Source organism: Moorella glycerini, assembly GCF_009735625.1.
GTDB classification, from domain to species: Bacteria; Bacillota; DSM-521; order Neomoorellales; family Neomoorellaceae; genus Neomoorella; species Neomoorella glycerini.
Window position 1 is genome coordinate 2,187,811 of the sequence record NZ_CP046244.1, and the last position, 461,373, is coordinate 2,649,183.

The 461,373-nt window shown below is 55.5% G+C and carries 451 protein-coding genes, 1 tRNA gene, 5 pseudogenes and 4 riboswitches (2 of these 461 cut by a window edge); of the genes and pseudogenes, 399 read left to right on the plus strand and 58 right to left on the minus strand.

The features are described 5' to 3' along the window. Window positions 1-451 carry the start of a competence/damage-inducible protein A gene (locus tag MGLY_RS10875; RefSeq protein WP_156273767.1) on the minus strand. It extends 797 nt beyond the left edge of the window, so the window shows 451 of its 1,248 coding nt (coding positions 1-451); the start codon lies at window positions 449-451; the stop codon falls past the left edge of the window. Window positions 452-504: 53 nt separating this feature from the next. Further along, a complete protein-coding gene (locus MGLY_RS17825; protein ID WP_170291035.1) occupies window positions 505-663 on the minus strand; it encodes a hypothetical protein in 159 nt (52 codons plus the stop codon). Between the two features lie 177 nt (window positions 664-840). Between MGLY_RS17825 and MGLY_RS10880 the strand changes: the two genes are divergently transcribed. Next, window positions 841-2,004 carry a trypsin-like peptidase domain-containing protein gene (locus MGLY_RS10880; protein WP_156273769.1) on the plus strand — a complete coding sequence of 388 codons (1,164 nt, stop codon included), beginning with the start codon at window positions 841-843 and terminating at the stop codon, window positions 2,002-2,004. A gap of 141 nt (window positions 2,005-2,145) precedes the next feature. On the opposite strand, the gene MGLY_RS10885 is transcribed toward MGLY_RS10880, so the two are convergent. Then, complete coding sequence (locus MGLY_RS10885) at window positions 2,146-3,642, minus strand: amino acid permease (RefSeq protein WP_156273771.1); 1,497 nt, start codon at window positions 3,640-3,642, stop codon at window positions 2,146-2,148. A 112-nt stretch (window positions 3,643-3,754) separates the two neighbouring features. Here MGLY_RS10885 and MGLY_RS10890 point away from each other — a divergent pair, with 112 nt between their 5' ends. The 3 genes from MGLY_RS10890 (at window position 3,755) to MGLY_RS10900 (ending at window position 8,666) form a co-directional block, all read left to right on the plus strand. Continuing rightward, window positions 3,755-5,491, plus strand: coding sequence for a M1 family aminopeptidase (locus tag MGLY_RS10890; protein WP_156273773.1), 1,737 nt, complete (start codon window positions 3,755-3,757; stop codon window positions 5,489-5,491). Between the two features lie 70 nt (window positions 5,492-5,561). Next, entirely contained in the window at window positions 5,562-6,617 is a 1,056-nt protein-coding gene (locus MGLY_RS10895) for a polysaccharide deacetylase family protein (protein ID WP_156273775.1), read from the plus strand. A gap of 94 nt (window positions 6,618-6,711) precedes the next feature. Continuing rightward, window positions 6,712-6,800, plus strand: a riboswitch (cyclic di-GMP riboswitch). A 75-nt stretch (window positions 6,801-6,875) separates the two neighbouring features. Continuing rightward, window positions 6,876-8,666 (plus strand): methyl-accepting chemotaxis protein, encoded by a 1,791-nt coding sequence (locus MGLY_RS10900; RefSeq protein WP_156273777.1) that lies wholly within the window; start codon window positions 6,876-6,878, stop codon window positions 8,664-8,666. Between the two features lie 59 nt (window positions 8,667-8,725). Here MGLY_RS10900 and MGLY_RS10905 read toward each other — a convergent pair whose 3' ends face one another. Next, window positions 8,726-8,887: a DUF1540 domain-containing protein gene (locus MGLY_RS10905; protein WP_156273779.1), complete on the minus strand. Its 162-nt coding sequence runs from the start codon at window positions 8,885-8,887 to the stop codon at window positions 8,726-8,728. A gap of 193 nt (window positions 8,888-9,080) precedes the next feature. Here MGLY_RS10905 and MGLY_RS10910 point away from each other — a divergent pair, with 193 nt between their 5' ends. The 24 genes from MGLY_RS10910 to MGLY_RS11025 all read left to right on the plus strand — a co-directional run bounded on the left by MGLY_RS10910 (window position 9,081) and on the right by MGLY_RS11025 (window position 39,391). After that, a complete protein-coding gene (locus tag MGLY_RS10910) occupies window positions 9,081-9,569 on the plus strand; it encodes a chemotaxis protein CheW (protein WP_156273781.1) in 489 nt (162 codons plus the stop codon). After that, window positions 9,566-11,614: a chemotaxis protein CheA gene (locus MGLY_RS10915; protein WP_156273783.1), complete on the plus strand. Its 2,049-nt coding sequence runs from the start codon at window positions 9,566-9,568 to the stop codon at window positions 11,612-11,614. The genes MGLY_RS10910 and MGLY_RS10915 overlap by 4 nt, the downstream gene beginning before the upstream one ends. Next, window positions 11,598-12,650 (plus strand): protein-glutamate methylesterase/protein-glutamine glutaminase, encoded by a 1,053-nt coding sequence (locus MGLY_RS10920; RefSeq protein WP_156273785.1) that lies wholly within the window; start codon window positions 11,598-11,600, stop codon window positions 12,648-12,650. The genes MGLY_RS10915 and MGLY_RS10920 overlap by 17 nt, the downstream gene beginning before the upstream one ends. Window positions 12,651-12,865: 215 nt before the next feature. Beyond that, a complete protein-coding gene (gene flgM / locus MGLY_RS10925) occupies window positions 12,866-13,156 on the plus strand; it encodes a flagellar biosynthesis anti-sigma factor FlgM (RefSeq protein WP_156273787.1) in 291 nt (96 codons plus the stop codon). Further along, entirely contained in the window at window positions 13,153-13,572 is a 420-nt protein-coding gene (locus MGLY_RS10930) for a flagellar protein FlgN (protein WP_156273789.1), read from the plus strand. Before flgM ends, MGLY_RS10930 begins: the two co-directional genes overlap by 4 nt. 113 nt (window positions 13,573-13,685) lie before the next feature. Next, on the plus strand, window positions 13,686-15,101 hold the full coding sequence (flgK, locus tag MGLY_RS10935; protein ID WP_156273791.1) for a flagellar hook-associated protein FlgK: 1,416 nt from the start codon (window positions 13,686-13,688) through the stop codon (window positions 15,099-15,101). A 13-nt stretch (window positions 15,102-15,114) separates the two neighbouring features. Further along, complete coding sequence (gene flgL / locus MGLY_RS10940; protein ID WP_156273793.1) at window positions 15,115-16,047, plus strand: flagellar hook-associated protein FlgL; 933 nt, start codon at window positions 15,115-15,117, stop codon at window positions 16,045-16,047. Window positions 16,048-16,110: 63 nt separating this feature from the next. Further along, the gene (locus MGLY_RS10945; RefSeq protein ID WP_156273795.1) at window positions 16,111-22,134 is read left to right on the plus strand and encodes an IPT/TIG domain-containing protein; all 6,024 of its coding nucleotides are present in this window, start codon (window positions 16,111-16,113) and stop codon (window positions 22,132-22,134) included. Window positions 22,135-22,137: 3 nt separating this feature from the next. Next, entirely contained in the window at window positions 22,138-24,669 is a 2,532-nt protein-coding gene (locus tag MGLY_RS10950) for an S-layer homology domain-containing protein (RefSeq protein WP_156273797.1), read from the plus strand. Window positions 24,670-24,775: 106 nt separating this feature from the next. After that, complete coding sequence (locus MGLY_RS10955; protein WP_156273799.1) at window positions 24,776-26,476, plus strand: S-layer homology domain-containing protein; 1,701 nt, start codon at window positions 24,776-24,778, stop codon at window positions 26,474-26,476. Between the two features lie 100 nt (window positions 26,477-26,576). After that, the gene (gene fliW, locus MGLY_RS10960) at window positions 26,577-27,002 is read left to right on the plus strand and encodes a flagellar assembly protein FliW (protein ID WP_156273801.1); all 426 of its coding nucleotides are present in this window, start codon (window positions 26,577-26,579) and stop codon (window positions 27,000-27,002) included. Between the two features lie 148 nt (window positions 27,003-27,150). Beyond that, window positions 27,151-27,381 (plus strand): carbon storage regulator CsrA, encoded by a 231-nt coding sequence (gene csrA / locus MGLY_RS10965; protein WP_156273803.1) that lies wholly within the window; start codon window positions 27,151-27,153, stop codon window positions 27,379-27,381. Between the two features lie 99 nt (window positions 27,382-27,480). Next, entirely contained in the window at window positions 27,481-27,753 is a 273-nt protein-coding gene (locus tag MGLY_RS10970; RefSeq protein WP_156273805.1) for a type II toxin-antitoxin system prevent-host-death family antitoxin, read from the plus strand. Beyond that, complete coding sequence (locus MGLY_RS10975) at window positions 27,740-28,051, plus strand: type II toxin-antitoxin system RelE/ParE family toxin (RefSeq protein WP_156273807.1); 312 nt, start codon at window positions 27,740-27,742, stop codon at window positions 28,049-28,051. Before MGLY_RS10970 ends, MGLY_RS10975 begins: the two co-directional genes overlap by 14 nt. A gap of 263 nt (window positions 28,052-28,314) precedes the next feature. Further along, window positions 28,315-29,286, plus strand: coding sequence for an NAD-dependent 4,6-dehydratase LegB (locus MGLY_RS10980; RefSeq protein ID WP_156273809.1), 972 nt, complete (start codon window positions 28,315-28,317; stop codon window positions 29,284-29,286). 15 nt (window positions 29,287-29,301) lie between these two features. Next, complete coding sequence (locus tag MGLY_RS10985) at window positions 29,302-30,411, plus strand: LegC family aminotransferase (protein WP_156276373.1); 1,110 nt, start codon at window positions 29,302-29,304, stop codon at window positions 30,409-30,411. A gap of 5 nt (window positions 30,412-30,416) precedes the next feature. Continuing rightward, entirely contained in the window at window positions 30,417-31,061 is a 645-nt protein-coding gene (locus MGLY_RS10990) for an acetyltransferase (protein WP_156273811.1), read from the plus strand. A gap of 32 nt (window positions 31,062-31,093) precedes the next feature. Beyond that, window positions 31,094-32,284: a UDP-N-acetylglucosamine 2-epimerase gene (neuC, locus tag MGLY_RS10995; protein WP_246187487.1), complete on the plus strand. Its 1,191-nt coding sequence runs from the start codon at window positions 31,094-31,096 to the stop codon at window positions 32,282-32,284. Then, window positions 32,274-33,287 carry an N-acetylneuraminate synthase gene (gene neuB / locus MGLY_RS11000; RefSeq protein WP_156273815.1) on the plus strand — a complete coding sequence of 338 codons (1,014 nt, stop codon included), beginning with the start codon at window positions 32,274-32,276 and terminating at the stop codon, window positions 33,285-33,287. Before neuC ends, neuB begins: the two co-directional genes overlap by 11 nt. An 18-nt stretch (window positions 33,288-33,305) precedes the next feature. Beyond that, on the plus strand, window positions 33,306-34,370 hold the full coding sequence (locus MGLY_RS11005) for a nucleotidyltransferase family protein (RefSeq protein ID WP_156273817.1): 1,065 nt from the start codon (window positions 33,306-33,308) through the stop codon (window positions 34,368-34,370). A gap of 214 nt (window positions 34,371-34,584) precedes the next feature. Then, window positions 34,585-35,295, plus strand: a complete 711-nt coding sequence (locus MGLY_RS11010) for an acylneuraminate cytidylyltransferase family protein (RefSeq protein WP_156273819.1) — start codon at window positions 34,585-34,587, stop codon at window positions 35,293-35,295. Between the two features lie 407 nt (window positions 35,296-35,702). Then, window positions 35,703-36,821 (plus strand): flagellin N-terminal helical domain-containing protein, encoded by a 1,119-nt coding sequence (locus tag MGLY_RS11015; protein WP_156273821.1) that lies wholly within the window; start codon window positions 35,703-35,705, stop codon window positions 36,819-36,821. Between the two features lie 72 nt (window positions 36,822-36,893). Next, a complete protein-coding gene (locus MGLY_RS11020; RefSeq protein WP_156273823.1) occupies window positions 36,894-37,493 on the plus strand; it encodes a DUF8042 domain-containing protein in 600 nt (199 codons plus the stop codon). Beyond that, complete coding sequence (locus MGLY_RS11025; protein WP_170291037.1) at window positions 37,445-39,391, plus strand: motility associated factor glycosyltransferase family protein; 1,947 nt, start codon at window positions 37,445-37,447, stop codon at window positions 39,389-39,391. Before MGLY_RS11020 ends, MGLY_RS11025 begins: the two co-directional genes overlap by 49 nt. Before the next feature lie 151 nt (window positions 39,392-39,542). Here MGLY_RS11025 and MGLY_RS11030 read toward each other — a convergent pair whose 3' ends face one another. The 4 genes from MGLY_RS11030 to MGLY_RS11045 form a co-directional block, all read right to left on the minus strand. Beyond that, window positions 39,543-39,857: a type II toxin-antitoxin system VapC family toxin gene (locus tag MGLY_RS11030; protein WP_156273827.1), complete on the minus strand. Its 315-nt coding sequence runs from the start codon at window positions 39,855-39,857 to the stop codon at window positions 39,543-39,545. A 499-nt stretch (window positions 39,858-40,356) separates the two neighbouring features. Continuing rightward, entirely contained in the window at window positions 40,357-41,703 is a 1,347-nt protein-coding gene (locus MGLY_RS11035) for an IS1380 family transposase (RefSeq protein WP_156271486.1), read from the minus strand. Window positions 41,704-41,824: 121 nt separating this feature from the next. After that, on the minus strand, window positions 41,825-43,072 hold the full coding sequence (locus tag MGLY_RS11040; RefSeq protein WP_156273829.1) for an IS4 family transposase: 1,248 nt from the start codon (window positions 43,070-43,072) through the stop codon (window positions 41,825-41,827). 180 nt (window positions 43,073-43,252) lie between these two features. Then, a complete protein-coding gene (locus tag MGLY_RS11045) occupies window positions 43,253-43,465 on the minus strand; it encodes a hypothetical protein (RefSeq protein WP_156273831.1) in 213 nt (70 codons plus the stop codon). 220 nt (window positions 43,466-43,685) lie between these two features. Between MGLY_RS11045 and MGLY_RS11050 the strand changes: the two genes are divergently transcribed. The 5 genes from MGLY_RS11050 to MGLY_RS11070 all read left to right on the plus strand — a co-directional run bounded on the left by MGLY_RS11050 (window position 43,686) and on the right by MGLY_RS11070 (window position 46,847). Next, entirely contained in the window at window positions 43,686-44,048 is a 363-nt protein-coding gene (locus tag MGLY_RS11050) for a flagellar protein FlaG (protein WP_156276375.1), read from the plus strand. A gap of 14 nt (window positions 44,049-44,062) precedes the next feature. Beyond that, the gene (fliD, locus tag MGLY_RS11055; protein ID WP_156273833.1) at window positions 44,063-45,496 is read left to right on the plus strand and encodes a flagellar filament capping protein FliD; all 1,434 of its coding nucleotides are present in this window, start codon (window positions 44,063-44,065) and stop codon (window positions 45,494-45,496) included. Window positions 45,497-45,694: 198 nt separating this feature from the next. Further along, the gene (fliS, locus tag MGLY_RS11060; RefSeq protein WP_054937817.1) at window positions 45,695-46,111 is read left to right on the plus strand and encodes a flagellar export chaperone FliS; all 417 of its coding nucleotides are present in this window, start codon (window positions 45,695-45,697) and stop codon (window positions 46,109-46,111) included. Between the two features lie 2 nt (window positions 46,112-46,113). Continuing rightward, on the plus strand, window positions 46,114-46,602 hold the full coding sequence (locus tag MGLY_RS11065) for a flagellar export chaperone FlgN (protein ID WP_156273835.1): 489 nt from the start codon (window positions 46,114-46,116) through the stop codon (window positions 46,600-46,602). Window positions 46,603-46,643: 41 nt separating this feature from the next. Further along, window positions 46,644-46,847 carry an AbrB/MazE/SpoVT family DNA-binding domain-containing protein gene (locus MGLY_RS11070; protein ID WP_156273837.1) on the plus strand — a complete coding sequence of 68 codons (204 nt, stop codon included), beginning with the start codon at window positions 46,644-46,646 and terminating at the stop codon, window positions 46,845-46,847. Window positions 46,848-46,887: 40 nt separating this feature from the next. On the opposite strand, the gene MGLY_RS11075 is transcribed toward MGLY_RS11070, so the two are convergent. Continuing rightward, the gene (locus tag MGLY_RS11075) at window positions 46,888-47,457 is read right to left on the minus strand and encodes a Uma2 family endonuclease (protein ID WP_156273839.1); all 570 of its coding nucleotides are present in this window, start codon (window positions 47,455-47,457) and stop codon (window positions 46,888-46,890) included. Window positions 47,458-47,739: 282 nt separating this feature from the next. Further along, window positions 47,740-47,838: riboswitch (cyclic di-GMP riboswitch) on the plus strand. Window positions 47,839-47,998: 160 nt separating this feature from the next. On the opposite strand from MGLY_RS11075, the gene flgB reads away from it, so the two are divergent. The 31 genes from flgB to flgG all read left to right on the plus strand — a co-directional run bounded on the left by flgB (window position 47,999) and on the right by flgG (window position 73,419). Further along, window positions 47,999-48,397: a flagellar basal body rod protein FlgB gene (gene flgB / locus MGLY_RS11080; RefSeq protein ID WP_156273841.1), complete on the plus strand. Its 399-nt coding sequence runs from the start codon at window positions 47,999-48,001 to the stop codon at window positions 48,395-48,397. Between the two features lie 120 nt (window positions 48,398-48,517). Then, window positions 48,518-48,943 (plus strand): flagellar basal body rod protein FlgC, encoded by a 426-nt coding sequence (gene flgC, locus MGLY_RS11085; RefSeq protein WP_062282944.1) that lies wholly within the window; start codon window positions 48,518-48,520, stop codon window positions 48,941-48,943. Window positions 48,944-49,007: 64 nt separating this feature from the next. After that, window positions 49,008-49,319 carry a flagellar hook-basal body complex protein FliE gene (fliE, locus tag MGLY_RS11090; protein WP_156273843.1) on the plus strand — a complete coding sequence of 104 codons (312 nt, stop codon included), beginning with the start codon at window positions 49,008-49,010 and terminating at the stop codon, window positions 49,317-49,319. A gap of 209 nt (window positions 49,320-49,528) precedes the next feature. After that, the gene (gene fliF, locus MGLY_RS11095) at window positions 49,529-51,106 is read left to right on the plus strand and encodes a flagellar basal-body MS-ring/collar protein FliF (RefSeq protein WP_156273845.1); all 1,578 of its coding nucleotides are present in this window, start codon (window positions 49,529-49,531) and stop codon (window positions 51,104-51,106) included. Between the two features lie 11 nt (window positions 51,107-51,117). Beyond that, window positions 51,118-52,128 (plus strand): flagellar motor switch protein FliG, encoded by a 1,011-nt coding sequence (gene fliG, locus MGLY_RS11100; RefSeq protein WP_156273847.1) that lies wholly within the window; start codon window positions 51,118-51,120, stop codon window positions 52,126-52,128. Further along, window positions 52,118-52,999 carry a FliH/SctL family protein gene (locus MGLY_RS11105; RefSeq protein WP_156273849.1) on the plus strand — a complete coding sequence of 294 codons (882 nt, stop codon included), beginning with the start codon at window positions 52,118-52,120 and terminating at the stop codon, window positions 52,997-52,999. The genes fliG and MGLY_RS11105 overlap by 11 nt, the downstream gene beginning before the upstream one ends. Then, window positions 52,996-54,306 (plus strand): flagellar protein export ATPase FliI, encoded by a 1,311-nt coding sequence (fliI, locus tag MGLY_RS11110; protein ID WP_156273851.1) that lies wholly within the window; start codon window positions 52,996-52,998, stop codon window positions 54,304-54,306. The genes MGLY_RS11105 and fliI overlap by 4 nt, the downstream gene beginning before the upstream one ends. Window positions 54,307-54,364: 58 nt before the next feature. Then, on the plus strand, window positions 54,365-54,799 hold the full coding sequence (gene fliJ, locus MGLY_RS11115; RefSeq protein ID WP_156273853.1) for a flagellar export protein FliJ: 435 nt from the start codon (window positions 54,365-54,367) through the stop codon (window positions 54,797-54,799). Window positions 54,800-54,838: 39 nt separating this feature from the next. Continuing rightward, window positions 54,839-56,368, plus strand: a complete 1,530-nt coding sequence (locus MGLY_RS11120; RefSeq protein WP_156273855.1) for a flagellar hook-length control protein FliK — start codon at window positions 54,839-54,841, stop codon at window positions 56,366-56,368. Window positions 56,369-56,505: 137 nt separating this feature from the next. Beyond that, window positions 56,506-56,943: a flagellar hook capping FlgD N-terminal domain-containing protein gene (locus MGLY_RS11125; protein ID WP_156273857.1), complete on the plus strand. Its 438-nt coding sequence runs from the start codon at window positions 56,506-56,508 to the stop codon at window positions 56,941-56,943. Between the two features lie 83 nt (window positions 56,944-57,026). Continuing rightward, a complete protein-coding gene (locus MGLY_RS11130; RefSeq protein WP_246187310.1) occupies window positions 57,027-57,395 on the plus strand; it encodes a TIGR02530 family flagellar biosynthesis protein in 369 nt (122 codons plus the stop codon). Between the two features lie 104 nt (window positions 57,396-57,499). Further along, window positions 57,500-58,327 carry a flagellar hook-basal body complex protein gene (locus tag MGLY_RS11135; protein ID WP_156273861.1) on the plus strand — a complete coding sequence of 276 codons (828 nt, stop codon included), beginning with the start codon at window positions 57,500-57,502 and terminating at the stop codon, window positions 58,325-58,327. 302 nt (window positions 58,328-58,629) lie between these two features. Next, entirely contained in the window at window positions 58,630-58,839 is a 210-nt protein-coding gene (locus tag MGLY_RS11140; RefSeq protein WP_156273863.1) for a flagellar FlbD family protein, read from the plus strand. A 3-nt stretch (window positions 58,840-58,842) separates the two neighbouring features. Then, entirely contained in the window at window positions 58,843-59,658 is an 816-nt protein-coding gene (locus MGLY_RS11145; protein ID WP_156273865.1) for a motility protein A, read from the plus strand. A gap of 111 nt (window positions 59,659-59,769) precedes the next feature. Continuing rightward, window positions 59,770-60,498: an OmpA family protein gene (locus MGLY_RS11150; protein WP_156273867.1), complete on the plus strand. Its 729-nt coding sequence runs from the start codon at window positions 59,770-59,772 to the stop codon at window positions 60,496-60,498. A gap of 49 nt (window positions 60,499-60,547) precedes the next feature. Next, window positions 60,548-61,015 carry a flagellar basal body-associated FliL family protein gene (locus MGLY_RS11155; protein WP_156273869.1) on the plus strand — a complete coding sequence of 156 codons (468 nt, stop codon included), beginning with the start codon at window positions 60,548-60,550 and terminating at the stop codon, window positions 61,013-61,015. Between the two features lie 12 nt (window positions 61,016-61,027). Beyond that, window positions 61,028-61,402, plus strand: coding sequence for a flagellar motor switch protein FliN (gene fliN, locus MGLY_RS11160; protein ID WP_156273871.1), 375 nt, complete (start codon window positions 61,028-61,030; stop codon window positions 61,400-61,402). Between the two features lie 2 nt (window positions 61,403-61,404). Beyond that, on the plus strand, window positions 61,405-61,815 hold the full coding sequence (locus tag MGLY_RS11165) for a FliO/MopB family protein (RefSeq protein ID WP_156273872.1): 411 nt from the start codon (window positions 61,405-61,407) through the stop codon (window positions 61,813-61,815). Window positions 61,816-61,909: 94 nt separating this feature from the next. Further along, window positions 61,910-62,638 (plus strand): flagellar type III secretion system pore protein FliP, encoded by a 729-nt coding sequence (gene fliP / locus MGLY_RS11170; protein ID WP_156276384.1) that lies wholly within the window; start codon window positions 61,910-61,912, stop codon window positions 62,636-62,638. A 61-nt stretch (window positions 62,639-62,699) separates the two neighbouring features. Next, window positions 62,700-62,969 (plus strand): flagellar biosynthesis protein FliQ, encoded by a 270-nt coding sequence (fliQ, locus tag MGLY_RS11175; protein ID WP_156273874.1) that lies wholly within the window; start codon window positions 62,700-62,702, stop codon window positions 62,967-62,969. Window position 62,970: 1 nt separating this feature from the next. After that, window positions 62,971-63,738, plus strand: coding sequence for a flagellar biosynthetic protein FliR (fliR, locus tag MGLY_RS11180; RefSeq protein ID WP_156273876.1), 768 nt, complete (start codon window positions 62,971-62,973; stop codon window positions 63,736-63,738). Then, on the plus strand, window positions 63,738-64,829 hold the full coding sequence (gene flhB / locus MGLY_RS11185; protein WP_156273878.1) for a flagellar biosynthesis protein FlhB: 1,092 nt from the start codon (window positions 63,738-63,740) through the stop codon (window positions 64,827-64,829). Before fliR ends, flhB begins: the two co-directional genes overlap by 1 nt. Window positions 64,830-65,124: 295 nt before the next feature. After that, a complete protein-coding gene (gene flhA, locus MGLY_RS11190; protein WP_156273880.1) occupies window positions 65,125-67,197 on the plus strand; it encodes a flagellar biosynthesis protein FlhA in 2,073 nt (690 codons plus the stop codon). Beyond that, entirely contained in the window at window positions 67,194-68,363 is a 1,170-nt protein-coding gene (gene flhF, locus MGLY_RS11195; protein WP_156273882.1) for a flagellar biosynthesis GTPase FlhF, read from the plus strand. Before flhA ends, flhF begins: the two co-directional genes overlap by 4 nt. Continuing rightward, window positions 68,356-69,180: a MinD/ParA family protein gene (locus MGLY_RS11200; protein WP_170291038.1), complete on the plus strand. Its 825-nt coding sequence runs from the start codon at window positions 68,356-68,358 to the stop codon at window positions 69,178-69,180. The genes flhF and MGLY_RS11200 overlap by 8 nt, the downstream gene beginning before the upstream one ends. Window positions 69,181-69,197: 17 nt before the next feature. Then, entirely contained in the window at window positions 69,198-69,857 is a 660-nt protein-coding gene (locus MGLY_RS11205) for a flagellar brake protein (RefSeq protein ID WP_156273886.1), read from the plus strand. A gap of 5 nt (window positions 69,858-69,862) precedes the next feature. Beyond that, a complete protein-coding gene (locus MGLY_RS11210) occupies window positions 69,863-70,621 on the plus strand; it encodes a sigma-70 family RNA polymerase sigma factor (protein WP_156273888.1) in 759 nt (252 codons plus the stop codon). Between the two features lie 9 nt (window positions 70,622-70,630). After that, window positions 70,631-71,173 carry a hypothetical protein gene (locus MGLY_RS11215; RefSeq protein WP_156276386.1) on the plus strand — a complete coding sequence of 181 codons (543 nt, stop codon included), beginning with the start codon at window positions 70,631-70,633 and terminating at the stop codon, window positions 71,171-71,173. 71 nt (window positions 71,174-71,244) lie between these two features. After that, complete coding sequence (locus tag MGLY_RS11220) at window positions 71,245-71,625, plus strand: MltG/YceG/YrrL family protein (protein WP_156273890.1); 381 nt, start codon at window positions 71,245-71,247, stop codon at window positions 71,623-71,625. A gap of 226 nt (window positions 71,626-71,851) precedes the next feature. Next, window positions 71,852-72,622 carry a flagellar hook-basal body protein gene (locus MGLY_RS11225; RefSeq protein ID WP_156273891.1) on the plus strand — a complete coding sequence of 257 codons (771 nt, stop codon included), beginning with the start codon at window positions 71,852-71,854 and terminating at the stop codon, window positions 72,620-72,622. A gap of 14 nt (window positions 72,623-72,636) precedes the next feature. Then, the gene (flgG, locus tag MGLY_RS11230; protein WP_156273892.1) at window positions 72,637-73,419 is read left to right on the plus strand and encodes a flagellar basal-body rod protein FlgG; all 783 of its coding nucleotides are present in this window, start codon (window positions 72,637-72,639) and stop codon (window positions 73,417-73,419) included. On the opposite strand, the gene MGLY_RS11235 is transcribed toward flgG, so the two are convergent. Next, window positions 73,416-74,024: a zinc ribbon domain-containing protein gene (locus tag MGLY_RS11235; protein ID WP_156273894.1), complete on the minus strand. Its 609-nt coding sequence runs from the start codon at window positions 74,022-74,024 to the stop codon at window positions 73,416-73,418. The genes flgG and MGLY_RS11235 overlap by 4 nt on opposite strands. A gap of 101 nt (window positions 74,025-74,125) precedes the next feature. On the opposite strand from MGLY_RS11235, the gene MGLY_RS11240 reads away from it, so the two are divergent. From MGLY_RS11240 to fliY, 7 genes are all read left to right on the plus strand, one after another. Further along, window positions 74,126-74,629, plus strand: a complete 504-nt coding sequence (locus MGLY_RS11240; protein WP_156273896.1) for a chemotaxis protein CheD — start codon at window positions 74,126-74,128, stop codon at window positions 74,627-74,629. Between the two features lie 12 nt (window positions 74,630-74,641). Next, complete coding sequence (locus MGLY_RS11245; protein ID WP_156273898.1) at window positions 74,642-75,415, plus strand: CheR family methyltransferase; 774 nt, start codon at window positions 74,642-74,644, stop codon at window positions 75,413-75,415. 17 nt (window positions 75,416-75,432) lie between these two features. Then, a complete protein-coding gene (locus tag MGLY_RS18045) occupies window positions 75,433-75,717 on the plus strand; it encodes a chemotaxis protein CheC (RefSeq protein WP_211661870.1) in 285 nt (94 codons plus the stop codon). Window positions 75,718-75,791: 74 nt separating this feature from the next. After that, complete coding sequence (locus MGLY_RS18050; protein ID WP_211661871.1) at window positions 75,792-76,088, plus strand: chemotaxis protein CheC; 297 nt, start codon at window positions 75,792-75,794, stop codon at window positions 76,086-76,088. Between the two features lie 102 nt (window positions 76,089-76,190). Further along, on the plus strand, window positions 76,191-76,553 hold the full coding sequence (locus MGLY_RS11255) for a response regulator (RefSeq protein ID WP_156273900.1): 363 nt from the start codon (window positions 76,191-76,193) through the stop codon (window positions 76,551-76,553). Window positions 76,554-76,568: 15 nt separating this feature from the next. After that, window positions 76,569-77,540, plus strand: coding sequence for a flagellar motor switch protein FliM (gene fliM / locus MGLY_RS11260; protein ID WP_156273902.1), 972 nt, complete (start codon window positions 76,569-76,571; stop codon window positions 77,538-77,540). Beyond that, window positions 77,541-78,665 (plus strand): flagellar motor switch phosphatase FliY, encoded by a 1,125-nt coding sequence (gene fliY / locus MGLY_RS11265; protein WP_156273904.1) that lies wholly within the window; start codon window positions 77,541-77,543, stop codon window positions 78,663-78,665. Window positions 78,666-78,715: 50 nt separating this feature from the next. Here fliY and MGLY_RS11270 read toward each other — a convergent pair whose 3' ends face one another. Continuing rightward, complete coding sequence (locus MGLY_RS11270) at window positions 78,716-78,895, minus strand: small, acid-soluble spore protein, alpha/beta type (protein WP_054938404.1); 180 nt, start codon at window positions 78,893-78,895, stop codon at window positions 78,716-78,718. 154 nt (window positions 78,896-79,049) lie between these two features. After that, a complete protein-coding gene (locus MGLY_RS11275; protein WP_156273906.1) occupies window positions 79,050-79,544 on the minus strand; it encodes a DUF1269 domain-containing protein in 495 nt (164 codons plus the stop codon). Window positions 79,545-79,669: 125 nt separating this feature from the next. Here MGLY_RS11275 and MGLY_RS11280 point away from each other — a divergent pair, with 125 nt between their 5' ends. The 3 genes from MGLY_RS11280 to MGLY_RS11290 all read left to right on the plus strand — a co-directional run bounded on the left by MGLY_RS11280 (window position 79,670) and on the right by MGLY_RS11290 (window position 82,748). Next, window positions 79,670-80,542: a geranylgeranyl reductase family protein gene (locus MGLY_RS11280; protein ID WP_156273908.1), complete on the plus strand. Its 873-nt coding sequence runs from the start codon at window positions 79,670-79,672 to the stop codon at window positions 80,540-80,542. A 136-nt stretch (window positions 80,543-80,678) separates the two neighbouring features. Then, a complete protein-coding gene (locus tag MGLY_RS11285; protein ID WP_422880108.1) occupies window positions 80,679-82,361 on the plus strand; it encodes an IS1634 family transposase in 1,683 nt (560 codons plus the stop codon). Window positions 82,362-82,535: 174 nt separating this feature from the next. Continuing rightward, complete coding sequence (locus MGLY_RS11290; protein WP_170291039.1) at window positions 82,536-82,748, plus strand: hypothetical protein; 213 nt, start codon at window positions 82,536-82,538, stop codon at window positions 82,746-82,748. A 17-nt stretch (window positions 82,749-82,765) separates the two neighbouring features. Here the strand turns inward: MGLY_RS11290 and MGLY_RS11295 are convergent, their stop codons facing one another. After that, window positions 82,766-83,680, minus strand: a complete 915-nt coding sequence (locus MGLY_RS11295; RefSeq protein WP_156273910.1) for a Na/Pi cotransporter family protein — start codon at window positions 83,678-83,680, stop codon at window positions 82,766-82,768. 158 nt (window positions 83,681-83,838) lie between these two features. Here MGLY_RS11295 and MGLY_RS11300 point away from each other — a divergent pair, with 158 nt between their 5' ends. From MGLY_RS11300 to MGLY_RS11395, 21 genes are all read left to right on the plus strand, one after another. Continuing rightward, window positions 83,839-84,411 carry a 4Fe-4S dicluster domain-containing protein gene (locus MGLY_RS11300; RefSeq protein WP_156273912.1) on the plus strand — a complete coding sequence of 191 codons (573 nt, stop codon included), beginning with the start codon at window positions 83,839-83,841 and terminating at the stop codon, window positions 84,409-84,411. Further along, complete coding sequence (locus MGLY_RS11305; RefSeq protein ID WP_156273914.1) at window positions 84,408-85,307, plus strand: CoB--CoM heterodisulfide reductase iron-sulfur subunit B family protein; 900 nt, start codon at window positions 84,408-84,410, stop codon at window positions 85,305-85,307. Before MGLY_RS11300 ends, MGLY_RS11305 begins: the two co-directional genes overlap by 4 nt. Beyond that, the gene (locus tag MGLY_RS11310) at window positions 85,304-87,286 is read left to right on the plus strand and encodes a CoB--CoM heterodisulfide reductase iron-sulfur subunit A family protein (protein WP_156273916.1); all 1,983 of its coding nucleotides are present in this window, start codon (window positions 85,304-85,306) and stop codon (window positions 87,284-87,286) included. Before MGLY_RS11305 ends, MGLY_RS11310 begins: the two co-directional genes overlap by 4 nt. Further along, complete coding sequence (locus tag MGLY_RS11315; protein WP_156273918.1) at window positions 87,277-87,714, plus strand: hydrogenase iron-sulfur subunit; 438 nt, start codon at window positions 87,277-87,279, stop codon at window positions 87,712-87,714. The genes MGLY_RS11310 and MGLY_RS11315 overlap by 10 nt, the downstream gene beginning before the upstream one ends. Beyond that, complete coding sequence (locus tag MGLY_RS11320; protein WP_156273920.1) at window positions 87,711-88,619, plus strand: ferredoxin family protein; 909 nt, start codon at window positions 87,711-87,713, stop codon at window positions 88,617-88,619. The genes MGLY_RS11315 and MGLY_RS11320 overlap by 4 nt, the downstream gene beginning before the upstream one ends. A gap of 15 nt (window positions 88,620-88,634) precedes the next feature. Next, window positions 88,635-89,636, plus strand: coding sequence for a 4Fe-4S dicluster domain-containing protein (locus MGLY_RS11325; RefSeq protein ID WP_156273922.1), 1,002 nt, complete (start codon window positions 88,635-88,637; stop codon window positions 89,634-89,636). After that, a complete protein-coding gene (locus tag MGLY_RS11330; RefSeq protein WP_156273924.1) occupies window positions 89,636-90,466 on the plus strand; it encodes an FAD/NAD(P)-binding protein in 831 nt (276 codons plus the stop codon). The genes MGLY_RS11325 and MGLY_RS11330 overlap by 1 nt, the downstream gene beginning before the upstream one ends. A gap of 321 nt (window positions 90,467-90,787) precedes the next feature. Then, window positions 90,788-91,543, plus strand: coding sequence for a histidinol-phosphatase HisJ family protein (locus MGLY_RS11335; protein ID WP_156273926.1), 756 nt, complete (start codon window positions 90,788-90,790; stop codon window positions 91,541-91,543). A 220-nt stretch (window positions 91,544-91,763) separates the two neighbouring features. Continuing rightward, window positions 91,764-93,110, plus strand: a complete 1,347-nt coding sequence (locus tag MGLY_RS11340) for an IS1380 family transposase (protein ID WP_156271486.1) — start codon at window positions 91,764-91,766, stop codon at window positions 93,108-93,110. A 505-nt stretch (window positions 93,111-93,615) separates the two neighbouring features. Further along, window positions 93,616-94,620: a sodium:calcium antiporter gene (locus tag MGLY_RS11345; RefSeq protein WP_156273928.1), complete on the plus strand. Its 1,005-nt coding sequence runs from the start codon at window positions 93,616-93,618 to the stop codon at window positions 94,618-94,620. A gap of 93 nt (window positions 94,621-94,713) precedes the next feature. After that, on the plus strand, window positions 94,714-96,000 hold the full coding sequence (locus MGLY_RS11350) for an FAD-dependent oxidoreductase (RefSeq protein ID WP_156276388.1): 1,287 nt from the start codon (window positions 94,714-94,716) through the stop codon (window positions 95,998-96,000). Between the two features lie 308 nt (window positions 96,001-96,308). Then, the gene (locus MGLY_RS11355) at window positions 96,309-96,980 is read left to right on the plus strand and encodes a LysE family transporter (RefSeq protein ID WP_246187313.1); all 672 of its coding nucleotides are present in this window, start codon (window positions 96,309-96,311) and stop codon (window positions 96,978-96,980) included. Between the two features lie 22 nt (window positions 96,981-97,002). Further along, window positions 97,003-97,365 carry a YlbF/YmcA family competence regulator gene (locus MGLY_RS11360; RefSeq protein WP_156273930.1) on the plus strand — a complete coding sequence of 121 codons (363 nt, stop codon included), beginning with the start codon at window positions 97,003-97,005 and terminating at the stop codon, window positions 97,363-97,365. A gap of 74 nt (window positions 97,366-97,439) precedes the next feature. Beyond that, window positions 97,440-97,832, plus strand: a complete 393-nt coding sequence (locus MGLY_RS11365) for a Fur family transcriptional regulator (RefSeq protein ID WP_156276392.1) — start codon at window positions 97,440-97,442, stop codon at window positions 97,830-97,832. Window positions 97,833-97,925: 93 nt separating this feature from the next. After that, on the plus strand, window positions 97,926-100,004 hold the full coding sequence (locus tag MGLY_RS11370; RefSeq protein WP_156273932.1) for a flagellar assembly protein A: 2,079 nt from the start codon (window positions 97,926-97,928) through the stop codon (window positions 100,002-100,004). Window positions 100,005-100,025: 21 nt separating this feature from the next. Further along, window positions 100,026-100,706, plus strand: a complete 681-nt coding sequence (locus tag MGLY_RS11375; protein ID WP_156273934.1) for a Crp/Fnr family transcriptional regulator — start codon at window positions 100,026-100,028, stop codon at window positions 100,704-100,706. Between the two features lie 127 nt (window positions 100,707-100,833). Continuing rightward, window positions 100,834-100,962, plus strand: coding sequence for a hypothetical protein (locus MGLY_RS18550; RefSeq protein ID WP_277997849.1), 129 nt, complete (start codon window positions 100,834-100,836; stop codon window positions 100,960-100,962). A gap of 196 nt (window positions 100,963-101,158) precedes the next feature. Then, a complete protein-coding gene (locus tag MGLY_RS11380; RefSeq protein ID WP_170291040.1) occupies window positions 101,159-101,842 on the plus strand; it encodes a response regulator transcription factor in 684 nt (227 codons plus the stop codon). Next, window positions 101,839-103,656 (plus strand): sensor histidine kinase, encoded by a 1,818-nt coding sequence (locus tag MGLY_RS11385; protein WP_156273938.1) that lies wholly within the window; start codon window positions 101,839-101,841, stop codon window positions 103,654-103,656. Before MGLY_RS11380 ends, MGLY_RS11385 begins: the two co-directional genes overlap by 4 nt. Beyond that, window positions 103,637-103,894 (plus strand): FmdB family zinc ribbon protein, encoded by a 258-nt coding sequence (locus MGLY_RS11390; RefSeq protein ID WP_156273940.1) that lies wholly within the window; start codon window positions 103,637-103,639, stop codon window positions 103,892-103,894. Before MGLY_RS11385 ends, MGLY_RS11390 begins: the two co-directional genes overlap by 20 nt. A gap of 132 nt (window positions 103,895-104,026) precedes the next feature. Continuing rightward, complete coding sequence (locus tag MGLY_RS11395) at window positions 104,027-104,767, plus strand: tetratricopeptide repeat protein (protein ID WP_156273942.1); 741 nt, start codon at window positions 104,027-104,029, stop codon at window positions 104,765-104,767. Between the two features lie 170 nt (window positions 104,768-104,937). On the opposite strand, the gene MGLY_RS11400 is transcribed toward MGLY_RS11395, so the two are convergent. Further along, on the minus strand, window positions 104,938-106,752 hold the full coding sequence (locus MGLY_RS11400; RefSeq protein WP_156272643.1) for an IS1634 family transposase: 1,815 nt from the start codon (window positions 106,750-106,752) through the stop codon (window positions 104,938-104,940). Window positions 106,753-107,028: 276 nt separating this feature from the next. On the opposite strand from MGLY_RS11400, the gene MGLY_RS11405 reads away from it, so the two are divergent. The 6 genes from MGLY_RS11405 (at window position 107,029) to MGLY_RS11430 (ending at window position 113,971) form a co-directional block, all read left to right on the plus strand. Then, the gene (locus tag MGLY_RS11405; protein WP_156273944.1) at window positions 107,029-108,090 is read left to right on the plus strand and encodes a uroporphyrinogen decarboxylase family protein; all 1,062 of its coding nucleotides are present in this window, start codon (window positions 107,029-107,031) and stop codon (window positions 108,088-108,090) included. After that, window positions 108,080-109,081, plus strand: coding sequence for an ABC transporter permease (locus MGLY_RS11410; protein ID WP_156273946.1), 1,002 nt, complete (start codon window positions 108,080-108,082; stop codon window positions 109,079-109,081). The genes MGLY_RS11405 and MGLY_RS11410 overlap by 11 nt, the downstream gene beginning before the upstream one ends. A 25-nt stretch (window positions 109,082-109,106) precedes the next feature. Beyond that, on the plus strand, window positions 109,107-110,633 hold the full coding sequence (locus MGLY_RS11415) for a sugar ABC transporter ATP-binding protein (protein ID WP_156273948.1): 1,527 nt from the start codon (window positions 109,107-109,109) through the stop codon (window positions 110,631-110,633). 100 nt (window positions 110,634-110,733) lie between these two features. Then, window positions 110,734-111,726 carry a sugar-binding protein gene (locus tag MGLY_RS11420; protein ID WP_170291041.1) on the plus strand — a complete coding sequence of 331 codons (993 nt, stop codon included), beginning with the start codon at window positions 110,734-110,736 and terminating at the stop codon, window positions 111,724-111,726. A gap of 62 nt (window positions 111,727-111,788) precedes the next feature. Then, window positions 111,789-112,922, plus strand: coding sequence for a uroporphyrinogen decarboxylase family protein (locus MGLY_RS11425; RefSeq protein ID WP_156273952.1), 1,134 nt, complete (start codon window positions 111,789-111,791; stop codon window positions 112,920-112,922). Window positions 112,923-112,933: 11 nt separating this feature from the next. Beyond that, window positions 112,934-113,971: a LacI family DNA-binding transcriptional regulator gene (locus MGLY_RS11430; RefSeq protein WP_156273954.1), complete on the plus strand. Its 1,038-nt coding sequence runs from the start codon at window positions 112,934-112,936 to the stop codon at window positions 113,969-113,971. Window positions 113,972-114,027: 56 nt separating this feature from the next. Here the strand turns inward: MGLY_RS11430 and MGLY_RS11435 are convergent, their stop codons facing one another. Continuing rightward, window positions 114,028-115,359, minus strand: a complete 1,332-nt coding sequence (locus tag MGLY_RS11435; protein WP_156273956.1) for a B12-binding domain-containing radical SAM protein — start codon at window positions 115,357-115,359, stop codon at window positions 114,028-114,030. Between the two features lie 116 nt (window positions 115,360-115,475). Between MGLY_RS11435 and MGLY_RS11440 the strand changes: the two genes are divergently transcribed. From MGLY_RS11440 to MGLY_RS11740, 60 genes are all read left to right on the plus strand, one after another. Beyond that, window positions 115,476-116,420, plus strand: coding sequence for an ROK family protein (locus MGLY_RS11440; protein ID WP_156273958.1), 945 nt, complete (start codon window positions 115,476-115,478; stop codon window positions 116,418-116,420). Window positions 116,421-116,833: 413 nt separating this feature from the next. After that, window positions 116,834-117,817 (plus strand): tripartite tricarboxylate transporter substrate binding protein, encoded by a 984-nt coding sequence (locus tag MGLY_RS11450; RefSeq protein ID WP_156273962.1) that lies wholly within the window; start codon window positions 116,834-116,836, stop codon window positions 117,815-117,817. A gap of 20 nt (window positions 117,818-117,837) precedes the next feature. Continuing rightward, entirely contained in the window at window positions 117,838-118,308 is a 471-nt protein-coding gene (locus tag MGLY_RS11455; RefSeq protein WP_156273964.1) for a tripartite tricarboxylate transporter TctB family protein, read from the plus strand. 12 nt (window positions 118,309-118,320) lie between these two features. Beyond that, on the plus strand, window positions 118,321-119,829 hold the full coding sequence (locus tag MGLY_RS11460; protein WP_156273966.1) for a tripartite tricarboxylate transporter permease: 1,509 nt from the start codon (window positions 118,321-118,323) through the stop codon (window positions 119,827-119,829). Between the two features lie 161 nt (window positions 119,830-119,990). Then, entirely contained in the window at window positions 119,991-121,241 is a 1,251-nt protein-coding gene (larAH5, locus tag MGLY_RS11465; protein WP_246187490.1) for a nickel-dependent malate racemase, LarAH5 family, read from the plus strand. Window positions 121,242-121,294: 53 nt separating this feature from the next. Then, the gene (thiS, locus tag MGLY_RS11470; protein WP_156273970.1) at window positions 121,295-121,495 is read left to right on the plus strand and encodes a sulfur carrier protein ThiS; all 201 of its coding nucleotides are present in this window, start codon (window positions 121,295-121,297) and stop codon (window positions 121,493-121,495) included. 422 nt (window positions 121,496-121,917) lie between these two features. After that, window positions 121,918-122,982 (plus strand): uroporphyrinogen decarboxylase/cobalamine-independent methonine synthase family protein, encoded by a 1,065-nt coding sequence (locus MGLY_RS11475; protein ID WP_156273972.1) that lies wholly within the window; start codon window positions 121,918-121,920, stop codon window positions 122,980-122,982. A 203-nt stretch (window positions 122,983-123,185) separates the two neighbouring features. Further along, complete coding sequence (mraZ, locus tag MGLY_RS11480; RefSeq protein WP_156273974.1) at window positions 123,186-123,617, plus strand: division/cell wall cluster transcriptional repressor MraZ; 432 nt, start codon at window positions 123,186-123,188, stop codon at window positions 123,615-123,617. Between the two features lie 58 nt (window positions 123,618-123,675). Then, entirely contained in the window at window positions 123,676-124,632 is a 957-nt protein-coding gene (gene rsmH / locus MGLY_RS11485) for a 16S rRNA (cytosine(1402)-N(4))-methyltransferase RsmH (protein WP_156273976.1), read from the plus strand. Between the two features lie 3 nt (window positions 124,633-124,635). After that, entirely contained in the window at window positions 124,636-125,157 is a 522-nt protein-coding gene (gene ftsL, locus MGLY_RS11490) for a cell division protein FtsL (protein WP_156273978.1), read from the plus strand. An 82-nt stretch (window positions 125,158-125,239) separates the two neighbouring features. Further along, window positions 125,240-127,363 (plus strand): stage V sporulation protein D, encoded by a 2,124-nt coding sequence (locus MGLY_RS11495; protein ID WP_156273980.1) that lies wholly within the window; start codon window positions 125,240-125,242, stop codon window positions 127,361-127,363. A 480-nt stretch (window positions 127,364-127,843) separates the two neighbouring features. Next, window positions 127,844-129,343, plus strand: a complete 1,500-nt coding sequence (locus MGLY_RS11500; protein WP_156273982.1) for a UDP-N-acetylmuramoyl-L-alanyl-D-glutamate--2,6-diaminopimelate ligase — start codon at window positions 127,844-127,846, stop codon at window positions 129,341-129,343. Then, window positions 129,337-130,734 (plus strand): UDP-N-acetylmuramoyl-tripeptide--D-alanyl-D-alanine ligase, encoded by a 1,398-nt coding sequence (locus MGLY_RS11505; protein WP_156273984.1) that lies wholly within the window; start codon window positions 129,337-129,339, stop codon window positions 130,732-130,734. The genes MGLY_RS11500 and MGLY_RS11505 overlap by 7 nt, the downstream gene beginning before the upstream one ends. Beyond that, window positions 130,727-131,683 (plus strand): phospho-N-acetylmuramoyl-pentapeptide-transferase, encoded by a 957-nt coding sequence (gene mraY, locus MGLY_RS11510; protein WP_156273986.1) that lies wholly within the window; start codon window positions 130,727-130,729, stop codon window positions 131,681-131,683. The genes MGLY_RS11505 and mraY overlap by 8 nt, the downstream gene beginning before the upstream one ends. 25 nt (window positions 131,684-131,708) lie before the next feature. Beyond that, a complete protein-coding gene (murD, locus tag MGLY_RS11515; RefSeq protein WP_156273988.1) occupies window positions 131,709-133,118 on the plus strand; it encodes a UDP-N-acetylmuramoyl-L-alanine--D-glutamate ligase in 1,410 nt (469 codons plus the stop codon). 254 nt (window positions 133,119-133,372) lie between these two features. Next, entirely contained in the window at window positions 133,373-134,467 is a 1,095-nt protein-coding gene (ftsW, locus tag MGLY_RS11520) for a putative lipid II flippase FtsW (protein WP_156273990.1), read from the plus strand. A gap of 36 nt (window positions 134,468-134,503) precedes the next feature. After that, window positions 134,504-135,625, plus strand: coding sequence for an undecaprenyldiphospho-muramoylpentapeptide beta-N-acetylglucosaminyltransferase (gene murG, locus MGLY_RS11525; protein ID WP_156273992.1), 1,122 nt, complete (start codon window positions 134,504-134,506; stop codon window positions 135,623-135,625). A 168-nt stretch (window positions 135,626-135,793) separates the two neighbouring features. Continuing rightward, entirely contained in the window at window positions 135,794-137,212 is a 1,419-nt protein-coding gene (gene murC, locus MGLY_RS11530) for a UDP-N-acetylmuramate--L-alanine ligase (RefSeq protein ID WP_156273994.1), read from the plus strand. After that, the gene (gene murB, locus MGLY_RS11535; protein ID WP_156273996.1) at window positions 137,203-138,111 is read left to right on the plus strand and encodes a UDP-N-acetylmuramate dehydrogenase; all 909 of its coding nucleotides are present in this window, start codon (window positions 137,203-137,205) and stop codon (window positions 138,109-138,111) included. Before murC ends, murB begins: the two co-directional genes overlap by 10 nt. 61 nt (window positions 138,112-138,172) lie before the next feature. Continuing rightward, the gene (gene murA, locus MGLY_RS11540; RefSeq protein ID WP_156273998.1) at window positions 138,173-139,429 is read left to right on the plus strand and encodes a UDP-N-acetylglucosamine 1-carboxyvinyltransferase; all 1,257 of its coding nucleotides are present in this window, start codon (window positions 138,173-138,175) and stop codon (window positions 139,427-139,429) included. 94 nt (window positions 139,430-139,523) lie between these two features. Continuing rightward, the gene (locus MGLY_RS11545; protein ID WP_156274000.1) at window positions 139,524-140,294 is read left to right on the plus strand and encodes a cell division protein FtsQ/DivIB; all 771 of its coding nucleotides are present in this window, start codon (window positions 139,524-139,526) and stop codon (window positions 140,292-140,294) included. 6 nt (window positions 140,295-140,300) lie between these two features. Continuing rightward, on the plus strand, window positions 140,301-140,630 hold the full coding sequence (locus MGLY_RS11550; RefSeq protein ID WP_156274002.1) for a small basic family protein: 330 nt from the start codon (window positions 140,301-140,303) through the stop codon (window positions 140,628-140,630). Between the two features lie 87 nt (window positions 140,631-140,717). Further along, window positions 140,718-141,950: a cell division protein FtsA gene (ftsA, locus tag MGLY_RS11555; protein WP_156274004.1), complete on the plus strand. Its 1,233-nt coding sequence runs from the start codon at window positions 140,718-140,720 to the stop codon at window positions 141,948-141,950. Between the two features lie 21 nt (window positions 141,951-141,971). Continuing rightward, window positions 141,972-143,033 carry a cell division protein FtsZ gene (gene ftsZ / locus MGLY_RS11560; protein WP_156274006.1) on the plus strand — a complete coding sequence of 354 codons (1,062 nt, stop codon included), beginning with the start codon at window positions 141,972-141,974 and terminating at the stop codon, window positions 143,031-143,033. Between the two features lie 299 nt (window positions 143,034-143,332). Then, window positions 143,333-144,247 (plus strand): sigma-E processing peptidase SpoIIGA, encoded by a 915-nt coding sequence (spoIIGA, locus tag MGLY_RS11565; RefSeq protein WP_170291042.1) that lies wholly within the window; start codon window positions 143,333-143,335, stop codon window positions 144,245-144,247. 33 nt (window positions 144,248-144,280) lie between these two features. Further along, the gene (gene sigE, locus MGLY_RS11570) at window positions 144,281-144,991 is read left to right on the plus strand and encodes an RNA polymerase sporulation sigma factor SigE (RefSeq protein ID WP_156276396.1); all 711 of its coding nucleotides are present in this window, start codon (window positions 144,281-144,283) and stop codon (window positions 144,989-144,991) included. Between the two features lie 112 nt (window positions 144,992-145,103). Continuing rightward, on the plus strand, window positions 145,104-145,874 hold the full coding sequence (sigG, locus tag MGLY_RS11575; RefSeq protein WP_211662150.1) for an RNA polymerase sporulation sigma factor SigG: 771 nt from the start codon (window positions 145,104-145,106) through the stop codon (window positions 145,872-145,874). 35 nt (window positions 145,875-145,909) lie between these two features. Beyond that, window positions 145,910-146,527 (plus strand): stage II sporulation protein R, encoded by a 618-nt coding sequence (spoIIR, locus tag MGLY_RS11580; RefSeq protein ID WP_170291043.1) that lies wholly within the window; start codon window positions 145,910-145,912, stop codon window positions 146,525-146,527. Window positions 146,528-146,630: 103 nt separating this feature from the next. Continuing rightward, on the plus strand, window positions 146,631-146,897 hold the full coding sequence (locus tag MGLY_RS11585; protein WP_156274010.1) for a PRC-barrel domain-containing protein: 267 nt from the start codon (window positions 146,631-146,633) through the stop codon (window positions 146,895-146,897). Window positions 146,898-146,908: 11 nt separating this feature from the next. Next, window positions 146,909-147,793 (plus strand): peptidoglycan editing factor PgeF, encoded by an 885-nt coding sequence (gene pgeF, locus MGLY_RS11590; RefSeq protein WP_170291044.1) that lies wholly within the window; start codon window positions 146,909-146,911, stop codon window positions 147,791-147,793. Between the two features lie 5 nt (window positions 147,794-147,798). Next, on the plus strand, window positions 147,799-148,770 hold the full coding sequence (locus tag MGLY_RS11595; RefSeq protein ID WP_156274012.1) for a biotin/lipoyl attachment domain-containing protein: 972 nt from the start codon (window positions 147,799-147,801) through the stop codon (window positions 148,768-148,770). A 68-nt stretch (window positions 148,771-148,838) separates the two neighbouring features. Further along, a complete protein-coding gene (locus tag MGLY_RS11600) occupies window positions 148,839-149,525 on the plus strand; it encodes a YggS family pyridoxal phosphate-dependent enzyme (protein WP_156274014.1) in 687 nt (228 codons plus the stop codon). 27 nt (window positions 149,526-149,552) lie between these two features. Beyond that, on the plus strand, window positions 149,553-149,996 hold the full coding sequence (locus MGLY_RS11605; protein WP_156274016.1) for a cell division protein SepF: 444 nt from the start codon (window positions 149,553-149,555) through the stop codon (window positions 149,994-149,996). 17 nt (window positions 149,997-150,013) lie between these two features. Next, a complete protein-coding gene (proC, locus tag MGLY_RS11610; RefSeq protein WP_156274018.1) occupies window positions 150,014-150,814 on the plus strand; it encodes a pyrroline-5-carboxylate reductase in 801 nt (266 codons plus the stop codon). A gap of 5 nt (window positions 150,815-150,819) precedes the next feature. Continuing rightward, window positions 150,820-151,086, plus strand: a complete 267-nt coding sequence (locus tag MGLY_RS11615) for a YggT family protein (RefSeq protein WP_054938346.1) — start codon at window positions 150,820-150,822, stop codon at window positions 151,084-151,086. Between the two features lie 12 nt (window positions 151,087-151,098). Next, entirely contained in the window at window positions 151,099-151,620 is a 522-nt protein-coding gene (locus MGLY_RS11620) for a DivIVA domain-containing protein (protein WP_156274020.1), read from the plus strand. Window positions 151,621-151,837: 217 nt separating this feature from the next. Next, on the plus strand, window positions 151,838-154,618 hold the full coding sequence (gene ileS / locus MGLY_RS11625) for an isoleucine--tRNA ligase (protein ID WP_156274021.1): 2,781 nt from the start codon (window positions 151,838-151,840) through the stop codon (window positions 154,616-154,618). A 141-nt stretch (window positions 154,619-154,759) separates the two neighbouring features. Then, complete coding sequence (gene pduL, locus MGLY_RS11630; protein ID WP_246187491.1) at window positions 154,760-155,329, plus strand: phosphate propanoyltransferase; 570 nt, start codon at window positions 154,760-154,762, stop codon at window positions 155,327-155,329. A gap of 82 nt (window positions 155,330-155,411) precedes the next feature. Then, window positions 155,412-155,702, plus strand: a complete 291-nt coding sequence (locus MGLY_RS11635; protein ID WP_170291045.1) for a DUF5665 domain-containing protein — start codon at window positions 155,412-155,414, stop codon at window positions 155,700-155,702. Window positions 155,703-155,727: 25 nt separating this feature from the next. After that, a complete protein-coding gene (locus tag MGLY_RS11640) occupies window positions 155,728-156,453 on the plus strand; it encodes a TraR/DksA C4-type zinc finger protein (protein ID WP_156274027.1) in 726 nt (241 codons plus the stop codon). Between the two features lie 57 nt (window positions 156,454-156,510). Continuing rightward, on the plus strand, window positions 156,511-157,305 hold the full coding sequence (thiD, locus tag MGLY_RS11645) for a bifunctional hydroxymethylpyrimidine kinase/phosphomethylpyrimidine kinase (RefSeq protein ID WP_156274029.1): 795 nt from the start codon (window positions 156,511-156,513) through the stop codon (window positions 157,303-157,305). Window positions 157,306-157,307: 2 nt separating this feature from the next. Next, on the plus strand, window positions 157,308-157,760 hold the full coding sequence (gene lspA, locus MGLY_RS11650; RefSeq protein WP_156274031.1) for a signal peptidase II: 453 nt from the start codon (window positions 157,308-157,310) through the stop codon (window positions 157,758-157,760). Further along, window positions 157,757-158,692, plus strand: a complete 936-nt coding sequence (locus MGLY_RS11655; RefSeq protein WP_246187317.1) for an RluA family pseudouridine synthase — start codon at window positions 157,757-157,759, stop codon at window positions 158,690-158,692. Before lspA ends, MGLY_RS11655 begins: the two co-directional genes overlap by 4 nt. 5 nt (window positions 158,693-158,697) lie before the next feature. After that, window positions 158,698-158,937 carry a putative signal transducing protein gene (locus tag MGLY_RS11660; RefSeq protein WP_156274033.1) on the plus strand — a complete coding sequence of 80 codons (240 nt, stop codon included), beginning with the start codon at window positions 158,698-158,700 and terminating at the stop codon, window positions 158,935-158,937. Next, a complete protein-coding gene (locus MGLY_RS11665; RefSeq protein WP_156274035.1) occupies window positions 158,927-159,772 on the plus strand; it encodes a TRM11 family SAM-dependent methyltransferase in 846 nt (281 codons plus the stop codon). Before MGLY_RS11660 ends, MGLY_RS11665 begins: the two co-directional genes overlap by 11 nt. Window positions 159,773-159,779: 7 nt before the next feature. Beyond that, entirely contained in the window at window positions 159,780-160,721 is a 942-nt protein-coding gene (locus MGLY_RS11670; protein WP_156274037.1) for an AEC family transporter, read from the plus strand. 58 nt (window positions 160,722-160,779) lie between these two features. Continuing rightward, entirely contained in the window at window positions 160,780-162,315 is a 1,536-nt protein-coding gene (locus MGLY_RS11675) for a hypothetical protein (RefSeq protein WP_170291046.1), read from the plus strand. A gap of 22 nt (window positions 162,316-162,337) precedes the next feature. Beyond that, a complete protein-coding gene (locus MGLY_RS11680; protein WP_156274039.1) occupies window positions 162,338-163,330 on the plus strand; it encodes an ABC transporter ATP-binding protein in 993 nt (330 codons plus the stop codon). 1 nt (window position 163,331) lies between these two features. Next, window positions 163,332-164,093 carry an ABC transporter permease gene (locus MGLY_RS11685; RefSeq protein WP_170291047.1) on the plus strand — a complete coding sequence of 254 codons (762 nt, stop codon included), beginning with the start codon at window positions 163,332-163,334 and terminating at the stop codon, window positions 164,091-164,093. Window positions 164,094-164,360: 267 nt separating this feature from the next. Further along, on the plus strand, window positions 164,361-165,137 hold the full coding sequence (locus MGLY_RS11690) for a coiled-coil domain-containing protein (RefSeq protein ID WP_156274043.1): 777 nt from the start codon (window positions 164,361-164,363) through the stop codon (window positions 165,135-165,137). Window positions 165,138-165,178: 41 nt separating this feature from the next. Continuing rightward, window positions 165,179-165,346 (plus strand): twin-arginine translocase TatA/TatE family subunit, encoded by a 168-nt coding sequence (tatA, locus tag MGLY_RS11695; RefSeq protein ID WP_106007120.1) that lies wholly within the window; start codon window positions 165,179-165,181, stop codon window positions 165,344-165,346. A gap of 2 nt (window positions 165,347-165,348) precedes the next feature. Further along, window positions 165,349-166,401 (plus strand): DUF1786 domain-containing protein, encoded by a 1,053-nt coding sequence (locus MGLY_RS11700; RefSeq protein WP_246187318.1) that lies wholly within the window; start codon window positions 165,349-165,351, stop codon window positions 166,399-166,401. 168 nt (window positions 166,402-166,569) lie between these two features. Further along, the gene (pyrR, locus tag MGLY_RS11705; protein ID WP_156274047.1) at window positions 166,570-167,136 is read left to right on the plus strand and encodes a bifunctional pyr operon transcriptional regulator/uracil phosphoribosyltransferase PyrR; all 567 of its coding nucleotides are present in this window, start codon (window positions 166,570-166,572) and stop codon (window positions 167,134-167,136) included. 104 nt (window positions 167,137-167,240) lie between these two features. Next, complete coding sequence (locus MGLY_RS11710) at window positions 167,241-168,164, plus strand: aspartate carbamoyltransferase catalytic subunit (RefSeq protein WP_156274049.1); 924 nt, start codon at window positions 167,241-167,243, stop codon at window positions 168,162-168,164. Beyond that, window positions 168,164-169,459 carry a dihydroorotase gene (locus MGLY_RS11715; RefSeq protein ID WP_156274051.1) on the plus strand — a complete coding sequence of 432 codons (1,296 nt, stop codon included), beginning with the start codon at window positions 168,164-168,166 and terminating at the stop codon, window positions 169,457-169,459. Before MGLY_RS11710 ends, MGLY_RS11715 begins: the two co-directional genes overlap by 1 nt. A gap of 37 nt (window positions 169,460-169,496) precedes the next feature. Beyond that, window positions 169,497-170,585 carry a glutamine-hydrolyzing carbamoyl-phosphate synthase small subunit gene (carA, locus tag MGLY_RS11720; protein ID WP_156274053.1) on the plus strand — a complete coding sequence of 363 codons (1,089 nt, stop codon included), beginning with the start codon at window positions 169,497-169,499 and terminating at the stop codon, window positions 170,583-170,585. A gap of 1 nt (window position 170,586) precedes the next feature. Next, window positions 170,587-173,802 carry a carbamoyl-phosphate synthase large subunit gene (gene carB, locus MGLY_RS11725; RefSeq protein WP_156274055.1) on the plus strand — a complete coding sequence of 1,072 codons (3,216 nt, stop codon included), beginning with the start codon at window positions 170,587-170,589 and terminating at the stop codon, window positions 173,800-173,802. Window positions 173,803-174,122: 320 nt separating this feature from the next. After that, a complete protein-coding gene (pyrF, locus tag MGLY_RS11730) occupies window positions 174,123-174,845 on the plus strand; it encodes an orotidine-5'-phosphate decarboxylase (protein WP_246187319.1) in 723 nt (240 codons plus the stop codon). A gap of 183 nt (window positions 174,846-175,028) precedes the next feature. Beyond that, window positions 175,029-175,259, plus strand: a complete 231-nt coding sequence (locus tag MGLY_RS11735) for a hypothetical protein (protein WP_156274059.1) — start codon at window positions 175,029-175,031, stop codon at window positions 175,257-175,259. Then, entirely contained in the window at window positions 175,246-175,812 is a 567-nt protein-coding gene (locus tag MGLY_RS11740; protein ID WP_156274061.1) for a hypothetical protein, read from the plus strand. Before MGLY_RS11735 ends, MGLY_RS11740 begins: the two co-directional genes overlap by 14 nt. A gap of 100 nt (window positions 175,813-175,912) precedes the next feature. On the opposite strand, the gene MGLY_RS11745 is transcribed toward MGLY_RS11740, so the two are convergent. Continuing rightward, window positions 175,913-177,682, minus strand: coding sequence for an Rqc2 family fibronectin-binding protein (locus tag MGLY_RS11745; RefSeq protein WP_211661873.1), 1,770 nt, complete (start codon window positions 177,680-177,682; stop codon window positions 175,913-175,915). A 215-nt stretch (window positions 177,683-177,897) separates the two neighbouring features. Here MGLY_RS11745 and MGLY_RS11750 point away from each other — a divergent pair, with 215 nt between their 5' ends. The 36 genes from MGLY_RS11750 (at window position 177,898) to yfcE (ending at window position 214,451) form a co-directional block, all read left to right on the plus strand. Continuing rightward, the gene (locus MGLY_RS11750; protein ID WP_156274063.1) at window positions 177,898-180,696 is read left to right on the plus strand and encodes a cation-translocating P-type ATPase; all 2,799 of its coding nucleotides are present in this window, start codon (window positions 177,898-177,900) and stop codon (window positions 180,694-180,696) included. Window positions 180,697-180,780: 84 nt separating this feature from the next. After that, complete coding sequence (gene dapF, locus MGLY_RS11755; protein WP_156274065.1) at window positions 180,781-181,632, plus strand: diaminopimelate epimerase; 852 nt, start codon at window positions 180,781-180,783, stop codon at window positions 181,630-181,632. Between the two features lie 94 nt (window positions 181,633-181,726). Next, window positions 181,727-182,899 (plus strand): LL-diaminopimelate aminotransferase, encoded by a 1,173-nt coding sequence (locus MGLY_RS11760; RefSeq protein ID WP_156274067.1) that lies wholly within the window; start codon window positions 181,727-181,729, stop codon window positions 182,897-182,899. A gap of 55 nt (window positions 182,900-182,954) precedes the next feature. Then, window positions 182,955-183,833: a YicC/YloC family endoribonuclease gene (locus MGLY_RS11765; RefSeq protein ID WP_156274069.1), complete on the plus strand. Its 879-nt coding sequence runs from the start codon at window positions 182,955-182,957 to the stop codon at window positions 183,831-183,833. A 16-nt stretch (window positions 183,834-183,849) separates the two neighbouring features. Further along, complete coding sequence (remA, locus tag MGLY_RS11770) at window positions 183,850-184,125, plus strand: extracellular matrix/biofilm regulator RemA (protein ID WP_156274071.1); 276 nt, start codon at window positions 183,850-183,852, stop codon at window positions 184,123-184,125. Window positions 184,126-184,274: 149 nt separating this feature from the next. Then, window positions 184,275-184,478: a DNA-directed RNA polymerase subunit omega gene (gene rpoZ / locus MGLY_RS11775; RefSeq protein ID WP_156274073.1), complete on the plus strand. Its 204-nt coding sequence runs from the start codon at window positions 184,275-184,277 to the stop codon at window positions 184,476-184,478. Then, window positions 184,457-185,707: a bifunctional phosphopantothenoylcysteine decarboxylase/phosphopantothenate--cysteine ligase CoaBC gene (gene coaBC / locus MGLY_RS11780; protein ID WP_246187320.1), complete on the plus strand. Its 1,251-nt coding sequence runs from the start codon at window positions 184,457-184,459 to the stop codon at window positions 185,705-185,707. Before rpoZ ends, coaBC begins: the two co-directional genes overlap by 22 nt. Window positions 185,708-185,711: 4 nt before the next feature. Then, window positions 185,712-186,899, plus strand: coding sequence for a methionine adenosyltransferase (metK, locus tag MGLY_RS11785; RefSeq protein WP_156274075.1), 1,188 nt, complete (start codon window positions 185,712-185,714; stop codon window positions 186,897-186,899). A 34-nt stretch (window positions 186,900-186,933) separates the two neighbouring features. Next, entirely contained in the window at window positions 186,934-187,494 is a 561-nt protein-coding gene (locus MGLY_RS11790) for a YdcF family protein (RefSeq protein WP_156274077.1), read from the plus strand. A gap of 102 nt (window positions 187,495-187,596) precedes the next feature. Continuing rightward, window positions 187,597-187,671, plus strand: a tRNA-Thr gene (locus MGLY_RS11795). A 415-nt stretch (window positions 187,672-188,086) separates the two neighbouring features. Further along, entirely contained in the window at window positions 188,087-189,901 is a 1,815-nt protein-coding gene (locus MGLY_RS11800; protein ID WP_156272643.1) for an IS1634 family transposase, read from the plus strand. Window positions 189,902-190,127: 226 nt separating this feature from the next. Next, the gene (locus tag MGLY_RS11805; protein ID WP_156274079.1) at window positions 190,128-190,448 is read left to right on the plus strand and encodes a hypothetical protein; all 321 of its coding nucleotides are present in this window, start codon (window positions 190,128-190,130) and stop codon (window positions 190,446-190,448) included. 264 nt (window positions 190,449-190,712) lie between these two features. Continuing rightward, window positions 190,713-192,089 (plus strand): FAD-binding oxidoreductase, encoded by a 1,377-nt coding sequence (locus tag MGLY_RS11810; RefSeq protein WP_156274081.1) that lies wholly within the window; start codon window positions 190,713-190,715, stop codon window positions 192,087-192,089. A gap of 313 nt (window positions 192,090-192,402) precedes the next feature. Then, entirely contained in the window at window positions 192,403-194,811 is a 2,409-nt protein-coding gene (gene priA, locus MGLY_RS11815) for a replication restart helicase PriA (protein WP_156274083.1), read from the plus strand. Window positions 194,812-194,830: 19 nt separating this feature from the next. Further along, window positions 194,831-195,289, plus strand: a complete 459-nt coding sequence (gene def, locus MGLY_RS11820; protein WP_156274085.1) for a peptide deformylase — start codon at window positions 194,831-194,833, stop codon at window positions 195,287-195,289. 21 nt (window positions 195,290-195,310) lie between these two features. Continuing rightward, a complete protein-coding gene (fmt, locus tag MGLY_RS11825) occupies window positions 195,311-196,246 on the plus strand; it encodes a methionyl-tRNA formyltransferase (protein ID WP_156274087.1) in 936 nt (311 codons plus the stop codon). After that, on the plus strand, window positions 196,237-197,043 hold the full coding sequence (locus MGLY_RS11830; protein WP_156274089.1) for a DUF116 domain-containing protein: 807 nt from the start codon (window positions 196,237-196,239) through the stop codon (window positions 197,041-197,043). The genes fmt and MGLY_RS11830 overlap by 10 nt, the downstream gene beginning before the upstream one ends. A 206-nt stretch (window positions 197,044-197,249) precedes the next feature. Continuing rightward, a complete protein-coding gene (rsmB, locus tag MGLY_RS11835) occupies window positions 197,250-198,629 on the plus strand; it encodes a 16S rRNA (cytosine(967)-C(5))-methyltransferase RsmB (protein WP_156274091.1) in 1,380 nt (459 codons plus the stop codon). A 54-nt stretch (window positions 198,630-198,683) separates the two neighbouring features. Then, a complete protein-coding gene (locus MGLY_RS11840) occupies window positions 198,684-199,190 on the plus strand; it encodes a hypothetical protein (RefSeq protein ID WP_156274093.1) in 507 nt (168 codons plus the stop codon). A gap of 148 nt (window positions 199,191-199,338) precedes the next feature. Beyond that, window positions 199,339-200,043, plus strand: coding sequence for a sensor histidine kinase (locus MGLY_RS11845; RefSeq protein WP_170291048.1), 705 nt, complete (start codon window positions 199,339-199,341; stop codon window positions 200,041-200,043). A gap of 80 nt (window positions 200,044-200,123) precedes the next feature. After that, window positions 200,124-200,765, plus strand: coding sequence for an accessory gene regulator ArgB-like protein (locus tag MGLY_RS11850; protein WP_156274097.1), 642 nt, complete (start codon window positions 200,124-200,126; stop codon window positions 200,763-200,765). Window positions 200,766-200,793: 28 nt separating this feature from the next. After that, complete coding sequence (locus MGLY_RS11855) at window positions 200,794-200,928, plus strand: cyclic lactone autoinducer peptide (RefSeq protein WP_156274099.1); 135 nt, start codon at window positions 200,794-200,796, stop codon at window positions 200,926-200,928. Between the two features lie 121 nt (window positions 200,929-201,049). Continuing rightward, the gene (gene rlmN, locus MGLY_RS11860; RefSeq protein ID WP_156274101.1) at window positions 201,050-202,117 is read left to right on the plus strand and encodes a dual-specificity RNA methyltransferase RlmN; all 1,068 of its coding nucleotides are present in this window, start codon (window positions 201,050-201,052) and stop codon (window positions 202,115-202,117) included. Continuing rightward, on the plus strand, window positions 202,117-202,869 hold the full coding sequence (locus MGLY_RS11865) for an FHA domain-containing protein (RefSeq protein WP_156274103.1): 753 nt from the start codon (window positions 202,117-202,119) through the stop codon (window positions 202,867-202,869). Before rlmN ends, MGLY_RS11865 begins: the two co-directional genes overlap by 1 nt. Before the next feature lie 19 nt (window positions 202,870-202,888). Then, window positions 202,889-203,371 carry an FHA domain-containing protein gene (locus MGLY_RS11870; protein WP_170291049.1) on the plus strand — a complete coding sequence of 161 codons (483 nt, stop codon included), beginning with the start codon at window positions 202,889-202,891 and terminating at the stop codon, window positions 203,369-203,371. Beyond that, a complete protein-coding gene (locus MGLY_RS11875; RefSeq protein ID WP_156274106.1) occupies window positions 203,325-204,035 on the plus strand; it encodes a Stp1/IreP family PP2C-type Ser/Thr phosphatase in 711 nt (236 codons plus the stop codon). The genes MGLY_RS11870 and MGLY_RS11875 overlap by 47 nt, the downstream gene beginning before the upstream one ends. Next, window positions 204,028-205,284, plus strand: coding sequence for an FtsW/RodA/SpoVE family cell cycle protein (locus tag MGLY_RS11880; protein ID WP_170291050.1), 1,257 nt, complete (start codon window positions 204,028-204,030; stop codon window positions 205,282-205,284). The genes MGLY_RS11875 and MGLY_RS11880 overlap by 8 nt, the downstream gene beginning before the upstream one ends. Then, window positions 205,281-206,666, plus strand: a complete 1,386-nt coding sequence (locus MGLY_RS11885; RefSeq protein ID WP_156274108.1) for a peptidoglycan D,D-transpeptidase FtsI family protein — start codon at window positions 205,281-205,283, stop codon at window positions 206,664-206,666. The genes MGLY_RS11880 and MGLY_RS11885 overlap by 4 nt, the downstream gene beginning before the upstream one ends. Before the next feature lie 13 nt (window positions 206,667-206,679). After that, entirely contained in the window at window positions 206,680-208,518 is a 1,839-nt protein-coding gene (gene pknB / locus MGLY_RS11890) for a Stk1 family PASTA domain-containing Ser/Thr kinase (RefSeq protein WP_156274110.1), read from the plus strand. Window positions 208,519-208,528: 10 nt separating this feature from the next. Next, a complete protein-coding gene (gene rsgA / locus MGLY_RS11895) occupies window positions 208,529-209,395 on the plus strand; it encodes a ribosome small subunit-dependent GTPase A (protein ID WP_156274112.1) in 867 nt (288 codons plus the stop codon). A gap of 2 nt (window positions 209,396-209,397) precedes the next feature. Continuing rightward, a complete protein-coding gene (rpe, locus tag MGLY_RS11900) occupies window positions 209,398-210,066 on the plus strand; it encodes a ribulose-phosphate 3-epimerase (protein ID WP_156274114.1) in 669 nt (222 codons plus the stop codon). Window positions 210,067-210,096: 30 nt separating this feature from the next. Beyond that, window positions 210,097-210,214, plus strand: a riboswitch (FMN riboswitch). A 95-nt stretch (window positions 210,215-210,309) separates the two neighbouring features. Then, a complete protein-coding gene (gene ribD, locus MGLY_RS11905) occupies window positions 210,310-211,443 on the plus strand; it encodes a bifunctional diaminohydroxyphosphoribosylaminopyrimidine deaminase/5-amino-6-(5-phosphoribosylamino)uracil reductase RibD (protein ID WP_156274116.1) in 1,134 nt (377 codons plus the stop codon). Next, on the plus strand, window positions 211,424-212,074 hold the full coding sequence (locus tag MGLY_RS11910; RefSeq protein ID WP_156274118.1) for a riboflavin synthase: 651 nt from the start codon (window positions 211,424-211,426) through the stop codon (window positions 212,072-212,074). The genes ribD and MGLY_RS11910 overlap by 20 nt, the downstream gene beginning before the upstream one ends. Continuing rightward, the gene (locus tag MGLY_RS11915; protein ID WP_170291051.1) at window positions 212,061-213,314 is read left to right on the plus strand and encodes a bifunctional 3,4-dihydroxy-2-butanone-4-phosphate synthase/GTP cyclohydrolase II; all 1,254 of its coding nucleotides are present in this window, start codon (window positions 212,061-212,063) and stop codon (window positions 213,312-213,314) included. Before MGLY_RS11910 ends, MGLY_RS11915 begins: the two co-directional genes overlap by 14 nt. Before the next feature lie 98 nt (window positions 213,315-213,412). Then, window positions 213,413-213,889 (plus strand): 6,7-dimethyl-8-ribityllumazine synthase, encoded by a 477-nt coding sequence (gene ribH, locus MGLY_RS11920; RefSeq protein ID WP_156274122.1) that lies wholly within the window; start codon window positions 213,413-213,415, stop codon window positions 213,887-213,889. A 1-nt stretch (window position 213,890) separates the two neighbouring features. Then, window positions 213,891-214,451 (plus strand): phosphodiesterase, encoded by a 561-nt coding sequence (gene yfcE / locus MGLY_RS11925; protein WP_156274124.1) that lies wholly within the window; start codon window positions 213,891-213,893, stop codon window positions 214,449-214,451. Window positions 214,452-214,599: 148 nt separating this feature from the next. On the opposite strand, the gene rpmB is transcribed toward yfcE, so the two are convergent. After that, entirely contained in the window at window positions 214,600-214,788 is a 189-nt protein-coding gene (gene rpmB, locus MGLY_RS11930; RefSeq protein ID WP_156274126.1) for a 50S ribosomal protein L28, read from the minus strand. Window positions 214,789-214,924: 136 nt separating this feature from the next. On the opposite strand from rpmB, the gene MGLY_RS11935 reads away from it, so the two are divergent. The 4 genes from MGLY_RS11935 (at window position 214,925) to MGLY_RS11950 (ending at window position 218,191) form a co-directional block, all read left to right on the plus strand. Then, complete coding sequence (locus tag MGLY_RS11935) at window positions 214,925-215,161, plus strand: DUF1858 domain-containing protein (protein WP_156274128.1); 237 nt, start codon at window positions 214,925-214,927, stop codon at window positions 215,159-215,161. Window positions 215,162-215,167: 6 nt separating this feature from the next. After that, window positions 215,168-217,210, plus strand: a complete 2,043-nt coding sequence (gene recG, locus MGLY_RS11940) for an ATP-dependent DNA helicase RecG (protein ID WP_156274130.1) — start codon at window positions 215,168-215,170, stop codon at window positions 217,208-217,210. A gap of 85 nt (window positions 217,211-217,295) precedes the next feature. Beyond that, window positions 217,296-217,691 carry a hypothetical protein gene (locus MGLY_RS11945; RefSeq protein ID WP_156274132.1) on the plus strand — a complete coding sequence of 132 codons (396 nt, stop codon included), beginning with the start codon at window positions 217,296-217,298 and terminating at the stop codon, window positions 217,689-217,691. 131 nt (window positions 217,692-217,822) lie between these two features. Continuing rightward, complete coding sequence (locus MGLY_RS11950) at window positions 217,823-218,191, plus strand: alpha/beta-type small acid-soluble spore protein (RefSeq protein WP_064774341.1); 369 nt, start codon at window positions 217,823-217,825, stop codon at window positions 218,189-218,191. 39 nt (window positions 218,192-218,230) lie between these two features. Here the strand turns inward: MGLY_RS11950 and gpr are convergent, their stop codons facing one another. Next, the gene (gene gpr, locus MGLY_RS11955) at window positions 218,231-219,208 is read right to left on the minus strand and encodes a GPR endopeptidase (protein ID WP_156274134.1); all 978 of its coding nucleotides are present in this window, start codon (window positions 219,206-219,208) and stop codon (window positions 218,231-218,233) included. Between the two features lie 121 nt (window positions 219,209-219,329). Here gpr and MGLY_RS11960 point away from each other — a divergent pair, with 121 nt between their 5' ends. The 5 genes from MGLY_RS11960 to MGLY_RS11980 all read left to right on the plus strand — a co-directional run bounded on the left by MGLY_RS11960 (window position 219,330) and on the right by MGLY_RS11980 (window position 221,578). Beyond that, window positions 219,330-219,497 carry a DUF2197 domain-containing protein gene (locus MGLY_RS11960; RefSeq protein ID WP_156274136.1) on the plus strand — a complete coding sequence of 56 codons (168 nt, stop codon included), beginning with the start codon at window positions 219,330-219,332 and terminating at the stop codon, window positions 219,495-219,497. A gap of 61 nt (window positions 219,498-219,558) precedes the next feature. Continuing rightward, window positions 219,559-219,840: a CC/Se motif family (seleno)protein gene (locus MGLY_RS18555; RefSeq protein ID WP_269085188.1), complete on the plus strand. Its 282-nt coding sequence runs from the start codon at window positions 219,559-219,561 to the stop codon at window positions 219,838-219,840. A 19-nt stretch (window positions 219,841-219,859) separates the two neighbouring features. Beyond that, complete coding sequence (gene trxA / locus MGLY_RS11970; RefSeq protein WP_156274140.1) at window positions 219,860-220,186, plus strand: thioredoxin; 327 nt, start codon at window positions 219,860-219,862, stop codon at window positions 220,184-220,186. Window positions 220,187-220,236: 50 nt separating this feature from the next. Continuing rightward, window positions 220,237-220,425 carry a hypothetical protein gene (locus tag MGLY_RS11975; protein ID WP_156274142.1) on the plus strand — a complete coding sequence of 63 codons (189 nt, stop codon included), beginning with the start codon at window positions 220,237-220,239 and terminating at the stop codon, window positions 220,423-220,425. A gap of 118 nt (window positions 220,426-220,543) precedes the next feature. Next, window positions 220,544-221,578 carry a molybdopterin-binding protein gene (locus MGLY_RS11980; protein ID WP_156274144.1) on the plus strand — a complete coding sequence of 345 codons (1,035 nt, stop codon included), beginning with the start codon at window positions 220,544-220,546 and terminating at the stop codon, window positions 221,576-221,578. Window positions 221,579-221,584: 6 nt separating this feature from the next. Here the strand turns inward: MGLY_RS11980 and MGLY_RS11985 are convergent, their stop codons facing one another. Genes MGLY_RS11985 through iorA form a run of 3 tightly spaced genes read right to left on the minus strand, consistent with a single transcriptional unit; the run spans window position 221,585 to window position 224,910 of the window. Continuing rightward, a complete protein-coding gene (locus MGLY_RS11985; protein ID WP_156274146.1) occupies window positions 221,585-222,844 on the minus strand; it encodes a phenylacetate--CoA ligase in 1,260 nt (419 codons plus the stop codon). 2 nt (window positions 222,845-222,846) lie between these two features. Then, window positions 222,847-223,425 carry an indolepyruvate oxidoreductase subunit beta gene (locus tag MGLY_RS11990; protein ID WP_156274148.1) on the minus strand — a complete coding sequence of 193 codons (579 nt, stop codon included), beginning with the start codon at window positions 223,423-223,425 and terminating at the stop codon, window positions 222,847-222,849. Further along, window positions 223,426-224,910 (minus strand): indolepyruvate ferredoxin oxidoreductase subunit alpha, encoded by a 1,485-nt coding sequence (gene iorA / locus MGLY_RS11995; protein WP_156274150.1) that lies wholly within the window; start codon window positions 224,908-224,910, stop codon window positions 223,426-223,428. Window positions 224,911-225,323: 413 nt separating this feature from the next. Here iorA and MGLY_RS12000 point away from each other — a divergent pair, with 413 nt between their 5' ends. The 3 genes from MGLY_RS12000 (at window position 225,324) to MGLY_RS12010 (ending at window position 229,644) form a co-directional block, all read left to right on the plus strand. Continuing rightward, on the plus strand, window positions 225,324-227,138 hold the full coding sequence (locus tag MGLY_RS12000; RefSeq protein WP_156272643.1) for an IS1634 family transposase: 1,815 nt from the start codon (window positions 225,324-225,326) through the stop codon (window positions 227,136-227,138). Between the two features lie 173 nt (window positions 227,139-227,311). Next, window positions 227,312-228,223, plus strand: coding sequence for a Druantia anti-phage system protein DruA (locus tag MGLY_RS12005; protein WP_156272925.1), 912 nt, complete (start codon window positions 227,312-227,314; stop codon window positions 228,221-228,223). Window positions 228,224-228,225: 2 nt separating this feature from the next. Beyond that, window positions 228,226-229,644 carry a transposase family protein gene (locus tag MGLY_RS12010; protein WP_156272927.1) on the plus strand — a complete coding sequence of 473 codons (1,419 nt, stop codon included), beginning with the start codon at window positions 228,226-228,228 and terminating at the stop codon, window positions 229,642-229,644. A 229-nt stretch (window positions 229,645-229,873) separates the two neighbouring features. Here MGLY_RS12010 and MGLY_RS12015 read toward each other — a convergent pair. Further along, a pseudogene (locus tag MGLY_RS12015) lies at window positions 229,874-230,185 on the minus strand (indolepyruvate ferredoxin oxidoreductase subunit alpha); the annotation flags it as partial. A gap of 501 nt (window positions 230,186-230,686) precedes the next feature. Here MGLY_RS12015 and rsmD point away from each other — a divergent pair. Then, complete coding sequence (gene rsmD, locus MGLY_RS12020) at window positions 230,687-231,265, plus strand: 16S rRNA (guanine(966)-N(2))-methyltransferase RsmD (protein ID WP_156274152.1); 579 nt, start codon at window positions 230,687-230,689, stop codon at window positions 231,263-231,265. Further along, window positions 231,243-231,758, plus strand: a complete 516-nt coding sequence (locus MGLY_RS12025; protein ID WP_156274154.1) for an SPFH domain-containing protein — start codon at window positions 231,243-231,245, stop codon at window positions 231,756-231,758. The genes rsmD and MGLY_RS12025 overlap by 23 nt, the downstream gene beginning before the upstream one ends. Here MGLY_RS12025 and ylbJ read toward each other — a convergent pair. After that, complete coding sequence (gene ylbJ / locus MGLY_RS12030) at window positions 231,743-232,975, minus strand: sporulation integral membrane protein YlbJ (protein ID WP_170291052.1); 1,233 nt, start codon at window positions 232,973-232,975, stop codon at window positions 231,743-231,745. The genes MGLY_RS12025 and ylbJ overlap by 16 nt on opposite strands. Window positions 232,976-233,144: 169 nt before the next feature. Here ylbJ and MGLY_RS12035 point away from each other — a divergent pair, with 169 nt between their 5' ends. The 48 genes from MGLY_RS12035 (at window position 233,145) to MGLY_RS12270 (ending at window position 275,316) form a co-directional block, all read left to right on the plus strand. Continuing rightward, entirely contained in the window at window positions 233,145-234,341 is a 1,197-nt protein-coding gene (locus tag MGLY_RS12035; protein WP_156274156.1) for an acetate/propionate family kinase, read from the plus strand. Between the two features lie 33 nt (window positions 234,342-234,374). After that, window positions 234,375-234,920, plus strand: coding sequence for a YceD family protein (locus tag MGLY_RS12040; protein ID WP_170291053.1), 546 nt, complete (start codon window positions 234,375-234,377; stop codon window positions 234,918-234,920). 1 nt (window position 234,921) lies between these two features. Continuing rightward, window positions 234,922-235,104 (plus strand): 50S ribosomal protein L32, encoded by a 183-nt coding sequence (gene rpmF / locus MGLY_RS12045; protein ID WP_156274158.1) that lies wholly within the window; start codon window positions 234,922-234,924, stop codon window positions 235,102-235,104. 129 nt (window positions 235,105-235,233) lie between these two features. Further along, the gene (fapR, locus tag MGLY_RS12050) at window positions 235,234-235,824 is read left to right on the plus strand and encodes a transcription factor FapR (protein WP_156274160.1); all 591 of its coding nucleotides are present in this window, start codon (window positions 235,234-235,236) and stop codon (window positions 235,822-235,824) included. Then, the gene (gene plsX, locus MGLY_RS12055; RefSeq protein WP_156274162.1) at window positions 235,815-236,834 is read left to right on the plus strand and encodes a phosphate acyltransferase PlsX; all 1,020 of its coding nucleotides are present in this window, start codon (window positions 235,815-235,817) and stop codon (window positions 236,832-236,834) included. The genes fapR and plsX overlap by 10 nt, the downstream gene beginning before the upstream one ends. Next, the gene (locus tag MGLY_RS12060; protein WP_156274164.1) at window positions 236,819-237,820 is read left to right on the plus strand and encodes a beta-ketoacyl-ACP synthase III; all 1,002 of its coding nucleotides are present in this window, start codon (window positions 236,819-236,821) and stop codon (window positions 237,818-237,820) included. The genes plsX and MGLY_RS12060 overlap by 16 nt, the downstream gene beginning before the upstream one ends. A gap of 40 nt (window positions 237,821-237,860) precedes the next feature. Continuing rightward, on the plus strand, window positions 237,861-238,802 hold the full coding sequence (fabK, locus tag MGLY_RS12065; protein ID WP_156274166.1) for an enoyl-[acyl-carrier-protein] reductase FabK: 942 nt from the start codon (window positions 237,861-237,863) through the stop codon (window positions 238,800-238,802). Window positions 238,803-239,163: 361 nt separating this feature from the next. Next, window positions 239,164-240,102, plus strand: coding sequence for an ACP S-malonyltransferase (gene fabD / locus MGLY_RS12070; RefSeq protein WP_156274168.1), 939 nt, complete (start codon window positions 239,164-239,166; stop codon window positions 240,100-240,102). 1 nt (window position 240,103) lies between these two features. Further along, a complete protein-coding gene (fabG, locus tag MGLY_RS12075) occupies window positions 240,104-240,853 on the plus strand; it encodes a 3-oxoacyl-[acyl-carrier-protein] reductase (RefSeq protein WP_156274170.1) in 750 nt (249 codons plus the stop codon). A gap of 43 nt (window positions 240,854-240,896) precedes the next feature. Beyond that, entirely contained in the window at window positions 240,897-241,130 is a 234-nt protein-coding gene (gene acpP / locus MGLY_RS12080) for an acyl carrier protein (RefSeq protein WP_170291054.1), read from the plus strand. Between the two features lie 58 nt (window positions 241,131-241,188). Then, window positions 241,189-242,424 carry a beta-ketoacyl-ACP synthase II gene (fabF, locus tag MGLY_RS12085; RefSeq protein WP_156274174.1) on the plus strand — a complete coding sequence of 412 codons (1,236 nt, stop codon included), beginning with the start codon at window positions 241,189-241,191 and terminating at the stop codon, window positions 242,422-242,424. Window positions 242,425-242,637: 213 nt separating this feature from the next. Further along, a complete protein-coding gene (gene rnc / locus MGLY_RS12090; protein WP_156274176.1) occupies window positions 242,638-243,339 on the plus strand; it encodes a ribonuclease III in 702 nt (233 codons plus the stop codon). A gap of 106 nt (window positions 243,340-243,445) precedes the next feature. Further along, window positions 243,446-243,706, plus strand: a complete 261-nt coding sequence (locus tag MGLY_RS12095; RefSeq protein WP_054937431.1) for a stage V sporulation protein S — start codon at window positions 243,446-243,448, stop codon at window positions 243,704-243,706. Window positions 243,707-243,762: 56 nt separating this feature from the next. Continuing rightward, entirely contained in the window at window positions 243,763-247,326 is a 3,564-nt protein-coding gene (smc, locus tag MGLY_RS12100) for a chromosome segregation protein SMC (protein WP_156274178.1), read from the plus strand. Window positions 247,327-247,556: 230 nt separating this feature from the next. Further along, window positions 247,557-248,471 (plus strand): Druantia anti-phage system protein DruA, encoded by a 915-nt coding sequence (locus MGLY_RS12105; RefSeq protein ID WP_156274180.1) that lies wholly within the window; start codon window positions 247,557-247,559, stop codon window positions 248,469-248,471. 2 nt (window positions 248,472-248,473) lie between these two features. Next, complete coding sequence (locus MGLY_RS12110; RefSeq protein WP_156272927.1) at window positions 248,474-249,892, plus strand: transposase family protein; 1,419 nt, start codon at window positions 248,474-248,476, stop codon at window positions 249,890-249,892. Between the two features lie 313 nt (window positions 249,893-250,205). After that, window positions 250,206-250,427, plus strand: coding sequence for a hypothetical protein (locus MGLY_RS12115; RefSeq protein WP_156274182.1), 222 nt, complete (start codon window positions 250,206-250,208; stop codon window positions 250,425-250,427). Continuing rightward, a complete protein-coding gene (locus tag MGLY_RS12120) occupies window positions 250,424-250,849 on the plus strand; it encodes a type II toxin-antitoxin system VapC family toxin (RefSeq protein WP_156274184.1) in 426 nt (141 codons plus the stop codon). The genes MGLY_RS12115 and MGLY_RS12120 overlap by 4 nt, the downstream gene beginning before the upstream one ends. Before the next feature lie 132 nt (window positions 250,850-250,981). Next, window positions 250,982-251,494, plus strand: a complete 513-nt coding sequence (locus MGLY_RS12125) for an RNA polymerase sigma factor SigX (protein ID WP_156274186.1) — start codon at window positions 250,982-250,984, stop codon at window positions 251,492-251,494. After that, window positions 251,457-252,581: an anti-sigma factor family protein gene (locus MGLY_RS12130; protein WP_156274188.1), complete on the plus strand. Its 1,125-nt coding sequence runs from the start codon at window positions 251,457-251,459 to the stop codon at window positions 252,579-252,581. Before MGLY_RS12125 ends, MGLY_RS12130 begins: the two co-directional genes overlap by 38 nt. Continuing rightward, on the plus strand, window positions 252,581-253,498 hold the full coding sequence (locus MGLY_RS18560) for an ABC transporter ATP-binding protein (RefSeq protein ID WP_156274190.1): 918 nt from the start codon (window positions 252,581-252,583) through the stop codon (window positions 253,496-253,498). Before MGLY_RS12130 ends, MGLY_RS18560 begins: the two co-directional genes overlap by 1 nt. Continuing rightward, entirely contained in the window at window positions 253,489-254,364 is an 876-nt protein-coding gene (locus tag MGLY_RS12140; protein WP_156274192.1) for an ABC transporter permease, read from the plus strand. Before MGLY_RS18560 ends, MGLY_RS12140 begins: the two co-directional genes overlap by 10 nt. Before the next feature lie 130 nt (window positions 254,365-254,494). Continuing rightward, entirely contained in the window at window positions 254,495-255,430 is a 936-nt protein-coding gene (gene ftsY, locus MGLY_RS12145; protein WP_156274194.1) for a signal recognition particle-docking protein FtsY, read from the plus strand. A 2-nt stretch (window positions 255,431-255,432) separates the two neighbouring features. Then, window positions 255,433-256,755, plus strand: a complete 1,323-nt coding sequence (locus tag MGLY_RS12150) for an amidohydrolase (protein ID WP_156274196.1) — start codon at window positions 255,433-255,435, stop codon at window positions 256,753-256,755. After that, window positions 256,726-256,872, minus strand: a riboswitch (cyclic di-AMP (ydaO/yuaA leader). Its footprint overlaps the gene before it by 30 nt. Window positions 256,873-257,010: 138 nt before the next feature. Then, entirely contained in the window at window positions 257,011-257,949 is a 939-nt protein-coding gene (locus tag MGLY_RS12155) for an aldo/keto reductase (protein ID WP_156274198.1), read from the plus strand. Between the two features lie 62 nt (window positions 257,950-258,011). Further along, on the plus strand, window positions 258,012-258,380 hold the full coding sequence (gene ylxM / locus MGLY_RS12160) for a YlxM family DNA-binding protein (protein WP_156274200.1): 369 nt from the start codon (window positions 258,012-258,014) through the stop codon (window positions 258,378-258,380). A 277-nt stretch (window positions 258,381-258,657) separates the two neighbouring features. Next, entirely contained in the window at window positions 258,658-260,001 is a 1,344-nt protein-coding gene (ffh, locus tag MGLY_RS12165) for a signal recognition particle protein (protein ID WP_156274202.1), read from the plus strand. Between the two features lie 21 nt (window positions 260,002-260,022). Further along, entirely contained in the window at window positions 260,023-260,295 is a 273-nt protein-coding gene (gene rpsP, locus MGLY_RS12170) for a 30S ribosomal protein S16 (protein WP_156274204.1), read from the plus strand. Window positions 260,296-260,306: 11 nt separating this feature from the next. Beyond that, the gene (locus MGLY_RS12175) at window positions 260,307-260,537 is read left to right on the plus strand and encodes a KH domain-containing protein (protein WP_054937392.1); all 231 of its coding nucleotides are present in this window, start codon (window positions 260,307-260,309) and stop codon (window positions 260,535-260,537) included. A gap of 2 nt (window positions 260,538-260,539) precedes the next feature. After that, a complete protein-coding gene (gene rimM, locus MGLY_RS12180) occupies window positions 260,540-261,052 on the plus strand; it encodes a ribosome maturation factor RimM (RefSeq protein WP_156274206.1) in 513 nt (170 codons plus the stop codon). 12 nt (window positions 261,053-261,064) lie between these two features. Next, on the plus strand, window positions 261,065-261,826 hold the full coding sequence (gene trmD / locus MGLY_RS12185) for a tRNA (guanosine(37)-N1)-methyltransferase TrmD (protein ID WP_156274208.1): 762 nt from the start codon (window positions 261,065-261,067) through the stop codon (window positions 261,824-261,826). 128 nt (window positions 261,827-261,954) lie between these two features. Next, window positions 261,955-262,296, plus strand: a complete 342-nt coding sequence (gene rplS, locus MGLY_RS12190) for a 50S ribosomal protein L19 (RefSeq protein ID WP_156274210.1) — start codon at window positions 261,955-261,957, stop codon at window positions 262,294-262,296. Window positions 262,297-262,362: 66 nt separating this feature from the next. Next, the gene (gene lepB / locus MGLY_RS12195) at window positions 262,363-262,887 is read left to right on the plus strand and encodes a signal peptidase I (RefSeq protein WP_211661874.1); all 525 of its coding nucleotides are present in this window, start codon (window positions 262,363-262,365) and stop codon (window positions 262,885-262,887) included. Window positions 262,888-262,951: 64 nt separating this feature from the next. Then, window positions 262,952-263,773 (plus strand): ribosome biogenesis GTPase YlqF, encoded by an 822-nt coding sequence (gene ylqF / locus MGLY_RS12200; protein WP_156274214.1) that lies wholly within the window; start codon window positions 262,952-262,954, stop codon window positions 263,771-263,773. A gap of 167 nt (window positions 263,774-263,940) precedes the next feature. Then, the gene (locus MGLY_RS12205) at window positions 263,941-264,618 is read left to right on the plus strand and encodes a response regulator (protein WP_246187323.1); all 678 of its coding nucleotides are present in this window, start codon (window positions 263,941-263,943) and stop codon (window positions 264,616-264,618) included. Window positions 264,619-264,630: 12 nt separating this feature from the next. Next, window positions 264,631-265,305: a ribonuclease HII gene (rnhB, locus tag MGLY_RS12210; RefSeq protein ID WP_246187324.1), complete on the plus strand. Its 675-nt coding sequence runs from the start codon at window positions 264,631-264,633 to the stop codon at window positions 265,303-265,305. Between the two features lie 55 nt (window positions 265,306-265,360). Next, window positions 265,361-265,720, plus strand: coding sequence for an NADH-quinone oxidoreductase subunit A (locus MGLY_RS12215; protein WP_156274216.1), 360 nt, complete (start codon window positions 265,361-265,363; stop codon window positions 265,718-265,720). After that, window positions 265,711-266,211, plus strand: coding sequence for an NADH-quinone oxidoreductase subunit B (locus MGLY_RS12220; RefSeq protein WP_156274218.1), 501 nt, complete (start codon window positions 265,711-265,713; stop codon window positions 266,209-266,211). The genes MGLY_RS12215 and MGLY_RS12220 overlap by 10 nt, the downstream gene beginning before the upstream one ends. A 1-nt stretch (window position 266,212) precedes the next feature. Then, window positions 266,213-266,662: an NADH-quinone oxidoreductase subunit C gene (locus MGLY_RS12225; protein WP_156274220.1), complete on the plus strand. Its 450-nt coding sequence runs from the start codon at window positions 266,213-266,215 to the stop codon at window positions 266,660-266,662. Between the two features lie 3 nt (window positions 266,663-266,665). Further along, a complete protein-coding gene (locus MGLY_RS12230; protein WP_156274222.1) occupies window positions 266,666-267,781 on the plus strand; it encodes an NADH-quinone oxidoreductase subunit D in 1,116 nt (371 codons plus the stop codon). A gap of 29 nt (window positions 267,782-267,810) precedes the next feature. Further along, on the plus strand, window positions 267,811-268,857 hold the full coding sequence (gene nuoH / locus MGLY_RS12235) for an NADH-quinone oxidoreductase subunit NuoH (protein ID WP_156274224.1): 1,047 nt from the start codon (window positions 267,811-267,813) through the stop codon (window positions 268,855-268,857). A gap of 1 nt (window position 268,858) precedes the next feature. Next, window positions 268,859-269,263, plus strand: coding sequence for a NuoI/complex I 23 kDa subunit family protein (locus MGLY_RS12240; protein ID WP_062283867.1), 405 nt, complete (start codon window positions 268,859-268,861; stop codon window positions 269,261-269,263). Window position 269,264: 1 nt separating this feature from the next. Further along, entirely contained in the window at window positions 269,265-269,762 is a 498-nt protein-coding gene (locus MGLY_RS12245; protein WP_170291226.1) for an NADH-quinone oxidoreductase subunit J family protein, read from the plus strand. Continuing rightward, entirely contained in the window at window positions 269,759-270,067 is a 309-nt protein-coding gene (gene nuoK / locus MGLY_RS12250) for an NADH-quinone oxidoreductase subunit NuoK (RefSeq protein ID WP_156274228.1), read from the plus strand. Before MGLY_RS12245 ends, nuoK begins: the two co-directional genes overlap by 4 nt. A 26-nt stretch (window positions 270,068-270,093) precedes the next feature. After that, entirely contained in the window at window positions 270,094-271,968 is a 1,875-nt protein-coding gene (gene nuoL, locus MGLY_RS12255; protein ID WP_156274230.1) for an NADH-quinone oxidoreductase subunit L, read from the plus strand. Then, window positions 271,965-273,494 (plus strand): complex I subunit 4 family protein, encoded by a 1,530-nt coding sequence (locus MGLY_RS12260; RefSeq protein WP_156274232.1) that lies wholly within the window; start codon window positions 271,965-271,967, stop codon window positions 273,492-273,494. The genes nuoL and MGLY_RS12260 overlap by 4 nt, the downstream gene beginning before the upstream one ends. Beyond that, complete coding sequence (locus MGLY_RS12265) at window positions 273,494-274,924, plus strand: NADH-quinone oxidoreductase subunit N (RefSeq protein WP_156274234.1); 1,431 nt, start codon at window positions 273,494-273,496, stop codon at window positions 274,922-274,924. Before MGLY_RS12260 ends, MGLY_RS12265 begins: the two co-directional genes overlap by 1 nt. Before the next feature lie 29 nt (window positions 274,925-274,953). Then, complete coding sequence (locus MGLY_RS12270) at window positions 274,954-275,316, plus strand: YraN family protein (RefSeq protein WP_156274236.1); 363 nt, start codon at window positions 274,954-274,956, stop codon at window positions 275,314-275,316. Between the two features lie 12 nt (window positions 275,317-275,328). Here MGLY_RS12270 and MGLY_RS12275 read toward each other — a convergent pair whose 3' ends face one another. Then, window positions 275,329-276,642 carry a histone deacetylase family protein gene (locus tag MGLY_RS12275; protein ID WP_156276421.1) on the minus strand — a complete coding sequence of 438 codons (1,314 nt, stop codon included), beginning with the start codon at window positions 276,640-276,642 and terminating at the stop codon, window positions 275,329-275,331. Then, window positions 276,635-278,308: a hydantoinase/oxoprolinase family protein gene (locus tag MGLY_RS12280; RefSeq protein WP_156274238.1), complete on the minus strand. Its 1,674-nt coding sequence runs from the start codon at window positions 278,306-278,308 to the stop codon at window positions 276,635-276,637. Before MGLY_RS12280 ends, MGLY_RS12275 begins: the two co-directional genes overlap by 8 nt. A 188-nt stretch (window positions 278,309-278,496) precedes the next feature. Here MGLY_RS12280 and MGLY_RS12285 point away from each other — a divergent pair, with 188 nt between their 5' ends. The 16 genes from MGLY_RS12285 to mtnA all read left to right on the plus strand — a co-directional run bounded on the left by MGLY_RS12285 (window position 278,497) and on the right by mtnA (window position 295,044). After that, window positions 278,497-279,429 carry an N-acetylmuramoyl-L-alanine amidase gene (locus MGLY_RS12285; RefSeq protein WP_170291055.1) on the plus strand — a complete coding sequence of 311 codons (933 nt, stop codon included), beginning with the start codon at window positions 278,497-278,499 and terminating at the stop codon, window positions 279,427-279,429. Between the two features lie 4 nt (window positions 279,430-279,433). After that, window positions 279,434-280,084, plus strand: coding sequence for a coenzyme F420-0:L-glutamate ligase (locus MGLY_RS12290; RefSeq protein WP_156274240.1), 651 nt, complete (start codon window positions 279,434-279,436; stop codon window positions 280,082-280,084). A gap of 198 nt (window positions 280,085-280,282) precedes the next feature. Further along, entirely contained in the window at window positions 280,283-281,290 is a 1,008-nt protein-coding gene (locus MGLY_RS12295; RefSeq protein ID WP_170291056.1) for an isocitrate/isopropylmalate dehydrogenase family protein, read from the plus strand. A 21-nt stretch (window positions 281,291-281,311) separates the two neighbouring features. Beyond that, the gene (locus MGLY_RS12300) at window positions 281,312-281,992 is read left to right on the plus strand and encodes a metallophosphoesterase (protein WP_156274244.1); all 681 of its coding nucleotides are present in this window, start codon (window positions 281,312-281,314) and stop codon (window positions 281,990-281,992) included. Between the two features lie 212 nt (window positions 281,993-282,204). Continuing rightward, complete coding sequence (locus tag MGLY_RS12305; protein ID WP_156274246.1) at window positions 282,205-284,409, plus strand: phosphodiester glycosidase family protein; 2,205 nt, start codon at window positions 282,205-282,207, stop codon at window positions 284,407-284,409. A gap of 269 nt (window positions 284,410-284,678) precedes the next feature. Further along, on the plus strand, window positions 284,679-285,770 hold the full coding sequence (locus tag MGLY_RS12310; RefSeq protein ID WP_156274248.1) for a D-alanine--D-alanine ligase family protein: 1,092 nt from the start codon (window positions 284,679-284,681) through the stop codon (window positions 285,768-285,770). A gap of 183 nt (window positions 285,771-285,953) precedes the next feature. Continuing rightward, entirely contained in the window at window positions 285,954-286,970 is a 1,017-nt protein-coding gene (locus MGLY_RS12315; RefSeq protein ID WP_156274250.1) for a LacI family DNA-binding transcriptional regulator, read from the plus strand. A 70-nt stretch (window positions 286,971-287,040) separates the two neighbouring features. After that, window positions 287,041-287,646: a hypothetical protein gene (locus tag MGLY_RS12320; RefSeq protein WP_156274252.1), complete on the plus strand. Its 606-nt coding sequence runs from the start codon at window positions 287,041-287,043 to the stop codon at window positions 287,644-287,646. A 96-nt stretch (window positions 287,647-287,742) separates the two neighbouring features. Next, window positions 287,743-288,615: an energy-coupling factor transporter transmembrane component T family protein gene (locus MGLY_RS12325; protein ID WP_246187495.1), complete on the plus strand. Its 873-nt coding sequence runs from the start codon at window positions 287,743-287,745 to the stop codon at window positions 288,613-288,615. Then, window positions 288,596-289,465: an energy-coupling factor ABC transporter ATP-binding protein gene (locus MGLY_RS12330; RefSeq protein ID WP_170291057.1), complete on the plus strand. Its 870-nt coding sequence runs from the start codon at window positions 288,596-288,598 to the stop codon at window positions 289,463-289,465. The genes MGLY_RS12325 and MGLY_RS12330 overlap by 20 nt, the downstream gene beginning before the upstream one ends. A gap of 2 nt (window positions 289,466-289,467) precedes the next feature. Further along, the gene (locus MGLY_RS12335; RefSeq protein ID WP_156274258.1) at window positions 289,468-290,289 is read left to right on the plus strand and encodes an energy-coupling factor ABC transporter ATP-binding protein; all 822 of its coding nucleotides are present in this window, start codon (window positions 289,468-289,470) and stop codon (window positions 290,287-290,289) included. Further along, window positions 290,290-291,138: a uridine phosphorylase gene (gene udp, locus MGLY_RS12340; RefSeq protein ID WP_156274260.1), complete on the plus strand. Its 849-nt coding sequence runs from the start codon at window positions 290,290-290,292 to the stop codon at window positions 291,136-291,138. Window positions 291,139-291,155: 17 nt separating this feature from the next. Next, complete coding sequence (locus MGLY_RS12345) at window positions 291,156-291,938, plus strand: MTAP family purine nucleoside phosphorylase (protein ID WP_156274262.1); 783 nt, start codon at window positions 291,156-291,158, stop codon at window positions 291,936-291,938. Then, window positions 291,935-293,377: an amidohydrolase family protein gene (locus MGLY_RS12350; protein ID WP_156274264.1), complete on the plus strand. Its 1,443-nt coding sequence runs from the start codon at window positions 291,935-291,937 to the stop codon at window positions 293,375-293,377. Before MGLY_RS12345 ends, MGLY_RS12350 begins: the two co-directional genes overlap by 4 nt. Before the next feature lie 27 nt (window positions 293,378-293,404). After that, window positions 293,405-293,998, plus strand: coding sequence for a class II aldolase/adducin family protein (locus MGLY_RS12355; RefSeq protein WP_156274266.1), 594 nt, complete (start codon window positions 293,405-293,407; stop codon window positions 293,996-293,998). Further along, window positions 293,995-295,044: an S-methyl-5-thioribose-1-phosphate isomerase gene (gene mtnA, locus MGLY_RS12360; protein WP_156274268.1), complete on the plus strand. Its 1,050-nt coding sequence runs from the start codon at window positions 293,995-293,997 to the stop codon at window positions 295,042-295,044. Before MGLY_RS12355 ends, mtnA begins: the two co-directional genes overlap by 4 nt. Before the next feature lie 824 nt (window positions 295,045-295,868). On the opposite strand, the gene MGLY_RS12365 is transcribed toward mtnA, so the two are convergent. From MGLY_RS12365 to murJ, 3 genes are read right to left on the minus strand one after another with little or no spacing between them, the layout of a single operon-like run. Beyond that, the gene (locus tag MGLY_RS12365; RefSeq protein WP_156274270.1) at window positions 295,869-296,609 is read right to left on the minus strand and encodes a type 1 glutamine amidotransferase; all 741 of its coding nucleotides are present in this window, start codon (window positions 296,607-296,609) and stop codon (window positions 295,869-295,871) included. After that, window positions 296,569-297,936, minus strand: coding sequence for a Mur ligase family protein (locus MGLY_RS12370; protein WP_156274272.1), 1,368 nt, complete (start codon window positions 297,934-297,936; stop codon window positions 296,569-296,571). The genes MGLY_RS12365 and MGLY_RS12370 overlap by 41 nt, the downstream gene beginning before the upstream one ends. A gap of 14 nt (window positions 297,937-297,950) precedes the next feature. Then, window positions 297,951-299,534, minus strand: coding sequence for a murein biosynthesis integral membrane protein MurJ (murJ, locus tag MGLY_RS12375; RefSeq protein ID WP_156274274.1), 1,584 nt, complete (start codon window positions 299,532-299,534; stop codon window positions 297,951-297,953). Window positions 299,535-299,767: 233 nt separating this feature from the next. Here murJ and MGLY_RS12380 point away from each other — a divergent pair, with 233 nt between their 5' ends. Next, window positions 299,768-300,334, plus strand: coding sequence for a spore coat protein (locus MGLY_RS12380; protein ID WP_156274276.1), 567 nt, complete (start codon window positions 299,768-299,770; stop codon window positions 300,332-300,334). A 217-nt stretch (window positions 300,335-300,551) separates the two neighbouring features. On the opposite strand, the gene MGLY_RS12385 is transcribed toward MGLY_RS12380, so the two are convergent. Further along, the gene (locus tag MGLY_RS12385; RefSeq protein ID WP_156272643.1) at window positions 300,552-302,366 is read right to left on the minus strand and encodes an IS1634 family transposase; all 1,815 of its coding nucleotides are present in this window, start codon (window positions 302,364-302,366) and stop codon (window positions 300,552-300,554) included. Window positions 302,367-302,842: 476 nt separating this feature from the next. On the opposite strand from MGLY_RS12385, the gene MGLY_RS12390 reads away from it, so the two are divergent. The 5 genes from MGLY_RS12390 (at window position 302,843) to MGLY_RS12410 (ending at window position 307,295) form a co-directional block, all read left to right on the plus strand. After that, complete coding sequence (locus tag MGLY_RS12390) at window positions 302,843-303,418, plus strand: hypothetical protein (RefSeq protein ID WP_156274278.1); 576 nt, start codon at window positions 302,843-302,845, stop codon at window positions 303,416-303,418. A 169-nt stretch (window positions 303,419-303,587) separates the two neighbouring features. Next, a complete protein-coding gene (locus MGLY_RS12395; RefSeq protein ID WP_106007030.1) occupies window positions 303,588-304,277 on the plus strand; it encodes a response regulator transcription factor in 690 nt (229 codons plus the stop codon). Window positions 304,278-304,294: 17 nt separating this feature from the next. Continuing rightward, window positions 304,295-305,722, plus strand: coding sequence for a sensor histidine kinase (locus MGLY_RS12400; RefSeq protein WP_170291058.1), 1,428 nt, complete (start codon window positions 304,295-304,297; stop codon window positions 305,720-305,722). Between the two features lie 475 nt (window positions 305,723-306,197). Then, window positions 306,198-306,896 (plus strand): helix-turn-helix domain-containing protein, encoded by a 699-nt coding sequence (locus MGLY_RS12405; protein ID WP_156274282.1) that lies wholly within the window; start codon window positions 306,198-306,200, stop codon window positions 306,894-306,896. A 99-nt stretch (window positions 306,897-306,995) separates the two neighbouring features. After that, complete coding sequence (locus tag MGLY_RS12410) at window positions 306,996-307,295, plus strand: phasin family protein (protein WP_156274284.1); 300 nt, start codon at window positions 306,996-306,998, stop codon at window positions 307,293-307,295. A 64-nt stretch (window positions 307,296-307,359) separates the two neighbouring features. Here the strand turns inward: MGLY_RS12410 and MGLY_RS18305 are convergent, their stop codons facing one another. Continuing rightward, on the minus strand, window positions 307,360-307,560 hold the full coding sequence (locus MGLY_RS18305; RefSeq protein ID WP_246187521.1) for a hypothetical protein: 201 nt from the start codon (window positions 307,558-307,560) through the stop codon (window positions 307,360-307,362). Between MGLY_RS18305 and MGLY_RS12415 the strand changes: the two genes are divergently transcribed. From MGLY_RS12415 to MGLY_RS12450, 9 genes are all read left to right on the plus strand, one after another. Continuing rightward, window positions 307,468-308,244: a UbiA family prenyltransferase gene (locus MGLY_RS12415; protein ID WP_246187496.1), complete on the plus strand. Its 777-nt coding sequence runs from the start codon at window positions 307,468-307,470 to the stop codon at window positions 308,242-308,244. The genes MGLY_RS18305 and MGLY_RS12415 overlap by 93 nt on opposite strands. Window positions 308,245-308,614: 370 nt before the next feature. Further along, window positions 308,615-308,743 (plus strand): hypothetical protein, encoded by a 129-nt coding sequence (locus tag MGLY_RS18565; protein ID WP_277997852.1) that lies wholly within the window; start codon window positions 308,615-308,617, stop codon window positions 308,741-308,743. Between the two features lie 166 nt (window positions 308,744-308,909). Beyond that, complete coding sequence (locus MGLY_RS12420; RefSeq protein WP_156274287.1) at window positions 308,910-310,997, plus strand: molybdopterin-dependent oxidoreductase; 2,088 nt, start codon at window positions 308,910-308,912, stop codon at window positions 310,995-310,997. Window positions 310,998-311,018: 21 nt separating this feature from the next. Beyond that, entirely contained in the window at window positions 311,019-311,579 is a 561-nt protein-coding gene (locus MGLY_RS12425; RefSeq protein WP_156276425.1) for a 4Fe-4S dicluster domain-containing protein, read from the plus strand. A gap of 42 nt (window positions 311,580-311,621) precedes the next feature. Next, window positions 311,622-312,851: a PucR family transcriptional regulator gene (locus tag MGLY_RS12430; RefSeq protein ID WP_156274289.1), complete on the plus strand. Its 1,230-nt coding sequence runs from the start codon at window positions 311,622-311,624 to the stop codon at window positions 312,849-312,851. Window positions 312,852-312,981: 130 nt separating this feature from the next. Further along, window positions 312,982-315,330: a molybdopterin-containing oxidoreductase family protein gene (locus MGLY_RS12435; RefSeq protein ID WP_156274291.1), complete on the plus strand. Its 2,349-nt coding sequence runs from the start codon at window positions 312,982-312,984 to the stop codon at window positions 315,328-315,330. 15 nt (window positions 315,331-315,345) lie between these two features. After that, on the plus strand, window positions 315,346-315,966 hold the full coding sequence (gene dsrO, locus MGLY_RS12440) for a sulfate reduction electron transfer complex DsrMKJOP subunit DsrO (RefSeq protein WP_156274293.1): 621 nt from the start codon (window positions 315,346-315,348) through the stop codon (window positions 315,964-315,966). Between the two features lie 15 nt (window positions 315,967-315,981). Then, window positions 315,982-317,205, plus strand: a complete 1,224-nt coding sequence (gene nrfD / locus MGLY_RS12445; RefSeq protein ID WP_156274295.1) for an NrfD/PsrC family molybdoenzyme membrane anchor subunit — start codon at window positions 315,982-315,984, stop codon at window positions 317,203-317,205. 388 nt (window positions 317,206-317,593) lie between these two features. Further along, window positions 317,594-317,731: a hypothetical protein gene (locus tag MGLY_RS12450; protein WP_156274297.1), complete on the plus strand. Its 138-nt coding sequence runs from the start codon at window positions 317,594-317,596 to the stop codon at window positions 317,729-317,731. Between the two features lie 173 nt (window positions 317,732-317,904). Here the strand turns inward: MGLY_RS12450 and MGLY_RS12455 are convergent, their stop codons facing one another. After that, a complete protein-coding gene (locus MGLY_RS12455; RefSeq protein WP_170291060.1) occupies window positions 317,905-318,192 on the minus strand; it encodes a hypothetical protein in 288 nt (95 codons plus the stop codon). Between the two features lie 134 nt (window positions 318,193-318,326). After that, window positions 318,327-318,497 (minus strand): annotated as a pseudogene (locus tag MGLY_RS18310) (ISNCY family transposase); the annotation flags it as partial. A 520-nt stretch (window positions 318,498-319,017) separates the two neighbouring features. Between MGLY_RS18310 and MGLY_RS12465 the strand changes: the two are divergent. The 27 genes from MGLY_RS12465 to MGLY_RS12600 all read left to right on the plus strand — a co-directional run bounded on the left by MGLY_RS12465 (window position 319,018) and on the right by MGLY_RS12600 (window position 351,135). Continuing rightward, window positions 319,018-319,302 (plus strand): hypothetical protein, encoded by a 285-nt coding sequence (locus tag MGLY_RS12465; protein ID WP_156274303.1) that lies wholly within the window; start codon window positions 319,018-319,020, stop codon window positions 319,300-319,302. A gap of 2 nt (window positions 319,303-319,304) precedes the next feature. Then, window positions 319,305-320,708, plus strand: a complete 1,404-nt coding sequence (locus tag MGLY_RS12470; protein ID WP_156274305.1) for an amidohydrolase family protein — start codon at window positions 319,305-319,307, stop codon at window positions 320,706-320,708. A 31-nt stretch (window positions 320,709-320,739) separates the two neighbouring features. Continuing rightward, complete coding sequence (locus tag MGLY_RS12475; protein WP_156274307.1) at window positions 320,740-322,560, plus strand: aldehyde ferredoxin oxidoreductase family protein; 1,821 nt, start codon at window positions 320,740-320,742, stop codon at window positions 322,558-322,560. 6 nt (window positions 322,561-322,566) lie between these two features. Then, complete coding sequence (locus MGLY_RS18570; protein WP_156274309.1) at window positions 322,567-322,944, plus strand: 4Fe-4S binding protein; 378 nt, start codon at window positions 322,567-322,569, stop codon at window positions 322,942-322,944. Window positions 322,945-322,994: 50 nt separating this feature from the next. Beyond that, window positions 322,995-324,344, plus strand: coding sequence for an amidohydrolase family protein (locus tag MGLY_RS12485; protein WP_156274311.1), 1,350 nt, complete (start codon window positions 322,995-322,997; stop codon window positions 324,342-324,344). Then, complete coding sequence (locus MGLY_RS12490; protein ID WP_156274313.1) at window positions 324,329-325,612, plus strand: M20 family metallopeptidase; 1,284 nt, start codon at window positions 324,329-324,331, stop codon at window positions 325,610-325,612. Before MGLY_RS12485 ends, MGLY_RS12490 begins: the two co-directional genes overlap by 16 nt. 3 nt (window positions 325,613-325,615) lie before the next feature. Next, complete coding sequence (locus MGLY_RS12495; protein WP_156274315.1) at window positions 325,616-326,956, plus strand: amidohydrolase family protein; 1,341 nt, start codon at window positions 325,616-325,618, stop codon at window positions 326,954-326,956. Next, window positions 326,953-328,872 (plus strand): aldehyde ferredoxin oxidoreductase family protein, encoded by a 1,920-nt coding sequence (locus MGLY_RS12500; RefSeq protein WP_156274317.1) that lies wholly within the window; start codon window positions 326,953-326,955, stop codon window positions 328,870-328,872. Before MGLY_RS12495 ends, MGLY_RS12500 begins: the two co-directional genes overlap by 4 nt. Continuing rightward, on the plus strand, window positions 328,869-329,342 hold the full coding sequence (locus tag MGLY_RS12505) for a 4Fe-4S dicluster domain-containing protein (RefSeq protein ID WP_156274319.1): 474 nt from the start codon (window positions 328,869-328,871) through the stop codon (window positions 329,340-329,342). Before MGLY_RS12500 ends, MGLY_RS12505 begins: the two co-directional genes overlap by 4 nt. Window positions 329,343-329,345: 3 nt before the next feature. Then, the gene (locus tag MGLY_RS12510) at window positions 329,346-330,281 is read left to right on the plus strand and encodes a dihydrodipicolinate synthase family protein (protein ID WP_156274321.1); all 936 of its coding nucleotides are present in this window, start codon (window positions 329,346-329,348) and stop codon (window positions 330,279-330,281) included. Continuing rightward, on the plus strand, window positions 330,268-331,938 hold the full coding sequence (gene ilvD / locus MGLY_RS12515; protein ID WP_156274323.1) for a dihydroxy-acid dehydratase: 1,671 nt from the start codon (window positions 330,268-330,270) through the stop codon (window positions 331,936-331,938). Before MGLY_RS12510 ends, ilvD begins: the two co-directional genes overlap by 14 nt. A gap of 31 nt (window positions 331,939-331,969) precedes the next feature. Further along, window positions 331,970-332,962 carry a ketol-acid reductoisomerase gene (gene ilvC / locus MGLY_RS12520; protein ID WP_156274326.1) on the plus strand — a complete coding sequence of 331 codons (993 nt, stop codon included), beginning with the start codon at window positions 331,970-331,972 and terminating at the stop codon, window positions 332,960-332,962. Between the two features lie 121 nt (window positions 332,963-333,083). Next, window positions 333,084-334,175, plus strand: a complete 1,092-nt coding sequence (locus MGLY_RS12525; protein ID WP_156274328.1) for a 4Fe-4S binding protein — start codon at window positions 333,084-333,086, stop codon at window positions 334,173-334,175. Between the two features lie 132 nt (window positions 334,176-334,307). Then, window positions 334,308-335,372, plus strand: coding sequence for a BMP family lipoprotein (locus tag MGLY_RS12530; protein ID WP_156274329.1), 1,065 nt, complete (start codon window positions 334,308-334,310; stop codon window positions 335,370-335,372). Between the two features lie 46 nt (window positions 335,373-335,418). After that, complete coding sequence (locus MGLY_RS12535; protein WP_156274331.1) at window positions 335,419-336,936, plus strand: ABC transporter ATP-binding protein; 1,518 nt, start codon at window positions 335,419-335,421, stop codon at window positions 336,934-336,936. Window positions 336,937-336,963: 27 nt separating this feature from the next. Continuing rightward, window positions 336,964-338,064, plus strand: coding sequence for an ABC transporter permease (locus tag MGLY_RS12540; RefSeq protein ID WP_170291061.1), 1,101 nt, complete (start codon window positions 336,964-336,966; stop codon window positions 338,062-338,064). Beyond that, window positions 338,027-338,971 carry an ABC transporter permease gene (locus MGLY_RS12545; RefSeq protein WP_211661875.1) on the plus strand — a complete coding sequence of 315 codons (945 nt, stop codon included), beginning with the start codon at window positions 338,027-338,029 and terminating at the stop codon, window positions 338,969-338,971. The genes MGLY_RS12540 and MGLY_RS12545 overlap by 38 nt, the downstream gene beginning before the upstream one ends. 74 nt (window positions 338,972-339,045) lie before the next feature. Further along, on the plus strand, window positions 339,046-340,440 hold the full coding sequence (locus MGLY_RS12550) for a 5'-deoxyadenosine deaminase (RefSeq protein ID WP_246187325.1): 1,395 nt from the start codon (window positions 339,046-339,048) through the stop codon (window positions 340,438-340,440). Window positions 340,441-340,442: 2 nt separating this feature from the next. Beyond that, on the plus strand, window positions 340,443-341,204 hold the full coding sequence (locus tag MGLY_RS12555) for an SDR family oxidoreductase (RefSeq protein WP_156274337.1): 762 nt from the start codon (window positions 340,443-340,445) through the stop codon (window positions 341,202-341,204). A gap of 26 nt (window positions 341,205-341,230) precedes the next feature. Further along, the gene (locus MGLY_RS12560; protein ID WP_156274339.1) at window positions 341,231-342,205 is read left to right on the plus strand and encodes a 2-hydroxyacid dehydrogenase; all 975 of its coding nucleotides are present in this window, start codon (window positions 341,231-341,233) and stop codon (window positions 342,203-342,205) included. A 10-nt stretch (window positions 342,206-342,215) separates the two neighbouring features. After that, window positions 342,216-345,026, plus strand: a complete 2,811-nt coding sequence (locus MGLY_RS12565; RefSeq protein WP_156274341.1) for a molybdopterin-dependent oxidoreductase — start codon at window positions 342,216-342,218, stop codon at window positions 345,024-345,026. After that, complete coding sequence (locus tag MGLY_RS12570; RefSeq protein WP_156274343.1) at window positions 345,023-345,196, plus strand: hypothetical protein; 174 nt, start codon at window positions 345,023-345,025, stop codon at window positions 345,194-345,196. Before MGLY_RS12565 ends, MGLY_RS12570 begins: the two co-directional genes overlap by 4 nt. 41 nt (window positions 345,197-345,237) lie before the next feature. Further along, window positions 345,238-346,380, plus strand: coding sequence for a YgeY family selenium metabolism-linked hydrolase (locus MGLY_RS12575; protein ID WP_246187326.1), 1,143 nt, complete (start codon window positions 345,238-345,240; stop codon window positions 346,378-346,380). A gap of 94 nt (window positions 346,381-346,474) precedes the next feature. Beyond that, entirely contained in the window at window positions 346,475-347,368 is an 894-nt protein-coding gene (gene garR, locus MGLY_RS12580; protein ID WP_156274347.1) for a 2-hydroxy-3-oxopropionate reductase, read from the plus strand. Between the two features lie 53 nt (window positions 347,369-347,421). Continuing rightward, on the plus strand, window positions 347,422-348,939 hold the full coding sequence (locus MGLY_RS12585; protein ID WP_156274349.1) for a CoA-acylating methylmalonate-semialdehyde dehydrogenase: 1,518 nt from the start codon (window positions 347,422-347,424) through the stop codon (window positions 348,937-348,939). Between the two features lie 110 nt (window positions 348,940-349,049). Further along, complete coding sequence (locus tag MGLY_RS12590; RefSeq protein WP_156274351.1) at window positions 349,050-350,288, plus strand: sugar diacid recognition domain-containing protein; 1,239 nt, start codon at window positions 349,050-349,052, stop codon at window positions 350,286-350,288. Window positions 350,289-350,805: 517 nt separating this feature from the next. Further along, window positions 350,806-351,135 carry a nucleotidyltransferase domain-containing protein gene (locus MGLY_RS12600; protein WP_156274355.1) on the plus strand — a complete coding sequence of 110 codons (330 nt, stop codon included), beginning with the start codon at window positions 350,806-350,808 and terminating at the stop codon, window positions 351,133-351,135. 250 nt (window positions 351,136-351,385) lie between these two features. Here MGLY_RS12600 and MGLY_RS18845 read toward each other — a convergent pair. The 5 genes and pseudogenes from MGLY_RS18845 to MGLY_RS12625 all read right to left on the minus strand — a co-directional run. Beyond that, a pseudogene (locus MGLY_RS18845) lies at window positions 351,386-351,632 on the minus strand (PAS domain S-box protein); the annotation flags it as partial. Window positions 351,633-351,757: 125 nt separating this feature from the next. Further along, window positions 351,758-353,056: a uracil-xanthine permease family protein gene (locus MGLY_RS12610; protein ID WP_170291062.1), complete on the minus strand. Its 1,299-nt coding sequence runs from the start codon at window positions 353,054-353,056 to the stop codon at window positions 351,758-351,760. Between the two features lie 134 nt (window positions 353,057-353,190). Continuing rightward, window positions 353,191-353,478, minus strand: coding sequence for a MoaD/ThiS family protein (locus tag MGLY_RS17830; protein WP_170291063.1), 288 nt, complete (start codon window positions 353,476-353,478; stop codon window positions 353,191-353,193). Next, window positions 353,465-353,962: a 4Fe-4S dicluster domain-containing protein gene (locus MGLY_RS12620; RefSeq protein WP_170291064.1), complete on the minus strand. Its 498-nt coding sequence runs from the start codon at window positions 353,960-353,962 to the stop codon at window positions 353,465-353,467. Before MGLY_RS12620 ends, MGLY_RS17830 begins: the two co-directional genes overlap by 14 nt. Further along, window positions 353,937-355,868, minus strand: a complete 1,932-nt coding sequence (locus tag MGLY_RS12625) for an aldehyde ferredoxin oxidoreductase family protein (RefSeq protein WP_156274364.1) — start codon at window positions 355,866-355,868, stop codon at window positions 353,937-353,939. Before MGLY_RS12625 ends, MGLY_RS12620 begins: the two co-directional genes overlap by 26 nt. Window positions 355,869-356,347: 479 nt before the next feature. Here MGLY_RS12625 and MGLY_RS12630 point away from each other — a divergent pair, with 479 nt between their 5' ends. From MGLY_RS12630 to MGLY_RS12645, 4 genes are all read left to right on the plus strand, one after another. Beyond that, complete coding sequence (locus MGLY_RS12630) at window positions 356,348-357,130, plus strand: TrmB family transcriptional regulator (RefSeq protein WP_156274366.1); 783 nt, start codon at window positions 356,348-356,350, stop codon at window positions 357,128-357,130. Between the two features lie 81 nt (window positions 357,131-357,211). Then, on the plus strand, window positions 357,212-358,585 hold the full coding sequence (locus MGLY_RS12635) for a purine/pyrimidine permease (RefSeq protein WP_156274368.1): 1,374 nt from the start codon (window positions 357,212-357,214) through the stop codon (window positions 358,583-358,585). A 183-nt stretch (window positions 358,586-358,768) separates the two neighbouring features. Beyond that, entirely contained in the window at window positions 358,769-359,767 is a 999-nt protein-coding gene (locus tag MGLY_RS12640; RefSeq protein WP_156274369.1) for a dihydrodipicolinate synthase family protein, read from the plus strand. A gap of 159 nt (window positions 359,768-359,926) precedes the next feature. Next, window positions 359,927-361,198, plus strand: coding sequence for an SLC13 family permease (locus MGLY_RS12645; protein ID WP_156274370.1), 1,272 nt, complete (start codon window positions 359,927-359,929; stop codon window positions 361,196-361,198). A 175-nt stretch (window positions 361,199-361,373) separates the two neighbouring features. Here MGLY_RS12645 and MGLY_RS12650 read toward each other — a convergent pair whose 3' ends face one another. Beyond that, the gene (locus tag MGLY_RS12650; RefSeq protein ID WP_156274371.1) at window positions 361,374-362,612 is read right to left on the minus strand and encodes a benzoate/H(+) symporter BenE family transporter; all 1,239 of its coding nucleotides are present in this window, start codon (window positions 362,610-362,612) and stop codon (window positions 361,374-361,376) included. A gap of 175 nt (window positions 362,613-362,787) precedes the next feature. Further along, window positions 362,788-363,789, minus strand: a complete 1,002-nt coding sequence (locus MGLY_RS12655; RefSeq protein WP_211661878.1) for a dihydrodipicolinate synthase family protein — start codon at window positions 363,787-363,789, stop codon at window positions 362,788-362,790. 177 nt (window positions 363,790-363,966) lie between these two features. Here MGLY_RS12655 and MGLY_RS12660 point away from each other — a divergent pair, with 177 nt between their 5' ends. The 8 genes from MGLY_RS12660 (at window position 363,967) to MGLY_RS12695 (ending at window position 372,446) form a co-directional block, all read left to right on the plus strand. After that, on the plus strand, window positions 363,967-364,635 hold the full coding sequence (locus tag MGLY_RS12660) for a GntR family transcriptional regulator (protein WP_156274372.1): 669 nt from the start codon (window positions 363,967-363,969) through the stop codon (window positions 364,633-364,635). Between the two features lie 534 nt (window positions 364,636-365,169). Next, on the plus strand, window positions 365,170-367,098 hold the full coding sequence (locus MGLY_RS12665; protein ID WP_156274374.1) for a sigma 54-interacting transcriptional regulator: 1,929 nt from the start codon (window positions 365,170-365,172) through the stop codon (window positions 367,096-367,098). A gap of 280 nt (window positions 367,099-367,378) precedes the next feature. After that, complete coding sequence (locus MGLY_RS12670) at window positions 367,379-367,903, plus strand: TRAP transporter small permease (RefSeq protein ID WP_156274376.1); 525 nt, start codon at window positions 367,379-367,381, stop codon at window positions 367,901-367,903. 55 nt (window positions 367,904-367,958) lie between these two features. Continuing rightward, window positions 367,959-369,257, plus strand: coding sequence for a TRAP transporter large permease (locus MGLY_RS12675; RefSeq protein WP_156274378.1), 1,299 nt, complete (start codon window positions 367,959-367,961; stop codon window positions 369,255-369,257). A gap of 254 nt (window positions 369,258-369,511) precedes the next feature. Beyond that, window positions 369,512-370,582: a TRAP transporter substrate-binding protein gene (locus tag MGLY_RS12680; RefSeq protein ID WP_156274380.1), complete on the plus strand. Its 1,071-nt coding sequence runs from the start codon at window positions 369,512-369,514 to the stop codon at window positions 370,580-370,582. A gap of 52 nt (window positions 370,583-370,634) precedes the next feature. Then, window positions 370,635-370,832, plus strand: coding sequence for a TRAP transporter large permease subunit (locus MGLY_RS17835; RefSeq protein WP_170291065.1), 198 nt, complete (start codon window positions 370,635-370,637; stop codon window positions 370,830-370,832). Between the two features lie 207 nt (window positions 370,833-371,039). Next, window positions 371,040-371,756, plus strand: a complete 717-nt coding sequence (locus tag MGLY_RS12690; RefSeq protein WP_156274384.1) for a TerC family protein — start codon at window positions 371,040-371,042, stop codon at window positions 371,754-371,756. A 450-nt stretch (window positions 371,757-372,206) separates the two neighbouring features. After that, the gene (locus tag MGLY_RS12695; protein ID WP_170291066.1) at window positions 372,207-372,446 is read left to right on the plus strand and encodes a hypothetical protein; all 240 of its coding nucleotides are present in this window, start codon (window positions 372,207-372,209) and stop codon (window positions 372,444-372,446) included. A 361-nt stretch (window positions 372,447-372,807) separates the two neighbouring features. Here the strand turns inward: MGLY_RS12695 and MGLY_RS12705 are convergent, their stop codons facing one another. Next, the gene (locus tag MGLY_RS12705) at window positions 372,808-374,796 is read right to left on the minus strand and encodes a sigma 54-interacting transcriptional regulator (protein WP_170291067.1); all 1,989 of its coding nucleotides are present in this window, start codon (window positions 374,794-374,796) and stop codon (window positions 372,808-372,810) included. Window positions 374,797-375,029: 233 nt separating this feature from the next. Between MGLY_RS12705 and MGLY_RS12710 the strand changes: the two genes are divergently transcribed. The 3 genes from MGLY_RS12710 to MGLY_RS12720 all read left to right on the plus strand — a co-directional run bounded on the left by MGLY_RS12710 (window position 375,030) and on the right by MGLY_RS12720 (window position 380,900). Next, window positions 375,030-376,994: an oxidoreductase gene (locus MGLY_RS12710; RefSeq protein WP_170291068.1), complete on the plus strand. Its 1,965-nt coding sequence runs from the start codon at window positions 375,030-375,032 to the stop codon at window positions 376,992-376,994. 349 nt (window positions 376,995-377,343) lie between these two features. Then, entirely contained in the window at window positions 377,344-378,633 is a 1,290-nt protein-coding gene (locus MGLY_RS12715; RefSeq protein WP_489676590.1) for an SLC13 family permease, read from the plus strand. Window positions 378,634-378,962: 329 nt separating this feature from the next. Next, window positions 378,963-380,900 carry a sigma 54-interacting transcriptional regulator gene (locus tag MGLY_RS12720; RefSeq protein WP_156274396.1) on the plus strand — a complete coding sequence of 646 codons (1,938 nt, stop codon included), beginning with the start codon at window positions 378,963-378,965 and terminating at the stop codon, window positions 380,898-380,900. A gap of 46 nt (window positions 380,901-380,946) precedes the next feature. Here the strand turns inward: MGLY_RS12720 and MGLY_RS12725 are convergent, their stop codons facing one another. Continuing rightward, on the minus strand, window positions 380,947-382,938 hold the full coding sequence (locus MGLY_RS12725; protein ID WP_156274398.1) for a sigma 54-interacting transcriptional regulator: 1,992 nt from the start codon (window positions 382,936-382,938) through the stop codon (window positions 380,947-380,949). 225 nt (window positions 382,939-383,163) lie between these two features. Here MGLY_RS12725 and MGLY_RS12730 point away from each other — a divergent pair, with 225 nt between their 5' ends. The 4 genes from MGLY_RS12730 (at window position 383,164) to MGLY_RS12745 (ending at window position 387,503) form a co-directional block, all read left to right on the plus strand. Continuing rightward, the gene (locus MGLY_RS12730; protein WP_211661880.1) at window positions 383,164-383,355 is read left to right on the plus strand and encodes a benzylsuccinate synthase gamma subunit family protein; all 192 of its coding nucleotides are present in this window, start codon (window positions 383,164-383,166) and stop codon (window positions 383,353-383,355) included. Window positions 383,356-383,360: 5 nt separating this feature from the next. After that, window positions 383,361-385,949 carry a pyruvate formate lyase family protein gene (locus MGLY_RS12735; RefSeq protein ID WP_156274400.1) on the plus strand — a complete coding sequence of 863 codons (2,589 nt, stop codon included), beginning with the start codon at window positions 383,361-383,363 and terminating at the stop codon, window positions 385,947-385,949. A 50-nt stretch (window positions 385,950-385,999) separates the two neighbouring features. After that, complete coding sequence (locus tag MGLY_RS12740; RefSeq protein WP_170291069.1) at window positions 386,000-386,296, plus strand: benzylsuccinate synthase beta subunit family protein; 297 nt, start codon at window positions 386,000-386,002, stop codon at window positions 386,294-386,296. Between the two features lie 136 nt (window positions 386,297-386,432). Beyond that, window positions 386,433-387,503, plus strand: a complete 1,071-nt coding sequence (locus tag MGLY_RS12745; protein ID WP_156274402.1) for a TRAP transporter substrate-binding protein — start codon at window positions 386,433-386,435, stop codon at window positions 387,501-387,503. Between the two features lie 417 nt (window positions 387,504-387,920). Here the strand turns inward: MGLY_RS12745 and MGLY_RS12750 are convergent, their stop codons facing one another. Continuing rightward, complete coding sequence (locus MGLY_RS12750) at window positions 387,921-388,088, minus strand: hypothetical protein (protein WP_156274404.1); 168 nt, start codon at window positions 388,086-388,088, stop codon at window positions 387,921-387,923. A gap of 202 nt (window positions 388,089-388,290) precedes the next feature. On the opposite strand from MGLY_RS12750, the gene MGLY_RS12755 reads away from it, so the two are divergent. The 5 genes from MGLY_RS12755 (at window position 388,291) to MGLY_RS12775 (ending at window position 393,180) form a co-directional block, all read left to right on the plus strand. After that, window positions 388,291-389,595: an MFS transporter gene (locus MGLY_RS12755; RefSeq protein WP_170291070.1), complete on the plus strand. Its 1,305-nt coding sequence runs from the start codon at window positions 388,291-388,293 to the stop codon at window positions 389,593-389,595. A gap of 44 nt (window positions 389,596-389,639) precedes the next feature. Then, window positions 389,640-390,866, plus strand: a complete 1,227-nt coding sequence (locus MGLY_RS12760) for an MFS transporter (protein WP_277997854.1) — start codon at window positions 389,640-389,642, stop codon at window positions 390,864-390,866. 179 nt (window positions 390,867-391,045) lie between these two features. Next, on the plus strand, window positions 391,046-391,609 hold the full coding sequence (locus tag MGLY_RS12765; RefSeq protein WP_170291071.1) for an HD domain-containing protein: 564 nt from the start codon (window positions 391,046-391,048) through the stop codon (window positions 391,607-391,609). Between the two features lie 225 nt (window positions 391,610-391,834). Next, a complete protein-coding gene (locus MGLY_RS12770; protein ID WP_156274412.1) occupies window positions 391,835-392,461 on the plus strand; it encodes a flavodoxin family protein in 627 nt (208 codons plus the stop codon). A 95-nt stretch (window positions 392,462-392,556) separates the two neighbouring features. Next, the gene (locus MGLY_RS12775) at window positions 392,557-393,180 is read left to right on the plus strand and encodes a flavodoxin family protein (RefSeq protein WP_170291072.1); all 624 of its coding nucleotides are present in this window, start codon (window positions 392,557-392,559) and stop codon (window positions 393,178-393,180) included. Between the two features lie 71 nt (window positions 393,181-393,251). Here MGLY_RS12775 and MGLY_RS12780 read toward each other — a convergent pair whose 3' ends face one another. Continuing rightward, entirely contained in the window at window positions 393,252-393,401 is a 150-nt protein-coding gene (locus MGLY_RS12780; RefSeq protein WP_156274416.1) for a hypothetical protein, read from the minus strand. A gap of 119 nt (window positions 393,402-393,520) precedes the next feature. On the opposite strand from MGLY_RS12780, the gene MGLY_RS12785 reads away from it, so the two are divergent. The 17 genes and pseudogenes from MGLY_RS12785 to MGLY_RS12865 all read left to right on the plus strand — a co-directional run bounded on the left by MGLY_RS12785 (window position 393,521) and on the right by MGLY_RS12865 (window position 410,027). Beyond that, window positions 393,521-394,426: a glycyl-radical enzyme activating protein gene (locus tag MGLY_RS12785; RefSeq protein ID WP_156274418.1), complete on the plus strand. Its 906-nt coding sequence runs from the start codon at window positions 393,521-393,523 to the stop codon at window positions 394,424-394,426. A gap of 42 nt (window positions 394,427-394,468) precedes the next feature. Next, complete coding sequence (locus tag MGLY_RS12790; RefSeq protein WP_156274420.1) at window positions 394,469-395,722, plus strand: MFS transporter; 1,254 nt, start codon at window positions 394,469-394,471, stop codon at window positions 395,720-395,722. Window positions 395,723-395,933: 211 nt separating this feature from the next. Then, a complete protein-coding gene (locus MGLY_RS12795) occupies window positions 395,934-396,086 on the plus strand; it encodes a hypothetical protein (protein ID WP_156274422.1) in 153 nt (50 codons plus the stop codon). Further along, the gene (locus MGLY_RS12800; protein ID WP_211661882.1) at window positions 396,073-396,333 is read left to right on the plus strand and encodes a benzylsuccinate synthase gamma subunit family protein; all 261 of its coding nucleotides are present in this window, start codon (window positions 396,073-396,075) and stop codon (window positions 396,331-396,333) included. The genes MGLY_RS12795 and MGLY_RS12800 overlap by 14 nt, the downstream gene beginning before the upstream one ends. Before the next feature lie 5 nt (window positions 396,334-396,338). Beyond that, window positions 396,339-398,927, plus strand: coding sequence for a glycyl radical protein (locus MGLY_RS12805; RefSeq protein WP_156274426.1), 2,589 nt, complete (start codon window positions 396,339-396,341; stop codon window positions 398,925-398,927). Window positions 398,928-398,940: 13 nt separating this feature from the next. Beyond that, window positions 398,941-399,240 carry a benzylsuccinate synthase beta subunit family protein gene (locus MGLY_RS12810; RefSeq protein ID WP_170291073.1) on the plus strand — a complete coding sequence of 100 codons (300 nt, stop codon included), beginning with the start codon at window positions 398,941-398,943 and terminating at the stop codon, window positions 399,238-399,240. A 99-nt stretch (window positions 399,241-399,339) separates the two neighbouring features. Beyond that, window positions 399,340-400,200, plus strand: coding sequence for an AAA family ATPase (locus tag MGLY_RS12815; protein WP_156274428.1), 861 nt, complete (start codon window positions 399,340-399,342; stop codon window positions 400,198-400,200). 31 nt (window positions 400,201-400,231) lie between these two features. Further along, entirely contained in the window at window positions 400,232-401,929 is a 1,698-nt protein-coding gene (locus MGLY_RS12820; RefSeq protein ID WP_156274430.1) for a VWA domain-containing protein, read from the plus strand. Between the two features lie 12 nt (window positions 401,930-401,941). Next, window positions 401,942-402,910, plus strand: coding sequence for a glycyl-radical enzyme activating protein (locus tag MGLY_RS12825; protein WP_170291074.1), 969 nt, complete (start codon window positions 401,942-401,944; stop codon window positions 402,908-402,910). Continuing rightward, complete coding sequence (locus MGLY_RS12830) at window positions 402,907-403,485, plus strand: DUF4125 family protein (RefSeq protein WP_156274434.1); 579 nt, start codon at window positions 402,907-402,909, stop codon at window positions 403,483-403,485. The genes MGLY_RS12825 and MGLY_RS12830 overlap by 4 nt, the downstream gene beginning before the upstream one ends. Before the next feature lie 224 nt (window positions 403,486-403,709). After that, complete coding sequence (locus MGLY_RS12835) at window positions 403,710-404,081, plus strand: pyridoxamine 5'-phosphate oxidase family protein (protein WP_156274436.1); 372 nt, start codon at window positions 403,710-403,712, stop codon at window positions 404,079-404,081. 166 nt (window positions 404,082-404,247) lie between these two features. Beyond that, window positions 404,248-405,093 carry a fumarate hydratase gene (locus MGLY_RS12840; RefSeq protein WP_156276437.1) on the plus strand — a complete coding sequence of 282 codons (846 nt, stop codon included), beginning with the start codon at window positions 404,248-404,250 and terminating at the stop codon, window positions 405,091-405,093. 11 nt (window positions 405,094-405,104) lie between these two features. Next, window positions 405,105-405,662 (plus strand): Fe-S-containing hydro-lyase, encoded by a 558-nt coding sequence (locus MGLY_RS12845; protein ID WP_156274438.1) that lies wholly within the window; start codon window positions 405,105-405,107, stop codon window positions 405,660-405,662. Between the two features lie 38 nt (window positions 405,663-405,700). Continuing rightward, window positions 405,701-407,038, plus strand: coding sequence for an NAD(P)-dependent malic enzyme (locus MGLY_RS12850; RefSeq protein ID WP_277997856.1), 1,338 nt, complete (start codon window positions 405,701-405,703; stop codon window positions 407,036-407,038). A 341-nt stretch (window positions 407,039-407,379) separates the two neighbouring features. Then, a pseudogene (locus MGLY_RS12855) lies at window positions 407,380-407,547 on the plus strand (Uma2 family endonuclease); the annotation flags it as partial. A gap of 180 nt (window positions 407,548-407,727) precedes the next feature. Continuing rightward, window positions 407,728-409,542, plus strand: a complete 1,815-nt coding sequence (locus MGLY_RS12860) for an IS1634 family transposase (RefSeq protein WP_156272643.1) — start codon at window positions 407,728-407,730, stop codon at window positions 409,540-409,542. An 89-nt stretch (window positions 409,543-409,631) separates the two neighbouring features. Further along, complete coding sequence (locus MGLY_RS12865; protein ID WP_156274440.1) at window positions 409,632-410,027, plus strand: Uma2 family endonuclease; 396 nt, start codon at window positions 409,632-409,634, stop codon at window positions 410,025-410,027. A gap of 178 nt (window positions 410,028-410,205) precedes the next feature. Here MGLY_RS12865 and MGLY_RS12870 read toward each other — a convergent pair whose 3' ends face one another. Further along, entirely contained in the window at window positions 410,206-410,502 is a 297-nt protein-coding gene (locus MGLY_RS12870; RefSeq protein ID WP_156274442.1) for a hypothetical protein, read from the minus strand. A gap of 179 nt (window positions 410,503-410,681) precedes the next feature. Between MGLY_RS12870 and MGLY_RS12875 the strand changes: the two genes are divergently transcribed. The 9 genes from MGLY_RS12875 to MGLY_RS12920 all read left to right on the plus strand — a co-directional run bounded on the left by MGLY_RS12875 (window position 410,682) and on the right by MGLY_RS12920 (window position 418,779). Then, window positions 410,682-410,915, plus strand: a complete 234-nt coding sequence (locus MGLY_RS12875) for an AbrB/MazE/SpoVT family DNA-binding domain-containing protein (RefSeq protein WP_170291227.1) — start codon at window positions 410,682-410,684, stop codon at window positions 410,913-410,915. Next, window positions 410,909-411,256, plus strand: coding sequence for an endoribonuclease MazF (gene mazF / locus MGLY_RS12880; RefSeq protein ID WP_156274446.1), 348 nt, complete (start codon window positions 410,909-410,911; stop codon window positions 411,254-411,256). The genes MGLY_RS12875 and mazF overlap by 7 nt, the downstream gene beginning before the upstream one ends. A 491-nt stretch (window positions 411,257-411,747) precedes the next feature. Continuing rightward, window positions 411,748-412,083, plus strand: coding sequence for a nucleotidyltransferase family protein (locus MGLY_RS12885; RefSeq protein WP_156274448.1), 336 nt, complete (start codon window positions 411,748-411,750; stop codon window positions 412,081-412,083). Between the two features lie 847 nt (window positions 412,084-412,930). Beyond that, entirely contained in the window at window positions 412,931-413,536 is a 606-nt protein-coding gene (locus MGLY_RS12895; protein ID WP_156274450.1) for a lysophospholipid acyltransferase family protein, read from the plus strand. A gap of 23 nt (window positions 413,537-413,559) precedes the next feature. Further along, entirely contained in the window at window positions 413,560-414,534 is a 975-nt protein-coding gene (locus MGLY_RS12900; RefSeq protein WP_156274452.1) for a patatin-like phospholipase family protein, read from the plus strand. 156 nt (window positions 414,535-414,690) lie between these two features. Then, window positions 414,691-416,064, plus strand: coding sequence for a radical SAM/SPASM domain-containing protein (locus MGLY_RS12905; protein ID WP_156274454.1), 1,374 nt, complete (start codon window positions 414,691-414,693; stop codon window positions 416,062-416,064). Window positions 416,065-416,174: 110 nt separating this feature from the next. Next, window positions 416,175-416,873: a helix-turn-helix domain-containing protein gene (locus MGLY_RS12910; protein ID WP_156274456.1), complete on the plus strand. Its 699-nt coding sequence runs from the start codon at window positions 416,175-416,177 to the stop codon at window positions 416,871-416,873. A 109-nt stretch (window positions 416,874-416,982) separates the two neighbouring features. Beyond that, window positions 416,983-417,282: a phasin family protein gene (locus tag MGLY_RS12915; protein WP_156274458.1), complete on the plus strand. Its 300-nt coding sequence runs from the start codon at window positions 416,983-416,985 to the stop codon at window positions 417,280-417,282. A gap of 498 nt (window positions 417,283-417,780) precedes the next feature. Beyond that, window positions 417,781-418,779, plus strand: coding sequence for a lysylphosphatidylglycerol synthase transmembrane domain-containing protein (locus MGLY_RS12920; protein WP_156274460.1), 999 nt, complete (start codon window positions 417,781-417,783; stop codon window positions 418,777-418,779). Between the two features lie 32 nt (window positions 418,780-418,811). On the opposite strand, the gene MGLY_RS18580 is transcribed toward MGLY_RS12920, so the two are convergent. Then, complete coding sequence (locus MGLY_RS18580; protein WP_277997857.1) at window positions 418,812-418,937, minus strand: hypothetical protein; 126 nt, start codon at window positions 418,935-418,937, stop codon at window positions 418,812-418,814. On the opposite strand from MGLY_RS18580, the gene MGLY_RS17840 reads away from it, so the two are divergent. Beyond that, window positions 418,936-419,067, plus strand: a complete 132-nt coding sequence (locus tag MGLY_RS17840) for an ABC transporter permease (protein ID WP_170291075.1) — start codon at window positions 418,936-418,938, stop codon at window positions 419,065-419,067. The two genes, MGLY_RS18580 and MGLY_RS17840, sit on opposite strands and share 2 nt — an antisense overlap. Window positions 419,068-419,544: 477 nt before the next feature. On the opposite strand, the pseudogene MGLY_RS18850 reads toward MGLY_RS17840, so the two are convergent. Further along, window positions 419,545-419,679, minus strand: a pseudogene (locus MGLY_RS18850) (IS256 family transposase); the annotation flags it as partial. Between the two features lie 13 nt (window positions 419,680-419,692). On the opposite strand from MGLY_RS18850, the gene MGLY_RS18855 reads away from it, so the two are divergent. Further along, on the plus strand, window positions 419,693-419,947 hold the full coding sequence (locus MGLY_RS18855; RefSeq protein WP_422880094.1) for a DsrE family protein: 255 nt from the start codon (window positions 419,693-419,695) through the stop codon (window positions 419,945-419,947). A 148-nt stretch (window positions 419,948-420,095) separates the two neighbouring features. Here the strand turns inward: MGLY_RS18855 and MGLY_RS12930 are convergent, their stop codons facing one another. From MGLY_RS12930 to MGLY_RS12950, 5 genes are all read right to left on the minus strand, one after another. Next, complete coding sequence (locus MGLY_RS12930) at window positions 420,096-420,398, minus strand: hypothetical protein (RefSeq protein ID WP_156273088.1); 303 nt, start codon at window positions 420,396-420,398, stop codon at window positions 420,096-420,098. Window positions 420,399-420,409: 11 nt separating this feature from the next. Beyond that, window positions 420,410-421,210 (minus strand): ExeA family protein, encoded by an 801-nt coding sequence (locus MGLY_RS12935; RefSeq protein WP_156271579.1) that lies wholly within the window; start codon window positions 421,208-421,210, stop codon window positions 420,410-420,412. Window position 421,211: 1 nt separating this feature from the next. Continuing rightward, the gene (locus MGLY_RS12940; RefSeq protein ID WP_156271578.1) at window positions 421,212-422,468 is read right to left on the minus strand and encodes a helix-turn-helix domain-containing protein; all 1,257 of its coding nucleotides are present in this window, start codon (window positions 422,466-422,468) and stop codon (window positions 421,212-421,214) included. 142 nt (window positions 422,469-422,610) lie between these two features. Continuing rightward, window positions 422,611-423,141 (minus strand): DUF6431 domain-containing protein, encoded by a 531-nt coding sequence (locus tag MGLY_RS18860; protein WP_422880088.1) that lies wholly within the window; start codon window positions 423,139-423,141, stop codon window positions 422,611-422,613. A 434-nt stretch (window positions 423,142-423,575) separates the two neighbouring features. Continuing rightward, entirely contained in the window at window positions 423,576-423,833 is a 258-nt protein-coding gene (locus tag MGLY_RS12950; protein WP_170291076.1) for a fibronectin type III domain-containing protein, read from the minus strand. A 315-nt stretch (window positions 423,834-424,148) separates the two neighbouring features. Between MGLY_RS12950 and MGLY_RS12955 the strand changes: the two genes are divergently transcribed. Further along, complete coding sequence (locus MGLY_RS12955; protein ID WP_156271235.1) at window positions 424,149-425,387, plus strand: IS110 family RNA-guided transposase; 1,239 nt, start codon at window positions 424,149-424,151, stop codon at window positions 425,385-425,387. Window positions 425,388-425,501: 114 nt separating this feature from the next. Here MGLY_RS12955 and MGLY_RS12960 read toward each other — a convergent pair whose 3' ends face one another. The 4 genes from MGLY_RS12960 to MGLY_RS12975 all read right to left on the minus strand — a co-directional run bounded on the left by MGLY_RS12960 (window position 425,502) and on the right by MGLY_RS12975 (window position 429,830). Then, the gene (locus MGLY_RS12960) at window positions 425,502-426,521 is read right to left on the minus strand and encodes a multicopper oxidase family protein (RefSeq protein WP_156274464.1); all 1,020 of its coding nucleotides are present in this window, start codon (window positions 426,519-426,521) and stop codon (window positions 425,502-425,504) included. 102 nt (window positions 426,522-426,623) lie between these two features. Then, the gene (locus MGLY_RS12965; RefSeq protein ID WP_211661883.1) at window positions 426,624-428,174 is read right to left on the minus strand and encodes a peptidase associated/transthyretin-like domain-containing protein; all 1,551 of its coding nucleotides are present in this window, start codon (window positions 428,172-428,174) and stop codon (window positions 426,624-426,626) included. 701 nt (window positions 428,175-428,875) lie between these two features. Beyond that, entirely contained in the window at window positions 428,876-429,562 is a 687-nt protein-coding gene (locus tag MGLY_RS12970) for a manganese catalase family protein (RefSeq protein ID WP_156274466.1), read from the minus strand. A gap of 19 nt (window positions 429,563-429,581) precedes the next feature. After that, on the minus strand, window positions 429,582-429,830 hold the full coding sequence (locus tag MGLY_RS12975) for a hypothetical protein (protein ID WP_156274468.1): 249 nt from the start codon (window positions 429,828-429,830) through the stop codon (window positions 429,582-429,584). 379 nt (window positions 429,831-430,209) lie between these two features. Here MGLY_RS12975 and MGLY_RS12980 point away from each other — a divergent pair, with 379 nt between their 5' ends. Beyond that, window positions 430,210-431,130, plus strand: a complete 921-nt coding sequence (locus tag MGLY_RS12980; RefSeq protein ID WP_156274470.1) for a TIGR01777 family oxidoreductase — start codon at window positions 430,210-430,212, stop codon at window positions 431,128-431,130. 145 nt (window positions 431,131-431,275) lie between these two features. Here MGLY_RS12980 and MGLY_RS12985 read toward each other — a convergent pair whose 3' ends face one another. From MGLY_RS12985 to MGLY_RS12995, 3 genes are all read right to left on the minus strand, one after another. Continuing rightward, the gene (locus MGLY_RS12985) at window positions 431,276-432,070 is read right to left on the minus strand and encodes a tetratricopeptide repeat protein (RefSeq protein WP_156274472.1); all 795 of its coding nucleotides are present in this window, start codon (window positions 432,068-432,070) and stop codon (window positions 431,276-431,278) included. Between the two features lie 64 nt (window positions 432,071-432,134). Continuing rightward, a complete protein-coding gene (locus MGLY_RS12990) occupies window positions 432,135-433,523 on the minus strand; it encodes a copper amine oxidase N-terminal domain-containing protein (RefSeq protein WP_170291077.1) in 1,389 nt (462 codons plus the stop codon). A gap of 250 nt (window positions 433,524-433,773) precedes the next feature. Beyond that, complete coding sequence (locus MGLY_RS12995) at window positions 433,774-433,926, minus strand: hypothetical protein (protein ID WP_211661884.1); 153 nt, start codon at window positions 433,924-433,926, stop codon at window positions 433,774-433,776. A 102-nt stretch (window positions 433,927-434,028) separates the two neighbouring features. Between MGLY_RS12995 and MGLY_RS13000 the strand changes: the two genes are divergently transcribed. The 28 genes from MGLY_RS13000 to MGLY_RS13130 form a co-directional block, all read left to right on the plus strand. Then, the gene (locus MGLY_RS13000) at window positions 434,029-434,829 is read left to right on the plus strand and encodes a SurA N-terminal domain-containing protein (RefSeq protein WP_170291078.1); all 801 of its coding nucleotides are present in this window, start codon (window positions 434,029-434,031) and stop codon (window positions 434,827-434,829) included. Between the two features lie 71 nt (window positions 434,830-434,900). Continuing rightward, window positions 434,901-435,035 carry a hypothetical protein gene (locus tag MGLY_RS18585; RefSeq protein WP_277997858.1) on the plus strand — a complete coding sequence of 45 codons (135 nt, stop codon included), beginning with the start codon at window positions 434,901-434,903 and terminating at the stop codon, window positions 435,033-435,035. 126 nt (window positions 435,036-435,161) lie between these two features. Continuing rightward, entirely contained in the window at window positions 435,162-435,377 is a 216-nt protein-coding gene (locus MGLY_RS13005) for a hypothetical protein (protein ID WP_156274476.1), read from the plus strand. Continuing rightward, complete coding sequence (locus MGLY_RS13010; protein ID WP_211661886.1) at window positions 435,371-435,778, plus strand: type II toxin-antitoxin system VapC family toxin; 408 nt, start codon at window positions 435,371-435,373, stop codon at window positions 435,776-435,778. Before MGLY_RS13005 ends, MGLY_RS13010 begins: the two co-directional genes overlap by 7 nt. Window positions 435,779-436,272: 494 nt before the next feature. Then, complete coding sequence (locus tag MGLY_RS13015; protein ID WP_156274478.1) at window positions 436,273-437,817, plus strand: YifB family Mg chelatase-like AAA ATPase; 1,545 nt, start codon at window positions 436,273-436,275, stop codon at window positions 437,815-437,817. Between the two features lie 145 nt (window positions 437,818-437,962). Continuing rightward, entirely contained in the window at window positions 437,963-438,487 is a 525-nt protein-coding gene (locus MGLY_RS13020) for a ferredoxin domain-containing protein (RefSeq protein WP_156274480.1), read from the plus strand. A gap of 150 nt (window positions 438,488-438,637) precedes the next feature. After that, window positions 438,638-439,741, plus strand: coding sequence for an iron-containing alcohol dehydrogenase family protein (locus MGLY_RS13025; protein WP_156274482.1), 1,104 nt, complete (start codon window positions 438,638-438,640; stop codon window positions 439,739-439,741). A 211-nt stretch (window positions 439,742-439,952) separates the two neighbouring features. After that, entirely contained in the window at window positions 439,953-441,038 is a 1,086-nt protein-coding gene (dprA, locus tag MGLY_RS13030; protein ID WP_156274484.1) for a DNA-processing protein DprA, read from the plus strand. 11 nt (window positions 441,039-441,049) lie between these two features. Beyond that, on the plus strand, window positions 441,050-443,140 hold the full coding sequence (gene topA / locus MGLY_RS13035) for a type I DNA topoisomerase (protein ID WP_170291079.1): 2,091 nt from the start codon (window positions 441,050-441,052) through the stop codon (window positions 443,138-443,140). A 21-nt stretch (window positions 443,141-443,161) separates the two neighbouring features. Next, window positions 443,162-444,475: a methylenetetrahydrofolate--tRNA-(uracil(54)-C(5))-methyltransferase (FADH(2)-oxidizing) TrmFO gene (trmFO, locus tag MGLY_RS13040; RefSeq protein WP_156274486.1), complete on the plus strand. Its 1,314-nt coding sequence runs from the start codon at window positions 443,162-443,164 to the stop codon at window positions 444,473-444,475. Window positions 444,476-444,528: 53 nt separating this feature from the next. Further along, window positions 444,529-445,458 (plus strand): tyrosine recombinase XerC, encoded by a 930-nt coding sequence (gene xerC, locus MGLY_RS13045; RefSeq protein ID WP_156274488.1) that lies wholly within the window; start codon window positions 444,529-444,531, stop codon window positions 445,456-445,458. Window positions 445,459-445,463: 5 nt separating this feature from the next. Then, complete coding sequence (hslV, locus tag MGLY_RS13050; protein ID WP_156274490.1) at window positions 445,464-445,988, plus strand: ATP-dependent protease subunit HslV; 525 nt, start codon at window positions 445,464-445,466, stop codon at window positions 445,986-445,988. Window positions 445,989-446,009: 21 nt separating this feature from the next. Further along, window positions 446,010-447,392: an ATP-dependent protease ATPase subunit HslU gene (gene hslU / locus MGLY_RS13055; protein WP_156274492.1), complete on the plus strand. Its 1,383-nt coding sequence runs from the start codon at window positions 446,010-446,012 to the stop codon at window positions 447,390-447,392. Window positions 447,393-447,409: 17 nt separating this feature from the next. Then, complete coding sequence (gene codY / locus MGLY_RS13060; protein ID WP_156274494.1) at window positions 447,410-448,192, plus strand: GTP-sensing pleiotropic transcriptional regulator CodY; 783 nt, start codon at window positions 447,410-447,412, stop codon at window positions 448,190-448,192. Window positions 448,193-448,361: 169 nt separating this feature from the next. Beyond that, window positions 448,362-449,060 carry a 30S ribosomal protein S2 gene (gene rpsB / locus MGLY_RS13065; protein WP_156276447.1) on the plus strand — a complete coding sequence of 233 codons (699 nt, stop codon included), beginning with the start codon at window positions 448,362-448,364 and terminating at the stop codon, window positions 449,058-449,060. A gap of 12 nt (window positions 449,061-449,072) precedes the next feature. After that, window positions 449,073-449,681, plus strand: coding sequence for a translation elongation factor Ts (tsf, locus tag MGLY_RS13070; RefSeq protein WP_156274496.1), 609 nt, complete (start codon window positions 449,073-449,075; stop codon window positions 449,679-449,681). Between the two features lie 107 nt (window positions 449,682-449,788). After that, entirely contained in the window at window positions 449,789-450,511 is a 723-nt protein-coding gene (gene pyrH / locus MGLY_RS13075; RefSeq protein WP_156274497.1) for a UMP kinase, read from the plus strand. Beyond that, window positions 450,511-451,068, plus strand: coding sequence for a ribosome recycling factor (frr, locus tag MGLY_RS13080; protein ID WP_156274499.1), 558 nt, complete (start codon window positions 450,511-450,513; stop codon window positions 451,066-451,068). The genes pyrH and frr overlap by 1 nt, the downstream gene beginning before the upstream one ends. Before the next feature lie 2 nt (window positions 451,069-451,070). Next, on the plus strand, window positions 451,071-451,280 hold the full coding sequence (locus MGLY_RS13085) for a PASTA domain-containing protein (protein ID WP_156274501.1): 210 nt from the start codon (window positions 451,071-451,073) through the stop codon (window positions 451,278-451,280). Window positions 451,281-451,298: 18 nt separating this feature from the next. Then, complete coding sequence (gene fdxA / locus MGLY_RS13090) at window positions 451,299-451,469, plus strand: 4Fe-4S ferredoxin (protein WP_156274503.1); 171 nt, start codon at window positions 451,299-451,301, stop codon at window positions 451,467-451,469. A 66-nt stretch (window positions 451,470-451,535) separates the two neighbouring features. Further along, entirely contained in the window at window positions 451,536-452,312 is a 777-nt protein-coding gene (uppS, locus tag MGLY_RS13095; RefSeq protein ID WP_170291080.1) for an undecaprenyl pyrophosphate synthase, read from the plus strand. Between the two features lie 9 nt (window positions 452,313-452,321). Beyond that, window positions 452,322-453,128 (plus strand): phosphatidate cytidylyltransferase, encoded by an 807-nt coding sequence (locus MGLY_RS13100; protein ID WP_211661892.1) that lies wholly within the window; start codon window positions 452,322-452,324, stop codon window positions 453,126-453,128. Window positions 453,129-453,133: 5 nt separating this feature from the next. Continuing rightward, window positions 453,134-454,234: a sporulation integral membrane protein YtvI gene (ytvI, locus tag MGLY_RS13105; RefSeq protein ID WP_156274505.1), complete on the plus strand. Its 1,101-nt coding sequence runs from the start codon at window positions 453,134-453,136 to the stop codon at window positions 454,232-454,234. Next, the gene (locus MGLY_RS13110) at window positions 454,235-455,404 is read left to right on the plus strand and encodes a 1-deoxy-D-xylulose-5-phosphate reductoisomerase (RefSeq protein WP_156274507.1); all 1,170 of its coding nucleotides are present in this window, start codon (window positions 454,235-454,237) and stop codon (window positions 455,402-455,404) included. It abuts the gene before it with no gap. Between the two features lie 120 nt (window positions 455,405-455,524). Further along, the gene (rseP, locus tag MGLY_RS13115) at window positions 455,525-456,535 is read left to right on the plus strand and encodes an RIP metalloprotease RseP (RefSeq protein WP_156274509.1); all 1,011 of its coding nucleotides are present in this window, start codon (window positions 455,525-455,527) and stop codon (window positions 456,533-456,535) included. 17 nt (window positions 456,536-456,552) lie between these two features. After that, on the plus strand, window positions 456,553-457,638 hold the full coding sequence (gene ispG, locus MGLY_RS13120; protein WP_170291228.1) for a flavodoxin-dependent (E)-4-hydroxy-3-methylbut-2-enyl-diphosphate synthase: 1,086 nt from the start codon (window positions 456,553-456,555) through the stop codon (window positions 457,636-457,638). Further along, entirely contained in the window at window positions 457,625-459,346 is a 1,722-nt protein-coding gene (locus MGLY_RS13125) for a proline--tRNA ligase (protein WP_156274513.1), read from the plus strand. The genes ispG and MGLY_RS13125 overlap by 14 nt, the downstream gene beginning before the upstream one ends. 25 nt (window positions 459,347-459,371) lie before the next feature. Further along, a protein-coding gene (locus MGLY_RS13130) for a PolC-type DNA polymerase III (RefSeq protein WP_156276453.1) crosses the window boundary here: on the plus strand, window positions 459,372-461,373 show its 5' portion. Its footprint extends 1,676 nt past the window's final position; the window shows 2,002 of its 3,678 coding nt (coding positions 1-2,002); the start codon lies at window positions 459,372-459,374; the stop codon falls past the right edge of the window.

A 461,373-nucleotide genomic window follows, 5' to 3' on the forward strand; every position in this document is an offset into this window, starting at 1 on the left:
CCGGTAATAATGCATAAATTTTGCCCTCATGTTCCAGGAAAACCCCGGCTGCCGTGCCAAAGGGGTTGTCCAGGGCCCGGGCTCCGGCCGGGAGCAGGGCCTGCTTCAGGTTGTTGGACGTCATGGGTCGCCGGCGGGCGGCAAAATAGCGGGTGACGTTTTCCCGGGCGGCCGGGTCTTCCACCAGGGGTAAATTCAGGGCAGCGGCCAGGGCCTCGCGGGATAGGTCGTCTTCCGTAGGTCCCAGGCCGCCGCTGACGATGATCAGGTCGGCCCGCCGGCGGGCGTCGTCAATAGCTTCCCGGATGCGCTCCAGGTTGTCGCCGACTACCACCTGGCGGTAAAGGCTGATGCCGGCCGCAGCCAGCTCCCGGCTTAAGCAAGCGGCATTGGTATTGACGATCTGGCCCAGGAGCATTTCCGTACCGGTAAAAATGGCTTCAGCGAGCAAGGGAAAACCTCCTCCCAAACTTAAAAAGCGCCCTGGTAGTGGCGCTTTATGTTTTAATGGGCAGTTTCAGTAGCTGCAGCCGTGGGCCCGTGCTCCCCGGCAGTGCCCAGATTATTGACGGCAGTTACCAGGAACCCCAGGACCAGCCAGCCGGCCAGAAAAAGCACTACCTGCCACTTTTTCATATTTCCCACCCAACCTTTCTGTGCCACGGCTTCCTTGTACAAAAGTATACCAGAGGCTTTTACCAGTTGCAATGGCTAGCATACGTATATATAATGCTAATTGATACAACCCAATTTCTTAAGTTTTTCTTAGCCTGTCTTAATCTTTATTTTACCTTTTTATTTTATAATCATCCCATGAAAAGATAGCAGGAGGTGTGCAGTATGTGGCAGCGCGCAGGTAAAGCTAAAATTACTGTTTTAGCTGTTTTATTGATCTTTCTGGCCGGGGTGGCGGCCACGGTAGGTTTTTACCAGATCACCGGAGCGACGGCCGGGACCCAGCAGCCGTCCTACCAGCACGCGGTGGCTGCCAGCGACGCGGTGTCCGCCAGCATCCCGCCGGGGCTGGGGCCGGAGGCTATTGCCGACATTGTGGATAAAGCCGGCCCGGCAGTGGTCCGCATCGATACAGTTACTGAGACGCGGGTGGCCAGTCCCTTTAATGACCCCTTTTTCCGGCAGTTCTTTGGCGATCAGTTTAATATCGGTCCCCAGGAACAACGCGCTTTGGGTTCAGGGTTTATTATCTCCCCGGACGGCTATATCCTGACCAACCAGCACGTCATTGACGGGGCGAAGCAGGTTAAAGTAACCGTTGTCGGTTACGATAAACCCTTCAATGCCCAGGTAGTGGGCGCCGATGCCCCCCTGGACCTGGCCGTGCTGAAAATCAATACCGGCAAGCCGTTACCTTATCTAACCCTTGGTGATGCCAACAAGGTCCGCGTTGGTGAATGGGCCATTGCCATCGGCAATCCTGACGGCCTGGACCACACGGTAACGGTGGGCGTCATCAGCGCCAAAGGGCGGCCCATCGATGTCCAGGACCGCCATTATGAAAACCTGCTGCAGACGGATGCTTCCATTAATCCCGGCAACAGCGGCGGTCCCCTGTTAAACCTGCAGGGGGAAGTAATCGGCATCAATACTGCCGTTAACGCCGGTGCCCAGGGGATTGGCTTTGCCATCCCCAGCAGCACGGTGCAGCCGGTCCTGAACGACCTGATGAATAAAGGCAAAATTGCCCGGCCCTGGCTGGGGGTAGCCTTGGCCTCGGTCACGCCGGATGTGGCCGACATGCTGGGCCTCCAGAGTGCCGGAGGGGCCCTGGTCGGCCAGGTAGTAGCAGGCAGCCCGGCGGCAAAGGCCGGCCTCCAGAAATATGACGTCATTCTCCAGCTGGATGGCCAGAAGATAAAGAATGCCAATGACCTGGTAAATAAAGTCCAGGCCCTGAAGATCGGCCAGCAGGTGCAGCTCCAGGTCTTCCGCCGCGGCCAGCTGCTGGATATCAGCGTGGTCCTGGGCGAGAAGCCGAGCCAGTAAAAGCCTTTCCTCTAAAGAATATCCGGTGTGGATCGGAGGGTTTAACCCCGGGAAAGATTTCTTCCCGGGGTTTTTCATTTCCCGGCGGGTGGTGGCTTTCAGCCACGGAAGACATGGCGGCAGGTAGACGCGGAGTGCCGGCTATTTTCGCCGCCAGGGCAGGCGCAGGCGCAAAAACAGGGGTGCCAGGGCCGGACGGGAGATAAAAAACGGCCGTAAAGGGGAAAAAGGGCGCGGCCGGAGCAGGGGGGAAGGTTCTGGCCGGGCCAGGACGCTGTGGTGGCGGCTGTAAGCAAAATAAACCACCAGCCCCAGGGCCATCCAGATGGCGAAACGGATCCAGGTTAAACGGGGCAGATTGAAGAAGAGGTAAAGGGCAAAGGCCATGGTCACCAGGGATGTCCAGGGCATGAAGGGCACTTTGAAGGGCCGTTCCAGGTCGGGCCGGGTACGCCTTAAAATGAGTACACCCAGGGAAACGACGAAAAAGGCCGACAGGGTGCCGACATTGGCCAGTTCGGCGATTATATTAATAGGTAAAAAGCCGCCGATGAGGGCGATAAAGGCGCCGACAATCATGGTCGTCATCGACGGGGTATGGTACCGGGGGTGGACCCGGGCAAAAAAGGAGGGCAAGAGGCCATCGCGGCCCATGGCCATAAAGACCCGGCTCTGGGCAAAGATGGTTACCAGGAGGACGCTGGTCAAACCGGCCAGGGCGCCGATACCTACAATAAGCGAAGCGCCCCGCACGCCCGCGGCCAGGAGAGCTGTAGTTACCGGGGAGGGGGTATTGAGCCGGGTGTAGCTCACCAGACCGGTAAGGACTATAGTTACGGCGATATATAATAAAGTAGAGATAGCCAGCGAGCCGATGATCCCCCGGGGCAGGTCTTTAGTGGGATGGCGCACTTCTTCGGCCGCCGTGGAGACGGCGTCGAAACCGATATAGGCAAAGAAGATAATGGCCGCACCGTGGATGACACCGGCGATGCCAAAGGGGAGAAAAGGACGCCAGTTGGCCGGGTTAACCCGGGGAATGCCCAGGGCCAGGAAGGCCAGGATCACCAGGATTTTAACGGCCACGATAATCTTGTTGGTCGTGGCGCTGGTAGTAGTGCCGGTTATGGCCAGCAGGGTCATGAGGGCGGTAATGAGGATGGCCGGCAAATTAATGAGGCCGCCGCTGGCAGGAGAATTAACCAGGGCCGCAGGCAGGGAAATACCCACGGACCTTAGCATGTCAGTGAAATAACCGCTCCAGCCGGCAGCCACCGCCCCCGAGGCTACCATGTACTCCAGGATCAGGTTCCAGCCGATAATCCAGGCAATAATTTCACCTAAAGAAGCATAGGCATAAGTATAGGCGCTCCCGGCCACGGGGATCATGGCGGCCATTTCGGCGTAGACCAGGGCTGCCAGACCGGCGGTAATGCCGGAGAGGATAAAGGAAAAGACCAGGGCCGGGCCGGCATAATTGGCCGCCGCTACTCCGGTCAGGACAAAAATACCCGAGCCGATTATAGCCCCTACTCCCAGGGCAATTAATTCCGGCGTGCCGATACTACGTTTTAACTTTTCATTATCCCGGGCTTCCTGCAGCAGGTCTTTGATGCTTTTAGTCCGCCAGACACTCACCCGGCTCACCCCCTGGATGTGCCTAAGTTTATTATGCACCTGGCCTTTTTCCCTATGCGTGTGGCAGGAGAAAGGGTGATGTTGTCGAAATAAAGGGCAAGGCGGTGGAGCAATGCCCAAAAAAGTCCTCACTGGCGCCCTCATTGGCCTGCTGGCCCTGGTCCTTTTTTCCGGCCCGGCAGCAGTACCGGGACCAATTCAACCCCTGCCGGAGGTCACTCTTAAAGAGACCACATTTAAACAGGTGGTCCTGGACCCGCCCCCTCTGGAAGCAGGGGGGCAGATACTGGTATCGGCGGGGGATTTTTTACCCCTGGCCGGTGGCAGTGCTGACTGGTACAAGAACAGGGGTATTTTACGGGGGAGCAAAGGAGCTACCGTAGCCGCCGGCAACCTGGCAGCCGAGGTCGAGGGAGTACCCCGGCGGCTGGACGCGGCCCCGGTCCTGGTAGACGATAAGCTTTACATACCCTTAAGCCTGGCCATGGAAGTTCTGGGACTGCCTGCCACCGGCAGGATGGGAGCTGCTCCAGAGCAGGAAAGTACCGATACATACCTCCCTCCCCTGAAGGGCCGGGCCGGCCTGCATTTCCGTTACTATCCCGTCTATGACCTCCAGGCCAGGTATGACCCTGTCAGGGGACAGCTTACGGGAGAACTCCTCCTGGCTTACCAGAACCCTTATCCGGCACCTCTGCGGGAGTTATTCTTTAACCTCCCGGCCAATGCCCTTTATGGTAATGGAGCGAAATTAACAGTTAGCAGGGTTTATATAAATAACCGGCCTGTTCTTTTCAATTCCCGGGGCAGTTCCCTGGAAGTATTCCTGCCCTTGAGCCTCGCTCCCCGGGAAACCCTTTCCCTGGCCCTTTCCTTCACTACCCGGGTACCGCCAGGGGCAGTGCGCCTGGGCCGCAGCGGGGACACCTTGATGGCGGCCGGTTGGTACCCAATCCTTGCCCCGCGTACCGGCGATACGTGGGCAGGGGTGGCCGGTACATCCTACGGCGACCCATATTTTGCCGCTGCCGCCTATTACCGGGTGCGCCTGGTTGTGCCCTCCGGTTACCAGGTCCTGGCCAGTGGCCGGGAAACGGGGCGGTTGGAAGAGGGTGGTTGGACCGTCTGGACCTTTAACAGCGAGTACCCCATCCGGGAATTTGCCTTTACGGCCGCCCCTGACTGGCAGCTTGCCGGCCGCCAGATGGGGCCGGTCCAAATGGTAATAGCCTCCCGGGGTGAGCCGGCGGCGGCCGCCCTGGAGGTGGCCGGCCAGGCTTTAGACTTTTTCCAGGCAACCTATGGACCCTATCCTTACAGTTACCTGCACCTGGCTTTTGTGCCCCTGGACAACCTGGCCGGCATGGAATACCCGGGCTTTATTATTTTAAGTAACCGCAAAAGTTATAGCCCTGCTACCGTTGTCCACGAAGTCGCCCACCAGTGGTGGTACAACCTGGTAGGGAACGATAGCCTTCATGCGGCCTGGATTGATGAAGGCCTGGCCGATTACAGTACTCTCCTTTTTTACCGCCGGCGCGACCCGGCCCTCTACCAGGCCAAACTGGCCGAGATCGAGCGCCTGGCGGGCCAGACAGCTCAACCTATTAACTTATCCCTTGAGGAATATGGTAATGAGCAGGCCTACCGCCTGGCCGTCTATAACCGGGCAGCCAGGTTCTGGCTGGAGCTGGAAGCCGCCGCCGGCACGGCCGGGCTGATGCAAGCCCTGGCATATGTCCAGCGTTATTACCGCTATGAAATCGTTCCCCCGCAAGCTATGGTTACTATTCTGACATATTATGGCAGGCTGGCAGCGACCAATTTTACGCCGTATTTACGGAACTAACGGCCCTGAAAAACGTCTAATAATGTAGAAGGGACTTCGTGAGGAAAACGGGCAAGAGGGGCGAACCGGTATGAGCCAGGCAGGTAAATATGTGGTGGGGCACTGGCCCTGGGTGGCCAGGATTGGCAAGCACCCGCGGGCCGCCTGGCCGGAAGCGTTGCTGCGGCTGGGGTACCTGGTGGCTATAGCTGCCTTAATGGTAGTTGTTACCACCATTGGTGGTGCTGGCTGGCAGCAGGCTGGAGTTACCGGACCGGCACTGGCCTCGCCGCCTTTTGCCGGACCTGACCAGCTGGCCGGGGGCAAGCCGGGGTTGTCCATAACCCCGTTTAAACCGGTGCCGCCAGGGGAGCAGGGAGGGGGTTCGCCCGCCCCGGTGGCCGGGGAGCCCCTGCAGGAGCAGCTTTCCCCGCAGGCAGCACCGGTAAAGGACGCGGCGGGGATAACCCCGTCCCGGCCGCCGTCACCTGCAGGGGACCCCGGCTCGGGGGTCCAGCCCCTGCGCCAGGTGCCGGGGGCCGGCCACCGGGTGGCCCTGACCTTTGACGACGGCCCCTTTCCCCGGTGGACTGAACGTTATTTAACCGCCCTGGCAGCCACCAGAACCCCGGCCACCTTCTTTATGGTCGGGCGGCAGGTCGAAGCCCACCCGGAGCTGGTCAGGGCAGCCCTGGACGGCGGCCATGAAGCAGCCAGCCACTCCTGGCGCCATGCCAACCTGGGAAAGGTGACCCAGGCTGAAGCTGAGGCCGATCTCCGGCAGGCGGCTGCCGCCCTGGAGAAAATCAGTGGCCGCCCGGTAAAATATTTCCGCCCCCCTTACGGCGCCATAGGGCCCAATTTGCTGGCGGCAGCAGCCAGGCTGGGTACCCCCATAGTCACCTGGAGTGTAGATCCTAAGGACTGGTCCAATCCTGGTCCCAGGGCCATCGTCCAGGGCGTCATGGCTAACGTCCGGGACGGCAGCATCATCCTCCTCCATGAAGGCCACCCCGGTACCCTGGTGGCCCTGCCGCTTCTGGTTAAAGAGTTGCGGGATAAAGGCTATGAACTGGTAACCGTCTCAGAACTGATAGCTCAAGGGGAAAAACACGATAATAGCGCCCCGGCCGCAAAAACCAAATAAAAAACTGCCAATCTCCTGCCTTCAACTTCTTAAATGGTATATCTTGCATAATAGCGACCTCCTGCGGTATAATTAAGGCGAAAATAGCAAAATTTCCCCGAAAAGGCAAACCTGCCGAAAGGCAGGGGCGCAAAGCTACAGGGTCTAAAGCCCGGTTGCGGGCCAGGACAGCCAGTTGCCGCGGGTGGGACGGGGCTACCCAGGGGTAGCCTTTTTTATTTATTTATTAAACCAAACCGGAGGAGGGGGTTTCCTTTTATGCGCTTGCACTTATTCAAGAAAAAAGGCCGGGCAGGGCAACCGGCAGATCAAGAGCCGGCCAGAGTGCCCCGCCCGGGGAAGGCCCGGGCAGGTTTTTTCAGCCGCTGGCGGCTGGGGACTAAATTAACAGCCGGCTTTATCCTTATCATCGCCATATTTGTCGCCGTGGTAGTTTATGTCAATTTTGAACTCCAGCAGGTAGACCGGCTTTCCCTGGAAGTAACCCTTGCCCATGAGCAGAACATGCTCTTTACCGAGATGACCAATGCCGTCTGGGATGCCTACCGCCGGGCCACCGATTACATAATCAACGGTTCCCAGACCCATGCCCTGGGCTTTGACGATGCCCTGAAGCGTTTCCATGATGCCCGGACCCGGCTGGAAGAACAAGAGCTCGACAGCCAGGTGGCCGGGTATCTCGCGGCCATGACCCAGGCTGCCAAGAGTTTTACTGATACCTTCAAGAACAGCATCGTAAACACCAGCCGGGAAGACCGCATGGCGGCCCTGCCCATTTTGAGCTTCCAGATGGGGGCTTCCCTGGATAATATCAACAATATCGGCAACCACATGGCCAAAGGAATGACCGAGAAGAACGCCCTTGCCGAAACCCAGTTGACGGCCGCCATCAAGCGGGTCCAGGCAATGCTGGTAACCGGCTTGCTCCTGGCCCTGCTCCTGGGCCTGCTGGTAGCGTGGTTTATCAGCCGGATGGTCGGCAGGTCCCTGGGTCAGGTGGCGGCCTACGCTACCCGGATCGCCGGCGGTGATCTCACCACCGAACCCCTTCATGTTATCACCAAAGATGAAGTTGGCAAGCTGGCCGCCGCGTTCAACACCATGGGAGAAAACCTGCGCCAGGTTATCGGCCAGGTGCGGGATATGACTAACCAGGTAGCCTCGGCCAGCCAGGACCTGGCCCGCATGTCCCAGGAACTGGGGGATGCCGCCCGCCAGGTGGCCGCCACCACCCAGGAAATGGCCAGAGGCGCCGAAGACCAGGCCCAGCAGGTCAGCGAGACGGCGGCAGCGACTGACGCCCAGGTGGCCAGGGTGGAAGAAGTCCACCGCAACACCGAGGATATGGCGGCCGCCTCCGACCAGGCTGCGGCTAAAGCCGCTGAAGGTGCCCGGGCGGTGGCCGAAGCTACCCGCCAGATGGAGGCCATCTCCAAGCGCATGGACAGCCTGGCCCAGGCGGTGGGCGAGCTGGGAGCCCGTTCCCAGCAGATTGGCCAGATTGTAGGCGTGATCTCCGGCATTGCCGAGCAGACCAATCTCCTGGCCCTGAATGCGGCCATTGAAGCGGCCCGGGCCGGGGAACAGGGACGCGGCTTTGCCGTCGTGGCCGACGAGGTGCGGAAACTGGCCGAGCAGTCGGCCGAAGCCACCAAGCAGATTGTCGGCCTGGTGCAGGAGATCCAGCGGGAGACCGAGCGCGTGGTCAACAGCATGGCCGAAGGTTCCCGGGATGTCCGCCAGGGTACGGAAGTGGTTACCCGCACGGGCATGGCCTTTGCCGCCATTGACCAGTCCATCCAGACCCTGGTCGGCAAGATCAAGAATGTGGCCGGCAAGGCGGAAGAGATGTATGAGGGTTCCCGCCAGGTCAAAGGCCGGGTCGAAAGTATAGCTGCCGGTATTGAAGAGATGGCTGCCAGCACCCAGCAGGTTTCCGCCTCCACGGAAGAGCAGACGGCAGCAGTAGACCAGATCAACCAGGCGGCCCAGCAGCTGGCGGCAGCCGCCGGCAACCTCGAAAGGGCTGTGGCCCGTTTCAAGCTATAATAGTTAAGCGGGGCCGTTCCAACCTGCCGGTTTACCAACTTCCACTTCTAACTTCCAATCTATGCCCGGGCCTGGAAGGTTTCGCACTCGGTATCGCGGTCGTTGTGGGCGCTGGAGTTATTCGGCGCCCCCTGGACGGCTACGGTAATACTGTCGGCGTGGCAAGCGCCATCCTGCCAGTAGATGCAGTTGGCCACCCGGCACTTGACTTCAGGAGTCATATTATATTCCCTACCCCTTCATCAATTCATAACCAGGAGGGCCGGAAACGGCCTGAACGCCAGGTCGCAAAGGCCAGGTTTATTCCCGGTAACTTTAGCCTGGCCAACGGAGGATAAAAATATGCCTGCCCCCAGAGGAATTTGCCTTGCAATGCAGAATTTACCTGTGAGTTAATAGAAGGGTGGGATATTAATGGCCACGGAAACAGCAGCGGAAATTCAGCTGGTAGTCTTCCAGCTGGCCGGTGAAACTTACGGCGTTGATATTAACCACGTTCAGGAAATCATCCGCATGCAGAGCATTACCCAGATTCCCAGGACCCCGGCCTTTATCGAAGGGGTCATCAACCTGCGCGGCCGCATCATCCCGGTCATCGACCTCCATAAACGCTTTGACCTGCCCCGGGCTGAGCTCACGAATAACACCCGCATTATGGTGGTGGAGCTGGGCCAGGTGACGGTGGGCATGATCGTCGATTCCGTTTCCGAAGTCCTGCGCCTGCCGGCTGCCAGCATCGAGCCGCCGCCTCCTATAATCAGCGGCATTGATGTGGCCTATCTTAAGGGTGTGGGCAAGTGGAATGAGCGGCTGATTATCCTCCTGGACCTGGACCGGGTGCTGAGGGAAAGCGAACAGCGCCAGCTGCAGCAGGAAATAGCTGCCGGGGTGGATACCAGATGAGCGAGCTGGATATGTCCCAGTACCTGGGTATTTTCCTCGATGAAGCCGGGGAGCAGCTCCAGCAGCTGGATGAAGCCATTGTCAAGCTGGAGCAAACTCCCGATGATCTTGACCTGTTAAACACCATCTTCCGGGCGGCCCATACCCTGAAGGGTTCTTCTGCGTCCATGGGCTTTAACCGTCTGGCCACCCTTACCCATCGCATGGAGAGCGTCCTGGATCTCTTACGCCAGGGGAAGCTCGCCGTTTCCCGGGAGATCATTGACATCCTCCTGGCTGGCCTGGACAGGCTGCGAGCGCTAAAAGACAGCATTGCTGCGGGCAACGGGGATGAGGGTGAGGTGGGAGATATAGTTACCCGCCTGGAAGCCGTCCTGGCCGGCCAGGCGGCAGTCACTTCCCGGGACAAGGCACCTGGCAGGGAAACCCTCACCCTCGACGACATTGAGCAGAATGTCATCCGCGCGGCTCAAGTGAAAGGTTTCCAGGCCTATGAGATCCGGGTGCAACTCGAAGCAGGCTGCCAGATGAAGTCGGCCCGGGCCTACCTGGTCTTCAACAACCTCAAGGAGGCCGGCGAGGTCATCAAAAGCGTCCCCCACACCCAGGACCTGGAAGCCGAAAAATTTAATGATACCTTTACCCTGGCCTTTGTCAGCCGGGAAGATGCCGACACCCTGGCCAATATCGTCAAGTCCATATCGGAAATCAAAGATGTAACGGTGCGGCCCATTGTCCTCGAGGAAGACCAGGAGGCGGCAGCGGCAGTCCCTGCCCCCGGCCAGGATAACGGCGTCCCTGCTGCCAGGGCTAATGGCAAGGCGGGGGAACAACGCGTCAGCCAGACAGTCCGGGTAGATGTCCAGCGCCTGGAAAACCTCATGAACCTGGTTGGCGAACTGGTCATTGACCGCACCCGCCTGGCCGAAGTGGGCAACGGGTTGAAGGCCCGCCTGGGCAACGAAGAACTCCTGGAAACCCTGGAGGAAGTCTCCCTGCACATTGGCCGCATTACCTCCGACCTCCAGGAAGAGATCATGAAGGCCCGCATGTTCCCCATTGACCAGGTCTTCAACCGTTTCCCCCGCATGGTCCGGGACCTGGCCCGGAAGGCCGGCAAGGAGATCGACTTTATTATTGAAGGCCGGGAAACGGAGCTGGACCGGACGGTTATCGAGGAAATCGGCGATCCCCTCATCCACCTGCTGCGCAACGCCATTGATCACGGTATTGAAGCGCCGGAAGCAAGGCTGAAGGCCGGCAAGCCCCGTCACGGCACGGTTCGCCTGCGGGCCTTCCACCAGGAAAACCAGATTGTCATTACCGTAGAAGACGACGGCGCCGGCATGGACCCGGAAAAGATAAAAGCCAGGGCGGTGGCCAAAGGGCTGATCAGCCGGGAGGCGGCTGCCAGGCTGGGTCCCCGGGAAGCCCTGGATCTCATCTTCCTGCCGGGCTTTTCGACGTCAGAGAAAGTTACCGATGTTTCCGGCCGCGGCGTGGGCATGGATATCGTCCGTAACCATATTGAAAGGATCAACGGCACCATTGACATCCGCACCACCCCCGGCAGGGGAACGTGTTTCACCATCAAGCTGCCCCTGACCCTGGCCATCAACCGTTCCCTCCTGGTCCAGGTCGGCGGGCGGGTTTATGCCTTCCCCCTGGCCAATGTGGTCGAAATTATCGCCATCACCCCGGCCGACGTCCAACGCGTCCACCGCCAGCAGGTGGTAGTCGTCCGTGGCCGGGTGCTGCCCCTCATTTACCTGGGCCAGGCCCTGGGCCTGGCCAGGGCTGTGCCGGCGGGAGAAAATTATGCCGTAGTTATAGTCGGCCTGGCGGAAAAACAGATCGGCTTTATTGTCGACAACCTCATCGGCGAGCAGGAGATTGTCATCAAATCCCTGGGGAATTTTATCGGCAAGATACCGGGCATTGCCGGGGCCACCATCATGGGCGACGGCAGTGTGGCCCTCATCTTAGATGTCCGCAGCCTGGTGGATAACCTGGGGGTGGAGGCGAGCCGTGAACTGGCCAGTTAAGGTCCTGGTCGTCGACGATTCCGCCTTTAGCCGGCGGCTGCTGCTGGACATCTTAAAAGCCGATCCCGGTATCCGGGTGGTGGGTTACGCCCGTAACGGCCAGGAAGCCCTGGAAAAAGTGGCATCCCTGCAGCCGCAGGTGGTAACCCTGGACCTGGAAATGCCGGTTATGGACGGCCTGGCGACACTGAAAAGCCTCATGGCCAGCCATCCGGTGGCCGTCATCATGCTCTCCGCCCATACGGCCGCCGGGGCTGAGGTGACCATTAAAGCCCTGGAGCTGGGTGCCGTAGATTTTGTCCTGAAACCGGTAAAACCCGGCGACGTACAGGAACTGGCCAGCATCCTGCCGGAAAAAATTAAGGCGGCGGCCAGGGTACAGGTGGGGCGTCTCTGCCGGGGTAAACCTTGCCGGGAAATTATCCCGGCACCTTTTATTTCTCCCCGGCAGGGCCGGGTAGAGGTTGTCGCCTTCGGCACCTCCACGGGAGGCCCGGCGGCCCTCCAGGAGGTGCTGACCGCCCTGCCCGGCGACCTGCCGGCCGGGATAGTAATTGTACAACACATGCCCCCGGGTTTTACCGGCCCCCTGGCCCGGCGCTTAAATGAACTGGCCGCCCTGGAAATCAGGGAGGCGGCAGCGGGGGATATTATCCGGCCCGGCCTGGCCCTCATCGCCCCGGCCGGTAAACAAATGCTCCTGGAAAGGCAGGCGGGCGGCGTCCAGGTGCAGCTGGCCGCAGAGGCCGAAGTGCCTACTCTCTTTAAGCCCTCGGTAGACGTGCTCATGCTCTCCGTAGCCAGGATATACGGCTCCAGGAGCCTGGGGGTAATACTCACGGGCATGGGGAACGACGGCGTCCGGGGCCTCAAGGCTATTAAGGAGCAGGGCGGCCTGGTGCTGGCCCAGGATGAAGGGACCTGTATCGTCTACGGCATGCCCCGGGCAGCGGTGGAAGCCGGCCTGGCCGACCAGGTCCTGCCCCTGCCGGCCATAGCCGGGGCTATTGTATCCTTAGTTGCTCCTCGCCCTTAATTTCTTATGCTTGTACCGTCAGTTAAATTACACTTTATTTAACTATGGTTCATAAAAGGGAGTGGGTACGGAGTGGGTACGGAGATGGTAGGGCTTTGCTGTTAAGTTGGATTTAAATCCATGATCTTTGCCTGCTGCCGGCCGGGTAAAGTTCACTGCCGACTTGCCGATATAGAAACTAGAGACAAAAAAATATCTAGCAGGGGTGTAAGGGCTTGAAGATTACAGGACAGGGACCGGTATCCTGGAACCGGGTGCGCGCAGCCTACCAGCAACCTGCCGATGTTAAAGGGCAGGGAGGGGTGGATAAAGCTTTCGCCGGCGCCGACACCGTCCAGCTTTCCGCCGGCAGCAAGCTCATCCGGGAATTAAAGGCCCGCCTGGAGGAAGTAAACGACACCCGCGCCGGCCGGGTAGAGGCCATCCGCGCCGCCCTGGCCGCAGGTACTTATAAAATATCCCTGGAAGAGGTGGCAGCCGCCATCTTGAAGGAGATGGGCCGGTGAGGGAACTGGCCGACGTTCTACGGGATGAGCTGGCGGCGGTACGGGAACTCCTGGCCGTAGGCCGGCAGGAACAGGAAGCCCTGATGACCGACGATCTGGCCGGCATCCGGGCGGCTACCGGCCGGAAAGGGGAACTCGCCCGCCGTTTGGCCGTCCTGGAAGAGGAGCGGCAGCAGGCGATGGAGGCAAGCCCGGAGACAAGCGCGGCAGGCCCCCCTGCCTCCCGGCAAAACAGCCGTGAGGACGACGAGGTAAATCGCCTCCGCGACGCCCTCCGGCAGGCGGTGCGGGAGTTCCAGGAAATCAACGAGACCAACCGCCTCCTGGCGCGCCAGTCCCTGGCCTACGTGCAGAAGATGCTCTCCCTGTTGCTACCGGAAGGCTCAGGCCCCGGAATAATGGACCGGCTGGTCTAGCCGTTGCTTACCGGTGGCAGAGGGACCGGTTGTAATTTCACGTTTGGCGGCCAGCCAACGATAACAGGACCGGCAAGGTGACGGCAAAAACTTTTAGCAGGGGGTGAAGAGGGGTGCCGGGAACCTTTTTCGGCTTCAATACCGCCCTGCGCGGCATGCAGGCCCAGCAGCGGGGCATTTACACAACTTCCCACAATATTGCCAACGCCAATACCGAGGGCTATACCCGCCAGCGGGTGGTCCTGGCCACCTTGCCCGCCTATCCCGTTCCATCCATGAACCATCCCGGCGGCACCGGCTGGCAGATTGGCACCGGCGTCTTCAGCCAGGAAACCCGCCGCCTGCGGGAAGAGTTTTTGGACAGCCAGATTCGCCGGGAAACCGGCTCCCTGGGCCAGTGGGAACAGGTCCAGGATGTTTTAAAGCAGGTAGAGATCGTCTTCAACGAGCCCTCGGATACCGGCTTTAACACTATGCTGAGCCAGTTCTGGGCCTCCTGGCAGGAACTCTCCAAGTACGCCGAAAGTTCCCCCGTAAGGACCACAGTGGTCGAAACGGCTAACGCCCTGGCGGAGGCCTTCCGGCACAGCGCCGCCCAGTTGAACCAGATCAAGGACGATATTGACCAGACAATAGAGTTAAAGGTCAAAGAAGTAAACTCCCTGGCCCAGCAGGTTGCCGATTTAAACGGCCAGATCAAAAATATTATCGCCGCCGGTGACCAGCCCAACGACCTCATGGACCAGCGGGATTTGCTGCTGGACAGGTTGAGCAAGATAATTGATTTTACTATTACAACATCTAGTAATGGCACCATTACCATCACATTAGGTGGTGGTGGAAACTTAGTAGAAGGAATAGATGGCAGTACCATTCATGAACTTCAATCTTCCGGTTCAGCTGTTAGTTGGGTAGAGGCCACTCAACCGGCTTTAAATATTTCTAATGGCGAGTTGTTTGGTTTACAAAAAGCCAAGAGTGAAGTAGATACTTATTTAACAAATTTAGATACTTTGGCTGGCGAGTTGGCAACGGCTGTTAATAATATACATACCAGTGGAGATGATTTATCCGGAACAGGTGGAGAAAATTTTTTCGTTGCTAACGGTGGGGGGCCAATTACAGCAGGTAATATTCAAGTAAACCCCAACATTAAAACTAATGTTACCAAAATAGCAGCTGCAAGCAGTGGTGGAGGGCCGGGCGACGGCAGCAACGCCCTGGCCATAGCCCAGCTCCAACATGAGTTGATACCAGGTCTTTCCAACACAACCTTTGACGACTATTACAAAAACTTCACCGCCAAACTGGGCGTCGACGCCCACGAGGCCGTCCGTATGACCACCAACCAGGGCGTCCTGGTTGACCAGCTTACCAACCGCAAAGAATCCATATCCGGCGTCTCCCTGGACGAGGAAATGGCCAGCATGCTGCAGTACCAGCGGGCTTATGAAGCCGCGGCCAGGATGATTACCACCCTGGACAGCATGCTGGATAAAATCATCAATGGCATGGGTGTAACCCGCTAGGAGGGGAAGATAAATGCGCGTAACCAATCGCATGCTCAACAACAACGTCATCCGCAACATCAACCGCAACCTGGAGATCATGTCCCGCACCCAGGAACAGATGTCTTCCGGCAAGGCCGTGAGCCGCCCCTCCGATGACCCCATAGTTGTCGCCCGTGTCCTGGCCTTTAAAACCTCCATCGCTGCCAACGACCAGTATAAAAAGAACATGGAAGACGCCCGCGGCTGGCTGGACGCCTCCGAAAGGGCCCTGGATATGGCCACCGCCACCCTGCAGCGCGCCCGCGAACTGGCCGTCTACGGCGCCAACGGCACCATGCCCGATGAATCCATGGAAGCCCTGGCAGCGGAAGTAGATCAGCTAATCGACGAGATGGTGCAGATAGGTAATACCTCTTATGGCGGTCGTTTTCTTTTTGCGGGTACTGATACACCTGAGGCGCCATTTGAAAGGATAACGGATAATACGGATCCTGAATTTCCTGTGAAATATAATGGCGATACCCAGAAGCTGGATTGGGAAGTAGCGCCTCAAGTGACTATAACCGTCAACGAAAACGGTAAGTATGTTTTCAATCAGGCCATTGATACAAATGGCGATAACACCGCGGATAAAGGTATTTTTAAGCTATTGTATGAACTCTACGAGGCATTAAAGAACCATAACAATACTCAAGTATCAAATACCCTGGGCCAGTTCGATCAGGCCATCGACCATATCCTCGATATCCGTGCCACCCTGGGTGCCAGGAGCAACCGCCTGGAGATGGCTACCTCCCGCCTGGACGATACCCAGATCGGCCTTACCAAAACCATGTCCAAGCTGGAAGACATCGACCTGGCCGAAACCGTCATGAATTATAAAAACCAGGAAAATGTTTACCGCGCTTCCCTGGCCACCGGCGCCATGGTCCTGCAACCGAGCTTGATTGATTATCTGCGTTAAAGTCCCTGGTGAAAGACGACCCACCTTTAGCGATCTAATCGCTGGGAAGGGGAGACAATCGTTATGAGGTTTAATTTAAAAAGAAGATTAGTATTGCTGCTGGCGCTGGTAGCAATATTTTTTTCCTGCGGCCAGGCCCTGGCAGCCGCGGCGCCGCAGATAACCAGTATTTCTCCCGCCAGTGGACCAATGACCGGCGGTACCTGGATTACCGTCAACGGCTCTAATTTTGCCGTTGGCGCTTATGTTTATTTTGGCGCTAACCCGGCGGCGGAAGTAATTTTTCGCAGCTCAAGCAAGCTTGATGTTAAGACGCCTGCCAGCGCAATTTCCGGTTCAGTAGATGTCAAAGTTGTTAACCCGGACGGCCAGGAGAATGTCAAACTGGCAGGTTTTCGCTATGATCCGGTAGTAACCGAAGTAACGACAGCGGAAGGCCGGACAGGCAGCACCGTTGGCGGCCAGGCAGTTACCGTTAAGGGCGGCGGCTTTCAGAATAACCTGACCCTATACCTCGGTACTGGCCTGGCTACGGGAGTAACTGTTTCTTCCGACGGCACAACCATCACTGCTCTGACGCCACCGGGGTCGGTGGGGAAAGTAGCAGTTAAAGTGGTCAATCCTGATGGTGGCACCGGAATTTTACCGGCAACCGACGAAAAAACATTTGCGTACCGTTTGAGCCAGCCGGCCATCGCCAGTGTTTCTCCCAATAGGGGCACCTGGATGGGCGGTACCGAAGTGACGATCAGGGGGCAGGAATTAAGTTCTACAGGCGTGGTCCGTTTTGGCGGTAGTCCGGCTACTATTAAACAGGCCAACGGCATTACGGAACTGGTGGTGGTGACGCCGCGCGGTTCGGTGGGAATTCAGGATGTCACCATTACCAATCCCGATGGCCAGACAAGCACCGTAACTAATGACAGTAAGTATGAATTTATTATCACGCCGGTTATCGACTCCATTACACCCAACTACGGCAGTCCCCTGGGCGGGACCACAGTAACCATTACCGGTAGTAATTTCCCGCCGGCAGGGCAGGTTGGCGTTACCTTCGGGGGTATCGAGGCCACAGTAACCGAGGTGACTTATGGATATATTAAAGTGAGCACCCCGGCCGGTGCCCCGGGTGCGGTGGATGTAGTAGTATATGACACGGCGGATACAGCTAAGGCTTACAGGGTATTTCAGGGTTTTACCTATGTAACCGAAATGAGCAGCCCGGCTATTACCACCATCAACCCTAACGCGGGCAGTAAAGACGGGGGTACGGAGGTTACCATTATTGGTAGCGATTTTCGCTCCGGCGTTGATGTCCCCCTGAAGGTCAAGTTTGGTAATATCTATGCGGGGCAGGTCACGGTAAAAAGTACTACCGAACTCTTAGTTATTACACCCCCAAGCCCGGTAACCGGGCCCGTAGATGTTACGGTGGAGAACCCTGATGGAGGAAAGTTTACTAAGCCCGACGGGTTTACCTACCTGGCGCCGGAACGGGTACTGTTGATAACCAGCGTCACTCCCAACCAGGGTTCCATGGAAGGAAATACGCCAATTACGGTTAATGGGGCCAATTTTATTAATCCTGGTGATCCTACTGTTGAAAGCGTTGAACTCACTATTGGCGGTAATGCTGTAAAAAATCTCACCTGGGATCCCGGTAACAAAGCATATAAAGCCGTTACACCCCCCGGTTATGGTACCCAGGATGTTATTTTAATAATAAAACGATGGCAGGATTCAAATTTAATTACTGAAAAGGCCATTTTAACCGGGGGGTTTACTTACAGGGTACCGGAAAGCCACCCCAGTATTACTAAAGTAGAGCCTGCCGGGGGGCCCCTCTCAGGTGGTACCTTAATTACTATTACCGGTAGCGATTTCCGGGCGCCAAAAGCAGGGGAAACGGTACAGGTCTTTATAGGCAATTTGCCGGCTACTCAGGTCCGGGTAATTAGCGATACGCAAATTACGGCTGTTACCCCGCCTTCAGCCAATACCGGCATCAGGGATGTCACCGTTATCAACCCGGATCTGGCCACGGCGGTGCTTCCCAATGCCTTTACCTATGTGGCCAACACCATGACCATCGTCAGCGTAACACCTGACAAGGGCCCGGTGGATAGACCCACACCCATTACTATTACCGGCGCTAATTTTAACCAGGATAAGGACGAGCTGGGCAATATTAATATTGTAGTAGAAATAGGCACCCAGGAAGAGGGTTTTTTACCTGCCACCAACATTAACGTCAGCCAGGACGGTTCTACCATCACGGCAGAGACGCCCATTGCTACTGCCGGTACCAAGGACGTGGTGGTGCGCAACCGTTTTGGCAGCGCGACCCTGCCCCAATCATTTACCTATTATGTGCCGCCCAGCACACCGGAAATTACCGGAATAAATCCCTCGCTGGGGCCTACTACCGGGGGTACTCCTGTTACTATTTATGGCGACAGGTTCCAGGCTAAAGCCTCCGTTACCATTGGCGGGGCTACGGCTAGCCAGGTAGAGGTGGTAAGTCCTACCGCAATCCGCGCTATTACCCCGCCCGGCCAGCCCGGACCCCGGGATGTAACGGTCACCAATCCTGATGGTGGCCAGGTAACTCTCCCGGAGGGATTTACTTACATCAGCCACCCGGTAATCAACAGTGTCTCGCCTGACCGGGGGAGTGCCGCGGGGGGTACGATTGTAACCCTGCGCGGTACCGATTTTTACCCCGCGATGCAGGTGTATTTCGGCAGCATTACCGAAGTAGTTTATGGTACGGTAAGCGGTAGTGTGTACCAGCAGGTTCCAGCGGCAGATATCCAGGTTATTGACCGGCAAACGGCAAAAGCCCGTCTCCCGGCATGGACGGCGGGGGGCATCGATCCCCAAAAAGGTTTAAAAGTAGACATTGCGGTGGTAAATACCGACGCTACTCTAAGCGAGAATGGCGGCAGTTTTATAGCCAGGGATATATTTACCTACTACCAGCCCTTAACCTCTCCCCGGGTGGACCAGGTTACACCCAGTTTTGGGCCTGCCCAGGGCGGTAACGAAGTCCTCTTTACAGGTAGCGGTTTCCAGCCGGATGTAAAGGTCTATTTCGGCTGGGAAGAAGCCAGGGTATTGGAAGTTACTCCCAATCAAGTCCGGGTCAGCGCTCCGGCCAACACTCCCGGCTTATACGATGTTACGGTAGTCAATGTTTATGATACCGGCATTTTTGTCAAAGAAGATGCCTATGAATACCGCCAGCCCTTGACCGCGCCCAGGATTTCCGGTGTCTTCCCCTCTTATGGACCAGCTCAGGGCGGGACCCTCTTGACCATCAGCGGGGAATATTTCTGGCCGGGCGTGCGGGTGTTTGTCGGGACTAACGAAGCCTTCCTTTATGTCGATAATGAAGGCAAAATAGTACCTAAAGAGCTGGGAACACGCATGATTAGTCCCCTGGTAGCCTCTGGTGGCAAGGTTATCTATGTCCATACCCCTGAGGGACCAAAAGTCGGGGATACCTACCTGATAGGGCCGGTAGACGTTAATGTTGTCAATCCCGACGGGGGCAGCGCCACCTTACGCGGCGGGTTTACTTACAAACTGCCCGACAGCCGGCCAGCTATTACCAGCGTCAGCCCCGGAACAGGGACTACCAGGGGCGGTACCCCGGTAACCATTACCGGCAGCGATTTCCGGCCGGAGCTAAAGGTTTACTTTGGCGGGGTGGAGGCCATTGTTAAAAATATCACTCCCACTGCCATTGCCGCCGTCGCCCCGGCCCATGATGCCGGCCTGGTAGACGTCACGGTGGTAAATAAGGACGGCGGCGTTGCTACGGCTTACGGGGTTTTTGAGTACCGCGTGCCGGGAAGCGAACCGGTAATTAAAAGCCTCGACCCCCACGTGGGTAGTGTCCTGGGGGGGACAACGGTGACCATCAGCGGGGAAGATTTCCGGGACGGCGTTAAGATCTTCTTTGGCGGGGTAGAAGCCGCCAATGCCGTACGGGTTGATTACCAGACCATCACTGCCACCACGCCGCCGGGGCCGGCGGGAACGGTGGACGTTACGGTAGTCAATCCCGATGCTGGTTCTTATACTTTAAGCCGCGCCTTTACCTACCAGAGTTCGGTACCCCGGATCGATGCCGTCGTGCCGGAGCGCGGTCCAAGGGAAGGCGGCATTAAAGTAGTTATCCGCGGCGCCGACTTTATAGCGCCGGTGCAGGTTTATTTTGGCAGCGTGGCGGCGCCAGTCTACAGCGTCACCGAGGGCGGCACCATGATTGAAATTGCCCTGCCACCTGCTGCCGGGGGTCGCCTGGGGGCAGTAGATGTTAAGGTCATCAACGGTGATGGCGCCGGGGCAGTGCGGCCAAAAGCCTTTACCTATGTACTCCCCGACAGCCAGCCGGTCATTACCGGTATTGAACCCGCCAGCGGCAGCACCCTGGGCGGCAACTGGGTGACCATCACCGGCGAGGACTTCCGCCAAGACCCGGAAGTTTTCATCGGCGGCCAGCCGGCCCTGGAGGTAAAACTGGTTGACGGGCAGACCCTGCGGGTGAAGATGCCGCCCCACAGCGAAGGCCCCAAAGACGTCACCGTGACCAACTATGATGGCGGCACGGCTACCCTCCTGGCGGCTTATACTTACAAACTACCGGGAAGCCAGCCGGTTATTAATAAGGTGGAGCCCAATCGAGGTCCCCAGGTGGGCGGGACGGCCATTACCGTGACCGGCCTGGACTTTCGCGAAGGGGTAAAGCTGTATGTCGGCGGCGCCCCGGCCGGGGATGTGCGCCGGGTGGATTACAAGACCATTACGGCGCTGACGCCGCCCGGGAGCGAAGGAACGGCCGATGTAACGGTGGTCAATCCCGACGAGGGTACCTATACCCTGGCTAAAGGCTTTACCTATTATCACGTAGAAGCGCCGGTTATTAGCTCTGTTAACCCCAACGAAGGACCGGCCACCGGCGGGACGGCCATCAGCATCAGCGGCAGCAAGTTTGCCCGGGGGGTAACCGTCCTGATCGGCGGTACACCGGCCCAGAACCTTGAAAGGGTGGACGATACCCTGATTAAAGCCACCACCCCGCCCGGAAGCGCCGGGTGGCAGGAGTTGCGGGTCGTTAACCCCGACGGTGGCTGGAGTGCCCTGGCCCAGGGTTTCCATTACCTTAAGCCCCGGGGTGTACCCGAGACGCCTTCATGGTTTATGGCTACGGTTAGTAACGACCATACAATAAAATTAAGATGGGGTGCGGCGGAATTTGCCAATTACTACGAAATCTGGTCCAGCAAAACACCCGGCGGTCCCTACGAGTTTTTGCTCCAGACCAAGGAAACTACCTTTTATAGCGAGGCCTTACCGGAAGAAGCGGGATATTTCTTCCGGGTGAGGGCAGTCAATGAGTTTGGCTATTCTGCTTTTACCGGGGAAGAATATGCCGAAGCTGAGGAAGAGAACGGCTATGAAAACGAAAATGCCCAGGTAAGCAAAACGGAGGTTGTCATTAAACCTGTTGCCGGTACAGTGGAAGCCACTTTGAGCCAGGAGGGACTTTTAACCAGAGACTACCAGCTGGACCTGAACTCTTCCCATTATAATAAAATTAAACAGTACGTTATCCGGGTGGCGGCCGGGACGGCCAGGCAGGCCAGCGGCACTTTAAATATCCGCACCGGTGACGTGTCTGTGGCCCTGCCAGGTACCGCCCTGCTCAATGTCTACCGGAGCACCCTGGCCGGCTTTGACGAGCGGGATGCCTGGGTAGAGGTTATCCTGGCAGACCTGGGCCAGGCGGAGGCTGAAGCCGCTTTAAAAGAATTGCCCCGCGGGGCGCGGGTTATCTCCCGCGTCTGGAGCATCAAGCTCCAGGGGAGGACGGGGCGCCGCCTCCATCCCCAGCTTTATTTCCCGGCGGAAACCGTCCTGTCCTTTACGTCATTACCAGTAGCAGCCAGGAAACCCGTCATGTATTTCTTTACTCCCTATAGCAATAGATGGCAACCAGTGACTACCCTGTATGCGCCCCAGGTTGCCCAGCTGCGTTTACCAGGAAAATATGCCCTGGTTGATATGGGGGTACAGTAATTTATGTCAGGTTATAGATACTTTGTTGCCATTCTTTGTTTGTTCATGCTGGCAGGTTCATTCATCCCGGTGGCCGCTGCTCAGGGGTTAACTAACCCGGGATTTCCAGGGATGGGTTTAGCGGGACAGGGGCCGGGTATGATGGCGGAACTGGTTACCGGCCAGACCTTCCGGGGCTTGCCCTTTCCGGAAGAGCGGCTGGCGGCAGTGCGCTTTACCGATACCCGCGGCCACTGGTCCTTTTTACCTGTCCTGCGCCTGGCGGCCCAGGGGATTATCCACGGCCGCGATGGGGGTTTGTTTGCTCCTGATGCGCCGGTAACCCGGGAAGAAGCTTTGAGCCTCCTGGCGCGGGCGGCGGGCTGGGAAGGGATAACCACTTCGCCGGCAGGAGGTTCACCTAATTCCCCCCTGGCCCTGGCCGCAGCCCGGGGCCTGTTAACGGACCAGGAAAAGGCTTTTGCCGCAGCAGACTGGCAGTTGCCGGCCCGGCGCCAGGAGGTGGCGGCCTGGGTAGGACGGGCTCTAGGTCTTACCCCCATAGCCGGAGGGTTGTATCCCTACCTGGCCGGTTTTACTGATGGAAATGAAGTAGATAGCCAGCTGGCGCCGTGGGTTGAAGCCGTCTTACAGCGGGGGTTAATGAGTGGAGTGGCAGCAGGTACCTTTGCACCACAGCGGGCCATGACCAGGGCGGAAATGGCGGCCCTCCTGGACCGGGTAGATAACGATCTGGCCGGACGTAGGGGTGCCCGGTGGGTCGAAGGCCAGGTTATGGAACGGACAGAAACTTGGTTGGGTAACAGGGAACTGCTTATAACCCTACGGGTAGCTACCTTTGCCGGTCCCATCATCAACCTGGAAATTAAAAAAGATGCCGGCGGGAATACCCTGGCTGATTTCCTCCTTTATAAAGACGGCCGCTTAACCCTGGGTCAAGAGTTGACTGGGGGCGAGGCAGTCCGGCTGATCCTCCAGGGGGAAAACGTCCTCCTGGCTGAAAGTACTGCCGGGCAGCAATACTTAAATGGCATGGTCCTGGCAGCCGGTGATAAAGAGTTGCTGCTGGTGGACGACCAGGGCCGGCAGTATCGCTATGGCCTCAGCCCCCACCTGGCGGCAGGAAGCGGGGGAGATAGCGGCGGCCTGCCCCTGCCGGGGCAGGTAGTCAACCTTGCGGTCCAGGATGGTACCGTTACCCGGATAGTCCCCCTGGATGGAACAGGTACGCCGGCTTACAGCCCGGGCGACACCAGGGTTGTTACCGGTTATCTGCGGGAGTCAGGGACTGATGCGATAGTAATAGTTAGTGCGGCCGGGAACGAAGAAACGGTCAAAATAACCGCGGCCACAGCCATTACCCGGTCCGGGCGCGCGATAATGCCCGGCGACTTGAAGACCGGTGACCCGGTCAAAGTCCAGGTTGATGCCGCCGGGCACGCCCTTGGAATCCAGGTGGGGAACAGTACCGGCCGCCTGGGCAGGATATTAAAAGGAAAGCTGGACCGGATAAATTCTTTTGATAATAAGCTTGTCCTCCGGGATACCAGGGAGTTTTACTATGGCAGCTGGCTACCTGGGGACCCCCTTCGCGCCGTGAACCTGACCCGGGAGGCGGCAGCTTCCCTGGCCGGTGCTTCCCGTGACCTGTTGGCACCTTATGGCCCTTATGCAGGTGAAGTGATTGTAGTCCTGGCAGGTGGTCCTCAAGGTGAGGTTGGAGTTAAGGCCGTAAAGCTGGATAACTCTACAAGGTTATATGAGGGCTACCTGGATTTTCTCTCCCTGGGGGGCAGGGAAATACGGCTGGCCAGTGCAAGGGACCCTGTTACCTTTAACCAGGAGAGTATAATCATTAAAAACGGCCGGCAGGTTGAGGCTGCCGACCTGGAGCCCGGCGATTACCTCTTTACGGTAGTGGAGCCGGTCCCCGGCGGTCGCCGGGCAGTACTGGTCTTCACGGAAGATATTTTACCCTCCTCCTGGCAACTCTACCGCGGGCGGATAGAATCCGTAGCTAAAGAAAGCTTCGCGCTGGAAGACGTGGAAGCGCTGGGTGGCGAGGCAGACCGGCCCTACGACTGGCAGGAAACAGACGATTATACCATGGAGTTCCGGCTGGCCTGGGAACCGGTAATTATGGGCCGCAACGGGCCTTTAAGCCGGGATGAGTTTACCTCCGGCCGCTTTACCGGTGAGTATAATGGCTACCAGGCCTATACCCTGGTACGGGGTGAGGAGGCCCATGGTCTCTTGCTGCTCCCCCCGAGTACAATTGGTCCCACCATGACCAGCCTGGGACGGCTGCAGGAAATCGACCAGGATAGCGGTCATTTAACGATAGCGGCCGTCCGGGACTGGAGCCCGGGCTACCGCAACTGGCAGAACCGGAACTATCCCCTGGAGGTTGAGGCCGGGAAGGCTCTGGTAATGAAGGGGAGGGCAATGGCCGCCCTGGAAGACCTGGCCCCTGGTGATAACGCCTATCTCATCCACGACCAGAAGCAGGCCCTGGTGGTAGTGGTTATAGATTAGGGGCTAACAACCTTGCCTTAAGTTCATGGCTGGCCGCTCCCCGAGGAGTTGGTGCGAGCTAGACAATGCCAGCCTGTGACAAAGTTATTTTGGTAGGAAGGTAGAGGTGGTTGGAGTGGTTCAAAACAGGCTAGGGGGCAAATTTTACTGGCTCACCTTTTGGGGTATATTCTTAACCATATATTTAGTTCAAGCCCTCCCGGCCGCTGCCGCCGACTTTTACCGCTACCAGGGCGGTATCAAGGGCGAAAAAGAATATGCCGAAGTCCTCTACCTTACCGGCGAGCCGGTCCTCTTGCAGGGCACGGTCCAGGAAACGACCGGCCCGGCCAGGGATGGCAAAACTACGAGCAGGGTTACCTTTACCCTGGAAAACAAGGAAAAGGCCATCAAGCTGAACCGGAGTTTTAGCTTTATAACGGAAATAGAAAAAAATGGACGCCAGGAAGTAAATACAACCAGGCTGGAACGCTTTAGCGAGACCATCACGATAGGACAGGACAGGTACGCCCTTCAGGATTTTCAATTCTCACGTTCGGAACTCCTGGACCACCAGCCGGCGGTTGTTTATCAAAGCGGCAACTGGACGGCCCGTAAAGTTTATAGCGTTAATAACGACCTGGCTAAGATAACTGTGGAAACCTGGGGGCATACGGTCGGCTACCGGCATGCCTGGGGCAGTACCGAGACCAGCCAGGAAGAAGGTACGGTGTTTTTTAGCGGCAAGGTGGCAATAGATAAAGAAACCTTTATTTCCACTACATGGAGCAGCAGCTTCCACCAGGACCTTTCTTACCACCGCTCCCGCTACCTGGAATACCAGGCCAATGAACCTTTGGCCATCAGCTTTCCGGGGGGCTACGTCGAGAATACCCGGACCACCGAAACCCTGCATTACCGGGGCAATTTTCCCGACCTGGAGAATGGCCTGCTGGCCAGCAGCCGGTGGCTGAAAAAAGAGGGTAGTTATGAATTAAAGAGCCTTCCCGGCAAAAAGTGGTTGCGGGTAGCGTACCTGGCCGACATCCGCGGCCACTGGGCCGAAGCGGATATCCGCCAGCTCTACGGTTTAGGCGCCTTGGGGGAAGAAGGAGATTATTTCCGGCCGGCGCTGCCCTTCTTCCGCGGCCAGTTTGCCCGGGCTCTGGTAGCCGTGCTGGACCTGCCCCTGCCGGCCGGACAATCAGGGTGGTCCCCGCTCCCGGGTACCGGGGGGCTGCCTTCCACCAGCCGCGGCTTTCCCGGCCAGGCCGGCCTGCCCGGGCAGATAGGGTCCCCGTTTGCCCGGCCTAACTTTCCCGGCCAGGCCGGGCAACCCTACGGCCAGCCGGTCTGGTCCGGCCAGTCGCCCCTGACCTATAACAGGCCGGGCCAGCCCGCCCTGCCCCAGGAAAAACCCCTCTTTGCCGATGTGGGCACGACTGACCCGGCTTATAAGTATTACCAAGCCGTCTATGAAGCGGGAGTAATGACCGGTACGGGGCCGGGTCTTTTTGGCCCTACCGAACCCCTGACCAGGGCCGAGGTCCTGGTTATCCTGGTGCGGGCCCTGGGCCTGGAAGGCCTGGCGCCGGCCGGCTATGTGCGGACCCCCTTCCAGGATGATTGGGATATACCTGCCTGGGCACGAACTGCCGTCTACGTGGCCAATAAAATCGGCCTGATCCAGGGTGACGAGTACGGCTTCCTGAAGCCCAACGAAACCCTTACCCGGGCAGAAGCGGCAGTACTTCTCAACCGCTTTATCCACTATCTCCAGGAGGAAATGACCGCCGATTACCGGGAGCGGGTGTTGAATTTTAACTAGTGCCCGGCAAGGCGATTTCATTGAATACTGGCCTTGGTTCTGATCATCTTTGTTGTAATATGCGCTTAACTTATGTTATCCTGTGAAAGGTAGGATCGCTATGCAGGTACAAACATCGCGCTTTGGGACAGTAGAGATCGATCCGGCAGAAATTTTAACCTTCCCTGACGGCATCCCGGCCTTTGAAAACCTGCGGGAGTTTTTCTTTTACCCTATCCCGGGAAACCCGGCCTTCACTTGGCTCCAGGCCGTTAACGACCCGGAAGTGGCTTTCCTGCTGGTCGACCCCTTTCTCTTTTTCCCGGGTTACGAGGTTGATATCCCCGACAGCCTGCAAAGAGAGATGGAGATTAAAAATGCTGGCGACGTCCTGGTCCTGGCCGTAGTGACCGTCCCTAACGGCGACGTCCGCCGGGCCACGGCCAACCTGGTGGGCCCCATGGTCATCAACAGGGTCACCCGCCTGGGCCGGCAGTTTGTCATGGAGGGCACCAAATATACCACCCGGCACCCCCTGTTCCGGTGATTTACTACCGGGTAGACTGCAGTAGTGTGAAACAATAGAAGGTGCCAAGGCCGGGCCGGTACGGCGCTATCAACGAATGATCCTGGTCTTTAAGGAGAGGGCAGGGTAATCGCCCCGGCATGACGCCTTGAAAAAGGAGCGGTAAGCAGTGCTTGTCTTAACCCGGCGGGTGAACGAAACCATCGTCATCGGTAACAAGATAAAAATCACGGTTATCAGCATCGAGGAAGATAAAATCCGCTTAGGGATAGACGCCCCGCCGGATATTCCCGTCGTCCGCCAGGAACTCCTGGCTGCCGTCCGGGACGAGAATAAAGCGGCGGCCAGGACTCCAGCAGTACCTGTCGTGAGCCTGCCTAAGAAAACGCCTGATTTTTAAGCCCGCAATGGGCCTTGTAAAATGAGTTTTACAGAGTAATTGAATATCTATCATTATCATGATATAATGGCTTCACAAAGTAAAGGGGAGGCAAGCGAGGTGCCTACAATAAGGCCTATTTCTGATTTGCGTAATAAGTTTCATGAAATAGCTGAAATATGTCATACTGAAGATGAGCCAGTTTTCATCACCCGTAACGGGGAGGGGGACCTGGTAGTGATGAGCCTGGCTCACTACGAAAGGCGAGAGGCTTTGTTAGATTTATACCGGAAGCTTGCTGAGGCAGAAGCTACTGCGGCTGCAGGTATGCAAGGAATTACTCACGAACAAATGATGAACAAACTACGGGAGAAAATTAATGGCCAAGCATAAAATAGTCTATCTCGCCCAGGCCCAGGAAGATTTATTAGACATTTTTGACTATATCAGGCGGGAACGTCCTCAGGCTGCTGAACGTATCCTGCAATTATTTGACAAGAAAATAAGCCATCTTGCCGATTTTCCCCTTATGGGATGCAGGCCCCGGGATGAACGCTTAAAGAAACTAGGTTACCGGGTATTAATTGTAGATAATTACCTGGTTTTTTATGTAGTTAAGGAAAACATGGTGGAAATACGCAGGGTTATTCATGGCCGCCGGCGTTATGCTTTTCTTTTGCAGGATGATTGAAATACTATCCTGGCCTCAGGTGTGTTATGGGTGCTATGTCAAAAGTAGAAATTAGGCGCGTAATAAACTTGACACATAAGGGATATTTGGTTCCAATTTTGGCCAGTTCCCTAAGCTTTGCTCCACAAGAAAATCTTACTTTAACCCCTCCAGCCCTGCCGTAAAATGTCGATTAAATATCAGGGAAAGGTAGTTAGAAGAGAAGAGATAATTTATAAGGCACTCAAAATACCTTAATATGGATCGAAGGAAGGTATATTCTGTTGCACATTTTAGTAACCGGCGCCGGCGGTTTTATCGGTTCGCACCTTACTGAAAGACTTGTCAAAGAGGGACATAAGGTACGGGCCTTTGTCCATTATAATTCCCGCAATACATGGGGGTGGTTGGAGGAGAGTGAAGTCAAAGACGATATTGAAGTCTTTGCCGGTGATATCCGTGATTATGACAGCGTCAGAGCTTCATTACGGGGAATAGAAGTAGTATTCCACCTGGCGGCCTTAATAGGGATTCCCTATTCTTATATCACGCCAGTTGCTTATATAAAGACGAATGTTGAAGGTACTTACAATATTTGCCAGGCAGCGAGGGAAGAAGGCCTGAGAAGGGTCGTTCATACTTCTACCTCGGAAGTTTATGGAACGGCCCGGTATGTACCTATTGATGAAAATCACCCCCTCCAGGCCCAATCACCCTATGCTGCCAGTAAGATTGGCGCCGACCAGCTGGCCCTGAGTTTTTACCGGTCTTTTGATTTACCGGTAACTATAATCCGGCCCTTTAACACCTACGGGCCACGCCAGTCAGCCCGGGCCGTTATCCCTACGATTATCACCCAGCTATTAAGTGGCCAGGAGGAGATCCGGCTGGGCAATTTGGCACCGACGAGGGACTTTAACTTCGTTGAAGACACAGTGAACGGCTTTATTACAGCAGGTTTTTCACCACGGACGGTAGGCGAAGTAGTTAACATCGGGAGCGGCCGAGAAATAAGCATCGGCGAGCTGGTTGAGCTGATAGGACAATTGATTGGGACAAAGGTGAAAGTCCGGGTGGAGGCGGAACGTTACCGCCCTGAAGCGAGCGAAGTAGAGCGTTTATGCTGTGATAACCGCAAAGCGAACCGGCTGGCAGTATGGCAACCAAAATTCTCCTTAAGCGAAGGATTGGCAATAACAATCGATTGGTTTAAAAATCGCCTGGCTTTATATAAAGCCGGGCAATATAACGTATAAGGCGGCGCCTTATTGATGCAGGAAATTAAGATACCGCTGGACTGGCCCGATATCGGTGAATTAGAGAAGGAATATATCTTAAAAGCTTTAGAAAGCGGCTATGTCTCTTCGGCAGGCCCCCTGGTAAGGGAGTTTGAGCAGCGATTTGCCGCTTATTTGGGTATCAACCATGCCGTGGCCGTTGTCAACGGCACGGCCGGCCTGCACCTGGCCCTGAAATTATTGGGAATCGGGCCCGGGGACGAAGTTATTGTGCCTGCCCTTACCTTCATTGCCACGGTGAATCCGGTCGTATACGTCGGCGCCAGGCCGGTAGTGGTCGACGTTGATCCCCGGACGTGGAACATTGATCCCGCCGCGATAGAAAAAGCCATTACCAAGCGTACACGGGCGATAATACCGGTCCACCTTTACGGCAACCCGGCCGATATGGACGCCATCCTGGGATTGGCCCGGGAGTATGGGTTGTATATCATCGAAGATGCAACCGAAGCCTTGGGCTCAACCTATAAAGGAAAGAAAGCAGGTACCTTTGGCCAGGTAGGCGTTTTTAGCTTCAACGGCAATAAAATTATCACTACCGGCGGCGGGGGGATGCTGGTAACAGAGGACCCGGAACTGGCCCGCAGGGCCAGAATCCTGGTCAACCAGGGCCGGGAACCGGGGGAAACCGAGTATGAGCATAAGGAAATAGGCTTCAATTACCGGTTGACCAACCTCCAGGCGGCCCTGGGCCTGGCCCAGCTGGAACGCCTGCCGGAATTTTTGGCGACTAAAAGACGCAATGCAGCGATTTATCGCCGGGAATTGCAAGGTATCCCCGGAGTTGACTGGCAAGAGGAACTCCCTGGTACAGAGAGTAACTGGTGGTTATTTTCTATATTGATTAATGCAGAAAAGTATGGTGAAAGCAGGGAAGCCTTAATGGCCAGGTTAAGTGGCCGTGGCATTCAATTTCGCCCTCTTTTTAAACCTATTCCTTTGCAACCATGTTATAGTCACTACTCTTTCCCTCCCTGTCCTGTGGCAGTAAATTTATATGCTAAGGGAATAAACTTGCCGAGTGCCAGTTTTCTCGAGAAAGATGATATTATGGCTGTCTGTGCCAATTTATTTCCCAGGTGAAATTTATGCCTCTACCTATAATCCTCATTGGCGGCGGGGGACATGCCCTGGTGATTGTTGATATTATTGAATTAAGTGGTGCCTATTGTATTGTAGGCTTCACAGATTTGCAGGAAAAATGTGTCATTGCCGGCTACGGCTTGACTTATCTGGGGAACGATGACGTGTTACCGGGATTGATCAAAGAAGGTATAACTAAAGCGGCTATTGGCGTGGGCGGCTTTAATAATAACTTGCGTCGAAAGCTATATAGCAGGTGCTTGAACCTCGGTTTCGATTTGCCAACGTTATGCCACCCCCTGGCAATAGTAGCTCGTGGGGCTTCAATTGGCGGTGGGACGGTTATCATGGCGGGTTCGATAATTAACCCGGGAGTAACCGTTAATGAAAATGTTATTATCAATACAGGAGCTATTGTGGAGCATGACTGTAAGATTGGGCATTCGGCCCAGATAGGACCCGGGGCAATCTTATGCGGTAATGTGATAGTAGGAGAAGAAGCCTTCATAGGGGCCGGGGCATGTATTATCCAGGGCGTTAATGTCGGGGCGGGAGCTTTTATTGGTGCCGGTGCAGTAGTGACTAAAGACGTGCCGCCGGGAGCAACAGTTGTGGGTAATCCTGCCCGGATTATAAGAGGTGCAAATTAATCATTTTATGGAGCGATACTATGAGAAAAATAATGGTCTTTACCGCGACGAGGGCGGAGTACGGTCTGCTGAAACCCGTTATCCGCCGGCTCGCTGCAAGCCCCCACTGCGAGCCCATACTTGTTGCCGGCGGGGATCATTTGAGTGAAATAAAAGGCCACACTATCGAAGAAATAATAAATGATGGTTTTGAAGTGAAGGACACCATCATTAATACCTGTCTGGGAGACACCCCTGTCGATATTGCCAAAGCAATTGCCCTGGCGACAAGTAAATTTGCTGAAATTGTCGCAAGACAAAAACCAGATTTATTATTACTCCTAGGTGATCGCTACGAATTATTTGCCCCTGCGACATGCGCCCTTCTTTATCGTATCCCCATTGCTCATATCGGAGGGGGAGAAACGACTTTCGGAGTGCTGGATGAACAGGTCCGCCATGCTTTAACGAAAATGGCCCATCTCCATTTTGTTTCAACCTGGGAATATGGCTGGCGCATCAGGCAAATGGGTGAAGAAGCATGGCGTATTTTTATCGTAGGTGCTCCTGGAGTTGAAAATATAAGGCGAACAGACTTCATGTCACCTGAGGAAATATATGACAAATTTGATATAAACCCTGCTTTACCCACATTACTAATTACTTATCACCCTGAAACTTTAACAAATACTCAAGAACCAGTTAAACAAATTAAGGAACTTATAGCAGCATTAAAGGAATTTCCCGAATACCAGCAGGTAATCACTTATCCGGGGACAGAAGTGGGATATTTAAGCGTTATCGAAGCCTGGAAAGAATATGCGGCCGGTAAATCTAACGTAAAATTATATCCCAGTTTAGGGTCCCGTGGTTATCTGGGTATGATGCGCCTGGCTGCCGCGGTAGTGGGGAATTCTTCTAGCGGCATAATTGAAGCGCCTAGTTTTCATGTCCCTACTGTTAATATCGGTGATAGGCAGAAAGGGAGGATTAAGGCTGCGAGTGTTATTGATGTAGCCGGAGATAAAGAATCAATAGTAGCCAGCCTCAATAAAGCATTAAAAGATCAGGAGTTTCGCCGCGGCTTATCAAATATAACCAATCCCTATGACCCATACGGTGATGGGGATGTGAGCGGGCGTATTGTTAAAGTATTACGAACCATTCCACTGGATCGTAAGCTATTAGAAAAACATCTTGAGTTTCCTCTTCCTGAAGAAGAGAGGAATTATCATGTTCAATAGGGTTTTCATCATTGCCGAAGCGGGCGTCAACCATAATGGCGATTTGCAGTTGGCTAAGAAATTAGTAGATGCGGCAGTACAATCAGGGGCAGATGCCGTAAAGTTTCAGACTTTCAAAGCTGAAGACGTAGTTACACCCGGCGCCGAGCGGGCCCAATATCAAAAAGATAACATGCCTGAAAAAGACGAAAGCCAGCTGGAGATGATTAAACGGCTGGAATTGAGCTACGCCCAATTTCGGGAGCTTTATGCTTATTGCCGGCATAAGGGAATTATATTTCTTTCTTCTCCCTTCGACCAGGAAAGCATTGATTTTCTGGCCGCACTGGGAGTGCCTTATTTTAAAATCCCTTCGGGTGAAATAACCAACTATCCCTTCTTGCGTCGCATCGCCGGGAAAAAGCGGCCGGTTATCCTTTCTACCGGCATGGCGACCCTGGGTGAAGTAGAGGGAGCATTGAGGGTTTTACGGGAAGCCGGGGCAACAGATATTACCCTCTTGCATTGCACCACCAATTACCCGGCCCTGCCGGAGGAGGTAAATTTAAGGGCCATGCTTACCATGAGGCAGGCCTTTGCTTTGCCGGTGGGTTATTCAGATCACACCATAGGAATTGCCATACCCATAGCGGCAGTGGCCTTGGGGGCAGAAGTGATTGAGAAGCATTTAACCTTAGATCGTACCTTCCCCGGCCCGGACCACCGCGCCTCCCTGGAACCGGGAGAATTTAAAGAAATGGTCGCGGCCATCCGCCAGGTAGAAAAAAGCCTGGGGGACGGCATCAAACGGCCCGCGCCGGGCGAACTGGCCGTCATGCCGGCGGCCAGGCGCAGCCTGGTGGCAGCAAGGGACATAGCCGCCGGGGAAATAATCACGGAATCCTGCCTGACCGCCAAAAGGCCGGGGACAGGCATCCCGCCGAATTTCTGGGACGTAGTGGTGGGCCGGCAGGCCCGCCGGGATATTGCCGCCGGGAGTATTTTAAGCTGGGATATGATTTAAAAGGATAAGGGGTTAACCATGGGCTGGCATGATGATAAACTGAAGGATATCTGGGCCCTGCCCGGGGAGAGCCTGAAGCTAGCCCTGCCGCGGATGGACAGGGCCGGCCTGCAGGTACTTTTAGTAGGAGATACAGAAAGGCATCTCCTCGGCATCATCACTGACGGCGACATTCGCCGGGCGCTGCTGCGGGGCGAAAGCCTGGACATCCCCGTAGAGCAGGTCATGCAGGCGCGGCCCAGGGTTCTGCTGGCCGGTGTGCCTTTAGATGCGGCGCGAAGGTTGATGTTGAGCCATAATATTCGTCATATTCCCCTGGTAAATAACGAACACCAGGTAGTGGATCTGCTCCTATGGATAGATTTATTCGGGGGTAAGGTGGAGGCGAGGCCGGAACCGGTGGTCATTATGGCCGGCGGCAAGGGTACCCGGCTGGACCCCTTTACCAAGATTTTACCCAAACCGATGATCCCCCTTGGCGATAAGCCGATAGTAGAAGTTTTAATGGATAGATTTTATGACCAGGGATTTTCGCAGTTTATTCTTTCAGTGGGCTATAAAGCTGAAGTAGTAAAGTTATATTTTAACGATAGCAACGGCCGGCCGTACAAAGTAAATTTTGTCCAGGAAGAAGAACCCCTGGGGACCGCCGGCGCCCTGGGGCTCCTGCGGCAGCAGCTTCAGGGAACCTTTCTGGTGACCAACTGCGACGTTATTATTGAGATGAATTACGGGGAATTGCTGCGTTACCATCAAGAGAAAGGGAATGCCTTGACTATAGTGGGAGCCCTGCGGGATTTTACCATTCCATACGGCGTTTTGCGTACCGAGGCCGGGGAATTTCACCAGATAGAAGAGAAGCCCAGTTTTCATTTTCTGGTCAACACCGGCCTGTATGTGCTGGAACCCGAGATTTTAGAGGGCCTTGATAATAGTTCTTTCATACATATGACGGATTTAATTATGGCCACCAAAGATAAAGGCCTGCGGGTGGGGGTATACCCCCACCATGGTCGCTGGTTCGATATCGGCCAGTGGGACGAGTACCGCCAGACCCTGCGGGCCTTTGACGGGCTGATATAAGACAACTGCCGATGGTTTCTTGGGAGGCAAAGATAACAGGCGCATTGATAGTCTTGCCCTGCGGTATATTGCGGCGGGTTGTGCGGTGGGCTCCGGGTTGGCGGTCACATTGGCAGTTCCAATCCGCGGCATGAAATATCCCGGCCGAACGGGTCAGGCGGGTTGGCGGTCGTAGGGGCAGCCCATATTTGCAGGTGGAAAGGAGAAAATATCGGTGTATCAAGGCAAAACCATCCTCGGTTTTATCCCCGCTCGGGCCGGTTCGAAAGGCGTGCCTGGGAAAAACATCAGGCCCCTGGCAGGGAAGCCTCTGATTGTCCACACCATCGAGGCCGCTAGGGCCAGCGGCATTTTCGACTGCCTGCTGGTCTCGACTGACGGCGAAGAGATCGCCAGGATAGCCAGGGAAGCCGGGGCGGAAGTGCCGTTCATGCGCCCGCCGGAACTGGCCAACGATACGGCCTGCGGAATCGACGTCCTGGCCCACGCCATGGCCTGGTGTGAAGAACACGGGCGCCTTTATGATTGGGTAATGGTCTTGCAGCCAACCAGCCCGTTACGTAGTGTGGACGACATCCTGGGAGCCTGCCGGTTAATGCTGGAACGCAAAGCCAGGGCAGTTGTTTCCGTATGCGAAGTTGATCATCACCCCTGGTGGAGCAATACCCTTCCTGAGGATTTAAACATGGAAAACTTCCTCCGGACTGAAGCTTTGAATTTGAACCGGCAGGAACTGCCAGTTTTTTATCGGTTAAACGGGGCGATATATCTGGGCGAATGGGAGTTTTGTAAAAAGGAAAGCTCCTTTTATGGTCCGGGCACTTATGCCTATATTATGCCCAAAGAGCGGTCGGTGGATATTGACGAATCGGTTGACTTTGTTGTGGCAGAGACATTAATAAAAATACAAAGAAATGGTATATAATGCCAAGGATTGCCGTTTGCCTTGTTCCTCACCACGGGTTAAAACGCAGATAACCTCCGCAGGGGCAGGCAATTCCTATATGCATCCTATCAGGTTTGTAATTATGAGTTTATTACACACTAACCGGAATATTTACTATGCTAACGAATTAAGTGAGGTTATTATAAAGGGATGAGCATATTTGATGGAGGTGTATAATAAAACTGATTGGGCTAAATGTTTTTCGATAAATGACGATAACTAAAGATGCGAGCATATAATTTGTAAATGTATTGCAGGAGGTGATGCCACCAGAAAGAGTGAACGCTTATAATAACTCATAGTACTCATAGTTTTACTGTATCTGTTGCTAAACTAACTTAAAATGGCAGGGATGCCAAAATTAAAGTCAAGGAGGATGAATGTACATGCGTATCAACCAGAATATTTCGGCCCTCAATGCCTACCGGAACCTAACGGTTACCAATAACGCCCTGACCAAGTCCATGGAGAAACTTTCTTCGGGCTTACGGATTAACCGGGCTGCCGACGATGCCGCCGGATTGGCCATCAGCGAGAAAATGCGCGGCCAGATCAGAGGTCTCAATCAAGCAATTCGCAATGCCCAGGACGGCATCTCACTAATTCAGACAGCCGAAGGGGCACTAAATGAAACCCACAGTATTTTACAGCGTATGCGGGAACTGGCAGTGCAGGCGGCCAATGATACCAATACTACTACGGACCGCTGGGAGATCCAGAAGGAAATAAACCAGCTATCAGAAGAATTGACACGTATTGCCAATACGACTGAATTCAATACCAAGAACCTGTTGGGCGGTAGTTTTAATGGTACATTCCAGATTGGAGCCAATCAAGGGCAAAGTATTACCCTTGAAATCAACGGGATGACGTCTAGTGACCTTAAGACAAATAATGAGAAGGCCGTAGGTGCCTACGTTGAAATTTCTCCAGCAAAAGGTTCGAACTTAACTATTGCTTCTGGTGCACAAGATGGGATGTATACCATTGAAGTTAGCTCTGGGGCAAGTAATAAAATATTATTAACGTTAAAGAATGAAGCGGGCAGTTCTATAGCTACTGCGAGCGGTGCTAGCAATGCGAGTTACATTAGGGTTTCTGGTGGAAACATTGGCCTTACTATAAAGGTATCAGGCGGTTTCAGAGCAGAAGGATTTACCTCAGGAACTGCTGCCAAGATCTATGTGGTTGGCAAGGACAAGGGTATCAGTGTCATTACGGCAACAGACGCCAATAACGCTATTACAACCATAAATAACGCTATCGAAATGGTATCAGCCGAGCGTGCCAAACTGGGTGCCTATCAAAACCGCCTGGAGCATACAATTGCCAACCTGGGCACGGCGGCGGAAAACCTGACGGCGGCCGAGTCGCGTATCCGCGACCTGGATATGGCCCAGGAAATGATGGCCTTTACCAGGAATCAGATCTTGAGCCAGGCCGGTACGGCTATGCTGGCCCAGGCCAACGCCCAGCCGCAGACCGTGCTGCAACTGCTGCGGTAACCGTGAAGCGAAATTTTATAATTAAAGAAAGCCGGCCTGAAAGGCCGGCTTTCTTTGAAAGCCGGGGGAAAGATGCGATTAATATTTGATGATGCGGAAATAACCCTGACAGAAGCGACCATAGAAGAAGTGTTACAAGAAGTGGCCCTTCTTACCCGCCAGGCTAATGAAGGGGGCCGCGTTGTGGCCCATATCCTGGTGGACGGCCAGGACGTAGCCGATCTGGAGGCTTTCCTCCGGGGGCGTGTATACCCGCCGCCGGAAGTTATTAAGATTACAACCCTTACCCCCTCTACCCTGGTAAACGAGGCGATAAGCACTGCCCTTACTTTTCTTCCATCTTTGCACGAAGATATACTGCAGAAAGCCGCCAAGTTAATTCAAGGGCAAAATATCAGCGGCGATTCCTGGGCGCGATTCCTGGAAGGTCTGGACTGGTTGAACTCTTTGCTTGCCGGCGTAATGCAGCACCGTCCTTTAGCTGAGCCTAAAAAGAAGGAAGTTTCTTTCCTGGCGGAAGAATTGCGGCAGTCCGTAAAGGAAATGGCGGCTGCCTGGGAGCAGGAGGATGTGGTAGGGCTGGCTGATGCCCTGGAGTACCGGCTGGCACCATTGATAGATGATTGCCTGGCATTTTTAACCTCATTGAGCAGCGAGGGGGAGCGCCGGTGAATCCAGCAGCCAGCCTGATTTATCGCAAAAACGCCCGCCTGTTACAAAGGTATAGCCCGGAGCTGTTTCGCGACCTGGAAAAGGCAAGTTTACCTGATAATTGGCAAGTCATTCTGTCCCGCAGCGGGGAACCCACGGTGATAGTTATTACCCCGGACCAGGAATTCGCCCTGCATAGCCGCTATGATCCGAAACGGGAGGGTGAAACCTGGGCCGGGAGTATTAACGCCGATGCTGAGATGCTGGTCATCCTGGGCCTTGGCCTGGGCTATCACCTGGAGGCATTGCGACAGCTGTATCCCCGGAAAACTATTCTGGTGCTGGAACCGCAGCTGGAGGCTGTCAAGCTCGCTTTTGCCACCCGGGATATGAGCAGCCTTCTTAAAAGTGGCCAGTTCTACCTCTTAGTTGTACCTGACCCGGGGGATGCGGCAGCCCAACTAGCCGCCATCCTGGCGGAAAACGCCGGGAAAAAGATATCTTTAGAAGCCCTGCCGGCTTACCAGAAGATTTATAAAGAATACTGGCACCATGTATGCCAGGAGGTCACCGACAGGCTACGACAGCGCCGGGTCAACTGGGCCACAACGGAAAACTTTATGTACCAGTGGCTGCTGAACTATCGCCGTAATTTTTTCTCCTATGTAAACGCACCGGGAGTGAACTGCCTTTTTGATGCTTTTAACGGCAGGCCGGCGATAATCGTTGCTGCCGGGCCATCGCTGGAAAAAAATATCCACCTCTTACCTACACTTAAGGAAAAAGCCCTGATCCTGGCAGCCGGGTCTGCCATCAGGGTTCTGGAGAAAAACGGTATTAAGCCCCACCTCCTGGTTTCTTTTGACCCGGGAGAAGCCAATTACCAGCACTTTGCCGGTTTTGATGGGAGCGGGATTCCCCTGGTTTACGCGCCGGTCATCTTCCCCCGCATTATCCAGGAGTACTGGGGACCGCTTTTAAGCTGCGAACTGAATGTATCCCCTTTTATTGAGTGGTTTGACGAGAAAATAGGCGACAAAAAAGGCATCCTCATCAGCGGGCCTTCGGTAGCCAACGTTTGCCTCGACCTGGCGGTGAAACTGGGAGCCAATCCTATTATCCTTGTAGGGCAGGACCTGGCCTTTACCAATAATAAAACCCATGCCGACGGCGCCAGGCACCAGCAGAGTATCGATCCTGAAAAAGGCAAGTATATCTGGGTAGAAGATATTTATGGCGGCAAGGTACCTACCACTACAGCCTTTTATTCTATGCTGGTCTGGTTCGAGCAGTATTTGCGGGCTTTAGAGGGGAAACGCCTGGTGATTGATGCTACCGAAGGTGGCGCCCGCATCCGGGGGACAGAAGTTATGCCCCTCCGGGAGGCTGCCGAGCGTTATCTTGAGAAGGAGTTTGCTCCGGAGAAAATAATCGCGGAAAGGGTTGCCGGTTACTTACCGCCCGGTCCTGAGCAAATGCGTCGGTTACAAGAGGCGCTGGATGAACTCGGTGCCTCCCGCGAAGAACTGGGGTCCTGTTTTGAAGAGGGGATAAAGGTAGCCCGGAGTTTGCTGGAAAAATGCCAGAAGAGAACGGTAAAACCAGCCAACTATGAAAGGGCCAGGAGAAAATTTGCGAGCCTGGACCGCCGCATAACGCAAAATATTTTTTACCGCCTATTTATTATCCAGGGCCTGGCAGCCCGCATCGATGCCATCAACCGGGTTCTTAGCGAAAGGCTAAACGAAGAAAGGGATTTGCCCGCCAAAGGGGAAAAGCTTGCTTCCTTATATTTAACATTCTTCACCGAGGTCGAGCGCTATGCCGGCTATACCGGGGCTTTGTTAAAAGAGATAGCGGCAGAACTTGAGGAACGGGAAAAAGGGATGGCAAATGTTAAGGCGCGGGGGCCGGCCTAAGCAAAATCGGCGATAGTATTCTGGCAGTTTGCTCCAAAACGCCGGCGCAGTTCCGCGTCCTTGGCTAAGAGCCGCCGGGTCATATCCAACCTCTCTGCTTTAGAGGGAATCATATCGGTATAAGGTTTAATCAGAGCGATTTCCGCGGTACCTAGCCGCCTGTACCCGGGAGCACCGTTTTGCCAAACATGGCGAGGTGGCTATCAAAGCCGAATATCTGGGGGATATTGAACTCGTTAACGATAACACCGGTGGCGGCATCAGGGTAAGACAATACCACATCCCGATACCGACGCAGGAGCTGTTTGATTTTATCCTCCATGTCCTGGCTGGCGTAGATTAAGGTTAAGCGATCTTTTGACTGCAGCTTTTTTACGGTTTCCAGGAAAGAAAGGGCATGAAGGGAAGAAGTATGATATCGCAACCAGGTGTATGTTTCGGCGATGATATAGTTACTTGTGAACATTCGCCATTTATTACGATTGGAACGGTAAAAGTTGACTGCTATTTCATGGTACAGATCTTTTTCCCAGCCCAGAGCGATAAAGGCACCGGTATCACACTAGCGTTGCATAAAAATCTGCAGCTTACCCCAAGGCAATATATGGAAACTGGATACGTGTAACATAATAACATTAATGGTGTATACAACCATAGATTTCTCCCTTCTCTGGTTAAAGGACTTAGGGTATCAGGGGTAGTCCTTATCCACATATTGCCATATTAAGCTGCTTCCTGAATCCGTGATAATAACAACTGGGTAGAACTCGCACTAACAGTAAATGGTATTAACAGTTATATTTAACATCTGCTGATACATTGAATTGGGTCTAAAGTTGATTATGTGGACGAAGGCTATTTACTCTTACCTTGGGTCCCCTGGATAAGGGAATAACAAAGTAGACCTCTCGTCCTAAGAGGCTTGGAGCCTGCTTATACAGCTAACTGGAGCTAGAAGTTCTGTATTAAGCCAACGCTTTATATAGGTACCGGAAAGCTGGATACCACGGGCTGTGCTGCCCAAATCGTAATTTGACCTGCCGGGCGTGGTGAACCAGCCGGGACGCTATGGTAATCAGGTTTTGTATAACGGTACGCAGCCGCCGGCGTTGAGCTTTCTTATTGCGCAGCGGTACCTCCTTTAGCGGGAGGCTAAACTGCCCCAGAAGCCTTAGAATGTTGTAGGCGAAAACACCCAGGTGTAGCACCAGGTCATTGGTGGCAAACTTGCCGCTGGGCAGCCGTTCCAGGTCTAAATCGTTTTTGATTTCACTGTGGAATTGCTCACTGGTGCCGTGGTCGTGGTAGAGGGTAATGATATCCTCCACCGGGTCGGGTAAAGTGGTCCAGTAGGTTTCGACCTCAATTTCCGGGACCAGGAGAAGCTGGCCGTTTCGTAATATCGTCCGCTCGGTGACCTTATACACCAGACGGACAGGGGTGTCAGCACCCTCGATTTTCACCATCTGGTGCCCCCGATAGACGGTTTTTCCCTCCCGTTCTAGGGTGGCGGTACCATTTTCCTTGGCAATGGCCAGCCAGGCCTCCGGCGTTTCCTTGCGCAGGTTACGCTTAATGATAAAATCGGCTTTGATTTCCGGGTCCAAACAGACCTGGAGATTATCCTGGCTGTCATTACCGCCATCCATCCGTACTAAAAGTGGCAGCGAAGTGATAGCGCGAGCAAAGGTTAGAGCTTGTCGCAGGAACTCCGGCGTCCCTTTTTGGCAATGCTGTTTCCCGGCCCGCAGTTCGGTATGGACGCAGTAGCCTTCCCTACCGAGGTAGGCGAAGATAGGCGCATAACCGTCGTAGCCCTTATAGGTCCTGGAAACACCCTCTTTCTTGGAATTTGAATTATCAAAGGGAGTAACATCAATATCCAAAGGGACATATTGGCGCTTTAGTTCCCTGGAACCCAGGGTAACAGGAGTTACCGGTGCCTTAAGTTTCTTAAGGAACCTGGCCGTTTCCTCGAGGATAATCTCCTGGTAGGGTACACTATGAGCTATCATATCCAGGCGCTGGCGCAGGGTAGGGCTTGAAGGCACATCCTGAATACCCAGCGCCGCAGCGAAGAAGGGGTCATCCCGAAAAAGCTCAATATGGTCAAAATCACTGCGACCCTGGCAAAGCAGGCCCACGTAAGAGGTGATAACATCCCCGTGAGAAATATCCGGAGAAGAAACACCAGGTATCCGGGTCTTATTTAGCCTGAGTTTCAGAGCAGTATGATCAATGATTTCCCCCACCAGAGCCAGTCCGGCAACGGGGGTAAGGTGTTCATCAGACTGTTCAATGATGAATTTCATGGCCGCACCTCGCAGGTGAACATGGATTCGTTTGCCATCCAGCCTATTATACCTTATTTTTCGCGAGGTTTTGAGCCATATCCAGATATTTTGTTATTGGGTTGTCACGGATTCAGGCTGCTTAAAGAACTAAGGGGTCATAGGTTACGTCGTTGAGATAATCAGCTTCGCCAGCCAGTACTTGCCTTACTACTTCCCGATAGACACCTTCATGGTCTATCCTGCGCCGCCCCCGGGAACTGCGTTTAGGCTTTAGGTGCAGGGTTTGGACGAAGAAGGTAAAGGGTTCATACAGGCAGGTACGGATTAAACGTTTAATGGTTAGCAGTGGTCCCCGGTAACCGGCTTTTAACTGGAGTATGACCATCAAACAGTAGGTTATTAGCGCTATGAAGAGCTGGTTTTCTACAGCTTGTTCGCTTTTGCCGTAAAAGTGTTTTACCCGGAGGTGTTGCTTGATCCATTTGAAGAAGAGTTCTATCTGCCAGCGGTTACGGTAAATCTCGCTTAATTCTTCTGCCTTTAGTTGAAAATCATTGGTGACAATTACTACCGGTTGACCTTGGGTATCCTCGGTCGTTATCAGCCGTAGAGGATGCTTCATTTTGGTAACGCCGTCTTTGCCCAGGTAAACGATCTGATCCTGTTTAACCTTACTATCAGCATTCACGGGCAAGTCTCTGACTACTGTCACCAGAGCATTACCCTTTAAGCGGCTGGCAAAGCGGATGCCTTCTTCACAGTACCTATCAAACTTCTTATAGTCAACGTAGCCACGGTCAAAGACGTTTAAGGCATCTTTTTCCTCGACTACAAGGGCATCCATCTGGGTTTTATCTGCCGGCCGGGCCGGGGTGATGACTGCTTTATCAGGTAGAACTTCTTCTTCATAGAACCGTAAGCGCAGGTGGAGTTTTACCCCACCTTTAGTCTGGCGGAACTCGGCCCAGCGGTACTGGGCCAGGCAGAGGCTAATGGTAGTAGAATCAATGAGGTAAATACGCCCTACTGCATTTCTTAAGTTTTCAAAGCCAATTTCTTGGCCCACACGGGTGGTGAGATAGCTGAATAACAGCCGGATAAATTGCGGGGGTAAACTCCTTAAGCGGCGGGATATCTGGGAGAAACTGATGCTTTTCAGGTTGATGGCCCGGCTAAATTGCGGGTCATGAAAGCTGTTGCTGATATCCCGCAGGCCGTCAAGTTGTTCCAGCTGGGCGAAGGCTATTAGTTCAACGAGTTGAAGGCTTGTTAGCTTTTTAGCGTATTTATCCACCTCCAGCCCTTTGGTTAATTGCCAAAAACAGTTGTCAGAAACCGGAGCAAACAGTTGATGAAATGTGGATAATGTGGTATCCTTGCCTTGCATTTTGGCCTCCTTATGTTAGAGGTTGGGGCAAGGACTACCCTTAATCTCTAGTATAAGGAGTTTTTTCTTGCAAGGCCAGGTTATTTCAGGAATTTAGCCGATTTTAGGGCGCAATAACCCTTGACAAGCTGATATTTTCTTTATGCAACGCTAGTGCCGGTATCAATAAAAATCTTTACTTTAGCAGGTAGAGGGGCCGCCGTATAAATCTTTTTCATATCCAGATGCACCTTTAGAAGGTTTCGATAATTTCTTTATGGACCCAATAAAGTCTTCCATTGGATCTTCCCTGCTGTCTTCTTTTATAAGCTCCGCTTCAAGAAACCGTAATAGCCTGGCCTTATCCTTACGGTTTAGATGTTGAATTTCTTTAATAATCTTTTCTACGGCCATATTCTCACCTCTTTGATGACTACATTATACCACAATAACTAAAAGCAGAACCATATAGAGAAGCATGCTACTGCAGGTTAGTTTATGACAATATACCACGCTGGAAAAAAGTACTCCTCGTGTTTAAAGGCGCGCCTAACTTTAATTTTCCTTAAAAACTCAAGCACGGTAGTTATTTGTCGATATAAATGTGTAGCGAAATACTGTGGGGGTGGCAGCAGTGCGTGTCGAAGGGGTCGATCCTTTAATCTTAAACCAGGTCCAGAGCCAGACACAGAAACCGACAGTACAGGATGCTAAAAAGATTAACGTGGACAGCGAGCAAGAAAAGCGCCGGCAAGAGGGGCAGGCCGGCTATTCCCAGGGTGATTTGGACCAGTCGGTGGCCAGACTCAACGCAGCCACGGAGCTTTTCAATATTAAACTGCGCTTTAAGCTTGACCACGAGAAGGGCGAAATATATGTTTTGGTGATTGATGCCAAAGAAGGCAAAATTATCCGCCGCATTCCACCGGAAAACGTCCTGAAAGTGGCCAGCCAGATGCAGCAGCTGGTGGGATTACTTCTGGATGAGCTGATATAGGGGGGTGTTCTAATATGACGGGAAGCCTTTATATTTCCGGCCTGGCTTCAGGGCTGGATACGGATACCCTTATTAAGCAGTTAATGGATATTGAACGAATACCTTTAACCAGGTTACAGCAGCGTAAAATCCAGTATAATCTTGAAAAAAATGCCTGGCATGATGTTTACGTACGCATTTCATCCTTATGGAACACCTTAGGGGATCTCAAACTGGCATCTACTTTTAACAGTTTTAAAGCTACTTCTAGCAACGAGGCTGCTTTAACGGCGACGGCCGACAGCAATGCTGTTCCCGCTAGCTATGAAATAGATATTACGCAACTGGCTAAACCTGAAACAGTAGCGAGTAGTTCTCAAGTCAGTACTGCTGATAATGTTTCTTTAGGCTTACCTGCTGGTAAGCTTTATATTAACTTTGATGATGGCACATCAAAACAAAGATATATTGATGTTGACTCAAACAGTACTTTGCAATCAATTGTTGAAGCGATAAATATTGTTCCTCCAACGACAAGCGATCCGGGTGCAGGTGATATAGTAACCGCCAGTATAGTAGATCACAAACTGGTCATTACCAGCAAAACGAGTGGTTCGGGTGTATCAATTAGCTTTTCTGATGACGCGAGTGGTGCTATAACAGATAAACTATACCTTACTTCTCCAACTGAAATACAAATAGGGCAAGACGCCCAATTTAGTGTAAATGGCTTAGCGGTTACCCGCTCAAAAAATACGGTTGATGATGTTATCCAGGGAGTTACTTTAAATCTAAAGGGTGTTACCAATAGTCCTGTAAACTTGCAAATAGCTAGCGATACTCAAAGAGCAATAGATGCCGTCAATGCTTTTGTAGCCCAATATAACTCCGTGATGGACTTTATTGCCACTAAATTAGGCGATAAAGGTGACCTGCAGAGCGATCCCACCCTGATGGCAATCCAAGAAAAACTCAGACAACTGGCTAGTGGTATAGTAAGTGGGGTAACAGGACCATATAAGAGCCTGCAGGATATAGGGATCAGCACGGGTGAAGTGGTGGGTAGCGGCACATTAACTTTTGACCGCAGTGGAAAATTAACAATTAATACCGATAAATTGACGGCAGCGTTGGAAAAGGATGCCGATGCTGTTTACCAGTTATTCTATAATAATTCGGGTACGGGCGGCGTGGCAGTCAGTTTTGATAATTATTTAACCTTCTTAATTAAAGGTACAGGAAATTCCACTTATACGAAAGGAATTTTGGTTGCCCAGGAAGATGCGGCCCAGAATATTATTGACGATATCGACGACCAGATCGCCCGTATGGAAGATCGGCTGGCCATGAAGGAAGAACAGTTGCGGCGGCAGTTTACGGCCATGGAGCAGGCCCTGGCGGCTTTGCAGAGTCAGGGGACCTGGCTGGCCGGGCAGATTGCTGGCCTGGGGGCCTACCAGCGGAAATAGATTAAGACGCCAATATAATTAAATCTTACTTTATGATACTATGTTCATAAATCGGAGTGGAAGCGGCGAGGATGTGGAGAGGGTTGAAGAGCCCCTTAAGTTAAGTTTAACTTCCTGACGTAGTTTGCCGGCAGGCGTTGTAGGCTTTAAACTAGCGACCCTTTAGGCACAAGGTGAATAAAATCGAGGTGTAATAAAATGGCTGTCAACAACCCCTATCAGGCCTACCAGCAAAACCAGGTCCAGACCCTGTCCCAGGAAAAGCTGGTGCTGATGCTTTATGATGGAGCCTTGCGCTTTTGTCGCCAGGGGCTGGCTGCTATGGAAAAAAAGGATTATGCCGGAGTAAGCAATAACCTGGGCCGGGTCCAGGATATCCTGAGTGAACTGATGGTGACCTTAAACAGAGATGTGGGAGAAATTGCGGAAAATCTTTATAAGCTATACGACTTCATGTACCGTCATCTGGTCCAGGCCAATGTAAAAAAGAGCGCAACTATGATTAATGAAGTAATTGACCTGTTACAGCAGCTACGCGACACCTGGGAAGAAGCAACAAGAATTTACCAGACCCACGATTATCGCACCAGAATAGGGATGAACTGGCAGGGCTAAAAATGAGCGAAATAGAAACAGTGGCCAGGCAGCTTTTAGAGGCGTATGACCAGGAAGTAGAACTGATGCAGATGTGGCAGCAAAACTTAAAACACCAACAGCAGGTCATTCAAGCCAGTGCCTGGGATGAGTTAAATAATCTCATTGCAGAAGCCGCTACCTGGAGGGAAAGGTTGACCCGGGTGCGGCAGGCTACCCGGCAGCTTGAAAAGCTCCTGGTAATAGTTTCGGGGTGTGAAGGTCTGGAGTGGGAAAGGGTTGAGCTCCTGCCGCTGGCAACCCGCCGGGAACTGGCCGGGGCCTCCCGGCAGGTGCGAGCTTTATGGGAGGAATGCCGGCATCTGCAAGAAGCTAATATAAAAAATATGCAACAAGCTATAGCAACAACCAGGGCTGAGCTGGAGCAAGTACAAACAGCCCGGCAAATGGCCCGGGCCTACCGGCGGGAAAATAAAACCACGGTATCCCGGTGCCTGGACCGGCGGCTATAAGTTAAGATGAGGTAGAGAGCAGGGGCAGGGGATGGAAGACAATGAGTAAGCAGGTTGAAATAACAAAACTATCAAGCCGGGGGCAAGTAGTAATTCCTAAAGAAATCCGGCAACAACTGGGATGGGAAACGGGCGATCATGTAGCCGTGGAAGTGCAGGGGGATATGGTCATCCTGCGGCGCCTGCAGCTAGAAAGTTTCCGGGAGGCTAGGCACCAGCAGGTCAGGATGAGTTTAATCAAGTAGATGAAGAAACGGGTGCGGGGATGGCGGGAAAAGCCCGGGGCTAATCTCCCGGTATTATATCCTGTACTGGAATGTTTAGTCCCGGGAAAGCCAGCAGCGAAATATGATCGCCGCGCCCGTATTCTTTAATCTCTCTATACCCGGACGGCGAAGGCAGGCGATAGGCAGTCACCTGCTGCGCCTGGAGGTTAACCAGCCATACTTCATTTACCCCGCCCTTCGCATACAGGTTTACCTTTACTTCGCGGTCATAGGCCACCGAAGTGTCAGCCACTTCGACTAACAATAGCACGTCCTCCGGCCGGGGGTGGAAAGAAGCATAATAATCATCGCGCGGCTTGAGCAACATCAAGTCAGGCTGGGGTTCCGAGTTTTGGTCCAAGCGTAAAGGGTTCTGGGTGTCTACCAGGGCATTATTGCCTATTTTGGTGCTAAAGATGCGATCCATCCGTCTCACACACGCGGCGTGCCGGGTCCCTATTGGCACCATCTCTATAATCTCCCCATCAATCAGCTCTACCCGGTCATTTTCTCCTAATATGCCTGCCCGGGCCATCTGGTAAAACTCCTCAACGGTAAAACGCCGACGGGCAACCTCGACTGCCGCCATTCTTTAGAATCCCCCTTTCTTCTGTCCTTCCTTCTGTTATATATTATACCCTACATCCTTACCAGGATGATTGTCGTATCTATACGATCCCAGGCTGATTGTGATGGCTATATTATACCACAGTTGGAATCGAAATCTTTAGAGGGATAGAAAAAAAGGAGACTGTTCTTGAAGGGGTGAAACGGTTCTATTTTTTTTGGTTAATTTTCTCTCAACCTGCAGGAATTTGGCAAAACGTGTTGAATAAATATCGACAGAATCCAAGTAAAATTTTCTTACTCCGGGCGTCAAGGGCAAGCTCTCCGAAAGGGGATGCGCGCAAAGCTATGGGTCTAAGGTCCGGGCAGAGTGGGACCGGACTATGATTGCCAGGCTACCGTTTCCGGTTCTTTAAGCTGCCCGGTAAACGGGTTTTTCTTTTAGGACCAAAGTCCCAGACAAATTTAGGACTTAAGTCGGATACCCAAATTCCCATAGAAATGCTAAAGTGGTAACTGCTGGAGAAAAAAATCATTTTTCCGGGAAAAAGGGGGAAACATGGATGTTTATGACGCCGGCTATCTATGTCCTGGAAAAGGCCCTGGATACGGCAACTTTGCGTCAGCGGGTTATTGCCCACAATATTGCCAATGTCAATACCCCCGGCTTCAAGCGCTACGAAGTTTCCTTTGAAGAGAAACTCAGCCAGGCTCTGGGATTAGAGCCTGGTCTGCCCCTGTATCGTACTAATCCCTATCACCTGCCGGCAGCAGGTTCAGATCTTACCCCGGAGGTTAACCAGGATAACAGTACTAGCATGCGCCAGGACGGCAATAACGTGGATATCGACCGGGAGATGGTCGACCTGGCCCAGAACAGCTTGAACTTTAATTTTGCCACCCAGCAGCTAAACGGCCGGCTGGCTATGCTGCGCTATGTGATCAATGAAGGCAGGCGCTAAGCGGCCCTAACTCTGATAACAAGCGAGGGCGTTATATTTCAGGAAAACACTGCAATGACGCCTGCGGGGGTTTGTGTTGGCGGCTCCGGCGGACGAGCCCGTGGATTGGAGGTAGGAGGAGTGGAACTGTTGCCAGCCCTGGCCATCAGCGCTTCTGGCCTTACGGCTGAGCGCCTGCGCCTGGATCTCATTGCCAACAATCTGGCTAATATCAATACCACCAGGACACCCCGGGGCGGCCCCTACCGGCGGCAGGTACCCGTTTTTGCGGAGAAGCTGCGGGAAGCCCTGGGACAATCACCGGGACAGGCCCCTGGCAGGGGCGTGGAGGTGGCGGCCATTGTGGAGGATAATACGCCGCCCCGCCTGGTATATGACCCTTCTCACCCTGATGCTGACCCTAACGGCTATGTGGCTTTACCAAATATTAATATCGTTACCGAAATGGTAGATATGATAACCGCCACCAGGGCCTATGAGGCCAACGTCACCGTCCTGAATGCGGCCAAGGCCATGACCCTGAAGGCCCTGGAGATCGGGCGTTAGGAGCAGGGGGCTTGGCTGCCGCTAAAGTGAGAGGCGGAGATTTAGTTATAAGGAAGTGATTCCCATGCTTCTTACACCGGTTTCCCTGTTAATACCGGCTCCCCTCCAGGATAGCCAGCAATCCCGGCTCATCCCCCAGGGTACAGAAGCCGTAGCCAGGTCTTTTGGTGAAGTCCTGCGGGAAAAACTGGGGGAAATCAACACCCTGCAACAGCAAGCCGATGCCCTCACCCAGGAGTACCTGGCCGGTAAAATAGAGGACGTCCACCAGGTCATGCTGGCCCTGGAGCAGGCTAACCTTTCCCTCCAGCTGGCCATGCAGGTGCGCAATAAGGCCATTGAGGCTTACCAGGAAATCTCCCGCATGCAGGTTTAGCAGCAAGCCGGTTGGAGGCCATATTCATGCGCCGCAGTTGAGCTGGACTAACTTCGTTACAGTACTTTCTGGGAAATCACTCGTTTTGGGGTGGCGCAGCGGCGGGGTGTCCCGGCCTGAGATTAAAGCTTTCTGGCAAGGGAGGCATTTTGTCCTGGTTTTGATATTAATTATGGTTAGCAAGTAAATTTGCCTTCCGGGAGCTCAAAATGAAGGTTAAAGATATACTGGACAGGATAAAAAATTTCTGGCAGGGTTTAACCCCCGGGCGGCGTTCGGCCCTCATGGCTATAAGTATAGCCGCCCTGCTGGGGGGCGCCTTCCTGGCGCAGTGGCTGCTAAAGCCCCAGTACGCACTCCTGTTTACCAACCTGCAGCAGCGGGACGCGGCAGCGGTGGTAGAAAAGTTAAAGGAAATGAAGGTGCCCTACCAGCTGGCGGGCGAGGGGACGACCATCCTGGTACCCAAGGACCAGCTCTACCAGCTGCGCCTGGACCTGGCCAGCGCCGGGGTTTTAAACAGCGGCCAGGGATTTGAACTCTTTGACCAGAACAAGCTGGGCATGACCGATTTTGAACGCAACCTGGATTACCAGCGCGCCCTGCAGGGAGAGCTGCAGCGCACGATTGTGGCCATGAATGAAGTGGAAGACGCCCGGGTGCACCTGGTCATCCCCCAGCCCAGTGTCTTTTTACAGGAACAGCAGCCGCCCTCTGCGGCGGTAATGCTGAAACTAAAACCCCTGGCGCGGCTGAAGCCGGAACAGGTCAAGGGCATCATGGAGCTGGTGGCTGCCAGTGTAGCGGGTCTCAAGCTCGAGAATATCCGCGTCATTGATATGTACGGCAACGTCTTGAGCGACGGCCTGGCCGGCAGCGAGACGGCGCCTTTAACCCAGAAGCAGCAAACCCAGATGGAATTAAAAAGGCAGTATGAAAGGGACCTGGAACAGAGGCTCCAGGCCATGTTGACCCAGATCCTGGGTCCAGGGAAAGCCGTGGCCATGGTCACTGCCGACCTGAACTTCGACCAGCAGGAAATTAAGCAGACGGTCTGGGGCAAGGAAGGCGCCTTGAGGAGCGAGCAAATTAAAACTGAGCAGGGCACTACCGGTGGCACCGGTGGACCGGCAGGGACGCCGCCCAATACCCAACCTCCTGTATACCAGGCGATTAACCCTACCACTGGAAATTATAATAAATCCGATACAGTTCATAACTATGAGCTGGACCAGACCCAGACCCATACCATCGTGGCTCCCGGCCAGGTAAGACGGCTTTCTACGGCGGTGGCTGTTAACGGTCCGGTGAGCCCGGATATGAACAACCAGATCCAGCAGATTGTCAGTGCTGCCGTGGGTTACAACCCGGCCCGGGGCGACCAGATTACCGTTACCAGTATGGCTTTTGACAATTCCCTGCAGCAGCAGATGGCGGCCGAAATGGAGGCCCGGCAGCAGCGCCAGCAGGTGCTCCAGCAGTACCTCCTCTGGGGAGCAGCAGGGCTGGGGGCCTTGCTCTTAATGGGGGTGTTAATCATACTCCTGTTACGCCGCCGGCGGCAGAAAGCTTTACAAGCGCGGCTGCCCGGCGAGGCTTTACTGGCCGGTATGCAGGCTGGTGTCCTGGTAGAACCCTTGGTAGTTCAGCCGGTAGAACCGGTGGATGTGGAAAAAGAACGCCAGGAAGCTGAACGCAAGGCCAAACTGGAGCGCTTGAAGGAGATCATCCGCCAGCGGCCGGAGGATGCAGCCTTACTAATCAAGGCCTGGCTGGCTGAGGATTAGGGGTGGCTTGATTGGCGAGGCAGAAGGCCCTTTCCGGCCTGGAAAAGGCAGCGATTTTTTTGATCAGCATTGGGCCGGAGTTATCATCGTTAATTTTAAAACAAATGGCCCAGGAAGATATCGAGCGCATTACTTACCAGATTGCTAACACTACCTCCATTGACCCGGCAACCATGCAGCAGATCGTCGATGAGTTCCTGCAGCTCAGCGATGCCCATATGTTCATCCTCCAGGGAGGCATGAAGTATGCCCGCGAGGTGCTGGAAAAAACCCTGGGGCCGGCACGGGCGGCGGAAATTATTAAAAAACTCCTGGCCACTTCCAAAATCCGACCTTTTAATATGATCCGCAAGGCCGATCCCAAGCAGCTTGTGAACTTTATTTATAACGAGCATCCCCAGACTATAGCCCTGATCCTGGCCTACCTGGAACCGGAGCAGGCAGCGGTAGTCCTGGGGGCGCTGCCAGACCAGTTACAGGCCGATGTAGCCAAAAGGATTGCCCTCATGGAGCGGGCTTCCCCGGAGACATTGCGGGAACTGGAGAGCATCATGGAACAGCGTTTATCCTCCCTGGTGGAGCAGGATTTTGCCGTTGCCGGTGGTTTAAAAAGCCTGGTGGACATCTTGAACCGGGCCGACCGCAGCACCGAGCGGACCATCCTGGAATCCCTGGAACAGGATGACCCGGAACTGGCCGACGAGATCCGCAAGCGCATGTTTGTCTTTGAAGACATCCTGACCCTGGATGATAACTCCATCCGCCGCGTCCTCAGGGAAGTCGACCTCAAAGATCTGGCCCTGGCCCTCAAGGCGGCCAGCGAGGAGGTGGCCAACCGCATTTACCGCAACCTCTCCAAGCGGGCTGGCGAGATGCTCAAAGAGGATATCGAGTATATGGGCCCGGCGCGCCTCCGGGATGTGGAAGAAGCCCAGCAGCGCATTGTCCAGATTATCCGCCGCCTGGACGAAGCCGGTGAGATTATCATCGCCCGGGGAGGCGAAGACGCCATTGTTGTCTAGGATACTAAAAAAAGCTGGATCAGGTTGGGGCGAAAGGGTGATCCCCCTGCGCCCCGTGCAGGTGGCAGCGGCTATAGAATATACCGGAGAGGAGGCCGGCAAGCCGGAAGCCCGGGACGAAATGGAAGCTAATGCCGCGCGGGAAGTGACTGCCGCCCGGGAAGAGGCTGCCGCCATCCTGGAGCAGGCCCGCCGGGAGGCGGCGGCTATCAAAGAGGCAGCCCTGGAGGAGAGGCAGAAAGCCCTGGAAGAGGGCCGTGCTTCCGGGGAGGCGCGGGGCTACCAGGAAGGCCTGGCCCGGGCCGAGGGGGAAGCTGAGCGTATTCGCCGGGAGGCTGAAGCCGCCCGGGAAGAAGCCCGGCAGGTCCTGGCCGAGGCGCAGAGGGCTTACCAGGAGACGATTAGCGCCGCTGAAGGTGAAATTATCGAACTGGCCCTGGCCATTGCCAGCAAAATAATAGGCCAGGAAATAGAACTGCGACCGGACCTGGTGTTAGAAATCGCCCGCCAGGCCATCCGCCAGGTGGCCGAGGGGCAAAATTACATAATTTACGCTTCCCCGGAGGCAGCCGGGACTATCCGCCAGCGCCGCGCCGAACTCCTGGCAGAAGCAGCGCCGGGAGCGCGGCTCCAGGTAATTGCTGACGCGGGTTTTAAGGCCGGGGACTGCCGGGTTGAGACGGAAAATGGCTTTGTTGACGCCAGCGTCGACAGCCAGCTGGAAGAACTGAAAAAGATCCTCAGGGTAGACGCCCGTGCTACACATACAGCGCCGGACTTTCTATCTGGAACTGGCGCAGCCAGTTCCCACAGTTTTCCGACCTCCGACTTCCAGCCTCCAACTTCTGTTTTGGCAGGTGGTCGGCCGTGAGCCTGGCCCCCGACCTCACTACCTACCGGCAACGCCTGGCAACAGCCAGCCTCTGGCGCCGGGGGGGTAAAGTTACCAGGGTGACTGGCTTAACTATTGAAGCCCGGGGCCTCAAGGCTGCCGTAGGCGAACTTTGCCATATTTATAACAACGGTGCGGCGCCTGTTGTGGCCGAGGTGGTCGGTTTCCGGGAAGAAGTGACCCTCCTCATGCCCCTGGGAGAACTGGAGGGTATTGGACCCGGCTGCCGGGTGATGGCGGCCGGCCATGGGCACCGCATCCCGGTGGGACGGGGGCTGATGGGCCGGGTCCTGGACGGTCTCGGGCGGCCGCTGGATGGAATGCCCCTCGTAGGAGGCGATCTCCAGCCGGTCAACAACCGTCCCCCTCATCCCCTGGCACGGCGGCGGATTAAAGAAATCCTGGCCACCGGGATCAAGGCCATCGACGCCCTCCTCACCTGCGGCTGCGGCCAGCGGGTGGGCATCTTTGCCGGCAGCGGGGTGGGCAAGAGCACCCTCCTGGGGATGATTGCCCGCCACAGCACCGCCGATATCAATGTCATTGCCCTCATTGGCGAGCGGGGCCGGGAGGTGCGGGACTTTATCGAAGGCGACCTGGGGCCGGAAGGCCTGGCGCGCTCCGTGGTAGTGGTCGCTACTTCCGACCAGCCGGCCCTGGTACGCATTAAAGGAGCCTTTACAGCGACGGCCATTGCCGAGTATTTCCGCGACCAGGGGCAAAACGTCCTCTTGATGATGGACTCCCTCACCCGCTTTGCCATTGCCCAGCGGGAAATAGGCCTGGCCATTGGCGAGCCGCCGGCTACCAGGGGATATACCCCTTCCGTCTTTGCTTCCTTGCCCCGGCTGGTGGAAAGGGCTGGCAACGGTGCTAAAGGTTCCATTACCGGCCTGTACACGGTGCTGGTGGAGGGCGATGATATGAACGAGCCGGTGGCCGACACCGTGCGCGGTCTCCTGGACGGCCACATCGTCCTCTCCCGGAAACTGGCGGCCCGCAATCATTACCCGGCCATTGACGTCCTGCAGAGCATCAGCCGCCTTATGCCGGAGATTACCTCCAGGGACCAGCAGGATAAGGCGGGATACTTGCGGGATCTGCTGGCTGCGTACCAGGAGGCGGCTGATTTAATTGAGATTGGCGCCTACCAGCAGGGCTCAAACCCGCGGGTAGACGCGGCGTTGCAATATTATGTTGCCATCCAGGCCTTCCTGCGCCAGGGCGTAGATGAATACTATGATTTTAACGCCACCCTGGCCGGGTTATCATCCATATTTACTTAAATAATATCCCGGCTCTAACTTCTCACTTCCTACATCTCATTTACGGAGGCGTTGCCCGGTGGCTGGTTTCCGCTTTTCCCTGGAAAAGGTACGCTCCTACAAGGCCTCCCAGGAGGAACAACTTAAACTGCAACTGGCCGCGGCCCGCCGCCACCAGGAAGAAGAAGAGAAGCGCCTGGAACATTACCGGCAGCTACGGGCTGGCTGTACAGCCATCCAGGGGGCGTTAGCGGTAGACGATTTGCTCCGGGAAGTAGCCCTGCTGGAAGCCCTGGACAGCTGTATTACCAGCCAGCAGGAAAAGGTGGCCCGGGCCCGGCTGGTAGTGAGGGAGAAATGCGACCAGGTGCAGGTGGCCATGCAGGAGCGGAAAGCCCTGGACCGCCTGCGCGACCGCCAGCTGGCCATCTACCAGTACAACCTGGCCCGGGAGGAACAAAAGCAAATAGATGAGGCAGCAGGCAGCCGTTGCCACCGCCGCTCAGGTGAATAACCTTAGCAATAATATACATCGCCGGAAGGGGGTGAAAAAATGACCGTACAGGCTGTAACAAGGACTGCTGGCTGGGAAGCCCCGGTCCGGGAACGGGATTGGAGTTCAGGAGCAGGAAGCGATTTTACCCTTTACCTGGCCGGCCTGCTGCATCGGCCTGGCTTAACCCAATTTGCTGGCAGGCAGGAATTGTCCGGACCAGATGACCTGGCGGGTCAACAGGTTCGCGAAACAAGACCGGAGGCTGCTGGCGTAGACCGGACACCGCCTGCGGTGAAATCCCGCCGGCAAGGAGAAATCCAGGCTGCTGCCGTTAAGCAGGAGGAAGCCCGGGCGGGACAGCAGGGAGCCAAAGAGGCGGCAGGCGCTCCTTACGCGGCAGGCGAGCCTGGTGCCGCTACTGGTAAAGCGGCCGCTGCCGCCGCCAGGGCCGTTAACTCTCACCGGAACAACATGCCGGCGGGTGCCGGAGCACCGCCAGAGGCTGCTAATCCCTTAGGCCAGGGGAAACCCCATACCCTTTTACCTGGCCAGAAAACAGCTGGCCTTGATGCTGTCACCGGCAGGTTAACTGCGACAGCTGGCACAGCTACCCAGGGTAAAAAACTGGCTGCCGTGGTGGCCGGGGAAGGACCGATGGTTTTAACTACCGCTACTATCCCTGGGGCAGGAGGGGATGAGGTTATCCTTACTCCGGAAGGTGTACTTATGGCCAGGGGAGTTGGCCTGCCGGGCTATGGCCTTAAACCAGGGACCCCGTCCAGCTTAAAGGTCGCTGGCAGCAAGGGGGGCTTTCAGCAAGGGGTACCCGAAGGGCAGGGCCAGGCTAAAAATGGCGGCAAGCTATTTCCCCAGGAAAGCGGAGAACAGGCCGGGATAAGGGGTGCCCGGGAGGACGTTTTTCCGGTGCGAGAAGGAGCGCTTACCCGAACTGCTGCCGGCAGCAGCCAGGCTGAATTAACTACCATCAATAATATTCATAGCTCTACCGGGCCCGGTCCGGGCAGGAACCATACCGGCGGGCAAAGGGGAAATGAGACTGCCGGTTGGCCAGGGATAACCGGTAACGACAGCCTCGTGGCCGGACAGGGAAGCTTTCCTGCCCTCTTCCCGGGGACAGGCCAGCAGTCCGGCGGGGTGGTATTACCTGTAAGTAACCTGCCGGAAGTTATGGCCACTATCATGGCTTCAGCCCGGATGAGCCGGTCCGGCAGCCAGCAGGAACTGGAAATCCAGCTCCAGCCGGAAAGCCTGGGAAATATGAAGCTCCGGGCTACCCTGGATGGAGGCCGGCTGGCCCTGCACCTGCTGGTAGAAAACAGCGAAGCCGCCCGGGCCCTGCAGGCGGCAGTGCCGGAAATGCGCCAGGCTGTAGCCGGGCAGGGTTTACGCCTGGACCAGGTCCAGGTCCAGGTTGCTGGCGGGGGCCATGGAAGCAATTACCAGACTGGCAGCCGTGGCGAACACCGCCAGGGACCGGGCTGGCAGCCCGGGGCGCCTGCCTGGACCGCCCATGATGAAGAAACAGTAACTTTCGGTACCTGGTACCGCCTTGATTACCTGGCTTAGACCCAAGAAATAACCGCCAGATAAACAATAACAAGTAGGAGATAGTATTTACTAAACCCATCCAGCTCGTTTGAAATACAAACCACGCTTTTGGTAAAAGGCATCCTAAAGCCTGTAAGCTAAAGGAGGGATTAAGCGTGAACGCCAGCAGTGTGACGGCTACCGGGTCGGGGACAACTGCCACCGTAACTTCCAGGGGCCTGGGCAAGGATGATTTCCTGAAGCTCCTGGCAGCTCAACTGCGCAACCAGGATCCCTTGAACCCCATGAGTAACACCGAATTTATCGCCCAAATGGCCCAGTTCAGTGCCCTGGAGCAGATGAATAATCTTAACGAGAGCTTCAACCTGGTCCGGCAAGAACTACAGGAGAGTATGATGCTCCAGGCGGTAAGCCTGATGGGCAAAGAAGTGGCGGCCGTGGTTGACGACCAGACCTTAACGGGAACGGTGAGTAAAGTCAGCTGGACAGCAGAGGGGGTCATGCTCCTGGTCGGTGGGCAGCAGGTGCCTTTGCAGGCCATTGCGGAAGTAGCCCTGCCAGCGGCTCCGGCCCAGACAGCGCCCGCCGGTTAAGTACCTGCCCCTGGCCGGTCAAAAGGGTTCCACGGGAGTTTGTTAAGATAATTGGAACTGGTATAAAGGGCAGGTGATTGCTTTTGAACCGCATCGAGTGGCAGGCCTTGACACCGCCGGTGGCCCCGGCAGCTAAACCGCCGGCAGCCGGGGTGAAGCCAGGTCAGGATTTCCAGGCAATCTTTAATGAAAAACTGGCGGGCCTGAGGTTTTCCCGCCACGCCAGCGAGCGCCTGGAAAGCCGGAAGATAAATCTCTCACCGGAGCAAATGGCCCGCTTGGAGCAGGGTGTTAACAAGGCCGCCGGTAAAGGTGCCCGGGAGTCCCTGGTCCTGCTGGACGACCTGGCCCTGGTGGTCAGCATTAAGAACCGTACGGTCATCACGGCGGCCAGCAGGCAGGAACTGCGGGAGAACGTGTTTACCAATATCGACAGCGCCGTGCTGCTATAACTTTTTACCAGTAACCATAATTTTCATCACAGGGCCGGACCCTGGCAGGGAGGCCCGGGGCCGCCGACTGACAGACGCGGCCTGTAAAAAAGGGGGAATTTACCATGATGCGTTCACTCTATTCCGGTGTTTCCGGATTACGTACCCATCAGCTGCGCATGGACGTCATCGGCGACAACATCGCCAATGTTAATACGGTAGGTTTCAAGCGGAGCGCCGTGACTTTTAAAGATGTTTTCTACCAGACCCTGCGGGGCGGTTCAGCCAACACGATGAACCTTGGTGGTACTAACCTCCAGCAAGTAGGTCTGGGAGTAACCTTGGATGGCATCAGCGTGATTCATACTCAGGGTGCGGCTGCTTTAACAAGCAACGGCACTGACTTGATGATCCAGGGGGATGGTTTCTTCAGGGTTTCGCCTGATGGTGGAACGACTAAATATTATACCAGAGCGGGAGCTTTTCATTTTGATAACGCTGGTTATCTGGTGAATGCCGATGGGTTAAAAGTGTTAGATACCAGTGGGGCACCGGTCCAGATTAGTGCCATGGCCGACCCCGCTACCATGCCCCGGAGTTTTAGCATTGACAAACTGGGCTACGTCCATTATGTGGACAATACCGGAACGGCCCAAACCCTCACTAACCCAATCAGCGTCGCTAAGTTTTCCAATCCTGGAGGTCTGGAGAAGGTCGGCCAGAATCTTTATGCCGAAACGGCCAGCTCGGGTGCCCCTGGTAATGATCTGGCACCCGGCCAGGGTTCCCTGGCCAACACCACCATCATCCCTTCGGCCCTGGAGATGTCCAACGTCGACCTGGCCCAGGAGTTTACCGACATGATCATCACCGAGCGCGGCTTCCAGGCCAACGCCCGGACTATCACCACTTCCGACCAGATGCTCCAGGAACTGGTGAACCTGAAGCGCTAGTCTTTGGGAAGCGTTATTATCGAAGGAGCCCCTCATGGGGGCTGGTACCCCCGCCAGCGAACGATGAAGATTTGCCGGGAGGTTAGGGCGGGGATATGTCCCGGAGCCTATGAGGCGTGGAGCGAAGGTCAAAAGGACAGGCGAGGTGAGGCAACCGCTGCCGACGCTTAAGGCACGCCTGAGCGTACCTTTGTGAGGGAACAACGTAATCTCATAGAAGGATTAAAGATGGCGGAACCATATCCCCGCCAGAAGGCACCATTTCTGGCAGAACGCTATTTCGAAGGAGGGCGGCAAGGCATATGATCAAGGTTACCACCCTGGATAGGCGAGAAATAGTCCTTAATGCCGAGCTTATCGAGCGCCTCGAGAGTGTTCCCGAAACCGTCATTACCCTTACCAGCGGTAAAAAGGTTTTAGTAACCCAGACGGTAGATGAAATAATAGCCCGGGTAATTGCCTACCGGCGCCAGGTCCTCCAGCAGGCAAGTTCCCAGGATGAGGTGAAATAAAGGTTGCGGCGCATTGACTACATGACGGTGGCCGGAATTATCGCCGGCATTGGCCTTATGGGCGGGGCCCTGGTCATGGGTGGTAACCCCAAACTCTTCTTGAATGTCCCTTCCCTGATGGTGACGGTGGGGGGGTCCTTTGCCGCTGTCCTGATTAATTTCAGCTTCCAGGACGTTAAAAACGTCTTTGGTACGGTAAAACAGGCCTTTACCACCGATCTTATGGACCCCGAAGAACTCATCGAACTCTTTGGCGAGCTGGCCCGCAAAGCCCGGCGGGAAGGCCTCCTGGCCCTGGAGGATGACGCCAACCGCCTGGATGATCCCTTTTTTAGCAAAGGCATCCAGATGATGGTTGACGCCATGGAACCGGAGATGATCCGGGAGATCCTGGAGACGGACATGGCCTACATGGCCCGCCGCCATGAGATTGGCCAGGGCATCTTTAAAACCTGGGGCAACCTGGCTCCTTCTTTTGGCTTGATCGGCACCCTCATTGGCCTGGTACAGATGCTGGCCAAGCTGGATAAACCAGAAACCCTGGGTTCCAGCATGGCCCTGGCCCTGATCACCACGTTTTACGGCGCTATCATGGCCTATATGATTTTCATCCCCCTGGCAGGGAAACTCGGCCTGCGCAGCGAGCAGGAGATGATGCTGCACCAGATGATGCTGGAAGGCATCATCTCCATCCAGTCCGGCGTCAACCCGCGCATCCTGGAAGAACGCCTGCGTTCCTTCCTGGCACCCAAACCCCGGCGCCAGCCAGCCAGTGAAGCGGAAATAGCTCAGGAAGAAGTATTCCGGCAGCGAACTTAAGAGGTATTTCACCCGGAGGAGTAAAGGAAACATTTAAGCAGGAGGAGAGATAATGCGGGGAAGGCAGGCTTTCGGGGATGGCAGAGATACCTGGAGGGGAAGGAGTTAGCCGTGGCCAGCAAAAAGGGGCAAAAGAAGCAGGAAGAAGGCGCGCCGACGTGGATGATCACCTACTCCGACCTCATGACCCAGCTGGTGGTCTTTTTCGTCCTCCTTTTTTCCTTTTCAGTGTTGAACCAGCAAAAATTCCAGCAGTTTATTGCTTCCTACCAGGGAATGGGGATTCTGGACGGGGGTGTGTCGCCTATCGTGGAAACAGAGCCGGCGCCGGCGGATTACCCCGAGAACCTGGAAACCCCGGAGGCAGCTGCCGCCCTGGCCAGGGCCCGGGAAATGATGGAGACCTACCAGACGGTCAAAAACTTCCTGACGGCCAACGGCCTGGAGTCCATGGTTGAGGTGCGCTACGAGGAACGGGGCATCGCCCTGGACATCAAAGAGCGTATCCTCTTTGATTCCGGGAGGGCGGATTTAAAACCCGAAGCCATCAAGTTGCTGGACAAACTATCAGGCCTTTTATCTCAGATACCCAATGAGGTCCGCGTTGAAGGCTATACGGACAACCGTCCCATCCATACCCTCCAGTTTCCTACCAACTGGGAGTTATCCACGGCTCGGGCTGCCCGGGTGGTGCGCTATTTTATCGAGGAACACCACCTGAAACCGGAGCGTTTTGTGGCTATAGGTTACGGTGAATACCGTCCCCTTTACCCCAACGATACTCCGGAGCATATGGCGGAAAACCGGCGCGTAGTATTGCTAATAGGGACCACCCGGTAGCTCCGGCACGAAGATGGACACAGCTGCAATAAAGAAAGAGGTGGAAGAAGTGCCCCCCAGAGACGAAGCAGAAAAAAAAGAGAAGAAAGGCCGGCCATGGTTAACCATTGCTTTGCTCCTGGTCATCCTCCTTTTAAGTGGGGGATACGTTTACTACTTTTTCTTTGGCGACAGCAGCAGGAGCATGACGGCAGCGGCACCGGCCGGCAATCAGGCATCAGTGAATATGCAGAAAATGAGCCTGGAGCCCATTGTTGTCAACCTGGCCGACCCGGGCCTGCGCCGCTACCTGCGGGCGAAGATTACCCTGGAGTACAGTGATGCCAGATTGACTACCGAACTCAATGACAAACTCTACCGCATCCGCGATACCATTATCTCGGTGCTGCGCAGCAAGAAGACCGATGACCTGCAAAATGAAGATGCCCTGAAGCGGGAACTCTTGACGGCCATTAATTCGCAGCTGATTGCTGGCCAGGTGCGGGGCCTTTATTTTGAGGAATTTATCATCCAGTAGGAGAGTCATTTTATGCCTTTGACGGACGAGGAGATCCAGAAGCTTTTAGAGGCCATGGCTGCCGGTGAGGACCAGCCGCGCGTTGAAAAGGCCCGCTTTGCGCCCCTGCAGCCGGCCCCAGTTGCCAGAGTGAAGGCCAGCTTTGACCGCATTGCTGATGTTCCTTTACGCCTGGTTACGGAACTGGGCCGGACACGCCTGAAGGTAAAGGAAATCCTTGAACTGAAGGAAGGGTCTCTGATCACCCTCAACAAGCTGGCCGGCGAGGCGGTGGAGGTCCGGGTCAATGGTATCCTGCTGGCCACGGGAGAGGTGGTGGTGATTAACGATGCTTTTGGCGTCAGGATCAACAACCTGGCAGACGTAAAGGAAGAAGGGCAGGACTAGGTATGGATCGCGATTTTGTCCTGGCTTTGCTGCGGCTGGTAATCTTTTTACCCCTGGTCCTGGGCCTGGCCTATGCTACGGTCCGCTTGGGCCTGGGCCGGGCTGCTGGAAGGGCCGTGGGGCCGGGACAGCTGGAACTGGTGGAAAGACTACCTTTAAGCAGTAAAAGTGGCCTGGCGGTTATTCGCTGCGGCGACAGGCATTTCCTGGTCGGCCTGGGGGAAGGCGCCCCCGTTTTACTGGCGGAACTGCCCGACTACCCGGCGGTGGCAGCGACGGCGGGGGAAGTGACGGTGTACCCCCTGCAGTCCCTGGTGGAAAAGGAAAAGGAAGCAGCCGGTTCCCCAGGCCCAACCGGGCTGTTAGCCGGGCGGTTCTCAACCCGGCAGGGGTTCAGGAACCATGGGGATTAAGAAGACCGGGCGGGGAAACGGCTCCTACCGGTCGCCTGCGGTGGCGACCGCCGGCAGGAGAAAACGGCGACTATGGGTGGGTGCGGGGGTAGTCATGGTTTTTCTGGCCTGCCTGACTGTCGTAATCAGACCCGCCCTAGCTCAGCCGCTTTCTCTCCCGCAAGTAAACTTGAATTTAAGCCCGGCCAGCGATCCCCGGCAGGTGGTGGATACCGTTAGAATCCTGGTCCTGCTGACGGTACTGGCCCTGGTGCCGGCCATCCTGCTGCTCATGACCTCCTTTACCCGGATTATCATTGTCCTGTCTTTCGTGCGCAGCGCCCTGGCCACCCAGCAAACACCGCCCAACCAGGTGCTGATCGGCCTGGCCCTGTTCTTGACCTTCTTTATCATGGCGCCGGTATATAACCAGGTCAAGACCCAGGCCATTGATCCTTACCTGGCCGGGCAGATCACCCAGGAGCAGGCCCTGGCAGCCGGGGCCAAACCGGTGCGGGAATTCATGTATCGCCAGACGCGGGAAAAAGACCTGGCCTTGTTTGTCCGCATGGCGGGCATGGCCCAGCCCCGCACCCGTGACGACGTGCCCATGCACGTCCTCATCCCGGCCTTTATCATCAGCGAGCTGAAGACGGCCTTCCAGATGGGCTTTTTGATCTACATTCCCTTCCTGATTATCGACCTGGTAATTGCCAGCACCCTGATGGCCATGGGCATGTTTATGGTACCACCGGTGATGATCTCCCTGCCCTTTAAACTCATGCTTTTTGTCCTCGTCGACGGCTGGTACCTGGTAGTCAAGTCCCTGCTGGAGAGCTTTTAGGCCGCTCCTGCCCGGCCGGCCTGCCGGGCGTGGATTGAAACAAGGGAACGGGGGAAAAAACATGACCCAGGAGTTTGTCCTTCACCTGGCCCGGGAGGCCCTGACCACCGCCCTGCTGCTGGCGGCACCGGCCCTGGGCTTGAGCCTGGTGGTAGGGGTGGGAATCAGCATCCTCCAGGCCACCACCCAGATCCAGGAGCAGACCCTGACCTTTGTACCCAAGATTGTCGCCGTCATCCTGGGGATGCTTCTCCTGGGCTCCTGGATGCTCAATACTCTAATCCAGTTTACAACCCGGATCTTCGGCAACCTGGGGAGCCTGGTGAAATAACATGATCTATTTAGCCCAGGCAGAGCTTTTTTTCCTGGTCCTGGTTCGGACGACATCCTTTTTCGTGACGGCCCCTTTCTTCGGCATCCGTGGCGTCCCGGCCCTGGTGAAGGGTGGCCTGGGGTTGCTGGTAGCCATGCTCCTGTTCCCTGTTTTACCGGCCGGGGAGCCAAGCTTTACCAGTACCGGGACCTATGCCCTGGCCGTCTTGAACGAATCCCTGGCCGGCCTGGCCCTGGGCTACGTGGCCAGCCTGATCTTCAGCGCCGTCCAGGTAGCCGGGCAGCTCCTGGACCTCCATATGGGCCTGGGGATGGCCAGCCTCTTTGACCCCCAGAATGCGGCCACAACTACCATAATGGGCCAGTTCTTTGCCATCCTGGGTTTACTCCTGTTCTTCCAGCTGGACGGCCACCACACCCTGCTCCTGGCCCTGCAGGAGAGTTTTCGCCTCCTGCCCCTGGGAGGGGTGCATTTTGACGGTAATATCACCTGGGCCGTGGTCAAGCTCTTTAGCGGTATGTTCAGCCTGGCGGTGCGCATCGCGGCGCCGGTAATTGTGGTGCTCCTCATTGCCGACCTAGCCTTAAGTTTAATTGCCCGGACGGTGCCCCAGCTGAATGTCTTTATCCTGGGATTCCCTTTGAAAATAGGCCTGGGCCTCCTGGTCTTAATCGCCATTTTACCTTTACTGGCCACAGTATTTCATAATCTTTTCAGCCAGATGGAACATGACCTGGCCCTGTTACTGCGGGGCTGGCCCCGTTGATGGACAGGCAAACTTCCCACTTCCTGATGGACCTGCAGCTCTTTGCCGAAGAAAAGACTGAGGAGGCTACGCCTCACCGCCTCCAGGAAGTACGCCGCAAAGGCCAGGTCGCGCGGAGCAATGACCTGAGCACCGCCCTGGTCCTGCTGGTAAGCATTATTTATCTCTACTGGCGCCGGGAAGCCTTTTACCTGGAGATGGCCGGCCTCATCAGCCGTGCTTTTCAGGAGGGTTGGAGGCAGGACCTGGATGGGAAAGTCCTGATGGCCATCTTCAGCCACCTGGCTTTTAAGGCCGGCCTGCTCCTGGCCCCCCTGCTCCTGCTGGCGGCAGCCGTGGGACTGGCGGCCAATTTTGCCCAGACGGGTTTCATCTTTTCCCTGGACCCCATCAGGCCGCGCCTGGAAAACCTGGACCCGGTGAAAGGGCTGCAGCGGTTCTTTTCCCGCCGCGCCCTCATGGAGCTAGTTAAGAGCCTGGGCAAGGTAATAGTGGTAAGCCTGGTGGTCTGGACCCTGGTCAAGGGGCAGTTTAACCGGTTATTAATGACCGTCGATATGGGCCTCCCGGCAGCCCTGGACCTGGTGGGCCAGCTCCTCTACCGGGTGGGGCTGGGAGCCCTGGGCGTATTCCTGGGCCTGGCGGCAGCCGACTACCTCTTCCAGCGGCACGAGTTTCAACGCCATTTAAGAATGACCAGGCAGGAAGTAAAGGAAGAAATGAAGCAGATGGAAGGCGACCCCCTGGTCCGCTCGCGCCTGCGGGAGCAACAGAGGCGGCTCGCCCGGCACCGCATGATGCATGCCGTGCCGCAAGCCACCGTGGTCATTACCAACCCTACCCATGTCGCCGTGGCCCTGCGTTACCGGGAAACAGAAGGGGCGCCGCGGGTGGTGGCCAAGGGGGCAGGCAGCATAGCCGAGCGGATCAAGGCCGTAGCCCGCCAGCATAACGTCCCCATAGTCGCAAACCCGCCGCTAGCCCGGGCCCTGTATCGCCAGGTGGAACTGGGGCAGGAAATCCCGGTGGCCCTCTACCAGGCGGTGGCGGAGATCCTGGCCCAGATCTACCGGCTACGGGGAAAGTTGTAAAGGCAATTGAAGGAGGAGGATATGTCCCGGAGCCGCGAATAGTGGAGCGCCGGCAACAGGACAGGCGAGGTGAGGTCACCGCTACCGCAGCCGAGGACGCCTGAGCGTACCTTTGTGAGGGAATAACGTAATCTCATAGAAGGAGTAAAGTTGGCGGAACCAGGAGCCTGTTCATGGGCAATCCGCAGGCGGCGTGTAGCGGTCCGAACCGAGCCGTCGTCCTGTCGGCGCGTAACTTTTGAGCGGCGGAGGGACATATCCTCCTAATACAGGTATACGGAGGAAAAACTGCTCTATGGCAGCAAATACCGGCCTGCTGGGCGCTTTACGGCGCCTCACCCCGTACAACGATATCCTGGTAGCGGCCCTGGTCCTGGGGGTAGTCATGCTCATCGTCATTCCCGTCAGTCCCCTGGTCATGGACATCCTGCTCATCGTCAGCATGGGTATCAGCATGGTTATCCTCCTGACAACCATGTTTGTCGCCCGGAGCCTGGATTTTTCCGTCTTTCCATCCCTGTTGCTGGTGGTGACCCTGTTTCGCCTGTCCCTCAACATCTCCTCCACCAGGTTGATTTTAAGCCGGGCCGATGCCGGTCATGTTATCGAAACCTTTGGCAGCTTTGTCGTCCGGGGGAATTATATCGTCGGCTTTGTCATATTTCTTATCATTACCATCATCCAGTTTATCGTCATTACCAACGGCGCCCAGCGGGTGGCCGAAGTGGCGGCCCGCTTTACCCTGGACGCCATGCCCGGCAAGCAGATGAGCATCGACGCCGACCTCAATGCCGGCCTGCTGACGGAGGACGAAGCCCGGGCCAGGCGGCGGGAACTGCAGCGGGAAGCTGACTTTTACGGTGCCATGGACGGCGCCAGCAAGTTTGTCCGGGGAGATGCCATTGCCGGCCTGATCATTACGGCCATTAACATCCTGGGAGGGCTGGCCATCGGTGTCTGGCAGCTGAAGATGCCCTTTATGGAAGCCCTGCAGACCTATACCCGCCTGACCATTGGCGACGGCCTGGTGAGCCAGCTGCCGGCCCTCATGGTTTCCACCGGCACCGGCATCCTGGTAACCCGCTCCGGGGCCCTGGACAATTTTGGCAGGGAGGTAATCGGCCAGCTAACGGGCTTTCCCCGTATTGCCGGCCTGGTGGCTGCCATCCTTTTCCTGATGGGCCTTTTGCCGGGGATGCCCCACCTGACCTTTTTTATTATGGCCGGCGGGGTGGGCTATGCCGCTTATGCCCTGGCCAGGGAGGAAAGGATGCAGGGCCAGCGCCGGCAGGAAGCGGCGGCGGCCCAAAAGGCTTCCCAGCGCCAGCCGGAGAATGTTTTGAGCTTATTCCAGGTGGACCCCCTGGAGGTGGAAATCGGCTACGGCCTGATTCCCCTGGCCGATGAAACGGAAGGGGGCGACCTGCTGGACCGCCTGGCGGCCGTGCGGCGCCAGTGTGCCACCGAGATGGGCATATACGTCAGGCCCATTCGCATCCGGGATAACCTGCAGTTACCGCCCCATGGCTATACCTTCAAGCTGCGGGGTGTGGAAGCAGCCCGGGGGGAAATCCAGCCCGGCCATCTTCTGGTCATGAACCCGGCCGGTAACGAGGGACCGCCGGGAGGTATAGCTACCCGGGAACCTACCTTTGGCCTGCCGGCCTGGTGGGTACCGGCGGCCAGGCGCCAGGAAGTGGAACTGGCCGGTTTCACCGTTGTCGATGCTACTACCGTCCTCATTACCCATTTGACGGAATTTATCAAGACCCATGCCGCTGAACTCATGGGCCGCCAGGAAACCAGGGAACTCCTGGATAAAATCAAGGAGAATAACCCGGCAGTGGTTGAGGAACTGGTGCCAGATCTCCTGACGGTCGGCGAGGTACAGAAGGTACTGGCCGGCCTCCTCCAGGAACAGGTACCCATCCGTGATCTGGTAAGTATCCTGGAAGCCCTGGCCGATGCCGCCCGCACCAGCCGGGAGCCGGATTACCTTCTCGGGGCGGCGCGCCAGGCCCTGAGCCGCACCATCAGCCGGCAGTATGCCCGGGAGGGGAAGCTCACGGCCATTACCCTCCACCCCCAGCTGGAGCAGAAGCTGGTGGAGGCCATCCAGCCCACCTCCCAGGGTAATTTCCCGGCCCTGGCCCCGGAGGTGGCCCGGGAACTCTTTAACAGGCTGGGCCAGGCCGTGGAGAAAGCTGCCACCGGCGGCGTCCAGCCGGTGATCTTATGCTCGGCCAGGGTCCGCCTGCCTTTGCGGCGGTTACTCCAGCGTTCTTTATCCTATGTCCCAGTCCTGGCCTATAGCGAACTGGAATCCGGCCTGGAAGTTGAGGCCGTAGAGGCGGTGAATGTGGCGTGAAGATCAAACGCTATCTTGCCCGCGACATGCAGGAAGCCTACCTGGCCATCCGCCGTGACCTGGGGCCGGAGGCGGTTATTGTGGCCACCCGCCAGGTACGCCAGCCGGGGCTGAAAGGCTACCTTTTACCCCCACGCCTGGAAGTGACGGCGGCCGTGGAGGAGGCGCCGGCAAGGAAATTGCCGGAACCGGCGGCGCCGGCAGGTAAGGCGGCGTTACAGGCAGGGGCTGGCAAGACGGTGGTAGCACCGGCCGGAGCGATTAACCCTGCCGGCGGAGGAAATAACGGCCGGCACGGCCTGGAGGGGCTGCAACGGGAACTGGCCGAGATCAAAGCCGCTCTTAACCGCCTGGTCCGGCCCGGCAGCGCTGCGGTACCGGAACACCTGCTGGCCTTGCGGCAGCGCCTGCTGGCCCAGGAACTGCAAGAGGAGCTGGTGGCTTTACTTTTAGATGGCCTTGAGGCCACCGGCGGGACAGAGATTATCGGCGATATCATCCGTACCCGCCTGGCCGACCACTTAAGCCGTCAGGTAGCGTCCCAGTCCCGGCAGCGGGTCCAGGCCTTTATCGGCCCCACCGGCGTGGGCAAGACAACTACCCTGGCCAAGATAGCGGCCCGCTATAGCCTTTACCAGGAGCAAAAGGTTGGCCTGATTACCCTGGATACTTACCGCATAGGGGCCGTGGACCAGCTCAAGACCTATGCCGAAATTATGGGCCTGCCCCTGGAGGTGGCCATGACACCACGGGAATTGCGCGCCTCCCTGGAACGCCTGGAGCATTGCGATGTAGTTTTAGTTGATACTGCCGGCCGGGCTCCGGAAAATAAAGCTATGCTGGCGGAAACGCGGGGGTTCCTGGAGGTTATGCCTGAGCGGGAGGTATACCTGGTTTTGAGCTGTACCACCAGGCGCCAGGACCTGCTCCGGGCCGTGGAAAATTTCCGCAGCCTCAAATACAACCGGCTGATTTTCACCAAACTTGACGAGACATGCTGCCCGGGGGTAATGCTCACCGTAGCCGCAGCGGCGGGAGTACCCCTGGCTTATATAACTACCGGCCAGGATGTGCCTGATGCCCTGGAAGCGGCCGATCCCCACCTCCTGGCCCGGCGCATCTGGGAAGCGGTGGCAGAAGATGGACCAGGCGGGCAGGTTGCGTAAACTGGTATACAGACGGCTGGAAGAGCGGTCCCGGGTCATTGCCATAGCCAGCGGTAAAGGCGGCGTGGGCAAGACCAATATTGCCGTAAACCTGGGCCTGATCCTGGCCCGCCAGGGCCGGCGGACCCTCCTCTTTGATGCCGACCTGGGCCTGGCCAATGTGGATATCCTCATGGGCCTGGTACCCCGTTACAGCCTGAAGGAAGTCATCGGCGGGCAGTGTAGTTTGGAGGAAGTGATTATCCGCGGCCCCCATGACCTGCTCCTGGTGCCGGGGGCCTCCGGTATCCAGGAACTGGCTGACCTGGAACCCCTGGCCCGCGACCGGCTTATTCATGACCTGGCGTTACTGGCGACTGAGGTGGATATAATGCTGGTCGATTCTGGTGCCGGCATTTCCCGGACGGTTTTCAGCTTTGCGGCTGCCGCCGGGGAAGCCATTGTGGTAGCAACGCCGGAACCTACTTCCATAACCGATGCCTATGGCTTAATCAAAGGGTTGCAGCGTTTAAAAGTAAGCATGCATCTTCTCATTAACAGGGCTACCAATAAGCTGGAGGGCCAGCAGGCCGCCGGGCGACTCCAGGGTGCCTGCCGCCGTTTTTTGCAGCTGGAACTGCCGCTGTTGGGGATTATTCCCGAGGACCCCCAGGTAGGCCAGGCGGTGCGCTGCCAGCAGCCATTTAGCGAATTGTATCCCCGCTGCCCGGCGGCCAGGGCCCTGGAAGAAGCCGCCGCCAGGCTCCAGGGCCAGGAACTGCCGGCAGGCCGGAGCCAGGGATTCTGGCAGCGCCTGGGCCGTTTGCTGGGAAGATAAGAAGGGGGGGGGGTATCATGGCCAGGCCGAACTTTATTATGATCAATTTACCCATAATCATCAAAACTCCCGGCAGCAAAGATTTCCGCACTATTATTCAGGATACGGGGGAAGACGGCTTTGCCGTCCTTGCTCCGGCGAGTGATGAACTGGTCCTGGCACCGGGTAGAGTAGTCGAGGTTGCCTGCAACCGGCAGGATGCCCGTTATGAATTCACTACCACTATACAGCGCTACCTGCCGGGAGAGCCCCCCCTTTACTACCTGGCCTACCCGGATGATTACCGGCGCATCCAGGTGCGCTCCCACGTGCGGGTCAAGGCGGCCCTGGAATTGCGCTATGCCGTCTGGCCGCAAGAACACTGGCCCTACCGCCCACCCCGGCCCCATAAAAGGGGGGTAACGGTAGATATAAGCGGCGGCGGTGCGCAACTGGTCCTCCGGGACCCCGTGGAGGTCGGTGACCTCCTTTACCTGGAACTCCCCCTGCCCGGTCGCCGCCACCATTTGCCCATGCGCCTGGCGGGGCGGGTCAAGCGCGTGGCCCCGCGGGAAATAGATGGTGTGACGCGTTATGAGGTGGGAGTGGCTTTTGAGGGTATCAGCGAAAGGCAGGAAGACCAGATCATTGCCTTTGTTTTCCAGCGGTTGCTAGAAGAAAGGCGCCAGAGGAGCTAGGGAAAATGGCTGTTAAGGATAGCGCCATGTGGGCAACGTACCTGGCCGGGAGCGGGGATGCCGGGCGCCGGGAACTGGTCCTCAAATACCTGCCCCTGGTGAAATACCATGTGGGCCGCCTGGCAGTTAAACCGCCGCGGCACCTGGATCAGGAAGACCTGGTTGGCTATGGCATAATCGGGCTGCTGGAGGCCATTGACCGCTATGATCCCTCCCGGGGCGTTAACTTTGAAAACTTTGCCTCCCAGCGCATTCGCGGGGCTATCCTCGATGCCCTGCGCCAGGCCCACTGGGCCCCCCGCACCCTGGTGGAAAAGCTGCGCCGGGTGAGCCAGGTGTACCGCCGTCTAGAGCAGGAACAGGGGAGCGAGGTTAGTGATGCGGCGGTGGCGGCGGCGGCAGGGATAACGGTGGAAGAACTCAAGGAACTTATGGAACGGGGTTCCCAGATGGCCGTCCTTTCCCTGGAAGACTTTCTCTTTGACCGGGAAGGCGAAGAGGGTGCAACCCGGGGAGAACTGCTGGCCGATCCCCGGAGCCCGGATCCTGCCGGCCATTATGAGCAGGAGGAACTCCGCCGCGCCCTGAGCGACGGGCTGCAGCATTTAAACGAGAAAGACCGCCTGGTTCTCACCCTGTATTATTACGAAGGTTTGACCTTAAAGGAGATCGGCAGAGTCCTGGGAGTGTCTGAATCCCGGGTCTGCCAGCTCCACGGCCGGGCCATTTTAAACCTGCGCCGCTATTTAGCCGATTTTATGTAGGTGGTTAAAGTGGCTTATCTCTTTTTAGTTACCGGAGCGATATTGATTGGGATTACCTGCCTGCCTGCTTTTAAGATACTGCTGGCCGGGGAAGGGAACCGGGGGGCGCCGGCGGCACTGGGCTTTGACTCCCAGGATGGCCGGGGGCAAACAGGTGGTGACGGGGACCAGGAACAGCTGGCCGAACGCCTGGCAACCCTCCAGGAAGAAGTAACCGCCCTTACGGCCAGGCTGGAGGAGTTAGCTGCCGCCTCCGAAGCGGTGCCAGGAACTTTTCGTTCCTACCTGGCCACTGCCCTGGCCGGGGGGACGACAGGAGCGGCAGCCACCGATCTTCAAGGGACGCCCGCCGGGCCGGCGGGTGAAAAAGCTGTACCCGAAAAGACAACGGCGGCCGGGCCGGCAGGAGGGACAACCCCCGGGCCGGAGACGTTAAGCATCCAGGAGCAAATCCGCCTGGCCCATGCCGCCGGCGAGAGTATCGACAGCCTGGCGCGGCGGTTTAGCCGGGGAAAGGGTGAAATCGCATTAATTCTCAACCTGAAGCGTTAAAGAAAAAAGGTATCTTCCTGGCTCCCTTCGGCCTGGGCCTGGGTGTGGGGTTTTTCCTGGCGGGGCTGACGTTGCTTATTTTCCAGCACGGTCCCACCAGGGAGGAAATTATTGCCCGGGCCCGCGACTACGGCATGGTCTTCCGGGAGGAAGTCGTCCCTTTCGCACCTGCCTCCCGGGATAATGCCCCGCCGGCTCAAGAGATGAAACAGCAGACCGCCGGGCCGCAGCAGGGCGCTCCCGCGGCTACGCATGGTGAAATCCTGGTTACCATCCCGGCGGGGGCCGGCCTGGAGGATATTGCCGCCCTCCTGGAAAAAAAAGGCGTAGCTGCGGCCGCGGCCTTTGAAGCCGAGGTTCACCGCCAGGGCGTAGAACAGAAACTCAAGGCCGGGTCCTATTATCTGCCCGCCGGGGACATCAAGGAGATCATCAGGCGGTTAACCAGTTAGCAAAAAGCAGGGCCGGTAGCCCATTGGGGCTTCTGCCCTTCACGCGGCGGTGATATGTCCTGGAGCCGCGATTAGCCCTCTTCATTGGCAATCCGCAGGCGGCGTGAAGCGGTCCGAACCGAGCCGTTGTCCTGTCGGCGCGTAGCTCCTGAGCGGCGCAGGGACATATCACCGCCAGGAAATGCCACTGATGGCAGAAACATTTTCGGAGGGAGGGAAAAAACAATTGCTGAGGGGCTTATACCTTTCCGCCACCGGCATGGTAGTCCAGGAACTGCGCCAGGATGTCATAACCAATAACCTGGCCAACGCCAGTACCGGCGGCTTTAAGAGCGAGACAGCAACTATCCAGTCCTTTCCCGAGATGCTCCTCCAGCGTCTTGAGAAGGGCCGGGCCACCCCGGTAGGTTGCTTTAGCCCCGGCGTCATGGTCGACCGCATTCATACCAACTATGCCCCGGGCCCCCTGGAAGAAACCGGGCGCCCCACGGACCTGGCCCTCCTGGATAATGCGGCGGGCACCCCGCCGGCTTTCTTCGCCGTCCAGGCAGGGGCTACCGAGGCCTATACCCGCAGTGGCTCCTTCCAGGTAGATGCCGGCGGCTTTTTAGTTACCCCGGCAGGCTACCCCGTCCAGGGACAGTACGGCGCCGTCTACGTAGGCACGACTAACTTTAAGGTTGATAGCAGCGGCCAGGTGCTGGTGAACGGCCAGGTTGTCGATCAACTGCGGATTGTAACCTTTGATGGGCCAACCTTACCCCTGCTCCAGCGCCAGGGCGACAATCTTTTTACAGCCCCCCAGGGGGTACAGCCTTTACCGGCTGCCAATTTCCAGGTCAGGCAGGGCTGGCTGGAGAAGGCCAATGTCAACGTCGCCCGGGAAATGGTGGATATGCTGGCCGTCTTGAGGACCTATGAGGCCAACCAGAAGGCCATCCAGGCCGCTGACCAGACCCTGGGGAAGAGCGTCAACGAAGTAGGGAGTTTACGGTAGAGGAGGGCTGACAGATGATTGGCGCACTCTGGCGTGGGGCCAGCGGTATGCAGGCGCAGCAGCTCCAGGTAGACAGCCTGGCCAATGACCTGGCCAATGTTAACACCACTGGCTACAAGCAGGGCCGGGCTGAGTTTACCGACCTGGTCTACCGGCCGGTCCAGGAAGGCGGTATGCCCGTCGACCGGCCCCAGGCGCCGGCAGCAGCACCGGCTCTGGGGGCAGGAGTAAAAGTGGCTGCCATAGAAAAAGACTTTAGCCAGGGAGCCCTGGTGAGCACCGGCGACCCCTTGCACCTGGCCATCCAGGGGGAAGGCTTTTTTGCCGTTTATGGACCGGGCGGGGAATGGTTCCTTACCCGGGACGGCAACTTTCACCGTGACGGTGATGGCTATCTGGTCAACGCCGGCGGCTACTTCCTGGAGGTCCCCTTTACCCTGCCGGCCGAGGCCGAAAAGATCACTATTACCGGCGAGGGTACGGTAACGGCGACAATTAACGGGGAAACGCAGGTTCTGGGAGAGATCAACCTCTATAACGTCCCCAATCCAGCCGGGTTGGAAGCCGTTGGTGATAACCTTTACCGGGAAACGGCCGCCAGCGGGACGGCTGTTGCCGGCAGGCCCGGGACGGCAGGCCTGGGTACTATCCGTTCCGGTTACCTGGAGGCGGCCAACGTCGACCTGGCAACAACCATGACCAGAATGATCCTGGCCCAGCGGGCCTATGAGTTGAATGCCCGTTCCGTACGGGTGGCCGATGAAATGTGGGGCCTGGCCAATAACCTGCGGCGCTAATCCTGGCGCACATGTAGCTGAGTACTGGACCGCCGCTTTGACGGCCGCCCGGCTGCTGCAACCTTGTTAACCAGGGCCAGGCCGCGCCGGGCACCTTTATGTTCCGGGTCCCGCTCCAGGACAAAGGCATATTCCCGCCGGGAGGCTTCGCAAAGGCCCAGGAGCAGGTAAACGGTAGCCAGGTTGATGCGGCCCGCCAGGTAGCCAGGTTTAAGCCGGCGTACCCGGGTCAGGTGGTAGCGGGCGGCACTTAAATTGCGGTTGTAAAGGAAATAGGTACCCAGGTTATAATGGGCCAGGTAATTGTCAGGGTTTAATTCCAGGCTCGCTTCCCAAAAGGCAAGGGCCCGGTGGACATCACCCTGTTGCCAGGCCTGGCACCCCAGGTTGAAACAGGCTTCCCAACTGGCCGGGTCTACCTCAAGGGCGGCGCGGTAAAAAAGGGCGGCCAGCTGGGGGCGCTGGTGCGCGAAAGAAAAATTGCCCAGGAGAAGATACAGGTGAGCCTCTCGCCGGGGACTCCCTGGAGCCGGATCAGGATGACACTCAGGACAGAACCGCCATCCCGGCGGCAGGGCTTGCCCGCACCGGGAACAGTAAAGCATAGCAGGACCTCCTGCCGTGAATATATATTGTATTATGCCCACGCCGGTGCTAAAATATGTAAGTCAAGCTCAAAAATAAAGAAAACGGAAGAGGAAAGCCCATGGAGGCTGTAATCAAACCAGAAGAGGTTAAAGTCGGCATAGCCGAGTGGCAGGTGGCCCGTGGCCCATGGCACCTGGTCACCCTGGGGCTGGGCTCTTGCGTGGGTATTGCCCTTTATGACCCCACCAGCCAGATAGGGGGCCTGGCCCACATTATGCTACCCGACAGCAGCCAGTTCCAGGACCGGGGCAACCGGGCGAAATTTGCCGACCTGGCCCTGCCGGACATGCTGGCCGAGATGCTCCGCCGCGGCGCCCGGCGCAGCAGGCTGGCGGCCAAAATAGCCGGTGGCGCCCAGATGTTTACTTCCGGTGACCGGCACCTTTCCTTGTTAAATATAGGCCAGCGCAATACGGCCATGGTCCGGCAGACGTTAGAGGAGCTGGGTATTCCCATTATTGGCGCCGATACAGGCGGTAATTATGGCCGTACCATGATCTTTAACCTGGAAAACGGCGAGGTACATATTCGCACCATCGGCCGGCCGGTAAAGAAAATATAAGCGGAGGCACATATGGACTTTGCCGAATTCAAGCGCGAGGTGCACCGGCGCTTTGGCCTTTACCTCGACGGCTACAAAGAGCCCCAGCTCAAAAGGCGCATTGACAGCCTGATGTCCCTGCTCCAGGTACCGGATTACGCCGCTTACCTGCGCCTCTTGAGCCAGGACAGCCAGCAATGGCAGCGCTTTATCGATAAGATTACCATCAACGTCTCGGAGTTTTTCCGCAATCCGGAGATTTTCGCCCGGCTGGAAAAAGAGATCCTGCCGCCCCTGCTGGCCCGCCACCAGAGCCTAAAGGTCTGGAGCGCCGCCTGCGCCGACGGGCCGGAACCTTACTCAGTAGCCATTCTGCTTAACGAGCTGGCCCCCGCCGGCCGCCATCAAATCGACGCCACCGATATCGACACCAGCGCCCTGGCCGCCGCCCGCCGGGGGGTGTATCCCAGCCGGGCGATCCAGGCAGTTACCCCGGAGCGCCGGGAACGTTATTTTCGCCGGGAAGGCGATAATTTTTACCTCCAGGAAAAAATTAAGCATATGGTTAATTTCCGCCGGCACGACCTCTTAAAAGATCCTTTTGGCAGCGGTTATCACCTGATCCTGTGCCGCAATGTTGTCATCTATTTTACCGCCGCTACCCAGAATGAACTTTACCGCCGTTTTTACCAGGCTTTGGCCCCGGGAGGCGTCCTGTTTATCGGGGCTACCGAGAGCCTGTTTCAATACCGGGAACTGGGATTTATAAAAGTGGCACCCTGGTTCTACCGCCGCCCCGAGGTATAATCCTGTCGCGGGGAAAGATGATCACCGCCAGCGAAGAAAGGGAGAGAGGACACATGGAAACCTGGGATAAGCTCAATGCTCTCCACCTGGATGCCCTGAGGGAAATAGGGAACATCGGCGCCGGCAACGCGGCCACGGCCCTGGCCAGCATGCTGGGCAGCCGCATCCAGATGACTGTACCCCGGGCCGGGGTATTACCCTTGCAGGAAATAACGGCCCTGGTCGGTTATGAGGAAGACCCCGTCGCCTGCGTCGAATTTACCGTTAGCGGCCCGGCGCCCAGCAAGATTTTTTCCTCCTGAGTGAGCCCAGCGCTTACCTGTTAATCGATCTGTTACTGGATAAGCCCCAGGGTACCACCAGGGAACTGGATGAGATGGGGAGTTCCGTCCTGACTGAACTGGGTAATATCCTGACAGGCTCTTTTTTAAATGCCTTTGCCGAGTTTTGCCGGCTGGAGTTTAAGCCTACGGTACCTGCTTTTGCCTTCGACATGCTGGGGGCCGTTTTAAGCTCGGCCTTCCTGGAGGGGGGTTATTTTTCCGACCGCGCCCTGGTCATCGAAACCAGGTTTTATAGCGAGTCCGTTACCATCAGCGGCCATTTCTTCCTGATTCCTGAAAACGCGGCCCTGGAGAAGATCCTGCAGTCCTTGGGCCTGCAGCTGGACTGAACGCCTGGAGCAAACTGCTTTACTTTATGGGGGTACACCGCTGGCGGCTGGCCGCCGCCGGTGAGAGGGTAAAACCGTCTATTTATGGAGGGAGACTAGTTCATGGGTAAGAGAGTGTTAGTCGTAGACGATGCCGCCTTCATGCGCATGATGATTAAGGACATCCTGGTAAAAAATGGCTACGAAATAGCCGGGGAAGCCGAAAACGGGCAAAAGGCCGTAGCCATGTACCAGGAACTCCGTCCCGATGTAGTCACCATGGATATTACCATGCCGGAAATGGACGGCATTGCTGCCGTGAAGGCCATCAAGCAGATCGACCCCAATGCCAGGATTATCATGTGCAGTGCCATGGGCCAGCAGTTAATGGTCATGGAAGCCATCCAGGCCGGAGCCAGGGACTTTATCGTCAAACCCTTCCAGCAGGATCGCGTCCTCCAGGCCCTGGAAAAGGTCCTGGCGTAAAAGCGGGTGGTACTAATGGCCGACGTCCTGTCCCAGGCGGAGATTGATGCCCTGCTGCAGGCCCTGACCAGCGGGGAAGTCCAGGCGGAAAACATCAAGGATGATGCGACGCCTAAAGCTAAAAAATATGACTTCCGCCGGCCCAATAAATTTTCCAAAGAACAGCTGCGCACCCTGTACATGATTCACGAGAATTACGGCCGCATGGTGGCCAACTTCCTGTCGGCGTACCTGCGAGCCAATATCCAGGTAAAGATTGTTTCGGTGGAACAGATGACTTATGAAGATTTTATCCTGTCCCTGCCGACGCCGACCTTGATGAATGTCTTTACCCTGGAGCCACTGAAGGGATCAGCCGTCCTGCAGGCCAACATGAATTTTATCTTTCCTATTATCGACCTCCTCTTTGGCGGCCGGGGAGAAATGCTGGCGTCCAAGAGGGACCTGACGGAGATTGAACTCCATGTCCTGCGGCGGTTAAACAGTCGTATCCTGGAACAGTTGAGCTATTCCTGGTCGGATATCCAAAATTTTACACCGAAACTAGAATCCATGGAAACCAATCCCCAGTTTACCCAGGCCATTTCCCCCAACGAGACGGTGGCCGTTATTACCTTAAGCACAACGGTTGGCCAGTATGAAGGCCTGTTAAACCTGTGCCTGCCCTACATGCTCCTGGAACCGGTTATTTCCCGCCTGTCGGCCAGCCACTGGTTTGCTGCTCCCAGTGAAGGGGAAGCCAGGCCCGATTACCGGGCTGTGGTCGAACAAATCCTGGCCGGGGTACCGGTGGAGTTAATTGCCTACTGCGGCCGTACCCGGCTACCGGTGCGGGATTTTATCCAGCTCCAGGTAGGAGATGTCATTACCCTGGAAAAAGTGGTGGGCGAAGACCTGGAACTTTACGTTGACGGTCACTTGAAGTTTAAGGTCCAGCCTGGAGTTGTGGGCCAGAAAATTGCCGTCCAGGTAACGGAGGTGGTATAAATGGCCGATTTCTTGTCCCAGGAGGAAATTGACGCCCTGTTAAACGGCAGGCTGGAACCACCAGCAGGAGAAACAATTTTGACAGACCTGGAAAAGGATGCCCTGGGCGAAATTGGTAACATTTCCATGGGCAGCGCGGCTACGGCCCTGTCGCAGATCCTGAATAAACGCGTCCTGATCACGACACCGGTCACTACAATAATGACGCCGGCGGAACTTTTCGCCAACTTCCAGGTGCCCTATATCCTGGTAGAAGTTAACTTCATCGAAGGGGTTGAGGGGTCCAACCTGCTGATTATCAAAGTCAGCGACGCCGCCATTATTGCCGATTTGATGATGGGCGGCAGCGGCCGGGATGTCCAGCCGGAGCTGGATGAAATTAAGAGCAGCGCCGTGGCGGAAGCCATGAACCAGATGATCGGCAGCGCGGCGACTTCCATGGCCACCATCTTTCAACGCAGCGTCAAAATCAGCCCGCCCCGGCTGACGACCGTGCGCTTTGGGAGTGAAAGCTATACCTCTCCCTGGCCAATGGATCAGGCGATAGCAGTAGTGTCTTTTAAAATGGAAATCGAAGACCTGATTGACAGCCAGATTATGCAGGTTATGCCGGTGGAAATAGCTAAAGCTGAAGTGGCCATGCTCATGAACCCCCAGGCACCGGCAGCAGATGCGGCCCGGCAGGATACTCCTCCCCGCCGGGAAACCATGCCTGGTGACCAGACAACGGACCTGCCCGCGGCATCCATCCCACCGGCAGCAGGGAAGCCTGGCACTGCAGCAGCCTCCGTCCCACCGGCAGCACCGGTACCGCCGGCCCAGGGTCCCAATGGGCGCCACGGGCAGGTATATGGTACGCCGGCGCGCAATATTGACTTGATCCTGGACGTCCCCCTGGATGTGGAGGTCATCCTGGGGACAGCCATGAAGCGTATCCGGGACATTTTAAACCTGGCCCCGGGCGCCATAGTGGAACTGGACCGCCTGGTGGAAGAGCCGGTGCAAATTACCGTTAACGGCACACCCATTGCCCGGGGAGAAGTGGTTGTCGTCAACGAGAATTTTGGCGTCCGGATTACCCACATTATGGAGCCCTATGAACGTATTAACCATTTGCGGCAATAGGGAGATAAGAAAATAAGCCGGAAGCCGGCTGGCTTTCCGGCTGGGGGCAGTTACAACTGGTTTTGCCTCACCATTTGTTCAGCTTTTTCAATGGCTAGCCGGACCAGGTTGCCGCACTGTCGGGATGGCACGCCACCCCAGCCTTCCCTGGCCACGGTGTCGTAAACACCCAACTCCCGGGCCAGTTCATACTTCAGAGCATCGGACATAACCCCGCGCCTTCTGGCCATGATCAAGCCTCCTTTTTGTACTGCCCTCCTGTCAATTAGCTTCGCCAGATATCTACCTCACCATACAAGACATTGCTGGTGCTGGTGCCAAAATAGAGGTGGGTGCGCTAAAAGTAAAAGGCCGGGTTTCAGAGCCCGGCCCAATAATTTAGGCCTAGTGGATGCGCACCCGGTCGGCGCCATGATCCTTTAAGATCCGGTTGGCCTGGTCGGCGCGCTGGTCGTCACAACGGACGGAAACCAGCATTTTCCCCTGGCGGATTTCATTTTCATATTCTCGGCCTTCGGCTTCCGGGATACCCCAGTCGATTAGCCCGCCGGCAACGCCGCCTGTGGCCGCTCCTGAAAGCAGGCCGGCAATGGGACCGGCGGCAATAAGGGGACCCAGCCCGGGAACTACCAGGGCCCCGGCCCCGGCTGCCAGGCCGGCCAGGCCGCCCAGGACACCGCCGGTGGTAACGCCGTCGCTAATGCCGCCGGCGTCAACGTCCATGTTGAGGCCGCCTGCGCCTTCCCGGCCACCTGCCTTACCGCCCTTATCACGGGCCAGGATGGATATTTCCCTGTCGAAACCGGCCCGGCGCAGGTCTTCGACTGCTTCCCTGGCTACCTGTTCATTGCTAAAGATGGCAACTACGGTCTTGGCCATGTCCATATCCTCCTTATGGCAAATCCAAATTCAATCTTATTATGGCCTTTTCCCCGGGCTGTATACGGGTATAATAAAAAGAAAATGTTATTAAAAAAGTATTATTGCCAGAGGAGCAGGTTGGCGTGAAGTATGATGTCATCATCTGTGGCGCCGGGCCGGCAGGCAGTACCTGCGGCCGCTTGCTGGCCCGCCGGGGACTGAAGGTTTTAATTTTAGATAAGGCCCGGTTTCCCCGCTACAAACCCTGTGGAGGCGGTTTAACGGGCAAAGCCCTGGGGGAACTGGAACCGGGCTGGGAAAAATTAAGCGAAGATAGCACCCGGGAAGTTATTTTTTACCATCGCCAGGAAAGGCCCATTAACCTGGTTTACCAGCAGCCGGTCATCCAGATGGTCGGCAGGGAAAAGCTGGATGCCTGGTTGCTGGAACAGGCGGTTGCCGCCGGGGCCACAATCCGTGACGGTTGCCGGGTAACGGCCGTGGCCGAAACGGCTACCGGGGTAACAATCTACGGGGAAGACGGTAGTATCTTCCAGGGTGATTTCCTGGTCGGGGCTGATGGAGCCAGGAGCCTGGTCCGCAAGAGCCTGCCCTTTAATACCGGGACGGCTGCCGGTGTGACCCTGGAATGTGAAATACCGCTTGACGAGGGGGTCCTGGCTGCCTACCGGGGCCGGGTGCATTTAAGCTACGGCGGCATCCCGGCCGGGTATGGCTGGATATTTCCCAAGGGGGATCACCTGTCGGTGGGGATTGGTTCCTTTACCCGGCAGGTGAAGGGCCTGCAACGTTACTTTTATGACTTCTGCCGGGGCCTGGGGCTGAAGATCCCGGAGGGCATACGCTGCCGCGGCGCCGTTATTCCTGCCGCCAGCGGTAAGGCCGGTACTTTACATACGGCCAGGGCGGTGCTGGCCGGTGACGCCGCCGGGCTGGTTGATCCCTTTTCCGGGGAAGGCATCTACCCGAGTTCGACAGTTGCTAGGCAAAAATGACTGCTTTTCAGATGAAGAACCCTTATAAATCAACGTTTCCCGATCTTGGGAGAGCTCAAAAATCAAAAATCACATAGGCACACGATTTCGGGATTAAAACTTGATGGTAATGTAGTACATGCGCTATAATATAGACATGTACATAAGAACTATTTCCCGCAAAAACAAGGACGGCTCTGTTGTCCGTTATATCCAGCTTGCCCACAACGTCTGGGACCCCAAGGCCGGCTACCCGAAAGCCAAAGTACTCTTCAACTTCGGCCGCGAAGAGGATGTAGACCGGGAAGCCCTGGTCCGCCTGGTAAAGAGTATTACGCGTTTTTTGGGACCGGAAGAGGCTTTACGCACCCAGGCAGAGTTAAACGGCAGCGCTCCCCTAACTTTTGTCTCCAGCCGGCCTATAGGTGGCGCCTGGGTGTTAAACGAGCTCTGGAACCAGCTGGGTATCAACCGCGTTTTAGCCGGGCTGCTGGCCAAACGTAAGTTCCAGGCGCCGGTAGAACGAGCCATCTTCGCTATGGTAGCCAACCGGGCTTTGAACCCGGCCAGTAAACTTAAGACCGAGGATTGGGTCAGCCACGATGTTTTCATTCCCGGCCTCCCGGACGTGCCGGTGCAAAACCTTTACCGAGCCATGGACTTCTTACTGGAGGCTGCTGAAGAACTGCAAAAGGATATCTTCTTCTCCGTGGCCCACCTCTTCAACCTGGAAGTCGATCTCCTGTACTTCGATACCACCTCCACCTACTTTGAAGTGGAAGAGGAGGATAATCCGGAGGACCATAAGCAGCACCTTCGGCGTAAAGGCAACTCCAAGGACCACCGGCCGGATTTACCCCAGGTGGTAATCGGCCTGGCTGTCACCAGGGAGGGCCTGCCGGTACGCTGCTGGGTCTGGCCGGGTAACACCGCCGACATGGCGGTAATCGAGCAAGTCAAAAAGGACCTGGTGGGCTGGCAACTGGGCCGGGTCATTACTGTTGTCGACCGCGGTTTTGCTTCGGAAGACAACCTTCGTTACCTCCAGCGCGCCGGCGGCCACTACATTGCCGGCGAAAAGATGCGCAGCGGCAAGGATACGGTGGCAGAGGCCCTTGCCCGGCCGGGCCGTTACAAAACTGTCAAGGATAACCTTGAAGTTAAAGAAGTTATCGTCGGCGACGGCGAAAAAAGGGTACGATATATCCTGGTACGTAACCCTAAAGAAGCAGAAAAAGACAGACTGGAGCGGGAGAAAATCCTGGCCCGCCTCAAGGAAGAATTAGCGGCCATTGGGGACCTCAAAGGCGAACCCCATACTAAAGCCTGCTGCCAGCTCATTGCCCATCCCACTTATGGCCGCTATCTCAAGACCGACAAGAAGGGACAACCCTATATCGATGCGGCCAGGGTGAAAGCTGAAGAGAAGCTGGACGGCAAATACCTTTTAAGAACCTCGGACGATACCATAAGTGCTGAAGACGTGGCCCTCGGCTACAAGCAACTGCTTGAGGTAGAGGATGCCTTCCGCACCATGAAGCAGTCCTTAGAGCTGCGGCCGGTCTATCATCGCCTGAGCGACCGCATCCATGCTCACGTCCTCCTGTGCTGGCTGGGACTGCTCCTAATCCGGGTAGCTGAAACGAAAGTGCAGGATAGCTGGCGGAACATCCGCCAGACCCTGGAACGCATGCACCTGGGCGAATTTGTTGGTCCTGAGGGCAGGGTACTCCAAAGGACGGAAACAACCCCGCCACAGCAGCATATCTTCAAGACCCTTGGGATAAAGGAACCGCCGCAAATAATCGCGGTCGAAACAAAGGCCAGAAAGGGTCCCTAGTAACACGCGCCCAAAAAGCCGATCCCTGAAACCCTTGCGCAACAAGCTGTTGCGCTTATTATTCACCTAGCAACTGTCGAACTCGGGATCTACTATGCCCTGCGGAGCGGCCGCCTGGCGGCAGAGGCCATTTCAGCCACCCTGGCCGGCCAGGGTGGGCTGGAAGATTATACCATGAAAATCCATCACGAGGTATTGCCACCTTTGCGTTATGCCGGGCGTATTGCCCGGGTAGTCTATGCCCTGACGCCGGTGGTGCACCGGCTGGTAACGGCCAACCCGGAGGTGGCCCGGCGCCTGGTGGATGTCCTTTTCGGCGGGGATACTTATGAAGACCTCTGGCACTACCTTATAGGGCGCTACACCATCTTTCGCCTGGCCCGGTAAAAATGTGCCGGACGGAATTAGTCCGGCAGCAATGTTTCCAATAGCCAGGCCAGGAGGCCGGCAAAGGGCAGGGCAGCCAGGGAGGAGACAAGGTTAAACAGGGTGTGGAAATGGGCCACCTGGCGGGGCAGGTCCGGCGTGAGCCAGTTAAGGAAATGAAGCACCAGGGGCAGGAAGGGTAGCCAGAGGATGGCCCCGGCGGCATTGATCACGAAGTGGGCCAGGGCCGTCCTTTTGGCGGCCCGGGAGGAAAAGAGGGCGGCAATGATTGCCGTCAGGCAGGTGCCGATATTGGCCCCCAGGACAATATGCAGGGCGGCCAGGGGTGGCAGGACGCCGTGGCCGGCCAGGACCATGGCCATACCGGTAACGACGCTGCTGGAGTGGAGCAAGCCGGTAAGCAGGGTGCCCGCCAGGATCCCCTGCCAGGGGCTGGTGGCGGCGCTTAAGAGGCCGAGGAGGGTAGAACTGTCTTTAAAAGGCAGGAGGGCCGTAGCCATCAGGTCCAGGCTGAAGAAGATTAAACCTATACTTACGCAGGCCGTCCCGGCAGCCCGGGTGGAGGGGGCCAGGATTAAAGGGATGCTGGTGACCAGGGCCGGCAGGGCAATTTTACTTAACTTTAGCGCCAGGAGCTGGACAGTTACACAGGTACCAACATTGGCCCCCAGGATTACCCCCAGGCTTTGATAGAAGGAAATAACGCCGCCGTCTACCAGGCCCACGGTGAGGACAGTGACGGCCGTGCTGGACTGGACCAGGGCGGTGGCCACCGCACCCCAGAAGAAGCCCTGCCAGGGCGTAGCCGTAGCCCGGCGGATCATCATTTCCAGGTAAGAACGGCCCAGGGCCACCAGCCCCTGGCGCAACAACTGTACCCCCAGGAGGAGGAGACTTACGCCGGCGGCAAACTGCAGGAGCGGGAAGAGCATTATTTCACCCCTTAGCTTTTATGTGGGGGGGCTTTTTTTTATGCCGGGCTTTTTTTCTATCCAAAAGAGGAATCTGGCCGGTCAGCAAGAATATTTAAAGAGAGTGTTTTTTTGTGGCCGTTTAAGTTCTGGCAGGAACAAGGGAGAGGGTGAGGAGAATGGAACGGGTGGAATTAGCCGGTGCTTTACGCGAAAACCTGCCCCTGAAAAGCCAGGTAGAAGCCGCCAGCGGCGTTACTTTAAGCGACTGCTACCAGTGCGGCAAGTGCTCGGCCGGCTGTCCGGTGGCTTTTGCCATGGACTACACGCCACGGCAGGTTATCCGCCTGCTGCAGCTGGGCCTGGGGGAAGAAGCCTTAAAGAGTCATACCCCCTGGCTCTGCGCCAGTTGCCAGGCCTGTTACACCCGCTGCCCCCGGGAAGTCAACCTGCCGCGGCTGATGGAAGCCGTGCGCCAGGAAGCTCGCCGCCGGGGGATGATTAACGAGAAAAAAGTGGTTATTTTTGACCAGGCTTTCTTAAGCAGCGTGGAACGCTACGGCCGCGCCCACGAGATGGGCCTCATGGTGCAGTACAACCTGCAATCAGGGCAGCCCTTTAAGGATGCCCTGCTGGCACCGCCTTTGCTTTTGAAGGGCAAAATCAGTCCTATCCCGGCAAAGATCAAGAACGTCGCCGAGGTGAAGAACATCTTCGCCCGGGCGCGGGCTAAAGGAGGTGGCCAGCATTGAAGTACGCCTATTACCCCGGCTGTTCCCTGGAGGCTACCGCCAAAGAATATAACCAGTCGGCTAAAATAGTGGCCAGGCACCTGGGGGTGGAGCTGTGGGAGATCCCCGACTGGAGCTGCTGCGGCGCCACTGCCGCCCACAATAACGACCACCTCCTGTCCCTGGCCCTGCCGGCCCGCAATCTCGCCCTGGCCGAAGCCGAGGGCCTGGACGTTGCCGTGCCCTGCGCCGCCTGTTTTAACCGCCTGCGGGCTGCCGAGGCCGCCGTCCGGGAGTCGGAAAGCATGCGGGCTACCATCAGTGAAATCATCGGCCGGGATTACCGGGCCACCAATAGGACCCGCGCCTTCCTGGATGTCATGGTCAATGAGGTCGGCCTGGAGAAGATTAAGGAACAGGTGGTCAAGCCCCTGGCGGGATTGAAACTGGCGGCCTACTACGGCTGCCTCCTGGTGCGGCCGCCTGAACTCACGGCTTTTGACGACCCGGAAGACCCCATGACGATGGACCGTCTGGTTCTAGCCCTGGGCGGCGAGGCCGTCAGCTGGTCCTACAAGACCGAGTGCTGCGGCGGTAGTCTCGCCACCGCCCGGACGGATATTGGGGTGCGGATGATCTTCCAGATCCTGCGCCATGCCCGGGACGCCGGGGCGGAAGGCATCGTAACGGCCTGCCCCCTGTGTTTCTTAAATCTGGACATGCGGCAGGGCCAGGCCGCCGCCTCCCAGGGCGAGCAGTTCAACCTGCCCATCTTTTACTTCACCGAATTGATGGGTATAGCCCTGGGTTACGCGCCCAAAGCCCTGGGACTGACCAGCCATTTTGTTAACCCGATCCCGCTGCTTGAGGCCAGGGAGATCCTGCGCCATCCGGCCACGAGGAGGGAAACAGCATGAAGCGTGTCGGCGTCTTTGTCTGTCACTGCGGTACCAATATTGCCTCGGTAGTTGATGTTAAAAGGGTGGCCGAGGCCGCCAGGAGTTTGCCCGACGTGGTCTATGCCACCGATTACCAGTATATGTGCTCCGACCCGGGTCAGGAACTCATTCGCCGGGCCATTAAAGAACAGCGCCTGGACCGGGTGGTGGTTGCTTCCTGCTCGCCCCGGCTCCATGAGCCCACCTTCAGGAAGGCCTGTGAGAGCGCCGGGGTAAACCCTTACCTCTTTGAGATGGCCAACATCCGCGAGCAGTGCGCCTGGGTCCATGCCAAAGACAAGGAAGGGGCAACATTAAAGGCCATTGACCTGGTGCGGACGGCGGTGGCCAAAGCCCGCCGCAATGTTCCCCTCGCGGCCGGCACTATTCCCATCACCAAGAGGGCGCTGGTCATTGGCGCCGGTATCGCCGGCATGCAGGCGGCCCTGGATATTGCTGATGCCGGCTATGAAGTCATACTATTGGACCGCGAGCCGACCATTGGCGGCAATATGGTCAAGCTGGACAAGACCTTCCCGACCCTGGACTGTTCCGCTTGAATAAGCACGCCGAAAATGGTTGCTGCGGCGCAGCACCCTAACATCCAGCTCATGACCTATGCGGAAGTAGAGAGTGTGGCCGGTTATGTGGGCAACTTTGAAGTAACGATCCGCAAAAAGGCCCGGTCGGTAGACCCGGTGAAGTGCACCGGCTGCGGTACCTGCTGGGAAAAGTGCCCCACCAAGGTGGACAGCGAGTTTGACCTGGGTTTGGGCAAGCGCAAGGCCATTTACCTGCCCTTCCCCCAGGCGGTGCCGGCGGTGCCGGTGATCGACCGCGTGCACTGCCGCCAGTTTACGAAGGGTAAGTGCGGTGTTTGCCAGAAGGTCTGCCCGGCCAAAGCTATTGACTATGAGCAGCAGGATGAAGTTATCACCGAAAAATTCGGGGCCATTGTTGTGGCCACCGGCTATGACCTCTTTAAATGGGAGGAGGTCTACGGGGAATACGGCTACGGCAAATACCCCGATGTCATTACCGGCATGCACTTTGAACGCCTGAACAATGCCTCCGGGCCCACGGGCGGCAGGATCGTCCGGCCTTCGGACGGTAAGGAACCGAAGACGGTGGTGTTCATTAAATGTGTAGGTTCCCGGGACGAGGCCAAGGGTAAAAGTTACTGCTCCCGGGCCTGCTGCATGTACACGGCCAAGCACGCCCACCAGGTGCTGGAGAAGATCCCCGGCGGCCAGGCCATAGTTTTCTATATGGATATCCGTACCCCCGGCAAGGCTTATGAAGAGTTCCTCCAGCGTACTGTCCATGAAGGGGCCGTTTATGTCCGGGGCCGGGTGAGCCGTGTCTTCCAGGAGGGGGACAAGCTCATCGTCCGCGGCGAGGACACGTTGCTGGGCCGCCAGGTGGAGGTGGCGGCCGATATGGTCGTCCTGGCCACGGCCATGGTACCCAGCGAGGGATGGGAGAGTGTGGCCAAGATGCTTGGCCTGCAGGCGGATAAGGACGGCTTCTTCCAGGAAGCCCACCCGAAACTCAGGCCGGTGGAAACCTTTACGGCCGGCGTCTTCCTGGCCGGGGCCTGCCAGGGACCCAAGGACATCCCTGATACTGTATCCCAGGCCAGCGCCGCGGCCGTCAAGGTCTGCCAGCTCTTCGCTAAAGACGAAATGGCTACCGACCCCCTGATCGCGGCGGTGGATGAAAGCATTTGTTCCGGCTGTGCCATGTGCGAGCAGATCTGCCCCTATAAGGCCATTTCCATAAAGATCGTTACCGAACGGGTCGCCGGCAGGCAGGTGAGCCGCCGGGTGGCAGCGGTCAACAGCGGCCTCTGCCAGGGCTGCGGCGCCTGCTCGGTGGCCTGCCCGTCGAGTGCCATGAACCTCAAGGGCTTTACCAATGAACAAATACTGGCGGAGGTGGATGCGGTATGTCTGTAGCAGCCGGAGACAAAGGCTGGGAGCCCAGGATTGTCGCCTTCTGCTGCCACTGGTGCGCCTATGCCGGTGCCGACCTGGCGGGTTTAAACCGCTTGCAGTACCCGGCCAATGCCCGGATTGTGCGGGTACCCTGTTCCGGCCGGGTCAATCCCCAGTTTGTCCTGCGGGCCTTCCAGCGCGGTGCCGACGGCGTGCTGGTAGCCGGCTGACACCCCGGCGACTGCCACTATGTTAGTGGCAATTACTTCACCCGCCGCCGTTTCCTCCTGATGCAGCGGGTCTTGCAGTTCATGGGCCTGGAACCGGAGCGTTTCCAGGCACGCTGGGTGTCGGGTTCCGAGGGACCGCGCTTTGCCGAGATAATCACCCAGATGACGGAGGACATCCGGGCCCTGGGGCCCAACAGAAAGCTGAGGGATGGCGCATGAGCAGTATCCAGGAACAAATGCGTGCCCGGGCCCGGGAGTTATTGACCAGGGGCGAGGTTAAAATGGTAATCGGCTGGGAAAAGGGTACCTTCTGGTACCTGTCACCGCCCGCCTTTATCACCGAGCCGCAGGATTGCGACCGCCTGGTGTGGGATGAGTTTTGCACCAATAATCTGGCCAAGTACCTCCTGGACTACAAGCTCGCGGAAGAGAAAATCGCCCTCTTTGTTAAGGGCTGCGACGCCCGGGGTATTGTGCGCCTCCTCCAGGACAACCAGATTGACCGGGAAAAGGTCTACCTTATCGGTATTAAATGCCCCGGCGTCAGGGATGGCCGCCAGGCGGCTGCCCTGGGGGAAGAAAGACGTAGCGAGGTACCCCTGGCCGAGAAGTGCCGCTACTGCACCCATCCCGAACCGGTAATTTATGATGAGCTCCTCCAGGAGGATGGCGGGGCCGCTATCAGGGAAGCAGCGGGTGCCCAGGAGGGCCGGTTTGCTGAAGTCGCCAGGGTGGAAGCCATGTCCCCCGACGAGCGCTATGCCTTCTGGACAGGTGCGTACGACCGCTGCCTGCGCTGCTACGCCTGCCGCAACATATGCCCGGCCTGCAACTGCCGGGAGTGCATCTTTGACCGCAGCCAGTCCGGCTGGTGCGGCAAGCAGATGAGCCGCAGCGAAAATATGTTCTTTGCCATTACCCGGGCCATGCACGTGGCCGGCCGCTGCATCGAATGCGGCGAGTGCGAGCGGGTATGCCCGGAAGGGCTTCCCATCATGGCCCTGAACAAAAAGATCATTAAAGACTTGAACGAGCTCTTCGGCGAATATGAAGCCGGAGTAGACCTGGAGGCCCGGCCACCCCTGGGCCAGTATAAACTTGATGATCCCGAAGAATTTCACTAGGAGGGAGGTGGGGAGATGTTAAAGATTGCCAAGGACAAATTACCGGAACTCCTGCAGGTTTGGTCCGGGGGGGCAAAGGTTTTTGTTCCCCAGGATAAAGGGGGAGTAAGCGTCTTCCTGCCCTGGGAGGGCGGGGGCAAGCTCACCCTGGACGAGGGCAATACCCTGGAACCGCCCAAGGACCTCTTCTTTCCCCGGACGGAAACCATGTACCATTACCAGGTGCAGGGTCAAGAGGCCAGCCTTACCGGGGTGCCCCCCGTTGATGATAAGAGGGTGCTGGTGGGGGTCCGCTCCTGTGACGCCCGCAGTTTTTTGCTCATGGACGACGTTTTCCTGACCAAAGGGTATGTCGATGAATTCTACCGCCAGCGGCGGGAAAACACCCGCGTGGTAGCCCTGGCCTGTACGGAAGCCGGCCCCACCTGCTTCTGCACGGCCTTTGGTCTTGATCCCGGCCGGGCCGAAGGGGTTGATGTCCAGATGTGGCCGGTGGCCGGCGGTTACCTTCTGGAAGGAATAACGGCGGCCGGCCGGGAGTTGCTGGACCAGGGTTCGGCCCTGCTCACAGAGGCCGGGGCCGAAAATATACCGGCAGCAGCCAAACCAAGCCTGGCCGTGGAGACAAGCGGGGTAACGGAAAAGCTGCAGAGAATGTTTGAGCATCCCTACTGGACGGCCGTCAGCCGCAAGTGCCTGGGCTGCGGCGCCTGCACCTACCTCTGCCCCACCTGCCACTGTTTTGACATCCAGGGCGAAAACCGGGGTAACAGCGGCTACAAGTTCCGCTGCTGGGATTCCTGCATGTTCTCGGAATATACCCGGATGGCCGGCGGCCATAACCCGCGGCCGTCGAAAAAGGAACGCCTGCGCAACCGCTTCCTGCACAAGCTCCAGTATTTCCCGGAGCGGTACGGCAAGTTTGCCTGCGTGGGGTGCGGCCGCTGTCTGGACCGCTGCCCGGTGAATGTCGACATTACCCGGGTAATCCGTGAGGTCAAGGAGGTGACCCTGTAATGGCTGAAACAGCGCGGGTCAACCCCCTGGTGCCCAGGACGGGGCGCATTATCAAGATCGTGGACGAGACGCCCGATGTCAAGACCTTCCACATCACCACCGCCAGCGGCAAGCCCTTCACGCCCCTGCCGGGGCAGCTGGCCATGCTTTCCCTGCTGGACGTGGGGGAGGCCATGTTCTCCATCACTTCCCAGGGGCCGGAGCACCTGGAACTGGCCATTAAAAGGGTCGGCATGCTGACCGATGCCCTCCATGAAGCCGAAGAAGGGCAGACGGTCGGTATCCGCGGCCCCTATGGCAACGGCTTTCCCGTGGAGGAGCTGAAAGGTAAGGACCTGCTTTTCATCGGTGGCGGTATCGGCCTGGCGCCGGTACGTTCCCTGATTAACTACTGTATTGAGCACCGCCAGGATTACGGCCACCTGTGGATTATCTACGGCGCCCGCTCGCCGGCCGACCTGTGCTTTAAAGACGACCTCTTTAACAACTGGCCCAGGGTGGAGAACTGCCGGGTCGACGTGACGGTGGACCGGGGCGATGCCGGCTGGCAGGGCCATGAAGGTTTTGTGCCGGCCTTTGTGGAAGAGTTGCACCCGGACCCGGCGGGTAAAGTAGCCATCACCTGCGGGCCACCCATTATGATCAAGTTTGTCCTCCAGTCCATGGAGAAGCTGGGATATAAAGACGACCAGATTATCACCACCCTGGAGATGCGCATGAAGTGCGGCATCGGCAAGTGCGGCCGCTGTAACCTGGGTAGCTGCTACGTCTGCCTGGACGGCCCCGTCTTCACCCTGGCCCAGCTGAAGCAGCTGCCGAACGAGTATTAGCAAAATGGAATTCATGGCAAAAGGGTGGGGCATGTCCCTCGCCGCTCAAAAGCTACGCGCCGACAGAACGACGGCTCGGTTCGGACCGCTGCATGCCGCCTGTGGATTGCCAATGAAAAGGCTACTGGTTCAACAAACTCCAGTTCTTCTATGAGTTACAGCTGCCTTTCTCTCAAAGGTGCGCTCAGGCGTCCTCGGCGGCAGCAGCGGTAACCTCACCTCGCCTGTTCTGTTACCGGCGCTCCGCTATTCGCGGCTCCGGGACATGCCCCACCCGGGTTGATGCCAGGTACCAACTTTCTATAGCTAGGGAGTTATACCATGCCAGCAGACTACCATATTCACGGGCTGGCCCATGAAGGGCCACCCCATACCGTCGAACGCCTTTTACCCTACGTCGAAGCAGCTAAAGCTGCCGGCCTGACGGAAATAGGCTTTGCCGACCACGATCGTTACCTGGACGGCCTCGATTTCAGCGTCTTTCCCGAGCTGGAACGGGTAACGGGGATGCCCATCCGCGCCGGGCTGGAGGTGGACTTCCGGCCCGGCAAAGACCACCGCCGGGAACTGGCCGGCCGGCCCTGGGACTACCTCATTGGCTCGGTCCATGCCATCGGGGACTGGGATTTCGACCGCCCGGGCCAGGAAGCCGGCTTTAATGCCTGGGATATAGATGAACTCTATACCACCTACTTCAGCCTGGTGGCCCGGGCCGCGGCGACGGGCCTCTTCCAGATAATCGGCCACCTGGACTTGATTAAAATCAACGGTTACCGGCCCAGGAGGCCGGTGCTGGAGCTGGCCGGGCCAGCCCTGGAGATTATTGCCGGGAGCGGTGCCGCCCTGGAAGTAAATACCGCCGGTTTATTTAAACCAGTGGGGGAGATCTACCCGGCCCGGGAACTCCTGGAACGGGCTTTCAGCCTCAATATCCCTGTCACCATCGGGTCGGATGCCCACGCTCCCGGGGAGATAGCCCGGGAACGGCAACAGGCGCGGGAGCTTTTACGCCACATCGGTTACACCCGCCTGGCTACTTTCTATCGCGGCGAGATGGCGACGGAGCCTCTATTTTAATGGCAAACTGTTAAATACTATTTAATTGTGAAAACAGGAACAAAAACGGAGTGGAAGCGAAGATGATGGGGAGAGATCCCCGGGTAATCGCTGTTAAGTAATACCTGAATCCGTGACAACCCAATAACAAAATATCTGGATATGGCTCAAAACCTCGCGAAAAATAAGGTATAATAGGCTGGATGGCAAACGAATCCATGTTCACCTGCGAGGTGCGGCCATGAAATTCATCATTGAACAGTCTGATGAACACCTTACCCCCGTTGCCGGACTGGCTCTGGTGGGGGAAATCATTGATCATACTGCTCTGAAACTCAGGCTAAATAAGACCCGGATACCTGGTGTTTCTTCTCCGGATATTTCTCACGGGGATGTTATCACCTCTTACGTGGGCCTGCTTTGCCAGGGTCGCAGTGATTTTGACCATATTGAGCTTTTTCGGGATGACCCCTTCTTCGCTGCGGCGCTGGGTATTCAGGATGTGCCTTCAAGCCCTACCCTGCGCCAGCGCCTGGATATGATAGCTCATAGTGTACCCTACCAGGAGATTATCCTCGAGGAAACGGCCAGGTTCCTTAAGAAACTTAAGGCACCGGTAACTCCTGTTACCCTGGGTTCCAGGGAACTAAAGCGCCAATATGTCCCTTTGGATATTGATGTTACTCCCTTTGATAATTCAAATTCCAAGAAAGAGGGTGTTTCCAGGACCTATAAGGGCTACGACGGTTATGCGCCTATCTTCGCCTACCTCGGTAGGGAAGGCTACTGCGTCCATACCGAACTGCGGGCCGGGAAACAGCATTGCCAAAAAGGGACGCCGGAGTTCCTGCGACAAGCTCTAACCTTTGCTCGCGCTATCACTTCGCTGCCACTTTTAGTACGGATGGATGGCGGTAATGACAGCCAGGATAATCTCCAGGTCTGTTTGGACCCGGAAATCAAAGCCGATTTTATCATTAAGCGTAACCTGCGCAAGGAAACGCCGGAGGCCTGGCTGGCCATTGCCAAGGAAAATGGTACCGCCACCCTAGAACGGGAGGGAAAAACCGTCTATCGGGGGCACCAGATGGTGAAAATCGAGGGTGCTGACACCCCTGTCCGTCTGGTGTATAAGGTCACCGAGCGGACGATATTACGAAACGGCCAGCTTCTCCTGGTCCCGGAAATTGAGGTCGAAACCTACTGGACCACTTTACCCGACCCGGTGGAGGATATCATTACCCTCTACCACGACCACGGCACCAGTGAGCAATTCCACAGTGAAATCAAAAACGATTTAGACCTGGAACGGCTGCCCAGCGGCAAGTTTGCCACCAATGACCTGGTGCTACACCTGGGTGTTTTCGCCTACAACATTCTAAGGCTTCTGGGGCAGTTTAGCCTCCCGCTAAAGGAGGTACCGCTGCGCAATAAGAAAGCTCAACGCCGGCGGCTGCGTACCGTTATACAAAACCTGATTACCATAGCGTCCCGGCTGGTTCACCACGCCCGGCAGGTCAAATTACGATTTGGGCAGCACAGCCCGTGGTATCCAGCTTTCCGGTACCTATATAAAGCGTTGGCTTAATACAGAACTTCTAGCTCCAGTTAGCTGTATAAGCAGGCTCCAAGCCTCTTAGGACGAGAGGTCTACTTTGTTATTCCCTTATCCAGGGGACCCAAGGTAAGAGTAAATAGCCTTCGTCCACATAATCAACTTTAGACCCAATTCAATGTATCAGCAGATGTTAAATATAACTGTTAATACCATTTACTGTTAGTGCGAGTTCTACCCAGTTGTTATTATCACGGATTCAGGTAATATTTAACCCGCCCCGCCGTGGTCCCGCGTTTTGTTTCCGGAAGGGGCTTGACTGGGGCCGCAGCGGGCTTTATGATAAAACTTAGAAAACGCGGTTCAAGGGGAGTAGCCCCGGAGTATTCTCCGGTACCAGGTCCGTCAACACGGCTGCCAAGCCCGGGCCTGGTAGGCAACGCGCGAGACCTTCACCGCCCTGCAGGGCGATGAAGGTTTTTTATTACCCTTATGGAGCCGGACAATCAGGAGATATGATAAGAGAAGGGGAGAAGCTATGCTGGATGTAGCCTTGCTTTTAATCAGCCTGGGAGTTATCCTTTTGGGGGCCGAGGGGTTTACCAACGGTATCGAATGGCTGGGGAAGAAACTAAAACTAACTGAAGGCGCCGTGGGGAGCATCCTGGCAGCCGTAGGCACTGCCCTGCCGGAAACGATGATCCCGATTATTGCCATTCTCTTCGGCGGCGGCCATGCCGGGGAAGAGATAGGCATTGGCGCCATCCTGGGGGCGCCCTTTATGCTTAGTACCCTGGCCTTCTTCATTACAGGTATTGCCGTGATTGCTTATCGCAGTCGCCGGCCCAATTTCCCCAAAATGAACCTGGATACCAGGACCATGGGCCGCGATTTAACTTTCTTTCTCTGCGTTTATGCCGTGGCCGTCCTGGCCTCTTTCCTGGGGGCCCACATCTGGAAGCAAATAGTCGCTATTGGGCTGGTGATAGCCTATGCTACTTATGCTTACCTGACGGTCACCAACGGCCATACCCTGGAAGAAGGGGAGGAGCTGAACCCCCTTTACCTGGCCCGGAAGGCAGCTGAGCCGGCTACGGTGGTTATTTTAGCCCAGGTGCTCCTGTCCCTGGGGATGATTGTCGGCGGTGCCCGCCTGTTTGTCAACGGGGTGGAAGACCTGGCGCGGATTATGGGTATCCCACCCTTTGTCCTGGCCCTCATTATTGCCCCCATAGCCACTGAACTGCCGGAGAAATTTAACAGCATCATCTGGGTAGGCCGCGGCAAGGATACCCTGGCCCTGGGCAATATTACCGGTGCCATGGTCTTCCAGAGTTCGGTGATCCCGGCGCTGGGTATCACCATGACCAGCTGGGAGTTAACCCAGGGAGCGTTAATCAGTGCCATCCTGGCCATTATCTCCGCCGGCCTGGTCTTCCTCCAGATCAGCCGCAAGAAATACCTGACGCCCTACACCCTGGTGGGCGGCGGCGCTTTCTATGGCATCTTTGTCCTCCTGGTTTTTAGTGGTGTTATCCGTTAAAAAGAGTTGCTTACCCTTCCGTGGCAGGAAAAACCCGGTGCGCAGGCGCCGGGTTTTTTAGTATACTGGAGCAGGAAGGATGGTGGCTTTAACATGCCCCGGGTAGTAGTGGCAGGTGGTGGCTGGGCGGGCTGTGCGGCGGCCCTGGCCGCCCGCCAGGCAGGCGCGGAGGTAACCCTCCTGGAGCGAACGGATATGCTCCTGGGCACCGGCCTGGTGGGGGGAATTATGCGCAATAATGGCCGTTTTACGGCGGCGGAGGAAATGATTGCCCTGGGCGGGGGGAGGTTGTTCCAGCTTACCGACAGCGTTACCCGGCACCGTAATATCCATTTTGCCGGCCACCGTCATGCCTGGCTGTACGATGTGGCCCGCATTGAACCCCTGGTCCGGCAGGCTTTGCAGGAAGCCGGCGTGGAGGTACGCACTTTAAGCCGGGTGACTGCCGTCCAGGTGGCGGGCAACAGCCTTCAGGCCGTTCATACCGAAGGGGGCCGGGTTTACCAAGGTGAGGCTTTTATCGACGCTACCGGTACGGCGGGGCCGCCGGCCAACTGCCGCCGTTACGGCAATGGCTGTGCCATGTGCATCTACCGCTGCCCCGCCTTTGGCGGCCGCCTGGGCCTGGCTGCCCTGGCAGGGGTGAAGGAATATGCGGCCTTGAGGCGAGGTGGCGGCCGCGGGGCCTTAAGCGGTTCCTGCAAGCTCCATAAAGGTTCCCTGGCACCCTGGCTGGTGTCCGAGCTGGAGGAAAAGGGAGTGGCCGTCCTGCCCGTGCCGCCCGGCCTGCCGGGTAAAGGCGAACTGCTCCAGCGCAAGGCCTGCCAGCAGTATGCCCTGCCCGAGTATGCGGCCAACGTTATCCTCCTGGATACCGGTCACGCCAAACTCATGGCTCCCTTTTTCCCCCTGGAAGCCCTGCGCCGGGTAGCCGGCCTGGAAAACGCCCGCTTTGAAGACCCTTATGCCGGCGGCACCGGCAATTCGGTCCGCTTCCTGGCCATGGTACCCCGGGATGATACTTTACAGGTACGGGGCCTAGCCAATGTTTTCTGTGCCGGGGAAAAGGCCGGTCCCTTTGTCGGCCATACCGAGGCCATTGTCACCGGGACCCTGGCCGGTCATAACGCTGTGCGCCTCCTGGCAGGGAGGGAACTCCTGGTTTTGCCTTCTACCCTGGCTGTAGGTGATCTAATTGTCTTTACCAGCCGCCAGGTGGATAAGGGTGACGGGCTCTACCAGCGTTTTACCTTTTCCGGGTCCGTCTATTTTGAGCGCATGCAAAACCTGCAGCTCTACACTACCGACCGGGAGGTTATCAGGAAGAGGGTGGCTGACCTGGCCGGTATTTTTTCCGTACCGTTGTTAGGAAGGAAATAGGCGCCAAGTGCCGAATAATAACTGGTGGCGAGCCACCATTATTGAGAGTATAAAAATGACAGGCTGGCATTTGTCGGAAGCGAGCGAGCTTCTACCGAGTGGCGAAGCGGCCCAGGCGAAACCGAGGGATGATAAGCGGGGCCGAGGACAGCGAGGCCTTCGGCCGGATTCAAAAGGCAAGGATGCCTAATAGGCCGGGAACCACGCCTTAAGCCCTGGCTGAGCTGCAGGCCGCTCCGCGAGGGCCATGGAGTGAGCGCGACAATGCCAGCCTGCGATAGAGTTATTTTGGTGAGGAGAGAAACCTTTTGCCTGCAGAATTGCTGGCCCTGTTCACGACCGCCTTTATGGTAGGGCTTTCCGGCGCCCTGATGCCGGGACCGCTATTAACCCTGGCCATTGAAGAAAGTACCCGGCGGGGAGCCGGCGCCGGCCCCCTCCTGGTCCTGGGCCACGGCCTCCTGGAATTACTTATGCTGTTCCTGCTCCTCCTCGGCCTGGGCAGCTTCCTGGCCCAGCCCACTGTGAGCCGGGTGGTAGCCGTCCTGGGAGGGGCGGTATTGCTCTGGTTAGGAACAGACATGATCCGCAGCGCCATGGCCGGCCAGCTCCAGTTAACACTGCCGGGAGATAAAGATAATCTCCCGGCCCTGCCGCCGCGACCGGCTTTACGTACAGTAACTGCCGGCGGTTTAATCAGCCTGGCCAACCCTTACTGGTTGCTCTGGTGGGCAACCATCGGCGCCGCTTTTGTCGCCCAGGCGGCCCGCCTGGGTGCCGGCGGGGTGGCTTTCTTTTTTAGCGGCCATATTTTATCAGACCTTGGCTGGTACTCTCTAGTTACTGCCGGAGTGGCGGCCGGCCGCCGCGTTATCAGCCAGCGGGCCTACCGGTATTTAATCGTGGCCTGCGGTTTGTTCCTGCTGGTTTTAGGTGTCCTCTTTATTGCGGCCGGTTACCGCGGCCAGATTAGCCTGTAAATTAGCGAGAGGTGATCCCCTTATGGAAGTCTACGACCGCGCCCATGAACTGGCCCGTGCTTTGAGCAGGAGTAATGAATATAGCGATTTTCGTCTCGCCCGGGCCAAACTGGAAAGCAATCCTGCCAGCCTTAACATGCTGCGGGATTTCCGCCGGCGCCAGCTGGAGCTGGAGATGGCCGTTTTAAACGGTAAGGAACCGGAAACAGCTTTAAAGCAGGCCCTGGAGGAAAGCTACCGCATTATCAGCCTCAATCCCTCCATAACAGCCTATCTAGCTGCCGAAGAAAGGGTAGCCCGGCTGCTGGCCGATATCCAAAAAATACTACTTGATGCCATACCTGAATGGGGAAAAGATATAGGTGGTGAGATTGACAAAAAGTAAAATATTAGCTTAAAATAAAAGTGATAATTGTTACCAACAAGCTGGTGAGGATTATGGAGCCTACAGGCAAGCGCATGACCAAACAGAAGAAGGTCATCCTGGACATCCTGCGCAATACCGATACTCACCCTACGGCCGACTGGATTTATGCCCAGGCCCGCAAAATTTTACCCGATATCAGCCTGGGAACCGTTTACCGTAACCTGGGGGTTTTAAAAGAAGCCGGCGAGATTATGGAATTAAATTACGGCAGCACCTACAGCCGCTATGACGGTAACCCGGAAAATCATTACCACTGTGTCTGCCTGGAGTGTGGCCGCGTTACCGATCTGGATATGCCGGTACACCAGGAACTGGAAAAAGAAGCCGCAGCCAGCGGTTGCGGTAAAATTCTTTATCACCGCCTGGAGTTTTACAGTATCTGCCCGGAATGCCAGCAAAAGATGCAGCAGCCAAAGAATCACTAAAGCCAGGTAGATAGACCTGGTTATTTTTTTAAAGGATTCCTCCATTTAACCGAGAATTAAAATAAAGGCTTAAATTGGGTAGGGGTGGGGGTTGTGGCGGCCGGAGGTATAAGGGTCGAAGGCAAGACGGTAGAAGAGGCCATCCGCAGGGCTGCAGGTCTCCTGGAAGTTTTGCCTGAGGAATTAATGGTGGAAGTAATCGATGCCGGGAGCCAGGGTTTTTTAGGTATAGGCCGCCGGCCGGCGGTAATTGTGGCCCGGCCTGCCAGGGAAGCAACAGCAGCAGAAACAGGAGACGACCCCGGGGTACCAGGAGCCGGGCAGGAGGATGAGCCGGAACCTGATTTAGAGGCCGTCGTGGCAACGAAGCCGGTTTTAGAGACAGGTACAGTAATGGAGCTGGCAGGAGAGGAACGTCCCGCTTATGCCTGGGTTGAGGCGGGTCAGGTGCATATCGGAGGGGGGGAACCGCCGGCCACCATTATTCCCGGCAACCATTTCGAACTGTATGTTAACGACCGGCTTATAGCCGGCGAGGTTGCCGTCCGGGCCGGCGATACCATTACCGTCAAGCCCAGGGTGGAGCAAAAAGATGGCCAGTGGAAATTGACGGTAGCCAGCGATGGCCTGACGGCAAAGTTAACAATTAAACCTGGTTATGAACGGACCTGGAAGCTAAAAGACCAGTTCCCGGCCAGCCGCCTGGAATTAAAGGGCGAACCGGTAGATGTAGTCCTGCCGGCCGTTACCCGGGAGGAGCTCCTGGCCGAGTTAAACCGCCAGCAGGTTGTTTATGGTGTTGATGAAGAAGCCCTCCGGCAGGCCTGTACGGCGACCAGGGAGATGGAAATAGTCGTTGCCCGGGGCCAGGCGCCCCAGCCCCCTGAGGATGGCCGGGTGGAATGTCTTTTTTGTACCAGTGAAATGGCGAAAAAAGAAGTGAGCGAGGAGGAACGGGTGGACTACCGGGAGATGGTGGTCCGGGCCTCGGCGGCAGTGGGGGACCTCCTGGCCGTCAAGATACCGCCGCGACCCGGCAAGCCGGGGATGACGGTTACCGGCAAAGCCATTCCTCCACCTGAACCGAAGGATGTCGAACTGGTGGCCGGCAAAGGGACGGAGGTTATCGATGGCCAGCGCTGTGTGGCCACGGCCGAGGGTCGTCCCCAGTTAAGCCAGCGGAAGGGGAAGGTAATAATTGATATTATCCCGGTCCTGGTACACCGGGGAGATGTGGACCTCGCTTCCGGTAACCTCAAGTTTAAAGGCTGTATCAATATTACCGGCAATGTTACCGAAACCATGCAGGTGGTTGCCAGCCAGGATGTAGAAATCGGTGGTGATGTTACCCAGGCCACAGTTCGCACGGGGGGATCCATTTTTATTCGCCATAACTGCATCGGCTCGCTCCTGGTTGCCGGGGGTATAAAGAGCATCTACCAGAGCGCGGAACCTGTCTTAACCGACCTGGCCCAGCAATTATCCCTCCTCCAGGTAGCTGCCGGGCAGCTGGAGCAGGGCGCCAGGAGGCAGGGGGGAGCGGCCTACTCCCTGAACACCGGTTACCTGATTGGTGCCCTGGTGGAAAATAAGTTTAAAAAGTTGCCCTCCCTGGCAGCCAGGTTGGAGCAGCTCACCCGGGGCGCGGAAGGAGGACCGGAGGAACAGAAATTAATCCAGCTGGGGCGTGAACTGGCCCGGGCCTTCGGGACGCCGGCTGCCATCCAGGGCCTCGATACGGTAAAACTGGCCCAAATGGCAGCTGCTGTCGAGGAGATGGCCGCCTACTGCCGGGAAATACCCCCCGAGGGAGGGAATATTACTTTAAGCTATGCCCTCAACAGCAAAATCCAGGCCAGTGGGTGGGTTAAAGTTACCGGCCGCGGCTGTTTTAATACCGAGATTGTAACCGGGGGCAAGGTGGAGATCCAGGGCGTTTTCCGGGGCGGCAGCATCTATGCCGGTGATGATGTGTATATCAAAGAAACAGGCTCCAGCGGCGGGGCTAAAACCCTGGTACGGGTTGCCGAAGGCAGGGTAATCAAAGCCAGCAAAATCTGGCCGAACTGCACCCTGCAAATAGGCAAGCGTATCCGCCAGATTGATAATGAAGAAAATCAAGTTATGGCCTATTTAAATAGTGAGGGTGATATGATCCTGGGAATCTTTTGATGTAAAAGAAGGTGCGGGTAAATGGCCGAGAACTGGGAGTTTTTACGCCAGGTACCGGTATTTGCGGATCTAAGCCCGGAAGAGTTACAGCATATTGCTTCCCTGGCCATTTTCCGCCGTTACCGTAAAAATATGTATATTTTTATGGAGGGCGAACCCGGGGACGCTATCTATTTTGTCAAAAAAGGGGCCATCAAACTATTCCAGGTGCTGGAGGACGGCCGCGAAAAGATCCTGCACTTCGTCCGGGAAGGGGAAATCTTTGCCGAAGTCCTTTTATTCGAAGGCGGCCCTTACCCGGCCACGGCCGAGACCCTGGAAGATACCGAGGTAGGTATTATTCGCAACGCCGATATGGAAAGGTTACTCAGCCGGCACGGGGAAATGGCCGTGAAAATCATTAAAGTCATGAGCCGGCGCCTGCGCCAGGCCCAGGAACATATCCGGGACCTGGCCCTTAAAGGGGCCTACGGTCGCCTGGCCAGCACCTTGCTCCAGCTGGCCAGGGATTACGGGACGCCCCGGGAAGATGGTGTTACCATCGACCTCAATTTGAGCCAGCAGGAACTGGCCAGCCTGATTGGTACTTCCCGGGAGACGGTAGCCCGGATTTTAAGCGACTTCAAACGCCTGGGGGCCGTGGGAGTAGAACGCCAGCGAATTACCATCCTGTCGCCCCAAAAGCTGGCCGGCTGGGATTAAGCCGCTAATCCGGGATTTTATACTTTCCACCAGGTAAATAATACTGTTTACTCCTTAGCCCTTGCGAAAAGAAATAAAGGTATTATAAAATAAAACAAAAGCTAAAGGTTAAGGAGGGTTAAACACAATGGATGGCCGGCAGTCAGCACCCGGCAGGCCGGAATCCAACCAGGACTGGCTAGACCGCCTGCAGTGGCTGGGTATTAAAGTGGAAGAACCACGGGAAAAGGGCGAGGATCACTCTGCTACCGTGTAAGGGATAATACATTGGCTTTAACCCTGCGGCGACCCCCAAACAAGGGCTTAAAACTCGCAGGGTTTTTCGTGTCTACCCCTTTCACTGCCGGTATGTTATCATGATATCCGGGAGGAGAGGGGTATTTTAATTGCCGGTTGACAGGGTAGGGAGACAGGCTTTATCCTTAATGTATACACCAAGGGGGTATATAAAAATGGAGGAGTTGCGCATCCTGGTAGTTGATGACGAAGCGGGCCTCCGCCAGCTGGTGCGCTTGTATTTAGAAAAGGAAGGTATGGTTGTTGCCGAGGCGGCTACCGGTCGCCAGGCCCTGGAGAAACTCCAGCAGGACAAATACGATCTCCTCATCCTGGACTTGATGATGCCTGACGGCGATGGGTGGAGTGTCTGCCGGGCAGTACGCCAGCAGATGGACCTGCCCATTATCATGCTGACGGCCCGGGGAGAAGAAATGGATCGTTTACTGGGTTTTGAGCTGGGGGCAGACGACTATGTGATCAAGCCCTTCAGTCCCCGGGAATTGGTGGCCCGGGTGAAGGCCCTGCTGCGCCGGGCCGGGGCCGGTCTGCAGCGGGGAGAGCAGTTGCAATTTCCCGGCCTCAGCATTGATATTGCCGGCCGGGAGGTTAAGGTCGACGGGCGGACGGTAAACAACCTGACGCCCAAGGAATTTGACCTCCTCCTTTTCCTGGCCCGGCACCCGGGCCAGGTCATGAGCCGGGAAAAGATCCTGGAAAAGGTCTGGGGTTATGATTTTTACGGCGACCTGCGGACGGTAGATACCCATATCAAGAATCTGAGGGAAAAACTAGGCCGGGAGCGCGGGTTTATCACCACGGTCTGGGGTGTCGGTTACAAGTTTGAGGTGGGGCCATGATCAGCAAAAGTATTACTACCAAGCTGTGGTTGCTCCTGGTTTCCCTGGTGGTGGTCAGCCTGCTGGCCATTGGCCTTTCCCTGCACCAGTTGCTGGGTAATTACTATTACCGGCAGCAGGTGGAAGATATGCTGGCCACAGGGGAGATGCTGGCCCAGAGCCTGGCCGGGGCTGATGCCGGCAACCTGGCCGGCCAGGCGGAGATCCTCAGTAAAGCAGCCGGCACCGGGGTGATGATCATTGACCGCCGGGGCCTGATAATTTCCTGCAGCAGTGATGCCGGGACAGGCATGGGTATGGGCATGGGTATGAGGATGGGCCCTGGCTGGAGTCATGGCCTGCACCAGCATGGCGACTGGCCGGCAGCCGGCATGCACCTGGACGGCGACGAAATCCGGCAGGTGCTGGCCGGGAATACGGTTATCAAGCGGGGTTACCAGGACATCTTTAATACCAGGATGTTGATCGTGGCCGTGCCTGTCAAGGCCGCCGGGGGTGTTGACGGGGCGGTTATCCTGTTTGCCCCTGAGGCTTCTTTGAGTGCAGCCATAGCGGCAGTAGACCGCCTGATCCTTTCTTCCGGCGTGGGGGCGGTACTGCTGGCCACCTTGCTGGCCTTTTTTGCTGCCCGCCGGGTAACCAGGTCCTTGAAGCAGATGAGCCTGGCGGCCCGGCAGATGGCCCGGGGCGATTTCAGCGGCCGGGTGCCGGTAACTTCCGAGGATGAACTGGGCCAGCTGGCCGGCAGCTTTAATTTTCTGGCCGAGGAACTGGCCCGGACCGTAGCCGCCCTGTCCCGGGAAAAGGAAAAGCTCGACCGGGTGGTCAGGGGGATGACTGACGGCGTCCTGGCCTTTGCACCTGACGGGCGGGTTCTTTTTGCCAATCCCCAGGCGGAAAAGCTCCTGGGGCTATCCCTGCCACCGGGGTCGGTGTTGCCGGCAGAGTTGCTGGCACCCTTCCGGGCAGCCGCAGAAGGCGAAGGTGCTGCGGGAGAAATCAGGTGGCGGCAGCAAATCTTTGCCGTCCGGGCCGCGCCCCTGCAGGGGGAGGAGCCTGGCAGACAGGCGGCCGTGGCTATTATCCAGGATATAACCGCCCAAAAACAACTGGAGCAACTGCGCCGGGAATTCCTGGCCAGCGTATCCCACGACCTGCGGACGCCCTTAAGCTTTATCCAGGGTTATGCCGAGGCCCTGGCGGACGGCCTGGCCGCCGGGGAAAAGGAGCGCCAGGAGTATACCAATATTATCCTGGCCGAAGCCGGCCGCTTGCGGCGCCTGGTGGATGACCTTTTTGATTTGAATAAAATGGCGGCCGGCCAATTATCCCTGGAAATGGCCGATGTTGATGCCGGGGAATTGCTGGCCGGGGTGGCCCGGAAATACCGGCCCCTGCTGGCGGAGCACAAGCTGGAACTGGCAGTAGAAATACCGCCTTCTTTACCGGGGATCCGGGCCGACGCCGGGCGCCTGGAACAAATCATGGCCAATCTCCTGGACAACGCCCGGCACCATACGCCGCCGGGGGGCAGGATCAGGATAACAGCCGGCCGGGCGGGCAATGAAATTAAGGTCAGCGTGGCTGACACAGGCAGCGGCATTCCTCCGGAAGATCTACCTTATATCTGGGAACGTTTTTATAAGGTGGACAAGTCCCGTTCCCGCCGGGACGGGGGCAGCGGCCTGGGCCTGGCCATAGTCAAGAGCCTGGTGGAAGCCCACGGCGGCCGGGTGGAGGTAGAAAGCCAGCTGGGTGAGGGGAGTACCTTCAGTTTCTATCTGCCCCTGCATATTGACAGCGAAAACTGCTGATAGTAAAATAGTTACGGTAAAAATAGTGGGGGTGAACGGCGTGCCAACCTACGATTTCCGCTGCCAGGAGTGCGGTGAACGTTTTACCGTGAAGATGTCCTGGAAGGATAAAGATAAAGCCACCTGCCCCGCCTGCGGCAGCCAGAAGCTGCAGCAGCTCTTTACCGGGATTACCATCCTGGGCGGCAGCAGCGGTGGCGGCAGCTGCACGGCGCCGGCCGGCAGCCGCTTCAGCTGAGGGGGTTAAAGTAAAGGGCCGGCGGCCCTTAATTGAAAAAGGTGAGAACGCCCTGGTAATCCAGGGCTTATATTTTTGATTGACACTCACCCGGTAGTTAAGTTATGATGGGGCAGAGAGGGGTGGACAGGAATGGGCATGATGACTTCCCTGCGCCGGCTGAGCAAAAAGCGGCCGGTCCTGGGAATTTTATTTGTGGTGGTCTTGAGTATCGGGTTAATCGGCAGCTATGCCATATTTGCTTCGCCGAAGGCGCCGGTGGTCCCCCAGGAGACCCGGGAGCCGGCAGCGGATGCCGCCCAGCAGGCTGAGGCCCTGCAAAAGGCGGCCCAGGAGCAAATCAGCCAGCTGGAAACGGAAATCAGTAACTTGCAAAAAGAGCTACAGGCCAAACCCAACGATGTGGCCACAATACTGAAACTAGGTGACAACCAGTACCACCTGGGAACCATATATCTCTTTGTTAACAGCGACCAGGCCAAAGCAACCGCAAGTTTCAAGGCGGCAGTAAACAGCTACCAGCAGGTGCTTAAACTTAATCCCCAGGAGAAGGGTATCAATTTGCGCCTGGCCGGAGCGGCCCTGTACGCTGGTGATGAGAAGCTGGCCGAAGATAACTTCCAGGCGGCCATTAAGGCCGACCCAGGGGATAATAATGCCCGTATAACCTACGGTATGTACCTGGCATCCATGAAAGGCGACTTGCAGGGCGCTATTGACCAGTGGCAGGAAATTTTAAAGCATAATCCGGATAAAGAACTGGCCGACCAGGTCCAGGAAATGATCAAGCAGGCGGAAGCAGCCAAACAAAAGGCAAGCGAGCCTGGAGGCGGCCAATCCCGAAAAACTGAAGAGCAGCAGGCAGGGAAGTAGAAAACCTCAGAGTATAGTTAGAAACCAGCCTTTAGGGGCTGGTTTTTATTTTGGGAAGAAAAAGGTCAGCTTATAGAAAATTTCTAACCCAACTTTGACACCGCCCCTTAAAAATCAAGGGGTCCATAGGGACAATTGTCACTACAACCCCTTTCTGGGGCTCTTAGTGGCTACCTGAAGGTTAAAATTTTAGGTGGAAGTGGAAGGCCCAAAATTTTTAACAATTCACTCTGGCTTTGTCCGGGCTGGGTGATACTATAAATCCGCTTATCAAGAAACTGCTGGTCAACAGCCTTTATCTCTTCTAATAATTCCAGGATACGGCGGCCGCTTTTATGGGCAACCTTCCAGCGGCGTAACTCTCTTTCTTGACTTTCAGGATCAGGGATTTGTTTCGCCTTAAAAATCTCATCTTCAATATATCGGCGATGTATCACCTCCAGCCATTTTTCAAAGAGATAAGCCAGCACACATATAAAGATGTGTCCCTTAACCCGACTTTCGTTGTAGTGGTAGATAGGCCTCAAGCGAATGAAGTCCTTGATATGGCGAAAGGCGGTTTCTACCTGGAGCAGGTTTTTATAGGCGGCAATTACCTCCTCAGCTGGCAGGTCAGCATTAGTCTGGATTAAAAATTTGCCGTCCCGCAAAGCCTCTTTAGCCAGAGCCGGCTCATTAATTTCAAAGTTGAAAGACTTGCCGTCATAAGTAATATCAAAAATTGGAGCAAGGCCCTTCTTGTTAAGGATAGCAGCTGCTTTAAGCATGACTCCTTTTGTGGTAGGCTTGCGCCCCCGCCGCGGGGTTTCCCGGGCCAGCCTGTCTTTCAGCTCTTGCAATTTTATCCTGGCTTCTTCTATCGCTTTGACCCGAAATTCATAATCCTCTTGGGCTTTGAGAGGATTGTGGCAAAGGATATAGCGAACCGGAGGCTCGAAGTTTTCCTTTTCTTCCTCTTCTCCCTCTACCAAGTTTTCTTTAGGGGGAGCCTGTACCTGCTCTGGTGGTACTTCCACATAAAAGAGGGGGTTATCGCCGTCTATTAGCTGGTATTCTTCGAGGTTTTGGTACCTGGCCAGTAGTTCATCGCTCACTTCCCGGCCGCGTTTATGAAAGCCCAGGATATAACGGAAGTTAGCCTCCTTGAGTTCTTCTAAATTATGACTGGTCAGCATACCCCGGTCGCCCACGAAAATACAGCTCTTGATGGCAAACTTTTGCTTAAGTTGTTCGATGGCGCCAGCCACGGTTACTTTATCAGGTATATTACCTTCAAATACCTGGTGGGCAATAGGCATGCCTTCCGGAGTCACCAGGAGGCCAATATTAATTTGCCGGCAGTCCGGCCGGTGGTCGCGGGAATAACCGAACCTGGCCAGGGGGCAATGGGTACCTTCAAAGTAGCTGCTGGTCAAGTCGTAAAACACCAGGTTAAGCTGATAACTCAAGAGATCCGTAAGCCGGTTGTACAAGTGGCGTTCCAGATAATCCTTCATTTCTTCCAGGACGTCAAGAGTACGGTAAAAATGATGCAACTCAGGCTGTTTCTCTTCCAGTTCCGGCAGGTAAATTTGCCTTAACCATTGGGATACTCCAAGCTTGCTTTTAGGAGCGATGAGGCGGTTTAAAATCATAATCTTGGTGCATAAGGCCACATCCATCTCTACTTGACGATTTTGGAGATAGTTTTTAAAGAAGGCGTCCAGGTCCAGTCGCTCCCAGAAAAAATTCACCACATAGGGGATACCATAATGCTTGGTGCCGAAGGTCTGGAGGTCCTTAACAGTGCCCAGCTCATCTTCCTTAAGGAATTCCCGCAGTTTATTAATAAGCCGCTGTATCTCTTCCTGGGAATACTGGTCGATGTTGCCTAAATGCCCAACCTGGCGCTGTTTTACCTTGCCTTTTTCCCGGTAGGATTCTACCAGGACCAGATAATGGTAGGTATGGCCGCCGCGCCTGGTAGTGATAATACGGGGGAACAAAGGGGCATCACCTCGGTTATCGTCATTACTATTATACCAAGAGATGCCCGGCGTGAAAATACTCTAAGGCAGATTTGTTTTCACTACGTTTTGCCGACTTCGGTAGAGAAAGATCGTTGATATTACTAGTCTTGGTGGTCTTTAAGCCCTTGAAATAGAAGTTTTAGTGTCAAAGTTGGGTTCTAAAAACCTTTTAGATAAAGAAGGAATTCAAATAAAAATGTCGAATAGATATATATCACTAAAACGTTTTAAAACTGGAGTTGGAGGGAGACGATGAATTCCTTAACGCGTGCCTTAAAGACCATCAATTTAGAAATGCCTGACCGGGTGCCGGTAGACCTCCATTCCTTTGCTGTCGCTGCTTATAGTACTGGCAAGCCTTTCGGCGAAGTGTTTAAAAATGGCAAGTTGATGGCTGAAGCCCAGTTAAAGCTATGGGAGCGCTTTGGGCATGATGTAATCCTCCTGGAAAACGGGACAACAGCCATGGCCGAAGCCATGGGTTGCATGGTTGCTTACCCTGACGATATACCGCCCAAGGTAGTGGAACCGGCTTTAAAACGTTTAGAAGATGTGGAAAAATTAACCTTACCTGATCCCGGCAGTACAGCCACCCTGCCGCAGCTTTTAATAGCTACCCGGCGGGTAGTAGAAGAACTCGGCCAGGAAGTATTTATTATGGGCCGGGCTGACCAGGGACCCTTTTCCCTGGCAGCCCTGGTGCGGGGTATTGACAACTTCCTGCTGGATTTAGCCCTGGGTACCCAGAAGGAACTGATTCACCAGTTGTTGGAAGTCTGCACCCAGGCTGTTATCCGTCTGGCCCTGGCTCAGCTGGAAGCTGGCGCCCATGGCACCTCCATTGGTGACAGCCTGGCCGGACCCAGCTTAATTTCCCCGGCCATGTATATGGAGTATGCTTTCCCCTATGAGAAAAAGGTGGTGGAGGCTGTAAAGACCGCTGGCGGGATTGTTGCCTTGCATATCTGTGGTGATACCACAGCGATTGTTGACAAAATGGTAGAAACTGGTGCCCAAATTTTAGAGATTGACGAAAAAACCGATTTACTGAAAGCCAGGAGCGCCAGCCAGGGAAAGTGCTGCCTCCTGGGGCAAGTATCGCCGACGGCCCTGCGTAATGAACCCCCGGCTGAGATTGAGCGCCTGGCCAGGCGGGCCATTGAAATCGCCGGCCTTAACGGCGGCTTAATCCTTGGTCCCGGCTGCGCCATGGCTGCCGATACCCCGGCAGCCAACATTGAAGCCCTGGTCAAGACGGCGAGAATTTACGGGCAATATGAGAACACGTTGGGAGGAAGAGCCAATGCTGTCTAAAATTGCGGCCGGAGAAGGCCGGCATGGGGAAACGAATAAAGGGAGAACGGCTTTTAACTGGCTTAAAGCCCAGGAAACAGGGCTTGTAATCCCTCTGGTCCTCTTAATTTTGCTCATTGGCTTTATTAACCCGGCTTTTTACAGCTACGAAAACATTATCAATATCTTCCGCAACACGGCCTTTACTTTTATTGTTGCCGTAGCCATGACCTTTGTCCTGATTGCCGCCGGTCTGGACCTGTCAGTAGGTTCGGTGATCGCCCTGGGTGGGGTGGTTACCGGCCTGGCTTTAAAGGCGGATATCCCCGTACCTGTAGCCATGTTGCTGGGCATATTACTGGGCATAGGTATAGGTGTAATTAATGGTACGATAATTATCAAATTTGGCATCCCTCCTTTGATTGTTACCCTGGGCATGCTATATATGGCCAGGGGGGCGGTGCTGGTATTAACCCAGGGCGCCCCAGTTTATCCCCTCCCTAAAGCCTTCAACGCTATCGGTCAGGGAGACCTGGCGGGCATCCCCAATGTCATCCTGATTGCAGCCGTCATTGGCATAGTGGCCCACATCATCCTGACACGGACTACTTACGGCCGGGCTGTCTACGCTGTTGGCGGTAATTCTGAAACAGCCCGCCTGTCGGGTATCAACGTCAACAAGATCAACCTGTCGGTATACGTCCTTACCGGTGCTGCCAGCGCTCTGACGGGGATGCTGATGGCCGGGCGCCTGGCCTCGGCCCAGGCCAACGCCGGTGCCGGCTGGGAACTGCAGGTCATCGCAGCGGTAATTATCGGCGGCACCAGTATGTTCGGCGGTTCGGGGTCAATTTTAGGCACCTTACTGGGCGCCTTCTTCATGAATGTGGTAGCCACCGGCATGATTTTAATGCGAATTTCTGCGTACTGGCAGGACCTGGTTATCGGGGCTATTATCGTCCTGGCTGTTGGTATCGACCAGTACCGGCGGCGGAAAACAGGATTACAATAATTCCCGGCGGCAGGAGGAACTGGCTATGGGAGCAGCTGCGCTTCTGGAAATGAAAAATATCAGCAAAAAGTTTTATGGGGTTACGGCCCTGGATAATGTTGACCTGGACCTGCGCCAGGGGGAAATCCTGGGCCTGGTAGGCGAAAATGGCGCCGGGAAATCGACTTTGATGAAGATATTAAGTGGCGCCTACCCTGCGGGTACTTACGAGGGAGAAATCTACCTCGACGGGCAATTGCGGGCCTTTCAAAATAAGCACCAGTCGGAAGCAGCCGGCATCGAAATGATCTACCAGGAAATCAGCCTGCACCTGGACCTAACTGTAGCCGAAAATATTTTTTTAGGCCGGTTGCCGGCGAAAAAGAACTTCTGGGTAGATTGGAACCGGGTTTACCAGGAGGCCCGGTTGGCCCTGGAAATGGTTAATCTAAAAGTTGATGTACGGAAGCCAGTCCGTAGTTTAAGCACCAGCCAGCAGCAACTGGTAGCCATTGCCAAGGCCCTGGTGCGCCGGCCCAAGATCCTGGTTCTTGATGAGCCCACATCTGCTTTGACCGAAGCTGAGGCTAAAAATCTGCTCGAGCTATTACTGAAGCTGAAAACTGAGGGTGTATCCTGTATTTATATTTCCCACAAACTGGATGAAGTCTTTGCCATTGCCGACAGGATCACCGTGTTACGCGACGGCCGGACCATTGCCACCTATGAACGCCAGGCTGTCGACCCGGAACGGGTAGTGGAAGATATGGTGGGCCGCAAGATTACCAATATGTACCCCAAAGTCGAAGTTACCCCTGGCCCGGAAGCCCTGCGGGTAGAACATTTAACGGTTCCCCACCCGCTGGCCGCACAGAAAAATATTATTGAGGACGTCAGCTTTGCTGTCCGGAAGGGGGAGATCCTCGGCCTGGCGGGGCTAGTTGGCTCGGGCCGGAGTGAACTGGTCAATGCTATTTTTGGCGCCCTGCCCACCCGGGGCGAGCCGGCCATTTACCTGGAAGGCCGACCGGTTAAAATTAAAAATCCCTTCCACGCCATTCAACTGGGCCTGGGGTTAGTTAGTGAAGACCGGCGGCGCTCCGGCTTTGTCGGCACCATGAATATCCGCCAGAATATCTCCCTGGCTAGTTTAGGGAAAATCTCCCGGCGCGGCTTTATCATCCCTAGCAAGGAAATGAAAGAAGTCGGCCGGCTGGTCCGGCAGCTCCAAATCAAAGCTCCCAGCGCCGAAAAAAGTATCCTGGCTTTAAGCGGCGGCAACCAGCAAAAAGTAGTGCTGGCCAAGTGGCTCATGCGGGACGTGAAAGTGCTTTTCCTGGATGAACCCACCCGGGGGATTGACGTCGGGGCCAAGGTCGAGATTTATAACTTGATTACCACCTTGGCCCGTAATGGGGTAGCCATTATTATGATTTCTTCAGAACTGCCGGAACTGCTTTCCATGTGCGACCGCTTCCTCGTCCTGGCTAAAGGTAAAATTCAGGATGAATTTTGGCGTCATGAGGCCAGCCAGGAGCGGGTTATGCGGGCAGCCACCGGGCTGCTGGCCTAAAGTGAGCTTATAAGAGAGGAGTGATAAGCAGAGGGAGCGGGAATTTAGATTTTCAAAAAGATGTAGTTGTGAAACAAAACAATTAATGGAGGGATTGGAGATGCTTAGCAAAAAGAGGATTATTGCTTTATTGTTCATGTTGGCCATGATAGCTACTATGATAGCAGGTTGTGGTCAAAAAAGTAACCAACAAAGTAATAGCGCTACTGGATCCAAAGACAAGCAATTACGCCTCGTATTTGTTACACCTTTAATTGGCCATCCTGTATGGCTGGTAGCCAAGGAAGGTTTTGACGATGCTGCGAAAAAGTTTGGCTTCCAGGGTGACTGGGTAGGACCTCAGGGCATTGATGCCAATGCCATGATCCAGCAAATTGAAAACGCCATTGCCTCTAAAGCTGATGGCATCATTACCATGGCCCTCAACCCTGAGGCTTTCCAGCCGGTGCTAGAGAAGGCCCAGAAGGCCGGCATACCGGTGGTGATAGTTAATTCTGATGCCCCTAATGCGCCCAGGCTGGCTTATATTGGTACCGATGAAAAGAATTTAGGAACGATCGGCGCTAAAGAAATAATCAAAAAGCTAAATGGGACACCTGCCAAAGTAATTACCATGCAGAGTACTATGGATGCTAAAGTGGCTAATAAAATGAGGGAAGCCTACGAAGAAGAATTAAAGAAGACGCCGGGAACAGAAATTTTAGCCCGGGAATCTGACAACAGTGATATGATGGTCGCGGTACAGAAGTTCCAGAACCTCTTGCGCACTTACCCCCAGGCCAATGTTATTATCGGTGTAGCGGCGGAAGTAGGACCAGCAGCAGCTAAAGTAGTTGAGGAAATGGGCCTGAAAGATAAAGTAACTATTGTCGCCATTGACGATATGAAGGAAACGGTGGATTACATTAAAAGTGGGGTTATCTATGGTACTTTAACCCAGAACTTTTATCGTATGGGTTACCAGGCCGCCCAGCTGCTGGTGGAAAACATCAAGGAAGGTAAAAAGCCGGCCCAGCAGGTCATAGACTCCGGGACAATCTTTGTTACTAAGGATAACTTAGATACCTATAAAGAGCAAATGAAGAAATGGTAATCTAAGACCGGGGTGGCTTGCAAGGTCACCCCGACTTCATACAATATGGAGAGGGGTTTTATATGGCTGAATTAACACCCCGGGAAAGGGTTAGGCTGGCCCTCCAACACCAGGAACCCGACCGTGTACCTATTGATAACGGCGGTTTTGTTTCCGGAATGCACGAAGTTGCCTATAAGAAACTGCTGGCCTACCTTGGCCTGGAGAAGGAAATTACAATTACTGATCCGGTGCAGCGGTTAGCCGACGTGGATGAGGAAGTATTAAATAGATTACATGTAGATACGCGTTACCTTTTTGCCAGAGCAGGTTCTAACTGGGAATATCGGGAAGAAGAAAATGGTTACTGGTATGATGAATGGGGGGTATTACACCAGCGTACTGGTTATTATGCCGATTCCGTCGGTCATCCCCTGGCAGGAATGAGCCTGGAAGAAATTAGAAGTTATAAATTTCCTGATCCCCAGGACCCGGCACGGTTTGCCGGATTAAAAGAAAAGGCAAAGGAACTTTACGAAACGACAGATTATGCTTTAGTGGGTGGAACAATTGGCGCTTTATATTGCCCGGCCTGGGACCTGCGGGGATACGAACAGTTCATGTATGATACTGCTGCGGACCCCAAACTGGCCAACTATTTGCTTGACAAGCTATTAGACTGGTGGATGGCATTTTATGAAGGATATTTAGAAGCTATTGGTGAATATATTGAATACCTGTGGACGGGGGATGACTGGGGGCAACAAGCAGGACCACTAATTAGCCCGGCAAGTTTTCGTGAGACGGTAAAACCCCGTTTTGCCAAGCTCCACGAATTTATCAAATCTAAGACCGGAGCTAAAATTGCTTATCATAGCTGCGGTTCAGTTTACTGGGCTTTAGGGGATTTTGCCGATATGGGCGTTGATATTGTCCATCCCCTGCAACCTTCGGCAGCCGAGATGGATGATTCGGAACGGATTAAGAAAAATTTTGGGGATCGTTTAAGCTTTCATGGCGGTACCAATAACCAGGGAGTTTTTCACCTGGATAAAGATTTAGTGATTGCTGATGCCAGGCGGCGTATTCAGGCCCTGGCCCCGGGTGGCGGGTATATTTTTTCATCCGGCCATAATATCCAACCTAACTGTCCACCTGAAAATATCCTGGCCCTTTTTGATACTGGCTATAAATATGGGCGTTATCCTATAAGATAAAGAGGTATTCCATGAAAACTACCCTTAAGGATGTGGCGGCCCTGGCCGGGGTTTCCCTGGCCACGGCCAGCCTGGCTTTGAACAACGGTAAAGGTGTAAGCAGCGAAACGCGGGAGAAGGTCCTGGCGGCGGCGCGGAAGCTCAATTATGTCCAGAGTTCCATCGGCCGCAACCTGATCACCGGCCGCAGTTACACCGTGGGGCTCTATATTTTAAATGCCAGTAATAATCCCGACCTGACGGGGGAGTGCGCCTATTTTTACCCCCTTTTACGGGGCGTGTGGAGTGAAGCCGAAAAAGAGGGCTATTCCCTGAATTTCGCTGTAAAACTCTGGGAGGAAATCGAGCAAAGCAATTTTATTGTCCAGAAAGCCCTGGACCAGTCTATCGATGGTATGATTATTATCCCTCAATACACTTATCATTACAGCTTTCTCCAGGAACTGGAGCGGCTCGGTTTTCCTTATGTAATTATCAACCCCATGATCTGCCTGGACCGGGGCAAAAGTATAGCTCTGGACAACTATCTCGGGGCAGCCCTGGCGACCCAGTATCTTATCGACCAGGGGTTCACCCGGCTTGGTTTTATTAACGGGCCACCAAACCATCATGACGCCATCATCCGGGAAAGGGGCTTTATAGAAACAGCCGCCAAAGGGGGTATTAAAGTTGATAGAGATTTAATAGAGTATGGCGATTTTACCACCCGCAGCGGCTACCAGGCCATGAACCGCATCCTGACACGGGGCGTGGTACCTGAGGGTCTTTTCTGCGCCAATGACTATATGGCCAGCGGGGCCATGCATGCGCTGTATGATCATGGTTACCTGGTACCGCGGGATGTGGCTATTATTGGTTATGATGATACAGATGTTGCCAGTAGCGTCTACCCCCAGTTAACAACAGTGCGCAATCCCACTTATGAAATCGGCAAGGCCGCCATGCAGCGTTTGTTATCGTATATAAAGGGGGAAACCAGCTTACAGGAGATAATCTTCAAACCAGAGCTTATCATCCGGGAATCATGCCGCAAAGAAGAAAACAAATAGGGAGCCAGATAGGGAAACGGGTAATAAAAAGAGCCGGTTTAACAACCGGCTTTTTACTACTTTGCCAGGGAAGGCCGCGGCACAGTAAAACTACCGGAGCGGAGTCTTTCCAGAAAATGGTTAAAGCGCTTGCGGATATTTAAATTCAGGGCCCAGAGGATGGCGGCATGCTTTTTGGCCAGCCCCAGGCGGCGGGAGATGGAACCCAGGGAGTAAAATTCCTGCCAGGCCCAGTTAAAGCCTTCCTGCAGGGTTTTAGCGCTCATGTTTTTAGGCTCAAAGACCACCCTGCTGATGGTATACTCGCTCCAGTCGTTGCTGGTGATCCGGCCTTCGCGCTCCAGGGCCTCCCGCAGGGGCGTTCCGGGGAAGGGGGTCAGGATGCCAAACTGGGCTGCCTCCAGGCGGTTGTCCTGGGCAAATTTGACGGTCCGTTCAAAGACGCTTTCGTCGTCTTCGTCCAGGCCAAAAACAAAGGCACCCTCAATGGCAATACCGTGGTCGTGGATCTTTTTGATGGCCTCCCGGTATTCTTCCACCCGGTTGACGGCTTTACCTACGGCCTTGAGGTTACCAGGGTACAGGGATTCAAAGCCGATAAAGAGCCCGATGCAGCCGCTGGCTGCGGCCAGCTGCAGCAGTTCTTCGTCCCGGGCGATATTCAGCGAACCCTGGCTGAACCATTTTATTTTCTTAGGCAACCGGGCCAGTTCGCTAAAAAGGCGGCGGGCATAGCCGGGATGGCCGACGATATTATCATCGATAAAGGCGATTACTTCGCCTTCCAGCCCGGCGACTTCGCGGATTACCTCCTCCACCGGCCGGAAGCGGAAGCTTTTGCCGAAGAACTGGCTGACGGTGCAGAAGGAGCAGGCAAAGGGGCAGCCGCGGGTCGTCTGGACGGTATCAGGTACCAGGTAGCGGCCGCGAAGTAAAAGGTCCCGTCGCGGATTGACCATCTGTTCCAGGGAAGGGCGTTCATGCTGGCGGTAAAAGGGCTGCAGCTTGCCGTCTTCCAGGTCGGCGAGGAGCCGTTGCCAGGAGCCTTCGGCTTCGCCGATGACTACCGCGTCGGCATGGCCGCCGGCCTCTTCCGGCAGGGCCGAAGGGTGCATGCCGCCCAGGACTACCCTGGTACCCTTTTTCCGGAAGGCGTCGGCAATTTCATAGGCCCGGGGAGCCAGAGCCGTCATGGCGGAAATACCGACCAGATCGTACTTTGCATCGCAGTCAAGATCGGTTAAACTTTCATCCAGGATAGTCACCTCGTGCTGGGGTGGCGTCAGGGCCGCCAGGGTGATTAAATTCAGGGGCGGGAAAATGGACTTTTCCTTTTCACTCTCCCAGAGGGGGTCATGCCAGGCCGGGGCGATTAAAGCGATTTTCATCTTATTTACCTCCAGCAAAGGTTTTTAGCAATAATATGGCCATGACGGGAAAGATTCATGTATATTGTTCTCTTCTTGGTGTCGAATTCCTGCATTAATGGAAGGGATGGGTAAAGTTGTGGCTTTTGGGTATTGATCTCGGTGGTACAACTATCAAGGCCGGGCTGGTGGATATAAAAGGACAGCTCCAGGTAAAGGGGCAGGTACCAACCGGCGCAACTGAGGGCGCAGGGGCAGTTCTGGAGCGCATCGCAGCCCTGGCCGGTGACCTTGCCCGCCGGCAGGGGCTAACAAGGCAGGATATAAAGGCGGCAGGTATCGGTATACCCGGCTCGGTGGAGGTGGAAAAAGGGCTGGTCCGCCTGGCCCCCAACCTGTTCTGGCGCGATTTTTCTCTCCGGGCCGAACTAGCTGCCCGGTTAAATTTACCGGTAGCCGTTGACAATGATGCCCACGTGGCTGCCCTGGGGGAGATGTGGCAGGGAGCCGGGAAGGGTTTTAATGCCTTGCTCATGGTGACCATCGGTACCGGCATCGGTTCGGGGTTAATTATTGACGGGCACATCCAGCGCGGCGTCTTTGGGTACGGCGCCGAGATGGGGCACGTTAAAATGGTGCGCGAAGGCCCCCAATGTCACTGTGGTGGCCGGGGCTGCCTGGAAACCCTGGCTTCAGCCACGGCCATGGTGCGGCGGTTCCGGGAATACCTGGCTGCCGGCCAGCCGTCCCGGTTGCAGGACAGCCCCGACCTGGGAGCCAGGGAAATCTTAACGGCTGCCGCCGGCGGAGACGAACTCGCCAGCCGGGTTGTAGACTTTGCTGCCAGTTACCTGGGGATGGCCCTGGCCAATGCCGTCTTATTAGCGGGGCCGGAAGCCATCATTATCGGCGGCGGTCCGGCCCAGGCGGGGGAGGTAATTTTAGCTCCCATTCGTAAATACCTGGCTGAATACCTGGGAGCCTGGCAGATTAAACCCTTACCGGTCCTGGCGGCCAGGCTGGGCAATGAGGCCGGGATTATTGGCGCCGCGCGCCTGGCCCTGGAGCTACTGGAACATTGAGAACCCTTAAAGCTTGCCCTGGCCAATTTGGGCCGGGGTATTTTGTATACAGCATTCTTATATTGCTGGTCAAAAATTTAATGTGCCCAGGGAGGATTTTGTTTCTTCGTGTAGAATTAAATAGCAATGGTAAGACCACAGACGTCAGAATAGAGGCGGGAGTATATCAATTGAAGGAATACGGTAAGGGTAAAGTACAGGTGGAGATGGGGGCTAAGGCTTATATGTCTTTTTCTGGATTAAAAGGCATACAATTTTTAGTAATTACAGGCAGGAGGTAATCTAGTATATGCAGGCTAGGGAATTATTTCACATAGTTGCAGCTGATTAAAGTCCATCAGGGGGTGAGAGGAAAGGGGAAGCGGAGTTTTAGGGTAGGCTAAATTACAAAAAATTTCAGGGGAGGAATGGTTATGCGCAGGAAAGTTTGGTACCTGGTAGCCTGGTTAACTTTACTAACCGCCGGCACCTTTTTACTGGTAACGGGGTGCGGCAAGTCCCAGTCCCAGAAGGCTGAAGACAAGTATCCGGAAAAACAGATTACCTACCTGATTACCTTTGATCCCGGCGGCCAGTCGGACCGCGAGGCGCGGCGGCAGCAGCCCCTCCTGGAGAAGATCCTGGGCCAGAAGGTTATAATTGATTACAAAGTCGGCGGCGGTGGCGCCGTGGGCTGGAGCGAGCTGGCGCGCTCCAAACCAGACGGTTATACTATTGCCGGTTTTAACCTGCCCCATATTATCCTCCAGCCCATGCAGCAGGCCACGGGTTACAAGACCGAGCAGATTGTACCGGTAGCCCTGTTCCAGTCGACCCCCCTGGGCCTGGCTGTTTTAAAGGACAGTCCCTATAAGACCCTGGAGGATTTCCTCAATGCAGCCAAACAAAAACCCGGGGAGATTTCCATCGGCGGCTCCGGGACCTTCTCCGGCCACCAGATGGGAACCTTGAGGCTGGAAAAACTGACGGGGACCAAGTTTAAATACGTACCCTTTACCGGTTCCGCTCCCCAGATGACGGCCTTCCTGGGCGGCCATGTCGACGCGGTCTTTGCTAATTCCGATGATCTGGTAAAACAGAAGGATAAGATCCGCATCCTGGCCTTTGCTGGTAAAGAACGCTTCGAAGCCTTCCCTGATGCCCCGACTTTTAAAGAAAAGGGCATTGACTTAGTCGAAGCCATTGACCGGGGCGTAGCGGTACCACCGGGGACACCGGACAATATAATCAAAAAACTGGAAGCAGCCTTCCTGGAGATTGCTAAAAACCCCGATATCCAGGCCCAGATGAAAAAAGAAGGTTTTGTTCCTATTGCCATGGGCCATGACGAATGCAAGGCCTATATCGAAAAGATGACGGGTATCTATAAAGAAATTGCTGCCGGACTTAAAAATTAGTCTGGCGGGAGACAGGTGAGATGCTTATGCGTACGCAACGGGCGGCCGACATGGTCAGCGGCGCCTTGCTGGCAGGCCTGGGATTGTTATCCCTGGTTGCTTCGCTGAATATCGCCGGGGTTACGGGGGAGCACCTGCACCCCCGTACCCTGCCTTATCTTTTAAGCCTGGTTATATTCGTAACCGGCCTGGCCTTACTTTTAAGCGGCTGGCGTTACCGGGGAGAAGCAAAGATTATTGACTGGCCGGGCCGGGAGGGCTGGAAGCGGATTTTAATTTCCCTGGCCAGCATAGTGGTCTACCTGCTTTTGCTGGAGCCCCTGGGCTTTACGTTAAGTAGCTTTTTATTGCTGGTTTTTTTGACCTGGTACCTGGGGCGGTATCATATTATCTTTATTATCCTCCTGGGACTGGCTACAGCTGTAGTTATTTATTTCCTGTTTATACAGTTTTTGGGCTTAACCTTTCCGGTGGGTCCCCTGGGCTGGTAGGAGGCGAACACAATGTCTTTTTCGTGGAGTTATTTGCTGCACGGGTTTTACCTGGCTTTTACCCCCTTGAACCTTCTTTATGCGTTGATAGGCAGCGTGGTAGGCACCCTGGTGGGGGTACTGCCGGGTATAGGGCCGACTTCAGCTATAGCTATCCTTTTGCCCTTGACGACGGTCTTACCGCCCATTCCGGCCATCATTATGATGGCGGCCATTTATTACGGAGCCATGTACGGCGGTTCAACGACGGCTATTGTCGTTAATATTCCCGGAGAAGCCTCTTCGGTGCCAACGGCCATGGACGGCTACCAGCTGGCCCGGCAGGGCCGGGGCGGGCCGGCCTTAGGTGTTGCGGCTATATCTTCCTTTGTGGCCGGGACCTTAAGCCTGGTGGGATTGACCTTCTTTGCCCCTCTCCTGGCCAATGTGGCCCTGGCCTTTGGGCCACCGGAGTATTTCGCCCTGATGTTTATGGCCCTGAGCCTGGTAATCAGCCTTTCGGGGCGGGCTTTGCTAAAGGGGCTCATTGCTACGGCCCTGGGCCTGCTGGTGGCCATGATTGGCCTGGACCCCCTGACGGGGGAAGCCCGCCTGACCTTTGGCACGGTTTCTCTTATGGCGGGTGTTAACTTCATCAGCGTCATCATCGGCCTCTTTGCCATAGGGGAAGTCCTGGTTAATGTGGAACGGGCGGTAGCCTCGATTTATGAAAATAAAATTCGTGACTGGCTACCGACAAAGGAAGACTTAAAACAGAGCTGGGGCGCCATGTTGCGCTCTTCGGTAATCGGCTTTTTCCTGGGGCTCTTGCCGGGATGCAGCCCGGCGGTAACTACCTTTATCGCTTATGATGCCGAAAAGAAGGTTTCCAAACGACCTCACCTCTTCGGCCATGGCGCCATAGAGGGGGTGGCGGCGGCGGAAGGGGCCAATAATGCTACCTGCAGCGGCGGTTTTGTACCTTTATTCTCCTTTGGTATCCCTTCCGGGCCGGCCCTGGCCGTCCTCCTGGGCGGGTTTATGATGTATGGCTTGCAGCCAGGCCCCATGCTCTTTAAGGAAAATCCGGACCTGGTGTGGGCGGTCATCGCCAGCATGTACCTGGGCAATGTCATCCTGCTGGTTTTAAACCTGCCCCTGGTGGGGTTGTGGGCGCGGATAGCCCTCATTCCCTTTCCCATTTTAGGACCCATGATTATCCTGTTCTCGGTTATCGGTGCCTACAGCGTCCGTTTCCTGATGTTTGACGTTTGGGTGGCCCTTATATTTGGCGTCCTGGGTTATTTAATGCGCAAACTTGGTTTTCCTTTGGCACCCATGGTGCTGGCCACCGTCCTGGCCCAGATGCTGGAGACTTCCTTAAAGCAGTCCCTGGTGCTTTCCAATGGTTCGCCCCTGATTTTCTTCACCAGGCCCATTGCAGCTGTCTTTATGCTCCTGGCCGTGGTCATGATTGCCTGGGGCCTGTGGCTGCAGTTCAGCGGCCGTGGTGCTGAACTGGCGGCAGACGATAGCGATTAAAAAGAATGGGAAATAGTCAACACTAACATTAAATCCCTATTATTAGTCTGGTGCCTAATTGATCAAGGGAAGCCTTACTACGGGCTTCCCTGATTGTTAACCGGGCTTAAGAAGACTGCACCCGTAATGGCTTCCAAGAAGGGGGTTCTAAATTGGCTAAAGTGAAAGTCCCTTACGGAGAAGGATACCAGACCGGCGAACTGCCGGCTGGTCTTAGGGTACACGAAGTAGCCCCCCGGGAGGTGGCCGGGGTAACCGGTGCTGAGGCTGAGGTCCGTCGGGCCCTGGAAAATCCCATTGGCAACCGGGGAGTAGAAGAGTTGCGCGGCGCCCAAAAAGTAGTTATTGTCGTCAGCGACCTGACCCGACCGGTGCCCAATGCCGTCATTTTAACGGTCCTGCTGGAAAAACTGAACGCCATCGGTATCAGCGATGAGCAGATTACCATCCTGGTAGGCGCCGGCCTGCACCGGCCGGCGCCGCCGGAAGAATTCCCCCTGATTGTTGGTCCTGAAGTGGCGGCCAGGATCAAGGTGATTAGCCATGACGCCTATGCCCCGGGGGTCCTGCAGCAGGTAGGTGTTTCCTCCCGGGGGACGCCCATCTGGCTCAACCGCCACTACCTGGAGGCCGACGGCCGCATCCTCACAGGCATGATTGATCCCCACCAGATCGTCGGGTACAGCGCCGGCGCCAAGTCCCTGGTCATCGGCTGCGGGGGGGAAGCTACCATCCGCGCCAACCATGCCCACCTGGTGGAACCGGAAGCTGTCCTGGGGCGGGTGGAGGGCAACCCGGCCCGCGAAGACATTGATGAAATCGGCGGCCGGGTTGGGATCGACCTGGTCGTTAACGTGGTTTTGAACAATCATAAAGAAATTGTCCGCGCTGTGGCCGGCCATTACCTGGAGGCCCACCGGGCCGGGGTGGCCGTGGCCCGTGAGGTCAGCGAGGTACCGGTTCCTGAAGTAGCCGACCTGGCCATTGTTTCTCCCGGCGGCTTTCCCAAGGATATCAACCTCTACCAGGCCCAGAAGGGCCTCTATCACGCCACACCGGTAGTAAAAGAGGGAGGGATAATCATCCTCTGCGCCGAGTGCCGGGAAGGAGCCGGGGAAGATCGCTTTATTGCCGGCATGCGAGCCGGTAACACGCCGGCAACAGTAATGGAATCCTTCCGCAGCCGGGAATTCCAGATGGGGTTCCATAAAGCCTTTCTCTGGTGCCGCTCCCTGGTCCATGCCCGGGTAATTCTGGTCAGCAGCGGGGTAGACGACGAACTGGCCCGGGTAATGATGGTCCGCAAAGCACCGGACCTCCAGGCGGCCATTGACCTGGCCCTGCAGGAACTGCCAGGAGCCAGGGTGGCTGCCGTGCTGCCCAAGGCCAATTCGACGATACCGGTGCTTTAATTATAGGTGGGAAGTGAGAATTGAGTAAAACCCGGAGGGTTGGAGATAAACTGATGATTGAAGTATGGGTAAACGGTAAACAACTCCAGGTTGATAGAGGTACTACTGTCACCGGCCTGCTGGCCCGGGAAGGCCTGCTGACTCCCATTGCTACCGTAGCGGTCAACGATAAGCTGTTACCGCGGCAGGATTGGGATTACCGCCTCCGGGAGGGCGACAGGGTGGAGGTTATTAGTTTAATGGAGGGCGGTTAGAGAAGCCCCATGGGGGCTAACGCCCCCGCCTAGCGAATGATGAAAATTTGCCCGGTCGTTAGGGCGGGGATATGTCCCGGAGCCTATGAGGCGTGGAGCGAAGGTCAAAAGGACAAGCGAGGTGAGGCAACCGCTGCCGGCGCCGAGGACGCCTGAGCGTACCTTTGAGAGGGAACGATGTAATCTCATAGAAAGAGTAAAGTTGGCGGAACCAGGAGCCTGTTCATGGGCAATCCGCAGGCGACGAGCAGCGGTCCGAACCGAGCCGTAGTCCTGTCGGCGCGTAACTCCTGAGCGGCGAAGGGACATATCCCCGCCAGAAGGTACCATTACTGGCAGAACCCTATTTTCGGAGGTAGGAGGAAAAGGCCGCCCGGCGGCGAATTAACCCGGGAGCACCTTTTGCGAAAAGGAGAATCTACATGCCTTTACCTGGTAACTTCTGGGCGGCCGGCATAGGCAGCCTTCCCCATCAGGAACCCGGGCCGGCCCTGGACCTCATCTTTAAGCATATGCCCCTGGTACCCCACTGGCCCCAGTTACCCCGGCGGGGGCACCAGGAGCATTTCGTTTACCAGAGCTTATCCCCCCTGGTGCGCCTGGGATTGATTAAAGACCAGCCGGGGGAAATGCCGGTATTTACCGATGCCAACCCGGAGTGGGCCGATAACCTGACGGCCTTTTACAGCCTTTACCTGGAGGCCGAGGCTGGCAGCGAAGAAGCCCTGGCGGCCTTTGCCATTCCCCGGGAAGCCGGCACCGGTTTTTATGCCCTGGTGGCATACCTGGCAAAAGATGGTCCGGGTAGAGCCCGGTTTCTCAAGGGTCAGGTAGCCGGCCCCCTTACCGCCGGCCTTTATTTAAGCAGCAGCTCCGGGCGCAGCGCCTTTTATGACCCCCAGCTAAGGGATCTCATCGTTAAGACAACGGCCATGCAGGCCTGCTGGCAGGTGCGGGAGCTGGGACGTTTCGGGCTGCCGGTGCTGTTATTTGTCGATGACCCGGCCCTGGCCGCGTACGGTACTTCCACCCACGTAGCGCTGCAGCGGGATGACCTGGTGGCTGCCCTGGCCGGTGTGGTGGAGGGGATCAGGGCCGGGGGTGGCCTGCCCGGGGCCCACTCCTGCAGCGGGGTGGAATGGCCCGTCTTTTTTGAGGCCGGCTACCAGATTTTAAGTTTTGACGCTTACAATTACTTTACCTCCCTGCAGGTTTTTGCTCCCGACGTGGCCGCCTTCCTGGACCGGGACGGTGTGCTGGCCTGGGGGATTGTACCTACCTATGAGCAGGCCTGGCAGGAAACGGCAGCCAGCCTGGCTGCCAGGCTGCAGGGTGAAATTGAGGAGCTGGCCCGGCGGGGTGTGGACCGGGAGCGCCTTTACCGCCAGGCCCTGGTGACCCCGGCCTGCGGCACCGGCGTCCTGGCCGCAGACCTGGCGGAACACATCTACAAGTTAACATCCGGCGTGGCAGAACTTATGGCCTGATGGTTCCCTGAGGGCTATGGAGCCACTAAAAGAAAGCTTTCTCCCGAAAAACAGCGAAAATATGTTCTATAGTAGAAAAAACTCTCCATTTTGGAGGGTTTTTTCTTTTTTTGCAGCAGGAATTTTTATCCTGGCGGCGAATATTATGTGGTGTAAAGTGGGGCATAGTGGCATGAAGTGGTAAGAAAGTGGGATACAGGCCCATGTTCATGGGGGAGTACCAGCATACCATTGATGACAAAGGACGGCTGATTATCCCGGCCCGGTTTCGTGAGGAACTGGGAGAAAAGTTTGTTATCACCAAGGGCCTGGATAACTGTCTTTTTGTCTACCCCATGAGCGGCTGGGCGGAAATGGAACAGAAATTGCGCAGCCTGCCCTTTACGCGGGCCGATGCCCGGGCCTTTGTCCGTTTTTTCTTTTCCGGGGCCACGGAATGTGAGCTGGACCGCCAGGGGAGAATACTGCTGCCGGGGAATTTACGGGAATACGCCCGCCTGGAAAAAGAAGTGGTCATTGTGGGCGTTTCCACGCGGGTAGAAATCTGGAGCCGCACCCTTTGGGAGCAGTACTGCCAGGAAACGGCGGCCCAGTACGAGTTCCTGGCGGAGAAGATCGTCGACTTCGATATTTAGGAGCCTTTTATGGGGCGCCAACGTCCCACTTCCCATATCTTTTTCAGGGGTGGCAGCCTTGCCCTATGCTCACCGGCCGGTGTTGCTGGCTGAAGTTTTACACTTCCTTGAGCCGCAGCCCGGGGAGATCTTTGTTGACGCCACCGTTGGCGGCGGTGGTCACAGCGCCGCCATTTTACCCCGCCTGCTTCCCGGCGGGCGCTTAATCGGCCTGGACCGCGATGCCGAGGCCATTAACGCTGCCAGGGAGAGCCTGGCGCCCTTTGGGGCAGCCGTAGAACTGATCCTGGCCAATTTCAAGGACCTGGTCCGAGTTTTACAAAGCAGGGGGTTCAGGGCCGTCGACGGCCTCCTTTTTGACCTGGGGGTATCCTCCTATCAACTGGACAACCCGGAGCGCGGTTTCAGCTACCAGGCTGAAGCCCCCCTGGATATGCGCATGGGCCGGGAGCAGGAATTAACGGCGGCGACAATCGTCAATACCTGGCCTGAAAGTAAGCTGGCCCAAATCATCTGGGAGTACGGTGAAGAGCGCTGGGCCAGGCGTATAGCCGCCTTTATCGCAGCCGCCCGGCAAAAAGCACCCATTACCACTACCACCCAGCTGGTAGACATTATCAAGGCAGCAATCCCGGCCGGGGCGAGGAGGTCCGGACATCATCCCGCCAAACGGACCTTCCAAGCCCTCCGGATTGCCATAAATGGCGAATTAGATGCCCTCCAGGCGGCCATGGAACAGCTGGAGCAGGTTTTAAATCCAGGCGGCCGGGTGGGAGTTATATCCTTTCATTCCCTGGAAGACAGGATTGTGAAAAGAACCTTCCAGCGTCTAAGCGGCCAGTGCACCTGCCCGCCGGGATTGCCGGTTTGTATCTGCGGCAGGAGGCGGGTTTTAGAACCGGTTACGCGCAAACCGGTAACCCCGGCGGCGACAGAAATCGCCGCCAATCCCCGGGCCCGCAGCGCGAAGCTCCGGGTAGCCCGGAGGGTTCTAAAGGAAAAGGATGGTGAATAAGCTATGTTAGCAGCACCACCACAGGAACTTGCCTATGAAACAAACCTGGTACATAAGCAGTTAGCGGGAAGAAAAACGCCCCGGCCGCGTGCGCAAAACAGGGCCAGGCAGAAAGTGGTGTTGCTGGGCCTGGTTTTGCTGGCCATTGGCATCGCCTTTGGTAAAACTTACCTGGCTGTCCAGCTGGTAATAAAAGGATATGAACTGGATGCCTTAAAACAAGAAATAAATACTATGCAAAGGGAAAATGAAAGGCTACAATTAGAGGTGGCCCGCTTAAAGGCGCCGGAGAGGATAGCTGCCGTGGCTACCACCCGCCTGGGGATGGTGGAACCCCGGGCCGGCCAGCTTTATTATGTGCCGGGGAAGGCCGGGCAGGGTCAGCAGCTGCAGGTGGCAACAGGAGAACCAGCCGGGAAAGGGGTTGAGACAACAGCGCCTGTGCAGCAGTCCTGGCTGGCAGCCCTTTCCCGGGCCCTGCAAAACTGGTTGGACCCGGTACGTTTAGCCAGGGTCAACAGTTAGTTTGCCCGGGGCCAGCACTAACCTATGCCGTTGTTAGTACTGGCCGGGGCTACCGGCGGGCCGCCGGCGAGGGGCGAAGGGCATGCAAACCAGTATCAACGTACGTAAGCGTTTAGCTTTTGTTTTTTTTATTTTGGCACTGGGCCTGATAACGATTTTATTGCGATTGGCATGGTTGCAGTTTGTCCGGGGTGGGGAACTACAACAAAAAGCCCTGGAAAACCGCCTCAATGTCATGCCGGTAGCGGCCCAGCGGGGGGTTATTTACGACCGGAACCGGCATGAACTGGCCATTAGTATAGCCACCGACTATATTGGGGCCTTTCCCCCGGAAATAAAAGATTCGGGTAAGGCTGAAAAAATAGCGGCCCAATTAGGGGCCATCCTGAATATACCTGCGGATAAGATTTTAGAAAAAATAACCCGCAACACTGGTTTTGAATTTGTTGACCGTCAGGTGGAATTTGATAAAGCCCAAAAAATTAAAGACTTGAAATTACCGGGGATTGAAGTGGTACCTGAAAACCGGCGCTATTACCCCAATGGGCTCCTGGCGGCCCATGTGCTGGGGTTTGCCGGCATCGACAACCAGGGCCTGGAAGGCCTCGAGGCCATGTATGATAAGGAACTGGCCGGGGAGCCGGGCAGAATTGTCCTGGAATTTGATGCCCTGGGCCATGAAATCCCCCGGGCCACCCACCGTTATATACCGCCGCAGAACGGCCACAGCCTTGTTCTTACTATTGACCAGACCATCCAATATATTGCCGAGCGCGAACTTGACAAAATCATGGCCAGCCCTACCAGCCCCCGCAAGGCCAATATTATTGTCATGGACCCTAAAACCGGGGAAATCCTGGCTATGGCCAGCCGGCCGGCCTTTGACCCGAATAATTTTAGTAAATACCCCAATAACCTCTGGGGCAACCCCCTGGTCCGGGATGCCTATGAGCCGGGGTCGGCCTTTAAAATTATCACCGCCGCGGCAGCCCTGGAGGAAGGGGTCGTCAAGCCGGGTGACCGCTTTTACGATCCTGGCTATATCAAAATAGGGCCGGATACCATTAACTGCTGGCTGCCCGGGGGGCACGGCAGCGAGTCCTTTACAGAAGGGGTAAAAAACTCCTGCAACCCGGTCTTTGTCCAGGTAGCCCTGCGACTGGAAGAGAAGAAAGCCGGTCTTTTTTATGATTACATCAAGGCCTTTGGTTTCGGGGAACCAACAGGTATTGACTTAACCGGCGAAGGGACGGGATTATTGATCCCCGAAAATGAACTGAAGCCCATTAACATTGCCACCATTGGTATCGGCCAGGGTATTGCCGTCACTCCCATCCAATTAATTACGGCTGTAGCGGCGGTAGCCAACGGCGGCCAGTTGATCCGCCCCCACCTGGTTAAGGAAATCCTGGATAATAAGGGTAAAGTGATCAAAAAGTTCGAGCCCGAAGTGGTACGCCGGGTCATCTCGCCGGCAACGGCCAGGATGCTTGGCGAAATGTTAGAAGGTGTCGTCAGTGAAGGAACCGGGCGTAATGCCTATATCCCCGGCTACCGGGTGGGCGGTAAAACGGGGACGGCCCAGAAAGCCGGGCCCGGCGGGTACATGGAAGGAAAATACGTGGCCTCCTTTATCGGTATTGCGCCGGTAAATGATCCCCGCCTGGTGGCCCTGGTAACCATTGATGAGCCCAAAGGATATCCTTATTATGGTGGAACGGTGGCCGCCCCCATTTTCCAGCGGGTGGTGACCGATGCCCTCCATTACCTCAAAGTACCGCCCCAGTATGATAGCCAGCAGAAGGACCAGGAAAAGCCCCCGGCACCGGTTACCGTACCCAATGTCGTCGGCCGTGACCTGGCTGCGGCCCGGGCTGAACTGGAGAAAGCCGGCCTGGCCGTCCGGGTGGAAGGTAGCGGCGGACAAGTGATTGCCCAGGTGCCCAAAGGAGGAGCTGTCGTCCCGGCGGGCACCCATGTGATCCTGTACCTGCAGGGCGATCCCGGCAAGCCCCGGGTGCCGGATGTTGCCGGGCTGCGGGTTAGCGAGGCGGCGGAAATCCTCGAGGTCTATGGCCTGGGCCTGGTACCGGAAGGGACCGGCCAGGCGGCCGGGCAGGATCCTGCCCCGGGAACGGTGGTCTCCCCGGGCACGAAAGTAAAGGTCAAGTTCATTGAACCATCCCTGGAAGTACTGGGGCCGTAGCATAATAGCCCGGCGCTAGAAGCGCCGGGTTCATCATTACAAGGTTAAATTACCAGCAGATGGTAAGAATATAGCTAAACCACTCAGGCCAGGTAGCGCCACATCAGGCTAAACTTGTGACCGCTTCGCGAGGACAAAGGTAGCGAAGCAGACAATGCTACCTGTGACAAAGTTTTTTCGAGGAGGAGCCTTCCATGGCGGTGAGCCGCCACCAGCGAGGGCATGAAAATGCCTGGCTGGCATTTGTCGGAAGCGAGCGACTTGGCCCGAGTGGCGAAGCGGCCCAGGCGAAGCTGAGGGATGATAAGCGGGGCCGAGGACAGGATGTCCGAGGCCGGCCTCTGAGGCAAGGACGCCGAATAGGCCGGGAACCCCGCCCGAGCCCGAAGCTGAGCCGTAGGCCGCTCCACAAGGGCCACGGAGCGAGCGAGACAATGCCAGCCTGCGATAGAGTTATTTTCCGAGGAGGAACATTGTGCAGTGACCCTGGAAGAATTAGTAGCTGCGATAGATGTTATCGACCGCGGCGGCGACCGGCAGGTTTCCCTGGCCGGGCTCCATTATGATTCCCGGCAGGTGCAGCCTGGTTTTCTTTTTGTGGCCATCAAAGGTTTTAAGACCGACGGCCATTTATATATTAACCACGCCCTGGCTAGAGGCGCGGTAGCCGTCGTCCTGGAGGAGGAAGTCCCCCTGCCTCCCGGGGTGGCCTGGGTACGGGTAAGTAACAGTCGCCGGGCCTTAGGAATGCTTGCGGCCCGTTTTTACGGATATCCCAGCCACCGGTTGCGCCTCATCGGGGTAACCGGCACCAACGGCAAGACTACGACCACCCACCTCATCCAGGCGGTGCTGGAGGGCGCCGGCCGGTCTACCGGTTTGCTGGGCACCATCGCCAACCGCCTGGGCGATAAGGTCTTACCTGCCGTCCACACCACCCCGGAAGCCCTGGACTTGCAGGCCCTCCTGCACCAGCTGGTTAACCTCGGTGCTCAAGGGGTAGTCATGGAAGTATCCTCCCATGCCCTGGCCCTGCACCGGGTGGAAGGGGCCGAGTTTGACGTGGCCGTCTTTACCAATTTGACCCAGGATCACCTGGACTTCCACCAGGACATGGAGGACTACTTTCAAGTTAAAGCCAGGCTCTTCCAGGCCCTGGGCAAGGGCGTTAAAGAACGACCTAAATACGCTGTTATCAACGGCGATGATGCCTATAGCGCCCGCTTAATAACCTTGACCCCGGTAGCGGTGGTTACTTATGGCTGCAGTCCTGAATGCCAGGTCCGGGCCCGGGATATAAATTTAACGGCGGGCGGCGCTACCTGCCGGGTGACCTGGGCGGGAGGAGAAGTGGAACTCAACCTCAAACTCACCGGTCGCTTTAATATTTATAATGCCCTGGCGGCCTTTACCGTAGCCTGGCAGGAAGGCCTTGACCCCCTGAGAGCCGCGAAAACTTTAGGTGAAGTCAGGGGTGTACCCGGCCGCCTGGAGCAGGTGCGCCAGGGCCAGCCTTTCACTGTGCTCGTCGATTATGCCCATACCCCCGACGGCCTGGAGAATGTCCTCCAGGCGGCCCGCCAGGTAACACGGGGAAACCTGATTGTAGTTTTCGGTTGCGGCGGCAACCGGGACCGGGGCAAGCGTCCCCAGATGGGTAAAGCAGCCGCCCGGTTAAGCGATTACTGCATTATTACTTCTGATAACCCACGCGATGAAGATCCGGAGGCCATTATAGCTGATATTCTTCCCGGGGTAGAGGAAGTACCGGGCGCCCGCTACCAGGTGGTGGTGGACCGGCGCCGGGCCATTGCCGCGGCCCTGGCCCGGGCCCGGCCAGGGGATATGGTGGTTATTGCCGGCAAGGGACATGAGACCTACCAGATCGTCAAAGGCCAGGCCCTGCCCTTTGATGACCGCCAGGTGGCCAGGGAAGAACTGGCAGCCCTGGGTTATAGCGGGGAGGGATCTTCATGTTAGTGGCCATGGCCGGGGAAATATGTGCCGCCGTTCAAGGCCGGCTGGTTGGCGGGGAAGGGACAACCCCGGTCATGGGGGTCAGCACCGACAGCCGCTCCATCAAGCCGGGGATGCTTTTTATTGCTCTTAAAGGGGAGCGCTTTGACGGCCATGACTTTATAGGGGCGGCCCTGGCCGGTGGCGCGGCGGCAGTTATAGGTGAACATTTCCCCACGGAAGTTGTGGCCGGCCGGCAGCCGGTACAGGCCCTGATCCAGGTGGATGACACCCTCCAGGCCCTGCAACGGCTGGCCGCTTACCACCGGCAGAAAAATTTTACCGGTCCCCTCATCGCCGTAACCGGCTCCAGCGGCAAGACCACGACCAAAAATCTGGTGGCCGCCGTGTTAAGTACGGGTATGAAGGTTTTAAAGACCCCGGGCAATTTTAACAACGAGATTGGCCTGCCCCTGACCCTTTTAAGCCTGGCACCGGAACACGAGGCCGCCGTGGTAGAGATGGCCATGCGGGGGCCAGGAGAGATAGCTGCCCTTTGTGCCATCGCCCGGCCCACCATGGGCATCATAACCAATATCGGTACGGCCCACCTGGAACGCCTGGGTTCAGTGGCCAATATCGCTGCGGCCAAGGGGGAACTCCTGGCCGCCCTGCCCCCCGGAGGGGTGGCCATTTTAAACGGCGACGACGCATGGTGCCGCAGGCTGGCAGCCACCTGCCCCTGCCGGGTAATCTTTTACGGTATCAGGAGCCGGGTGGACGTCATGGCCCGGGACATAACCGTCCTGGGAGCGCAGGGCACGGCCTTTACCGCCGTTTTTCCCGGCGCTGAGATGCGGCTGCAAATACCGGTGCCGGGCCTGCACAATGTCTATGATGCCCTGGCGGCCCTGGCCGCCGGCTACATCTTAAACCTGGATCCGGGCACCATGACCGCCGGGCTGAAAAACTGGCCGGCTGAGAACTTACGCCAGGAGTTGCGGCCGGGGCCGGGGGGCTGCCTGGTTTTGAACGATGCCTACAACGCCAACCCCGAGTCCATGCAGGCCGCCCTCCAGGTCCTGGCCAGTTTGCCGGGCCGCAAGGTGGCCGTCCTGGGGGATATGCGCGAACTGGGACCCGCGGCACCGGCCCTCCACCGGGAGGTGGGCAGGTTTGCCGCCGCCACAGGTCTTTTCCGCCTGGTTACCGTGGGGGAACTGGCCCGGGAAATAGCGGTCGGGGCAATAGCTGCCGGCATGCCAGCGGGACAGGTTTTCAGCTGCGCCAGCCACCGGGAAGCAGCAGGGCACCTGGGCGACCTGGGGGCCGGGGATGTCGTCCTTTTTAAAGGCTCCCGCCTGGCGGGCATGGAGCAGGTCCTGGCCGCCTGGGAGGAGGAGGTCAATGGCTGAGGCTTTAAAAACCCTGGGCCTGGCGGCGGCGATAACCATTATCCTGGGGCCGGCGGTGATTGCTGTCTTAAGGCGGTTGAAGGCCGGGCAGACAATTCGCAATGACGGCCCCCGCCGCCACTTGGCCAAAACCGGTACCCCGACGATGGGCGGCATTTTATTTTTAACCGCCTTGACCATGGCTTCCCTGATAATGGCCCCGCTTTCACCGTTAATGTTATCGGCCCTGATCCTGACCTGGGGTTATGCTTTGATTGGCCTTGCTGACGATGGTTTGAAGGTAGTTTTTCACCGCCCTCTAGGCCTTTACGCCCGCCAGAAGCTGGGCGGCCAGGTGCTCCTGGGCCTGGTGGCCGGGGTGGTGGCCATGCTCTGGCTGGGCCGGGGCAGCGCCCTCCAGGTACCCTTAACCGGCTTAACCCTGGACCTGGGCTGGTCTTACCCGCTGCTGGCGGCCCTGCTCCTGGTGGCTACAACTAACGCCGTTAACCTGACGGATGGGCTGGACGGCCTGGCGGCCGGCATTACCCTCTGGGTGGCCCTGGCCTACGTTCTCATAGCCCTGGCCGGCGGGGAGCGGGAGATGGTAATATTTGCTGCCGCCCTGGCGGGAGGATGTCTGGGTTTTTTAGCGTATAATTTTCATCCAGCGAAGGTTTTTATGGGTGATACGGGTTCCCTGGCCCTGGGGGCGGCCATCGGCTTCCTGGCCATTATGACCCGGACGGAACTGGTATTGCCGGTCCTGGGTGGGGTTTACGTTATCGAAGCCCTTTCGGTGATCCTGCAGGTAGCGTCCTTTCGCCTTACCGGCCGGCGCCTCTTTCGCATGAGCCCCCTGCACCATCACTTTGAACTGGCCGGCTGGCCGGAAACGAGAGTAGTGCTTTTTTTCTGGTTCCTGGCCATAGTTCTGGCTGCAGCCGGGCTTTATGTTTTAACTATTTAAAAGTGGACAGGAAGAAGGTAGAAAAATGTCCTGGCAGGGGAAAAAAGTACTGGTAGTAGGCCTGGGAAAAAGCGGCCGGGCAGCAGCAGCCGAACTGGCCCGGCTGGGCGCCAAGGTTACTGCCTGTGATTACAAATTGCTGGAGGGGGAAGAATTAGATGCTTTAAGCCGGGCCGGGGTGGAGCTTATCTTAGGCCGCTACCCGGAGGTAGCTTTGCTGCGACCCTACCTGGTGGTAACCAGTCCTGGCGTGCCCTCCTGGGAACCGCCCCTGGCCGAGGCGCGGCAACTGGGGATTCCCATCTGGAGTGAACTGGAGCTGGCCTATCGCCTGCTGCCGCCTGGGGTAAAGATAGCGGCCGTTACCGGGACCAACGGCAAGACAACTACTACGGCCCTGTGCGGCCAGATCCTCCAGGATGCCGGCCTGCCGGCGGTAGTGGGGGGTAATATCGGCATTCCCCTGGTAAAGGAAATAAGAGAGGTAATCCCGGAGGGCTATGTCGTCTGCGAGGTTAGCAGTTTCCAGCTGGAGGCCATAGCTGCTTTCCGCCCGCGGGTGGCAGTGATCCTGAATATTACCCCGGACCACCTGGACCGCCATGGAGATCTGGCCAGCTACATAGCTGTCAAAGCTCGCATCATGGCCTTTCAGGAGCCGGAAGATTTTGCCGTTTTAAATTACGATGACCCCGCGACCCGGGAACTGGCTAACAAATCAAAAGCGCAGGTGTTATTTTTCAGCCGCCAGCAGCGGCTGGAGCGGGGAGCCTTTCTCAAAGACGACGTAATTTACGCCAATCTTGGCGGCGGGGAAGTCAAGCTGTGCCACCGGGAAGAGCTTTCTTTAAAAGGCAGCCATAATCTCGAGAACTGCCTGGCAGCTTCCCTGGTGGCCCTGGCCCTGGGGGTAAAGCCGGAACAGTTAATGGACACTCTAAAAACCTTCCCCGGCGTTCCCCACCGCCTGGAACGGGTAGCCGGGGTGGGCGGCGTCCTCTATATAAACGATTCCAAAGGAACCAACCCCGAGGCTACCATGAAGGCCCTGGAGGCCTATCCCAACCCTCTGGTCCTTATTGCCGGGGGGAGAAACAAGGGTAGTGACTTTACCCCGCTGGCCCGGAAAATGGCCGGCCGGGTTAAGTACCTGGTCCTGGTGGGCGAAGCGGCTCCGGACCTGGAGCAGGCAGCCAGGGGGGCAGGGATTAAGCATATTTACCGGGCCTCCGACTTTAAAGATGCCGTCCTGGAGGCAGCCCGGCGAGCCTTACCGGGGGACATCGTCATGCTCTCGCCGGCCTGCGCCAGCTGGGATATGTTTAAAAACTACGAAGAACGGGGCGACCTGTTTAAAAGTATAGTACTTGAACTGGCAGGAAACAGCTACGGAGGAGTCATTCATGGCGGCGAGCCGCAACCATCGAAAGAATGAAAATTGCGGGCTGGCATTTGTCTGAAGCGAGCGAGCTTCTACCGAGCGGCGAAGCGGCCGCAGGCTGTGCCGCGGAGCGAGGGCGGGGCCGAGGACAGAGAGGCCTTCGGCCGGATTCTAAAGGCAAGGATGCCGAATAGGCCGGGAACCCCGCCTTAAGCCCTGGCTGAGCCATAGGCCGCTCCGCGAGGACTTTGGTGCGAGCCAGACAATGCCAGCCTGTAACAAAGTTATTTTCGGGGGAGGTAATCATCATGCGCCGTAGGGCAGGGCCCATTGATTTCTGGATCTTACTGCCGGCTGTGCTCCTGCTCGGGATAGGGATTATCATGGTTTTCAGCGCCAGCGCCCTTACTTCCTCCTACAACTATGGCGATGCCTTCTACTTTTTAAAACGCCAGCTGGCCTGGTCGGCCATAGGCTTGAGCGGGCTTTTTTTTACCATGCAATGCGACTACACCCATTTACGCCGCCTGGCAACGCCTTTTCTGGGCCTGGCCATTATCCTCCTGATGCTGGTCTTAATTATCGGCACCGCTTCCCGAGGTTCGGCCCGCTGGCTGGGAGTAGGCTCCCTGAGTTTCCAGCCTTCGGAAACCATTAAACTAGCCATGGTCATCTTCCTGGCAGCCAGCCTGGCCCAGAACCGCCAGCGCCTCCATTCCCTGGCGCAGGGGATAGGTCCCTATCTTGCCCTGATGGCCCTGGTTTGTCTCTTAATCCTGGCTCAGCCCGACCTTGGCACGGCTGTGGCCGTGGCCGGGACCACCTACCTGATGTTGATGGTAGCCGGGGCCGATAAGGGTCACCTGGCTCTCCTGGCGGCCCTGGGGGTAGCGGCAGTGGCCCTGGCCATTGTCATTGCCCCTTACCGCATGGCCCGCTTTACGGCCTTTCTAGACCCCTGGGCTGACCCCCAGGGGAAGGGTTACCAGACCATCCAGTCCCTGCTGGCCATTGGCTCCGGCGGCCTCTTCGGTACCGGCCTGGGCCAGGGACGCCAGAAGCTCTATTATGTCCCCGAAAACCATACGGACTTTATCTTTGCCATCCTCAGCGAAGAGCTGGGGTTTATCGGCGCCGCCCTGGTGGTTATCCTGTTTTTAATCCTGGTCTGGCGGGGTTTCCATACGGCCTTTAAAGCTCCCGATGCCTTTGGCAGTTTCCTGGCCGCCGGCCTGACCATTATGCTGGCCCTCCAGGCCCTGATCAATATGGGGGTGGTCACCGGCCTGCTGCCGGTAACGGGGATTACCCTGCCCCTGCTCAGCTACGGCGGTTCTTCCTTGATCTTTTCCTTACTGGGTGTCGGCATCTTACTCAATATATCCCGCTATGCCCAGCACTGACTCGTACGCCAGTGCTGGATTAGAGGTGACCTGACTTTGCGAATTATTATTACCGGCGGGGGCACCGGGGGTCACGTCTACCCGGCCCTGGCCATTGCCCGGGGCCTGCACCAGGCCCGGCCGGAGGCAGAATTATTGTATATTGGTACAGCCAGGGGGCTGGAAGCAGATGTTGTCCCCAGGGCTGGCCTGCCTTTTGCAACCATTACCGTCCAGGGACTGGAGCGGCGCCGTATCTGGAAAAACGTTCCTGCCCTGGCGAAAATAATCCGGGGCCTGGGGGAAGCCTGGTTCCAGGTGCGGCGCTTCCGGCCTGAGCTGGTTGTAGGTACCGGCGGCTACGTCAGTGGCCCGGTGTGCTTGGCCGCGGCCCTGCAGGGCATACCGGTGGTTCTCCATGAACAGAATGCCTTTCCCGGCCTGACCAACCGCCTGCTGGCTACCATGGCCCGGGCCGTTTGCCTGACCTTCCCCGAGGCGGCCGGCCGTTTCTCCCGCCGCGCCCGACTGGTAACCACGGGCCTGCCGGTACGACCGGAAATTCTCCGGGCCGACCGTAGCGTTAGCCGCCAGCAACTGGGGCTCCGGGAAGCCCAGTTATTCATAGTGGTTGTCGGCGGCAGCCAGGGGGCCAAAAGCATTAATCAAGCCATGTTGCCGGTATTGAAAGAATTGGCCGGGCGGCCTGCCGTGAGTATACTCCAGGTAACAGGGCGCCGTGACTACGAAGTTTACCTGCAGCAGGTCCGGGAACGGGGAATAGACCTGGACAAATATGGCAATATTACCATTAAACCCTATATTTATGATCTGGAACATGCCCTGGCGGCAGCCGACCTGGTAATCGGGCGGGCAGGGGCTTCTTTTTTGGCAGAGATCCTGGCCAGGGGCTTGCCTTCCATCTTGATCCCTTACCCCCACGCTGCCGCCAACCACCAGGAGTATAACGCCCGCGCTGTGGCCAGGAAGGGGGCGGCCATCCTCATCCTGGACCGGGAACTTAAAGGCGGACGTCTCCACCAGGCCATCAACCATCTCCTGGCTGATCGCGGGCGCCTGCAGGCCATGGCAGCAGCAGCGGTGAGATTGGGCCGGCCTGATGCCCTGGAGGCCATCTTAGAGGTAATTTTAGCTGAACTGGACAGATCTAAAGGTTAAATTCAACACAGGACAAGCTCATGCCCTGCCTTGTTATCCTCCCATGCCAGTAGCCGGCCTCACGGATGGCGAGCAAGGGAGGACACCTCTGCCCAGGCACCTGTTATGCAGGCTATGCATATGATGCAAATGTAGCAGCCAGGGCGGGAGGAGCTCCGCAGGAAGGAGATGAAAGATTTGGGAGCAGGGGGTTGGACCCACTTCGTCGGCATTGGCGGGGTGGGTATGAGTGGCCTGGCCCAGCTGTTGCTGGTCCAGGGTTACCGGGTATCCGGCTCGGACCTCAAGGAAAATCATTTTACCCGGCAACTGGCAGCGCAGGGTGCTGTAATCTACCATCGCCATGAAGCCGGGAATATAGCTCCCGCGGTACAGGAGGTTGTTATATCCTCGGCAGTGCCGCCTGACAATCCGGAAGTTATTGCCGCCCGCCACCGGGGTTTACCCGTTATCAAGCGCGGGGAACTGCTGGCCCGGCTATTTAACGCCCGGCGTGGTATTGCTGTGGCCGGTGCTCACGGTAAAACCACGACTTCGGCCCTGGTAGCTCTGGCCCTGAAGGAAGCCGGCCTGGACCCGGCAGCCGTTATTGGCGGTTATGTCCGCGAATTTGAGAGCAATACCCTGCCGGGGAGGGGACCTTATTTTGTCGCCGAGGCCGATGAAAGCGACGGTTCTTTTTTATGGCTAAAGCCGGAAATCGCCCTGGTAACCAATATTGAGAGTGATCACCTGGATCACTACGGTAGCCTGGAAAGGATCGTCGCCGCCTTTGCCGCATTTTTGGACCAGGTCCGGCCGGGTGGCAAGGCCGTTTTATGTACCGAAGATCCCCGGGTGGCGGAGATTGCTGCCGGGAGCGGGCGGGTGGTAATTACTTATGGCTTTAGTGGTGAGCCCGATTACCGGGCCGGCGAAGTAACCTTGAGTGGCCTGGGGGGACGCGCTGGCATATATTACCATAACCACTACCTGGGAGAACTGGTTTTGAAGGTACCGGGGCGTCATAATATTTTGAATGCCCTGGGGGCTATCGCGGTAGCCCACCAGCTGGAGATACCTTTTCCGGTCATCGCCCGGGCCCTGGGGGCTTTTCGGGGTGTAGGCCGGCGCTTTGAGGTCCTCTGGGATGATGGTACTACCCGGGTGGTTGATGACTATGCTCACCACCCGACGGAAATCGAGGCTACCCTGGCGGCGGCCGGCCAGGTGGGAGCGCAACGGGTAGTGGCCGTCTTCCAGCCCCACCGTTATACCCGGACCTATCACCTCTACCGGGAATTCGGTCGTGCCTTTAACCGGGCTGATGTCGTTATTATTAATGATATTTATGCGGCCGGGGAAGAGCCCCTGGACGGAGTAACTTCCCGGCTCATTCTGGACGAAATCAAAAGAAACGGGCACCCGCAAGTCTATTACCTGCCTACCCTGGAAGAAACAGTGGCCTTTCTAAAAAAATCCTGTACTGCCGGGGACCTGATTTTAACCATGGGCGCAGGTGATATCTGGCGGGTAGGGGTTGAGCTGGCCCGCTTCCTGGCGGCGCAACAGGCTTTATCTGAGGTGGGCGCTGGCAGATGCATTTAGCGACCCTGGCGCGCGAACTACAGCAGGGTTTACGGGGAGAAGTATTGATCAACGAACCCCTGGCCCGCCACACAACCTGGCGCATAGGCGGGCCGGCCGATTTGCTCGCCCGGCCCGCAACCAGGGAAGAACTTGATTTTTGCCTGGGTTTCGCGAGGCAAAAGGGTTTACCCCTGCATATTATGGGTAACGGCTCCAATCTTTTAGTTCGTGATGGTGGTGTCCGCGGCCTGGTGGTCCAGACCAGAGCCTGGCGCCAGGTTCTGGTCCAGGGCCGGGTCATAAGGGCTTGCGCCGGCACCCTCATTGCCCGGGTGCTAGATGTAGCCGGCCGGGCCGGCCTGGGGGGCCTGGAGTTTGCTGCCGGCATCCCGGCTACCATTGGCGGGGCCGTGGTGATGAATGCCGGTACCCCGGAGGGCTGCCTGGGAGATATTGTCCGGGGGGTGGAGGTAATTGCCCCGGACGGCAGCCGGCATTACCTGGAGCGTCGGGAGATAACCTTTAGCTACCGCTCCAGTTCCTTACGCCGGGAGGGGACGGTAGTGGCCGTCGATTTAGCAATGACTGCCGGTGATCCCCGGGTAATCCAGGAGAGGGTGCGAAAAAATCTCGAGGGACGGCGGGCCAGGCAGCCCCTGGAATGGCCCAATGCCGGCAGCGTCTTTAAAAACCCGGCGGGCTATTATGCGGGTCAACTGATTGAAGAGGTGGAGGCCAAGGGGTGGCAGGCCGGCCAGGCGCAGGTGTCGACCAAACACGCTAACTTTATCATTAACCTGGGGGGGGCTACGGCTGCCGATGTCCTGGAACTCATAGCCAGGATCCAGGAGGCGGTAGCCAGGGCTTTCGGGATCAACCTGGAACTCGAAGTGGAAATTTGGGGTGATAGCCAGTAACTGGAGTGGCTACTATCCTGGCGGCTAACCGCCGTAAGCCGTATTTTTGGAGGGATAGGCCTTGGAGTGTCTGGTCATCAATGGGGGGCGACGCCTGGAAGGGGTGGTGGCCGTCAACGGGGCCAAAAATGCGGCTTTACCCATTATGGCGGCCATGCTCCTGGCAACAGGCGAGTGCACTTTGAGGCGGGTACCCAGTCTGCAGGATGTTACTGTGATGGCGGCTGTCATCCGCTCCCTGGGACTAAAGATAGAACGGAGTAATACTACCCTGCATGTGAGCCCGGCAACGGTTACGTTGCCCGAAGTACCGGCGGACTTGATGCGGCAACTCAGGGCTTCCAACCTGGTCATGGGCCCCCTCCTTGGTCGCTATCACTACTTCCGGGTTCCCTATCCCGGCGGTTGTGCCATCGGCTCCCGGCCCATGGACCTGCACCTGAAAGGTTTTACGGCCATGGGCGCTGAAGTAACGGAAAGACAGGGCTACATTGAGGCCAGGACGACCGGCCTCCAGGGAACTACCATCTACCTGGACTTTCCCAGCGTCGGGGCGACAGAAAACCTGATGATGGCCGCCGTCCTGGCTGAGGGGGTTACCATCCTCCACAATGCCGCCCGGGAACCGGAAATCGTCGACCTGCAGGATTTCCTTAATAGCCTGGGAGCCCGGATTCAAGGCGCCGGCCAGGATACCATCCGCATTGAAGGGGTTAAAGAGCTTAAACAGGCAGACTACCAGATTATCCCGGACCGCATTGAAGCCGGCACCTTCCTGGCGGCAGCGGCCGGAACCGGCGGCGATGTATTTGTGCAGGATTGCCAGGCGGAACACCTCCTGGCCGTCCTGGCCAAGCTAACAGAGATGGGGGCGAGGATTACGGTTAAAAGGGACGGCATTCGCCTCCAGGGGCCGGCACGTTTAAAGGCCGTCGACTGTAAGACTTTACCCTACCCGGGTTTTCCTACCGATATGCAGCCCCAGCTCATGGCCCTGATGACGGTAGCCAGCGGGACCAGCGTTCTGGTGGAGAGCATCTTTGAAAATCGTTTCAAACATGCCGCTGAATTACGGCGTCTGGGAGCCGATATTAAAATTGAAGGGCGGGTAGCAGTAATCAACGGCGTCCCGGGACTAAGCGGCTGCCTGGTGGAAGCTTCCGACCTGCGGGCCGGGGCGGCCCTGGTAATTGCCGGTCTCATGGCCGAAGGGCAAACCCGGTTGGAAGGCGTTTACCACCTGGACCGGGGCTATGAACAACTGGAAGTCCGCCTCAGGAGCTTGGGGGCGGATATCCGGCGACAGAATGGAAAGTAAGGGGTAAGAAGTTAGAAGACGTCTCACTTCTTACCCTCCATCTAGTGGACAGGCCTTCATTTTCTGGTATAATGGCAGTAAATGAGGTGGGTAGATGGTTGTCCAGGCCCATTCACCCCGGGTTTACCGGCGGCGCCGGCAGCGGGTGCGCCGATTATTGTTTTTCTTGTTAACGGTAGTGGCCTTATTTTATTTTATCCATTCTGGTTTCTTTAGCCTGGAAAACATAGAGATTACCGGAAACAAGTATATCCCAACGGCTGAATTGGAAAATTTAATTGGCGTGGCCAGGGGCATTAACCTCTGGCAGGTGGATACTGCCGCGATAGCCAAACGCCTGGCCACCCATCCCCTGGTAGCTAAGGCCAGGGTAAGTCGTCGCTGGCCCCGCACCCTGGCCGTCCAGATCGAGGAAAGGACACCGGTGGCTATCCTGGTGCAGGATGGTAGCTTTTTACTGGTCGATGGCAGCGGTGTGGTCATGGAAAGGATACCGCGTATAGGCCACTTACAGTTGCCACTCATTTCCGGGCTGGGCAAGCTGGAGAACACCGGTCCCGGCAGGGAGATTAACCATGCCGGCCTGCAGGCTGCCCTGGCAGTGATCCGGCAGATGCCACCTGGAGATTTAAACCAGCTGCAGGAAATAATAGCCTCTTCCCCTGTTAACCTGCAGCTAATCTGGGCGGGCAATATCCTGGTCAAGTTTGGCGACGGGCAACAGGTGGCGGAAAAGTTCAGCAGGTTGCATGAAGCCCTCCAGGGCCTTGCCGGCAGGGAGGCTGTTGATTATATTGATGTTAGCTTTGCGGGAGCGCCGGTAGTAAAATTTAACCAGCCTGAAAAACAGGGGAAGAAGGGATGAAGAAAGATGTGGATACCCTTAATCGGCCTTATCTTAGGAGTATTGATGGGCCTCCTGCTGCCCGTAAAGATACCGGTCGTCTACAGCAAGTATATGTCGGTGGCCGTCCTGGCGGCCCTGGATTCCGTTTTTGGGGGCTTGAGGGCCAGCATGGAGGAGAACTTTGATAATGCCATTTTCCTGACGGGCTTTTTTTCCAATACTTTGCTGGCAGCCTTTTTAGCCTATATAGGTGACCAGCTGGGGGTTGAGCTATATCTGGCGGCCGTCCTGGTCTTTGGCGTGCGTTTATTCCAGAACCTGGCTATCATCCGGCGCCATTTGCTAAAAAGGTAAGAAAATCTATTGCAAAAAAAGGGAAAGCGGAAGTTATGTTGAATTCTCCTTCTTAAAGAAGGCCGGGGAGCCTGGAGGTGCCAGAGTTTGCCCAAGGATAACGTGGTGGTCGGTCTCGATATAGGCACCACCAAGGTGGTGGCAGTAGTGGCGGAAGTCACGCTACAGGGCCGCCTGAATATCATTGGCCTGGGGGAAACACCGTCCGGGGGCTTGCGCAAAGGTATAATTGTCGATATTGAAAATACAGCCCGGGCCATTGAAAAAGCGGTGGAACAGGCCGAGCGCATGAGCGGTTGCCGTATTGCTTCAGCCTTTGTTGGCCTGACAGGTCCCCATATCGGCTCCGTTAACAACCGCGGGGTAGTAGCCGTTACCGGTGAAGACGGTGAAGTCGGGCCCGAGGATGTGGAGCGGGTCCTCCAGGCAGCCCGGGTAATACCCCTGCCGGCCGACAGGCGGATCATCCATGTACTACCGCGCCAGTATATTGTCGATGGCTATGACGGCATCATGGACCCGATCGGCATGAGCGGTTCGCGTCTGGAAGTGGAAACCCAGATTGTCACCGCTGCCGGGGCTGCCGTCCAGAATACCCTGAAAAGCGTGCAACGGGCCGGCCTGGCAATCGCGGAACTGGTATTAAATCCCCTGGCTTCGGCTGAGGCGGTACTCCAGCAGGCAGAAAAGGAACTGGGTACCGTGGTGGTCGATATCGGTGGCGGCACGACGGAAATTGCCGTGATCTCCCAGGGGTGCCTGTGGTTTGCCGCCGTCCTGCCTATAGGCAGCGAGCATATAACCAGTGACCTGGCGGTGGGTTTACGTACCCCTCTTACCCAGGCCGAGGCTATAAAAAAGGAACACGGATGTGTCCTGGCGGAGCTGGCAGCTGAAAATGAATTTATCGAGGTGCCGGCGGTAGGGGGCAAGGAGAAAAAGCGGGTACCCAAAAAGATGCTGGCGGCTATTATCGAGCCCCGGGTAGAGGAGATTTTTACCCTTGTCCGCCGGGAGATTAACGGCTCCCATTTCCAGGGCCTTTTACCGGGAGGGGTGGTCTTGACAGGTGGCGGCGCTTTACTCGAGGGGATAACCCAGCTGGCCGGCGAGGCCCTGGCCATGCCGGTCCGCCTTGGCTGGCCGGAGCATAGCGGCGGGCTGGCCGATATGGTGGCTTCTCCGGCTTATGCCACCGCGGTGGGCCTGGTGAATTATGGCGCCGGTCGCCTGGCCCATACCCAGGCTGCCGCCGGCCGGGAAGTTATCTGGGAAAACTTCTGGGCGAAGATTAAAAACTGGTGGCGCGAGCTTTTTTAAATTACAAAGGAGGAGTTCCGGGTGCTGGAATTTGAGGATGGCGATCTCAATCAATTTGCTGCCATTAAGGTGGTGGGAGTAGGTGGAGGCGGCAATAACGCCGTTAACCGGATGATTGCTGCCGGTCTGCGGGGAGTAGAATTTATCAGCGTTAATACGGATGCCCAGGCCCTGCGCCTTTGCCAGGCCGAACAAAAGATCCAGATTGGGGCCAAGTTGACCAAAGGCCTGGGGGCGGGGGCTAATCCGGAAATCGGTAAAAAGGCGGCGGAAGAAAGCCGGGAAGAGCTGGCCCAGCGCCTGCAGGGGGCCGATATGGTTTTTGTCACTGCCGGCATGGGGGGCGGCACGGGTACCGGTGCGGCGCCGGTGGTGGCCCAGGTCGCCAAGGAGGCCGGAGCCCTGACTGTTGGTGTTGTCACCCGTCCTTTTAGCTTTGAAGGCCGGAAACGGGCCAGCCAGGCCGAAGCTGGTATAGCCGAGTTAAAGACAAAGGTTGACACCCTGATTATTATCCCCAACGACCGGTTGCTACAGGTAGCCGACAAGCAGACCTCTATCCTGGAGGCCTTCCGTATTGCGGATGACGTTTTGCGCCAGGGCGTCCAGGGCATTTCCGACCTGATTGCCGTGCCTGGCTTGATCAACCTGGATTTTGCCGATGTCAAGACCATTATGTCTGATGCCGGTTCGGCCCTGATGGGTATAGGCAGGGCTACCGGCGAAAAAAGGGCCGCGGAAGCAGCCAGGATGGCCATTTCCAGCCCCCTGCTGGAAACCTCCATCGAAGGGGCCCGCGGTGTGCTGCTAAACATTACCGGGGGCACCAACCTGGGCCTGCTGGAAGTTAATGAGGCGGCTGAAATCGTGGCCGCGGCGGCCGACCCGGAAGCGAACATAATTTTTGGCGCCGTCATTGATGAAAGCTTGAAGGATGAAATCCGCATTACCGTCATTGCTACCGGTTTTGAAGCCGTGCCAGCAGCCCAGAAAGAGGCGGCGGCAACCCGTGATGCGGATCTCAACATTAAGCCCTTTAATATTGACGACCTGGACATACCGGCCTTCCTGCGGCGAAGGTAATACTTTCGCTAAGGCCGCTTAACCCCCGTTAAAGCTCGCTCGCTACATATAAAGCCAGCCTTTTACCATTTTTCATTCTCCAGCAAACTACTCCTTCCGTTAGGACATAATTTTCCCGCCCATGTGGCGTGGTACTGTTGCTTAAACCTGTTACCCGGGTAACAGGTTTTTTCCTGTCCACCATCTGACAAAATATTCCATAACCGGGTTATATAATAAATATGGTTATGAAACTGCCATAATGCTCATATCATGGTAATAATTAGTGTAACCTCCGGGGAAGGGAGGCTGGTCTACCTGTGGTTTATTTAGATGTCCTGCTGGCCATTAACCTGGTTATGGATTACCTCATCCTCTGGACAACGGCCAGGCTGGGACAGCTGGCAACTACCGGCTGGCGGCTGCTGGCCGGGGCAGCGGTAGGAGCAGTTTATTCTCTGGTCATCCTGTTTCCCGGTGGCGAATGGAAGCAGGTCCTGCTTGTCAAAATTTTATTTTCCGTAATTATGGTCCTGGTAGCCTTCTACCCCTTAAACGGGCGGCGGTTTCTCCAGGCCCTGGTCTATTTTTACCTGGCGGCCTTTGCCATGGGTGGGGCGATGCTGGGGGCTGTTTACTTGGCCGACGGGGAGGCGGCAACACCCGTCATGGGGGGAACGCTGGTCCTGGTCCATAATATCCGTTACACGTGGCTGCTGGTGGCCGTGGCGGCTGCCGGGATGCTGGCCGTTTTCGGGACAGGCTGGCTAAAAAAAAACTTCTGGCAGCAGGTACTGCGTTTGCCCGTGATCATAACCTTTGCCGGCCGGCAGCGGGCCTTAAAGGCCCTGGTTGATACCGGCAACAGCCTGCGGGATCCATTTACCCAGCGGCCGGTAATCATTGTAGAATACAGCGCCCTGAAGGGCCTCCTCCCGGAAGAGATTATCAAACACTACAGCAGCCAGGAGGAGCCCGACCTGGAAAGCCTGATAAAGTCCCTGGCCAGTTCGCCCTGGGCGACAAGGCTACGCCTGTTACCCTACCATTCCCTTGGCCAGAGCCATGGTATGTTGCTGGGTCTTAGACCCGATGAAGTAATCGTCATCACAAATGAACGCATGATCAGGATAAAAGATGTGATGGTGGGCCTGTACCGGGAGCGGCTGTCGCCGGAAGGAAATTACCGCGCGTTATTACACCCGGATTTGCTGCAAATCAGTATGGGCCTCTAAGGGGGGGAAGAGCTCATGCAGCAGCTATTTATAATGGCGAAATTAAAAATACAGGAGTTTTATGGCCGCCTGGTAGTAAGGTTGAAATGGCTGGGCGAAGTTTTTTATGTCGGCAGCAGTGAAGCCCTGCCACCCCCCCTTTCCAGCGATGAAGAGATGAGCCTTCTCCTGCGCCTGGAGGACGGCGACGCCGGTGTAAAAACCGTACTTATCGAGCGCAACCTGCGCCTGGTAGTCTACATTGCCCGCAAATTTGAAAATACCGGCGTGGGGATTGAAGATCTGGTTTCCATTGGTACCATCGGCCTCATTAAAGCCGTCAATACCTTTGACCCTAAGAAGCGCATCAAGCTGGCCACCTATGCTTCCCGCTGTATTGAAAATGAAATTTTAATGCACCTGCGGCGCAATAATAAGACGCGGGCCGAGGTTTCCTTTGACGAGCCGTTAAACATTGACTGGGACGGCAATGAGCTTTTGCTCTCCGATGTCCTGGGTACTGATAATGATATTATTTATAAATCCATTGAAGAAGAGGTCGACCGCAAGCTCCTGCAGATGGCCATGCGGAAACTCTCGGCCCGGGAGCGCAAGATCATGGAATTTCGTTTTGGCCTCCTGGACGGCGTGGAAAAAACCCAGAAGGAGGTAGCCGACATCCTGGGCATCTCCCAGTCCTACATTTCCCGCCTGGAAAAACGGATTATCAAACGCCTGCGTAAAGAAATCGCCCGGATGGAATAAGGGGAGCTTAAAATAGCTCCCTTTATTTTGCCCTTTTGCCGGGCCGGTATAAAAGCAGGGAGGCATGGTAATAATTATCCCAGAGCCACCGTCAGGAGGTTTCTCGCCAGTGATGCTCAATAAAGTAGAAATTTGCGGTGTGAATACCTCCAAGTTACCCTTGCTGACCAGCGAGGAGATGCGGCAGCTTTTTGAGGCCATGCAAAAGGGGGAACCGGAGGCCCGGGAAAAGCTCATTAAAGGCAATTTACGCCTGGTCCTGAGCGTCATCCAGCGCTTTACCAACCGGGGCGAGTATGTCGACGATCTTTTCCAGGTAGGCTGCATCGGCCTGATGAAGGCCATCGATAACTTTGACCTGAGCCAGAATGTCAAGTTTTCCACCTATGCCGTACCCATGATCATCGGGGAGATCAGGCGTTACCTGCGGGATAATAATCCCATCCGGGTAAGCCGCTCTTTGCGGGATATTGCCTACAAAGCCCTCCAGGTAAGGGACGTGCTGGTAAATAAACTGGCCCGGGAACCTTCGGTAACGGAAATTGCCAGGGAAATCAATATCCCCCAGGAAGAAGTAATTTTTGCCCTGGATGCCATCCAGGAACCGGTATCCCTCTTTGAGCCCATCTACCATGACGGCGGCGATCCCATCTATGTCATGGACCAGATAGGTGATGAAAAAAACCAGGATGGTAGCTGGCTGGAAAGCATAGCCATCCGGGAAGCCCTGAATAAATTAAACCCCAGGGAGCGCCTGATTTTATCCCTGCGCTTCTTTGAAGGTAAAACCCAGATGGAAGTAGCCGATGAAATCGGCATCTCGCAGGCCCAGGTTTCCCGGCTGGAAAAAGCCGCCCTCCAGCATATGCGCAAATATATTTGATTTCCAATTTACGGAGGTGTCAAGGAGTGTCTTTATTGAAGAGGTCGATATTATTCTTTGTCCTGGCCGGCTTATTATTCCTCGGCGGGGAAGCGGCCTGGAGGGGCAGGGAGGTAGCGGTACCGGCCTATAACTCCCATAACTTAATCCGGCTCCACGTCATTGCCAACAGCGACACTACTGCCGACCAGGAATTGAAACGTCATGTCCGCGACGCCGTCCTGGCCAGTATCGGCCGGAGCGTGGCCGCAGCCGGGGATATTGGTGCCGCCAGGCAGCTGGTCAGTCATAACCTGGCCGCCATTACAGCTGCGGCCGAGGCGCAAATCCGGCGGGAAGGGCAAAATTATACCGTCAGGACGGAATTCGGTGACTTTGCTTTCCCCACCAGAGCTTACGGGGATATAACTCTCCCGGCAGGAAACTACGAAGCCGTCCGCCTGGTGATTGGCGCCGGTAAAGGGGAAAACTGGTGGTGCGTCCTGTTCCCGCCCCTGTGCCTGGTAGATGCCGCCGGTAAAGTAACTGATGCTGCCCTTACCAGCCGGCCGGTAATGGCCGGGGAGGAAGGGCGGGCAAAAATCCGGGTAGGATGGAAGATTTTAGAGATATTTCAATCCTCACGCCACCGCCTGGCGGGATTATGGCCTTAAACCAGCAACGCTGGTTTTTTCTTTTTTGGCCTTCAGGTCCTATCCGGGTCATATAATTTAATATAACAGGGAAGACCCCGGGCTACAGCCGGAGGTGGTGAGCGTGATCCGGGTGACCGAACTGCGCCAGCGGGAGGTAATCAATGTCATTGATGGGCGGCGGCTGGGAACAATCAAAGATATTGACCTGGACCTGGAGGCCGGACGGGTAAAGGCTTTAATCGTACCCGGACAGGGAGGCAGGTTTTTTTTCTTTTTTGGCCGGGACGAAGATTTAATCATCCCCTGGGAAAACGTAGTTAAAGTAGGAATTGACGTTATCCTGGTAGAAAGTTATAGCTGCACGGCTCCTGTGCACCGGGAAAAATAGAGGTGTAATATGTGGCCGGGCTGCGTGCCGAACAGGTGATTTATGATATAATAAAGGCCAGGGGTGGTTTTTCTTTGGCTCCCTTGATCAGGGAAAATATTAATGGGATTGACTGCTGGCGAGAGGCCTTCCTCGAGGAACAGGCGCCGGTCCGGGCTTATTTCAGCGGCCGGGCCGGAGGCTGCAGCCAGCCCCCCTATGATACTTTGAACCTGGGTTTGCACGTGGGTGATGCCCCGGCAGCGGTACTGGCCAACCGGCGCCGGCTGGCGGGGGCCCTGGACCTGCCCCTGGAGGAGTGGGTAATCGGCGAGCAGGTCCATGGTAACAGGGTGGCCCTGGTGGGACGGCAGGATGCCGGCCGGGGTGCCGGGGAATTGGCTACGGCCCTGCCGGGTGTTGATGCCCTGGTGACCGCTGCACCGGGGGTTACCCTGGTGGCCTTTTTTGCCGACTGCGTACCCCTTTACCTGGTGGACCCGGTAAGGGGTATTATAGGCCTGGCCCACGCCGGCTGGAAGGGCACGGTCTTACAGGTGGGAACCCGAGTGGTGGCCAGGATGGTGGCAGCATATAACAGTGACCCCGCCGAACTCCTGGCAGCCATCGGACCGGCCATCGGGCCCTGCTGCTACCAGGTAGATCACCGGGTGGCGGGGGCAGTCAAGGAGCATCTCCCCTGGGCCGGCGAAGTTTTAACGCCCGACGGGCCCGGCCACTACCGCCTGGACCTTCCCCGGGCCAACTACCTGGAACTCCTGGCCGCAGGACTAAAGCCGGAGCATATTACCAGCGCCGGTCTCTGTACCTGCTGCCGGGCCGGCACCTTTTTCTCTTACCGGGCGGCTGGTGGCCCTACCGGGCGCCAGGCAGCATTATTATCCCTCTTGAGGTAGATATTATGAGGCCAGCTTATAATCCAGCCCTCCCGGCCCGGCCACGGCAACGCCGGCGGCGGGGGCGTTTTATCTTGCCGGTCCTGGGCTTGATGCTTTTTGCCCTGGCGGCCTGGCTGGGTTGCCAGCAGGTCGTTAAGGCCATTGCCTGGCACTTTTTAAAGGTCGAACGGGTTGATTACGGCGTCCTGGAGGACACCCTCCCCCTGGAGGTTTTTATTGCCAGGGAAGAGGAGGTCCTGGTAGCCCCGGCCACGGGGGCCTTAGTCCCGGTAGTACCAGAAGGGGAGCGGGTACCGGTAGGAGCTACCATTGCCCGGCTTTTACCCGTGGCAGCCGCACCGCCAGGGCAGGGTCCCCTGGAAATCAAAGCCTCCTTTCCCGGCCAGGTTTCCTACCACACCGACGGCCTGGAAAAGGCCCTGCAGCCGGCCAGCCTGGGCAATATCAATTACCAGGAACTAAAGCGCCTGGTGGAACTGGCCGGCCCGGTGACGGCGGAGGGCCAGGTGAAAGCCGGTACGGCCATCGGCCGCCTGGTCAACAACCTGGCTCCCCTGGCCGTGTATGCCCCCCTGGCAGACTTCCCCCCCGGCTGGCAGGCAGGCAAAAGGGTAAATCTTAAATTGCCGGGGTCCGGGGACGAGGTCCGGGCCAGCATTACCCGGTTGCAGGATGAAGGCCGGCAGAAGGCCGTCCTCATGACCATTGCCTCCTGGGACGAGCGCTGGCTTAAACCCCGCCGGCTGGAAGTAGCTGCGGTATTGAACCGTTACCGGGGGATAATATTACCGGCTGCTGCTTTGAGTAGCGGGCCAGGGGGAGCAAAGGGGGTCTACCTCCTGGGGGACCGGGGGATCAAATGGCAGCCGGTTAGCATTGAAGGCCAGGTAGGGGACAGGGTGGCCGTCCGGGGCCTGGAAGCCGGGACGGAAGTGGTTGTCACCCCTGGTCTGGTCCGGTGGCTGCGTAATTAGAAGCGGGGAGTCTAGCAGGATTTAATATAAAGATGTAGAAATTATAGAGGATTGGCGGAGGAAAAAAGATGGTTAACCTGGCAGAAAATATCGCCCTGGTACGGGAAAGGATGGCCGCTGCCGCCCGCCGCAGCGGGCGGCGGCCGGAAGAGATAACCCTGGTGGCGGTGACGAAAACTATTCCCCCGGAGCGCATCCAGGAGGCCGTAAGTTTAGGTCTCAAAGACCTGGGGGAAAACCGGGTCCAGGAACTCCTGGCCAAGCAGCCCTACATAACCGGTGGCAACTGGCACCTGATCGGTCATCTCCAGCGCAATAAAGCCCGCCAGGTATGGGATAAGGTGTGCCTGATCCATTCCATTGACAGCCTGGAACTGGCCCGGGAACTGGACAGGCGGGCCATGGCTGCCGGGCGCCGGGTTAATATCCTCCTGGAGGTTAATGTGGCCGGGGAGGAGAGTAAATTTGGCCTGGCACCTGAAGCGGTAATCCCCTTCGTGCGGGAAATCACGGGGTTTACAGGCCTCCGCCTTCTGGGCCTGATGACAGTAGCTCCCCTGGTAAAGGAGGCCGAAGAGGTGCGGCCTGTTTTCCGCCGGCTGGCAGAGTTACGGCGGGAAGTGGAAGCCCTGCACCTGCCGGGGGTGGACATGCATTACCTTTCCATGGGTATGACCAACGATTTTGAAGTAGCCATTGAAGAAGGAGCCAATCTGGTGAGAATTGGCACGGCCATCTTTGGTCCCCGGGTATAATAAAGCTATGGCGGAGGTGCAACAGCAATGGCCTTTTGGGATGGATTACTTAACTGGCTGGGTTACGGCCATGAAGAAGATGCCCCGGTCACAGACAACCTGGTCAAGGAACCGGAATTGCGCCCAACCCCTCCTAACACCGGGAAAGCTAAGCTGGTAAGCTTACCGACAGCACGCCAGGCCCTGCGCCTGGTTATTGCCCGGCCCCAGTCCTTTGACCAGGCGGCAAACTTAGCGGAGAACCTGAAAAACTACCGGCCGGTAATTGTCAACGTGGAAGCCCTGCCCGTCGATGAGGCCAAGCGGATTATCGACTTTTTAAGTGGTGCTACCTATGCCCTGGGCGGGCGGGTGCGCCGGGTAACGAGCGGCATCTTTTTATTTACCTCCAGCAATATTGATTTGAGCGGTGACCTGGAAGAGCAGGTGACAGGCGGAAGCAACTGGCTGGAAGCAGCCGGCCGCAAGTGACCAGGGGGGGCTTATTTATGGAGGGTAATATTGGCTTTTTGGGCGCCGGCGCCATGGGCGAGGCACTGATTCGTGGCCTGGTGCAGGGCCGGGTGGTACCACCGGAGAGAATCCTGGCTTACGACATCCGCCGGGAAAGGCTACAGGAACTGCAGCAAACTTATGGCTTGCAGGCCGTGACCGGCAGGGAAGAACTGGTAAGAAAGGCTGATATCATCATCCTGGCCGTCAAACCCCAGAATGTGAAGGAGGCCCTGGCAGGCCTTGAGGTCGGGAAGGGGAAACTGGTAATCTCCATTATTGCCGGCATTACCCTGGCCGGGCTGGCAACTTACCTTGGGGAAGTGCCAGTAGTGCGGGTGGTGCCCAATACTCCCGCCCTGGTAGGGGAGGGTATGACTGCCCTGGCAGCCAACAAATTTGTCCGGCCGGAAGCCCTGGAGGAGGCCATGGCTATTTTCCGCTCCGTCGGCCGGGTCATGGTTTTACCGGAGGAACAGCTCAATGCCGTCACCGGTTTGAGCGGCAGCGGGCCGGCCTATATTTATATGCTTATTGAAGCCCTGGCCGACGGCGGCGTGCGCCAGGGGCTTACCCGGCCGGTGGCTTTAGAACTGGCGGCCCAGACCGTCCTGGGAGCGGCGCGGATGGTGCTGGCTACCGGCGAACACCCGGGGGTCCTGAAGGATAAAGTAACTTCGCCGGCGGGAACCACCATCGCCGGCCTGGCCGTCCTGGAAGACCGGGGTATGCGGGGAGCCATCATCCGGGCGGTGGAGGCAGCCACCCTCCGGGCCGAGAGTTTAAGTAAGGAGTAGAGTTCATGCCAACTTTAGCAATCTTAATTCGAGTCGCCTTTGAGGTGTTAAACTGGCTGATTATTGCCCGCATCCTCATATCCTGGTTTCCCCATGACCCCTATCACCCCGTTATGCGTTTTATTTACGAAGTTACCGAACCGGTCCTGGCCCCCTTTCGCCGCCTCATGCCGCGGACCAGTATCCCCATTGACTTTTCCCCCATTATCGCCGTCCTGGTTTTACAGCTGGTTGAACGCCTGCTCATCAGTTTTATTCTGCGCCTGGGATAGGAGAGGGACATCATGCTGACACCCCTGGATATCAACAAAAAAGAATTCCACCGGTCTTTTCGCGGCTACAGCTGCGAAGAGGTTGATGAATTCCTGGAGCAGGTCTTGCGGGACTATGGCCAGGTCTTCCGGGAAAACCAGGAGTTGCGGGAAAAAAACCTGCGCCTGACAGAGGAACTGGAACGTTATGCCCGCCTGGAACAAACCCTCAAGGATGCCCTGGTCATGGCCCAGCAAACAGCCGACGAAATGCGCCAGAACGCCCAGCGGGAAGCGAGCCTGATCTTACAAGAGGCGGAGAATAAAGCCCGGGAGATTTTAAACCAGGCCCGGCTGCAGGTGGAAAAGGCCGAGCGCTACCAGAGCGACCTGGAAGCCAGGGCCGCCGCCTTTAAAATGCGCCTGCGTTCCTTCCTCCAGGCCCAGCTGGAACTCCTGGCCACGGAAGAAGTGGCAGCCGCCGCCGTAACCGATGGGCAACCGGCTGGGATACAAGACCCTCATGCCGCTAACGCGGCACCATCAGAAGGATGAAAATAACGGGCTGGCATTTGTTTGGAGCGAGTAAAAACAATGCCAGCCTGCTGCGAATTTATTTTCAGGGTAGAGAAACAGAAAAGACCGGGCCCGGCCTTGATCCGGGGCTCTAAATATGGATATAATTTGAGCAATGATAGGTAAGCCGCAAAAGTACCTTCACATAAGGCGAAAGCAATGGCATATGCAGGCATTCAAGGAGTGACGACGCTAAGTGGATTATAGTAAAACGCTAAATCTTCCCCGGACCGATTTCCCCATGCGGGCCAACCTGCCCCAGCGGGAGCCGGAGATCCTCAAATTCTGGGAGGAACACGATATTTACCGGCAGGTCCAGGAAGCCAACAAAGGTAAGCCCAAATTTATTCTCCATGACGGGCCGCCCTATGCCAACGGCCATATCCACCTGGGACATACTTTAAATAAAATCCTGAAAGACATCATCGTTAAATATCACTCCATGAACGGCTATGATGCCCCTTATGTTCCTGGATGGGATACCCACGGCCTGCCTATTGAGCAGCAGGCCATTAAGGACCTGGGGCTCAACCGCCACGCCATCGATGTTGTCGAGTTCCGCAACCGCTGTCGCGATTACGCCTTAAAATACGTCAACATCCAGCGGGAGGAATTCAAGCGCCTGGGCGTCCGGGGCGACTGGGAACACCCCTATCTCACCCTGGAGCCGGAATACGAGGCCATCCAGATCGGCATCTTTGGCGAGATGGCCAAAAAGGGCTATATCTATAAGGGACTCAAGCCGGTTTACTGGTGTACCGATTGCGAAACGGCCCTGGCCGAAGCCGAGGTGGAATACGGCGAAAAACGTTCGCCCTCTATTTATGTTAAGTTCCCGGTGGTCGATCCCCGCGGCCTTTTTGAGGCCCAGGGAAGCTTTATCGTCATCTGGACGACAACGCCCTGGACCTTACCGGCCAATGTGGCCATTGCCCTGCACCCGGAGTTCAAGTACGTCCTGGTCCGGGTGGGGGATGAACGCTATCTCATGGCAGCGGAACTTTACCGCCAGGTCTTGGAACTGCTGGCAATTAAAGATTACCAGGTGGTGGCTGCCTTCACCGGTGCTGAACTGGAAGGGGTTCTCTGTCGCAACCCCCTTATGGAGCGGGATTCTGTCGTTATCCTGGGCGAACATGTTACCCTGGAACAGGGTACCGGTTGCGTGCATACGGCCCCCGGCCATGGCCTGGAGGACTACGAAGTAGGTATGCGCTATAACCTGCCGGTACTCTCGCCCCTGGATGACCGGGGTTACTTTACCGCCGCAGGCGGTCAGTTTGCCGGCCTTTTCGTGGAAGAGGCCAATAAAGCCGTGGTCAAAGAGCTGGAAGCCAGGGGGGCCCTGCTGCATTTTAGTTTTATCAAGCACCAGTACCCCCACTGCTGGCGCTGCAAGCATCCTGTTATTTTCCGGGCTACGGAGCAGTGGTTTGCTTCTGTTGACGGCTTCCGGCAGCAGGCCCTGGCAGCCATTAAAGAAGTAAAATGGATCCCGGCCTGGGGCGAAGACCGCATTTACAACATGGTGGCCGAACGCAGCGACTGGTGTATCTCCCGCCAGCGGACGTGGGGCGTGCCCATTCCCATCTTTTACTGCGTAGACTGCGGTAAAGAAATTATCAACGATGCCACCATCAGCCATTTGCAGGAACTTTTCCGGGAATTCGGTTCCAATGTATGGTTTGCCCGGGAGGCGCAGGAACTGGTGCCGGAAGGGTTAAAATGCCCTGCCTGCGGTGGCCGGGAATTCCGCAAGGAAACGGATATCATGGACGTGTGGTTTGATTCCGGTTCCAGCCACGCCGCCGTGCTCACCACCAGGCCGGAGCTGGGCTGGCCGGCCGACCTGTACCTGGAGGGAAGTGACCAGCACCGGGGCTGGTTTAACTCCTCCCTGTCGACGGCAGTGGCCACCCGTGGGCAGGCCCCTTACCGCCAGGTACTGACCCACGGCTTTCTGGTAGATGAGGAAGGACGCAAGATGTCCAAGTCCCTCGGTAACGGCATCGACCCGGCGGACGTCATCCGGGAAAAGGGGGCCGATGTCCTGCGCCTGTGGGTGGCTTCGGCCGACTACCGGCGGGATGTAGCTGCTTCACCCGGCATCATGCAGCAGCTTACCGAGGCTTACCGCAAAATCCGCAATACCTGCCGGTTCCTGCTGGCCAACCTTTACGACTATGATCCCCAAAAAGATAGAGTAAGCCGGGAGGAAATCCTGGAAATAGACCGCTGGGCCATGGATAAACTCCAGCGCCTGGTGGCCAGGGTCACCAATGCCTACAACGAATATGAGTTCCATGTGGTTTACCACAGCATCCATAATTTCTGCGCCGTTGATCTGAGTGCCGTCTACCTGGATATCATCAAGGACCGCCTCTATACCTGGCCGGCCGCTTCCCGGGGGCGGCGTTCGGCCCAGACGGTACTTTATGAAACTATCAACGTCCTGGTACGACTGTTAACGCCAATACTCGCCTTTACCACGGAAGAAATCTGGCGTTATCTACCAGCAACTCCCGGAAAACCCTTCAGTGTCCAGCTGGCCGGCTGGCCACAGGTGCAAGATGAATTTCTGGATGACGAACTGCAAGCCAGGTGGGATAAAATTTTCCAGGTCCGGGAGGTTGTTACCCGCGCCCTGGAGCGGGCCCGCCAGGAGCAGGGCCTGGGCAATTCCTTAAATGCCGCCGTCCACCTTTACCCTGATAGCGGGCTGTACCGGTTCCTCCAGCCCCTGGAAGGGGAGCTGGCGACCATCTTTATTGTTTCCCTGGCAGTTTTACATTCCCCGGGGGTAGAGGCTCCGGCCACTGCCTTTGCCGCCGAGGACCTCCCGGGTCTCAAGGTCCTGGTGGAGATGGCTCCTGGTGAAAAATGTGAACGCTGCTGGATGGTCAGCCCCACCGTAGGCCGGGACAGCGACCATCCCACCCTGTGCGAGCGCTGTGCTGCTGTTCTGCGCCAGGCTTAAAAGAACCAGCCATAAAAACGAAGGAGTTGGCCATACTAAAAAAGCCAGTAATTTGCTACTAGATCATACCAGGCGGAAGTAATAACCAGGAAAGGATGGGCAGGGACGGTGAGGCTATTCCAGGCAGAAGACTTTTTGCCCGTGGAAGTTCCGGTGGGGGTTTCTGGTCGCCATATCCATCTCTGCCGGGAGGATCTCGACGCCCTTTTTGGCCCCGGTTATGAACTGGCAGTCTACCGGGAACTCAGCCAGCCGGGGGAATTTGCTGCCAGGGAGACGGTGACCATCGTCGCTCCCCGCGGCGTCCTGGAGGGGGTCCGGGTCCTGGGGCCGGTACGGCCCTACTCCCAGGTGGAAATAGCCATGACCGACGGCTTCCGCCTGGGACTAAAGCCGCCGGTACGGGAATCCGGTGACCTGGCTGATACGCCGGGCGTCGCGGTGGTCGGGCCGGCCGGAGCCATCAACCTGCGCCGGGGGGTTATTTTAGCGGCCCGCCATATCCACATGGAAGAAGACCGGGCTAAGGCCCTCCACCTCCATGACGACCAGCGGGTCCAGGTTTGGGTGCCCGGGATAAGAGGTATGATCTTAGATAATGTAATTATCCGGACCAGCCCCCACTACCGCCTGGAGCTGCACCTGGATACCGACGAGGCCAATGCCGCCCTGCTGGCCGGTGGCGATAAGGTTAGAATCCTGCGACCATAAGACGCAGGATTTTATGTTTTAAGGCGCCTGGTGGCAGGGAAAGATATTTATTGCCAACTCTATTTGCCGGGGTGTAATATTTTTGGCCGAAACAGAGAGCGGGGCTGCTTTCCTGGCGGAAAAAGTGCAGCAGCTCATCACCACCATCGAAAAAGCCAACGTCGCCGAGTGGATCGAACTCTACCACCGACCCTGGCGGCTCCTGTACTTGAACTTTGCCGCCGGGGTAGCCAGGGGTCTGGGTATAGCCGTGGGTTTTACCATCCTGGGCGCCATTGTGATCTACATCATCCGTGAACTGGCCCTGCTCAACCTGCCGGTCATTGGTAAACTCATTGCGGAAATTGTTCGTATGGTCCAGCAACAAATTTAGATCATTACAAAGGGGAGGTACTACCTTGGACCAACAATCCCTGGAGCATTTTCGCCAGAAATTGCTGGAGGAAAAGAAAAGGCTGGAAGAACAAATAGATACCTTTAACAGCGGGGGATTGCGGGAGTCCCTGCTGGAGTCCACCCAGGAGCTTTCCCGCTATGATAACCACCCGGGAGATCTCGGTAGTGAAGAATTCGAGCGCAGCAAAGACCTGGCCTTGAGGGATAACGCCCGCATCCAGCTGCAAAAGATAGACGATGCCCTGGAGAGCATCCAGGAAGGGACCTACGGCTACTGCCGGGTGTGCGGGCGGGAGATACCCCGGGAACGGCTGGAGGCCATCCCGGAAACTACCCTGTGCCTGCAGTGCCGCCAAAAAATTGAAGGGACAGGAGACATTAACCGGCGCCCCATTGAAGAACAGGTCATCTTGCCTCCCTTTGGCGGCCAGTTCTCTGACCCGTATCAAAAACACCCGGATGAGGAAGAAGCCATCATGTATGACGGTGAAGACACCTGGCAGGACCTGGCCCGGACTATTGAACACGCTTCGGAATCCCGCAGCGGGGCCTACTTTGGCCCCCTGGACCTGGATGAAGACCAGGGTTATGTTGAGCCGGTAGAAGGCATCCCTTATTTTAAAGGTGCCGACGGCATGTTTTATGAAGATACCGGGGCCTACATTGATGACGAAGGGGCCCCGGAGAAAAAGGTAATTGGCGATGCCGGCTGGGACCTTCAAAAGTAGTTTACCCATACCGGCTGACGTGGTATGATAGAGAACTGGAGAGCGGGGGAGGAGTTTATGCATAAAGCCTTGACCATTGCTGGTTCCGATTCCGGGGGCGGGGCCGGTATTCAGGCCGACTTGAAGACCTTTGCCGCCCTCAAAGTTTACGGTACCAGCGTGATTACTTCCGTAACGGCCCAGAATACCCTGGGGGTGCAGGGGACCTTCGACCTACCGCCGGAATTCGTCGGCCGGCAACTGGATGCCGTTTTAAGCGATATCGGTGCCGACGCCGTCAAAACCGGGATGCTGGCCAATGCCGGTATAATCGAAGTCGTAGCCGCCAAGGTGCAGGAGTACGGGGTAAAGAACCTGGTCATTGACCCGGTCATGGTGGCCAAGAGCGGCCATCACCTGCTGGCCCGGGAAGCCCGCCGGGCTTTGCAGGAAAAGCTGCTGCCCCTGGCCCTGGTCATTACCCCCAACCTGGATGAGGCCGGCGTGCTGGCGGGGCGCGAGATTACCAGTGAAGATGAGATGGTAGCCGCGGCCCGGGAGTTGCATGACCTGGGTGTACCCTATGTTTTAGTCAAGGGAGGGCACCTGGCCGGTGCGGCAACTGATATTCTCTTCGATGGCCGTGAAGCCCGGCGTTTTACCGCTCCCCGCCTGGATAACCGCCACACCCACGGGACGGGCTGTACCCTGTCGGCAGCCATCGCCGCTTTCCTGGCCCGGGGTTTGACGGTACCCGCAGCGGTAGCGGAAGCCAAGGAGTATATCCAAACGGCCATCAGCCAGGCCCGGGCCGTAGGTCAAGGCTACGGGCCGGTGCACCACCTGGCACCCTATTATTCCTGGGGGGATTGATCTTGCCCTTTTTATTGCTGGTAGCCCTGGTACTGGGAATCGACCAGTTCAGCAAATATATCATCCGGGCCAATTTCCGGCCCAATGAGAGCCTGCCGGTAATCAATTCAGTTTTTCATTTAACTTACGTCAATAATCCCGGGGCGGCCTTTGGCCTCCTGGCCTATAAAACTCCGGTTTTTGTAGGCGTGACCCTGCTGGTGGCGGTTATTATCCTGGTAGCTTACCGCTTCCTGCCGCCAGGCCGGATACTCTTGCGCCTGGCCCTGGCCTTGATGCTGGGCGGCGCCCTGGGTAACCTCATTGACCGCCTGCGCTTTGGTTATGTAGTTGACTTCCTTGATTTCCGCATCTGGCCGGTTTTTAACCTGGCCGACATAGCTATTGTTAGCGGCGTTATTCTCCTCTGCTGGGAACTCCTGGGACCGGCAGGTGAACAGGGGAAGAGCCTGTGAGCCGTCTCATAGAGCTGGAAGTCCCCCCGCAAGATAGGGGGAAACGCCTGGATGCCTGGCTGGCCGGGGAGCTGGAAGGGATATCCCGTTCCCGCGTCCAGCAACTGCTGGATGCGGGGGAGATTACTTTCTCCGGAGGGGGACAGCCGAAAGCCAATTACCGCCTGCGGGGCGGAGAAAAAATTCAGGTCAACCTGCCGGAGCCGGCGCGGCTGGAGGTAGGACCTGAACCTATCCCCCTGGACATCCTCTACGAAGATAAGGATATTATTGTCGTCAACAAGCCCCAGGGTATGGTTGTCCACCCGGCTCCCGGCAATGAACATGGTACCCTGGTCAATGCCCTATTGTACCACTGCGGTGATCTATCGGGTATAAACGGCGTCCTGCGGCCGGGTATAGTGCACCGCCTGGATAAAGATACCTCCGGCATCCTGGTGGCAGCTAAAAATGATTTGGCCCACCAGGGGCTGGCGGCCCAGGTCAAGGCCCACAGCATGAAAAGGGTTTACCTGGCCCTGGTCCACGGCGTAGTGACCGGGCCCCGCGGCCGTATTGAGGCGCCCATTGGCCGGCACCCTGTCGACCGGCAGCGCATGGCGGTTACTGAGAAAAATTCCCGGGAGGCCATCACCAATTACCGGGTTCTAGAGCAGTTTGACCGGTATACCCTGCTGGAGGCGCGGCTGGAGACGGGGCGCACCCACCAGATCCGGGTGCACATGGCCTTCCTGGGTCACCCGGTGGTAGGTGACCCCAAATACGGCCCCCGTCACTGCCCCTTTGACCTGACGGGGCAGCTCCTGCATGCCGGTTGCCTGGGTTTTAACCACCCACTACGCGGCGATTACCTGGAGTTTACGGCACCGCCGCCACCGGTCTTTTTACAGGTTTTAGAAACTTTAAGGCGGGAGCAAAAGGGAGAGGGGTAGAGAAGATGCCTGGCGGATGGGTTACTGTGGCCGTCAGGGAGAGGGTAGAAGCCCTGATGGTCCAGGGTTTACTCGAGGCTGCCGGCCTGCCGGTACGCCTGCTGGGAGAGGCCCTGGGGAACATTTATGGCTTTAATACCGGCCCCCTGGGGCTGGTCCAGGTCCAGGTACCGGCGGAAGTTGCCGGTCAGGCGCGGGACATCCTGGCAGCAGGATGCCAGGGTGAGGTGCCCCATGACCGGTAAACTCCAGAACCGCCTCAACGATCTCAACGGCCGGGAATGGCTGTACTGGACCGACACCATCTACATTACCACCTACCCCCCCGATGCTACCCACCCTTTACGCAAACAACACGGGGCGATGAAACCACCGGAGGTTATGGCGGAAATTGTCCGTTTTTTTACCAAAAAAGGTGAGCTGGTCCTGGACCCCTTTGCTGGGGTAGGGGGAACCCTCCTGGGGGCGGCCCTGGCCGGGCGGCCGAGTCTTGGTTTTGAACTCGACCCCCGCTGGGTAGCTATCTACCGGGCCATCCAGCGCGATTTTGTCATTGAGAACGGGGTTATCTGTCGCCGGGAAGGGGCGGTTACCGGCGGGGAACCCCTGACCGGGGAAATGCGCGAGGGCGACTGCCTATGCCTCCTGAAGGAGTTACCCACCAAATCCGTACCGGCGGTAATTACCGATCCTCCTTACGGGATAAACCATGGCGCTACAGGCTTCAGCAAGGAAACTAACTTTAATATGCTCTCTCCTTTGCTGGAAAAAGACCTGGGGCAGGCTCCTGACCTGGCCAGTTTCCTGGGACGCTTGCAGGAGATCGGGCAGGAAATCCTGCGGGTACTCATGCCCGGCCGCTACCTGGTCATGCTGGTGGGGGACCGTTACCAGCAGGGAGAATATGTTCCCCTGGGCTTTTTAGTGGCCCAGGCCATGCGCGAGATCGGCTTCAAATTTAAAGGGGTGAAGATCTGGTCCAACAAGGCCACCCGCCGCCACCTGAAGCCCTATGCCGTTAAATCAGTCTTTGTACCCAACATTACCCACCAGAACATCCTTATCCTGCGGAAGGAATGAAGCCAAGTTGACGCAACTACTGGCTGTCGGGGCCCAGGTAGGAGCCCTGTTTTTCTATGTCTTCCTGGGTTTCCTGGGGCGCCGGCGTAAGATTTTGACCGCCCAGGGCGACAAAGTTATTTCCGACCTCATCTTTTATTTTACTATGCCAGCCCTGACCGTCACCTCCATGAACCTCAAGGTATCCGGCCAGGAATTAACAAACGCCTTCCTGGTCCTGGCCGCCTCGGTGGTGCTAGTTCTTGGATCCTACGCCCTGTGCCTCCTGGCAGGGGCCTGGTTACGCCTGCCCCTGAAGACGAATTATGCCTTTCGCTTTACCACCGCCTTCGGTAATGTGGCCTACCTGGGCTTCCCGGTGGCCTATATCCTCTGGGGCCAGCTGGGGGTCTTTTATGCCGCCATGTATGCCCTGGGCCACAATATCCTCTTCTGGACTTTAGGGGTCTGGTTAATGCAGGACCACCGGGATGCTCGAGGTCCGGACTGGCGCCAGATTTTGAACATCAATGTCCTGGCCATTATCCTGGGCCTGGTCCTGGCCCTCTACCATTTCCAGCTACCGCCCCTTATTTTCCGTCCCCTGGATGGCCTGGGCCAGGCTACCATACCTCTGGCCCTCCTCCTGGTGGGTTCCATGCTGGCCGAATCTCCTCTCCGTACCCTGGCCGGCAATAAGATAGTTTACCTTATATTGGCAATCAGGTTGATAATCTTACCCCTCCTGGCCCTGGGGGCCATGTTCCTTGTACCAGGTTGGGATAAGAATGTCCGCCTGCTGGTGATTATGGAGATGGCCATGCCGGCAGCGGCCATTGCCCCGGCCGTGGCGCGGAAGTATGACGGCGATTACCACCTGATCTCCGAAGGGGTGGTGGCTACCACCCTGGTTTCCCTGTTAACCATCCCCCTCTGGGCCTGGTTGTTAAATTACCATATATTGACATAAAGTTCTATTTTTCTGGCAGGAAAATCCAGGCCGGGTGTCAAATATTACCAGGTAAATAATGGTTAACCCTAAAAAACTGGAAGAGGTGACACCCATGGCCAAAAAGCCTAAAAATGCCCCGGCTCCCAAGATAGCTAAAGTTAAAGTAACGGGGAAACTGGATTCCCTCACTGACCTGCTCAAATTGCGCTTGTTCGAGTACTCGCCCCAATCGGTGGACGAACTGGTCCAGGAGGCGCAGCAGCACCTGCTGTCCAATCACAACCCGGCCAAGATCCAGAAAAACGTCAACCGCTGCCTGACCAAAAACCCCTGCTTTCGCAGTGAAGGCAAGGGACTCTGGTGCCTGCGCCTGGACGGCTTGAAGGAAAACGATGCCGCTCACCGCGTCCTCCAGGCGGAAGGGGATGCCCTGCGCTTAAGTGAAATCAACGAGGAGTTAAAGGAAGCCGGCAAGCCGGAAGTACCGGGGGAACAAAAGCTGGTGGCCGATGGCCGTTTCTTGAGGCTTAAGGACGGTCGCTGGGGCCTCATCCACTGGGCCTATGTCGAACCGGAGCCGGCCGCCGAGGTGGCTAAAGGGGTGCAGGAAGTGGCGGCTACGAAGACGGGAACTCCCCCGGCCATGGGAAGCCAGCTAGAGCCCCCTGCCCGGGCAACAGCGGCAACTGCTACTGCCTATATAGGGGAAAAGTCCCGGCCCCAGCCGCTAAATCCGGCCGGGACTACCGGTAACGGCCGGGAAACGCAGCCTCCGGGAGCTCCCGCCAGGACAGCGCCAGGCGGAGGCAGCAACGGTCCCCAGGTAGTGGAACTGCCCCGGGCCGGCGAGCAGATACTTCCCCTGGCCCAACCGGCGCCGGCGGCAAAAGAAAGCGATTTCTGGGATAAGTTATTCCCCCTGAAGCACACCGGCGAGAAGCCGGCACCGCCGGCGGCGTCGAAGTTTACCCCGGCGGCGACCGCCCCCAAGGAACCGCCGGCCTGGGAGGAAATAGCCGCCGGGGCCGAAGCCGCCGCCCTCACCCTGGAAACAGAAAAGTTAACCTTAGCCCCCAAGGAATTTAGCCTGATTAACGGCGGCAGGGCTGCTGCCGGCCGCCAGGTGGAGCAAAAGGATGAAGAAAAAGAAAAGCTGCGCCGGGAAATAGAAGACCTGCGCCAGGAGAACAAAAACCTGCTGGGCGACCTGGAAAAACTCCACCGGCGCAAAGAAGAGCTGCGCCAGGAGCTGACCCAGGTAGAAGAGCAGCTGGTAAACTTGCGGGTTGAGCGGGATACCCTGAAGAAAAGGGTCAGCCACCTGGAGACCCGCCTCATGCAGCTCCAGGGAACCCTCAATAAAACCGTCAGCGATGCCCAGGCCGAACAGTCGCGCCTGAAGCAACAGCTGCGGGAGCAGGAATACCGCCTCCAGACGACCCTCATTGCCAATGAAGACCTGGAACGGACGGTGGCCGACCTGCAAAAGGAACGGCAGGAGTTAAAGCGCCAGCTCTCCTTCTGGCCGGTGCGCCTGGCCTTGCGCCTGGCGGCCCTCTTCGGTTTCAGCCTGCCCCGGGAGAGGACCCGGGCCAGGGCCTACAGCCGCTAGGCCCTTGCTAAAAATGGCAACCATGGCTTATAATATTATTAAACCTTTACCCCGGTCAAAGCGGGGTATTTTTATTGAGGCAGGGTGGTTGGCTTTGACGGATGTTGTCCGGGCCCGGGGCCTGGTAAAAAAATATGATGGTTTTACGGCTGTGAAAGGGATAGATTTTGCGGTCCATCCCCGGGAATGTTTCGGCTTTTTGGGACCCAACGGTGCCGGAAAAACTACCACCATCAAGATGATCCACTGTTTTACTCCGGTTACTGCCGGTAGTTTAGAAGTGCTGGGCTATGACGTGCGCCGCCAGCCGCGGGAAATTAAGGCCCGGCTGGGGGTCGTACCCCAGGAAGATAATCTGGACCCGGAGTTAACAGTGCAGGAAAACCTGCTTCTCTATGCCGGCTATTTCGATATCCCCCGGGGGGAGGCCAGGCAGCGGGTCCAGGAACTCCTCGCCTTTGCCGGCCTGGAGGAAAAGGCCGGCGTTGAGGTGGAGCACCTCTCCGGGGGAATGAAGCGGCGCCTGGCCATTGCCCGGGCCCTGGTAAATAAACCGCAGCTTTTAATCTTAGATGAACCTACCACCGGCCTGGACCCGGAAGCCCGCCACCTGGTCTGGGAGAAATTGCGCCAGCTCAAAGCGGCCGGGGTGACCCTGATTCTCACTACCCACTACCTGGAAGAGGCGGCCCAGCTATGTGACCGGCTGGTGATCATGGACCGGGGAATAATCCTGGAAGAAGGGGCACCCCGGGAGCTGGTCCAGCGCCATATTGGCCGGGAAGTCCTGGAACTGGCGCCGGTAGACGGCGAGGCCGGGGCCATTTTACCCCTGGTGGCCGGCAGCATTCTTGCCCACCAGACCATCGGCCAGACCCTGTATTTATATACCAACAACGGCCGCGAGGTCTGGCGGCAGGTCCAGGGCTTAAACAGTCACTTCAGCCACATGATGTTAAGGCCGGCCACCCTGGAGGACGTTTTTTTAAAGCTAACCGGGAGGGGCCTGGATTAAAATGGATATTTCTTACCGTACCTGGAAGGTTTTCTGGCGTAATTTTGTCGTCTTTCGCAAGACCTGGCTGACCAACATCATGTTCAATTTCCTGGAACCCCTCCTTTACCTGGCGGCCATGGGTTACGGCATGGGCCACTATATCCCGGCCATCCAGGGTATGAGTTACCTCCAGTTCCTGGCTCCGGGGCTGATTGCCTCTTCGGCCATGTGGGCCACGGCCTCCGAGTGTACCTACGACAGCTTTGTCCGCATGAAGTTTCAAAAGACCTACCATGCCATTGTGGCGACCCCGGTGAGCCTGGATGAGGTAGTGGTGGGGGAGATGCTTTTCGGGACCTTTAAAAGTGTCCTCTATGGTACGGTGATTTTGCTGGTAATTTTGTTCCTTGGCCTGGTGCGATCGCCGGCAGCCCTGCTGGTACCACTGGTACTGGTGTTATGCGGCTTTGTCTTTGCCGAATTGGGGATGATCTGGACCGGCCTGGTACCCAAAATTGATACCTTCAGCTACTTTTTTACCCTGATTATTACCCCTATGTTTCTCTTTGCCGGGGTTTTCTTCCCCCTGGATGCCCTGCCGTTAATCGTCCAGCGCCTGGCCTGGCTGATCCCCCTTTACCATGTGGTGGAGCTAGTCCGGTCCCTGGTCCTGGGGCAGTTAAGCCCGGGCCTCCTGGTCCATGTAGCCTGGCTGGTAGTTTTTATTGCCATCTTTTTCTACCCGCCCCTTTACCTCCTGCGCCGGCGGCTGAGGGGGTGAACCGGTAGAATTGCCCGACGGCCTTCGCTGGGATACCCTGAGGTTATACCACGAAATCAAACGCCGGTACAGCGGGGTATTTTTATAAGTATGGGGTACCATAAGGAAAAAAGCCATACCGGACACAACAAACTATCGCCGGGTGATTGTTGACCAGGAGGCTTCCCCGGCGGTAATAGCGATAGCTTTACAATTTCCGGGAATTCATGATAAGATTATTTTGCGGTTAAACTTTGTAAAAAGAAGCAGGTTAAAGGGGGGTGCTCAATGAGTACTGCAGCTCAGAAATTGAGCGACCTGGAAAGGGGCCTGATGGAACTCGTTTACCAGTCCCGGCTCAGTGAAATGAAGATCAAAGAGCTAGCCGAGGAAATGATCGATTTCAAGGATGAGATGAAGGAATTCAAGGATGAGATGAAAGTATTCAAAGACGAGATGAAAGAGTTCAAAGACGAGATGAAAGTATTCGTAGACGAGATGAAGGAATTCAAAGATGAGATGAAGGAATTCAAAGATGAGATGAAGGAATTCAAGGATGAGATGAAGGAATTCAAGGACGAGATGAAGGAATTTAAAGAGGAGATGCGGCAATCGAAGCGAGACATGGATAAGAAGTGGGGCGACCTGGCCAGGAAGATGGGAACCCTGATTGAGGATATCTTTATCCCCTCTTTTGACCTGGCCATTGAAAAATATTTCCACCTTACGCCCCGGGATGTCATGCCGCGGCGGAAAATAAGAAAGAGCGGTGATACCCTGGAAGTGGATATCCTGGCTTACGCCGGTGAAATGGCTTTTGTCGTGGAGGTCAAGGCTTCCCCCAACAGGTTGGAATATGTCCATGATTTTATCGCCAAGTTAAAAATCCTGCCTGATTTCCTGCCGGAGATACAAAATTATAAAATCGTACCCATCTATGCGGCCCTGGATATGGAGGATAAAACCATCGCCCTCCTGACCCGGAATAATATTTATGCCATGGTTGTCCGGGGAGATATTTTGGAACTGGTCAATTTCCAGGATCTCGAAAGGAAAAATGACTAACACCAGGGCCATAAAAGCGGAGCAAGGGGGTAAAGGCTATTATCACCGTTGGTACTTTATTCAGCCCTTATGCCTGGGTGCTCATTATCCTGGCGGCAGTGGTTATTTTCGGACCGAAGCGGTTACCCGACATCGGCCGCGGCCTGGGCCGGACCATCAAAGAGTTTAAAAAAGGCCTGGATGCTGGCGATAAGCCGGAGAAGAAATAGGGTTGGAGGAATGGCAAATGCTCAACCGGCCTTTACTGGCCATGGACATCGGCGGCGGTACCCAGGATATCCTGCTCTACCGGCCGGACCAGCCGCTGGAAAATTGCGTCCAGCTAATTTTACCCTCGCCAACGGTAATCTGCGGCCGGCAGGTGGAGGCCGCCACAGCCGCCCGCCGGGACGTCTTTCTTACCGGCTATCTCATGGGCGGCGGTGCCCTGGTAGGAGCCCTGCGCCGCCACCTGGCTGCCGGTTTAAAAGTCTATGCAACGGCCACCGCAGCGCGGACGGTTTATGACGACCTGGACCGGGTACGGCAACTGGGCATTGAAATAACGGAAGAACCGCCCGGGGATGCAGTAACCATTAAAACGGGCGATGTTGATCTTGATACCCTGGCCGGGAGCCTGGCTCTCTATGGCGTCAGTCTTCCGGCGGAAGTGGCCATAGCCGTCCTGGATCACGGCGAGGCGCCAAAAGGCACAAGCGACCGCCTCTTTCGCTTCCAGCACTGGCAGCGCTTTGTGGCCGGCGGCGGCCGCCTGGCAGACCTCCTCTACCGGGAGCCGCCGCGTTATCTGACCCGTATGCAGGCCGTGCGGGAGCAGGCGCCGGGGGCCTGGCTCATGGACACCGGCGCGGCCGCCCTCTGGGGCGCCCTGGATGATGCCAGGGTAGCGGCCCATAGCGAGGAAGGGTTGATCGTTGTCAACTGCGGCAACCAGCACACCATCGGCGTCCTCCTCCAGGGGCAGCGGGTATGGGGGCTCTTTGAGCATCATACCAGCTGCTTAAGCGGTCACAAGCTGGCCGCTTACGTCGAAAAGCTGCGGGCCGGGGAGCTTACCAATGAGGAAATCTTTAATGACGGCGGCCACGGCTGTTATATTGACCCCGGCTACCGGCCGGGTGGGGGGTTCCGCTTCGTTGCCGTAACGGGGCCGCAGCGCCGGCTGACCATTCACCAGGATTACTACTGGGCTGCCCCCTATGGTGACATGATGCTCAGCGGCTGCTTTGGCCTGGTAGCCGCGGTGGCCAGTAACACCCGGTAAAATTGCCCCTTGACAGGGGACAAACTTTGGGCTAAACTATCATCCTGAAGGTCCTTTTAAGTTAGTCCGGTGAGGCTAGCAAGGGAGTAGTAAAGGTATACTAGTGGTATGCTAAGCCTGCGCCAACCTTCATGCGCAGGTTTTTTCATGCCCGGAGGAGGGGTTAAGATGGAGCTGGCGGTCAAAGCCAGGATCATGGATGCCGATAAGCTGCGCCGGGCCCTGACCCGCATCGCCCATGAGATCCTGGAGCGCAACCGCGGGACGGGAAACCTGGTCCTGATCGGCATCCGGCGGCGGGGCGTGCCCCTGGCCGAACGCCTGCAGAAACTCATTGAGGAGATTGAAGGGGTAAAGGTACCCTTAGGTATTCTCGATATCACCCTCTATCGCGACGATCTCACCACCTTGAGTGTCCAGCCGGTCATTCACCGTACCGAGATACCCTTTAATATTAGCGGTAAGAAGGTAGTCCTGGTGGATGATGTCCTCTTTACCGGACGGACGGTCCGGGCGGCCCTGGATGCCTTGATCGACCTGGGCCGGCCGCAGAATATTCAACTGGCAGTAATCATTGACCGGGGCCACCGGGAATTACCCATTCGCGCCGATTATGTGGGCAAAAATGTTCCCACCTCCCGTAAAGAAGAGATTGCCGTTCAACTGGAGGAAATTGACGGTGTCGACCAGGTATTGATCAGGGAATTGCCTCAAGAAGCCGATGTCAGTCCTTGAAATTAGTCCCGTGAGGCTAATAAGGACGGGCGGCAGCGTTCCTCCTTATTAGCCGGTAAGCTGATAAGGAGTTTTTTTATGCCCGGGAAACGGAGGGATTTGCTTTGCGCTTACAGCACAAGGACCTGCTGGGGTTAAAAGACCTCACGGCGGAAGAAATGGAGCTAATCCTGGAGACGGCGGCCCCTATGAAGGAGATTCTCGGCCGCGATATTAAAAAAGTCCCTACCCTGCGGGGCAAGCTGGTAGTCACCCTTTTCTACGAACCCAGCACCAGGACGCGGACTTCCTTTGAACTGGCCGCCAAGTACATGGGCGCCGATACGGTGAGCATCGCTACCGCCACCAGCAGCATCCAGAAGGGCGAGTCCTTAAGGGATACGGCCCGCACCCTGGCGGCCATGGGTACCGACGCCGTCATCATCCGCCACAGCGCTGCCGGCAGCCCGGCGCTCCTGGCTCGTACCATTGAGGCCTCAGTTCTAAATGGGGGCGACGGTATGCACGAGCATCCTACCCAGGCCTTGCTGGACATGTTTACCATCAAAGAAAAACTGGGCGGCTTCAAGGGCTTGAAGGTGGCCATCCTGGGGGACATCCTCCACAGCCGGGTGGCCCGTTCCAACATCTGGGGTCTAACCAAGATGGGGGCGGAAGTGCGGGTTGTCGGCCCGGCGACCCTGATGCCCCCCGAGGTGGAAAAGCTGGGCGTCAAAGTTTATTACAACGCCGAAGAAGCCCTCAAAGATGTGGATGTCATTAACGTCCTGCGTATCCAGAAGGAGCGGCAGAAGAAGGGCCTTTTCCCCTCCCTCCGGGAATACGCCCGCCTGTATGAATTAACTCCCCAGCGCCTGAAACTGGCCCGGCCAGGCGCCCTGGTGCTGCACCCCGGTCCCATGAACCGCGGCGTGGAGATTGCCCCGGCGGTAGCCGACGGCCTGCAGGCAGCCATCAATGAACAGGTTACCAACGGCGTGGCCGTGCGCATGGCCCTGCTGTACCTGCTGATTGGAGGTGCCAACTGATGGCCATTTTAATCAAAGGGGGGCGGGTAATTGACCCGGCCCAAAACCTGGACGCCCGGCGCGACCTGTTACTTGAGGGCGATAAAATCGTTGCCCTGGAAGCCGACATCACAGCCCCGGCGGGAGCCAGGGTAATTCCTGCCGAGGGCAAGATTGTTACCCCCGGCCTGATTGATATGCATGTTCATTTGCGCGAGCCGGGGTACGAGCAGAAGGAAACTATCGCCACCGGGACCCGGGCGGCGGCTGCCGGGGGATTTACAGCCGTGGCCTGCATGGCCAATACCAATCCCGTGGCCGACAACGCCAGCGTCATTGCCTTCATCATAGAAAAGGCCCGGCAGGAAGGGGTGGTCCGGGTTTATCCTGTGGGTGCCCTGTCCAAAGGGCTGGAGGGTAAGGAAATAGCGGAAATCGGGGAGCTGGCGGCGGCCGGCGCGGTAGCTATCTCCGACGACGGCCACCCGGTCATGAACGCCCTGGTCATGCGTCATGCCCTGGAGTATGCCAAAATGTTCAACCTGCCGGTAATCAGCCACTGTGAAGACGCCGATCTAGCTAACGAAGGCCTCATGCATGAAGGCCTCATGTCCACCATCCTGGGCCTGCGGGGGATACCGGCGGCAGCCGAAGAGGTGATGGTCGCCCGGGATCTTATCCTGGTGGAACTCACCGGCGGGCGGTTGCACCTGGCCCACGTCAGCACGGCCGGTTCCGTCCGGCTGCTCAAAGAAGCCCGGGCCCGCGGTGTTAAGGTGACGGCCGAAGCTACCCCCCACCACCTCTGCCTGACGGACGGGCTGGTCCAGAGCTACGACACCAGCACCAAGGTCAACCCGCCCCTGCGGCCGGCAGATCATGTGGCGGCGGTAGTGGCGGCCCTGGAGGCAGGAGATATTGATGCCATCGCCTCCGACCACGCTCCCCACGCCGATGAGGATAAAGATGTAGAATACGATTACGCTCCCTTCGGCATGGTGGGCCTGGAGACGGCCGTGCCCCTGGTGGTAACGGAGTTGATTCTACCTGGCAAATTAACCTGGCTGCAGGCCATCAGGGCCTGGACGGTAAACCCGGCCCGGATTTTAAATGTACCCGGGGGCAACCTGGCCCCAGGGAGCATTGCCGACGTGACCATCATTGACCCGGAGTTGGAGAAAGAAGTCAATGTCAATGAATTTTATTCCCTGGGTCATAACTCGCCCTTGCATGGCCGCAGGCTTAAGGGCTGGCCGGTAGCGACCATCGTCGGCGGCCGCATCGTTATGGAGCAGGGGAAGGTCATAGAGGATTGACTACGGAGCAGCATATTTTCATGAGGAGTGAACGCCGGTGCAAGGGTTTTTGGTGCTGGCAGACGGTACGGTTTTTACCGGTGAGGCCTTTGGCTATCCCGGTAGCTGCCATGGCGAAGTAGTGTTCAATACCAGCATGACCGGTTACCAGGAGATCCTGACCGATCCCTCTTACTGCGGCCAGATTGTCACCCTGACCTATCCCCTGATTGGCAACTACGGCATTAACGCTGAGGATTGGGAATCCCAACGCCCCCGGGTAGCCGGCTTTATCGTCCATGAGGCCTGTTCCCGCCCCAGCAACTGGCGGGCCAGCGGGGACATTGACCGCTACTTAAAGGAAAACCGCATCCCGGCCCTCCAGGGGGTAGACACCCGTGCCCTCACGCGGCACCTGCGCCGCCACGGTACCATGCGGGGCATCCTGGCCACGGGCGAGGTCGACGTCGAGAAGCTCAAGGACCTGGTTGCCATGGAGCCGCCTTTAAGCGGGCCCAAACTGGTACCGGCCGTGACCAATAAGGAACCTTTTACGGTTGAGGGCGGCGAGCGCCGCATCGTCCTCTATAATTTCGGTGTCAAGGAGAATATCATCCGCTGGCTCCGCCGTGTGGGCTGTACGGTCATGGTCATGCCGGCGCGGAGTACTGCGGCTGACATTTTAGCCGCCCGGCCCCACGGGGTGGCCATTTCCAACGGCCCGGGCGATCCCAAGGATGTCCCCTACGGGGTGGCTACCATCCGGGAACTCCTGGGCAAAGTACCCATGATGGGCATCTGCCTGGGTCACCAGCTCCTGGCCCTGGCCCTGGGGGGCGATACCTACAAGCTGCCCTTCGGTCACCGGGGCGGCAACCACCCGGTCAAAGATTTAATTACCGGCCGGGTATATATCACCTCCCAGAACCACGGCTACGCCGTCCGGGCCGAAACACTACCGGGAGAAGTGGCCGTCTCCCATATCAACCTTAATGACGGCACCGTTGAAGGCCTACGCCACCGGCAGCTGCCAATCTTTTCCGTCCAGTACCACCCCGAGTCCTCTCCGGGCCCCACTGATTCCGAGTACCTTTTCCATGAATTTATCCAGATGGTAGATGGCAACCGGGGAAAGGAGGGCCACTGAGATGCCGGTTAAACCGGGGTTAAAAAAGATCATGGTCATAGGATCCGGGCCCATTATCATCGGCCAGGCGGCGGAATTTGATTACGCCGGCACCCAGGCCTGCCGGGCTTTAAAAGAAGAAGGGATGGAGGTTGTCCTGGTCAATTCCAACCCGGCCACCATTATGACCGACCGGGACATGGCCGACCGCGTTTACCTGGAACCCCTGACCCTGGATTTTGTAGCGAAGATTGTCCGCCAGGAGCGGCCCGACGGCCTGATCCCCACCCTGGGGGGGCAGGTAGGGTTGAACCTGGCCCTGGAGCTGGCCGAAGCCGGCGTCCTGGAGAAAACCGGGGTAGAGCTGCTGGGCACGCCTTTAAAGGCCATCCAGCGGGCCGAGGACCGGGAGCAGTTCAAGGCCATGATGCTGGAACTGGGGGAGCCTGTACCCGAGAGCCGGATTGTCAACACGGTCGAGGAAGCCCTGGCCTTTGCCGGGGAAATCGGTTACCCGGTCATTGTGCGGCCGGCCTATACCCTGGGCGGTACCGGCGGCGGGGTGGCCCGGAGTGAGGCGGAGCTGGAGTCCATTGCCCTGAAGGGCCTGAAGCTAAGCCTCATCAAACAGGTCCTGGTGGAGCGCTCCGTCGCCGGCTGGAAGGAGATCGAGTACGAAGTCATCCGCGACGGGGCCGATAACTGCATTACCGTCTGCAATATGGAAAATATTGACCCGGTAGGGATCCATACCGGCGACAGCATCGTCGTCGCCCCATCCCAGACCCTCTCCGACCGGGAGTACCACCTGCTGCGCCGCTCAGCCCTCAAAATCATCCGCGCCCTGGGGATCGAAGGGGGCTGCAATATCCAGTTCGCCCTGGATCCCGGTAGTATGCGCTATTACGTCATTGAGGTTAATCCCCGGGTCAGCCGCTCCAGCGCCCTGGCCTCCAAGGCTACCGGCTACCCCATTGCCCGGGTGGCCACCAAGATCGCCCTGGGCCTGACCCTGGACGAGATTCCTAATGCCGTCACCAGGGAAACCAGAGCCTGCTTTGAACCGGCCCTGGATTACGTTGTCGTTAAGATACCGCGCTTTCCCTTTGATAAATTCTCCCTGGCCGAGCGCCTCCTGGGTACCCAGATGAAGGCCACCGGGGAGGTAATGGCCATTGACCGTACCTTCAGCGGCGCCCTCTTAAAGGCCATCCGCTCCCTGGAATTAAAACTCGATGGTTTAAGGGTGCCGGCCTTCCAGCGTTTCAGCGACGGCGCCCTGCGCCGCAAAATGGCCGAGGCCGACGACGAGCGCCTGTTTGTTATTGCCGAAGCCCTGCGCCGGGGCTGGACCATTGCTGCCATCCATGAAATCACCGGCATTGACCCGTATTTTTTAGGCGAGATTGAAGCCATTGTCGCCATGGAAGAAAAACTTATAGCGGCAGGTCCTACCCTGGATGGGGCTACCTTAAGGCGCGCCAAGGCCATGGGCTTCAGCGATGGCGAGATTGCCAGCTTTACCGGCCTGCCACCGGCGGCCATTGCCCGGCAGCGGCAGGAAGAGGGGATCAGGGCCACCTTTAAGATGGTGGATACCTGCGCGGCCGAGTTTGAAGCCGTCACGCCCTATTACTATTCCAGCTACGATGTCGAAGACGAGGTGCGGCCCCTGGACGGCCGCAAGGTTGTGGTCCTGGGAGCGGGGCCCATTCGCATCGGCCAGGGGATCGAGTTTGACTACTGCTCGGTCCATGCCGCCTGGGCCCTGCGCCGCGCCGGGGTGCACCCCATAATGATCAATAACAACCCGGAAACGGTCAGCACCGATTTTGATACCTCCGACCGCCTCTACTTTGAACCCCTGACTCCGGAAAATGTCTTGAACGTCCTGGAACGGGAGCAGCCGGAAGGGGTGATTGTCCAGTTCGGCGGCCAGACGGCCATCAACTTAGCCAGGGTAGTGGCCGATGCGGGCTTTAAGGTCCTGGGTACTACGGTGGCCGATATTGACCGGGCCGAAGACCGGGAAAAGTTTGACGCCCTGCTGAATGAACTCCAGATCCCCCGGCCCCGGGGCGGGACGGCGACTTCCGTAGCCGGGGCGGCGAGGATTGCCAAAGAACTCGGCTTCCCGGTACTGGTGCGGCCTTCCTACGTCCTGGGCGGCCGGGCCATGGAGATCGTCCACAGTGAGGGCGAACTCCTGGAGTATGCCACCACCGCCGTCAGGGTGGCCCCGGAACACCCCATCCTGGTGGATAAATACCTGCCGGGGACCGAGGTAGAAGTGGACGCCGTCAGTGACGGTGAGACCGTCCTTATCCCCGGCATTATGGAACACGTCGAGCGGGCCGGCGTCCACTCCGGCGACAGCATCGCCATTTACCCGGCCCACAGCTTACCACCGGGAGTGGCGGAAAAAATTGTTTCCTATACCGAACAGCTGGCCCGGGCCCTCCAGGTGCGTGGCCTCCTCAATATCCAGTTTGTCATTCACCAGGGGGAGGTCTATGTCCTGGAGGTCAATCCCCGCTCCAGCCGGACGGTGCCCTACCTGTCCAAGATTACCGGCGTGCCCATGGTGGCCCTGGCCACCAATATTATGCTGGGCCAGAGCCTGGCCGAGCAGGGCTACCAGGGAGGCTTAATGCCGCCACCGGATTTTACCGCCGTGAAGGTCCCCGTCTTTTCCTTCGGCAAGCTCCTCCAGGTGGATACCTCCCTGGGACCGGAAATGAAGTCCACCGGCGAAGTTATGGGCATTGATCCCGTCTATGAGAGGGCCCTTTATAAAGGCCTGGTGGCTGCCGGCTGCGCCATCCCGGGCCAGGGCACCCTGCTGGCCACCATTGCCGATAAGGATAAGGCGGAAGCGGTACCTATCATCAAGGGTTTTGCCGGACTGGGCTTCAAGGTGGTGGCTACCGCCGGCACGGCCGGCGCCCTGGCCGCGGCCGGGCTCTTTGTGGAGAGGGTGGGGAAGATCCGCGAGGGTTCGCCCCATATCCTGGATTATATCCGCGAAGGGAAGATCCACTTCGTCCTTAACACCCTGACTAAGGGCAAGATGCCCGGCCGGGACGGCTTTAAGATCCGCCGCGCCGCAGCCGAACTGGGCATCCCCTGCCTGACCTCCCTGGACACGGCCCGGGCCCTGCTGAAAGTGCTCCAGTCCCTGCAGGCCGGGGATGAATTTGAACTTAAACCTTTGCAGGAGTATGTATCCGGTGCATAGTATCTCTTGCTTCCCATCTAACCCTGATGGACACTAGTAACCCGGAGAGTATATATCTATCGTTTGACGTACCGTCGAGGGAGGGTTCCCGGCTTTCCCTGGTCCCCCATTAGCAAAGGACGGCCATGTATCTGTCGTCAATAGCCCGTGATATTATTAGGCGGGGCCTTCCTTCAGGCCACAGGTAAGTCTAATTTAATTGCAAAACCGTACCATCTCCATACCCTCTCCACCCCTACTTCGCTTTTTGAACTATAGGCTCATAAAGTGAGATTTAAGAGCGCCTATTTTGTCCATGTAGAGTACAGGAGATGATCTATATGCCTTCCAGAGATAAAATAATCGTTGCTTTAGATGTACCCGACCTGGCGGCCGGGGAAAAGCTGGTAGACCAGCTTTTCCCCTACATTGGCATGTTTAAAGTGGGCCTGGAGTTTTATACGGCTGCCGGGCCGGCGGCCATCTGTATGGTCAAGGAACGAGGCGGCAAAGTCTTTGCCGACCTGAAGCTCCACGACATCCCCAACACCGTGGCCGGGGCAGCCCGGGCCCTGGTGCGCCTGGGGGTGGACATGCTCAACGTCCACGCCGCCGGCGGCAGGAGCATGATGCAGGCCGCGGCAGCGGCCGTCCGGGAAGAAGCTGCCGCAGTTGGACGCCCGGCGCCGGTCCTCATTGCCGTTACCGTCCTGACGAGCCTGGATGGGGAAGCTTTGCGCCACGAGGTGGGAATTGAGCGGGGGGTAGAGGAGCAGGTGGTCCGCTGGGCGCGACTGGCCCGGGACTCTGGCCTGGACGGGGTGGTGGCCTCACCCCGGGAGATCCGGGCTATCCGGGAAGCATGCGGGCCGGAATTTGTCATTGTAACGCCGGGGGTGCGCCCGGCCGGATCCGACCGGGGCGACCAGCGCCGGGTCATGACCCCGGCCGAAGCCCTGCAGCAGGGGGCTTCTTACCTGGTCATTGGCCGCCCCATTACCGCTGCCCCCGACCCGGTTGCCGCCGCCAGGGCTATTGAGAGGGAGATGGAGGGCATTATATAACCAGTTAACGAAAGCCATCAGAGTAGACCCAGGCTCTCGCCACGACGTTGGCTGCAAAACATCGGGCTCATTTGTCAATACTATGATAGCCTCTCGGGTGACCATAAAAAGCTTGATAGGTCGTCTTGCAGGCGTTACAATAATCATGAATCGTTCTGTCTATAAAAAATGGAGTGAAACACTATGCGTGAGTGGAAGGCAATAGAGATTGAAAAGCAAATTGCTTCCCAAATGCCGGAAATCAACCGTAGAATTATTCGCTCTCGTAGCGAACGCGTAACCAGGAGAAGGCCGCGGGACCCGGAAGAGCAAGAAATACTGGACCGCCTTTGCATTTATAAATGGCAAAGGTCCGTTGCGGATGGTAAGGTAAAAATTTTAAGTAAACGAGAGTGGTATTATGAATTCGATTGAAGAAGCCAGACAGGCCATAGCTCGTCTGGTTTCTAAAAATCGCTACGAAGTAATGATAGAAACGACCGCTATCTTCACAGAATTAATGGAACCTTACGGCATAAAACCCGTAATTGTCGGGGGACTGGCGGTGGAAATTTACACCCGCGGTCAATATACTACGCAGGATATCGATTTGATTTTAGGGCGCAGGGACTTAGCCAATGAAATCTTTTTACAATTAGGGTTTATAAAAGAAGGTAGGCACTGGTTTCATCCGGAAATAGATATTGGTATAGAAATTCCCAACGATGTTCTAGAAGATGCTGATGAAGACAAAATTATTAAACTTCACCTGCCGAGTGGTAGACATGTATACGTGATCGGGATAGAAGATATTATTTTAGATCGTCTACGAGCCTGCATTTACTGGCAGTCAACCTCCGATTGTGAATGGGGTCTTAGGATGTTGAAGGTACATCGTGACAGATTAGATATAGATTATATGCTTTCAGCAGCGTGCCAGGATTATCCAGCCACCCTACAGAAACTAAAGGAATGGTTGAATGAATAAACAAAAATGAATGTAACAAAAAACACTTTTTATCTATAAGACGCCGCCCAACAACCTGACGACGAAAAGAAAAAAATAAAGGGGAAAAAGCCCCGGCATCCTACTCCGCCGGCGTTACATAAACCGTGCGCTGGTGGTCGTAGATTACCATGCCGGGCCTGGCGCCGGCGGGTTTGTGGACGTGCTTGACCAGGGTGTAATCTACGGGTACCCGGCTGGACTGGCCAGCGCGGCTGTAGCGAGCGGCCAGGCGGGCGGCCATTTCCAGGGTGGGGGCGGGCACCTCCTGGCCCCCGGTACGGATGATCACATGGGAGCCGGGGATGTCTTTGGCGTGGAGCCAGAGGTCGCCTGGAGCAGCATATTTTAAGGTCAGCCAGTCGTTCTGGCGGTTATTTTTGCCCACCAGGATTTTAAAACCGTCGGGTGAAGTGAATTCCAGGGGCCGGGTTGGCTGGGTGGCCTCCTTTTTGCCGCCCTTTTTGCCGGGTTTGCCCGGCTTTTCTTTTTCCTTTTCTTCCGGCAGGTAGCCGGCCTGGCGCAGTTCCCGGCGGATTTCCGCCAGGTCGTCGTAACTTGCGGCCATACTCAAGGATTGGGCAATACTTTCCAGGTAGGCTATTTCGGCGCGGGTTTGTTCCAGCTGCTCAGCGGCCAGGCGGGCGGCATTTTTAGCCTTGTTATAGCGCTGGAAATACCGCTGGGCGTTTTCGGCCGGGGTCAGGGCCGGGTCCAGCTCGATGGTCACCGGTTCGCCCGCCGGGTCATAGAAGTTGGGGGCCGTTAAAGCAGCCTGCCCCTTTTCCAGGCGGTAGATATTGGCCGTGATGAGTTCCCCGGCCAGACGGAATTTTTCCGCATCAGCGGCTTCGGCCACCGTAGCGGCCTGGAGGCCTTCTTTTTTATAGCAGCGTTTTAATTCCCGCTCCAGGATATGCTCTAAGCTGCGCCTGGCCCCTTCCAGGAGCTGTTGCTCCCTGCGGGCCTGATAGTAACTGTCGCAGGCGGCTGAGGGGGTTGAAAAATATTCCCTCGGCAGTCCCTGGTACTGGGAAAGTTCACAGGCAGCAAAGGCCAGGGGCCGGCGTTCCTGCCCCAGGACGACAACCGGCTGCCAAGCGGCCGGGCTGGTAGCCGCCAGTATTTCCCGGAGGGCCTGGTAGATGCGTGCCATTTCATATTCGCCGCAGCCTTCCAGGGTTGCTCCGGCCGGCAGGCCAGCCCGGCAGACGACTTCCCGGGCGGTTTCCGGCCCCAGGCCGGCCAGTTTCTCCACCAGCAGGCGCTCCAGGGGAGTATCCCAGGGGCCTTCCCACAGGAGGCGGGTAAAGGCTTCGTCATCGAGGCCGCGGGGATCGGCCTTGGCCTTGGCTGGCGGCGGGACATAGGGGCGCCCGGGCAGGACCTCCCGGTGGCGGCTGACAGCATGGGTATAACGGCGGGCGGCGTCAATAATGCTGCCATCGGGGTTAAGCAGGATGATATTAGAGTGCTTGCCCATGATTTCAATTAACAGCCGGCGCGCTGCCGGCCGGCCCAGTTCATCGGTGGTATGAACATATAATAACAGGACCCGCTCCAGGTCCGGTTGCTCAACGGCCACGAGGGTCCCACCCTCCAGGTGTTTGCGCAGGACCATGCAGAAGAGGGGTGGGGTGACGGGATTGGTAAAGCTGGCCGCCGTTAGATGTACCCGGGCCTGGTCGGCCAGGCTACAGAGCAGGAGTTTCCTGGTGTCGCGGCCTTTACGCAGGTGGAGAATAATCGTTTCTTTTTCGGGTTGAAAGATGCGGTCAACACGGCTGCCGAGCAATCCGGAGAGTTCTTCCTTGATGGCAGCCAGGAAGAGGCCGTCAAAAGCCATGACCATGCGCTCCTTTACCTCTTCGCTGCCAGATTTTCTGTGGAATCTGGCCTGGTAAAACCTGGGTGGCACTGGCTCTTCGTGAGTGCCTATCAGAAGGCGTATACAGATTCAATATACCATATGTCCCGGCAACTGGAAACTGCCTGCCGGGCTGTTCTTTTCTTCCAGGGACAGGCATAGACTGATGGTGATTCCGGAAGAAAGAAGGGGCGAGGGGAATGCAGTCACGACTGTGGTACCAGTTGAGTCCTGGAGAGGCCTTGGAGGCTTTACAGACCGATGCCGGGCGGGGCCTGGCGGAATTGGAAGCGCGCCGGCGCCTGGGAGAAGCCGGTCCCAACCAGCTCAAGGCCAAACCCAAGGTGCCGCCTTATAGAATTTTCCTGGCCCAGTTTCAGGATTTCATGGTCCTGGTCCTCCTGGCGGCTACGGCCGTTTCGGCCTTCCTCGGGGAAACGGCCGATGCCATTACCATTGTGGCTATAGTAGTCATCAATGCTATCCTGGGCTTTGTCCAGGAATACCGTGCCGAACGTTCCCTGGAAGCCTTGAAGGAAATGACGGCGCCGGAGGCCCGGGTCAGGCGGGATAATGAGGTCCGGCGGGTACCGGCGCGGGATATCGTACCCGGCGATATTTTGCTCCTGGAAAGCGGTGACCGGGTGGCGGCCGACGCCCTGCTGCTGAAAGCCGTTAACCTCCAGGCCGATGAGGCGGCCCTTACGGGGGAGTCGGTACCGGTCCATAAGGAGCCCGGTCCTTTGAGAGGGACGGTAGCCGTCGGCGACCGGCGTAATATGATCCACCAGGGAACAGTGATCACCAGCGGCCGGGGCGAGGCCGTGGTGGTAGCTACAGGAATGAATACGGAAGTAGGCCGGATTGCCGGCATGCTCCAGGAAGTGGCAGATGAAGATACCCCTTTGCAAAAACGCCTGGCCTCCTTAGGCCGCTGGCTGGTGCTGGCCTGCCTGGCCATCTGCGCTACAGTGGTTATTATCGGTACCATGCGGGGCGAAGAGCTCTATGGCATGTTCCTGGCCGGCGTAAGCCTGGCTGTGGCAGCCATCCCCGAGGGTCTGCCGGCCATTGTCACCGTCTGCCTGGCCCTGGGGGTGCAGAAGATGGTGCAGCGCAATGCCATCATTCGCAAGCTGCCGGCCGTGGAAACCCTGGGCTGTGCCACGGTGATTTGCTCGGACAAGACCGGCACCCTCACCCAGAACCAGATGACCGTGCGCCGGGTTTGGGCCGGCGGCAAGAGCCTTATGGTGAGCGGGACAGGATATATTCCCCAGGGTGAATACCAGGACCAGGGGCGGCGGGTGGCGGTGGATGGCGACCTCAAGATGCTGCTGACCATTGCCGCCCTGTGCAATAATGCCCTGCTGCAAAAGGCCGGGCTGACCATTGGCGGCTGGCTGCGCCGGGGCAACGGGCGGGAGAAGGCCGGTGAGGGACAAAAGACCGGTTTCTTCAGTAAAATGTTTGGCGGCCGTAACGGTGGTAGCTGGAGTATCAGCGGCGACCCCACGGAAGGCGCCCTGCTGGTGGCGGCTGCCAAAGGGGGTCTCTGGCGGGAAAGGCTGGAGGGGGAAGAGCCCCGGGTAGCCGAGATTCCCTTTGATTCCGACCGCAAGCGCATGAGCGTTATCTGCCGGGCGGGCCGGGGCTTACGGGCCTATGTCAAAGGGGCCCCGGATGTCATCCTCGACCTCTGCGACCGTATCCTCATAGACGGCAGGGTCCTGCCCCTGGATGCCGCCCGGCGCGAACTCATCAGAGCCGAAAATGAGGCTATGGCCGGGCAAGCCCTGCGGGTCCTGGCCCTGGCCTACCGCGACCTGGAGGCAGGGGAGGAAATAAAAGGAGAAACGGTAGAAAAGAACCTCATCCTGGTGGGCCTAATGGGCATGCTGGACCCGCCGCGGCCGGAAGCGGCGGCGGCCATCCGCGTCTGCCACCAGGCCGGGATTAAAGTGGTCATGATTACTGGTGACCACCAGGTAACGGCCCGGGCCGTGGCCCGCGAACTGGGCCTGCCGGCAGGGGCAGGGCAGGTTTTAAACGGCCGGGAACTGGAAACGATGAACGATACCGAGCTGGCCGGGGTAGCCCCGGAAGTCAATGTCTACGCCCGGGTTTCGCCCCACCACAAGCTGCGCATTGTCCGGGCCCTAAAGGCCAACGGCCATATTGTGGCCATGACCGGGGACGGGGTCAACGATGCCCCGGCCATTAAAGAGGCCGATATCGGTATTGCCATGGGCCGCAGCGGTACTGACGTGGCCAGGGAAGCCGCCGCCATGGTCCTGGCCGACGACAATTTCGCCACCATTGTGGCCGCCGTGGAAGAGGGCCGCGGCATTTACGATAATATCCGCAAATTTATCCGCTACTTGTTGTCCTGTAATATCGGGGAAGTGTTTACCATGTTCGTAGCGGTCATCAGCGGCCTGCCCCTGCCCCTCTTACCCATCCAGATTCTCTGGATGAACCTGGTTACCGATGGCCTGCCGGCCATGGCCCTGGGGGTGGACAACAAGGAGCCGGGCCTGATGCAGCGGCCGCCTCACCCGCCCGGGGAAAGTGTCTTTGCCCGCGGCCTGGGGAAGGGCATGGTCGTCCTGGGTCTCCAGATTGGCCTGGCCACCCTGGCCGTTTTTATCCTGGGATTGTACCTGGGTGATGGGGATTTAATCACCGCCCGCACCCTGGCTTTTACCACCCTGGTCATGGCCCAGCTCTTCGCCGTCTTTGAATGCCGTTCCGAATACCTTTCGCCCTTTGCGGTAGGTTATTTTTCCAACCCCTACCTGGTGCTGGCCGTAGCCTGCTCAGTCACCATGCAGCTCCTGGTTCTTTACATACCCCTGCTCCAGGCCGTCTTTAAAACAGCACCCTTAAACTCCTTCCACTGGGGTATAGTTTTACTGGCAGCCGGGTGGCGCACCCTCCTCCAGGCTATCAGCCTCTACCTGGTGGTCCCCGTCTGGCGCCTGGTCTGGCAGAGATAACAAAGGTAAAATAAAGGTGGTAAAAATTAAAAGGTAATGCTAAAATAAGAGAATGAAATGCCGCGAGGACAAGGGTGATTACCGTTGCATTTTGTCAAGATGCATGGCCTGGGTAATGATTTTGTCCTGGTAAACGCCCTGGAAGGAAAAGAAAAAGCACTGGGTGATTTACCAGCCCTGGCGCGGCGGGCCTGCCACCGCCGTTTTGGTATTGGCGCCGATGGGCTGATCCTGGTGTTGCCTTCAGCCCGGGCGGACTTAAGGATGCGGATTTTTAACCCCGACGGCAGCGAGCCGGAGATGTGCGGCAACGGTATCCGCTGCTTTGCGCGCTATGCCTATGAAGCGGGGCTGGTGCGGGGACCGGAAATCAAGGTGGAAACCCTGGCCGGGATTATAAAGCCCCGGCTGATCCTCAATGGTGATCAAGTAGCCGGCGTCCGCGTAGACATGGGCGAGCCTCGCCTGGAGCGGGGCCAGATTCCCATGGCCGGCGAAGGTTCACCGGTGGTGGAGGAGCCGGTGACGGTGGCCGGGACCACCTGGCGGGGAACCTGTGTTTCTATGGGAAATCCCCATTGCGTTTTTTTTGTTGAGGATGTTGAGAGGGCTCCCGTGACTACGGTAGGGCCGGCGGTAGAAAACCACCCCCTCTTTCCCCAGCGCACCAACGTCGAGTTCATCGAAGTCCTGAACCCCGGCGAGCTAAAAATGCGCGTCTGGGAGCGGGGAGCCGGGGAAACCATGGCCTGCGGTACCGGCGCCTGCGCTGCCGCCGTCGCCGGCGTCCTCACCGGCCGCAGCAACCGGGAAGTGACGGTCCACCTGGCCGCCGGTGACCTGCAAATCGAATGGTCGAGGAAGAATAACCATGTTTACATGACCGGGCCGGCAGTAGAAGTCTTCCGGGGCCATTTCCCCCTCCATGAGGAGTAAAACCACCACCGCAGGTGGGATGTAATGTAGCTTTAAGGGGCGGGAGGACAAACCCTCGTTAAATAGCATGCTATTTTGGTAAGGAGGCTAAATTATGCCAGAAGCCAGGCGTATCCGCGAGTTACCACCCTACTTATTTGCCCGCATTGAGAAAAAAATTGAAGAGGCCCGGGAACGGGGAGTTGATATCATCAGCCTGGGTATCGGCGATCCTGATCTCCCTACCCCGGCCCATATCATAGATAAACTGGTAGAACAGGCCCATAATCCCGAAAACCACCGCTACCCCACTTCAGTAGGAATGCTCTCTTTTCGCCAGGCCGTGGCCGACTGGTACCGTAACCTGTACAATGTTGACCTTGATCCCCGCCGGGAAGTAGTAACCCTCATTGGATCCAAAGAGGGTATCGCCCATATCTCCTTCTGCTATGTTGACCCCGGCGATATCAACCTGGTACCCGACCCCGGTTACCCCGTCTACCATATCGGCACCCTGCTGGCCGGCGGGGAATCCTACTTTATGCCCCTCACGGCGGCCAGCGGCTTTTTACCCGACCTTAAGGAGATTCCCAGCGATGTCGCCCGGCGGGCGAAGCTGATGTTTATCAATTACCCCAATAACCCTACCGGTGCCGTGGCCGACCTTAAATTCTTCCAGGAAGTGGTCGAGTTCGCCAAAAACTACGATCTCATTGTCTGCCACGATGCCGCTTATAGCGAAATTACCTACGACGGCTACCGCGCCCCTTCCTTCCTGCAAACTCCCGGGGCTAAAGACGTGGGTATTGAATTTAATTCTGTCTCCAAACCCTATAATATGACCGGCTGGCGCCTGGGCTGGGCCTGCGGCCGCGCCGATGTCATCGAGGCCCTGGGCCGGCTCAAGTCCAACATTGACTCCGGGGCCTTCCAGGCCGTCCAGTATGCCGGCATTGCCGCCCTGACGGGGCCCCAGGACGGTCTTGCTGAAGTCCGGCGCATTTACCAGGAGCGGCGGGACATCATTGTTGAGGGACTTAACTCCCTGGGCTGGCAGCTGGAGAAGCCCAAAGCTACCTTCTACGTCTGGGCGCCGGTACCCAGAGGCTATACTTCGGCCGGGTTTGCCGAGATGGTCCTGGAGAAGGCCGGCGTGATTATAACCCCGGGTAACGGTTATGGTAATTATGGCGAAGGTTATTTCCGTATCGCTTTAACCATCAGCAAAGAACGCATGCAGGAGGGCATTGAACGCCTGCGGCGTGCCTTGGGAAAAGTAGAATTTTAATGGCAATCAGGGGCGCAAAACTTTTGCGTTCTTCCTGAAATGGAAGGGGCAGGCCATGCTGAACAGTATGACGGGTTATGGCCGGGGTGAAGCCAGCGGCACCGGCAGGACTGTTACCGTAGAGATCAAGGCTGTCAACCAGCGTTTCCTGGATGTGGTGATCCGGCTGCCCCGCCTTTATACGGCCCTGGAAGAAAAGATACGCCAGTTCATTAAAAATAGCCTCAGCAGGGGCCGCGTGGAAGTAATGGTGAGCATCAGCGAAGAAAATGGGGAAAAACAGCGGCTAACCGTTGACATGGGCCTGGCAATGGCGTATTATAATGCTTTGAAGGAATTGGCGCAAAATCTGGCTATTCCGGCGGATATTACCGCCGAGAAGCTATTAGCTATGCCAGAGGTCGTTAAAGTTGCTGAACCGGAATGGGACGAGGCCACCTTCTGGCCGGTAGTAGCCGGGGCTTTAGAAAAAGCCCTGGCGGATTTACTCGCCATGCGCCGGGCCGAAGGGCAACGCCTGCAGGCCGACCTGGAAGCCCGGGCCGCGTATATCCGCCGGCAGGTGGAAGCCATCCGGGAACGGGCGCCGGAAGTACCCCGGGAGTATGCCGGGCGTCTTAAAGAGCGGGTAGCTGAACTAGCCGGTGGCCTGGCCCTGGATCCCGGCCGCCTGGAGATGGAAATAGCCCTGCTGGCTGAACGGGCTGATATCACCGAAGAAATCATCCGCCTTTTAAGTCACCTGGAGCAAATGGTCACGGCCATGGCCGGGACCGAACCGGCCGGGCGGCGGCTGGATTTTATCCTGCAGGAAATGTGGCGGGAAATAAATACCATCGGTTCCAAGGCCAGTGACCTGGCCATTAGTAATCTAGTAGTAGCGGTTAAGGGTGAACTGGAGAAGATGCGCGAACAGGTCCAGAACGTGGAGTAGGTAAAGGAGGGGGAGCATGGACATCAAATTAATTAATATTGGCTTTGGCAACATTGTTTCCGCCCGGCGCATAGTAGCCATTGTCAGCCCCGAGTCCGCACCCATTAAACGAATTATCCAGGAAGCCCGCGACCGCGGCATGTTAATTGATGCCACCTATGGCCGCCGGACCAGGGCGGTGATTATTACCGACAGCGATCATATCATCCTGTCGGCCGTCCAGCCGGAAACGGTGGCCCACCGCATGTCTTCCCGGGAACCTATTAATACAAGTGAGGAAGCGGAAGAATAAATTCCGGCTGGATAACAGCTAAACAATACCAGGACGCGGGTGGCCACGATAAATGGCAGCGCGATTATATCCTTGTCCTTGATACCCAGGGAAAAACGCATCAAAGCGTTTTCCTGCGGGTGTTTTTATCTTTTCGGGAGGAAGAAATATTGAAACAGCCATCCCTGGATCAACTGGAAAAGCGAGTTGGCAGCAAATACGCCCTGGCGGTCCTGGCCGCCAAGAGGGCGCGGACGCTGACGGAAGGGCAGTTTGCCAACCTGTACCCTAAGGGGACCAAGCCAGTAACAGTAGCCCTCATGGAGATCGCGGAAGGCAAGATAAGATACGAGTGGGGCAAGAAGAAAGCGTGAAGGTCTTAGAGGGAAAAACCGTCATTTTAGGGGTCTGCGGCGGCATTGCCGCCTACAAGGCGGCCGAGCTCTGCCGGCTTTTGGTCCAGGAAGGAGCTACCGTCCGGGTGATCATGACGGCAGGGGCAACGGAATTTATTACCCCCCTGACCTTCAGCACCCTGGCGGGGCAACCGGCCCTGACGGCAATTTTCGGGGCCGGGAGCGGGGGACCCTTGACCCATATTGACCTGGCTAACAAGGCGGATCTTTTCCTCGTCGCCCCGGCGACGGCCAATATCCTGGCCAAGCTGGCCACCGGCCTGGCCGACGACCTCCTGAGTACCACGGCCCTGGCGGTAAACTGTCCCACCCTGGTGGCTCCGGCCATGAATGTCAATATGTATGCCAAAGCCGCCGTCCAGGAAAACCTGGCGACATTAAAACGGCACGGCTGGGGCATTATTGAACCGGAGGAAGGCTTCCTGGCCTGCGGTACTACGGGCAAAGGCCGGCTGGCCAGTTTGGAGCGTATTGTTGCTGCCTGCCGGCGGGCCCTGGCACCCCAGGATTACAGGGATCTGGTGGTGCTGGTGACTGCCGGGGGCACCAGGGAACCCCTGGACCCGGTCAGGTACATAGGTAATTACAGCTCTGGTAAAATGGGTTATGCCCTGGCCCGGGCGGCCTGGGAGCGGGGCGCCCGGGTGACGCTGATTACTGCCAGCCCGCTACCGCCGCCACCTGAGGTAGAAGTGGTGCGGGTCCAGACGGCAGCCGAAATGCTGGCCGCCCTGGAGGAGCGCTTTACAGGGGCAGATATAGTCCTCAAGGCCGCCGCGGTAGCCGATTTCCGGCCTGTAGCCAGGGCCGCGCAGAAAATCAAAAAGGGACAGCAAGGGGAATTAATTATTCACCTCGAACCCACTGTGGATATCCTGGCTTGCTTAAGCAGGATGAAAGAAAGGCAAATATTAGTCGGCTTTGCTGCCGAAACGGAAGACTTGCTGGCAAACGCCGGGCAAAAGCTCCGGGACAAGCAGTTAGATTTAATCGTTGCCAACGATGTTACCAGGCCCGGAGCAGGTTTTGGCAGCGAAACAAATATTGTCACTTTTCTTTTTCCCGGCGGCCGCAAGGAAGAATTACCGCAGTTACCAAAGCTAGAAGTGGCCCACCGCATCCTGGATGCCGTCACAACTCTGTCGCGCTTTCCGGGGAGGAGAACAGGGCCGGAAAGGGAGGAATAAAGAAATGGCACGCAAGTTATTTACATCCGAATCGGTAACTGAAGGGCATCCTGATAAAATGGCCGACCGCATTGCCGACGCCGTCCTGGATGCCATTTATGAAAAGGACCCCCTGGCCAGGGTGGCCTGCGAGTGCCTGGTCAGTACCGGGCTGGTCCTGGTGGCCGGGCAGATAACCACCGATTGCTATGTGGATATACCGCGCGTGGCCCGGGAAACCATTCGCGAGATTGGCTACACCAGAGCCAAATTTGGCTTTGACTGCGATACCTGTGCTGTGGTCACATCCATTGATGAGCAGTCGCCGGATATTGCTATGGGCGTCAATGAAGCCTGGGAGAAAAAGCAGGGGGTGGCCAGGGATGAATTAGAGACTCTGGGCGCCGGCGACCAGGGAATGATGTTTGGCTATGCTACCCGGGAGACGCCGGAGTATATGCCCATGCCTATTGCCCTGGCCCATAATCTCACGCGCCGGTTGGCTGAGGTGCGCAAAGAAAGGATCCTGCCCTATTTACGGCCGGACGGTAAGTCCCAGGTGACGGTGGAATATGAAGACGGCCGGCCTGTAAGGGTGGATACGGTTGTTATTTCCACCCAGCACCGGCCCGATATCGAGATGACCGCCTTAAGGGACGACATCCTGGAAACCGTCATCAAACCGGTAATTCCGGCAGAGATGCTGGATAACCGGACGAGATATTTTATTAATCCCACCGGGCGCTTTGTCATTGGCGGCCCCCAGGGCGATACCGGCCTCACCGGCCGCAAGATTATTGTCGATACCTACGGTGGTATGGCCCGCCACGGCGGCGGTGCCCTCTCCGGCAAGGACCCCACCAAGGTGGACCGCTCGGCTGCCTATGCGGCCCGCTATGTGGCCAAAAACGTGGTGGCAGCCGGCCTGGCCGACCGCTGCGAGGTGCAGGTGGCCTATGCCATCGGTGTGGCCCGGCCGGTATCCATCAGCGTGGAAACCTACGGGACCGGCAGAATCAGCGACGAGCGGCTGGTAGAATTGATCCAGGCCCACTTTGACCTGAGGCCGGGGGCCATTATCCGCGACCTGGATTTACGCCGCCCCATCTACAAACCGGTATCAGTCTACGGCCACTTCGGCCGGTCGGATCTGGACCTGCCCTGGGAACGGCTGGATAAAGTAGAAGCCCTGCGGGCGGATGCTGGGCTTTAGTCACAATTCGTTTTCATAGAGGTCTGGCCAGGTAATGCTTAAAAAAGTAATCATCGCCACGGTTCTAGCCATCGTTATAACTACCGGTTTCATGTATGGTTATATCGAGTGGTACGGGCGAAACCTGGAGCCGCAGCGTGCTGATGTCATCATCGTGCTGGGCGCCGCCGTTTGGAAGAATGGTCCCAGCCCGGCTTTGCTGGAACGCATCTCCCTGGCCGAGGATCTCTATCACGAGGGATATGCGCCGGCGATAATAACGACCGGCGGTACCGGCGCCTGGAATCCAACCCCCGAAGGTACAGTTGCCCGCTTAACCCTGATCGCTCGCGGTATACCTGCTGGTGTTGTTCACGAGGAAATCAACTCGCACAGTACCAGAGACAACCTGGTCGAGGCCCAAAAAATTATGCTCAGGTACGGGTGGAAGAGAGCTATTATTGTCACCCATGATTATCACCTGCTGCGGGCAACCACCGAGGCGCAGCGGTTGGGCATAGAAGCTTCAGGCGCCGGGGTCCACAAAACGGCTATGTTTAGACCCCCGCTGGTATTACGGGAGGTAATCGCGAACCTGGTCAGAACCGTTGTTTGATATAGAACCGGCTGTCCTGGTATCCAGCCGGGTAATGTGGCGGCGAAGGATGTGGTGTTGATTCCCCGGCCGGGTGGTGTTATAATATCCCTTGTGATAAGTGCTGATGTGGCTCAGGGGTAGAGCAGCGCACTCGTAATGCGCAGGTCGAGGGTTCGAATCCCTCCATCAGCTCCAGGAATACCAAGGCCTCCGGAGTATTTACCGGAGGCCGTTTTAGTTAGTTGCCGCCCAGTTGCCGCCATTACAAAATTATGGTTAAGAACCTATCCAGACCTTTATGGCGAGACCAAGTAACAGATGATACTGTAGAGAATGTAGGTACCGGCACTGGAAGGAATGAGAGATGCCCCTGGGCCTGAGGATTTAAGCCTGTAGGTCCGGGGGCTTTTTTGTATATTTAATCTTGTAACCCAACTTTGACACTAAAACTTCTATTTCAAGGGCTTAAAGACCACCAAGACTAGTAATATCAACGATCTTTCTCTACCGAAGTCGGCAAAACGTAGTGAAAACAAATCTGCCTTAGAGTATTTTCACGCCGGGCATCTCTTGGTATAATAGTAATGACGATAACCGAGGTGATGCCCCTTTGTTCCCCCGTATTATCACTACCAGGCGCGGCGGCCATACCTACCATTATCTGGTCCTGGTAGAATCCTACCGGGAAAAAGGCAAGGTAAAACAGCGCCAGGTTGGGCATTTAGGCAACATCGACCAGTATTCCCAGGAAGAGATACAGCGGCTTATTAATAAACTGCGGGAATTCCTTAAGGAAGATGAGCTGGGCACTGTTAAGGACCTCCAGACCTTCGGCACCAAGCATTATGGTATCCCCTATGTGGTGAATTTTTTCTGGGAGCGACTGGACCTGGACGCCTTCTTTAAAAACTATCTCCAAAATCGTCAAGTAGAGATGGATGTGGCCTTATGCACCAAGATTATGATTTTAAACCGCCTCATCGCTCCTAAAAGCAAGCTTGGAGTATCCCAATGGTTAAGGCAAATTTACCTGCCGGAACTGGAAGAGAAACAGCCTGAGTTGCATCATTTTTACCGTACTCTTGACGTCCTGGAAGAAATGAAGGATTATCTGGAACGCCACTTGTACAACCGGCTTACGGATCTCTTGAGTTATCAGCTTAACCTGGTGTTTTACGACTTGACCAGCAGCTACTTTGAAGGTACCCATTGCCCCCTGGCCAGGTTCGGTTATTCCCGCGACCACCGGCCGGACTGCCGGCAAATTAATATTGGCCTCCTGGTGACTCCGGAAGGCATGCCTATTGCCCACCAGGTATTTGAAGGTAATATACCTGATAAAGTAACCGTGGCTGGCGCCATCGAACAACTTAAGCAAAAGTTTGCCATCAAGAGCTGTATTTTCGTGGGCGACCGGGGTATGCTGACCAGTCATAATTTAGAAGAACTCAAGGAGGCTAACTTCCGTTATATCCTGGGCTTTCATAAACGCGGCCGGGAAGTGAGCGATGAACTACTGGCCAGGTACCAAAACCTCGAAGAATACCAGCTAATAGACGGCGATAACCCCCTCTTTTATGTGGAAGTACCACCAGAGCAGGTACAGGCTCCCCCTAAAGAAAACTTGGTAGAGGGAGAAGAGGAAGAAAAGGAAAACTTCGAGCCTCCGGTTCGCTATATCCTTTGCCACAATCCTCTCAAAGCCCAAGAGGATTATGAATTTCGGGTCAAAGCGATAGAAGAAGCCAGGATAAAATTGCAAGAGCTGAAAGACAGGCTGGCCCGGGAAACCCCGCGGCGGGGGCGCAAGCCTACCACAAAAGGAGTCATGCTTAAAGCAGCTGCTATCCTTAACAAGAAGGGCCTTGCTCCAATTTTTGATATTACTTATGACGGCAAGTCTTTCAACTTTGAAATTAATGAGCCGGCTCTGGCTAAAGAGGCTTTGCGGGACGGCAAATTTTTAATCCAGACTAATGCTGACCTGCCAGCTGAGGAGGTAATTGCCGCCTATAAAAACCTGCTCCAGGTAGAAACCGCCTTTCGCCATATCAAGGACTTCATTCGCTTGAGGCCTATCTACCACTACAACGAAAGTCGGGTTAAGGGACACATCTTTATATGTGTGCTGGCTTATCTCTTTGAAAAATGGCTGGAGGTGATACATCGCCGATATATTGAAGATGAGATTTTTAAGGCGAAACAAATCCCTGATCCTGAAAGTCAAGAAAGAGAGTTACGCCGCTGGAAGGTTGCCCATAAAAGCGGCCGCCGTATCCTGGAATTATTAGAAGAGATAAAGGCTGTTGACCAGCAGTTTCTTGATAAGCGGATTTATAGTATCACCCAGCCCGGACAAAGCCAGAGTGAATTGTTAAAAATTTTGGGCCTTCCACTTCCACCTAAAATTTTAACCTTCAGGTAGCCACTAAGAGCCCCAGAAAGGGGTTGTAGTGACAATTGTCCCTATGGACCCCTTGATTTTTAAGGGGCGGTGTCAAAGTTGGGTTGTAATTATCGAAGGAATTAGCCAGTACACCTATTAAGGTTAGGTTAATAAATTTAACTACCTTCGATTAGTAACTAAGTAACAATTCGGCAGAAAGGCGAATAGGATATACCATCAAATCACTGAAGGGGGATTTTTTACCATGAATGACAACAACAGCAAAGTACAGCGAATTACCTTAGAAAACTTTATCAGAAGGTTAGCTTCCAGATTTCAAGACAGGGTAGTTAATGTTGAGTTTTTTTGTGGCGAATGCTGTAAAAAAGCCAAAGGTGGAGAGTTAACGCTAATAGGTAGAGATTTTATCGAGCTAACTGCAGCTGAAGATTATGAAATTGAAGTTATTACCTTTTCCGGTGGCGATGTAGTAGACAATGAATTTGTAGAGGTTATTATTATACCTTTAAGTCAGGTATGTAGTGTAGAAATACCAGAGAATTGCAACGAAAAGACATCAGACTAGATTATTTCTTGAAATACAATTTGTCCCCGGTCCAGGGCAGGCCGGGGTTTTATTTTTGGGGGTGAGCATAAAATTACCGCCTAAATTGTCGCCTAAATTCATCATCTCGGGCGGCAAAAGGTGTCATATGAGAAAGAAGGCTGGCATGAGAGTTGAGTACTCGTAATGCGCCGGTCAAGGTGTGGTGTGGGAGCAGGAAAAAGGTGAACCGGTGCCGAACTAACCTTAAACAAGAAGGAAAGTGGCTTCAAGAGGCGAGGGTTATTGCAAGCTTCCCTACAGCAAGAGCTGGCAAGGATTGTCGGGAAGGACCGGGTGCTGGCGTCACCCGAAGATCTCCTTTGCTATTCTTATGACGGTACTTTTGTGGCCTACAAGCCGGATGTGGTAGTTAAGCCGGCCAGTACCGAACAGGTGGCCAGGGTCCTGGAATTGGCTTGCCGGGAGGGCATACCGGTCCACCCCCGCGGCGCTGGCACGGGCTTGAGCGGCGGATCGGTACCCCGGGGCGGGGGTATAGCCCTGGTAATGACGGCCATGAACACCATTTATGAGATTAACCCCGAGGACATGCTGGCCGTAGCCGGTCCGGGGGTAATTACCGCTGAACTGCACCGGGCGGTAGAAGAAAGGGGGCTTTTCTATCCCCCGGACCCCGGCAGTGCGGAGTTCTGCACTCTTGGTGGCAACGTTGCCGAGTGCGCCGGGGGGCCCCGCGCCCTCAAGTATGGTGTCACCAGGGATTATATCCTGGGCCTGGAAGTGGTGCTGGCCGACGGCCGGGTAGTCCACCCGGGGGGCCGGACGGTCAAAAACGTCACCGGCTATGACCTTTGCCGGCTGTTTACCGGCTCTGAAGGAACCCTGGGGGTCATTACCAAAATTACCCTGCGCCTTATTCCCAAGCCCCAGGCCGTAAAAACCATCCTGGCAGCCTTTAAGGACCTGGTGCAGACAGGTGAAGCAGTCAATGCCATCCTCAGCGCCGGGATCATACCCAGGACCCTGGAGATTATGGACAGTGTCTCCATTGCCATCGTGGAACAGTTCAGCCCCTGCGGTTTACCCCGGGAAGCAGCGGCCGTGCTCCTTATCGAAACAGATGGCGACAGGGAGCAGGCTCAAAGGGAAGCCGAAAGGGTAGTAAAGGTGCTGAAGGAAGTGGGAAGTGCCGAAATTAGGCTGGCCGCCGATGCCCGGGAAGCAGGAGAATTATGGCGGGCACGACGGGCCGTCTCCCCGGCCATAACCCGGATTAAACCCACCAAAATTGCCGAGGATGCCACCGTTCCCCGCAGCCAGGTGCCGGCCATGATCCGGAGGCTGGGGCAAATACGGGAGAAATACCAGATTGACCTGGTCATCTTTGGCCATGCCGGTGACGGCAACCTTCACCCCAACATTGCCTGTGATTGCAGGGATGCCGGAGAAATGCAGCGGGTGGAAAAGGCCATCGCCGAAATCTTCCAGGCCGCTCTAGAACTGGGGGGGACCCTTTCAGGAGAACACGGCATCGGCCTCCTCAAGGCACCTTTTCTGATGGCAGAACTGGGAGAGGCAGGTTACCAGGCCATGCGGGATATTAAGAGGTCCCTGGACCCGAAGAACATCCTGAACCCCCACAAGATTTTCTCCGGGTGACAGGTCCAGCTCTGGCCTGGTCCGGCTCCCCCTGGATACTGTAAGTCTCGCCGGCGGTACTTTTCCGCAGGCCAAAGAAAAGGGAGGTTTCCCGGGGGTTAAATTTTACTTTATGAGACAATAGTTTAAAAAACGGAGTGAAAGCGGAGGGAGAGTGGAGAGAGTCCGGAGCGGTCAGTTAAATCATGTTTAACTCCGGCAACTCCAGGGAGGTTTGCATGCGGGAACGCCCGGCTCTAAATCTTGCATTCACTACCGGGGGCAAATCTGCTATAATGTTGCTGGTGGATCAGTTAACCAGGAGGGGGTCGAGTTGGCGAATTTGCTGGTAGAAGTGGCCGTCAACTCGGCCCCTGGTTGCGCTCCCCTCCTCACCTTAACCTACCAGGTACCCCGGGAGCTGGCTTCCCAGGTAAAAGAAGGCTCCCTGGTCCTGGTAACGGTGGGGAAGCGGCTGGCCACGGGAGTGGTAGTTGCCCGACCTGATAAAGCGGACCGGGCCGGGCTGAAGGCCATCAAGGCTGTCCTGGAAAGGGATTTCCTGCCGCCAGGGATGGTAGAACTTGGTCGCTACCTGGCGGAACGTTATTTATGTCCCCTGGCGGTAGCCCTGAATACCCTCCTGCCGCCGGCAACAGGCAGGCGCCTGGAACGCCGTTGGTGCTGGCTACCGGGCGCAGGAGGCGAAACGGAAGCGGCTTTAAACCTGGCTAACTGCCTGCCCCCGCCGGCCGGGGCTCTGGCCGCCTACCTGGCCGGCCGCCGGGTGGCCGGGGAAGGCCAGCTACAGCAGTTAGGCCGCCGCCGGGAACTTAGCGGGGCTTTAGCCTCTTTAAAATCCCACGGCCTGGTCCGGGAAGAGTGGTCCTGGCGGGAGGCGCCCCGGGAGAGGCAGCCCCGCTGGGTAGTACCCGGGGAAGGGGTGGCAGCGGCAATAGAAGCCCTGGTAAAAAAAGCGCCGCGCCAGGCGGCCATCCTGAAGGACCTCCGGGACGGCGGACCCCGGCCGGTGACCAGCTTTGCTGCCGGCGGGGGATATGCCGCCCTGAAGCGCCTGGAAGAACAGGGCTTAATTAGGATTACCCCGCTACCTCCCGGGGATAATAAAGAAATATATCCTGAAATCAAACTTAATGCAGCCCAGGAAGAAGCAGTGGCAATTATCAACGCCGCCCTGGGACGGGGAGGGGCCTTTTTACTCCACGGTGTTACCGGCAGCGGCAAAACCGAGGTGTACTTGCGCTGCGCCGGCGAGGCCCTGGCAAGGGGTTACCAGGTCTTGTTCCTGGTTCCGGAGCATGCCCTAATCCCGCAAATGGTAGCCCGGTTAAGACAAAGGCTGGGGGACCGGGTGGCCGTTATCCACGGGGATTTACCTGCCGGCGAAAGGGCAACCGTCTGGGAGCAGGCCCGCCGGGGGGAAATCCAGGTTATCACCGGCAGCCGGTCGGCCCTTTTTGCCCCTTTCCCGCGGCTGGGGCTCATCGTCGTTGATGAAGAACACGCCGGCAGCTACAAGCAGGATACCGCACCCCGCTATGACGCCCGGGAGGTTGCCATCAAGCGGGGGCAGCTGGAAGGAGCGGTGGTGATTCTGGGGAGTGCCACACCCAGTACTGAGATTTTTTACCTGGCCCGGCGAGGGAAAATACAGTTATTACAGCTACCCCGGCGGGCGGGGAATGTGAGCCTGCCCCGGGTGGAGATAGTCGATTTGCGGGCCGAATTCCGGGCCGGTCACCACGGTATTTTAAGCCGGCGGCTGGAGCAGGGGATAACTGCCGCCCTGGCCGCGGGACAGCAGGCCATCCTCTTTTTAAACAGGCGGGGCTATGCCCCCCATGTTCTTTGCCGCCGCTGCGGCCACGTTCCTTTATGCCGGCACTGTGCTGTAGCCCTGACCTATCACCAGGATGGTACCTTGCGCTGCCATTACTGCGGCTACGTGCAAAAGGCAGGAGCCAATTGCCCGGTGTGCGGGGGCACCGTGGTACGCCTGGGTTCCGGCACCCAGCGGGTGGAAGAAGAAGTGCGGGCATTATGGCCTGGGGCCAGAATTTTACGGGCCGATGGGGATACTACAGCCAGGAAGGGCCAGTGGGAAAAGATCTACCGTACCTTTGCTGCCGGACAAGCTGATATCCTTATCGGTACGCAGGCCATTACCAAAGGTATGGATTTTCCTGGTGTTGCCCTGGTGGGTGTGGTTAACGCCGATTTATCCCTGTACCAGCCGGACTTTCGCGCCCGGGAACGTACCTTCCAGCTGTTAACCCAGGTAGCCGGCCGGGCCGGCCGCCGGACCGGTGAAGGGGAAGTTATTATTCAAACTTATAACCCCCAGGACCCGGCTATTACCCTGGCCGCGACCCAGGATTACCATAAGTTTTACGAGCAGGAGATAGCTATGCGGCGTAATTTGAGCTATCCTCCCTTTATAAAACTGGTGCGGCTGGGTTTTACCGGCCCGGATGAGGCCAGGGTAATTGAAGCCGCCCATGAGGTGGCCGGGCTAATCAACAGTAAAAGCAGCAAGATCCAGGTCCTGGGCCCGGCGCCGGGGTACCCGTCCCGGCTCAAGGATAATTACCGCTGGCAGTTGCTTCTCAAGGTGCCTGCCTGGTCGAGGTATAAGGGCCACCTGGCTGCAAGCCTGGCAGCTTACCGCAACCGCCATGATGTCCGTATGATAGTAGATGTAGGGCCCATTAATCCCTGGTAGCAAGCAGGAGGCAAAGAGGTTGGCAATTCACCAGATTTTAATCCACCCTGACCCCATCTTACGGGAAAAGTCGCAGCCGGTAAAAAAGATTACCCCCAATATCTGGAAGCTCCTGGATAACCTGGCCGATACCATGTACGAAGCTCCCGGGGTGGGCCTGGCCGCCCCCCAGATCGGGGTCTTAAAGCGGGTCATTGTCGTTGACGTGGGGGAAGGGCTGATAGAACTGATTAATCCGGAAATAATAGCGGCCAGGGGGAGGGATGTAGGGCCGGAAGGGTGTCTCAGCGTCCCCGGGGCCCAGGGGGAAGTACCCCGGGCCGCAGTCGTAACCGTGCGGGGTCTTGACCGTCACGGCCGGGAGAGGGCAATCAAAGCGGAAGGCCTTTTGGCCCGCGCCCTGCAACACGAGATTGACCACCTGGACGGGGTGCTCTTTATCGATAAAGTAATCCGCTGGCTGGAGGATAAACCTTAATTCCGAAAAGGAGCGGTAGACATGCGCCTGGTATTTATGGGGACGCCGGATTTTGCCGTACCCGCCCTGAAGGCCCTGCTTGCTGCCGGCCATGAAATAGCCAGGGTGGTTACCCAGCCCGACCGGCCCCGGGGACGAGGTAAAAAACTCCAGCCGCCCCCGGTTAAGGAGACGGCGCTGGCAGCGGGACTGCCGGTGAGCCAGCCGGCGGCCATGCAAGAGGAGGAATTCTTAACCGGGCTACAACAATGGCAGCCAGAAGTCATTGTGGTCGTTGCCTTTGGCCGTATCCTCCCGCGGGAGATTTTGGACCTGCCGGAGAAGGGCTGTATCAATCTCCATGCCTCCCTCTTACCCCGCTACCGGGGGGCAGCCCCCATCCACCGGGCGGTAATGAATGGTGAAAAAGAAACCGGCGTCACCACCATGTGGATGGTGCCGCAATTAGATGCCGGCGACATCATTCTCCAGGAGAAGCTGCCCATTGGGCCGGAGGCCACCACCGGGGAAATCCACGACCGGCTGGCCGTCCTGGGTGCCGGACTCCTGGTACATACCCTGGACCTGGTGGCCACCGGCCGGGCTCCCCGCCAGCCCCAGGATGAAACCCTGGCCACCTACGCGCCCCCCCTGCAGCCGGATGAAGAGAAGATTAACTGGGAGCAGCCGGCAGGAAAAATCTATAACCTTATCCGCGGTTTGAACCCCTGGCCAGGGGCCTACACCCTGCGGGCCGGCGAACGCCTGAAGGTATATGGCGCCAGGATTTTAGATGAAGCAACTACCGGGATACCGGGCCAGGTGGTGGCGGTGACGGGTGAAGGCTTTGTCGTCCAGGCAGGAAGAGGTAAGCTGCTCATTACCACGGTCCAGCCCCAGGGGAAAAAGATCATGCCGGCGGACGCCTACCTGCGGGGTTATCCCCTGGCCAGCGGGGAGGTGCTGGGATGCGCATAAAAAAGCGCCTTTTCATTGGCCTTCTGGCCCTGAGCCTTTTGTTTATAACTGCCGTGCTGGCAGGCAGCTGGTATCTCCTGGTTAACCATACCAGTTTTCTCAATCGTCTCCTCCTGGTGCTGGGTTTTTTTACCCTGGCCGTCCTCTTCCTCATTATTGCCCTGGGAATTGCCGGGCTGGTACTGATCCTCTGGCAGGAACGCAGCCGGCCCTTCCTCCAGCGCCTGGGCTTAATAGCCGTCAATACTCTTTTTCCCGTGGCCCTGGCCCTGGGCAGGCGCCTGGGGGTTAAGGCAGAAACCATTAAAGCCTCGTTTATTGAGATGAATAACCAGTTAGTCCGCCTCCGGGGCCTGCTGATAGAACCCGGGAAGATCCTCCTCCTGGCTCCCCACTGCCTGCAGTGGAGCGGCTGCCCCCATAAAATCACGGTTGACGTCTATAACTGTCGCCGCTGTGGCCGCTGCCCCATTGATTCCCTTCATGCCCTGGCCGAAAGATACGGTGTCCGCCTGGCCGTGGCTACCGGAGGTACTCTGGCCCGGCACTTTGTCAAACAGTACCGGCCCCGGGCCGTGGTGGCCATTGCCTGCGAGCGCGATTTAACCAGCGGCATCCAGGACACCCAGCCTATGCCTGTCCTGGGGGTTTTAAACTCAAGGCCCCATGGCCCCTGCCTCAATACCCAGGTTAATTTAAACCAGGTAGAGCAGGCTATCCAGTTTTTCCTGTACGGCAAAACAATCAGCCAGCCCCAGGTACGCAGTGAAGGCTGGGAAGTTAGCAGCAGTGTTTAGAAGTTCCCTATAACGCGCAATGAAAAGGAAGTATGTTTGGGTAAAGCCACCCCCGCCGCCGAGCAAGGCTGAGCGTAAAGTTTGCTAGCCGAGAACCACCGGAGCCTGAAGCCTGTACCCCCAGCCCTAAAGAAGCTAGAGTACAGATCAACCAGCTATCGCCGATTTTAGGTAGAAACTTATTGTCGTGAGGAGGTAACAACAGGGTGAAACTCAGGCCGGCTGCTTCGGCCCGGGAGGCGGCCCTGCAGGTCATTTACCGGGTGACGGAGGAAGGGGCCTTTGCCAGCCTGGCCCTGGATGAAGTCTTGCAGGCCTCCAACCTGGAGGGCCGCGACCGCACCCTGGCCACGGAGCTGGCCTACAGCGCCATCAAGGCCTGGCAAACCCTGGACTGGGCCCTGGGCCTCTTTTTAAAACACCCCCTGGCGAAACTGCCGCCCTGGATCCGCTGTCTTTTGCGCCTGGGTGGGGCGCAGTTGCTGTATTTACCCCGGATACCGGCGCGGGCGGCCATCTATGAAACAGTGGAACTGGCCAAAAAATACGGGCACCGGGGCACCGTGGGCCTGGTAAACGGCGTCCTGCGCCATTTAGAACGCCGGAAAGATGATTTACCTTACCCGGATCCCGGGAGTGATCCTGCCGGCTACCTCTCCTTGCGTTACTATCACCCCCGCTGGCTGGTAGAGAAATGGTTGACGCAGTTTGGCTACGCAGAGACGGAGGCCCTCTGCCGCGCGGATAATGAACCGGCCCCCATGGTTATCCGCGCCAATACCCTGAAGACGACAGTAGCCGGCCTGGCCGCGCGCCTCCAGGACGAGGGAGCCACCATCAGGCCGGCCCGCTATGCCCCCGAGGGCCTTATAGTTGAAGGCCTGGGGGCGGTAAAGGCCAGCCCTTCCTTCCGGGAAGGGTTGTTCTATGTCCAGGATGAAGGTTCCCAGCTGGTCGGTCATGCCTTAAAACCCGAACCAGGGTCCATAGTTATCGATGCCAGTGCCGCCCCCGGCGGCAAGACGACCCACCTGGCCCAGCTCATGGCCGACCGGGGCACGATCCTGGCCTGCGATGTCCATCCTTCCCGCCTGGAGTTAATTCAAGAAAACTGCCGGCGCCTGGGGGTGACTTGCGTCCGGGCGGTTCTGGCGGATGCCCGGGAACTGGGGCAACGATACCCGGAGGTTGCCGATTATTTGCTCCTTGATGCCCCCTGTTCGGGGCTGGGGGTATTACGCCGGCGGCCCGATGCCCGCTGGCGCAAGGAACTGGCCGGGACCAGGGAACTGGCCCGGCTGCAGCTGGAGATCCTCCTGGGAGCCAGGCGGGCTTTAAAGCCGGACGGGGTTTTAGTCTACAGCACCTGCTCCCTGGCCCCGGAAGAAAACCAGGAAGTTATCCGGCAATTCCTGGACCGGGCGCGGGAATTCTCCCTTGTTTCCCTGGAACCATGGCTGCCGGTCCTGCCTGCCGACCTGGAGGTCCCGGCCCGGCAGGGCTGGGTACAGTATCTACCCCAGCGCCACGGTACCGACGGCTTTTTCATAGCGCGCTTAAAAAGGGAGGAAAATAGAGGATTTTGACCTGCGATGCAGAATTTGGTTTAGGTAGATAGGCGGTAAACTGGGGGGAATTTTATGGACATCATGCCCTGGACGGCCCTGGTCTTTCAGTCTATACCGGAGGAAATAATTTTAGTTACTTTAGGTTTGGCGCTAGTTGGCGAGTATCCCAGGATGAAAGGTATTGTTGTGGTGGGGATAATCGGGGCATTATTTTCCTTTTATTTCCGGCGTTTATCCCTGGATTTTGGAATTCATACTTTAGCTTCAATTGTTGCATTGGCCCTGGCAATGCGGCTGTTATTACGGGTAAATTTATTTAAAGGGCTTTTAGCTGCTTTCCTGGGTATTGTGGCTTTAGGTATTATTGAGAGCATATCTTTCCCTCTTATTTCCTTCTTAACTGGCTTGAGTTTTGAAGCAGCCCTTCGTGATCCAGTGTTAAGGATCCTTTTTCCCCTACCGGATGAAATAGTCCTGGGCCTAGTTGCTTACTTCTGCAGGCATCGGCATTTCTCCTTAATTACTGCGGGCCGGTTGATACCAAATAATGCCAGAAAGGAAAAAGAGGATGAAAAGTAGAAATTTCACCTGGATTATTATAACCCTGGTCCTGCTGCAAACTTTGTTAATTATTATCCTTAATTTAAGCCATTATGCTCGGCAGGCATTTCCTATTTTTTCCCCCGAAAAGACTCCACTAACCTATTTAATTTTTTCATTTTTATTTTTGCTTACTTCTACTGGTATAATTTATGTTTTATTTTCTGCCGCCGGCCGGGATATGCAACTCCTGCGCCAGGAGCTGTACATAGAAAATTTAAAGGAGAGCCTGAAGAACCTACGCGCCCAGCGCCACGACTTTATCAGCCACCTGCAGACCGTCTACGGGCTGCTGCAGCTGCACATGGCCGATGCCGCCCTGGAGTACATAACCTCGGTCTGTGACGAGGTGCGCCGCCCCACCCGCATTATTGAAGTCAACCAGCCGGTACTGGCGGCCCTCTTCCAGGCCAAGGCCGCGGCGGCGGAAGCCCGGGGGATAAACTTCCAGTATGAAATAAACAGCGATTTAAAGGGGTTCCTGCTGCCTCAGATGGATGCTACCAGCATCTTTGGCAACCTCCTGGATAACGCCATTGAAGCCACCCTGGCTGCCCTGCCCGGCATGGAAAAGCGCATCTGGCTGCGCATTTTTAATGCCGACAACTGCTACTGCTTTGAGGTAGGCAATACCGGGCCGGTCATTCCCCTGGAGCTGCAGAAAAAGATCTTTGAAAGGGGTTTTACCACGAAGAAGGTCGATAAGGAGAACCACGGCCAGGGGCTGTATATCGTCCAGAAACTGGTGGCGGCCCATAACGGCCGCATCGAGGTCCGCAGCAGCGACCAGGGCACGGTCTTTACCGTGAAATTTCCCGTTTTATCGATATAATTTGCCAGAGCAGCAGGAATCTGGAGAATCATGTAGAATAATATGGTAGAATTAGCAAACCCTTATGGAGCAGGTAAGCCTTGTTAAGCATCCACCATTTAGCCCACAGGAGCGCCGCTTACCTGGTGGCCAGGTTGCCGGAGGGTCAAAATAAACCGGAGGTAGAAGTAGTAGCCTTTGGCCTGGAGGTGGCCCTGGGGACCGGCCTGCAATTCCTTGTCTTTATGGCCGCTGCCCGGTACCTGGGCTTGCTGCCGGAGGTGCTGGCGGCCCTCATAACCATGGCCACCTACCGCCTCCTGGCCGGCGGGGTGCACTGCAGTGCCTATTACCGTTGCTTGCTTTTATCCCTGTTAACCTTAATCTTCCTGGCGTACCTGGGCCGCTGGCTGGCGGGCGCCCTGGGAGGGAGCCTGCCGCTGGCGGTGCTCCCGGTATTTGCCGCCGGCCTGGCTATAGCCCGGCTCTGGGCGCCGGCAGCCACGGCGGCGGCGCCCATTATCAACCCGGGGCGCCGGGCCAGGTTAAAGAGAGCATGTTATTGGTGGTTAGTTCTATGGCTGGCAATCGTTAGCCTGGGTTATTACCTGGGGTGGCCCGGCAGCGCCCTGGCCAGCAGTCTCCTGGCCCTGGTTTTCCAGAGTTTTGCCCTGACACCTGCGGGTTTTGTCGCCGTGGGGCGGGCAGACGGCCTCTTAAAACGTCTCCTGCCCCTGGGATAAGCAGCTGGAGGGAAGGGGGTGAAGTTGCATGTTGAAGAAGCTGGCGGCCACTGTTGTTACCCTGGGTGTGGCCCTGGCCGTCCTGGTGGCCAGTGGTAGCGTATCGCCGGCCAGTGTCTTGTTGTGGCACCAGCCGGAAGTCCCGGCCAGTTTAAGGAAATAGCTTAGAGGTATTACATAGCTGAGGGGGAGTCCCCCCTTTTTTTCTTTTATCTTGACCCCGGCCCGGCGGCGTGTGGTATATTATGGTATGGCTTCATTCATAATAATGCCAGGGGATGGTTATGAATACCAGGATTGACCTGCGGGGCCTGCTGCCTGAGGAACTGGCGCAGCTGGCGACCGGGCTGGGTGAAGCGCCCTACCGCGGCCGGCAGCTCTTTCACTGGCTCCACCGCCGCCGGGCTACCAGCCTGGATGAGATGACCGACTTGCCTGGGGCTTTCCGGGCCCGGCTGGCCGGGCGGGCTGTACTACCGCCGGTAGAGGTCGAAAACTGCCGGGTGGCGGCCGACGGCCTGACCCGGAAGTTGTTGCTGCGCCTGGCGGACGGTGAGCTGATTGAATGTGTCCTGATGTCCTATGAAGATGGCCGCCGGCGGCAGACGGCCTGCCTGTCCAGCCAGGTGGGCTGCGCCATGGGTTGCAGCTTCTGCGCCACCGGCCAGGGTGGTTTCCGGCGCAACCTTACGCCGGGGGAAATTGTCCTCCAGGCCCTGGCCCTGGTAAGAGAAGGGCAGCAGCGGGACCCGGGGGCCCGCTTGCGCAATATCGTCTTTATGGGCATGGGCGAGCCCCTGCTTAATTACCGGGCCGTCCTAAAGGCTGTGCGGATATTCGAACACCCGGCCGGGTGGGGCATAAGTCACCGGCGGATCACCATTTCTACCTGTGGCCTGGTACCCCAGATTAGGCAGCTGGCCGGGGAGAAGCCGCCCCTGGAACTGGCCGTTTCCCTCCATGCGGCCACCAATGAACTGCGGGAGCGGTTAATGCCCATTAACCGGCGTTATCCCCTGGAAGAGTTGATCCCGGCCTGCCGCCACTATAGCCAGGTGACGGGACGGCGGGTCACCTTTGAATATGCCCTCATTGCCGGGGTCAATGACCGCCGGGAAGACGCCCGCCGTTTACTCGAGTTGCTCCGGGGAACGCTGGCCTTTGTCAACCTGATCCCCTTAAATCCGGTTGCCGGCAGCCCTTTCCAGGGTGTAAGCGGGGAAAAGGCACGGCTTTTTGCTACCTGGCTGCAACAGGCCGGCCTGGCAGCTGCCGTGAGGGAAAGCCGGGGGCAGGATATCGCCGCCGCCTGCGGCCAGCTCCGCTATAATGCCGGCAGGGAGGTGCTTTAATGGATTGGCTGGAAAAAAACGAGCGTTTCTGGCAGCGCCTTTTTGATAGCCTTTTCCGCCGCGGGGCCGATGTTTCCCTGCAACCCGTGGAGATTGCCAAAAAACTGGCTAAAACCATGGCGGCCCGGCGGACGGTAAGCGTCAGCCGTGTTTACGTCCCCAATATTTACCTGGTTAATCTCAATCCAAAGGATTTTGAACGCCTGGCGGCCTTTGAACATGCCCTGGCCAGGGAACTGGCCGGCTACTTAAAGAAGAAGGCGGCCGAGCAAAATTTAACCATGGTCGGCGAACCCCGGGTAGAGCTGGAGGTAGAAGACGAACTGGCCCCAGGTGAGGTGCGTATCCACGCCCGCATGGAAGAAGGGCGGCCGGAGGAAGATGCGGAAACCAATCATGTTGAAGGCGATACTTTAATTTACAAGGCCATCGAAGAGGAGGAGGTTGACCGGCCAGGCCGGCCCTCCTTCAAACTAGCCGTCATTGCCGGGCCGGATGCGGGGCGTACTTTCCTCTTGCGGCCCGGGAAGCAGGTCCTGGGGCGCCATCCGGCCTGCGACTTTATCCTTACCGACGAGCAGGTTTCCCGGCGCCACTGCCAGCTGGAAGAAAGCCATGATCGGCTCTTGCTGACGGACCTGGGCAGCCGCAACGGTACCCTGGTTAACGGGAAAAGGGTGGAACGGGCCTTTTTGAACCCCGGCGACCGTATGCAGGTGGGCCGGACTGTGTTAGAATTACAGGTAAGCTAGGCCGGAACGGGTGGTTACTTTGGCGGAAATTTTACTGGCCGGGTTGAGATTTGTCTTTGTAGTTTTAATCTACCTTTTCCTGTGGCATGTTTTAAGGCTCATGTACCTGGAGCTGGGGCCGGGACATACCCTGAAGCGTTCCCCTGCCGCTGGGGGCCGGCCCGTTTTAACCGTCCTGGAAGCAAAAAACGGGGGCCTAAAAAGAGGAGAAAGATACTTCCTCGGCGAAAATATTACCATTGGCCGCGATCAACATAATGATATTGTCATCAATGACCTTCATGTTTCGGCCCGTCACGCTGTAATTACCCGTAGCGGAGAAGAATGGCAGTTGCTTGACCTGGATAGCACCAATGGGACTTACGTTAACGGCCAGTTACTAACCGGTCCGCAGAGTTTACGGCCCGGCGATCAAGTACGGATTGGCGGCGTGACCTTTAAAGTGGGGTGGGAAGATGCGAGCCGAGGCCCTTTCCCATACCGGACTGGTGCGGCCCGGTAATGAAGATTATTTTATTAGCGACGTTGAACGCGGGCTTTTCGCGGTAGCCGATGGTATGGGCGGGCACCAGGCCGGGGAAGTTGCCAGCCACCTGGCTCTAAGGGCCTTGCAAGACAGGCTTTTTACCGGGACAACAGGGGAACCATTGTCCCGGTTGCTGGCAGCAGCAGCCTTTGCCAACGAAATAGTTTACCGTTCGTCCCTGGCCAGCCGGGAACGGGCGGGGATGGGCACGACCATGACGGCCGTCTGGATAGTGGGGCCAAAGGGTTTCCTGGTCCACATCGGTGACAGCCGTGCTTACCTTTTCCGGGACGGACAGTTAGAGGTATTAACTAACGATCATTCTTATGTCGGCGAACTGGTCCGCTGCGGCGGCCTGACAGCGGAAGAGGCCCGCCAGCACCCCCGGCGCAATATCCTTACCCGGGCCCTGGGTACCGGGGGCACGGTCAATATGGACAGCCGGGAAATTGAGCTTAAGCCGGGGGACCGGTTGCTATTGTGTACCGACGGCCTCTATGAGGTCATCCCTGACCAGGAGCTGGCGGCCATCATGAACCGTCACCGGGAAATGGCCGAAGCTGCCCGGGAATTGCTGCGGGTGGCCCTGGAACGGGGCGGGCCGGATAATGTTACGGTGGTGTTGGCCCTTTATGATTAGCAGCGATGCCGGCACGAACCGGGGGCAGGAGATGGCCCTGCTCATCTGGCCGTCTTTAATCCTGGCTGCGGGGTACGGTTATATGGTAACCTTTGCCTCCCACCAACCAGGCTGGCAGCCGGCCTATGCCCTGGCCCTGCTACTGGGGGGCTTCTGGGGGGTGCACCTGATTTTAAGGGTTACCCGCCATGGCGGCGATCAATTTCTCCTTCCCCTGGCGGCCTGCCTGACGGCCCTGGGCCTTATCTTCTTGTTCCGCCTGGACCCCGATCTCGCTTACCGCCAGATTATCTGGACCATACTGGGGCTTTTAGTCCTGATAGTCGTAGCCATTGGTTTTCGGGATTACCAGCGCCTGGAGCAGTACCCCTACCTCTTTTTATCCCTGGGGCTTTTTTTCCTCTTCACTACCGTCCTGGCAGGGACGCGCATCGGTGGGGCCAAGAGCTGGTTGACCCTTGGTTCCTTCCGCATGCAACCGGTAGAAGCTGTCAAGGTCCTCATGGTCATGTACCTGGCCGGCTATTTAAGTGACAAAAGGGAGCTGCTGGTCCAGGGAGCCGGGCGGATATCCTGGGGCCCCCTCCTGGTGGCCGTAGCCCTGGCCGTTTTATTGCTGGTCCTGCAGCGGGACCTGGGTTCAGCCCTGATTCTCCTCGTTACTTTCCTGGCCATGCTTTACCTGGCCACCGGGAAATTACGCTTTTGTGTGGCGGGAGGAGCCTTGTTTAGCCTGGGGGCGGTAATGGCTTACCTGGCTTTTCCCTATCTCCGGGCGCGCATTGCCGTCTGGATCAACCCCTGGGCTGATTATACCGGGGCAGGTTACCAGGTTGTCCAGGCCCTGATCACCCTGGGCAGCGGCGGTATCTTTGGTACCGGCCTGGGCCTGGGTTATTCCCAGGTGATCCCGGCCGTAGCCACGGACTTTATTTTTGCTACCATGGGCGAGGAAATGGGATTAATGGGCAGCGTGGGGGTTATCTTCCTCTACCTGTTATTCGCCCTGCGAGGTTTCCGGGCCGCCCTCCGGGCCCCCGAAGAACAGGGCATGTTGCTGGCCGGCGGGCTGACCGTCCTCTGTACTTTCCAGGCCCTGGTCATTATGGCCGGGGTCAGCAAGCTCCTGCCCCTGACGGGGGTGACCCTGCCCTTTGTCAGTTACGGCGGCAGTTCCCTGGTGATCAGCTACCTGCTGCTGGCTTTACTCCTCAATGTCAGCGCTGCCGGCCGGGAGGCCAAACCATGAAAACCGGGGTGCGCCGCCTGGCCCTGGCGACAGGCGCAATTTTTGTCATTCTTATTGTTCACCTGACCTACATTCAGGCCATAGCCGGCGAGAGGTTATATTTAAACCCGCTAAATCCGCGCTTAAACCTGGTGGAGCAGCAAACCCAGCGCGGGGCGATTTATGATCGCGCCGGCAGGGTCCTGGCCCGGACAGTGGGGAACCCGGGCCAGTTCCAGCGCCAGTACCCCTACGGCCCGGCAACAGCCCTGGTGGTGGGGTATGTTTCCGGGCGCTTTGGCAGCGGTGGCCTGGAAGCCAGCCGGGATGGGGACCTCCTGGGTCTTACCGGCTGGCAGCACCTCCTTAATCAAGGGCGGCGTTTAATGGGCCAGGTGGCCCGGGGTAATGACCTGAACCTGACCCTGGATGCCGAATTACAACGCCTGGCCACCAGCTTGCTGGCCGGCCGGCGGGGAGCCGCTGTGGCCCTGGACCCGCGCACCGGTGCCGTCCTGGCCCTGGCCAGCAGCCCGGCCTTTGACCCCAACCGGCTGGAGGAGGAATGGCAGCAGATTAATAGCCCCGGCGCCGGCAGTCCCCTGTTGAACCGGGCCATCCAGGGCCTCTATCCCCCTGGTTCGATTATGAAGCTGGTAACGGCCACCGCGGCCCTGGAAGTCGACCCTGGTATTTTGCAGCGTGATTTCTACTGCCCGGGTTACCTGGAGGTCCAGGGTTGGAAGCTTACCTGTCCCCGGCCCCATGGCCACCTGAATTTCCAGCAGGCCATGATGTATTCCTGCAATGTTACCTTTGCCACCCTGGCCCTGGAAGCCGGGGTAGATAAATTCAAAGAAACGGCGGCCCTGTATGGCTTTGATCAACCTTTAAAATTCGACCTGCCAGTCGAGGTATCCCGGCTGCCGGGCCGCCTGGATGCCAGCGCCCTGGCAGAGGGTGCCATTGGCCAGGGAGCCGTCCTGGCAACGCCCCTGCAAATGGCCATGGTCACGGCGGCCATTGCCAATAAGGGTATCTTAATGCAACCTTACCTGGTCGAGAAGGTAACGGCAGCAGGTGGCCGGCTCCTCTGGCAGGCTGTGCCGCGGCCGCTCCAGGTGGTAACCGGGGCTAAAGTAGCGGCGGATATTAAAGAAACCATGGTGGCTACAGTTAACGGTGGGACAGCTACGGCCGCGAGCTTACCGGGGATCCAGGTGGCGGCCAAAACAGGCTCAGCCCAGAACCCCGGGGGGGAAGCCCACGCCTGGCTGGTGGCCTTTGCCCCGGCGGAAGAACCCCGGATCGCTGTAGCCGTAGTAGTGGAAAATGCCGGTGCGGGCGGTGTTGTAGCAGCTCCCCTGGCCCGGGAAATTCTGGCGGCAGCCTTGAGGCGGTGATTAAATGGATAAAATGATTGGTAAAATCCTGGAAGGTCGTTATGAGATAATTGATGAACTGGGGGGCGGGGGTATGGCCCGGGTCTACCGGGGCCAGGACCGCCTGCTGCACCGCTTTGTGACCATTAAGATTTTACGGGAACAATATGCCAGCGATAAGGATTTTTTAACCCGGTTCCAGAGGGAAGCCCAGGCGGTGGCCAGCTTGTCCCATCCCAATGTGGTTAGTATCTATGACGTCGGCCAGGAAGACGGCATCCATTACCTGATTATGGAGTATGTTGAGGGGCGGTCCTTAAAAGACCTTATCACCGAACGGGCGCCCCTGCCGCCCCTGGAGGCTATCGATATAGCCCTGCAGATTTGTGACGCCCTGGAGCATGCCCATGAAAATGGCGTGATCCACCGGGATATTAAACCCCATAACATTCTCATTACCCGCAACGGCCGGGTCAAGGTAACTGATTTTGGTATCGCCCAGGCCGTCAATGAAGCGACCATGTCTTACAGCGGCACCATGGTCGGTTCTGTTCATTACCTGGCGCCGGAACAAGCCAGGGGTGGGGTTACCGGCGCGGCGGCCGATATTTATTCCTTTGGTATTGTCCTGTATGAAATGTTGACCGGGGATCTTCCCTTCCACGGTGAAACCCCGGTAGCCGTAGCCATCAAGCATATCCAGGAATCCCCCCGCCCCTTGCGGGAAATAAACCCCGGTGTCCCGCCGGCCCTGGAGCGTATTGTCATGCGCACCCTGGAAAAGGAGCCGGAACGACGCTACCCGTCGGCGGCCGCCTTACGTTCCGACCTGCTGGCCGTAAAAAGTGCCCTGGCGGAAGATACCTTTGCCACCCAGGTCCTGCCGGCGGTGAATGCTCCCGACCCGCCGGCCAGTCCCCCCCGGCCGCGCCGGCGGCCGCGAGTGTGGGCCTGGGTTTTAATGGTTCTCCTCTTTTTAGGCCTGGCCGCCGCCGGCCTGTGGGCCGGGTTTCGTTATTACCTCCTCGTCGGGGAGACGGTGGTACCGCCTGTAACCGGCCTTGCCGAAAGCCAGGCCATGGACCGGCTGGCGGCGGCCGGTTTGCGGGGCCAGGTTGGCAGCAGGCAGTATAATGCCGAGATACCGGCGGGACAGGTTATGGCCCAGGAACCCGCAGCCGGGGAACGGGTGCGCCGCGGCCGGGTTGTAACCCTGACCGTCAGCCAGGGCAGCCGGATGGTGACGGTGCCCCCCGTCGTCGGCTCCCCGGAACGGGATGCCCGCCTGCAACTGGAAAATGCCGGTTTACGGGTCGCCGCCGATACGCTGAAGGTATATCATCCCACTATTCCCGCCGGATCGGTAGTAGAGCAAAATCCTCCCGGTAATAGCAAGCAGCCCGAGGGTACCGAGGTCAGGTTGATTATCAGCAAAGGCCCGGAGCCCCAGCTGATCCCTGCCCCCTCCCTGGTCGGCAAAACCCTGGCCGAGGCCCAGCAGCAGCTGGCGGCGGCGAAGCTGCAGCAGGGGACCCTGACCTACCAGCGCAGCGAGGAGCAATTCCCGGGGATAGTCATTGACCAGGACCCGCGACCGGGGTCCAGTGTCCTGCAGGGCAGTGCCATTAATTTAGTTGTCAGCCAGGGGCCGGGACCGGCTCAGAAACAACTGGGCGTCACTGTTCCCCCGGCGCCGGATGATAAAGATCACGAGGTGCGCATCGTTGTTACCGATGCCAAAGGGACCAGCGAGGTATTGAAAAAGAAGCAGGAGAAAGGCCAGCAAATCCAGGCCATGATCACGTACTTTGGTAAGGGTAAGCTCCAGGTCTTCCGCGATGGCAATCTAATTTACGTGCGGGATTTACCGTAGGGAGGATGGCATGGAAGGCATCCTTTTACGGCGTTACGGCGGGTTTTACTATGTGGAAAGCGGGGGCCAGGTCTGGACCTGCCGCCTGCGGGGCCGCTTCCGGCGCGAGGCCGACCTCCTGCCGGGTGACCGGGTGGAAATGGTGCCCCTGAGTCCCGGGGAAGGGGTGATTGAAGCTGTAAAACCCCGGCGCACCCTCCTGGAGCGCCCGGCCGTGGCCAATGTGGAGCAGGCTCTTATCGTTTTTTCCTTAAACACCCCGCCCCCGGACCTGGAACTGCTGGATCGCCTGCTTTTTTTGAGTGGCGTCAAGGATATCCAGGCGGTTATCGTGTGGAACAAAGTTGATGTCGCCAGTGAGGAGTACATGGAGTTACCTGGTATTTACCGGCAGATCGGCTACCCGATTTTAATCGCCAGTGCCCGCACCGGCCAGGGGGTAGAGAAGCTCAGGGAGGTCCTGGCAGGGCGGCTCAGTACCTTTGCCGGCCCTTCCGGTGTGGGCAAGTCCTCCCTCCTCAATGCCCTCCAGCCGGAACTCAACTTACGGACGGGCGAAGTGAGCGCCAAAGGGGGTCGAGGCCGCCATACCACCCGTCATGCCGAATTAATCCGTCTCCCGGGCGGGGGCTGGGTAGCCGACACCCCGGGTTTCAGCCGCCTGGACTTACCACCCCTGGACAGGTTGGAGGTAGCCGGCCATTTTCCGGAGATGGAACCCTTAAGAGGCCGTTGCCGTTTTAATTCCTGCCTGCACCGGGGCGAACCCGGCTGTGCCGTAGCAGCAGCGGTAGAGGCCGGGGAAATTGCCAGGCACCGCTATGAGCATTACCTGAATTTTTTAGCTGAGGTTATTGCCAGGGAAAGGAGTTATTAATAGTGACCATAATTGCTCCCTCACTGCTGGCTGCCGATTTCAGTAATCTTCAGGCTGAAATAGAAGACGTAGCTGCTGGTGGAGCCGACTGGTTGCACTTGGATATCATGGATGGCCATTTTGTCCCCAATATTACCTTCGGGCCGGACCTGGTGGCCGTCTTGCGGCCTAAATGCCGGCTGATTTTTGATGTGCACCTGATGCTATCCCGGCCGGAAGACTTTATCGCTCCCTTTGCGGCAGCCGGCGCCGACTATATCAGCGTCCACGCCGAAGCCTGTACCCATCTCCACCGGGTGCTGCAGCAAATTCGCGCTGCCGGCTGCCGGCCGGCAGTAGCTTTAAACCCGGCTACACCGCTTTCGGTGCTGGATCATATCCTGGCTGAGGTGGATATGATTTTATTGATGACCGTAAACCCTGGCTTTGGTGGCCAGGAGTTTATCCCGGCCATGTTGCCGAAAATAGCCTCCCTGTCCGCCAGGCTGCGGCAGAATAAACAGGACATCTTGCTGGAGGTAGACGGGGGCATTACCCCGGTCACAGCCCCGGCCGCCTGCCAGGCCGGAGCCAACGTCCTGGTAGCCGGTTCGGCCATCTTTGGCCGCCCGGACCGGGCGGCAGCCATCAGCGCTTTACGCCAGGCAGGGAGGCTGACACCTGCTCCTTGACGCCGGCGGGCTACAGGTCTATAATTACAGTAACGTCCTTCGGGGTTAGGTGCAATTCCTTACCGGCGGTAAAAGCCCGCGAGCCGTAAAGGCAGACCCGGTGCAATTCCGGGGCCGACAGTGACAGTCTGGAAGGGAGAAGGCGTTTTGTATCCCTTGCCCTGTCTAACCCCGGAGGACAACGCCGGGGTTTTTTAATGCCTTGAAAAGAAATTAAAAAGAAATTAAGAGGAGCAAGTGGAAATGCCTCCAGAGGATGTCGAATACATGCGCCGGGCCCTTAAACTCGCCCGGCAGGGCCTGGGCCGTACCAGCCCCAACCCGGCCGTGGGCGCCGTTATTGTCCGGGACGGCCGGGTGGTAGGTGAAGGCTACCACCAGCAGGCCGGCACCCCCCATGCCGAGGTCCACGCCCTGCAGGCCGCCGGCGAAGCAGCCAGGGGCGCCACCCTCTATGTTACCCTGGAGCCCTGCTGTCACTATGGCCGCACACCGCCCTGCACGGAAGCCATCATTACCGCCGGTATCCGGCGGGTGGTGGCAGCTATGGCCGACCCCAATCCCAAAGTGGCCGGTGGCGGCTTCCAGGCCCTCCGCCGGGCCGGGATTGAAGTGGAGACGGGCCTCTTAGAAGATGAAGCCCGGCGGCTGAATGAAGCCTTTATCAAGTATATTACCACCGGACTGCCCTGGGTGACCCTCAAGATGGCCCTGACCATGGACGGTAAAATCGCCACCCGTACCGGGGCTTCCCGCTGGATTACCGGCCCGGCAGCCAGGCAAAAGGCCCATGAGCTGCGGGATACCCATGACGCCATCCTGGTAGGAATCGGCACCGTCCTGGCCGATGACCCCGAGCTCACCACCCGCCTGCCGGGGGGCAAGGGCCGTGACGCCGTGAGGGTAATCCTGGACAGCCATTTAAGGTTACCCTTAACGGCCAGGGTGTTGAACCTGGCTTCCCCGGCCCCGACCCTGGTGGCCACCACCGCGGCGGCGCCGGGGGAAGCCCGGCAGCAGCTGGCTGCCAGGGGTATCGAGGTCATAGTCTTACCGGCAGAAGACGGCCGGGTGGCCTGGCAGCCCCTGCTGGCGGAACTGGCCCGGCGCCAGCTCACCAGTATCCTGGTGGAGGGCGGGGCCAGGGTAAATGCTACCGCCCTGGCTGCCGGGGTGGTAGATAAAGTGGTGGCCTTTATTGCTCCCAAGATCTTTGGCGGCATTAACGCCCCGGGACCAGTAGGCGGTCCCGGGGTAGCCAGCCCGGACGAAGCCTGGCAGCTGGCAAGAATCCGGGTGGAACCCTGCGGCGAGGATATTATGTTAAGTGGATATCTGGCTAGAGAGGGGGAAGAGCTTGTTCACCGGCCTGATTGAAGAAATAGGCACCATCCAGCGGGTAGAACCCAGGACCCAGGGGGCGCGTTTAACCATTGCCGCCGCGCAGGTCCTGGCCGGGACCAGGTGTGGCGACAGTATTGCCGTCAACGGCGCCTGCCTGACGGTAGTTGAGTTAAAGGCAGGAGCCCTGGTAGCCGAGGTGATGGCCGAAACCTTGAGGGTCACCACCCTGGGCTCTTTAAAAGCCGGAGACAAGGTCAACCTGGAACGGGCCCTGCAACTGGGCGAGCGGCTGGGCGGCCACCTGGTCAGCGGCCATGTGGACGGCGTGGGGGAAATTAAAACGAAGCGGCAGGCAGGCATCGCCTGGGAACTGGTGGTGGCGGTACCTCCCGGCCTGGAACGCTACATTGCTCCCAAAGGATCCCTGGCCCTGGATGGTACCAGCCTGACGGTCATTGCCGTAGATGGGAACATGGTAACAGTTGGCATCATTCCCCACACGGCCCGGCATACCATCCTGGGGACCAAAGGGCCGGGGGACAGGGTGAATATTGAAGTCGACCTGCTGGCCCGTTACCTGGAAAGGCTCATTACCGGGCCGCAAGAGGAGCCGAACCGGAGGGGTTTGACCCTGGAGTTTCTGGCCGCCAATGGCTTTATTTAATATTGGGGGAAGAAGGTGGTTTATTGTGGGCGAAGGAGAAATTAAATTTAATACCATTGAAGAAGCCCTTGCCGATATACGGGCCGGGCGCATGGTGGTGGTGGTGGATGACGAGGACCGGGAAAACGAAGGCGATTTGATCATCGCTGCGGAGAAGGTTACCCCGGAAGCCATTAATTTCATGGCCACCCATGGCCGGGGCCTGATCTGTGTCCCCGTGGAGGGCAAGCGCCTGGATGAACTGGAGCTGGGCCCCATGGTCACCCAGAATAACGAGTCCATGGGGACGGCCTTTACCGTTTCCGTGGATGCAGCCGAGGTGACTACCGGCATTTCTGCCTATGAAAGGGCCCTGACGGTGCAGAAGATTATTGACCCCCGTACCCGGCCGGAAGACCTGCGCCGGCCGGGACACATTTTTCCCCTGCGGGCCAGAGAAGACGGGGTGTTGCGGCGGGCCGGCCATACGGAAGCCGCCGTTGATCTCGCCCGCCTGGCCGGCCTTTACCCGGCCGGGGTCATCTGTGAAATCATGAATCCCGACGGCACCATGGCCCGGGTACCCCAGCTCTATGCCTTCTGCCAGGAACACGGTTTAAAGCTCATTACCATCGCCGATTTAATTAAATACCGCCGCCGGACGGAGAAACTGGTCCGCCGGGTGGCCGAGGCCGACCTGCCGACCAGTTACGGCCATTTTAAAGCCATTGCCTATGAAGAAATAATAAACGGCAAGGGGCACCTGGCCCTGGTTAAAGGGGATATTGCCGGCGGCCAGCCGGTCCTGGTCCGGGTCCACTCCGAGTGCCTGACGGGGGATGTTTTTGGCTCGTTACGCTGCGACTGCGGCGAGCAGCTCCAGCAGGCCATGGCCATGATTGAAGCCGAAGGCTGCGGCGTCATCCTCTATATGCGCCAGGAAGGGCGGGGGATAGGCCTGCTCAACAAAATCAAAGCCTACAAGCTCCAGGAAGAGGGCAAGGATACGGTGGAAGCCAATGAAGCCCTGGGTTTCCCGGCCGACTTGCGCGATTACGGCATCGGCGCCCAGATCCTGGCCGACCTGGGAATTCGCCAGATCCGCCTCCTGACCAATAATCCCAAAAAGATCGCCGGTCTGGAAGGATATGGCCTTAAGGTTGTCGAAAGGGTTCCCATTGAAATGTGCCCCAACCGGGTTAACAGGCGTTACCTGAAAACGAAGAAGGAAAAAATGGGGCACCTGCTGCAGATAAGTTGAGAAAAATCCAGGCGCTCCGCTATTCGCGGCTCCGGGACATACCCTACCACATACGAGTATGGCAGAAATTACCACGAAGCGAAGGAGGCCTTTTTCCCATGCCCAACATCTTAGCGGGCCAGCTGCAGGCCCGGGGACTGAAATTCGGCATTGTTGTCAGCCGCTTCAACGAGTTTATCACCTCCAAACTGCTGGAAGGGGCCCTGGATGCCCTGAACCGCCACGGCGCCGACCCGGCGGCCATTGAGGTGGCCTGGGTGCCGGGAGCTTTTGAAATCCCCCTGGCGGCGCAAAAAATGACGGCCCGGGGTTACGACGCCGTCATTTGCCTGGGAGCAGTCATCCGCGGGGCCACCCCCCACTTTGAATATGTAGCCGCCGAGGTGACCAAGGGCATTGCCCAGGTAAGCCTGAATAGCGGCGTACCGGTAATCTACGGGCTGATAACTGCCGACAATATTGAGCAGGCTATAGAGCGGGCCGGTACCAAGGCCGGCAATAAAGGCTTTGATGCCGCCATGGCCGCCATGGAAATGGCCAACCTTTTTAAAACAATGGCAGGGGCAGGGAGCTAAGATGCGGGTAGGTATCATCAGCGATACCCATGGCGACGGCTCCGCCTGGGAACAGGCCCTGGCTAACTGCTTTCAGGGGGTAGACCTGATCATCCATGCCGGCGATGTCCTTTACCACGGCCCCAGGAATCCCATTGTGGCCGCCTATGCTCCTAAGGACCTGGCCGGGCTCTTGCAGCAGTCTCCCGTACCCCTCTTGATTGCCCGGGGCAATTGCGACGCGGAAGTAGATGCCATGGTCTTAAATTTACCAATGCCGGAGCAGGTAGTTGTCCAGATGGGTAAGTACCGCCTCATGGCCCAGCACGGCCACCGTTTAGGTGAAGGTGAAGCAGAACCCCTGGCCGCCTATTACCGGGCCGACCTGTGGATAACCGGTCATACCCATGTAGCCATGCTGGCTGCCAGGGAGGGGCGCCTCTTTGTCAATCCTGGCAGTCCCAGCCTGCCCCACAGCGGCCCCCTGGGCAAGTTTAAAACAGTAGCCGTCGCCGACGACGCCGGCGTGAAAATCCTGGCCCTGGTAACCGGCGAAGTCCTGCAGGAGTTGCCCTGGCCGTAGATGGAGGTTGGAAGTTTCAAGCCTGCCATAAGACACGGCACGGGCTTAGGCGGGTCGGGTGCCTTAATAAGCCCGGCAATAAGCGCAAACCCGGGGTTTTATACCCCGGGTTTAATATAAATGCTTCGCCAATTATACGCCTGATACGTTAGACAGCCCGTTGCACTTTGCCTGAACGCAGGCAGCGCGTACAGACGTAAGCCTTTTGGGGAGTACCGTTTAAAATAATCTTGACCCGCTGGAGATTAGGAGACCAGGTGCGTTTGGTCTTAATATTGGAGTGGCTGACCTGATTGCCGGTAGTCGTCCTTTTGCCACAGACACTGCAGACGGCCATTTATTTCACCTCGCTTTTTCAACCCTACGGGCGATATTTTACCAGAGAAAGGGTTAGAAAGCAAGGAAATAAATTTCTCCTGGCAGGCAGGGACTTGCCGGAACCTGTTGAAAATAATAGTCAGGGGGTGGAGGGAATGCCCAGGGAAGGGCAAAAAAACGTCGTTCCTCTACAAATAACCAAAGATCTCTCCATTATGGAAGTATTGCAGGCCTATCCCCAGGTGCGGCAGGTATTTCACCGTTATGGCATGAGCTGCCTGGAATGTATGGGTGCCATAAATGAAACCATTGCCAGCGGCGCCCGCAGCCACGGCGTTGACTTGGAAGACCTGCTAAATGACCTAAATAAAGCCATCAGGGACCGGGGATGAGACTGGATGTACGACCGGCCGGTGGCATCTTTAAAATATGTAGGTCCCCAGAAGGCCGCCCGCCTGACCCGGCTCGGCATCCAGACGGTGGGCGATCTCCTCTGGCATTTTCCCAGGCGTTATGAAGACCGGCGCCAGTTAAAGGAGCTGGCGGCGGCAACGCCCGGGGAAATAATTACCGTCCAGGTAACCATCAAAGCCTGGGAAGAAAAGGAAATACGTCCGCGCCTGCGCCTCTTCCGGGCTCAGGTCCAGGGCCGGCGGGGGAGTGGCTATGCCCTTTGGTTTAACCAACCCTTCCTCAAGCGCCAGTTGCCGGCTGGCAGCGAGGTAATCCTTACCGGGAAGGTAAATTACCGGGGTTATGTTCCCGAAATCCAGGTCAGTGACTATGAAGCCCTGGGGCAGGGGGATAGCGGCCTCCATACGGGGCGCATTGTACCCTTTTATCCCCTGACGGCGGGTTTAAGCCAGCGCTGGCTGAGGCTGATCGTCCACCTGGCCCTGGAGGAAGTCCAGGGAGAATTGCCGGAGATTTTACCCCCTTTCTTATGCCAGCGTTACCGCCTTTTACCCCGCTACCAGGCCATAAAATATATGCATTTTCCCCCCGACGCCGCCGCCCTGCACCAGGCCCGGCGGCGCCTTAAGTATGAAGAACTGCTGCTCTGGGAACTGGGTTTAAGCTTAAGCCGCTGGCAGCGGGAAGCCGGGCTCAGGGGAGTTGCCCATACCCCGGACAACGGGCTGGTGCGGCAGTTAGTCGCCAGCCTGCCCTTTAAACTGACCCGGGCCCAGGAAAGGGTACTGGCCGAGATCCTGGCCGATATGGAAGACCCGCGGCCCATGGCCCGCCTGCTCCAGGGGGATGTGGGTTCAGGGAAAACAGTGGTGGCGGCAGCAGCCATGGTCAAGGCCGTAGCCGGCGGCTGGCAGGCTGCCCTCATGGCCCCTACGGAAGTCCTGGCCGAGCAGCACGGGCAAACTTTGCAGCAGATCCTCGCCCCCTTAAAAATCCCGGTAGCCGTCCTGACGGGCAGTACTTCCCGGGCCGGGCGCGAAGCTATCCTGGCTGGCCTGGCTACCGGCCGGTTACCTCTGGTAGCAGGTACTCACGCCCTGATCCAGGAAGATGTAACCTTTAAGGCTTTAGGACTGGTGGTTATCGATGAGCAGCACCGCTTTGGCGTTGACCAGCGGGCCGCCCTCCAGGCCAAGGGGCAGGCTCCCGACCTGCTGGTCATGACCGCCACGCCTATTCCCCGGACCCTGGCCCTGGCAATCTATGGTGACCTGGACGTGTCCCTTTTGGACGAACTACCACCGGGCCGGCAACCGGTAACTACCCGCATTTTAACGGAAAAGCAGCGCGCCAAAGCTTACCAGCTAATCCGCCGGGAGATTGAGAATGGCCACCAGGCCTACGTCATCTGTCCCTTAATTGATGAAAGCGACAGCGTAGCTGCGGAAGCCGCCATAGCCATGGCGAAAAAGCTCCAGGAAGAAGTCTTTCCTGAATACGCGGTGGGGCTGGTCCACGGGCGCCTTAAGCCGGCTGAAAAGGAGGAGGTAATGAACGCTTTCCGGGAGGGCAAAATCGCCATCCTGGTGGCGACGACGGTAGTTGAGGTGGGAGTCGACGTACCCAACGCTACGGTAATGTTAATCGAAGGGGCGGAGAGGCTGGGCCTGGCCCAGCTCCACCAGCTGCGGGGCCGGGTGGGGCGCGGTACGGCACCGTCCTATTGTTTGCTCATCACCGGCAACAGCCGGGCGGCGCGGGAACGGCTGGCCATCCTGGCCTCCAGCCAGGACGGCTTTGCCATTGCCGAAGCCGACCTGCGCCTCAGAGGGCCGGGGGAATTCTTTGGTACCCGCCAGCATGGCTTGCCGGAATTCCGCCTGGCCAGGCTACCCGAGGACGGCCGCATCCTGGAACAGGCCCGCCAGGACGCCCGCCTGATTTGCCGGGAAAACCTCTGGCAGCAACCGGAATACCGTCAGCTTTACCTGGCAGCCAGGGAAAAACTGGCCAGCCTGCAATTATAAAAAGTAAAATTTACCAGCAAAAAAGGGCATGTTTAATTTAGTTTTCAGCCACACTAAGCTTAAAATTAGCGACGAAGGTGAGCCTATGCAATTAGAAAAGGATGAGCGTTCGCTTCTGGCTTATTTTTCCAGCAGTACCAGAGCCCAGGAAGCCGTCAATGCTCTCCAAGCGGCTGGTATAATTGAGGTCCAGTTTGACCGGGTAGGACGTTTTGGTACCCGTTATAATGACCGGTACAATAATCCCCTGGCCAACCAGGCCAATACCATTACCGGCTTAACCCTCTATGCAGCTGATATTAACCCCCTGGTAAAAACCGATACCCGGGCCCTGCTGGCCGCCGACCCTTCGGTCAGCGGTGTGGGTTTAAAGGATTACGGGGTGGCCGGCAATGAGGGCTTTTTAGTTACTGTAGTAACAACGCCGTCCCGGGTGAAGGAAGCCCGGAAAATCATTGAGGCCCATGGCGGCCGGCTTTAAAAAACGCCCTGGTGGGCGTTTTCCTTTTTTGTAGTATAAATGTAAAGTTACGCTAGCCAAATAATACTAAGCATAAAATAAGGCCACCGGCTCATACTAAGACTGCATAACAAAAAAGGAGGTGAAACTGAATGCCGCGTGGAGGAAGGACCAACCGTCTCCTGATCCCCCAGGCCCGCGGCCAGATGGAAAGGTTCAAGCAGGAAGTGGCCAGCGAACTGGGGATCTCCAATTATGACGGTTACCTGGGTGACCTGCCCTCCAAAGTTAACGGTTCTGTAGGGGGGCTCATGGTCAAGAAGATGATCGCTGCTTATGAGCAGACCCTGAGCAATCAGGCAGCCGGCGGCCTTGGTGGTACTGACGTTGAACTGGGTGCCGCCCAGAACGTTACCGGTCGCATCAGCGGGCCCAACCCCGCTTATAATGCCGGTGGCCAGAAGTTAAACATCAATGCCCAGCAGTACAACCCCGGTGGGCTGGGTGGATTGACCCAGTAAGGGCAATTCCGGATGGCGGGTTTTAACCGCCATCCTTTTTTAATGTAACGGTATGGCAGCCTTAGCCTGCAGGAGAGTGGCATGCAGGGTCCTGTTCAGGGCATTACCAATGACCCAGGCCAGGTTATGCACCAGGTCGTCAACCTCTTTGGGAGTTACCGTCAGGTTACCGCCAAAAGGTGCCAGGACATTGCGGGCAAGGTTTTGGGCCACGGCCTGGTTGAGCTGCAGGTTGACATTAGGAAAAGCCTGCTGGATTTGGCTAAGGGCTTCATAGATAATCACCCCGGCATGAACTACAGTAGGAATACCGATGGCAATAACGGGAATACCCATGGTTTGTTGATTGATGCCGGTACGTTGATTTCCCACCCCTGAGCCGGGGCTAATGCCGGTATCGGTAATTTGAATGCTGCTGCCTATGCGTTGCAGATCGCCGGCAGCCAGGGCATCAACGGCAATCATTACTCTGGGCCGGGTTTTTTCTACCACACCCTTAAGGATTTCCGCTGTTTCAATTCCGGTAGTACCCAGGACACCGGGGGCCAGGGCACTGACGGGTCTTGTTCCCGGGGGCATATTTTGCGGTACGTATTTTAATAGATGCCGGGTAACCGTAAACTGGTTGATTACTTTTGGGCCCAGGGAGTCCGGCGTGGCTTCCCAGTTACCCAGGCCCACCACCAGCACCGGGTCGGCAGGACCAACATGCCATTTTTGTAACAAAAGTTTGAGTTTCTGGGCCAGGAGACCCGCTATTTCTTCGTGAACGGGCGGGTTTTCAGAGCGGAGGGCCGGTGCATCGATGGTTATGTAAGTACCCTGGGGCTTGCCCATAGCTTGCTCGCCGATGGCATTCATGATGGTAATAGTTGTAACCGTAGCGTTGGGGTACTGTTCTTTATCTTCCCTTACCCCGGGCACTTCCTGCTGGGTAGCCCCGCGTAATAAAGCATGGGCTTCCACCGCCAGGTCCAGGATAACTCCCGCCAGCTGGTAAAATTCGGCGCGCTGCAAGGTGGTTCCCTCCAAACTTTTAAGGCCTGCCTTCAGGTTATCCATAATGAAAAAAAATATACGTCAAAAAGGAAAAGTTTCCTGGCGTGTTGAATAATTGCCCTCAGGGAAGGTGAGACTGATGGAAGTAAAATGTACCCTCTGCGGTCGTAAAGAAGAAATTACCAAGGTCCATAAGGATTATCGCAAACTGGCGCGCGATAAAAATGCCGTCTACACCTGCGAAACCTGCCGCGCCCGGCTGCGTTACCAGGCCCTGCAGGCCCAAAAAGCAGAGAAACCATTATAAATACCTTATTGACAGCGTAAAATAATTATAGTATAATCGCAGCGAGAGAGGAGGATGAAAGATGGAAATCCGTATCAGCCCTAAAGCGGAACAATATATCAAAGAGAAATCCGATACCATTACCATTAAATTAGAGATGTGCGGCGGTTGAGCTGGACTATCAATTCGTCCTGCCGTGTATGCAGGCGCGCCAGCTGACGTGAAAAACTTTATTGTTCAGCAGCTAAATGGCTTAAAGGTTTACCTGCAAAAGGGGATTAAAGCTTCACGCGGCCTGGATGTAGACCTGGTGGGCTTTGGACCCTTTAAACAGCTGGTTGTCGATGGAGTGCAAAATTATTAAATTTAGGAGGCACCAAAACATGAGCAAGCCCGTTAATGTTGACAGCAGCGCCTTTGAAGCTGAAGTATTGTCAGCACCGGTGCCAGTAGTAGTTGATTTTTGGGCCGTCTGGTGCGGTCCCTGCCGGATGATGGCCCCGGTGCTGGATCAGCTGGCCGAAGACTACGATGGTAACGTTAAATTTGCCAAGGTAAATGTTGACGAAAACCAGGAACTGGCCGCCCGCTATGGTATTATGAGTATACCTACCCTGGTTATCTTTAAAGACGGCCAGGAAGTGGGACGGGTCATTGGCTATATGCCCAAGGAAAAGTTAAAGGAACAGCTGGAAGCTGCCATACATTAAAAAGTTTGCATTAAAAAGTTTGCTGGAGGGAATGGAGCGGGGGAGGTTACATGGCCCGCCATGCTTTTATTGATGCCAGTCTTTGCGACGGCCGGGCCGATTGCCAGGCTATGAACGCCTGCCCTACTAAATCTTTCATGCGTGAAGAGGAGGGCGAACCCTGGTTTATTGGCCCTACCTGCCTGGGCTGCGGCCGCTGCCTGCTGGCCTGTGACCGGCAAGCCATCAGCCTGATCTAGTAACTAAGGGTCACCGGTTAATTACCGGTGGCCCTTAATGTTTTATTATCAAATTTCACTTTAAGCGGCAGGCTTTTTTTCAGGCACGTCGAATTATAAGCGCAAGGAGGTAGGGCAGATGCTCCAGAAAGTCCGGGTCGAAGATAGCGTGGGCACGGTCCTGGCCCACGACCTGACCAAAATCGTCCCTGGCGAGTTCAAGGGAAGGCGATTTAAGAAAGGACATATTATTCAGCCGGAAGATGTGGCCGAACTGCTGCAAATGGGTAAAGAACACCTTTATGTCCTGGCCCTGGGACCGGATGAGGTGCACGAAGACGAAGCCGCCCTTCGCCTGGCCAGGGCGGCAGCCGGCGACGGCGATCACGGCCTCAAATTTAGTGAGCCCCAGGAAGGCAAGGTAAACCTTATCGCCGCCAGGAACGGCCTGTTGAAGGTGAACCTCCCGGCCCTGCAGCAAATTAATGAAGGGGCGGACATCATCCTGGCCACCCTGCATAACAATTACCCGGTTACGGCAGGCCAGGTGGTGGCCGGCACCAGGTTGATCCCCTTGCTGGCACCCCGGGCGCTGATTGATAGGGTGGAAGCCATTTGCCACCAGGCAGGTGGTATTGTCCGCATAGCCCCCTACCGGCGGTTGCGGGTAGGCTTGATTACCACCGGCAGTGAGGTTTTTAAAGGGCGGGTCAAAGATGCCTTTGGCCCGGTGGTCCGGGCCAAGATTGCCAGTTATGGCTCAGAAGTAGAGCGGGAAGAGATTGTACCTGATGACGCTGAGGCCATCCGGCAGGCCATAGCAGCGATGCTGGCGGCCGGCATGGAAATGGTGGTCCTTACGGGGGGCATGTCGGTTGATCCTGATGACGTAACGCCGGAAGGGATCCGCCGCAGTGGCGCGGAAGTCGTCACCTATGGCGCCCCGGTGCTGCCGGGGGCCATGTTCATGCTGGCCTACCTGGGGGAGGTGCCCATTATGGGCCTGCCGGGGTGTGTGATGTATTACCGGGCTACCATTTTTGACCTGGTCCTGCCGCGGGTTTTAACGGGAGAACGGTTGCAGCGTAAAGATATAGCCGGGCTGGCGGCCGGCGGCCTCTGCCAGGGCTGCCCGGAATGCCGCTACCCGGCCTGTTCCTTCGGTAAAGTGTAGGGTGTTTCACTTCTCCCGGTAGTCGTAGACGCGCCGGGTTTTCTTTTCGCTGCGGGGCAGAGTCCCCAGGGGTACCGCCTCCACGTCAGCCAGGATGCCGATGCGGTTTTTAATCTGGCGCCGGCACTCGGCCGCAACAGCTTCGCCCTCATTACCGGGGAGGTACTCGATCTTTACCAGCAGCCGGTCCTTACCCCCCTCACGGGTCAAGATGAGCTGGTATTCGCTGCCGGCCCCCGGCGTGAGGTGAAGGACATGGTCGACCTGGCCCGGGTAGATATTGACGCCCTTAATTTTAACCATGTCATCAGTCCGCCCTAGAACGCGCTCAATCATAGGGAAGGGCGAGCCACAGGAACAGGCTGCAACCTTCAAACAGGTAAGGTCGTGGGTGCGGTAGCGCAGTAAAGGCATGCCTTCCTTGGTCAGGGTGGTGATGACCAGTTCCCCGGTTTCGCCCGGCGGCAGCTGCTTGCCCGTTGCCGGGTCAATAATCTCCAGCAGCAGGTGATCCGTCCAGATGTGGATACCTTCATGGGCCGGGCAGTCAAGGCCGATGCCGGGGCCGTAAATTTCTGTGAGCCCGTAAATATCAAAGGTTTCAATCCCCAGGAGTTCTTCGATGCGCTTGCGCATTTTTTCACCCCAGCGTTCGGAACCCAGGAGACCCACCCGCAGGGCCAGCCGGTCCTTCAGGCCGCGGCGCTCGATTTCTTCGCCCAGGAAAAGGGCATAGGAAGCGGTAGCCGTCAGGACGGTGGCCTGGAGGTCGACCAGCATTTCCAGCTGTTTTTCCGTATTGCCGGCACCGGTGGGAATGGCCATGGCGCCCAGGTACTCAACCCCGGCCTGGAAACCGATGCCTGCCGTCCAGAGGCCGTAGCCGGGGGTGATTTGCACCCGGTCGCGGTTGGTAACGCCCGCCAGGGCAAAACAGCGGGCCATCATTTCGGCCCAGGCAGCCACATCACCGGCCGTGTAAGGGATAATAATGGGCTTACCGGTGGTACCGGAGGAGGAATGAATCCGGACGACCTTTTCTTCGGGAACAGCCATAAGTTCCAGGGGCTTGCCGTTGCGCAGTTCCCATTTATCTGTCAAGGGAACCGCCGCCAGGTCGGCTACGGTCCTGATATCCCCCGGCCTGATCCCGGCTGCCGCCAGCTTTTCCCGGTAATAGGGTGAGCTGTCAAAGAGGCGCTGCACCAGGGCTTGCAGGGCCGGAGCCTGCTTCTGGTAGAGGTTTTCGTAATCAAATTGCCCCATTTTTACACCTCCAGGGCTCGCCGGCCCAGTTCAAAGGCGCGGCGGTTCATTTCATGGACACTGGCCGGCAGGAGTTTTAAAGCTTCGGCCAGCAGGACATCGGCAGGGAAGGGTAAACCGAAGTTCACCAGGGCACCCAGCATGACCAGGTTTAAAGCCCGGGGGTTACCGGCTTCTCTGGCCAGGGCCAGGGCATCCAGGCAACGGCAGCCGGGCAGGTTGTTTTGCAGGTAGGCCAGGATATCCTCCAGAGGATAGGGGCTACTCCCCAGGGCGGCCAGAACCGGTATTACCGCTGCCGTAGAGATCAGGGCCTTACCGCCGGGGCGTAAATACTTTAAGTTGCGGCAGGCCTCGGCCGGCTCCAGGGCCAGGAGGATGTCGGCGGCGCCATAGGGGATGAGGGGGCCGGCCTCCTGCACTCCCAGGCGTACATGGCTAACGACACTGCCCTCCCGCTGGGCCATACCAATGGTCTCGGCCGTACGTACCGGCAGGCCCGTTGTTACGGCGGCCGACGCAAGAGCCCGGGAGGCGAGGATTATGCCCTGGCCGCCCACACCGGCAATGAGAATATCCATCTAGACCCCCTCCTCCATGGCTGCCGCCGGGCACACTTGAGCGCAGAGCCCGCAGCCGGTACAGGTAGAATTAATCATTACTGCGCCGTCAGCCGGCACCAGGGCCGGGCAGCCCAGTTCGTCAATACAGGTATGGCAGCCAGTGCAGGCGTCGGCATTCACCCGGTAGCGGGTAACAGGTCTGGCTACCTGGGGGCAGGGGTGACGGAGGATTACCAGGGCCGGGCCGGGAGCAGCGAGGGCCTGGCGGGCAACTGCCATGGTGGCCTCCAGGTCCAGGGGATCAGCGGTGAGGACCATTTCTACACCGCAGGCCCGGGCCACCCGGGCAATATCAACGGCCCGCTGGCCGGTGCCGGTGGCCAGTCCCGGGTGTGACTGGTGCCCGGTCATGGCCGTGGTTTCATTATCGAGAACGACGACTACCAGGGGTGTCTGCTGGTGGACGGCATTGACCAGGGGCGGCAGGCCGGCGTGGAAAAAGGTCGAGTCCCCGATAAAGGCTACCAGCCGGGTGCCGGGCTGGACCCGGGCCAGGCCCTGGGCCAGGCCTAAACTTGCCCCCATGCACAGGCAGGTATCCATGGCGGCCAGGGGTGGCGCTGCCCCCAGGGTATAGCAGCCGATGTCACCGGTAAAGATGACTTCCTGATCCCGGGCCGCCTGTTTAAAGGCATAGAAGGAACCCCGGTGGGGGCAACCGGCGCAGAAAAGAGGCGGCCGCGCCGGTAAAGGCGGCAGCGCCGGGAGGCCGGGAACTGGATTTTCCTGCTCCAGCTTTAAGAAGCGGGCCAGGGCCGCGGTGACCCTGTCGACGTTAAATTCGCCTTCCCGGGGCAGGTAGCTGTCATGTTTGCCGGAAATTTCCACCGGCAGGCGGCTGCGCCAGGCCAGGTGGATGACCTGGTCTTCAACAACCGGCTCCTGCTCCTCGACGATAAGGACCCTTTCCATACGGGTGAGAAATTCCCTTACCAGCTCTTCCGGCAGGGGATAGGGGGTACCGATTTTAAGCAGGGATAATTTTACACCCAGGCGTTCCAGGGCTTCGGTGACGTAAAAGTAAGAAAGGCCGCTGGTAATGACCCCCACAGGGCCTGCCAGGCGGGCTACATTAAAGGGGCTGGCGGCGAACTCGGCCTGGGCCCGGTCCTGCTGTTTATTCAACCAGACATGCTGGCGGGCCGCCAGGGAGGGCATGATGACCCAGCGGGGGTCTTTGTTAAACCCCGGCACCGGCGGCCGTGGTGGGATGGTACCCACCTCCACTTCCTGGCAGGCGTGGCTGACGCGGGTAGTGGGGCGGACGATAACCGGGAGGTTTAAAGTTTCTGAAAGCTCGAAGGCATATTTTGTCATTTCATAAGCTTCCCGGGGACAGGAAGGATCCAGGACGGGCAATTTGGCAAAGCGGGCAAAAAGGCGTGTGTCCTGCTCCGTCTGGGAACTGTGGGGGCCGGGGTCGTCGGCTACCACCAGGACCACAGTGCTGACGCATCAACAAAGAAGGCTTTGCGACGCCTGAATAAATAACAGGTTTCGAAAAAAATTTATCGCAAATAGGACTGGACAGGCACGAGCCGATCTGAGATAATAGCCTTGGGAAAGTAGCGAGGTGAAATTTCAGATGGACGTGCCTTTTTCGATTGGCGACCGAGAGTTTACCCAGGCGGATATCAACTTAATACGTATTACAGTAAAGGAATTTTTCCATTTAACCCAACTTTGACACTAAAACTTCTATTTCAAGGGCTTAAAGACCACCAAGACTAGTAATATCAACGATCTTTCTCTACCGAAGTCGGCAAAACGTAGTGAAAACAAATCTGCCTTAGAGTATTTTCACGCCGGGCATCTCTTGGTATAATAGTAATGACGATAACCGAGGTGATGCCCCTTTGTTCCCCCGTATTATCACTACCAGGCGCGGCGGCCATACCTACCATTATCTGGTCCTGGTAGAATCCTACCGGGAAAAAGGCAAGGTAAAACAGCGCCAGGTTGGGCATTTAGGCAACATCGACCAGTATTCCCAGGAAGAGATACAGCGGCTTATTAATAAACTGCGGGAATTCCTTAAGGAAGATGAGCTGGGCACTGTTAAGGACCTCCAGACCTTCGGCACCAAGCATTATGGTATCCCCTATGTGGTGAATTTTTTCTGGGAGCGACTGGACCTGGACGCCTTCTTTAAAAACTATCTCCAAAATCGTCAAGTAGAGATGGATGTGGCCTTATGCACCAAGATTATGATTTTAAACCGCCTCATCGCTCCTAAAAGCAAGCTTGGAGTATCCCAATGGTTAAGGCAAATTTACCTGCCGGAACTGGAAGAGAAACAGCCTGAGTTGCATCATTTTTACCGTACTCTTGACGTCCTGGAAGAAATGAAGGATTATCTGGAACGCCACTTGTACAACCGGCTTACGGATCTCTTGAGTTATCAGCTTAACCTGGTGTTTTACGACTTGACCAGCAGCTACTTTGAAGGTACCCATTGCCCCCTGGCCAGGTTCGGTTATTCCCGCGACCACCGGCCGGACTGCCGGCAAATTAATATTGGCCTCCTGGTGACTCCGGAAGGCATGCCTATTGCCCACCAGGTATTTGAAGGTAATATACCTGATAAAGTAACCGTGGCTGGCGCCATCGAACAACTTAAGCAAAAGTTTGCCATCAAGAGCTGTATTTTCGTGGGCGACCGGGGTATGCTGACCAGTCATAATTTAGAAGAACTCAAGGAGGCTAACTTCCGTTATATCCTGGGCTTTCATAAACGCGGCCGGGAAGTGAGCGATGAACTACTGGCCAGGTACCAAAACCTCGAAGAATACCAGCTAATAGACGGCGATAACCCCCTCTTTTATGTGGAAGTACCACCAGAGCAGGTACAGGCTCCCCCTAAAGAAAACTTGGTAGAGGGAGAAGAGGAAGAAAAGGAAAACTTCGAGCCTCCGGTTCGCTATATCCTTTGCCACAATCCTCTCAAAGCCCAAGAGGATTATGAATTTCGGGTCAAAGCGATAGAAGAAGCCAGGATAAAATTGCAAGAGCTGAAAGACAGGCTGGCCCGGGAAACCCCGCGGCGGGGGCGCAAGCCTACCACAAAAGGAGTCATGCTTAAAGCAGCTGCTATCCTTAACAAGAAGGGCCTTGCTCCAATTTTTGATATTACTTATGACGGCAAGTCTTTCAACTTTGAAATTAATGAGCCGGCTCTGGCTAAAGAGGCTTTGCGGGACGGCAAATTTTTAATCCAGACTAATGCTGACCTGCCAGCTGAGGAGGTAATTGCCGCCTATAAAAACCTGCTCCAGGTAGAAACCGCCTTTCGCCATATCAAGGACTTCATTCGCTTGAGGCCTATCTACCACTACAACGAAAGTCGGGTTAAGGGACACATCTTTATATGTGTGCTGGCTTATCTCTTTGAAAAATGGCTGGAGGTGATACATCGCCGATATATTGAAGATGAGATTTTTAAGGCGAAACAAATCCCTGATCCTGAAAGTCAAGAAAGAGAGTTACGCCGCTGGAAGGTTGCCCATAAAAGCGGCCGCCGTATCCTGGAATTATTAGAAGAGATAAAGGCTGTTGACCAGCAGTTTCTTGATAAGCGGATTTATAGTATCACCCAGCCCGGACAAAGCCAGAGTGAATTGTTAAAAATTTTGGGCCTTCCACTTCCACCTAAAATTTTAACCTTCAGGTAGCCACTAAGAGCCCCAGAAAGGGGTTGTAGTGACAATTGTCCCTATGGACCCCTTGATTTTTAAGGGGCGGTGTCAAAGTTGGGTTTCGAAAAAAATTTATCGCAAATAGGACTGGACAGGCACGAGCCGATCTGAGATAATGGCCTTGGGAAAGTAGCGAGGTGAAATTTCAGATGGACGTGCCTTTTTCGATTGGCGACCGAGAGTTTACCCAGGCGGATATCAACTTAATACGTATTACAGTAAAGGAATTTTTCCATTTAAGCCGTGAAGAGATCGCGGCGACCATATGCGAGAATTTGCCTTGGAAGGCCCCGAACGGACGATTAAAGATGGAAGCCTGCAGAAAGCTGCTGGAATTAGAACAAAAAGGGGTCATTACCTTACCACCGCTGCAAAAGAATAAGGTACGCCAAGTCGGCGGGGAGCGACTGGGAACTGTGATACAGACCCGGCTTAAGGCTAAACTTCAAGAAGTGGCGCCGGTTACCATAGATCCGGTCACCCCTTTAGAGAGGGCGGACTGGAACGCCACCATGGCGGCTTACCATCCTTTAGGGTATCTGCGGGCCATCGGGGCGCAACAGCGGTATTGGATTAGGGTAAAGGGAGTGAGAGGCCGGGAGATAGTAGGGGCGATGTTGTTTGGAGCTGCTGCCAAGGCGGTGGCGGCGCGGGATAAGTGGATTGGCTGGACAGCTGAGGAACGCCGGCGCTATCGCCCGCGTATAGTCAACAACAACCGCTTTTTGATTCTGCCGGAGGTGCACATTCCCCATCTAGCCAGCCACTCCCTTTCCCTGGTAGCGCGGCGCATTCGGGCGGACTGGCGGGAACGCTATGGTTATGAACCGGTTTTATTAGAAACCTTTGTTGAACCCGAGTATCAGGGCACCTGTTACCGGGCGGCCAACTGGATTAAAATTGGCGAAACCGCAGGTCGAGGCCGCCAGGACGCCTTTAAGCAATATGCCGTCACGGTTAAAACAATCTGGGTATATCCCCTGGTACGGGACTGGCGCCGGCGGCTGGTGGAACCCTTCCCGGAGCCTGTTGAAGAAACCCTGGACGAGGGAGGGGAATAAGCATGGCCTTACGGCATCCCGGGTCCATCCACCCGTCTACCCTGCCCACTTGTAAAAGCGCCTATGCCACCAGCCAAGAAGAGAAAGACGACCGGCAAGGGGCTTTAGCAGCGCAGCTACCAGTATGGCGGGCGTATCTACCAGTATTGCTCGAGAAATTCGCGCGCATACCCGACCCCCGCCGTCCCCAGAGTATTAAGCATAAACTGACTGTCCTGTTGACCTTTGGGCTATTTCTCTTCGTCTTCGCCTATAACTCCAGGAGGGAAGCCAACCGGGAACTGACCCGGCCCGTCTTTTGGGAGCTATTGCGGGAGGTTTTTCCGGAGATTGACACTATCCCTCATATGGACACCGTTAATCGTCTGCTGGCAAAGATCAATCCGGAGCAGTTAGAAGAAGTGCTGATACAAACCATCAAACGACTGCTGCGCAACCGCCGGCTGCAGGCCTTACTGGTAGAAAAGCATTATATCATAGCCGTTGATGGGACCCAGAAGTTGGTGCGCAGTTTACCTTTTGCTGAAGAAGCCCTCCACCGGCAACATGGGGAAGAGGTATCATATATTGCCTATACGGTAGAAGCAGTTCTGGTCGGTCCCCAGGGGGTAACCATCCCCCTGCTCACCGAGTTCTGCGAGAACCCTATAGGGGAAAAAGAGGCCTTCACCAAGCAGGATTGCGAACTAAAAGCCGGCAAAAGGCTGCTGACACGCCTGCGCAAAGCCTTTCCCAAGCTACGTATCATGGTAGTAGCCGATGGCCTGTACGCCAATGGACCCATGATGGCCCTGTGCCGCCAATTACATCTGGACTTTATGTTTATCCTACCCCAGGACCGCCTGAAAAGTGTCTGGGAAGAGGCGGGAGGCCTTAGAAAACTGGAAAAGGACCAGAAACTCAAGTATCATTGGGGGAACAGAGAGCAAAACTTCTGGTGGGCCAACGATATCGACTATGAGTTCCAGGAGGCTTCCGGAGCCTGGCGGCGGTTCAAAATTCATGTAGCGGGATGTACAGAGACGTGGGAAGAGAAAGGCGAAAAAAAGGAAGCCCATTGGGCCTGGGTATCCTCGCGACCTTTCACCAAAAAGAATATCATCGCCCGCTGCAATCATGGGGCCCGCCACCGCTGGAACATTGAAGAAAATATCCTGGTAGAAAAACATCAAGGTTATCAGTATGAACATGCTTTCTCTCTGAACTGGACGGCAATGAAAAACTGGCATTTGCTTATGCACCTGGGACATCTGTTAAATATCTTGACACTACATACGGAAGCCCTGGTGGAGAAAGTTCGACAATTGGGCTTCAGGGGAACCCTTAAGTTCCTCCGGGAGACTTGGAGCAACCCCTGGATTGATCGCGACCAATTGTTGGCTCTCTGCACTAAGCCGCCCAGAATACGCTTGGCCTTTTGAAACTTTAATCTCTGCGTCAGCGACAACTTAATTCTTTACCTTCAAGTAGCTTATAGCCGCTTACATAAAGATGGCTTGCTTTGCTGTACTCAATTTTACCCCTCTTTTTTCCTGTTCGGAGCTTTTTTATCGTTTATAGAGGGTACCTACCTCCCCTTTTTGAGTTCTCACTGTTCGTTCGCCTGATTTTGGTCCCTGAACTTTGTCTTTATATATTTTCATGCGTCAGCACTGCCAGGACCAGGCCGCCCTTGACGCCGATGTAGGCCAGGCTCATGACGGCATCGGCAGCGACATTTAAGCCCATCTGCTTCATGCTCACCAGGGCCCGGGCGCCGGCATAGGCAGCCCCGGCGGCAATTTCCACGGCTACCTTTTCATTAACCGACCATTCGGTGTACACACCTGCTTCTGGTCCAAAATGCATCAGGGCCGTCATTATTTCGGAGGCCGGGGTACCAGGATAAGAAGTAGCAACCCGGATGCCGGCCTCTAGGGCTCCCCGGGCGATGGCTTCATTACCCATCAGCAATACTGGCACGGTTTGCTCTCTCCCCTTGAGACTTAAAGGCACAAAAAAACGGGCCGCAGCCCGGTTATAGCTTGCCTGCTATCCTCGGCTCTGCTAACACTGATCAGGCTGAACTAGGCTCACAACATAAAAAATTGCTTGTAAGAAAGTATAGCATATCCCCTGGCATCGGTCCAGCAAAAATTTCAGCCTGGTGCCTTATTCGGACAAACCGGAGATGGCAGGCAGGAGGATAAAAAAATGCCGTTCCGGGAGGAACGGCCAGAGTTCAGCCGCCGGCGGGTAACCGGCGGCTTGGGAGAGGAGAAACCGGAGGAAGAGCTCATGGGGGAGGGTTAATAAAATAACCCTAAGCTCTTCATGGTAAATCTGGAAATAGATTTACCGGTTAATATTATGGACGCCATGCGGGAAGCTTATACCTATCCGGGAAAAATTTTTTTAGAATGACCTGGATAGTGGGAGCTACGGTGGCATTTCATGCTATAATAGCTTCAGTGAGGGAATTTTATGTTAAGAATAATTGCCGGCCAGGCCCGCGGCCGCCGTTTACGTACCCCGAAGGGCCGGGCTACCCGCCCCACCAGTGACCGGGTGCGGGAGGCCTTATTTAACATCCTGGGAGCGCGGGTCATTGACAGCCTGTTCCTGGATCTTTTTGCCGGTTCGGGAGCGGTGGGGTTGGAAGCTTTGAGCCGCGGGGCTAGGGAGGCCGTTTTTGTGGAAAATAACCGCCAGGCCCTGGCGTGTCTGGCCGCCAATCTGGTCGCAACTGGCTTTAAAGATAAGGCGCAAATTATCGCCGCCGATGCCCGCCAGGCCCTGGCTCATTTAGCCGGGCGCGGCCTGGTCTTTGACCTGGTTTTTAGCGATCCACCTTACTACCAGGGGTGGGGCGATGTTATCTTGCCGGCAGTTGTTCCTTTGTTATCACCGGCTGGCCTGGTTGTCCTGGAAACAGCAACTTCTGAAGCAGCGCCAGAAATAGCCGATATGGTATTGATGGCCAGGAGGGTTTATGGTGATACAGCTTTAAATTTCTATCAAAGGGCAGGAGGGCTTGCTGATGGAGTTCATGACCCTGATTGAGGAAATGGAAAAAATAATCGAGAAGAGTCCCCATATTCCCCTGACAGGCAGGGTTTTCCTTGACGGTGACCTGTTCCTTGATTACCTGGACCGGTTGCGGACGGCGTTGCCCGAGGAAGTGCGCCAGGCCCAGTGGATACGCCAGGAGAAGGAGCGTTTGCTGGAAGAAGCCCGCCTTAAGGCCCAGAGCCTCCTGGCCGAAGCGGAGAAGCGAGCAGAAATGATGGCCGGGGAAAACGAACTGGTCCGTAAAGCCAGGGCCCAGGCCAGCGAAATTATGGCCCGGGCCCAGCGCCTGGCGGAAGAAATGAAGGCTGGAGCTTTAAGTTATGCTGACGGCCTGCTGGGCCAGCTGGAGGCGAGCCTCAACCAGGCCCTGACCCAGGTGCGCCAGGGCCGTCAGGAACTCCAGGCCTATCCGGCCGGAGGAAGTGCGGGCAGGGAAGCGGCGGCAGCAACGCCAGAAAAGACGGAGACTCAGGAGCGCCGGTAAAGGAAGTAGCGGGCGCCCAGTCCCAGCCCGGCCAGGAGAAAAAGGACGGTCACCAGGGTGAGGGCGAAACCTGTGTAATATAACCACAACGTAAACCAGGGAGCCCTGGGGACCAGGGTTATTTCCGGGGCCAGTAAGAGCAGGACGGGCCGGGCCGGCCCCTGGCAGAGCCGGACCAGCGCGGCAGCCAGGAAGCCGTGGAGGAGGCGGGCAACGATAAATGGACCCAGGCGTAAATCAGTATGGCTGACCATGGCCGCCACCTGGCCCAGGATGGAGAGCCCGGCCCAGCCCATAATGAGACTAATGGCCACCAGCCGCTCTGTTATCGGGACGGCTGCTTCGCTGGCAAATTTAGTGCCCATGGTCATTTCAAAGAGGCCGGCGGCCAGGGGTAGAGATGTATCCCGGCTTAAACCGAAAGGACTGCCGGCATAAAGAAGGATTCTAGCCAGGGGTTCCAGCAGGCCCAGGATGGTTGCCACCTGGATGATGACGCTAAATAAGATAATAAAACCGCCAATGGTAATCAGGGTCAGGAAGGAACGGTTGACGGCATCTCCCAGGAGCTGGCCCAGGGGGCGCCCGTCTCTCTGCTGGGCCTGGAGCATGGCCTGCCAGGCCCGCCGGGGTAAAGCCAGGAGGGTGTAGCTTACCGGCGGGGAGACCGGTTGCCGGCGACCGTAAAAGCGAAACAGGATACCCAGGCAGAAGTTAGCCCCGTAATGGGCGCCAGCCAGGACTGGCCCCAGGGCCGGGTTGTGGAGCATGCCTACAGCTACGGCTCCCAGCATAAAAAGGGGGCTGGCGTTGTTGGTAAAGCAAATTAGCCTTTCACCCTCAACCCTGGTAACCAGGCCCTGCTGGCGCAACTGGGCTGTAAGCATGGCACTGATGGGGGAACCGGAAGTGTACCCCATGGCCATGACGAAGGCGCCGCTTCCCGGTACATTAAAAAGGGGCCGCATAACCGGTTCCAGGAGTACGCCCAGGAAATGAACTATACCAAGGCCCATAAAAAGCTGGGATATTATAAAGAAGGGGAGCAGAGCCGGAACGACAATTTCCCACCAGGCCTTAAGGCCGCGCAGGGCCGCCTGGAAAACCGGCTGGGGGAACAAGATAATGGCCAGAGCCAGGACCATGACGGCGACGACGGTCAGGATGGGTCCCAGGCCCCTGGTAATGATAAGTACCTGGTGGCGCACGGGGGTCACCTCGAAAGGACATCCTGTTATGCAATATACGCGGCACCCGGTAATTTAGAAGTAAACTTTGTTGCAAGAATTGAAACCCTTGTGCGAACTTTAACAAGGGGATTGACTTTTGCCAGCTTAAAAGTACCATTGTAGGTAGTGGGCAATATTTGCAGGAGGTACTTAATACATGAAGATTTTAGTTTTAAACTGTGGTAGTTCCTCAGTTAAATACCAGCTTTTTGATATGGCCGATGAGACGGTCTTAGCCCGAGGGCTGGTGGAAAGGATTGGTATTCCCGGTTCAGTCCTGACCCACCGCCCGACCGGCAAAAATAAACTGGTGCGCGAGGCCGAAATTACTGATCATAAGGCGGCTGTCCGCCTCTGCCTGGAAGCCTTAACCGATCAGCAACATGGTGTTATTAAAGATTATAGTGAAATTGGCGCCGTAGGTCACCGGATTGTCCATGGCGGTGACTTTTGTGATTCGGTATTGATTACCCAGGAGACTAAAGCGATAATCAGCGATCTGGTAAAACTGGCTCCCTTACATAATGGCCCGGGGCTGCGGGGTATTGAAGCCTGTGAAGCAATTTTACCGGCAACGCCCCAGGTTGCCGTCTTTGATACAGCCTTTCATCAAAGCATGCCCCCTCATGCTTATACCTATAGCCTTCCTTATGAACTCTGCCAGCGCCATCACATCCGGCGCTATGGATTTCATGGTACCTCCCATAAATACGTGGCTTTACGGGCAGCCAACCTCGTCGATAAGCCGCTAGCAGAATTAAAAGTAATTACCTGTCACCTCGGCAACGGCTCCAGCATTACCGCCGTTAAAAACGGTAGATCCTGGGATACCAGCATGGGATTTACCCCCCTGGCCGGCTTAACCATGGGTACCCGCTGTGGTGATATTGACCCGGCTATTGTTACCTTCCTCATGGAAAAGGAAGGTTATACTCCGGCTGATATGGACCGCCTCATGAACCGCCAGTCAGGTGTGCTGGGAGTTTCCGGGGTGAGCAGCGATTTCCGGGATATTGAAGCCGCCATGGCCGAGGGCAATGAACGTGCCCGCCTGGCGTGGGATATCTTTGTCCATACCGCGAAAAAATACATTGGTGCCTATGTGGCTGTTTTAAACGGCCTTGATGTCCTGGTATTTACGGCCGGCCTGGGAGAAAATTCCCCTGAGGCCCGGGAAGCCATCTGCCGGGATATGGATTACCTGGGGATCAAGATTGATCCCGGGGAAAACCGGGTCCGGGGCCAGGAAAAGGAAATTACGGCTCCCGGGGCCAGGGTACGCACCTTTGTTATTCCCACCAACGAAGAATTAATGATCGCCCGGGAAACCATGGCCTTTGTCCAGGCCGGTTGACACCCGGCTGGCCTTTCCGGTATAATCTACCCGGTGAATGTGGTGAAAATTGGCGTTAGCGATTTAAAGGCCAGGCCGGGAAGCGAACTCGAATTTAAGGCCCAGGAAAAGTGGTCCTACTTAACCACGGCTACCGGCAGGATCCCTATCGTAGCACCGGTACGTGTTTGCGGTAACGTAACCAATACCGGGAGGATACTACTGGTTAAAGGGCAGGTAGCCACCACGCTGGAATTAACCTGTGATCGCTGCCTGGAGAAGTTCAGGTATTCCGTAGTGGCGTCCCTGGAAGAGGAATATGCCGGGGCGTCCGCAGGTCAAGCCGCTGCAGGGGAAAATGAGGAACCCGGTGAGGTGCGGCCCCTGGAAGGAGATTTTATCAACTTAAAGCCAGCGGTAGAAGAAGCCCTCATTCTGGCCCTGCCCATGAAATGGCTCTGCCGGGAAAGCTGCCGGGGCCTGTGCACCCATTGCGGCCAGAATTTAAATGAGGGACAATGCCAGTGTGATACCCGGCCAGTTGACCTGCGCCTGGCTGTATTAGAAGAATTGCTACGCAAAAAGGAAGGAGAGAACTAGCTTGGGAGTACCGAAAAGAAGAGTTTCCAAGGCCCGGAAAAATAAACGCCGTTCCATCTGGAGCCAGATGACCCCTCCCTCCCTGGTGGAGTGTCCCCAGTGCCACCAGTTAAAGCTTAACCACCGGGTCTGCCCCAGGTGCGGTTACTACAAGGGGCGGGAAGTTATCAAAGTAGCAGAGTAATAAAATTATGGGTTAATGGCAACCGGCAATTATTGCCGGTTATTTTTTACTTGCATAAATCTACCATGACCATTATACTATAACTATGGCCTGGTAATATTATTTGGTACCAGGTATGAGGTGAGATTTTTGGTAGGCCGGAAAGGCAACAAGGAAGAGCGCCAGGAGGCCCTGCGCCGCTACCTGCGCAACAACCCCTTCGCCACCGATGAAGAGCTGGCGGAAAAATTTAAAGTCAGCGTACCCACCATACGCCTGGACCGCCTGGCCATGGGGATCCCGGAGGTCAGGGAGCGCATCATGGCTATGGCCCGGGAAGCCAGGTCGCGGATGCGGGGAGTAACGGCGGAAGAACTGATGGGCGAACTGGTCGAGCTGCAGCCAGGAGTGATGGGCATTTCCATCCTGGAGATTACTCCCCAGATGCTGGTCCAGCCGGCCGGCGTTGCCCGCGGCCATTACCTTTTTGCCCAGGCCCATTCCCTGGCCCTGGCAACTGTTGGCGCCGAGGTCGTCCTTACCAGCAGCGCCCGGGTGCGCTACCGGCGGCCGGTTTATGCCGGGGAACGGGTTATTGCCAGGGCCATGGTCAAGGTTAACAAGGATTCAACCTGCCTGGTATCAGTTCATTCCCGGGTTAACGGGGAGATCGTCTTTAAAGGCCAGTTTATAATCATAACGCCGGAGAATATAAGTGGAGGCGGGACTGATTGCAAATAGCTGTTGATGCCATGGGGGGCGATCACGCTCCCGGGGAAATTGTCCGGGGAGCGGTGGCCGCCGCCAGGGAAAAGATAGCCGGTATTATCCTGGTAGGTGATAAAAGGCGGCTGGAACCAGAACTTAAGCCCTTACATCCCCCCGCCAATTTAGAAATTGTCCATACCGAACAGGTTGTAGCGATGGATGAACAGCCGGCCCTGGCCTTGCGGCGCAAGCGCGAAGCATCAATAATCGTTGCCACCCGCCTGGTCAAGGAAGGGCGGGCGGCAGCCGTTGTTTCGGCTGGTAGTACCGGGGCCCAGATGGCAGCAGCCCTCCTGATTTTAGGTCGCAGCGGCAAAATCCAGCGACCAGCCATTGCCACCATTATCCCTACCCTGAAAGGGCCAAAGCTTTTACTCGATGCCGGGGCCAATGTCGATTGCCGGCCCGAACACCTTTATGAATTTGCCCTAATGGGCAATCTTTATGCCGCCAGGATAATGGGTATCCGCGAGCCCCGGGTGGGACTGCTCAATATAGGGACCGAGGCCTGCAAGGGAAATGAACAGACCCTGGGGGCCTATAATCTGTTAAAGGGAGCGCCCTTAAACTTTACCGGCAATATCGAAGGCCGGGATATTTTTGCCGGCGAGACGGATGTCATTGTCTGTGACGGGTTTGTGGGTAACGTCCTGCTGAAATTTGGTGAGGGTATGGCCCAGACCCTCTTCACCATGATCGGGCGGGAAATTAAAAACAGTTTCCGGGCCAGGCTCGGTGCCGCCCTGGTGTTGCCTGCTTTACGGGGCTTGAAGAAACAGGTAGATTATACCGAATACGGCGGTGCCCCCCTCCTGGGCGTTCAGGGCATCAGCATCATCTGCCACGGCAGCTCTAACGCCCGGGCTATAAAAAATGCCATCAAGGTGGCCGCCCGCTGTGTCGAGCAGGGACTGGTGACAGGCCTGGGGCAGTTGCCGGGAGCCGGCGATGCAGGGGAGGTAGTTAAATGCCAGCCCTCTTAAGGCCGGTCGGGATTGTCGGTACGGGATCCTGCCTGCCGGAACGCATCCTGACCAATGCCGAACTGGAGCAGATGGTTGATACCAGCGATGAATGGATTCGCAGCCGGACCGGTATCCGGGAGCGCCGGATAGCAAGTCACGATACGGCTGCCTCCGACCTGGCCGTCCCGGCCGCAGCAAAAGCCCTGGCCATGGCCGGGCTTCCGGCAGAGGCCGTGGATTTAATCATTGTGGCTACCGTAACCCCGGATACCCTTTTCCCGGCGACGGCCTGCCTGGTCCAGGAGCGCCTGGGAGCCAGGGGGGCTGCCGCCTTTGACCTTTCAGCCGGCTGCAGCGGTTTTATCTATGCCCTGGCAGTCGCCAGCCAGTTTATCGCTGCCGGGGTTTACCAGACGGCCCTGGTGATCGGTGTCGAGATCCTGAGTAAGATTATCAACTGGCAGGATCGCAATACCTGTGTCCTTTTTGGGGATGGGGCCGGGGCAGTCGTTCTCCAGGCCGTACCGGAAGGGGAAGGTGTTCTGGGTTTGCACCTGGGGGCCGACGGCAACGGCGGGTCCCTCCTCAGTATCCCGGCCGGGGGTTCCCGCCTGCCGGCAAGTCCCAGTACCGTCCAGAACCGGCTGCATACCATCCATATGAACGGCCCGGAGGTTTTTAAATTTGCCGTGCGGGTCATGGGAGAAGCTTCCCTGAAGGCCCTGGAACAGGCTGGTTTAAGGAAAGAAGAGGTGGATTTTCTAATCCCTCACCAGGCCAACATCCGCATTATCGAAGCGGCCACCAAACGCCTGGGCCTGCCGCCGGAGAAGGTTTACGTTAATCTAGACCGCTATGGTAATATGTCCAGCGCTTCCATCCCGGTGGCCCTGGATGAAGCTTACCGGGAAGGCAGGCTAAAGCGCGGCGATAAAGTAGTCCTGGTGGCCTTTGGTGCCGGGCTGACCTGGGGGGCAACTGTATTAAGCTGGAGCCTGGTATAACTTATTTTGCGGGGATGTCGCGGAAAGGAGTGAAGTTGGGATGTTACATACGCCCCTTTGCGATCTCCTGGGGATTACCTATCCTATTATCCAGGGCGGCATGGCCTGGGTGGCTACCGGGGAGCTAGCGGCAGCAGTTTCGGCCGCCGGGGGGTTAGGTATTATTGGTGCCGGCAATGCACCCCCGGAAACAGTGCGCCGGGAGATCCACAAGGTGCGCCAACGGACGGATCGCCCCTTTGGTGTAAACATATACTATATGTCACCCTATGTGGAAGAACTGATTGAGCTTGTTTGTACCGAAAAGGTGCCGGTGGTTACTACCGGTGCCGGTAATCCCGGTAAACACCTGCCCAAATTAAAGGCCGCCGGCGTCAAGGTAATCCCGGTAGTAGCTTCCGTGGCCCTGGCGAAAAGGCTGGAAAGGCTGGGGGTGGATGCCCTGGTAGCCGAAGGTATGGAATGCGGCGGTCATATCGGGGAAATCGCCACCATGCCCCTGGTGCCCCAGATTGTAGATGCCGTACATATTCCCGTGATTGCTGCCGGCGGGATTGCCGACGGCCGCGGCCTGGCAGCAGCCCTGGCCCTGGGGGCGGCCGGCGTGCAGATGGGGACTCGTTTCATCTGTGCCGAAGAGTGTACCGTTCATCCCAATTATAAAGAGGCCGTCTTAAAGGCCGGGGATAGAGACGCCGTGGTTACCGGCATGCCGGGGCACTACGTGCGGGTGCTGAAAAATAAATTAACCCGGCAGTTTGAAGAGCTGGCCGCCCGGGGTGCTTCCTGGGAAGAGATGGATCGTTTGGGTACCGGCAAGCTCCGGGCCGCAGTAGTAGAAGGCGACGTGGAGTACGGCTCCCTCATGGCCGGCCAGAGCGCGGCCCTGGTGCGGGAAATCAAACCGGCGGCGGCGATAATCGAGGAAGTAATGGCTGAAGCAGAAGCGATCATCTCTCGCCTGGGCACGCTGGTGAGATAAAAATATTCTCGGCGATACTTGCGCGAAGCCGCAGGTAGGCGGCGATTATGGTTGGGATATGTCCCGGAGCCGCGAATAGTGGACCCATTCATGAGGGTCAGGCGCCCGCTCCACGAACAAGGAAAATGCAGGCTGAACAAAGGGCTGGGGGGTACAGGCGAAAGGCGACTTGGTTCGAGGCGTCAGCAAACTCAGCGAAGCTGCAGCAAGCCACCCCCGCCGCCGAGCAAAGCTGAGCGCTAAGTTTGCTAGCCGAGAACCACCGGAGCCTGGAGCCTGTACCCCCAGCCCAAAGAAGTTAGAGCGCGGATCAACCAGCAGTCGCCATTCTGGCAGAACTCTATCTTCGGAGGAACTCTTTATGTCAGGCATAGTCTTTGTCTTCCCCGGCCAGGGCTCCCAGTATGTAGGTATGGGCCAGGAGCTGGCCGGCCGTTACCCCGAGGCGGCGGCGGTTTTTCAAGAGGCCGGGGCGGCCCTGGGGTGGCCGGTAGATAAGCTCTGCTTTGCAGGGCCGGCGGAAGAACTCACGCGGACGGAAAACACCCAGCCGGCAGTGCTGACGGTAAGTATTGCCTGCTTCCGGGTCCTGGCGGCCCACAGGATCAGGCCCGGGGCAGTAGCCGGCCACAGCCTGGGGGAATACAGCGCCCTGGTGGCTGCCGGCAGCCTTACCTTTAGCGAGGCAGTCAAACTGGTGGCCAAACGGGCGCAGCTCATGGCCACGGCTGTACCGGCAGGCCAGGGCGGTATGGTGGCCGTGCTGGGCCTGGAGGCAGAAAAAGTAGCCGCCCTCTGCCGGGAGGTAAAGGGTGGCATAGCTGAGGCGGCGAACTTCAATGCCCCGGGCCAGGTGGTAGTTGCCGGTGACCGGGAGGGGCTGGCGGCCCTATCTTCCCTGGCTAAAGAAGCAGGAGCTAAAAGGGTGGTCCCTCTCCAGGTGAGCGGTCCCTTCCACTCCAGCCTGATGGCGCCGGCGGCCCGGGAACTGGCCCGGGTTTTAGCAGAGGTTCCCGTGGCCGATCCCCAGGTGCCACTGGTAACCAATGTCACGGCCGGCTATGTCTACACGGCGGCGCAGGTCAGGGAGAATCTGATTAAGCAGGTAGCCAGCCCGGTGCGCTGGGAGGAGAGTATCCGCCGCCTGCTGGCCGATGGTTACCGCACTTTCATCGAAGTAGGACCGGGCGATGTTTTAAGCGGGCTCATCAAGCGCATTGACCGCCAGGCAACCATCAGCCAGGTAGAAAATATCCAGACGCTGGATAAAACCCTTGCTTTACTTCAGGAGGCAAAATAAAATGGAATTGCAAGGCCAGGTAGCAGTTGTCACCGGGGCTTCCCGGGGGATAGGCCGGGCTACGGCCCTGGAACTCGCCCGGGCCGGTGCCAGGGTGGTGGTCAATTATGCCCGCCAGGCGGAGGCGGCGGCAGAGGTAGTGGCCGCCATCCAGGACGGCGGTGGCCAGGCCGTAGCCGTTGCTGCCGATGTGGGCGATTATGAGGCGGCCAGGAATTTAATCCAGGCGGCCCTGGATCATTTCGGCCGGCTGGATATCCTGGTGAACAACGCCGGTATAGCCCGGGATAACCTGGCAGCCCGCTTGAAACCGGATGACTGGGCTGCCGTTCTCCAGACCAACCTGACCGGCGTTTTCAATTGCTGCCAGGCCGCCTTAAAACCCATGCTCCGCCAGCGCCAGGGACGAATAATCAACCTGACTTCGGTGGTAGGCCTGCGCGGTAATGCCGGCCAGGTAAATTATGCCGCCGCCAAGGCCGGGGTTATCGGTTTTACCAAAGCCCTGGCTAAAGAGGTGGCCTCGCGGGGCATCCTGGTTAATGCCGTCGCCCCGGGTTTTATCGCTACGGAAATGACGGCGGCTTTAAACGAGGCGGCCCGGGAAGAATTTTACCGCCATATCCCTCTGGGTCGCCCCGGCGAGCCGGAGGAGGTGGCTGAAGTTATTCTTTTCCTGGCTTCGCCAGCGGCCAGGTATATTACCGGCCAGGTAATAGTTGTTGACGGCGGCCTTACCCTGGCTCTATAAGCCAGGTATGAAAAGATGAGGATATAAGAAGGAGGTGAGGTCAGTGGACGTTTTCGAAAAGATCAGGGCAATTGTGGCCGAACAACTCGGGGTCGAGGAAGACGAAATTACCATGGAAACTTCCTTTGAGGATCTAAATGCCGATTCCCTGGATATCGTTGAACTTATCATGGCCCTGGAAGAGGAATTTGACCTGGAAATTCCCGACGAGGATGCAGAAAAGCTGACGACAGTAGGGGCCGCGGTAGCCTATATTAAAGAACATACCAGCAAATAAAACCAGAAAGGGAAGTCCCGTGCTTTAACGGGACTTCCCCTTAGAATGGGGGATAGCTTTGCAAAAGCGTGTCGTTATCACCGGCCTGGGAGCCATCTCCCCCGTAGGTACTGGTAAAGATAAATTCTGGCAGGCCTTGGTGGCGGGGCAGCCGGGCATTGGCCCCATTACCCGCTTTGATGCCGGGGAAATGGCCGTCCGTTTTGCCGGTGAGGTAAAGGACTTTGACCCGGGAGCCTTCTTTGATCGCAAAGAAGCCCGGCGCATGGATCGTTTTACCCAGTATGCGGTAGCCGCAGCCCGCATGGCGGTAGAAGACGCAAAGCTCGATCTGGAAAAAGAGGACCGGGAGCGGGTAGGTGTTATTTTTGCTACGGGTATCGGCGGCATGGAAACCTTTGAAGAACAAACCCGGGTTCTCCTGGAAAAAGGCCCCAACCGGGTCAGCCCCTTTTTTGTCCCTATGATGATCGCCAATATGGCCGCCGGGCAAATCTCTATTAACTTAGGCGCCCGCGGGGTAAACTTTACGGTAGTCAATGCCTGCGCTTCTGGGGCCAATGCCATCGGCGAGGCCTTCCGCACCCTGCAGCGGGGTGACGCCGATGTAATTGTCACCGGTGGCAGCGAGGCCAGTGTAACTCCCCTCACGGTGGCCGGCTTTGCGGCCATGAAGGCGCTCTCTACCCGCAATGAAGAGCCGGCCAGAGCCAGCCGCCCCTTTGACCGGGGCCGGGATGGCTTTGTCCTGGGCGAAGGCGCGGGGGTAATGGTCCTGGAAACCCTGGAACATGCTGCAACCCGGGGTGCCCGCATCTATGCGGAAGTGGCCGGCTATGGTTGCACGGCCGATGCCTATCATATTACGGCCCCGGCCCCCGATGGGGCGGCGGCCAGCCGGGCCATGGCCCTGGCCCTCCAGGATGCAGGTCTAAAGCCGGAGGATATTGATTACATCAATGCCCACGGTACTTCTACCGAGCTAAACGACCGCCAGGAAACCCTGGCCATTAAAAAAGTCTTTGGCAATCATGCCTACCGGCTGGCCGTCAGTTCGACCAAGTCCATGACCGGCCATCTCCTGGGAGCTGCCGGGGCCATTGAGCTGGTGGCAACGGCCCTGGCCGTGCACACCGGTGTCCTCCCGCCGACCATTAATTACGAAGAACCCGATCCCGATTGCGACCTGGACTATGTGCCCAATGTGGCCCGGGAGCGGCAGGTCAGGGCGGCCATCTCCAATTCCTTTGGCTTCGGTGGTCATAACGTCACCGTGGTGCTGCGTAAAATCTAGCCCTGGCCGGCCCTGGGAGCGTTATCGGTCTGAGGCCGCGGAAGCTAAAAAATATGGGTTTTGTTGACATTATACTTCTACCATTGCTGAAGCCACAAAAACGGAGGGAATTGGAGGCTGCAATCGGGAACTGGCGCAGCCAGTTTCTACGAGAATTCCGACTTCCGACTTCTTGCCTCTGACTTCTATTCCGTATAAGGCAGGGAAAAAAATTTGGATAACAAAAGACGGGAGCAGCTGCAACAGTTTTTGCGCCGTTTTCACCTGGATATTGACGACCTGGAAGGATTCAATACGGCCCTGACCCATCCTACCTACGCCTATGAACACCAGCTGCCCCACGACAACCAGCGGCTGGAGTTCCTGGGCGATGCCGTCCTGGGGCTGGTGATTGCTACCTATCTTTACCGGGAATTTCCCCACCTGCCGGAAGGGGATTTGACCCGCATGCGGGCGGCCATTGTCTGTGAGGCGAGCCTTGCTAAAGTCGCCCGGCAGATCAACCTGGGGGAATTGCTTCTCCTGGGGCAGGGAGAAGCAATTAGCGGGGGTCGCCAGCGGCCCTCCAACCTGGCCGATGCCCTGGAGGCAGTAATTGGTAGCCTCTACCTGGCCGGGGGGTTAAAAATAGCTCAGGATTTTATCCTGCAAATCTTTACCCCTGCCCTGGAAATACTCAAGGATACCGGCGTCATTGACAGCAAGTCGGCCCTGCAGGAATTAATCCAGCAAAGGGGACCGGACAATGTGACCTATAAAATCCTGGAGGAATGGGGGCCGGACCACGCCAAGCAATATAAGGCCGGCGTATTTTTCCGGAACCGCCTCCTGGCTACCGGCGAAGGGCACAGCAAGAAAGAGGCCGAACAGGAAGCCGCCCGGGCCGCCCTGGCATTAATAAAGATCCAGGGTTAATTTGCAATTTAATTTTTTCAGTCCATTCTTTCAGGAAGGAATTGGTGCCTCTCATGTCGAATAACATATGGGTTTAAAGGGCGGTAAAGATAGGGAGGAGGAAGCAATGGAGGTCCTAAAGGTTTCGGCCCAGTCCAATCCCAAAGCCGTAGCTGGAGCCCTGGCAGCCGTCTTCCGTCAATACGGTAAGGCCGAAGTCCAGGCCGTAGGGGCAGGAGCAGTTAACCAGGCCGTCAAGGCCATTGCCATTGCCCGGGGTTTTATTGCCCCCAATGGCATCGACCTGGTAATGATTCCTGCTTTTGCGGAAATTAACATCAATGGTGAAGAAAGAACCGCAATTAAATTTATTGTCGAACCCCGCTAAGGGTAACGGCAAACTGCTCTCCGAGCAGTTTTCTTTATTTATTTTTGGAGGCAAAAATGTATCTAAAGGGTGTTGAGATCCAGGGTTTCAAGACCTTTGTCGACCGGGTGAGACTGGAGTTTGGCCCCGGGGTGACGGCCATTGTCGGCCCCAACGGCAGCGGCAAGAGCAACATTGCCGATGCCATCCTCTGGGTCCTGGGCGAACAGAGCGCCAGGACTTTACGCGGGGCGCGCATGGACGATGTGATCTTTGCCGGCAGTGAGAAACGGCGGCCGGTGGGTATGGCGGAAGTAACTTTACACCTCGATAACAGCGACGGCAGCCTGCCCCTGGAGTTTGAGGAAATAGCCGTGACGCGGCGTTTTTTTCGCTCCGGCGAGGGCGAGTATTATATCAACAAGGTTCCCTGCCGGTTGCGGGATATCCAGGAGCTGTTCTTAGATACCGGTTCCGGCCGGGGGAGCCTGGCCATTGTCGGCCAGGGCCGCCTGGAAGAGATCCTCTCCGCCCGGCCGGAGGAGCGGCGGGCAGTGCTCGAGGAGGCGGCCGGCATTGCCCGCTACCGGTGGCGCAAAAAAGAAGCGGAGCAGCGCCTGGAAGGTGTTGAGCAAGATTTATTACGCTTACATGATTTAATCGGCGAGCTAAAGGAACAGCTGGGACCGGCGGCTGCAGAAGCAGCCCGGGCCCGGCGTTACCAGAAATTAAGCCGGCTTTTAAATCTCGTGGAACTGCTCCTCAAGGCCGGAGAAATGGAAGAAACCAGGCGTCGCCAGCAGCGCAGCCAGGAACGTTTACAGGCCCTGACGGCTGCCATGGAGGAACTGAAGGCTTTAGAACAGCAGCTCCAGGCAAAAGCCAGGGAACTGCAGGAAGAGCAGCAGAGGCACCAGGCCGAGAGGCAACGTTACCAGGCGGAACTGCAAAGTTTAAGGGAACAGCTGGTCAGAACCCGGGGGGAAATAAACCTGGTCCGGGAAAAGCTGGCTGAGCTGGCCCGGCAGCAGGAGGAAGACTCTACCCGGCAGCGGCACCTGGAAGAGGAAAAAGCCAGTCTGGCAGCCGCCCTGGCTGCGCTGGCCCGGGAAAGGGAGGAGAACATTCAGGAGCAGGCCCGGCTGGAGCAGGAGATAATAAAAGGCCGGGAGGAGCAGGAAAAACTCCAGGCGGAAGCCCGGGAGCTGGCCGCAGAGATTGAAAAAGTAAGGAGCAACCTCTTTCAAGTAGCCCATGAACGGGCCGGCTGTCATAATGAACTGGTGCGCCTGGAGGAAAAACAGACGGCTGTAGAGCGGCTTTTAGAGCAAAAACGGCGCCAGCTCCAGGAATGGCAAAAGGAAAGGGAGCATTTACTGGACCACCTGCAGGCCGGTCAGGAACAACTGCAGCAGCTGGAAGAGGAATTAAAAAGACTGGAAGGGAAAAAGGCCGGCCTGGAAATGGAGATGCAGCTAAAGGAGGCTGAGCTGGCCACCCGCGAAAAGGAACTGGCCGGCTGGAAGGAACGTCAACGTGCCCTGGCCGTACAGCTAAAGGTTTTACGTCAATCCCAGGCCGACTATGAAGGTTTCGCCGAAGGCGTGAAGTTTATCCTGCAGGCCAGGAGCAGGGGTGAAGCTGCCTGTGCCGGTGTCCTGGGAGTAGTGGTGGAAAAGCTGGCGGTACCGGCCGAACTCACCCAGGCCGTGGAAGTGGCCCTGGGCGGGGCGGCCCAACAAATCCTGGTAAGGACGGCGGCCGAGGCGGAAGCGGTTATCCAGTTCCTTAAAGCCCGGGGCCGGGGACGGGCCACCATCTTACCCCTGGCCTGGCTGGAGCCGCGCCGCTGGCCGGCCTGGGCCAGCTGGGTCTTAAAGGAACCCGGCGTCCTGGGGATAGCGGCCGGCCTGGTCCAATGCGAGACTGAAGTACGGCCGGCGGTGGAGTATCTCCTGGGGCAGATCCTGATTGTAGCCGACATCCGCCGCGCCCTGGCCCTGGGGGAGCGCCTGCGACCACCTGTGCGCCTGGTCACCCTGGAAGGGGAAGTAATCCAGCCCCGGGGACCGGTGACGGGCGGGGTGGCCAGGCAGCAGGGCGGTTATCTCCAGCGGCGCCTGGCTATCCAGCAGGGTGAGGCCGAACTGGCTAACCTGGTAGCCAGAATAAAAAAGGGCCAGGAGCAGCAGGAACAGCTGCAAAAGATGCTGGCCGGGAACCGGCAGGAGTACCACCAGGTGACGGAAGGGATTCTTACCTGCCGGAGCCAGCTCCATAATTTACTGCAGCGCCTGAGCGAGCGCAAAGAAGACCTGGCCCGCCTGGAAGAAAAGATTGCCGTCCTGGAGGAAGAACTGGTCCAGGGCACTAGCGGTTCCCTGGACCTGGGCAAAGAGCGGGCGGAAAAGCAAGAACTCCTGGCCCGGCTGGAAGCCCTGGAAGGTGAGCTAAACCGCCAGTTGAGCGGTCTCCAGGAGCGAGGGGCGGCCGGCCAGCAGCATCTCGCTACCTGCCGGCAGGAACTGGCAGTCAATGAAGCCCGCCTTCAGGCCCTGGTCAACGCCCGGGAACAGTTAAATCTCCGGGAAAGGGAACTGGCCCGGCAGCAGGAAAACTGGCAGCGGCAACAGGAAGAACTGGCTGCCAGGAGGGCGACGGCAGTTGCCCTGGAAAATGAGCTTAAAGCTAACCTGGAAAAGCTGGCCGGGGAAGAGGACTGGCTCCAGGGGGCCTGCCAGCAGGCCATGGCAGGCTTGACGCGCCTGGAAGACGAGACCTCTGCCCGGGTTGATAAACAGGAAGAACTGGCCCGGGAACAGGATAGGTTACAGGCGCAAAAAGATAAACTGCTTGCCCGCCGGCAGCAGGAAGAGATCAATTTAGCCCGCCTGGAAACGGCCCTGGCCGCCGGTCTCGCCGAACTGGAGGAACGTTTTGGCCCGCGGTGGGAGGCGGAATTACAAAAACCCCGCCCGCACCTGCAAAAAAGAGCAGCGGCTGTACGGGAACTCGTAAAGGAAAGACTGTTAAGCTTAGGGGAAGTTAACCCCGGGGCCATGGCGGCTTACGAACGCTTAAAGGCCCGCGTTGATGAACTGGAGCAGCAGAAGCAGGACCTGGAGGGAGGCCGGGCGGCCTTGCACCAGGTAATTAACGAGATGGAACGATTAATGGCCAGGCAGCTCAAAGCTACCCTGGCCGCGGTCCAGGAACACTTTGCCGCCATATTCCAGGAACTTTTCGATGGCGGTGAGGCCCGCCTGGAACTGACCGGTAGCCAGGATATCCTGGCCGCTGGCCTGGAGATCGTTGCCCGGCCGCCGGGTAAGAAACTTCAGCACCTGGCCCTTCTCTCGGGCGGGGAAAAGGCCCTGACGGCGGTAGCTTTTATCTTCGCCCTGTTAAAGGTCAAACCCAGCGCCTTCTGTATCTTTGATGAGGTGGATACGGCCCTGGATGAAGCCAATGTGGAGCGCTTTGCCCGGTTGTTGCGCCAGTTTGCCGCCCAGACCCAGTTTATCGTCATCTCCCACCGCCAGGGCACCATGGCTGCTGCCGACGTCCTTTACGGTGTGACCATGACGGAACAGGGCGTCTCCCGCCTGGTTTCGGTGCGGCTGGAACAACTGCCGGCGTAAAAATATTGGGGCTCATTGATAAGCGGTGCGGAAACGCCATCCCCGGGGGGTATCCCCGCCAACATCAACGGCAAGGAAGTCCCCTGACAGTGCTGACGCATCAACAAAGAAGGCTTTGCGACGCCTGAATAAATAACAGGTTTCGAAAAAAATTTATCGCAAATAGGACTGGACAGGCACGAGCCGATCTGAGATAATGGCCTTGGGAAAGTAGCGAGGTGAAATTTCAGATGGACGTGCCTTTTTCGATTGGCGACCGAGAGTTTACCCAGGCGGATATCAACTTAATACGTATTACAGTAAAGGAATTTTTCCATTTAAGCCGTGAAGAGATCGCGGCGACCATATGCGAGAATTTGCCTTGGAAGGCCCCGAACGGACGATTAAAGATGGAAGCCTGCAGAAAGCTGCTGCTGGAATTAGAACAAAAAGGGGTCATTACCTTACCACCGCTGCAAAAGAATAAGGTACGCCAAGTCGGCGGGGAGCGACTGGGAACTGTGATACAGACCCGGCTTAAGGCTAAACTTCAAGAAGTGGCGCCGGTTACCATAGATCCGGTCACCCCTTTAGAGAGGGCGGACTGGAACGCCACCATGGCGGCTTACCATCCTTTAGGGTATCTGCGGGCCATCGGGGCGCAACAGCGGTATTGGATTAGGGTAAAGGGAGTGAGAGGCCGGGAGATAGTAGGGGCGATGTTGTTTGGAGCTGCTGCCAAGGCGGTGGCGGCGCGGGATAAGTGGATTGGCTGGACAGCTGAGGAACGCCGGCGCTATCGCCCGCGTATAGTCAACAACAACCGCTTTTTGATTCTGCCGGAGGTGCACATTCCCCATCTAGCCAGCCACTCCCTTTCCCTGGTAGCGCGGCGCATTCGGGCGGACTGGCGGGAACGCTATGGTTATGAACCGGTTTTATTAGAAACCTTTGTTGAACCCGAGTATCAGGGCACCTGTTACCGGGCGGCCAACTGGATTAAAATTGGCGAAACCGCAGGTCGAGGCCGCCAGGACGCCTTTAAGCAATATGCCGTCACGGTTAAAACAATCTGGGTATATCCCCTGGTACGGGACTGGCGCCGGCGGCTGGTGGAACCCTTCCCGGAGCCTGTTGAAGAAACCCTGGACGAGGGAGGGGAATAAGCATGGCCTTACGGCATCCCGGGTCCATCCACCCGTCTACCCTGCCCACTTGTAAAAGCGCCTATGCCACCAGCCAAGAAGAGAAAGACGACCGGCAAGGGGCTTTAGCAGCGCAGCTACCAGTATGGCGGGCGTATCTACCAGTATTGCTCGAGAAATTCGCGCGCATACCCGACCCCCGCCGTCCCCAGAGTATTAAGCATAAACTGACTGTCCTGTTGACCTTTGGGCTATTTCTCTTCGTCTTCGCCTATAACTCCAGGAGGGAAGCCAACCGGGAACTGACCCGGCCCGTCTTTTGGGAGCTATTGCGGGAGGTTTTTCCGGAGATTGACACTATCCCTCATATGGACACCGTTAATCGTCTGCTGGCAAAGATCAATCCGGAGCAGTTAGAAGAAGTGCTGATACAAACCATCAAACGACTGCTGCGCAACCGCCGGCTGCAGGCCTTACTGGTAGAAAAGCATTATATCATAGCCGTTGATGGGACCCAGAAGTTGGTGCGCAGTTTACCTTTTGCTGAAGAAGCCCTCCACCGGCAACATGGGGAAGAGGTATCATATATTGCCTATACGGTAGAAGCAGTTCTGGTCGGTCCCCAGGGGGTAACCATCCCCCTGCTCACCGAGTTCTGCGAGAACCCTATAGGGGAAAAAGAGGCCTTCACCAAGCAGGATTGCGAACTAAAAGCCGGCAAAAGGCTGCTGACACGCCTGCGCAAAGCCTTTCCCAAGCTACGTATCATGGTAGTAGCCGATGGCCTGTACGCCAATGGACCCATGATGGCCCTGTGCCGCCAATTACATCTGGACTTTATGTTTATCCTACCCCAGGACCGCCTGAAAAGTGTCTGGGAAGAGGCGGGAGGCCTTAGAAAACTGGAAAAGGACCAGAAACTCAAGTATCATTGGGGGAACAGAGAGCAAAACTTCTGGTGGGCCAACGATATCGACTATGAGTTCCAGGAGGCTTCCGGAGCCTGGCGGCGGTTCAAAATTCATGTAGCGGGATGTACAGAGACGTGGGAAGAGAAAGGCGAAAAAAAGGAAGCCCATTGGGCCTGGGTATCCTCGCGACCTTTCACCAAAAAGAATATCATCGCCCGCTGCAATCATGGGGCCCGCCACCGCTGGAACATTGAAGAAAATATCCTGGTAGAAAAACATCAAGGTTATCAGTATGAACATGCTTTCTCTCTGAACTGGACGGCAATGAAAAACTGGCATTTGCTTATGCACCTGGGACATCTGTTAAATATCTTGACACTACATACGGAAGCCCTGGTGGAGAAAGTTCGACAATTGGGCTTCAGGGGAACCCTTAAGTTCCTCCGGGAGACTTGGAGCAACCCCTGGATTGATCGCGACCAATTGTTGGCTCTCTGCACTAAGCCGCCCAGAATACGCTTGGCCTTTTGAAACTTTAATCTCTGCGTCAGCGACAACTTAATTCTTTACCTTCAAGTAGCTTATAGCCGCTTACATAAAGATGGCTTGCTTTGCTGTACTCAATTTTACCCCTCTTTTTTCCTGTTCGGAGCTTTTTTATCGTTTATAGAGGGTACCTACCTCCCCTTTTTGAGTTCTCACTGTTCGTTCGCCTGATTTTGGTCCCTGAACTTTGTCTTTATATATTTTCATGCGTCAGCACTGGTCCCCTGATGATAAACTTGCATATATTTTTACGGTACCATATAATGTAAGTGTGTAATTATCCCTGGGAGGTGTAAATATGATACGTACCCAGATACTTTTGCAGGAAGAACAGCATCGCTTTCTTTTAGAACAAGCACGTTTAAAAAAGATAAGTATCTCCGCAGTTGTTCGTCACTTGATTGAAGAAAAACAAGAAGAACTGTCTCTGGCCCAGGCAAGGGGTGCCCTGGGAATGGCCCGGGGGGCAGTAGCCGGTCCCGCAGAAGCAGTCCACCATCATGAGGTATTGTATCGATGAAGAAGGTTTTTATTGATACAGGGGCCTGGTATGCCCTGAAAAATAAAAATGATGCCCATCACCAGGATGCTGTGCGTTTCTTTCAAAACCTGGCCGGCAAAGTTGTGTGCTATACTTCTGATTACGTTATTGACGAAGCGATCACCCTGACCCGAGTCCGGCTGAAGAACCACCAGGTGGCAGCTACCCTGGCCGAGGAACTGCTGAGTGAAAAAGCAGCCAGAATAATCTTTGTGGCCCCTGATTTTTTATCCAGGGCGTTAGAAATCTTCCTGGAATTTAAAGACCAGGATTTTTCCTTTACTGACTGTACCAGTTTTGCGATAATGGAGAGCCTGGGTATAGAAGAAGCCCTGGCCTTTGATGCCCGCTTTACTTTTGAAAAGTTCGGCCTGCGCCAGATCGTTAGTAACGAATATTAATATCACAACTAGAAACCTGGACTCTTACATTAGTAACAGATTCCCTGTCACAGAACCTCCCCCGGTGGTGTTATAGTTATAGCAGGGGTTGCAAGGGAGGAATGGGTCATCAAACCCGCTGAATTCGAGGCCCTGTTTCAGAGCTACTATCCCCTGGTGTACCGGCGGCTCTATTATCTCCTGGGGGAGCGGGCGGCGGCCGAGGACCTGACCCAGGAGGTCTTCCTCAAGCTGTACCACCAGCCGCCCCGGGATAATAGCAACCTGGGTGGCTGGCTCTTACGGGTGGCCGCCAACCTGGCCTATAACCACCTCCGCGGCGAAGAGCGGCGCCGCCGCCGCGAGGAGAACCAGGTCAGGGAGGAGGCCGGCGTTATCCCCCTGGAGGAAGCGGTCATCCGCAGCCAGGAGGCCCGGCTGGTCCATCAATGCCTGGCCAAGCTCCCGCCCCGGGACCGCATCTGCCTGCTGTTAAAGAACGCGGGCCACAGCTATGCCGAGATCGCCGCGGTCATCCAGGTGGATAAGAATTCAGTGGGAACCATCCTGGCCCGGGCCCGGCGTCACTTCGCCGCCCTGTATAAGGAACTGGAGGGGAGGGATGACCATGTGTCCGGAAGAAGGAATTCTCCAGGCCTATCTTGACGGGGAACTGGATACGGCCATGACAGCCAGGTTGGCGGTCCACCTGGCCGGGTGTGCCGCTTGCCGGCTGCGGCTGGCTGCTTTAGAGGAATTAGCCGCCGGCGTGGCTGCACCCCTGCAGGCCTACCGGCAGGGGATGGAGGCTGTAGCCCGTCCTTTAAGGGTGCCCCGGGCCGGGCCGGCGGCCTCCCGCTACCAGCCCCTGACTAAACTAAAGGGGATAGGAAGCATGCTCCGGCAGCACAAATGGTTTTCCGGTGTGGCCGCGGCCGTCCTGGCCCTGGCCGTCTTCTTAAGCTGGGCCCCGGGTCGCAGCCTGGCCGCCCAGTTCCTGAACATCTTCCGCATGGAAAAGATCCAGGTGGTCAAGATCACCCCCGAGGACATGGCCCAGCTGGAAGAACTCTTTAACGGCCAGGGGGGCGGGGTGGACATCAAGAACTTCGGCCGGGTAGAGGTCCAAAAGCCAGATAAGGCAGAGTTAAAGGTGAAGCAGGTGGAGCCGGACCAAGCGGCAGCCCTCAGCGGTTTACAACTGGAACTGCCCGCCACCCTGGCCGGGCGGGAAAGGGTAGCCATATACATTGAGCAGGCCCCGACCATCACCTTCACCCCCGATGTGGAGAAGCTTAACAGTTACCTCCAGAAGCACGGCGGCGTCCTGCTGCCGGCCGAACTGGCGGGCAAGTCCTTCACCTTAAGCATCCCGCCCCTGGTCATAGCAGACTATGGCCAGCCGGGCAAAGGTTTTACCCTTTACGCCGCCCGCGACCTGACCATTGACGCCCCCCAGGGCGTCGACCTGGTCGCCCTGCGCCGGGCCCTGCTGAACCTGCCTTTCTTGCCCGAAAGCTTGCGCCGGCAACTGGCCGCCATCAACGACTGGCAGCACACCCTGCCCATCCCCGAGACCAGGAATATGCTGGCGCGGGAGATCACGGTCAACGGCAACCAGGGAGTCTACTTCGGTGATGGTGCAACCAACAACAGCAATGTTATCCTGGCCTGGCGCCAGGGCAACAGCTGGCGGGCCATCGGCGGCCTGCCCCTGGAAGAAGCCCTGCGGGTAGCGGCGGAGGTCAAGTAATGGCCATTATTGAAGCCCGGAACCTGACCAAAGTATACGGCCGGCAAACGGCCTGCCGGGAGATCTGCCTTTCCGTGGAGGAAGGGCAGATCTTCGGCCTTTTAGGCCCCAACGGCGCCGGCAAGAGCACCCTGGTGAAGATGCTGGTGGGCCTGGTCTACCCCACGGCCGGGGAGGCCCGGGTGGCCGGCTACTCACCCCAGGACATCAGGGGCCGGCGCCAGGTGGGTTTTTTACCGGAGAACTTCCGCCTCCACGGCTGGCTCAAAGGGGAAGAGCTCTTAACCTTTCACGCCCGGCTGGCGGGCCTGGACGGCAGGGCCGCCAGCCGACGGGCCGCCGAGGTCCTGGAACTGGTGGGCCTGGCCGGGGAGGGCCAGAAGCTGGTGGCCAATTACAGCAAGGGGATGCAGCAGCGCCTGGGCCTGGCTGCCGCCCTGGTGGGCGACCCGCGGGTGGTCTTCCTGGACGAGCCCACCTCGGCCCTGGACCCCCTGGGTCGCCGCCAGGTGCGCCAAATCCTCCTGGCCCTGAAGGAGGCCGGCAAGACCGTCTTTTTAAACAGCCACCTACTGAGCGAAGTGGAACAGGTCTGCGACCGGGTGGCCATCATCAACCGGGGCATGGTGGTGGCCAGCGGCCGGCTGGTGGAACTGCAGTCCGGCCCGGCGACGGTCGCCATCAGGTTGGATGGCCTGACAGGAGAACTGGTGGCGGAACTACGCCGTCGTTACCCGGACCTGCAACTGGAAGCTGACCGGCTGACCCTGGCCCTGGGTGACCAGGAGGAGATCGCCGATCTGGTGGCCCGGCTGGTGGCCGGGGGTTGCCGCATCTACGAAGTGACGCCCGGCCATAATTCCCTGGAGGACGTCTTCGTCCACCTGGTACGGGAGGGGGAGCAGGTATGTGGCTGATGGCCGCCTTTACCTTCCGGGAAGCCTGGCGCAAGAAAGTCGTCCTGGTGGCCGGCGTCCTGACCCTGGCCTTCCTGATCCTCTACGGTACCGGCCTGCACTTTATTGCCAGGGACATGGTGAATACGGCCAATCCCGCTGCCAATGCCAGGAGTTACTTTGCCATGATGCAATCAATTACCCTCTTTGTCATGGGGATCTACCTGGCCAGCTTCCTGGTGGCCGGCCTGGCTATCCTGGCCGCCGTAGGCAGCATTGCCGGGGAGATCGAAAACGGCACCCTGTACACCCTGGCAGTACGACCCCTCTCCCGCCGCGACCTGCTCCTGGGTAAATTCCTGGGCCTGGCGGCCATGCTGGTTATCTACGCCGCCCTCTTTTTCCTGGCCCTGGCCAGCCTGGTATACCGGCAGACGGGCCTGGTCATCCCCGGGCTGGCGCCGGCCCTGGGCCTCTTTACCCTGGAACCCCTGGTCCTCCTGGCCGTGACCATGCTGGGGACCACCAGGCTCACCACCCTGGGTAACGGCGTCCTGGCCTTCGCCCTCTACGCCATAGCAGTAGTCGGGGGCATGATGGAACAGATTGGCGCCCTGATGGAGAGTACCGCTGCCGTTTATACCGGCGTGGTCACCAGCCTCATCCTGCCGGCGGACGCCATCTACCGGCGGCTGGTGGCGACGGTAGTGGACCGGATGCCCGTAGGTAACGGCCAGGACGTTCCCTACTTTATCAATCCCCAGTCGATGCTGGGTCCCTTCGGCAGTCAATCTACCCCCAGCGACTGGATGCTTCTTTATACCGTTGCCTATATTGTGGTCCTGCTGGCGGCGGCGGTTTACAGCTTTAACCGGCGGGATATTTAAGTACGCGGTAGCGCTAAACTTTTTTGTGGGCTATAAGCGGCGGTAGCGTTAAATAAACCTTGGACAAATGGCCTCGCCTCTGTTAAATTAGGGGTGAGGCCTTTTGATATTAGCGCAAGGGGGATTACCATTGAGCCTTTTCAGCAAGCTTAAAGAGGGTTTAAATAAGACGCGGCAGAATTTGACCCAGCGGCTGGGTGCATTGCTGGCCGGCAGCAGCCGGCTGGACGACGATTTCTTTGACGAGCTGGAGGAAATATTGCTGACGGCCGATGTCGGCGCCAGGACCAGCATGGAACTGGTGGAGAGGCTGCGCCGGGAGATCAAGGACCGCAAAATAACCGACCCGGCAGCAGTAGGAAGCCTGTTGGAGGAAGAAGTCGCCCGGATGCTGGGGGAAGAGGCGCCCCGTTTAAGCTGGGCGCCGTCACCGCCAACGGTGATCCTGGTGGTGGGGGTCAACGGCGCGGGGAAAACGACAACCATCGGCAAGCTGGCCTACCAGCTGGGCCGGGAAGGGAAAAAGGTGATCCTGGCGGCAGCCGATACCTTCCGGGCTGCGGCTGGCGAACAGCTGGCCATCTGGGCCGGGCGGGCCGGGGCCAGTTTAATCCGCCACCAGGCCGGGGCAGACCCGGCGGCTGTAGTTTACGATGCTATACAATCGGCCCGCAACCGCCGCGCCGACGTGGTCCTGGTGGATACGGCCGGCCGCCTGCAGACTAAAACCAATCTTATGGAAGAGCTAAAGAAGATCCGCCGGGTCATGGAGCGGGAACTGCCGGGGGCGCCCCATGAGGTGCTCCTGGTCCTGGACGCCACTACCGGCCAGAATGCCCTGTCCCAGGCCAGGCTCTTCAGCGAGGCGGTGGGCGTCACCGGTATCGTCCTGACCAAGCTCGACGGTACGGCAAAAGGCGGCGTGGTCCTGGCCATTGCGGCTGAAATGGGCATCCCCGTCAAGCTGGTGGGCCTGGGCGAAGGCCTGGACGATCTGAAAGAATTTCAACCCCGGGAATTTGCCGCCGCCTTATTCAGCGGCCTGGCGGGGGAGAAGGAGGAATAACTGTGGGCAGAATTTTAATCAAGGATTGTACCATTGTCCCAATTAGCGGTCCGGTAATTGAGGAGGGGGTCATCGCCATTAATGACGACCGCCTTTATTATGTCAGCCCGGCAGGAGGGCTGCCGCCAGGCTGGCAGGCGGATACCGTTATCGAGGCCGGGGATATGGTGGCCCTTCCGGGTCTGGTCAACGCCCACACCCACGCGGCCATGACCCTGCTGCGGAGTTACGCCGACGATCTCCCCCTCAAGCAGTGGCTGGAAGAAAAGATCTGGCCCCGGGAAGCAGAGCTCGACCGGGAGGATATTTACTGGGGCACCAAGCTGGCCCTGCTGGAAATGATCCGCTCCGGCACCACCACCTTTGCCGATATGTATTTCCACATGGATGCCGTGGCCGAAGCAGTGGTGGAAGCCGGGCTGCGGGCCTGCCTCAGCCAGGGTCTCATTGGCTTCCAGGACAGCGGCGGCCAGCGCCTGGCAACCGGCGTCAGCCTGGTAAAAGAGTGGCAGGGCGCCGGTGACGGCCGCGTGACCACCATGCTGGGGCCCCATGCCCCCTACACCTGCCCGCCGGAATACCTTACTAAAGTAGCCGAGACGGCAGCCGGCCTGGGGGTGGGCATACATATTCACCTGGCGGAAACGAAGGGAGAGGTGGCAGATATCCAGGCCCGTTACGGGGCCACCCCGGTAGCCCTGGTCGACAAGCTGGGCCTGCTGGACCTGCCGGTCCTGGCCGCCCATTGCGTCCACCTGACCACGGAAGATATTGCCATCCTGGCCGAGAAAAAGGTCGGTGTGGCCCACTGCCCGGAGAGCAACCTGAAGCTGGCCAGCGGCGTGGCCCCGGTGGCGGCGATGCTGGCCGCCGGCGTGACGGTGGCCATCGGTACCGACGGTGCCGCCAGCAACAATAACCTGGACATGGTAGCTGAGACCCGGACGGCGGCCCTGCTGGCCAAAGGGATTACCGGTGACCCCACGGTAGTTCCCGCCCGCCAGGCCCTGGTTATGGCCACCCTGAACGGCGCCAGGGCTCTGGGCCTGGAAAAGGAGATTGGCACCCTGGAGGCCGGGAAAAAAGCCGATCTGATCCTGGTAAACAAGCACCAGCCCCACTTAATGCCGCCCCATGATGTAGCAGCCAATCTGGTTTATGCCGCCCGGGGGGGCGATGTAGATACGGTGATTGTAAACGGGAAAATTCTCATGGCCGCCGGGGAAGTAAAGACCCTGGATGCTGGCGAAATTTACGCCCAGGTAATTAGGAGGACCAGTAAAGGGCAAAAAAAATTCCACCTCCTTCCACGCCTACGAGGTTAGCTGCCGGGTGCGGACCAAGGATGGCCCTACCCAGCACTCAGATTTCTGAGTGCTGGGATTAACCCCTTAAAAGTGGTTCCCCCGTTTCCCACCGAGGAAATTCGGCGATCTGGTGGAAGAAAGGATGGAATTGATGGCATTTTTATTGTAGCATTAAAACCCTATTTTGTTAACATAAAACTTAATGGTAACACTAGATAGTTTTTTCCAGAAGACTTTCCTGAATTCCAAACTTCAATTTGGGGGGAGTAACCTGTGGAATACCGCCAGCTGGGTAATACGGGGATGAAGGTTTCCGAGCTGTGTTTCGGCGCTTTGCCCATGGGGCCGCGCCAGAAGAACCTCGATGTTGACACCTGTACCAGGATTATCAAAAGGGCCCTGGAGGGCGGGGTTAATTTTATTGATACAGCGCAAATATACGAGACCTATGAACCAATCCGGAGGGCTGTGCACGCCTATGACGGTGAATTAATTATCGCCACCAAGGCCACTGCCGCCACCTATGAGGACATGGAGCGGGCGATCCAGGAGGCCCGGGAGAAGCTGGAACTGGATTATATCCATATTTTCCACCTGCACGCCGCCCGGGCAACGGAGCGAATTTTCGAGGAAAGGTCGGGCGCTTTGCGCTGCCTCCTCGATGCGCGGGAGAAAGGGCTGATCGGGGCTGTGGGTATTTCCACCCACGGCGTGGCGGCCGTGCGGAAAGCGGCCACCGAAAAAGAAATAGATGTTATCTTTCCCCTGGTAAATATCAAGGGCATGGGCATCATCGACGGCAGCCGCGCAGACATGCTGGCCGCCATCGCAGCGGCCGTGGCTGCCGGCAAGGGAGTTTACCTGATGAAGGCCCTGGCCGGGGGCAACCTGCTGGACAACTACCAGGAGGCCATTGACTTTGCCCGCCGGGTACCGGGTATTGCCGCCGTCGCCGTAGGCATGGTCAGCGAGGCGGAGGTGGATTACAACCTGCGCTACTTTAACGGCGAAGACCCGGGGAAAATAGAGATTGCCGCCAAGGAGTTTGCCGTGGTGGAGACCGTCTGCAGCGGCGACGGCGCCTGCCTGAAGGCCTGTACCAACGACGCCATAACTTTAGTTAACGGCAAGGCCAGGATCAACCGCGCCAAATGCCTGCTCTGCGGCTACTGCACCGAGGTGTGCCCGCAGTTTGCCATCAGGATGATCTAGTGTCAAAGCCCTGCCCTTGACACCTCCAGGAAAGTCCCCTATAATTCTTTTCGGTGGTACTCATGCTTGATGAACTGGCCCGGGTGGCGCGCCTCTATGATTTTTACGGCCCCCTTCTCACCCCCAGGCAGAGGCAGTGGCTGGAACTCCACTACCACCATGACCTTTCCCTGGGGGAAATAGCTGAGGAAGAGGGGATCAGCCGGCAGGCTGTCTACGACGGTCTGCAGCGGGCGATCAAGGCCCTGGAGGATTATGAAGCCCGCCTGGGTTACCTGCAGCGGGAACTCGCCCTGCGGGAGCAGCTGGCCGCAGCCGTCAGGCACCTGGAAAACTACCGCCATGGTGGTGGGGAAGGGGAGCTGGCCGAAGCTTCCCGGATCCTGCAGCGGCTCCTGGAACTGCCGGAAGGCAGTACAGGGAAAAATTAAGCATGGCGCAGGTAGTATGGCAGCGTAACGTCAGCCGGGAACAATAGGATAAAGAAACCGGTGTTCCTGGACGGCGTGGTACCAACCCGGTTAAAAGAGCGGACTTGCGCCGTAGCGTTAGCGGGACATGGTTAAATGTAATTTTATTTTACTATTGTCCAAAAAACGGAGATGGAACGGCGATGGTAGGGTGAGGGTCCGGGGTGACCGGTTAAGTAGCACTTAACTCGTTTGCCTCCTGGACTCCCCAGACCAGCCAACCCGGGGGGTGAATCAGGTGGCCGTTTTTGCTTCCCTGGCCGACAAACTGCAGGAAACTTTCAAGAAGCTGCGTGCTAAAGGTAAGCTCACCGAAGCCGACGTCAACACGGCCGTGCGGGAAATCCGCCTGGCCCTGCTGGAAGCCGACGTCAACTTCAAGGTGGTCAAAGATTTTATCAACCGGGTCAAGGAGCGGGCCGTCGGCCAGGAAGTCATGCGGAGCCTGACTCCGGGCCAGCAGGTGGTTAAGATTGTCCATGAGGAGCTGACAGCCCTCATGGGCGGCAGCGAGAGTAAAATCAACTGGGCCAGCCAGCCGCCCACGGTCATTATGCTGGTGGGCCTGCAGGGCGCCGGCAAGACAACTACGGCTGCCAAACTGGCCCGCCTGGTGCAAAACCAGGGCCGGCGGCCCCTGCTGGTGGCTGCCGATGTTTACCGCCCGGCGGCCATCAAGCAGCTCCAGGTCCTGGGAGAGCAGTTAAAAGTTCCGGTTTTCAGTATGGGAGAAGGAAACAGCCCGGTTGATATTGCCCGGGCGGCGGTGGAGCACGCCCGTAAGTTCGGTAGCAACCCGGTGATCCTGGATACGGCCGGCCGTTTGCATATTAATGAAGCCATGATGGCTGAGCTGGCAGCGATTAAAGAGGCTGTTAATCCCCAGGAGATCCTCCTGGTAGTAGATGCCATGACCGGCCAGGATGCCGTCCAGGTGGCTTCTGCTTTTCACCAGCAACTGGGCCTGACAGGGGTAATACTCACCAAACTGGACGGCGATACCCGCGGCGGCGCCGCCCTGTCCGTCCGGGCGGTTACGGGTTGCCCAATTAAATTTACCGGCGTGGGAGAAAAAACAGAGGCCCTGGAGACTTTCCACCCGGATCGCCTGGCTTCTCGCATCCTGGGGATGGGGGATGTCCTGAGCCTCATCGAAAAGGCCCAGGCCAATTTTGACGTTGAGAAGGCCAAGGAGCTCCAGAGGAAGATTCGCCAGCAAGAGTTTACCCTGGAAGATTTCCTGGAGCAGATGAAACAGGTGAAGAAAATGGGCCCCCTGGATGAAATTTTAAGCATGTTGCCCGGGGCCGGGAAAATGAAGCAGCTAAAGGATCTCCAGATTGATCCCAAAGAGATGCTCCATACTGAAGCCATTATCCAGTCCATGACCCCGGAGGAGAGGCGCAACCCGGCCATCATTAACGGCAGCCGCAAGAAGCGCATCGCCGCCGGTAGCGGTACCCGGGTCCAGGATGTGAACCGCCTGCTGCGCCAGTTTGAAGAAGCCAGGAAACTGATGCAACTTTTCGGTGAAGGCGGTAACAAGAAAAAAATGAAAGGCCGCCTTCCTTTCCCCTTTTAATTTAAGGAGGTGAGTGTTAAGATGGCAACCAAGATCCGCCTGAAGCGCATGGGAGCTAAAAAAGCGCCTTTTTACCGGGTGGTAGTGGCCGATGCCCGTTCACCCCGCGATGGCCGGGTGATTGAAGAGATCGGTTATTACAACCCCGTTAAACAACCCGCTGAAATCAAGGTTGATGAGGATAAAGCCCTGCGCTGGCTGGGTACGGGAGCGCAACCTTCAGAAACAGTGCGCGCCCTGTTGAAAAAAGCTGGTGTCTGGCAGAAATTTGTTGCTGCCAGGGAAGCCAAGTAGGGGGGTAAGCAATGAAAGAATTGTTATTAACCCTGGCCCAGGCCCTGGTAGATCATCCCGACCAGGTCAGCGTCAACCAGGTAGAAGGAGAAAAGTCGGTGATCCTGGAGCTCAGGGTGGCCCAGGAGGACATGGGTAAGGTCATTGGCAAGCAGGGGCGCATCGCCCGGGCCATCCGCACCCTGGTCAAAGCCGCCGCTGCCCACCAGGGCAAGCGAGTAGTGGTGGAGATTATCCAGTAGCAATGGGGCCTGAGAGGATCGGCGTCGGTAAAATTGTGGCTACCCACGGCGTCCGGGGGGAGGTAAAAGTTGAACCCTGGACGGACTTTCCCGGTCGCTTCCGGTCCGGGACCAGGCTGCTCCTCCAGCAGGGAGAAGAGGTAAGGCCGGTGACCGTGGCCAGTGCCCGCAGCCATGGCCGCTACCTGATCCTGAAGCTGGCGGGAATTGATGAGGTTGGCCAGGCCGTGGCCTTGCGCGGGGCGCTTCTCCAGGTGGAGCCCTGGGAAGTGGAACCCCTGCCGGCAGGGCATTACTATATATTCCAGTTAGTGGGCAGCCGGGTCTATACTTCCGGTGGCGATTTCCTGGGAACTCTAACCGGGGTGTTAACTACCGGCGCCAATGACGTTTATGTCGTCGAGGGCGCCGGTAAAAAGGAAATCCTCATACCGGCTTTAAAAGAGGTCGTGCAGAAAATTGACCTGGCCAGGAGGGAAATCAGCGTCGTCCTGCCACCGGGTTTGCTGGACTAGGAGGCCTGACCCTTGCGGGTTGATGTGCTGACCATTTTCCCCGAAATGTTCACCGGGTTTTTAAATACCAGTATCATCAAGCGGGCCCGGGAACAGGGTATTCTAACCGTTAACCTGGTTGATATCCGGGACTACGCCCGGAATAAGCACCGCAGCGTCGACGACTATCCCTTTGGTGGCGGACCGGGGATGGTCATGCAGGCCGAACCCATCTTCCTGGCTGTGGAGGCTTTGTTACCCGGGGCAGGCGCGGTCAGGCCACCCATTATCCTTTTATCGCCCCAGGGCGAAGTCTTTAACCAGGCCCTGGCCAGTGAACTGGCCGGACAGGAACGCTTGATCCTCATTTGCGGCCATTATGAAGGTGTCGATGAAAGGGTCAGGCAGTTCCTGGTAAACCGGGAAATATCGATTGGTGATTATGTCCTGACGGGCGGCGAGCTACCGGCCATGGTGATTATCGACGCCGTTACCCGCCTGTTGCCCGGGGTACTGGGAGATCCGGCAGGGGCCACAGAGGATTCCTTTGCCATGGGCCTGCTGGAATATCCCCAGTATACCCGGCCCCGCTCCTTTCGCGGCCTGGAGGTACCGGAAGTCTTGCTATGTGGAAATCATGAACAGATAAGGCTCTGGCGGCGGCAGCAGGCCCTGGAACGGACCTGGCGACGGCGGCCGGATTTGCTGGCAAAGCTAGAGTTAAGCCCGGAAGACCGGCGCCTCCTGGCGGATATTATCCGCCGAGCCGGGAATGAAGACCTGCCGGGAGAATAAACTTCTTGCGGTACTGGTTGGCGGCCTGGCTGCTCTCTGACCCTATGATCCGGTTGAAAGTTGTTTCCTGGTGAAAACCTGTGGTATAATAATCGCTGGTGTTACTGGCAGGGAAAGGAGGGGTTAAGTTGAATATCATCGAGGCCCTGGAAAAAGAACAGATGCGTTCAGATATACCCGACTTCAAACCCGGGGATACGGTACGGGTGCATGTCAAAGTCATTGAAGGTAACCGGGAGCGGATCCAGGTTTTTGAAGGAACGGTCATTGGCCGCCGGGGGCGGGGTATAAATGAAACCTTTACCGTGCGCAGGGTTTCCTATGGTGTGGCGGTGGAAAGGATTTTCCCCGTCCATTCACCGCGTCTTGAGCGCATTGAAGTGGTAAGGCATGGCCGGGTCAGGCGGGCGAAGCTCTACTACCTGCGCGGGCGGGCCGGTAAAGCTGCCCGGATTAAAGAAGAGAGGTAACATAGTCGAACAACGGGACTGGTGCTCCAATCAGTCCCGTGTTTGACTAATAGGGGGCGTCAATCATTGGAGGAAAGTAAGGGTTCGGCCTGGTGGGATTTACTCCAGTCCCTGGTAATCGCCGCTGTTTTAGCTTTAATCATCCGGAGTTTTCTTTTTACACCTTTTTATATTCCTTCACCGTCCATGGAACCCACCCTTTACCCCGGGGACCGGATTATTGTTAACCGCCTGGCCTACCGCCTGGGGGAACCCCAGCGCGGTGATGTAGTGGTTTTTCGTTACCCCCTTGATCCCAGCCGCGATTATATCAAACGGGTGGTAGCCGTCGGGGGGGATACCGTTGAGGCGCGGAACAATGTTCTCTATATCAATGGCCAGCCCCAGCCAATGGCAAGCTATTTACCGCCGGGGATAGTTTACAGTGACTTTGGCCCTATTAAAGTGCCGCCCAACAGCTACTTTATGCTGGGAGATAACCGTAATAATAGTGCCGACAGCCGGGTATGGGGGACCCTGGACAGGAAGCTGATTATCGGCAAAGCGGTTTTGGTTTTCTGGCCCTTAAACCATATCGGGCTTATCAGGTAGACACCCATGACGCCTGGGGCGTGACTACCAGGCTCAGACCTCCATTTTCAGGGTGGGTGGCGGTATGCCGGCAGGAATAAAGTCCTTGCGCCAGTACCTGAAGGTTGTTGACATTGTGTTGGAAGTAGCCGATGCCCGGCTGCCTGCTGCCAGCCGTTACCCTGATCTGGGGACAATCCTTGGCAACAGGACGCGGATTCTGGTTTTAACCAGGGCCGACCTGGCCGACCCCGTGGCCACAGCGCGCTGGCTGGAAGTCTTCCAGGCGGGGGGGACGCCGGCCGTAGCCCTCAATGCCCGGACGGGGGAGGGTATGCGGGCTTTACGCCAGCAACTGGCCGGCACAGCGAAGGAAAAAAGGGAAAAACTGGCTCAAAAGGGGTTGCGGGCACGGCCATTAAGGGTGATGGCCCTGGGGATTCCCAATGTCGGTAAATCTTCCCTGTTAAATCGCCTGGCGGGACGGGGGGCGGCCCGTACCGGTGACCGGCCCGGGATTACCCGCGGGCCCCAGTGGATCCGTATTGAGGACAATATGGAACTCTTAGATACCCCGGGTGTCCTCTGGTCCCACTGGCAGGAACCGGGGACGGCCCTGTGGTTGGGAGCCATTGGCTGTGTCCCGGAGGGTATCCTGCCCGTTACCGAGATAGCCGGCCTGGTGGGCGCATTTTTAATCGGCAAAGCCCCGGAAGTCCTGGTGACAAGATACGGTATCACCAGGCAGGAGGCAGAGGGTACTGATTTACTCGAGGCCATCGGTCGCCGGCGGGGTTATCTTCTGCCCGGCGGTACAGTTGACCAGGAAAAGACGGCCCTGGCCCTGGTTAATGATTTCCGGGCAGGATACTTAGGGCGCTTTACCCTGGAGCTACCGTGTAAATAGAAGTGGGAGGTGGGATGGTAGAGGTGGAAGGCTAGCAGGAAGTGGTTACGCCAGTTCCCTGATTAAAAAGCCTGCTAAGAAGAAACCAAGCTGCGGCACAAACTGGCTGAAGGGCGTCATTATTTTAACGAGGCAGTTGCCATGGTTAACCCGATAGCAGGGATGGGGTGGAAGTTGTGCCAGCCAGTAAGATTTCCATTGTGATCGCTGATGACCACCCATTGGTACGGGAAGGCATCCGCAAGATCCTGGAACTGGAGCCGGGTTTCCAGGTGGTTGCCGAGGCCAGGGACGGACAGGAAGCCATTGCCATGGCCCGGCGCCACCGTCCGGATGTAATTTTAATTGATATTAACATGCCGGGTTTAAATGGTATCGAAGCCACCAAAGTGATCCGCCGGGAACTGCCCCAAACCGGCATCCTAGCCCTGACCATTCATGATGACGAGGAATATGTTATTGAATTGCTGAGGGCCGGGGTTTCCGGCTATGTCCTTAAGGATATCGGCGCGGAAGAGCTGGTCAAGGCTATTTTCCAGGTAGCCCAGGGGTACCAGGTAATTCACCCCGGTATCGCCCCCAAGGTAATTGATTATATCCAGAAGAAGGAACTGCCTGCTACTTTAGCGGGAGCGGGGCTACCTTTAACGCGAAGGGAACGGGAAATTTTAGTTCACGTCAGCCTGGGGAAATCAAACCGCGAGATCGCCCGGGACTTATATATCAGTGAAAAAACAGTAAAAAACCATCTAACGAATATCTTTCATAAAATTGGCGTTAGCGATCGTACCCAGGCGGCCCTTTATGCCTTGAAACATGGCTTAAGTGGTGGTAATCTTATATAGGTGGTAAAACAGGTGGTCGCAGTGCAGGGTGTAGCCCGGGAAGAGCAGGAGCGGGTAGAGGCCCTTTACGCCTGGGAGCGGCGCTTACAGCGCCAGGGTGCCGTATATATAGCCGGCCTGGATGAAGCCGGCCGTGGTCCCCTGGCCGGGCCGGTAACTGCTGCGGCCGTTATTTTACCACCGGGGTTGTTTATCGCCGGCCTCAATGATTCGAAAAAAGTTCCCCCCCGCAAACGGCAGGAACTGGCCGGGACAATTAAAAAAGCCAGCCTGGCCTGGGCTGTTGGCTGGGCTTCGGTGAAAGAGATAGATTGCCTGAATATCCTGGTGGCCTCCCGGTGGGCCATGTGGCGGGCCCTGATGTCTTTGCCCATCAAGCCGGACCACGTTCTAGTTGATGGCATGACGCTGCCGGGCCTGCCTGTACCGCAGACGCCCCTGGTAGGCGGCGATGCGTTGAGCGCCTCCATTGCGGCCGCCTCGATCCTGGCCAAGGTGGCCCGGGATGAACTGATGGTGGCCTACGACGCCGTTTTCCCCGGTTATGGGCTGGCTGAAAATAAGGGCTATCCAACGCCGGAGCACCGGCGTGCCCTGGCCTGTCTGGGTCCCACTTCACTGCACCGCTTAAGTTTTAAAAACGCTTTGGTAGTCAAAAGCAGGGATTTCCATAAATATGGCGAATAAGTATTAGAGTATTGCCAAAGGTGAGGGGGCCCATCATGGAAAGGAGGTGCCAAGGGTGTTGCAGCAGTACGGGATAATAGCCATTTTCCTGGTTGGCGGGGCAGCTACGGCCATCGCCGCCCTGGCAACCAACTGGCTCCTCCGCCCCAAGGAAAGAGCGGTGGGGGACAAGGTGGCCACCTATGAATGCGGCCTGGAGACCCGGGGACCAACGTGGGTCCAGTTTAAAGCCAGTTATTTTCTTTATGCTCTCGTATTTTTGTTATTTGACGTTGAGACTGTTTTTTTATACCCCTGGGCGGTACGCTTTCAAGGTCTGGGATTATTCGCCTTTATTGAAATGATTATTTTTATCGGCATTCTGGTAATTGGCCTCTGGTATGCCTGGAAGGAGGGTGCGTTAAAGTGGTTGTAGCCAGATTAAAACCGCCAGAGCCTGAATTACCTGATAATGTTATCCTGTCCACAGTGGATTATATGCTCAATTTCTGCCGGGCCCATTCCTTCTGGCCGCTAACCTTCGGCCTGGCCTGTTGCGCCATTGAAATGATGGCTGCCGGAGGCGCCCGTTATGATATTGCCCGTTTTGGTTACGAAGTTTTCCGTCCGTCGCCGCGCCAGGCTGATTTGATGATTGTGGCGGGAACGGTAACGAAAAAAATGGCCCCCCTTGTGCGGCGCCTCTACGAGCAGATGCCGGCGCCGAAGTGGGTTATCGCCATGGGGAGCTGCGCCATCAGCGGCGGCCCCTTTGTGGATTCTTATAACGTTGTGCCCGGAGTAGATACTATTGTGCCGGTGGATGTCTATGTTCCCGGGTGCGCTCCACGGCCGGAGGCTTTGATTAACGGCCTCCTGCAGCTAAAGAAAAAAGTGATCAATCCTAAAGTAGTGCTGGTGAAGTGAAATGACCGGTTTAATAGAAGAATTGCAGCGCCTCTTCCCTGGTCTTCAAGGGGAGGAAGGCGGTGACATGCCGGCCCTGGTTGTACCGGCCGACCAGTTGCTGGCGGTAATGAAGGAGTTAAAGGAGAGGCAGGGTTTTAATTTTTTGGCCGACATCACGGCGGTAGATTACAAGAACGACGAACAGATAGAAATGGTATACCATTTGCTGGCCGTGCCGGAAGCCAGGGAGCTAAGGGTTAAGGTGAACCTCAACCGCCGGCACCCGGAAGTTCCTTCGCTAACTGCCATCTGGCCGGCAGCCGATGTCCAGGAACGGGAAGTCTATGATCTAATGGGGGTCGCTTTTCCAGGGCATCCCAACCTGAAACGCATCCTCTGTCCCGATGATTTTACCGGTCATCCCTTGCGCAAGGATTTCCGGTTAAAGGCGGAAGAAGGGAGGGAATAGGTCATGGCCGTTGCCAGGGAAGATTTGCTGACCCAGCAAATCGAGCTTAATATGGGCCCCCAGCACCCCAGTACCCATGGCGTTTACCGGGCCCTTTTAACCCTGGATGGTGAAAAAGTAGTCAAAGTCGAAAATATAATTGGTTATTTGCACCGGGGCATAGAAAAGTTGGCTGAAGACCGCACCTACACCCAGGTCATCCCATACACCGACCGCCTCGATTACCTGGCGGGAATGCTCAACAACCTGGGTTATGTCCAGGCGGTAGAAAAGCTCATGGGTATTGCAGTGCCGGAGCGGGCCGAGTACCTGCGCATTATCATGGCCGAGCTGTCCCGGATAGCCAGCCATATGATCATGGTGGCTTCCATGGCCCTGGATGTATCCGGCTGGACGGCGTGGTTTCCCCCTTTCCGGGAAAGGGAGCGGATACTTGATCTCTTCGAGATGACCTGCGGCTCGCGCCTGACGGTGAGTTATATGCGCATCGGCGGCGTCGCCGCCGACATCCCGCCGGGCTTCTTACCGGCCCTGGAGGCCTTTTTAAATGACCTGCCCGGGATGATTGCGGAAATGAACGGCTTGATTACCGGCAATGAAATCTTTAAGGCCCGTTGCCAGGGCGTGGGTAAGATTGACCTGGAGACGGCCCTGGCCTATGGCATCTCGGGGCCTAATCTGCGCGCCTGCGGGCTGCCCTTTGACTTGCGTAAAGCGCGGCCGTACGGTATTTATGACCGGTTTGAATTCGATGTTCCCACTTTAAACAACGGGGATAGCTACGACCGCTTTGTTATTCGCCTTTTGGAGATGGAACAGAGCGCCCGCATTATCCGCCAGGCCATGGCCGGGCTCCCCGACGGGTCGGTAATGGCCAAAGTGCCCCGGGTGATTAAACCGCCCAGGGGAGAAGTTTACCACCAGATCGAGGGCGCTAAAGGAATTTTGGGCTTTTACCTGGTAAGCGACGGCGGCAATAAGCCCTACCGCCTGCACATTCACAGCCCCTCTTTTGTTAATTTAGGTGCTTTGCCCAGAATAACCGAGGGCGGTAATATCCAGGATTTTGTCGTCAACATCGCCTCGATTGATATCGTCCTGGGTGAAGTTGACCGTTGAGCCGAAGTTTTGCTTAAGGGAGAGGATAGATGGCTATGGAAAATATCTTTACTGGCCTGGCCGCCTATATAGGGGGGCTACTTGCCGGGGCCCCGCCATGGGTCCAGACCCTGGGGATGGGACTTATGTACCTGGTGGGTGTCTTAGCCTTTATCTTTCTAAATGCCATTTATTTGATCTACCTGGAACGGAAAGTAAGCGCTTATATGCAGCAGCGGCTGGGGCCCAATCGCCTGGGTCCCCATGGTCTCCTCCAGCCGGTAGCCGATGCCGTAAAGCTCCTGGGCAAGGAGGATATCATACCCCGCGGGGCCGATAAATGGGTTTTTATTATTGCCCCGATAATAATCTTCATCCCGGCGGTCATGGTCTATGCCATCATTCCCTTTGGCAAAGGGATGATACCTGTTGATTTAAATATCGGCGTCTTTTATTTCCTGGCCGTGGCCTCGACCACAACCATAGCCATTTTAATGGGCGGCTGGGGGGCCAACAATAAATACGCCCTGCTGGGGAGTATGCGCTCGGTGGCCCAGATGGTAAGTTATGAAATCCCCCTCACTTTTTCTATACTGGGCGTAATTATGCTGGCCGGGTCCTTGCAGACTTCCCAGATAGTGGCGGCCCAGGAAAGGATCTGGTATATCCTGCTCCAGCCGGTGGCCTTCCTTATTTACTTTATTGCGGCCACGGCGGAAGTGAACCGCGCCCCCTTTGATCTGGTGGAAGGGGAACAGGAGATAATCGCCGGCCCCTATACGGAATATACCGGCATGCGCTACGCCCTCTTTTATCTCTCAGAGTATGCCAACCTGGTGAGCGTTTCCGCCCTGGCGGTCACCCTTTTCCTGGGGGGCTGGCACGGGCCGTGGCTGCCCTCGTGGTTATGGTTCCTGATTAAAGTCTATATTATGATCTTCATCTTTATGTGGGTGCGCTGGACCTTCCCCCGGATCCGCATCGACCACCTGCTGAGCTTTAACTGGAAGGTATTGTTACCCCTGTCCCTGGCCAACATCCTGGTGACCGGTGTGGGCATTAAGATTTACCAGCTGCTAACCCTGGGGAGGTGGTAGGATGTTCGGGCAAGGTTTGCTGAAGGGTTTAAGTATTACCTGGCACTTTTGTTTTGGCAAGGCAGTAACGGAACAGTATCCAGAACGGCGGCCCAACCTGCCCCCGGCTTCCCACGGCTCCTTGCGCCTGGACAGGGAGAAATGCATTGCCTGTGGCCTGTGCGCCAGTGCCTGTCCCAATCATGTCATTATTATCGAGAGCGAGCGCGACGAGCAGAAGAAGCGCCGGCTTACCGGTTACCGGGTGAAATTTGGCCAGTGCCTCTTCTGCGGCCTGTGTGTGGAAAGCTGTCCCCAGGATGCCCTGCACTGGCAGCCTGATTTTGAGCTGGCCTGCTATCGCTATGAGGATACCGAGCAGGATCTGCTGGCCGGCCCGGCGGCGGAGGTGAAAAAAGGTGCCTGATATGAGCGCCCTTTTCTTCTGGCTGCTGGCGGCTATCATCATCGCCTCCGCCCTGGCGGTCGTCCTCTTAAAAAATATCGTGCACAGCGCCCTGTACCTGGTCTTGACCTTTGCCGGCGTCGCCGGGCTCTATATCTTGCTCAACGCCGAGTTCCTGGCAGCCGTGCAGCTGCTGGTCTACGCCGGGGCGGTGGCCATTCTCATTGTCTTTGCCGTCATGCTCACCCGGCGGGGAGACATCCGGGCCAGCAACCTGTTTAATGTCAATTACCTGGCGGCAGCCGTTGTTTCCCTGGCCCTGTTTATCGTGATCATCCTGGCCACGGGCCGCATGGCCTGGACGGCTAATCCAGGCCATGCGCCGGCAGGTAATGTCGGGGCTATTGCCGATGCCTTTTTGGGCCCGTTTGCTATCCCCTTTGAAATAGCAGCCGTGCTCTTACTGGTGGCCATGGTAGGAGCTATTCTCCTGGCGAGGGGAGGGAAACAGGACCAGTGATTACCTTAAATCACTACCTGGCCCTGGGCGGCCTGCTTTTCTGCCTCGGCCTCTTTGGTGCCCTGGCTAAAAGAAACGCCGTCGCCGTTTTAATGGGAATCGAACTTATGCTCAATGCGGTCAATATTAACCTGGTAGCTTTTAACCATTTCCTGGAGCCGGCCCGGGTGACAGGCCAGATCTTTGCCATTTTTGTCATTGTCGTAGCCGCAGCGGAAGTAGCCGTAGGCCTGGCCCTGGTCTTAAATATCTACCGCCGGCGCCTGGACAGCAACGTGGATGACCTTGACTGGCTGAGATGGTAATTCGTCAATAAGGCAGGTGATATCCCGTGATCAAATATGCCTGGTTGATACCGGTTTTTCCCACTGTTGCCTTTCCCATCATTATCTTCCTGACGCGCAAGGTGCGCCTTTTAAGCGCCCTGGTGGCCATTGCCGCCATAAGCGCCAGCTTTGTCATGGCCGTCGGGGTATTACGGGAAGTCTTCCTCCTGGGTGTAACCATGGAGAAACCGGTGGAATATGCTGTCCCGTGGCTCCAGATCCCGGGACTTTTAAAGATTGAGGCCGGGATATTAATTGATCCCTTGAGCGCAGTAATGCTCCTGGTAGTTACCCTGGTGGCCCTGCTGGTGGAAATTTACTCGGTCGGCTATATGCACGGCGACCCGGGCTTTTCTTCCTTCTTCAGTTACCTGTCCCTTTTCAGCGCCTCCATGCTGGGCCTGGTCCTGGCCAACAACTATTTCATGATCTTTTTCTTCTGGGAACTGGTAGGACTTTGTTCTTACCTTCTTATTGGCTTCTATTACCATAAACACGCGGCGGCCCGGGCCGGGTTAAAGGCTTTTGTGACCAACCGGGTGGCCGACTTCGGTTTTATGCTGGGCTTTTTCTTCCTCTTTGCCATGTTTGGGACCTTTAATTTCCGGGAGCTGGCCGAAGCCATTCCCGGCTATCAAAATACCGGCTTTTTAGCCCTGGCGGCAGCCCTGGTATTTATCGGCCCCATCGGCAAGTCGGCCCAGTTTCCCCTCCATGTCTGGCTGCCTGATGCCATGGAAGGCCCCACGCCGGTGAGCGCCCTGATCCATGCCGCGACCATGGTGGCTGCCGGTGTCTATTTACTGGCGCGGGCCTATGTCCTCTTTGCCAGCCTGCCCGGCATCATGCTGCTGGTGGCCTATGTGGGCGGCTTTACGGCTTTATTTTCGGCCACCATTGCCGTTGCCCAGCGGGACATCAAGCGGATACTCGCCTACTCGACCATGAGCCAGCTGGGTTACATGGTCATGGCCATGGGCGTAGGCAGCATGACGGCCGGCATGTTCCACCTTATGACTCATGCCTTCTTTAAAGCCCTCCTCTTCCTGGGAGCCGGCAGTGTGATCCATGCCCTGGAAGAACAGGACATTTTCCGCATGGGTGGCTTATACAAGGATATGAAGATTACCGCCGGTACCTTTATCATTGCTGCTTTAGCCCTGGCCGGGCTCCCGCCCCTGGCCGGATTCTGGAGCAAGGATGAAATCCTGGCCGCAGCCTTTGACCATGGTTTTATCGGGCTTTATATCCTGGGTACCCTGGTAGCCTTCCTGACAGCCTTTTATATGTTCCGCCTGATCTTCGTGGCCTTTTTTGGCGACCGGCGCGCCGGCCTCCACGGCCATGAGTCGCCTTTAACCATGACCATACCTTTGCTTATCCTGGCCGTACTTTCGGTGGTGGCGGGTTTCGTGGGGACTCCCTTTGCCGGCCACGGCTTCAGTACCTTTGTCTATTATGGCGAGCCCCACCATGTGGAACCCAACTACGCCGTGATGCTTGTTTCAGTAATTGTTGCCCTGGCTGGTATCGGCCTGGCCTGGCTCTTCTATGGCCGTCCCAGCGACGTGCCGGAAAAGCTGGCGACCCGCTACCGCAGCATCTATGCGTTATTAGTGAACAAGTTTTATATCGACGAAATCTATATGTGGCTTTTCCGCCGCGTGGTCCTGGGCCTGTCGGAAGCCTTTAATTGGCACGACCGCCATGTAGTTGACGGCATCTTTGACGGTGTCGGCGATATGACCCGCATCGCGGGCCGGAAACTGCGCCTGCTCCAGACGGGGAACCTGCAGACCTATGCCCTGGTGATCTTCACCGCCGTCATGATTATTGCCCTCTGGATGGCGGCACCGGTGTTAGGAGGGGTGATCCAGTGAATTTTCCCATCTTAACGGCCATTATGCTGGCCCCGGTGGTGGGGCTGCTCTTGATCCTGCTAATTCCGGAAAAGGAACAGCTGACCATTAAGATTACCGCCGCTGTGGCCACCTTTGTTTCCCTGGTGCTGGCCATCCTGGCCTACGTGCTTTATGATCACGGCCAGGGAGGACTGCAATTCCTCCAGGATATTCCCTGGGTACCGGCCTTCGGCATTAATTATTCCGTCTGTGTCGACGGGATGAGCATGCCCCTGGTACTGCTGACGGCCATAGTTATCTTTACCGGCGTCTTTGCATCCTGGGATATGACCAAACGGGTGAAGGAATTCTTTATTTTCCTGCTAATGCTGGTGACGGGGGTTTTCGGCGTCTTTATCAGCCGCGATCTCTTTTTCTTCTACCTCTTCTTTGAGGTAGCGGTGATCCCCATGTACCTTTTAATAGGTATCTGGGGTAGTACCAGGAAAGAATACGCGGCCATGAAGCTGACTCTGTACCTCCTGGTCGGCAGCGCCTTTGCCCTGATTGGTATTATTGCCACCTTCCTGTACGCTGCGCAGCAGTTGGGTCATGCCACCTTTGACATCCAGACCCTGGCCACGGTCAAGTATGACCTGGGCTTCCAGAAATTTGTCTTCTTCTTGATGTTGATCGGTTTTGGGGTGCTGGTGCCCATCTGGCCCCTGCACCTGTGGTCACCGGACGGCCACGTGGCTGCACCGACGGCGGTCAGTATGCTTCATGCCGGTGTCTTAATGAAGCTGGGGGCCTACGGTCTCATCAGGGTGGGCGTTTTCCTCTTCCCGGAAGGAGCCAAATACTGGGCGCCCCTCATTGCCGTTCTCTGTATAGTGAATGTGGTCTACGGGGCCATGATTGCCATGGTCCAGAAAGACCTCAAGTTTGTTATCGGTTACAGCAGCGTCAGCCATATGGGTTACGTCCTGCTGGGGATAGCCGCCCTCAATACCTTGAGTCTGAACGGGGCGGTAGCCCAGATGTTTGCCCACGGCATCATGACGGCCCTCTTCTTTGCCCTGGTAGGCAATGTCTACCATAAGGCCCATACCAGGGAAATTGCCCGCTTTGGCGGCCTGGCCCACCAGATGCCGCGGGTAGCGGCCGGCTTCCTCATTGGCGGCCTGGCCTCCCTGGGCCTCCCGGGCCTTAACAACTTTGTGGCCGAGTTTCTTATTTTCATGGGTTCCTTTACCCGGGAACAGTCTTTACTGGGCGGCCTCCTCTCCTACCGGTTCCTTTCCATCCTGGCCATTTCGGGTATTGTCATAACGGCCACCTATGTTTTACGGGTGGTCAAGAATACCTTCTTTGGCCCGCGGAAAGCCGAATGGGATCACCTGGAGGATGCCCGCGGGGTGGAGATGGTGCCCATTGTCGTTTTAGTAGCCACCCTGATCCTCTTTGGCTTGTTGCCTTCCCTGCAGATTGACATGATCAACAGCGGTGTAGCCCCGCTCGTAGCTAAAATAGAAGCTGCGAAGGCGATAGGGGGTATTTTCTGATGGCGAATCTTTATCTACTGACGGTGGAAATCTTAACGGCAGCGTTGGGTTTGGGGCTGCTGGCATTAGGCCTCCTGGTGCCTAAAAGCGATCGCCGGGGTATTGGCTATGTAGCAGCTGCCGGCCTGGCCGGCCTGATGGTGGCTGCCTTTAGCATGCGGGATGCCAGCGGGGTAATCCTGGGTGGATATGTTATCGACTCCTTCGGCACCTATTTCAAAGTTTTATTCCTGGCCGCGGCCCTCCTGACTGCTGTTTGTTCCTTTGATTATGTGGAAAAGATGGGCTTTAACCAGGGAGAATATTATGCTTTGCTGGTGCTGGCCACCCTGGGGATGATGGTCCTGGCTTCTTCCGGCGAGCTGATCAGCCTTTACCTGGGCCTGGAACTGATGACCATTACCTTCTGTATCCTGGCCGCCTATCGCCTCGATGATGCCAGATCGGCCGAGGCCGGTATCAAGTACGTCCTGCTGGGGGCCATGTCCTCGGCCATTCTCCTGTACGGCTTGAGCCTGGTCTATGGGGCCAGCGGCAGCACGGTAATCAAGGAGATTGGCCAGGCGGTAGCGGCCGGTGGTGCCAGCCCGGCCCTCCTCCTGGGAACCATCTTTCTCCTGGCTGGTTTTGCCTTTAAGGTAACGGCCGTACCCTTTCACATGTGGTCTCCCGATGTTTATGAGGGGGCGCCGACGCCGGTGACGGGTTTCCTGTCGGTGGCTTCCAAGGCCGCCGGTTTTGCTGCCCTGGTACGGGTGTTTTTCGGCGCCCTGCCGGACCTGCACAACTTCTGGGTGCAGCTCTTTATCGCCCTGGCAGTGCTGACCATGGTCCTGGGCAACCTGGTGGCCATCCCCCAGACCAATATCAAGCGGTTGCTGGCCTATTCCAGTATCTCCCAGGCCGGCTACCTGCTCCTGGGTATTGTTTCCTTCTCGGTCCTGGGCATTGGCGCTATCATGTACTATGCTATGCTCTACGTCTTCGGCAACATGGGCGCCTTTATGGCGGCCACGGCTTTCTACAACACCGATGGGAGCGATGAGATCAGGGATTATGCCGGCCTGGCTAGGCGCTCGCCCCTGGTGGCGGCGGTAATGCTCTTTTCCCTGCTGTCCCTGGCGGGGATACCGCCCATGGCCGGCTTTGTGGGCAAGTTTTACCTGTTCATGTCCATTATCTCCCGGGGTTATATCTGGCTGGCCATCCTTGGTATCCTGATGAGTATGGTTTCCGTCTACTACTACCTGCTGGTGGCCAAGGCCATGTACCTGGGTAACCCGCCGGAAGGGAGCCAACCGCTGCGGGTCGCTCCCGGCCTCCAGGTAGCCATGGTGGTATCCCTGCTGGTCCTCTTCCTCCTGGGGATTTACCCGACCCCATTGACCGATTATGCCATGAACTCGGCAGTGTCCTTCTTTATGCCTTGAGAAGATACCTTGAGAAGAGGTGCATAGCCATGACTATGGCGCGGCGGCGGCGCGGCCAGCTAGGGGAGGCAGCCGCCGCTGCTTATTTAGAGCGCAGGGGCTACCGGCTGCTGGCGCGCAATTACCGCTGCCCCCTGGGGGAAATAGACATTATTGCTGCCGACGGCGAGGCAGTTGTTTTTGTCGAGGTACGCACCCGCTCGGTAGCTACCTTCGGTACACCCCAGGAATCGATTGACGGCCGCAAGCAAATGCGCCTGCGCCGCCTGGCTAATTATTACCTTAGCAAGCACGGTTTGAGCAACCGTCCCTGCCGTTTTGATGTGGTGGCCGTATGGCTGGACCGGCAGGAGAGAGTGACGGGGATAGAAGTTATAAAGGGAGCTTTTTAGGCTTTTCCAAAATTATTTCTTTAACAGCTGATCCGCCACCCGGTCCTGGAGGTAGATACCGTCCCTGTAAGCCCCGGCAGAGGCGCGCTCAAAGAGGGCGTGGCCTTCTTCCTGGCAGCGGCGGCAGGCGTCGCGGGGGATAAAAATGGCCAGGATGTGCCGGCCCCTGTCGGTACGGGAATCGATCCAGGTCAGCCCGCCGCAAGAATCACATACTAGCGTTGTTTCTTCCTGGGTTTCCATCAGCCCCTCGGTGTCGTAATAGATCTGGCGCCGGCGGCTGATTTCTTTTTTATCCCGGACATAGGCCGCCCGCAAGGTTTCCCGCTGCTGCCAGGCCTTATAAGTTTCATCGCACAGGCGGGCGATGTAATCGCTGACCCGGGAGGACTGGGCCACCCTGGCCGGGCTGTAGTCAGGCTCGCGGATGCCGGAGTAATCCAGGCCGGCCAGGGCCAGGATAATCCCCACATTGACATAGGGCAGGGCACCTTCGATGGAGTAGCCACCCTCTAAGACGGCGATATCCGGTTGCAGGCGGTCATTCAGGCGGGCGTAACCCTGGGCCGAAAAACGCATGTTGGTGATGGGATCGGTATAATGGTTATCCTGGCCGGCGGAATTGATGACCAGATCGGGTTTAAAATCGGCCAGTACGGGCAGGATGAAATGGTCCAGGGCGTAGAGGAAGCCTTCTTCGCCTGTCTCGGGCGGCAGGGGCAGGTTTAAATTATAGCCAAAGGCGTTCGGTCCCCCGAACTCATCCAGGAAACCGGTGCCCGGGTAGAGGGTACGCCCGTCCTGGTGCAAAGAAATATAAAGGGTGTCTGGATCATGCCAGTAGATGTCCTGGCTGCCGTCGCCGTGGTGGCAGTCGGTATCCACAATGGCGATGCGCTTTTTACCATAATGGCGGCGGATATATTCGATCATAATGGCTTCTATATTAATATTGCAGAACCCCCGGGCGCCGTGGACAATGCGCAGGGCATGGTGCCCCGGCGGCCGGACAATGGCAAAGGCTTTATCTACCTCACCCTTGAGGACGGCTTCGGCAGCCACTATAGCGCCGCCGGCGGCTATCAGGTGAGATGCGGTGACCCGGGACATGACATCAGGAACACAGACGTGCACCCTTTCCACATCGGCCACTGTTGCCAGGCGGGGGCGGTATTCATAGATGCCGTCGATATCGAGGATGCCTTCTTCCAGGACCTGGTCCTGGGTATAGAGGAGCCGCTCTTCCCGTTCCGGGTGGGTAGGGCTGATGGCCCAGTCAAAGGCCGGGAAAAAGACCAGGCCCAGGCGACGGGCGGCTTTATACATCATCCGCATCTCCCTTCAGGGGGGTGACCCGGGGTTTAACCTGAACTTTTACCCGGATATTTTTACCGGTAGTATAAAAACCGGAAACCATGTTAAAGGATTGTTCTTCCACTACTTCCAGCTCGGTGCCGGCCACTTCCGGGGCCAGGCGCACGAGACGCTCGCGTAAAAGCTCCAGGGCGCGATTACGGGCCCGCTCCAGGTTAAAGCCGGCGGGGATCTTTTCCCGGAGGCCCTCTTCGGGAACAGTTAGCAATCCCTGTTCGGTGTCGGCCAGGAGGGTCAATTCCGTAGTGGGCTGGCTTAAAGCTGCCCCAATGGCATTGGCTACCCCGGCCAGGTGAGGGACGATGACCGGGAGGCCGAAAGCAGCTTCCAGCTCGGCCGCCAGGAGGGGTGCCGGGGCGCCAATGACAATCACCTGGGCGGGTTGTAATTGTTTGCCTGCCAGCACTTCGCGGACGGTGTAGACCGGCCGGCTGTTGATTTTAGCCAGCAGGGCGCGGCTTTGCCGGGCAATTTCCCCCGCCATTTGCTGCAAGATCGCAGCGGCCATATGCAGTGTACCAAGTCCCAGCTTATCGCCCAGTTCGGCTATGCCCTGGCGAGCGGCAGCCTTATCCCCCAGGTCCAGGCGGCCCAGGGTAATGAGGGCATCGGTAGGGGTAACGGCCGGGCCGCCCAGGGCCCGGGCCGGCCCCTGGCGGCCGGGGCCGATGGTTAAACGGCCCTCCTGTACCTGCAGGCAGCTGTCGCCCCCCAGGCCCAGGGAGTAACTGAACAGCGCCCGCACCAGGGTTGGGTAGCCGGCGAGACTTATGCCCTGGGGTTCATAGAGAGGCACACCGCCGGCCAGGAAGGCAATATCAGTGGTTGTCCCGCCTATATCCAGGATGATGGCATCTTGCCAAGTTGGCGCCAGGGCCAGGGCGCCCATGATGCTGGCCGCAGGGCCGGAAAGGATAGTCTCTACGGGTAAGGACTGGGAGGCCTCCAGGGACAGGGTGCCGCCATCGGCCTTTAAAATATCGGGTGCAACGGGTAATTTCTTTTTGGTAGTAAAAGTTTCAATGGCGGCCGCAAAGGAACTATAGGTAGCAGCGACGGCGCTATTCAGGTAGGCGGTAAAGACCCGGCGGGGGAAGTTTAACCAACCTGACAGGCGGTGGCCCATGGTTATAAAATCGTAGCCAGGGGAGAGGGCCTCCTTTATAGCCAGTTCATGTTCCGGATTACGGGTGGAAAACTTGCCGGCAATGGCCAGGTGGCGGATGCCGGCCTGCTGCAACTCCCTGTCGGCAGCCTTAATCTCCGCCTCTACCAGCGGGCTGGTAGGGCGGCCGCGGTGGTCGATGGACCCCGAAAGGATAAAGTTTTTCTGGCCGCAGGCGAGTAGAGCGGGATTTAAGCCCGGCCCCGGCTCCAGGAGTAAACCTACGGGGCTGGAGCGGCCGGTAACGATGGCGTTGGTACAGATGGTTGTGCTTAAATTGAGGCGCTTGATTGAGGAGGGATTGATACCGGCCAGGATAGCTTCCAGGGCCCGGGTAACGGTGCCGAGGTAGTCTTCCGGGTCGGTATTTGTTTTATAGTGGCGCAGGATGCGGCCCCCGGCAATGAGGACAGCATCGGTATGGGTCCCACCCATATCCAGTCCTACAAACATTTACCTCGCCTCCAGGTTTATTTTAGAACTTTAAGCCTGGAGTTGCAAGGATATTGCGCTACCGGCCAATTATTTTCTGCGGTTTACAGGGTTTAACTTGAAAATATTAATGAAAAGAGTATAATTGAAGCTTGTAAAATACACCAGTTATTCTTTTAGGGGGACTCCTGGCATATGAATGATAGCGGGTGGTCCAGCGCCTGCCTGTGAACATTGTTAGCGAGGTGAAGAAGTTGCCCCCCACCCCCCGGCTGACCAATCTCTATAGCAAGGTAATCCTGGAGGGAGAAGAGCAGTTCAGCACCGTTACCATTGAAGCTACTGCCCCGCCTGCCGTGGTAATCGACTACCCTGAACCGGGTGCCTGCCGGGTGACCCTGCGGGCCCTCCTGAATATGTACCCTGGCCCCCTTTATGTCCAGGACGGTATTCTCCGGGAAGTAACGGTTGAGCCGGGTGAAGGGCAGGTTACTTTTAACATTACCCTTGATGAAGCCGTCCGGGCGACGTTGACTGCCGTAAAAGGGATTCCCTACCGGGTGGTGTTGCGCTTCAGCCGCCGGCCCCTGCAGGAATTTTACCGGGATAAAGTAATTATCCTTGACCCGGGCCACGGGGGGACCGATGGCGGCTGGCGGGGACCGGTGAATCTCTGGGAGCGGGATATGGCCTGGAAGACCGCCCTGGAACTGGCGCGGGTCCTGGAAGGGTTCAAAGCCCGGGTGATCTGGACCCGCGCGGAGGAGGAGAACCCCTCCTGGGAGGAACGCCTGCTGAAAGTTACCCCGGCAACTTTTTGCTTTATCAGCGTCCATGAGCACGGGGCGGCGGATGCAGGCCAGCGGGGGACGGCCGTCCTGTATAATCCCACCTCACGGGGTAATGAGGAACTGGCGGCTAAGGTTTTAGAGAGAATTGTGGCCAGGGTTAAGACCCCGGTACGGGGGATAAAAGCCGACGAGGAGCTGGCCCGCCTCGGGGAGGTACCTGGCTTGCGGCTGGAACCGGTAGCCATTACCAGCTGGGTCGATGAAGGTTTGTTACGCAACCCCTATTTCCACCAGAAGGTAGCCCTGGCTACCGCCGTGGCTATCAAACAACATTTCCGGCGGGGGAAATAAGCCTATGGCCAGGAAGCAGGCAAAAATCTTTTTCCATAAAATACCCATCCGCACCCACATCGTTACTGAAAAAGATGATGTAGTTGACCTGGCCCGGAAATATAGCGCCGGCATTGCCGCGCCCGGCGATTTTATCTGCCTGGCGGAAAGCGTCGTGGCCATTACCCAGGGCCGGGCCATTTTACCGGAAACGGTCCGCCCCGGCAGGCTGGCCCGTTTTTTAAGCCGTTTCCCCGGTAAAGACGGGAGCCTCGCCACCCCGCCGGCCATGCAGCTGGCCATCGAAGAAGTAGGTACGGCGCGCATCCTGGCCGGGTGTGCCGCTGCCGCCCTGGGCCGGTTAATCAAGAAAAAAGGCCTTTTCTACATTGTGGCCGGGCGCGAGTTGGCCCTGATCGACGATATAGCCGGTACCATGTACCCCTACGAGCGGCATATCGTTATGGGGCCTAAAAACCCGGGCCGCCTGGTGCAGGCCATTAAAAAAGCCACCGGGGCGGAAGCCGTGATTGCCGATGTCAATGATAAAAGGTGTGTGGACATCCTGGGCATCACTGATAACAGCTACCGGCAAGCAGTAATTGAGGCCTTACGGGATAACCCCTTTGGTAATGAAGATGAGCAGACCCCTATAGTCATCCTCAAGCGCCGGTAAAATAGATTGTAGGTGGTAAATTATATTGCCCGGGGGACGATTTTTAGGCTGGCATTGTTTCTATTCGCTCCCAACAAATGCCAGCCTGTTATTTTTATTTCTCTGATGGTGGGCGTTAACGCCGTACAGGGGCTTGTTCTCCGGGCGGACAAAACCGTATAATAATGGGGTAATGAGATTTTCTGGAGGTGGCTTTTGTTGAAGCATGTTGTTACCCTGATACCTGGTGATGGTACCGGCCCGGAAGTGATTGCTGCGGCCCGGCGGGTCCTGGATGCCAGCGGGGCCGGGCTGGAATGGGAAGTAATGGCGGCCGGGGAGACGGCCCTGGAGAAGCACGGCAGCGTATTACCGGAGGAAACCCTGGCTTCCATTCGTAAAAACGGTGTGGCCCTCAAAGGGCCCATCACCACCCCGGTGGGTACCGGTTTCCGCAGCGTCAATGTTGCTTTACGGAAGGAACTTGACCTTTATGCCAATATTCGCCCGGCCCGTAACCTGCCCAATGTACCCTCCCGTTACCAGGGTGTCGATTTGGTTATTTTCCGGGAGAACACGGAAGATCTCTATGCCGGCATAGAGCACATGGTAGGAGAAGAAGCGGCGGAAAGCATCAAAATCATCACCCGCAAAGGTTCCGAGCGTATTGCCCGGGCGGCCTTTGAATATGCCCGCCGTAATAGCAGGAAGAGGGTGACGGCCGGGCACAAGGCCAATATCATGAAATTCAGCGATGGTCTCTTCCTGCGGACTTTTTATGAAGTGGCTAAAGATTATCCCGATTTAACTGCTGACGACCGCATTGTGGACAACCTGAGCATGCAGCTGGTGCAGAAACCGGACCAATATGATGTCCTGGTTTTGCCCAACCTCTACGGCGATATCCTCTCCGACCTCTGCGCCGGCCTGGTAGGCGGCCTGGGCGTGGCCCCGGGGGCGAATATCGGCGACCGGGCGGCCGTTTTTGAACCTATACATGGCAGTGCGCCCAAATATGCCGGCCAGAATAAGGTTAACCCCCTGGCAACCATCCTCTCCGGGGTGATGATGCTGGAGCATTTAGGCAAAAAGGAGGCTGCCGGCAGGATTCAAAAGGCCATCCTGGCTGTCCTGGCCGAAGGAAAATACCTGACTTATGACCTGGGAGGCAGTGCCGGTACCAGCGAGATGGCCGACGCCATAGTAAGGGAGCTGGAGAAGGCGTAGCTACCTGGCGGAGGGGTAGGAGTGGCATTATTTGCCATCGCTGATTTGCACCTGGGCCGCGATATGGCCATGTTTGGGCCGGCATGGGAAAACCACCGGGCCAAGCTGGCCGACCGCTGGCAGAGGGTGGTGCACCCCGGGGATACAGTTTTAATCCTGGGAGATATTAGCTGGGGCATGCGCCTCGAGGATGCCCTGCCCGACCTGCAGTTCCTCAAGACCCTGCCGGGGTCCAAGCGCATCCTGAAAGGGAACCACGACTACTGGTGGCAGACGGAGCGCAAGATGGCGGCGACCATCCTTGATGCGGATGTTGCCCTTTTAAAGCCGGAAATCATTGCCGGGGTGGCCGTCTGCGGCACCCGGGGCTGGCTGGTTCCCCGGCACCCCCTTTTTAATGCAGAGACTGATGGAAAAGTTTACCGGCGGGAGGTCTTGCGCCTGGAGATGGCCCTGGATGGAGTGCAGAAGTTACGCCGGGAAGAGCCCCTGGCCGTGATGATGCATTTTCCCCCGGCCTGCCGCGGTGAAGCGACCGATTTTATAACGCTAATGCAGAGCTATGGCGTCAGTCACTGTTATTACGGTCACCTCCACGGCGCCGACCAGGAAAGGGCCCTGGTGGGGAAGGAATGGGGCATTAACTTTCACCTGGTGGCTGCCGATTATGTAAATTTTACCCCGGTTCTGGTATCCTGTTAATATTGCGACCTGTCCGTGCTTCCGGACAGGTCGCCAATTTTTTAGGGAACCTACCGGCCCCTGAGAACGTCTAATATAAATGCAGGGTCTTCATATTTCTGCCCCTTCCGGCGAAAAGTATGAAAATAAGGGCCGGCTTTAGTCTGACGGCGAGCGATGGAGCGGCCTGAGTAAAGCAGGGAGCAGTTCGGGTCAAAGACGGAGGAATAATTATGAGTTATAATAGCAAAAGGTTTTCATCTATCTTGCTGGTTATTTTCCTGGCTTTCGGCTTACTGGCCAACCCACTGTTATCCCTGGCAGCCGCTGCCTGGCAGGTAGTACCAGAGGTAGAGGAAGTCCCCCTGGCCACAGGTGTGCAGTATTCGGCCTATAAAATCAGTACTCCCGACTATAAGGAAGCGCTGAAGGTCTTAACTATCGATCCCCGGGACAGGTTTACGGTTCTGGAGACAGTCTTATCTCACGGCAACCTGGCCCTTGACCAGGAAAGACCCACGGCTATGGCTGCCCGGCTGGCTAAGGAAGGTAAGGCCGCAGTAGCGGCAACAAATGGTGATTTCTACAGCACCCAGGTGCCTTACTTGCCCATCGGCCTGCAAATAAGCAACGGCGAGCTGCTAATCAGCCCCCAGGGGTTTCCAGCCCTGGGGTTGACCAGGGATAAAAAAGCCATTATCGGTACTCCTGTCATGGCCGCCTACCTGACGGTGACCAGGGAAATACCGGGGAAAGGAGGAAGCGTGGCCCGGGTGGTTTACACTTACCCCATCGCCCACGTCAACCGGGAAAGGGGGGCCGACATGCTGGTCCTCTATACCCCGGCCTTTGCGGCCCGCACCGGTACCAATGACTACGGCACGGAAATAATTCTAAAAGGTGTTGACCTGCCCGTTAAAGCAGGCCGTACATATACCGGCACCGTGGCCGCCAGGATTGACGCCAAGGGTAATAACCCCATCCCGCCGGACGGGGTAGTACTCTCCGGCCACGGGAAGGCCCAGGAGTTTTTACAACAGCTTCATGCTGGCGACAAGGTTAATTTCACCATCAGATTTACCGATACCCGCTGGCATGATGTTATCCAGGCCGTGGGCGGCCATGAGATTATCCTGCAAAACGGGCAGGTCGTCCTGCCCGCGAACAGCACGGACCCCCTGGTAAGGTCCCGCCACCCCCGGACGGCTGTTGGCCTCACGAAGGATGGGCGCCTCGAGATAGTGGTAGCCGATGGCCGCCAGCCCGGCTACAGTAATGGTATGACCCTTTACGAACTGGCCGCATTTATGCAGGCCAGGGGGATGGTTGCGGCCCTGAACCTTGATGGTGGCGGTTCATCAGTGCTGGCGGCCCGTAATGCCGGCGAGTACGAGCTATCGATTTTAAACAAACCCTCCGACGGTCAGGAAAGGCCGGTTACCAATGGCCTGGTGGTTTTTTCTACTGCCCCCCGGGGTCAACTCAGCCATTTATACCTTCTTCCGGGCGCAATAAAGGTGTATAAAGGCAGTAAAGTGCAATTCAGCCTCAAGGCCCAGGATAATTATTATAACCCTGCCCCGGTACCTGCCGGTGTGACCTGGCACGTGGCGGGGAATGTGGGCCGCTTTATCTCCCCCGGCCTGTTCCAGGCCGAACATCCCGGCCAGGGTGAGATTACCGCCCGGGCAGGGATGGTAAAAGCTACCTCCAGGGTTACTGTCGTCGATAAGGTATACAGGCTGGAAATTACCCCGGCCATTGCCACCCTGCAGCCCGGTGCTGTCCAGCAGTTTACAGTAACGGCCTTTGATGCCGGAGGCAACGAAATCTATGTGGACAGCTCTTTGTACCGGTGGACGGCCAGCGAAGGGCTGGGCCGGTTTGACCCGGAAAAGGGGCAACTGGTACTGGCCAAGATAGCGAGTAATGCCTGGGTCAAGGTCAGGCTGGGTGACCGGGAAGCTGTAGCTGCAATCAACCCCGCCCTGGAGCTGGCTCTGGCTCTAGATGGCCAGCCCGTAGCCGGGCAGGAGGTAACCCTGGTCGTCCGCCACAACGGTGCGCCGGTAGCGGGGGCGGTGGTCCAGCAAATCCAGCCAGCGGCGACATTAGGCCAGGTAACGGCACGAGCCCTCTATGTAAGGACAGGTCCGGGAACTGGGCATAAAGCCATTACCCAGGTACCGAAAGGTTACCGGCTGGCTATCCTGGCCAGGCTGGAAAATGGCTGGCTGCAGGTGCGCCTCCAGGACGACCGGGAAGGCTATGTAGCGGGGGAGTATGTTATTGTCCAGGAAGGCAGCCGCAACTTGGGCGCAACGGATGCTGCAGGTAAAATACGGTTTACGGCCAAGGTGGCCGGGAGTTATAGCTTTGTTGCAATGAAAGAAGGTTTTTTACAGGCTAACCTGAACGTGGTGTTTAGCGAGAAATAATTTACTCCAGGTCGTGCTCCTCAAGATTAAATCTTAGGTGAAAGATGCGCCTTTTAAAATTAAAGACTGCGCCCGGTAAGACTACTCCGGGCGTCTTTGTATTTTTGTTAAAAATGGTTTGCAGCAGTTATTAATTTGTATTTGGACCTGACAATTAATGCCAATTAAGCTATGGACGAGCAAATATTTAAATGGCTGCCATATATATGGTATAATATGGTGGTTTTATCAACAACAGGTTACCGGTAAAAGCAGGGAGGAGGAACTTTTTGCTGCGCATACTGTTTCTTTTCAATGCTGTCCCCGCCCGGGAGCGCCGGGGACCCTACAGTGATTGTCTCTCCTGGGAGACAGTACGCCAGATTTACCGGGCGTTACTGGAAGGCGGCAACGAGGTTTACCCTGTTAATGTCCGCAGCCGTCACCAGCTGGAGAAATCCCTTTCCCGCCTGCCGGCTCCCCACCTGGCCTTTGTCCTGGCCGAAGGTTTTCTCGACGAGCCCCATACCCTGTATGATGGGAGCGGCGCTGCCACGGTCCGGTTTTTACTGCAACAGTACGGCATTCCTACCAGCCATTCTCCCACGGCGGCCATGGAAATATGCCGCCACAAAAACCTTACCTATCAAGTTTTACAGCAACACGGTTTGCCGGTACCATCCTACCGGGTGCTAGAACCGGCCCGGGGGTTGCTGCGGCAACAGCTGGCCCGGGCAGTGGCGGAACTGGGATTCCCTCTATTTGTTAAACCCAATGGCGGCGGTAACAGTATTGGCATCAGTGACGCTTCGGTCGTGTATGATTTTTCCCGGCTGGAGCGCCAGGTAAATAGCCTGCGGGAAACCCTGGGTGAGCTGCCTGTTTTGGTAGAAAAATACCTCCCGGGACAGGAGTTTACCGTGGGCCTTATTGGCCGGTCGCCCTGCTACGTCTTGCCTCCCTTAGCATTTCTTTCCCGGGAAGTCAGGACTACTACCGTCAAGGGGAAGCCGAATGAAATAGAAAATATTTTCCCGGAGGACAGGCGTTATAATTTTTTAAGCGAACTGGCCGTCAAAGTGCTGGCGGCCATTGGAGCCAAGGATGCCTTAAGGATTGACCTGCGCTCTGATAGCGAGGGAGTGGTCTATATCATTGATGTGAACGGGACTCCCTCCTTGAGTCCTATGGCTTCCTTAACGACCATGGCCATGGCTTCCGGTTTAAGATACAGCCAGTTTATTAATTTTATCCTCTACCAGTCGCTGCTGGAATATGGCCTGGTACCAGGCGGTAAATTGCAGGACCTGGTAGCTCCGGCCCTGGGTTTGTTGCACCTCTACCGCCGGGAAACACGGCCCCTGCAGGTATTTTCGGCTTAAATATTTCTGTTTTCTTGTATCTCTGGCCAGGACTCCTTTTGTTAACCATGGATTAATTTTTTTAGCAAATAAAGAAGGATTCTTTTAAATAGTGTCGAATACATTCTTTACAAAGAAAAGAAAGCGCTTTCATTACGTAAATTTTTTTACCAGTTACTGAAAGCGCTTTCTGGAGGAAGGGCTATGGCCGGGGCAACTATTTATGACGTGGCCAAAAAGGCCGGGGTGTCAATTTCCACCGTATCCCGGGTCCTAAATAACAGTTCCCGGGTAAAGGAAAGTAACCGGGAACGCGTTTTACAGGCGATAGAAGAACTGGGATATGAACGCAATTTACTCGCAGCAGCTCTGATGAAAAAAAATACCCATACACTGGGCTTGATTATCGCCGATATTGCCAACCCTTTTTATGCCGAGATAGCCAGGGCGGTAGAAGATAAAGCGGCTGAGAATCATTTCAACGTAATTGTCTGCAACACTGATAATAATCTTAAAAAAGAAGCTGCTTATATTGCCATTTTACGCCAAAAAAGAATCGATGGCATCATTTTTACTACACCGGAAATTAACAATAACAACATAAAGAAGCTTTATCAGGAACAACCTGATTTTCCCATGGTGTTAATAGGGAGCAGGATAGAAGGCTGTGCTATCGATACCGTTTTAGTAAATAACTATCTTGGTACAACAGAAGCCATGAAATATCTCACATCTTTGGGCCACAAGCGCATTGGTTTCATCTACGGTTTACCGACAACCTTATCTTCCAGAGAGCGCCTTGCTGGTTACCATCATTATCTGGCTGAAAACGGAATGAAAAGAGATAGTAAACTCATCCTGGGTGGCGCTTTTAAAATTGAAAATGGTTATCAAAAAGCAAAAGAGCTTTTACAACTGGAAAATCCTCCAACAGCCATTTTTGCTGCCAATGACTTAATAGCTATAGGTGCCCTGGAGACCGCCAGGGAAATGGGAATAGAAGTACCAAACGAACTTTCAATCCTTGGTTATGATAATATTAACCTTTCAACTATAACTTATCCCAAGTTGACTACTGTGGCCCAGCCTATGATGGAGATGGGTGCCAGGGCGGCTGAAATGGTTATCGAAAGAATTCATGGACGCCGTAGTTCCCCAGAAGTTGTTACCCTTTTACCCCGACTGGTGGTAAGGGATTCAACTGGACCTGTTAGGAGGTGATGTTTATGAGATAGGTTAGCAAATTATAATGATAAACAAACTTATAAAAAATGACAGAGGAGGAATAAGGATGAAAAATAACCGGATGACCTTTGTAGCGGCGATGATTCCCGCCGGTGTGGCCCTTAACTGGGTAGCCAACTATGTCGTTGAAGCCCTTAAAATCCCTTTATTTTTAAATAACATGGGCTCGATTATTAATGCCATTGTTTTGGGACCAATTTGGGGCATGGTTACAGGTTTACTAACTAATACAATTTTAGCTTTGACAGTTCGCTGGACTTATTTCCCCTTTACTGTAGTAGGGTGGGTTATCTTATTGCTGGCTTATATGTTCTTCCGGATAGGGTGGTTTAGAAAAGTTTATCTTGTAATTATCGGTGGTGTAATTGATGGGGTGATAGCTTCTGCTGCTTCTGCTGTAGTCGCCACCTATGTTTTTGGTGGTTTTACTGGTAATACCATCGATATCTTTACTGCCGGTCTAATGGCAGCCGGGCAAAAAGTATTTAGCGCCTCTTTCCTGGCCAATCTCGGACCTACAGTAGTTGATAAGGCTATCCAGTTCTGGTTAGTTTGGATAATCCTAAAATACTTCCCCAACAAATACCTGCCCAATGCCAAAGAAATTAAGAGCTTACTCACCGCCAGGTCGCTAGAAATAGGAGAAGAATAAAAAATGATTATGGCTGGAAAGGAATTGTAAATTCCTTTCCAGCCATCCCTGGAGGGATATTAAGTGGGTACTTTATATATACCGGGAAACGGTTTGATGCACCGCCTTGACCCCAGGACAAAAATTATCTTCCTGCTATTTGTTATTATAGCTGTGTTCCTTTTTTATGACCCTACTATGCAATTAATCATTTTAGCTGGCCTGGTTCTCCTGGCTTTAATTAGCAGGCTACAGCAAGCTTTAATTTCAGCGGCCAAATTTATGCTCCTTTTTGCAATTTTTATCTTAACTGTTCATGGTTTATTTAACGCTACCGGTAAAACCGTTATTTTGCAGCTTGGCCCTCTGGCCTTCAAACAGGAAAGCTTGCTTTACGGGGCCGTGATGGCCTGCCGTTTAATGGTCATAGGTATTGTCGCTGCGCTATTTGTAGTAAGCACTAAACCCAGCGACCTGTCGACAGCCTTAATCAAAAGCGGTTTTCCCAGTGTAATAGCTTTTATGCTCCTGGCAACGTTACAAATAATACCCCTGATGCTCAAGGAAGCCCAAAATGTCATGGAGGCCCAGCAGGCGCGTTGTGTGGATGTTACTTCCAGCTTGATTAATAGAATAAAAGCTTTAATTCCAGTTTTTGTACCTCTATTTATAATTACCTTTATTAAAATGCGTGACCTGTCATATGTTCTTGAATGCAGGGGCTTTAGCGTTAAAGGTAAGCGCACCTATTTATATGAAGTTGCCTTTAAAGTTCTTGACTGGGTAACTTTATTGATCCTTGGTATTCTATTAGGTGGGTTAGTTATTTTAAGGATAGTTATTGGGAACGTTGCTTTTATGCCTACCGCCGGTATGTTAATTAACATTTTATACGGGTCCTGGATTGTAACTGCCCTTCTTTTTGGTACCAGCTGGCTAGCTAAACTAGTAACTAAAGGTGGTGGCAGTCTTGCCGGCCAAAGCAATTAAGGTGGACCATTTAACCTATTTCTACCCTGATACCACCGGAGCAGCTTTGAAAAATATTACCTTTGAAATAGATTATGGTGAAGTCCTGGGAATTATTGGCTCCAACAACGCCGGTAAAACAACCCTGGCCATGTGCCTGATGGGATTAATCCCCAATGTCATCGGCGGCGAATTAAAAGGTTCCGTAAAGGTTGATGGTTTAGAAGTACCTCAAACCGCCATTGCCGAAATGGTACGCCATGCAGGTCTTGTTTTCCAGGAACCGGAAGTACAGCTTTCCCAGACGACAGTAGCGGAAGAGGTTGCCCTGGGGTTATCCAATCTCGGTATACCGCGAGATGAAATGCTTAAGCGCATCAAAGAAGCCCTGGCCATGGTAGGCCTGAGTGGTTTTGAAGAGCGGAATCCCCTGGCCCTGTCGGGAGGGCAGCAACAACGGCTGGCCATTGCAGCCGTCCTGGCCATGCAACCCAAGATAATGATTTTCGATGAGCCAACCTCCATGCTGGACCCTGCTGGTAAAACAGAAGTTTTTACAGTTCTTTCCCAACTTAAAGCCAGGAAATTTACCGGTGTGATTATCGAACACGAAATAGAGCGGGTGGCGCTATACTGTGACAAGGTCCTTGTCCTGGCAAATGGTGAGCAACAGGCTTTTGGTACACCTGAAGAAGTATTTTCCCAGGTAGACAAGCTCAAAGCCTGTGGCATTCGTTCCCCTCAGGTTACGGAACTAGCTCATTTATTGAAGCAAGATGTATACCCGGGCATTGACTATTTCCTGACCGTAGAAGGAGCTGTTGCAGGTTTAGCGCAGTACCTGCAAAGAAAAGACCATGGGGAGGGTTAAACATGGAACCTATCATTAAGGTGGAAAACCTGGTGCATGTTTACCCTGGAGGTGTTAAAGCCCTTAAAGGTGTTAACCTGGCAGTCCGGCAGGGAGAAGTAGTAGCCATACTGGGGCAAAACGGCTCTGGTAAAACGACCCTGGTTAAGCACTTTAACGGGCTCCTAAGGCCTACTTCAGGTAATGTCTGGGTAAAGGGAATGAATACCAGAGAAGTAAGTATTGCCCGGCTTTCCAGGGTAGTAGGCTATGTTTTTCAAAACCCCAATCACCAGACCTTTTTGCCCACAGTCAGGGATGAGCTGAGTTTTGGTTGCCGGAATCTCAAATTACCGGAACAGGAGATTAAACAACGAGTAAAAGAGGTAGTAATTCGTTTTAATTTAAAAGATAAGCTGGAAGACAATCCCTATGATCTTAACCTCAGTATGCGTAAGACGGTGGCTATTGCTTCAATACTGGCCATGCGCCCGGCGATAATTGTTCTTGACGAGCCGACGACGGGCCAGGATTATGCCGGCTGCCAGCAGCTGTTGAAGTTTATTTGCGAATTAGAAAAAGAAGGCCATACAGTAGTAATTATTACCCATGATATGATGCTGGTGGGAGAATTGAATAAACGGGTCGTAGTAATGAGTAATGGCGAAATTATTGCTGACAGTTTACCCCGGGAAGTGTTTAAAGACGATAGCATCTTACAGCGATCCGGTTTATTGCCCCCCCAGATAACTGAACTCAGCCGTAAACTGGTGCCGTACGGTATTATTGATACGGCCCTAACAATCTTAGACTTGTATGCATCTATAAAGGAAAAGGTGATGTAAGTGACACAAAATGTTAACTGGAATACCAGAGCTCTAAGGCCGCAAACGGAGGACAAAGTTCAATACCATATTCGCTGCCGTCCCGGTGATATTGCCGAATATGTCCTCCTGCCGGGGGATCCAGAGCGTGTTCCCTTGATAGCAGCTAAGTGGGATACTTCAAGGGCTATAAGTAGCTACCGGGAACATGTGACCTATACGGGAACAATTGGCAAGACGCCAGTTTCTGCCTGTTCTACCGGTGCGGGGGGAGGGTCTACTGCCAGTGCCCTGGAAGAGCTGGCCGAACTGGGGGCAAAAACCTTTATCAGAGTTGGCACTACGGGAGCTTTACAAGAAGAAATTAATTGTGGCGATTTGATTATTTGTGCTGGGGCGGTGCGCCATGATGGTACCAGTCCGCAATACGTAGAACTTGCCTATCCGGCCCTGGCCCATTATGAGGTAGTACTGGCCCTAATACAAGCAGCGGAAAACCTTAATATTCCTTATCATGTTGGCCTGGCCTGTACGACTGCTTCCTTTTACTGCGGGCAAGGTCGGCCCGGATTTGGTGGTTATCGGCAGAGTTTTATGGATCATATTGTTGAAGATATGATTAAAGCCGGTGTTCTCAATTTTGAGATGGAGGCTGCCACGGTTCTTACCTTAAGTCAGCTTTTTAAGTTACGGGCGGGGGCAGTTTTTGCCGTAGTGGCCAACCGGGTCAAAGATGAATTAGTGTATAAGAGAGATGGAATTGAAAAGGCGGTGGCAACAGCCAATGAAGCGGTGCGTTTACTTGCTGAATGGGATGCCTTAAAGCAAGAAGCCGGTAAGAAATATTTTTTCCCGGGATTATTGAAATAAAGGAGAGGAGTTAACCGATGCCCATAGCGGTCATTGGCGGAACTGGTTTTTATAATTTCTTAGATGAAGTTCGACCACTGCAGGTAACCAATGAATACGGTAGGGTTGAACTAGTGCGGGGTCACTATCAAGGTAAAGAAATTATTTTTTTACCGCGGCACGGTAAAAACCATGAATTTTTGGCCCATCAGGTAAATTACAGGGCCAATATGCTGGCCCTCAAAGAACTGGGGATTACCCGGATCTTAGGCACTTCGGCGGTAGGTTCCCTCAACCCACAGATGCAAGTTGGCGATTTAGTTTTATTAGATCAATTTGTTGATGTGACCACCAATAGACCCAAAAGCTTTAACAAATATTCAGTAGATATGAGCGAGCCGTATTGCCCGGAACTACGCGCTTATTTCCTGAAAGCGGCGACAGAAATAGATTTATCCCTTCATGAAAAAGGCATCTATATTTGTGTCGATGGTCCCAGGTATGAAACGAGTGCGGAAATAAAGTTATACCGGCAGTGGGGGATGGATGTCGTCGGTATGACCAATGCCACCGAGGCGGTCCTGGCCCGGGAACTGGGAATCTGCTATGCCATTGTGGCCATTGTAACCGACCTGGCGGCGGGAATTTCCGATGTGCCGCCGGACCTGGATACTCATAAACGAGTGGTACAGGAAAACCGCGCTAAACTGAGCCAGCTATTATTAAAGGCAATTACCCTGGTGCCGGAAGAACGTAGCTGTCAATGCCAGGCTATTTATGAGAGCGCCCTGGCTGCCCGGGCAAGCCAGCTGTCAAAATGACCATGCTTTTGCAGGGCGGGTATATATTCCAGCTTAAGGGCGGCACTGTAAGTTTTCAGCCTGGCGATATACGCCTTAACGGTGCTTATATTGATGCCCTGGCACCCGGCATAAAGCCTCTACCCGGGGAAGAGATCTGGGATGTAAAGGATTGCCTCTTATTACCCGGCCTGGTTAATGCCCACTATCACTCCTATACCAACTTGTTAAAAGGTACAACCTGGGGGGAACCCCTGGAAATATGGTCAACAGCTACCGTGGCCCTGGGAGGACTTTTAACCGACCGGGAGATTGCCGTTAGCGTTCTCGTCGGGGTAGCGGAAATGCTTCATGCCGGCGTTACCAGCTGTCTCGACCATTTTCCTCACTTACCCCGGCTGGCAGCGGCAGCAAGGGCTTATAATCAGGCCGGCTTCCGGGTTAGCCTGGCCCCAATGCTAAGCGATGTTTACGAGCATTTAGTTGTTCCCGGCGTAGCCGAACGGTTACCCCGGGAATTACGCCGCAATCTTGAAGCGACGCCACCCCGATCGGTTCAAGATTTCAGGGAATTTTATTTAGCAGCACTACAGGAATATCACCAACCCCGGGGCACCATGCAGGTTGTGGTGGGTCCCAATGCTCCCCAGCGGGCCAGCATGGAACTATTAGAAATGGCTGCCGAACTGGCCAGGAAATATGAATTAACCATCCATACCCATCTTTTGGAAACAAAATGGCAGGCGATGGCAGCCCGCCGGGCTGGTAGCAGCCTGGTTGCAAAGCTGGATAGAGCGGGGTTGCTGGGACCGAAAACGGCAGTCGCCCACGCCATCTGGTTGGAGGAAAAGGAACGGGCATTACTATCTGAGCGGGACAGCCTGGTAGTCCACAACCCTGCCAGCAATGCCATGCTGGGCAGCGGGCGGGCGCCATTGATTGCTTATCTGCGGGAAAATATTCGTGTCGCCCTGGGCACGGATGGCTTGAACTGCGGTACTAGCCATAATCTGTTAGAAACCATGCGTTGGGCCGGCTTGCTGGCACGCCTGGAGGAGCCGGATTATAAGTTATGGCCCGGGGTTAGTGATCTCTGGCAGATGGCTACGGTAAATGGCGCGGCGGCAACGGGCTGGGGAGGTGTGACTGGCAAATTAGAACCCGGTTACCGGGCTGATCTAATAATTGTATCTAATAATAGCCCGGCCCTGGCACCGGCTACCAATATACCGGCCCAGTTAATCTTGAATGAAACCAGGCTTGCTGTTCGTGATGTATTCATAGACGGTCGGCCGGTAATGGTACAAGGGCGTATCCTTGCTTTTGATGAAGAAGACTTGCGCCGGGAAGCCGTAGAGATAGGCAGGAATTTAGTCGAACGCTCGCGCCCGGTTCTAGCGCAAACGGATGCCTTGCGGGAAGCTTATGAGGCCGCCTACCGCGCCTATTACTTGTCTTAATTAAATAAAAGCGGGGGGATACAAAAGATGTTGGAACAATTGCGTGATGAATTAATTGAAGTTTGTCATGAAGTTTATAGACGCGGGCTTAGCAGCGGTTCCGGAGGTAATATCAGCGTCCGCATCCCGGATAGCGATTATGTCCTGATTAAAAGGAGCGGCTGTTCCCTGGGCCGGGTTCAGGCGGTAGATTGTATACTAGTAGACATAGACGGCAATCTGGTTGAAGGGCAGGGAAAACCGTCCAAAGAGATTAACTTTCATCTCGGTATTTATCGCTGCCGGCCGGAAGTGAGAGCTGTCCTCCATGCCCACCCGCCCTATGCTATAGCCTTTGCCAACACCTACGGCTCCTTACCACTGGTTACAGTGTCCGCCCGGGCTTACCTGAAACAGGTGCCCAATATACCTTTTGCTCAGCCTGGTTCTGCAGAACTGGCCAGGCTGGTTATTGAGCAGTACCAGGGCACCGGTATTAACACCATTACCATGGTTGAACACGGGGCCGTAACGGTAGGGAAAAACCTCCGGGAAGCCTATGATTTAATGGATTACCTGGAGGATAACGCCAAAACGGCCCTGGCGATGCTCCAGATTAAGGCTCTGGGGGGAAAATTATGACGCAACTGGTAAATGCGCTGGTACAAGAATTAAGAGAGCGAGAATTACTTCTTCCTATCTGGGGTGAAGGTGAAAAGGTCGTTTTACTTGACCAGACCCGGTTACCCTTTAAGACAGTTTACCTTGAAATTTATACCGTAGTAGAGCTATGCACGGCAATTAAAGATATGACCATTCGTGGTTCCGGGGCCCTAGGGCTTGCCGGTGCCTGGGGAGCCTATCTGGCCAGCTTAAAGAACGACAACCTGGAAGCCTTCCAAAGGGACCTGGCTGCCCTTAAAGCTACCCGGCCAACGGCAGTTAACCTGGCCAAAACCGTGGATGAAATCGGGACCGATCTAGATCCCCGGCAATTTAAAGAACAGGTGGTACAGCGGTTGATAGATATCGTCCACCGGCAGTTGAATTTTGAACTGGCCCTGGGTGAGGCCGGTGCAGCCTTAATCCACGACGGGGATACCATTATGACCCATTGCCACTCCGGCGCCCTGGCCGGAGCCGGTTACGGCGGACGGGCGTTATCTGTTATCAGGCGCGCCTGGGAACAGGGCAAAAAAATCAGCGTCCTGGTCAATGAAACCCGCCCCTACCTGCAGGGGGCGCGTATTACGGCCTGGGAGCTCAAACGCCTGGGTATTCCCTTTACCTTGATTACCGACAACATGTCGGGCTTTTGCCTGGAAAAGGGTATGGTTAATTTGGTGGTGGTAGGTTCGGACCGGGTGGCCCGTAACGGCGATCTGGCCAATAAAATCGGAACGTACCTTCACGCTTTGGCGGCTTACGACAACAACGTGCCCTTTTATACGGCTACCTCAAGCCATACCATTGATTTGAATACACCCAGCGGCGATACTATTCCGGTAGAGATGCGGCCTGCCGAAGAAGTGTTAACTCTAGCGGGACAGCCCATTGCAGAACCTGGTACCAAAGCCCTCTATCCTGCTTTCGATATTACGCCCCATCGCTTGATTACCGGTATCATTACGGAAAAGGGTGTAATCTACCCGCCTTTTGAAAAGAATTTGGTGGAAATATTTGGGTAAAAATTTCCACAGAAACCAGAGCAAATAAGCGCGGAAGATGTGGTTATTTTATAAGGAGCAAGGTGGAGCGTGTACTGAAAAGCCCAATATGGGAATTACTCGGAGGTGAGTTTAAGTGGAAACAATGACCCCACGTCAGCGGGTCCTAACCGCGTTGGACCATCAAGTTCCCGATCGGGTCCCCTTCGATTTGCCCCTTACAATTGCAGCTTATAATAGATTGCGGGAGCATCTGGGTTTCGTCAAGGTAGAAACGCCCTTTGGGCCCGCCAGCGACATTGCCTAGGTTGAACCCGAGGTACTGTCCCTTTTAGGGGTCGATTTTATCAGAGTCCATGCTAAAGGGCCCAAGAAGCGCCCGGTAAAGATAAACGCCGATGGTACTATGGTCGACGAATGGGGTATCACGCGGCAGCGGGTTGATTTGGCTGAGGGCTTTACTACATTGAAATGGTTGGGCATCCTTTGAAAGACGCCCAGGTGGAAGATCTGGCCAGATATCCATGGCCCGATCCTTATGATGAAGGTTAAACCTCGCCTTAAAACATTAATAACTTTTGCCAGGGAAACCTTGCACAAGTATAACCCCCAAGGCAAGGTGCTACTGTATTCCTGCGGTGACATATTGCCACCCTGGGCGCCGGGGGCGGTTTTATTCTGGCCCCTGCCCACAATGTTCAGGGGGATGTGCCGCCGGAAAACTTGCTGGCCATGGCAGAAGCCGTACGAAACTGTAAAATTGCGTAGCCGCAAAAAACTGATGTTGTGGTATCAATGACGCCCGGAGGTGCGATCCCGGGCGCTGTTGTTAATGATCAAATTGTTTACCATTTGCCTTTTTTGGGCAAGAAGCGCTGGTAAACTGATTGATTGACAGCCAGCTCCAAAGTATCGTCCAGAGGTGGCAGTTCTACTTCGCCATAACGACGCTGCAGGGCCAGCCGGAGGAGATAATCGGCCAGGTGCGGGTTCTTACTCAATAAAGGGCCGTGGAGGTAGGTGCCGATGGCGTTCCGGTACCGGGCTCCCTCCGTCTGGTCGGTGCCGTTGTTGCCATCGCCGTAAATTACCCGGCCCAGGGGCCGGGCTCCCTTCAGGAAAGTGCGGCCGCCGTGGTTTTCAAAACCAATCACCGGCCGGTCCGTACCTAACTCCTCCACCTGGATGGCAATATTACCCTTCAAGCGCTTGTTCCCGGCTTCGGTATAGGCAGCAAAAAGGCCTACGCCGGGTAATGTTTCCCCTGTACTGGTGCGGTAATACTCGCCGAGGAGCTGGTAGCCGCCGCAGATGGCCATCAGGGCGGCGCCTGCTTCTACCGCCTCTTTGAGCCAGGGACCTTTAGCAACTAAATCGGCACTGGCCACCCCCTGCTCCTGGTCGGGTCCGCCACCCAGGAAGAAAAGGTCATAGTCCTTCGGGTCCAGCTTATCCCCCAGGGAGATCCGGGTCACTTCCACCTCAATACCCCGCCACTCGGCCCGGCGGCGAAGGATTAAGACATTACCCCGGTCGCCGTAGAGGTTAAGGAGTTCCGGATAGAGATGGCAGAGGCGTAACTTCACTGACAGCCCCCCTTGCTTTCAGGATGCGGCGGTAAAGGGCCAGGTTGGTATAGGTACAGAGAATCAGGCCTTCGTCGACTGGTTCTCCCAGTAAAAAGTCGACGCTTTCTTCCTGGTCGGGGATAACCTTCAGGTCCGCCTCTTTTACCCCCTGGTATTTGAGACAAATGGCCATATCGCCGGCCCGGAGGCCGGCGCAGATAATCCGGTTGTAAGGAGCCTGTAACAAGGGACTGACATCGGCATCCCACAGCCAGGAGACGTCGCGGCCGTCGGCGGCCAGGTCATTGATGGCCAGGAGATAAGTCGCTTTCCCGCGGCCGGCAGTCAGGGTTTTTAAGGCCACGCTCAAGCCGGTAGGATTTTTTACTAACATCAGGGTCAATCGTTTATCCCTGAGGCTAAAAGTTTCAGCCCGGCCCTGGCCCGGGAGGAAGGTCGCCACCACCCAGGCAATGGTTACCGGGTCAATCTTTAATAGCAGGGCGGCACTGGCAGCGGCCAGGACATTATAGACATTATAAATCCCCGGCATAGGGGTCCGGAGGACCAGTTTTCCGGCCGGGTAAACCAGGTCAAACCGGGCGCCCGCGGAACTTAGCTCTAATTCCCGGGCTTCATAATCGGCCGGGGGGCGGCTGTAGGAACACTGCGGGCAGTAATAATTCCCCAGGTGGCTGTAATGGTAGAAATTAAACTGGAGGGGCCGGCGGCAGCGGGGACAGATATGGCCCTCCAGGACTTCACTGGTTGTCGCCTGGCTCCAGGGGGTCCGGGCCAGGCCAAAATAATGGACATTCTCCCTTACCTGGCTTAAAGAGGTTACCAGGGAATCATCGGCGTTGAGCATCAGGGTAGCCGCCGGGATGGCTGCCAGGGCGCGGCTGATGGCCGCTGCCAGCTGTTCCAGCTCATGGTAGCGGTCCAGCTGATCCCGCAATAAATTCGTAATAATCACCATATCGGCCTTGACCTGCCGGGTAACCAGGCCCAGGGTGCCTTCATCTACTTCCAGGACAGCAACTTCCCCCCGCCGGGCAAGGAGGGCCGTGGCCACGCCGGCTGGCATATTGGCCCCCTCGCTATTATGAACCACCTTTAACCCGGCGGCCCGTAAAATACTCGCCAGGAGGTTGGTGGTCGTCGTTTTGCCGTTGGTCCCGGTAACGATAATAACTTTTTCATACCTGGATGTTATACGGCCCATTAACTGCGGGTCAATCTTCAAGGCTAGATAGCCCGGCAGGGAGGTACCCCCTCGCTTCAACCAGCGGGATACCAGGGCAACCAGCCGACCAGTCCAGATAGCCAGGAAAGTGCGGAACATCTTTTCAACCACCTCTAGCCCGTTGCGGCCCGGGAACGGTGCAGGCGGCGGCTGAGGATATTTAGAAACATGGCCAGTTCCTCCATGCGCAACAACCACGTCAGGCCGCCGTAACTTAAAATCCCCAGGGTAATCAGCAGGGCCAGTTCCAGTCCCTCCCGTACCAGGCGGGGCCAGGTTACCGGTAGCAAAAGATGGCCGGCTGCCAGGGTCAGGAGAAGGCCCATGACCAGAGCTGCCAGGAGACTTTTCATAGCAGTTTGCAGCAACCGGCGACCTTCCAGGGAGGTTTGCACCTTGCGCCGCAGGTAATAGAGCAGCAGGGCGACGTTGACGCAACCGGCCAGGGAGTAGGCCAGGGCCAGGCCGCGGATACCAAAGGCCGGTCCCAGGGTAAAGTTCAAGGCGGTACCTGCTGCCAGGGTAACCAGGCCAATCTTCAGGGGGGTTACCGTATCCTGGGTGGCATAGAAGGCCCGGCTCAAGATCTCATAGGCACCATAGGCCGTTATCCCCAGGGAATAAAAGACCAGGGCTTCGGTAGTGGCCAGGGTGTCGGCACTGGTAAAGCGGCCATGCTGGAAGAGGACCCTGACCACCGGTTGCCCCAGGGCAATTAGACCTACCGTGGCCGGGATGGAGATGAAGACCACGGCCCTTAAAGAGCCCGCCAGGTAACGGGTAAAGGAACTATAATCCCCCTCCATGGCAATACGGGTCAGGGCCGGCAGAAGGGCAATCCCCATGGATGAGGCGAAGAGGATGGGCACCAGCACCACCCGGCTGGAGATGGTCAGGGCATTAATGGAACCCCGGGGCAGGTAGGAGGCAATGAAAGTCTGGTTAAAGAAAAGGTTTAACTGGGCAATGGAAAGGCCAATGGTTACCGGCAGCATTAGTTTAAAAATCCTACGGATGCCTGGGTTCTTAAGGTCCAGGACCAGCCGGTAGCGGGGCTTAAGGTGCCATACCCCCCAGACCTGCACCAGGAAATTCAGGGCCGCGCCAATCAGGGTAGAAATGGCAAAGGCGGCGATGCTGTATTTACCGGCCAGGGCGAGGCCAAAAACGATAATGGCAGCGTTATATACCAGGGGGCCAATGGCCGTCCCTATAAAGGACTGGTAGGCGTACTCTGTCCCCATTAAGACCCCATTCAGGCAGTGAAAAAGGATGGCCAGGAGGACAATCCGGGTCAGATAGGCGGTATAAGCTACTTGCTCAGCCTCAAAGCCCGGGGCTATCAGGTGTACCAGCCAGGGAGCCCAGATCATCCCCAGGATTACGGCTACTCCTACCAGGGTCAGGACCAGATTAAAGGCAATGCTTACTGTTTGCCAGACGGCATCTTCATTCTCTTCCGCCAGGTAACTGGCCAGTACCGGGATAAAGGCCGAGCTAACCCCGCCGCCCACCAGAATTAAATAGATGGTATCCGGGATAACAAAGGAGGTATTGAGCATGTCGGTCAGCTGGTTCTGGCCAAACAGGGCGGAAATAGCTGTATTGCGTAAAAAACCAAGAATCCGTGACACGCCGGCAGCCAGGCTCATGATAGCTACTGAGCGGGCCAGTCCCATTGTCCCTTGTTCTGCCACTTTTACGCTTCCTTTTTATTTTGCATTGTTGACACACTACCTGTATTTTAATCCTTTGGGATATAAAAAGGAAGCCTTAGGGTGACAGAATGTATAACGGAAAGGGAAGGCACGTTGACAGAGCGTACTCCCTGGAGGAAAAGGGATTTCCGGCCAGACTGGTTAAATAATTTACCCGGGAGGGGGACATAATAACTTTCGACCCAAACTATCTTTTTCAGGAGGAGATTTTTATGGCGGCCCAGTACGGCGCCCATGAAGTAATGGAAATCCATGAAGTTTTGAGCGACACTATCGATGGGATCAATCAATTCCAGTTGTACCGCCCCCACGTCAAAGACCACCAGCTCCGTTCTATCCTGGACAAACAGCTGCAATTTATGACCCAGGAGTACAATAACATGGTTCAAGCCATCAACCAGCGCGGTATCACCCAGGCGGTGCCTTACCGCGTACCCCGAACGGCTACCCCGGTTTACGGCTTAAATAACCCGGAAACCCAAATGCCGAATACCTCTATTCACGACATGGATGACCGGGATGTAGCCAGCGGCATGCTGGGATGCCATAAGGCTTCAGCAGCCTTTAGAATGATGGCTTCCTTAGAATGTGCTGACCTGGAACTGCGGCGCATGATCCAGCAGGGGGCCATTAACTGCGCCGAGCAGGCTTATGAAGTATGGCAGTACATGAATCAAAAAGGCTATTACCAGGTACCGACCATGAAGGACGTAACGACAAGCACCATGATTAATACTTACAGCCCGGCCGGTATAGGCCAGATAAGGCAGTATCAGTAATAAACCGCGCTATTCTGGGCGCAACCGCTGTCCCCTTAGACATGCAAAAACGCCCCGCCTGCTAGTAGTAGGCAGGGCTTTTTTATTTCCAGTAGATTTCTAAGTCAATACTGACTTCTCCATGGAGCTTATAACCCAACTTTGACACCGCCCCTTAAAAATCAAGGGGTCCATAGGGACAATTGTCACTACAACCCCTTTCTGGGGCTCTTAGTGGCTACCTGAAGGTTAAAATTTTAGGTGGAAGTGGAAGGCCCAAAATTTTTAACAATTCACTCTGGCTTTGTCCGGGCTGGGTGATACTATAAATCCGCTTATCAAGAAACTGCTGGTCAACAGCCTTTATCTCTTCTAATAATTCCAGGATACGGCGGCCGCTTTTATGGGCAACCTTCCAGCGGCGTAACTCTCTTTCTTGACTTTCAGGATCAGGGATTTGTTTCGCCTTAAAAATCTCATCTTCAATATATCGGCGATGTATCACCTCCAGCCATTTTTCAAAGAGATAAGCCAGCACACATATAAAGATGTGTCCCTTAACCCGACTTTCGTTGTAGTGGTAGATAGGCCTCAAGCGAATGAAGTCCTTGATATGGCGAAAGGCGGTTTCTACCTGGAGCAGGTTTTTATAGGCGGCAATTACCTCCTCAGCTGGCAGGTCAGCATTAGTCTGGATTAAAAATTTGCCGTCCCGCAAAGCCTCTTTAGCCAGAGCCGGCTCATTAATTTCAAAGTTGAAAGACTTGCCGTCATAAGTAATATCAAAAATTGGAGCAAGGCCCTTCTTGTTAAGGATAGCAGCTGCTTTAAGCATGACTCCTTTTGTGGTAGGCTTGCGCCCCCGCCGCGGGGTTTCCCGGGCCAGCCTGTCTTTCAGCTCTTGCAATTTTATCCTGGCTTCTTCTATCGCTTTGACCCGAAATTCATAATCCTCTTGGGCTTTGAGAGGATTGTGGCAAAGGATATAGCGAACCGGAGGCTCGAAGTTTTCCTTTTCTTCCTCTTCTCCCTCTACCAAGTTTTCTTTAGGGGGAGCCTGTACCTGCTCTGGTGGTACTTCCACATAAAAGAGGGGGTTATCGCCGTCTATTAGCTGGTATTCTTCGAGGTTTTGGTACCTGGCCAGTAGTTCATCGCTCACTTCCCGGCCGCGTTTATGAAAGCCCAGGATATAACGGAAGTTAGCCTCCTTGAGTTCTTCTAAATTATGACTGGTCAGCATACCCCGGTCGCCCACGAAAATACAGCTCTTGATGGCAAACTTTTGCTTAAGTTGTTCGATGGCGCCAGCCACGGTTACTTTATCAGGTATATTACCTTCAAATACCTGGTGGGCAATAGGCATGCCTTCCGGAGTCACCAGGAGGCCAATATTAATTTGCCGGCAGTCCGGCCGGTGGTCGCGGGAATAACCGAACCTGGCCAGGGGGCAATGGGTACCTTCAAAGTAGCTGCTGGTCAAGTCGTAAAACACCAGGTTAAGCTGATAACTCAAGAGATCCGTAAGCCGGTTGTACAAGTGGCGTTCCAGATAATCCTTCATTTCTTCCAGGACGTCAAGAGTACGGTAAAAATGATGCAACTCAGGCTGTTTCTCTTCCAGTTCCGGCAGGTAAATTTGCCTTAACCATTGGGATACTCCAAGCTTGCTTTTAGGAGCGATGAGGCGGTTTAAAATCATAATCTTGGTGCATAAGGCCACATCCATCTCTACTTGACGATTTTGGAGATAGTTTTTAAAGAAGGCGTCCAGGTCCAGTCGCTCCCAGAAAAAATTCACCACATAGGGGATACCATAATGCTTGGTGCCGAAGGTCTGGAGGTCCTTAACAGTGCCCAGCTCATCTTCCTTAAGGAATTCCCGCAGTTTATTAATAAGCCGCTGTATCTCTTCCTGGGAATACTGGTCGATGTTGCCTAAATGCCCAACCTGGCGCTGTTTTACCTTGCCTTTTTCCCGGTAGGATTCTACCAGGACCAGATAATGGTAGGTATGGCCGCCGCGCCTGGTAGTGATAATACGGGGGAACAAAGGGGCATCACCTCGGTTATCGTCATTACTATTATACCAAGAGATGCCCGGCGTGAAAATACTCTAAGGCAGATTTGTTTTCACTACGTTTTGCCGACTTCGGTAGAGAAAGATCGTTGATATTACTAGTCTTGGTGGTCTTTAAGCCCTTGAAATAGAAGTTTTAGTGTCAAAGTTGGGTTATAAACCCTTGCAAGCTTTTCCCGCCCGGTGTAAACTGTAACCAGTTCATCTAATCCAGTTATAATTAGAGGCGGGGCATCCCGCCCCAGCCAGATTCCTTGCAGGCCTCTGAGGCCTTTATCGTTGCGGAAAGTCTTTATTTATTCTTTAGATAAAAAGCATTATATCCCTTGATCTTAAGAACTTCTTAACATTTTCTCGATAATATCCTGAGACTCCTGGGGTATGCTATTCCTAAACCAAGAAACAACAGGCCTGGTTGTTTCGAGAAAAAAAGAAAGGGATGATGTAAGGTGACGAAGGGCAAAAAGATACTGGCTGCTGTGGCAGCCCCGCTGGTGCTGGGAGGATTCCTGGTGGCAACCCAGCCCGGGTCTTCCCTGGCAGCCGCAGGTACCCCGGTTCAGTCCACCCAGACTACTTATGGTCCAGGTTTAGGCTTGGGGTTGGGGCGAGCCCAGGGAGGGATGCTCGGTATACTCAGCAAAATCCTGGGCTTGGACCTGGCAGACTTAAGGGCCGAGCGCCAGGCCGGTAAATCCATAGCCGGGATTGCCGCTGAACACGGGATTAGTAAAGACCAGCTGGTAGACACGATAACGGCTGAACGGCAAAAGCTCCTGGATGAAAAGGTGGCCGCCGGCCAGATAACCCCGGAGCAGGCCAGTTACTGCCTGGAAAACATGAAGGAGAGGATTGGGCAGAACCTTGAACGGACGACAGTTGGTCCCAATGGCCAGGGCCGGGGCGGCTGGAAGGCCGGTGCCCCGGGCAATAGCGGAGCCCGCCAGGGGATGCAGGCCGGGCCAAGGGGGCGGGCCGGCCAGGGTGCAGGCTTTGGCCGCGGCCAGGCTAGCAGTCAACAGTAACCTGTACGGGTAGTTTTAACCATCCAGTTAAAGGTTTTCAGGAAGGTTCCCGTAGTTGTGTCTACCCAGGGGGATTACCCCCTGGGTATTCTTAAACCAGGAGAAATAAAGGAAAAACACTGCTGGTAGCGAAACAGTTAATAACATAGCCTCCCCGGGGAGGAAAAGGATGGATAAAAAGAAAATTTTAATCATCGAAGATGAAGAAAAAATAGCCACTATGATCCAGCAATATTTACTTAAGGAACAGTTTGCAGTCTTAATAGCTGCTGATGGAGTCATGGGGCTAAAAAAAGCGCGCCAGGAAAAGCCCGACCTGATTATTTTAGATTTAATGCTGCCGGGCTTGAGCGGTCTCGATGTCTGCCGGGAAATCAGGAAGGAAAGCCAGGTCCCTATCATCATGCTCACGGCTAAAGCTGAGGAAATAGACAAACTTTTAGGACTGGAGCTGGGAGCCGACGATTACATCACCAAGCCCTTCAGTTTAGCCGAGCTGGCGGCGCGTATCCGGGCCGTCTTGCGCCGTACCGGTGGCCAGGAACAGCCCAAAAATACGGTGCAGACCAGGGGCGATTTGACCATAGATTTTAGTGGCCTCCAGGTATACAAAAAGGGACAGCCCCTGAACCTTACTCCGACGGAATTTAATCTTTTATCTGTTTTGTTCCAGCATCCGGGCCGGGTGTACAGCCGGCTGCAGCTCCTGGATGCGGCCCTGGGCGAAGCATACCAGGGATATGAAAGGTCCATTGACACCCATATCAGCAACCTGCGCCGTAAAATCGAAGACGACCCGGCCAATCCGCGCTACATTCTCACCGTTTACGGTGTGGGGTATAAATTTGGCGAAGGATAGATTCCGGGCAGAAAAGGGTGAGCGGGTTGAAACTCAGGACCAGGTTAACCCTGGCCTTTATCATGGTAGTTCTCCTGGCGGTAGCGACCCTGGCGGTTGCCGTAGGCTGGGCCACCAGGACTTTCTTTCATGGGTACCTGGATGAGGTAGCCTGGAAACGCCAGCAGGTGTGGGCCGATTTTTTTACCGCTTATTACCGCGACAGAGGGGACTGGACCGGGGTCCAGGAGCTTTTTAATACCCCATGGCACGGCGGCCGGGGCCAGGGCATGGTCCGGGGGCAGGGTATGGGGCGGGGGCAGGGGTTGGGCTGGGGTCGGACCGGTTTAGAAAGGGTGATCCTGGCCGATAGCAGTAGCCTTGTTGTTGCTGATACTTATGGGCTCAGGTTAGGTGAAAGACTGTCCGAACAGGAATTGGCGCAGGGTACAGCGATTATCGTTAATGGCCAGAGGGTGGGTACCCTGTGGTTGACTACTACAACCCCACCGGGTGTCCTGTCCCAGGAAGACCTTTTTACCCGCTCCGTTACCGTGGCGATCATCCTGGCAGGTATAGCGGTATTAATCCTGGCCGGCCTGGCAGGCTTTTTCCTGGCCCGGCGGATAGCCGGGCCCTTGAGCAAACTTACAAAGGCAGTCCACAGGCTGGATGCCGGCGGCTGGGAACAGCGCCTGGTCCTAACCGGCGATGAAGAAATCGTCCAGCTGGTGACAGCCTTTAACGACATGGCTGCCCGGCTGGAAAAATATGAGGCCATGCGCCGCAACCTGGTTGCTGATGTGGCCCATGAACTGCGCACACCTCTAACCGTCCTGCGGGGTCAACTGGAATCCCTCCAGGCAGGAGCCCTGGAGGCAAAGCCGGAAGTAATAATGTCCTTGCATGATGAGATCCTGCGCCTCTCCCGGCTGGTTCATGATTTACAGGAACTGAGCCTGGCCGAAGCGAAAAAACTACCCCTGCACCAGGAAACTTTCAACCTGGTTGAGGCAGTGCAGAAGGTGTTGAATTTCTTCCAGGTTGAAGCTGAAGGTAAAAATATTACTCTAACCCTTAATGCTGAGGGACAGGAAATACAGGTAAAAGGGGACAGGGACCGCCTTACCCAGGTCTTAATTAACCTCCTGGGCAATGCCCTGCGTTATACGCCCCCGCAGGGCCAGGTAGGGGTAACCATCAAGGAGAAGTCCGGCGAAGTTAGCGTTTCAGTGGCTGATACCGGCCCGGGGATCGCAGCTGCCGATCTCCCCTATGTCTTTGAAAGGTTTTACCGGCCCGATAAGTCCCGGAGCAGGGCCCAGGGGGGAGCGGGGCTGGGCCTGGCCATTGCCAAAGGTTTCGTTGAAGCCCATGGGGGTAGAATCTGGGTCGAAAGCCAGCCTGGCCAGGGTACCAGGTTTACCTTTACCATTCCGGTTACCCGCCATATTATTCCTTCATAATTTCTCCATATATCCTATATTTAACACTCCTGGTTATAATTTATAAAAATTTGAGTTCCTTCCAACTTATCCATATCCATATATCCCGCCACTCCATTTCGCTATCATGCCGCTTTTTCGGGATATATTCGACTTTAAATCCTCAGCAGGCCGGAAAAGAGCACCAAAATATCACTGATGGATCACATCGTCCTGTTAGCCATCTTGACATCATTCAGAAGGCGTATTATAGTTAAGAAAACGGGGAAATTGGGGAAATTGTGGTTTATCTTATCGCCCATCGGCAACTTCTTATAAACCAACTATCCTGGGCGGAGGCGGTAGCGGAGCTACGGTCCCGGCAAGCCTCGAAGACCGTATCCTGACCTGAAAACATGCTTTATTTCGTTAAAATGATACCGCCCTTGACGGGGCCGGCACAGGGGGGTGATAATATTAATTGAGAGCAATAACTAACCTGGGGGAGGAAAATATAATGCGCATCACCCGGCGGCGCCTGGACTTCCTGCAAAAGATTAAACAGCTTTACGAAGCTACCAACTTGCCGGTGCATTACGCGCGGGTGGCCGAACTGCTGGGAGTCAGCAAGTGGAGCGCTTACGAGATGCTGAAAACATTGGAAAAGGAAGGTTTTTTGGCCAGCCAGTACGAAGTGAACCAGGGAGAAAAGTTTCCCGGCCGGGCGATGGTGCTGTTCGCGCCTACCCGCCTGGCTGAGGCGGTGCTGTCAGGGAAAACCCTGGAGGAGAAGGTTCCTGTTAAGGAATGGCGGCAAGTTAAAGAACGGTTGTTGTCCCTGTGCGAAGAACTGAAAAAGAACAATCCCAGGGAATTGATCGAACAACTGATGGCGGAACTGCCCGGCCTGGAACGCCCTTTGATTTTCAGCGCGTACATGATCGCCTTTTTAATCGCGCAACTACAAACCCTCAGTGAAAAGAGCCTCGGACTGGTTAAAAGCATGGTGATGAATGCGACCAAGGCGGAAACGGGACTGGCCATGTTTGCCGGCGCCGCCATGGGCAGTATGCTGAAAACAGCCCCCCAGTTTCCGCTGCTGTCCCAGATGACCGGCCATCTGGCCAGATTCCAGGGGAATCTGGCCAAGCTCAGCCAATCCGAACAGGCCCTGCTTATGGATTTCCTGGAAGAGATGTGGGAAAAAGCCACTTAATTCTCTTGGCAAGATATTTGGGGATATAGGGGATATTTGGGTTACCTGATGAGGGATTGCACAGATATTAGCATTACAAAAATTGAGGAGGAGTAACACATGAAAGAATTGGTACGCAAGGCCTTTGCCCTGGGTTGGGGAGCCATAGCCTTAACCAGGGAAGCGGCGGAAAAATTGGTGGACGAACTGGTGAAGAAAGGGGAAATGGGGCAGGAAGAGGCCAGGGAACTGGTAAATGACCTGCTGGAACGGGGTAAAAAAGAGCGGGAAGAGGTACAAAAAGTCATCCGCCAGGAAATGGAGCGGGTGCTGGGTGAATTAAACCTGCCCTCCCGGGACGACCTGTTGCGGCTGGAAGAAAAGGTAGACCGGCTGCTACAGCGGGGTGAGGAGAAGTAGGTGAGCCGCCATAGTTAAGAGGGATTATCAAAATTTGCACCAGGATAAATTGAAAAGTCTCGCTTTATACTTCTTGTTGCCCCGTCCGGGAGCTATTACAGGCGGCGCGATCTACTTCTGGGGTGGCATTGCCTATGGGGTAGCCCAGAGCCACCACTTTTCGGTAGTTGATATCGCCGTTGCCTGGTTGGGAACCGAGTTTCTGGTCAATCAAGCCAAATACTGGCTTAACGACTATAAAGATGCCGCAAGCGATCGGCTTCACCCACGGAAAAGGGAGCGAGCTGCGGCGGGCGGGGATTTGCCGGTAAAGTGGTTGCCCGCCCTGGCTGCTCTACGTATGATAACCGGGATCATTTTTTTGCTTTGGCACCAGCCTAAGATGCTGCCCCTGGCGCTGCTTTTGCCGGCAATCCAGCTTTGGTACGACACCGTCAAAAGGCTGCCGCTGCTTAACGCCGGGGTGGCAGCCAGCGGTTCCGTGGTCAGGTTTGCCGCCGGGTTATGCGCCATAACGGGAGTGTGGCCGCTGTTTTTCCCCTGCCTCCTCGTCTACTGCCAGCGCCTGGCAATATACGTTGCCTCTTACAGCGCGGAGGGGCGTTACCTCTTGCGTTACGGTAAAACGCCCGGTAAAGAATATACCCTCTTCTACGCGCAACACCCTTACCTGGAAAAACTGGCGGTGGCGTTATTCTTAGGGCTGCTCGTCTTTGCTCTGGGGCGGTCTATTCCCGGTGGGATCATTATTATCGGTATCGTGGTGGTCTTTTTGGGCGTACTTTACTACCGGATTAACGGGCCGGGGGACAGGGTCTACTGGCAGGGCTGGAAACTCCTGTGGGCTACTTGCGCCTTCGTATCCAGACAGCTGTCGGAGCAATTCAGATTAAAGTACCGGCAAAGATTTCTTTCCCAAAGGAGGCTCCTGTGCCTCAGAGATGGTTGATTCCGGTTTGTAGTTGAAGTTTTGGTAGAACTGCCTGAGCGATGTGCCGTCCTAAGTGACGACAATCGCTCAACTTTTGGCAGGCCTACCGGAGATATGAGGGGGAATTACGCCTCCCCCTAGATAATGAGGATTCTAACTAATGAAAATACGAAAGCATTTGAGAGCGGGAACAGTCTATAACCCGGGCAGCGGCCGGGGCTATTCGGTCCCGGAGGTAATCAAGGCGGCAGAAAAGGTGATACGGCCGCTGCGGAGAGGGCGGCCGGGGAAAATAGGGTGGGTACTTAAATATAGCTTTATGGTCGCTGCGTTCATTAAACGGAGTGGGTACGGCGATGGTACGGTGATGTTCGTCTTAACCGGTTAAGTGCAATTTAAAAGGCCGGGTATAAGACCCCGGGGCGCCGGTGAGGGTGTGGCCGTCTGCCGCCGCAGGTTACGGGAAGAGGCTAAAAGAAAAATCATCCGGCAGGTAAATGATAAAAGTTGCAGCTAAAGGATAGCAGGAAAAAATCTGACGGTAGCGAAATAGATGCTTAACAGGTATCAGGCAGATGAATTATAGGCTAATTATCGTCCTTCAGGGCCAGGTCCTGCGGCACCTGGATCATTCATGAGGCCCGTAAACCTGAACACGATTATGATCATAGCCATTAAGAGAGGTGTTCTCTATCGACGGCTACCAGGTTTACCGGCATGTTTGCCCGCGCAACTGCTTCTGCAGTTGCGGCCTCCTTTCCTATGTCCGTCACGGGCGGCTGGAAAAAGTAGCGGGTGATCCCCGGCACGGTTTCAACCAGGGCCGGCTTTGCGCCAAAGGCTATGCTTATGTTCAGCGGGTCTACTCACCCGAACGTGTGGTTTTTCCCCTGCGCCAGGTACCCCGGGGTTCAGGCAACTGGGAGCGTATTTCTTGGGACGAGGCTTTAGATATAATTGCCAGGAAAATTTTAGAGATTAAGGGTAGATATAATTCCCTTTTGCCGGTAGCGCTTTATGCTCATTATGGTAATATCGGCCTGTTGCACCAGGCCGTGGAAGGTTTTTTCGATGCACTGGGGTATATAAGTAAAATTAATGGTAATTTGTGCTGGTCTGCCGGTTTAGAGGCCAACCTATTAGATATGGGCACCAATTGCCAGCCCGATCCGGAAACAATGGCAGCTGCCCGGACGATTGTAGTTTGGGGGGCTAACCCGGCGTGGACAGCCCTGCATCAAATGCATATTATCGAAGCGGCCCGGCGACAGGGAGCTCTAATAGTAGTTATCGATCCGGTGTTAACGTCGACTGCTGCCCGGGCTGATGTCCATATCAGGATTAAACCGGGCGGCGATGGGGCCCTGGCCCTGGGTGTGGCCAAATATTTAATAGAGCAGGATTGGTGTGATCAGGAATTTATCGCCAACCGCGTTGCCGGATGGGATGAGTTCCTAACCTATCTCCAGCAGGAAATAGATTATGAAAAAGTTTGCCGGCTGGCCGGAGTAACAAGAGAGCAAATCGGCCTGCTGGCAGAACTTTTATCCCAGCGCCGTCCTGCGGTTATCTGGAAAGGTATGGGATTGCAACGTTATAGTAATGGCGGGCAAAATGTAAGGGCCATCAACGCCCTGGCTGCCATTACCGGCAACCTGGGTCAGTATGGCGGGGGGTTATACTATGCCAGCCTGCAGAACTGGGATTTATTCAATTATCATGCCCGCAACTGGTCACCCCCGGCGAATATGCAAGGCATTCCGGCCCCCGGGGGTGGTTTTACCCACCGGTTTTTAAACATCAACAGGACAGGGCGGGAATTATTGGCAGCTGCTGATCCGCCGGTCAGGTTTTTATGGCTGGCGCGCAGCAACCCCTTTTCCCAAGGCACAGACCTGGCCCTTATGGAAAAAGCAATCAAAGACATGGAAATGGTGGTCCTGGTTGATCAGTTTCTAACCCCTACTGCTGCTATAGCTGATATATTTTTGCCCTGTACCACCCAGTTTGAAGAATGGGATATTGTTATCAGTTACTGGCACTCCTGGGTGGCAATTAATCAGCCGGCCATTGACCCGGTAGGGGAGAGCAGGTCGGATTTGCGAATTGCCTGGGCCTTATCTCACCGGCTTAATGATCTCTCGCCAGGGTGTTGCCGCTTTCCTGCTGGCGGAGAAGAAGAGGAATGGGTGGCAGCAGAGTTCAACCCCAGGGTCTACAAGTTGCTGGGCATCAGGGATTATCGGGAACTCCTAGCCGGACCCCGTAAGCTGCAGATATTACCTCCACCCTGGCAAAACGGCCCTTTCCCCACTCCGTCAGGGAAATACGAGCTATATTCCGCTCAGGCCGGGGATTTGGGTTTGCCAGCTTTACCGGAATTCAAGCCTCCTTTATCTCCTCCTCCTGCTTATCCCTATCGTCTTCTCACGCCTCACATGCAGGCCAGCAATAATTCCCAGTTTTATAACCTCTCCTGGCTTGCAGTCGGCAGCCAGGAGCCAGTCCTGCGCCTGCATCCAGAAGTGGCGGCCAGAGTAGGGCTTAAAGACGGCGGCAAGGTCCGTGTCTATAATAGCCAGGGGGAAATAATACTACCGGCCAGGATAACGGCGACTGTCCCGCCGGATATAGTAGTATGTTACCAGGGCGGAATGGGAAAAGCCGTGAATCGCCTGCTGGGGAATGTAAGTACCGATATGGGGTCCTGGGCGACGGGAGCTCCGGCGCCGGCTTTCTTTGATACCTTTGTCAATATTGTCCCTTTATAGAAGGAGTAAAAGTTGATTAACATGAAAATATTCCTTTTCCAGGTAGACCGGTGCCTGGGCTGTCGCAGTTGTGAACTGGCCTGCAAGAATGAGTATCATTTAGGTGAACGGCAGCTTTTCCGCCGGGTACAGGAAATAGAGCGCCAGACAACTCAAGGGTTAGTGGTGTATTATCTTTCCCTGGCCTGCAACCATTGCGAACATCCTGAATGCTTCCGGGTGTGCCCTAACAGGACCTACCGGAAAAGAAGGGACGGGGTGGTCCTGCACGAAACAGGAAGATGCGATGGCTGCGGGCGCTGTGTCCAGGCCTGTCCCTACGGAGCTCCCCAGTATGATGAACATAAAGGGAAAGTTGATAAGTGCAACCTTTGTTATTCTAGGGTAGATGCCGGCCTGTTACCGGTTTGCGTTGAAGCCTGCCCTGTCGGTGCTTTGCATTTGGTGACAGCAGGCGAGGCAATTTTGGCAGATAGTGTCCAAGAGGTGCCGGGCTTTCCTGAACCCCATCTTACCGGTCCTTCCATACGCTTTATTCTTTCGGGACCGTTCAAAATTATGTTAAAAAAGACAACCAATTAACCCGGAGCATTGTCAGATCTGCTATGAGGAAGGAGGGGGGATATGCCGAAACAATTATTATCCAGCTTGTTGGTGACCATAGCCCGGAATGAAGGCTTAACGGCCCTGGCCAGGCTGCTGGCAGAATACTTCCGCAACCCGGTAATAATTACCGACGCCATCTATCGCATCCTGACCGCCCAGTCTTTTGCCGCCGGTTCTTGCCCCTTTCATGACTACCTGCCTTTACCTGTTAATTCCCGGCAACGCTGGCCGGAAATAAAGGGGAAGATCAACCGGGGAACTTTATCTGCCGCAGAGCACCCGCCTACTCCGTATATTGCCGTAGCTTTAGGCGAGGAAAAACTGGAAGGTTTTATCTTTGTCCTGGAAGTCGTCAATAGCTGGCACGACAACTTAAATGGCGCTCTACTGGAAGCGGCCCTGCCGATAGTGATCGAGATTAAAAAAGAACAAGCGCTCCTGGAGATAGAGCAGAAATATAAAAGGGAGTTTGTCCTGGAAATACTCTACAATAACTTTGAAGACTATGAGACAATCGTTAACAGGGGAAAAGCCTGGGGATGGAATCTGGCTGAACCCTGGGCTTTAATGGTCCTGCAAGGGGACGAAGAAACAAATTGCCCCGCCGGCCGGGAAAACTTGGCTCGCCTCTATAAGATAATTGCTTCATTTTTAGAGAAAAGGGGAGCCATAACCATAGACAACAAAAACCAGATGATAGTCCTGGTGCCTTACCGGCGGGAACAGGATAAAGCCCAAATAAAAACGATGCTGGCAAACCTGGTGGCCCAACTCCGTAATCAGGTTAAAAAACGTTTCCCTGATACATCTTTTTCGGTGGGTATTGCTGATTTTTACGCCAGCGTTACCGAATTGTACCGCGCTTTTCAAGAGGCGAAAACGGCCTTAAAGCTGGGAACCCTATTTAAAGGCGGGGAAAGCCTCACTTATTTTTCCGAACTCGGCATTATCCGCCTGCTCTACAAAATGGGTGAACTGGAGTTACGCGATTACTGGCAGAGCATCCTGGGACCCTTAAGGGAATATGATCGCCAGCACGAATCGGAACTCCTGGCAACCCTCAAAATTTATTTCCGTTGTGACGGTGACCAGCAGGAAACAGCTCGCCGCCTGTTTATTCATCCCAATACCCTCAAATATCGTTTAAAAAAGATCGAAGAAATCACAGCCTTGAACCTTAATAAAGTGGAAGCCATGGTTAACCTCTACCTGGCCCTCCAGGTGATGCATCTCCAAACCGCACCTTGAAGGTTACTCCATTGGGGGCGCTTGTTGTCTTCAGGGACAGTAGGCGCCTCTTTTATTTTGTCCATAACCATAAAGGTAAATCGAGAAGGCAGCGAGAAATACGTGAAAGAAATCCCATGGAGGAGGGGATATGAACCGTATGAGTACCAATTTTAAACTTTCGCGGCGCAGCTTTTTAAAGGGCACGGCGGCGGTGGCTGCCGCAGCAGGCGCCGGCTGGGCCGGGTTAAAGGCACCTGGATGGTTGCAACCTGCTACCGCGGCACCGCCCGGGGTGCAAGAAAAGGTAGTACGAACCATTTGTTCGCCTAACTGCTGGCAGACGTGTAATCATTTAGTTACCGTGCGGGATGGCAGAGTAGTGAAGACGGCCCCGGCACCCATGCCCGATCGGGAATACGACCGCATCTGCCTGCGGGGCCTGAGCCACATCCAGCGCATTTACCACCCGGACAGGTTGAAGTACCCCATGCGCCGGACCGGTGCGAGGGGGGAAGGGAAATGGGAGCGCATCAGCTGGGACCAGGCATTTAATATGATTGCCGATAAGTTTAAAGAATTGCGCAGCCAGTACGGGCCCCAGGCCGTTGCAGTTGTCCACCAATCGGGCAACTACGGTGTCTTAAATGGCGGTTACGCTGGTGCTTACCGCTTTGCCGGTATCCTGGAAAGTGTCCTGGCCTCAGGCAGTGTGGACCAGGCTATTCCTACGGGATTTGCTGCCGCCCTGGGGATGGGGATCTTCGACGCTTATTCTAACGAATGCGCCGATTGGGTTAATGCCAGGACCATTATTTTGTGGGGCAGCGCCTGTGCCGAGTCGCAAATCAACGAATGGCATTTTATCCAGGAAGCGGTGGAAAAGGGCGCCCACCTGGTGGTAATTGACCCCATATATACGACTACGGCGCAAAAGGCCCGGACCTGGGTCAACCTGCGCCCGGGTAGCGACACGGCCTTTGCCCTGGGGATGCTCAATATAATTATCAGTAATAAATTATATGATGCGGATTATGCCTTAAACAATACCTGCGCGCCTTTCCTGGTGAGGGAAGATACCAGGCTTTTTGTCCGGGAAAAGGAAAAACCCCTCGTTTGGGATACGGTTACCAGCCGGGCCGTCCCCTTCGATACGCCGGGAATAAAACCTGCTTTAGAAGGCGATTTTGCTGTTAGCGGTGTTAAATGCCGGACGGTATTTGCTAGATTAAAGGAAAACGTTCGTGATTACACTCCGGAGAAGGTGGCAGAACTTACTGGTGTTAAGGCAGAACTGGTCACCCGAGTAGCCACTTTGCTGGCGACCAATCGTCCGGGAGGTATCAAATTCGGTTTTGGCGCCGACCGTTATCACCACGCCGATCTCCTGGGCCAGGCCCTGATTACCCTCCTGGGCCTGACAGGGAACATCGGCAAGTCGGGTAATATTTTAGGCATGTTCTTCGCCGGCTTCGATCCCATGGTGTATAATGCCGGCTGGCTTTTCCCGGCCGGGACCTTTCCCAAGGTTTTGCCTCTCATCCAGCTCCAGGACACCATTATCAAACAGAACCCTTACCCCATAAAAGCCCTCTATATTACCTGCTCCAACCTGCTGGTGCAGACAACGGAGCGTAATAAATGGCTCAAAGAGGTCTGGCCTAAAGTGGATTTCGTTGTTGCTGTCGACCAGTTCTTTAATAATACCTTAAATTATGCCGACCTGATCTTGCCGGCGGCCCATTACTATGAAACAGAAGAAGTCGTCCTTGCCGGTGACGTTCCCTATATCATGTACCGCCAGAAGGCTGTTGACCCCGTGGGGGAGGCAAAACCTGATTGGGAGATTTATAAAGGGATAGCTTCCCGGCTCGGTTTTAGTCAATACTTCGGTACCATCGAAGAAGAGTCGGCGAAGTGGCTGGATGTGCCTCTTTTACGCCAGCAGGGAATTACCTACCAGCGCTTACGGCAAGAACAGGCCATCCGCTTCCTGCCCAAACCCTATATACCCTGGCAGGATGGCAAATTCAAAACGCCTACCGGCCGGCTGGAGTTTTACCTGGAAAAGAAGGTTAAGGAAGGGGAGGAACTGCCGGTCTTCAAGTGGCCCCTGGAGGCGGGACCGGATAACCCCCTGGCGGCCAAATATCCTTTAACTCTGATTACCCGCCATGAAAAATTCCGCATCCATTCCCAGTATGAAAATCAACCCTGGCTGCGGGAATTAAATCCTGAACCGGTAGCAGATTTGAATCCTGGCGAGGCGCAAAAACGGGGTATTGCCGACGGCGCCATGGTAGAGGTATTTAACGACCGTGGTCATGTAGTTTTAAAATGCCGTTATAATGAAGCCATTCCTCCCGGAGTGGTGCATATCCAGCAGGGCTGGTGGTATTACCCGGCAGGCCACCACCAGGAATTGACCCATGCTAATTTTAAAGCCAATACCTTGAATTACTCGTTTTTCGATGTAAGGGTAGATGTGAAAAAAGCTTAAGGGAGGTGGAGCCGGATGGCTAAAAAATATGGCATGGTTATTGATCTTAAACGCTGCATAGGCTGTCATACCTGCGCCGTCGCCTGCAAGTTAGAAAATAATGTACCCATGGGTATGTTCTGGAACCGGGTTTTAACCAGGGAGGCCAGCAGTATAGACCTGCCCCAGGGGAACTACCCTAATCTTAGCCGCGAATACCTGCCGGTAGCCTGCCAGCACTGCGAAAATGCGCCCTGCGTCAAGGTATGCCCGGTAGGGGCGACTTATAAAGACCCTGAGGGGCGGGTCCTGATCAACTACGAGCGCTGTATCGGCTGCCGTTACTGCATGACCGCCTGCCCTTATAATGCCCGGGTTTTCAACTGGCAGGAACCGGTGCGCATTCCTGCTCACGATTACGGTTCAGCCGGTGTGCCCCAAAGAAAACGCGGGATAGTAGAGAAGTGTTCCTTTTGCGAGCAACTGGTCAATGCGGGCGGGGAACCCTTTTGCGTCACCTGCTGCCCGGCCAGGGCACGGAAATTTGGCGATCTTAATGATCCAGACAGTGAGGTGGCCCGCCTCATCAGGGAACGACATGGCGAGCGGCTTTTAGAAGATAGGGGCACAAAACCCCAGGTTTATTATTTGCGTTAGCAAGGGGGGAAAGACATGAACAAGCAAAGATACTACTTCTGGCTTGGTGTTTTACTGCTCTTGTCCCTGGGTGGCCTGCTAGCCTGGATCTATCAAGTGGCTAACGGCCTGGTTGTCACCGGGATGCGAAACATCGTTTCGTGGGGCTTGTATATTAGTGCTTTCATGTTTCTTGTCGGCTTATCGGCTGGTGGTTTGATTGTTTCTTCCTCAGCTACGGTTTTCAACATCCGCCAGTTCAAGCCCGCCGCCAAACCGGCGATATTGCTTTCCGCCGTATGTATAATCATGGCCGTCATGTTTATTTTTGTTGATCTCGGCCGGCCGGACCGTTTTTTCAACCTCTTGCTCACGCCCAAATTTAATTCACCCCTCATCTGGGATGTGGTGGTAATAGCAGTTTACCTGGCAATTTCCCTCTATTACCTGTGGTTAACTTCCCGCCCCAAACTCGAAGAAAACAGGTACCGCGTCATCTCTGCCCTGGCCCTGCCGGTAGCTATCCTGGTGCACTCGGTAACCGCCTGGATTTTCGGCCTGCAAATTGCCCGGCCAACCTGGCACAGCGCTTTGCTGGCGCCCCTTTTTGTCGTATCCGCCCTGGATTCGGGCCTGGCCCTTTTGCTGGTGGTTTTAATCATCCTGGATCGGCTGGGATGGTATAAGCTGGAGAAGGAACTCCTGGCCACCCTGGGCGGCCTGCTGGCAGTATTGATTGCCGTAGATGTGTTTTTCATCTTTTCCGAGGTGCTTACCGCCCTCTACCCGGCCGAAGAACGTTTGATGAAGTATATCAATCTGCTGCTGATCGGTAGCCTGGCTCCCTTTTTCTGGGGAGAAATTGTCCTGGCGGCAGTTCCTTTCCTGATTCTCGTTTTTCGTTCCAACCGGGAGAGAAAGAGCCTGGTGGGCCTGGCGGCTTCCCTGGTGGTGGTCGGGGTGTTCTGCAAGCGCATCTGGTTGCTCTTTTCGGCCCTGATGCTGCCCCTCATCCCTTACGGCCCGGGCGTTACCCTGGGCAGCTATGCCCTGCCGCCAGGTGAATTCAGCCGTTACTACCCCAGGGTCTGGTCGACGGCCGGCCAGTATGTGCCTACCTGGGTGGAACTGCTGATCTTTACTGGCATCTTTGCCTTTGGCGCTTTGCTTTATATTCTCGCAGCCAGGATTATCCTGGCCGAGGGTCCCGGGGAGCAAAAAGCTCCTGTAACCGGCGATGAGCTTAAAGTTATAGCTTAATTATTAACGGCAGGGGCAACCCGGATCGGGTTGTCCCTTAAATTTGTCATTGCTTGAGCCATGAAAAAGCTGGGCTAAATTGGCTCTTTATTTTCAAATATAGGCAAGCATTTGTCTTTTAACTTTTCCGTGGTGGGAGCGAAGCGGAGACAATTGTCATGGATAATGCCCGTGTAAGCCCTATAGATGCCACATTGTTCCATATTAGCAAAACTCTAGCCTGGACGGTGGTAAAATTTAATTTTTACTAAGGTGACCATCAAAAGACGTTATACACGTACAATATTATGATTAGTCTTTTTCACCACCTTAGCAGTAACTCCCGTGTCTTTCGGCGAATAGCAGGCGAATAGCAAAAGTTGGGTAGAAAACCATCAGGGGGTTAACTATGCTAGCCATTGTCAATTCCGTCGTCCTCGTAGGCCTGGAGGGGCACAGGGTCAGGGTAGAAGTCGATATCAGCAACGGCCTGCCGGTTTGTGAGAGTGTTGGTCGAATTATATACACCAAAAGTCTACAATCGTAGGCTAGTTTTTTAAATAAAAATAAGCTATCTCATGGGAAATTAATTCTAGCTAAACTATGCAATGCAATACAATACTTTTCGATACGTCGTCCACCGATGCTTAGGAAATCAACTTATGTTAAAGGACAGTGAAAATGTCACCCCAAAAACACCTTAACGGGACAGAGAAAATGTCACCCCCCTTGACTGGCAGGTAAGAGATTATTGTGGGGTAAAGGAATCGCTTTTTTAGCCGGGTTGATGGGCATACGACGCCAGGGATGGTCTGGCGCTGGCTTATAAGCCCTACTTGCCGGGGCTTTCTTAGGCTCTTCAGCCATCACCTTTGGTGGCTGGGTAAGCTCCCGCAATAAGTAGCGATTACCGCCATAGAGGGCGCTTAAAGAACCATCCAGGTGGGTTAGCACCTCCACATTAGCCCCCGGGCGCAAAACGACCACGGAGCCTTTCATATCTACCAACTGGTAGATATGGCAAGAATAGGAGAAGGAAGATCCGCGGGAAGCCTTGCGCTCTTGTCGTAAAGATAAAATTTGTTTTAATGTAGCCGGAGAAGGGCAAGGGCGTAAGCCGGTTCCGGGCAGGCTGGTGTAACGGCAAAACGCCGGTTAAACCTCTGGATAAAACCTGGCAGGAAGGCATTAGCCTCTTCCAGGGTGGAAATACCAGCCAGGCGGAGCTCAACCACCAGGCGGCCTTGTAGAGTGCCCCGGAGGCGCTCCACGCGCCCTTTAGCCTGGGAGGAGCAAGCGGGTATATGGTTAATACCCAGCTCGGCAATGGCCCGGGGGCGTTCACTTAAGCCCAGGACCTCAGCAGCCTGCCTGTTGGTAATCTTGCCTTTTATGACTTGTTCAATCACAAACACCTGCGCGACTCTTTGACACTCAAAAAGATTTCTCTTCCATAGTGACATTTTCTCAGTCCGCTTACACATAGAGCCATCAACCTATTGACATTATAGAAACGTGGAACTATAATAGTTCTAAAAGTTAATAAGTTGGATAAGCAAAGATGCTTACAAGACGATGAGGTTACCTGTTGTTAGAAGGCGGGTAACTTTTTTCGTAATTAAGTGTGGCTAAGCGAAGGTGCTACTGTGTGGGTTTTCAAGAAACCCGCTGGTAGCATTTTTTATATTAAAAATATATTGGATTTCGCTAGAGATTCCATATAAATAAATTGGCACTCATAATGGCATTTATAGTTACTGTTTTTGGGTTGTAAAATGATTTTAAGGATCCAGCACTTATTTATGTCCACTAAACTTATCCTTAGTATTTGCGATGATTATTGTTATCCCAACTTTTTGGAAACAATGGGAAGCTTTTTTGGAATTTAGGGTGACTGGCTGTTACAAGGGCCATGTATCGATTTGTCAAAAATGCCGAAAAATATCTTCTGGAGCGAATGCTATTTTGGAAATTCCTACGAAGGAGATATTCAATATAAGGAAGAATAATAGAGGTGTAATTTGCGATAAACGCTTTCTCCTTTCCTGTATTGGCGCCAACTGGGAAAACAGGAAAAAGGATTATACTGGAATTGTGGTTAGGGAGGAGATAGGGTAATTATGGTTGACCTTATAGTTCAAAACGGCATCTTGCTAACCATGGATCAAGAACGCCGGGTATTTCGCGGGTCAATGGCAATCAATGGCGGTAAAATTGTGGCTATTGGCGATTGTTACCATTTAGAGGCAAGTAAAACTATTGATGCTACTAATTGCGTGGTTATGCCAGGCATGATAAATTGTCATACGCACATTTATCAAGCCCTCATCGAAGGCATTGGCTACGACATGCACTTTGAACCCTGGAATTGGCGTTTCTTATTTCCCATCGTTTCGCGCATGAGCCCCGAACATTCTGCTATAAGTGCGGAACTAGCCAGCCTGGAGATGATAAAGTCGGGGACCACTATGGTATGTGACCACTGGTATATGCACACTTCCTTTCAAAACATACGCCAGGTGGCCGAGGCCCTGGATCGTAGCGGCATCCGCGCCAACATCATCTACGGCCTGCTAGACCAGACCTTTGCCGGCGAGCGTATCAATTCGGAATATATGACCATGATTCACGACAAGGACAACTTGATTGAAGACGCCCGCGATTTTGTCCGGGAATGGCACGGCAGCAATCGCACCATAGTTTCCATCGGCGCCGGGTCGAGTGAGGATGCTTCGGAGGCCTTGTTGATTAAATCCAAGGAACTGGCGGATGAATTGTGCATCCAGGTGAACACCCACCTGGCCGGGTGGCAGGATATCCTGGCCTACTGCTACCGAAAATACGGAATGCGGGATTTGGAATTCATGCATAGCCGCGGTCTCACCGGGCCCACCTCGGTCTTTGTGCATGCCGTCTGGTTAACCCCCGAAGAAATAAACATCATAGCTGAAACAGGCAGCCGCATTGTCCACTGCCCGGTGGCCAACGCCCTCTTAGGCTACGGGGTGGCGCCAGTTCCAGCCATGCTGGCGGCAGGCATCCCCGTGGGCCTGGGCACCGATGGGGCAGCCAGCTACACCTATGATCTTTTTGAGGTGTTGAAAGCTGCTGCCATGATCCAAAAAGTACACAACATGTCGGCTGATCTGTTGACCGCGGAACAGGCCCTGGAGATGGCAACTATTGGCGGGGCCAGGGTTCTGGGGGTCGATTCCCAAGTGGGCTCCCTGGAAATAGGGAAGGAAGCCGATGTGATCCTAGTGGATTTTGATAGTCCCCACCTGTTGCCTATTAACCGGGTAGTTCCCAAACTGGTTTACAGTGCTAAAGGCAGTGATGTGCGGACGGTAATAATCAACGGCAAAATAGTGATGGAAGACCGTAAGGTCCTGACAGTGGATGAAAAAGCCATCAAAGAACGGGCTCTACAGGCTGCTGCCGAACTGGTGCATAATGCCGGCCCGGAAACCGAGGCATTGTTGCGGGGAGCCTGGGGAGGCAAACGCCCCTACTGGCGTAGCTAAGACTTAAAACCCGTGCATCGAGGTGTAGATCATGGCCCGTTTTGGTACCCTGCTGCGCATTAACTTAACCCTTGAGCAGGCCAGGGAAGAAGAGATCAACCCGGACGTTCTGGAGCAGTTCGTAGGCGGTAAAGGGCTGGGAGCCTGGTACCTTTTTAATGAAATTCCCACGGGCTGCGACCCTTTAGGTGAGGAGAACAAATTATTTATGGCGCCCGGCGTCTTAAGCGGGACGCCGGCACCGGGCGCTTCCAAATATTTTGTAGTTACAAAATCGCCACTAACCGGTATATTCTTAGATACCAACTCAGGTGGCCATTTCGGGCCAGAATTGAAGGCCACGGGTCACGACCTGGTGATCATCGAAGGCCGAGCCTCGCGCCCGACGTGGATTTATATTGAGAATGACAAAGTAAGCTTTATTGCGGCCGAGGACCTCTGGGGCAAAGGGATATACGAGACAGAGACCATTATTCGTGAGCGCTTGAAGGATCCCCGGGTGCGGTGCGCTTCTATCGGCCCGGCCGGGGAAAACCTGGTGCGCTATGCCTGCATCGCCAATGATTATTCCCGGCACCTGGGGAGAGGCGGTGCCGGCGCCGTAATGGGTTCCAAAAATCTTAAGGCCATCGCTGTGCGGGGTTGGCAGGATGTAAAGGTGGCCCGGCCGGAACTGTTTGAGCAGGCGGTAAAGGCCGCCGTAGCCTGGGTCATGCAGAACGGATGGGTCGCCTTGAAGCGCCGCTGGGGCACCTCTGAAGCCGTGGAAATAATGAATCAGCAGGGCATCTGGCCGGTGAATAATTTTAGTGCTACTACCTTTGAGGGAGTAGATCGGATTAACCACGAAGCCTTTGACCGCGGCCTGGTAAGGAGGCTGGCCTGCGCCACCTGCCCGGTCGCCTGTTCTAAAGGCTACCGTGATACCACTTATACCGGCGGAGAAGTCGAAGGTCCGGAATTCGAAACCATCACTTTGCTGGGGGCCAACCTGGGCCTGGCCGATCCCCAGGCTATAGCCGCAGCCAACTATCTATGCAACAACTATGGTCTAGACACGATTTCCACGGGTGCCGTTATCGGCCTGGTTCTGGACGGTTTGCGCCAGGGGAAGTTGACCCAAAACCAATTAGGGTTGCCGGAGAACAAGACTGGGGTAGAGCTGGTGCTGTGGTTAGTTAACGCTATCGCCCGGCGCCAGGGTTGCGGAGACCTGCTGGCCCAGGGCTCCCGGCGTATGGCGGAAGAATTGGGGTTGGGGGATACGGCGCCCCAGGTTAAGGGCATGGAAATGTCGGCCTACGACCCGCGGGCTTCTTACGGCATAGGCCTGGCCTACCAGACCTCGGACCGGGGAGCCTGTCACCTCAGGACCTGGCCCATCGGCCGGGAGATAAGCGGCGAGCTGCCGCCGCGGAACTCCATTGAGGGCAAGCCCGAATTCGTCAAACGGCAGCAGGATGAGAAAGCAGCCCAGGAGTGCCTGGGGGTGTGTCAGTTCCCCTACGGCATAGGGTTACTGGGTGACGAACTCATTAATTTGCTGAATGCGGCCATAGGAACCAATTTCACAGTGGATAGTTTTCGCCGGGTAGGCGAGAGAATCTGGAATCTGGCGCGGCTGTTCAACGTAAGGGAGGGCCTGAGCCGCAAGGATGACCTTTTGCCTCTCAAGTTTAGCATTGAACCCTTACCTGATGGGTTATCCAGAGGCAAGACCTTGAGTTACCCTTTGCAGGAACAAATGCTGGACCGCTACTACCAGCTTCGCGGCTGGGATGAAGACGGCATACCTTCGGCCGCAAAACTGCAAGAACTGGGTTTACAGCTTAAGGTACCGGGAGGAAAGTGAAAGCCAATGGCACGCCTTAAGTTAAATAAGAATTTTTGTACAGGGTGCCGCACCTGTGAATACGCCTGCTCTCTGGCCCACGGGGGTGCCTACAATCCCGAACACAGCCGCATCCGGTTATACCGGACGGGTTGCCTGCAGATAGAAGCTAGGTATTGCGTTCAATGTTCTCGCCCCCGGTGCGTAGGCGCTTGCCCCAGGGGAGCCATCCACAAGCAGGATGAAAAGGTTACCATCGATCCTGAGTTGTGTGACGGCTGCGGTATATGTCAAGGTATCTGTAATCGGATTATGCTGGACAGAGCCACCGAAAAAGCCGTAATGTGCGATGGCTGTGGCGCGTGTGTCCCCGCCTGTCCTGAAAGAGCCCTGGCCCTTAGCTGATGGGAGAGGCCGGGCAAATTATTTAGTGAATTCAAGGAGGAGAATTTCTAATGATACTCATAAAAAATGCGCTAATTGTAACCCAGGACCAGGATCATACCGTCATCCGCAACGGTTACATCCAGGTGGACGGCGATCACATTTCGGCTCTGGGCCCTATGGAGGAATTGAGGGACCAGGAGATTCCGGGAGCCGAAGTCATTGATGCCAATGACCAGATCGCCATTCCCGGATTTGTGTGCTGTCACAACCACCTCTATAGCGCCATTGTACGGAGTCTTCCCTATTCCGGTTATGATGACGTGGACTTTTCCTTCGTCTCCTGGATGGAACGTTTCTGGTTTGACAAGTTGGAAAACAAGGTCAATAACGACGATGTATATATAGGCACGCTGATCAATTGCATGGAGCAGGTCAAGCGCGGCATCACCACCACGGCTGATACGGTGGAGGGCCCCAATGCCCTCCCGGGAACCCTTTTTGCGGCCGGCAAGGCAGCTCAAGAATCCGGTATGCGGGCCGTCCTGTCCTTTGAGACCACCGGCCGGATAAGCGAGGAAAACGCCAGGCTGGGTCTGGAGGAAAATATCAATTTTGTCGAAGCCATGCGTAAGAACCCCGGACGCATCGAGGGCCGTATCGGCGTCCACACTACCTACACCTGCTCCACTGAACTCATCCAGGCCGCCCGTCGGGAGGCCGACCGCCTGGGTTGCGGTCTGCAGATGCACTTATGCGATGACCGCTGGCACAGCTTTGATACCACCTTACGCTTTGGCAAGCGGGCCGTCAAATATCTGGAAGACATCGGCTTCCTGGGGCCTGACGTGTTATTCGCTCACGCCAGCTATATCGACCCTTTGCAGGACCCTGAGATCCTGGCCAAATATGACTGCAAGATTTCCCACCAGGCAGTTTCCAATGCCATCTTCGGGTTTTGGCCCAATATGGTACCCTTAATTCGCGCCGGGGTAACGGTGGCCCTGGGCATAGACGGTATGACCCAATCCATGTTTGAAATTATGCGGGCGGCCCAAATGATTCACCGGATACGCTATGAGAACCTGGAGCTGCTCTCCGATAGCGAGGTCTTTAATATGGCTACTATGAACGGGGCGCGGTGCCTCCAGAAGGAAAAGGAAATCGGCTCCCTGGAAGTGGGCAAAAAAGCTGATATCGTGCTCCTGGATAACACTAGCCCGGTGCCGGTGTTCGAAGGGAACGTATACAACTTCCTGGTCAGCGTAGCTGATAGTTCCCATGTGGATACGGTTCTGGTGGATGGTCAGGTGGTGGTTCGCCATAAGAAACACCAACTGGTGGATGAGGCCGCCATGCGCGAAGAGTGCCGGGAAAGGGCTAAAGATTTCTGGAAGCGGAACGGGTGGCCTATCCCATGAACAAACCCCGGGTAAAGGCGGCGGACGCGGACGTCAAAACGATTTCGGAACCGGAAACCCTTGTGGGACGGCCCGGCGGGATATCCCGGGAGCAGGTTGTGGAGCTCACCAGCAAATTGATCGCCATTCCCAGCGTAAACGGGGAAGAGGGCTGCCTTGGGGAATACCTGCGGGAACTCTTCCAAATTCTGGGCCTCCAGGTAGTCACCCAGGAAGTGGCCCCTGGCAGGTTTAATGTCCTCGGGATATGGCCACCCATTGAAGAGATCGCAGTCGCGACAGCAGGCCTTCTGCTTCACGCTCACTATGATACGGCTGCCCCCTACGATATGGAGGAGCCCTTCTCGGGAGCTGTCAGAGGAGGTTATATTTGGGGCCGGGGCACTGTAGACCAGAAAGGGGGCCTGGCAGCAGCCATCATGGCGGTGGCGACGGTAAAAAGCCTGGGGTTTAAGCCGAGCAAGCCCGTTGTAGTGGCCGCCGTGGTGGATGAAGAGGCTGAACATCGCGGGAGCAGCCGCCTGGTACAAAGCGGCCTGAAGGCGGATATGGCCATAGTGACTGAGCCCTCAAGCTTGAGGATAGTCCCGGGCTGTAAGGGCACCGTACCCCTGAAAATCGAGGTGGAGGGGAGGGCGGCCCACGGCTGCCGGCCCTGGCTGGGAATCAACGCAGTGGCCCGGGCGCTGCCAATCTTGAAGCGTCTTTTCGAGCTTACCTACCCGGAAGTAGATCTGGGGCCCGAGCTGGGCCGTATCCGGGGGTCCTTGAATGTAGGGCTGATCCAGGGCGGAGTGGCCTACAACATGGTACCTGCCAGTTGCACTATATGGCTGGATCGCCGGACGGTTCCCGGCGAAACCCCAGCAGGGGTAATGGCCGAAATACAAAAAGTCCTGACCCTGGCGAGAGAAGAGGTGCCGGACTTAAAGGCGGATGTCAGCATCGCCCGTCCCGATTGGAACTGGGAGCCCATCAGGAAGCGCGGACTGAATCCCGCTTTGACTGCGGTGGACTCGGCGGTTGTTTCCCTGGTACGGGAGACTCACCAGCAGGTGCTGGGGAAAGACCCGGTGCTATATTTTACCGATGGTTATAACGAACTGGATTTTCTGGTAAACGACCTGGGCATTCCCTCCATCCAGTACGGGCCAGGCGACTCCAGGTTGGCCCATACCTCTGAGGAAAGGGTGGAGGTGGAGGAACTGATAACCTGCACCGAGGTTTACGCCCGCCTGATCCTTAAGGCTTGCGGAGGGGAGGTATGAGCATTGTCGGCAATTCCCCAGAAGGCGGACCTGTTGCTTACCGGCGGCTATGTGCTAACCATGAATGAGCGGCAGGAGCGCCTGGTTAAAGGAGCGGTGGCCATTAAAGGGAGCCGCCTGGTAGGCGTGGGCGAGGCGGAGGCCTTAAAGGCTCAATTTGTGGCCGACAAAGTTATTGATTGTACCGGTGCTATCATAATGCCCGGTCTGGTAAATGCCCATACCCATGAAACCCTTACCCGGGGCCTGGCCGAGGATTTGCCCTTGATGCGCTGGCTGCAAGAGATCTGTTATCCCCTTGAGAAGAATTATACCGCCGCAGATATGCAGGCGGCAGCCCTCATGAACCAGCTGGAAATGATAAGAGGAGGCATTACCTGCTTTATCGATATTTTCCGCTTTGCGGATGCCGCAGCAGCGGTGGCCCGGGAATCGGGCCTTCGGGCCATCTTCTCCCCCCAGATTATTGACGAGTTCTCCTCCTTTGGGGAATCCCTGCCCCGCACCGAAAGGCTCATAAAGGAGTGGCACGGTTGCTGCGACAACCGGATCCAGGTGTGGGTGGGAGTGCATGCGCCCTATTCCAACTCACCGGCGGTTTACCGCCAGGCCCGGGAACTGGCCAACCGCTACGGGGTGGGCCTCCACACTCATCTGGCGGAAACCCGCGATGAAGTGCGCCTTATCGCCGAGAAATATGGCAAGACTCCGGCCCGGCATCTTTTTGATCTGGGAGTTTTTGACGGCCCCTCGGTGGTGGCCCACTGCGTGCACCTCTCGGAAGAGGATATGGATATCCTGGCCCGGCAGAAGGTGGGGATTGCTTACAATCCCACGAGCAATATTAAAATGGCGGCCGGCATAGCCCCGGTTCCCCAGATGCTGGCCAAAGGCTGCCGGGTGGGGTTAGGTACGGATTCAAACTTAAGCAATAACAATTTAGATATGTTTGAAGAAATGAGATGGGGTTCCTACATCCAGAAAATGGCTCATAATGATGCCGGGATCCTGCCGGCTTACCGGATGCTGCACCTGGCCACCATGGGTAGCGCTGCTGCCCTGGGTTTGGATAAGGAAATTGGCTCCCTGGAAGTGGGAAAAAAGGCGGACATTATAGTGTTAAGCCTTAAGGCGCCCCACCTGTGGCCTGTTTATACAGACCGGGCCGACAATGTGGTGGAGCAGATAGTGTATTCGGCCAGGGCTGACGACGTAATTACCACTATTGTGGATGGCCGCCTCCTTATGGAAGACAAAAAAGTTTTAACCATTGATGAAGATAGGGCCTTCCATCAGGTGCAGAGTGCTGCTGCCAGCCTGTATGAAAGGAGTTTTGGGCAGTGAAGAGTGTTAAAGGCGACACCGTGTTACGGGTAAACCTGTCCACCGGCCAGAGCAGGATCGAAAAATTGAGCCCACACTTTGTGGCTGATTACCTTGGGGGCCGTGGCTTTACCTCTCGCCTTATGCTGGAGGAAATAGGTGCCGAGGTTGATCCTTTAGGTCCGGAGAATAAACTTTTCTTCGCTACCGGCCCCTTTACCGGCACGTCGTGGCCCTCTTCTTCCCGCTATACCGTGGCGGCCAAATCACCTCTAACAGGCATCCTGGGCGATGCCAATTCAGGAGGTTTCTGGGCGGTAGAACTTAAACGGGCGGGTTATGACGCTCTGATAATTGAGGGCCGGAGCCCGGAACCGGTTTACCTTTTCATTGACGACAGTCAGGTGAGCTTGAGGAGCGCCCGAGGTATATGGGGCAAGGATTTCATTACGGCTACCGACTTGATTCGGGAGGAGCTAGGGGACCCTGAAATTAAAGTAGCCGGAATCGGGCAGGCCGGCGAGAACCTGGTGCGTTTTGCAGCCGTAATGAATGACTACTACCGGGCCGCCGGCAGGACCGGTATGGGCGCAGTCATGGGCTCCAAGAATCTAAAAGCCATTGCCGTAAGGGGTAGCCAGGGCGTTCGCCCGGCCGACATGGAGCGTTTCCAGCGGGCAGTTGCAGTCGCTTACCAGAAGAACATGGCCAGCCCCTGGCTGCGTAGCTTTCGGGATGCCGGTACGGCTATGCTGGTGGACCTGTGCGCGCCTCTGGGCATCATGTCCACCCGTAACTTTGCCAGCGGGGTTTTCCCCCATTGGCGGAAGATCAATGCAGAGGCCTTTCGCAGCCGCTATCGGATGACCAACGGGGCCTGTGCCAACTGCGTTAATCGGTGCGATAAACGCCTGGTGGTGCTGGAAGGCCAATACCGGGGCCTCTTTGGCCGGGCGCCGGAGTATGAGGCTATTTCCGCCTTCGGCCCCCGGTGCGACATCGACGATCTGGACGCCATAGTCTATGCCAACCATCTCTGCAACCTTTATGGGATGGACGTCATGTCGGCAGGGGGCGTCATTGCCTTTGCCATCGATCTCTTCCAGGCCGGCCTGTTGACCCCTGAAGAAACCGGTGGCCAGGTTCTCAAGTGGGGTGATCCCGAGCTTCTGGTGAACCTGGTCCAGGATATAGCCTTCCGGAAGGGTCTGGGTGATCTCCTGGCCGAAGGTGAGCGCCGGCTGGCACAACACGTGGGCGATGCTGCCAGGGAACTGGAGACGGATATTAAAGGTTTGGAAATGGTCGGCGGGGACATCCGGGGCCAGTTGGAGCATGCCCTGGGTTGGGCCGTGGCCAGCCGGGGCTGCGACCATTTGCGCGGTCTGGCCAACGTGGTCCTTTTTGGGGACCGGGAGACAGTGGAGAAAGTTTTTGGCAGGGAAAAGTTTCCGGAAATCCTGGACAGCCACTCCCCCAAATATAAGGGCTACGTTATTAACTGGTGTGAGAATTTCCTGAGCGCCGTGGATGCCCTGGGCCTTTGCAAGTATGTCACGGCTTACCCGGTCTTCCTGCCGGAAGACCTCTGTGAAGCCTATGCCGCCCTTACCGGTCGGGAGGTAACTCCCGAGTACTTCATGCTGTGCGGGGAGCGCATCACCAACGTGGAGCGCCTGTTTAATCTGCGCCAGGGCCTTACGGCGGCGGACGACATCGTTGGCCTGAAATTCACCAAACCCATGCCGGAAGGCCCGGCCAAGGGAATAGCTGTGGAAATCGAACCCATGGTCGCCGAATACTACCGGGTCCGCCACTGGGATGCCCAGGGGGTACCTACCAGGGCCAAGCTGCAGGAGCTGGGACTTTTGGACGCAGGGTTGCAAGTGGCTGAGGCCAGGGGGTTAACCCTATCAGAGGGGGGAAAAGAGAATTGAAAAAGTTGCTCGTTGATTATAGCAAATGCACCGGATGCGGTTCCTGCGAGATGCACTGTTCTTCCCGGAGCGGAGAATTCAACCCCCTCTTAAGCTTCATCAATGTGGTGCGCAGGGAAAAGGAAGGTGCCTTCATCCCCCTGGTCTGCGCCCACTGCGAGGAGCCGGTCTGCCAGGCGGTATGCCCTTACGGCGCCATTAGCAGGGTAGACGGAATCGTGCGGGTGGAACAACAAAAATGTCGCGGCTGCCGCCTGTGTCTGCAGGTATGTCCCTTTGGCGCCCTTCGGCAGTTGCCCGGCCAGAAGACGGTGCAGAAATGCGACCTCTGTGGTGGGGACCCCCAGTGCGCCCGATATTGCCCCAGCGGGTCCTTACAATACGTGGAAGAGGAAGTCTATAACCGTAGCCGGCGGCGCGAACTGGCGGCGCGGGTTTGGGATGAAGCCACCTCTGAAAGGAGCACGTAAACTATGCCCGGAGTAGACCAACCCGGCCGGTTTCAAGGAGTTATAACCGCCCTCCTTACTCCTTTTACGCGGGGCGGGCAGGAAGTAGATATGGGCGCCCTTAAAGGGTTGTGCGAGTGGCAGATAAAAGCCGGGATACACTGCCTGTTCCCCCTGGGCACCACCGGCGAGGGCCTGTTACTGTCACCGGAAGAAAGAAAACGGGCGGCTGAAGCAGTGGTGGAGCAGGTGGCCGGGCGTATCCCGGTGATCTTGCATGTAGGGCATATAAGCACCTCGGTAAGCTGTGACCTGGCCCTGCATGCCGCCGCCACCGGGGCCGATGCCGTAGCAGTGATAGCACCCTACTTCTATCCCCTGGACGAGGAAGCCCTGGTGAACCACCTGGTGGCGGTAGCCCGATCCGTGCCCCGGCTGCCGGTTTTCCTGTATAACAATCCGGCCACTGCCGTAAACAGCATCAGCCGACGGGTTTTCCGGCGGGTCAGCCAGGCATGCGATAACATCATGGGTCTAAAAGACAGTAGTAAAAGCCTGGAAATCCTGGCTGGCTTTGTGGAGGAACGGGAGCCGGGCCAGGTGGTGCTGGTAGGCGGGGATGGTCTAGTCTATGAGGCCCTGGAGTTGGGCGCCGCCGGTTGTGTGAGCAGCCTGTCCGGGGTATTCCCCTGGGCCATGCTGGATATTTACCGCCTCTGGCAGACGGGCGATAAGGAAGGAGCCCGGTCGGCCCAGACCCGTGCCCGGGCCCTGCAGCAAGCCCTCCAAAAAGGCCCTTACTACGCTAGCTGTAAAAAGATTTTAAAGTGGATGGGCCTGCCAGGCGGTGAGGTACGGCCTCCTATGCGCGATTTGACCGCGGATGAGGAAAGGATGGTTCTGGAGGCCTTAGAGGGATTTCAGCATGTTAAAAGAGGTGGCACCCATGGAACTCCGTAGCCGTAAAGTGGTGAGCGGACCAGAGCGCCTTCCCTGGTCGGCCAACCTTAAAGCCTGTGGCTTTACCGATTTGGAGTTGTCCCAGCCTCTGGTGGCAGTAGCCAATAGCTGGAATGAAATCTGCCCGGGTCATATTCACCTGCGCAGCATATCTCAGGCCGTGAAGGACGGCATACGCCTGGCCGGCGGCACTCCCATGGAATTCAACACCATGGCCATCTGCGACGCTCTGGCTCAGGGGCACGAAGGGATGCGATATGTTCTGCCCAGCCGCGAAGTCATTACGGCTGCCATTGAGCTGACGGTGCAGGCTTACCAGTTTGACGCCCTGGTACTTATAGGCTCCTGCGATAAAATTCTCCCGGCCCAGCTCATGGCAGCCGGGCGTCTGAACATCCCCACTCTGATGATAACGGGCGGCCCTATGCTCCAGGCCACCCACCGGGGCCAGAAGGTGGCCCCGACCGATGTCCTGGAGAGCCTGATGCGCCTGCGCCGCGGGGAAATGGAGGCAGCCGAACTTAAAGCGCTGGCAGAAGCCTCTTTCCCCACTGCCGGGTCCTGCCTGGGAGTCTGGACTGCCAATTCCATGGCTTGTGTAGCCGAAGCCCTGGGAATGACTCTACCAGGTTCGGGGACCATCCCGGCCGTCTACTCCCGGCGCCTGTGGCTGGCTAAAGAAACAGGTATTAAAGTAATGGAACTGCTCCGCCGAGGTATTAAGCCATCGGACATTATGACCCGCGAGGCTTTTGTCAATGCCATCAGGGTGGCCATGGCCCTGGGAGCCTCCACCAACGTGTTTTTGCACCTGCCAGCCATTGCCGCCGAACTGGACTTAACGATTGATCTTGACCTTTTCGACGCCCTAAGCCACACCACTCCGCGCTTGTGTACCCTCAACCCGGGCGGCCCCCACGTCATACCGGATCTCGACGAAGCCGGCGGAGTCCAGGCTGTTATGCTTGAACTGGGCGACCTCATCAACGGCGAGGCCTTGACCGGAACCGGGCGTACGGTGAGAGAAAACCTGGCAGGGAAAAGGGTTTTGAACCCGGAAGTGATCCGGCCGCGGGCCCGCCCGGTGGCACCGGAGGGGGGGCTGGCGGTCCTCAAGGGCAGTCTGGCCCCCCGGGGCGCCGTGGTCCGGACCGCCACTATAGACCTGGGCAGCCGGCATTTTTGCGGCCGGGCCAGGGTATTTGAATCTGAGGAAGCAGCCACCGGGGCCATACTTTCCGGCCGCATTTCCCCGGGGGATGTTATGGTAGTGCGCTACGAGGGGCCACGGGGCGGGCCCGGCATGCGGGAAATGTTGACGGCTTCGGCCACCCTCAATGGAGCAGGGCTGGGCACCCAGGTAGCCCTGATCACCGACGGCCGTTTCTCCGGGGCCAGCCGGGGTATATGCATAGGCCACATCTCGCCCGAAGCAGCCGAGGGCGGTCCCATCGCCCTGGTTCAGGAGGGGGACTTGATTGAGATTGACTTAGAGAGGCGTACCCTGGATATCTGCCTGTCGAAAGAAGAGCTGAACGAGCGGCGGCGGGCCTGGCAGCCGCCTCCGCCCCGGATAACCAGGGGGTATCTTGGCCTTTATGCCAGGGTGGCTAGCTCTGCCGATAAAGGAGCTGCCGTTAACCCTGGCTGGCTCTAAAATCCAGGTTTAAGGGAAGGAGATAAACACTATGCCCAGGATTTATTACGACCAGGATGCCGATCTTTCCTATCTGAAGGACAAAACGGTGGCCATTGTAGGCTATGGTAACCAGGGCCGCTCACAGGCGCTGAACCTGAGGGATAGCGGCATTAACGTTATCGTAGGCAATACCAGGGACCGGGCCTGGGATCAGGCTAAGGAGGACGGCTTTGAAACCTATCCGGTGGCTGAGGCCGTGGAGAGGGCCGATGTCATTGCCCTGCTGGTACCTGACGAAATAGCTCCCCAGGTTTATGAGGAAAGCATTGTGCCTCATCTCAAGGAAGGAAAGGTCCTGGATTTTGCCAGCGGCTATAATGTTACCTATGATTTCATCCAATTCCCCGAGTACATCGACGTGATTATGGTAGCACCCCGTATGATCGGTCGCTCAGTGCGGGACCTCTTCGTGCAGGGAAGTGGTGGACCCAGCCTGGTAGGCGTTCACCAGGATTATTCCGGCCAGGCCTGGGAGAGGGCCCTGGCCTTTGCCAAGGGAATAGGCTCCACCCGGGTGGGTGCCGTAGAATCCAGCTTTGAAGAGGAGACCCGCTGCGACCTCTTCGGCGAGCAGCTGTCCGGCGGGTTGCTTTATATGATCCGGACCGCCTATGAGATTATGGTGGCCAACGGCATAAGTGAGGAGGCCGCTATCCTGGAGCTCGTGGCTTCCGGTGAGCGGGAGGAAACGGTCCGGGCCATGACGGAAATGGGTCTCTTCCATCAACTGGTGCTTCATTCCCACACCAGCCAGTACGGCCAGTTGACCCGGGGCCGACGCATGGTGACCGACAAAACCAGGATGGTAATGGAAGAGATCATGCAGGAAATCGTGACCGGAGCCTTTGCCAAGGAGTGGATGCTGGAACAACAGGCGGGCCTGCCCCTGTTTAAGGGCCTCTGGAAGCAGAGCCTGCGCCATTCGTTCACAGCAGCAGAAAAGCGTGTACACGACAAGCTGGCTCGAAAAGAGAAGGAATAATACTTGCCCCGGTCGGTTAACGCAGTCATCCAGTTCGCCAGTTCTGCCCGTACCGTGCACTTAAAGCCTGGCGACCGGAGGGGGTGCAGTTGGTCCGGGATTTCCCAAGGAGGAGGTACTAATGGTTAGCAGTATTGACCTGTCAGTTGATTTAGCCGGCGTCCGGTTGGCTAACCCCCTGATCTTAAGCGAAGGGCCTTTAAGTGGAAGCGCCAGGCTCATCGAAAAGGTGGCCGAGCACAGGGTGGGCGCCATTATCACCAAAAGCATACGCCAGGAAAAGGCCCAGTCGCCCAACCTTTATATGATCAAGGCCGGCCGGGGGTTGCTCAACGCTGACTGGAGCGATATGGGATTCAAGGCCTGGTGCCATGAGCTTAGGCAGCTGCAAATAAAGGTACCGTTAATCACCAATGTAGCTACCAACCATGTGCCCCCCAGGGAAGCAGCCGAGTTCGCTGCCGTTTTGCAGGATTGCGGCGCCAGCATAGTGACGTTTTCGGATTATGAAGTGGAAAACCTGGTGGAAGTGGTGAGCCGGGCCCGCCAGAGGGTCCAGGTGCCCATAATGGTTAAACTGCCCCCCTTTGTGCCCAACCTAAACCGGTTAATCCAGCGCCTGGAAGAGGCCGGCGTCAGCGCCATTGCAGCCATGGATGCCGTAGGTCCCGGGCTGCTCATCGATATTGAGACCGGAGCCCCCCTCCTGGGAGGTCCCGGGGGCAGCGGATATTTATCTGGACCCCCAATCCTCCCCCTGGCCCTGCATTATATAGCCGAAATCAGCCGTCATGCTAAGGTTCCGGTAGTGGGTGTAGGCGGAGTGGGCGGCTACCAGGATGTACTTCAGATGATCATGGCCGGAGCTACGGCCGTAGGCCTCCATTCGGCGGCCATTCTGCAGGGGCCTGGCATCTTCGATAAGATAGCCAGTGACCTGGAACAGTATCTGGTTGGCAAGGGCTTCCAAAACCTTGGGCAACTAAGGAGACTGCTCCATCGGAGGTTAGCAGAGCAGTCGGAAATCTACGACTGGAGGGCCAGCATAAGGCAGGAGCTCTGTAATGGCTGCGGCCTCTGCTTGAGGTCCTGCTTTAAAGGCGCCATAAATGAAGGGGCTCATGGTATGGTAGTCGCAACTGAGGAATGTGCCGGTTGCGGGGTTTGTGTTACTACCTGCCCCAGGGGCGCCATTGCCCCGCCGGCCAGGTAAAATTGCTTTAATGGCCCGTGGCGGGATTGCCCTGCGATAAAGGGGGGATGGAGGAAAGCATGGTTAAAGGTCGCAGGGTGGCCCGGTACCATAGGAGAAACAGGTGCCCAATAACACAGGAGGTGAAGGATAATGAAAAAGTTGTTAGTCGTGATTTTAGCCCTGTTTTTAAGCGTAGCCTTTGTGGGCTGCGGCGGCCAGACCGGTCAGCAGGGCGGGCAGAAAGGCGGTCAAAGCACTGCGTCCGGGAACCAGGGGGAAAAGAAGCTTCGCTTTGTAATGGTTACGGACCAGGCGGGGGTAGGGGATGAAGGCTTCAACGACATGGCCTGGGCCGGCCTAAAAAGAGCCGAAAAAGAATTGGGAGCCGAGATCAAGGTCATCGAGTCATCGGAGATGACCCAGTATACCACCAATTTGGCAGCCGGAGCCGAACAGGGTTATAATATGGTAGTGGCCGTAGGCTTTCTCCTGGTAGATGCCTTGAAGGAAGTGGCACCCCGCTACCCAAATACTAAATTTGTAATAATTGACGGGGTAGTAGAAGGTCCTAATGTGGCTTCCGTGGTCTTCAAGGAAAACGAAGGGGCTTATCTGGCCGGGGCTTTAGCGGGGCTAACCACCAAGACCAATAAGTTGGGTTATGTGGGCGGTATGGAGGCACCGCCGACCATAAGGTTCGAATCGGGCTGGCTGGCGGGCATCAAAACCACCAACCCCAAAGCGGAAACCTCAGTGGCCTATGTGGGCAGCTTCAACGACCCCGGCAAAGCCAAGGAGACTGCCCTGGCCCAGTACAACCAGGGCGTCGACATCATTTTTGAAGTGGCAGGCCTGGGCGGTTTGGGAGTCATTGAGGCGGCCAAAAATTCTAAGGAAGGCAATTTGTATGTAGCAGTTGACCGGGATAAGTCTAAGATCGGCGGAGGCCGGCAGCTAACGGCGGTTTTGAAGCGCATCGATAATGCCGTTTTTGAAATAGCTCAAAAGGTGAAGGATGGTACCTTTAAAGGCGGCATCTATGAACTTGGTCTGAAGGAAGGCGGCATGGGCCTGCCGGAAACCACCAAGGAAAAGGCCACTCCCGAGGCCATGGCGGTGGTAGAAAAGCTAAAAAAGATGATCCTGGACGGCCAGCTCCAGGTTCCCAAGAGCAGGGAAGAAGTCAAGACCTTTACTCCCCCCAGCTTAAAGTAGCAGTGAGCCTAGACCAAAAGGGACTACCTCGAGGAGGCTGGGCTGGATGAACATTGTGGAAATGCGTGACATAGTTAAGCGTTTCCCGGGAGTTGTGGCCAATGATGGAATAACGCTGCAAGTTCGCCAGGGGGAAATTCACGCCCTCCTGGGGGAAAACGGGGCCGGAAAAACTACGTTGATGAATATTCTATATGGCCTGTACCGGCCCGATGCTGGCGAGATCTGCCTCCGCGGCCAAAAAGTTGCGATTCATAGCCCGGACCAGGCCATCAAGCTCGGTATAGGTATGGTCCACCAGCATTTTATGCTGGTGCCGACTTTGACCGTGGCAGAAAACCTGGTGGTAGGAGCTGAACCGGTCAAGGGTCCCTTTTTGGATCTCAGGTTAGCCGTTGCCAAAGTAGAGGCAATTTCCCAGGAATACGGGCTCAGGGTCGATCCCCTGGCCCGTATTCAAGACATTTCGGTAGGCATGCAGCAGCGGGTGGAGATCCTGAAAGCCCTTTATCGAGGTACTAAAATACTCATCCTGGATGAGCCTACTGCCGTGCTTACCCCCCAGGAAATAAGCGAGCTGCATATCATACTGGAGAAACTGCGGTCCAGCGGCCATACCATAATCATCATAACCCACAAACTCAAGGAAGTGAGGCAGTTCAGCGACAGGGTTACGGTTATCCGCAATGGTCGTAATATAGACACGGTGGACAGCAAAAAGACCTCCGAAAGCGAACTGGCCCGGATGATGGTGGGCCGGGAAGTCATGCTGCGGGTAGACAAAAAGCCGGCGGAACCCGGCCAGGTGGTGCTACGCCTGGAGGGTGTGGAGGCCAACAATTACCGGGGGCTTCCAGCACTAAAGGGAGTTACCCTGGAAGTCCGGGCCGGTGAAATAGTGGGTGTGGCCGGGGTAGAAGGCAACGGCCAGACGGAACTCGTGGAAGTGCTCACGGGCCTGCGCCAGCCCACGGCAGGCGACATTTATTTTGGCGGTCAAAAAATAGTCCGTGGGCAGCCTCGCCAGTTGATGGGTTTGGGCTTGGGTCATATCCCGGAGGACAGGCAGAAGAGGGGGCTGGTGCTGGATTTTAACATCATGGAGAACCTGCTGCTGGGTTTTGAGGATGCGGCCGCCTTCAGCCGGGGCCCGCTCCTGGACTATGCCAGCATCCAGGATTTCGCCAAAAAGCTAGTAAAAGAGTACGACGTTCGCACACCCAGCATAAAGTCCATGGCCCGGACCCTGTCGGGAGGCAACCAGCAGAAGGTAATCGTTGCTCGCGAAATCGCGCGGCAACCCAAGCTATTGATCGCCGCCCAGCCCACCCGGGGCCTGGATGTGGGTGCCATTGAATTTGTTCACCAGCAGTTGCTGAAGCAGCGGGATACCGGGGCGGCGGTCTTGCTGGTATCGTATGAACTGGATGAAATCATGAATTTAAGCGACCGCATCCTGGTAATCTACGGCGGGAAAATAGTGGCCGGCTTCCAGGCAGGACAGGTTTCCACGGAGGAACTCGGTTTCTTAATGGGCGGGGGTTCGGTAGCTAAAGCCGGATAAAAGGTGGGAAACATGCGAAAAAACAAGATGAAAGTAACAACTTACCTTTGGGAGGCGGCCGGCAGCTTACTGGATCCAATTGTCGCCATCATTATCGCCCTAACATTGGGGGCCGTGGTGGTGTCTGCTTTAGGCAATGATGTGGGGCTGGCCTACCGGGCGCTATTTAAAGGAGCCTTCGGCAACCTCCGGAGCTTAACTGAGACGCTTCTGGCCACTACTCCCCTGCTGTTGACCGGCCTGGCCTTTGGCGTGGCCTTCCGGTGTGGCCTCTTCAATATCGGGATTGAAGGCCAGTTGTATATAGGTTCCATAGTAGGAGCCTACGTGGGCTTCACCTTTAGCGGGTTGCCACCTTTGGTGCTTTTGCCTTTAACCCTCGCGGCAGGGGCAGCAGCTGGCGCTGCGTGGGGTTTTTTGCCCGGCCTTCTCAAGGCTAAGGTTGGGGCCCATGAAGTAATCAACACGATCATGATGAACTATATTGCCATCCACCTCACCAGCTACCTCGTAGGCCCGGATGGCCCCTTGCGGGCCCCGGGGGAACTGCCGGCCACGCCCTGGATAGCAGAAGGGGCCCGTCTCGCTAAACTGGTCCCGGGCACCAGGCTTAACACAGGTATCTTCATAGCCCTGGGGGCAGCCGTTCTGGTCTGGGTAATCCTGTGGAAGAGCCGCCAGGGCTACAAAATCCGGGCTGTCGGCCTTAATCCCCTGGCTGCCGAATACGCAGGGATCAATGTGAGTCGGAGTATAATTACCGCTATGATGTTAAGCGGCTGTTTGGCCGGCCTGGCCGGGATAGTGGAAGTAGCCGGACTGCATTACCGCTTCTACGATTCCTTTTCACCGGGGTACGGCTTTGACGCCATAGCAGTATCCCTGCTGGGGGCCAACCACCCGGTGGGCATAGCCCTGGCGGCCCTCTTGTTCGGCGCCTTGAAGACCGGGGCCATGAGTATGCAGGTGCTGGCCGGAACCAACAGGGAGCTAGTGCGGCTATTGCAGTCCCTGGTGATCTTCTTTGTGGCCGCCAAATGGAGCGTAATTACCATCTTGCAGTGGAAAGCCAGGAAGGAGGGGAGCATAGATGGCAGAGACCATGGCAGCGTTAAGCGGGCTGTTTAGCCTTGGCCTTTTGCTGGCTACCCTCCGTATGGCTACGCCCCTGATCTTCGGCGCCATAGGGTGCATGTTTTCCGAACGCTCCGGCGTCATGAACATCGGGGCCGAGGGCATGATGCTCATGGGGGCGTTTGCAGCCGCCCTGACTTCCCTTTTCACAGGCAACCCCTGGTTGGGAGTCCTTGCCGCCGCCATAGCCGGCGGCTTCATGGGCACCCTCCACGCCATAATGAGCATCCATTTCCGCGCTGACCAGGTAGTAAGCGGAGCAGCTATCAACATCATGGCCGTGGGGGTCCCGGCCCTGGTGCTGCAGCGCCTTTGGGGCAATCCAGGCCGTTCACCCCTGGTGCCTTCCCTCCCCGAGATTACTATTCCGGGTTTAAAGGAAGTACCGGTACTGGGCGCCCTCTTGGGGACACACAACCCCCTGGTTTATTTGGCCCTCCTGCTGGTGCCCCTGGCGCATATAGTGTTGTTCAAGACCAGATTCGGACTACATGTCCGGGTAGTGGGGGAACACCCCCGGGCCGCGGACACGGTAGGTATTAACGTATTTGCCATACGCTATGTCTGCGTCATTTTGAGCGGTGTCCTCGCTGGCCTGGGGGGCGCTTACCTTTCCCTGGGGCAACTGTCCCTCTTCGTCCAGCAAATGACTGCCGGCCGCGGTTTTATCGGCATGGCCGCCATGATCTTCGGCAAGTGGACTCCCCTGGGGGCATTCCTGGCCTGCCTCTTGTTTGGTTTTGCCGACGGCTTGCAGATGACGGCACAGGCCATAGGTATACCTATCCCCAAGAATTTTCTATTGATGATTCCTTATGTCCTGACCATGGTGGCCTTGGCTGGCTTCATAGGCAGGGCAATGCCTCCGGCAGCCATAGGTAAACCCTACCGTAAAGAATAACTGGGGACTGTAGTGTGCTTGAGGCTACCTGCTGGGCTACGGTGTCTAAACTTGAATTCTTACAGGTGATGTCAGTGACTGAGAACAAAGCCTCAATTTTGATCAAAGGTGGCTGGCTGGTCACCATGAACCGGCAGCGCGAAATCAAGCAGGGGGACCTATTGATAGAAGATGGCATAATAAAGGCCATCGGCCACTTCAAGGGGCCGGCCCGGCTAACCATCGATGCCAGCGAGATGATAGTGTTGCCCGGATTTATCCAGACCCATGTTCACCTCTGCCAGGTGCTTTTTCGGGGACTGGCCGATGACGTAGATGTAGTAGACTGGTTAAAGCACCGTATCTGGCCCCTGGAAAACGCCCACGATGAGGAGAGCATCTATTGTTCGGCCTGGTTGGGCATAGCCGAACTCCTGGCGGGAGGCACCACGACCATACTGGCCATGGAGACCACCAGGCATACCGATGCCGTGTTTCAGGCCCTGCTGGAGAGCGGAATGCGCGCCGTGGCCGGTAATGCCATGATGGATGTCCAGGAGCCGGGAACGGAAATGGAAGGCCAGGATTCCCGCACCGTCCTGGCTGAGAGCAAGCGGCTCTGGCGAAGCTGGCACGGCCGGGATAATGGCCGGCTCCAGTATGCCCTGACTCCTCGAGGCCCCAGGAATTGTTCTCCGGAATTGCTGTCCGAAATAGCCCGCCTTTCGGCTGAGGAGGGACTCCTGGTGCACAGCCATGCGGCCGAAAACGGGCCCCTGGCGGAGAGGGTGGCCCGGGAGACGGGTGTAAGGGATGTGGTGCTTTTCCATCGCCTGGGCCTCGCCAGTCCCCGGCTGGTACTGGCCCACTGCATCTGGCTGGACGAACAAGAACTGGAACTGGCGGCTTCCACCGGTATTAAGGTTACCCATTGCCCTTCAGCCAATCTCAAGCTCAGCTCCGGGTTTGCTAAAATACCGGAAATGCGGTCCAGGGGTATCAATGTTTCCCTGGGCGCCGATGGAGCACCCTGCAACAACAACCTGGACATGTTTAACGAGATGCGCCTGGCCGCCCTCATCCATAAGCCGCGCTGTGGGCCACGGACCCTGCCTGCCGAGGAAGTGCTGGAAATGGCCACCCTGGGGGGCGCCAGGGCACTGGGCCTGGAGAAAGAAATCGGCAGCCTGGAAGTGGGCAAGAAGGCCGATGTGACCCTGGTGCGGCGGGACCGTTTCCATAGTAGCCCCTGGCAACGGGTGCCTCTGCCTTCTCAGATAGTGTACTCCCTTAAGGCTGGTGATGTGGATACCACCCTGGTTGAAGGGCGCATCTTGTACCGCCATGGCCGACTGACTATGCGCGCAGGTAACGATATCGTTGAGGCAGCCAACACGGCTATCGAGCGGGTACTGGAGCGGGTTCCCTTTGGGCGGGAATTCGGCCGGCAGCCGGGTAGCAGAATATGGAGTTCTGAAAGAGGTGTTTAACGATGCGTTTAGCCGGGAAAGTAGCTATTATCACGGGAGCCGGTTCTGGCATCGGCCGGGCCAGTGCCCTGGCCTTTGCCCGTGAAGGTGCCCGGGTAGTAGCTGCCGACATTAACGAGGAAACTTGCCGGGCCACTGTGGAAGCCATCAAGGAGCGAGGAGGCCGGGCCGTGGCTGTTAGGGTGGACGTAACTAAAGCCGCCGACTGCCAGCGTATGGTTAATACGGCCCTCGAGCATTTTGGTAAATTGGATGTATTGTTCAACAATGCGGGTATCAACCACGCTGCCCGCCTGCACGAAACCCTGGAAGAAGATTGGGATCGTGTGCTGGCGGTGAACCTTAAGAGCATCTTTCTATGCTCTAAATATGCCATCCCGGCCCTCATCCAGAATGGCGGAGGCTCCATTATCAACACGGCTTCGCCGGCAGGTCTCGTAGGGTTAAGGGGTCTGGCTGCCTACTGCGCCTCCAAGGGTGGGGTCATCTCCTTGAGCAAGAACATGGCGCTGGATTACGCCCCATACAACATCCGCGTCAACTATATATGCCCAGGAGTTATATATACGCCCATGACCCAGGCCATCATCGCCACCCACGAGGATCCGCAAAAATTTGAGGAAGAATATTCTAAAATGCGGCCCCTGGGGCGCTTTGGAAAGCCTGAAGAAATAGCCAATGCAGCTGTGTTCCTGGCCTCTGACGAGTCTAGCTTCATGACCGGTGCCTCTATTGTTATGGATGGAGGCTTTACTGCCGGCTAAATAACTTAAGGTAAGGTGGCCCGGAAATGTATAAAGTGTACTGTACTACTGAATATCCCCAGCCGCTGGTGGAAATGCTGTGTCCCACCTGCGAGTTGGATGTAAATATCAGCGGGCGCCCGGCCAGTAAAGAAGAAATAATCGCCCGCGTAAGGGATAAAGATGGCCTAATCTGCCTGCTAAACGACGTAATTGATGAAGAAATCATAGCCCAGGCTCCAAAATTAAAGGTTATTACCCTTTTTGCCGAAAGCACTTTCAACATTGATGTGGCCGCTGCCACCAGGCGCGGCATCCTGGTGACCAACACCCCCGGCGAATTGACGGAAACCACGGCGGACCTTACCTGGGCTCTGCTCATGGCCGTGGCCCGGCGTATCCCCGAAGCCGATGCCTACGTCCGGCAGGGCAGGTTTAAAGGCTGGGCCCCGACGGTGTTACTGGGCGGCGATATCTACGGCAAAACCTTAGGTATCATCGGCCTGGGCAATATCGGTGCGGCCGTGGCGAGGAGAGCACGGGGCTTTAACATGAAGGTAATCTATTACTCGGCGAGCGGTCCCAAACCGGATCGGGAGGAGGAGCTGGGCTGCCGGTACGTGCCCCTGGACCGCCTGTTGCGTGACTCCGATTTCGTATCCGTCCACTGCAGGCTGACCCCCCAGACCCGCCATCTCCTCGGAGCCCATGAGCTTTCCCTTATGAAAAAGACGGCATACCTGATCAATACTGCCCGGGGCCCGGTGGTGGATGAAATGGCCTTGGTTGAGGCCTTAAGGCAGGGGCGGCTGGCCGGGGCAGGCCTCGACGTCTTCGAAAACGAGCCTCAACTTGCGCCCGGCCTGGCCGATCTTCCCAATGTAGTCCTAACACCCCATATCGGGGTGGCCAGCCGGGAAAACCGGTTTGCCATGGCCCGCATTGCGGCCGCCAACCTGCTGGCCGCCCTTCATGATCAAGTTCCGCCCAATCTGGTCAATGAAGAAGTGAGGAAGGATTGAAAAGCAAATCATGAACAAGATAGCAGTACGCCTTACTGTTAACGGCCAGGAAGTAGTGGCCGAGGTTAAACCCCAAATGACCCTTTTGGAATTCTTGCGCACCCAGCTGGGCCTGGTGGGAGCCAAGAACGGCTGCGCCCGGGGTCACTGCGGGGCCTGCACGGTGATAGTCAACGGCCAGGCCCGGCGTTCCTGCCTCTTGCCCATGGCCAGGATGGACGGTACGGTAGTGGAAACCATCGAAGGCCTGGCGCCAAACGGTCATCTCCACCCCCTGCAAGAAGCCTTTTTGGCGGCGGGAGCTGTGCAATGCGGCTTTTGTACACCCGGCATGATCATGGCGGCTAAAGCTCTGCTGGATCGGAACCCCGACCCCAGTGAGCACGAAATCAAGGAAGCTTTAAAGCACAACCTTTGCCGCTGCACCGGATATGTCAAAATCATTAAGGCGGTGCGCATGGCGGCAGCCGCCTTGTCCGGCCGGACTGCTGTGTCGCTGGCTTTTCCCCAGGAATCCGACGTGGTGGGCAGGTCCGTGCCCAGGGTGGACGGCCTGGCCAAAGTGAAGGGCGAGCCCCTCTACACCGATGACTTCCGCCTGGAGGGAGCGCTGGAAGGCCGCGCCCTGCGGAGCCCTTATCCCCATGCGGAGATCCTGTCCATCGACGTATCGGCTGCCCGCCGGGCTCCCGGCATCAAAGCCGTGCTGACGGCGGCCGACATACCGGGCCGCAAAACATTTGGCCTTATTACTCCCCATCAGCCCGTACTGGCGGAAGATCGGGTGCGCTATGTAGGTGACCCGGTAGCCCTGGTCCTGGGGGAGACTTCCGAGGAAGTAGAGGAGGCCTTAAAACTTATCAAAGTGGAATATCGCCCCTTGGAAGTAATAGACTCTCCCTTCCGGGCCCTGGAGGAACACGCCCCGGACCTGCATGAAGGAGGTAACGTGCTGGCCCACATCAAAGTACGCAAGGGCAATATCGAGACCGGGTTTGCCCAGGCCGATGTGGTGCTGGAGGGGGATTACTACGTTCCTTTCATTGAGCATGGCTACCTGGAACCCGAAGCCGCCCTGGCCAGGGTAGGGGAGGACGGCGTACTCACCGTCTGGTGCCCAAGCCAGAGCTCCTTTGCCTTCCAGAAGGACATCTGCGCTACCTTGAACCTGCCGGAAGAAAAGGTGAGGGTGATATACCGGCCGGCAGGAGGAGCCTTTGGTGGTCGGGAAGAGCCGACAGTACAGATCCTGTGTGCCCTGGGAGCCTGGGTTACCGGCCGCCCGGTGCGCATGGTAATGACCCGGGAGGAATCCATTGCCGTCTCTACTAAACGCCATGCTGAATACCTCCACTATAGGTTGGGCGCCACCCGGCAGGGCAAGCTGACGGTCCTGGAAGCCAGGATTATAGGCGACACCGGGGCCTACGCCTCAGCGGGGGAGGCGGTACTTTTCCGTTCAGCGGCTTTTGCGGGGGGACCCTACGAGATCCCTCATGCCAAGGTTGATGCCTTTGCTGTTTATACCAACCATCCACCGGGGGGCGCCATGCGCGGCTTCGGCAGCACGCAGCCGACCTTTGCCATGGAAGTCATGATGGACCGCCTGGCCGAGGCCCTGGGCCTGGATCCCTTTACGTTGCGCGAACTCAACGGGTGGGACGTGGGTAAAAAGACGTTGACCGGCCAGATCCTGGACCACAGCGTAGGGTTTAAAGAAACCCTGGCCAAGGTCAAGGAAGCTCTCTCAAAGGAAGATTTACCTCAGCCCCGGCCGGGCCGGAAGAGGGGCATCGGTATTGCTGCGGCAGTCAAGAACGTGGGGCTCGGGTCCGGTATGGTCGACGGCGCCGGCGCCATCCTGGAGCTCACCACCGCGGGGGAATTGCTGGTGAAGGTGGGCTGTGTAGATACGGGCCAGGGATCGGACACGGCCATGGCCCAAATTGCCGCCGAGGCCACTGGTGTGCCCTTTAGCGCCATCAGGGTCCTGGCCAGCGACACCCACCAGACCCTGGACGGCGGCGTTACTACCGCCTCCCGGCAGACCTTTGTGTCCGGCAACGCCGTGCGCATAGCCGGGGGTCGCTTCCGGTCGGCTTTGCTGGAGTTTGTCTCCCAAGAGATAGGTTATCCGGCTGAAAAACTGACCCTCAAGAATGGCGGGGTAGAGATGTTGGGCAACACCCAGAGAATATCCTTAACTCTTCAGGAAATTGCAGCTTTAGCTCAAGAGCGGGGCCAGGCACTCAGGGCCGAGTATTTCTACATCGCTCCCCGGACCTACCCCCTTAAAGAACGCTGCGATAATGAGGAATTCGATTTCGAGGAGTACCGTCTGCATTTTGCTTACTGTTTTGGGACTCAGGCGGCCGTGGTGGAGGTTGATGAAGAAACGGGGGAGGTTGAGGTCCTTAAAGTTATTGCCGCCCACGACGTGGGCCGTCCCATCAATCCCCTGGCCGTGGAAGGCCAGATCGAAGGGGCCGTGATGATGGGCTTGGGATATGCCCTGTCGGAGGAATTCCGCCTGAAGGGGGGCCAGGTGGAAACCAACACCCTGGCCAAGCTTAGACTCCCTAAAATTACCCAGACGCCGGAAATAGAGGTCCTAGTGGTGGACGATTACCATCCCTTCGGCCCCTATGGCGCCAAAGGCATGGGAGAATTGCCCCTTAATCCTACGGCTCCGGCCATTATTAACGCCATATACAATGCTGTTGGAGTTAGGATTAATTCTCTTCCGGCCACCCGAGAAAAAATAAAAGAACTTATGGGTGAGAAGAAGGGGATAACTGGACCTCGTAGTCGGCAGGGGTGAAGATGACTTTGAAAGAGAAGGTGGACCTGGCCATTGTTTGTCAGGCGGCCCTGACCATGAACGCGGAGCGATGCGGAGAGGCCAAGACGGCCTTTGGCCAGGGCATTGACGTTACCATCAAGACTGGGCTGGAAACCTTAAGGCTTGCGGGAGGTGCTTTGAAACGTTAACTACTGAAAGGGAAAGGCGCATTATCGACTTTTGTCGCCGCTTGATTCAGGCCCCCAGTATAACCGGCCAGGAAAAGAATATCGCTTCCCTGGTTCAGCAGGAGATGGTTTCTTTAGGCTATACCGAGACCTGGATCGATGAGCTGGGCAATGTGATAGGTCGCGTGGCAGGCCGGGGGCAGGGCCCTGCCATCCTCTTCGATGGCCACCTGGACACGGTGGATGTAGCCGAGCCCGGGGCCTGGCAACACCCACCCTTCCAGGGCCGACTGGTTGACGGCAGAATCTACGGCCGGGGAGCTGCCGACATGAAGGGAGCCTTAGCCGCCATGGTGTGTGCCATAGGTTTCCTGGCCCAGGATGGCGTAAATAGGGGCGGAGATCTCTACGTAACCGGTACTGTGGTGGAAGAAGTGGCTGAAGGAGTTGCTTTGAGCCATATTTTAAAAAAAATACGCCCGGCCGCAGTGGTTATCGGCGAAGCCACCGGCCTAAACCTCAACTTTGGCCAGCGCGGCAGGGCGGAAATCATTCTCGAAACCCGGGGCCGGCCGGCCCATTCCGCCAACCCAGAAGTCGGTGTAAATGCCGTATATAAAATGCTGCCCCTGGTAGAGGCCGTCCGTCACCTGGAGCTTCCCATGGATCCCCTTCTGGGCCCGGCCATAATGGAACTGACGGACATCATCTCGTCGCCCTACCCGGGAGCCTCGGTAGTTCCCCAGGGCTGTCGTGCAACCTACGATAGGCGTCTGCTGGTGGGGGAAGAACCGGACCAGGTCCTGGCGCCCCTTCAAGCCATAATTTCCGCAAGCCGGCTTGAAGATCCGGAACTTGAGGCCGAAGCCATGCTGGCTCCCCTGGATATTACTACTTACACCGGCAGGGCTTTAAGGGGCCTAAAATTTGCCCCGGCCTGGTGTATTGATAAGGGGCACCCCCTAGTGGCCGCAGCCCGGGAAGCCCTCTTCAAGGCAAGCCTGCAGTCTCCCCTTGGAACCTACCGTTTTTGCACCAACGGCAGCGGGTCGATGGGGAACCTGGGGATACCCACCGTCGGGTTCGGACCCGGCCGGGAAAGCCAGGCCCATGTTAGCGATGAGTATATTGAGGTGGATGAACTATTGGCTGCGGCCAAAGGCTACTACAGCCTGGCCGGAACTTTGAGCACCAGGGGCTGGTAGGTGAAAAAGAAGGACTTAAATCCCTCGAGGGAGAAATTATTATTAAAAGAAATTTGTTAACGTATCTCTCGATGCTGCTTAGGAGGAGACGCCGATGAAAGATATAGGCTTTATTGGTCTGGGTATCATGGGGAAGCCCATGGCCAAGAATTTGCTCAGGGCCGGTTACCGGCTGGTAGTTTATAACCGGACCGCCTCGAAAATGGAAGAAGTGGTGGCGGCGGGAGCCCAGCCGGCCCAATCCAACAGGGAAGTGGCCGAGAAATCGGAAGTTATAATAACTATGCTACCTAACTCACCGGAAGTTAAAGAGGTAGTCCTCGGCCCCAACGGGGTTTTGGAAGGGGCCAGGCCCGGCTCCATTATTATTGATATGAGCTCTATAGCACCCCTGGTCACCATGGAAATAGCTAAGATAGCGCAGGCTAAAGGCGTCCGGATGCTGGATGCCCCCGTCAGCGGGGGAGAGCCCGCGGCTATACAGGGCACCCTTTCCATTATGGTCGGGGGCCCGGAAGAAGATTTCCAGGCCTGCTATGATATACTCCGGGCCATGGGTTCTTCTGTAGTGCGAGTGGGCCCCATTGGTTTTGGCAACCTTGCCAAGCTGGCCAACCAGATCATCGTTGCCATAAACATTGCCGCCATGGCCGAAGCCTTTACTCTGGCTTGCAAAGCCGGCCTGGAACCTGCAGTGCTGTATGAAGCTATCAAAGGAGGGCTGGCCGGCAGCAAGGTGCTGGATGCCAAGGCGCCGCTGGTCATGAACCGCAAGTTTGACCCGGGTTTCCGTATCAATCTGCATATTAAAGACTTAACCAACGTTCTGGAAACAAGCCACCAGCTGGGAGTACCCATGCCCCTTACATCCAGCGTCCTGGAAATGATGCACGCCATGAAGGTGGACGGACATGGGGATGAGGATCACGGGGCATTGGCCAAATTCTATGAAAAGCTGGCCCAGACGGAAATCAAGACCAGGCAGTAATACCCTCGGCTGGCAGGGTGAAAGCTGCACTATTCTCCGGGAGGAAACCGCCTATGGTAGAAGTAAAAAGGTTAGGATATTGTGTCAACGGGGAATGGAAACAATCAAAGACCACCCAATATATGCCGGTCACTAACTCCAGCACGGGTGAAATAATTGCAGAAGTCCCACGGTGTACAGCGGAGGAGGTTAACGAAGCGGTGGAGGCGGCTCGGGCCGCCTTCCCGGCGTGGTCATCAACACCTGTGACCGAAAGAGCAGAGATCATGTTTCGGTTCAAAGTGGCCCTGGAAGCTCACTTAGAGGAACTCACGTTGCTGGTGGCCACAGAATTAGGGAAAAACCTGGACGAATCCCGGGGAGATGTGCTGAAGGCCATTGAAGGTGTGCAACTGGCCTGTGCTTGCCCCATTTTAATGCAGGGCGATTCTTTGATGAACGTGTCCCAGGGTTTTGATACGGTTATGTACCGGGAGCCCCTGGGGGTGTTTGCCGGTATAGTTCCATTTAACTTTCCTGCCATGATCCCCTTTGGATGGATGCTCCCCCTATGCATTACCACCGGGAATACTTTTGTCCTTAAAGCAGCCAGCCTTACGCCCCTAACGGCTATGCGGATGCTGGAGTTATTACATGAGGTGGGGCTACCGCGGGGGGTAGTTAACCTGATTACCTGCGGTCGTAACGAGGTAGACATCCTTCTCAAGCACCCGGATGTTAGGGGTGTTTCCTTCGTGGGTTCCACCAGCGTAGGCCGGCATGTTTACGCCACCGCTTCGGCCTACGGGAAGAGGGTGCAGGCCCTGTGCGAAGCCAAGAATCATGGCCTGGTCCTACGAGATGCCGACCTGGAGAATTCCGCCCGGGTAATAGTAAACGCTACCTTCGGTTGCGCCGGCCAAAGGTGCATGGCTCTGCCGGTAGTAGTGGTGGAAGAAGTAGTAGCCGATGAATTTGTTTCCTACCTGGTGAAATTTGCCCGGGAAAGAAAGATAGGCTGTGCCTATGACCCGGAGACCGAATTAGGCCCGGTGGTTTCGGCCGAGCACAAAGAATTTATTTTTAACTGGATTGCTAAAGGAATAGAAGAAGGGGCTCTGCTTATCCTGGACGGGCGAAACGTAGTGATTAAAGGCTTTGAAGGGGGCTATTTCATTGGGCCAACTATATTTGACCATGTTAAACCGGGAATGAGCATCGGGGATTATGAGGTCTTCGGTCCCGTCACTTGTATTAAGCGAGTCCGGGATTTTGAGGAGGGCTTAAGTTTGATGAACGCCAATCCCTTTGGCAACGGGGCCACCATTTTTACCCAGAGCGGGTACTATGCCCGGGAATTCGTCCGCCGGACCCAGGCCGGAATGGTGGGCGTCAATGTGGGTATCCCAGTGCCTATAGCGGTTTTTCCCTTTGCCGGGCACAAAAATTCCTTCTTTGGGGACCTCCACGTTCTGGGGAAGGATGGAGTAGCCTTCTATACTGAAGCCAAATGCGTTACCTCAAGATGGTTTGATGCCAAGATGGAAAACACCAGGATCGGTACCTGGGAAGGTACCATCACCAGGGTTTAGCCTGGCCTAAAGAATTCCTTTCAGACCAGTTTAGCAGCGAGCAGGCAAGGTATACTAGAATTCTTATTTTGGGGCGGTTTCCAATAGGCCAATGAGGGGTGGCAATCAAAATGCAAATAACCAGGGAAATTGCCCAGGCAATTGTTGAGCGTTTTGCCAGCGTTTTAAGCAACGTAGGTATAGATTTTATCAACGCCCAAGGCTTAATCATCGGCACTACTAGCCCCGCTAAAATGAACGCTTATGACCAAAAAGCCATCATGGTTATAAAGCGTGCCGATCCTTTAGAAGTTGAAGGTGGGGGCCCAGAGGACCAGGTTACCCTGTATTTGCCGGTTTTCTTTAATGCCACCATTGTTGGTGTAATTGCTACCTCAGGTAAACCCGACCTAGCCCGCCCCATCGCCCGCCTGGCCAAGGCGATGACCGAAATGGTACTCCATCAGTCTTTTAAAAGTACCAAGAAGATGATGGAAAATCGGACTCAGGAGAGCTTTGTCCGGGATCTGGTATATAGCGACTATAAAGGCAACCCCAGCCTGGAGAGACTTATAAGGCGGGAGGCTCTGGCTCTAGGTTACAATATAGATATTCCCTGGGCCGTGTTGGTGGTGGAAGTAAACAATCTGGCAGAAAAGACCCTGGAGAAGTATAAATTCCCCAAGGATACCTTATCCACGGAAATTTTTAGTTCCCTACTGAAAGATGAGGTCCTGCAGTTATTACGGACCGACAGATACGGAGAGATCATATCTTTTATCGGTCGCCAGCACTTTGCTATATTACGTCCGGCAGCTACCGGCGACCAGTACAGTCTGCAGTCCGAGATCAATGATTATGCCCAGAAAATAGTCCAGGAGCTTCAGAACCGATTTGAACTGGATGCCACCATAGGTATTGGCGGAATCAAGAGCGGGGTTACAGGAATCAGCCAGAGCTTTAGGGAAGCCCTGGAAGCTATTAGCCTGGGCAGGCGGCTGCATAATGATAAGAAGGTCCACCATATTGATGAACTAGGCGTGGCCAGAATAATCAGCTTAATACCGAAGGAGATCCGGAGCACCATCATTGAAGTTTTTGGCAAAGGACGGGATTATCGAGCCCTGGAGGCAGAACTGCTACATACGGCTAAAATCTTTTGTAAAGAAAACCTTAACGCTAGCCGGGCTGCGGAAGCCCTGTTTATTCACCGCAACACCCTTATGTACCGCTTAACCAAGATCAAAAAGATGACCGGTTTGGACCTGCACCTTTTTAATCATGCGGTGGAATTCTGGTTCTTATACCAAATGGCCTTGTTTGATAACCTGGAGCTAGTGCCGCCCCAGAAAAGACATACATCATATTAGAAATAAATACCACATATTAGGCAACCCGTATCTTTCGCTGTTCTTTGAGAATCTTTTCATCAGTCTTATGCCGGTTCCTGTAGGCAATGTATCGGCGGGTCGCCCGCATTTGCTCTTTGTGGTTTTGATAGTAAAAAGCTGTATAAGTTAGTAAGGGAAAAAGGTGGCTTTTTTCGTACCCTTTATCCACCCCCTGGCGGTGGCAAACAGAAAAGACACTATATGGCGGCCAGGAAATGTGCTATTGCCTATATCGAAACCAATGCTTTAATCACCCTAATCTATGAGGGGGTTTGTTCGCGTCTGGCAGGGAAATTTACTTTTATAAATCCATCAAAAAATAGGCATCCCGTTATGATTATGGATTTATATTGGTGGTTTGAAAAAGCCATTATTGAAAACTATGCTAGTTGCTTTTTACTATGGTATATGGTACTATAAAATTTAGGAATGGTAAATTCTGTATAAGGAAGAATTGTGTAAGGCAAACATAGTTTTTCCTGGAGGCGATGATTTTATGTCTCCAAATAAGAAAGCTTTAGATATTGTTAAGTTATACGTAGATACTTTGAGGAAGAGAAACCTCCCTGTGAAATCAGTCATCTTATTCGGTTCCCAGGCCAGGGGGGATTATGAACATGGATCAGATATTGATGTACTGGTGGTTACTGAAAAGCTTGACAAGAAAATCCGTGAAACCATCATCGACGAAGCCTACGAAATTAGCCTGAAGGAAGAGATCCCGGTAATCGCCCTGGTATATGATCTCGAGGAATTTCAATCCCCCTTGTTTCGGGCGGGGCCTTTTTACCAGAATATAAGCCGGGAAGGGATTAATGTTCTATGAGTGATATGGAACTGAAAAAATTGTTTGCCCGGACCAAGATGGAAAAGGCGTGGGAAGCCTGGGATGAAGCCGAATGGGCTTTCAAGGGGGAAAAATACCCAGGCAGGGTGGTAAGTTATGGCCATAGAAAAAATTTATAAGGCGATTAAAAGACTCCCTCCCGCGGAACGGAAAAAATTACGCCATCTACTAGATAACGAGGATTCTAACAATGAAAACACGAAAGCATTTGAAAGAGCAGCAGGTTCCTGGAGCCGTCTTTCCGCCGGTGTACCGTGTTAAACAGGATCTGTTCCTGCGTCCCCCTGACCAGAGGTTCGAGCAGTGCCCTGAAACTTTGCAGGTCAAGTTCGGGCTCGAGGTCAAGGGGTGTCATGGCGCTCAGTTCTTCCATTATATAACCCAAATTTTCCCTGGCACCGCGGTTTACAGCAATGAACTTTAAGGTTTCAGGGTGAAAAAAGATAGACCTCCGTCAATGAATCCTCAAATATCCGCTGGTACATCTTAATGTCGGCGCTGGCTGCATAAAGTTTGAGCGCCATTTCAACAGCGGATACAAGCACATGTTCGCCGGCATCCTTCAGCACATATCCATCCATAGCCATATTTGAGATAATTGCTAATTATGGCCAACTTTGCCTGTAACAGATTGTGAAACGCTTTGCCGGGGTTTCCTCAAAACTACATGTTCAAGGAGTATACTTCCAAGGACACCTACAATTACGCCGTTGCTCAATACGCCTGCCGCCCACCCCGGAATCTGCTCCCACTGCGAGGGAGGCAGGAGCATGACGCCGATGCCAGAAAGCAGGCTCAGGCCGATAATAAAATTCTCACGTAAAGTAATCTCTTCGCGTCCCATATCCTGCAAACCGATCATTGCCAGGGAGCAGCCTGATACCAGCAGTATTGCTGCCGCAACAGGTTGGGGCACACTCCCGGCCAGGGCACCTAGAGGGGGAAACAACCCCATGGCTATAAATATAACACAGGAAAGTATAAAGGGCTTTGGCGACTTATTTCCCGAAAACGAGATTAAACCGGCGGATATGGCGAAAGGTATAGTACCTATTCCGCCAAAAACGCCTGCCAAAAAATTGGCCGTACCGCTCACGGCCAGCCCACGGTCGTATTTTTTCAGCGGTAAACGTTCACCTGTGGCAGCTTCCAGGGCTGCAATACTGCCGACAACATTGGGAATCAGTAAAAGGCCAAGCAAAAGGAATGAAACTACGCTTCCAATTTCAAAGCTAGGTGGCCCCCAGGGAAATAAGGGCGGCAGGGAAAACCATGTGGTACCACCCGGCAGGATAACTTCACCTGCCAAAAAACTTAGCAGCCAGCCAAAAGCTACGCTCAATATAATGGCACTGTTTTTAAGCAGCCCCCTGCCATGAAGGGTAAGGTAGATTACCATCAGCAGTACCAAAAGACCAATTATAAGGAGCTTTAGCCCGCCGCCGGCCAGGCCTTTAATCCCCACGCCGCCGATCTGTAAACCCAGCAACATTAAAAGTATCCCGGTGACGCGGTTGGTAAACAAAGAACGCGCCCATTTAATCAGGCCAATCCACCCAAGTACAGCGAGGGTCAGGCCGGCAACAATCATCGCCCCTTCAATATCTGTCCGGACGCTTGCCAGGGGTCTCCCCATTTCCTTTGCTATTCCCGCCAAAATTACACAGGCAGCCCACCAGGGAGCCGCCGGACCTTCGATAAGCAATCCCCCGTGGCCAAACCTTATTTGAATTAAGCTGGCAATGCCGGTCAAGAAGAAAGTCAACTGGCTCAGCTTACCGATTTCCGCAGGATTTAGTCCCAAAGCGTTACCCACCACTATCGGGGCCGAGATAATTATGCCGATATGATAGACAAGCCATTGCAGGGCGTACAGGGCAACAATTCCTTTCTCCTTCAAAAGCAAATTACTCCTCCCACCAGCCATCAGGAGGCTGGATGCAAATATTGATACTCCATTTATGGGCTTTGATAATTGGGACAAGCCAATATATGAGTTTTACACTTAGCGGAAAGCATATGAGTGGTGCCCATCTAACCGCCGACCAGGTCAAGGGGGAGCAGGGCGATGGCATCCCCGTCGCGAAGCCTTATATCTAGCCCGTCGGGTGGAACCCGAAGGCCGTTTAACATGATTATGACCCGGGGATGCTGGCAGGTCTGGCCGGCACCAATGGCCGCCAGGGTGCCGGCCGGTGGCAGCCCAGTCCGCCGGAGAATGAAGTCGCGCAGGGTGCAGCCTTCAGGTACTTCCTCTTCACCTTCGCTACCGGCAATAAGGATGGGGAGATGGCCGGCGGCCGTTACTTTAATCCGTATCATGGTATGGTTCACCTGGCCTGACGGTTCCCTGTTTGCGGGTAGCCCATTGACGGGGTTCAACATAAGCCAGGGCCGGATATCCTGTATGGGGGAAGGTACGACAGAAACGGACACACTGAGGCTCGCCGCCACAAAGGTCACACTTGAGGGCGACATTTTCTACTGGATCGAAAAACATGGCGCCAAAGGGACAGGATTCCACGCAGGTACCGCACCCGGTACACCTGGCGGTATCGACCAGGGCAATACCTAGCTTGGTATCTATATAGATAGCTTTAAATTTGCAGGCCGCCAGGCACACCGGCTGCTGGCATTGCCGGCATACTACAGGTTTGTCTTTGCCATGTAAAATATCGCTGACAATTTTTATCCTGGCCTTTTTGGGATTAACCTCTCCCGCTTTGCTGTGGTGCAGGGAGCAGATAATCTCGCAGTACTGGCACCCTGTACAGATAGAACTATCTACCATTAATTTGCGCACCACGGTATTCCTCTCCTTTAATCCCCTGATTAATCCCCCGGGCAGGTTTAAAACCCAGTTGTGCCATTTTTTCTGCAACAGCATCTAACGAAAGTTTTACTAATGTTTCCCCGGTGGGGACGCCTTCCCGGTCCCATCCCCGCAGGGCATAATATTCATCAAGCATGGTATCTAACATATCTTTGCTGAGGCTCTTACCCTTACCGGGGCCTATTTCCTCCGGCATAAAGCTGCGCGGCGCTAGGGTATCATCTTTCCTGGTAGCCCCCTCGCGCAGGTTGAAACAACGGCAGATAGTGGCAACTCGATCGGCCAGTAATTGCATATCTGCCGGCGTAACTTCCCTACCGGTAACCGCTGAATACATTTCCGCTGCTTCCGCGAAACCCAGCCCCGGAACCTGGACGCCAATGTCACAGTTAACGCCACAGTGCCAGGGGATTCTTTGATCATACAGCATTTTCACCAGTTGAGCCCTCCCGGCCGTAGAAAAAGGGGGGAGCTGCTGTTCGGCCAGGGCCGGCCATGCCCTCCGGTGGCAGGCTCCCCGTTCAGCAATGGCATAGGCAAGGCCAAACCCCGGAGAAACAGGGCCGGGGCGATAGGCGGGGTACTCCAGGCCTTTAATGTGCATGGCGAAGGTTTCGCTATTTTGGCCAAAATAGCGGGCAGCAGTACGTACCCCTTGTGCGAGGATGTCACCCAGTCCTTTCCGGTAGGCCATCATCTCAAGGAGTTCAGCTACGGCGGCCACATCACCGAAATTTAATGTAAACCCGAGGTCATTGCTGGTGATTAACCCCCGCGCGTAGCACTCCATGGTAAAACCGACTACATTCCCGGCCCCTACGGTATCCAGGCCCAAGTCGTCACAAAGGCGGTTTAAATAAACAATGGCTTCCAGGGAAGGGTTGTCAATGTTGGCCCCGAAGAGCGCGTTCGTTTCGTACTCAGGACCACCCACTTCAGCGCCCTTATAGGGGCCGGTCCTGGCCCGGCTGAATTTTGTGCAGGCCATGCTGCAGGCATAGCAGCTCTTATCGGCAACAACTACTTTGCGGCGGAAGGCTTCGGCGTTAATCTCTTCGGCCCGGTCGTACTGGCCGTAAAAAAAGTTGCGGGTGGGAAGAATGCCGATGGCATTGGTGATGTTTAAAGTAAAGGGCGTACCGTACTTCATCCGGTCGGCGACTGAACCCAGCAATCCTCCGCCGGTACCTGAAAATTTGTTTTCCACCGGCCCGGCTAAATAAGCCACGAGCCGGGCGGGATTGTTGATTTTAATGCCGCCGGTCCCCTTGACAGCTATGCCTTTCAGCCTTTTGGAGCCGAACACAGCCCCGGCGCCGCCCCGGCCGGCCTGATGAAAGTAATCGTTCTGGACGATGGCCAGGTTCGCCAGGTTCTCGCCCGCAGGACCGATTACCGCCACCCTGGTGTCTTCGTCGCCCAGCTCTTTTTTAATCGCCGTTTCGGTTTCATAAGCCCTTTTCCCCCAGAGATGGCCGGCCGGCCGGATACTGAGACGGTTGTCTTCAACCAGGAGATAAACCGGGTGGGGGGATACCCCCTCGATCACCAGGGCATCGAAACCGGCAAATTTCAGTTCGGGCCCGAACCAGCCACCGGCGTACGAGTCCAGGAATAGGCCGGTCTGGGGCGATTTGGTAATAATTACATAGCGGTTGGCCGCCGTCACCGGTGTCCCGGTCAGGGGGCCGGTCATAAGAATAATCTTATTCCCCGGGCTTAGGGGATCCACGCCCGGCTGTAGTTCATCGAATAACATTTTGGCGCCCAGCCCTCGCCCCCCGTAGAACAGGCGGGCGTCTTCGTAATTTAATGGCTCAATGGAACAGGAACGGTTGCTTAAGTTTACCCGACCTATGCGGCCTGCATAGCCTTCCATATTATTTATAGAACCCTCCTAAATATATGGTTGTGCGAGGTGAGAAGTGGGAGGTGGGTTTTATGGTTGAAACTGGCGGCGTCAGTTTCTGATTAATGCCTCCAACTCCTGGCATTTTCATCTTTGCGTTGATGTTAGCTGCCGCCATAGATGGCTCCTTTCCAGCCCAGTCCGCGGGTGCCTGGACGGTTGCTGCCGCAGGATAAGGCTTTTAGTAACTACTAGAGTGGTTGTTATTATAATTCTGCATTAAAAGAGATATTCCTTCTTGAATTAATAAAAAGATTAAATTTTTGTGTTCGACAGTGGAGGATCCCTGGCCGATAGATTTCTGGGGCTTTTTGTATTCCTCAAGTGGGGGTTAATCCCTAAAAAAAATTATCGAGCCGGCAGGAAAACAAAAAATCATGTAGAATATCTTTTTACAATCATAACTACCGCGGTAGTTATGCCTGACGACGAAACGGAGCGCGATAAAGATGGAAATAGATAATCTTGTGGCCGCACTAAACGAGGTGGGCCTTTCTACCTATGAAGCCAGAGCCTACTTGGGCCTGCTGAGGAACCATCCAGAAACAGGCTATGAGCTGGCTAAAAACACCGGCATACCCCAGGCCAAGATATATGAAGTCCTGGCCCGGCTGATAGAAAAAGGAATGATCAGCCAGACACATGTGGAACCCACGTACTATGCCCCTATGGATCCGGAAGAATTTATCGGCCAGAAAAAGGATAAATATTCGCGGTTGCTTGATGAACTGTCCATGGGCCTGGCGGAATTGAAGAAACAGGGCGGGCCGAGGGAATATGTATGGAATTTGCATAAGTATGAGGACATAATTGACAGGGCCGCCAGCTTTTGCGCCGAAGCGCAACAAAAAATCTATCTCCTTTCCTGGCAGCCGGAGTTAGACCGGCTGGCCCCGGCCCTGGAGCTTGCCCACCAGAGAGGGGTAGAGATTGTTCTCGTGGGTTTTGATGTAAATTCTTTTGCGTATGGCAAGCTGATCAAGCACCGGGCGTTAGGCCATATCCGCAGCGAGCGAGGGCAACAGCTGATGGTAGTGGCCGATACTAAAAGCGCCCTCATGGCGGCCCTGGGTGAGGGAGAGCTCCATGCCTTTTGGACCCAGAGCCTGGGCATAATTCGCCTGGTGCGGGACTATATTCTTCATGAAGCCTACCTGTGGAATATATTGGATCGTTTTGCCGAAATAAGGGACTTCTTCGGCGAGGACCTGGCAGGTTTGCGTAACCTTTAGGGAAAGATGCGAACTAAAAGGTAACCGCTGGTATCGTGTTTCGCAAATTATAATAAAGAGAATAGAGGAAGTGTTATAAGATTGCCTAAGAATATGTTAGAAGATTTACCTGTTTGGGAGAAAAAATCCTTCCCCGACGACGCAAGACAACCGGACGCAGCTATAAAGAAATATACCGGCGTTCTTCTGCAAGCCCTGGAGTGGTTGGTCTTTGACAGCATGTGGATTGTAATGGTACCAACGGTGATAGGTCCGGCAATTGGCCTCGATCGGCCGGGAATGGCCTCCCTCTCCCAGCGTTTGTTCTTTTTTACCGGCCTGGCTTCCCTCCTCCAGGTTACCACGGGTCATAAAATGCCCATCTTTGAAGGCCCGGCCGCCTTATGGTGGGCGCTGATTATCGGCATGGGTAATGCGGCTGCAGTCAGGGGTTACGCGCCGGAACTTTTACGCGGCAGTCTGGAAATGGGTTTGATTATTTCCGGCGCGGTCCTTGCCTTGATGAGCTTGACGGGCCTGACAAGCAGGATCATGAAGCTTTTTACGCCGGTAGTTACAGGGTCGGTGCTGGTGATGGTGGCCTTGCAATTAAGCGGTAGCATAATTAAAGGCGTCATCGGTGTTGGTTTCCTGGGCCAGCCCTTGAGCCCTGTGGCCATTATTACTTCGCTGGCTGTGATAGGCATTATAACCTTTCTATCTTTAAAGGGAAACCGGCTGATAAAAAGTTTAAGCGTCCTGGCAGGGATTGTAGCCGGCTGGCTGGGGATGGCGCTTGCGGGTTATGCAGATCTGCCGCGGGGGATCGATTTTACCAGCCTGGCGGTACCCCGGCTGCTGACCTGGGGAAAGCCGGCCTTTGATGGGGGGATGGTTTTAACCTGTGTCATTGCCGGCGTGGTTCTTATACCCAATGTAGTGGCCAGTATAGTGGCCATGGGCGAGGTTACCGGCGTGAAAGTCAATAATCAGGTACATAATCGCGGTGTCTTTTTTAATGGCGTTGCTAATATCCTGGCCGGGCTAGGGGCGACAGTAGGCTCGGTGCCCACCGCCACTTCGGCCGGCTTCGCCAGAGTAACCGGTATGACGGACAGGTTGCCCTTTATCCTGGCGTGCGGCCTGCTCATTTTCCTTGGCTTTCAGCCGGCTATCGGCATGATCCTAGCCAGTATCCCTGGCCCGGTCAGCAATGCCGCCATGCTGGTTACGGCCTGTACCCTGTTTATTTTCGGGCTCCAGGAATATGCGCGGGTAAAATTTACGGATAGGGAAACATTTGTGGTAGGCATTGCCATCCTTGCCGGGACAGGGATAATGTTTTTACCTGCCAATACCTTCAAAGCCCTGCCGGTATGGATCAGCTATTTGGCTAGCAACGGAACCATTGTTAGCATGCTGGTCTGCATTTTTCTGGAACATATAGTTTTTCCCAATAGAAAGAAGTTCAATTAATTATAAAAGATAAAAGTTAAAATGTAAATTATGATGGCAGGAGGTGAGAGGTGGATAAAAATATTTCCCGCTTAATTTTAAGGAGGTGAGCGGGCCGGAGAATTGTACGCGAACTGGCAGGGCGGAAGAAGGGGGAAAGTATAAAACAATTAAATAATAATTACAAGAAAGGATGATCAATAGATGGCTAAATTACCCAAGTTAACCGCCAAAGATATTAAAGGTATCGTCGCCATTATGCCTACGCCAGTGAAGGAAGGGGCTAATAGCTGGAGCAGCCGGGATGTAGTTGATCTGGATGAGGCCGCCCGTGGTGCCGATAGCCTGGTCAGGGACGGCGTCGACATGCTCCTGGTTAACGGTACCTTTGGCGAGGCGGCTACCCTTACCTGGGAAGAGCTCAAGAAGTTCAGCGCCACCGTAGTAGAAACAGTTGCAGGGCGCATCCCGGTATTCCTGGGGGCCACTACCCTTAACACCCGGGATACCATCGAACGGGCGCGTTATTTCCGCGATCTCGGCGCCGAAGGGCTTTTCCTGGGACGCCCCATGTGGTGCCAGATGTCGGAGGAGATGATTGTCCAGTTCTATAAGGATGTGGCCGAGGCTTTGCCGGATATGAACATTCTTGTCTATGATAACCCGGAAGCCTTCAAAGGGAAAATCCCTACCAGGGTTTATGCGGAACTAGCTAAAATCCCGCAGGTGGTGGCTTCCAAGTATCGCAGCGTCCTGGCCGGCATCGCCAGCGATACTCTGGTGGCTGATATGCGGGCGGTGAAGGGGAACATTAAACTTTTGCCCCATGATTGTGACTGGTATTATGCCGCCAAATGGTATCCCGAAGAAATGGATGCCTGCTGGTCCAGTGGTGTTTCCGCTGGCCCGGCACCCGTCGTAGCCCTCAAGAAAGCCCTGAACACCGGGGATTGGGAGACGGCCAAGCAGATAACCGACGAAATCAACTGGGCTTATGAGAAATTCTTGCCCCGGGGGAGCTTTGTCATATTCAATATTTATAATATCGGCATCCAAAAGGCCAGGTTTGATGCGGCCGGCTATATTAAAGCCGGGCCGGCCTTACCTCCCTATCATATCATGCCGCCCGATGTCCTGGAGAGCGCCCGGGAATGTGGCCGGCGCTGGCAACAATTACAGGAGAAATATTCGAAAAAACTGTAACCGGCCAGTTGTCAAATAAGATAAAGCTGCGGGTGGTGGACGGGAGTGCCACCTACCACCCGCAGCGGTTACCAAAATTAGCTGCCTCGATGAAGTCGTTTGTTAAAAGTTGTTTTTTAATGATAATTGCCTGCTTTACAATGAAAGGAGGGACTGTTAATGTCAATAGCGGTAATGTCGCTGATAGCCCTGGTACTGGTATTTGTTATTTGCGCCTTCGTTCCAATAAATGTAGGGACCTTAGCCTTTGCCTTTACCTTTATCATCGGCATTGTCATTGGTAAACTTAAGCTGGTGGAAGTACTGGCGGGATTTCCTACCGACCTCTTTATCCTCCTGGGCGGCGTTTCTTATATGTTCGCCATTGCCCAAATCAACGGTACCATGAGCCGGATAACGTCGGCGTGCCTTAAACTGATAAGGGGCAATGTGGCTTTAATACCCTGGATTTTCCACCTGATTGCCATTTTTATTAGCGCCATCGGGGCCGGCCCGGCGGTAACCACCACCCTGCTGGCGCCGATTGCCATGCAGGTGACGGCGGAAGCAGGCATCAGCCCCTTGCTGGTAGGGGTGATGCTGGTCCATGGCAGCCACGGAGGCTCCTACTCTCCGGTGAGTCCCATGGGAGTGATTGCCAACGGTGCCGTGGCTAAAGCCGGCCTGCCCGATTTGTCGTGGACATTATTTCTAAATTCCCTGGTATTCAATATCCTCATCGCCGTAGCTGTTTACCTCCTCTTTGGTGGCCTTAAGCTGATCCGCCGGTCGCGGGAAGAAGTCATGAGCGATAAGTTAAAGGCCTTAATGGAAACGGGTTCGGAGCAACCCCTGACTTTCCAGCAACAGGCCACTCTGGCGGGTATTGCGGCGCTCTTTGTCATGGGCCTGGGCTTCAAATATCATGTAGGTTTCAGCGCTTTTACCATTGGTGTGATCCTGACCTTGCTGGCCCCCAAAGAAGAACGTAAAGCTGTGGAACAGATGGCCTGGCCTACAATTATCATGATCGCGGGTATTTTAACCCTGGTGGGGTTGATGGCCAAAGTCGGGGCTATTGACCTCATAGCTAGAGGCATCGGCCAGGTGGCCACGCCCCTTACGGCACCCCTGTTACTGGCCGGGGCGGGCGGGGTGATTTCCCTCTACTCGGCCACAGGTGCTGTCCTGGCGGCACTCATACCCATGGTCCCGGCGGTTCTGGCGGCGGTGGGGGGCGGTAATGCCGCCGGAGCAGTGTCCTCCCTGGTAATTGCCTCCAGCGTGGTGGACACGAGTCCCCTGTCGATCCAGGGTGCCATGTTGTTGGCTTCAGTAAAGAATATGGACCGGAATACTTTCTTTAAACAACTCCTGCTATGGGGTATTGCCATGATATTTGTAGGGACAGTCCTTTCCTGGCTGATTTTTGTGGTCATAGGCCTTCCTTGATGGGGAACAATATCTTCCCATGGGAGAGGGCACCTGAAAAACGGGTGCCCTTTTTGTTCTAGGGGCATTCTTGTCATGAGTAGAATTTTTTACCCAGGCGAGAAAAGAAACAAACAACCTTTGATGGATGACAACAAACGCCAGGGCCCGCGCAGGACCCTGGCGTTAAAAAGGGCTATTTTTTTATAGCTGCCAGCATATTCCTGTAATCTTTGTTTTCCAAAAGCAGAGAAATAATAGTTCCGGCAATCAAGGCCCAAAAAGGAGCACCAATATTCCATATGGTAATCCTGCTCATGCTTACAAGCAAGGAAAACAGGGCTCCCAGCCTAAAACTTCCTCCAAAGGCCTGGGCAAAAGTATTGCTTAAAACGGAGATCATTGCCACACCGGCCAGGACATCAATAAATGGTCCCGGGACAGCCCGCGTAAAAGTGATGGCTAATGGCGCCAGCAGCGCCAGGATGATCGACAAGATGCCACTTATAAACGTAGCCGCATACCGCCCTTCTTGAGGTCCTACTTCTGATGCCGCACATATAGCTATGCTTGGTCCGGCGATGACAGCGTTATGTCCACCAAAAAGAGCGTTAATAATAGAACCCAGGCCACTTACAGCTACAAAAGCATTAGTTGGGGGAACGTAACCCTGTGAAGAAAGTATCCCCAGGGCCTGCACGTTACCGAAGCCGATGGAAAGGATGGCTAAGGGCAAAGTTAGCTCTAGAATTGCTTTGATATTAAAGGCAGGAGCGACAAATACCAGGGTGGATATATTAAAAGATATTGCTTGCAAGTCAACACTTCCGGCTGTTATAGCCACAATGAAGCCAATTATTAATGCCCCTAATACCGGTGGGAACTTTTGCGCTACTACCGGATAGATGCTCAATAATAAAAAGGCAAGTAAAGTAGACCCGGCGACTACCGGAGCTTTAGGAAGGGCCCCTATAATGGCAATGCCATAGCTAACAAGGGTGCCGGCGATCATACCTTGAATAATTGGCATAGGTACATATTTTATTGCCATTTTAAATAAGCCGGAGATGCCGATAACTAAAACTATTAAACCAGCGATAAGAATTGCGCCCAGGACATCGTTTAAGGGATAACGAGTGAGGGCGTTGCCAATGAGTACAATGGCGGGAATGGAAAAGGCCACGTAAATGGGCTGGCGATAATACAGTGACATCAAGATCGTAAAAAGGCCTCCCACCAGAAAGCAAACAGCCAGCCAGGATATAGCTATATTATTGGGAAGCCCGGCTTCAGCAGCAGCCTTTAAAAGAATAAAGATAGGCCCTTCGCCAAATAGTACGGCAGCTATTGCAGCACCAATGACGGAGGGAGTTGTATATTTGCTTAACTGGAGCAAAGAAGCAGTTAGACCTTCGCCTTTTTCTATTTTAAACATTGTTTTTCCCTTCCTTAATTAATTTATTTTTTAGCCAGGAACTAGCGTTACTCATCCGGCAAATTAAGGGGTTCACCTGCCCGGGGTTATTCCCGGGCAGGTAAATTTATTGAAAACAAAGACGCGCAGTATTTCTCAGTTGTAACGCAAGCGCTAAGAGACACATCAAAGTTCATTAACCAGAGTACTTTTTATTGATCTCAGCCCATCTACGGCCGGCTTCCCTGGCCCCTTCCAGGTAATCTTGGGGGACATGATGATATGGCGGCCTTGCGGGGCCGGCTTCTACCAGCCCGGCAGCATCAAATCTAGCCTTTTCCAACGGTATGTTATATAGTGAAAAGAGTTTGAAACTGCCGTGAGGGAAAAGCGTTTTATAGGTATATCTTATATCTCGCGTAATTTCGAGAGCATATGCATCATCACCGGATTCGATAGCCTTTTTTAAGGCCCGGAGAACAGCCATCCCACAATTCCCGCTGCCGGTCCAGCAGGCCGGGGCTTTTTCTCCCACCCATTTCCTGGCATAATACCAGTCTGAATCTAAAGGTAACAGTCGAATACTATCGCCGCATGCTTCTACATCATCCAGATACTGAGGCCCTATAGCAATATATTTAGAAGCTATAATATTGGGTATACCAGCCAGCCTGCTGTAAACCCGTGGCGAGAGTTTTCCCTTAAAAGCCTCAGGGTTATCGTAAATGATTAAAGGTGTATCAGGAAGGGCCGTAGCAATATCACTGTAGAACCCCACAATAGTATTATCATCGCATTCACACCACATAGGTCTGCCAAGAAACAAACCTGTGGCTCCCATCTCCCTAAAGAGCTTCCCGCGACGTATAGTATCCCGGGTGTTTAAAGTTGTGGCCCCGGCAAAAACAGGCACCCTACCTCCGGCCGTTTCTATAACTTTGGCTACAAAAGCGATATGTTCCTTTTCTGTTAGAGTAGCTCCCTCGCCGAAGGTTCCATTGGTAAGAATAGCATCTACACCCTCATCGATCAACATATTAACGAGCTTATATGTTGCCTCATAATTTACTGTATCGTCTGCATCAATATGATGGGCATTAGGAGTGGCTGGAGTTGGAATAATATTGTAGATACCACGAACATCCTGGGCGGAGAACTTTAACCCCATGGCTATCCCCTCCAATAGTAAAAATGACATGCTAGCATGTTAGTTAAATTCTAAGCTAGATAAAATTATTTGTCAATCCTTTTAGCTGCTTTTTGGGGCACCGTAAAAAAATTTCTTGTTAAGGAGGCACTCTTTAATGTATTTTATATTTAAGGGTGGGTTGAACCATGCAGGAATAAGAAGGAAAGGGGTAACAAATATTTAACCATGGCAGATAATCGTAGTGAACTGGCATATAATAAGATTAAGGAATTTCTTTTGAGCGGTGTAATAAAACCCGGGCAAAAGTTTTCGGCTTATGAACTTTCCCGTAAATTAGGTATAAGCAGGACACCGATTACTTTGGCTTTAAAAAAACTTGAACAGGAAAAGGTAGTGGATATTATTCCCCAGGTGGGATGTGTATTTAAATATCCGGACCCCCAAGAAGCCAGGGAGGATTTTTTAATACGAGCTATTCTGGAAGGTTTTGCTGCTGAAATGGCTACAGTTCATGCCAACAAAAAGGAAATTGGGGAATTAAGAAGAATTTTTAATAATAGTATCGCCTGTGTCAGCAGTAATGATAGAGTGGCCTATGCTGCTAGTAACAGAGCTTTTCACTTAAAGATAGTACAGCTATCCCAAATGCCCCGGCTGGAAGAACTGATAAAAAATTTCTGGGCTACAACGGGTTACTTTGCAGCAAGCATTGATTTTCTTTCCCAGAGAATGGAATTATCAGTGCAAGAACATGGCGAAATATTACGGGCTATAGAAGAAAAGGAAGCGACCAGAGCACGTTACCTTGTCGAAAGTCATTTGCGGCAATGTACTGATGCTTTCTGTAAAATGCTTCTCACTGTTAAAACGGCGCCAGGTTCAAACCCTGAATAAGCAGGCTGTTTTCGTGAGCAAAGCACAGTATACCACGAGTATAACTCCTTGTCCTTACAGGGCAGGGAGTTTTAATTTTTACCGGTTGTTTTGGCAAGTTATTGCCAGGTATCAGGGAAAAGTGGACGAGTATCAAGAAACCTACCAGCCGGACATAATTTTTATTTCCAACGCAAGGCTGGCAATTATCGAAGAGAAGCGCAGCCTCTGACCCCCTGTTTAACCTCCTGTTTAAAGTATTATGTCAGGTGGCAACTCCAGACCACCGGCTCCCGGAGGGAAGGACCCGTTGATTTGCAGGAAGACGAGGACGCGATAATTATCCATGCAGTACCAGGCATGTAGACAAAAATAAACAAGATGTAAACCAAAGTGAACATCATCAGGGCCAAGGACTATAAATATTGAATGTTTTTACTTTGGCATGTAATTTGCTATAAAATAGAAGCAGGGAAAAGAAGCGTTGTGTTGAAATATATGAATCGGAAGTTAAAATATTTTGTATTCCACACCATTTTAAGGGAGTAGTTGCCAATGAGAGTTAGAGTGGGTTTCTTATCCTTATGCCTGCAGATTACCGCCGTGGTACGTAATATTAGTTCAGAGCTTCCGGAAGTGGAGGTAGTAATTGAGGAAGCAGATCCCCTCGATGACCAGGCCCCGCTTGAAGCGGCTAAAAGGTTAGAACAATGCTGCGATATTATTATTACCCGCGGTGGTACACGTTCGCAAATTATGTCTAGAATTGCAGTTCCTGTTATTGAGCTTCCCTATACCTATGCCGACGTGTTAAACGCCCTTTATCAAGCCAGGGATAAAGGGAAACATATCATGCTTATCCTGCATCGTTCCCAGGACCATGACCTGGGACCCTGGCCCGGGGTTTTGGGTATAACGATTACTAAAGTACTGGTTAATTACCGCCAGGAAATCCGGGCGGCGGTGAGAAAAGCCAAAGAGCTGGGCGCTGTTGTAGTGGGTGGCAACCTGCCGGTGGAATACGCTTCTTCCTTAAATATAGCTTCCCATTTAATACTTTCTGAACGCGAAACCATTCTCCAGTCCCTGCAAAAAGCCATCGAAATCGTCAAAGCCACCCACAAAGAGAAAGAGCGGGCTGCCCGGCTGCAGGCCCTCCTCGACTTCGCCCACGAAGGCATAATCTTCCTGGAAGGCAACAACGCAGTAGCCCATGTCAACAGCGCCGCCACGGAAATCTTAAAAATACCCCGCGAACAACTTATGGGCAGGAAAATAACTGAAGTTTTAAAAACCAGTTCCGATAGTTTGGAAGCAATTCTCAACGGCCAGGTCGACAGCCCCCTCACCGGCAAACTACTCAAACTGGACAGCCTCTCCATCATGGCCAACATCGTCCCCGTGCGGGTGGGTACCCAGACCGCCGGCACGGTAGTCACCTTCTTTGAAGCCGCCCGCCTCCGGAACCTCGAACACAACTTCCGCCGCCAGCTGGCCCGGCGGGCCATGACGGCCCGGTTTACCCTGGACGACATCATCGGCCGGAGCAAAGCCATAGCCGCCGTCAAACAGCAGGCCGCCGTCTTTGCCGCCACCGACTCCACCGTGGCCATCTACGGCGAGAGCGGCGTCGGCAAAGAACTCTTTGCCCAGAGCATCCACAATTTGAGCAGCCGCAAAAACGGGCCCTTTGTGGCCATCAACTGCTCGGCCCTGCCCAAAGAACTCATGGAGAGCGAGCTCTTCGGCTACGAAGAAGGCGCCTTCACCGGGGCCAAAAAAGGCGGCAAAGAAGGCCTGTTTGAACTCGCCCACGGCGGCACCCTCTTTTTAGACGAGATCGGCACCATGCCCTTAGAACTGCAGAGCAAGATCTTAAGGGTGCTCCAGGAAAAAGAAGTCACCCGGCTGGGGGGCAACAGCCTGATACCCGTAGACGTACGCATCATTGTCGCCACCAACCGCGACCTCAAAGAAGCGGTACGGCAGGGAGAGTTCCGGCAGGACCTGTACTTCCGGCTCAACGTGCTGCCCTTATATATACCTCCCTTAAGGGAGCGGCCTGAAGACATCCCCCTGCTCTTCGAACACTTTGCGCGCACCTTCAGCCGCCGGCTGGGGCGGCGCCTCAACCTGGACAACCTGCATAACGTCCATCTGCTCCAGGAATACTACTGGCCCGGCAACGTGCGGGAACTGGTAAACTTCTGCGAACGCTTTGTAGCCCTGGCCGGCCAGCAGGGCGACCAGGACGAACTTTTAAAACAGCTGCTGCAGGAAAGCAGGCAGGAATTCAACCCCGGCCACGGGTTAAACCTGCTGGAGAAGGGCAGGTGGAAAGAAACCTGGCAGGAGCTGGAGAAGAACCTGCTGGAGCAGGTGCTGGCCGAGAGCGGCATGACCAAAACCGCCCTGGCCCGGTCCCTGGGGATCAGCCGGACGGCCCTCTGGAAAAAATTAAAGGAAAAAGTGCCGGAAACGTAAACTTTAAACAACAGGGCGTTCATATATAACAACAAAAAGTTATAGGCCAGCAAAAAAATGCTTTGATTTTTCCCGGTGGGGACAAGGCATGATTCTTGCTAGGAAGTTAACACAGATGTTAAATTAAAAAAGTAAACAAGGGCAGGGGGTGATAAATGTTTAAAATATATGGACTAATTCTGAAGGTAAAATATAGGGGGGTTGCCGGGAAAAAAGGAAGCCTGCCAAAATGGTTGAAAACTAATAACCGGCAAAATAAAAAATTAAAGGGGAAACGAGGATGAAACTGCTTAAATTTTTTCAGACAATAAGCGGTATCTGCCATTTGCTTGGCGCCATTATTCTGGTATTCGAGTTTTTGGCAATTGTGGCCAATGTTGTCGTCCGGGCTGCCGGGAATTCTATGGTGTGGGTGGAGGAGGTCACCGGTTATGCAACCGTATGGGCGATTTACCTTGGCCTGGCTTATACGCTGCATGAAGGGAAACACGTGAAAGTAGAACTGATAACGGAAAAGTTACCCCCCCTGGGGAAGAAAGTATTCCAAATAATAGGGGCCGTGGCCAATATTATTTTTAGCGTAATTATAGCCTGGAAAGCTATTGAGCTCATCCAGGTGGCCTGGCAGACGCAACGGCTGACCCCGCTTTTGAGTTGGCCCGTTTACCCGCTGATGCTGGTCCTACCCTTAGGCATGATCTTATTTGCCCTGGTTGCACTTAGCGAAGGGGTGGCGGCAGTAATGCTTCCTGAAGGCAAATGGAAGGCTGAAGAAACAGAGCTAGATGAAGGTTTTGAGCTTTAGGAAGAGCCAGGGGAGATTATAAACCTCTCAGGTAAATTCTATAGGGGGACAGAAAATGATTATTGCTGCTACAGTAATAATATTGATTATCTTTTTGCTGTTAGGCATAGAGATAGGCACTGCCATGGGCCTCACCGGTATGGCATTGTTGTATCACATGTATGGCAATGGGGCGTTGTCGGTAGCCGCCAAGGTGATGTTCGATTCTTTGAATGATATGACTCTGCTGACAATCCCCCTCTTTGTCCTCATGGGGGCGATCATGATGAAAGGGGGCATAGGCGATGAAATATTCAAGTTCTTCGATAGTTTGGCGGGGCACCTGCCGGGGGGCGCGGGCATAGCCACCGTACTCTCGTGCTCTGTACTGGCAGCCATGTGCGGTAGCAGTGTGGGCATTACGGCTGCCATTGGCGCCATGGCTGTTGACAATTTGCGTAAACGGGGCTATAACCTGGAACTGAGTTTGGGATTGCCATCTTCTGCCGGGGGGCTGGGGGCGCTTATGCCGGCCAGCGTGGGAGCGATTCTATATGCTTCTATTACTGATGTATCGGTAGGACAGATGCTGATGGCCGGCCTGATCCCGGCGTTAGTTATAGTAGTGCTGTTTTCTGTCTATACCGTTTGGGCTTTTAACCACAGCGAGAATAAATCACTCGGGGAAAAACATACCTGGGCCGAACGCTGGCAGGCCTTCAAGAGGGCTTTCTGGGGTCTTACCGTTCCTGTTCTTCTGCTGGTGGGTATTTATGGCGGTTTCGCTACCGTGACGGAAATAGCCGCCGTCGCCTGCTTCTGGAGCCTGATTATTACCATGTTTATTTACCGGCGCCTCACATGGAAAGACCTGCTGCCCACTTTTCGCTGGGGGTTGAGTGTGGCGGCCATGGTGATGTACTTGATTGCCACTTCCCTTTTACTTAGTAACGCCATCACCCAACTGGGCGTACCGGAAATGATCCGAGCATTCTTTGTCAACAACAATATACCGCTATGGGGTTTTCTAATTATTACCATGGTCTATTTAGTAATCCTCGGCACTGCTCTGGAAGGGGCTTCCATGCTGTTACTTACCATGCCGGTATTAACGCCGGTCTTGCATGCTTATAACTACAATCTCATTGCTTATGGGGTTCTGTTTTTGATTAACGTTGAATTGAGCTTGCTATCACCACCGGTGGGGCTTACCGTCCAGACAGTAGAGCGTATCGCCAAGAGTTTGCGCTTGCCGATCACCTCTACCACTGCCTGGAAAGGATGTATACCATTTTTCATCCTTTATACAGTTGCCATGATCCTGGTGGCAGTCTTCCCGCAACTGGCATTGTGGCTGCCAAGTACAATGAAGTAGTCCCTGCGGGATATCTAGCCGGCGCAAAATTGTTGTATGCCTTAACTTTGTAGCGTAACCATTTTACAACTTACCGGGAGGGGTGGTACAATCGCAAACCCAATATTAAAAAGTCCGGGATGCAGAGGGTGGCAGAAAAATAAATACGAAAGGAGCGATACTTGCTAAAATCACCGGGCCATGATTGCAAGGACAAGTATAAGGTGAAAACACACCACGCCGAAAATTATTAACAGCCAGGGAGGTACAGTTTAATGAAAAAGATCGGCAAATATTTTGCGTTTGTTGCTTTGTTGTCGATACTGCTGCTTCTTGCTTTAACCGGTTGTGGCGGGCAACCTGCAGGCGATAAAGGTTCAACCGGCAAGGAAGCCCAAACGAAGAAAGCGGTAATCCGTTTTAGCCATGCTTTACCCGAGCACCATTATATTTCCAACCAGTTTAAAGCCTGGGCCGATCTGGTCATGCAGAAGGCCAATGGCACCCTGGAAGTCCAGATTTACCCGTCAGCCCAGTTGTATAAAGATCCCGATGTTTACGAAGCGATCATGACCGGCGGTATTGAAAGCGGGCATTTGTACAACTTCAATCATACACGATATGTGCCCGAGGCTTCAGCCATGGTGGCATGGTATTTATGGAATACAACAGAAGAAGCTTATCAAGTAGGCATTAAAGGTCCCTTGCGGGCCAAAATAGATGCGGAAATGGAAAAGAAGGGTATTAAAACCCTGGCCTGGCTACCGTGGCATTTAGAAGACTTTGCTTTTATAACCACCAAAGAGGTTAAAGTTCCCGCCGATATGAAGGGACTGACGATACGGGCTAACATGCCCGAGGATGTAGCCTGGTATCAAAAGTGGGGAGCCAATCCTTCTAATATAAGTGGCTCCGAGCTCTACATGGCCCTGCAGCGCGGGGTAATCCAGGGGGCCAATGCTACTGTGGCAACATCGGTGGAGCGTAAACTCTATGAGGTAGCGCCTTACGCTGTGCTGGTACCTTTTTGGGATACAATGTCTATAATCGGGATTAACAAGAGCTTTTTCGACAAGCTGGCTCCGGAACAGCAAAAGGCCCTGGTAGATGCAGGTAAAGAGGTGGAAGGCAAGAGCGTGGCTGCCGCCATGAAGGACTATGAAGAGATCATGAAGAGGGCGCAGGAACTGGGGATAAAGGTTTACAAGCCGACGCCGGAAGAAATGAAGCTTTGGCAAGCAGGCAAGGACGAGATACGCCAGCAAGTGTTTAAGGATAAGCCCCAGGTCCTGGAGGAGATCAAAAAGCTCGAGCAGCAACTGGCCACCTACAGGCAGAAGAAATAGCTTTATTGACCTCGGGAAGTCCTTCTTACTAAAGAAGGACTTCCCTGTTGAAGTGGCTCTGCTCACCCCGCCGGTGGGGTTAAACCTCTGCGCCATCGACGGCGTGGCCAGGGGTGTGGGATTTCCCAGCACCCTGGCCCTGGTTATCCGGGGCAGCTGGCCCTTTATGGTGTTCTATGGGCTGGTTATGATTCTGGTAGGTCTTTTCCCCAAACTGGCCCTCTGGATACCGTCGCACATGATGCAGTAAAGAAGGCTAAACGGTGGCCTTTGCCTCATCTTCCGCACCCTTGCGAGGAGCCAAAAATGATTTTTGGGGTTAGCTAATCAAAAAAATTTTCGGAAAGGCTTGACAAGGCTCTTCCATATCTGGGCAGGTGGGGAAGACTAATCTGCCTTAGCTAGATATATAGATACAGATTAATTGACGAGGTCTTTTGGAGGTGGACAAGCTTAAATGGGAGAGGCGTTAACATATGTGGGCTCCTTCCTATGGGCTGTGCTGGCCATAGTGATAATAGACCTGGCTCTATCAGGGGATAATGCTGCCGTGATCGGCCTGGCTATAAAGGATCTCCCGGTAGAACAAAGGAAGACAGCGGCAGTTATAGGGGCGGGTGGAGCCGTTGTACTGCGCGTGGTTTTTACAGTTATAGCTACATTGCTTCTAAAGATACGCTATCTCAGCGCCATCGGTGGAGTTATCCTGCTTTTTATCACCTGGAAGTTAATTAAGCAGGAAGAAGAGGAAGAAAAGGAAGAAAAGGTGGCTTCGAATACGCTCTTCTGGAACGCGGTGGCTACGATAATTGTGGCTGACCTTTCAATGGCTTTTGACAACGTTATGGGAGTGGCAGGAGCGGCTCATGGAAATGTCGGGCTGGTTATATTTGGGCTGGCGTTGAGCATACCCATATTAGTTACGGGAAGCACCTGGTTGGCGGGCCTGATGAACAAATACCCGCTCATAATTTACGTTGGTGCTGGTGTACTGGCACATACGGCGCTCAAGATGATCTTTCATGATGGGGGGTTAGCGCTGGCAGAATATGTAGGAGTTGTGGCGGCCGCGGCTATTCCGGTTCTGGCCGGTATAATGGTTGTAGCGTGGGGGGTTGTAGAGATCAAGAAAAAATCCCGGGGGGACCGGACGGCGTTTTCCAGAGATCCCTAAGCTTAGTAAAACGGGTGACCCCAGAAACTATAATATCATGCACTTTGGGAGGAGGGATGGAGGGATTATAAACCCGGAGACGTCCAATTTTGAATTGCTGCCTTGGGCAGTGGCGGGATATATTTGTCCTAAAAAAGGTTTAGCAAAAATTTTTGGAGGGTCTTGACAAAGGCCCTTCCATATGATGTTCTCCTCTATTGTCTTAACCGCCGCCACTACCCATAACGTACCCATCGTTGGCCTCCATGTGGATACCACTTCCATCGTCCCTTCGCCTGCGAGGCCGACGCCAGGAAGGCCATAGAAATTTTCCGCCAGGAACACCGCCATCAACCTTTTATCTTAAATGACACAATTACTGAAGAATTAGTAAGCAGCTACCCCAAACCGGGGCGGCCCAGGAAAGGGACGGCGCTCCAGAATAAGGTTGTTTATTATGCCCACATCCAGGTGGAAGAAGATCAACAAGCAATGGCCCACGAGAAAGACCTGGCTTCCACCTTCGTCCTCATTACCAATCTGATGGACACGGAAAAATATCCCGACCCGAAAGTGCTCAAAGAGTATAAAGAACAACATGCCGTCGAGAAGCAGTTCCGTTTTCTGAAACAGCCGGTCCTCCTGGGACCTATCTTCCTTAAAAACAAAAACCGGGTGGAAGCATGTCTTTCGTCTTTCAATTGGTTTTAGGCCCTATTGGTAGCTGCTTACCTGGAATACCGGGTCAGAAAAAGCCTGGAGAAAGAGGAGAATCCTTTAGTCCTTCCGGGGAAGCGTAAAAGCACTAACCCTACGGCGTGGGCACTCCTGCAAATGTTTGATTATCTTTTGGTGGTTAAACAGGGTCCGGACCGGGCGTTAATCAACTACCACGGGCCGGAGGTGATTAGAGCTCTTGAACTTGCCGGTTTCAGTAAGGAAATATACCTTTTTCCTCCCATTTTCCCTTAACGGAACGGCAAGGGAGTGGATTTTTTGAGGCTTCGAAAATTCTTTGGGAAATCTACCCGGGGGTGCGGAATGTAAGTTTAGCCGCCGTTGGGTGTTAATATCATTCTTTTACAGGCGTAAGCTTCAAGGAATTCAAGCCCGCCTTTTTTAACTTCCGCCACAGGGTTGTCGGGCTGATACCTAAAATCTCCGCCATCTTTTTCTTATTCCAGTTGACTTCCTCGCCGACGGCCCGGATTAATTCCACTTCGTTATTAGCAAGTGCTTCGGCGAGAGGGGCGGTCCTGGCAGGCCCCGTCCGGACCTGAGCAGGGCAATCCTGTTTAGTAGCTGGTTTAATTTCTTGCAGGAGGTGTTCCAGTACCCCGGCCGGGTCGCGGTTATACGTAGCGATGGCCACGAACCTTTCCGCGAAGTTTTCCAGTTCACGCACATTGCCGGGCCAATGATAACGTTGCAGGATCTCCAGATCTTCCTGGCCAGGGAGCTGCAAATCCGCGTTTAATTGGGTGGCGAATTTCTTTACAAAATGTTTAAAGAGGAGGGGGATGTCTTCCATTCTTTCGCGGAGGGGAGGTAGCCGCAGGAGAAGCACGTTCAAGCGGTAATATAAATCCTGGCGGAATTCCCCTTTCCGGACAGCTTCTTCAAGATTGCAATTGGTGGCGGCAATAATACGTACATTTACCGGAATAACTTTATCGCCGCCCAGCCGGGCAACCTCCCTTTCCTGGATTACGCGCAGAATCTTGGCCTGCAGGTCCAGGGGCATGGTGCCTATTTCATCGAGAAAGATGGTCCCGCCGTGGGCCAGTTCGAATAAACCGGCTTTTCCGGTCTTGCGGGCGCCGGTGAAAGCGCCTTCTTCGTAACCGAATAGTTCACTTTCCATAAGTTCTTTGGGCAGGGCCGAGCAGTTGATAGCGACAAAGGGCCCCTTCCTGCGGGCGCTTAAATTGTGGATGCTCTGGGCGAAGAGCTCTTTGCCGGTGCCGGTCTCGCCATAAATGAGCACGGTAGCATCCGTGGCCGCAAAAGCCCGGGCCTCTTTTTTAGCGCATTCTAAACCCGCGCTGGCGCCGACGATGTCTTTGAGGTTGAACCTGGCTACCAGGCCCTTGCTGGCCAGCTGCCGCCTTACATTATACTCCACTTTTTGCAACTGGGAAGCTTCGGTAAAAGTGATAATCGTCGTCGTCATATTTTCCACTAGGGAACTGGGCACGATATTGGCCACTATCGACTTATCTTTAAATTTAACGAGTATGCCGGCCTGAGGGTGCTGGTATTTCTCCCCGAGGATTTTTTCCAGGGTTTCTTTCCCCTCGGGCAGCAGGCAATCTTTAAGACTTTTGCCAAGGGGTTTTTTTAGCAAATCGCTCCGGGCTACTTCCAATAGCTGGCAGGCCCGGTCATTGACATAAACTACTGTTTGATCGCCTTCCAGGAAAATTACTCCTTCGTGGGCAAAATCGAGCAGCGCCTGAAAGCGTGTCAGGTAATCCCTTTCTTTTTGAATAGCCCGGTAGATGTCAATGGCCTTGCGGACGCACTGGGTGACTGTATCTTTGTGTATTTCGATCATCTGGTGCTGGAGACCGCAGGAAACGGCATGCTTTTCGGTAAGAACCCCGCCTACTATTACTGTGACCCCTTTTTCCTTGGCCCTCAATACTGCCGGTAACGCTTCTTCCCGGGAATGATATAGTTCTTTAATAACCTCCAACCCGAAAACCACGGGCCAGGGCTCCAGGTCGCAGTCCTGGGCGGAATGGACAACGAGGGCTGCTTTACCCCCTTTTTTGCTGGCCTGATAAAGGGCCTCCATAATATCGGCAAAAGTGAGATAACGTTCCACCACCGGTATGGATAAAATGGGGGCCAGCAGGTTGATCGTATCCACACGGCTGATAAGGACGTCGCACTTTTTCTCCAGTTCTCTGGCTACCCGGATTATATCCTTATCATCAAGGGGGTCGGGCTGGGCAATTTCGATGCCGGCGATCTCGGCAGCCATCTCCCGGCTTACGGCAGCTGATATTTCCACCAGCTTGGGGTGAAAGATGATATGACCTATGCGCGGTTTCATAGCAACACCTCGCGGAATAAAAATTCTAAAAAGATTATAATACCCTGAAATGAAGTTTGCAATAAAGTAATACATATTTCATAAATGAAATTAAAGCAACTTGCCGACACCTCCTTACCGGGTAGTATTTGGCTAACGTTACTGTTAAAACCGGTACTTTTCCTGGCTGGCACGGTTCTTGCAACACAAAAAATATCAATATTAACTTTGCAGCAGCGGCAAGGAGGATGGCAATGAAGCTTCTTTCACCCATTAAAATCGGCAACCTGGAAATTAGAAACCGGGTAGTCATGGCGCCCATGACCAACAATTATGCCCAGGACGGCTATGTTACCGAGCGGATGTTCCATTTCTACGCCGAGAGAGCCAAAGGCGGGGTGGGGCTGGTTACCGTTGAAGACGGCATCGTTGATTTTCCGGTAGGGAATAATGCCAAAAATGCGGTGGCCATTGATGACGATAAGTATATTCCCATGCTGCAGAAACTCAGCGCGGCTATCAAAAGGCACGGTGCCCGGGCGGCAATCCAGCTTTCCCATGCTGGCAGGAGGGCCGGGCGCGTAAGCCTGCATAACGGCTACCTGGAGGTTACCCGCGGCCGGCTTCCCGTTGCCCCTTCAGTCCTGGCCCACCCCTTTCCCGGGCAGGTTGTGCCCCGGGAGCTAAGGGTAGAAGAGATTGAAGAGATCGTGGAGAAATTTGGCCAGGCCGCCCGCCGGGCTGCTGAGGCGGGGTTTGATGTCATCAGCATTCATTGTGCCCATATGTACCTTTGCGGCGAGTTTCTCTCGCCCTGGGCCAACAAGCGCACGGATAAATACGGCGGCAGCCTGGAAAACCGCATGCGCTTTGTGCTGGAGATTATTGCCAGGGTGCAGAAGGAAGTGGGTACCGATTTTCCCCTCATCTGCCGCATGAACGGCCAGGAGCCGGAGGGCGGCAATTCCCTCCTGGAGATCCGGGAAATCGCCCGGAGGTTGCAACTGGCAGGCATCAAGGCCATCAGCGTTTCGACCGGTTTTGCTGCCGTTTTGCAAGAAAGGAATTTTATCTCCGCCGAAGCCCCGATAGGGACGCCGGAAGGCTGCATCGTGCCCCTGGCGGAAAACATCAAGATCGGCGTTAGCGTACCGGTGATTACGGCCAACAAGATCCGCAGCGTGGATTTTGCTGAAGGCGTTTTACAGCAGGGGCGGGCGGATATGATCGCCCTGGGCCGGCCGCTAATTGCCGACCCGTACTGGGTGCAGAAAGTTGCCGCCGGCAGGTATCAAGACATCCGTCCCTGTGTCTCCTGTTGCCAGGGCTGCGTGGAACACGTGCTCAAAGGCGTACCCATTACCTGCATCCTCAACCCCCGGGCGGGCAAAGAAGGCGAGATCGAAGTCAACCCTGCGCCGCCGGACCGGCAAAAGAAGGTGCTGGTAATCGGCGGCGGGCCAGGGGGGCTGGAAGCAGCCGTTACCGCTGCCTCAAGGGGGCATAATGTTACCCTCTGGGAAAAAGAAAAGGAACTGGGCGGCACTATTTTGCTGGCTGAAAAGCCGCCCCGCAAGGGCGAATTGAGGAAGATCATTGATTATTACCGGCACCAGGTCGAACAGGCAGGTGTAAAAGTGGAATTAGGCTTGGAAGCCAGTAAAGAAGCAGTTACAGCCTTCCAGCCCGACGTTGTCATCCTGGCGACGGGCGGGAAACCAGTCAGGCCGGCCATCAAAGGCCTTGAACAGGGCAACGTTTACTGGGCTGTTGATCTCCTTAAGAATGATTGCAGCGATATCGGGGAAAAGGTGGCCATTATCGGCGGCGGGCAGGTCGGTGTGGAAACGGCGGAGTGGCTGGCGGAAAAAGGGAAAGAGGTAACCGTTATCGAGATGCTGCCCGAAGTGGCCGGGGATATGGCCCATGCGGTCAAGGTGCCCTTAATGCTTAATTTGCAGGACTACGGTGTCAGGATGCTTACCAATACCCGCGTGAAGGAAATTACCGGCGCCGGCGTCCTGGTGGAGAGGAAGGGGGTAGAGGAACTGCTTCCGGCGGACGCAGTGGTCATCGCTGTGGGAATAGAGGCTGATAACAGCCTGGAAGCGGAATTAAAAGATCAGATACCGGCTTTATACGCGGTAGGAGACTGCAAAAGCCCGGGCAAGATTATGGACGCGGTGCATGAAGGGTTCCAGGTAGGGTTACAGATTTAATCTATTATGGAGCAGATCCCGGCGGTGGGAGATGTGATGCAGTGTAGCGTGCTAAATCTCCCACCACCGGTGGCGGTGTCGTCCCGGCCTGATTTCAGCCGGCTTCCCCGCAGGGCTGCAGAAAATAGCCGGCCCGGGAGGTTTAACGCCTGTTATGCCAGGGCTCCAGACAGGATGCCGGACGAAGATAAGCGGATCAAATTACAACCCACCAGCCATAAATATTGGAAAGAAAGTCCCGCTAGCAGAGCTGATAGCGGGGATCAAATGTATCCTGGGCGTCAAGTTATTATGTAAAATCTGAGGGAAGTGAAATTTTGATTTGAATACATGTATGGCAAAATAATTTATTTTCGAGGAGGGAATGTTCCAGATGTCTTTACCGGTAATTGCTTTCCTGGCACTGATACTCATGATTGTCTTTGCCATGACAATGCCGATAAACATCGGCGCCACCTCATTGGGAATGGCGCTGGTGGTCGGCCACTACATAGGTGGCCAGAAAGTAGCCGATATCCTGAAAAGCTATCCCACCAGCCTATTTATCGCGATGGTCGGGATCACCTATTTCTTTACCATGGCCCAGGTAAACGGCACCCTGGACAAAATTATTAAATATACCCTCAAAAGCGTTAAAGGAAATACTGCCATTCTGCCTATAATTTTCTTTTTTGTGGCCTTTTTCCTTGCGGCCATCGGGCCGGGACAAAATGCTTCTTTTGTGATGGCGCCGATAGTCATGCTGCTGGCAGAAGAAGCAGGTATTCACCCTATGCTTATAGCTATCGCAACGAGTAACGGCGTCCAGGCCGGGGCTTTATCCCCGATTGCCCTGGCCGGGATTATAGTCGCGGGGATAACCCAGAAGATGGGCCTTACGGGCGTGGGCGGCATCCTGTGGCTGAACCAGGCCGTGGGACACTTTCTCACCGCCATCCTTGCCTATATAATTTTCGGCGGCTTGAAGCTGTGGAAAGTTAAGGACGCAGGCCAGCGGCAAGCCCTGGCCAATATCCAGGTAGAGCCTTTTACGCGCAATCAGCTGATAACTCTCATCGCCATTATTGTATTCATCATAGGCGTCGCTTTCTTCAAGCTGGATGTAGGCCTGGGCGGCTTCCTGTTTGGCACCATCCTGGCTATGTTTAGGATTGCCGACGAAGGCAAGGCCCTCAAGCAGATGCCGTGGGGGATTATCCTGTTCGTAACAGGTGTTATGGTGCTTGTTGAGCTCATGAGCAAGATTGGGGGCATGGAACTGTTTGCCAGTATAATTGCCAGGCTTTCTACCCCGCTGACCATCACCCTGGTGGCAGGCTTTATAGCGGGGGCGATTTCTGCCTATGCCGGTACCACCGGTTTCGTTTTGCCCGCCTTTATGCCCCTGGCCCCCGTGTTGCTGCAGAAGGTGGGGGCGCCGGCAACAGACCTGATACCCTTACTTTCTACAATTGTAGTTTGCGGTTTCTTAGTCGACTTCAGCCCCCTTTCGGCCACCGGTGCCATTTTCTACGCCAATGCCGGCGAGAGGACCGACAAGCAGAAGCTCTTCCGGCAGATGATCACCTGGGGCCTGTCCATGGCGGTAGTAGGTTCTATTCTCTGCTGGCTGTTCTTTACCGTCTTACGCCTGCCCTAATGCTCCTTGCCGCGGCTGGTGGTTTGCTGCTTGCCTATCTTCCTGCCGTCCGCATCTTGCCTGGGCTAACCGTCCACCTTTCTGCCGGTGGACGGTTTTTATCTCATTTTCCGCACCCGTTGTGCGAAAGTTGCAGGAAAAACAGCAACCTGGTTGTACTTGACGTTAGACCCGTTGCTTTTTTATTATTATAATAAAAATGCAAAATACCTCTTCCTTCATGAGGGTTGAGGAAAAAATAAAAGCCCATCTTGAAGAGCTTGAATGGCAACAGTTGGGAGTTACCGAGAACGTACCGATATTGATTTAACGGGAAGGTGAGTCCCGCTATGCAGGCCAAGATAGGTTTCCTGGCTTTATATCCGGAACTGGCAACAAAGGTGCGTCATGTGGCCAGGGAGGTTGCCGGCACTGCCACGGTGACCGTATGGGAAGAAACCAGTCCTCTGGCCGATGCCACCCTTATCCAGGCGGCTAAAAAACTGGAAGCCGACTGCGACGTGCTTATCGCCCGCGGTGGCATGCAGCCCATGGTGGCCCCGGAGGTATCTGTCCCGGTAATCGAATGTCCCATTACCTTTCCCGACATCCTCAATGCCCTGTACCAGGCCCGGGATAAAGGGGAAAAGATTTTGCTTATCCTGCACCATTCCCAGGATCACGACCTGGGACCCTGGCCCGGGGTTCTAGGTATTAAGGTAATGAAGGTATTATGCAATCACCGCCAGGAAATATATAATAAAGTAAGAAATATATGGGAGGAGGGAGTAGTGGTAGTAGGGGGAACCCTGGCTGTCGAGGCGGCGAAACAGTTGGGCATGCCTTCTCATTTAATTATTTTCAGTGACAAAACCATTCTCCAGTCCCTGCAAAAAGCCATCGAAATCGTCAAAGCCACCCACAAAGAGAAAGAGCGGGCTGCCCGGCTGCAGGCCCTCCTCGACTTCGCCCACGAAGGCATAATCTTCCTGGAAGGCAACAACGCAGTAGCCCATGTCAACAGCGCCGCCACGGAAATCTTAAAAATACCCCGCGAACAACTTATGGGCAGGAAAATAACTGAAGTTTTAAAAACCAGTTCCGATAGTTTGGAAGCAATTCTCAACGGCCAGGTCGACAGCCCCCTCACCGGCAAACTACTCAAACTGGACAGCCTCTCCATCATGGCCAACATCGTCCCCGTGCGGGTGGGTACCCAGACCGCCGGCACGGTAGTCACCTTCTTTGAAGCCGCCCGCCTCCGGAACCTCGAACACAACTTCCGCCGCCAGCTGGCCCGGCGGGCCATGACGGCCCGGTTTACCCTGGACGACATCATCGGCCGGAGCAAAGCCATAGCCGCCGTCAAACAGCAGGCCGCCGTCTTTGCCGCCACCGACTCCACCGTGGCCATCTACGGCGAGAGCGGCGTCGGCAAAGAACTCTTTGCCCAGAGCATCCACAATTTGAGCAGCCGCAAAAACGGGCCCTTTGTGGCCATCAACTGCTCGGCCCTGCCCAAAGAACTCATGGAGAGCGAGCTCTTCGGCTACGAAGAAGGCGCCTTCACCGGGGCCAAAAAAGGCGGCAAAGAAGGCCTGTTTGAACTCGCCCACGGCGGCACCCTCTTTTTAGACGAGATCGGCACCATGCCCTTAGAACTGCAGAGCAAGATCTTAAGGGTGCTCCAGGAAAAAGAAGTCACCCGGCTGGGGGGCAACAGCCTGATACCCGTAGACGTACGCATCATTGTCGCCACCAACCGCGACCTCAAAGAAGCGGTACGGCAGGGAGAGTTCCGGCAGGACCTGTACTTCCGGCTCAACGTGCTGCCCTTATATATACCTCCCTTAAGGGAGCGGCCTGAAGACATCCCCCTGCTCTTCGAACACTTTGCGCGCACCTTCAGCCGCCGGCTGGGGCGGCGCCTCAACCTGGACAACCTGCATAACGTCCATCTGCTCCAGGAATACTACTGGCCCGGCAACGTGCGGGAACTGGTAAACTTCTGCGAACGCTTTGTAGCCCTGGCCGGCCAGCAGGGCGACCAGGACGAACTTTTAAAACAGCTGCTGCAGGAAAGCAGGCAGGAATTCAACCCCGGCCACGGGTTAAACCTGCTGGAGAAGGGCAGGTGGAAAGAAACCTGGCAGGAGCTGGAGAAGAACCTGCTGGAGCAGGTGCTGGCCGAGAGCGGCATGACCAAAACGGCCCTCGCCCGGTCCCTGGGGATAGACCGGACCACCCTCTGGAAGAAGCTGAAAAAAAGCAAAGGTGGTGGGGCTTGATTATAGATACTACTAATTCTTACCGATAGCATGCTTATTTTGATAATTATCTCTTCAAAGTTATGCCCGCTTGCTTCAACCGCCGCCATAAAGTAGTCGAGCTTATTCCCAGCATCGCCGCCATTTTCTTCCGGTTCCAGTTCACCTGTTTCCCGAGAGAGCAGAGCATATCATGTTCTGCTCTGGCCAGCATCCTGGCAACTTCCTCAAAAGGCGCCAGGCCTTCCCCGGCCGGCGTTACGCCGGCATCGCCGGCCAAAGAGCCGGCATCCCCTGCCCGGTTCTGTTTTATTTCCGCCAGCAATTGTTCTAAAAGCCCCGCGTTATTCTGGCGGTAACTGGCCAGGGCCACATATCGCTCAACAAAGTTCTCCAGTTCCCGCACATTACCCGGCCAGTTGTAGGTTTGCAAAAGGCTGACTTCATCACTGCCTGGCATTTCCACGTGGCAACCCAGCTGGTCCGATAATTTCTTAACAAAATACGCAAACAACAGAGGTATATCCTCCGGGCGCTGCCTTAAAGGTGGGACAGTTAGAGGCAGTACATTCAAACGGAAAAAGAGGTCCTGGCGAAAATCTCCTTTCTGGACAGCCGTTTCCAGGTCGCAGTTGGTGGCGGCAATTATGCGCACGTCTATTGGAATAACCCGGGAACTGCCCAGCCTGATAATCTCTCTCTCCTGAATTACCCGCAAAAGTTTGGCTTGTAAATCCAGCGGCATCGTCCCTATCTCGTCAAGGAAAATAGTCCCTTTATGAGCCAGCTCAAACATCCCGATCTTGCCGCTCTTGCGGGCACCGGTAAAGGCGCCTTCCTCATAGCCAAAAAATTCGCTTTCCATGAGCTCTTTAGGCAATGCCGAGCAGTTAAGGGCTACAAATGGCCCCGCCCGGCGCCGGCTCAGTTGGTGGATGCTATGGGCAAATAACTCTTTTCCCGTACCTGTCTCACCCCGTATCAGCACCGTGGCATCGGTAACAGCAAAGGCCCTTACCTGTTCCCTGACGTACTCCAGTGACTGGCTTTTCCCGATTATATCTTCCAGGGTAAACTTGGCTACCAGTCCTTTCTCCGCCAGTTGCCGGCGCAGGCTAAACTCCATTTGCTGCAGTTGCGCGGCTTCCACCAAGGTGATGACCTTGCCCGTTACTTCACCAGCCACCTTAATGGGGACAATATTGGCGGCAATGGATTTATTAGGTTTCAACTTCAGCAACTTTCCCAGCTGCGGGTCAGTTTCCTTTTTAAATATTACCTCCAGGTTACTGGTTCCGGGGACGAGCAATTTGTTTAAGATACTGATAATATCGCCGCCGGCTACATTACCCCTGGACAAGTTGAGGAGACGGCAAGCAGTGTTATTGAGATAACTAACGCGGTTGTTTTCGTCCAGGAGAATTATGCCCTCATGGGCCGAGCCAAGCAGGGTCTGGAGGCGGATGGCATGCTCCCTTTCTTTCTGCACTGCTTTAACAATGTCCACTGCCTTGCGTAAAGTATGGAGGATAGTTTCCCGCGTCGTCTCTATTACCTGATAATTCATGCCGGCCAGTTCGGCGTACCGGCAAATAAGGGAGGTGCTCACGATTACCGTCGCCCCTGCCTCCCTGGCCCGCTGGATAGCCCCGTTTGCCTCCTGTCGTGACGCTACAAGATACTTGCCGACGCGAATGCCGAATACCTCCGGCCAGCGGCCCAGGTCGCAATCACAGTTGCGGTATAATATCAGCGCTAGCTGTTTCCCCTTAGAGCCAGCCTGGTGCAGGGCCTCGAGGATGTCAGTAAGGGTTAAAGGACATTCTACCGTGGGAATAGATATATGGGGTGCTACATGATTTATGGTTGCGGCCCGCCCGATAAGGACATCACAGCGCGCTGCCAGGCGCCTGGCTGCTTGAAGCATGGCCTCTTCATCAAGGGGATCCGGTTCTTCGATTTCCATAATCTTTATTTCCTCGCTGAGCTCCTGGGCAACTGTCCGCATAGCTACGGAAAGAGAGGAGGAAAGACTGAGCAGTCCTATGCGGGGCTTCAAGATGAACCCTCCTGAATTTTAGATAGAGTTAGGCTTTTACTTAAATTATAACACTTGACCCGCTGGCATTGCAAGGTTTGAAATAACTAATTCAAAAAAAGAAAATTTTCCTCCGCTAACCGTCTCCACGCTTCCAGCTATAATCAGCATTCCCAGGCTTCACCGGCCTGGCACGCTTCTTGCTATATCTTAATGATGAAGCGTGAGAGAAAGGAGGGAGGAAGGGTGGCTGTTTATTGCAAAAACTGTCGTTCTTTTTTCGCCATTCCCGAAGATGCTGATGACTTCGAGCCGGGTAAAGGGGATTGCGTAAGGGAAGAGCAGGACGACAAAGGTAAATACTGGAAGGCCAGACCCGTAATGGGCGACAAGGACGCGAGCAAGTGCCCGGGTTTTATTAAACGGATAGGAGGTTGAGTGTGATGGCCCTGGCCCATGAACCGGTAGAATATAAAGGCCGGCTGATCGAATTTCCTTTAGAAAACCCGGCGGAAAAGGATATCCCGCCGGAGGAGATCCACCAGCACCTGGCCCGGCCGAGCACGCCGCGGACCAGGAGGCTGAAGGAGAACTGCCGCTGGAAGCACACGGCGGCCGGCGAGTTCGTCGACGAGGGTGTCAAAGCCGGTATCGAACGCATGCGCTTGATTACCGAAAGCCATAAGCAGTCCGTCGGTAAACCCAATGTCATCAGGCGCGCCCTGATGTTGGACAATTTCCTGCGTAAGTGTACGGTTTTGTTGATGGAAGACGAACTGATCGTCGGCTACCATGCCGAAAACCCGAAGTGGGTACCCATGTTCCCGGAGCTTTCCTACATGCAGATCCAGGATTACCTGCAAAGCAAGTACGCGCCGGAGCCGGCGGATGAAGCCAGGGAAATTGCTGAGTATTGGAAACCCTACTCCCTGCAGGCCGCCTGCGAGCCCTATTTTACCAAGGAAGAGCTCAAGGCCGCCTACCACCCTTTTATAATCGAATCCCCCGGCTTTGCTAACGGCTACAACAGCATCGTGCCTCCCTACGAGACGGTGCTGGAAGACGGCCTGTTGAAGCGCATCGCCATGGCGGAGCAGCACATCAAAGAAGCCAGGGAGAAACTGGCCGAACTGCCCTGGCATGCCGACCGGCTGGAGCTGACCGACAAGATCGACAACTGGCAGGCCATGATCATCGCCGACAAGGCCGTCATTGTCTGGGCGCGGCGCCACGCCCGCCTGTGCCGCATTGTGGCCGAAAACTTCGAGACGGACCCCAAACGTAAAGAAGAACTGCTGATGATCGCCGACATCTGCCACCGCGTGCCGGCCGAACCGTGCCGGGGCTTACGCGACGCCATGCAGGCCAAGTGGTTTACCTATCTCATCTGCCACGCCATCGAGCGCTATGCCGGCGGCTACGCCCACCTGGAAGACAAACTATTGTGGCCGTATTATAAAGCCAGCGTGATTGACAAGACCTTCCAGCCCATGACCCACGCCGATGCCGTGGAACTGTTCGAGTGCGAGCGCCTGAAGGTTTCCAACCACGGCGCCGGCAAGTCCAGACACGCCCGCGAATGGTTGCCGGGTGCCAACGACCTGTTCATCCTCTCCATCGGCGGCCTGAACCGCTACGGCGAGGACAACTGCACCGACTGCACCGATGCCATTCTGGAGGCGGCGCGCAATATCCGGACCACCGAACCCTCCATTGTCTTCCGCTGGCACCCCAAGTGCCGCCTGAAGACCAAGCGCCTGGTGTTCGAGTGCCTCCGCGACGGCCTGGGTTACCCCTCCATCAAGCACCAGGCCATCAATACGGCGCAGCTTTTGTGGCTGGGCCAGTTCAGCAAGAACAAGAACGGCGCCACGCCGGAAGAAGCCCAGGAATGGGCCAACGTCCTCTGCATGTCGCCGGGCCTGGTGGGCCGGCGCAAGACCCAGAAGACCCGGAGCGAAGGCGGCAGCTCCATCTTCACGGATAAAGTTCTGGAACTCACCCTCTGTGACGGCTACGACTGGAGCTACGCCAACGACCAGATCGGCCCCCATACCGGCGACCCCCGCGACTTCAAGACCTTTAAAGAACTTATTGAGGCTTTCAAAAAGCAGTTCCAGTACTTCATGAGCCTGGCCATCCGGTGTAAAGATACATCCCGCAAGATGGAGGGGCGCCTGCTGCAGATGCCCTTCGTCTCCAGCATCGACGACGGCTGCATGGAGTACGGCATGGACGCCATGGTCCTATCCGAGCAGCCCAACCCCTGGCAAAACCCCATCAGCAACGTCGTGGCCCTCAACTCCCTGGTGGCCATCAAGAAGCTGATCTACGATGAGAAGAAATACACCATGGACCAGCTCATTGAGGCTTTGCACCACAACTGGGAAGGCTACGAGAAGATGCATAAAGACTTCCTGGAGGCGCCCAAGTGGGGCAACGACGACCCCTATTGCGACGCCATCGGCAAGGCCCTCTTTGAAGACATCATCTCCGGCGAGATGCGCAAGATCATCAACTACTCCGGGGCGCCGGTGACGCCCGGCGGCCAGGCGGTAGGGTCTTACCTGGGTGTCGGTTCAGCTATGGGCCCGACGCCGGACGGCCGCTACGGCGGCGACCCGGCGGCCGACGGCGGCATCTCGCCCTACCAGGGCACCGACAAGAAGGGACCGACGGCGGTGCTGAAGTCGGTATCCAGGGTCAACGCCGCCACCCAGAAGGCCGAACTGTTGAACCAGCGGCTGTCGCCGTCCATCATGCGCAGCAAGCATGGCTTCAAGATCTGGCTCAGCTACATGAACACCTGGTACGACCTGAACATCGACCACGTCCAGTTCAACGTGGTCAGCGCCGAGCAGATGCGGGCCGCCCAGCGGGAACCGGAAAAGCACCGCGACCTGATTGTGCGGGTGGCCGGCTACAGCGCCCGCTTTGTGGATATTTCCAAGTACGGCCAGGATACCATCATCGCCAGGACCGAGCAGGACTTCGGGGCACAGGACCTGGAATTCCTGGACGCGGAAATTTAGACCTGAATATCATTACAAAATCGGATTTTTGGAAGAAGGGAGGCTGAGTAATGAATATATATGACGAGATTTATGCTTCAGGAACTATTACGCCCAGCGACCCGGCTACCCGGAGCCCTTTGCATGGCGGTACCCGCAGCGCTGACATCAGATACGAGCCCGGCACATCGCGCTCCTGTTATAAATGCAGGTGGGGCACAGCCCATACTACCGATCCTTCCAAGGGCCATTGCCAGTATATGCGTACCCCCACCGGCGGCATCTGGAGAAGAGTAATTCCCGACTACTTTAACATGACCTGCGAACATTTTGAAGCAGGAGAAGTTGACTTCCGCGAGCACGTCTAGGGCGATAGGATGGCGGGCCTGCGCTCCGGGAAATAAAAGGGGTGCAGGCCACCATATATTAAGTATAATTGCCAGACGGTCTCGGTGGAAAAACGGGCCAGAAGGAAAACTATTTTGCACGAGGAGGTACAGCTTCATGAAAAAGATTAGCAAATATTTTGTGTTTGTTATTTTGTTATTGACACTACTGCTTATTATTTTAACCGGTTGCGGGGGACAAAATACCGGGGACAAGGGTGCGGCGGGTAAAGAAGCTGCCGCTAAGAAAGCGGTAATCCGTTTCAGCCATGCTTTACCCGAGCACCACTGGATGGCCAAACAGATGCAAGGCTGGGCCGATCTGGCCAGGCAAAAAGCCAACGGCACCCTGGAAATTCAGATTTATCCGTCAGCTCAGCTCTATAAAGATCCCGATGTCTGGGAGGCGGTAATGACCGGCGGTATTGAAAGCGGGCACTCGTACATCTTCTATCATACGCGCTATGTACCCGAGGCTGCCGCCATGATAACATGGTTTTTATGGAATTCGACTCAGGAAGCTTATGATGTAGGCCTTAAAGGTCCGCTGAGGGCTAAAATAGACGCGGAGATGGAAAAGAAAGGGGTTAAAACCCTGGCCTGGCTGCCGTGGACTATCGAAGATTTTTGTTTTGTAACTACTAAACAGGTTAAAGTTCCCGCCGAGATGAAAGGAATGACGGTGCGGGCTACCGTGCCCGAGGATATAGCCTGGTATAAAAAGTGGGGGGTCAATCCCTCTAATATAAGCGGCTCCGAACTCTATATGGCCCTGCAGCGCGGGGTGATCCAGGGGGCGAGCGCGGTCGTGGCGACGTCGGTGGAGCGCAAACTCTACGAGGTGGCGCCTTATGCGGTACTGGTACCCTGCTATAATCAATTTTCCATAATCGGGATTAATAAGGGCTTTTTCGACAAGCTGGCTCCGGCACAGCAAAAAGCCCTGGTCGATGCCGCCCAAGAAGTGGAAGGCAAGAGCGTGGCCGTTGCTATGAAGAACTATGAAGAGATCATGAAGAAGGCGCAGGAAGTGGGCGTTAAAGTTTATAAACCGACGCCGGAAGAGATGAAGCTCTGGACAGAAGGCAAGGACGAGATACGCCAGCAAGTGTTTAAGGATAAGCCCCAGGTCCTGGAAGAAATCAAAAAGCTCGAGCAGCAACTGGCCGCCTACAGGCAGAAGAAATAGCTTTATTGGTCCCGACGCTGTACGGCATGCGGAGAACACGCTAATGACCAGGACCGTTTGTACCTGGGGGCCGGGAAATAGTGAGAATGGGCAATGAACTCAGCGTATGATGTTATGGATGAGATGCTAAGGGATAGCCTGCTGGCGTTACTGCCGGGCGAACGGTGAAGAGCAAACTTATCCTGCCCCTGTTCGGGGGCACTTTTTTTACCGCGCCGGAGGTGCTATCGCCGGGAGCGTGCTATTAACGACAACTGAAGCAGCAATCGGAGGTGTCAGTAATATGCGCAAGCAGGTTGGGGGCAAAAGGAATGGCATAATGTAGATTCTCACATTAATCCGGAAAAGCTTCTCACTATAAAATAACCTAAGAGAGTCCTGTTGGGGTATAGAGCCAGCCGGCCGAAGTTGATGCCCCTACACCCGGAAATGAGCTACCAGGCCATGGAACAGATCCTTGCGGAGCCGTACATCAAAGAAGAAGATAAGCAAGAACTGCGGGAGATAACTGAATACTGGCGAGCGCAGCCTGCAGGCGCGCGTGGAGGCGGCGCTGACCTCGGAAGAACGCCATATAGCGGGCACGGATACCGCTTTTCAGTCCACCACCTCTTCATTACTATATACAGTTGCCGCAGCAGGCCATTTTTGCGGTAAGTTCAGGCTGGTGAACGGTGTATTGATTGAAGTAAACATCAATTGTAATCGTGCTCGCCGGTATAAAGTTGGCATAATTCTTGCATGAAGGAAAGATCTAGAGTTTTAATAAAGGATGGTGGCCAAAAGCATGGTGGCAAAAAGCTTAGGTAACCGGTTTTTTTACGGTTGGGTCTGTGTGGGCGCGGCCTTTCTGGTTTTATTCGCCTACCAGGTTCATTACACTTTTGGAGTCTATCTGGAGCCGCTGGTAAACGAATTTGGCTGGTCCAGGGCATCCACGAGCGCGGCCTATTCTCTGGCCTGCGGTGTGTCGATCCCGCTGGGAATATTGTGGGGAAAAATACTGGATGTTTACGGGCCCCGCATAGTTTTTGCGCTTTCTTGCTTTTTAGGAGGGCTGGGGCTTTTCTTATCCGGCTTCATATCCCAGCTCTGGCAATTTTATCTGACCTTCGGCTTGCTGTGGGGCGCGGGCTGGAGCGCTTTTTTTCTCATTCCCAATAGTGTGGTCAGAAGATGGTTTATTAAAAAAGCGGGTCTGGCTCTTGGCATAGCCGTCTGCGGCATACCTTTGGGCTGGGTCGTTTTGTTTCCTTTAACTGCCTACTTGGTGGATGCTGTGAGCATTAAGGGCGCTTTTATGTCGATGGGGATTCTCATCTGGCTTATTGGTTTGGTGACTGCTATCGTGGTGAAGCAGTCGCCGGAGGATATAGGCCTTGGCCCCGACGGCGAGGTTTTGGAGCCGCTGGCGGAAGAGAGGGTTCCGTCTAGCCCGGGCTTTCAAGAGTGGGAGGCCGGTGAGGCAGTACGGAGCAGGAGTTTCTGGATGCTATGGCTGGTGATGTTTGGCCTGATTACGGTGTTGAGCGTGGTGACGGTCCACGGTCTGGCTCATTGTGTGCAGCGAGGTATACTCAGGGAGGTGGCTGCGCGTATCTTTGGCCTGATGGGCCTGATTAGCATCCTGGGCCGGTTGGGGTTCGGTTCCCTGGGGGACTACCTGGCCCGAAAAGGAATGCCTCCCATCCATGCGCGCAGGTACATGTACACTATTTCCGGCCTCCTGATGGGCCTGGGTATAATTATTCTTTCTAAGGTTAGCGGTCTTGGGGGATTATGGGCCTGGGCCTTTGTCTTCGGCGTCGGCTATGGTGCTCATGTACCCCAGACGGCAAGCATAACGGGCGATATGTTTGGTAGGAAGAACCTGGGCTTTATTATGACGCTCCTGGGAACGGCTCCGGGTTTGGCAGGCATAGCTGGACCCATCTTCGCAGGGTGGATTTATGACCTTACCGGCAGCTATGGCGTGGCCTTGCAGGTGGCCGTCCTTATCTGTTTGCTGGTAATGGTGTTTTCGTTGCTGATAGTACCGCCGCGAAGACTGGCCCGAGAGGCCGATGAAGATTATTGCCGGGTGGAGAGTTAGCGCAAGACGCCGGTCCCAATATTAATTACAGGGGACGTGCTGCTTTGAAAAATAAAAAAAGATGGCATGTTTTAAGCATTTTTCTGCTGGCAACTATAGGTTGTAGCGCTGGGCAGATGATGGCTCCTCCCCTTGCTCCCTTTTTAATGCGGGATTTGCACTTCAGCAAAATAGAACTTGGCCTTGTATTTTCGTCGACAAGTTGGGGTCCAATCACTACCGCTATTCTCTGGGGGTGGCTAACAGATAGGATCGGCGAGAAAAGCGTCCTGCCCCTGGGTGCAGGGATTGTCGTCCTGGGTCTCGTAGCTTTTTCCTGCGGCACCGGGCTGGCTACCCTGGTTCTAAGTGGATTGCTCATCGGTACTGGTTTCGCCTGCCTCCTGCCCTTAACTAATCGCGGCATAGCCGTGTGGTTCCCGGCAAGCGAAAGGGCCCTGGCCATCGGCATCAAACAGGCAGGAGTACCTGTAGGAGCAGCCGTGGTGGCCGCTTTCTTGCCCCCCCTGGCCCTGGCCGGCGGCTGGCGGTTTGCCGTCCGCATGACGGCTTTATTTACCTTTATTTTGGGTGCTGTTAGCGTAGCCCTATACTGGCCGGCGGCTAAATCTAAAAATATTTCTACCTTTAGCTGTGGGGCTACCGCAACTTCCAACCCGGCAGCATATCTCCGGCCGGGCAAAAAGGTATTTGTGATCATAATTGTTCTCGGTTTGGGCTTTATTATGGTACAGCATGTTGTTCAAGGCTTTACCGTGCCGTACTTCCAGGAAGTGCTTGCTTTTTCAGAGGTTACCTGCGGCTATTATCTGGCCCTGGTGCAAATTAGCGGTGGCCTGGGCCGGCCGGTTTATGGTTTTGTCAACGATTATCTTTTTAAGGGACGGCATCCGGCCTCTCTATTTTCTTTGGCACTTGTGGTCGCGGGGGCAACCCTCCTGTTTTCGTTGCTCGCCCCTGCCAGTTCTTTCTATTTGGTTCTTGTGCTTACCTTTGTTTTGGGCTTTACTTCCATGGCCTGGTTTGGCCCCTACTACGCTTTACTTACCGAGGCTTTGGGTTCCAGGCGGGCTGGCTTTGCCGGCGGTTTAGGCCAGACCATAAACTCCGCTGGTATTGCAGCGGCAAGCCCCATTTTTGGCTGGATTATAGATACTACTAATTCTTACCGCGTGGCTTTTCAGGCTTTTGCCGCCTGGCTGGTCTTCGCTGCCGTCCTGCTTTTTATCTGCTCCGGGAAGTCCTTCTTGCGAGGGAAAGACTTCCCGTAACTGTACGCTACTATGCGGAGAACATGCTAATGAGCAGGACTGTTTGTACCTGGGGGCCAGGAAATAAACTGACCCCCGGCAGGTTGACAAATATGAGGGCGCCCCCGTAACTCGCAAGCTAAGGCGCGATTGCCGGGTTGCGGAAGGACGAAACTGGTATGAGGAGGTACAATAATAAAATGACGGAAATTAGTTCAGTGGAATTGCTAAATTTTTTACCAGAAATTGAATTAATAGGTGATCAATACTTAAAAAATGGAGTAGTGAATACCTGGCAGCTGGCCTTTAAGAATACTTCGTGGAAGAGGGTCGATGATGTACCCTTTGCAAGCGGTGCTGTGCCAGGGGTTAGCCTCATGCAACACACCCGGGCAGTTGTCCAGGCAGCAATACAACTGGCGAAGATCATGGCGGCAACCCATGGAATAAAAGTTGAGCTTGATAAGGTAGTTGCCGGAGCGGTGTTACACGATGTATCCAAACTAGTGGAATATGAGGCGCCTGATGGAAGACAGGTGTCTAATATTGGGAAAAGGTTTCCTCACGGTTTTTATGGCGCTGTCTTCGCAATCCAAGCCGGATTACCAGACGAAATAGCCCATCTTATCGTGAGTCATACTCATACCTCGCCGGTAGCCCCCCAGACGATGGAGGGTATAATTATACGTGATGCCGATTATGCTGTAGCCAATATAGCCCTGGGGGGTAAGTTAGAAGAAATGCTTAGAGGGTATCACAAATGAATGATTTGTCGCCGTCGGTATAACTTCCCCGCCAAAGCAGCTAGTTGTCCGGTTTATTTGCTTAACGCCAGGTTGATTTTTGTAAACAGGCCGGCGGGCCTGGTTGTTTGTTTTGCTTGCCTGGCATGGTTTTTGCATAGAAGGGTATTAGAGAAGCCCTGCCGGTTACAGGCTCTAACAACCTGGGCCTGGACGGGCGGGAAAATTTAACAGGAGGTGCTGGCCATGAAAATTACCGGGGTAGTATGTACTCCCAGGGTGGGGGGCAACTCGGAGGTGCTAGTAAGGCAGGCTTTAGCCGGTGCTGCCGCAGCCGGAGCGGAAGGGGATATTATTTTTATCCGAGACAAACATATCCAGCCATGCGACGGCTGCCTGAACTGCAGCAAGACGGGGAGCTGCCACTGGCGCGATGACATGGAGGAGATTGGCGAGCAATTGGTAGCATCTGATGGTATAGTTATCGGCGTGCCTACTTACTGGACGATAGGAGGGCTGGGAGTAACTTTTCTGGACCGGGTATTACCTTATTTTTATGCCGGCCGGCTGGCCAATAAGGTGGGGGCAGGGATTGTCGTCGGGGCAAGGGTGGCAGTGGATACAGTGGCCGGAGTTCTCCGCCGCTTTTTCCTGTACGGCCATATGCACTGTGTGGAATGCATCTGCCATTATGGTACCATGCCCGGCGATATAGCCCAAAATGAATACGCCATGAAGCAGGCCTGGGAACTGGGAAGGCTGATGGTCCTGTTTGCCGCGAACGGCAACCGCTATCCCGAAGAATTTACCATTCCCTTTTCCAGTTATATAAAGAAAAAGTATCATGTTTTACCTTTCCGTCTTCCCTCGTAATGCTGGATGATAAGGTCTCCTTAGCCGGATTGCGGCCCGGCTGGGCTGGGAGAGGGATGGCCGCTGGGGGAGCACAGGCAGGGGGGATGGCTGTCTTGGCTGTTAAAGTTGTTGCGGTGGCCGGGAGCCATCGCCGCAACGGCAATACTGAACTGGCCCTGGGGATTATGGCCGTTAAGCTGGCGGAGTTTGGTGTCGAAACCGAAATACTGCCGCTGGCCGGCAAAAAAATCGAACCATGTCGGGCTTGCGACAGGTGCAAGCAGGTACGGCAGTGCCTTATAAGCGACGATCTGGTGGAAGTAATGGAAAAAATGGCCGCGGCTGATGGGATTATTCTAGCCAGCCCCGTGTATAGCTTTAATATTACTCCTGTGATGCATAACCTGCTGGTCCGGGGTAACCGTTATTTTCATATCCTGGCCGCGCCGAAACCGGCGAAAGAATATGTTTTTTCTTATGCTAATGTCCCTTCTTCTATATTGCGGGGCAAGGTGGGGGCGGCGTTAACGGTTGCGCGGCGGGCTGGCGGCGGCGCCGCCCTGGCCGGTTTGTATAATTTTATGCTGGTAAATGAGATGTACGTAGTAGGATCCTGCTATGAAACCAGTATTTTTGGTTACAACCGGGGGGAAATAACCCAGGACAGAGAAGGGATAAACAACCTGCGCCGCCTGGCAGAAAATATGGGGGTGCTCTTGCAAAAATTGTCCTGCTAACTACCGGGCTGGCGGCAAAAATAGGGTGGAAGTATAGGGGGTGTTCCTACTAAAAAATTGCCCGGTTCTTTTTAACCTCGGGCTTTTTCTTTTACCAGGGCCAGCAGCACCAGGGCCAGGGCCAGGATCATGGCGAGGAAGAGCCAGGCCGCCATGTAGGATTCCAGGCGTAAAAGAGAATAAAAAATGTTTGATTTCGTTAACAGGTGGCGTTTAAGCAAATAAACGCCACCTTTTTTTCAGGAGCTAGGGCTTTTAAAAATGAACCTTCTTGCTCTGGCATATTTCTTGCTAATCTCTTTTTTATAGAGAGATGTAAGAGAAAGGAGCAGCCCCGCAAGTGAAAGATGGCCCGGACGGTATAGTGCTGGACATTCAACGTTTTACCACCTGGGCGGGCCCGGGGATCCGTACTACCGTTTTCCTGAAGGGCTGCGCCCTGCGCTGCCCGTGGTGTTGCAATCCAGAGGGATGGGACCCGCAACCGGAAATTCTTTTCCGGGAGCTAAAATGCAGCCGGTGCGGCGATTGCCTGGCCGTATGCCCGGTGCCAGGGGCAATTGATTTGAGCGCTCCCGGCCTGATCAACCGGAAAATCTGTACCCGTTGCCTGCAATGCGTAGACGCCTGCCGCTATAAAGCCCTGCTACCGGTGGGCAGCAAGCTTACAGTGGCCGAGGTGATGGATGAGGTGTTGCGGGATAGCCTCTTTTATTTCAACAGCAAAGGGGGACTTACGGTTTCCGGCGGGGAACCCCTGTTCCAGGCGGATTTTACCGCGGCGTTATTCCAGGAAGCCAGGCGTTACGGTTTGCATACCTGCCTGGATACGTCCGGCTACGCTCCCCCGGAAAACCTGGAAAAAGTTCTTCCCCATGTTGATCTGGTCCTTTATGATGTTAAGCATACCAATGCTGCCCGGCATCACCGCAAACTCGGGGTACCCAACTGGTTGATCCTAGATAATTTGCGGAAAATAGCCGGCAGCGTCGAGATAATTTTAAGCGCTCCCCTGGTACCCGGCTTTAACGATGCCGGGGATTTTATCCAGGAACTGGGCCAGCTGGCCTGTTCCCTGGGGATCAGGGAGGTCCACCTCTTACCCTATCACGGTATGGGCGAGCCCAAATACCGCATGCTGGGCCGCTTAATGAAGTTCGAGGCCCAAGCAATAGATACAGGTAAACTGGAGAACTTTCAACAACAACTGGAGGCCAGGGGGTTGCTGGTGGATATCGGCGGTTAAGGAAAGCATGTGGCAACGAAAGCGAGAAGGAGGGGAAAAGGCATGGTAAAACGCTTTTATTACGGCTGGGTATGCGTGGGGGCAGGTTTTTTAATCCAGTTTTTGTACGGCGTCCATTACGCCTTCGGGCTATTTTTAGAGCCCCTGGCGGGAACCTTCGCCTGCAGCAGGGTTGCTATCAGTGTGGCGCCGGCGTTGATGTACGGGGTAGCCATTCCGGCCCGGCTGGTCTGGGGGAGAATGTTGGATGTTTACGGCGCCCGCCTCACTTTTGCCCTTTCCTGCCTGCTGGGCGGGGCCGGGCTTATTTTATCCGGTTTAACCAGGGAACTCTGGCAATTCAATCTGACCTATGGCGTGTTGTGGGGAGCGGGCTGGAGCGCCTTCTTTTTTACCTCCAGCGGCCTTATCCGGCGCTGGTTTGCGAAAAAAGCGGGCCTGGCCCTAGGTATAGCCGGCTGCGGCACCCCCTTTGGCTGGCTGGTAGTGCTGCCCCTGGCCGGATATTTAATAAGCAGGTTGGGATGGCGGGGTGCCTTTTTCGCTCTGGGCGCCCTGACCTGCCTGGTGGGGCTGGTAGCGGCGGTGGTGGTGAAAAATGCGCCGGAGGATATCGGCCTTGCCCCCGATGGCGACCCCCTGGGACCTATCTCTGCCAGGGAAGGCGGAGCGGTTCCGGGTGCCGTCGATTGGGAAGTAGGCGAGGCAATACATAGCCGGAGCTTCTGGTTCACGGGGCTGGCAACTTTTGGCCTGCTGGCCGGGTTGACCATTATCACGGTTCATGGCGTTGCTTATTGTGTCGAGCGGGGCATTGCCCGTGAGACAGCCACCTATATTTTTGGCATCATGGGATTGCTGGCCCTCCCGGGCAAGCTGGGCGGCGGCCTGTTTGGTGATTACCTGGTGCGCCGGGGATTGGCTGCCGTCCATGCCCGCCGGTACATGCTGGCCCTTTCGGGTTTGCTGATGGGAGTGGGGATAATTATTTTACTCCGGCTCGCCGGCCCTGGCTGGCTATGGGCCTGGGCTTTAGCCTTTGGTATCGGTTATGGGATTCACGGGCCCCAGATGGGCGCAATTATAGGTGATATGTTTGGGAGAAAGAATATCGGTTTGCTCATGACGCTTATCTCGGGAATTGCCGGGGGTTTAGGGGGCCTGGTCAGTCCCATGCTGGCAGGGTGGACCTACGACCTTACGGGGAACTATCAGGTGGCCCTGCAGCTAGCCATCCTTTTCTGTGCCCTGGCGGTCATCTTTTCCGTTTTAATAACAACCCCCCGGAAAGCATAATGTGGTGCCCGCTAGCACCGGCCGGATCAGGGGGAAGCAGGGGCAGCCCGGCAATAACCGCCATCCTGCTGGCGCCGATTGCCAGTGAGGGGAGTGGACGAGTACCCGTAAAGAAGACGAAACCTGCCGGGCCTGCGAGCGAGGCCCGGAATGTAGCAGTCTCCCATTAGCGTGGTACCGCCGCTGTCAATGTGGGGGAAAGTTAACGAAAATGTTTACAACCGCCAACATGGCCCGGGCCGTAGTTGGAATTTTAGGGTTATTGTTTGCTGGCACGGAATTTGCATCTATAGATTTTTGGGGAAATAAAATATCAGGTATCCAGGCGGCGCCGGTGACGCTCGAAGGAGGTGAAGGTTATTGAACCGGTAAGAGAGCTGGTGCATGGGGAAGAGCATAAAACTTCAAGAAAGGTGGTTTTTATGGCTTACTGCAAAGAGTGTCGTTTCTTTTTCCCCATTCCTCAGGATGCCGATGATTACGAACCGGGTAAAGGGGACTGCGTCCGGGAAGAACAGGACGACAAGGGCAAATACTGGCTGGCCAAACCGGTAATGGGTGAGCAGGATGCAGGCAAGTGTGGATTTTTTATTAAAAGGATAGGAGGGTGAGTTTTATGGCGCTGGCCCATGAACCTGTAGAATATAAAGGCAGGCTGATCGAATTTCCTTTAGAAAACCCGGCGGAAAAGGATATCCCCCTGGAGGAGATCCACCAGCACCTGGCCCGGCCGAGCACGCCGCGGACCAGGAGGCTGAAGGAGAACTGCCGCTGGAAGCACACGGCGGCCGGCGAATTCGTCGACGAGGGCGTCAAAGCCGGTATCGAGCGCATGCGCTTGATTACCGAAAGCCATAAGCAGTCCGTCGGTAAACCCAATGTCATCAGGCGCGCCCTGATGTTGGACAATTTCCTGCGTAAGTGTACGGTTTTGTTGATGGAAGACGAGCTGATCGTCGGTTATCATGCCGAAAACCCGAAGTGGATACCCCTTTTCCCGGAGCTTTCCTACATGCAGATCCAGGATTACCTGCAGAGCAAGTACGCGCCGGAGCCGGCGGATGAAGCCAGGGAAATTGCTGAGTATTGGAAACCCTACTCCCTCCAGGCCGCCTGCGAGCCCTATTTTACCAAGGAAGAGCTCAAGGCCGCCTACCACCCGGCGATCATCGAATCCCCCGGCTTTGCCAACGGCTACAACAGCATCGTGCCTCCCTACGAGACGGTGCTGGAAGACGGCCTGTTGAAGCGCATCGCCATGGCGGAGCAGCACATCAAAGAAGCCAGGGAGAAACTGGCCGAACTGCCCTGGCATGCCGACCGGCTGGAGCTGACCGACAAGATCGACAACTGGCAGGCCATGATTATCGCCGACAAGGCCGTCATTGTCTGGGCGCGGCGCCACGCCCGCCTGTGCCGCATTGTGGCCGAAAACTTCGAGACGGACCCCAAACGTAAAGAAGAACTGCTGATGATCGCCGACATCTGCCACCGCGTGCCGGCCGAACCGTGCAGGGGCTTACGCGATGCCATGCAGGCCAAGTGGTTTACCTATCTCGTCTGCCACGCCATCGAGCGCTATGCCAGCGGCTACGCCCACCTGGAAGACAAACTGCTGTGGCCGTATTATAAGGCCAGCGTGATTGACAAGACCTTCCAGCCCATGACCCACGCCGATGCCGTGGAACTGTTCGAGTGCGAGCGCCTGAAGGTTTCCAACCACGGCGCCGGCAAGTCGCGCCAGTACCGCGAGTACTTCCCGGGCGCCAATGACCTCTTCATCCTCACTATCGGCGGCCTGAACCGCTACGGCGAGGACAACTGCACCGACTGCACCGACGCCATTCTGGAGGCGGCGCGCAATATCCGGACCACCGAGCCCTCCATTGTCTTCCGCTGGCACCCCAAGTGCCGCCTGAAGACCAAGCGCCTGGTGTTCGAGTGCATCCGCGACGGCCTGGGTTACCCCTCCATCAAGCACCAGGCCATCGGCACAGCGCAGCTTTTGTGGCTGGGCCAGTTCAGCAAGAACAAGAACGGCGCCACGCCGGAAGAAGCCCAGGAATGGGCCAACGTCCTCTGCATGTCGCCGGGCCTGGTGGGCCGGCGCAAGACCCAGAAGACCCGGAGCGAGGGCGGCAGTTCCATCTTCACCGACAAGGTTCTGGAACTCACCCTCTTTGACGGCTATGACTGGAGCTACGCCAACGACCAGTTCGGCCCCCACACCGGCGATCCCCGTGACTTCAAGACCTTTGAAGAGCTATGGGAGGCTTACCGGAAACAGTACCAGTACTTCATGAGCCTGGCCATCCGGTGTAAAGATACATCCCGCAAGATGGAGGGGCGCCTGCTGCAGATGCCCTTCGTCTCCAGCATCGACGACGGCTGCATGGAGTACGGCATGGACGCCATGGTCCTGTCCGAGCAGCCCAACCCCTGGCACAACCCCATCAGCAACGCCGTGGCCCTCAACTCCCTGGTGGCCATCAAGAAGCTGATCTACGATGAGAAGAAATACACTATGGACGAACTCATTGAGGCCCTGAAAAACAACTGGGAAGGCTACGAGAAGATGCATAAAGACTTCCTGGAGGCGCCCAAGTGGGGTAACGACGATCCCTATTGCGACGCCATCGGCAAGGCCCTCTTTGAAGACATCATCTCCGGCGAAATGCGCAAGATCATCAACTACTCCGGGGCACCGGTAACGCCCGGCGGCCAGGCAGTGGGCGCTTACATGCAGGTCGGCTCCCGCATGGGCCCGACGCCGGACGGCCGCTACGGCGGCGACCCGGCGGCCGACGGCGGCATCTCGCCCTACCAGGGCACCGACAAGAAGGGACCCACGGCGGTGCTGAAGTCGGTGTCCAGGGTCAACGCCGCCACCCAGAAGGCCGAACTGTTGAACCAGCGGCTGTCGCCGTCCATCATGCGCAGCAAGCATGGCTTCAAGATCTGGCTCAGCTACATGAACACCTGGTACGACCTGAATATCGACCACGTCCAGTTCAACGTGGTCAGCGCCGAGCAGATGCGGGCCGCCCAGCGGGAACCGGAAAAGCACCGCGACCTGATTGTGCGGGTTGCCGGTTACAGCGCTCGCTTTGTAGACCTTTCCAAGTACGGCCAGGATACCATCATCGCCAGGACCGAGCAGGACTTCGGGGCGCAGGACCTGGAGTTCCTGGATGCGGAACTCTAAAGGAGGCCTGAAGATGGATAATTTCTACAGGGAGATTATCAAATCCGATGCCATTACCCCCAGCGACCCGGCGACGCGCAAGCCTTTACACGGGGACAACCGGGGCATCGGTATCAGGCTGGAACCGGGAACGCCGCGTTCCTGCTACAAATGCCGGTGGGGTACGGCCGATCCCACCGTCCCCAGCAAGGGGCAGTGCGTGGCCCTGAAAAATAAAATGGGCGCCATCTGGAAGCGCTTCATTCCCGACTACTTCAACATGACCTGCGACCGCTTTGAAGAAGGGGATGTTGATTTCCGCGAACACGTCTAACTGGATGGCCCGGGAGCAGGTAAAACCAGGCCGGGGTTGCCTGCTCCCGGTTTTCGTAGAACCAGCCGCGGTTTTGAAGAGCGAAAGGCGGAGTAAGATATGAACAACAATAACTTGAAAATTCCTGAGCCCGACCCTTTCTTCTATATTGATGCCGAAACCCGCATCATGCTCCACCATTTCGAGGCAATTTCCCGCAAGCACCCCGTCAATATTCTCATAACGGGCAAGCAGGGATGCGGCAAGTCAAGCCTGGTGCGGCAATTCGCCGCCGTTTATCAACGTCCCCTGGCCACCTTCCAGGTCGGCATTCTTTCCGAACCGGGCCAGCTCTTCGGCGAGCATGCCCTGGTAGACGGCGAGACGCGCTACCGCCCCTACCTGTTTCCCCAGGCCGTCCAGACCCCCCGCTGCGTCATTCACCTGGAGGAAATCAACCGGCCCGAACACCCCAAGGCCCTGAACATGCTCTTTTCCCTGCTGGCGGAAGACAGGCGGGTGTGGATAGATGAACTGGGCCTCATTGAGGTAGCCCCGGGGGTAGTTATTTTCGCCACCATGAACGAAGGCGAAGAGTTCGTGGGTACGGAAATGCTGGACCCGGCCTTGCGGGACCGCTTCTATACCATTCTCATGGATTACATCCCGGCAGAGGTGGAGGCGGAGGTCCTGGCCCAGAAAACCGGCGTCGACCGGGAACAGGCGCGTGAAATCGTCAACATTGTTAATAAGATGCGGGGGCACGCCGAGACGCCTTTAGATGTCTCGACGCGCACCTCCCTGATGATCGCCGAGCTGGTGGCGGCGGGGGCGTCTATCAGGGAAGCGATTACCTTCAGCATGCAGATTGACCGGGAACACCTGGAATCTATCCTCCTGGCCCTGCACCTGGAGAAAGGATTGACGGATGCCAGGAAAACGACCAGATATATCCTTTTTACCGGGGACCTGGATTTATAAACCTCCGGGGAGAGAGCAAGGGGGGGCTTTTATGGAACAGGAGAAGGGCGCTCCCGGCGCGGTTATCAAAAGCTTTTATATACCAGGCGAAGAAGGGATATCGGAATATTGGCGCCGCCATAAATCTACAGTGGTGTCCCTGGAACTGGCCCGCTTGCTGGCCGCCCTGCGCAAGCTGACGGGTTACCTGGGGATGAACGTGGGCAGCATTATCTGGGAAGGCATGAAATCCCCCGAAGAAACCTCGGCCATCATCCTCGACCCCTCCCTGGTACGGGGAAAATACCCCGTACCGGCCAGCAAGACCGACTATGTGGTGGGAGTTACCGTAAGGGAGGCCTACCGGCGCATCGAGTGGAGCGAGAAGGCGGAGCAGCTGGCCTGGGAGAAGGCCGGCAAAATAGAAGCGGTCCAGCGTTACAAGTTTCAGCAGTACCTGGAGATGGCCGAAAGGATCTACCTGGATACCCTGGCCAACAGATCAGTCCTGGGCCTGTACGCGGAAGTAGCCCGGCGGAACGATTTTAACCGGGCGCAAAAGCATTTTCTCCCGCCGCCGTCAGTGGAAGAATTGCTCCACCTCTGGTGGTTCCTGGCCGCCGATAGGGTTAGTCCCGGGTATCAGGAAGAATTTTCGGCAAAGGTTTATAACCAGGCGACTGCCGAACAGGTAGCCCTTTACCGGGAACCGTTACGCCTGCTCAATACCATTATAGGCCGGCTGCTCAAAGAATGTCCCTCCCGGCACAGCGTCCTGGAACGCTGCCATTACCGCTCCGACCTCTATGTGGAGATATGGCCTTCCTTCCTCGATATAGTAAAATTCTGGCCGGCCGATCGCCAGTCGGCCCTGATGGAGGGCGAGGGCGAGCCGTATACGTACCGCGAACCTGCCGCCAGGATTTCCGAGGCCACCCTGCGGGCCATTGAAGCGGCCCTGGCCGAGAGCCTGGATTTAACGGCCGAGGTGAGAAGGGTTTGCGAGGGCGACGAGGGGACAGTAACCATCAAAACGGGTAAAATCATTTTACCCCTGGAAGAAAAACTGGACCGGCAGCTCTACCTGCACCTGAAAGCCAGCTTGCGCCTGCGTTCCCGGAAAAGGAATGTCATCAGCCGCGGTTTAAAGAGCGGTAAGATCGACCCCCGCCGCCTCTACCGGGCGCCGGTAACGGGGGAAGTCTTTCTTTATAAGAAAGCGGTCTATGAAATGGATTACGATATCATCCTCTTAGTTGATGCTTCCGGTTCCATGGTTGGCCCCAAGTGGAAGAATGCCCAGCGGGTTTTTTATGCCCTGTATGAGGCGCTGAAGGAACTGAACCGGGAGACGCGGGTGTTTGCCTATAACGAAGCCTTTGATACCTGCTATCTGACAGAATTATCGCGTAAGGGTATGCTTTATACCGTCGTTCCGCGGGGGAAAACGGCTTCGGGAGAAGCCATTATCGCCACGGCGCTGATGTTAAAGCAGCGGCAACGCCCGCGGCGGCCGCTGATCATCCACCTTACCGACGGCGCCTCCAACTGGGGGAGCGAGGTCAGGCATGCCATCGAGTACTGCCGGAAAGAGCGCCTAGGACTATTAACCCTGGGACTGGGGTGCAGCAAGGAAAGCCGGGCGGAATTGAAAAGAGAATACGGTGACCAGGTAAGATTTATCGATGACATTAAAAGTCTGCCCCGAAAGTTCGCTGAATTGATTACTCAGGCAGGCCGCCTGCATTAAGAGGTGATAAATTTGACCGCGATTGAACCGGCAGCCTTGCCGGACCGGCAACCGCTCATTACCAACATCCAGCGCTATTCTGTGCAGGATGGGCCGGGCATCAGGACGACCATTTTTCTTAAAGGTTGTCCCCTCAGGTGCCCCTGGTGCCATAACCCGGAAACCCAGGATCCCGAACGGGAAATAAACTATGACCAGGAAAAGTGCACCGGTTGCGGCGCCTGCGTGCAGGTCTGCCCGTCCGGGGCCGCCCGCCTGGAGGGCGCGATCAGCGTTCTGGACCGGGGCCAGTGCACCAGGTGCGGCCGCTGCGTGGACGCCTGCCCCGCCGGGGCCAGGGAATGGTCCGGCCAGGCCATGACCATCGAGGAAATCGTCAGGGAGGCCAAAGATGATGAAATGTTTTTCCTGAGTTCCGGCGGCGGGGTAACCATCAGCGGCGGCGACCCCCTGTATTTTCCTCGTTTTACCCTGGAACTGGCCCGGCGGCTGCAAGACGAGCTGCTGCACGTGGCCATCGACACCGCTGCTTTCTGCCAGTGGTCCTACCTGGATGAGTTGCGCCCCTATGCCGATCTTTTTCTTATTGACCTGAAGACCATGGACGGCGACAAGTACCGGGATGTCATCCGCGGTAGCCTGGCGGTGGTGCAGCAGAACCTGGAAAGGCTGGCGGCTGCCGGGGCCACCATCAGGGTGCGCATCCCGGTTATACCGGGATTCAACGACAGCGAGGCCGATTACGACGCTTTTGCCGCCTACCTGGGTACCCTCAAAGGCAGGATAGCCGGGGTGGACATCCTTCCCTTCCATTCCTACGCCGGGAAGAAGTACAGACTCCTCGACAGGTGGGATAGTTACCAGTACCGGGACACGGAATCCCTGCAGCCAGAAGATGTGCTGGGATTGGCCCGGAAACTGAAGCAGGCCGGTTTTTCCCCGGCCGATAACAGCCTGACGGTGGGAGGCCTGACGGGATGAAAAAAAGGGAATTGATTAAAGAAATTTTACAGATCGAACTGGAGATGTTTAAGCAGGTGCGCACCGCTGCACCCAGCCGCTGCCAGGAAAACACGGACAGCTTTCTCCTGGTCCGGGGGGCGGCCTTTGCCAACTGGTCGGAGCAAACCCTGGCGTGCTACCTCCAGGACCTGCAGGAAGCCCGGCAGGAGGGCAGAAACCTGATGACGGAAAAGTACGCCCGCATGGATAACCTGATCCCGTGTTTGAATGATAACCCGTTGATTGACGATATCATGGCCATCGAAATCGAATGGGAAAAAGAGGTCAGGGCTAAATATCCCCATGTGATTGGCCGGCCTTCCGGGGAAGGGGTGGAAACAGGAGACGATATGGCCTATTTTAAAAACTACCTGCGCAGCGAACTGGAAACCTATTCGGACGCCACCCTTGTGAGTTATTACACCGATTTACTGGCGGCGGTGGGCAATAACGAAAATCTAGCTGAGAAGACCTTTGCTACTATCTTTCGCCGGATGGGGTTTGCCTCCCTGGCAGAAGCGGAGGCTTATTTGGCCCGGAAGGCGTGCGGGTAAGGGTTTGGCTGCTTAACAAATTCGTTAACTTTTGTGAACGGTTGCCGGGACAACCGTTTCTAGTCAAGCGCAATTTTGTCCTGGCACGGTTTTTGCAACGGAATAAAAGATGAGGCAGGACCAAATTCAGGTAGGAGGTAAACGAGTTCCAGCAAAAAAATACTCAAAGATTTTGTTCTCGAAGTCACCATTGGTGGCTAGAAATAACAGAGGAGGAGATAAAGTTGGCAACCCTGACACCCGCCATGCAAAAATTTATCGGCGAGAACCTGTGCCTGATCGCCACCGTCAATAAGGACTGCCACCCCAACGTGGCCCCTAAAGGCACCTTTAGAGTGCTGGACGAAAAAAACCTTGCCTACGCTGAAATTTACGGCCAGCTGACCTACCAGAACCTGCTTGCCAATCCCTATGTCTGTGTGGTGGCCGTCAACCGCCAGGAGCGAGCCATGGTCAGGTGCAGCGGCCTGGCTGAAATTGTCACAGCAGGCCAGCTCTACGACGAAATGGCCGCCCAGGTGGAAAAAAAGGGCCTGCCCCGGCCCCAGGCGGTAGTAAAAATTGCTCTGACGGAAGTACGCTCGTCTAAAGTTTGACCCGGTATATACCTAATCTCATTTGCGGCGGGGAGGTGCCGCGCAAAGTCTGCCCTTACTGCAAGGAAGCTTTTATGGGTTATACAGGCGATCCTCCCGTTTGCCCAGCCTGTGGCCGGGAACTGCCGCCAGAATACCTTTAAACCAGGAGAAAGGATTGAATGCCATGGCCAGAACCATCACTTGCAGCCAGATAACCGCAGCCGTGGAGCAGCTCTGCCGGGAGGCCAATTATTACCTGGGCGAAGACGTGCGCCAGTCCCTGGAAAAGGCCCTGGCGAGGGAGGTCTCACCCCCGGGTCGGGAAGTCTTAAAACAACTCCTGGACAATGCCACCATCGCCGCTACCGAGGAAGTGCCCATCTGCCAGGATACCGGGGTAGCCGTAATCTTCCTGGAACTGGGCCAGGATGTCCGGATTGAAGGCGGCTATCTTTACGACGCCATTAATGCCGGGGTCGCCCGGGGGTATACCGGCGGCTACCTGCGCAAATCCATGGTTTACCCGCCGGTAGACGGCAAGAACAGTGGCGATAACACGCCGGCAATAATCCACACCAGGATCGTACCCGGCGACCACCTGACTATAACCGTCGCCCCTAAAGGGGGCGGCAGCGAGAATATGAGCGCCGTGGGTATGCTTACCCCGGCTGCCGGGTACGAGGGGGTAAAAAAGTTTGTTGTCGAGACCGTAAAAAAGGCCGGGCCCAATCCCTGCCCCCCGATTGTCGTAGGAGTAGGTATTGGCGGCAACTTTGAAAAATGCGCCCTGCTGGCCAAGGAAGCCCTCCTGCGGCCCCTGGGCCAGCCTCATCCCCGTGAGGAAATAGCTGCCCTGGAAAAAGAGATCCTGGAGGCCATCAATTGCCTGGGGATAGGGCCCCAGGGCTTCGGCGGCCGGGTAACCGCCCTGGCGGTCCATATAGAGATTTATGCCCGGCACATTGCCAGCTTCCCCGTGGCCGTTAACATCCAGTGCCATGCCGCCCGCCACAAAAGCGTTACCCTGTAGGAGGTGAAAAAATGGCTACTAAGTATATCCGTACCCCCTTGACCGATGCTGAGGTCAGCGACCTGCGGGCCGGCGACCAGGTATTCCTCAGCGGGGTTATTTACGCCGCCAGGGACACGGCCCACAAGCGGTTAATCGCCCTCCTCGATCAGGGCGCCGCGCTGCCCGTGGACCTTAAGGGGCAGGTTATTTACTACGTCGGCCCGGCGCCGGCCAAACCAGGCCAGGCCATTGGCTCCGCCGGGCCCACCACCAGCGGCCGCATGGACCCCTATACGCCCCGCCTGATAGGCGAAGCTGGCCTTAAAGGAATGATTGGCAAGGGTTCGCGCTCGCCGGAAGTCAAAAAAGCCATCGTCGACCATAAGGCCGTTTACCTGGCCGCTGTAGGTGGAGCCGGGGCCCTGATTGCCAGAAGTATCAAGAGGGCTGAGGTAGTAGCCTACCCCGAGCTGGGGCCCGAAGCCATCCTGGCCCTGGAGGTGGATAACTTCCCGGCAACCGTCATCAATGATTGCTACGGTGCCGATCTCTATGAAGAAGCCATAGCCAGATATGCCTGCAAATAACATCAATAAATAACATCATAAAGGAGGAATACGACAAAGTGCTGACTAAAGAAGAACTACTGGCCAAGGCGCAAAAACCAGCGCAGGACGCCATGAAACTCCACCCCTTTTACCGTGGTAAAATGCAGACCCTGCCCCGCTGTGCCATACGTAACCTGGATGATTTCGCCATCTGGTACACCCCCGGGGTAGCCGAACCCTGCAAAGCCATAAATAAAAACAAGGAACTTGTTTACGAGTATACCAGCAAATGGAATACGGTGGCCGTTGTTTCCGATGGCACCAGGGTCCTGGGCCTGGGAGACATCGGCCCCGAGGCAGCCATGCCGGTTATGGAAGGCAAGGCTCTGATATTCAAGTACCTGGGTGGCGTAGATGCCGTGCCTATTTGCCTGGATACCAAAGACCCGGAAGCGATTATTCAAACGGTAAAATACCTCCAGCCTTCCTTCGGCGGCATTAACCTGGAGGACATTGCCCAGCCAAAATGTTTTGGTATCCTCGACCGCCTGCGCCAGGAAATGGAGATTCCTGTCTGGCACGACGACCAGCAGGGGACGGCAGCCGTCACCCTGGCCGGCCTGATTAACGCCCTCAAACTGGTAGGCAAGAAGATGAAGGAAGTCAAGATAGCCATGATTGGCTCAGGGGCGGCCAATATCCGCATTGCCCACGTGCTTATCAAAGCCGGCGTTACCCCGGGTAACATTTACATGACCGACAGCAAGGGGATTCTCAATCCCTCGCGTACCGAGCTTAAAGAAACTCATCAAGAAAAATGGGAAATGTGCCTCTTAACCAATGCCGAAGGCCGGGAAGGGGGTATTGCGGAAGCCATGCGGGGTACAGATGCAGTTATCGCCCTCTCCCAGCCCGGCCCCGACGTCATCAAGAAAGAATGGATTAAATCCATGGCTGAGGAAGCCATTGTCTTTGCCTGCGCCAACCCCATCCCCGAAATCTGGCCCTGGGAAGCTAAAGAAGCCGGTGCCAGGATTGTAGCCACCGGCCGTTCCGACTTCCCCAACCAGGTGAATAATTCATTGGGGTTCCCCGCCATCTTCCGCGGTGCCCTTGATGTCAGGGCGAAAACTATTACCGATGAGATGTGCATTGCTGCCGCCTATGAACTGGCTAAATACGCCGAGGATAAAGGCCTGCTGGCCGACGACTACCTCCTGCCCACCATGGACGAGTGGGAGGTCTATCCCCGGGAAGCGGCCGCCGTGGGGGCTAAAGCCGTAGAACAGGGAGTAGCCAGGATAAACCGTAGTTATGAAGAACTCTACGACCTGGCGTCAAATATAATCCAGGATGCCCAGGAAATGACCCGCTTGCTGATGAAACAGGGGTATATCCCGGAAGTACCGGAGTAAGCCACAGTAAATTATAACATCTGGTAGAAAAAATCATTTTAACGCCAGGATTTTTTTCATCGTCCTGGCGTTTTTTCTTTGAGGTTTCTCCCATTTCCCGAGAGGAACTCACCCCTTATGATACCCTCGTACATTACCTGGATTAGTCGCCCCCACATCAGCGGTGGGCGAGGCAGGGGCTTTGATGGCTATAGGACTGGAATAATATCCTCTTTTTAGCAGTAACTTCATTATGGCGGCTCCAAGTATTACACCCTTGCTCAAGCGGCAACCCTCAGGTTAAAATAAAGAAAAAGCTACCAGAAGTAAAATCGATACCAGAGGAATGGAGGTGCAGGGAAATGAGCATTGCCCCGGCGGAACTGGCAGCAGGCCGGGTACGGTACACTTATGAGGATTATTGCCGCCTGCCGGAAGGGTCGCCCTATCAGCTGATCGGGGGGGAACTGGTAATGACACCGTCGCCTACACCCTATCACCAGATGGTATCCATGAAATTGGAATTACAGCCCAACTTTGACACTAAAACTTCTATTTCAAGGGCTTAAAGACCACCAAGACTAGTAATATCAACGATCTTTCTCTACCGAAGTCGGCAAAACGTAGTGAAAACAAATCTGCCTTAGAGTATTTTCACGCCGGGCATCTCTTGGTATAATAGTAATGACGATAACCGAGGTGATGCCCCTTTGTTCCCCCGTATTATCACTACCAGGCGCGGCGGCCATACCTACCATTATCTGGTCCTGGTAGAATCCTACCGGGAAAAAGGCAAGGTAAAACAGCGCCAGGTTGGGCATTTAGGCAACATCGACCAGTATTCCCAGGAAGAGATACAGCGGCTTATTAATAAACTGCGGGAATTCCTTAAGGAAGATGAGCTGGGCACTGTTAAGGACCTCCAGACCTTCGGCACCAAGCATTATGGTATCCCCTATGTGGTGAATTTTTTCTGGGAGCGACTGGACCTGGACGCCTTCTTTAAAAACTATCTCCAAAATCGTCAAGTAGAGATGGATGTGGCCTTATGCACCAAGATTATGATTTTAAACCGCCTCATCGCTCCTAAAAGCAAGCTTGGAGTATCCCAATGGTTAAGGCAAATTTACCTGCCGGAACTGGAAGAGAAACAGCCTGAGTTGCATCATTTTTACCGTACTCTTGACGTCCTGGAAGAAATGAAGGATTATCTGGAACGCCACTTGTACAACCGGCTTACGGATCTCTTGAGTTATCAGCTTAACCTGGTGTTTTACGACTTGACCAGCAGCTACTTTGAAGGTACCCATTGCCCCCTGGCCAGGTTCGGTTATTCCCGCGACCACCGGCCGGACTGCCGGCAAATTAATATTGGCCTCCTGGTGACTCCGGAAGGCATGCCTATTGCCCACCAGGTATTTGAAGGTAATATACCTGATAAAGTAACCGTGGCTGGCGCCATCGAACAACTTAAGCAAAAGTTTGCCATCAAGAGCTGTATTTTCGTGGGCGACCGGGGTATGCTGACCAGTCATAATTTAGAAGAACTCAAGGAGGCTAACTTCCGTTATATCCTGGGCTTTCATAAACGCGGCCGGGAAGTGAGCGATGAACTACTGGCCAGGTACCAAAACCTCGAAGAATACCAGCTAATAGACGGCGATAACCCCCTCTTTTATGTGGAAGTACCACCAGAGCAGGTACAGGCTCCCCCTAAAGAAAACTTGGTAGAGGGAGAAGAGGAAGAAAAGGAAAACTTCGAGCCTCCGGTTCGCTATATCCTTTGCCACAATCCTCTCAAAGCCCAAGAGGATTATGAATTTCGGGTCAAAGCGATAGAAGAAGCCAGGATAAAATTGCAAGAGCTGAAAGACAGGCTGGCCCGGGAAACCCCGCGGCGGGGGCGCAAGCCTACCACAAAAGGAGTCATGCTTAAAGCAGCTGCTATCCTTAACAAGAAGGGCCTTGCTCCAATTTTTGATATTACTTATGACGGCAAGTCTTTCAACTTTGAAATTAATGAGCCGGCTCTGGCTAAAGAGGCTTTGCGGGACGGCAAATTTTTAATCCAGACTAATGCTGACCTGCCAGCTGAGGAGGTAATTGCCGCCTATAAAAACCTGCTCCAGGTAGAAACCGCCTTTCGCCATATCAAGGACTTCATTCGCTTGAGGCCTATCTACCACTACAACGAAAGTCGGGTTAAGGGACACATCTTTATATGTGTGCTGGCTTATCTCTTTGAAAAATGGCTGGAGGTGATACATCGCCGATATATTGAAGATGAGATTTTTAAGGCGAAACAAATCCCTGATCCTGAAAGTCAAGAAAGAGAGTTACGCCGCTGGAAGGTTGCCCATAAAAGCGGCCGCCGTATCCTGGAATTATTAGAAGAGATAAAGGCTGTTGACCAGCAGTTTCTTGATAAGCGGATTTATAGTATCACCCAGCCCGGACAAAGCCAGAGTGAATTGTTAAAAATTTTGGGCCTTCCACTTCCACCTAAAATTTTAACCTTCAGGTAGCCACTAAGAGCCCCAGAAAGGGGTTGTAGTGACAATTGTCCCTATGGACCCCTTGATTTTTAAGGGGCGGTGTCAAAGTTGGGTTACAGATGGCGGGCTTTGTCCTGGAGAAAGGGCTGGGTATTGTTTTATACGCCCCGGTTGATGTCTACCTGGACGAAGAAGAAACCTACCAGCCGGACATCATTTTTATTTCCAATGCAAGGCTGGCAATTATCGAAGAGAAGCGGATTAAAGGCGCCCCGGACCTGGTGGTGGAGATTCTCTCCCCCGGTACCGGTTATTACGACCTGCGCAGCAAGTATAAGGTTTACGAAAAGAGTGGCGTCAGGGAATACTGGATAGTCGATCCCCAGCAAAAATCGGTACAGGTTTTTTGCTTGCAGGAAGGCAAATTTACCCTGGACCAGGAAGTGGAGCAACAGGGGGCAGTCAAGTCACTGGTGATAGCTGGATTGGAAGTCCGGGTAGAAAGTATTTTCTAAGTTTCATTCCGGTGTAGCCTTTAGAGCCCTCTGCCCGGGAAGCAGAACCCGTCTCCCTTCCAAAACTCAGCTGTTTCATTTAATCCAAAGCTATTTCCAGATTGCTAATCATCTGTTCCACCTCCTGGGGGTTATTGGCATCCAGAATGCAGTCCACTTTTGCCTGTATGCTGGCAGGCTAACCCCTGGGGCAGTAGAAGCCGCAGGCCTGTCTTTCCGGCCGGACCTTCGCCACAGCTTTGACCAGGGCCTCTTTGCCAGCCAGCCAGATAAAGTCCGGGGCCTGGAGTTCCACCGGCACCCGGCGTTCCCCGGTAAGATAGAGGTCCAGGGTGGCCAGGCAGGCCGGTTTATTTTCCTCCCGGCCCAGGATCAAGGCATAATAGCGGCAACCCATGCAGGTGGCCGAGGCCCGGTCTTTAAGCCCCGGCAGCATCAGCCGGTGGCCTTCATACAAAGCGTTAGCTCCGCGCATAGAGGACACCCACCCCCGTCAGCCTGTTTGTGAGAGTGTTGGTTAAATTGTACAGATGAAAAGTCTAAAAAATAGGTAGGAGGCGTGACGCTAATATTTGCATCCCCCTTATTTTTTACTTGTATCCATGACATTAAAAGTATATACTATGTATAAACAAAGAAGGAGTGAAAATCGTTATGCAACCTCATGTGCAAAAGTGGGGCAATAGTTTAGGGATACGCATCCCTTTGTCACTGGCCCAAAAAATCGGCCTTAGAGAAGGCACACCGGTTGATTTGCAGGTAGATGAGGACGCGATAATTATCCGCCGCAAACATTACAGCCTGGAACAAATGCTAGCCCGGATTAAACCTGAAAATATTCATAGTGAAATAGATACCGGGCCTCAGGTTGGGCGGGAAATATGGTAAACGAGATGGAAACCTATATTCCCGAACGTGGTGATATAGTCTGGCTCCAGTTTGATCCCCGGGCAGGACATGAGCAAGCTGGCAGGCGGCCGGCGTTGGTAATTTCACCGCAACTTTATAACGGCAAAGTGGGGCTGGCCCTTTTTTGCCCAGTTACTACAAAGGCGAAGGGTTATCCCTTTGAAGTAGAGATACCGGCTGGTTTAAAGATTACTGGAGTAATCCTGGCAGACCAGGTAAAAAGCCTGGACTGGCGGGCAAGGGAGGCGCAATTTGCCTGCAAAGTCCCGGCAGGGGTGGTAGCAGAAGTCCAGGCTAAAGTTCAGCTGTTGATTTCCTGAGTTACAAGAGAATGGCGAGCAGCAAATGGCTGCTGCGGAGAAGGCGGCCGGGAAAATAGGGCAGGTACTTTAATACAGCTTTATGGTTGCTGTGTTCATTAAACGGAGTGGGTACGGCGATGGTACGGTGATGTTCGTCTTAACCGGTTAAGTGCAATTTAAATAGCCGGGTATTAGACCTCAGGGTGCCGGCTTTAAAGCCAGAAAGGGGATAACGGAAGACCATCCATAATATTACGCCACTTCAATTTGCTCTCATGCCGCTTTTTTCGGGATATATTCGACATTTGACAGGGAGTACCTGCTTTTTAGGTGAGTCCGTGGAAAAATCCAATTCAGATTCTTCTATTGCATATGGCGCTGTAAGGTTGTAGTTAAACTAAATACCTTGCCTGGTGAAGCAAGGTTGATTTTCCTGACACCTTGAGGTACTATAACTTCGTATGGAAAAAGCTGTATAAGAAAGTGAGATTGAATTAAGAGGTAGTACCATGAAGAAAAGAATACCTGAACCCATGAATAAGGCTATAAAAGAATTCTCCACTCTCTTGAAAAAACAGCTAGGGCCAAAACTTTTAGATACTCGCTTATTTGGTTCAGTAGCGCGAGGTACTTTTACGCCCGAATCCGATATTGATATTCTTGTAATTATCCAGGACGAGAATAAAATTACCAGGGATACAATCATAGAGACAGCGGTAGATATTAATTTAAAATATGACGTGGTAATATCACCAGTAATTATTTCAGCAGAACGTTTTTCCAGGCCTCTATTCCAGGAAACTTACTTTTATAAATCCATCCAAAAAGAAGGCATCCCGTTATGAGTATGGATTTATGTCGGTGGCGGTTTGAAAAAGCCATGAGCCGGGAGTAATAAGCAAAAAGGCCAGTAAAACCCTATCAACGGTGTTTACGATGCGCTCAGAGGCTGATTATGATGACTTCAAAAGTTTTACTCTTCAAGAGGTTACGGAAGCGAAAGATGCAGTAAGGGCATTAATTGACGAAGTTTCCGCTTATTTAAATGCTATCTCTTAACCTTATAAAAGCTACCCCAATAGAACGAGGTTATTACCATTATTTTTTATCCCTCCCGCTAGCAGGAACTCCCGTGTCTTTCGGCGAATAGCAAATGTGGGTCAAAAAACCACCAGGGGGTTCAGTATGCTAGCCATTATTAATTCTGTTGTCCTCGTAGGCCTGGAGGGGCACAGGGTCAGGGTAGAGGTGGACATCAGTAACGGTTTGCCTCTTTGTGAGAGTGTTGGTCAAATTGTATACACAAAAAGTTTACTTGAAAAGTAGAGGCTTCGAGGCAGACAACGATGATATGGTGACAGGGGCTGTTCCCTGGCCACCATCTCCCCAGCAAAACCTCTGGGTCCCTTCGGACCCAGGAGGGCCGCCCAAATCCCAGTTCCAGCTTAGCTTAAGCGTATTCCTGCGTAGGCTATCTCGGACATTAGGACTGCCTCAAATTATATCCGCCGTATCCCACCTTTTTAAACTCTCTTCTGGTAAAAAAGGTTACCATCCTTGACATCATTCCGCGGGCATAATATAATTAAGCAAACGGGTAATTTGGGGAATTTGGGGTTTATCTTATCGCCCATCGCCAACTTCTTATGCCAACTATCCCGGTAACCTTATTATAAGGTAGGAAGTGACCGGATGCTCTATAAATTGAACAAGTTAATTGCTAAGTATTTTTTGTGGCTTTTGGGGAAACCTGTCATTACCGGGCAAGAAAATATCCCCCGCACAGGCCCGGTGATTGTGGTGGCCAACCACACCAGCCTCCTGGACGGCTTCCTTTTGGCGGCTTTTTGGCCGCGTCGGATTACGTTTCTGTCAGCAGCCTACCTGTTCAGGTTGCCGGTAGTGGGAGCGTTTTTACGCGCTATGGGAGCCATTCCGGTGCAAAACGAGGGGAGTGAGCTGGCGGGAATGAGGGCCGCCTTACGGGTATTGCAGAAGGGGGGTACACTGGCCCTTTTTCCTGAGGGCCAGGTTGGTGTAGGGAATAAGCTTGGTCCATTCCAAACGGGATGGACGTATTTGGCCCTGAAGACAGGTGCCCCGGTGGTACCGGCAGCGATTAAGGGGACTGAATCAGTACTGCCTTTAGGCGCCTTCTTCCCGCGCCGCGGTAAGATCTACATGCAAATCGGGGCTCCGTGGACACTGGAAAAAGTGCGGCGACCGGGGCAGGAAACGATGACGGCTTTGAACATGAGACTGGTCAGCCATATGGAGCAAATGTTGAATGAGAATTAGTCTATCGCCGGAGGTCGGTGAGAATGGAAGCAAGGCAGCATACTAGAGGAAGGCCGCGATTAGGCTTGGCCCTGGGGGGCGGTGGTGCCAGGGGCTATGCCCACTTAGGGGTTCTCAAGGCTCTACAGGAAGCAAACATTCCTATTGACGTTATCGCTGGGACCAGTATGGGGGCGGTAGTTGGTGCCGCCTATGCCTCCGGGTACCAGATCGAAGAATTGGTGGATATGGCTCTGCAGATGCGCTGGCGACAGTTGTTTGGCCTGGCAGACCCGACGCTACCCCGCCAGGGCGTGATTGCCGGCAAACGGTTGGAAAGGTACTTTGAAACCTTAACCCGGGGGAGGGACTTTAATCAACTCGAAAAAACTTTAGTCGTCGTGGCCACCGACATAACTACAGGAGAAGAAGTGCGCCTTAACTCCGGGCCGGTGGCCCGGGCTTTGCGGGCCAGCACCGCAGTGCCGGGCGTCTTTTGCCCGGTCGAGTCAGGGAATCGCTTGCTGGTTGATGGGTCTATAACCACACCAGTGCCTGTGAGAGTAGCTGCGGATGCGGGGGCAGAGGTGGTGGTAGCTGTTGATGTATGCTCGCCGGTGGACCGGACTGATGTCCTGGTGCAGGCATGGAAGTGGTTAAAGGAGATACCTTTCAGGCAAACTTATTGCCTGGCGGGGGTACCGGGTTTCTTACACTTCCTGAAGCCGGGATTGCCCGAGAGTATCAACATTGTTGGCCGTTCACTGGAACTGTACGACCGTTACCTGAAGGTTTCCTCGCCAGGGACGCCCTCCGTGCATTACTGGCTGTTGAAGCCGGCAGTGGAAAATGTAAGGTGGTACGAGTTTCACCGGGTCAGGGAGTGTATCCAGGCAGGGGAAGCTGTTGGAAGGCAGGTGGTCGATCAGGTCAACATCTTGCTGGAAACAGGGGACTTTGCTGAGGGGACCGGCCATCAAACTGGATGGACAAAAAAGGTAACGGGAGGAGAGCAATGAAGCCTGGGAGCGATATTTCAGTAATGATAGCCGGTACCGGCGCCGCCGTACTGGACCAAAATACAAACAGAGGAGGTAGGCGGGAAATGGTTTGAATGGAATATATATCTAGAAAGTTTGGTGTCCACTAAAAAAGCGTAGAGGAGGAACTCCGTGATGAAAAAATGGGGAGCTAACCTGGAATTTGCCAAGCGGTACGTAGGTGAGAAAGTATTAAGGGAGTTGTTAAGCTATCTGAGCAGGGACCCGGTCCATCACCTTGAGCAACTGCTCAGCCTTGGTAAACTTATAGCCCGGCGGGAGGAACATAAGCAAAATGTGGCTGCCTTAGAAAAGGCGATTATTGATAACCCGGCAGTACGACAACTGACGGAGGGGATATTGAAGGATACCCATCCCAACGTATTGCAACGGTTATTATATAACTTTTTTATCAATTCAATGCTAATGGGCGTGCCCAGGCAGTTACATTTGTCACAAACTATGGGATTCAACGTACCCCATACTATCCTGGTAGATCCCACCAGCGCCTGCAACCTGCGGTGCGAGGGGTGCTGGGCCGGCGCTTACGCCCACCACGACGAGCTTGATTACGAGCGCCTGGACCGCCTCTGCAGCGAGGCCAAGGAACTGGGGATTTATTGGATGGTGATGTCCGGCGGCGAACCCTTCATGTACCCGCGCTTGTTCGACCTGGCCGCCAAGCATAGCGACATGGCTTTCATGCTGTATACCAACGGTACCAGGATTGATGACCGGGTAGCGGACCAGATCGTGGCGGTGGGCAACCTGTCCCCGGCCTTCAGCCTGGAAGGTTGGGAGGACAGGACCGACCGCCGGCGGGGGCCGGGGGTATTTAAAAAAGTGACCGCCGCCATGGACCGGCTGCGGGAGCGGGGAGCGGTCTTCGGCGTGTCCCTTACCGCCACCCGGGAGAACGTGGAAGAAATAACATCCGACGCATTTGTGGACTTCCTGGTGGAGAAAGGGGCCAGGTATGGCTGGATCTTCCACTATATCCCCATCGGCCGCAACCCTAACCCGGACCTGATGCTGGCGCCGGAGCAGCGATCCTACATGGCCACGCGCGTACCCGCCATCCGCAGGAACAAGCCCCTTGTGCTGGCCGACTTCTGGAACGACGGGGAATTTACCCAGGGGTGCATTGCCGGCGGGCGGCGGTACTTCCACGTTACCGCCAGCGGCGCGGTGGAGCCGTGTGCTTTTGTCCACTTCTCCACGCACAACATCAAAGATCACAGTCTAAAGGAGATTTTGCGCTCACCGTTGTTTACCGCCTTCCAAAAAAGGCAGCCTTTCTGCGGCGACCACCTGCGGCCCTGTCCCATTATCGACGTGCCTGCCGCCCTCCGGGATATCGTGGCGGAAAGCGGGGCCAGGCCCACCCACGACGGCGCCGGCGACGTGCTGAAAGGGGAAGTAGGCGAATTCTTGGACCGGCGGGCGGCGGCCTGGGCGGAGGCGGTAGCGCAGCTACGGTCCCGGCAAGCCTCGAAGACCGTATCCTGAACTGAAAACAAGCTTTGTTTCGTTAAAATGATACCGCCCTTGACGGGGCCGGCACAGGGGGGTGATAATATTAATTGAGAGCAATAACTAACCTGGGGGAGGAAAATATAATGCGCATCACCCGGCGGCGCCTGGACTTCCTGCAAAAGATTAAACAGCTTTACGAAGCTACCAACTTGCCGGTGCATTACGCGCGGGTGGCCGAACTGCTGGGAGTCAGCAAGTGGAGCGCTTACGAGATGCTGAAAACATTGGAAAAGGAAGGTTTTTTGGCCAGCCAGTACGAAGTGAACCAGGGAGAAAAGTTTCCCGGCCGGGCGATGGTGCTGTTCGCGCCTACCCGCCTGGCTGAGGCGGTGCTGTCAGGGAAAACCCTGGAGGAGAAGGTTCCTGTTAAGGAATGGCGGCAAGTTAAAGAACGGTTGTTGTCCCTGTGCGAAGAACTGAAAAAGAACAATCCCAGGGAATTGATCGAACAACTGATGGCGGAACTGCCCGGCCTGGAACGCCCTTTGATTTTCAGTGCGTATATGATTACTCTCTTGATCGTACTATTGCAAACCCTGAGTGAAAAAAGCATCTCGCTTATCAAAAACGTGGTGATGAATGCGGTCAAGGAGGAAATAGGACTGGCCATATTTGCCGGCGCCGTCTTGGGCAGTATGATGAAAACAGCCACCCAATTTCCACTGCTATCCCAGATTGTCAGCTATATGGGCAGATTTCAGATCAACCTGGCTGAACTCAATAAATCTGAACAAGCACTCCTGATGGACTTCCTGGAGAAGGGGTTGGAAAAAGCAACATAATTCTCTTGGCAAGATATTTGGGGATATAGGGGATATTGGCGATACTGGGGTTAACTAATGAGAGATTTGACAGATATTAGCATTACAAAAAATTGAGGAGGAGTAATACATGAAAGAATTGGTACGCAAGGCCTTTGCCCTGGGTTGGGGAGCCATAGCCTTAACCAGGGAAGCGGCGGAAAAATTGGTGGACGAACTGGTGAAAAAAGGGGAAATGGGCCGGGAAGAGGCCAGGGAACTGGTAAATGACCTGCTGGAACGGGGTAAAAAAGAGCGGGAAGAGGTACAAAAAGTCATCCGCCAGGAAATGGAGCGAGTGCTGGGTGAATTAAACCTGCCCTCCCGGGACGACCTGTTGCGGCTGGAAGAAAAGGTAGACCGGCTGCTACAGCGGGGTGAGGAGAAGTAGGTGAGCCGCCATAGTGAGGAGGGATTAGCAAAATTTGCACCCCTGCCTCCTCGTCTACTGCCAGCGCCTGGCAATATACGTTGCCTCTTACAGCGCAGAGGGGCGTTACCTCTTGCGTTACGGTAAAACGCCCGGTAAAGAATATACCCTCTTCTACGCGCAACTTTAGCCAATTAAAGCGAAGGCCAGCCGGGGTTATAATCGTCGTCAGGGCGGCCAGGGTCCGTTTCCCTCGTCCGGGAGGAGATGATTTCCCTTTGATCTCCACAACAAGGATACGATCGCCTTTTGCGAAGAAGTGTCAAGGTCAATTGCAGCCAGCCGGTAATAAATAGCCTCGGCAACTTCATCCAGGGTGTGTTTACATTTTATTATAACGGATGTGGTATAAATTGAAGGGCAGGTGTCCTCATCCAGGAAATTTCCCCGGATAACATTGGCACCGGCGGCAGACCGCTTTCCGAATTACACACTTATCGGTAGACTTGAGGTGGGAATATGGCTGCCGGTAAAATAGTTGAATTTAAAGAGGGATATTCTAAATATTTGCTGGGCCTTTTGCTGGTATTATTATTGAGCTGGCTGGGCCTCAACCTGGCGGGCGATTTTAACCTGACACGCCTCATCCAGGGCTGGCAACTCATGGATCTCCCCCTAGTCATTGGGGCCTGCCTGTTGACCGCCAGCCTGTGGCTGATAGAAACCTTAAGGATGCAGGTTCTATTAAGGTTGGCCGGCACCAGGCTGTCGTTCTTTAAAGTCCTACAGGTTAACCTGGCCTTTGCTTTTGCCGGGGCGGTAACCCCGGCAGGGATGGGGGCTACACCGGCCCTGGTTTATTTTTTCTTCCGCCAGGGGGTAAAATTGGAAGCTGCCATGGCTGTGGCTACGGCCAGGATGCTGTTAAGCATGCTTTTTTTCGCCATCGTCAATCCCCTGGTGCTTTTCCTCTTGCGTAAAGAATTGGGTTTATCACCCCTGGTGGTCAAATTAACTCTAACCGGGGTGATAAGTGTATCTTTACTGGGGCTGGGTTTTATCTTTATGTCCCTGCAAATCCAGAGAATTGCTTTTCTGCTTAAACCCCTCCTACCGGAGCGTTGGGGCCAGCCTTTTTATGACACAGCCGTTTCTTTCCGTAACGCCTGGAGCCGGTTACTTGTTGCCAGGGAGCCCCTGGCCCTGATTGCTTTGAGTCTACTAACCATGCTCTACTGGGCCGGATTTTTTACCATTGGCTGGCTCCTGGCCCTGGACCTGGGGGCCACCATCTCCTGGACGGTAATGGTAGGGCGGCAAATGATTTTATATTTCCTGCTTTCCTGTTTGCCCTTGCCCGGTGGCAGCGGTATAGCCGAGATGGGCTACAGGGCTTTGTTTGCCCATGCCGTAGTACCTGGGTACGCCGGCATCCTGGTGGCCTGGTGGCGCTTTTTAACGTTTTACATAAATTTAATTATCGGCGGCCTGGTTTTCTGGCGGTTGGTGAAGACGTAAATCAAGGGCTCTTCGGGATATATGCTTGTGGCTTAACCTATAACCTGGTCCTGAACCTGGCCGGCGGCGTGATCGGGATGCTCGCCGGCCTTACCAGCAACCGCCTGGTTTCCCGCCTGGCCGGCAGTCATCGCCCCGGCCTCTATCCTGCTGGCCATGGGCTTTGCGGTCCTGGTGGGGATATTCTTTGGCTACTACCTGGCCCGCAAGGCCGCCACTGCCAACCCCATCGAAGCCCTGCGCTATGAGTGGGCTAAAAAAAGTAGCCCCCTGCAGCCTTACAGTTAACTTATTTTATCATGATGGTATGATATTAACTTCTATAACTAATTTTGCCGGTTCGTTTGCTAACAACAAGACTTCTCTGCAGAGCGATCTCAGGCTGACCAACAAGCCCAAGAGTAAATAATTTAGGCCTCTAAATGGGGTCTTTTCTTTTTTCACCGCCTTAGCAGGAACTCCCGTGTCTTTCGGCGAATAGCAAAAGTTGGGTAGAAAACCACCGGGGGGGTCAGTCATGCTAGCCATTGTCAATTCCGTCGTCCTGGTAGGCCTGGAGGGCCAAAGTGTACGGGTGGAGGTCGATATTAGCAGCGGATTGCCCGTTTGTGAGAGTGTTGGTCAAATTTTATATACGAAATGTTTACCTGAAAACCAGAAGCTTCAAGGTAAACAAAGATGATGACTACAGGGGGTTATCCCGTTCGTCGTAGATTTTCGGGACGGCCATTTTCGCGATTTTTAAGCGCTTTGCATGGTGATGGATTATTCTGGGAACAACTTCTTGCACATCGCATCCTTCAGTATGGACAGTTCACGATAGCCGTTAATCCGGTGGAAACCTTTTTCAGCCTCGAGATAAGAAGCTGCCATCCAGCGAAGTATCTGCTCGCCGTTTTGCTACCTCTTAACTTTGTTTGGGCAAGGAAATGCTGACATCAAAGTAGTGGCCAACGGTGAGGCGGTTTCTATTTTCGGGAACAGGTGTCTCTTTGCCGGAGGTGACGGTCGGGGGGCAAGCTGCGGGACAGCTAATGGGTCGCTGGTGGAGCAGATGAAGAAGTTATCGCAGATGGGAGTAAACTTTGTAGCGTGTCGGAACGCTCTTAAAGGTCAGTCTATCGACGAGGACAGCCTCCCCAACTTTCTGATAGTTGTTGTCATTTAGCATATTAAATTAACCACCGTTTTTCAAATTAAAGTAACTCACGCCGCCGGCACAAACTGCAAGATTATCAAATTACAGCACCCCAAATTCTCAGGAATTGCACATTAGCACAATAAAAGCCACAAAGAAAAAAGCCGCTCAACGCGGCCTAAAAAGAAGGGGCCTTGAACCGTTCCGCCAATTTTTTATCAAGGGCAGCCAGGCGTTTTCTCTGGAAATCAAATCCTTGTTCCAGTTGCAACTGGCAAATAAAGCTGTAATAATGGGGTTCCTCGCGGGCGGTATAGAAAGACTCCAGGTATTTTAGCAATTCAGCGTAAAGGTCGCGGGCGAAATCCAATACCGGGCGTTCCAATTCCTCACCGTAGGACCCAAAAGTATTCGCCCAGAGGACGAAAGCCAGGATCTCCAGGAGACTTTCCACGTCTCTGGGGGAAGCAAGCTTAAGCATAGCCACCACCCTTAGAGGCCAATTTCGGCAGCTGCCTGGCGGACCACATCAGCACTAATCAGCTGGGCTTTAAGCTGGGCGCCCCAGAGGAGGGAAGTCAGGGCCAGGTTGTTCACCAGGCGCGGCCAGCCGCGGGAGCGAGAAGCGATGGCCTCGACGGCAGGCGGCTCAAATAAAGGCCTGGTAGCCCCCACCAGGGATAAATGGTGCTCCAGGTAGGCGCCCACCTCCTCACGGTTTAAAGGTTCCACCTGGAAGCGAACCACCAGGCGTTGGGCCAGAGACTGGGTCTGGTTCAACTCCAAGCGGCTCAACAAAAAAGGCAAGCCGGCCAGGACCAGGATAAAAGGATTAAAGGCGTCCATGGCGAAATTAAAGAGCAGGGCCAGGTCCAGCAGGAATTTGGGGTTAGCCAGGTGCATCTCATCCAGGATGAAGACGGGCGTAATCTTTTTATCCCGGAAGAACACCTGGACCGCCTGCTGGATCTGGTGAAAAAGGTCAATCTTGCGGAAAGACGGTTCTTCCCCCAGGCCCCGGGCCAAACCGCGGTAAAAATCCATGACCGTCCCTGTGGCCAGGGGCAAATAAATAACCTTAAAGAGGGCCGGGTTTAAATTAGCACAAAAGACCCGCAAGGCAAAGGTCTTACCGGCTCCCGGTTCCCCCACCAGGACCCCCATGCCCCGGACGCGGGATAAATACTCCAGCCGGGCCCTCGTTTCTTTTAAACTGCAGGAAAGGAAGGCATCCTGGGGTTTTAGCTCCTTGCCAAAAGGAGCCCCTTTTAAGCCATAAAAAGCCTGGTACATTCTAGTTTTGGCCCCCTCCCTGTAAGCTGGCAAAAGAAAGTTTGCTCTCCCGCTTTGCCCGGGCGTTAACACTGAGCGCCACCGGCTGTGCCACCGCCACCTCTTTACCGGCCACAAAAATCAAGACCCGCTCCAGTTTTTCCGGGTCAAAGCGCACCTCCACCCGGTTGCCGATAAATTGAGGCGGCACCTCAAAAAGGCGCTTGTTAATGGAGATAGTAGCATCATGATGTACCCGCCGTTCCTCCCGCTTGAAAAAAAGCGGCTCCAGAACAGCCGGGTCGCTCACCATCTTAACCTGGCTGAACTGGGACATAAACTTATCCAGGGGGCTCATACCCAAAGCACTGTGGACCTGGCGGTGATAATCTTCCTCCAGCCACTGCCAGAAAGAGCGGTTCAAGTTATCCAGAGATTTAAGGTGTTCATCTTTAACCAGGGGCAAGAAACGCTGCCTGACGGTCAAGAAGAACCTTTCGATCTTACCCTTGCTCTGCGGGTCATAGGGTTTAGTATTGATCAAGGCTATCCCCAGGGCCGCGCAGGCCAGCTGCAGCTGCTCCGAACGATAGATTTTACCATTATCCACGTAGACCATCTGCGGAATGCCCCGGCGTAAGATAGCCTCCTTGAAGACCACCTTCAAAGACTCAAACTTCTCGGAAGTAAAAAACTGGGCAAAAGTCACCAGGCGGGAACAATCATCGATAAAAGCAAAGAGGAAAGTAGCCACCTTTTTGTTGCCAACGCGAAGGTAAGGCCCGGCCGCCACATCCCCCTGCCAGAGGGTATTCACCGTATCATAGGCAAAGCGTTTCCGTTCCGGCTCCCGCCGCATCTCCCGGCCTAAAAGCCCCCTGGATTTCAGGAAACGGTAAATGGTAGCGTAAGAAACGGCGTCCGGTAAAATAACACCTTTAGCCACCAGTTGTTCATAAAAGACAGAAGCCGGACAGGAACGCTCCTCCTGGCGCAGGGCCAGGAGTTGCTCCTGTAACTCCGGGGATAAGGCCCGCGGCCTTCCCCGGTCAGAACGCCTTTTCGGTTTTAACCCCTCAAACCCCTCGCGGCGGTAATCCCTGAGCCAGCTGGCAATGGTCTGGGGGCTATAGTCGCAGAGGCCATAATACGGTACTTCATGGGGTCTGGCCGTAATACTCTCCAGGTAGGCCTTCCTGCTGGCTACCTGACCCTGCAACAACGGCGCAATCAAGCTAAAGCGAAAAAGAGCGATATTTTCCCGGTCCTTCTCGTCCATCACAACCCCTCCCCAGGATTTAAGGTTAACCGGTCCGGTCATTTACCAGTTTAACCTTAACCTGTCCCCCAGGACAGGCAAAAGGTGTGTGGTGGCTAATGTAGCAGGGAGGCTTTACGGAACCGGGGAAAGCATGGTAAAATTAATTAGCCATAAAATTGCGCCGGAAATGATTATGGAACCTTTGGGAAAAGGTTTCGGCGTTGGGGAACGCGGCAATCATTTCCAGCAATTTTATGGCCCTTTGTTTAAATTCCGGCGGGATTATTTCCTGGTAACCCTGCTCCCGGAAGAAGGCCTGGATGCAATTCATGTTCTTCGCCCAACGGCGGCGGTAGAACTGGAGCAGCTGGTAGTAAATAAGGAGGCGGGCCTTGGAGAAGAAATATATGAGACAGTCCAGAATGAACTTAAGGGAATACTGGTAATACGGCAGGAGAAAGGAAGGCAAAAGAGAGAAGGTGTGCCGGCAGGAGCGGCACCAAAAGCGGCAGATGGGCAGCTGTAGCCACTTTTCCGAGTCACTACCGGCATTACGCCAGTAAAAACCATGCCGCTTTAGAGCCTGCCGGGCCATACAGATAGGGCAAGACTCTATGACGGGAAACTCATTTTTCTTACCCCGGGCAGCATAATCCTCCAGGGAAATACCGAAATTGTATACCAGTTGCATAAACAGCCCCCCAGAATAATTTGCTAAAATTATATCACTTTGGGGGAACTGTTACATGTTATCTCGATATTTTAAATTGATAAAGTTAGGACTAGTTTTAAGGATGATAGTGTGCTAAATGACAAGTTGTACCGGCCGGCATAACAGAAATTGCTAAGAAACAGGCTGCAGGGTATGCCTACATCAAGCCCTGATTATGTGTCCGCATGGAGGGGAAGTGAGAAACTTCCCCTTTTTGTAACTCGATCGTACGGTAACAAAAAAGAGGGGCCCGACCCAGCATAATATAGGAGGCCAATAAAATCGATGGAAGGAATTGTAGATTCTAACCCCCTAATTTTGGACATCAGGCACAAAATACGGTTATATCGTTTTCGGCTCTGATTTCCGAATACCCTGGTTTATTCCTGGTTGTCGAGGCCGTTTCATCTTGACTAAGGCAAGGTGGTGACGACAGCCTCGTTTGAATATGCTGATGTTCCTGCTAGATTGAAGGCCAGTACCCGGTAGGTGTAGGTGGTGTTGGCCTCGACGTGGGTATCGGTATAGGCCGTTGCTCCCACCATCAGGGTGGTGACCCGCAAAAACGGCCCGCCTCCCGCCCGGCGCTCCAAAACGACCCCCTCTTTATCCGCAGCGTTGTTTATCCAGGTAAGTTCAACCTGCCCCGGCAAAGCCGCCGTGGCCGTCAAATTTGACGGGGGCTGCGGAGGAGCCCCCCATGGGGGCTGGCGCCCCCTCCACGACACATGAAATAGGTGATAGTATAAGTTAAAACACTGCCATGAAAAGGATCGATTTCGCTCTGGTGCCGGACAAGGAGCCCGAGGAGGAGTCTGATCCAGACACCTTTAGGAACCACGAACTGTAAAGCAGGCCTCAACAAGGTAAAGTACCCGCCTTGGAAGGCTGAGCACGTGGAGGAGATTCTTAGACCATGGAGGTGTCTCTTGGCAGTAGTTAAATAAAAAATAAAAAAGAAAGAGGGGAAAGCAAGAAACCACGAAATGGAAGTAGTGTATGAACGCTGCTGTGGGCTAGATGTCCACAAGAAAAAGGTAGTGGCGTGTCTGATCACGCCAGGAGAAAAACAACTAAAACAAGAAATAAGAACCTTTGGCACCATGACCGAAGACTTAGAAGGGTTACGGGGATGGCTTTTAGAAAACGGAGTTACTGCCGTAGCCATGGAAAGCACCGGAGTATATTGGAAACCGATATACAACATTTTAGAAGGCCAAATACCAGAATTAATATTGATCAACCCCGAACACTTTAAAGCCTTAAAGGGGAAGAAAACCGACTGCAAAGACGCGGTGTGGCTAGCCGAACTTTTAAGGCATGGCCTGCTAGCAGGAAGCTTTATCCCGCCGAAAGAAATAAGGGAATTAAGGGAGTTAACCAGGTATAGGGCGGCTTTGGTAGCAGAACACAGCCGCGAGGTGCAAAGGGTCCAAAAGCAGCTAGAAAACAGCAATATCAAATTAAGTTCAGTAGCCACAGATATCATGGGCGTATCAGGGCGAGAGATACTAAAAGCGATGCTTAACGGGAACGAAGATCCAAAAGAACTAGCGCAAATGGCCAGGGGGAAATTACGCAAGAAGATACCAGAACTAGAAAAAGCCCTGGAGGGGAAAATAGAAGAACATACCCGGCTATTGTTGAAACAACAACTAGAGCACCTGGAGTTTTTAGAGCAACAAATCGAAGAACTAAATGCCGAAATCGAAAAAAGGATGGAGCCTTTTTTCGAAGAAGCGGGGAGACTAGCTGAAGTAAACGGCATAAAAAAAGAAGCAGCCCAGGATATAATTGCCGAAATAGGCGTCGACATGACCCCCTTTCCTGATGCTGACCATTTAGCCTCATGGGCAGGGGTCTGTCCCGGTAACAACGAAAGTGCCGGTAAACGAAAGAGTGGGAAAACCCGTAAAGGAAATCAACACTTAAGAGCAATATTAGTCCAATGTTCCTGGGCCGCAATACGAACAAAAGACAGCTATCTCTCCGCGAAATATCGTCGATTAGCGCCACGACTAGGCAAGAAAAAAGCCCTGCTAGCCATCGCCCATAGTCTGATAAAAATTATCTACCATCTCCTAAAAGATAAAGCCCATTACCAGGATCCAGGACCAAACTACTATACCAAAGAAGAACGAGAACGCCGAATAAGGCGGTTAGTAAAGCAAATAGAAGCCCAAGGTTACACAGTAACTCTAGAAGAAAAGCCTTCTGTTGCCTAGTTTTAAAAAAAGCCAAAGGAAAGATAAATGCTAGGTGCAAGCATGCAATGGTAAAAAGACACATTTTAGTATAGCTATACCGCCAGAGTAAAGTTTATACAGCAATAACGCACACTAATTATTTCCACTAAAGTGAAATATGGGCTGAACTGTAAGCCTTAGTGATTTCGGAGGAGTTACAGGAAAGGCCGGGCGAACATCAACAAGGGCCATCATCCCGCCGGGGTAATCGTCGTTATTGACCAGGTGCAAAAGATCCCGGTCGTATAGATAATGCTCCCCTTCCGGGGGCGTGAAGACCAGGTCGGCGCTCTGCCCGGCGCCTAAGGTTATGGCGTTCTTATCGTAAGTAGCGTCAAGCAAGGGACTGCGGCGGGGCCGGCCGTCCTCGGCCACAACGCGCGCCGGCCCTTCCTGGAAGGCCAGGGTGTGGGCAAGGAAGCCGGCATTAATTAAGCGGAGCAGTACCCGCTGGCCGGCAAGGACGGGGACGCGGGAGGTGAGGGGTTGCGTGGATGTATCGGGTGGGGCCACACAGTCCGGGAAGGAGCGCCCGTTTACCAGCCAATACTGCGGGGCGTAGTTCAACGGGTTGTATACGGCGCCGGTGGCGATAACTTCGTGCGCCGCGCGGTCGAATTCGCTGAGCAGAATAACAGCCTCAACGTCGTAACCGCTGCCGGTATCTGCCCCGTAGGCGGTATAATAGTTGGGGCTGGCAGGGTCGTCCCAGCAGGCCGGCCTTACGATGAGCGCGCCGTACAGGCCCATCTGGACCTGACGCTCGGGACTGGTGCCGCTTTCATAGCGAAAGGTACCCGGGCGGTAGGCGGGAAAACTATAGACCACACTCCTTCCTGGCGCGGCGAAGCGAGTGAGCGAAACCAGCCGGCCGCCGGCGTCGAGGACCGGTTCCGGGGCAATCTCCTGCCCCGGAAAAGTAAGAGAGACAGGTTCATTTAGCATATTATGAAGCGTTATTTCTACCATATCGCCGACCGTGGCTTCAAGCACAGGTCCCGGCACTTGAGGCGCGGCGGTCGGACTGGCAGCCAGGCCCCAGATAACGGCGGGGAAACCACCGGGTAGCGAAACGATGCCCGGACGTGCCCAGAGTTCTATGCTTACCAGCATACCTTTATCTCCTTTCGCGAGTACTATTTGCACGGCTGTTTCTTTGCAGCCTGCCGACCTCCGGCCCGAGAGTACCGGCTGGAAAGATGCCGATCATGGTCATCATCTCCCCGGGGAATTCGTGGTGCTGCCGTCGTCATTGAGCCGGTAGAGGTTGACGGTTACGTTGGGGATGCCCGGTTCGTAGTCCTCGGCCACCGCGTAGCGGGGGTTGAGTTCGTTGCACATCGTCGCGTAATAAACGATTCCCGAGATGCCCCCCTGGAGTTCGTCGTCGGGTGTTCCCCCAAGTCCGTCCGGTCCCGGTAGCGGGTATTCCCGCATCCCCCAATCGATGCGGTTCGTTTTCGCCGCCCACGTCAGGACCGCCAGGGTAAGGGCGCGGGGATGGGTCGTAGTGGGCCGCGGCGGGGTGATCCCGTAATCGGGAGTAGCGGTCGCAGCGGTGCGCCCGAACCGGTCGAAGCCCAGTTCCGCCACAGCGAACCGCTCGAGTTCGAAAACTTCGTTGAAAGAGTAGCGACCGTCGAGTTCGGTTACGGTGGCATACTGCCCACTGCCGTCTTTGAAGCGCGTGCCCACGGGGACATTGGGGATACCTTCCTCGATATAGTTCCCGACGGCATCCGTATCGCGTACGCCGTTGCCGTTCTCGTCCCGGAAGACCATGCCGCTGATCCAGCCGAACCAGCGCGGGATCCCGATATCGCCCATATCAATCGTTTCACCATCGGCAATCTGTACAGTACGGAAGGAGATGATGTGGTCGAGGGGTTCATCCCAGATGGCCATTTGATAGAGGCCCGCAGGAACGTTGGTGATGGTAAAGGTTCCGTCAGGGTTGCCCCGGCCGGTATAGACCTGCTCGTCGGTGCGGCCGATATCGGTAAGAGCGATCCAGGGCCGGTCGACGGGTCCGCCGAGGGTCAGGGGCCTGACTGGCGGTGTGAACTCGATGATCGTACGGACGCGGCCGGTGATCGTGCCCGTTCCCGCTCCGGGGGCGAACTCCTTCGGCCTGACAAAACCGAACCAGACGAGGGGTGCCTTGAAACCCTCGCGCGGGCTATACCCGTCGTTGCCTTCTTCAATCCAGGCGTCAATGACGTGGGTACCCTCGATGGTTGTGGTCTGGATCCAGTCGCTGCCGTCGGGCGGGATCGCCTGCACCCCGTACTTGCCCGGCGGCAGGTTTTCAATGACGGCGTCGCCGTTTTCATCCGTCCGGATTATGCCGCCGGTGTTCGGCACCGGGATCGGTTTCCCGTCCGGACCGATAATCAGGTTGCCGCCGGCGTCCCGCTTGTAAACCGTTCCGAGGGGGTTGCCGAAATAGTCGACCGTAACCTCGCCGGTGGCATCTGCAAGCACGATGCGGAACCCCGGCAGGCCGTGTTCGAGGGGGAAGTCATCCTCGCCGTTGACCGGGTGGATATCTTCGAAAACGTGGACGCGGATTTTGGCAAGCGGCAGAGGGTGGGGCTGCAACTCAACGGTCAGCGTGCTGTCACGCTTCAGGTTGATCCAGTTACCCCCGAGCTTGTAGCCGGGAGCCAGGACGGAGACAAGGTATTTGCCGGCCGGCAGGAAGACGGTGGGGTGCCTGGAGTCCCCTGTGGCCACGACCGCACTGTGGCTGGCGCCGGGCTTCAACGAAGGCCAGTTGGCCGGAACGGGGTCGAAAGGATCCCCCACGTTGTCCTGGTTGACGATAAATTTGAAATTCGTTATGCGTATACCTGTACCTACTTGCGAGACAGTTACTGTGAGTTGAAAAATGCCTATTTGCTTAGTGGGACTTCTACTGGATATTACTGGCTGCTTTGAAATAATATCCATATTGTCCCAACCTCCGGTTAAAACTCTGGATTATCTTATTCTTATTCTTATTGTTATAAATAGGTTACTGAGGTTCGAAACCAATGCGCTAATCACCTGTATCTGTGGGGAAGTTTGTTCCCGTCTGGCGGAGGAGTGGGTACGGGCCGCCTTTCCTCAACCTACCCATAACTTCGACCCCCAACGCCTGGTGGCCTGGTGGGGTGCTCTACTGGGAAGTCGAGTATTAGAAGAACATTTGACTGAGCACAAACTTGAGGTGGCGTAAGATGATAAAGGTAAGCCATTAATATTGGCGAAGTCTTTTATTGTCTTGTCAAGAACGATCAAAGTAAACTGCTGCATCCTTTTTGTCAGACATTAAAAGGAGAGTATTTCCGGCTGGTGCAAGAGTCCGGTGGCGGATGGCGGACAGGCAGTCCTATAGATATAAAATAGAACAGGGAGGCGATGCCGCTTCCCTGTTTACGATCTTGCCTTATAGTACTTTTTGGCAAAAGCCGCCCCCAACTATTTTACTGGGGCGGGATTTGCGGCTCGGAAAAGGACGGTGGTTGCGGGTTGTGTAGGGAGGACCCCACATAGCTGCCGGGTGTGGACAGGTTGAAAAAGAGCCGGGCGTCCTTGTCCACACCCCAGTCCTGGGTGGAGCCGGTACCCTGGACCTTCTGGAAGCATTCCCGGAACATGGTGTTGTGCGCCTCTTCCCTGTTCAACAGGAAATCGATCATCTGCCGCACATACCGATCCGCGATTTGCCGGTGCAGATATTCATAAACAACCTTGGCACGTTGTTCGGCGGCGATGTTGGAAAGCAGGTCTGCGGGCAGGTCACCGGTGGCTTCAATGTAAGACGCGGTCCACACCTGGCCGGAGGCGTTGCTGTAAAAGGGATTGAGTCCGGTCGTTACATGCGCCTGAACATTGCCGATGGTGGCGTTCATGGCCTGAGGTTCATGGCCGTTCAAGAGGTTGACTGCTGTACATACCATTTCCAGGTGACTGAGTTCCTCTGCGGCGATGTCAAGGAAAATATCCTTGATGGCCGGGTCTTGAATGCGAAAACTTTGGGCCAGGTATTGTAACCCGGCTTTCAACTCACCGTGGGGACCCCCGATTTGCTCCTGCAAAAGCGCCGCGTAGTTTGGGTTCGGCCGTTCCACACGCACCATTTCTAGCAGCTTCTTATCGTGCTTGAACATGTTATTCCCCCTTTCTTTCTTAGTCTATTATCCCTTGCTGGGCTTCATGATATGTACTCTGGTGAAGCATGTTTAATTTAATGAAGATTAAATCAGGAACTGTGTACATCCCCGGAAATTCTCTGGCCGCATGTATCTCCTGGCCGTTACTCCGGCGGCGCCCGGTGGAGGAGCCTGGTCCGGCAGCTATCGGGATGCCTGGGGTTGCCGTTATGATAGATAACTGGGGGAACCTAAGGGTGCCCCTGGTATAGGCTATCTCGGGCATCGGGGCTGCTACAAATTATAACCGCCCGTGACCGGGAACCTTTTAGCATATAAAAGCGTCATATTTAATAAAGACCTCTAAAACCAATTAGACCGCATTATTAACCGCCGTTCACCTGGAAAAGATCTGGTACAATAGCATTACCAATGAAAGAGGTGAAGTTGGAACTATAGGCGGGGGTAGCACAGGACAAGGTAACCGCGAAGGTGTCACTATTAATCCTGCCTTTATTGAACAGTCGCAACGTCTGAAGGTAAAAATAGCTAAATTGCCCTATGCCTTAAACGGCTCATGGTTGCTTGAAATAGAGCTTAATAATTCGGGAGGGAAACAACGGTAACCTACGTACATTTTTAGAAGCAGGAAAGGTGGGTCGGCTTTGAAAATATTAATCACCGGCGGTACAGGCCTTTTAGGACGTTCCCTTTGTACAAAACTCCTACAGGCAGGTCATGATCTAATAGTTCTTTCACGTAACGCAGCGGCAGCGAGGGGCAGGCTAACCCCCGGGGTTCAGCTTATCCGGTGGCAGCCGGGCGTGGAAAGGGTACCACTGGAGGCCCTGGAAGGTGTAGAAGCGGTTATCAACCTGGCCGGGGAAAATATCGGCGCCGGGCGCTGGACTGCTTCGCGAAAACAGCTTATTATGCAAAGCCGTTTGGGTGTCACCAGGGCATTGACAGAGTCCTTTCAAAAGTTAAACCAGCATCCCAGGGTATTCATTAGCGGGTCGGCAGTCGGCTATTATGGCCCCCATGGTGACGAAGAACTAACCGAGGCATCGCCGCCGGGGCATGACTTCCTGGCTGAAGTCTGCCGGGCCTGGGAGCAAGAAGCCAACCGGGCCAGGGAATTGGGAGTGAGGGTAGTAACCATACGTACCGGCATCGTCCTGGCCAGGGAAGGAGGAACCCTGCCGCGTATGGTTACCCCTTTTCGTTTGTTTCTTGGCGGGCCGTTAGGTAGCGGCCGGCAGTGGGTTTCCTGGATTCACATTGCTGATGCTGTAGGTATCATCCAGCTGGCCCTTGAACATACAACCGTGGCTGGACCGGTAAATCTCACCGCACCCCAGCCGGTACGGATGGAGGAATTTGCCTCGGTCCTGGGAAGAGTGCTGAAGCGGCCTTCCAGTTTGCGAGTACCGGCATGGATGCTGAAAATGGCCTTAGGGGAAATGGCCAATCTTCTCCTTACCGGCCAGCGGGTGCTACCTGCCCGGGCTTTGCAGGAGGGTTACCAGTTTCGCTATCCCGAGTTAGCAGGGGCCCTGGAAGATTTGCTTATCTTATCTGGATAGATTCTAGACCGACAGGTTGCGCTAAACCCCACGGGCTCCCAGGTGGAACATTACCTGCGTGACCGGCGTGGCTACCTGCAGCAGCTGGCCGGAAGGGCGGGAAGGCTTGCCAGGGAGTTTGGCAGGTGAATAAAGCCGGGGTCAGTTATTGTCCCGGGCCAGGTCCACCAGCCAGAATGACGGGGGCAGGTCGCGCCGGAACTGGTGGCCATCGCCCTGCCTGTAAGAACTGATACTCCATATTCCTGCCGGCAACACAATAAGCGTCGCTGGGAAAATAAAAGAGCCTGTCCGGAAGGCTGCCGGATGAGGGCCCGGGTGCCAGCCGATCGAAGTATTTAACGGCTTCTTCGTTTTCATTTCTCAACCTGCAGGCCACGCCGGTATAAAATAAGACCCTTTCGTTGGCGGCGTCATATTGCAGGGCGGCTTGCAGCAAGGGCAGGTAATCCTTGAGGTCATAAAAGTTTTTCCCCGCGTTCTTTTTATTTACCTGGTCCATGATGATCCCGGCTATTCTCCGGCCCGTGCTTTTATCCCCGGAGGCTTCCGAGGCATTCTTAAAAAGCTCCAGGCTTTGTTGATAATCTTGATCAAATAGTTTTATTCCTAGCTGTATGTAGATATCGGCAAGCATGTCCCCACCTTTGCCGGCGTAAGCAGGAGCGAGTTCGGTGGCTTTTTTGAGGTTGTCGATGGCCTGTTGCCACTCCTTCTGGTGGTAATAGTAGACGCCCTGGAAGTAATAGCCTTCCGGTCGTTCAGGGTGTTCCTGCACCATTTTTTTGCTTAAACCGGAAACAGTATCCCAGTCCTGGCTGGCAACAGCTTTTTCGAGGACTTTTACATCACTTGCTAACCCGCCCCCACACCCACTAAGGGCAATGAGCAGGAGCATCACCATGGGCGCCAGGATACGCTTCAGGCGAGCAGGAAGCATCTTGTTTCCCCCTTTAAAACCAAGCGGGCTTAACTATAGCTCACTTTGTCCCTGAAGGCCAGGACTACCCGGCGCCTGCGGCCAGCTGCCGCATCTCCTCATACCCCTGCTGGATCAACTCCGCTTCTGACTTAAAGTAAGGCAGGTTCATATCCAGGGGGATATACTGCCCAACGGCGTCTTCAATAAAAAATTGCACGGCATCCTTTTGCAGCCGGCCCCGGCTGTCGAACCGGGCCGTCACCTTTAAGAATTCATTGGCTTCCTGGGGCTCAGTAATATACTCCTGCAATTCTTGCTGCCAGAAAGCAATTTGCCTTTCTATCTTTCGCAGCGCTTCCGGGGTGAGGCGGGCGCGGTTTTCTTCCAGGTAGTGGAGACGGCCCTTCTGCGGCGGCCATTCCGCCGGGGTGTCTACGCCCAGCAGGTGGCTGACCCGGACCAGGTATACGGCTTCCGCCTGGAAGCCGGACTGGTAAAAGGATTGCAGGTCAATCTTTGTGTCCAGCAGGCGGTAATGCTGGTACTGCCTGGCTACCAGGTCCTCCACCTGTTTCTGGAGCTGGACTTTGAGCTGCCACTGGTCCCAGGTGCTGTCAATGCCGGTAATATACCAGCTTCCATCCTGGTGCTGCACCGTAACATGGTTTATATAAGATCCAGCCGGCCCGGTGGAGGTCATCAGGTCGAACTGGACGGTAAAGCGCCAGCTTCCTTCCGGTTCTTCTTTTTGCTCAAGAATGGTATATTTTTCTACCCAGGGGCTGGATACACCCGTCACCCACCCCATCCTTTCATAATTGGGACGGCACTTTTCTTTCAAGGCCGGTGCTAAAAGGGCGTATTGCCAGGCGCCGTTGCGGTTCTTGACCCCTGCGGCCCAACTCTGCACAGTTTCCCCCGGGCTCTTTGGAGTTAAAGCTTTTTCCAGGAGGGTTAGCTGGCGGCGCAGGGAGTCACTCTCCGGGTCGTCGATTTTAATGGTGCGGGTAGCTCCATCCCACTCCACCCTGGCTCCCAGGGCTTCGGCCAGCCAGCGGGCCGGCACCATGACCCGGCCGTCGATGATCCGGGGTGTTACGCCGGGATCAAGCAGCGAGTTGTTGATGACGAATTTTAGCGGGCCGGTAGAGGGTTCGCCAGCAGCGGACCGGGGAGAAGGCGGCGGGAAGGGCGCCGGGCCTTCCTTTAGAGGTTCTGCTTCGGCCGGGCGGTGGGCCAGGAGTCCCTCGACCAAGGTGCTGGCCTGGTCTTTATTGATCTGGCCTGTCTTCAGGAGCATCTCCACGACAGGCGCGTAGTAGTCCAGGTCTTTTATCTGGGCCATGGTCAAGCCGTGATCCAGGAGAAACTGGATGTCAATGGCAGTGCCGTTGACAGCCTTGAAGGCGGGGTCTGGTATGGCCGCCGTGGCCACCACCGGGATCAGGATTAAGAATAGTGCCAGCAGCATTGGCAAAAACCATAGTTTTCGCCGGAAAGAAGTCATTGGCCGCACCTCCCTGTTAACCCGTTTGCTCTAACTTTACGGGCTTTATTTATTTAGACGGCGGTAATTACTAAAAGGTTCCCATTGCTTTCCAGATTTATGTTATAATATCCCCCGGGGTTACTTGGTTATATTTGTTTTAACGAGGAACCAAAACTTATTGAAGTTGATAGCGAACATTTTGTTGCCTGATTGGTATGCACCCTCCAGCGAGTCAGAGAAGGAGATCCACCAGGTTCATGGCCTTATAAGTACCGCCCAGTTCGGTGGGCTTGTCAACGGCTATCTGGAAGCTGCGGGCCTGGCCCTGGCAATAGAAACCTATCCTGGTCCAGCGTATATTTGCGGTAAAGGTTATTTTGGCCATACCAATAACCATCCCCTTGTTAATGTGACATGATATAAATCCATGATATCACTAAAAGGACTGTTTGCCTTTCATTTAGCTTTGTTATCAGTCACTACCACCATGGAAGAAGGGGATAGTGTGCTCGCCGGCAACAATCGGACCCTGTTGAAAGCATTAATCGTTATGACCTTACTACCAATCCTCGCCTTTACAGCCTGCGCCCGATCATCTCAATCGCCAAAAGAAATCGAGGAGGCAGTAGCCCTTGTAAATGGTCAACCAATAACTAAGGAAGCTCTGGAAAAAGAAATGCTTAGAATGCAATTCATGGCTGAAATGAGGTTTCAATCAGGAACTGTTTCTATAGACGAGTTTCTTAAGCAATCCGGACGGGACTGGTCCAAGATGACACCAGAGGAAAAGCGTTACTACCTGCGGGCAAAACGTCAAAGCGAAATGACAGGGGAGAAGAATGAGGCTTTTAACCGGCTGGTGCGGGAGGAGGTTCTGTACCAGGAAGCGGTTAAAGAGGGATATAAAGTTTCTATAGACGAGGCCCGGCAGCGTTACCAGGAAATAGAGACCTTTTCCCAGGAATCCCTAAAAGAGGCGCTTAAAGAAGAAAAGGCAAAAGAAGAGATAGAAAGACTACAAGAGGTCGACAATAAGTTCCAGGAGTGGATGGGCTTTACCAGTCCGGAAGCGCTAACAGAATACCGGGTGCAAAGGCTCATGCGAACCATGCCCATTAGCCGTTTACGGGAAAAGTTTAAAGCGGATTGGGGCAATAAACACCCTGAAATCCGCGGGGATGAGTTCCGGTACATGGTTGAAAATCGCTGGGAAGATTATACTAACGAACTTTTGCGCCAGGCCGATATTCGTATAAAAGACAAAGACCTTGAGATTATTTATGATTAGTCTTTTTCACCACCTTAGCAGGAATTCCCGTTCTGGTGAATGTGGGTCAAAAAACCACCTGGGGGTTGAACATGCTAGCCATTGTCAATTCCGTCGTCCTGGTAAGCCTGGAGGGGCAGAGTGTACGGGTAGAGGTCGATATTAGTAACGGCTTGCCTGTTTGTGAGATTGTTGGTCAAATTATATACATGAAAAATCAAATATAGAAGCGGAAAAGAACTGCAGGGCTTTTAAAGAAAGTAATAACGGGAATCTCATTGATGATCACCATTTCAAATAGAAATTTAGGTTATAATAAGATGATGAAAGTATGAAAAATAGGGTGGTAAGTTATGGCTATAGAAAAAATTTATAACGCGATTAAAAGACTCCCTCCCGCGGAAAGGGAAAAATTACGCCATCTACTAGATAACGAGGATTCTAACAATGAAAACACGAAAGCATTTGAAAGAGCAGCAGGTTCCTGGACCGACTTCGATGCTGACGGATTCATAGAAGAAATTTACCATCGCCGTAATAGCGTTGGCAGGAAAGGTTCAGAATGGTGATGGCAAAATACCTGGTCGATACAGATTGGGCGGTTTTTTATCTCCGGGGCAAGGAACCATTCGTAACGACTTTAAAAGAGTACAGGCAAAAAGGACTGGCCATAAGTGTAGTTACCATCGCTGAATTGTATGAAGGGGTTTTTAGAAGTGCGAAGCCAGAGGAAAAAGAAAGTTCATTGCGCGATTTTCTGAAGGGCATTTCCATAATAAATGTTTCCCCGCCTATAGCACGCCTCTTCGGTCAACGAAGAGCGGAATTGCATAAACAGGGGTTAACAATCAGCGATTTTGACTTATTAATAGGTTGTACAGCGATATTTTTCAACCTAACGTTATTGACTAATAACAAAAAGCATTATGAAAAGATACCTGGGCTAACTGAAATAATTACTCTAGAATAAAAATAACTGTACCATGGCTCCATATAAGCAGATTGACTTGGATGCTAGTAGACATAAAATTGGGTTAATAATAGTTATTTTGGCGAAAGCATTAAAAGATTATTTATAGTATCAACCCACATTTGTCCAGGTTCAAACTGGAAATAATTCTTCCAGTTAGACTGGATGGACTTCGGCAGTATATCATATCGCCAACGGCACGTGACCGAAAGGATTAGCCCGCCGGTGGGACTGAAGGGGATGTTCAACTCCGAGACCAGCATAAGCCAGCCTCTTCCGATGGGTAGCCGGATTTGAAGGATATTATAGTAGGAGATAGTTGTATCCCGATAAACTGGAAAATATATTTCAGAACATTAAAGTCATCCCCTGAGCTGCCTGCAGAGAGATAGACCTCCAAACGGGGTCTTTTCTTTTTTCACCAACTTAGCAGGAACTTTGTTTCTTGCAGCGAATAGCAAAAGTTGGGTAGAAAACCAGCTGGGGTGTTTACTATGCTAGCCATTGTTAATTCCGTCGTCCTCGTGGGCCTGGAGGGCCAGAGTGTACGGGTAGAGGTGGATATTAGCAATGGTTTGCCTGTTTGTGATATAGTGGGTCTCCCGGACCTCTCCGTGAAAGAGGCCCGGGAACGGGTACGGGCGGCAATTAAAAACTCCGGCTTTGACTTTCCTTTACGCCGGATAATCGTTAACCTGGCCCCTGGTGATATCAAAAAAGAAGGTCCCATCTATGACCTACCTATTGCCCTGGGTATCCTGATGGCTGCGGAAGAACTTGGTAGCGGGCCGGAGGCGGTCATCTATGCTGTGGGCGAGCTTTCCCTGGAGGGTAGCCTGCGGCCCATACCTGGGGTTTTGCCCATGGCCCTGGCCCTGCAGGAGTTCCAGCCCGGAGCAACTTTTATTGTCCCGGCGGCCAATGCCAATGAAGCCGCCCTGGCCTCCAGGTTAAAGGTGCTGGCGGCAGAAAGCCTGGCCCAGGTGGTGGCTTACTGGCGCGGTGATGAGGAGCTGCCGGAAGTTAAACCGGCAACAGGGGATAGTCCACCCCCGGTTTTTAACGGGGTGGACCTGGCTGATATCAAGGGCCAGGCGGCCGCCAAGAGGGGACTGGAAATAGCAGCTGCTGGCGGCCATAATATCCTGCTCATTGGCAGTCCCGGGGCGGGGAAAACCATGCTGGCACGGAGCCTGCCATCAATCTTGCCACCCCTGACCTATGAAGAAGCCCTTACCGTAACCAAGATTTACAGCGCCGCCGGGTTGCTGGCTCCCGGCCAGGGACTGGTAACGGAACGCCCCTTCCGGACACCCCACCATACGGCCTCGACGGCCAGTATTATCGGGGGCGGCCGCATCCCCAAACCCGGGGAGGTAAGCCTAGCCACCCACGGTGTTCTTTTCCTGGATGAGATGGCCGAATACCGCCGTGACGTCCTGGAGGCCCTGCGCCAGCCTTTGGAAGACCGGGTGGTAACCGTATCCCGGTTGGCGGCAGCCATTACCTATCCCGCCGATTTCCTTTTAATCGGCAGCGTGAATCCCTGTCCCTGCGGCTATTATGGCGATGCGGTCAAGGAATGCCTGTGCACCCCCCACCAGGTGGCCCAGTACCGGAAAAGGTTATCCGGGCCTTTGCTGGACAGGATAGACCTGCACTTGGAAGTTCCCCGGCTGACCTACCATGAAGTCGAAACCGGGACCACGCCGGAAAACTCGGCCGCCGTCAGGGAGCGGGTCAGGGCAGCCCGCCAGAGGCAACTGGAGAGGTTAAAGGGGACAGGGGCTACCTGCAATGCGGCTATGACGGCCCGCCAGGTGCACCAGTACTGCCGCCTGGCCCCTCAGGCGCGCACCCTTTTACGCGATGCCTTCAACAAGCTGGGCCTCTCTATGCGGGCCCATGACCGCTTGCTCAAGGTGGCCCGGACCATTGCCGACCTGGAAGGGTCGGAGTTAATAACTGCCGCCCACCTGGCCGAGGCCATCCAGTACCGCAGCCTGGACTGGGGGGAGGAGAAACTGGCAATGCAGTAGTAAAGCGGTAGGCCGTTATTAAGCAGTAGCCGGCACAGGGTGAGTTATTTATAAAGTTATTTAAGGCAGGGCATGTTATCTGGTGTGAAGCTGTGAAGCCGGAATTTACCTGCCCGCCCGAACATAAAAAAGGAGGCGAACCACCATGCCTGAATTTCAAGCCATGGGTTTAATTGCCGAACTAATGGCCATTGCTGCCCGGACGGCGCCCAAGGCCGGGGGGAAAGACTTTATGGAGTTAAAGATTCTCCAGGGAGAAACCCTGGAGCAGCTGGCCGCGGCTATGGCCCGCTATGGCCAGGAGAGCGGGAAGAAAAACTTTGATCGCGATGGTGAGAATGTCCGCCGCTCTGATGCCGTTCTCCTGGTAGGGCTGAAAAACGCTGCTAAAACCGGCCTGGACTGTGGTGCCTGCGGTGTTCCCCGCTGTGCCGACCTGGAACAGTTGCATGCTGGGCCCGAGTTTGCCGGGCCAATCTGCGCCTGGCGGTTAATGGACCTGGGGATAGCCCTGGGTTCGGCCGCCAAAATGGCGGGGATGCTCAATGCCGATAACCGCATTATGTACCGGATTGGTGTCGTGGCCCGGAAAATGGGTCTCATGGATGCCGACGTTATTGCCGGTATCCCCATTGCCGCGACCGGGAAAAACATTTATTTTGATCGCTAGGTTATTTTAAAGACGCATTATGCAGGGCTCGAACTATAATCACCAGTTCTCATCCACGACGCCCAGGGCTTCTTCCCCTGGGCGCCCATTCATTAAAAGGGTTAAACCCGAGAAAAATTTAGGGTGAAGGGATTTGTGGAGGCGATTAAAATGACCTTCCGTTTTTACCTGCCTACCCGGGTATTTTTTGGCGAAGGGGTTTTAAACGAGTATGGCGATTTCCTCAGCCGGCTGGGCCGGCGGGCCCTGGTAGTTACCGGGCGCCGGAGCGCCCTTACCAGCGGTGCCCTGGCTGATTTTGAAGCCCTGGCTCAAAGGCTGGGCTTAAACTGGGTTGTTTTCAACGAGGTACCGGCCAACCCAACCCTGGAGACTGTCGCGAAAGCCGTTGACCTGGCCCGCCAGGAGGGTGTTGATCTGGTCATTGGCATTGGTGGCGGGTCACCCCTGGATACGGCCAAGGCCGTTGCCCTCCTCGTTCCCAACAGGGCAGCGGCAACCCGGCTGTACGAGGCCGACCTGCCGGAGCCGCCCCTACCCCTGGTAGCTGTACCGACTACCGCCGGGACCGGGAGCGAGGTTACCCAGCATGCCGTTTTTACTTTACCGGCTAAGGAAATAAAAAAGGGTTTCAGCGACGACCGCTGCTTCCCCGTCGCAGCTTTGGTAGACCCCCGTTATACCTATTCCCTACCCCGTGATATTACCATAGATACGGCCCTGGATACCCTGACCCATGCCATGGAAGGTTACCTGTCCAGGCGCGCCACCCCTTTAAGCGATACCCTGGCCCTGGAAGCCGTGCGCCTCTTTGCCGGGCAAAAGGAGGCCCTGCTGGCCGGAAACCTGCTCCCGGCGACCAGGCGGGACCTCATGTATGCCACCACCCTGGGAGGCATGGTCATCGCCCAGACCCGGACGACCATCCTTCATACCCTGGGTTATCCTTTAACCTACAGCTATGATATACCCCACGGCCGCGCCAATGGCTACCTGCTGCCTGCCTACCTGGAATTTATCCAGCCGGCACAACCGGCCAAGGTAAACAGTCTCCTGGCGGCCCTGGAAATGGCCTCCATAGAGGAAGTGTGGGAATTGATCCGGCAGTTATTGCCGCCACCGGAAAGAATTCCGGCAAAAGAACTGGAACGGATGGCTTCCCTGGCAGCAACAAACACCAGCAGCCTGGCCTGGACGGCCCGCCAGGCGACCCCAGAGGATTTACTAAACATGTTACGCCGGAGCATGGGCTAGTATGAAGGACCTGGCTCCGGGCTACAATACCTTAAGACCTGTAGCAACACCTATTTGTCCCTCCAGGGGGACTTTTTTAATCCAGGCTTGACTAGCCGCCAAAGAATAGATATGCTTTTAGGAAACCCGGTAACTTTTGTCCCTTACCGGCAGGAAATTTCGCCCAGACCGCGAAAGGTTACTTTTACAACTATACAGCAGGGGAGAAACCATGGAAGAAAAACCATTCTGGGTAGCCCTCCAGCAGGCGCCGGGTCTGGGAGCCCGCCGGGTCCTCCAGCTGGTTAAATTTTTCGGGAGTCCCCGGGCCGCCTGGCAGGCACCGGAAAAAGAGCTTCTGGCCCTGGAAGGTCTGGGCAAGGCGGCAACCTCCTTGATTAACTGGCGCCGCCAGGTAACACCGGAAAAAATTATGGCTAAACTAGAGAAAACCGGTATCGGAGTATTGATCCTGGAGGAAGATACCTACCCCCTGGAGCTCAAACGTATTTATGATCCGCCGCCCGTCCTCTACTGGCGGGGCAGCCAGCTGCCGGGGGAAGGCCTGAAAATAGCCATCGTCGGTACCCGCCGGGCGACGGTCTATGGTCTTAAGGTGGCCACGGAGCTCGCTGCCGGTCTTGCCGCCGCCGGCGCCGGTGTGGTCAGCGGCCTGGCCCGGGGCATAGATGCGGCTGCCCACCGGGGAGCCATCCAGGGAAAAGGCCTCACCTGGGGCATCCTGGGCTGTGGGGTAGACGTTATTTATCCTCCGGAACACCGGCAGCTTTACCACCAGGTAATGGACCACGGGGCCATCCTTTCTGAGTTTCCCCCGGGCACGCCGCCGGATGCCGGCCATTTCCCGGCCCGCAACCGGATAATCAGCGGCCTGGCGAGTGGTACAGTGGTCGTCGAGGCCGCAGCCAGAAGCGGGGCCTTGATTACAGCCGACCTGGCCCTGGAGCAGAATCGCGACGTTTTTGCCGTCCCGGGGCCAGTTACCAGCCGCTACAGCGAGGGCACTAATGAGTTAATTAAACAGGGGGCCAGGGTAGTGACCGGGGTAGCCGATATTTTGGCCGAATATGAGCCCCAATCCCTGTGGCCCTTGTCCCGGCAAGAAAGCCAGGTGGAGGTGGCCCTGACAGCCGCCGAGGAAAAGGTAATGGCCGCCCTCAGTGTCATGCCTACCCACCTGGATACCATTATGGCCACAACCGGCCTGCCGCCGGGGGAACTGAATACCGCCTTGCTCCAGCTGGAGATAAGAAAATTAATCCGGCGGTTACCGGGAGGTTTTTACCTGCGCTGTTAGGGGGGAAAATTTTGGCCCATACACTAGTGATCGTGGAATCGCCGGCCAAGGCCAAGACCATTGGCAAATTCCTGGGGCGGAACTATACCATAAAATCGTCCATGGGGCATATCCGCGATTTACCCAAGAGCCAGTTTGGCGTCGACGTCGAGCACGGTTTTGAGCCCCACTATATCACCATCCGGGGTAAAGGGACCATAGTCAAGGAACTGCGGGCCGTCGCCCAGAAGTCCCAGCGTGTTTTACTGGCTACGGACCCGGACCGGGAAGGGGAGGCTATTGCCTGGCACTTGCAGCATCTCCTTGAGCTACCTCCCGGGCCGATCCGGATCGAGTTTCACGAGATTACCCGCAACGCCGTCCAGGAGGCTATAAAAAAGCCCCGGGAGATTGATCAAAACCGGGTCGATGCCCAGCAGGCCCGGCGGGTGCTGGACCGTGTCGTGGGGTACCGTTTGAGCCCCCTCCTGTGGCGCAAGGTACGTAAAGGTTTAAGTGCCGGCCGGGTGCAGTCGGTAGCCGTGCGCCTGATTGTCGACCGGGAACGGGAAATCGAAGCCTTCCAGCCGGAAGAATACTGGAGCCTGACGGCCTGGTTGCTGGCTGGCGGTGAGGGGGAGGCTTTCCCGGCCAAACTCTTTAAATATCTTGGTGAGGACCCGGCTATTAAAAATGAAGGCGAAATGCAAGCCATCCTGGCAGCCCTGGAGGGGTCTACCTATGTCGTAACGGAGGTCAAGCAACGGGAACGGCGCAAAAACCCGGCAGCCCCCTTCACCACCAGCACCATGCAGCAGGAGGCTTATCGCAAACTAAATTTTACGGCCAGGCGGACCATGCAGGTGGCCCAGCAGCTCTATGAAGGTATTGACCTGGGCGGCAGCGAAGGTCCTGTCGGCCTGATAACCTACATCCGTACCGATTCCACCCGTATTGCCAGCGTGGCCCAGCTGGAAGCCCGGGACTTTCTCATGGAACGCTTTGGCCCCGATTATGTCCCGGAAGGCTTAAGGCAATTTAGAGGCCGTAAGGATATCCAGGATGCCCACGAAGCCATCCGGCCCACTTCCGTCTGGCGGGAACCGGCGGCTTTAAAAAATGTCCTTACCCGGGACCAGTTCCGCCTCTATAATCTAATCTGGGAGCGTTTTGTGGCCAGCCAGATGCAGGCTGCCATCATGGATACCATGACGGTGGATATTAGCGCCGGGCCCTGCCTTTTCCGGGCCACCGGTTCGGTAGTTAAGTTTCCGGGTTACCTGCGGGTTTACCAGGAAGGCAGCGACGGCGAAGGTAAGGAGCAGGAGCAAAGGCTGCCCGCCCTTACAATCGGCCAGACCCTGGAACTCCAATCCCTGGAACCCAAACAGCACTTTACCCAGCCGCCGCCGCGTTATACCGAGGCCACCCTGGTAAAAACGATGGAAGAGCTGGGTATCGGCCGGCCCAGTACCTATGCCCCGACCATTGAGACCATCCTGGAGCGCGGTTATGTGGTCAGGGAGCAAAAACAGTTTATCCCCACGGAACTGGGCCGGGTGGTGGTGGATCTCCTGAAGGAGCATTTTCCTGATATTATTGACGTGGAATTTACGGCCCAGATGGAGCAGCAACTGGACGAGATTGAAGCCGGGAAATTATCCTGGCGCCAGGTAGTGGCCGAATTTTATGAGCCCTTCAGCCGGGTGCTGGAACGGGCCGAAAGGGAGATCGGCACGGTCGAGCTACCGGAAGAAGTTAGCGAAGAAAAATGTAAACTTTGCGGCCGTAACCTGGTTGTCAAGACGGGCCGCTTTGGCAAATTTCTGGCCTGTCCCGGCTTCCCGGAGTGCCGTTTTACCAAACCCTTGCTGGAAACCATTGGCGTTAATTGTCCCCGGTGCGGGGGAGAAATTGTGGCCCGGCGGACGAAGAAAGGCCGTAAATTTTACGGCTGCCAGAACTACCCGGAGTGCAATTATGTTTCCTGGGATAAACCTACCAACCAGAACTGCCCCCGCTGCGGGACCCGCCTAGTGGAAAAGGCTTCCCGCCAGGGGGCACGCCTGCTTTGCCCCAGCAAGGAATGCGGCTATGAAGAAAAGATCCAGCAGGCCAGATAGTTTTTTCACGGAGGGGATAAGTTGCCGGAAAAGCTGATCATCATTGGCGGCGGCCTGGCCGGCAGCGAGGCCGCCTGGCAGGCGGCCCGGCGGGGTACCAAAGTTGAGCTGTGGGAGATGCGGCCGGACAAGATGACGCCGGCCCACCGTACCGGTTACCTGGCCGAGCTGGTCTGCTCCAATTCTTTAAGAGCCGATACCCTGGAGAATGCCGCCGGCCTGTTAAAGGCAGAGATGCGCCTGGCCCATTCCCTCATTATGGCCGTAGCTGAGGAATGTCGCGTGCCGGCCGGCAAGGCCCTGGCGGTGGACCGGGAGGAGTTTGCCGTTCGGGTGACTACGGCCCTGGAGGCGGAAGAACGGATCACCATTATCCGGGAGGAAGCCCGGGCCATACCCGGGCAGGAGGCGGTGATCATTGCCACCGGGCCGTTAACTTCGCCGGCCCTGGCCGAAAGCCTGAAAGGTTTTACCGGCGCCGAGTATTTATACTTTTACGATGCGGCGGCGCCCATTGTTACGGCCGCATCTTTAAATTACAGCCGTATTTTCAGGGGTTCCCGTTACGGGCGGGGGGAGGAAGACTACCTCAACTGCCCTTTGAATGAAGAGGAGTACCGGCGCTTTTACCAGGCCTTAATTACGGCTGAACGCTATCCCCGGCATGATTTTGAGCCCGAGGTAGTTTTTGAAGGATGCATGCCGGTGGAAGTCATGGCCAGGCGGGGACCGGATACCCTGCGCTTTGGCCCCATGCGCCCGGTGGGGCTCATCGACCCGGCTACCGGGAAGGAGCCCTATGCCGTGGTGCAGCTGCGCCGGGACAACCTGGCCGGCACCCTGTATAACCTGGTAGGTTTCCAGACGAGCCTCAAGTGGGGGGAACAGGAACGGGTCTTCCGCCTCATCCCCGGCCTGGAGGAGGCGGAGTTTGTCCGTTTTGGCGTCATGCACCGCAATACCTATATTAATTCGCCCCGGGTGCTTCAACCTACCCTGCAGTTAAAGGAACACCCGCAGGTTTTCCTGGCCGGCCAGTTAACCGGCGTGGAAGGTTACATTGAATCGGCAGCCAGCGGCCTGGTGGCGGGGATCAACGCCGCCCGCTATATCAAGGGCGAGGAACCCCTGACCCTGCCGCCGGCTACGGCCCACGGCGCCCTCCTTCATTATATTACCGATCCCACCCACGATCCCCTGCAGCCCATGCATATTAATTTTGGCCTGCTGCCGCCCCTGGAGCGCCGGATCAAGGGCCGGGAAGTGCGCAACCGGGCTTTAGCGGAGCGGGCTTTACAAATCTGGTCCAGCCTCGGTGAATTTTCCGGCAATTGACTTGCACTTTATAAGTGAATATGTTAGCATATATAGGGTCCGGGGGTGAGGGTATGATCGGAACCGCCTTTCAAGAAGGGCTGGCAGGGTTCATCTTATACCTGGAAAGCGAAAAACAAGCCTCTCCCTGTACCGTTACCGCCTACCGGGCCGATATCGAGCAATTTGCTGCCTTCGTGTACGAGCGCCAGGGCCCGGGGGCCGGGCCGGCAGACGTTGATACCTGGCTGGTGCGCCGTTTTTTAGGCCGGCTGAACCAATTAGGCCGGGAAAAGAGCAGCATGAACCGCAAGCTGGCTGCTTTGCGGTCCTTTTACCGCTTCTTGCTGCGGGAAGGCAAAGTAGAAAGCAGCCCGGCGGCCCTGCTGGCAGGCCCGCGCCGGGAAAAGCGTTTACCCCGTTTTTTAAGCTATGCCGAGGTAGAAAAACTGCTGGCCATACCGGCTACTACCCCGTTAGGGTTAAGGGACCGGGCCATGCTGGAAACCCTGTATGCCTCCGGCATAAGGGTGAGCGAACTGGTCGGCCTGGATGTAGAAAATCTTGACCTGGAAGCCGGGTATGCCCGGGTTCTGGGCAAGGGCCGGCGGGAAAGGGTTGTTCCCCTTGGCAACCTGGCCGTCAAAGCCCTGCGGGATTACCTGGCCCGGGGCCGGCCGGAACTGGTGGCCCGCCGCAACCCGCCGGAAACAAAAGCCCTGTATCTCAACCACCTGGGGGGGCGGCTGACAGCCCGAGGCGTGCGGGAGAGGCTGAACCACTACGTGGAGAAGACAGCTTTAAGCAGCGGCATCTCCCCCCATACCCTACGCCACTGTTTTGCCACCCACATGCTGGAGCGGGGGGCAGACCTCAGGGTAGTCCAGGAACTCCTGGGCCATGTTAACCTTTCCACCACCCAGATCTATACCCATCTCAGCCGGGCCAGATTACGAGAAGTATACCAGCAGGCCCACCCCAGGGCTAGAAGAAGTGAGGGGTAGAACCCGTGCAAGGCACAACGGTGATAGCCGTACGCCATAAAGGCAAGGTGGCCGTAGCCGGCGACGGCCAGGTGACCTTCGGCCATACCATTATGAAACATAAGGCCCGTAAAGTACGCCGGCTATACCAGAATAAAGTCCTGGCCGGCTTTGCCGGCAGTGTGGCTGACGCCTTTGCCCTCTTTGAAAAGTTTGAGGCCAAACTGGAGGAATACCATGGCAACCTCCAGCGGGCCGTCGTAGAGCTGGGGAAAGAATGGCGTACTGATAGATTTTTACGACGCCTGGAAGCCCTGCTGGTGGTGGCCGACCGGGAGCATCTCCTGGTAATTTCCGGTAACGGCGAAATAGTTGAACCCGATGATGGGATTGCGGCCATCGGCTCCGGGGGCCCTTATGCCCTGGCGGCCGCCCGGGCCTTAAAAAAGCATACCGAGCTCGAGGCCGGTGCCATCGCCCGGGAAGCTATGGAGATTGCCGCTTCTATCTGCATCTATACCAATAATAATATTGTGGTAGAAGAACTCTGATGCCAAGGGAGGGGGAGAAGAGTGGACCTTACACCCCGGCAGATAGTAGCCGAGTTAGACCGCTATATCGTCGGCCAGGAAGAAGCCAAAAAATGCGTGGCCATCGCCCTGAGGAACCGTTACCGCCGGCAGAAACTGGGCCCGGATTTACGCGATGAGGTCCTGCCCAAAAATATCATTATGATTGGCCCTACCGGTGTTGGCAAAACCGAGATTGCCCGTCGCCTGGCGCGCCTGGTAGGGGCGCCTTTCTTAAAGGTAGAAGCTACCCGCTTCACCGAAGTGGGTTATGTCGGCCGCGATGTGGAATCAATGATCCGGGAACTGGTAGAAAATGCCGTGAGAATGGTTAAAATAGAAAAGCGGGCGGAAGTGGAAACTAAGGCAGCCAAACTGGCGGAAAAGCGTTTGCTGGACCTGCTCGCCCCCCAGGCCGGGAAGGGCAGGGGGAGCCGTTCCCCCTGGGAAGTGCTCTTTGGCGGTGTGCCGGCCGGCGGGGAAGGGATGGCGGCCGAAGAAGAGAATACCGCCGAAAAGCGGGCTATTCTCAAGGAAAAATTAAAGCGCCAGGAACTAGAAGACATGATGGTGGAGGTGGAGGTAGAGGATAATACCGGCCCGGGGATCGTCCTGGGCGGGCTGGGGCTGGAAGAACTGGGGATGAACATCCAGGATATGCTGGGCAATATGCTTCCCCGGCGCAAGCGCAAGCGCCTGGTAACGGTGGCGGAAGCGCGGCGGATTCTCACCCAGCAAGAGGCCGATAAACTCATTGATATGGATGAAGTGGCCGCCATTGCCGTCCAGCGAGTGGAACAGGATGGTATTATTTTCCTGGATGAGATTGACAAGATAGCCGGCAGGGAAAGCGGGCACGGCCCTGATGTTTCCCGGGAAGGAGTCCAGCGCGACATCCTGCCCATTGTCGAAGGTACCACCGTCCAGACCAAATACGGCCCGGTGAAAACTGACCATATTCTCTTTATCGCCGCCGGGGCCTTCCATGTGGCCAAACCGGCGGATCTCATCCCGGAACTCCAGGGCCGGTTTCCTATCAGGGTAGAACTGAAAAGCTTAAACCGGGACGATTTTCAACGTATTTTAACCGAACCCAAGAATTCCCTCTTGCGCCAGTATACAGCTCTGTTGGCGGTAGAAGGTATAGAATTACAATTTTCAGCCGATGCTATTGCGGAAATTGCCGATATTGCTTATACTGTAAATAATCAGGGCGAAGATATCGGCGCACGTCGGCTGCATACTATCCTGGAAAAGGTTTTGCAGGATCTCCTTTTCCGGGCGCCAGAAGAGGAGGAACGCAAGGTTGTTATTGATGCAACTTATGTCCGGCAACAGCTGGGCGACATAATGCAACATGCCGATTTACAAAGTTATATACTCTAAGGAAAGGAAGATGGTATATGGAAAGTTTACTCGAAAGATCCAGGAAAATTAACCGCCTGTTGCAGCGGGCGGCCGGTAACCCGGTGGACTTTCAAGAAATGGCCAATGTGATGCGCGATGTCCTGGGAGCCAACACTTATATTGTGGGCCGCCATGCCCGCGTCCTGGGGTATGCCTTTGTTGAAGGTTTCACCTGTGACATTATGGAAGACATTGTCTTCCAGTCGGAACGTTTCCCGGAACAGTACAATGAACAGCTCTTGCGCATTGACGAAACCCAGGCCAACTTTTGCCAGGTAGGCAATGCCTGCGTTTTTGACCTGGACAAAAAATGTGTCTTCAACAACAAGCTGACCACGGTAGTGCCCATTGTTGGCGGCGGCCAGCGCCTGGGTACCCTGGTCCTCTCCAAGTTTAACGTCCGCTTTGATGACGAAGACCTGGTCCTGGCCGAATATGGCGCCACCGTAGTCGGTATGGAGATCCTGCGTTCCAAAGCCGATAAAATTGAGGAAGAAGCCCGCAAACGCGCTGCCGTCCATGTTGCCTTAGCGACCCTGTCTTACTCCGAACTGGAGGCCGTGGAGCACATCTTTGCCGAGCTGGACGGCGACGAAGGTATCCTGGTCGCCAGTAAGATCGCCGACCGGGCGGGTATAACCCGTTCCGTTATCGTCAACGCCCTGCGGAAATTCGAAAGCGCCGGCGTCATCGAGTCCAAGTCCCTGGGCATGAAGGGGACCTATATCCGCATCCTCAACGATCACCTGCTGGAGGAGTTAGAAAAGCTCCGCCGTTAAGTTCAGACTTAGACTTGCCGGGCACCAGGGGTTTATGCTATACTAACCTCTGGTGTTTGATTCCACACGCGCCGGAGGGCAGGAGAAGTGCCGGGTAAAAGGTCCTCCTGGCCCGATGAAGGTAGCGGCGGGTTAAAACTACAGGAGGTGCAGTTGCGTGATTATTTCCATGAAGCAGTTGCTGGAGGCCGGTGTTCATTTCGGCCACCAGACCCGGCGCTGGAATCCTAAAATGGCCCCGTATATTTTTACGGAGCGCAACGGGATTTATATCATTGACCTCCAGCGCACCGTCAAAAAGATTGAAGAAGCCTATAATTTCGTCCGGGACCTGGCCCGCGAGGGGGGTAAAATCCTTTTTGTGGGCACCAAAAAGCAGGCCCAGGAAGCCGTGAAGGAAGAAGCCGAGCGCTGTGGCATGTTTTATGTCAACGTGCGCTGGCTGGGTGGGACGTTGACCAACTTCCAGACCATCCGCCGGCGGGTCGAACGCCTGAAAGAACTGGAACGGATGGAAGAAGAAGGTACTTTTGAGCTGTTACCCAAAAAGGAAGTCGCCCGTTTACGGGGCGAGAAGGAAAAACTGGAGCGCTACCTGGGCGGTATTAAGGAGATGAAGAACCTGCCTGATGCCCTCTTCATTATCGACCCGCGCAAAGAGCGGATTGCCGTAGCGGAAGGGCGGCGTCTGGGTATTCCCATTGTGGCCATTGTCGATACCAACTGTGATCCCGATGAGGTGGATTATGTTATTCCTGGTAACGACGATGCCATCCGGGCCGTCCGTTTGCTAACCAGTAAAATGGCTGATGCCGTTCTTGAGGGCCTGCAGGGCCAGGATCAACCGGAAGAAGTTGTGGGGGAATGAGGGAGTGAAGTTATGATTTCGGCTGCTGACGTCAAAGAGCTGCGCAACCGGACCGGAGCAGGAATGATGGATTGTAAAAAGGCCCTGGAAGAGTCTGGCGGCGACATGGAGCAAGCCATTGAATATTTACGCAAGAAAGGGCTGGCCACCGCGGCCAAACGGGCCGGTAAAATAGCCAGCGAAGGCCTGGTCCATGCCTACATCCATGGTGGTGGCCGGATAGGCGTTTTAATTGAAGTCAACTGCGAGACCGACTTTGTCGCCAAGACGGAAGCCTTTCAGGACCTGGTGCACAACCTGGCCATGCAGGTAGCTGCTTCCCGGCCCGAGTATGTAGCCCGGGAAGATGTTCCGGAAGAAGTCCTGGCTAAAGAAAAGGAAATTTTAAAGGCCCAGGCTTTAAATGAAGGCAAGCCGGAAAAGGTAATTGATAAGATTGTTGCCGGCCGCCTGGAAAAATTCTTCCAGGATAATTGCCTCCTGGAGCAACCCTTTATTAAAGATATGGACCGGACCGTCCAGGATCTTATTAACGAGGCCGTAGCCAAGCTGGGTGAAAAGATAGTCGTCCGCCGCTTTGTCCGCTATGAAGTGGGCGAAGGTATCAAGGCGGAGGAATAAATGGCTGAAAAAAAGAGCACCGCGGTGCTCTTTTTTTCCACGGGTAAAGAGGAATTTTGGCTAACGTGTAGAAAAGTATTCAGGAGTTACGGAGGTATTTGCCGGGTATGGCGCAACCCAAGTTTAAACGGGTAGTTCTAAAGGTTAGCGGGGAAGCCCTGGCCGGTACCCAGGGTTTTGGCATCGACCAGGAAGTCCTCACTTCTATTGCCGCGCAAATAAAAGAAGTACGGGATCTGGGGGTTGACGTGGCCATTGTCGTCGGTGGCGGCAATATCTGGCGGGGGGTCAAGGGTAGTGCCAGGGGTATGGACCGCGCCACTGCGGATTACATGGGTATGCTGGCGACGGTAATCAACGCCCTGGCCCTACAGGATGCCCTGGAGAGCCAGGGCGTGGATACCAGGGTGCAGACGGCCATTGAAATGCGCCAGATAGCCGAGCCTTACATCCGCCGCCGGGCCATCCGCCACCTGGAAAAGGGCCGGGTGGTGATCTTTGCTGCCGGTACAGGCAATCCTTATTTTTCCACGGATACTACCGCGGCCCTGCGGGCGGCCGAGATTGAAGCCGATGTCATCTTAATGGCCAAACGGGTGGATGGCGTTTATGATTCCGACCCCGAGATAAACCCCGATGCCAGGAGGTTGCAGGATCTCGATTACCTGGAAGTATTGAACGGTGGCCTGGGAGTAATGGATGCGACTGCCACTTCCCTGTGTATGGATAACCGCATTCCTATTATTGTCTTTGGGATAAAAGAGAAGGGCAATATCCTGAAGGTAATCATGGGTGAACCCATTGGTACCTTTGTCGGGAGGTTAGAGTGATGCTGGACGCTATTTTAAAGGAAACCGAAGGCAGGATGCAAAAGGCAGTCGAGATCTTACGCCGGGAGCTGGCTTCTATCCGGGCGGGACGGGCCAACCCGGCCCTGCTGGAGAAGGTTACCGTTAACTATTATGGGACACCCACCCCTATCAACCAGCTGGCCACGGTTTCCGCCCCGGAAGCCCGGCTCTTAGTCATCCAACCCTGGGACCGCAATATCCTGCCGGAAATGGAAAAGGCCATTTTAAAGTCGGACCTGGGGTTGACGCCGGCCAGCGACGGTACCGTGATCCGCATAGCCATTCCCCAGCTAACGGAAGAGCGGCGTACCGAGCTGGTCAAAATGGTCCGCAAGAAGGCTGAGGAATTCCGGGTACTGGTCCGCAATGCCCGCCGGGAGGCCAACGATAAGTTAAAAGCCCAGGAGAAAAATAAAGCTGCTTCGGAAGATGAAGTCAAGCGGGCCCAGGAAAAGGTCCAGAAGCTGACCGATAATTACATCCAGACCATTGATAAGATCCTGGCCAGTAAAGAAGCTGAAATTATGGAGGTCTAGCTTTGACCGTACCTGACTGCCTGGGCTTAACCCTGGCTGAAGCCAGAAGACTGCTGGCAGCTAGCGGCTGGCAGGTGCACAATTACTCCTTTACCGGTCCCCTTCGCCCTGTACCGGGTGAGGAGGAAGAGGGCCGCGTCGTGCGTTTACGCCTGGTGGGAGCCGGCCAGGTTGACCTGGTCCTGGCTTATGTAGATACGCACCACCAGTGAAAGGAGGTGGAAGGACCAATGCCCCATCGGATAACGGAAGAGTGCCTGTCTTGTGGCGTTTGTGCAGATGAGTGCCCCAACGGCGCCATCTCCGAAGGAGAAGACATCTATGTTATTGACCCGGAACTTTGCACTGATTGTGGTACCTGCCGTGAAGCCTGTCCCAATGAGGCCATCGTCGAAGAGTAGGATGGCGACAATCCCCCTCCCCGAGGGGGTTTGTTTTATAGGCTGATAGCATTAGGGGGGAAACTGGTGCCTGGTTTCCTGACCAGATGGCTCCGCCCCGGGCCGCTCAAAGCAACGGAAGATATAGAATTCGAACCGGGCAAACTGCCGCGCCATGTGGCTATTATCATGGACGGCAATGGTCGCTGGGCCAGAAAGAGGGGCTTGCCCCGGGTGGCCGGCCACCGGGCGGGAGTTGAATCATTACGCGATATTGTCCGGGCCTGCGTTGACTGGGGCATTGCCATCCTCACCGTTTATGCTTTTTCTACGGAAAACTGGAAAAGACCCCAGGAAGAAGTGGATGCTTTAATGAACCTGCTGGTCGAATACCTGCGCCGGGAGCTACCCGAGTTAAAGCAAGAAGGAGTGCAGGTGCGGGCCATTGGCCGCCTGGAAGCCTTGCCGTTACCGGCCCGGCAAGAACTGGCCCGGGCCCGGCGGGAAACGGCGGGCAACAAGCGGCTCGTCCTCAACCTGGCCCTCAATTATGGCGGCCGGGCCGAGCTGGTGGATGCCTGCCGGCAAATTGCCCGCGCGGTATTGGCCGGTAAACTCCGGCCGGAGGATATAGATGAAACCGTGCTTAAAGGCGCCCTTTACACCGGCGACCTGCCGGACCCCGATCTCTTAATTCGCCCTTCCGGGGAAATGCGCCTCAGCAACTTTTTACTCTGGCAGCTGGCCTATACCGAATTATGGGTTACTGATGTCTACTGGCCGGATTTCCGGCGGGAAAATTTACGCCAGGCCCTGCTGGCCTACCAGCAGCGGGAAAGGCGTTTCGGCGGCCTGAAAATTTGAGCCGTGGTGGTGTTGCCTGTGCTAGGCACCAGAATTTTAGTTGCCCTGGTGGGTATCCCGTTATTACTGGGAGCGGCCTACCTGGGTGGCTGGTGGTTCCTCCTGCTGGTAATCCTGCTGGCCTTGACCGGCCTGGTGGAGTTTTATCACCTGGCCGCCCGCCTGAAGCTAAAACCGCTGGTCCCGGCCGGTATTACAGGTGGCCTGATGTTCATCCTGCTGGCATATCTTCATAAGGGTATGGTAGCCTGGCTGGGTGCTGGACTAACAGTGGGGATGCTCTTGCTTTTCCTGGCCCTGTTTCCCCGCTTGGCGGCGGCCGATGTCGCCATAACCCTCCTGGGGAGCTGGTATGTAGGTGGGCTGCTGGCTTACCTGCCTTTGCTCCGCCTTTTACCCGGTGGTAGCGGGGCCCTCATCCTGACCTTCATCTTGACCTGGGCCAATGATACCGGCGCTTATTTTTGCGGCCGTATCTTCGGCCGCCGCCACCCCTGGCCCAACCTCAGCCCCGGTAAAACCTGGGCCGGGGCTATCGGTGGCCTGTTGTTAACTGTCGTGGCGGCGAAAGCCCTGGGTCCTCTCCTTTTGCCCGCTTTAAACAGCCGCTTGCTGGTCGGGCTGGCAGTACTCACCGCCATTGCCGCCCAGGCCGGCGATTTAATCGAATCCGGTTTTAAGCGCCAGGCCGGGGTTAAGGACAGCGGCTGGCTTTTACCGGGTCACGGGGGGATTTTAGACCGTTTTGACAGTTTGCTCCTGGTGGCTCCGGTGGTATACTATTATCTGGCCTTCTTTTTAGCAAAAATGGAGTGAAACCTTTGGCTAACTTTGACGATCGCTTTAAACAAACCTTTCAAACTTTACTGGTAGCCTTAATGGCTGCCCTGCTTTTCCTGTTGCTTTTTTATTACCTATTCCCGGCCGCCGGGGCAATCATTAAAGCCCTGGTCCCGGTGGTCCTGCCCTTTGCCCTGGCAGCCCTGCTGGCCGCCATCATCGATCCGGTTGTTAACTTTATTGAAAGAAGGCTCAAAATAGGCCGGGGCTGGGCGGTAATTATCACCCTCTTCACTATCCTGGCCGTCCTCAGCATAGCCATCTTTTACCTGGTGGCCAACCTGATTATCGAGCTGGAAAGCCTGGCCTTAACCCTGCCGGTCCAGGCCCGGGCCCTGGGGGCTATCTTCCAGGAGTATTTTTCCCGCCTGCAGAGTTTTTATTTTGCCGGCAACCTGCCGGTTGAAGTCTTGGGTACCCTGCAGTCCTTCCTGAATAATGCGGTGGTCTGGCTGAAGAATCTCCTGGGCCTGACGGTCCAGTGGCTGATAGCTTTTATCAGTTCCCTGCCGGAACTCTTTATTTCGCTGATCATTACCCTGGTGGCCACTTACTTTTTCAGCCGGGATAAAGAATTTATCCTCCGCACCCTGCTCCAGGTGGTTTCGCCGCCCTGGCGGGAACGGATGAGCCAGGTATTTAGCTCCCTGGGCCAGGCCATCATCGGTTACCTGCGGGCGGAAATTTTACTGGTCAGCCTGCAGATGACCCAGAGTATTATCGGTCTTTTAATTTTAAAAGTTGATTATGCCCTCACCCTGGCCTTTTTAATTGGCCTGGCCGATTTGTTGCCCATTGTCGGTCCGGGAACGGTTTTCATTCCCTGGATCATTGTGGAATTTATCCTGGGCCATTATGGCCTGGGACTGGCCCTGTTAATCCTGTATGCCTTTATCATTATCCTGCGCCAGGTACTGCAGCCCAAGCTGGTGGCCGTCAGCCTGGGGCTGTACCCGTTGACAACCTTGATTGCCCTTTACACTGGCTTAAAGCTGCTGGGTATTGCCGGCCTGGTCATTGGGCCCCTGACGCTGGTAGTCTTAAAGGCTTTTTATCGCTCCCGGCAGGGGGTAACTAAATAAATGGCCAAAGAAATAGCAATTTTAGGCTCAACTGGCTCCATCGGCCGCCAGACCCTGGAGGTTGTGGCGGCCCATCCCGGGCAATTCAGGGTTGCCGCCCTGGCCGCCGCCAGAAATGTTGAACTCCTGGCCGAACAGGTAAAGCGCTTTCAACCCCGCCTGGCCGTCCTCCTGGACCCGGCAGGGGCCCGGGAGCTGGCCGCCAGGGTTAGCGGTTTAAAAGTCCAGGTCCTGGCCGGAGAGGCAGGCTTCCTGGCAGCCGCCTGCCTGGCCGGGGTAGAACTGGTAGTGGCCGCTATGGTAGGGGTCCGCAGCCTGCCGGCGGTCCTTGCCGCCCTGGAGGCTGGCAAGGATATTGCCCTGGCCAACAAAGAGCTCCTGGTAGCTGCCGGCCAGGTGATCATGGAGCGGGCCCGCGCCTTAAGCCGCCGGATTATCCCGGTGGATAGCGAGCACTCCGCCATCTTCCAGTGCCTGCGCCAGGGCGGCCGGGTGGTGCAGGTGATTATTACGGCTTCCGGGGGACCCTTGCGCGATAAGACCCTGGCCGAAATGGCTGCTGTTACCCCGGAACAGGCTTTAAATCACCCCACCTGGGTGATGGGGCCGAAGATTACCGTCGATTCGGCCACCCTGATGAACAAAGGCCTGGAAGTAATTGAAGCCAAACACCTTTTCAACCTGGATTACGACCAGATTGAAGTTTTGATCCACCCCCAGAGCGTCGTCCATGCCCTGGTGCGCTACAGCGATGGTGCCCTTTTTGCCCACCTGGGGCCGGCCGATATGCGCCTACCCATCCAGTACGCCCTGACCTGGCCGCAACGCTGGGATTTAGATAGCCAGGTATTGGACCTGGCGGCCCTGGGACACCTTGATTTTAGCCGTCCGGACCTGGAACGCTTCCCCTGCCTGGAGCTGGCCTGCCGCGCCGGCCGGGCCGGGGGGACTTACCCGGCAGTTTTAAGTGCCGCCGACGAAGTGGCCGTCCAGTATTTCCTGGCGCGGCGCATACCGCTAACGGCCATCAGCCAGGTCATAGCCAGGGTCCTGGAGGAACACCGGCCAGTAGCGGCTCCCGACCTGGAACAGATTCTTGCCGCCGACGCCTGGGCCCGGCGGCGGGCAGGAGAAGTAGCTGAAGGATTTTACAAGAGGAGCCCATCATAGGGACTGAAGCCCCCGCCTGCGAACGATAAAAAATTGCCCCTTCTGAGCGGCGCAGGGACATATCCCCACCAGAAGGCACCATTTCTGGCAGAACCCTATTTTTGGAGGAGTTGAGGCCCGGTGACTATTATCCTGGCCCTGGTTATCTTCAGCATTTTAATTGTTGTCCACGAAGGCGGGCACTTCCTGGCGGCCAAAAAAGCAGGCATCAAGGTAGAAGAATTCGCCATCGGGATGGGGCCGGCCCTCTGGCAGATGAAGAAGGGGGAGACGGTGTACTCCTTACGCGCCTTTCCCCTGGGCGGCTTTAACCGCATGGCCGGGATGGAGGGCCCGGATCTCAATGACCCGCGGGGCTTTAACCGGCAGTCGTTAGCCAAACGCATGGGAGTCATTGCCGCCGGTTCGGGCATGAATTTTCTCCTGGCCATCCTTATTTTTATTTTCGTGTTCATGGTCCTGGGCATACCGGCGGATATTAATGTTATCGGCCGCGTCGAACCGGGGATGCCGGCAGCCCAGGCGGGTTTGCAGCCGGGGGATAAAATCCTGATGGTCGACAATACCCCGGTCAATAACTGGCGCGACCTGGTGCACCAGATCTACCAGCACCCGGATGAGAAAATTACCCTGGTAATCGAACGGGACGGCCGGCAGCAGCGGGTTACCCTGACCACCGCCAGGGATCCCCAGTCAGGGGTCGGGATGATTGGCATCGGCCCTACCTGGGAGAGGCAGGGTTTTTGGACCTCGATCAGCCTGGGATTCAGGCAGGCCCTGGAAATCACCAGGCTCATTATCTTAAGCCTGGTCCAGATGCTTACCGGCCAGGTAGCCCCGGAGGTCGTGGGGCCGGTGGGCATTATCCAGCTGGTGGGTCAGGCAGCCACCTATGGCCTGGCCAATGTCTTGAACTTCATGGCGGTTTTAAGCCTGGACCTGGGGCTCATCAACTTGCTGCCCATTCCCGCCCTGGACGGCAGCCGGCTGGTATTCTTAAGCCTGGAGGCGGTGCGGGGCCGGCCCATAAGTGCGGAAAAGGAAAATTTAATCCACCTGATTGGCTTCGCCCTCCTTATGGGCCTGCTTATTTTAATAACTTACCGCGATTTAATTCGCATTTTCAGCTGAGGTGAACCTGCATGAGTATATCGCGCCGGCCATCGCGGCAGATCCGGGTGGGCAAGGTGGCCGTGGGTGGGGGGGCTCCCATTTCCGTCCAGTCCATGACCAATACTGACACCCGGGATGTCGCCGCTACTGTCACCCAGATCCAGAGGCTGGCCCGGGCCGGCTGCGAAATAGTCCGCCTGGCCGTACCGGATCAAGAGGCAGCAGCAGCTCTGGCCAGGCTCAAAGCCCAGGTGGATATCCCCATCATCGCCGATATTCATTTTGACTACCGCCTGGCCCTGGCCGCCCTGGCAGCCGGGGTGGACGGCCTGCGCCTGAATCCTGGCAATATTGGCGGGCCCGGTCGGGTGAAGGCTGTAGTCAAAGAGGCGGCTGCCCGGCGGGTACCCATCCGCATCGGCGTCAATGCCGGCTCCCTGGAGAAGGAGGCCATGGCCGCCCATGGCGGGGTAACGGCTGCGGCCATGGTGGCCAGTGCCCTGAAACATATCCGGCTGCTGGAAGACCTGGATTTCTATGACATGAAAATTTCCTTGAAAGCTGCGGAAGTACCCTTAATGCTGGAGGCCTACCGCCAGCTGGCCGGGCAGGTTGATTATCCCCTGCACCTGGGGGTGACGGAAGCCGGCCGGGGAGTGGAAGGGGCCGTCAAATCAGCGGTGGGGATTGGCATTTTACTTAACGAAGGAATAGGCGACACCATCCGGGTATCATTGACCGGCGACCCGGTGCAGGAGGTAGTGGCCGGTTTTGCCATCTTACGTTCCCTGGGATTGCGCCGGCGGGGCATCGAGCTTATTTCCTGCCCCACCTGCGGCCGTTGCCAGGTAGACGTGGAAGGGGTGGCAGGCCGGGTGCAGCAAGACTTGCAGGATGTGGCCAGACCCCTGAAAGTAGCCATTATGGGTTGTGCCGTCAACGGCCCCGGCGAGGCCCGCCAGGCCGATGTCGGTGTTGCCGGCGGTCCCGGCTTTGGCCTTCTTTTTCGCCATGGCCGTCCCGTCCGCAAGGTCAAGGCAGAGGATATGGCCCGGGCCCTTATTGAAGAAGTCAGGCGCCTGGCCGCAGAGGAAGAGGAGGGAGAGAATGCGCACGAGTGAATTACTGGCACCGACTTTAAGGGAAACGCCGGCCGAGGCCGAGATCGCCAGCCACCAGTTGTTACTGCGGGCCGGCTTTATTCGCAAGGCAGCAGCCGGGATCTATACCTATTTACCCCTGGGACGGCGGGTGCTGGCCAAACTGGAGCGGATCATCCGGGAGGAAATGGACCGGGCCGGCGGCCAGGAGGTGGTCCTGCCCATTATCCAGCCGGCCGAACTCTGGCAGGAAAGTGGCCGCTGGGAGGTTTACGGGGAGGAAATGTTCCGCCTCCGGGACCGGCACCAGCGCCAGTTTTGCCTGGGGCCCACCCACGAGGAGATTATCACCACCCTGGTACGGAGCGAAGTCAACTCCTATAAACAATTACCCCTGCTCTTGTACCAGATTCAAAATAAATACCGCGACGAGCGGCGCCCCCGTTTCGGGCTCCTCAGGGGGCGGGAATTTATCATGAAGGATCTCTATTCCTTTGACCGGGATCAGGAGGGGCTGAACCAGAGTTACGCCAAAATGTACCAGGCCTACAGCAATGTCTTTCGCCGCTGCGGCCTGGATTTCCGGCCGGTCCAGGCTGATACCGGCGCCATTGGCGGCAACTACAGCCATGAATTCATGGCCCTGGCGTCTACCGGGGAGGCGCTGCTGGTATACTGCCAGGAGTGCGACTATGCCGCCAACGTAGAAATTGCCGTGGCCAGGGCGCTGCCCAAACCTGGAGCGGAAACACCGGAGCCGCTTAAAGAAGTGGCTACGCCCGCCCAGAGGACGGTAGCCGAAGTCAGTACCTTCCTGGGGATCACCCCGGACAGGCTGATTAAAACCATTTTTTATGAGGCCGACGGGCAGCTGGTTGCCGCCCTGGTCCGGGGAGACCGGGAACTCAATGAAGTAAAGCTCCAGAATTACCTGGGCTGCCGGCACCTCGTCCTGGCTGACCCGGAGAAGGTGATGGCCGTTACCGGGGCGCCGGTAGGCTATGTTGGACCGGTAGGTTTAACAGGCGTGCCCCTTTACGCCGACCTGGAGATACCTTACCTGGTCAACGCTGTGGCTGGCGCCAACCGGGAAGGCTACCACCTGGTCAACGTCAATCCCGGCCGGGACTTTAAAGCGGAAGCCTTTGCCGACCTCCGCCAGGTGGAGGCCGGGGAGCCCTGTCCCCACTGCGGCGCCCCCTTAAGCCAGGCCCGGGGCATAGAAGTCGGGCAGGTTTTCCAGCTGGGAACCAAGTACAGCCAGCCCCTAGGTGCCACCTATACTGATGAGCAGGGCCAGGAGCACCCCATCGTTATGGGCTGCTACGGTATCGGGGTCAGCCGCACCATGGCCGCCGTCGTCGAACAGCACCATGATGAACACGGCATTATCTGGCCCCTGAGTCTTGCCCCTTACGAGGTAGTCGTTATCCCGGCCTCTTTAAAGGACGGCGGCCAGCAGCAAGTGGCCGAAGGCCTCTACAAAGAACTGCTGGCTGCCGGGGTGGAAGTGGTATTTGACGATCGCGACGAACGGGCCGGCATGAAATTTGTCGAAGCCGATCTTATAGGGTATCCCTTGCGCTTAACCATAGGCAAGAAAACCCTGGCCCAGGGTACGGTGGATGTCAGATGGCGGCATGCAGGGCAGGAAACAGCCCTGCCCCGGGAGGGCCTGGTACCCCGGCTAAGGGAGATGCTGGCCCGGGAGATGGCAAAGTACCGGTAAGGAATTGGGGTAAGGGTTGATGGCCATGACTGGCAGGGAAAATCTCTGGCAAGAATTGCTCCAGCAGGGGGCCGTGCGCAAGGTTGTAGTTGACCGCAAGAGCAGCAAGTGCTATCTTTCCCTCTGCCCTCCCTGCTCCCTGGAATCAGAGGATATTGCAGCTTACCGGCAGTTCCTGGCCCGGCAATTTCCCGGCTTTGAATTTATATTTAAAGTGCTGCAACCTTCACCCCCTGCCGACCTGGCAACCTTCTGCCGGGAACAGAAGGCCGCCATCCTGGAGGAGGTGGCCCGGCGGCTGGGTAATGGTACCTCGGCCTGGCTGGCCGGGGCGCGGCTGGAACCCGGTGCTGGGGTCCTGCAGCTGGTTGTACCGGTACCCCTGGCCATGGAGGCTTTAAGGTCCTGCCGGGGTGACAGGGTTTTGCAGGAAGTATTGCAGCAGCATGGCTACCAGGTGCAGGTGGAACTGGTCACCGACCGGGATTACCAGGAAGAACTGGCGGCCGTCTCCCGCCAGCTCCAGGAGCAGCGGCTGGTCCGGGTCAGGGAAGAAGCGGCCAACCGGGGAAAGGAAGACGGTCCGGCTAAAAAGGAAGGCGGGGAGAAAAAAGGGAACTGCCAGCAAACTACGGATAACTGCTTCCTCCTGGGCAAAAAGATTACGGCTCCCCTCCGGCCCCTGAAGGAGATCCAGGAAGAGGAAAAGCAGGTTGCCGTCCAGGGGGAAGTTTTGGAGTTTACGGCCCGGCAGTTGAAATCCGGGCGCTGGCTGGTGAGTTTTGATCTCACCGATTATACCGACTCCATCAGCGTGAAAGCCTTTGCCGATGCCGGTCCCCTGGCGGAGAACGGCCTGGCCATCGGAGAATGGGTGCAGGTGCAGGGCCCGGTCCAGTACGACCGCTACAGCCAGGAGCTGGTAATAATTGCCGACACCATCGCCCGGGGTGAGCGTCCCGGGCGCCAGGATACGGCGCCGGACAAAAGGGTGGAACTGCACCTCCATACCAAGATGAGCGCCATGGACGGCGTAACCGAGGTGGCGGCGGTGGTAAAACAGGCGGCCAGGTGGGGCCATGGAGCGGTAGCCATCACCGACCATGGTGTCCTCCAGGCCTTCCCGGCCGCCGCCGAGGCCGGGAGTAAATACGGCGTTAAGATCATCTACGGCCTGGAAGGCTACCTCTTTGACCAGGACGACCAGCCTCCCGACCGCCAGCAGACCTATCATATCATCTTGCTGGTGAAAAATAAGCAGGGATTAGAAAATCTATACCGCCTGGTCTCCCGGGCGCATCTGGATTATTTTTACCGCAAACCCAGGTTGCCGCGCCACCTGGTGCAGCAGTACCGCGAGGGACTCCTTTTAGGGACGGCCTGTGAGGCTGGGGAATTAATCAGGCATTACCTGGCCGGGGTCGACGCCGACCGCCTGGAGGAGATTGCCTCCTTTTATGATTTCCTGGAGATCCAGCCCCTGGCCAACAATGACTTTTTAATCCGGGAAGGTAAACTTGCCGATCGCCAGGCCCTGATGGACATGAACCGGCAAATTATCGCCCTGGGCCGGAAACTGCACAAACCGGTGGTGGCTACCGGTGACGTCCATTTCTTAAACCCGGAGGATGCCATCTACCGCCAGGTCCTCCTGGCTGGCCAGGGTTATGCCGACGAGGTCCAGGCCCCCCTCTACTACCGGACGACAGAGGAAATGCTGGCGGAATTCAGTTATCTTGATGCCGCAACGGCCCGCCAGGTGGTAATCACCAATCCCCGGCTCATCGCGGACCAGGTAGAAGAGTTAAAGCCCATCCCCGACGAATTTTACCCGCCGGAGATCCCCGGCGCCGAAGAAGAGCTAACCCGGATCGTTACCACCCGGGCCCATGACTGGTACGGCAACCCCCTGCCGGAACTTGTCCAGGCCCGCCTGGACAAGGAAATGCAATCCATTATCGGCCATGGCTTTGCCGTGCTGTATCTCATCGCCCACAGGCTGGTATTAAAATCCAACGAAGACGGCT

What these genes read in the sequence shown, in the direction of transcription:
- MGLY_RS11405 (WP_156273944.1), top strand. Translation starts at nt 107,029, where the DNA reads ATGAATTCCTTAACGCGTGCCTTAAAGACCATCAATTTAGAAATGCCT.
- MGLY_RS17840 (WP_170291075.1), top strand. Translation starts at nt 418,936, where the DNA reads ATGGGCTTTGCGGTCCTGGTGGGGATATTCTTTGGCTACTACCTGGCC.
- MGLY_RS12645 (WP_156274370.1), top strand. Translation starts at nt 359,927, where the DNA reads ATGTCAATAGCGGTAATGTCGCTGATAGCCCTGGTACTGGTATTTGTT.
- MGLY_RS11595 (WP_156274012.1), top strand. Translation starts at nt 147,799, where the DNA reads ATGAGGCCAGCTTATAATCCAGCCCTCCCGGCCCGGCCACGGCAACGC.
- MGLY_RS11760 (WP_156274067.1), top strand. Translation starts at nt 181,727, where the DNA reads ATGCCAGAAGCCAGGCGTATCCGCGAGTTACCACCCTACTTATTTGCC.
- MGLY_RS13005 (WP_156274476.1), top strand. Translation starts at nt 435,162, where the DNA reads ATGGCTATAGAAAAAATTTATAACGCGATTAAAAGACTCCCTCCCGCG.
- MGLY_RS10910 (WP_156273781.1), top strand. Translation starts at nt 9,081, where the DNA reads ATGGCCACGGAAACAGCAGCGGAAATTCAGCTGGTAGTCTTCCAGCTG.
- MGLY_RS10915 (WP_156273783.1), top strand. Translation starts at nt 9,566, where the DNA reads ATGAGCGAGCTGGATATGTCCCAGTACCTGGGTATTTTCCTCGATGAA.
- MGLY_RS12940 (WP_156271578.1), bottom strand. Translation starts at nt 422,468, where the DNA reads ATGGACGAGAAGGACCGGGAAAATATCGCTCTTTTTCGCTTTAGCTTG.
- MGLY_RS10990 (WP_156273811.1), top strand. Translation starts at nt 30,417, where the DNA reads ATGCCTCTACCTATAATCCTCATTGGCGGCGGGGGACATGCCCTGGTG.
- MGLY_RS11495 (WP_156273980.1), top strand. Translation starts at nt 125,240, where the DNA reads ATGCAAACCAGTATCAACGTACGTAAGCGTTTAGCTTTTGTTTTTTTT.
- MGLY_RS11290 (WP_170291039.1), top strand. Translation starts at nt 82,536, where the DNA reads ATGAAAATCCATCACGAGGTATTGCCACCTTTGCGTTATGCCGGGCGT.
- MGLY_RS12130 (WP_156274188.1), top strand. Translation starts at nt 251,457, where the DNA reads ATGTGTCCGGAAGAAGGAATTCTCCAGGCCTATCTTGACGGGGAACTG.
- MGLY_RS13125 (WP_156274513.1), top strand. Translation starts at nt 457,625, where the DNA reads ATGCGCACGAGTGAATTACTGGCACCGACTTTAAGGGAAACGCCGGCC.
- MGLY_RS12485 (WP_156274311.1), top strand. Translation starts at nt 322,995, where the DNA reads ATGATACTCATAAAAAATGCGCTAATTGTAACCCAGGACCAGGATCAT.
- codY (WP_156274494.1), top strand. Translation starts at nt 447,410, where the DNA reads ATGGAAAGTTTACTCGAAAGATCCAGGAAAATTAACCGCCTGTTGCAG.
- MGLY_RS12840 (WP_156276437.1), top strand. Translation starts at nt 404,248, where the DNA reads ATGGCCAGAACCATCACTTGCAGCCAGATAACCGCAGCCGTGGAGCAG.
- MGLY_RS11045 (WP_156273831.1), bottom strand. Translation starts at nt 43,465, where the DNA reads ATGGCCGTAGAAAAGATTATTAAAGAAATTCAACATCTAAACCGTAAG.
- MGLY_RS12865 (WP_156274440.1), top strand. Translation starts at nt 409,632, where the DNA reads ATGGCGGGCTTTGTCCTGGAGAAAGGGCTGGGTATTGTTTTATACGCC.
- MGLY_RS11960 (WP_156274136.1), top strand. Translation starts at nt 219,330, where the DNA reads ATGGAAGTAAAATGTACCCTCTGCGGTCGTAAAGAAGAAATTACCAAG.
- MGLY_RS11605 (WP_156274016.1), top strand. Translation starts at nt 149,553, where the DNA reads ATGGCCTTTTGGGATGGATTACTTAACTGGCTGGGTTACGGCCATGAA.
- MGLY_RS11065 (WP_156273835.1), top strand. Translation starts at nt 46,114, where the DNA reads ATGAGCGAAATAGAAACAGTGGCCAGGCAGCTTTTAGAGGCGTATGAC.
- MGLY_RS11140 (WP_156273863.1), top strand. Translation starts at nt 58,630, where the DNA reads ATGATCAAGGTTACCACCCTGGATAGGCGAGAAATAGTCCTTAATGCC.
- MGLY_RS11680 (WP_156274039.1), top strand. Translation starts at nt 162,338, where the DNA reads ATGGCTTATAATATTATTAAACCTTTACCCCGGTCAAAGCGGGGTATT.
- MGLY_RS12470 (WP_156274305.1), top strand. Translation starts at nt 319,305, where the DNA reads ATGGTTGACCTTATAGTTCAAAACGGCATCTTGCTAACCATGGATCAA.
- MGLY_RS12680 (WP_156274380.1), top strand. Translation starts at nt 369,512, where the DNA reads ATGAAAAAGATCGGCAAATATTTTGCGTTTGTTGCTTTGTTGTCGATA.
- MGLY_RS12830 (WP_156274434.1), top strand. Translation starts at nt 402,907, where the DNA reads ATGAAAAAAAGGGAATTGATTAAAGAAATTTTACAGATCGAACTGGAG.
- MGLY_RS12655 (WP_211661878.1), bottom strand. Translation starts at nt 363,789, where the DNA reads ATGTCATTTTTACTATTGGAGGGGATAGCCATGGGGTTAAAGTTCTCC.
- MGLY_RS12755 (WP_170291070.1), top strand. Translation starts at nt 388,291, where the DNA reads ATGGTGGCAAAAAGCTTAGGTAACCGGTTTTTTTACGGTTGGGTCTGT.
- fdxA (WP_156274503.1), top strand. Translation starts at nt 451,299, where the DNA reads ATGCCCCATCGGATAACGGAAGAGTGCCTGTCTTGTGGCGTTTGTGCA.
- MGLY_RS12225 (WP_156274220.1), top strand. Translation starts at nt 266,213, where the DNA reads ATGACCGGTTTAATAGAAGAATTGCAGCGCCTCTTCCCTGGTCTTCAA.
- neuB (WP_156273815.1), top strand. Translation starts at nt 32,274, where the DNA reads ATGTTCAATAGGGTTTTCATCATTGCCGAAGCGGGCGTCAACCATAAT.
- MGLY_RS11395 (WP_156273942.1), top strand. Translation starts at nt 104,027, where the DNA reads ATGGGCATGATGACTTCCCTGCGCCGGCTGAGCAAAAAGCGGCCGGTC.
- fliP (WP_156276384.1), top strand. Translation starts at nt 61,910, where the DNA reads ATGGTTTTTCTGGCCTGCCTGACTGTCGTAATCAGACCCGCCCTAGCT.
- xerC (WP_156274488.1), top strand. Translation starts at nt 444,529, where the DNA reads ATGATCGGAACCGCCTTTCAAGAAGGGCTGGCAGGGTTCATCTTATAC.
- MGLY_RS12955 (WP_156271235.1), top strand. Translation starts at nt 424,149, where the DNA reads ATGGAAGTAGTGTATGAACGCTGCTGTGGGCTAGATGTCCACAAGAAA.
- MGLY_RS12510 (WP_156274321.1), top strand. Translation starts at nt 329,346, where the DNA reads ATGCCCGGAGTAGACCAACCCGGCCGGTTTCAAGGAGTTATAACCGCC.
- mraZ (WP_156273974.1), top strand. Translation starts at nt 123,186, where the DNA reads ATGTTCATGGGGGAGTACCAGCATACCATTGATGACAAAGGACGGCTG.
- thiD (WP_156274029.1), top strand. Translation starts at nt 156,511, where the DNA reads ATGCATAAAGCCTTGACCATTGCTGGTTCCGATTCCGGGGGCGGGGCC.
- MGLY_RS12915 (WP_156274458.1), top strand. Translation starts at nt 416,983, where the DNA reads ATGAAAGAATTGGTACGCAAGGCCTTTGCCCTGGGTTGGGGAGCCATA.
- MGLY_RS11430 (WP_156273954.1), top strand. Translation starts at nt 112,934, where the DNA reads ATGAAAACTACCCTTAAGGATGTGGCGGCCCTGGCCGGGGTTTCCCTG.
- MGLY_RS12600 (WP_156274355.1), top strand. Translation starts at nt 350,806, where the DNA reads ATGTCTCCAAATAAGAAAGCTTTAGATATTGTTAAGTTATACGTAGAT.
- fliS (WP_054937817.1), top strand. Translation starts at nt 45,695, where the DNA reads ATGGCTGTCAACAACCCCTATCAGGCCTACCAGCAAAACCAGGTCCAG.
- MGLY_RS11285 (WP_422880108.1), top strand. Translation starts at nt 80,679, where the DNA reads ATGTACATAAGAACTATTTCCCGCAAAAACAAGGACGGCTCTGTTGTC.
- MGLY_RS10900 (WP_156273777.1), top strand. Translation starts at nt 6,876, where the DNA reads ATGCGCTTGCACTTATTCAAGAAAAAAGGCCGGGCAGGGCAACCGGCA.
- MGLY_RS12005 (WP_156272925.1), top strand. Translation starts at nt 227,312, where the DNA reads ATGGACGTGCCTTTTTCGATTGGCGACCGAGAGTTTACCCAGGCGGAT.
- ylxM (WP_156274200.1), top strand. Translation starts at nt 258,012, where the DNA reads ATGCTTGATGAACTGGCCCGGGTGGCGCGCCTCTATGATTTTTACGGC.
- fliD (WP_156273833.1), top strand. Translation starts at nt 44,063, where the DNA reads ATGACGGGAAGCCTTTATATTTCCGGCCTGGCTTCAGGGCTGGATACG.
- MGLY_RS11240 (WP_156273896.1), top strand. Translation starts at nt 74,126, where the DNA reads ATGGAGGCTGTAATCAAACCAGAAGAGGTTAAAGTCGGCATAGCCGAG.
- flgB (WP_156273841.1), top strand. Translation starts at nt 47,999, where the DNA reads ATGTTTATGACGCCGGCTATCTATGTCCTGGAAAAGGCCCTGGATACG.
- MGLY_RS12640 (WP_156274369.1), top strand. Translation starts at nt 358,769, where the DNA reads ATGGCTAAATTACCCAAGTTAACCGCCAAAGATATTAAAGGTATCGTC.
- MGLY_RS12525 (WP_156274328.1), top strand. Translation starts at nt 333,084, where the DNA reads ATGGTTAGCAGTATTGACCTGTCAGTTGATTTAGCCGGCGTCCGGTTG.
- fabG (WP_156274170.1), top strand. Translation starts at nt 240,104, where the DNA reads ATGGAATTGCAAGGCCAGGTAGCAGTTGTCACCGGGGCTTCCCGGGGG.
- MGLY_RS12305 (WP_156274246.1), top strand. Translation starts at nt 282,205, where the DNA reads ATGAGTTATAATAGCAAAAGGTTTTCATCTATCTTGCTGGTTATTTTC.
- MGLY_RS12900 (WP_156274452.1), top strand. Translation starts at nt 413,560, where the DNA reads ATGGAAGCAAGGCAGCATACTAGAGGAAGGCCGCGATTAGGCTTGGCC.
- MGLY_RS12975 (WP_156274468.1), bottom strand. Translation starts at nt 429,830, where the DNA reads ATGCCCGAGATAGCCTATACCAGGGGCACCCTTAGGTTCCCCCAGTTA.
- ilvD (WP_156274323.1), top strand. Translation starts at nt 330,268, where the DNA reads ATGGAACTCCGTAGCCGTAAAGTGGTGAGCGGACCAGAGCGCCTTCCC.
- MGLY_RS12870 (WP_156274442.1), bottom strand. Translation starts at nt 410,502, where the DNA reads ATGCGCGGAGCTAACGCTTTGTATGAAGGCCACCGGCTGATGCTGCCG.
- MGLY_RS18560 (WP_156274190.1), top strand. Translation starts at nt 252,581, where the DNA reads ATGGCCATTATTGAAGCCCGGAACCTGACCAAAGTATACGGCCGGCAA.
- MGLY_RS13010 (WP_211661886.1), top strand. Translation starts at nt 435,371, where the DNA reads ATGGTGATGGCAAAATACCTGGTCGATACAGATTGGGCGGTTTTTTAT.
- MGLY_RS12875 (WP_170291227.1), top strand. Translation starts at nt 410,682, where the DNA reads ATGCAACCTCATGTGCAAAAGTGGGGCAATAGTTTAGGGATACGCATC.
- MGLY_RS13000 (WP_170291078.1), top strand. Translation starts at nt 434,029, where the DNA reads ATGGAAGAAGGGGATAGTGTGCTCGCCGGCAACAATCGGACCCTGTTG.
- MGLY_RS11735 (WP_156274059.1), top strand. Translation starts at nt 175,029, where the DNA reads ATGCGTGAGTGGAAGGCAATAGAGATTGAAAAGCAAATTGCTTCCCAA.
- MGLY_RS12025 (WP_156274154.1), top strand. Translation starts at nt 231,243, where the DNA reads ATGGAGTTCATGACCCTGATTGAGGAAATGGAAAAAATAATCGAGAAG.
- ftsW (WP_156273990.1), top strand. Translation starts at nt 133,373, where the DNA reads ATGCGCCGTAGGGCAGGGCCCATTGATTTCTGGATCTTACTGCCGGCT.
- MGLY_RS12395 (WP_106007030.1), top strand. Translation starts at nt 303,588, where the DNA reads ATGGATAAAAAGAAAATTTTAATCATCGAAGATGAAGAAAAAATAGCC.
- murB (WP_156273996.1), top strand. Translation starts at nt 137,203, where the DNA reads ATGCATTTAGCGACCCTGGCGCGCGAACTACAGCAGGGTTTACGGGGA.
- MGLY_RS12060 (WP_156274164.1), top strand. Translation starts at nt 236,819, where the DNA reads ATGCCAGCCCTCTTAAGGCCGGTCGGGATTGTCGGTACGGGATCCTGC.
- MGLY_RS12410 (WP_156274284.1), top strand. Translation starts at nt 306,996, where the DNA reads ATGAAAGAATTGGTACGCAAGGCCTTTGCCCTGGGTTGGGGAGCCATA.
- MGLY_RS12970 (WP_156274466.1), bottom strand. Translation starts at nt 429,562, where the DNA reads ATGTTCAAGCACGATAAGAAGCTGCTAGAAATGGTGCGTGTGGAACGG.
- MGLY_RS11690 (WP_156274043.1), top strand. Translation starts at nt 164,361, where the DNA reads ATGAGTACTGCAGCTCAGAAATTGAGCGACCTGGAAAGGGGCCTGATG.
- MGLY_RS10880 (WP_156273769.1), top strand. Translation starts at nt 841, where the DNA reads ATGTGGCAGCGCGCAGGTAAAGCTAAAATTACTGTTTTAGCTGTTTTA.
- MGLY_RS11950 (WP_064774341.1), top strand. Translation starts at nt 217,823, where the DNA reads ATGCCGCGTGGAGGAAGGACCAACCGTCTCCTGATCCCCCAGGCCCGC.
- MGLY_RS12790 (WP_156274420.1), top strand. Translation starts at nt 394,469, where the DNA reads ATGGTAAAACGCTTTTATTACGGCTGGGTATGCGTGGGGGCAGGTTTT.
- MGLY_RS13025 (WP_156274482.1), top strand. Translation starts at nt 438,638, where the DNA reads ATGACCTTCCGTTTTTACCTGCCTACCCGGGTATTTTTTGGCGAAGGG.
- MGLY_RS10985 (WP_156276373.1), top strand. Translation starts at nt 29,302, where the DNA reads ATGCAGGAAATTAAGATACCGCTGGACTGGCCCGATATCGGTGAATTA.
- trxA (WP_156274140.1), top strand. Translation starts at nt 219,860, where the DNA reads ATGAGCAAGCCCGTTAATGTTGACAGCAGCGCCTTTGAAGCTGAAGTA.
- MGLY_RS11040 (WP_156273829.1), bottom strand. Translation starts at nt 43,072, where the DNA reads ATGCAAGGCAAGGATACCACATTATCCACATTTCATCAACTGTTTGCT.
- fliM (WP_156273902.1), top strand. Translation starts at nt 76,569, where the DNA reads ATGGCCGACGTCCTGTCCCAGGCGGAGATTGATGCCCTGCTGCAGGCC.
- MGLY_RS11415 (WP_156273948.1), top strand. Translation starts at nt 109,107, where the DNA reads ATGGGAGCAGCTGCGCTTCTGGAAATGAAAAATATCAGCAAAAAGTTT.
- MGLY_RS12265 (WP_156274234.1), top strand. Translation starts at nt 273,494, where the DNA reads ATGGCGAATCTTTATCTACTGACGGTGGAAATCTTAACGGCAGCGTTG.
- pknB (WP_156274110.1), top strand. Translation starts at nt 206,680, where the DNA reads ATGATTGGTAAAATCCTGGAAGGTCGTTATGAGATAATTGATGAACTG.
- MGLY_RS12120 (WP_156274184.1), top strand. Translation starts at nt 250,424, where the DNA reads ATGAAGAAGGTTTTTATTGATACAGGGGCCTGGTATGCCCTGAAAAAT.
- MGLY_RS12690 (WP_156274384.1), top strand. Translation starts at nt 371,040, where the DNA reads ATGGGAGAGGCGTTAACATATGTGGGCTCCTTCCTATGGGCTGTGCTG.
- MGLY_RS12325 (WP_246187495.1), top strand. Translation starts at nt 287,743, where the DNA reads ATGCACCGCCTTGACCCCAGGACAAAAATTATCTTCCTGCTATTTGTT.
- MGLY_RS11235 (WP_156273894.1), bottom strand. Translation starts at nt 74,024, where the DNA reads ATGCTTTACTGTTCCCGGTGCGGGCAAGCCCTGCCGCCGGGATGGCGG.
- MGLY_RS11990 (WP_156274148.1), bottom strand. Translation starts at nt 223,425, where the DNA reads ATGGATATTCTCATTGCCGGTGTGGGCGGCCAGGGCATAATCCTCGCC.
- MGLY_RS12140 (WP_156274192.1), top strand. Translation starts at nt 253,489, where the DNA reads ATGTGGCTGATGGCCGCCTTTACCTTCCGGGAAGCCTGGCGCAAGAAA.
- pyrF (WP_246187319.1), top strand. Translation starts at nt 174,123, where the DNA reads ATGCCTTCCAGAGATAAAATAATCGTTGCTTTAGATGTACCCGACCTG.
- mtnA (WP_156274268.1), top strand. Translation starts at nt 293,995, where the DNA reads ATGACGCAACTGGTAAATGCGCTGGTACAAGAATTAAGAGAGCGAGAA.
- MGLY_RS11740 (WP_156274061.1), top strand. Translation starts at nt 175,246, where the DNA reads ATGAATTCGATTGAAGAAGCCAGACAGGCCATAGCTCGTCTGGTTTCT.
- MGLY_RS11245 (WP_156273898.1), top strand. Translation starts at nt 74,642, where the DNA reads ATGGACTTTGCCGAATTCAAGCGCGAGGTGCACCGGCGCTTTGGCCTT.
- MGLY_RS10950 (WP_156273797.1), top strand. Translation starts at nt 22,138, where the DNA reads ATGTCAGGTTATAGATACTTTGTTGCCATTCTTTGTTTGTTCATGCTG.
- dsrO (WP_156274293.1), top strand. Translation starts at nt 315,346, where the DNA reads ATGGCTAAAAAATATGGCATGGTTATTGATCTTAAACGCTGCATAGGC.
- MGLY_RS12745 (WP_156274402.1), top strand. Translation starts at nt 386,433, where the DNA reads ATGAAAAAGATTAGCAAATATTTTGTGTTTGTTATTTTGTTATTGACA.
- MGLY_RS11805 (WP_156274079.1), top strand. Translation starts at nt 190,128, where the DNA reads ATGAATGACAACAACAGCAAAGTACAGCGAATTACCTTAGAAAACTTT.
- fliR (WP_156273876.1), top strand. Translation starts at nt 62,971, where the DNA reads ATGATCTATTTAGCCCAGGCAGAGCTTTTTTTCCTGGTCCTGGTTCGG.
- mazF (WP_156274446.1), top strand. Translation starts at nt 410,909, where the DNA reads ATGGTAAACGAGATGGAAACCTATATTCCCGAACGTGGTGATATAGTC.
- MGLY_RS11980 (WP_156274144.1), top strand. Translation starts at nt 220,544, where the DNA reads ATGCTCCAGAAAGTCCGGGTCGAAGATAGCGTGGGCACGGTCCTGGCC.
- MGLY_RS11505 (WP_156273984.1), top strand. Translation starts at nt 129,337, where the DNA reads ATGTTAGTGGCCATGGCCGGGGAAATATGTGCCGCCGTTCAAGGCCGG.
- MGLY_RS12095 (WP_054937431.1), top strand. Translation starts at nt 243,446, where the DNA reads ATGGAGGTCCTAAAGGTTTCGGCCCAGTCCAATCCCAAAGCCGTAGCT.
- MGLY_RS11885 (WP_156274108.1), top strand. Translation starts at nt 205,281, where the DNA reads ATGAAAACCGGGGTGCGCCGCCTGGCCCTGGCGACAGGCGCAATTTTT.
- fmt (WP_156274087.1), top strand. Translation starts at nt 195,311, where the DNA reads ATGCGCCTGGTATTTATGGGGACGCCGGATTTTGCCGTACCCGCCCTG.
- rimM (WP_156274206.1), top strand. Translation starts at nt 260,540, where the DNA reads ATGGGGCCTGAGAGGATCGGCGTCGGTAAAATTGTGGCTACCCACGGC.
- MGLY_RS12960 (WP_156274464.1), bottom strand. Translation starts at nt 426,521, where the DNA reads ATGCTGGTAAGCATAGAACTCTGGGCACGTCCGGGCATCGTTTCGCTA.
- proC (WP_156274018.1), top strand. Translation starts at nt 150,014, where the DNA reads ATGGAGGGTAATATTGGCTTTTTGGGCGCCGGCGCCATGGGCGAGGCA.
- MGLY_RS12335 (WP_156274258.1), top strand. Translation starts at nt 289,468, where the DNA reads ATGGAACCTATCATTAAGGTGGAAAACCTGGTGCATGTTTACCCTGGA.
- yfcE (WP_156274124.1), top strand. Translation starts at nt 213,891, where the DNA reads ATGCGGGTAGGTATCATCAGCGATACCCATGGCGACGGCTCCGCCTGG.
- MGLY_RS12535 (WP_156274331.1), top strand. Translation starts at nt 335,419, where the DNA reads ATGAACATTGTGGAAATGCGTGACATAGTTAAGCGTTTCCCGGGAGTT.
- murC (WP_156273994.1), top strand. Translation starts at nt 135,794, where the DNA reads ATGAAAGATTTGGGAGCAGGGGGTTGGACCCACTTCGTCGGCATTGGC.
- MGLY_RS12435 (WP_156274291.1), top strand. Translation starts at nt 312,982, where the DNA reads ATGAACCGTATGAGTACCAATTTTAAACTTTCGCGGCGCAGCTTTTTA.
- MGLY_RS11270 (WP_054938404.1), bottom strand. Translation starts at nt 78,895, where the DNA reads ATGGCCAGAAGGCGCGGGGTTATGTCCGATGCTCTGAAGTATGAACTG.
- MGLY_RS11675 (WP_170291046.1), top strand. Translation starts at nt 160,780, where the DNA reads ATGGTTAACCCTAAAAAACTGGAAGAGGTGACACCCATGGCCAAAAAG.
- MGLY_RS11365 (WP_156276392.1), top strand. Translation starts at nt 97,440, where the DNA reads ATGACCAAACAGAAGAAGGTCATCCTGGACATCCTGCGCAATACCGAT.
- MGLY_RS11790 (WP_156274077.1), top strand. Translation starts at nt 186,934, where the DNA reads ATGCTTAAAAAAGTAATCATCGCCACGGTTCTAGCCATCGTTATAACT.
- MGLY_RS12920 (WP_156274460.1), top strand. Translation starts at nt 417,781, where the DNA reads ATGGCTGCCGGTAAAATAGTTGAATTTAAAGAGGGATATTCTAAATAT.
- MGLY_RS11070 (WP_156273837.1), top strand. Translation starts at nt 46,644, where the DNA reads ATGAGTAAGCAGGTTGAAATAACAAAACTATCAAGCCGGGGGCAAGTA.
- MGLY_RS10975 (WP_156273807.1), top strand. Translation starts at nt 27,740, where the DNA reads ATGGCCAAGCATAAAATAGTCTATCTCGCCCAGGCCCAGGAAGATTTA.
- MGLY_RS11945 (WP_156274132.1), top strand. Translation starts at nt 217,296, where the DNA reads ATGCAATTAGAAAAGGATGAGCGTTCGCTTCTGGCTTATTTTTCCAGC.
- MGLY_RS11015 (WP_156273821.1), top strand. Translation starts at nt 35,703, where the DNA reads ATGCGTATCAACCAGAATATTTCGGCCCTCAATGCCTACCGGAACCTA.
- MGLY_RS13110 (WP_156274507.1), top strand. Translation starts at nt 454,235, where the DNA reads ATGGCCAAAGAAATAGCAATTTTAGGCTCAACTGGCTCCATCGGCCGC.
- MGLY_RS11615 (WP_054938346.1), top strand. Translation starts at nt 150,820, where the DNA reads ATGCCAACTTTAGCAATCTTAATTCGAGTCGCCTTTGAGGTGTTAAAC.
- MGLY_RS18860 (WP_422880088.1), bottom strand. Translation starts at nt 423,141, where the DNA reads ATGCAACTGGTATACAATTTCGGTATTTCCCTGGAGGATTATGCTGCC.
- MGLY_RS11750 (WP_156274063.1), top strand. Translation starts at nt 177,898, where the DNA reads ATGCAGTCACGACTGTGGTACCAGTTGAGTCCTGGAGAGGCCTTGGAG.
- tsf (WP_156274496.1), top strand. Translation starts at nt 449,073, where the DNA reads ATGATTTCGGCTGCTGACGTCAAAGAGCTGCGCAACCGGACCGGAGCA.
- MGLY_RS12355 (WP_156274266.1), top strand. Translation starts at nt 293,405, where the DNA reads ATGTTGGAACAATTGCGTGATGAATTAATTGAAGTTTGTCATGAAGTT.
- MGLY_RS12990 (WP_170291077.1), bottom strand. Translation starts at nt 433,523, where the DNA reads ATGCTGCTGGCACTATTCTTAATCCTGATCCCGGTGGTGGCCACGGCG.
- MGLY_RS11295 (WP_156273910.1), bottom strand. Translation starts at nt 83,680, where the DNA reads ATGCTCTTCCCGCTCCTGCAGTTTGCCGCCGGCGTAAGTCTCCTCCTC.
- MGLY_RS11545 (WP_156274000.1), top strand. Translation starts at nt 139,524, where the DNA reads ATGGTTGTCCAGGCCCATTCACCCCGGGTTTACCGGCGGCGCCGGCAG.
- MGLY_RS10895 (WP_156273775.1), top strand. Translation starts at nt 5,562, where the DNA reads ATGAGCCAGGCAGGTAAATATGTGGTGGGGCACTGGCCCTGGGTGGCC.
- MGLY_RS12930 (WP_156273088.1), bottom strand. Translation starts at nt 420,398, where the DNA reads ATGCTTAAGCTTGCTTCCCCCAGAGACGTGGAAAGTCTCCTGGAGATC.
- MGLY_RS11210 (WP_156273888.1), top strand. Translation starts at nt 69,863, where the DNA reads ATGGCTGTTAAGGATAGCGCCATGTGGGCAACGTACCTGGCCGGGAGC.
- MGLY_RS11420 (WP_170291041.1), top strand. Translation starts at nt 110,734, where the DNA reads ATGCTTAGCAAAAAGAGGATTATTGCTTTATTGTTCATGTTGGCCATG.
- ylqF (WP_156274214.1), top strand. Translation starts at nt 262,952, where the DNA reads ATGCCGGCAGGAATAAAGTCCTTGCGCCAGTACCTGAAGGTTGTTGAC.
- MGLY_RS12425 (WP_156276425.1), top strand. Translation starts at nt 311,019, where the DNA reads ATGAAAATATTCCTTTTCCAGGTAGACCGGTGCCTGGGCTGTCGCAGT.
- murD (WP_156273988.1), top strand. Translation starts at nt 131,709, where the DNA reads ATGTCCTGGCAGGGGAAAAAAGTACTGGTAGTAGGCCTGGGAAAAAGC.
- neuC (WP_246187487.1), top strand. Translation starts at nt 31,094, where the DNA reads ATGGTCTTTACCGCGACGAGGGCGGAGTACGGTCTGCTGAAACCCGTT.
- MGLY_RS11685 (WP_170291047.1), top strand. Translation starts at nt 163,332, where the DNA reads ATGGATATTTCTTACCGTACCTGGAAGGTTTTCTGGCGTAATTTTGTC.
- MGLY_RS12240 (WP_062283867.1), top strand. Translation starts at nt 268,859, where the DNA reads ATGTTCGGGCAAGGTTTGCTGAAGGGTTTAAGTATTACCTGGCACTTT.
- MGLY_RS11020 (WP_156273823.1), top strand. Translation starts at nt 36,894, where the DNA reads ATGCGATTAATATTTGATGATGCGGAAATAACCCTGACAGAAGCGACC.
- MGLY_RS12740 (WP_170291069.1), top strand. Translation starts at nt 386,000, where the DNA reads ATGAATATATATGACGAGATTTATGCTTCAGGAACTATTACGCCCAGC.
- MGLY_RS12555 (WP_156274337.1), top strand. Translation starts at nt 340,443, where the DNA reads ATGCGTTTAGCCGGGAAAGTAGCTATTATCACGGGAGCCGGTTCTGGC.
- carB (WP_156274055.1), top strand. Translation starts at nt 170,587, where the DNA reads ATGCCGGTTAAACCGGGGTTAAAAAAGATCATGGTCATAGGATCCGGG.
- MGLY_RS11340 (WP_156271486.1), top strand. Translation starts at nt 91,764, where the DNA reads ATGAAATTCATCATTGAACAGTCTGATGAACACCTTACCCCCGTTGCC.
- ilvC (WP_156274326.1), top strand. Translation starts at nt 331,970, where the DNA reads ATGCCCAGGATTTATTACGACCAGGATGCCGATCTTTCCTATCTGAAG.
- MGLY_RS18570 (WP_156274309.1), top strand. Translation starts at nt 322,567, where the DNA reads ATGGCACGCCTTAAGTTAAATAAGAATTTTTGTACAGGGTGCCGCACC.
- MGLY_RS12010 (WP_156272927.1), top strand. Translation starts at nt 228,226, where the DNA reads ATGGCCTTACGGCATCCCGGGTCCATCCACCCGTCTACCCTGCCCACT.
- MGLY_RS12345 (WP_156274262.1), top strand. Translation starts at nt 291,156, where the DNA reads ATGCCCATAGCGGTCATTGGCGGAACTGGTTTTTATAATTTCTTAGAT.
- MGLY_RS12625 (WP_156274364.1), bottom strand. Translation starts at nt 355,868, where the DNA reads ATGGAAGGCTATGCAGGCCGCATAGGTCGGGTAAACTTAAGCAACCGT.
- MGLY_RS18045 (WP_211661870.1), top strand. Translation starts at nt 75,433, where the DNA reads ATGATCACCGCCAGCGAAGAAAGGGAGAGAGGACACATGGAAACCTGG.
- MGLY_RS11345 (WP_156273928.1), top strand. Translation starts at nt 93,616, where the DNA reads ATGCTGGATGTAGCCTTGCTTTTAATCAGCCTGGGAGTTATCCTTTTG.
- MGLY_RS12270 (WP_156274236.1), top strand. Translation starts at nt 274,954, where the DNA reads ATGACTATGGCGCGGCGGCGGCGCGGCCAGCTAGGGGAGGCAGCCGCC.
- sigE (WP_156276396.1), top strand. Translation starts at nt 144,281, where the DNA reads ATGGCGAAATTAAAAATACAGGAGTTTTATGGCCGCCTGGTAGTAAGG.
- fliE (WP_156273843.1), top strand. Translation starts at nt 49,008, where the DNA reads ATGCTTCTTACACCGGTTTCCCTGTTAATACCGGCTCCCCTCCAGGAT.
- remA (WP_156274071.1), top strand. Translation starts at nt 183,850, where the DNA reads ATGGACATCAAATTAATTAATATTGGCTTTGGCAACATTGTTTCCGCC.
- MGLY_RS11205 (WP_156273886.1), top strand. Translation starts at nt 69,198, where the DNA reads ATGGCCAGGCCGAACTTTATTATGATCAATTTACCCATAATCATCAAA.
- flhA (WP_156273880.1), top strand. Translation starts at nt 65,125, where the DNA reads ATGGCAGCAAATACCGGCCTGCTGGGCGCTTTACGGCGCCTCACCCCG.
- MGLY_RS11325 (WP_156273922.1), top strand. Translation starts at nt 88,635, where the DNA reads ATGTTAAAGATTGCCAAGGACAAATTACCGGAACTCCTGCAGGTTTGG.
- MGLY_RS12810 (WP_170291073.1), top strand. Translation starts at nt 398,941, where the DNA reads ATGGATAATTTCTACAGGGAGATTATCAAATCCGATGCCATTACCCCC.
- MGLY_RS12845 (WP_156274438.1), top strand. Translation starts at nt 405,105, where the DNA reads ATGGCTACTAAGTATATCCGTACCCCCTTGACCGATGCTGAGGTCAGC.
- MGLY_RS11455 (WP_156273964.1), top strand. Translation starts at nt 117,838, where the DNA reads ATGCTTATGCGTACGCAACGGGCGGCCGACATGGTCAGCGGCGCCTTG.
- MGLY_RS11975 (WP_156274142.1), top strand. Translation starts at nt 220,237, where the DNA reads ATGGCCCGCCATGCTTTTATTGATGCCAGTCTTTGCGACGGCCGGGCC.
- MGLY_RS12770 (WP_156274412.1), top strand. Translation starts at nt 391,835, where the DNA reads ATGAAAATTACCGGGGTAGTATGTACTCCCAGGGTGGGGGGCAACTCG.
- MGLY_RS12110 (WP_156272927.1), top strand. Translation starts at nt 248,474, where the DNA reads ATGGCCTTACGGCATCCCGGGTCCATCCACCCGTCTACCCTGCCCACT.
- MGLY_RS11165 (WP_156273872.1), top strand. Translation starts at nt 61,405, where the DNA reads ATGGATCGCGATTTTGTCCTGGCTTTGCTGCGGCTGGTAATCTTTTTA.
- MGLY_RS11665 (WP_156274035.1), top strand. Translation starts at nt 158,927, where the DNA reads ATGACCGGTAAACTCCAGAACCGCCTCAACGATCTCAACGGCCGGGAA.
- MGLY_RS12230 (WP_156274222.1), top strand. Translation starts at nt 266,666, where the DNA reads ATGGCCGTTGCCAGGGAAGATTTGCTGACCCAGCAAATCGAGCTTAAT.
- nuoH (WP_156274224.1), top strand. Translation starts at nt 267,811, where the DNA reads ATGGCTATGGAAAATATCTTTACTGGCCTGGCCGCCTATATAGGGGGG.
- MGLY_RS11075 (WP_156273839.1), bottom strand. Translation starts at nt 47,457, where the DNA reads ATGGCGGCAGTCGAGGTTGCCCGTCGGCGTTTTACCGTTGAGGAGTTT.
- MGLY_RS12630 (WP_156274366.1), top strand. Translation starts at nt 356,348, where the DNA reads ATGGAAATAGATAATCTTGTGGCCGCACTAAACGAGGTGGGCCTTTCT.
- fabD (WP_156274168.1), top strand. Translation starts at nt 239,164, where the DNA reads ATGTCAGGCATAGTCTTTGTCTTCCCCGGCCAGGGCTCCCAGTATGTA.
- MGLY_RS12905 (WP_156274454.1), top strand. Translation starts at nt 414,691, where the DNA reads ATGAAAAAATGGGGAGCTAACCTGGAATTTGCCAAGCGGTACGTAGGT.
- recG (WP_156274130.1), top strand. Translation starts at nt 215,168, where the DNA reads ATGTACGACCGGCCGGTGGCATCTTTAAAATATGTAGGTCCCCAGAAG.
- MGLY_RS12405 (WP_156274282.1), top strand. Translation starts at nt 306,198, where the DNA reads ATGCGCATCACCCGGCGGCGCCTGGACTTCCTGCAAAAGATTAAACAG.
- MGLY_RS11410 (WP_156273946.1), top strand. Translation starts at nt 108,080, where the DNA reads ATGCTGTCTAAAATTGCGGCCGGAGAAGGCCGGCATGGGGAAACGAAT.
- MGLY_RS12115 (WP_156274182.1), top strand. Translation starts at nt 250,206, where the DNA reads ATGATACGTACCCAGATACTTTTGCAGGAAGAACAGCATCGCTTTCTT.
- MGLY_RS11380 (WP_170291040.1), top strand. Translation starts at nt 101,159, where the DNA reads ATGGAGGAGTTGCGCATCCTGGTAGTTGATGACGAAGCGGGCCTCCGC.
- MGLY_RS12035 (WP_156274156.1), top strand. Translation starts at nt 233,145, where the DNA reads ATGAAGATTTTAGTTTTAAACTGTGGTAGTTCCTCAGTTAAATACCAG.
- fliY (WP_156273904.1), top strand. Translation starts at nt 77,541, where the DNA reads ATGGCCGATTTCTTGTCCCAGGAGGAAATTGACGCCCTGTTAAACGGC.
- nrfD (WP_156274295.1), top strand. Translation starts at nt 315,982, where the DNA reads ATGAACAAGCAAAGATACTACTTCTGGCTTGGTGTTTTACTGCTCTTG.
- flgL (WP_156273793.1), top strand. Translation starts at nt 15,115, where the DNA reads ATGCGCGTAACCAATCGCATGCTCAACAACAACGTCATCCGCAACATC.
- MGLY_RS12895 (WP_156274450.1), top strand. Translation starts at nt 412,931, where the DNA reads ATGCTCTATAAATTGAACAAGTTAATTGCTAAGTATTTTTTGTGGCTT.
- MGLY_RS12910 (WP_156274456.1), top strand. Translation starts at nt 416,175, where the DNA reads ATGCGCATCACCCGGCGGCGCCTGGACTTCCTGCAAAAGATTAAACAG.
- MGLY_RS11715 (WP_156274051.1), top strand. Translation starts at nt 168,164, where the DNA reads ATGGCCATTTTAATCAAAGGGGGGCGGGTAATTGACCCGGCCCAAAAC.
- MGLY_RS11830 (WP_156274089.1), top strand. Translation starts at nt 196,237, where the DNA reads ATGCGCATAAAAAAGCGCCTTTTCATTGGCCTTCTGGCCCTGAGCCTT.
- MGLY_RS12275 (WP_156276421.1), bottom strand. Translation starts at nt 276,642, where the DNA reads ATGTATAAAGCCGCCCGTCGCCTGGGCCTGGTCTTTTTCCCGGCCTTT.
- MGLY_RS11425 (WP_156273952.1), top strand. Translation starts at nt 111,789, where the DNA reads ATGGCTGAATTAACACCCCGGGAAAGGGTTAGGCTGGCCCTCCAACAC.
- MGLY_RS10890 (WP_156273773.1), top strand. Translation starts at nt 3,755, where the DNA reads ATGCCCAAAAAAGTCCTCACTGGCGCCCTCATTGGCCTGCTGGCCCTG.
- pyrH (WP_156274497.1), top strand. Translation starts at nt 449,789, where the DNA reads ATGGCGCAACCCAAGTTTAAACGGGTAGTTCTAAAGGTTAGCGGGGAA.
- MGLY_RS12540 (WP_170291061.1), top strand. Translation starts at nt 336,964, where the DNA reads ATGAAAGTAACAACTTACCTTTGGGAGGCGGCCGGCAGCTTACTGGAT.
- MGLY_RS12175 (WP_054937392.1), top strand. Translation starts at nt 260,307, where the DNA reads ATGAAAGAATTGTTATTAACCCTGGCCCAGGCCCTGGTAGATCATCCC.
- MGLY_RS12380 (WP_156274276.1), top strand. Translation starts at nt 299,768, where the DNA reads ATGGCGGCCCAGTACGGCGCCCATGAAGTAATGGAAATCCATGAAGTT.
- MGLY_RS11875 (WP_156274106.1), top strand. Translation starts at nt 203,325, where the DNA reads ATGCGAGCCGAGGCCCTTTCCCATACCGGACTGGTGCGGCCCGGTAAT.
- MGLY_RS11005 (WP_156273817.1), top strand. Translation starts at nt 33,306, where the DNA reads ATGGGCTGGCATGATGATAAACTGAAGGATATCTGGGCCCTGCCCGGG.
- MGLY_RS11255 (WP_156273900.1), top strand. Translation starts at nt 76,191, where the DNA reads ATGGGTAAGAGAGTGTTAGTCGTAGACGATGCCGCCTTCATGCGCATG.
- MGLY_RS12315 (WP_156274250.1), top strand. Translation starts at nt 285,954, where the DNA reads ATGGCCGGGGCAACTATTTATGACGTGGCCAAAAAGGCCGGGGTGTCA.
- rsgA (WP_156274112.1), top strand. Translation starts at nt 208,529, where the DNA reads ATGGAAGGCATCCTTTTACGGCGTTACGGCGGGTTTTACTATGTGGAA.
- MGLY_RS11350 (WP_156276388.1), top strand. Translation starts at nt 94,714, where the DNA reads ATGCCCCGGGTAGTAGTGGCAGGTGGTGGCTGGGCGGGCTGTGCGGCG.
- MGLY_RS11935 (WP_156274128.1), top strand. Translation starts at nt 214,925, where the DNA reads ATGCCCAGGGAAGGGCAAAAAAACGTCGTTCCTCTACAAATAACCAAA.
- MGLY_RS12805 (WP_156274426.1), top strand. Translation starts at nt 396,339, where the DNA reads ATGGCGCTGGCCCATGAACCTGTAGAATATAAAGGCAGGCTGATCGAA.
- MGLY_RS12565 (WP_156274341.1), top strand. Translation starts at nt 342,216, where the DNA reads ATGAACAAGATAGCAGTACGCCTTACTGTTAACGGCCAGGAAGTAGTG.
- MGLY_RS12430 (WP_156274289.1), top strand. Translation starts at nt 311,622, where the DNA reads ATGCCGAAACAATTATTATCCAGCTTGTTGGTGACCATAGCCCGGAAT.
- MGLY_RS11385 (WP_156273938.1), top strand. Translation starts at nt 101,839, where the DNA reads ATGATCAGCAAAAGTATTACTACCAAGCTGTGGTTGCTCCTGGTTTCC.
- MGLY_RS11030 (WP_156273827.1), bottom strand. Translation starts at nt 39,857, where the DNA reads ATGTTCACAAGTAACTATATCATCGCCGAAACATACACCTGGTTGCGA.
- MGLY_RS17830 (WP_170291063.1), bottom strand. Translation starts at nt 353,478, where the DNA reads ATGATACGGATTAAAGTAACGGCCGCCGGCCATCTCCCCATCCTTATT.
- MGLY_RS12650 (WP_156274371.1), bottom strand. Translation starts at nt 362,612, where the DNA reads ATGTTTAAAATAGAAAAAGGCGAAGGTCTAACTGCTTCTTTGCTCCAG.
- ribH (WP_156274122.1), top strand. Translation starts at nt 213,413, where the DNA reads ATGCCCAACATCTTAGCGGGCCAGCTGCAGGCCCGGGGACTGAAATTC.
- fliQ (WP_156273874.1), top strand. Translation starts at nt 62,700, where the DNA reads ATGACCCAGGAGTTTGTCCTTCACCTGGCCCGGGAGGCCCTGACCACC.
- MGLY_RS12935 (WP_156271579.1), bottom strand. Translation starts at nt 421,210, where the DNA reads ATGTACCAGGCTTTTTATGGCTTAAAAGGGGCTCCTTTTGGCAAGGAG.
- rpsP (WP_156274204.1), top strand. Translation starts at nt 260,023, where the DNA reads ATGGCAACCAAGATCCGCCTGAAGCGCATGGGAGCTAAAAAAGCGCCT.
- MGLY_RS12985 (WP_156274472.1), bottom strand. Translation starts at nt 432,070, where the DNA reads ATGCTTCCTGCTCGCCTGAAGCGTATCCTGGCGCCCATGGTGATGCTC.
- MGLY_RS11320 (WP_156273920.1), top strand. Translation starts at nt 87,711, where the DNA reads ATGAGCAGTATCCAGGAACAAATGCGTGCCCGGGCCCGGGAGTTATTG.
- MGLY_RS11745 (WP_211661873.1), bottom strand. Translation starts at nt 177,682, where the DNA reads ATGGTCATGGCTTTTGACGGCCTCTTCCTGGCTGCCATCAAGGAAGAA.
- MGLY_RS11335 (WP_156273926.1), top strand. Translation starts at nt 90,788, where the DNA reads ATGCCAGCAGACTACCATATTCACGGGCTGGCCCATGAAGGGCCACCC.
- MGLY_RS12705 (WP_170291067.1), bottom strand. Translation starts at nt 374,796, where the DNA reads ATGAAACCGCGCATAGGTCATATCATCTTTCACCCCAAGCTGGTGGAA.
- garR (WP_156274347.1), top strand. Translation starts at nt 346,475, where the DNA reads ATGAAAGATATAGGCTTTATTGGTCTGGGTATCATGGGGAAGCCCATG.
- ftsL (WP_156273978.1), top strand. Translation starts at nt 124,636, where the DNA reads ATGTTAGCAGCACCACCACAGGAACTTGCCTATGAAACAAACCTGGTA.
- MGLY_RS12370 (WP_156274272.1), bottom strand. Translation starts at nt 297,936, where the DNA reads ATGTTCCGCACTTTCCTGGCTATCTGGACTGGTCGGCTGGTTGCCCTG.
- MGLY_RS12995 (WP_211661884.1), bottom strand. Translation starts at nt 433,926, where the DNA reads ATGGCCAAAATAACCTTTACCGCAAATATACGCTGGACCAGGATAGGT.
- flgG (WP_156273892.1), top strand. Translation starts at nt 72,637, where the DNA reads ATGATTGGCGCACTCTGGCGTGGGGCCAGCGGTATGCAGGCGCAGCAG.
- MGLY_RS11840 (WP_156274093.1), top strand. Translation starts at nt 198,684, where the DNA reads ATGGACATCATGCCCTGGACGGCCCTGGTCTTTCAGTCTATACCGGAG.
- MGLY_RS11275 (WP_156273906.1), bottom strand. Translation starts at nt 79,544, where the DNA reads ATGGCCAAGACCGTAGTTGCCATCTTTAGCAATGAACAGGTAGCCAGG.
- MGLY_RS12560 (WP_156274339.1), top strand. Translation starts at nt 341,231, where the DNA reads ATGTATAAAGTGTACTGTACTACTGAATATCCCCAGCCGCTGGTGGAA.
- MGLY_RS18585 (WP_277997858.1), top strand. Translation starts at nt 434,901, where the DNA reads ATGCTAGCCATTGTCAATTCCGTCGTCCTGGTAAGCCTGGAGGGGCAG.
- rsmD (WP_156274152.1), top strand. Translation starts at nt 230,687, where the DNA reads ATGTTAAGAATAATTGCCGGCCAGGCCCGCGGCCGCCGTTTACGTACC.
- MGLY_RS12350 (WP_156274264.1), top strand. Translation starts at nt 291,935, where the DNA reads ATGACCATGCTTTTGCAGGGCGGGTATATATTCCAGCTTAAGGGCGGC.
- MGLY_RS12710 (WP_170291068.1), top strand. Translation starts at nt 375,030, where the DNA reads ATGAAGCTTCTTTCACCCATTAAAATCGGCAACCTGGAAATTAGAAAC.
- fabK (WP_156274166.1), top strand. Translation starts at nt 237,861, where the DNA reads ATGTTACATACGCCCCTTTGCGATCTCCTGGGGATTACCTATCCTATT.
- rpmB (WP_156274126.1), bottom strand. Translation starts at nt 214,788, where the DNA reads ATGGCCGTCTGCAGTGTCTGTGGCAAAAGGACGACTACCGGCAATCAG.
- flhB (WP_156273878.1), top strand. Translation starts at nt 63,738, where the DNA reads ATGGACAGGCAAACTTCCCACTTCCTGATGGACCTGCAGCTCTTTGCC.
- MGLY_RS11880 (WP_170291050.1), top strand. Translation starts at nt 204,028, where the DNA reads ATGATTAGCAGCGATGCCGGCACGAACCGGGGGCAGGAGATGGCCCTG.
- sigG (WP_211662150.1), top strand. Translation starts at nt 145,104, where the DNA reads ATGCTCAATAAAGTAGAAATTTGCGGTGTGAATACCTCCAAGTTACCC.
- MGLY_RS11915 (WP_170291051.1), top strand. Translation starts at nt 212,061, where the DNA reads ATGGCTTTATTTAATATTGGGGGAAGAAGGTGGTTTATTGTGGGCGAA.
- MGLY_RS11035 (WP_156271486.1), bottom strand. Translation starts at nt 41,703, where the DNA reads ATGAAATTCATCATTGAACAGTCTGATGAACACCTTACCCCCGTTGCC.
- MGLY_RS12290 (WP_156274240.1), top strand. Translation starts at nt 279,434, where the DNA reads ATGGCCAGGAAGCAGGCAAAAATCTTTTTCCATAAAATACCCATCCGC.
- MGLY_RS18580 (WP_277997857.1), bottom strand. Translation starts at nt 418,937, where the DNA reads ATGGCCAGCAGGATAGAGGCCGGGGCGATGACTGCCGGCCAGGCGGGA.
- mraY (WP_156273986.1), top strand. Translation starts at nt 130,727, where the DNA reads ATGGCTGAGGCTTTAAAAACCCTGGGCCTGGCGGCGGCGATAACCATT.
- fliF (WP_156273845.1), top strand. Translation starts at nt 49,529, where the DNA reads ATGAAGGTTAAAGATATACTGGACAGGATAAAAAATTTCTGGCAGGGT.
- MGLY_RS11855 (WP_156274099.1), top strand. Translation starts at nt 200,794, where the DNA reads ATGTTGAAGAAGCTGGCGGCCACTGTTGTTACCCTGGGTGTGGCCCTG.
- MGLY_RS11460 (WP_156273966.1), top strand. Translation starts at nt 118,321, where the DNA reads ATGTCTTTTTCGTGGAGTTATTTGCTGCACGGGTTTTACCTGGCTTTT.
- MGLY_RS12795 (WP_156274422.1), top strand. Translation starts at nt 395,934, where the DNA reads ATGTTTACAACCGCCAACATGGCCCGGGCCGTAGTTGGAATTTTAGGG.
- MGLY_RS12665 (WP_156274374.1), top strand. Translation starts at nt 365,170, where the DNA reads ATGAGAGTTAGAGTGGGTTTCTTATCCTTATGCCTGCAGATTACCGCC.
- MGLY_RS12320 (WP_156274252.1), top strand. Translation starts at nt 287,041, where the DNA reads ATGAAAAATAACCGGATGACCTTTGTAGCGGCGATGATTCCCGCCGGT.
- MGLY_RS12475 (WP_156274307.1), top strand. Translation starts at nt 320,740, where the DNA reads ATGGCCCGTTTTGGTACCCTGCTGCGCATTAACTTAACCCTTGAGCAG.
- MGLY_RS12820 (WP_156274430.1), top strand. Translation starts at nt 400,232, where the DNA reads ATGGAACAGGAGAAGGGCGCTCCCGGCGCGGTTATCAAAAGCTTTTAT.
- MGLY_RS12675 (WP_156274378.1), top strand. Translation starts at nt 367,959, where the DNA reads ATGATTATTGCTGCTACAGTAATAATATTGATTATCTTTTTGCTGTTA.
- MGLY_RS18050 (WP_211661871.1), top strand. Translation starts at nt 75,792, where the DNA reads ATGGGGAGTTCCGTCCTGACTGAACTGGGTAATATCCTGACAGGCTCT.
- ribD (WP_156274116.1), top strand. Translation starts at nt 210,310, where the DNA reads ATGCCTCCAGAGGATGTCGAATACATGCGCCGGGCCCTTAAACTCGCC.
- MGLY_RS13015 (WP_156274478.1), top strand. Translation starts at nt 436,273, where the DNA reads ATGCTAGCCATTGTTAATTCCGTCGTCCTCGTGGGCCTGGAGGGCCAG.
- MGLY_RS12465 (WP_156274303.1), top strand. Translation starts at nt 319,018, where the DNA reads ATGATTATTGTTATCCCAACTTTTTGGAAACAATGGGAAGCTTTTTTG.
- MGLY_RS12720 (WP_156274396.1), top strand. Translation starts at nt 378,963, where the DNA reads ATGCAGGCCAAGATAGGTTTCCTGGCTTTATATCCGGAACTGGCAACA.
- MGLY_RS12660 (WP_156274372.1), top strand. Translation starts at nt 363,967, where the DNA reads ATGGCAGATAATCGTAGTGAACTGGCATATAATAAGATTAAGGAATTT.
- MGLY_RS12530 (WP_156274329.1), top strand. Translation starts at nt 334,308, where the DNA reads ATGAAAAAGTTGTTAGTCGTGATTTTAGCCCTGTTTTTAAGCGTAGCC.
- metK (WP_156274075.1), top strand. Translation starts at nt 185,712, where the DNA reads ATGGCACGCAAGTTATTTACATCCGAATCGGTAACTGAAGGGCATCCT.
- MGLY_RS11375 (WP_156273934.1), top strand. Translation starts at nt 100,026, where the DNA reads ATGGCCGAGAACTGGGAGTTTTTACGCCAGGTACCGGTATTTGCGGAT.
- fliW (WP_156273801.1), top strand. Translation starts at nt 26,577, where the DNA reads ATGCAGGTACAAACATCGCGCTTTGGGACAGTAGAGATCGATCCGGCA.
- MGLY_RS11120 (WP_156273855.1), top strand. Translation starts at nt 54,839, where the DNA reads ATGACCGTACAGGCTGTAACAAGGACTGCTGGCTGGGAAGCCCCGGTC.
- MGLY_RS10945 (WP_156273795.1), top strand. Translation starts at nt 16,111, where the DNA reads ATGAGGTTTAATTTAAAAAGAAGATTAGTATTGCTGCTGGCGCTGGTA.
- fliN (WP_156273871.1), top strand. Translation starts at nt 61,028, where the DNA reads ATGCCTTTGACGGACGAGGAGATCCAGAAGCTTTTAGAGGCCATGGCT.
- MGLY_RS12735 (WP_156274400.1), top strand. Translation starts at nt 383,361, where the DNA reads ATGGCCCTGGCCCATGAACCGGTAGAATATAAAGGCCGGCTGATCGAA.
- frr (WP_156274499.1), top strand. Translation starts at nt 450,511, where the DNA reads ATGCTGGACGCTATTTTAAAGGAAACCGAAGGCAGGATGCAAAAGGCA.
- MGLY_RS12245 (WP_170291226.1), top strand. Translation starts at nt 269,265, where the DNA reads ATGAGCGCCCTTTTCTTCTGGCTGCTGGCGGCTATCATCATCGCCTCC.
- MGLY_RS12765 (WP_170291071.1), top strand. Translation starts at nt 391,046, where the DNA reads ATGACGGAAATTAGTTCAGTGGAATTGCTAAATTTTTTACCAGAAATT.
- MGLY_RS12585 (WP_156274349.1), top strand. Translation starts at nt 347,422, where the DNA reads ATGGTAGAAGTAAAAAGGTTAGGATATTGTGTCAACGGGGAATGGAAA.
- MGLY_RS11435 (WP_156273956.1), bottom strand. Translation starts at nt 115,359, where the DNA reads ATGAAAATCGCTTTAATCGCCCCGGCCTGGCATGACCCCCTCTGGGAG.
- MGLY_RS11620 (WP_156274020.1), top strand. Translation starts at nt 151,099, where the DNA reads ATGCTGACACCCCTGGATATCAACAAAAAAGAATTCCACCGGTCTTTT.
- dprA (WP_156274484.1), top strand. Translation starts at nt 439,953, where the DNA reads ATGGAAGAAAAACCATTCTGGGTAGCCCTCCAGCAGGCGCCGGGTCTG.
- MGLY_RS11550 (WP_156274002.1), top strand. Translation starts at nt 140,301, where the DNA reads ATGTGGATACCCTTAATCGGCCTTATCTTAGGAGTATTGATGGGCCTC.
- MGLY_RS12885 (WP_156274448.1), top strand. Translation starts at nt 411,748, where the DNA reads ATGAAGAAAAGAATACCTGAACCCATGAATAAGGCTATAAAAGAATTC.
- MGLY_RS12815 (WP_156274428.1), top strand. Translation starts at nt 399,340, where the DNA reads ATGAACAACAATAACTTGAAAATTCCTGAGCCCGACCCTTTCTTCTAT.
- MGLY_RS12105 (WP_156274180.1), top strand. Translation starts at nt 247,557, where the DNA reads ATGGACGTGCCTTTTTCGATTGGCGACCGAGAGTTTACCCAGGCGGAT.
- MGLY_RS11300 (WP_156273912.1), top strand. Translation starts at nt 83,839, where the DNA reads ATGGAACGGGTGGAATTAGCCGGTGCTTTACGCGAAAACCTGCCCCTG.
- MGLY_RS11765 (WP_156274069.1), top strand. Translation starts at nt 182,955, where the DNA reads ATGCTGAACAGTATGACGGGTTATGGCCGGGGTGAAGCCAGCGGCACC.
- MGLY_RS11360 (WP_156273930.1), top strand. Translation starts at nt 97,003, where the DNA reads ATGGAAGTCTACGACCGCGCCCATGAACTGGCCCGTGCTTTGAGCAGG.
- rpsB (WP_156276447.1), top strand. Translation starts at nt 448,362, where the DNA reads ATGAAGCAGTTGCTGGAGGCCGGTGTTCATTTCGGCCACCAGACCCGG.
- MGLY_RS11985 (WP_156274146.1), bottom strand. Translation starts at nt 222,844, where the DNA reads ATGGGGCAATTTGATTACGAAAACCTCTACCAGAAGCAGGCTCCGGCC.
- MGLY_RS11600 (WP_156274014.1), top strand. Translation starts at nt 148,839, where the DNA reads ATGGTTAACCTGGCAGAAAATATCGCCCTGGTACGGGAAAGGATGGCC.
- MGLY_RS12450 (WP_156274297.1), top strand. Translation starts at nt 317,594, where the DNA reads ATGCTAGCCATTGTCAATTCCGTCGTCCTCGTAGGCCTGGAGGGGCAC.
- MGLY_RS11660 (WP_156274033.1), top strand. Translation starts at nt 158,698, where the DNA reads ATGCCTGGCGGATGGGTTACTGTGGCCGTCAGGGAGAGGGTAGAAGCC.
- smc (WP_156274178.1), top strand. Translation starts at nt 243,763, where the DNA reads ATGTATCTAAAGGGTGTTGAGATCCAGGGTTTCAAGACCTTTGTCGAC.
- MGLY_RS12670 (WP_156274376.1), top strand. Translation starts at nt 367,379, where the DNA reads ATGAAACTGCTTAAATTTTTTCAGACAATAAGCGGTATCTGCCATTTG.
- thiS (WP_156273970.1), top strand. Translation starts at nt 121,295, where the DNA reads ATGATTGAAGTATGGGTAAACGGTAAACAACTCCAGGTTGATAGAGGT.
- MGLY_RS13020 (WP_156274480.1), top strand. Translation starts at nt 437,963, where the DNA reads ATGCCTGAATTTCAAGCCATGGGTTTAATTGCCGAACTAATGGCCATT.
- MGLY_RS11135 (WP_156273861.1), top strand. Translation starts at nt 57,500, where the DNA reads ATGATGCGTTCACTCTATTCCGGTGTTTCCGGATTACGTACCCATCAG.
- pyrR (WP_156274047.1), top strand. Translation starts at nt 166,570, where the DNA reads ATGGAGCTGGCGGTCAAAGCCAGGATCATGGATGCCGATAAGCTGCGC.
- MGLY_RS12545 (WP_211661875.1), top strand. Translation starts at nt 338,027, where the DNA reads ATGGCAGAGACCATGGCAGCGTTAAGCGGGCTGTTTAGCCTTGGCCTT.
- MGLY_RS11450 (WP_156273962.1), top strand. Translation starts at nt 116,834, where the DNA reads ATGCGCAGGAAAGTTTGGTACCTGGTAGCCTGGTTAACTTTACTAACC.
- MGLY_RS12280 (WP_156274238.1), bottom strand. Translation starts at nt 278,308, where the DNA reads ATGTTTGTAGGACTGGATATGGGTGGGACCCATACCGATGCTGTCCTC.
- MGLY_RS11330 (WP_156273924.1), top strand. Translation starts at nt 89,636, where the DNA reads ATGGCTGAAACAGCGCGGGTCAACCCCCTGGTGCCCAGGACGGGGCGC.
- MGLY_RS12590 (WP_156274351.1), top strand. Translation starts at nt 349,050, where the DNA reads ATGCAAATAACCAGGGAAATTGCCCAGGCAATTGTTGAGCGTTTTGCC.
- rlmN (WP_156274101.1), top strand. Translation starts at nt 201,050, where the DNA reads ATGAATACCAGGATTGACCTGCGGGGCCTGCTGCCTGAGGAACTGGCG.
- MGLY_RS10905 (WP_156273779.1), bottom strand. Translation starts at nt 8,887, where the DNA reads ATGACTCCTGAAGTCAAGTGCCGGGTGGCCAACTGCATCTACTGGCAG.
- MGLY_RS18550 (WP_277997849.1), top strand. Translation starts at nt 100,834, where the DNA reads ATGGATGGCCGGCAGTCAGCACCCGGCAGGCCGGAATCCAACCAGGAC.
- MGLY_RS11475 (WP_156273972.1), top strand. Translation starts at nt 121,918, where the DNA reads ATGCCTTTACCTGGTAACTTCTGGGCGGCCGGCATAGGCAGCCTTCCC.
- MGLY_RS11865 (WP_156274103.1), top strand. Translation starts at nt 202,117, where the DNA reads ATGGATTGGCTGGAAAAAAACGAGCGTTTCTGGCAGCGCCTTTTTGAT.